Source organism: Asticcacaulis solisilvae (assembly GCF_052327315.1).
In the GTDB taxonomy this organism is placed as follows: domain Bacteria; phylum Pseudomonadota; class Alphaproteobacteria; order Caulobacterales; family Caulobacteraceae; genus Asticcacaulis; species Asticcacaulis solisilvae_B.
Genome location: NZ_CP166196.1, coordinates 3,507,832 through 3,969,204 on the forward strand (window position 1 = coordinate 3,507,832; position 461,373 = coordinate 3,969,204).

397 protein-coding genes, 3 tRNA genes and 1 pseudogene (2 of these 401 cut by a window edge) are annotated in these 461,373 nt (G+C 64.0%); 194 read left to right on the forward strand and 207 right to left on the reverse strand.

Annotated features, from left to right (window positions below; all coding sequences use genetic code 11):
* On the reverse strand, positions 1–1,291 hold the 5' portion of the coding sequence (locus tag AB8717_RS16595; protein WP_443748424.1) for a putative bifunctional diguanylate cyclase/phosphodiesterase. 1,079 nt of this gene lie to the left of the window's left edge; 1,291 of the gene's 2,370 nt are visible here — the first part of the coding sequence; it begins with the start codon at positions 1,289–1,291; its stop codon lies beyond the left edge, outside the window.
* 14 nt (positions 1,292–1,305) lie between these two features.
* Positions 1,306–1,935 carry a hypothetical protein gene (locus AB8717_RS16600; protein WP_443748425.1) on the reverse strand — a complete coding sequence of 210 codons (630 nt, stop codon included), beginning with the start codon at positions 1,933–1,935 and terminating at the stop codon, positions 1,306–1,308.
* Between the two features lie 319 nt (positions 1,936–2,254).
* Here AB8717_RS16600 and AB8717_RS16605 point away from each other — a divergent pair, with 319 nt between their 5' ends.
* Positions 2,255–3,292 (forward strand): threonine aldolase family protein, encoded by a 1,038-nt coding sequence (locus AB8717_RS16605; protein ID WP_443748426.1) that lies wholly within the window; start codon positions 2,255–2,257, stop codon positions 3,290–3,292.
* Here the strand turns inward: AB8717_RS16605 and AB8717_RS16610 are convergent.
* The gene (locus tag AB8717_RS16610) at positions 3,261–4,139 is read right to left on the reverse strand and encodes a 2-dehydropantoate 2-reductase (protein WP_443748427.1); all 879 of its coding nucleotides are present in this window, start codon (positions 4,137–4,139) and stop codon (positions 3,261–3,263) included. The genes AB8717_RS16605 and AB8717_RS16610 overlap by 32 nt on opposite strands.
* A gap of 47 nt (positions 4,140–4,186) precedes the next feature.
* Between AB8717_RS16610 and ybaK the strand changes: the two genes are divergently transcribed.
* A complete protein-coding gene (gene ybaK, locus AB8717_RS16615; protein WP_443748428.1) occupies positions 4,187–4,660 on the forward strand; it encodes a Cys-tRNA(Pro) deacylase in 474 nt (157 codons plus the stop codon).
* Positions 4,661–4,769: 109 nt separating this feature from the next.
* On the opposite strand, the gene AB8717_RS16620 is transcribed toward ybaK, so the two are convergent.
* Both AB8717_RS16620 and AB8717_RS16625 read right to left on the reverse strand, forming a co-directional pair.
* On the reverse strand, positions 4,770–5,534 hold the full coding sequence (locus AB8717_RS16620) for a molybdopterin-dependent oxidoreductase (RefSeq protein ID WP_443748429.1): 765 nt from the start codon (positions 5,532–5,534) through the stop codon (positions 4,770–4,772).
* A 1-nt stretch (position 5,535) separates the two neighbouring features.
* Positions 5,536–6,174: a cytochrome b/b6 domain-containing protein gene (locus AB8717_RS16625; RefSeq protein WP_443748430.1), complete on the reverse strand. Its 639-nt coding sequence runs from the start codon at positions 6,172–6,174 to the stop codon at positions 5,536–5,538.
* 130 nt (positions 6,175–6,304) lie between these two features.
* Here AB8717_RS16625 and AB8717_RS16630 point away from each other — a divergent pair, with 130 nt between their 5' ends.
* A complete protein-coding gene (locus tag AB8717_RS16630; RefSeq protein ID WP_443748431.1) occupies positions 6,305–6,769 on the forward strand; it encodes a DUF4442 domain-containing protein in 465 nt (154 codons plus the stop codon).
* 96 nt (positions 6,770–6,865) lie between these two features.
* Entirely contained in the window at positions 6,866–7,816 is a 951-nt protein-coding gene (locus tag AB8717_RS16635; protein WP_443748432.1) for a hypothetical protein, read from the forward strand.
* On the opposite strand, the gene AB8717_RS16640 is transcribed toward AB8717_RS16635, so the two are convergent.
* Together AB8717_RS16640 and AB8717_RS16645 are read right to left on the reverse strand one after the other, a co-directional pair.
* Positions 7,813–8,442 (reverse strand): glutathione S-transferase N-terminal domain-containing protein, encoded by a 630-nt coding sequence (locus tag AB8717_RS16640; protein WP_443748433.1) that lies wholly within the window; start codon positions 8,440–8,442, stop codon positions 7,813–7,815. The genes AB8717_RS16635 and AB8717_RS16640 overlap by 4 nt on opposite strands.
* Before the next feature lie 52 nt (positions 8,443–8,494).
* Positions 8,495–8,959, reverse strand: a complete 465-nt coding sequence (locus tag AB8717_RS16645) for a DUF2269 family protein (protein ID WP_443748434.1) — start codon at positions 8,957–8,959, stop codon at positions 8,495–8,497.
* Positions 8,960–9,014: 55 nt separating this feature from the next.
* Between AB8717_RS16645 and AB8717_RS16650 the strand changes: the two genes are divergently transcribed.
* Positions 9,015–9,644 (forward strand): DUF4166 domain-containing protein, encoded by a 630-nt coding sequence (locus AB8717_RS16650; protein WP_443748435.1) that lies wholly within the window; start codon positions 9,015–9,017, stop codon positions 9,642–9,644.
* Positions 9,637–10,713: a saccharopine dehydrogenase family protein gene (locus AB8717_RS16655; RefSeq protein ID WP_443748436.1), complete on the forward strand. Its 1,077-nt coding sequence runs from the start codon at positions 9,637–9,639 to the stop codon at positions 10,711–10,713. Before AB8717_RS16650 ends, AB8717_RS16655 begins: the two co-directional genes overlap by 8 nt.
* Before the next feature lie 213 nt (positions 10,714–10,926).
* Here AB8717_RS16655 and AB8717_RS16660 read toward each other — a convergent pair whose 3' ends face one another.
* Complete coding sequence (locus AB8717_RS16660) at positions 10,927–11,454, reverse strand: DUF1993 domain-containing protein (protein ID WP_443748437.1); 528 nt, start codon at positions 11,452–11,454, stop codon at positions 10,927–10,929.
* Between the two features lie 229 nt (positions 11,455–11,683).
* Here AB8717_RS16660 and AB8717_RS16665 point away from each other — a divergent pair, with 229 nt between their 5' ends.
* From AB8717_RS16665 to AB8717_RS16690, 6 genes are all read left to right on the forward strand, one after another.
* Positions 11,684–12,265 carry a YceI family protein gene (locus AB8717_RS16665; RefSeq protein ID WP_443748438.1) on the forward strand — a complete coding sequence of 194 codons (582 nt, stop codon included), beginning with the start codon at positions 11,684–11,686 and terminating at the stop codon, positions 12,263–12,265.
* Between the two features lie 50 nt (positions 12,266–12,315).
* Positions 12,316–12,882, forward strand: coding sequence for a YceI family protein (locus tag AB8717_RS16670; RefSeq protein WP_443748439.1), 567 nt, complete (start codon positions 12,316–12,318; stop codon positions 12,880–12,882).
* Between the two features lie 11 nt (positions 12,883–12,893).
* Positions 12,894–13,694, forward strand: coding sequence for a DODA-type extradiol aromatic ring-opening family dioxygenase (locus tag AB8717_RS16675; RefSeq protein ID WP_443748440.1), 801 nt, complete (start codon positions 12,894–12,896; stop codon positions 13,692–13,694).
* 90 nt (positions 13,695–13,784) lie between these two features.
* Positions 13,785–14,471, forward strand: coding sequence for a glutathione S-transferase (locus AB8717_RS16680; protein WP_443748441.1), 687 nt, complete (start codon positions 13,785–13,787; stop codon positions 14,469–14,471).
* Positions 14,472–14,579: 108 nt separating this feature from the next.
* Entirely contained in the window at positions 14,580–16,625 is a 2,046-nt protein-coding gene (locus AB8717_RS16685) for a glycoside hydrolase family 97 protein (RefSeq protein WP_443748442.1), read from the forward strand.
* 100 nt (positions 16,626–16,725) lie between these two features.
* Positions 16,726–17,988: a multidrug effflux MFS transporter gene (locus AB8717_RS16690; RefSeq protein ID WP_443748443.1), complete on the forward strand. Its 1,263-nt coding sequence runs from the start codon at positions 16,726–16,728 to the stop codon at positions 17,986–17,988.
* On the opposite strand, the gene AB8717_RS16695 is transcribed toward AB8717_RS16690, so the two are convergent.
* From AB8717_RS16695 to AB8717_RS16725, 7 genes are all read right to left on the reverse strand, one after another.
* Positions 17,985–18,377 carry a metallopeptidase family protein gene (locus AB8717_RS16695; protein ID WP_443748444.1) on the reverse strand — a complete coding sequence of 131 codons (393 nt, stop codon included), beginning with the start codon at positions 18,375–18,377 and terminating at the stop codon, positions 17,985–17,987. The genes AB8717_RS16690 and AB8717_RS16695 overlap by 4 nt on opposite strands.
* Positions 18,377–18,553, reverse strand: a complete 177-nt coding sequence (locus tag AB8717_RS16700; protein WP_443748445.1) for a hypothetical protein — start codon at positions 18,551–18,553, stop codon at positions 18,377–18,379. Before AB8717_RS16700 ends, AB8717_RS16695 begins: the two co-directional genes overlap by 1 nt.
* Entirely contained in the window at positions 18,546–19,124 is a 579-nt protein-coding gene (locus AB8717_RS16705) for a zeta toxin family protein (protein WP_443748446.1), read from the reverse strand. Before AB8717_RS16705 ends, AB8717_RS16700 begins: the two co-directional genes overlap by 8 nt.
* A 6-nt stretch (positions 19,125–19,130) precedes the next feature.
* Positions 19,131–19,949 carry an enoyl-ACP reductase FabI gene (locus AB8717_RS16710; protein WP_443748447.1) on the reverse strand — a complete coding sequence of 273 codons (819 nt, stop codon included), beginning with the start codon at positions 19,947–19,949 and terminating at the stop codon, positions 19,131–19,133.
* Between the two features lie 91 nt (positions 19,950–20,040).
* Positions 20,041–21,264: a beta-ketoacyl-ACP synthase I gene (gene fabB, locus AB8717_RS16715; RefSeq protein WP_443748448.1), complete on the reverse strand. Its 1,224-nt coding sequence runs from the start codon at positions 21,262–21,264 to the stop codon at positions 20,041–20,043.
* Positions 21,265–21,357: 93 nt separating this feature from the next.
* Positions 21,358–21,876 carry a 3-hydroxyacyl-[acyl-carrier-protein] dehydratase FabA gene (gene fabA / locus AB8717_RS16720; protein WP_443748449.1) on the reverse strand — a complete coding sequence of 173 codons (519 nt, stop codon included), beginning with the start codon at positions 21,874–21,876 and terminating at the stop codon, positions 21,358–21,360.
* A gap of 339 nt (positions 21,877–22,215) precedes the next feature.
* Positions 22,216–22,707, reverse strand: coding sequence for an SH3 domain-containing protein (locus tag AB8717_RS16725; RefSeq protein WP_443748450.1), 492 nt, complete (start codon positions 22,705–22,707; stop codon positions 22,216–22,218).
* 229 nt (positions 22,708–22,936) lie between these two features.
* Between AB8717_RS16725 and AB8717_RS16730 the strand changes: the two genes are divergently transcribed.
* Both AB8717_RS16730 and AB8717_RS16735 read left to right on the forward strand, forming a co-directional pair.
* On the forward strand, positions 22,937–23,920 hold the full coding sequence (locus tag AB8717_RS16730; RefSeq protein ID WP_443748451.1) for a 2-hydroxyacid dehydrogenase: 984 nt from the start codon (positions 22,937–22,939) through the stop codon (positions 23,918–23,920).
* Between the two features lie 104 nt (positions 23,921–24,024).
* Positions 24,025–24,099, forward strand: a tRNA-Gly gene (locus tag AB8717_RS16735).
* A gap of 96 nt (positions 24,100–24,195) precedes the next feature.
* Here the strand turns inward: AB8717_RS16735 and AB8717_RS16740 are convergent.
* Positions 24,196–24,429 (reverse strand): hypothetical protein, encoded by a 234-nt coding sequence (locus AB8717_RS16740; protein ID WP_443748452.1) that lies wholly within the window; start codon positions 24,427–24,429, stop codon positions 24,196–24,198.
* Between the two features lie 157 nt (positions 24,430–24,586).
* Positions 24,587–24,880, reverse strand: coding sequence for an RcnB family protein (locus tag AB8717_RS16745; RefSeq protein ID WP_443748453.1), 294 nt, complete (start codon positions 24,878–24,880; stop codon positions 24,587–24,589).
* A 120-nt stretch (positions 24,881–25,000) separates the two neighbouring features.
* On the opposite strand from AB8717_RS16745, the pseudogene AB8717_RS16750 reads away from it, so the two are divergent.
* The 3 genes and pseudogenes from AB8717_RS16750 to pal form a co-directional block, all read left to right on the forward strand.
* Positions 25,001–25,435: pseudogene (locus tag AB8717_RS16750) on the forward strand (DUF535 family protein); the annotation flags it as partial.
* 104 nt (positions 25,436–25,539) lie between these two features.
* Positions 25,540–26,007 carry a DUF535 family protein gene (locus AB8717_RS16755; RefSeq protein ID WP_443748454.1) on the forward strand — a complete coding sequence of 156 codons (468 nt, stop codon included), beginning with the start codon at positions 25,540–25,542 and terminating at the stop codon, positions 26,005–26,007.
* A 260-nt stretch (positions 26,008–26,267) separates the two neighbouring features.
* On the forward strand, positions 26,268–26,819 hold the full coding sequence (gene pal / locus AB8717_RS16760) for a peptidoglycan-associated lipoprotein Pal (RefSeq protein WP_443750913.1): 552 nt from the start codon (positions 26,268–26,270) through the stop codon (positions 26,817–26,819).
* Positions 26,820–26,822: 3 nt separating this feature from the next.
* On the opposite strand, the gene AB8717_RS16765 is transcribed toward pal, so the two are convergent.
* Entirely contained in the window at positions 26,823–27,767 is a 945-nt protein-coding gene (locus AB8717_RS16765; protein WP_443748455.1) for an FUSC family protein, read from the reverse strand.
* 374 nt (positions 27,768–28,141) lie between these two features.
* On the opposite strand from AB8717_RS16765, the gene AB8717_RS16770 reads away from it, so the two are divergent.
* The 9 genes from AB8717_RS16770 to AB8717_RS16810 all read left to right on the forward strand — a co-directional run bounded on the left by AB8717_RS16770 (position 28,142) and on the right by AB8717_RS16810 (position 42,645).
* A complete protein-coding gene (locus AB8717_RS16770) occupies positions 28,142–28,741 on the forward strand; it encodes an RNA polymerase sigma factor (protein WP_443748456.1) in 600 nt (199 codons plus the stop codon).
* Positions 28,713–29,654 carry a FecR family protein gene (locus AB8717_RS16775; protein WP_443748457.1) on the forward strand — a complete coding sequence of 314 codons (942 nt, stop codon included), beginning with the start codon at positions 28,713–28,715 and terminating at the stop codon, positions 29,652–29,654. The genes AB8717_RS16770 and AB8717_RS16775 overlap by 29 nt, the downstream gene beginning before the upstream one ends.
* A gap of 133 nt (positions 29,655–29,787) precedes the next feature.
* On the forward strand, positions 29,788–33,120 hold the full coding sequence (locus tag AB8717_RS16780; RefSeq protein WP_443748458.1) for a TonB-dependent receptor: 3,333 nt from the start codon (positions 29,788–29,790) through the stop codon (positions 33,118–33,120).
* A gap of 123 nt (positions 33,121–33,243) precedes the next feature.
* A complete protein-coding gene (locus AB8717_RS16785) occupies positions 33,244–34,725 on the forward strand; it encodes a glycoside hydrolase family 28 protein (protein ID WP_443748459.1) in 1,482 nt (493 codons plus the stop codon).
* The gene (locus AB8717_RS16790) at positions 34,722–36,287 is read left to right on the forward strand and encodes a glycoside hydrolase family 43 protein (RefSeq protein WP_443748460.1); all 1,566 of its coding nucleotides are present in this window, start codon (positions 34,722–34,724) and stop codon (positions 36,285–36,287) included. The genes AB8717_RS16785 and AB8717_RS16790 overlap by 4 nt, the downstream gene beginning before the upstream one ends.
* Entirely contained in the window at positions 36,284–37,840 is a 1,557-nt protein-coding gene (locus tag AB8717_RS16795; RefSeq protein ID WP_443748461.1) for an MGH1-like glycoside hydrolase domain-containing protein, read from the forward strand. The genes AB8717_RS16790 and AB8717_RS16795 overlap by 4 nt, the downstream gene beginning before the upstream one ends.
* Before the next feature lie 47 nt (positions 37,841–37,887).
* On the forward strand, positions 37,888–38,979 hold the full coding sequence (locus tag AB8717_RS16800) for a transporter substrate-binding domain-containing protein (RefSeq protein ID WP_443748462.1): 1,092 nt from the start codon (positions 37,888–37,890) through the stop codon (positions 38,977–38,979).
* Between the two features lie 226 nt (positions 38,980–39,205).
* The gene (locus AB8717_RS16805; protein ID WP_443748463.1) at positions 39,206–41,977 is read left to right on the forward strand and encodes a PAS domain S-box protein; all 2,772 of its coding nucleotides are present in this window, start codon (positions 39,206–39,208) and stop codon (positions 41,975–41,977) included.
* A gap of 86 nt (positions 41,978–42,063) precedes the next feature.
* Positions 42,064–42,645, forward strand: a complete 582-nt coding sequence (locus AB8717_RS16810; RefSeq protein WP_443748464.1) for a Smr/MutS family protein — start codon at positions 42,064–42,066, stop codon at positions 42,643–42,645.
* On the opposite strand, the gene AB8717_RS16815 is transcribed toward AB8717_RS16810, so the two are convergent.
* A complete protein-coding gene (locus tag AB8717_RS16815) occupies positions 42,642–43,637 on the reverse strand; it encodes an adenosine kinase (protein ID WP_443748465.1) in 996 nt (331 codons plus the stop codon). The genes AB8717_RS16810 and AB8717_RS16815 overlap by 4 nt on opposite strands.
* A 42-nt stretch (positions 43,638–43,679) precedes the next feature.
* On the opposite strand from AB8717_RS16815, the gene AB8717_RS16820 reads away from it, so the two are divergent.
* From AB8717_RS16820 to AB8717_RS16840, 5 genes are all read left to right on the forward strand, one after another.
* Complete coding sequence (locus AB8717_RS16820; RefSeq protein WP_443748466.1) at positions 43,680–44,582, forward strand: ATP-grasp domain-containing protein; 903 nt, start codon at positions 43,680–43,682, stop codon at positions 44,580–44,582.
* Positions 44,583–44,707: 125 nt separating this feature from the next.
* The gene (gene gnd, locus AB8717_RS16825) at positions 44,708–45,727 is read left to right on the forward strand and encodes a phosphogluconate dehydrogenase (NAD(+)-dependent, decarboxylating) (protein ID WP_443748467.1); all 1,020 of its coding nucleotides are present in this window, start codon (positions 44,708–44,710) and stop codon (positions 45,725–45,727) included.
* A gap of 96 nt (positions 45,728–45,823) precedes the next feature.
* On the forward strand, positions 45,824–46,699 hold the full coding sequence (gene ku / locus AB8717_RS16830; RefSeq protein WP_443748468.1) for a non-homologous end joining protein Ku: 876 nt from the start codon (positions 45,824–45,826) through the stop codon (positions 46,697–46,699).
* Positions 46,700–46,702: 3 nt separating this feature from the next.
* Complete coding sequence (ligD, locus tag AB8717_RS16835) at positions 46,703–49,291, forward strand: DNA ligase D (protein WP_443748469.1); 2,589 nt, start codon at positions 46,703–46,705, stop codon at positions 49,289–49,291.
* A 307-nt stretch (positions 49,292–49,598) separates the two neighbouring features.
* Positions 49,599–50,600 carry an SDR family oxidoreductase gene (locus AB8717_RS16840; protein WP_443748470.1) on the forward strand — a complete coding sequence of 334 codons (1,002 nt, stop codon included), beginning with the start codon at positions 49,599–49,601 and terminating at the stop codon, positions 50,598–50,600.
* 142 nt (positions 50,601–50,742) lie between these two features.
* Here the strand turns inward: AB8717_RS16840 and AB8717_RS16845 are convergent, their stop codons facing one another.
* The 18 genes from AB8717_RS16845 to ppc all read right to left on the reverse strand — a co-directional run bounded on the left by AB8717_RS16845 (position 50,743) and on the right by ppc (position 82,375).
* Entirely contained in the window at positions 50,743–52,764 is a 2,022-nt protein-coding gene (locus tag AB8717_RS16845) for a response regulator (protein ID WP_443748471.1), read from the reverse strand.
* Between the two features lie 41 nt (positions 52,765–52,805).
* Complete coding sequence (locus tag AB8717_RS16850) at positions 52,806–58,535, reverse strand: HAMP domain-containing protein (protein WP_443748472.1); 5,730 nt, start codon at positions 58,533–58,535, stop codon at positions 52,806–52,808.
* Between the two features lie 211 nt (positions 58,536–58,746).
* Entirely contained in the window at positions 58,747–59,289 is a 543-nt protein-coding gene (locus AB8717_RS16855) for a periplasmic heavy metal sensor (RefSeq protein WP_443748473.1), read from the reverse strand.
* Positions 59,290–59,292: 3 nt separating this feature from the next.
* The gene (locus AB8717_RS16860; RefSeq protein WP_443748474.1) at positions 59,293–59,751 is read right to left on the reverse strand and encodes a hypothetical protein; all 459 of its coding nucleotides are present in this window, start codon (positions 59,749–59,751) and stop codon (positions 59,293–59,295) included.
* On the reverse strand, positions 59,748–60,323 hold the full coding sequence (locus tag AB8717_RS16865; RefSeq protein ID WP_443748475.1) for an RNA polymerase sigma factor: 576 nt from the start codon (positions 60,321–60,323) through the stop codon (positions 59,748–59,750). The genes AB8717_RS16860 and AB8717_RS16865 overlap by 4 nt, the downstream gene beginning before the upstream one ends.
* Before the next feature lie 292 nt (positions 60,324–60,615).
* Entirely contained in the window at positions 60,616–61,059 is a 444-nt protein-coding gene (locus tag AB8717_RS16870) for an EF-hand domain-containing protein (protein ID WP_443748476.1), read from the reverse strand.
* Positions 61,060–61,383: 324 nt separating this feature from the next.
* Positions 61,384–64,320, reverse strand: a complete 2,937-nt coding sequence (locus AB8717_RS16875) for a bifunctional [glutamine synthetase] adenylyltransferase/[glutamine synthetase]-adenylyl-L-tyrosine phosphorylase (RefSeq protein ID WP_443748477.1) — start codon at positions 64,318–64,320, stop codon at positions 61,384–61,386.
* Positions 64,321–64,409: 89 nt separating this feature from the next.
* On the reverse strand, positions 64,410–65,912 hold the full coding sequence (locus tag AB8717_RS16880) for an ATP-binding protein (RefSeq protein WP_443748478.1): 1,503 nt from the start codon (positions 65,910–65,912) through the stop codon (positions 64,410–64,412).
* Positions 65,913–66,160: 248 nt separating this feature from the next.
* The gene (locus tag AB8717_RS16885) at positions 66,161–66,832 is read right to left on the reverse strand and encodes a response regulator transcription factor (protein WP_443748479.1); all 672 of its coding nucleotides are present in this window, start codon (positions 66,830–66,832) and stop codon (positions 66,161–66,163) included.
* Positions 66,833–67,072: 240 nt separating this feature from the next.
* On the reverse strand, positions 67,073–68,677 hold the full coding sequence (locus AB8717_RS16890; protein ID WP_443748480.1) for a sodium/sugar symporter: 1,605 nt from the start codon (positions 68,675–68,677) through the stop codon (positions 67,073–67,075).
* A gap of 188 nt (positions 68,678–68,865) precedes the next feature.
* A complete protein-coding gene (locus AB8717_RS16895) occupies positions 68,866–71,415 on the reverse strand; it encodes a glycoside hydrolase family 3 protein (protein WP_443750914.1) in 2,550 nt (849 codons plus the stop codon).
* A gap of 579 nt (positions 71,416–71,994) precedes the next feature.
* The gene (locus AB8717_RS16900) at positions 71,995–73,068 is read right to left on the reverse strand and encodes a LacI family DNA-binding transcriptional regulator (protein WP_443748481.1); all 1,074 of its coding nucleotides are present in this window, start codon (positions 73,066–73,068) and stop codon (positions 71,995–71,997) included.
* Between the two features lie 272 nt (positions 73,069–73,340).
* Positions 73,341–73,973, reverse strand: coding sequence for a bifunctional 4-hydroxy-2-oxoglutarate aldolase/2-dehydro-3-deoxy-phosphogluconate aldolase (eda, locus tag AB8717_RS16905; protein WP_443748482.1), 633 nt, complete (start codon positions 73,971–73,973; stop codon positions 73,341–73,343).
* A 311-nt stretch (positions 73,974–74,284) separates the two neighbouring features.
* Positions 74,285–75,301 carry a glucokinase gene (locus tag AB8717_RS16910; RefSeq protein ID WP_443748483.1) on the reverse strand — a complete coding sequence of 339 codons (1,017 nt, stop codon included), beginning with the start codon at positions 75,299–75,301 and terminating at the stop codon, positions 74,285–74,287.
* Between the two features lie 6 nt (positions 75,302–75,307).
* Positions 75,308–77,122, reverse strand: a complete 1,815-nt coding sequence (edd, locus tag AB8717_RS16915; protein ID WP_443748484.1) for a phosphogluconate dehydratase — start codon at positions 77,120–77,122, stop codon at positions 75,308–75,310.
* 11 nt (positions 77,123–77,133) lie between these two features.
* On the reverse strand, positions 77,134–77,913 hold the full coding sequence (gene pgl / locus AB8717_RS16920; RefSeq protein WP_443748485.1) for a 6-phosphogluconolactonase: 780 nt from the start codon (positions 77,911–77,913) through the stop codon (positions 77,134–77,136).
* Between the two features lie 22 nt (positions 77,914–77,935).
* Positions 77,936–79,417 carry a glucose-6-phosphate dehydrogenase gene (zwf, locus tag AB8717_RS16925; protein WP_443748486.1) on the reverse strand — a complete coding sequence of 494 codons (1,482 nt, stop codon included), beginning with the start codon at positions 79,415–79,417 and terminating at the stop codon, positions 77,936–77,938.
* A gap of 297 nt (positions 79,418–79,714) precedes the next feature.
* Positions 79,715–82,375: a phosphoenolpyruvate carboxylase gene (ppc, locus tag AB8717_RS16930; protein WP_443748487.1), complete on the reverse strand. Its 2,661-nt coding sequence runs from the start codon at positions 82,373–82,375 to the stop codon at positions 79,715–79,717.
* A 371-nt stretch (positions 82,376–82,746) separates the two neighbouring features.
* On the opposite strand from ppc, the gene AB8717_RS16935 reads away from it, so the two are divergent.
* Positions 82,747–83,307, forward strand: coding sequence for a hypothetical protein (locus AB8717_RS16935; protein WP_443748488.1), 561 nt, complete (start codon positions 82,747–82,749; stop codon positions 83,305–83,307).
* Here the strand turns inward: AB8717_RS16935 and AB8717_RS16940 are convergent.
* Both AB8717_RS16940 and AB8717_RS16945 read right to left on the reverse strand, forming a co-directional pair.
* On the reverse strand, positions 83,304–86,843 hold the full coding sequence (locus tag AB8717_RS16940; protein ID WP_443748489.1) for a CHASE domain-containing protein: 3,540 nt from the start codon (positions 86,841–86,843) through the stop codon (positions 83,304–83,306). The genes AB8717_RS16935 and AB8717_RS16940 overlap by 4 nt on opposite strands.
* A gap of 6 nt (positions 86,844–86,849) precedes the next feature.
* Positions 86,850–87,251 (reverse strand): response regulator transcription factor, encoded by a 402-nt coding sequence (locus AB8717_RS16945; protein WP_443748490.1) that lies wholly within the window; start codon positions 87,249–87,251, stop codon positions 86,850–86,852.
* Between the two features lie 202 nt (positions 87,252–87,453).
* Here AB8717_RS16945 and pepN point away from each other — a divergent pair, with 202 nt between their 5' ends.
* The 3 genes from pepN to AB8717_RS16960 all read left to right on the forward strand — a co-directional run bounded on the left by pepN (position 87,454) and on the right by AB8717_RS16960 (position 93,419).
* The gene (pepN, locus tag AB8717_RS16950; RefSeq protein WP_443748491.1) at positions 87,454–90,066 is read left to right on the forward strand and encodes an aminopeptidase N; all 2,613 of its coding nucleotides are present in this window, start codon (positions 87,454–87,456) and stop codon (positions 90,064–90,066) included.
* 82 nt (positions 90,067–90,148) lie between these two features.
* A complete protein-coding gene (locus tag AB8717_RS16955; protein ID WP_443748492.1) occupies positions 90,149–90,676 on the forward strand; it encodes a response regulator in 528 nt (175 codons plus the stop codon).
* A 253-nt stretch (positions 90,677–90,929) separates the two neighbouring features.
* On the forward strand, positions 90,930–93,419 hold the full coding sequence (locus AB8717_RS16960) for a PAS domain-containing sensor histidine kinase (protein WP_443748493.1): 2,490 nt from the start codon (positions 90,930–90,932) through the stop codon (positions 93,417–93,419).
* Positions 93,420–93,678: 259 nt separating this feature from the next.
* Here the strand turns inward: AB8717_RS16960 and AB8717_RS16965 are convergent, their stop codons facing one another.
* From AB8717_RS16965 to AB8717_RS17010, 10 genes are all read right to left on the reverse strand, one after another.
* The gene (locus AB8717_RS16965) at positions 93,679–95,247 is read right to left on the reverse strand and encodes a Do family serine endopeptidase (RefSeq protein ID WP_443748494.1); all 1,569 of its coding nucleotides are present in this window, start codon (positions 95,245–95,247) and stop codon (positions 93,679–93,681) included.
* 158 nt (positions 95,248–95,405) lie between these two features.
* Positions 95,406–95,834, reverse strand: a complete 429-nt coding sequence (locus tag AB8717_RS16970) for a cytochrome c-type biogenesis protein (protein WP_443748495.1) — start codon at positions 95,832–95,834, stop codon at positions 95,406–95,408.
* Positions 95,831–97,825: a heme lyase CcmF/NrfE family subunit gene (locus AB8717_RS16975; RefSeq protein WP_443748496.1), complete on the reverse strand. Its 1,995-nt coding sequence runs from the start codon at positions 97,823–97,825 to the stop codon at positions 95,831–95,833. The genes AB8717_RS16970 and AB8717_RS16975 overlap by 4 nt, the downstream gene beginning before the upstream one ends.
* Entirely contained in the window at positions 97,825–98,313 is a 489-nt protein-coding gene (ccmE, locus tag AB8717_RS16980; protein ID WP_443748497.1) for a cytochrome c maturation protein CcmE, read from the reverse strand. The genes AB8717_RS16975 and ccmE overlap by 1 nt, the downstream gene beginning before the upstream one ends.
* The gene (locus AB8717_RS16985; protein WP_443748498.1) at positions 98,313–99,398 is read right to left on the reverse strand and encodes a tetratricopeptide repeat protein; all 1,086 of its coding nucleotides are present in this window, start codon (positions 99,396–99,398) and stop codon (positions 98,313–98,315) included. Before AB8717_RS16985 ends, ccmE begins: the two co-directional genes overlap by 1 nt.
* A 183-nt stretch (positions 99,399–99,581) precedes the next feature.
* Positions 99,582–100,934 carry a hypothetical protein gene (locus tag AB8717_RS16990; protein ID WP_443748499.1) on the reverse strand — a complete coding sequence of 451 codons (1,353 nt, stop codon included), beginning with the start codon at positions 100,932–100,934 and terminating at the stop codon, positions 99,582–99,584.
* A gap of 165 nt (positions 100,935–101,099) precedes the next feature.
* Complete coding sequence (locus tag AB8717_RS16995) at positions 101,100–102,521, reverse strand: ATP-binding protein (RefSeq protein ID WP_443748500.1); 1,422 nt, start codon at positions 102,519–102,521, stop codon at positions 101,100–101,102.
* Complete coding sequence (locus AB8717_RS17000; protein ID WP_443748501.1) at positions 102,518–103,198, reverse strand: response regulator transcription factor; 681 nt, start codon at positions 103,196–103,198, stop codon at positions 102,518–102,520. The genes AB8717_RS16995 and AB8717_RS17000 overlap by 4 nt, the downstream gene beginning before the upstream one ends.
* A 33-nt stretch (positions 103,199–103,231) precedes the next feature.
* Positions 103,232–103,648 (reverse strand): hypothetical protein, encoded by a 417-nt coding sequence (locus AB8717_RS17005; RefSeq protein ID WP_443748502.1) that lies wholly within the window; start codon positions 103,646–103,648, stop codon positions 103,232–103,234.
* A gap of 87 nt (positions 103,649–103,735) precedes the next feature.
* Positions 103,736–104,713: a DnaJ C-terminal domain-containing protein gene (locus tag AB8717_RS17010; RefSeq protein WP_443748503.1), complete on the reverse strand. Its 978-nt coding sequence runs from the start codon at positions 104,711–104,713 to the stop codon at positions 103,736–103,738.
* Between the two features lie 302 nt (positions 104,714–105,015).
* Between AB8717_RS17010 and AB8717_RS17015 the strand changes: the two genes are divergently transcribed.
* Complete coding sequence (locus AB8717_RS17015) at positions 105,016–105,927, forward strand: hypothetical protein (RefSeq protein WP_443748504.1); 912 nt, start codon at positions 105,016–105,018, stop codon at positions 105,925–105,927.
* A gap of 201 nt (positions 105,928–106,128) precedes the next feature.
* Here the strand turns inward: AB8717_RS17015 and AB8717_RS17020 are convergent, their stop codons facing one another.
* The 3 genes from AB8717_RS17020 to pstS all read right to left on the reverse strand — a co-directional run bounded on the left by AB8717_RS17020 (position 106,129) and on the right by pstS (position 108,092).
* Positions 106,129–106,518, reverse strand: coding sequence for a hypothetical protein (locus AB8717_RS17020; RefSeq protein WP_443748505.1), 390 nt, complete (start codon positions 106,516–106,518; stop codon positions 106,129–106,131).
* Positions 106,519–106,615: 97 nt separating this feature from the next.
* Positions 106,616–106,948, reverse strand: a complete 333-nt coding sequence (locus AB8717_RS17025; protein ID WP_443748506.1) for a DUF1491 family protein — start codon at positions 106,946–106,948, stop codon at positions 106,616–106,618.
* Positions 106,949–107,033: 85 nt separating this feature from the next.
* Positions 107,034–108,092, reverse strand: coding sequence for a phosphate ABC transporter substrate-binding protein PstS (gene pstS, locus AB8717_RS17030; protein ID WP_443748507.1), 1,059 nt, complete (start codon positions 108,090–108,092; stop codon positions 107,034–107,036).
* Positions 108,093–108,395: 303 nt separating this feature from the next.
* Here pstS and AB8717_RS17035 point away from each other — a divergent pair, with 303 nt between their 5' ends.
* From AB8717_RS17035 to AB8717_RS17060, 6 genes are all read left to right on the forward strand, one after another.
* A complete protein-coding gene (locus AB8717_RS17035) occupies positions 108,396–110,135 on the forward strand; it encodes a sensor histidine kinase (protein WP_443748508.1) in 1,740 nt (579 codons plus the stop codon).
* An 86-nt stretch (positions 110,136–110,221) separates the two neighbouring features.
* Positions 110,222–110,998 (forward strand): sensor histidine kinase, encoded by a 777-nt coding sequence (locus AB8717_RS17040; RefSeq protein WP_443748509.1) that lies wholly within the window; start codon positions 110,222–110,224, stop codon positions 110,996–110,998.
* Between the two features lie 45 nt (positions 110,999–111,043).
* On the forward strand, positions 111,044–111,454 hold the full coding sequence (locus tag AB8717_RS17045; protein WP_443748510.1) for a SufE family protein: 411 nt from the start codon (positions 111,044–111,046) through the stop codon (positions 111,452–111,454).
* Between the two features lie 309 nt (positions 111,455–111,763).
* Positions 111,764–112,255, forward strand: a complete 492-nt coding sequence (locus tag AB8717_RS17050; RefSeq protein ID WP_443748511.1) for a hypothetical protein — start codon at positions 111,764–111,766, stop codon at positions 112,253–112,255.
* A gap of 105 nt (positions 112,256–112,360) precedes the next feature.
* Positions 112,361–113,947: a hypothetical protein gene (locus tag AB8717_RS17055; protein ID WP_443748512.1), complete on the forward strand. Its 1,587-nt coding sequence runs from the start codon at positions 112,361–112,363 to the stop codon at positions 113,945–113,947.
* Between the two features lie 67 nt (positions 113,948–114,014).
* Positions 114,015–114,650, forward strand: a complete 636-nt coding sequence (locus tag AB8717_RS17060; RefSeq protein WP_443748513.1) for a response regulator — start codon at positions 114,015–114,017, stop codon at positions 114,648–114,650.
* Here the strand turns inward: AB8717_RS17060 and AB8717_RS17065 are convergent.
* From AB8717_RS17065 to AB8717_RS17075, 3 genes are all read right to left on the reverse strand, one after another.
* A complete protein-coding gene (locus AB8717_RS17065; protein ID WP_443748514.1) occupies positions 114,647–116,152 on the reverse strand; it encodes a tryptophan halogenase family protein in 1,506 nt (501 codons plus the stop codon). The genes AB8717_RS17060 and AB8717_RS17065 overlap by 4 nt on opposite strands.
* Position 116,153: 1 nt before the next feature.
* On the reverse strand, positions 116,154–117,683 hold the full coding sequence (locus AB8717_RS17070) for a tryptophan halogenase family protein (protein ID WP_443748515.1): 1,530 nt from the start codon (positions 117,681–117,683) through the stop codon (positions 116,154–116,156).
* A gap of 333 nt (positions 117,684–118,016) precedes the next feature.
* Complete coding sequence (locus AB8717_RS17075) at positions 118,017–121,175, reverse strand: TonB-dependent receptor (RefSeq protein WP_443748516.1); 3,159 nt, start codon at positions 121,173–121,175, stop codon at positions 118,017–118,019.
* Positions 121,176–121,587: 412 nt separating this feature from the next.
* Here AB8717_RS17075 and AB8717_RS17080 point away from each other — a divergent pair, with 412 nt between their 5' ends.
* The 5 genes from AB8717_RS17080 (at position 121,588) to AB8717_RS17100 (ending at position 125,487) form a co-directional block, all read left to right on the forward strand.
* On the forward strand, positions 121,588–122,613 hold the full coding sequence (locus tag AB8717_RS17080) for a LacI family DNA-binding transcriptional regulator (RefSeq protein ID WP_443748517.1): 1,026 nt from the start codon (positions 121,588–121,590) through the stop codon (positions 122,611–122,613).
* 76 nt (positions 122,614–122,689) lie between these two features.
* On the forward strand, positions 122,690–123,505 hold the full coding sequence (locus AB8717_RS17085) for a prolipoprotein diacylglyceryl transferase (RefSeq protein WP_443748518.1): 816 nt from the start codon (positions 122,690–122,692) through the stop codon (positions 123,503–123,505).
* Positions 123,492–124,889 (forward strand): radical SAM protein, encoded by a 1,398-nt coding sequence (locus tag AB8717_RS17090; RefSeq protein ID WP_443748519.1) that lies wholly within the window; start codon positions 123,492–123,494, stop codon positions 124,887–124,889. Before AB8717_RS17085 ends, AB8717_RS17090 begins: the two co-directional genes overlap by 14 nt.
* The gene (locus AB8717_RS17095) at positions 124,886–125,188 is read left to right on the forward strand and encodes a hypothetical protein (protein WP_443748520.1); all 303 of its coding nucleotides are present in this window, start codon (positions 124,886–124,888) and stop codon (positions 125,186–125,188) included. The genes AB8717_RS17090 and AB8717_RS17095 overlap by 4 nt, the downstream gene beginning before the upstream one ends.
* An 8-nt stretch (positions 125,189–125,196) precedes the next feature.
* Positions 125,197–125,487: a hypothetical protein gene (locus tag AB8717_RS17100; protein WP_443748521.1), complete on the forward strand. Its 291-nt coding sequence runs from the start codon at positions 125,197–125,199 to the stop codon at positions 125,485–125,487.
* Here AB8717_RS17100 and mopJ read toward each other — a convergent pair.
* The 4 genes from mopJ to cysK all read right to left on the reverse strand — a co-directional run bounded on the left by mopJ (position 125,484) and on the right by cysK (position 129,415).
* Positions 125,484–126,005 (reverse strand): motility/cell cycle regulatory protein MopJ, encoded by a 522-nt coding sequence (gene mopJ, locus AB8717_RS17105; protein ID WP_443748522.1) that lies wholly within the window; start codon positions 126,003–126,005, stop codon positions 125,484–125,486. The genes AB8717_RS17100 and mopJ overlap by 4 nt on opposite strands.
* Before the next feature lie 298 nt (positions 126,006–126,303).
* Positions 126,304–126,732, reverse strand: coding sequence for a MucR family transcriptional regulator (locus tag AB8717_RS17110; protein WP_443748523.1), 429 nt, complete (start codon positions 126,730–126,732; stop codon positions 126,304–126,306).
* Positions 126,733–127,090: 358 nt separating this feature from the next.
* Positions 127,091–128,284 carry a DUF2336 domain-containing protein gene (locus tag AB8717_RS17115; RefSeq protein WP_443750915.1) on the reverse strand — a complete coding sequence of 398 codons (1,194 nt, stop codon included), beginning with the start codon at positions 128,282–128,284 and terminating at the stop codon, positions 127,091–127,093.
* Positions 128,285–128,410: 126 nt separating this feature from the next.
* Entirely contained in the window at positions 128,411–129,415 is a 1,005-nt protein-coding gene (gene cysK, locus AB8717_RS17120) for a cysteine synthase A (RefSeq protein WP_443748524.1), read from the reverse strand.
* 216 nt (positions 129,416–129,631) lie between these two features.
* Here cysK and chpT point away from each other — a divergent pair, with 216 nt between their 5' ends.
* Positions 129,632–130,396 (forward strand): histidine phosphotransferase ChpT, encoded by a 765-nt coding sequence (chpT, locus tag AB8717_RS17125; RefSeq protein WP_443748525.1) that lies wholly within the window; start codon positions 129,632–129,634, stop codon positions 130,394–130,396.
* On the opposite strand, the gene gntA is transcribed toward chpT, so the two are convergent.
* Entirely contained in the window at positions 130,380–131,075 is a 696-nt protein-coding gene (gene gntA, locus AB8717_RS17130; RefSeq protein ID WP_443748526.1) for a guanitoxin biosynthesis heme-dependent pre-guanitoxin N-hydroxylase GntA, read from the reverse strand. The genes chpT and gntA overlap by 17 nt on opposite strands.
* 233 nt (positions 131,076–131,308) lie before the next feature.
* Between gntA and AB8717_RS17135 the strand changes: the two genes are divergently transcribed.
* From AB8717_RS17135 to AB8717_RS17175, 9 genes are all read left to right on the forward strand, one after another.
* Positions 131,309–131,893 carry a DUF1989 domain-containing protein gene (locus tag AB8717_RS17135; protein ID WP_443748527.1) on the forward strand — a complete coding sequence of 195 codons (585 nt, stop codon included), beginning with the start codon at positions 131,309–131,311 and terminating at the stop codon, positions 131,891–131,893.
* Between the two features lie 69 nt (positions 131,894–131,962).
* Positions 131,963–133,156 carry a DUF1624 domain-containing protein gene (locus AB8717_RS17140; RefSeq protein WP_443748528.1) on the forward strand — a complete coding sequence of 398 codons (1,194 nt, stop codon included), beginning with the start codon at positions 131,963–131,965 and terminating at the stop codon, positions 133,154–133,156.
* 101 nt (positions 133,157–133,257) lie between these two features.
* Entirely contained in the window at positions 133,258–133,419 is a 162-nt protein-coding gene (locus AB8717_RS17145; RefSeq protein WP_443748529.1) for a hypothetical protein, read from the forward strand.
* Between the two features lie 153 nt (positions 133,420–133,572).
* Entirely contained in the window at positions 133,573–136,038 is a 2,466-nt protein-coding gene (locus AB8717_RS17150) for a chemotaxis protein CheW (RefSeq protein ID WP_443748530.1), read from the forward strand.
* Positions 136,035–136,478, forward strand: a complete 444-nt coding sequence (locus tag AB8717_RS17155) for a chemotaxis protein CheW (RefSeq protein ID WP_443748531.1) — start codon at positions 136,035–136,037, stop codon at positions 136,476–136,478. Before AB8717_RS17150 ends, AB8717_RS17155 begins: the two co-directional genes overlap by 4 nt.
* Positions 136,479–136,504: 26 nt before the next feature.
* Positions 136,505–136,870 carry a response regulator gene (locus AB8717_RS17160; protein ID WP_443748532.1) on the forward strand — a complete coding sequence of 122 codons (366 nt, stop codon included), beginning with the start codon at positions 136,505–136,507 and terminating at the stop codon, positions 136,868–136,870.
* A gap of 78 nt (positions 136,871–136,948) precedes the next feature.
* On the forward strand, positions 136,949–138,157 hold the full coding sequence (locus AB8717_RS17165; RefSeq protein WP_443748533.1) for a protein-glutamate methylesterase/protein-glutamine glutaminase: 1,209 nt from the start codon (positions 136,949–136,951) through the stop codon (positions 138,155–138,157).
* A 14-nt stretch (positions 138,158–138,171) separates the two neighbouring features.
* A complete protein-coding gene (locus tag AB8717_RS17170) occupies positions 138,172–139,014 on the forward strand; it encodes a CheR family methyltransferase (protein ID WP_443748534.1) in 843 nt (280 codons plus the stop codon).
* 137 nt (positions 139,015–139,151) lie between these two features.
* Positions 139,152–140,147 carry an aldo/keto reductase gene (locus AB8717_RS17175; RefSeq protein WP_443748535.1) on the forward strand — a complete coding sequence of 332 codons (996 nt, stop codon included), beginning with the start codon at positions 139,152–139,154 and terminating at the stop codon, positions 140,145–140,147.
* A 75-nt stretch (positions 140,148–140,222) separates the two neighbouring features.
* Here AB8717_RS17175 and AB8717_RS17180 read toward each other — a convergent pair whose 3' ends face one another.
* From AB8717_RS17180 to AB8717_RS17190, 3 genes are all read right to left on the reverse strand, one after another.
* Positions 140,223–140,990 carry a DUF4142 domain-containing protein gene (locus AB8717_RS17180; RefSeq protein WP_443748536.1) on the reverse strand — a complete coding sequence of 256 codons (768 nt, stop codon included), beginning with the start codon at positions 140,988–140,990 and terminating at the stop codon, positions 140,223–140,225.
* 130 nt (positions 140,991–141,120) lie between these two features.
* Positions 141,121–141,471: an ArsR/SmtB family transcription factor gene (locus tag AB8717_RS17185; RefSeq protein WP_443748537.1), complete on the reverse strand. Its 351-nt coding sequence runs from the start codon at positions 141,469–141,471 to the stop codon at positions 141,121–141,123.
* A gap of 160 nt (positions 141,472–141,631) precedes the next feature.
* Positions 141,632–142,150, reverse strand: coding sequence for an arsenate-mycothiol transferase ArsC (locus AB8717_RS17190; RefSeq protein WP_443748538.1), 519 nt, complete (start codon positions 142,148–142,150; stop codon positions 141,632–141,634).
* 167 nt (positions 142,151–142,317) lie between these two features.
* Between AB8717_RS17190 and AB8717_RS17195 the strand changes: the two genes are divergently transcribed.
* On the forward strand, positions 142,318–143,664 hold the full coding sequence (locus AB8717_RS17195) for a GGDEF domain-containing protein (protein ID WP_443748539.1): 1,347 nt from the start codon (positions 142,318–142,320) through the stop codon (positions 143,662–143,664).
* Positions 143,665–143,666: 2 nt separating this feature from the next.
* On the opposite strand, the gene AB8717_RS17200 is transcribed toward AB8717_RS17195, so the two are convergent.
* The 5 genes from AB8717_RS17200 to AB8717_RS17220 form a co-directional block, all read right to left on the reverse strand.
* A complete protein-coding gene (locus AB8717_RS17200; protein WP_443748540.1) occupies positions 143,667–144,641 on the reverse strand; it encodes a bifunctional helix-turn-helix transcriptional regulator/GNAT family N-acetyltransferase in 975 nt (324 codons plus the stop codon).
* Between the two features lie 170 nt (positions 144,642–144,811).
* Positions 144,812–145,513 carry a response regulator transcription factor CtrA gene (gene ctrA / locus AB8717_RS17205; RefSeq protein WP_443748541.1) on the reverse strand — a complete coding sequence of 234 codons (702 nt, stop codon included), beginning with the start codon at positions 145,511–145,513 and terminating at the stop codon, positions 144,812–144,814.
* A 422-nt stretch (positions 145,514–145,935) separates the two neighbouring features.
* Positions 145,936–146,898, reverse strand: coding sequence for a phosphodiester glycosidase family protein (locus tag AB8717_RS17210; protein WP_443748542.1), 963 nt, complete (start codon positions 146,896–146,898; stop codon positions 145,936–145,938).
* Between the two features lie 7 nt (positions 146,899–146,905).
* Entirely contained in the window at positions 146,906–148,867 is a 1,962-nt protein-coding gene (locus tag AB8717_RS17215; RefSeq protein WP_443748543.1) for a DUF2075 domain-containing protein, read from the reverse strand.
* A gap of 110 nt (positions 148,868–148,977) precedes the next feature.
* Positions 148,978–150,015 (reverse strand): superinfection immunity protein, encoded by a 1,038-nt coding sequence (locus AB8717_RS17220; RefSeq protein WP_443748544.1) that lies wholly within the window; start codon positions 150,013–150,015, stop codon positions 148,978–148,980.
* Positions 150,016–150,197: 182 nt separating this feature from the next.
* On the opposite strand from AB8717_RS17220, the gene fliI reads away from it, so the two are divergent.
* From fliI to AB8717_RS17235, 3 genes are all read left to right on the forward strand, one after another.
* A complete protein-coding gene (gene fliI, locus AB8717_RS17225; RefSeq protein ID WP_443748545.1) occupies positions 150,198–151,529 on the forward strand; it encodes a flagellar protein export ATPase FliI in 1,332 nt (443 codons plus the stop codon).
* Positions 151,530–151,562: 33 nt separating this feature from the next.
* Positions 151,563–151,997, forward strand: a complete 435-nt coding sequence (locus AB8717_RS17230) for a flagellar export protein FliJ (RefSeq protein ID WP_443748546.1) — start codon at positions 151,563–151,565, stop codon at positions 151,995–151,997.
* Between the two features lie 247 nt (positions 151,998–152,244).
* Complete coding sequence (locus AB8717_RS17235) at positions 152,245–153,303, forward strand: endo-1,4-beta-xylanase (RefSeq protein ID WP_443748547.1); 1,059 nt, start codon at positions 152,245–152,247, stop codon at positions 153,301–153,303.
* On the opposite strand, the gene AB8717_RS17240 is transcribed toward AB8717_RS17235, so the two are convergent.
* Both AB8717_RS17240 and flhA read right to left on the reverse strand, forming a co-directional pair.
* Positions 153,294–153,845, reverse strand: coding sequence for a DUF4282 domain-containing protein (locus AB8717_RS17240; protein ID WP_443748548.1), 552 nt, complete (start codon positions 153,843–153,845; stop codon positions 153,294–153,296). The genes AB8717_RS17235 and AB8717_RS17240 overlap by 10 nt on opposite strands.
* A gap of 126 nt (positions 153,846–153,971) precedes the next feature.
* Positions 153,972–156,077: a flagellar biosynthesis protein FlhA gene (flhA, locus tag AB8717_RS17245; protein ID WP_443748549.1), complete on the reverse strand. Its 2,106-nt coding sequence runs from the start codon at positions 156,075–156,077 to the stop codon at positions 153,972–153,974.
* 222 nt (positions 156,078–156,299) lie between these two features.
* Here flhA and AB8717_RS17250 point away from each other — a divergent pair, with 222 nt between their 5' ends.
* The 4 genes from AB8717_RS17250 to AB8717_RS17265 all read left to right on the forward strand — a co-directional run bounded on the left by AB8717_RS17250 (position 156,300) and on the right by AB8717_RS17265 (position 160,229).
* Positions 156,300–157,433, forward strand: a complete 1,134-nt coding sequence (locus tag AB8717_RS17250; RefSeq protein ID WP_443748550.1) for an autotransporter outer membrane beta-barrel domain-containing protein — start codon at positions 156,300–156,302, stop codon at positions 157,431–157,433.
* 4 nt (positions 157,434–157,437) lie between these two features.
* Complete coding sequence (locus tag AB8717_RS17255; protein ID WP_443748551.1) at positions 157,438–157,932, forward strand: hypothetical protein; 495 nt, start codon at positions 157,438–157,440, stop codon at positions 157,930–157,932.
* A gap of 83 nt (positions 157,933–158,015) precedes the next feature.
* On the forward strand, positions 158,016–158,936 hold the full coding sequence (locus AB8717_RS17260; protein WP_443748552.1) for a VOC family protein: 921 nt from the start codon (positions 158,016–158,018) through the stop codon (positions 158,934–158,936).
* Positions 158,937–159,050: 114 nt separating this feature from the next.
* Positions 159,051–160,229 carry a Gfo/Idh/MocA family protein gene (locus AB8717_RS17265; protein ID WP_443748553.1) on the forward strand — a complete coding sequence of 393 codons (1,179 nt, stop codon included), beginning with the start codon at positions 159,051–159,053 and terminating at the stop codon, positions 160,227–160,229.
* Between the two features lie 106 nt (positions 160,230–160,335).
* On the opposite strand, the gene AB8717_RS17270 is transcribed toward AB8717_RS17265, so the two are convergent.
* The 10 genes from AB8717_RS17270 to AB8717_RS17315 all read right to left on the reverse strand — a co-directional run bounded on the left by AB8717_RS17270 (position 160,336) and on the right by AB8717_RS17315 (position 171,222).
* Positions 160,336–161,052, reverse strand: a complete 717-nt coding sequence (locus AB8717_RS17270; protein WP_443748554.1) for a hypothetical protein — start codon at positions 161,050–161,052, stop codon at positions 160,336–160,338.
* Positions 161,053–161,135: 83 nt separating this feature from the next.
* A complete protein-coding gene (gene flbD / locus AB8717_RS17275; RefSeq protein ID WP_443748555.1) occupies positions 161,136–162,506 on the reverse strand; it encodes a sigma-54-dependent transcriptional regulator FlbD in 1,371 nt (456 codons plus the stop codon).
* Positions 162,503–162,784 (reverse strand): flagellar motor switch protein FliN, encoded by a 282-nt coding sequence (gene fliN, locus AB8717_RS17280; RefSeq protein WP_443750916.1) that lies wholly within the window; start codon positions 162,782–162,784, stop codon positions 162,503–162,505. The genes flbD and fliN overlap by 4 nt, the downstream gene beginning before the upstream one ends.
* Positions 162,785–162,824: 40 nt before the next feature.
* Positions 162,825–163,469 carry a flagellar assembly protein FliH gene (locus tag AB8717_RS17285; RefSeq protein WP_443748556.1) on the reverse strand — a complete coding sequence of 215 codons (645 nt, stop codon included), beginning with the start codon at positions 163,467–163,469 and terminating at the stop codon, positions 162,825–162,827.
* A 279-nt stretch (positions 163,470–163,748) separates the two neighbouring features.
* Positions 163,749–164,774 (reverse strand): flagellar motor switch protein FliG, encoded by a 1,026-nt coding sequence (gene fliG, locus AB8717_RS17290; protein WP_443748557.1) that lies wholly within the window; start codon positions 164,772–164,774, stop codon positions 163,749–163,751.
* A 2-nt stretch (positions 164,775–164,776) separates the two neighbouring features.
* Positions 164,777–166,390 (reverse strand): flagellar basal-body MS-ring/collar protein FliF, encoded by a 1,614-nt coding sequence (gene fliF, locus AB8717_RS17295; protein WP_443748558.1) that lies wholly within the window; start codon positions 166,388–166,390, stop codon positions 164,777–164,779.
* A 486-nt stretch (positions 166,391–166,876) separates the two neighbouring features.
* The gene (gene sciP / locus AB8717_RS17300) at positions 166,877–167,158 is read right to left on the reverse strand and encodes a CtrA inhibitor SciP (protein WP_443748559.1); all 282 of its coding nucleotides are present in this window, start codon (positions 167,156–167,158) and stop codon (positions 166,877–166,879) included.
* A gap of 222 nt (positions 167,159–167,380) precedes the next feature.
* On the reverse strand, positions 167,381–168,778 hold the full coding sequence (locus AB8717_RS17305; protein ID WP_443748560.1) for a flagellar hook protein FlgE: 1,398 nt from the start codon (positions 168,776–168,778) through the stop codon (positions 167,381–167,383).
* A 53-nt stretch (positions 168,779–168,831) separates the two neighbouring features.
* Complete coding sequence (locus tag AB8717_RS17310) at positions 168,832–169,488, reverse strand: flagellar hook assembly protein FlgD (RefSeq protein ID WP_443748561.1); 657 nt, start codon at positions 169,486–169,488, stop codon at positions 168,832–168,834.
* Positions 169,489–169,497: 9 nt separating this feature from the next.
* Positions 169,498–171,222 (reverse strand): flagellar hook-length control protein FliK, encoded by a 1,725-nt coding sequence (locus AB8717_RS17315; RefSeq protein ID WP_443748562.1) that lies wholly within the window; start codon positions 171,220–171,222, stop codon positions 169,498–169,500.
* 488 nt (positions 171,223–171,710) lie between these two features.
* Between AB8717_RS17315 and flgK the strand changes: the two genes are divergently transcribed.
* The 3 genes from flgK to mnmA are packed head-to-tail and all read left to right on the forward strand — an operon-like array spanning position 171,711 to position 176,018.
* Positions 171,711–173,843, forward strand: coding sequence for a flagellar hook-associated protein FlgK (gene flgK, locus AB8717_RS17320; RefSeq protein ID WP_443748563.1), 2,133 nt, complete (start codon positions 171,711–171,713; stop codon positions 173,841–173,843).
* Positions 173,844–173,854: 11 nt separating this feature from the next.
* Complete coding sequence (locus tag AB8717_RS17325; protein WP_443748564.1) at positions 173,855–174,772, forward strand: flagellin; 918 nt, start codon at positions 173,855–173,857, stop codon at positions 174,770–174,772.
* Between the two features lie 55 nt (positions 174,773–174,827).
* Positions 174,828–176,018, forward strand: a complete 1,191-nt coding sequence (gene mnmA / locus AB8717_RS17330; protein ID WP_443748565.1) for a tRNA 2-thiouridine(34) synthase MnmA — start codon at positions 174,828–174,830, stop codon at positions 176,016–176,018.
* 287 nt (positions 176,019–176,305) lie between these two features.
* Here the strand turns inward: mnmA and AB8717_RS17335 are convergent, their stop codons facing one another.
* The 4 genes from AB8717_RS17335 to AB8717_RS17350 all read right to left on the reverse strand — a co-directional run bounded on the left by AB8717_RS17335 (position 176,306) and on the right by AB8717_RS17350 (position 179,700).
* Positions 176,306–176,689: a winged helix-turn-helix transcriptional regulator gene (locus AB8717_RS17335; protein ID WP_443748566.1), complete on the reverse strand. Its 384-nt coding sequence runs from the start codon at positions 176,687–176,689 to the stop codon at positions 176,306–176,308.
* A gap of 467 nt (positions 176,690–177,156) precedes the next feature.
* Complete coding sequence (locus AB8717_RS17340; RefSeq protein WP_443748567.1) at positions 177,157–177,681, reverse strand: hypothetical protein; 525 nt, start codon at positions 177,679–177,681, stop codon at positions 177,157–177,159.
* Between the two features lie 186 nt (positions 177,682–177,867).
* The gene (locus AB8717_RS17345) at positions 177,868–179,130 is read right to left on the reverse strand and encodes a tetratricopeptide repeat protein (RefSeq protein WP_443748568.1); all 1,263 of its coding nucleotides are present in this window, start codon (positions 179,128–179,130) and stop codon (positions 177,868–177,870) included.
* An 87-nt stretch (positions 179,131–179,217) separates the two neighbouring features.
* Positions 179,218–179,700, reverse strand: a complete 483-nt coding sequence (locus AB8717_RS17350) for an Lrp/AsnC family transcriptional regulator (RefSeq protein ID WP_443748569.1) — start codon at positions 179,698–179,700, stop codon at positions 179,218–179,220.
* A gap of 194 nt (positions 179,701–179,894) precedes the next feature.
* Here AB8717_RS17350 and AB8717_RS17355 point away from each other — a divergent pair, with 194 nt between their 5' ends.
* The 4 genes from AB8717_RS17355 (at position 179,895) to AB8717_RS17370 (ending at position 182,607) form a co-directional block, all read left to right on the forward strand.
* Positions 179,895–180,932, forward strand: coding sequence for a glycosyltransferase (locus AB8717_RS17355; RefSeq protein ID WP_443748570.1), 1,038 nt, complete (start codon positions 179,895–179,897; stop codon positions 180,930–180,932).
* Between the two features lie 62 nt (positions 180,933–180,994).
* Positions 180,995–181,071: transfer RNA gene (locus AB8717_RS17360), tRNA-Met, on the forward strand.
* Between the two features lie 333 nt (positions 181,072–181,404).
* On the forward strand, positions 181,405–182,232 hold the full coding sequence (locus AB8717_RS17365) for a flagellin (protein ID WP_443748571.1): 828 nt from the start codon (positions 181,405–181,407) through the stop codon (positions 182,230–182,232).
* 150 nt (positions 182,233–182,382) lie between these two features.
* Positions 182,383–182,607 carry a hypothetical protein gene (locus tag AB8717_RS17370; protein WP_443748572.1) on the forward strand — a complete coding sequence of 75 codons (225 nt, stop codon included), beginning with the start codon at positions 182,383–182,385 and terminating at the stop codon, positions 182,605–182,607.
* A 61-nt stretch (positions 182,608–182,668) separates the two neighbouring features.
* Here AB8717_RS17370 and AB8717_RS17375 read toward each other — a convergent pair whose 3' ends face one another.
* On the reverse strand, positions 182,669–183,355 hold the full coding sequence (locus tag AB8717_RS17375; RefSeq protein ID WP_443748573.1) for an NPP1 family protein: 687 nt from the start codon (positions 183,353–183,355) through the stop codon (positions 182,669–182,671).
* Between the two features lie 525 nt (positions 183,356–183,880).
* On the opposite strand from AB8717_RS17375, the gene AB8717_RS17380 reads away from it, so the two are divergent.
* The 4 genes from AB8717_RS17380 to AB8717_RS17395 all read left to right on the forward strand — a co-directional run bounded on the left by AB8717_RS17380 (position 183,881) and on the right by AB8717_RS17395 (position 190,721).
* On the forward strand, positions 183,881–186,484 hold the full coding sequence (locus AB8717_RS17380; protein ID WP_443748574.1) for a TonB-dependent receptor: 2,604 nt from the start codon (positions 183,881–183,883) through the stop codon (positions 186,482–186,484).
* 65 nt (positions 186,485–186,549) lie between these two features.
* Positions 186,550–187,080, forward strand: a complete 531-nt coding sequence (locus AB8717_RS17385) for an RNA polymerase sigma factor (protein WP_443748575.1) — start codon at positions 186,550–186,552, stop codon at positions 187,078–187,080.
* A gap of 40 nt (positions 187,081–187,120) precedes the next feature.
* Positions 187,121–188,023: a FecR family protein gene (locus AB8717_RS17390; protein WP_443748576.1), complete on the forward strand. Its 903-nt coding sequence runs from the start codon at positions 187,121–187,123 to the stop codon at positions 188,021–188,023.
* A gap of 25 nt (positions 188,024–188,048) precedes the next feature.
* Positions 188,049–190,721 (forward strand): TonB-dependent receptor, encoded by a 2,673-nt coding sequence (locus tag AB8717_RS17395; protein ID WP_443748577.1) that lies wholly within the window; start codon positions 188,049–188,051, stop codon positions 190,719–190,721.
* Here AB8717_RS17395 and AB8717_RS17400 read toward each other — a convergent pair whose 3' ends face one another.
* The 5 genes from AB8717_RS17400 to AB8717_RS17420 all read right to left on the reverse strand — a co-directional run bounded on the left by AB8717_RS17400 (position 190,722) and on the right by AB8717_RS17420 (position 198,789).
* The gene (locus AB8717_RS17400) at positions 190,722–190,934 is read right to left on the reverse strand and encodes a hypothetical protein (protein WP_443748578.1); all 213 of its coding nucleotides are present in this window, start codon (positions 190,932–190,934) and stop codon (positions 190,722–190,724) included.
* 145 nt (positions 190,935–191,079) lie between these two features.
* Positions 191,080–192,735 (reverse strand): GH39 family glycosyl hydrolase, encoded by a 1,656-nt coding sequence (locus AB8717_RS17405; RefSeq protein ID WP_443748579.1) that lies wholly within the window; start codon positions 192,733–192,735, stop codon positions 191,080–191,082.
* 56 nt (positions 192,736–192,791) lie between these two features.
* The gene (locus AB8717_RS17410) at positions 192,792–194,420 is read right to left on the reverse strand and encodes a family 43 glycosylhydrolase (RefSeq protein ID WP_443748580.1); all 1,629 of its coding nucleotides are present in this window, start codon (positions 194,418–194,420) and stop codon (positions 192,792–192,794) included.
* A 134-nt stretch (positions 194,421–194,554) separates the two neighbouring features.
* Positions 194,555–198,016 (reverse strand): TonB-dependent receptor domain-containing protein, encoded by a 3,462-nt coding sequence (locus AB8717_RS17415; RefSeq protein ID WP_443748581.1) that lies wholly within the window; start codon positions 198,014–198,016, stop codon positions 194,555–194,557.
* A gap of 362 nt (positions 198,017–198,378) precedes the next feature.
* Entirely contained in the window at positions 198,379–198,789 is a 411-nt protein-coding gene (locus tag AB8717_RS17420; protein ID WP_443748582.1) for a GlcG/HbpS family heme-binding protein, read from the reverse strand.
* Positions 198,790–198,889: 100 nt separating this feature from the next.
* On the opposite strand from AB8717_RS17420, the gene AB8717_RS17425 reads away from it, so the two are divergent.
* Positions 198,890–201,394: a glycoside hydrolase family 3 N-terminal domain-containing protein gene (locus AB8717_RS17425; protein ID WP_443748583.1), complete on the forward strand. Its 2,505-nt coding sequence runs from the start codon at positions 198,890–198,892 to the stop codon at positions 201,392–201,394.
* Between the two features lie 212 nt (positions 201,395–201,606).
* Here AB8717_RS17425 and AB8717_RS17430 read toward each other — a convergent pair whose 3' ends face one another.
* From AB8717_RS17430 to AB8717_RS17440, 3 genes are read right to left on the reverse strand one after another with little or no spacing between them, the layout of a single operon-like run.
* A complete protein-coding gene (locus AB8717_RS17430) occupies positions 201,607–202,275 on the reverse strand; it encodes an RNA polymerase sigma factor (RefSeq protein WP_443748584.1) in 669 nt (222 codons plus the stop codon).
* A gap of 55 nt (positions 202,276–202,330) precedes the next feature.
* The gene (locus AB8717_RS17435; protein WP_443748585.1) at positions 202,331–202,642 is read right to left on the reverse strand and encodes a cupredoxin domain-containing protein; all 312 of its coding nucleotides are present in this window, start codon (positions 202,640–202,642) and stop codon (positions 202,331–202,333) included.
* Positions 202,639–203,154, reverse strand: a complete 516-nt coding sequence (locus AB8717_RS17440) for a DUF4142 domain-containing protein (protein ID WP_443748586.1) — start codon at positions 203,152–203,154, stop codon at positions 202,639–202,641. The genes AB8717_RS17435 and AB8717_RS17440 overlap by 4 nt, the downstream gene beginning before the upstream one ends.
* 164 nt (positions 203,155–203,318) lie before the next feature.
* Here AB8717_RS17440 and AB8717_RS17445 point away from each other — a divergent pair, with 164 nt between their 5' ends.
* From AB8717_RS17445 to AB8717_RS17455, 3 genes are read left to right on the forward strand one after another with little or no spacing between them, the layout of a single operon-like run.
* The gene (locus AB8717_RS17445; RefSeq protein WP_443748587.1) at positions 203,319–204,071 is read left to right on the forward strand and encodes an ImuA family protein; all 753 of its coding nucleotides are present in this window, start codon (positions 203,319–203,321) and stop codon (positions 204,069–204,071) included.
* Positions 203,989–205,500 carry a Y-family DNA polymerase gene (locus AB8717_RS17450; protein ID WP_443748588.1) on the forward strand — a complete coding sequence of 504 codons (1,512 nt, stop codon included), beginning with the start codon at positions 203,989–203,991 and terminating at the stop codon, positions 205,498–205,500. Before AB8717_RS17445 ends, AB8717_RS17450 begins: the two co-directional genes overlap by 83 nt.
* Positions 205,473–208,724, forward strand: coding sequence for an error-prone DNA polymerase (locus AB8717_RS17455; protein WP_443748589.1), 3,252 nt, complete (start codon positions 205,473–205,475; stop codon positions 208,722–208,724). The genes AB8717_RS17450 and AB8717_RS17455 overlap by 28 nt, the downstream gene beginning before the upstream one ends.
* A gap of 1 nt (position 208,725) precedes the next feature.
* Here AB8717_RS17455 and AB8717_RS17460 read toward each other — a convergent pair whose 3' ends face one another.
* Complete coding sequence (locus AB8717_RS17460) at positions 208,726–209,421, reverse strand: ABC transporter ATP-binding protein (protein ID WP_443748590.1); 696 nt, start codon at positions 209,419–209,421, stop codon at positions 208,726–208,728.
* Positions 209,422–209,771: 350 nt separating this feature from the next.
* Between AB8717_RS17460 and AB8717_RS17465 the strand changes: the two genes are divergently transcribed.
* The 11 genes from AB8717_RS17465 (at position 209,772) to AB8717_RS17515 (ending at position 218,842) form a co-directional block, all read left to right on the forward strand.
* Positions 209,772–210,326 (forward strand): response regulator, encoded by a 555-nt coding sequence (locus tag AB8717_RS17465; RefSeq protein ID WP_443748591.1) that lies wholly within the window; start codon positions 209,772–209,774, stop codon positions 210,324–210,326.
* Positions 210,316–211,497, forward strand: a complete 1,182-nt coding sequence (locus AB8717_RS17470) for a sensor histidine kinase (protein ID WP_443748592.1) — start codon at positions 210,316–210,318, stop codon at positions 211,495–211,497. Before AB8717_RS17465 ends, AB8717_RS17470 begins: the two co-directional genes overlap by 11 nt.
* Positions 211,498–211,917: 420 nt before the next feature.
* Positions 211,918–212,382 carry a c-type cytochrome gene (locus AB8717_RS17475; RefSeq protein ID WP_443748593.1) on the forward strand — a complete coding sequence of 155 codons (465 nt, stop codon included), beginning with the start codon at positions 211,918–211,920 and terminating at the stop codon, positions 212,380–212,382.
* A gap of 3 nt (positions 212,383–212,385) precedes the next feature.
* Positions 212,386–213,051, forward strand: coding sequence for a cytochrome b/b6 domain-containing protein (locus AB8717_RS17480; protein WP_443748594.1), 666 nt, complete (start codon positions 212,386–212,388; stop codon positions 213,049–213,051).
* A 64-nt stretch (positions 213,052–213,115) separates the two neighbouring features.
* A complete protein-coding gene (locus AB8717_RS17485) occupies positions 213,116–213,562 on the forward strand; it encodes a response regulator (protein ID WP_443748595.1) in 447 nt (148 codons plus the stop codon).
* Between the two features lie 83 nt (positions 213,563–213,645).
* Positions 213,646–214,587, forward strand: a complete 942-nt coding sequence (locus AB8717_RS17490; RefSeq protein ID WP_443748596.1) for a phytanoyl-CoA dioxygenase family protein — start codon at positions 213,646–213,648, stop codon at positions 214,585–214,587.
* Positions 214,584–215,141 (forward strand): UDP-4-amino-4,6-dideoxy-N-acetyl-beta-L-altrosamine N-acetyltransferase, encoded by a 558-nt coding sequence (gene pseH, locus AB8717_RS17495; protein ID WP_443748597.1) that lies wholly within the window; start codon positions 214,584–214,586, stop codon positions 215,139–215,141. Before AB8717_RS17490 ends, pseH begins: the two co-directional genes overlap by 4 nt.
* A 65-nt stretch (positions 215,142–215,206) precedes the next feature.
* A complete protein-coding gene (locus AB8717_RS17500) occupies positions 215,207–216,355 on the forward strand; it encodes an aminotransferase class I/II-fold pyridoxal phosphate-dependent enzyme (protein WP_443748598.1) in 1,149 nt (382 codons plus the stop codon).
* A gap of 2 nt (positions 216,356–216,357) precedes the next feature.
* Complete coding sequence (locus tag AB8717_RS17505) at positions 216,358–217,425, forward strand: class I SAM-dependent methyltransferase (protein ID WP_443748599.1); 1,068 nt, start codon at positions 216,358–216,360, stop codon at positions 217,423–217,425.
* Positions 217,426–217,427: 2 nt separating this feature from the next.
* Positions 217,428–217,994, forward strand: a complete 567-nt coding sequence (locus AB8717_RS17510; RefSeq protein WP_443748600.1) for a GNAT family N-acetyltransferase — start codon at positions 217,428–217,430, stop codon at positions 217,992–217,994.
* Positions 217,991–218,842 carry a hypothetical protein gene (locus AB8717_RS17515; protein ID WP_443748601.1) on the forward strand — a complete coding sequence of 284 codons (852 nt, stop codon included), beginning with the start codon at positions 217,991–217,993 and terminating at the stop codon, positions 218,840–218,842. The genes AB8717_RS17510 and AB8717_RS17515 overlap by 4 nt, the downstream gene beginning before the upstream one ends.
* Here AB8717_RS17515 and AB8717_RS17520 read toward each other — a convergent pair.
* Positions 218,830–219,822: a hypothetical protein gene (locus tag AB8717_RS17520; RefSeq protein ID WP_443748602.1), complete on the reverse strand. Its 993-nt coding sequence runs from the start codon at positions 219,820–219,822 to the stop codon at positions 218,830–218,832. The genes AB8717_RS17515 and AB8717_RS17520 overlap by 13 nt on opposite strands.
* Positions 219,819–221,522 (reverse strand): O-linked N-acetylglucosamine transferase, SPINDLY family protein, encoded by a 1,704-nt coding sequence (locus AB8717_RS17525; RefSeq protein ID WP_443748603.1) that lies wholly within the window; start codon positions 221,520–221,522, stop codon positions 219,819–219,821. The genes AB8717_RS17520 and AB8717_RS17525 overlap by 4 nt, the downstream gene beginning before the upstream one ends.
* Before the next feature lie 135 nt (positions 221,523–221,657).
* Between AB8717_RS17525 and AB8717_RS17530 the strand changes: the two genes are divergently transcribed.
* On the forward strand, positions 221,658–226,397 hold the full coding sequence (locus tag AB8717_RS17530) for a DUF3320 domain-containing protein (RefSeq protein WP_443748604.1): 4,740 nt from the start codon (positions 221,658–221,660) through the stop codon (positions 226,395–226,397).
* 139 nt (positions 226,398–226,536) lie between these two features.
* Here the strand turns inward: AB8717_RS17530 and AB8717_RS17535 are convergent, their stop codons facing one another.
* Positions 226,537–226,752, reverse strand: coding sequence for a hypothetical protein (locus AB8717_RS17535; protein ID WP_443748605.1), 216 nt, complete (start codon positions 226,750–226,752; stop codon positions 226,537–226,539).
* A 158-nt stretch (positions 226,753–226,910) separates the two neighbouring features.
* Here AB8717_RS17535 and groES point away from each other — a divergent pair, with 158 nt between their 5' ends.
* Positions 226,911–227,201, forward strand: a complete 291-nt coding sequence (gene groES, locus AB8717_RS17540; protein WP_443748606.1) for a co-chaperone GroES — start codon at positions 226,911–226,913, stop codon at positions 227,199–227,201.
* 49 nt (positions 227,202–227,250) lie between these two features.
* On the forward strand, positions 227,251–228,897 hold the full coding sequence (groL, locus tag AB8717_RS17545) for a chaperonin GroEL (protein WP_443748607.1): 1,647 nt from the start codon (positions 227,251–227,253) through the stop codon (positions 228,895–228,897).
* Positions 228,898–228,976: 79 nt separating this feature from the next.
* Here the strand turns inward: groL and AB8717_RS17550 are convergent, their stop codons facing one another.
* Positions 228,977–229,237 (reverse strand): GlsB/YeaQ/YmgE family stress response membrane protein, encoded by a 261-nt coding sequence (locus AB8717_RS17550; RefSeq protein ID WP_443748608.1) that lies wholly within the window; start codon positions 229,235–229,237, stop codon positions 228,977–228,979.
* A gap of 170 nt (positions 229,238–229,407) precedes the next feature.
* Between AB8717_RS17550 and AB8717_RS17555 the strand changes: the two genes are divergently transcribed.
* The 5 genes from AB8717_RS17555 to AB8717_RS17575 all read left to right on the forward strand — a co-directional run bounded on the left by AB8717_RS17555 (position 229,408) and on the right by AB8717_RS17575 (position 234,551).
* A complete protein-coding gene (locus tag AB8717_RS17555) occupies positions 229,408–230,097 on the forward strand; it encodes a peptidylprolyl isomerase (protein ID WP_443748609.1) in 690 nt (229 codons plus the stop codon).
* On the forward strand, positions 230,094–230,396 hold the full coding sequence (locus AB8717_RS17560; protein ID WP_443748610.1) for a YciI-like protein: 303 nt from the start codon (positions 230,094–230,096) through the stop codon (positions 230,394–230,396). The genes AB8717_RS17555 and AB8717_RS17560 overlap by 4 nt, the downstream gene beginning before the upstream one ends.
* A 6-nt stretch (positions 230,397–230,402) precedes the next feature.
* Positions 230,403–230,993: a peptidylprolyl isomerase gene (locus AB8717_RS17565; RefSeq protein WP_443748611.1), complete on the forward strand. Its 591-nt coding sequence runs from the start codon at positions 230,403–230,405 to the stop codon at positions 230,991–230,993.
* Between the two features lie 137 nt (positions 230,994–231,130).
* Complete coding sequence (locus AB8717_RS17570) at positions 231,131–234,133, forward strand: glycoside hydrolase family 2 protein (protein ID WP_443748612.1); 3,003 nt, start codon at positions 231,131–231,133, stop codon at positions 234,131–234,133.
* Between the two features lie 97 nt (positions 234,134–234,230).
* Positions 234,231–234,551 carry a hypothetical protein gene (locus tag AB8717_RS17575; RefSeq protein ID WP_443748613.1) on the forward strand — a complete coding sequence of 107 codons (321 nt, stop codon included), beginning with the start codon at positions 234,231–234,233 and terminating at the stop codon, positions 234,549–234,551.
* Here the strand turns inward: AB8717_RS17575 and AB8717_RS17580 are convergent.
* Positions 234,548–235,522 carry a YihY/virulence factor BrkB family protein gene (locus AB8717_RS17580; RefSeq protein ID WP_443748614.1) on the reverse strand — a complete coding sequence of 325 codons (975 nt, stop codon included), beginning with the start codon at positions 235,520–235,522 and terminating at the stop codon, positions 234,548–234,550. The two genes, AB8717_RS17575 and AB8717_RS17580, sit on opposite strands and share 4 nt — an antisense overlap.
* A gap of 162 nt (positions 235,523–235,684) precedes the next feature.
* Between AB8717_RS17580 and AB8717_RS17585 the strand changes: the two genes are divergently transcribed.
* Complete coding sequence (locus tag AB8717_RS17585) at positions 235,685–235,882, forward strand: hypothetical protein (RefSeq protein ID WP_443748615.1); 198 nt, start codon at positions 235,685–235,687, stop codon at positions 235,880–235,882.
* A gap of 80 nt (positions 235,883–235,962) precedes the next feature.
* Entirely contained in the window at positions 235,963–236,355 is a 393-nt protein-coding gene (locus AB8717_RS17590) for a DUF805 domain-containing protein (RefSeq protein ID WP_443748616.1), read from the forward strand.
* Positions 236,356–236,415: 60 nt separating this feature from the next.
* Here the strand turns inward: AB8717_RS17590 and AB8717_RS17595 are convergent, their stop codons facing one another.
* Complete coding sequence (locus tag AB8717_RS17595; protein WP_443748617.1) at positions 236,416–237,207, reverse strand: EF-hand domain-containing protein; 792 nt, start codon at positions 237,205–237,207, stop codon at positions 236,416–236,418.
* Positions 237,208–237,510: 303 nt separating this feature from the next.
* On the opposite strand from AB8717_RS17595, the gene AB8717_RS17600 reads away from it, so the two are divergent.
* The 4 genes from AB8717_RS17600 to AB8717_RS17615 all read left to right on the forward strand — a co-directional run bounded on the left by AB8717_RS17600 (position 237,511) and on the right by AB8717_RS17615 (position 242,360).
* Positions 237,511–238,209, forward strand: a complete 699-nt coding sequence (locus AB8717_RS17600) for a hypothetical protein (RefSeq protein ID WP_443748618.1) — start codon at positions 237,511–237,513, stop codon at positions 238,207–238,209.
* A 167-nt stretch (positions 238,210–238,376) separates the two neighbouring features.
* Positions 238,377–239,138, forward strand: a complete 762-nt coding sequence (locus AB8717_RS17605; protein WP_443748619.1) for a prephenate dehydrogenase/arogenate dehydrogenase family protein — start codon at positions 238,377–238,379, stop codon at positions 239,136–239,138.
* 193 nt (positions 239,139–239,331) lie between these two features.
* On the forward strand, positions 239,332–241,449 hold the full coding sequence (locus tag AB8717_RS17610) for a M13 family metallopeptidase (protein WP_443748620.1): 2,118 nt from the start codon (positions 239,332–239,334) through the stop codon (positions 241,447–241,449).
* 269 nt (positions 241,450–241,718) lie between these two features.
* A complete protein-coding gene (locus AB8717_RS17615) occupies positions 241,719–242,360 on the forward strand; it encodes a hypothetical protein (RefSeq protein ID WP_443748621.1) in 642 nt (213 codons plus the stop codon).
* A 9-nt stretch (positions 242,361–242,369) separates the two neighbouring features.
* Here AB8717_RS17615 and AB8717_RS17620 read toward each other — a convergent pair whose 3' ends face one another.
* Entirely contained in the window at positions 242,370–242,813 is a 444-nt protein-coding gene (locus AB8717_RS17620; protein ID WP_443748622.1) for a hypothetical protein, read from the reverse strand.
* A gap of 6 nt (positions 242,814–242,819) precedes the next feature.
* Positions 242,820–243,059 (reverse strand): hypothetical protein, encoded by a 240-nt coding sequence (locus tag AB8717_RS17625; protein ID WP_443748623.1) that lies wholly within the window; start codon positions 243,057–243,059, stop codon positions 242,820–242,822.
* A gap of 250 nt (positions 243,060–243,309) precedes the next feature.
* On the opposite strand from AB8717_RS17625, the gene AB8717_RS17630 reads away from it, so the two are divergent.
* The 4 genes from AB8717_RS17630 to AB8717_RS17645 all read left to right on the forward strand — a co-directional run bounded on the left by AB8717_RS17630 (position 243,310) and on the right by AB8717_RS17645 (position 249,136).
* Positions 243,310–243,939 carry a TetR/AcrR family transcriptional regulator gene (locus AB8717_RS17630; RefSeq protein ID WP_443748624.1) on the forward strand — a complete coding sequence of 210 codons (630 nt, stop codon included), beginning with the start codon at positions 243,310–243,312 and terminating at the stop codon, positions 243,937–243,939.
* Between the two features lie 228 nt (positions 243,940–244,167).
* The gene (gene ptsP, locus AB8717_RS17635; RefSeq protein ID WP_443750917.1) at positions 244,168–246,369 is read left to right on the forward strand and encodes a phosphoenolpyruvate--protein phosphotransferase; all 2,202 of its coding nucleotides are present in this window, start codon (positions 244,168–244,170) and stop codon (positions 246,367–246,369) included.
* Complete coding sequence (locus tag AB8717_RS17640; RefSeq protein WP_443748625.1) at positions 246,366–246,992, forward strand: class I SAM-dependent methyltransferase; 627 nt, start codon at positions 246,366–246,368, stop codon at positions 246,990–246,992. The genes ptsP and AB8717_RS17640 overlap by 4 nt, the downstream gene beginning before the upstream one ends.
* 68 nt (positions 246,993–247,060) lie before the next feature.
* Entirely contained in the window at positions 247,061–249,136 is a 2,076-nt protein-coding gene (locus AB8717_RS17645; RefSeq protein WP_443748626.1) for a protein-disulfide reductase DsbD family protein, read from the forward strand.
* Here AB8717_RS17645 and AB8717_RS17650 read toward each other — a convergent pair whose 3' ends face one another.
* A complete protein-coding gene (locus tag AB8717_RS17650; protein ID WP_443748627.1) occupies positions 249,137–249,589 on the reverse strand; it encodes a hypothetical protein in 453 nt (150 codons plus the stop codon).
* 546 nt (positions 249,590–250,135) lie between these two features.
* Here AB8717_RS17650 and hisS point away from each other — a divergent pair.
* The gene (gene hisS / locus AB8717_RS17655) at positions 250,136–251,605 is read left to right on the forward strand and encodes a histidine--tRNA ligase (protein ID WP_443750918.1); all 1,470 of its coding nucleotides are present in this window, start codon (positions 250,136–250,138) and stop codon (positions 251,603–251,605) included.
* A gap of 308 nt (positions 251,606–251,913) precedes the next feature.
* Here hisS and AB8717_RS17660 read toward each other — a convergent pair whose 3' ends face one another.
* Entirely contained in the window at positions 251,914–253,731 is a 1,818-nt protein-coding gene (locus AB8717_RS17660; RefSeq protein WP_443748628.1) for a cation:proton antiporter domain-containing protein, read from the reverse strand.
* Positions 253,732–253,891: 160 nt separating this feature from the next.
* Here AB8717_RS17660 and AB8717_RS17665 point away from each other — a divergent pair, with 160 nt between their 5' ends.
* Positions 253,892–255,949, forward strand: a complete 2,058-nt coding sequence (locus tag AB8717_RS17665) for a M13 family metallopeptidase (RefSeq protein ID WP_443748629.1) — start codon at positions 253,892–253,894, stop codon at positions 255,947–255,949.
* A gap of 607 nt (positions 255,950–256,556) precedes the next feature.
* On the opposite strand, the gene AB8717_RS17670 is transcribed toward AB8717_RS17665, so the two are convergent.
* Positions 256,557–257,813 (reverse strand): aspartate kinase, encoded by a 1,257-nt coding sequence (locus AB8717_RS17670; protein WP_443748630.1) that lies wholly within the window; start codon positions 257,811–257,813, stop codon positions 256,557–256,559.
* A 150-nt stretch (positions 257,814–257,963) separates the two neighbouring features.
* Here AB8717_RS17670 and ubiG point away from each other — a divergent pair, with 150 nt between their 5' ends.
* The 4 genes from ubiG to AB8717_RS17690 all read left to right on the forward strand — a co-directional run bounded on the left by ubiG (position 257,964) and on the right by AB8717_RS17690 (position 261,577).
* The gene (gene ubiG / locus AB8717_RS17675) at positions 257,964–258,761 is read left to right on the forward strand and encodes a bifunctional 2-polyprenyl-6-hydroxyphenol methylase/3-demethylubiquinol 3-O-methyltransferase UbiG (protein ID WP_443748631.1); all 798 of its coding nucleotides are present in this window, start codon (positions 257,964–257,966) and stop codon (positions 258,759–258,761) included.
* Between the two features lie 5 nt (positions 258,762–258,766).
* Positions 258,767–259,618 (forward strand): peptide chain release factor N(5)-glutamine methyltransferase, encoded by an 852-nt coding sequence (gene prmC / locus AB8717_RS17680; protein ID WP_443748632.1) that lies wholly within the window; start codon positions 258,767–258,769, stop codon positions 259,616–259,618.
* Between the two features lie 394 nt (positions 259,619–260,012).
* Positions 260,013–260,987 (forward strand): DUF4167 domain-containing protein, encoded by a 975-nt coding sequence (locus tag AB8717_RS17685; RefSeq protein ID WP_443748633.1) that lies wholly within the window; start codon positions 260,013–260,015, stop codon positions 260,985–260,987.
* Positions 260,988–261,037: 50 nt separating this feature from the next.
* Positions 261,038–261,577 carry an HD domain-containing protein gene (locus AB8717_RS17690; protein WP_443748634.1) on the forward strand — a complete coding sequence of 180 codons (540 nt, stop codon included), beginning with the start codon at positions 261,038–261,040 and terminating at the stop codon, positions 261,575–261,577.
* On the opposite strand, the gene AB8717_RS17695 is transcribed toward AB8717_RS17690, so the two are convergent.
* The 4 genes from AB8717_RS17695 to AB8717_RS17710 all read right to left on the reverse strand — a co-directional run bounded on the left by AB8717_RS17695 (position 261,574) and on the right by AB8717_RS17710 (position 263,961).
* Positions 261,574–262,011 (reverse strand): DUF1178 family protein, encoded by a 438-nt coding sequence (locus AB8717_RS17695; RefSeq protein ID WP_443748635.1) that lies wholly within the window; start codon positions 262,009–262,011, stop codon positions 261,574–261,576. The two genes, AB8717_RS17690 and AB8717_RS17695, sit on opposite strands and share 4 nt — an antisense overlap.
* Entirely contained in the window at positions 262,008–262,832 is an 825-nt protein-coding gene (locus AB8717_RS17700) for a carbon-nitrogen hydrolase family protein (RefSeq protein WP_443748636.1), read from the reverse strand. The genes AB8717_RS17695 and AB8717_RS17700 overlap by 4 nt, the downstream gene beginning before the upstream one ends.
* Positions 262,833–263,087 carry a glutaredoxin 3 gene (gene grxC / locus AB8717_RS17705; protein WP_443748637.1) on the reverse strand — a complete coding sequence of 85 codons (255 nt, stop codon included), beginning with the start codon at positions 263,085–263,087 and terminating at the stop codon, positions 262,833–262,835.
* 76 nt (positions 263,088–263,163) lie between these two features.
* Positions 263,164–263,961, reverse strand: coding sequence for a ComF family protein (locus AB8717_RS17710; protein ID WP_443748638.1), 798 nt, complete (start codon positions 263,959–263,961; stop codon positions 263,164–263,166).
* Between the two features lie 29 nt (positions 263,962–263,990).
* Here AB8717_RS17710 and AB8717_RS17715 point away from each other — a divergent pair, with 29 nt between their 5' ends.
* Positions 263,991–264,887, forward strand: coding sequence for a methyltransferase domain-containing protein (locus tag AB8717_RS17715; protein WP_443748639.1), 897 nt, complete (start codon positions 263,991–263,993; stop codon positions 264,885–264,887).
* On the opposite strand, the gene mutT is transcribed toward AB8717_RS17715, so the two are convergent.
* From mutT to AB8717_RS17730, 3 genes are all read right to left on the reverse strand, one after another.
* Positions 264,884–265,282 carry an 8-oxo-dGTP diphosphatase MutT gene (mutT, locus tag AB8717_RS17720; protein WP_443748640.1) on the reverse strand — a complete coding sequence of 133 codons (399 nt, stop codon included), beginning with the start codon at positions 265,280–265,282 and terminating at the stop codon, positions 264,884–264,886. The two genes, AB8717_RS17715 and mutT, sit on opposite strands and share 4 nt — an antisense overlap.
* Positions 265,283–265,314: 32 nt before the next feature.
* On the reverse strand, positions 265,315–266,733 hold the full coding sequence (gene argJ, locus AB8717_RS17725; RefSeq protein WP_443748641.1) for a bifunctional glutamate N-acetyltransferase/amino-acid acetyltransferase ArgJ: 1,419 nt from the start codon (positions 266,731–266,733) through the stop codon (positions 265,315–265,317).
* Between the two features lie 133 nt (positions 266,734–266,866).
* Entirely contained in the window at positions 266,867–268,024 is a 1,158-nt protein-coding gene (locus AB8717_RS17730) for a peptidylprolyl isomerase (protein WP_443748642.1), read from the reverse strand.
* Between the two features lie 286 nt (positions 268,025–268,310).
* On the opposite strand from AB8717_RS17730, the gene secA reads away from it, so the two are divergent.
* The 4 genes from secA to AB8717_RS17750 all read left to right on the forward strand — a co-directional run bounded on the left by secA (position 268,311) and on the right by AB8717_RS17750 (position 273,634).
* Complete coding sequence (gene secA, locus AB8717_RS17735) at positions 268,311–271,187, forward strand: preprotein translocase subunit SecA (protein ID WP_443748643.1); 2,877 nt, start codon at positions 268,311–268,313, stop codon at positions 271,185–271,187.
* Between the two features lie 163 nt (positions 271,188–271,350).
* Positions 271,351–271,992 (forward strand): dihydrofolate reductase family protein, encoded by a 642-nt coding sequence (locus AB8717_RS17740; RefSeq protein ID WP_443748644.1) that lies wholly within the window; start codon positions 271,351–271,353, stop codon positions 271,990–271,992.
* 118 nt (positions 271,993–272,110) lie between these two features.
* Positions 272,111–272,686 carry a hypothetical protein gene (locus AB8717_RS17745; RefSeq protein ID WP_443748645.1) on the forward strand — a complete coding sequence of 192 codons (576 nt, stop codon included), beginning with the start codon at positions 272,111–272,113 and terminating at the stop codon, positions 272,684–272,686.
* Between the two features lie 93 nt (positions 272,687–272,779).
* Complete coding sequence (locus tag AB8717_RS17750) at positions 272,780–273,634, forward strand: hypothetical protein (protein ID WP_443748646.1); 855 nt, start codon at positions 272,780–272,782, stop codon at positions 273,632–273,634.
* Positions 273,635–273,637: 3 nt separating this feature from the next.
* On the opposite strand, the gene AB8717_RS17755 is transcribed toward AB8717_RS17750, so the two are convergent.
* Genes AB8717_RS17755 through AB8717_RS17770 form a run of 4 tightly spaced genes read right to left on the reverse strand, consistent with a single transcriptional unit; the run spans position 273,638 to position 276,781 of the window.
* Positions 273,638–274,363, reverse strand: coding sequence for a lysophospholipid acyltransferase family protein (locus AB8717_RS17755; RefSeq protein WP_443748647.1), 726 nt, complete (start codon positions 274,361–274,363; stop codon positions 273,638–273,640).
* The gene (locus tag AB8717_RS17760; protein WP_443748648.1) at positions 274,360–275,055 is read right to left on the reverse strand and encodes a YdcF family protein; all 696 of its coding nucleotides are present in this window, start codon (positions 275,053–275,055) and stop codon (positions 274,360–274,362) included. Before AB8717_RS17760 ends, AB8717_RS17755 begins: the two co-directional genes overlap by 4 nt.
* Positions 275,056–275,108: 53 nt before the next feature.
* Entirely contained in the window at positions 275,109–276,014 is a 906-nt protein-coding gene (locus AB8717_RS17765) for a cell division protein FtsX (protein WP_443748649.1), read from the reverse strand.
* Positions 276,011–276,781 (reverse strand): cell division ATP-binding protein FtsE, encoded by a 771-nt coding sequence (locus tag AB8717_RS17770; RefSeq protein ID WP_443748650.1) that lies wholly within the window; start codon positions 276,779–276,781, stop codon positions 276,011–276,013. Before AB8717_RS17770 ends, AB8717_RS17765 begins: the two co-directional genes overlap by 4 nt.
* Before the next feature lie 163 nt (positions 276,782–276,944).
* Here AB8717_RS17770 and AB8717_RS17775 point away from each other — a divergent pair, with 163 nt between their 5' ends.
* Positions 276,945–277,886, forward strand: coding sequence for an MJ0042-type zinc finger domain-containing protein (locus tag AB8717_RS17775; protein ID WP_443748651.1), 942 nt, complete (start codon positions 276,945–276,947; stop codon positions 277,884–277,886).
* Positions 277,886–278,425, forward strand: a complete 540-nt coding sequence (locus AB8717_RS17780; RefSeq protein WP_443748652.1) for a phosphoribosyltransferase — start codon at positions 277,886–277,888, stop codon at positions 278,423–278,425. The genes AB8717_RS17775 and AB8717_RS17780 overlap by 1 nt, the downstream gene beginning before the upstream one ends.
* 2 nt (positions 278,426–278,427) lie before the next feature.
* On the opposite strand, the gene AB8717_RS17785 is transcribed toward AB8717_RS17780, so the two are convergent.
* The 4 genes from AB8717_RS17785 to argH are packed head-to-tail and all read right to left on the reverse strand — an operon-like array spanning position 278,428 to position 282,021.
* The gene (locus tag AB8717_RS17785; protein ID WP_443748653.1) at positions 278,428–278,943 is read right to left on the reverse strand and encodes a DUF4175 family protein; all 516 of its coding nucleotides are present in this window, start codon (positions 278,941–278,943) and stop codon (positions 278,428–278,430) included.
* 43 nt (positions 278,944–278,986) lie between these two features.
* Complete coding sequence (gene lysA, locus AB8717_RS17790; protein ID WP_443748654.1) at positions 278,987–280,300, reverse strand: diaminopimelate decarboxylase; 1,314 nt, start codon at positions 280,298–280,300, stop codon at positions 278,987–278,989.
* A gap of 9 nt (positions 280,301–280,309) precedes the next feature.
* Positions 280,310–280,657 carry a hypothetical protein gene (locus tag AB8717_RS17795; RefSeq protein ID WP_443748655.1) on the reverse strand — a complete coding sequence of 116 codons (348 nt, stop codon included), beginning with the start codon at positions 280,655–280,657 and terminating at the stop codon, positions 280,310–280,312.
* A complete protein-coding gene (gene argH / locus AB8717_RS17800; RefSeq protein ID WP_443750919.1) occupies positions 280,654–282,021 on the reverse strand; it encodes an argininosuccinate lyase in 1,368 nt (455 codons plus the stop codon). The genes AB8717_RS17795 and argH overlap by 4 nt, the downstream gene beginning before the upstream one ends.
* Before the next feature lie 88 nt (positions 282,022–282,109).
* Between argH and AB8717_RS17805 the strand changes: the two genes are divergently transcribed.
* Complete coding sequence (locus AB8717_RS17805) at positions 282,110–282,886, forward strand: TlpA family protein disulfide reductase (protein WP_443748656.1); 777 nt, start codon at positions 282,110–282,112, stop codon at positions 282,884–282,886.
* On the opposite strand, the gene AB8717_RS17810 is transcribed toward AB8717_RS17805, so the two are convergent.
* The 5 genes from AB8717_RS17810 to AB8717_RS17830 form a co-directional block, all read right to left on the reverse strand.
* Positions 282,887–284,068: a DUF418 domain-containing protein gene (locus AB8717_RS17810; protein ID WP_443748657.1), complete on the reverse strand. Its 1,182-nt coding sequence runs from the start codon at positions 284,066–284,068 to the stop codon at positions 282,887–282,889.
* A gap of 1 nt (position 284,069) precedes the next feature.
* Positions 284,070–284,510: a hypothetical protein gene (locus AB8717_RS17815; protein ID WP_443748658.1), complete on the reverse strand. Its 441-nt coding sequence runs from the start codon at positions 284,508–284,510 to the stop codon at positions 284,070–284,072.
* Positions 284,511–285,386 carry a 3-hydroxybutyryl-CoA dehydrogenase gene (locus AB8717_RS17820; protein WP_443748659.1) on the reverse strand — a complete coding sequence of 292 codons (876 nt, stop codon included), beginning with the start codon at positions 285,384–285,386 and terminating at the stop codon, positions 284,511–284,513. It abuts the gene before it with no gap.
* A 125-nt stretch (positions 285,387–285,511) separates the two neighbouring features.
* Positions 285,512–286,444, reverse strand: coding sequence for an electron transfer flavoprotein subunit alpha/FixB family protein (locus AB8717_RS17825; RefSeq protein ID WP_443748660.1), 933 nt, complete (start codon positions 286,442–286,444; stop codon positions 285,512–285,514).
* Positions 286,444–287,190, reverse strand: a complete 747-nt coding sequence (locus AB8717_RS17830; RefSeq protein ID WP_443748661.1) for an electron transfer flavoprotein subunit beta/FixA family protein — start codon at positions 287,188–287,190, stop codon at positions 286,444–286,446. The genes AB8717_RS17825 and AB8717_RS17830 overlap by 1 nt, the downstream gene beginning before the upstream one ends.
* A gap of 248 nt (positions 287,191–287,438) precedes the next feature.
* On the opposite strand from AB8717_RS17830, the gene AB8717_RS17835 reads away from it, so the two are divergent.
* Entirely contained in the window at positions 287,439–287,714 is a 276-nt protein-coding gene (locus tag AB8717_RS17835) for a hypothetical protein (protein ID WP_443748662.1), read from the forward strand.
* 3 nt (positions 287,715–287,717) lie between these two features.
* Here the strand turns inward: AB8717_RS17835 and AB8717_RS17840 are convergent, their stop codons facing one another.
* Positions 287,718–290,744 carry a hypothetical protein gene (locus tag AB8717_RS17840; RefSeq protein ID WP_443748663.1) on the reverse strand — a complete coding sequence of 1,009 codons (3,027 nt, stop codon included), beginning with the start codon at positions 290,742–290,744 and terminating at the stop codon, positions 287,718–287,720.
* Positions 290,745–290,893: 149 nt separating this feature from the next.
* On the opposite strand from AB8717_RS17840, the gene AB8717_RS17845 reads away from it, so the two are divergent.
* On the forward strand, positions 290,894–291,217 hold the full coding sequence (locus tag AB8717_RS17845; protein ID WP_443748664.1) for a hypothetical protein: 324 nt from the start codon (positions 290,894–290,896) through the stop codon (positions 291,215–291,217).
* A gap of 114 nt (positions 291,218–291,331) precedes the next feature.
* Here AB8717_RS17845 and argF read toward each other — a convergent pair whose 3' ends face one another.
* From argF to AB8717_RS17875, 6 genes are all read right to left on the reverse strand, one after another.
* Positions 291,332–292,255, reverse strand: a complete 924-nt coding sequence (gene argF, locus AB8717_RS17850; protein ID WP_443748665.1) for an ornithine carbamoyltransferase — start codon at positions 292,253–292,255, stop codon at positions 291,332–291,334.
* Positions 292,256–292,275: 20 nt separating this feature from the next.
* Complete coding sequence (locus AB8717_RS17855) at positions 292,276–293,487, reverse strand: aspartate aminotransferase family protein (protein ID WP_443748666.1); 1,212 nt, start codon at positions 293,485–293,487, stop codon at positions 292,276–292,278.
* A 135-nt stretch (positions 293,488–293,622) separates the two neighbouring features.
* Entirely contained in the window at positions 293,623–294,636 is a 1,014-nt protein-coding gene (locus tag AB8717_RS17860) for a TraB/GumN family protein (RefSeq protein ID WP_443748667.1), read from the reverse strand.
* Positions 294,637–294,730: 94 nt separating this feature from the next.
* Positions 294,731–295,657, reverse strand: a complete 927-nt coding sequence (locus AB8717_RS17865; RefSeq protein ID WP_443748668.1) for a TraB/GumN family protein — start codon at positions 295,655–295,657, stop codon at positions 294,731–294,733.
* Between the two features lie 36 nt (positions 295,658–295,693).
* Positions 295,694–295,885: a helix-turn-helix transcriptional regulator gene (locus tag AB8717_RS17870; protein ID WP_443748669.1), complete on the reverse strand. Its 192-nt coding sequence runs from the start codon at positions 295,883–295,885 to the stop codon at positions 295,694–295,696.
* Positions 295,885–296,307: a hypothetical protein gene (locus AB8717_RS17875; RefSeq protein WP_443748670.1), complete on the reverse strand. Its 423-nt coding sequence runs from the start codon at positions 296,305–296,307 to the stop codon at positions 295,885–295,887. Before AB8717_RS17875 ends, AB8717_RS17870 begins: the two co-directional genes overlap by 1 nt.
* Before the next feature lie 188 nt (positions 296,308–296,495).
* Between AB8717_RS17875 and AB8717_RS17880 the strand changes: the two genes are divergently transcribed.
* The 3 genes from AB8717_RS17880 to AB8717_RS17890 are packed head-to-tail and all read left to right on the forward strand — an operon-like array spanning position 296,496 to position 299,564.
* Positions 296,496–297,638 carry a GNAT family N-acetyltransferase gene (locus tag AB8717_RS17880; RefSeq protein WP_443748671.1) on the forward strand — a complete coding sequence of 381 codons (1,143 nt, stop codon included), beginning with the start codon at positions 296,496–296,498 and terminating at the stop codon, positions 297,636–297,638.
* 4 nt (positions 297,639–297,642) lie between these two features.
* Positions 297,643–298,611 (forward strand): glycosyltransferase family 2 protein, encoded by a 969-nt coding sequence (locus AB8717_RS17885; protein WP_443748672.1) that lies wholly within the window; start codon positions 297,643–297,645, stop codon positions 298,609–298,611.
* Positions 298,611–299,564 (forward strand): hypothetical protein, encoded by a 954-nt coding sequence (locus AB8717_RS17890; RefSeq protein WP_443748673.1) that lies wholly within the window; start codon positions 298,611–298,613, stop codon positions 299,562–299,564. The genes AB8717_RS17885 and AB8717_RS17890 overlap by 1 nt, the downstream gene beginning before the upstream one ends.
* A gap of 7 nt (positions 299,565–299,571) precedes the next feature.
* Here the strand turns inward: AB8717_RS17890 and AB8717_RS17895 are convergent, their stop codons facing one another.
* Positions 299,572–300,114, reverse strand: a complete 543-nt coding sequence (locus tag AB8717_RS17895; RefSeq protein WP_443748674.1) for a hypothetical protein — start codon at positions 300,112–300,114, stop codon at positions 299,572–299,574.
* A gap of 120 nt (positions 300,115–300,234) precedes the next feature.
* Here AB8717_RS17895 and AB8717_RS17900 point away from each other — a divergent pair, with 120 nt between their 5' ends.
* The gene (locus tag AB8717_RS17900; protein ID WP_443748675.1) at positions 300,235–300,672 is read left to right on the forward strand and encodes a hypothetical protein; all 438 of its coding nucleotides are present in this window, start codon (positions 300,235–300,237) and stop codon (positions 300,670–300,672) included.
* Positions 300,673–300,916: 244 nt separating this feature from the next.
* On the opposite strand, the gene AB8717_RS17905 is transcribed toward AB8717_RS17900, so the two are convergent.
* Positions 300,917–303,355, reverse strand: a complete 2,439-nt coding sequence (locus AB8717_RS17905) for an SbcC/MukB-like Walker B domain-containing protein (RefSeq protein ID WP_443748676.1) — start codon at positions 303,353–303,355, stop codon at positions 300,917–300,919.
* Between the two features lie 193 nt (positions 303,356–303,548).
* Here AB8717_RS17905 and AB8717_RS17910 point away from each other — a divergent pair, with 193 nt between their 5' ends.
* The gene (locus AB8717_RS17910; RefSeq protein ID WP_443748677.1) at positions 303,549–304,340 is read left to right on the forward strand and encodes a PA0069 family radical SAM protein; all 792 of its coding nucleotides are present in this window, start codon (positions 303,549–303,551) and stop codon (positions 304,338–304,340) included.
* Here the strand turns inward: AB8717_RS17910 and AB8717_RS17915 are convergent.
* A complete protein-coding gene (locus AB8717_RS17915) occupies positions 304,332–305,126 on the reverse strand; it encodes a family 16 glycosylhydrolase (RefSeq protein ID WP_443748678.1) in 795 nt (264 codons plus the stop codon). The genes AB8717_RS17910 and AB8717_RS17915 overlap by 9 nt on opposite strands.
* A gap of 67 nt (positions 305,127–305,193) precedes the next feature.
* On the reverse strand, positions 305,194–306,231 hold the full coding sequence (locus tag AB8717_RS17920; protein WP_443748679.1) for a 2'-deoxycytidine 5'-triphosphate deaminase: 1,038 nt from the start codon (positions 306,229–306,231) through the stop codon (positions 305,194–305,196).
* 61 nt (positions 306,232–306,292) lie between these two features.
* Here AB8717_RS17920 and apaG point away from each other — a divergent pair, with 61 nt between their 5' ends.
* Positions 306,293–306,700 (forward strand): Co2+/Mg2+ efflux protein ApaG, encoded by a 408-nt coding sequence (apaG, locus tag AB8717_RS17925; protein WP_443748680.1) that lies wholly within the window; start codon positions 306,293–306,295, stop codon positions 306,698–306,700.
* Complete coding sequence (locus AB8717_RS17930; RefSeq protein WP_443748681.1) at positions 306,697–307,071, forward strand: hypothetical protein; 375 nt, start codon at positions 306,697–306,699, stop codon at positions 307,069–307,071. Before apaG ends, AB8717_RS17930 begins: the two co-directional genes overlap by 4 nt.
* Before the next feature lie 106 nt (positions 307,072–307,177).
* Here AB8717_RS17930 and gcrA read toward each other — a convergent pair whose 3' ends face one another.
* Positions 307,178–307,708, reverse strand: coding sequence for a cell cycle sigma 70 cofactor GcrA (gcrA, locus tag AB8717_RS17935; RefSeq protein WP_443748682.1), 531 nt, complete (start codon positions 307,706–307,708; stop codon positions 307,178–307,180).
* A 467-nt stretch (positions 307,709–308,175) separates the two neighbouring features.
* Here gcrA and AB8717_RS17940 point away from each other — a divergent pair, with 467 nt between their 5' ends.
* Together AB8717_RS17940 and AB8717_RS17945 are read left to right on the forward strand one after the other, a co-directional pair.
* A complete protein-coding gene (locus tag AB8717_RS17940; protein ID WP_443748683.1) occupies positions 308,176–308,529 on the forward strand; it encodes a VOC family protein in 354 nt (117 codons plus the stop codon).
* A gap of 7 nt (positions 308,530–308,536) precedes the next feature.
* Positions 308,537–308,974, forward strand: coding sequence for a DUF1801 domain-containing protein (locus AB8717_RS17945; protein WP_443748684.1), 438 nt, complete (start codon positions 308,537–308,539; stop codon positions 308,972–308,974).
* A 26-nt stretch (positions 308,975–309,000) separates the two neighbouring features.
* Here AB8717_RS17945 and AB8717_RS17950 read toward each other — a convergent pair whose 3' ends face one another.
* The 5 genes from AB8717_RS17950 to AB8717_RS17970 all read right to left on the reverse strand — a co-directional run bounded on the left by AB8717_RS17950 (position 309,001) and on the right by AB8717_RS17970 (position 313,041).
* Positions 309,001–309,447, reverse strand: coding sequence for a hypothetical protein (locus tag AB8717_RS17950; protein WP_443748685.1), 447 nt, complete (start codon positions 309,445–309,447; stop codon positions 309,001–309,003).
* 84 nt (positions 309,448–309,531) lie between these two features.
* Positions 309,532–310,140, reverse strand: coding sequence for a hypothetical protein (locus AB8717_RS17955; RefSeq protein WP_443748686.1), 609 nt, complete (start codon positions 310,138–310,140; stop codon positions 309,532–309,534).
* Positions 310,137–310,664, reverse strand: coding sequence for a hypothetical protein (locus AB8717_RS17960; protein WP_443748687.1), 528 nt, complete (start codon positions 310,662–310,664; stop codon positions 310,137–310,139). The genes AB8717_RS17955 and AB8717_RS17960 overlap by 4 nt, the downstream gene beginning before the upstream one ends.
* 223 nt (positions 310,665–310,887) lie before the next feature.
* Positions 310,888–310,961 (reverse strand) — tRNA-Gly (locus tag AB8717_RS17965).
* A gap of 49 nt (positions 310,962–311,010) precedes the next feature.
* Positions 311,011–313,041: a TonB-dependent receptor gene (locus AB8717_RS17970; protein ID WP_443748688.1), complete on the reverse strand. Its 2,031-nt coding sequence runs from the start codon at positions 313,039–313,041 to the stop codon at positions 311,011–311,013.
* A gap of 120 nt (positions 313,042–313,161) precedes the next feature.
* Here AB8717_RS17970 and AB8717_RS17975 point away from each other — a divergent pair, with 120 nt between their 5' ends.
* The 3 genes from AB8717_RS17975 to AB8717_RS17985 all read left to right on the forward strand — a co-directional run bounded on the left by AB8717_RS17975 (position 313,162) and on the right by AB8717_RS17985 (position 316,659).
* A complete protein-coding gene (locus AB8717_RS17975) occupies positions 313,162–314,163 on the forward strand; it encodes an FUSC family protein (protein WP_443748689.1) in 1,002 nt (333 codons plus the stop codon).
* Positions 314,164–314,229: 66 nt separating this feature from the next.
* A complete protein-coding gene (locus AB8717_RS17980; protein WP_443748690.1) occupies positions 314,230–315,807 on the forward strand; it encodes a glycoside hydrolase family 28 protein in 1,578 nt (525 codons plus the stop codon).
* A 12-nt stretch (positions 315,808–315,819) separates the two neighbouring features.
* Positions 315,820–316,659, forward strand: coding sequence for an SDR family NAD(P)-dependent oxidoreductase (locus AB8717_RS17985; protein ID WP_443748691.1), 840 nt, complete (start codon positions 315,820–315,822; stop codon positions 316,657–316,659).
* Here AB8717_RS17985 and kdsA read toward each other — a convergent pair whose 3' ends face one another.
* From kdsA to AB8717_RS18000, 3 genes are read right to left on the reverse strand one after another with little or no spacing between them, the layout of a single operon-like run.
* A complete protein-coding gene (gene kdsA / locus AB8717_RS17990) occupies positions 316,660–317,508 on the reverse strand; it encodes a 3-deoxy-8-phosphooctulonate synthase (protein ID WP_443748692.1) in 849 nt (282 codons plus the stop codon).
* Entirely contained in the window at positions 317,508–318,275 is a 768-nt protein-coding gene (locus tag AB8717_RS17995; RefSeq protein ID WP_443748693.1) for a 3-deoxy-manno-octulosonate cytidylyltransferase, read from the reverse strand. The genes kdsA and AB8717_RS17995 overlap by 1 nt, the downstream gene beginning before the upstream one ends.
* A 2-nt stretch (positions 318,276–318,277) precedes the next feature.
* Positions 318,278–319,270, reverse strand: coding sequence for a KpsF/GutQ family sugar-phosphate isomerase (locus tag AB8717_RS18000; RefSeq protein WP_443748694.1), 993 nt, complete (start codon positions 319,268–319,270; stop codon positions 318,278–318,280).
* Positions 319,271–319,377: 107 nt separating this feature from the next.
* Here AB8717_RS18000 and AB8717_RS18005 point away from each other — a divergent pair, with 107 nt between their 5' ends.
* Complete coding sequence (locus AB8717_RS18005; protein ID WP_443748695.1) at positions 319,378–320,298, forward strand: DUF817 domain-containing protein; 921 nt, start codon at positions 319,378–319,380, stop codon at positions 320,296–320,298.
* Positions 320,299–320,490: 192 nt separating this feature from the next.
* Complete coding sequence (locus AB8717_RS18010) at positions 320,491–320,637, forward strand: hypothetical protein (RefSeq protein WP_443748696.1); 147 nt, start codon at positions 320,491–320,493, stop codon at positions 320,635–320,637.
* On the opposite strand, the gene AB8717_RS18015 is transcribed toward AB8717_RS18010, so the two are convergent.
* The 3 genes from AB8717_RS18015 to AB8717_RS18025 are packed head-to-tail and all read right to left on the reverse strand — an operon-like array spanning position 320,638 to position 322,754.
* Entirely contained in the window at positions 320,638–320,934 is a 297-nt protein-coding gene (locus tag AB8717_RS18015; protein WP_443748697.1) for a winged helix-turn-helix domain-containing protein, read from the reverse strand.
* Between the two features lie 3 nt (positions 320,935–320,937).
* Positions 320,938–321,555 carry a hypothetical protein gene (locus AB8717_RS18020; RefSeq protein WP_443748698.1) on the reverse strand — a complete coding sequence of 206 codons (618 nt, stop codon included), beginning with the start codon at positions 321,553–321,555 and terminating at the stop codon, positions 320,938–320,940.
* Positions 321,552–322,754 carry an acyltransferase family protein gene (locus tag AB8717_RS18025; RefSeq protein WP_443748699.1) on the reverse strand — a complete coding sequence of 401 codons (1,203 nt, stop codon included), beginning with the start codon at positions 322,752–322,754 and terminating at the stop codon, positions 321,552–321,554. The genes AB8717_RS18020 and AB8717_RS18025 overlap by 4 nt, the downstream gene beginning before the upstream one ends.
* A 143-nt stretch (positions 322,755–322,897) precedes the next feature.
* Here AB8717_RS18025 and AB8717_RS18030 point away from each other — a divergent pair, with 143 nt between their 5' ends.
* Positions 322,898–323,521: a hypothetical protein gene (locus AB8717_RS18030; protein WP_443748700.1), complete on the forward strand. Its 624-nt coding sequence runs from the start codon at positions 322,898–322,900 to the stop codon at positions 323,519–323,521.
* On the forward strand, positions 323,521–324,402 hold the full coding sequence (locus AB8717_RS18035) for an alpha/beta hydrolase (protein WP_443748701.1): 882 nt from the start codon (positions 323,521–323,523) through the stop codon (positions 324,400–324,402). The genes AB8717_RS18030 and AB8717_RS18035 overlap by 1 nt, the downstream gene beginning before the upstream one ends.
* Here AB8717_RS18035 and AB8717_RS18040 read toward each other — a convergent pair.
* The 5 genes from AB8717_RS18040 to moaA all read right to left on the reverse strand — a co-directional run bounded on the left by AB8717_RS18040 (position 324,356) and on the right by moaA (position 330,474).
* On the reverse strand, positions 324,356–325,558 hold the full coding sequence (locus tag AB8717_RS18040; RefSeq protein ID WP_443748702.1) for a Yip1 family protein: 1,203 nt from the start codon (positions 325,556–325,558) through the stop codon (positions 324,356–324,358). The two genes, AB8717_RS18035 and AB8717_RS18040, sit on opposite strands and share 47 nt — an antisense overlap.
* Positions 325,559–325,867: 309 nt before the next feature.
* Positions 325,868–327,523 carry an MFS transporter gene (locus AB8717_RS18045; protein ID WP_443748703.1) on the reverse strand — a complete coding sequence of 552 codons (1,656 nt, stop codon included), beginning with the start codon at positions 327,521–327,523 and terminating at the stop codon, positions 325,868–325,870.
* Between the two features lie 125 nt (positions 327,524–327,648).
* Positions 327,649–328,860, reverse strand: a complete 1,212-nt coding sequence (locus AB8717_RS18050) for a molybdopterin molybdotransferase MoeA (RefSeq protein ID WP_443748704.1) — start codon at positions 328,858–328,860, stop codon at positions 327,649–327,651.
* A complete protein-coding gene (moaB, locus tag AB8717_RS18055) occupies positions 328,860–329,423 on the reverse strand; it encodes a molybdenum cofactor biosynthesis protein B (RefSeq protein ID WP_443748705.1) in 564 nt (187 codons plus the stop codon). Before moaB ends, AB8717_RS18050 begins: the two co-directional genes overlap by 1 nt.
* 16 nt (positions 329,424–329,439) lie before the next feature.
* The gene (gene moaA, locus AB8717_RS18060) at positions 329,440–330,474 is read right to left on the reverse strand and encodes a GTP 3',8-cyclase MoaA (protein WP_443748706.1); all 1,035 of its coding nucleotides are present in this window, start codon (positions 330,472–330,474) and stop codon (positions 329,440–329,442) included.
* Between the two features lie 116 nt (positions 330,475–330,590).
* On the opposite strand from moaA, the gene AB8717_RS18065 reads away from it, so the two are divergent.
* Positions 330,591–332,186, forward strand: a complete 1,596-nt coding sequence (locus AB8717_RS18065; RefSeq protein ID WP_443748707.1) for a carboxylesterase/lipase family protein — start codon at positions 330,591–330,593, stop codon at positions 332,184–332,186.
* A gap of 159 nt (positions 332,187–332,345) precedes the next feature.
* Here the strand turns inward: AB8717_RS18065 and AB8717_RS18070 are convergent, their stop codons facing one another.
* Both AB8717_RS18070 and AB8717_RS18075 read right to left on the reverse strand, forming a co-directional pair.
* Entirely contained in the window at positions 332,346–333,779 is a 1,434-nt protein-coding gene (locus tag AB8717_RS18070; protein WP_443748708.1) for a mannitol dehydrogenase family protein, read from the reverse strand.
* The gene (locus tag AB8717_RS18075) at positions 333,776–335,305 is read right to left on the reverse strand and encodes a UxaA family hydrolase (protein WP_443748709.1); all 1,530 of its coding nucleotides are present in this window, start codon (positions 335,303–335,305) and stop codon (positions 333,776–333,778) included. Before AB8717_RS18075 ends, AB8717_RS18070 begins: the two co-directional genes overlap by 4 nt.
* Positions 335,306–335,613: 308 nt before the next feature.
* Here AB8717_RS18075 and AB8717_RS18080 point away from each other — a divergent pair, with 308 nt between their 5' ends.
* The 4 genes from AB8717_RS18080 to kduD all read left to right on the forward strand — a co-directional run bounded on the left by AB8717_RS18080 (position 335,614) and on the right by kduD (position 340,043).
* Complete coding sequence (locus AB8717_RS18080; RefSeq protein WP_443748710.1) at positions 335,614–336,720, forward strand: LacI family DNA-binding transcriptional regulator; 1,107 nt, start codon at positions 335,614–335,616, stop codon at positions 336,718–336,720.
* 180 nt (positions 336,721–336,900) lie between these two features.
* Positions 336,901–338,328 (forward strand): glucuronate isomerase, encoded by a 1,428-nt coding sequence (gene uxaC, locus AB8717_RS18085; RefSeq protein WP_443748711.1) that lies wholly within the window; start codon positions 336,901–336,903, stop codon positions 338,326–338,328.
* 71 nt (positions 338,329–338,399) lie between these two features.
* Complete coding sequence (gene kduI, locus AB8717_RS18090) at positions 338,400–339,263, forward strand: 5-dehydro-4-deoxy-D-glucuronate isomerase (protein ID WP_443748712.1); 864 nt, start codon at positions 338,400–338,402, stop codon at positions 339,261–339,263.
* 21 nt (positions 339,264–339,284) lie between these two features.
* Positions 339,285–340,043 (forward strand): 2-dehydro-3-deoxy-D-gluconate 5-dehydrogenase KduD, encoded by a 759-nt coding sequence (gene kduD, locus AB8717_RS18095; protein ID WP_443748713.1) that lies wholly within the window; start codon positions 339,285–339,287, stop codon positions 340,041–340,043.
* Between the two features lie 6 nt (positions 340,044–340,049).
* On the opposite strand, the gene AB8717_RS18100 is transcribed toward kduD, so the two are convergent.
* Entirely contained in the window at positions 340,050–341,345 is a 1,296-nt protein-coding gene (locus tag AB8717_RS18100; RefSeq protein ID WP_443748714.1) for a glycosyltransferase family 87 protein, read from the reverse strand.
* Between the two features lie 234 nt (positions 341,346–341,579).
* On the opposite strand from AB8717_RS18100, the gene AB8717_RS18105 reads away from it, so the two are divergent.
* From AB8717_RS18105 to AB8717_RS18115, 3 genes are all read left to right on the forward strand, one after another.
* The gene (locus AB8717_RS18105) at positions 341,580–342,419 is read left to right on the forward strand and encodes a 2-keto-4-pentenoate hydratase (protein ID WP_443748715.1); all 840 of its coding nucleotides are present in this window, start codon (positions 341,580–341,582) and stop codon (positions 342,417–342,419) included.
* Positions 342,420–342,707: 288 nt separating this feature from the next.
* Positions 342,708–345,755: a TonB-dependent receptor gene (locus AB8717_RS18110; RefSeq protein WP_443748716.1), complete on the forward strand. Its 3,048-nt coding sequence runs from the start codon at positions 342,708–342,710 to the stop codon at positions 345,753–345,755.
* A gap of 224 nt (positions 345,756–345,979) precedes the next feature.
* Positions 345,980–347,017, forward strand: a complete 1,038-nt coding sequence (locus tag AB8717_RS18115) for a sugar kinase (RefSeq protein WP_443748717.1) — start codon at positions 345,980–345,982, stop codon at positions 347,015–347,017.
* Positions 347,018–347,068: 51 nt separating this feature from the next.
* Here the strand turns inward: AB8717_RS18115 and AB8717_RS18120 are convergent, their stop codons facing one another.
* Positions 347,069–349,003 (reverse strand): M1 family metallopeptidase, encoded by a 1,935-nt coding sequence (locus AB8717_RS18120; RefSeq protein ID WP_443748718.1) that lies wholly within the window; start codon positions 349,001–349,003, stop codon positions 347,069–347,071.
* Positions 349,004–349,186: 183 nt separating this feature from the next.
* Between AB8717_RS18120 and AB8717_RS18125 the strand changes: the two genes are divergently transcribed.
* From AB8717_RS18125 to AB8717_RS18145, 5 genes are all read left to right on the forward strand, one after another.
* Positions 349,187–352,126, forward strand: coding sequence for an ATP-dependent DNA helicase (locus AB8717_RS18125; RefSeq protein WP_443748719.1), 2,940 nt, complete (start codon positions 349,187–349,189; stop codon positions 352,124–352,126).
* Between the two features lie 11 nt (positions 352,127–352,137).
* Positions 352,138–353,187, forward strand: coding sequence for a DUF2125 domain-containing protein (locus AB8717_RS18130; protein ID WP_443748720.1), 1,050 nt, complete (start codon positions 352,138–352,140; stop codon positions 353,185–353,187).
* Positions 353,188–353,289: 102 nt separating this feature from the next.
* Positions 353,290–354,105: a chorismate mutase gene (locus AB8717_RS18135; protein WP_443748721.1), complete on the forward strand. Its 816-nt coding sequence runs from the start codon at positions 353,290–353,292 to the stop codon at positions 354,103–354,105.
* A 104-nt stretch (positions 354,106–354,209) separates the two neighbouring features.
* Positions 354,210–355,310, forward strand: coding sequence for a histidinol-phosphate transaminase (gene hisC / locus AB8717_RS18140; RefSeq protein WP_443748722.1), 1,101 nt, complete (start codon positions 354,210–354,212; stop codon positions 355,308–355,310).
* A gap of 128 nt (positions 355,311–355,438) precedes the next feature.
* Positions 355,439–356,539: a Rieske 2Fe-2S domain-containing protein gene (locus AB8717_RS18145; protein ID WP_443748723.1), complete on the forward strand. Its 1,101-nt coding sequence runs from the start codon at positions 355,439–355,441 to the stop codon at positions 356,537–356,539.
* Positions 356,540–356,596: 57 nt separating this feature from the next.
* Here AB8717_RS18145 and AB8717_RS18150 read toward each other — a convergent pair whose 3' ends face one another.
* Entirely contained in the window at positions 356,597–357,157 is a 561-nt protein-coding gene (locus AB8717_RS18150; RefSeq protein WP_443748724.1) for a TetR/AcrR family transcriptional regulator, read from the reverse strand.
* A gap of 343 nt (positions 357,158–357,500) precedes the next feature.
* On the opposite strand from AB8717_RS18150, the gene AB8717_RS18155 reads away from it, so the two are divergent.
* Both AB8717_RS18155 and AB8717_RS18160 read left to right on the forward strand, forming a co-directional pair.
* Entirely contained in the window at positions 357,501–357,704 is a 204-nt protein-coding gene (locus tag AB8717_RS18155; protein ID WP_443748725.1) for a twin transmembrane helix small protein, read from the forward strand.
* A 19-nt stretch (positions 357,705–357,723) separates the two neighbouring features.
* Entirely contained in the window at positions 357,724–358,281 is a 558-nt protein-coding gene (locus tag AB8717_RS18160) for a cob(I)yrinic acid a,c-diamide adenosyltransferase (protein WP_443748726.1), read from the forward strand.
* Here the strand turns inward: AB8717_RS18160 and AB8717_RS18165 are convergent.
* On the reverse strand, positions 358,278–360,038 hold the full coding sequence (locus AB8717_RS18165; RefSeq protein WP_443748727.1) for a DEAD/DEAH box helicase: 1,761 nt from the start codon (positions 360,036–360,038) through the stop codon (positions 358,278–358,280). The two genes, AB8717_RS18160 and AB8717_RS18165, sit on opposite strands and share 4 nt — an antisense overlap.
* Before the next feature lie 475 nt (positions 360,039–360,513).
* Here AB8717_RS18165 and AB8717_RS18170 point away from each other — a divergent pair, with 475 nt between their 5' ends.
* Positions 360,514–360,981, forward strand: coding sequence for a hypothetical protein (locus AB8717_RS18170; protein WP_443748728.1), 468 nt, complete (start codon positions 360,514–360,516; stop codon positions 360,979–360,981).
* 57 nt (positions 360,982–361,038) lie between these two features.
* On the opposite strand, the gene serA is transcribed toward AB8717_RS18170, so the two are convergent.
* Entirely contained in the window at positions 361,039–362,964 is a 1,926-nt protein-coding gene (gene serA, locus AB8717_RS18175; protein ID WP_443748729.1) for a phosphoglycerate dehydrogenase, read from the reverse strand.
* 226 nt (positions 362,965–363,190) lie between these two features.
* On the opposite strand from serA, the gene AB8717_RS18180 reads away from it, so the two are divergent.
* On the forward strand, positions 363,191–364,096 hold the full coding sequence (locus AB8717_RS18180) for an Hsp33 family molecular chaperone (RefSeq protein WP_443748730.1): 906 nt from the start codon (positions 363,191–363,193) through the stop codon (positions 364,094–364,096).
* A 247-nt stretch (positions 364,097–364,343) separates the two neighbouring features.
* Here AB8717_RS18180 and phoB read toward each other — a convergent pair whose 3' ends face one another.
* The 6 genes from phoB to proB all read right to left on the reverse strand — a co-directional run bounded on the left by phoB (position 364,344) and on the right by proB (position 370,368).
* Positions 364,344–365,033, reverse strand: a complete 690-nt coding sequence (gene phoB, locus AB8717_RS18185) for a phosphate regulon transcriptional regulator PhoB (RefSeq protein WP_443748731.1) — start codon at positions 365,031–365,033, stop codon at positions 364,344–364,346.
* A gap of 79 nt (positions 365,034–365,112) precedes the next feature.
* Positions 365,113–365,808 carry a phosphate signaling complex protein PhoU gene (gene phoU / locus AB8717_RS18190; protein WP_443750920.1) on the reverse strand — a complete coding sequence of 232 codons (696 nt, stop codon included), beginning with the start codon at positions 365,806–365,808 and terminating at the stop codon, positions 365,113–365,115.
* A gap of 198 nt (positions 365,809–366,006) precedes the next feature.
* Positions 366,007–367,524, reverse strand: coding sequence for a sensor histidine kinase (locus AB8717_RS18195; protein WP_443748732.1), 1,518 nt, complete (start codon positions 367,522–367,524; stop codon positions 366,007–366,009).
* A 111-nt stretch (positions 367,525–367,635) separates the two neighbouring features.
* Positions 367,636–368,910, reverse strand: coding sequence for a glutamate-5-semialdehyde dehydrogenase (locus tag AB8717_RS18200; RefSeq protein WP_443748733.1), 1,275 nt, complete (start codon positions 368,908–368,910; stop codon positions 367,636–367,638).
* Positions 368,911–369,024: 114 nt separating this feature from the next.
* Positions 369,025–369,168: a hypothetical protein gene (locus AB8717_RS18205; RefSeq protein ID WP_443748734.1), complete on the reverse strand. Its 144-nt coding sequence runs from the start codon at positions 369,166–369,168 to the stop codon at positions 369,025–369,027.
* Positions 369,169–369,195: 27 nt separating this feature from the next.
* Positions 369,196–370,368: a glutamate 5-kinase gene (gene proB / locus AB8717_RS18210; protein WP_443748735.1), complete on the reverse strand. Its 1,173-nt coding sequence runs from the start codon at positions 370,366–370,368 to the stop codon at positions 369,196–369,198.
* 104 nt (positions 370,369–370,472) lie between these two features.
* On the opposite strand from proB, the gene thrC reads away from it, so the two are divergent.
* Positions 370,473–371,837 carry a threonine synthase gene (thrC, locus tag AB8717_RS18215; protein WP_443748736.1) on the forward strand — a complete coding sequence of 455 codons (1,365 nt, stop codon included), beginning with the start codon at positions 370,473–370,475 and terminating at the stop codon, positions 371,835–371,837.
* Here thrC and AB8717_RS18220 read toward each other — a convergent pair.
* Positions 371,834–373,579, reverse strand: a complete 1,746-nt coding sequence (locus AB8717_RS18220; RefSeq protein ID WP_443748737.1) for an aspartyl protease family protein — start codon at positions 373,577–373,579, stop codon at positions 371,834–371,836. The two genes, thrC and AB8717_RS18220, sit on opposite strands and share 4 nt — an antisense overlap.
* Before the next feature lie 141 nt (positions 373,580–373,720).
* On the opposite strand from AB8717_RS18220, the gene AB8717_RS18225 reads away from it, so the two are divergent.
* Complete coding sequence (locus AB8717_RS18225) at positions 373,721–375,223, forward strand: hypothetical protein (protein ID WP_443748738.1); 1,503 nt, start codon at positions 373,721–373,723, stop codon at positions 375,221–375,223.
* Positions 375,224–375,565: 342 nt separating this feature from the next.
* On the opposite strand, the gene AB8717_RS18230 is transcribed toward AB8717_RS18225, so the two are convergent.
* The 3 genes from AB8717_RS18230 to AB8717_RS18240 all read right to left on the reverse strand — a co-directional run bounded on the left by AB8717_RS18230 (position 375,566) and on the right by AB8717_RS18240 (position 378,384).
* A complete protein-coding gene (locus tag AB8717_RS18230) occupies positions 375,566–376,792 on the reverse strand; it encodes an RtcB family protein (protein ID WP_443748739.1) in 1,227 nt (408 codons plus the stop codon).
* Between the two features lie 294 nt (positions 376,793–377,086).
* A complete protein-coding gene (gene thrB, locus AB8717_RS18235; protein WP_443748740.1) occupies positions 377,087–378,052 on the reverse strand; it encodes a homoserine kinase in 966 nt (321 codons plus the stop codon).
* A gap of 80 nt (positions 378,053–378,132) precedes the next feature.
* On the reverse strand, positions 378,133–378,384 hold the full coding sequence (locus AB8717_RS18240; RefSeq protein WP_443748741.1) for a hypothetical protein: 252 nt from the start codon (positions 378,382–378,384) through the stop codon (positions 378,133–378,135).
* Positions 378,385–378,610: 226 nt separating this feature from the next.
* On the opposite strand from AB8717_RS18240, the gene AB8717_RS18245 reads away from it, so the two are divergent.
* Positions 378,611–379,615 carry a cysteine synthase A gene (locus tag AB8717_RS18245; protein WP_443748742.1) on the forward strand — a complete coding sequence of 335 codons (1,005 nt, stop codon included), beginning with the start codon at positions 378,611–378,613 and terminating at the stop codon, positions 379,613–379,615.
* A 29-nt stretch (positions 379,616–379,644) separates the two neighbouring features.
* On the opposite strand, the gene gcvA is transcribed toward AB8717_RS18245, so the two are convergent.
* Positions 379,645–380,604 (reverse strand): transcriptional regulator GcvA, encoded by a 960-nt coding sequence (gene gcvA / locus AB8717_RS18250; protein WP_443748743.1) that lies wholly within the window; start codon positions 380,602–380,604, stop codon positions 379,645–379,647.
* A gap of 91 nt (positions 380,605–380,695) precedes the next feature.
* Here gcvA and AB8717_RS18255 point away from each other — a divergent pair, with 91 nt between their 5' ends.
* The 3 genes from AB8717_RS18255 to AB8717_RS18265 all read left to right on the forward strand — a co-directional run bounded on the left by AB8717_RS18255 (position 380,696) and on the right by AB8717_RS18265 (position 383,955).
* Positions 380,696–381,784 (forward strand): NAD(P)/FAD-dependent oxidoreductase, encoded by a 1,089-nt coding sequence (locus tag AB8717_RS18255; RefSeq protein ID WP_443748744.1) that lies wholly within the window; start codon positions 380,696–380,698, stop codon positions 381,782–381,784.
* A gap of 175 nt (positions 381,785–381,959) precedes the next feature.
* On the forward strand, positions 381,960–383,210 hold the full coding sequence (locus AB8717_RS18260) for a polyhydroxyalkanoate depolymerase (protein ID WP_443748745.1): 1,251 nt from the start codon (positions 381,960–381,962) through the stop codon (positions 383,208–383,210).
* Positions 383,197–383,955, forward strand: a complete 759-nt coding sequence (locus AB8717_RS18265) for a M48 family metallopeptidase (RefSeq protein WP_443748746.1) — start codon at positions 383,197–383,199, stop codon at positions 383,953–383,955. The genes AB8717_RS18260 and AB8717_RS18265 overlap by 14 nt, the downstream gene beginning before the upstream one ends.
* Positions 383,956–384,030: 75 nt before the next feature.
* Here the strand turns inward: AB8717_RS18265 and AB8717_RS18270 are convergent, their stop codons facing one another.
* A complete protein-coding gene (locus AB8717_RS18270) occupies positions 384,031–386,088 on the reverse strand; it encodes a transglycosylase domain-containing protein (RefSeq protein WP_443748747.1) in 2,058 nt (685 codons plus the stop codon).
* A 303-nt stretch (positions 386,089–386,391) separates the two neighbouring features.
* Here AB8717_RS18270 and AB8717_RS18275 point away from each other — a divergent pair, with 303 nt between their 5' ends.
* Complete coding sequence (locus AB8717_RS18275) at positions 386,392–387,969, forward strand: RecQ family ATP-dependent DNA helicase (RefSeq protein ID WP_443748748.1); 1,578 nt, start codon at positions 386,392–386,394, stop codon at positions 387,967–387,969.
* 57 nt (positions 387,970–388,026) lie between these two features.
* On the opposite strand, the gene AB8717_RS18280 is transcribed toward AB8717_RS18275, so the two are convergent.
* Together AB8717_RS18280 and AB8717_RS18285 are read right to left on the reverse strand one after the other, a co-directional pair.
* Positions 388,027–388,872, reverse strand: a complete 846-nt coding sequence (locus AB8717_RS18280; RefSeq protein ID WP_443748749.1) for a hypothetical protein — start codon at positions 388,870–388,872, stop codon at positions 388,027–388,029.
* A gap of 1 nt (position 388,873) precedes the next feature.
* Positions 388,874–389,425: a PadR family transcriptional regulator gene (locus AB8717_RS18285; protein ID WP_443748750.1), complete on the reverse strand. Its 552-nt coding sequence runs from the start codon at positions 389,423–389,425 to the stop codon at positions 388,874–388,876.
* A gap of 162 nt (positions 389,426–389,587) precedes the next feature.
* Between AB8717_RS18285 and AB8717_RS18290 the strand changes: the two genes are divergently transcribed.
* From AB8717_RS18290 to AB8717_RS18300, 3 genes are all read left to right on the forward strand, one after another.
* Positions 389,588–392,134, forward strand: coding sequence for a family 20 glycosylhydrolase (locus AB8717_RS18290; RefSeq protein WP_443748751.1), 2,547 nt, complete (start codon positions 389,588–389,590; stop codon positions 392,132–392,134).
* Positions 392,135–392,171: 37 nt separating this feature from the next.
* Positions 392,172–393,095, forward strand: coding sequence for a glycoside hydrolase family 16 protein (locus AB8717_RS18295; RefSeq protein ID WP_443748752.1), 924 nt, complete (start codon positions 392,172–392,174; stop codon positions 393,093–393,095).
* 110 nt (positions 393,096–393,205) lie between these two features.
* A complete protein-coding gene (locus AB8717_RS18300) occupies positions 393,206–394,891 on the forward strand; it encodes a P-loop ATPase, Sll1717 family (protein WP_443748753.1) in 1,686 nt (561 codons plus the stop codon).
* Positions 394,892–394,949: 58 nt separating this feature from the next.
* Here AB8717_RS18300 and gltB read toward each other — a convergent pair whose 3' ends face one another.
* The 4 genes from gltB to AB8717_RS18320 form a co-directional block, all read right to left on the reverse strand.
* Positions 394,950–399,461, reverse strand: a complete 4,512-nt coding sequence (gltB, locus tag AB8717_RS18305) for a glutamate synthase large subunit (protein WP_443748754.1) — start codon at positions 399,459–399,461, stop codon at positions 394,950–394,952.
* Positions 399,461–400,930 carry an NAD(P)-dependent oxidoreductase gene (locus AB8717_RS18310; RefSeq protein WP_443748755.1) on the reverse strand — a complete coding sequence of 490 codons (1,470 nt, stop codon included), beginning with the start codon at positions 400,928–400,930 and terminating at the stop codon, positions 399,461–399,463. The genes gltB and AB8717_RS18310 overlap by 1 nt, the downstream gene beginning before the upstream one ends.
* Positions 400,931–401,303: 373 nt before the next feature.
* Positions 401,304–402,590: an ammonium transporter gene (locus AB8717_RS18315; protein ID WP_443748756.1), complete on the reverse strand. Its 1,287-nt coding sequence runs from the start codon at positions 402,588–402,590 to the stop codon at positions 401,304–401,306.
* A gap of 345 nt (positions 402,591–402,935) precedes the next feature.
* The gene (locus AB8717_RS18320) at positions 402,936–404,096 is read right to left on the reverse strand and encodes a DegT/DnrJ/EryC1/StrS family aminotransferase (RefSeq protein WP_443748757.1); all 1,161 of its coding nucleotides are present in this window, start codon (positions 404,094–404,096) and stop codon (positions 402,936–402,938) included.
* Between the two features lie 248 nt (positions 404,097–404,344).
* On the opposite strand from AB8717_RS18320, the gene AB8717_RS18325 reads away from it, so the two are divergent.
* The gene (locus AB8717_RS18325; protein ID WP_443748758.1) at positions 404,345–405,778 is read left to right on the forward strand and encodes an aldehyde dehydrogenase family protein; all 1,434 of its coding nucleotides are present in this window, start codon (positions 404,345–404,347) and stop codon (positions 405,776–405,778) included.
* A gap of 190 nt (positions 405,779–405,968) precedes the next feature.
* Here AB8717_RS18325 and AB8717_RS18330 read toward each other — a convergent pair whose 3' ends face one another.
* Positions 405,969–407,324 (reverse strand): esterase-like activity of phytase family protein, encoded by a 1,356-nt coding sequence (locus tag AB8717_RS18330; RefSeq protein WP_443748759.1) that lies wholly within the window; start codon positions 407,322–407,324, stop codon positions 405,969–405,971.
* Between the two features lie 79 nt (positions 407,325–407,403).
* On the opposite strand from AB8717_RS18330, the gene AB8717_RS18335 reads away from it, so the two are divergent.
* The gene (locus AB8717_RS18335; RefSeq protein WP_443748760.1) at positions 407,404–407,814 is read left to right on the forward strand and encodes a hypothetical protein; all 411 of its coding nucleotides are present in this window, start codon (positions 407,404–407,406) and stop codon (positions 407,812–407,814) included.
* Here AB8717_RS18335 and msrB read toward each other — a convergent pair.
* Both msrB and pseG read right to left on the reverse strand, forming a co-directional pair.
* Positions 407,804–408,307, reverse strand: coding sequence for a peptide-methionine (R)-S-oxide reductase MsrB (msrB, locus tag AB8717_RS18340; RefSeq protein ID WP_443748761.1), 504 nt, complete (start codon positions 408,305–408,307; stop codon positions 407,804–407,806). The genes AB8717_RS18335 and msrB overlap by 11 nt on opposite strands.
* 68 nt (positions 408,308–408,375) lie before the next feature.
* On the reverse strand, positions 408,376–409,341 hold the full coding sequence (gene pseG / locus AB8717_RS18345) for a UDP-2,4-diacetamido-2,4,6-trideoxy-beta-L-altropyranose hydrolase (RefSeq protein ID WP_443748762.1): 966 nt from the start codon (positions 409,339–409,341) through the stop codon (positions 408,376–408,378).
* 62 nt (positions 409,342–409,403) lie between these two features.
* On the opposite strand from pseG, the gene pseF reads away from it, so the two are divergent.
* Positions 409,404–410,096: a pseudaminic acid cytidylyltransferase gene (pseF, locus tag AB8717_RS18350; RefSeq protein ID WP_443748763.1), complete on the forward strand. Its 693-nt coding sequence runs from the start codon at positions 409,404–409,406 to the stop codon at positions 410,094–410,096.
* 1 nt (position 410,097) lies between these two features.
* Here pseF and AB8717_RS18355 read toward each other — a convergent pair whose 3' ends face one another.
* The 3 genes from AB8717_RS18355 to AB8717_RS18365 form a co-directional block, all read right to left on the reverse strand.
* A complete protein-coding gene (locus AB8717_RS18355; RefSeq protein ID WP_443748764.1) occupies positions 410,098–410,706 on the reverse strand; it encodes a glycine zipper 2TM domain-containing protein in 609 nt (202 codons plus the stop codon).
* 63 nt (positions 410,707–410,769) lie between these two features.
* A complete protein-coding gene (locus AB8717_RS18360; protein WP_443748765.1) occupies positions 410,770–411,267 on the reverse strand; it encodes a GlcG/HbpS family heme-binding protein in 498 nt (165 codons plus the stop codon).
* A gap of 45 nt (positions 411,268–411,312) precedes the next feature.
* Positions 411,313–411,942 (reverse strand): trimeric intracellular cation channel family protein, encoded by a 630-nt coding sequence (locus AB8717_RS18365; RefSeq protein WP_443748766.1) that lies wholly within the window; start codon positions 411,940–411,942, stop codon positions 411,313–411,315.
* 87 nt (positions 411,943–412,029) lie between these two features.
* Here AB8717_RS18365 and AB8717_RS18370 point away from each other — a divergent pair, with 87 nt between their 5' ends.
* Positions 412,030–412,878: a pirin family protein gene (locus tag AB8717_RS18370; protein WP_443748767.1), complete on the forward strand. Its 849-nt coding sequence runs from the start codon at positions 412,030–412,032 to the stop codon at positions 412,876–412,878.
* Here AB8717_RS18370 and pseI read toward each other — a convergent pair.
* From pseI to AB8717_RS18400, 6 genes are all read right to left on the reverse strand, one after another.
* The gene (gene pseI / locus AB8717_RS18375; protein WP_443748768.1) at positions 412,875–413,933 is read right to left on the reverse strand and encodes a pseudaminic acid synthase; all 1,059 of its coding nucleotides are present in this window, start codon (positions 413,931–413,933) and stop codon (positions 412,875–412,877) included. The two genes, AB8717_RS18370 and pseI, sit on opposite strands and share 4 nt — an antisense overlap.
* Positions 413,917–415,113 (reverse strand): UDP-4-amino-4,6-dideoxy-N-acetyl-beta-L-altrosamine transaminase, encoded by a 1,197-nt coding sequence (gene pseC / locus AB8717_RS18380; protein WP_443748769.1) that lies wholly within the window; start codon positions 415,111–415,113, stop codon positions 413,917–413,919. Before pseC ends, pseI begins: the two co-directional genes overlap by 17 nt.
* 3 nt (positions 415,114–415,116) lie before the next feature.
* Positions 415,117–416,169, reverse strand: a complete 1,053-nt coding sequence (pseB, locus tag AB8717_RS18385; protein ID WP_443748770.1) for a UDP-N-acetylglucosamine 4,6-dehydratase (inverting) — start codon at positions 416,167–416,169, stop codon at positions 415,117–415,119.
* A 77-nt stretch (positions 416,170–416,246) separates the two neighbouring features.
* Positions 416,247–417,023 (reverse strand): WecB/TagA/CpsF family glycosyltransferase, encoded by a 777-nt coding sequence (locus AB8717_RS18390; RefSeq protein WP_443748771.1) that lies wholly within the window; start codon positions 417,021–417,023, stop codon positions 416,247–416,249.
* Positions 417,024–417,099: 76 nt separating this feature from the next.
* Entirely contained in the window at positions 417,100–417,762 is a 663-nt protein-coding gene (locus AB8717_RS18395; RefSeq protein ID WP_443748772.1) for an OmpA family protein, read from the reverse strand.
* Positions 417,763–417,928: 166 nt separating this feature from the next.
* A complete protein-coding gene (locus AB8717_RS18400; protein WP_443748773.1) occupies positions 417,929–419,719 on the reverse strand; it encodes a S1 family peptidase in 1,791 nt (596 codons plus the stop codon).
* Positions 419,720–420,022: 303 nt separating this feature from the next.
* On the opposite strand from AB8717_RS18400, the gene AB8717_RS18405 reads away from it, so the two are divergent.
* Positions 420,023–420,961 carry an isopenicillin N synthase family dioxygenase gene (locus AB8717_RS18405; protein ID WP_443748774.1) on the forward strand — a complete coding sequence of 313 codons (939 nt, stop codon included), beginning with the start codon at positions 420,023–420,025 and terminating at the stop codon, positions 420,959–420,961.
* A 139-nt stretch (positions 420,962–421,100) separates the two neighbouring features.
* Here AB8717_RS18405 and AB8717_RS18410 read toward each other — a convergent pair whose 3' ends face one another.
* From AB8717_RS18410 to AB8717_RS18425, 4 genes are all read right to left on the reverse strand, one after another.
* The gene (locus AB8717_RS18410; RefSeq protein WP_443748775.1) at positions 421,101–422,981 is read right to left on the reverse strand and encodes a M2 family metallopeptidase; all 1,881 of its coding nucleotides are present in this window, start codon (positions 422,979–422,981) and stop codon (positions 421,101–421,103) included.
* A gap of 64 nt (positions 422,982–423,045) precedes the next feature.
* Positions 423,046–423,861, reverse strand: coding sequence for a monofunctional biosynthetic peptidoglycan transglycosylase (gene mtgA / locus AB8717_RS18415; protein ID WP_443748776.1), 816 nt, complete (start codon positions 423,859–423,861; stop codon positions 423,046–423,048).
* Between the two features lie 22 nt (positions 423,862–423,883).
* Complete coding sequence (locus AB8717_RS18420; protein ID WP_443748777.1) at positions 423,884–424,885, reverse strand: WD40 repeat domain-containing protein; 1,002 nt, start codon at positions 424,883–424,885, stop codon at positions 423,884–423,886.
* 166 nt (positions 424,886–425,051) lie between these two features.
* Positions 425,052–426,200, reverse strand: coding sequence for a CobW family GTP-binding protein (locus AB8717_RS18425; protein ID WP_443748778.1), 1,149 nt, complete (start codon positions 426,198–426,200; stop codon positions 425,052–425,054).
* A 157-nt stretch (positions 426,201–426,357) separates the two neighbouring features.
* Between AB8717_RS18425 and AB8717_RS18430 the strand changes: the two genes are divergently transcribed.
* The 11 genes from AB8717_RS18430 to rlmH all read left to right on the forward strand — a co-directional run bounded on the left by AB8717_RS18430 (position 426,358) and on the right by rlmH (position 435,083).
* Positions 426,358–427,467 (forward strand): aminotransferase class I/II-fold pyridoxal phosphate-dependent enzyme, encoded by a 1,110-nt coding sequence (locus tag AB8717_RS18430; RefSeq protein WP_443748779.1) that lies wholly within the window; start codon positions 426,358–426,360, stop codon positions 427,465–427,467.
* Positions 427,468–427,690: 223 nt separating this feature from the next.
* The gene (gene bioD, locus AB8717_RS18435; RefSeq protein ID WP_443748780.1) at positions 427,691–428,317 is read left to right on the forward strand and encodes a dethiobiotin synthase; all 627 of its coding nucleotides are present in this window, start codon (positions 427,691–427,693) and stop codon (positions 428,315–428,317) included.
* On the forward strand, positions 428,314–429,579 hold the full coding sequence (locus AB8717_RS18440; protein ID WP_443748781.1) for an adenosylmethionine--8-amino-7-oxononanoate transaminase: 1,266 nt from the start codon (positions 428,314–428,316) through the stop codon (positions 429,577–429,579). Before bioD ends, AB8717_RS18440 begins: the two co-directional genes overlap by 4 nt.
* A complete protein-coding gene (locus tag AB8717_RS18445) occupies positions 429,572–430,192 on the forward strand; it encodes a hypothetical protein (protein ID WP_443748782.1) in 621 nt (206 codons plus the stop codon). Before AB8717_RS18440 ends, AB8717_RS18445 begins: the two co-directional genes overlap by 8 nt.
* 176 nt (positions 430,193–430,368) lie before the next feature.
* Complete coding sequence (gene rplU, locus AB8717_RS18450; protein ID WP_443748783.1) at positions 430,369–430,890, forward strand: 50S ribosomal protein L21; 522 nt, start codon at positions 430,369–430,371, stop codon at positions 430,888–430,890.
* A gap of 27 nt (positions 430,891–430,917) precedes the next feature.
* On the forward strand, positions 430,918–431,187 hold the full coding sequence (gene rpmA / locus AB8717_RS18455) for a 50S ribosomal protein L27 (protein WP_443748784.1): 270 nt from the start codon (positions 430,918–430,920) through the stop codon (positions 431,185–431,187).
* Between the two features lie 262 nt (positions 431,188–431,449).
* Positions 431,450–432,034, forward strand: a complete 585-nt coding sequence (locus AB8717_RS18460) for a GNAT family N-acetyltransferase (protein ID WP_443748785.1) — start codon at positions 431,450–431,452, stop codon at positions 432,032–432,034.
* 118 nt (positions 432,035–432,152) lie between these two features.
* Entirely contained in the window at positions 432,153–433,220 is a 1,068-nt protein-coding gene (gene obgE, locus AB8717_RS18465; protein ID WP_443748786.1) for a GTPase ObgE, read from the forward strand.
* 48 nt (positions 433,221–433,268) lie between these two features.
* Entirely contained in the window at positions 433,269–433,925 is a 657-nt protein-coding gene (locus tag AB8717_RS18470) for a nicotinate-nucleotide adenylyltransferase (protein WP_443748787.1), read from the forward strand.
* Positions 433,926–434,149: 224 nt separating this feature from the next.
* A complete protein-coding gene (gene rsfS / locus AB8717_RS18475) occupies positions 434,150–434,518 on the forward strand; it encodes a ribosome silencing factor (protein ID WP_443748788.1) in 369 nt (122 codons plus the stop codon).
* 79 nt (positions 434,519–434,597) lie between these two features.
* On the forward strand, positions 434,598–435,083 hold the full coding sequence (gene rlmH / locus AB8717_RS18480; RefSeq protein ID WP_443748789.1) for a 23S rRNA (pseudouridine(1915)-N(3))-methyltransferase RlmH: 486 nt from the start codon (positions 434,598–434,600) through the stop codon (positions 435,081–435,083).
* On the opposite strand, the gene AB8717_RS18485 is transcribed toward rlmH, so the two are convergent.
* Complete coding sequence (locus tag AB8717_RS18485; RefSeq protein WP_443748790.1) at positions 435,071–436,333, reverse strand: ankyrin repeat domain-containing protein; 1,263 nt, start codon at positions 436,331–436,333, stop codon at positions 435,071–435,073. The genes rlmH and AB8717_RS18485 overlap by 13 nt on opposite strands.
* A gap of 128 nt (positions 436,334–436,461) precedes the next feature.
* Between AB8717_RS18485 and AB8717_RS18490 the strand changes: the two genes are divergently transcribed.
* The 5 genes from AB8717_RS18490 to AB8717_RS18510 all read left to right on the forward strand — a co-directional run bounded on the left by AB8717_RS18490 (position 436,462) and on the right by AB8717_RS18510 (position 441,382).
* Entirely contained in the window at positions 436,462–437,580 is a 1,119-nt protein-coding gene (locus tag AB8717_RS18490) for a murein hydrolase activator EnvC family protein (protein WP_443748791.1), read from the forward strand.
* A gap of 111 nt (positions 437,581–437,691) precedes the next feature.
* Positions 437,692–439,149, forward strand: coding sequence for a S41 family peptidase (locus AB8717_RS18495; RefSeq protein WP_443748792.1), 1,458 nt, complete (start codon positions 437,692–437,694; stop codon positions 439,147–439,149).
* Positions 439,150–439,266: 117 nt separating this feature from the next.
* Complete coding sequence (locus tag AB8717_RS18500) at positions 439,267–440,478, forward strand: divergent polysaccharide deacetylase family protein (protein ID WP_443748793.1); 1,212 nt, start codon at positions 439,267–439,269, stop codon at positions 440,476–440,478.
* A complete protein-coding gene (locus tag AB8717_RS18505; protein ID WP_443750921.1) occupies positions 440,475–440,963 on the forward strand; it encodes an RNA pyrophosphohydrolase in 489 nt (162 codons plus the stop codon). The genes AB8717_RS18500 and AB8717_RS18505 overlap by 4 nt, the downstream gene beginning before the upstream one ends.
* 71 nt (positions 440,964–441,034) lie before the next feature.
* Entirely contained in the window at positions 441,035–441,382 is a 348-nt protein-coding gene (locus AB8717_RS18510; RefSeq protein ID WP_443748794.1) for a DUF1428 domain-containing protein, read from the forward strand.
* Between the two features lie 230 nt (positions 441,383–441,612).
* On the opposite strand, the gene AB8717_RS18515 is transcribed toward AB8717_RS18510, so the two are convergent.
* The 5 genes from AB8717_RS18515 to atpH are packed head-to-tail and all read right to left on the reverse strand — an operon-like array spanning position 441,613 to position 446,329.
* Entirely contained in the window at positions 441,613–441,888 is a 276-nt protein-coding gene (locus AB8717_RS18515; RefSeq protein WP_443748795.1) for an ATP synthase F1 subunit epsilon, read from the reverse strand.
* A 2-nt stretch (positions 441,889–441,890) separates the two neighbouring features.
* A complete protein-coding gene (gene atpD / locus AB8717_RS18520; protein ID WP_443748796.1) occupies positions 441,891–443,339 on the reverse strand; it encodes a F0F1 ATP synthase subunit beta in 1,449 nt (482 codons plus the stop codon).
* A gap of 9 nt (positions 443,340–443,348) precedes the next feature.
* Positions 443,349–444,227, reverse strand: a complete 879-nt coding sequence (locus tag AB8717_RS18525) for a F0F1 ATP synthase subunit gamma (protein ID WP_443748797.1) — start codon at positions 444,225–444,227, stop codon at positions 443,349–443,351.
* Between the two features lie 9 nt (positions 444,228–444,236).
* A complete protein-coding gene (atpA, locus tag AB8717_RS18530) occupies positions 444,237–445,769 on the reverse strand; it encodes a F0F1 ATP synthase subunit alpha (RefSeq protein WP_443748798.1) in 1,533 nt (510 codons plus the stop codon).
* 5 nt (positions 445,770–445,774) lie between these two features.
* The gene (atpH, locus tag AB8717_RS18535; RefSeq protein WP_443748799.1) at positions 445,775–446,329 is read right to left on the reverse strand and encodes an ATP synthase F1 subunit delta; all 555 of its coding nucleotides are present in this window, start codon (positions 446,327–446,329) and stop codon (positions 445,775–445,777) included.
* A gap of 272 nt (positions 446,330–446,601) precedes the next feature.
* Here atpH and AB8717_RS18540 point away from each other — a divergent pair, with 272 nt between their 5' ends.
* Together AB8717_RS18540 and AB8717_RS18545 are read left to right on the forward strand one after the other, a co-directional pair.
* Positions 446,602–447,333 carry a TerC family protein gene (locus tag AB8717_RS18540; RefSeq protein WP_443748800.1) on the forward strand — a complete coding sequence of 244 codons (732 nt, stop codon included), beginning with the start codon at positions 446,602–446,604 and terminating at the stop codon, positions 447,331–447,333.
* A gap of 24 nt (positions 447,334–447,357) precedes the next feature.
* On the forward strand, positions 447,358–448,191 hold the full coding sequence (locus AB8717_RS18545; RefSeq protein WP_443748801.1) for a hypothetical protein: 834 nt from the start codon (positions 447,358–447,360) through the stop codon (positions 448,189–448,191).
* A gap of 442 nt (positions 448,192–448,633) precedes the next feature.
* Here AB8717_RS18545 and AB8717_RS18550 read toward each other — a convergent pair whose 3' ends face one another.
* On the reverse strand, positions 448,634–450,844 hold the full coding sequence (locus tag AB8717_RS18550; RefSeq protein WP_443748802.1) for a primosomal protein N': 2,211 nt from the start codon (positions 450,842–450,844) through the stop codon (positions 448,634–448,636).
* A 113-nt stretch (positions 450,845–450,957) separates the two neighbouring features.
* On the opposite strand from AB8717_RS18550, the gene AB8717_RS18555 reads away from it, so the two are divergent.
* Together AB8717_RS18555 and AB8717_RS18560 are read left to right on the forward strand one after the other, a co-directional pair.
* On the forward strand, positions 450,958–451,641 hold the full coding sequence (locus tag AB8717_RS18555) for a DUF484 family protein (RefSeq protein ID WP_443748803.1): 684 nt from the start codon (positions 450,958–450,960) through the stop codon (positions 451,639–451,641).
* A 217-nt stretch (positions 451,642–451,858) separates the two neighbouring features.
* A complete protein-coding gene (locus tag AB8717_RS18560; RefSeq protein ID WP_443748804.1) occupies positions 451,859–452,782 on the forward strand; it encodes a tyrosine recombinase XerC in 924 nt (307 codons plus the stop codon).
* A gap of 2 nt (positions 452,783–452,784) precedes the next feature.
* On the opposite strand, the gene AB8717_RS18565 is transcribed toward AB8717_RS18560, so the two are convergent.
* The 4 genes from AB8717_RS18565 to AB8717_RS18580 all read right to left on the reverse strand — a co-directional run bounded on the left by AB8717_RS18565 (position 452,785) and on the right by AB8717_RS18580 (position 456,165).
* Positions 452,785–453,069, reverse strand: coding sequence for a DUF3144 domain-containing protein (locus tag AB8717_RS18565; protein ID WP_443748805.1), 285 nt, complete (start codon positions 453,067–453,069; stop codon positions 452,785–452,787).
* 89 nt (positions 453,070–453,158) lie between these two features.
* On the reverse strand, positions 453,159–454,568 hold the full coding sequence (lpdA, locus tag AB8717_RS18570) for a dihydrolipoyl dehydrogenase (RefSeq protein ID WP_443748806.1): 1,410 nt from the start codon (positions 454,566–454,568) through the stop codon (positions 453,159–453,161).
* Positions 454,569–454,684: 116 nt separating this feature from the next.
* Positions 454,685–455,230 carry a hypothetical protein gene (locus AB8717_RS18575; RefSeq protein ID WP_443748807.1) on the reverse strand — a complete coding sequence of 182 codons (546 nt, stop codon included), beginning with the start codon at positions 455,228–455,230 and terminating at the stop codon, positions 454,685–454,687.
* A 98-nt stretch (positions 455,231–455,328) separates the two neighbouring features.
* The gene (locus tag AB8717_RS18580) at positions 455,329–456,165 is read right to left on the reverse strand and encodes a hypothetical protein (RefSeq protein ID WP_443748808.1); all 837 of its coding nucleotides are present in this window, start codon (positions 456,163–456,165) and stop codon (positions 455,329–455,331) included.
* Positions 456,166–456,312: 147 nt separating this feature from the next.
* On the opposite strand from AB8717_RS18580, the gene AB8717_RS18585 reads away from it, so the two are divergent.
* Positions 456,313–457,335, forward strand: a complete 1,023-nt coding sequence (locus AB8717_RS18585; protein WP_443748809.1) for a sterol desaturase family protein — start codon at positions 456,313–456,315, stop codon at positions 457,333–457,335.
* Between the two features lie 201 nt (positions 457,336–457,536).
* On the opposite strand, the gene odhB is transcribed toward AB8717_RS18585, so the two are convergent.
* Positions 457,537–459,075, reverse strand: coding sequence for a 2-oxoglutarate dehydrogenase complex dihydrolipoyllysine-residue succinyltransferase (gene odhB, locus AB8717_RS18590; RefSeq protein ID WP_443748810.1), 1,539 nt, complete (start codon positions 459,073–459,075; stop codon positions 457,537–457,539).
* Positions 459,076–459,152: 77 nt separating this feature from the next.
* Positions 459,153–461,373, reverse strand: partial view of a 2-oxoglutarate dehydrogenase E1 component gene (locus AB8717_RS18595; RefSeq protein ID WP_443748811.1) — the 3' portion only. 731 nt of this gene lie beyond the right edge of the window; only the last 2,221 of its 2,952 coding nucleotides appear in the window; its start codon lies off the right edge, out of view; the stop codon is at positions 459,153–459,155.

Here is a 461,373-nt window from a genome sequence, read left to right on the forward strand (position 1 = left end):
TGTCATGCGACAGGCGCGCGACATAGGCACGCTCGAAAATGCCGGTCAGCACGGATTGCAGGCGCGACACCAGGGTATGGGCGTAGGTGACGCCCCACACGGCGCGGATATGGGCGAAGCGTTCGATGCCGATGGCGATGACGACCATGTCTTCGCTGGCGCGTTCGCGCAGGGCGCTGACATAGTCTTCGAAGGCCGAGCGGTTCGGCAGGTCGGTGGCGGTGTCGGTCTTGGCCAGGCGCGTAATGTCGCGCTCACGGTCCTCGATCGAGATGGCCATGGCGTTGAAGGCGCGGGCGAGGTCCGCCATTTCGTCGTCGGACTTGACCTCGACCTGGCTGGAGCGGCCCTCCTTCAGCGTGAAGGCGGCATCCTTGAGCGCCAGTATCGGGCGCACCAGCGACCGCGAGAGATAAAGCGAGGCAACCACCACGAAGCCGAGGCCCAGCACGCCGATACCGAGCAGCACCGTCAGGAGGGTACGATAGGTTTTCAGCGCCTGGCTGAGCGGATAGGTCAGCAGCAGCACGCTCTTCTGCTGGCCGTCGAGCGCCGGCAGCGGCGTGGCGACGGCGATCAGCGAACCCTTGCTGCTATCGACCATGCTGGCCGAATGGGTCAGCAGGCTCTGGTCGATGAAGAAGCTTAAACTGTCGGTCTTGAAGTCGCGCGTCTGTTCGGCCGGGCCCTGCCACAGGCCGCCCCGGGTCTGCATCAGCACGGCCGCCTGGATCGGCAGGGCCGACAGGGTCTGCATATTGTGCATTTCCGACGCGTCGAGGCGCGAACCGAAGACGACCCAGCCCAGGCGATCGGGCGCCATGACCGGCGCCGCCACGGCCTGATAGGGATGGCCGTCGACCGAGACGATGCCCGACATCGGCGTCAGGCCGTCATTGCCACGCAGCGATTGCGCCGCCGCCTGGCCGAAGCTGCCCTGGTCGCCGACCATGACCACGCCGTCCGGCCCGAGAATAACGCCGCTTTGCGCCTTGAGACGCGACTGGAGATTGGAGAAGGCCGACTCCACGGTCGCCGTATCGTGCGTCGCCAGGGCCTGGCGGAAGCCGAAGTCACGCGACAGCAACGCTGCATTGGTTTGCAGGCCGTCGGAATTGAGCGTCCAGATGCGCTTGAAGACCTGGGCATTGGCCTGAAGTTCCTGCTGCACCGAGGCGCGCGCATAGGAAATGACCGCCACATAGCAGGCACAGGCGATCAAAAGCAGGGCCAGGGAGAACAGCCCGCCGTACATCACCGCCAGTTTTGTGCTCAAGCGTTTGAAAGCCATGAAAATCTTTTACTCTAGTAGGCCCCGCCGGACGGCAGGGCTTCGCCCTTCAGCTTGACGCTGAAGGTTTGCTGGGCGGAGCCAGCGGACATGGTGAACTTACGCGATACCGAATGGTCCGGCGCGTCGAGCTGGGGTTGCCAGACGGCAAGGGTGCCGCCGTCGGCCGGCAGGTCGAGCGATGCCCTCCCCTTCTCGTCCGTCGTGGCGAAATAGGGGGCATCGACGACGCGGATATAGGCGCTCATCGAATCGTGGATGTTGCAGGCCAGGGCGACCGTGCCGGGATGATCGAAACGCAGGGATCGCTTCTTGCCCGGACCGTACAGCGGAAACTGGAACGGCTGAACCGGCGAAAAGGAATAGACGTGGTGGTTGACCCGGTCCTGGTTCGGGAAGTCGACCGTAGCGCCGACCGGCACGGCCAGGACGTAGGGCGCGAACTTGATGCCCTTCTGCGCCATGACGTAGCTGCCCGACTTGTCCTGCGTGCCGCCCTTGCCCGTCTCAAAGGTGACCACGGCCGACGGTACGGGCTTTCCAGCCGCGTCGGTAACGGTCACATTGAGGCTGGCGGCGCCGGCGGGCAACGCGGCAAACAGACAGGGCAAAACAAGCCCGAAGCGCACAAGAAGGGTTTTCATGCCTCCGGATGTACCAGCATAAGTATAAAACTCGGTAAACCGCGCCTGGCCGCGCCTTTGCACGCTTTTCAGCGTTTAAAGTCTTAATACCGAATTTATTTGTCTTAATACTTCATGCCGCATTGCACACAAAGGTGCGGTCTGCGGGCCCGCACAGTCCTTATGCACTTACAGCCCAGGCAAAAGCGGTCCAAAACGTAACTGTGTTCTCACGTTAACTTCGGATGATCGTTTTCGTGATCACACGGTTCGGCCTTTCCCGGCGGCCCGAGCCGTCATAAGAGAAAAAAGATCTTCATTCCGTTACAGACGCATCGATATGGCTCATTTTGCTAGCGACAACACCGCGCCCGTCCATCCTGCCGTTCTAAGAGCGCTGACCGAGGTCAATGACGGCGCCATGCCGGCCTATGGCAACGATCCGGTGACCGCGACCCTGCGCGAAACCTTTCGCTCCGTCTTCCGCTGCCCGGACCTGACCGTCTTCCCCGTGTTCAACGGATCGGCGTGCAACGGCCTGGCCTTGGCGCGCATGATCCGGCCCTACGAGTCGGTGCTGTGTCATCGCCAGGCCCACATCAACAATGACGAATGCGGCCTGCCCGAGTTCTTTACCGGCGGCAAGTTGGTCGGGCTGGACGGAGAAAACGGTAAGCTGACGCCTGACGGCGTCGCGGAACTGATCGAGAAGACGCTGGATCACGCGCCGCATACCTCGAAGCCGCGCGCGCTCAGCCTGACCAATTCGACCGAGCTCGGCACCGTCTACAGCCCGGCCGAGGTCCGCGCCCTGTCGGACATCGCCCGGCGTTACGGGATGTTCGTGCATATGGACGGGGCGCGCATCGCCAATGCGGTGGCGCACCTCGGCTGCCATCCGGCCGAAGTGACGGCGGAGGCCGGCGTCGACATACTGAGCTTCGGCGGCACCAAGAACGGCGCCATGCTGGCCGAGGTCGCGGTCATCTTCAATCCGGCGCTGATCGACGATTTCGCCTATGTCCACAAGCGCGGCGGGCAGTTGCCTTCCAAAGCACGCTATGTTTCGGCGCAACTCCAGGCCCTGCTCGACAACGACCTTTGGATTGCACTTGGCGGACATTCCAACGCCATGGCGCAGCGCCTGCGCGACGGGCTGATCAGCCTGCCGGGCACGGGCCTGCTCTATCCGGTCGAGGCGAACGAGCTGTTCGTCACCCTGCCCAAGGCTGTGGCTGACCGGCTGTTCGCGCGCGGTCATCGCTTCTATCCCTGGCCGAATTCCGGCCCGGATGCCTATCGCCTGGTCACCAGCTTTTCGACCACCGCAGCCGAGGTCGACGCCTTTATCGCGGACTGCTCTGAGCCCGCAGGATAGGCACGACCAGATCGCTGACCGGGGTCGGAATGCCGTAAAGTCTGCCCGTGCGCGCGACGACGCCGTTACGCGCATCCCATTCCATCGGACGGCCGGCCCTGAAGTCGTCGAACATCGAATTGCCGTCGTCCGGGCGCGCGTTCATGAAGGCCGCCATCTGGTCTTCGATCACCGATCCGTCGAATTCGGCGCCGGCGGCGCGGCCGACGGCCACGCATTCGCTGAGAATTGCGCGCGCGATGTCGGCGATGCCGGGTTCGTGGAAAACGCCCATCGGTTTGCCTGTCAGGCACAGGACGGCGCCCGGCGCATTGATGCACAGCTTGCGCCACATGCGCGTAACAAGGTCGGGCGTCGCCGTGACCTCGAGAAAGGTGCCGGCGAACAGAGTCTGGAAGGCGCGCCCCGCGTCTGTGTCCTCGACATAGGCCAGGGACGGATTGCGGAAGCTGGCCTTGCCAGGAGCGCTGCGTGACGCCGGCAGGTCGATGACCACCGGCACGACCGGTGTTTCCGCGTGGATAAAGGGCGCGACGTTTTCGCGGTGCTCGACGCCGTTCTGGATCACGGCGACGCGGGTGTCGGGACCGACCGCGGCCTTAAGGGCCTCGGCGGCCGAGGCGACCTGATAGGTCTTGACGCACAGGAAGACCCAGTCGGATTTCGGCGCATTCGCGGCTTCGACAACCCGGGCCGCATGAGACCGCACCTCACCGCCGGGCCTGGTAACGTCAAGCGTCTCGAACGGCTGGCGCGCCACGAACGTCACGTCGTGCCCGGCGTCCATCAGGCCGGAAGCGACGCTGAGCCCGATGGCGCCCGGTCCGATCAATGTGATGGTGCTCATGATCCCGCCCTGTTGCGTTTGATGTGCCGCCGCTATAGCAAGACGCCATGTCCAAGACCACTCCCGCCACGGCCGCTCTCGCCAAAGCCGGTATCGGCTTCGATCTGCATCCGTACGACTACGATCCGGACGCGCCGCGCGTCGGTTTGCAGGCCGCCGAGGCGCTGGGCGTCGATCCCTCGCAGACCTTCAAGACGCTGATGGCCGAGCTTGACGGCAAGCCCGTCTGCGTCGTCGTGCCGTCCGACGGCGAGGTCAGCATGAAGAAGTTGTCAGCCCATTTCGGCGGCAAGTCGGCGCATATGATGAAGGTGCCCGACGCCGAGCGGCTGACAGGGTTCAAGGTCGGCGGTATCTCGCCCTTCGGCCAGAAGAAGACCGTGCCGACCGCCATCGACGAGACGGCGCAGCTTTACGACAGCGTCTATATCAATGCCGGCCAACGGGGTTTGCTATTGTCTATCGCGCCGGACGATGCGGCTAGCGTTCTGAACGCCGCGTTCGTGGATTTGATGGCTTAAGAAGATACCCCTCCACCACTTCGTGGTCCCCCTCCCCATCTAACGATGGGGCGAAGAGGTGCGCGCGATATCTTTCTCCTCGCCATTCGAAATTGGGAGGGGTTTGCGTCTAACTCCCCCCAAACCAGTTATAGCCCTGGTCTTCCCAGTATCCGCCGGGGAAGACATTGGTGACATAGATTTCCATGATGTGCTTGGGGTTCTTGTAACCCAGCTTGGTCGGCATGCGCAGTTTCATCGGAAAGCCGTAATAGGCCGGCAGCACGCGGTCGCGGAAGGTCAGGGTCAGCAGGGTCTGGTCGTGCAGCGCCGTCGGCATATCGATCGATGTGTAGTACCCGTCGGCGCATTTGAAACCGACATATTTGCATGTCGTGTCGGCGCCGACGCGTTTCAGGAAGTCGGAGAACCGCACCCCGCCCCATTTGCCGATCGCGCTCCAGCCCTCGACGCAGATATGGCGCGTGATCTGAGAGGTCTGCGGCAGGGCATTCAGCATGGGCAAGGTCCACGGCCGGCGATCGGCGATCTTGCCCGACAGTTCCAGCCTGTAGGTCGCGGGATCGACGACCGGCGCCTGGCTTATGCGGTAGAAGGCGTTGAACGGAAACGGGTTGGTGATGTCGGCCTCGGTATAGACCGGGGCGCGGCTCGATTCATGGAACAGCAGGCCCTGCGCGCTGTCGTTGAAACGCGAAACGCGCGTCAGCATGTCCTTGACCGAATTATGGTCCTTGAGCAGCACGCCCGTCGCCAGCGACAGGCCACCGAGCGTCAGCACATTGCCGAGCAGGCGCCGGCGCGCCGGGTCCTTGAGCAGGCCGTTGGCCTCCTTGAGGATGGCGTCCTTGTCCTGTCTGATCTCGTCGTCCATCTCAGCGCCCCCAGACCATGGCGCGGATGGTGCGCGGCACCAGCACCGCCATCACCACGTGCACGACGATAAAGCCGACCATGCACGCCATCGCCCAGAAGTGGATGCGCCGCGCGAACTCATAGCCGCCCAGCAGTTCACGCAACCACGGCAGTTGCACAGACTTGAACAGCACCAGGCCCGACAGGACCAGCACCACGATATCGGCCATGGCGAAGAGATAGGCTACCTTTTGCACGGCGTTGTAGCGGCGGATGTCGGAATGACTGAGGTGTCCGCTGAGAAACGATTTGAAATCCGTCCATATGGCGCTGGCCGACAGTGGCAGGAACTGACGGTGGAAACGGCCATTGAACACATGGACCAGCAGATAGACCAGGGCATTGCCGACCAGCAGCCACATCAGGGCGAAATGCCACTGCAGCGCTCCGCCCAGCCACCCGCCCAGCGTCCACTTGGCCGGGATAGTAAAACCGAACATGAAGCGCGTGGCGTCGTAGATGCGCCAGCCGCTCAGGATCAGGATAATAACGGCGACGGCATTGACCCAATGCATAAGCCTGAGCCACAGGGGATAGACACTGGTCCGATCGTCGGGCGCCAGGGCCGCGGTCGCCACGCCGGTTGCCGTTTCGCTCATATGCCGTCTCCCTGATTGCGCCGACCTTAGCATAAATACGCAGGCACCCAACAAAAGTTACAGGCCGTGCCCCTGCTCCCTTGCCTTTCCTTTGCGGCATTCATGTAAAAGGCGCTCAAAGGAGACCGCGATGGCCAAGGCCGACCGTTTCAAGCTGATCAACCTCTATCCGCCGATGATCGGCGCCGGCATCCGCGTTGTCGAAACCGACAAGACCGTCCACACCATCACGGTCGAGCTGAAGTACCGCTGGTGGAACAAGAACGTCTTTGGCACGGCCTTCGGCGGCTCGCTCTACATGATGTGCGACCCGTTCTTCGTCGCGATCATGATGACGCAGCTGGGCAACGATTACATTGTCTGGGACAAGGCGGCGTCGATCCAGTTCCTGAAGCCCGGCCGGTCAAGCGTGCGCGCGGTCTTTCATATTCCGCCCGAAGAAATCGCCCGCGTGAAGGCGGAGACCGACGCGGGCGGCAAGACCGAACCCGAATACGACGCCGATATCGTCGATGCCGACGGCGTGGTCGTCGCGAAGGTGCACAAGGTGCTCTATGTCCGGCGCAAGGATGCCCGAAAGCCCCGCGACGCCTGATCTGTGCCTATTGCGCCACGGCGCCCCAGGCTCTGCCGTCCACCGCATTCCGCAAACCCGGAAAGGATGGTAAACGAATCGGAAACGGGGACGGGCATGATGAAATTGTCGCCTTTATGCGCTGGCCTGACAGCGCTGGTGCTGCTGGCAGGCTGCGGAGACCGCAAGCCCGCGCCCGACAGTGCGTCCGGCGGGAGCGACGCCCCGGGCGTGGTCGACGGCGCTTTTCTGCCACACGAAGGCGACGTGACGTCTGCCGCCGTGTCGGCATCCGCAGCCGCCTCGGATTCGGCCAGCGCCGATCCGGGTGATCCTGTGCGCGTGAACGCGGAACGCCAGACCGAAGCACCGCATCTCAAGGCCGACGCGGCCATCGCTTCGCGCCAGGGCGACGTGCTGACGATCCGCATCAACGGCCAGCCGGCCGCGCGCTTTACGGACCAGCGCAACCTCTATTGCGAGGGCAGCGACACGTGCAGTATCTGGACCTATGCCGGAACGGTCGTCGTCGGCGACGGACACGGCGGCAAGCAGACCCTGCCCGCAGTCTATCAGGACAATGGTGAAGGCAGTGGCGCCGTGATCATAGAACGCACCGGCAAGCTGACCTGGTTCGGCAATATGCCCATGCCGTCACCCGATGGCCGGTTCCTGGCGGCGGAGCCCGACGAAACCTATGACGGCGCCCGCTTGCAAATTACCGACTGGTTCAGCCCCGGCCACCAGACGACAGTGACCTTCGACGGCGATCCCTGCACGCCGGTGCGCTGGACGACCGCGACGACCTTGACGGCCGACTGCGGCAGCGAAGACGGCACGACGAAGCGAAAACCGGCGACGGTGACCAAAGATCATGGTCACTGGCGGCTGGTCGAGGTCGTCGCTCCGGCGATACCGCGCAAGGGCAGGATCAAGGCGAAACCGCAACAGACCAAAATCATCGACGGCAAGACCGACGTCCTCGACTCGCCCCAGCAACGCGCCGACGCGGACGCCTACGATCGCACGGCGGGCTATCTTCGCCTGGCCCTGCCGGATGGACCCTAGGGGAGTAACATTCCCTTCTGGACCGCCGGACGCTGGCCGACATTGTCCAGCCATGACAGCACGAACGGGCGCTTTTGCAGCAGCGGTTCGATCTCGTCCTTTACGCGCACGCGGTACTGGGCGATCCACGGATAGATAGCCATGTCGGCGATCGAATAGTCGTCGTAACCGACGTGCGCCGACTCCGACAGGCGCTTGTCGAGCACGCCCAGGAGCCGGTCGGCCTCCTTGCGGTAACGGTCCTGGCCCACGGGATTGGGCTCCGGCGCCGAAAGGGTGAACCAGCCCAGCTGGCCGAACATCGGTCCCAGACCGCCCATCTGCCACATCAGCCATTGCAGCGTGCTATAGCGGTTGGCGCCCGATCCGGGCAGGAAACGGCCGTACTTGTCGGCAAGATAGATCAGGATGGCGCCGGATTCGAAGAGCGGCAGCGGCCCGCCGTCGGCGTCTTCGTCGATGATGGCCGGAATCTTGTTGTTGGGCGAAATCTTGAGGTATTCGGGATCGAACTGCTCATCCTTGCCGATATTGACCGGGTGGATGCGGTATTCGACGCCCAGCTCCTCAAGCATGATGGTGGCCTTGCGGCCGTTGGGCGTGCCCCAGGTGTACAGCGTAATCATGATCGATCCCTCTCTCGGATACCCCTGAGAGATAGGCCGAACGCCCCGCTATTCAACCGGGCGTGAAGACCATCAGCCAGAAAATCACCACGACCGCCGGAAAGGCCAGGCAGCCCAAGCCGATCCACCACCGGTCATAGGTCCAGTAAAGCGCAGGCAGGGGCAGGTCTTCGTCAAGCGCCGCTTCCGCCAGCCGCTTCATCCTGATCTGGATCCACACCACCGGCAGCCAGCACAGGCCGGCAAGGACATAGAGCACAAGCGCGGCGACCAGCCACGGCGCGCCCAGATGATAGCCCGCGGCGTGCACCATGTAGAGACCGGACAAGGGCTGGAAGATCACCGCCGGCGTGGTGAACAGCCAGTCGGCCAGGACGACAGTGCGGCAGGCGAAAACGATGGCCGGAAGACTGCGCGACCGGTTGGCCACGAACATCCAGAAGGCGCTGCCAATGCCGGTGCCGAACAGCACGGTCGAGGACAGGATATGCAGCCATTTGACAATCAGATAGGCCATTGTCCCCGCCCCGCTTCGTGATACGAACGCGTACGTGGTAATCCTTTGAAGACTCATGAGCAATCCCCCGACCTTCGCGCCTGTTTTCGGTGAACCATGGGCCGACATGCCGCCCGCGCTCAGGCTGCACTACGCCAACCGGCCGTTCTGCCGTGACCGCATCACGGTCGAAGGCAAATTGACGGTGCGCATGGGCGCCTTGATGCGGCTCTTCGCGCCGCTCTTCGGCTGGCTTGGCATGCTGACACCGCACGAGGGCGATAACATTCCCTGCACCGTGCACTTCATCAGCGAACCGGAGTCCAACGCCTTTATCTTCGAGCGCTGGTTCGATTTTCCCGGGAAAAAACCTTTCTGCTTCCGCTCGCGCCTGGTGCCGAAGCAGGACCACGAGGTCGTCGAATATATGCGGTGCGGCGTGGGATGGCGCTGCACCTATCAGTTCGAGGGCGGCAAGGTATGGCTCAGGCACAAGGGCTACCTGCTGAGTGTCTTCGGCCGCGACATTCCGCTGCCGCGCGTCGGCGATATCCTGCTCGGCCGCGGCGAGGCCTGGGAGGAGGCCACCGGCGAACGCGCGTTCCGCATGGCGATGAGCATGAAAGGCGGGGTGTTCGGGCTGGCCATGGCCTATGGCTATATGGGCGAGTTCACCGTGGTGCGCGAAGATATGGACGATGCATGAGGTCCTGATCCTCGGCGGTTATGGCAATTTCGGCAAGCGTATCGCCACGGCGCTCAGCCGCCACCGGGTGCCCTTGATCATCGCCGGCCGAAACCTGCAAAAGGCGGAAAGCCTGGCGTCGGAGCTGGCGAATGCCCGAAGCGCCGTCATCGACATCCACCAGGATTTCGCCGCGGCGCTTACCCGCGAAAAGCCTTCGGTCGTCGTCCATACCTGCGGCCCGTTCCAGGGCGCTGGCTATGAGGTGGCGCGCGCCTGTATTGCCGCCGGTGTCCACTATATCGACCTGGCCGACGCCCGCGACTTCGTCACCGGCTTTCAAAGCCTCGACGCGGACGCACGGTCGGCGGGCGTCACGGCGATAAGTGGCGCCAGCACCGTGCCCGGCCTGTCATCGGCGGTGATCGAGCGCTTCAGGCCGCAATTCGCCCGGCTCGACGCCATGGATTTCGGTATCGCGCCCGGACAGCGCGCCGAACGGGGCCTGGCCACCACGCAGGGCATATTGAGCTATGCCGGCCGGCGGCTGAAGCCCTTTGCCGGGCATCCAGATCCCTACGGTTGGCAGGACCTGCGGCGCCTGACACTGCCCGGCATGGGGACGCGCTGGCTGGCCAATTGCGATATCCCCGATCTCGACCTCCTGCCGGACGCCTACGGCCTGAAGAACATCCGCTTCGGCGCGGGACTTGAAGTCGGTGTGCTGCATTTCGGGCTGTGGGCCCTGGCCTGGAGCGTGCGGCTGGGCCTGCCGCTCGACCTCAAAGCCTTGGCCGGTCCCATGCTGGCCGTCAGCAACATCTTCGATCCCCTCGGCAGCGATATCGGCGGCATGTTCGTCGATCTTAGCGGGCTCGATCACGACGGCCGGCCGAAACGCGTGCGCTGGGCGATCGTCGCGGGGTCGGGCGACGGGCCGCAGATTCCCTGTGTCCCCGCGATCCTGCTGGCCAGACGGCTTTACGAAAAAGGCCCCGGCATTGCTGCCGGGGCCATGGCGTGCGTCGGCCTGATAAGGCTCGAAGACTATCTGGCCGAACTGGAACGCTTTGACATTAAAACGTTTTAGCCAATTTTGTACCTCCCCGTTCGGAACGAATGGGGAGGGGGACCGCCCGGAGCGTTAGCGTAGGGTGGTGGTGGGGTTTCTTGCTTTCTCTGAAAGGCCAGTGCCCCGAAAAATAAGCAAGACTCCCCTCCACCACATCTCCTTCGCCGTTGCTACGCAACAGCTCAGTCGTGCGGTCCCCTCCGCATCGCTTCGCGACGGGGAGATATAAGACTAGCCTTGCGGGCCCAGGAAGTCGGCCTTGCCGACCGGTACGCCCGAATGACGCAGGATCGCGTAGGCCGCCGTCGTATGGAAGAACAGGTTCGGCAGGGCGCGCGTCGTAAGGAAGGTCAGGCCCGTGAAATACGTCGAATTGCCGCGGAAGGTCAGCACGACTTCGCGCGTTTCGGCGCCATCGAACTGCTCCGGCTTGACGGATTTCACAAAGGCCAGCGTCTTGTCGATGCGGGCATAGAGTTCTTCAAAGGTCGCCTCGTTGTCCTCGTAGCTCGGGACCTCGATACCGGCCAGGCGCGCGGCGATGCCCTTGGCGGTGTCGGTCGCGATCTGGACCTGACGGACGAAGGGGAACATGTCGAGCGCCAGGCGCGCGTTGAGCACGACGGCCTGATCGACAGACTTCTCGGCGGCCCAGGACTCGGCCTTTTCGATGATGGCCCGCAGGTTGGTAAGAACGCGGACGCTGGCCGGAATGGCTGCCTGATACATGTCGAACTTGGTGATGGTGTCCTGGGACATGAGACCCTCTCAATCTTGAAAACCGCCCGTTTGTCGCGCGGCAGCCGATAGATAAGCGGCACGGTTACGGTTTGTAAGGGCGGCACAGGCCGGTCTTGCAAGATTTTTACAACTTCGTAAGACGCCCCCTCTTGAAACCCGTAACCGCAACTCTTATTGTTACGATTGTGGCGCCGGAAACCAATTCCGGCCGACACCGTATCTACCGTGAGCCAACAGGAACCGCCCCATGAAACCGATCTTCAAATCCGTCATCGCTGCCTCGGCCCTTGCCCTGTTCGCCAGCGCCTCCGCCTTCGCCGCCGATGTCTACAAGATCGAACCGAACCACAGCTCGGTCACCTTTCAGTACACACACTTCGGCTTCTCGCATCCGACCGGCAAGTTCATGAACGCGGTCGGCCAGGTCAATCTCGACAAGGCCGATCCGTCGAAGAGCTCGGTCGAGGTCAGCTTCGACATCGCCGGCGTCAATACCGGCGTGCCGGCGCTCGATGCCCACCTCAAGACGGCGGACTTCTTCGACGCCGCCAAGTTCCCGACCGCGACCTTCAAGTCGACCAAGGTCGAGGTGACGGGCAAGGACACTGCCAAGGTGACGGGCGACCTGACCATCCACGGCGTGACCAAGCCGGTGACGCTGGATGTCAAGCTCAACAAGCTCGACATGCATCCGATGATGAAGAAGGAAGACGCCGGCTTCACCGCCACGGCGACGATCAAGCGCAGCGATTTCGGCATGGGCGCCTATGTCCCGGCGGTCAGCGACCAGATCGATCTTTACATCGAAGCCGAAACCCTCAAGCAATAATCGGGTATAGAGGGGAAGACCTGTCTTCCCCTTTTTTCCGGAGCCCGATGATGTGGAAGCCGATCCTGCCCGCCCTGTTCATTCTGACAATGGCCGGACAGGCCGCCGCCGCGGACACCTACAAGCTGGAGCCGACCCACAGTTCGGCGACCTTCTTCTATCCGCATTTCGGCATGTCGCACCCGTCGGGCAAGATCATCGGCGCCACCGGCACCCTGGTTCTCGACACCGACCAGCCGGCCAACAGCACGATTACGGCCAGCCTGCCCATATCGGCTTTGACCACGGGCCTGCCGGACTTTGACAAGGACCTTAAGGGCCCCGACTATTTCGATGCCGCCCAGTTTCCGGCGGCGACCTTTACCTCGACAAAGGTCGAGGTCACCGGCGAAAATACCGCCAATGTCACCGGCGATCTGACGGTGCACGGGATGACGCAAAGCGTGGTATTGAGCGTCATCTTCAACAAGAAGGCGTTCAATCCGGCGCTGTTCAAGACGGGTGTCGGCTTTTCCGCCACCGCCCACGTCAGCCGCAAGGCGTTCGGCCTGTCCAAGCTCGAACCTTTTGTCGGCGACGATATCGACCTCGTGATTGAAGCCGAGGCCTACCCATAAGAGAGTTTGCCATGACCGACCGCCTCCCTACCGTTTTCATCCCGCACGGCGGCGGTCCCTTTCCTTACATGGAGTGGCGCCCCAGCGATATGTGGGCCGGACTCACCGCTTACCTGAAGCGCCTGCCGCAGGATATCGGCGCCACGCCCAAGGCCATATTGATCGTCTCGGCGCACTGGGAAGAGGCGGACTTCACCGTCCAGACCAAGCCGTCCCCTGCCCTCTTCTACGACTATTACGGCTTCCCGGAGAACACCTACCAGCTGAGCTGGCCGGCGCCCGGCGCCCCCGACGTGGCGGCACGCGTGATCGAACTGGCGAAGGCCGCCGGCATTGCGGTGCGCGAGGACAACAGCCGCGATTTCGACCACGGCGTCTTCATCCCCATGCTGCTGGCCTTCCCCGAAGCGCGCATTCCGACCGCCCAGCTGTCGTTGAAAAAGAGTCTCAGCCCCGCCGAGCACGTCGCATTGGGCAAGGCCCTGGTGCCTCTGCGCGACGAAGGCGTGCTGATCATCGGTTCGGGCATGAGCTTCCATTCTATCCCGGGCCTGATGGGCCGCGTGTCGGGCGTGGGCGAAGCGTCGCAGGCCTTCGACACTTGGCTGCAAGGCGCGGTCGATAGCGGCGCCGACGCCCTGACCGGATGGGCGGTGGCCCCCGGCGCGCGCGTAAGCCATCCGCGCGAGGAGCACCTGATCCCGCTGATGGTCGTGGCGGGCGCGGCCGGCGACGATGCAGGCCGCATGACCTGGCATCAGGACAGCCTCGGTCAGACGGGCATTGCCCTGTCGGCCTTTCAATATGGCTGACGATTTACGACGTCTGGCGGACAAACCCTCTCGCCATTTTATGTGACTCTTGGCATGACCGGGCCGTCATAAAGAGAGGAATGGCCTGCCATGTACGAACTGCATATCGCCAACAAGAACTATTCCTCGTGGTCGTTGCGTCTCTGGGCGCTGATGACGGCGCTGAACATTCCGTTCGACGAACGCATGCACTTCTTTCAGACCGGCGGCCAGCACGGCTTCGACAGCTTCTCGCCGTCGGCCATGGTGCCGTGCCTGGTCGACGGCGAAACGACCGTGTGGGACTCGCTGGCCATCGCCGAATATCTTTATGAAAGCCACCCCGCGGTCTGGCCGGCGGCAAAGACCGCCCGCGCCTATGCCCGTTCGGCGGCGGCGGAGATGCATTCGGGCTTTTCGACCCTGCGCACGATCTGCTCGATGACGGTCGGCCAGCGCATCAAGCTCAACGACACCCCCCCGGCGCTGATCCGCGACCTGTCCCGCCTCGACGCCCTGTGGAACCACGGCTTCAGCCACTTCGGCGGGCCGTTCCTGGCCGGCGACGCCTTCACGGCCGCCGACGCCTTCTTTGCGCCCGTCGCCTTCCGCGTCCAGACCTATGGCCTGGGCTTCGAGCTGTCGGAAACGGCGCGCGCCTATGTCGACCGGTTGCTGGCCCACCCGGCACTGGTCAAGTGGTACGACGAGGCCTTGACGGAGAAGGAACGCGACGCCAATCACGAAGCCAATCAAGCGCGCGTCGGCACGGTGATCGAGGATCTGCGCGCAGCTTAGCGGTTGCTTTTATAATAATACAAATTAAAATTGGAATTCGAGCCGGTATCAAACCGGCCGCCGATTCGCCCTGCGCGTGCGGACCAAGATAATGATTGGGGAGACACCATGCCGAAGTCCATTCTGGCCAGCGCCAGCCTTGCCGTACTCGCCGCCGGCCTGTGTGCCGGGGCAGCCCACGCCGATGTGCACGTAACCTCTCCCAATGGCCGCGTGGCGCTGGATGTCGCAACCGACGGCCCGGGTGCCCCGACCTACGCCGTCTCGGTCGACGGCAAGGCGATCATCACGCCCTCGCCGCTGGGCATCGACCTCGACATTGGCAGCATCGCAAGCGGTCCGGCCAAGTTTGTCAGCCACAATGGCGCATCTGTCGACAGTACCTTCGACCTGGTCGTCGGCAAGACGAAGACCGCCACCGACCGGTACAATCAGGCCGATCTCGCCTTCGAAGCCGACGGCAAGGTTTCGCACTTCAACCTTATCTTCCGCGTCTATGACGACGGCGTCGCCTTCCGCTACGCCATCCCGCAGCAAGCCGGCATCAGCGATTTCAAGGTTCGCGGCGAAAATACCCAGTTCAACTTTCCTGCCGACTACGACTGCTGGGGCGCCATTATCGGCCATTTCGACTCGAGCTTCGAGGCCGAATACGACCAGGTAAAAGCGTCGAAACTGCACGACTTCCACGTCGTCATGGATCCGCTGGTCTGCAAGGCCGGCACCGGCCAAACGACCTTCGCCATCGCCGAGTCCGACGTGAAGGACTATCCGGGCATGTATCTGGCCGGCCGCGGCGACGGCGGACTGGGCGTGCATACGCTTCTGCCCCCGCGCTTCGACACCAGCCGCGATGTGCGCTCGCGCAGCAATGTCGTCGCGAAAGAGACGCTTGGCGCCGATGGCTTCAAGACGCCGTGGCGCGTGATCATGATCGGTGACACGCCGGGCCAGCTCACGCAATCAACATTGATTTCGGCCCTGGCCACGCCGTCCGTGCTCAAGGACACCAGCTGGATCAAGCCCGCCAAGACGGCCTGGGACTGGTGGAACAACTGGACGGTCGATATCCCGAACGCCGGCATCAATACCGCGACATACAAGGCCTATGTCGATTTCTCGGCCTCGATGAAGCTCGACGACATCCTGATCGACGAAGGCTGGTCGGTGGGCTCCAGCATCGAGCCCAATCCCAATGCTGACATCACCAAGCCGATCCCGGCGCTCGACATGCCGGAACTGCTGAAATACGCCAGGTCCAAGGGCGTCGGCGTCTGGGTCTGGGTGCAGTGGCAGCAGCTCGACAATCAGATGGACCAGGCCTTCGCCGCCTATGAGCAATGGGGCCTGAAGGGCATCAAGGTCGATTTCATGAACCGCAACGACCAGGAAATGGTCGACTGGTATCACAAGGTCCTCTCGAAGGCCGCCGAACACCACCTGATGGTCGACCTGCACGGCGCCTATCCGCCCAACGGCCTGAACCGCACCTATCCCAACTACATCACGCAGGAAGGCGTGCTGGGCGCCGAGAACAACAAGTGGAGCGCGCGCATCACGGCGACGCACAACGTCACCCTGCCCTTCACGCGCATGATCCTGGGGCCGATGGACTATACGCCGGGCGGCTTCCGTTCGCTGACGCCGGCCGAGTTCGCGGCGAAACAACGCTATAGCGCCCCCTACGTCCAGACGACGCGCGGCCAGGCGATCGCCATGTACGTCGTCTACGATTCGCCGTTCCAGATGGTGTCGGACAGCCCGTCGGCCTATCATAACGCCGACGGATCGTGGGCCGACGGCGCCCAGTTCATTGCCCAGGTCCCGACGACCTGGGACGAGACCCGCGTGCTCCAGGGCGATATCGGCCAGTATATCGTCACCGCCCGCCGCTCGGGCGACACCTGGTATGTCGGCGCCATGGGCAACGAACAGGGCCGGACCGTGACAGTGCCCCTGAGCTTCCTGAAGGCGGGCTCGTATTCGGCGCACGTCTACCAGGACGGCGCCGACGTCAACCACCTCGCAGTGACCGATACCGGCGTCGATGCCGGTCAAAGCCTGACCTTGCAACTGGCGCCGTCGGGCGGCGCGGTGGCGGTGCTCACGCCTCAGGCGCCGGCGAAGGCGGGTAAGGCAAAGAAGCGGAAGTAAAAGGTTCCTCCTCCCCATGCTTTGCATGGGGAGGAGAGCTACCGTGTTTTTTATTTTCCTTATCGCAATGCAGCGAAAATCGGCCTATGACCGGCACGTTATGTCCGCTTCCCCTGCCACAGCCAGCCAGCCTCAGCCCGGCTTCGTCGAATTCGTCGTCCTGATCGCATCGATGATGGCCATGGGGGCGCTTGGCATCGACGCCATGCTACCGGCCCTGCCCGCCATCGGACACGACCTCCATGTCCAGGTCGAAAACCACCAGCAATGGATCGTCGCCTTCTATTTTGCCGGCATGGGCGTGGGCCAGCTGGCCATGGGCGTGCTCAGCGACTGGCTGGGGCGCAAGCGCGTGCTGCTGACGGGCATTGTCCTCTATGTCATCCTCGGCCTTATCGCTGCCGTTGTAAACGATTTCGCCCTGCTGATCTTCATCAGGCTGATCCAGGGCTGTTCGGCATCGACCTCGACCGTGGTGACACGCTCGATCGTGCGTGACCTCTATGTCGGCCCGCGCATGGCCCAGGTCATGTCGATGAGCTACGTCGTCTTCCTGCTGGTGCCGATCATGGCGCCCAGCCTGGGTCAGGTCATCCTTCTGTTTGCGCCGTGGCGCGCCATTTTCGCCTTCATGTCGCTGTTCGGCGCCGTCGTCGGGCTGTGGGCCTGGCTGCGCCTGCCGGAAACGCACACGGCCGAGAAACGCCGCCGCCCGGATGTCGCCCACCTGAAGCGCGTTGCCTATTTCGTCACGACCGAGCCGTCGTCACTGGTCTATACGCTGGGCATCGCGGTGCTGGTGGGAGCGCTGCTAGCCTACGTCTCGCTGATGCCGCAGATGTTCCGCGACGTCTTTCGCTCCCCCGGCATGATGGCGCCGGTCTTCGCCATCTGCGCCGGCACCATGGCGGTGGCGTCGATGATCAATGCGACCCTGGTCGAACGCATCGGCCTGAAGCGCATCTCGCATTCGGCGCTGACCGCCTTTATCTGCGTGACGGTTATTCACCTCTTGTGGGCCGCCACGGGGCACGAGACGCTGATCAGCTTCGTGATCCTGCAAAGCCTGACCATGGGCTTCCAGAGCCTGACGACGTCGAACTTCTCGGCGATCGCCATGGAAAAGGTCGGCCATGTCGCCGGCACCGCCGCCTCTCTGCAGGGATTCACCACCACGGTGGGCGGCGCCATCATCTCGGCCATGATCGGCCAGGGCTGGACCGGCCATATCATGTTGTTGCCGCTGGGCGCCTGCATCTGCGGGGTCATTGCCTACGGCCTGGTCTTCGTCGGCGAAAAGGGCAAGATGTACCGCAATTCCGGTCCGGCCGACCCGTCGCAGGTCTTCCAGGTCCACGACTAGCTTTTAAGCTGCTCTTCCAGCCATTCCATGTCGTCGTCGGACAGGCCGAAATGGTGGCCGGTCTCGTGGATAACGATGTGCACGACCAGGTCTTCCAGCGTCACCCCGCCATCGGCCCATTCGTCGAGGATCGGGCGGCGGAACAGATGGATCATCGGCGGCAGGTCGCCGGTCATGGCTTCGAGTTCGGCCGGACGCCCCGTATAGAGCCCGGTCAACTCGAAGGCGTCCTCGATGCCGAGCTGATCCAGCATCTCTTCCGACGGAAAGTCCTCGACGATCAGCACCACGTCCTTGAGATAGGTCGCGAACGGCTCAGGCAGGCGCGTCAGGGCGTCACGCGCCAGCGTTTCCATATCATCGAGCGAGGGCGCCGCGCCGATGGGCATTATTCGGCGGCGGAATCGACGGAATTTTCGGGATAGATTTTCACGGGCTGACCGTTCGCGTCGGCCACAACCCAGTACTGGCCCAAGCGGCGCTTGTGGTCGATGGCTTCGCTGACGGCAGATTGCAAGGCGGCAAACGCTTCATCGGACTTTTTGGTCATTTCGTCGTCAGTCATCCGACACATCCGCAAGCTTCAACAGCCAGTCATAAAGATCGCCATCGTGAACGATGACTCGGGGCCCGAACTGGTCAAAAATTTGAACAGGCCCGTCGCCATCGTTCAGATACACATGGCACTCATCGACCGCCATTCTATAGGAATCCAGAAGGTTCCGCAAACTGCGTGGAAAACGGCGTTCGATATCAGCTGCCGGGATATTGTGACCGCCGTGCGATACCCGCTCGGCAACCCGGGTTTTTGAAACGCCTACGCTCGGTAAGACGAGGTAGTAAAGCTCCACACCCCAACCTTCGGCGCGCAGCCTTTGTATAAGCCTAAGATAGCTTCGCCCGGACAGGGTGGTTTCAATCGCGAAGTCCTCGCGCGTGGCAATCCGGGCTTCAACCTCATGCAGGAAGAGTCGCCCAGCCGCAGCGGCCTGCCGTTCGGGGTGAAACGGTGACAGCCCCGAAGCAATCATATCGGCATTGATAAAGGTATCAACGCCGACACGACGCAAGTATTTGAGGGCGAAGGTCGTCTTCCCCGCCCCGTTCGGTCCCGCAATGATCAGGCAGCGCGGCATGGCGCCTTACAGTTCCACGTCCTCCGGCAGGCCCACCACGTGGAAGCCGGCGTCGACGTGGATGACTTCGCCCGTCGTCGAGAAGCCGAGGTCCGACGCCAGCCACAGGGCACAGCCCGCCACGCCTTCCATCGAGGTCTCCTGCTTCATCAGCGAGAACTGGCCGCTCTTCGAATGCAGGGCGCGGCCGCCCGAGATGCCGGCCAGGCTGAGCGTACGCATGGCGCCGGCCGAAATGGCGTTGGCGCGGATGCCCTTGGGGCCCAGGTCGCGGGCGATGTAGCGCGTCGAGGCTTCGAGCGCGGCCTTGGCCACACCCATGGTGTTGTAGTTCGGGATGACGCGCTCGGCGCCGAGATAGGTCAGCGTCACCAGCGAGCCGCCGTTCGGCATCAGCTCGGCAGCGCGGCGCGACACGTCGACAAAGGAAAAGGCCGACACGTTCATGGCCATCAGGAAGCCGTCGCGCGTGGTGTTTTCGACAAAGCTGCCCTGCAGCTCGTTCTTGTTGGCGAAGGCGATCGAATGGATGACGAAGTCGATCTCGCCGTAGATCTCCTTCAGTTTGGCGAAGGCAGCGTCCATCGATGCATCGTTGGTCACGTCGCATTCGATCAGGTGCTTTACACCGACCGAATTGGCCAGCGGCTCGACGCGGCGCAGCAGGCTTTCGCCCATGTAGGAAAAGGCCATGTCAGCGCCCTGCGCGGCCAACTGGCTGGCAATGCCCCAGGCGATCGACTTGTCATTGGCGATGCCCATGACAAGGCCCTTCTTGCCCTTCATCAGTTCGCCCTTGGGGAACACCCAGCCGTCTTCAGCCATGACTCTTATCCTCGTGAATTGGTCGCGAGGTTTGAGCAAATATCGCGGGAAATGGCAAGACGTTATGAAAAAGGCGGCTTTTCAGCCGCCTTTAGAGGTCCGCCCGGGACAGAATCAGCGTGCCGTTGGTGCCGCCGAAGCCGAACGAGTTCGACATCACGGTTTCCAGAGGGCCGTCGTGACGCTTGCGCAGGATCGGCATGCCTTCGAAGGCAGGATCGAGGTTGTCGATGTGCGCGCTTTCGGCGGCAAAGCCGTTCTGCATCATCAGCAGGCAGTAGATCGCTTCCTGCGCCCCCGCGGCGCCCAGGCTGTGGCCGGTCAGCGACTTGGTCGACGAGATCAGCGGCATGTCGTGGCCGAAGACGTTGCGCACGGCTTCCATTTCCTTGGCGTCGCCGACCGGCGTCGAGGTCCCGTGCGGATTGAGGTAGGCGATGCGGCGGTTGCCGGCCGTGCGCATGGCCAGCTTCATGCAGCGTTCCGCGCCCTCGCCCGACGGCGCGACCATGTCATAGCCATCGGAATTGGCGGCATAGCCGACGATTTCCGCCAGGATGTTGGCGCCGCGCGCACGGGCGCGTTCGTACTCTTCCAGGATCACCATGCCGGCGCCGCCGGCGATGACGAAGCCGTCGCGGTCGCGGTCATAGGCGCGCGAAGCGACCGACGGCGTGGCGTTGAAGTTGGACGACATGGCGCCCATGGCGTCGAACAGGTCCGACAGCGTCCAGTCGAGCTCTTCCGTGCCGCCGGCGAACATCAGGTCCTGCTTGCCCATCATGATCTGTTCGGCGGCCGCGCCGATGCAGTGCACCGAGGTCGCGCAGGCCGAGCTGATCGAATAGTTGAGGCCCTTGATCTCGAACCAGGTAGCCAGCGTCGCCGACGGGCCCGACGACATGGCTTTCGGCACGGCGAACGGCCCGATGCGCTTGGGCGAACCCTTTTCGCGGGTCGTGTCCGCGGCCTCGACGATGGCTCGCGTCGACGGCCCGCCCGAGCCGAACAGGATGCCGCTCATTTCGTTCGAGATATCGGACTTTTCGAGACCCGCGGACGCGATCGCCTGTTCCATGGCGATATGGCCATAGGCGGTGCCGGGCGCCAGGAAGCGCGCCGCGCGGCGATCGACCAGCTGCGTCCAGTCGCCGATCTTCGGCGGCGCATGGACCTGGCATTTGAAGCCGTGGGCCTGATAGTCCTCGGCGAAGACCACGCCGGAACGGGCATCGCGCAGCGAAGCCGTAACTTCCTCCGCGCCTGTGCCGATCGACGACACAATCCCAAGACCTGTCACCACCACTCTACGCATGCTTTATCCTAATCTGGCTCCGGTTCCGGATTCGGCCATATGACCTGGCCGTGTTACGTTTCCCCCGTATTGGCCTTTCAGGCCTTGGAGGACTTACCCCAGGTCCTTGGCGTCGAACAGGCCGACGCGCAGGCCCGATGCCTGATAGATGGGCTTGCCATCGGCTTCGACAACCCCGTCGGCAATGCCCATGATCAGTTTGCCCGACATGACGCGCTTCATATCGATCTTGTACACGACCTTCTTCACGTTAGGCGTCACCTGGCCGGTGAACTTCACTTCGCCGACGCCGAGCGCGCGGCCGCGGCCGGGATTGCCGCGCCAGCCGAGATAGAAACCGACCAGCTGCCACATGGCGTCAAGGCCCAGGCAGCCCGGCATGACGGGATCGCCGATGAAGTGGCAGGCGAAGAACCAGAGCTCGGGATTAATGTCGAGTTCCGCCTCGATATAGCCCTTCTGGTGCGCACCGCCGGTCTCGTTGATTTCGACGATGCGGTCGAACATCAGCATCGGCGGCGCCGGCAGCTGGGCATTGCCTTCGCCGAACATTTCACCGCGCCCGCAGGCCAGAAGGGCTTCGTAATCGAGGGACGAGGGACGCTCGGTCATGGACGTATCGGGGCTCCGCAGCACAAAAAGGCCGTCTTAACAAAAGACGAGATGCGTTACACGAGCCCGCGCAAGCGCTCAATGTTTTTTTGACATGTGGGAAAAAGCGGCAGCATCGGAGGTGGCCCTCCAATTTATGGGGTGAGCGAGGCGAAAGTATAGCTTTCGCCCGCGAAGGGACCGTCGAAGGCGGTGCGAGGGGCTTTTCCTTTGGAAGACAAAGAATACAGTTTCACTGATATTTGCTTAGGCTTCGACATCTGCGCGCGCGTTACGATCGCACCCCGCCCACCACGCTTCGGAGGCCGGGCCAAAGAAAAACAAGCCTGTCGTCTAAAGTTAATTCCCTGCAAACAGGTTCGGGCGCTGACACACCGGCGTCGTCTGCATGCCCCATAGCCCCCGCACGGGCACCCAGCCGGACGCGCCGCCGACCGAGACCTTGCACCAGTCCTTCTTGCACTTGCCGAGTTGCGCCATGGCGCGCGGCTTGAGATAGGCCGTGACGGGCGCGTTATCGGCGGGCGACAGGCGCATTTCCAGCCGCTGCCCCTCATTGCCGTTGATCACTGTCTTCTGCGACTGCAACATGGTCTTGCTGACCCAGGCGGCACCGCCCGACGGATCGCATATCAACCGCCAGTCATGGGTTTCCGAAATGATCTGCACCGGCAGGCCGGCAACCTTGTAGGTCCACTTGACCGGATTGTCCTTCGACGGGCCGTTGCGGGCATAGACCTCGTTCTTGCGCAGCATGGCCCAGCGCGGCACCGGCAGCTTCGATGGGGTGTCGTATTCCGGCGTTTCGGCCCGCGAAGGCTGCGCAACCACAAGCAAAGCCAGCGCTGTCAAAGCGCCAAGGCATGCAAAAGCCCTTGACCGCGCTGCCGGGGCCATGGAAAAGGCAAGCACTTGAGCTCTGGTTGCAGGGGTCGGCATGCTGAACGGTACACAGTATCGGGAGGACATCTGATGATTCTGCCCCAAAGGGTTCAGATTTGGTTAACAAGACCCTAATTTATCCGTATTCGCGCCGATCGGGCGCACTCAAGGGCATTTGATGAGCGCAAAACTCAAGGTCGTCCTCACCGTCAAGCTGCCCGACTCCGTCGAGACGCGGATGCGTGAGCTGTTCAACACGACTCTGTGGTACACCCTGTCGCAGATGCCGCGCGACCAGCTGTTCGCCGCCGCCAAGACCGCCGACGTGCTGGTTACCTCGATCAACGACCGCCTGGACGCAGACTTCTTCTCGGAGTGCGGCGAGCAATTGAAGATGGTCGCGAATTTCGGCGTCGGCTACGATCACATCGACGTCGTGACCGGGGCGGACAAGGGCATCATCATCACCAACACTCCAGGTGTCTTGACCGAAGACACCGCGGAAATGACCATGGGCCTGATCATGGCCGTGTCGCGCCGCTTCGTCGAAGGCGCCGAAATCGTCCAGAAGGGCGAATTCTCGGCCTGGTCGCCGACCTTCATGCTGGGCCGCCGCATCTTCGGCAAGCGTCTGGGCATCGTCGGCATGGGCCGTATCGGCCAGGCCCTGGCCAGGCGCGCCCGCGCCTTTGGCATGAGCGTCCACTATCATAACCGCAAGCCCGTCTCGGCGCGCATCAGCGACGACCTGCAGGCGACCTACTGGGACGATCTGGATCAAATGTTATCCCGCGTCGACGTGGTGTCGATCAATGCGCCCGGCGGCCCGGGCACGCACCACCTGCTCAATGCCGAACGCCTCTCGAAGCTTCAGCCGCACGCCATCCTGGTCAATACGGCGCGCGGCCAGATCGTCGACGAACAGGCCCTGGCGGCCATGCTGCGCGAAAAGCGCATCGCCGGCGTCGGCCTCGATGTCTATGAACGCGAGCCCGCGATCAATCCGGAACTGATCGGCCTGCCGAACGCCATCCTGCTGCCGCACATGGCGTCGTCGACCGTCGAGGCGCGCACCGACATGGGCGACCGTGTGATTTTGAACGTTAAGACCTTCCAGGACGGCCACCGCCCGCCCGATCGCGTCATCCCCGCGATGTTATAAAAGTTTTTCACAGGTTTTGCCGAAAAGGCCCTTGCAAAGCTTTCGGGCTTCGATCTATAAGGCGCCCCTCTCCGGCAGACATCTTCTGCAGATGATTGAAATGAGCGGGCGTAGCTCAGCGGTAGAGCGCCACCTTGCCAAGGTGGATGTCGAGAGTTCGATCCTCTTCGCCCGCTCCAATCCCTTCCTTGAAACATGAAATTCCAGGCGATGGGCTTGGTGCGCCTGTCGAACTGCGCCGGCATGATGGATGGCAGGCGATGGACTATTGCCCCTTAGACGCCCAGCATCTGGCGTAGCGTGTTGAATTCACCCAACTTGACCTCGTAGGCCTCGAAAGCGGTCTTGTAGCCGTCGGTATGGGACAACCCCATGCCCGCCAGCAGGTTGACCTTTTCGGCTGCCATCCGCAACTGGTCCTGGATCAGCATGAAGCGCACGCTCAACGTCGCAGGATCAGCCGTCATGGCTGGCGAAGCGTGATCGCCGGTATGCGAAGGCTCGGACAAGACGACATCTCCCGTAAAGATACATTGGGATCCATATCCTCTTGATACCTGTAGCCGGTTACAGCGGCGTTAACACATATAAATACTTTCCAACGACCGTGCGAAAACCATCGCGCCGGCGTAAAAAAGGCGCCTCCCGGGGGCGCCTCTCTCGTTTTCAGTGGCTGTTGAGAATGATCGACGCGATCACTCCGCTCGCCACAGCGGCCAGCACATAGCGGCCGTCGACCTGGCGCCATTCATAGCCGCGCGGCGGCGCACGCAGGTGATGGGCGCGGTAATCGACGTGCTGGCCGCGGTCCCAGTCGGAGCGGGCGACATAACCGCCGCGGCGCCAGTCGGAATGGTCGTGCCAGCCATGATGCGGCTTGGCCATCGCCGAGGTCCCGGTGAAAAGTACGGTAGACGCCAGCGCGCATAAGGCGGCCGCCGAAGTAAGCGTGCGTGTCATGAAAAATTCCTTTGCACAAATTTATGTCGGCCCGGCGCCAGCACCGTAGGGACTGCGCAGGTGAAAGCGAAATAGGACGGTCCCCGCAAAAAAGTTTCCGGCCGGTAAGTTACGGGTCGAATGTTTCAGCCGTGTCATAGACATGGGGAGGCGTTCGACGGCGCCTGCAATAAAAACGAGACAGTTCAGTATGTTGCCGCATTTTGTGCGTTCGCTCAACCGTGTCCGGGCCGAACATGCCTGAAGAAGACCAAGCGGTTCGTGACCAGCTTTATCCAGCACCTGCCGCATTCGGCGCGCTGGCTGGACTATGTCCACGATCTCTACGGTCACCATCTGGGCAGCGAACCGGAAATCGACATGGTGCGCTCGAAATTCGTGCGCGGCTACCACTCGAAGCGCCTGTCGCCGGGCAAACGCTTCGCCATGCTGACGGCGCACTACGGCGTGCTGGAGTGCCACTTCCAGCGTCCGGTCGTTGTCGCGCTGCTCAAGGGCCAAGGCCTGTCGCTGGCCAGCATTCGCGGCAAGGATGAGACGGCCTACGATATCGTCGTACAGCGCCACGAGCGCTACCGCTTCGAAGGCGAACTGACGCTGATCCTCCAGGAGGCGGCGACGCCCTCACCTTCAACCTGGCCCTGTCGCCGCGCCACGACGTGCAGATCCGCATTGCCGGCTTGCAGGGCCCGGCCGGCGAGGACGCCAAGCAGGCCGTGGTCGGCGCCACGCGCAATATGTGGGGCGCCCGCCCCAAGGGCGTCGTGCTCGATGCCCTCTATGCCCTGGCCGAGGTGCTGGAATGCCGCGATATCCAGGCCGTCCAGACGCACAACCATCCGCTCAAGGACATCAACCATCTGATCGTCGCCGACAATGACGGCTTCTGGGCGGAAATCGCGACGGCGCGCACCATTCATGGCGATTTCATCCTGCCGGCGCGGTTACCCGTGCGGTCGCTGGAGGCCGTGCCAGCCAAGAAGCGCAAGGACTGGCTGGCGCGGCAAGCCCTCAAGGCCGGGCTCAGGCGCGGCGTGCAGGCCGAGTTATTCGCCTGGCTGCGCTATGGCGCCGCACCTTTCCGCAACGATAATAATGACGATGCTATCGCGGTCGCGGCAGAATAATAAATTCGCAATTACGTTATTGCGTAACAGATTATAGCGTTAACATCTTATCCAATCACGACAACATGACACCATTGTGAACGTGTATAACGCAGTTATAAGTAAGCGTTTGATGCCGAAATCGTTTCAATAAACTTCGGTTCATCTGGCGTTCATCCAGGATTTCGTACCGCCATATTGAACACCGGCATAAACAGAGTGCCAACGGCCGTTGGCCGCTGTTCGATTTACCGAAAACAAGCAGGATACAAAAACCGATGATGCCGAAAACTGCCCTTCGCCTTGCCGCCTCCCTGATGGTCCTGGGCTCGCTTGCGGCTTGTGCCAGCAAGCCCAAACCCGAAGCCCCCGTCGCCGCCGCCCCGGTCCAGGCGCCGCCGCCGGCCACGACGCCGGCCCCCACCTCGCCGGTCGCTACCGCGCCGGCGCCCGGCATCCGTCCGGGTTCGTCGCAAGACTTCGTCGTCAATGTCGGCGACCGCGTCTATTTCGATGTCGACCAGTCCGGCATCCGGGGCGATGCCCAATCGATTCTGGCGGCCCAGGCCGAGTGGCTGAAGCGCTATCCGGCGGTGAAGGTGCGCATCGAAGGCAATTGCGACGAACGCGGCACGCGCGAATACAATTTCGCGCTGGGCGCTCGCCGCGCCCAGGCCGCCGTCGACTTCCTGGTCAGCCACGGCGTGACGCCCGGCCGCATCACCTCGATCTCGTACGGCAAGGAACAGCCGCTGGATAACGGCGACGGTGACGACGCCTGGGCGAAGAACCGCAATGCCCACACGGCGCTGGTCGAAGGCGCGTCGCAATAGGCCTCAAGCCCGGGCGGCTGATCCTGTCGCCCGGGCTTTCGACGTCATGGCGTCGAGCGCGATCAGGTCGCGCGCCAGGGATTCCAGCAGCCACGGCTCCGGTGCGGCTGCGTCGCCGAGCGGCGGCAACCGGCGGATCGCGCCGATGACCGCCTTCGGTTCGGAGCCCGTAATCAGCTGATCGCAGACCGCCTCGCGCGCCGCGCGGTCTTCGGGCGTCATGTCGGTGCGCCAATGGCTGCGGATCAGGATGCACAACGACTGTATGCGCCGCGTCACTCCGACGATCTTCGCCGAGTCGTGCTCGGTGTCCTTGCCGGGCTTGTGGTCCTTGGCTGCCTGGCCGATTTCCAGCAGGACCTTGCGCACCCGCCGGTCGACGGCGTCGTCACGGCGGAAGTCCGGATGCGGATTAAGCGCCGTCTTCAGCTGCGCCAGCATGTCTTTCACGACGCGCGCGGCCTTGCGGCCGACAACATGGTCGTGGCGCTGCGGCAGGACGATCATCGACACGACGATGCCGATCACCGCGCCCAGCGTCACCACGATGGCCCGCAGGGCGGCGACCTTCAGGTCCGGCGCGCCCGTCGACGCCGAGAGCAGGATCAGCGCCGAGATCAACGAGGTTCGGTAACTCTGGTCCCAGGCCGCCAGGATGCTGAGCGGAATCAGCGCGGCCAGCAGAAGTTCGTAATCGTTGAGGCCCGTATGTTTCAGCCACACTGCGACGAAGGCCATGAGAATACCGGTCGCCGTGGCCAGCAGGCGCAGCAGGCCGGCCTTGATGGCGCCCTGCGCATAGGGCCGCGTGACGATGATGGCGCTGAAGACGGCGCTGTAGCCATGCTCGAAACCAAGCGCCTGGGCCGCGCCATAGGCCAGCATCGCCGCCAGGATCAGCCGCAGTGCATAGGCGCCGTCCGGCCAGGTGAAGGTGGGGAGTTTCATGCGCCGCGCCGCCCTTTCTTGCACCTCCCCGTGCGAAGCATGGGGAGGGGGACCGCACGACTGAGCCCTTGCGTCAGCAAGGGTGAAGGAGATGTGGTGGTGGGGTTTCTTGCTTTCTTGCCAAACGCCGGTGCGTGAAAAGAAAGCAAGAAACCCCACCACCACCCTGCGCTAACGCTCCGGGCGGTCCCCCTCCCCATTTTCTGCGAAAACGGGGAGGTACAAGACGCCTACCACGCCCCTGTGACAGCCACAATCGCCGCCGGATAACAGCGGATTGTCAACTCCATTCCCATGGAGTAGTATCGAATTTCAGGAAATGAAAAACAAGCGGCGCAAAGCCGCCGATCCAGGACGGCATAGGGGGTTAAGGCATGACCAGACTGTCGGACGAGCGTGCCTTGTGGCTCTCCCGCCATGTCCTGCCGCACGAACCCGCCTTGCGCGCCTGGCTGTCCAAACGGCGTATCGCCGGCCTCGAAGTCGACGACCTGGTGCAGGAAACCTATGCCAGGCTTATCGTGCTTGAAAATGTTAGCGCTATCACGAACCCGCGCGCCTATGTATTCCAGACGGCCTACTCCATCCTGGTCAACCATGTGCGCCGGTCGCGCGTCGTGTCGTTCCAGACGGTCAACGATATCGACCAGTTGGGCGTGATGGCCGAAGAGGCGACGCCCGAGGATACGCTGATCGGCCGCGACGAACTTTACCGCCTGTCGCAGGCGATTTCCGGCCTGCCCGGCAAGATTCGCGACGTCTTCGTACTCCGCCGCGTCAAGGGCCTGTCGCAGCGCGAAGTGGCCAGGACGCTGAACCTGTCTGAAAGCACGGTCGAAAAGCATATGAGCCGTGGCTTTTTTTTATTGATGGGCGCATTTTCGCATGGCGGAAATGACCCGGTCCGTACGTCAAGGGCGTGGGGCACTAAATTGCGTACGACGAATGCCAAAAGAGACAGCCAGCAAGATTGATACCCAGGCGGCGGACTGGGCCGCGCGGATCGACCGTGCCCCTCTGACCGAAACCGAACAGGCCGTCCTCGACGCGTGGCTGGCTGAGGACATGCGTCACCTCGGCGCCTTCGGCCGTGCGCGCGCCATAGCCCTCCACTCCGAACGGGCCGCGGCGCTGGCGCCCGGCTACCGCGCACCGGAAAAAGCGCCGGCGCGCCGTCACATCCTGATGGGTGGCGCCGGCATGGCTGCGTCGCTGGCGGTCGCCACCATCGGCGGCCTGGCCTACGCCACGCGTGGCGAAGCCTACGCCACGCACATCGGCGAACTGAAGGTCGTTCCCCTGTCCGACGGCTCGGTCGTCAGCCTCAACACGCAGTCGCGCATTCGCGTCCATTATTCGCACGACCTGCGCGAAATCCACCTGGAGGACGGTGAGGCTCTGTTCGATGTCGCCCGCGACGCCCGCCCCTTCGTCGTGCGCGCCGGCGAAACCCGCGTGCTGGCGGACGCCACGGCCTTTACGGTCCGCCACCTCGACAGCCAGCCGGTACAGGTGACGGTCAAACGCGGCGCCGTATCGCTGCAAGCCGGCAACAGCACGCCGGTGCGCCTGACGACCAATATGCGCGCGGTCGAGACTGCACCGGAACGCATCGCCGTCGCCGCGATCACGCCGGCTGAAATCGACCGCGGCCTGGCCTGGCGTGAACAGCGCCTGGCCTTCGAAGGCGAAACCCTGGCCGACGCCGCCGGCGAGTTCCGCCGCTACAGCGACACGCGCATCGTCATCGACGATCCCATGATCGCGCGCGAGCAGATCACCGGACTGTTCCAGGCCAACGACCCCGTCGGTTTTTCGCAGGCCGTCGCCGCGTCTTTCGGGCTGCGCGCCGAGGTCGGCGACGGCGAGGTAGTTTTGCACCGCTGAGCGGGCTTAACGTAAAAAAAACGTAAAAATTCGCTCGCCGGCATAGTGGAAACGCATCGGCCCACGCGTCTAGCCATCGAACGTCCGCAACCGCATCATTCATAAAAACGCGGACGGGACAGGAGAGAAACGCATGCCAAACGTCCGGAAGTCCTATCTTCTCTTAAGCGTAGCCGCAGCCGGGATGCTGTTTGCCGCTCAGGCCTTCGCCCAGACCCGCACCTTCGACCTGCCGGCGGAACCCGCCGTCAAGGCGATCCCCGAATTCGCCAGCCAGGCGGGTATCCAGATCATCGCTCCAGCCTCGGGCCTCAAGGGCGTCACTACTCGCGCCGTGCGCGGCCAAATGGACGTGCACGCCGCCCTGTCGCAACTGCTTGACGGCACCAATCTCGAAGTCGCCGCCGACAGCGGTTCGGTGATTTCCCTGCGCATGCGCGATGGCGCCAGCCCGGCCGAGGCCGCCGCAGCGCCCGCCGCCGCCGAGGCTGTTCAGCCTGCCGAATCCCAGACCGTGATCGTCACCGGATCGCGCCTGGCCAATCGCGGCTTCAAGGCGCCGACGCCGGTCACCGTTCTCGACCAGCAGGAACTGAAGCTGACCGGCACGCAGAATCTCGACGTGCTGCTGACCGATACGCCGCAGTTCACCGGCTCGCAGCTCAACAGCCCGACGGCCAACACCGTCCAGGCCGGCCAGCCGATCGGCACGGCCACGCTGAACCTGCGCAACTTCGGCCCGGTACGGAATCTCGTCCTCGTCAACGGCCGCCGCTTCGCCATCACCGGCCCCGACTTCACCACCGACATCAACACCATCCCGCCCGCGCTGGTTAAGCGCATCGAGACGGTGACCGGCGGTTCGTCGGCCGTCTACGGCTCGGACGCCATCACCGGCGTCGTCAACTTCATCATGCGCGACGACTTCGAAGGCGTCGAAATGAACGTGCAGCGCAGCTGGGACGAACACACCGGCACGCCGACCTATTCGGCCGACATCACGGCCGGCGGCAATTTCGCGGGCGGCCGCGGCAATATCGTCGCCTCGCTCGACTACCTCAACCGCGGCGGCTATACGCGCGCCGACCGCGGCGACTGGGCAGGCACCTCGCTGGGTGACGGCTGCGTCACCGCTTCGTCGTGGAGCGCCACCCAGGCCGGCACCCCGCTGTCCGTCCCGTCGGGCCAGACCTGCGCCCAGGCCGGCGGCAAGCCGGGCCTGATCTTCTCGGGCTCGTCGACCGTGCCCAACGGCCGCATCGGCAACCTGCCGGTCGTCGGTTCGTCAGGCTCGACGCCGGGCCTCGACGCCGCCCTGATCGCGGCCGGCCTGCAGAACATGACGACGCTGGGCGCCATCTTCGACACGACGGGCAAGACCGTGCGCCCCTATGTCGCGCCGGGCGACGCCTACGACCTGGGCCCTCTGTCCTACATCGTGACGCCGCAGACGCGCTGGATGGGCAATATCTTCGCCCATTACGATTTCAACGCCCACGCCACCGGCTACATGGAAATGCACTATAGCGACAACGTCGCCAATGTGCAGATCGCCCCGACCTCGGCCAGCGGCAACTTCCTGGTCAATATCAACAACCCCTACCTGTCGCCGCAGATGCAGGAAGTCCTGCACCAGCTCGACGCCAAGGAGACGGGCACGACCAAGGTCACCGAAGGCAGCCAGACCCTGACCACCACGCAGAATGACGGCCTGGCGGTGTTGAACCTCAATCGCCGCCTGCCCGACATCGGCACGCGTTTCTCGTCCTCGGACCACTCGGTCGTGCGCTTTGCGCTCGGCGTGCGCGGCGACCTGGGCGACGTATCGCCGAACTTCCTGCGCAGCCTGAAGTACGACGTCTACTACACCTTCGCGCGGACCTCGGAATCGGACACGCAGTCGGGCTCGATCTCGCTGAGCCGCTTCCAGAACGCCATCCTGTCGCAGGGCGGCGCCGACCCGGTCTGTAATCCGTTCGGCCAGAACATGACGACGGCTTGCGCCAACGCCATCAGCATCACCTCGAACGCCGGCCTGCGCGCCGAGCAGCAGGTGTTCGCCGGCAACCTGACCGGCGAAGCCTTCGACCTGCCGGCCGGTCCGGTCGACTTCTCGACCGGCTTCGAATGGCGCTACGACTACGGCAAGTACATCCCCGACGTCTTCCTGGCATCCGGCGACGTGTCGGGCTGGAACGCGGCGCGCGCCACCAGCGGCTCAACCACCGTCAAGGAAGTCTACGGCGAAATCCGCGCCCCGATCCTGGCCAACCTGCCGATGGCCAAGCGCCTGAGCGTCAACGGCGCCTTCCGCTATTCAGACTATGACACCAACGGGGTCGGCGGCGTTTGGACCTATTCGCTGGGCACCGAATGGGCCTTCACCAGCGACGTGGCCCTGCGCGCCCAATACCAGCACGCGATCCGCGCGCCCAATGTCAGCGAACTCTATGGCGGCCAGGGCACCAACGGCCCGTCGGCGTCCGATCCGTGTTCCAGCCGCCAGCCCAGCGCGCAGCAAACCGCGGCCGTCAAGGCTGTCTGCGTCGCCACCGGCGTGCCGGCCAATCTCGTCTACGACGTCTCGGTGCAGCCGACCAACTTCATCACCCAGGTGCTGGGCGGCAATCCGAACCTGAAGCCGGAAACGTCGAACACCACGACGGTCGGGCTGGTCTTTACGCCGACCGCCATCCGCGGCTTGCAGCTCAGCGTCGATTATTACGACATCACTCTGAAGGACGCGATCGCGCCGCTGGGCGGGGGCAGCCTGCAAAGTGTATTAAACATGTGTTATAACGTGCTGCAGGACGCCAACAGCGTCTACTGCAAGGCCATCAACCGCGATCCCATCACCGGCCAGATCACGGCGCCGAACTATGTCACCACGACCAACGCCAATATCGGCGGCATCAAGACATCGGGCGTCGATATCGAAGGCCATTACAGCTTCTCGACCGACTGGGGCCTCCTGGGCAGCAGCCGTTGGGACATCGGTGAAAACTGGACCTATGTGAAGGAATTCGTCACGACGCCGGACCAGACCATGCCGTCGATCGTCAATTCCTGCGTCGGTGCCTTCGGCGCCACCTGCGGCCAGCCCATTCCGCACTGGAAGGGCACGACGCGCCTGACCTGGAAGACCGGCCCGCTGACCCTGTCGGCGCGCGCCCGTTACATCGGCAAGGTGACGGTCGACACGGTCGTCCTGGCGCAGCGCCAGGGCAAGACGGTGCCGGCGCTGGATACCCTGACCAACCCGGTCATCGACGCCCAGACCTATCTGGACCTGACGGCGACCTGGGACCTCAACAAGGCGGTGCAACTGACCGCCGGCCTGCGCAACGCCTTCGACAAGGACCCGCCGGTCCTCGGTTCGTCGCAGCTGCCGGCCGACAACACCATCCCGGCCACGTACGACGTCCAGGGACGCGTCATCTTCGTTGGAGCAAATCTCAAGTTCTGACTTTTTCTTCCTCTCTGGACCGCCCAGCCGGTTCAGCCATACTGCCCGGCCATTGCTCCCTGGTGGCCGGGCTTTTTTTCTTTTCGGTCACGCGGTACCATCCGCCAAAAATCGGAAACGCTCATGTCCAATCTGTCCCGCCGCACCTTCGGCATATCGCTGGCCGCCCTGGCCGTGGCGTCCTCGGCGCGCGCGCAGACCTGCGCGGTTCCGGACTGGGTCGCGCCCCTGCGGCGCGATCTCGAAGCCATGGCGGTCAAGCTGACGCAGCGATTGAAACCGTGGTCGGGACCGAAGCGCGTGATGACGCCCGAAGCGTTCGGTTACAAGCCGGGTACGCTGGCCACCACCGCCATCCAGAAGGCCATCGACGCCTGCGCGGCCAAGGGCGGCGGCACGGTGCGGCTGGCCCACGGCGACTATACCAGCGGCACGATCGTCCTTCGCGACAATATCCGCTTCGATGTCGCCAAAGGCGCGCGGCTGCTCGGCAGCCTGGACCTTAAGGACTGGCCCGAGCACGTGGCGAAACGCCGAACGGTCCAGGACACGAATATGGGCATGAACCAGTCGCTGATCTTCGCCGAAGGGCTGCGCAATATCGCCCTTTCGGGCGGCGGCACGATCGACGGACGCGGCGACAAGTTCAAAGGCAATGAGACCATCCACGGCACGCCTGGCCGGCCCTTCATCCTGCGCATCATCGACTGCAAATCCGTCCATATCAGCGGCCTGACAATGAAGGATTCGCCGTGCTGGATGCAGAACTATCTCAACTGCGACGACCTGTTGATCGAGGGGCTGACGATCGACAACCAGGCCAACTGGAACAATGACGGCATCGATATCGACGGCTGCCGCAATGTCATCGTGCGCAAATGCCATATCAGCTCGGGCGACGACGGCATCTGCTTCAAGGGCGCGGCGCAGGCGCCCGGCGAAAACATCCTGGTCGAGGACTGCACGGTCTTCAGTTCGTGCAATGCGCTGAAGCTCGGCACGGATTCGCAAAGCGTCTTCCGCAATGTGCTGGCGCGGCGCCTGACACTGGGCGGTCCGACCGAGGCCATGCGGCGCATCAAGGGTGTCGGTGCCATTTCCGGCATTTCGTGGGAGATCGTCGACGGCGGCCACGCCGAAAACATCCTGGCGACCGATATCACCATCAACAATGCGCGCAGCCCGCTGTTCATGCGGCTCGACGATCGCGGCCGCGTCCAGCCGGATCAGCCCAAGCCCGCACCGGGGACATTGCGCCGTGTCGTGTTCGAGCATATCCGCGGCACGGATAACGGTCCGCGCGGCTCATTCCTCATCGGCATTCCGGCGCGGCGTATCGAAGACGTCGTCATCCGCGACGTCGACCTGTCGCAGCGCGCGTCGTCGAAACCGCCGGTCGATGAGGCCACCATTCCCGAAATGTACAACCTCTATCCCGACGCCGAGATGCTCAAGGACTGGGGCAACGAAGCCCCAGCGTACGGGCTGTGGGCGCGCCACGTCGACGGCCTGACGCTGATCGATTTCAAGGTCAGGACCGACGCGCCTGATCCGCGCCCCTTTATCCTGGCCAAGACCGACGTGTCCCGGCTGTGTGGCGCATGAAGACGCTTCTGTTCGCCGCAGCCTTGCTTGCCGCCCCCGCCATGGCGGCCACACATACTTATACCAACCCGATCCTCTACGCCGACTATTCTGATCCCGACGTGATCCGTGTTGGAAAAGACTACTATCTGGTGGCGTCCAGCTTTCATTTCTCGCCCGGCCTTCCGGTCCTGAAATCGAGCGATCTGGTGCACTGGCGCATCGTGGGTCACGTCCTGCCGCGCCTCGACTTCTCGCCGTCCTACGACATGGTGCCGCCGTTCACCCTGACCGATGCGGTATCTAAGCCCGTCGGCAAGGGCCTGCGCTATGCCGGCGGCGTCTGGGCGCCCGCCATCCGCCACCATAACGGCCTGTTCTACGTCTATTGGCCGACGCCCGACGAAGGCGTCTTCATGGCGACGGCCAAGACCCCGGAAGGCCCGTGGTCGCGGCCGGTCCCTGTGCTGGCGGGGCTGGGCTACGAAGACCCCTGCCCGTTCTGGGACGACGACGGCCAGGCCTATCTGGTTCATGGAAAGGTCGGAGCCGGCCCGCTGATCCTGCACAGGATGAGCGCCGACGGCACCAAGGTCCTCGATTCTGGCAAGGTCATCGCCGAGGACAAGGTCAACCTGCCGGTGCTGGAAGGCCCCAAGCTCTATAAGCGCAACGGCTGGTACTATATCTTCGCGCCGATCGGCGGGGTCGACAAGGGCGGCCAGGCGGTCGGGCGCGCGCGTAATATCTACGGCCCCTACGAATGGAAGACCGTACTGGAAAAAGGCTCGACGTCGGTGCAAGGCCCGCACCAGGGCGGCTATGTCGAGACACCATCGGGCCAGGGCTGGTTCATCCATTTCAACTCGACCGGAGCGTTCGGACGCATCGACTATCTGGAACCCGTGCGCTGGCAGGATGACTGGCCGGTCATGGGCGATGACGGCCAGCCGGTCCTTAGCCACGCCGCGCCCGACACCCGCGCGTGGACGAACGACCGTTTGAAGGACTCCGATGAGTTTTCCTCGGCCAAACTCGGCCTGCAATGGGAATGGAACCATAATCCCGACAATGCGAAGTGGAGCCTGAAGGCGCGTAAAGGTTACCTGCGCCTGACCGCCGGCCCCGCCGAGCAACTGGTCCAGGCCCGCAACACCCTGACGCAGATTCTGCAAGGCCCGTCGTCTACCGTCACGGCGAAGCTCGATCTCAGCCATATGGCGGACGGCCAGCGCGCGGGCCTGGTGCTGTTCGGTGTCAAGCCGGTGTGGCTGGGCGCCGTGCGTGATGGCGGCAAGACGCATCTGACCTTCGCCTCGGCAGGCGTCGAGACGCCCGGCCCCGAGATTTCCGGTACGATACAGATCCGTGCCGAGGTTGCCGCCGACCAGACCGTGCGCTTCAGTTACAGCCAGGACGGCAAGGCGTTTACGCCGTTCGGCGATGCCCTGCCGCTGGCGCGCTTTTCGTGGTGGAAGGGGTCCCGGCCTGGCCTGTTCACCTATATCAAGGCGGCCAACGGCACCGACGTGCCGAACGGCTATGTCGATATCGACTGGGTGCACGTGGAGACGGGTAAATGATCGACCGTCGCTCGCTTCTGGCCGCCGGCGCAGCGGCCTTTTGGGCGCCTTCCGCCCGAGCTGAAACCGCTGGTGCCCCGCGCTTCACCACGACGAATGCAAGTTGGCAGGCCGCCTACGACAAGGCGCTCAGCGTGCTCGACGGCAACGTCCAGACCATGCCCCGCTATTCGCATCCGGTGCTGATCGAGGGCTCGGCCTATCAGGGTATCTGGATGGAATGCGGGCCGCATGAGTCGCTGGTCTACCGCAAATTCCGCCCCGATGTGGCCAAGTACAGCCATATGTGCTTCTTCGAGCTGCAACGCGCCGACGGCCAGCTGCCGTGCAACAACAAGGTCACCGAGACCGGCTTCGGCCAGATCCAGATGGTGGTGCCGGTCGCCGCCACGGCGTGGGAAATCGCGCGCGCCACCGGCGACGACGAATTGTTGAACGCGACCTATACCGCGTGTTCGATGTGGGACGCCTGGCTGCTGAAACACCGCAATACGCGCGGGACCGGCTTGACCGAGGGCTTCTGCACCTACGATACCGGCCACGACAATTCGCCGCGCTGGGCGGGCATTCCGGCGCAATGCCCCAACAAGGACGCCAAGCTTTTCCCTTCGGGCTATAATCTGCCGTGGCTGTGCCCCGACCTGTCGGCCACCACATATGGTGCGCGCAAGGCACTGGCCGACATGGCGAAGGCTTTGGGCAAGACTACAGAGGCCGACCGCTGGACGGAAAGCGCCGAACAGATGCGTGCGCTCATCCTGTCGAAGCTTTACGTTCCCGAAGACGCCGCCTTCTACGACCTCGATGCCAACAACCAGTTCGTCAAGGTGCGCGGCGACGTGCTGACGCGCATGTGCGGTGAGCATGTCGTCGACCAGAAGACGTTCGACGACCTGTGGACGCGGCAGATTTCCAAACCGACGGCCTTCTGGGCGCCCTATCCCCTGCCGTCGATCGCGCTCGACGACCCCAAGTTCGTGCGGCCGATCCCGCGCAATTCGTGGGGCGGGGCATCGCAGGCCCTGACGGCGCTGCGCGCGCCGCGCTGGATGGAACATTACGGCCGTCCGGCGGAATTCGGCCAGATGATGGACGCCTGGGGCCGAGCGCTGGTCGCAGACGGCACCTTCCGCCAGCAGATGGACCCGCTGACCGGCGTCTTCAACGCCGAGGACCCGACCGGTTATTCGCCGGCGGCCCTGGTACTGATGGACTATACCTGGCGGCTGGCCGGCATCGACGAAACGCCTGAGCATCTCCACTGGAATATCCGCCCCTGGCATCCGGCGGCGCAGGGCGCTGTCTTTGCGATGACGACCGACGCCGGCAAGGCGGCGGAGCTGCGCTACGGCAAGGACGGCGCGACCCTGACCGTGTCGGGAAAGGCTGTCGCCACCGTCGGCGGCACGGGCCGGATCACGACCGACAAGGCCGGGCGGCTGGTGTCGGCCACAGGCATCGACCTCAAGCCACAGACCATCACCCTCCTGGCGAACGGCCGAACCACCCGGCTTGCGCTCAAGCCGAACGGAACCCAATCCCTGACCGCTTGACAATTCCGGGCCACAGGCCGATGCAATCGCATCCGGGGAGGATTGCGATGCATAAAAAGCTTTTGGCGAAACTGCTGGCTGCCGTTTTTCTGTTGCTGTCGGTGTTTCCCGCCGCAGCGATGGCGCAGGGCCAGACGCTGAAGGTGGCGGTCCGCGTGCTGCCGCCCTTCGTCGAGCAGCAGGCGGACGGGCATTTCACCGGCTTCACCATCGACCTGTGGGACGCCATCGCCCAGCGCGAGCACTGGCAAACCCAGTACGTCGCCGTTCCCGACGTCAAGGCGCAGCTCGACGCCATCTCCTCCGGAAAGGCCGATGTCGGCGCGGGCGCCATCTCGATCACCGCCGAACGCGACCTGCAATACGACTTCTCGCAGCCCATGCTCAATGCCGGCCTGCAGATCCTGGTGCGCAGCGAGCATGCACCGCCCGAGGCGACGGCTTTCACCAGCCTGATGCACCTGCTGTTCTCGCCGGCCGTGCTGGTATGGCTCGGCATAGCCGCGGCGCTGACCGTCATCCCCGCCCACATCGTCTGGTTCCTCGAGCGCCGCCACCCGGAAGGCATGATCGCCTCGAAATCCTATTTCCCGGGTATCTTCCAGGCCTTCTTCTGGGGGTTGGGCACGCTGGCGACCCAGGCGGATTCCATGCCGCGCCACTGGGCGTCGCGCATTGTCGCCGTGCTATGGATGTTCACCAGCGTGGTCTTCGTCGCCTTCTACACCGCGACCCTGACCGCCAGCCTGACCGTCCAGCAGATCAAGAGCCAGATCAACGGCCCCGACGACCTGCCGGGCAAGGTGGTGGCGACGGTGGCCGGCACCACCTCGGCGGATTACCTGGCCGGCGCCGGCGCCCACGTGAAGCCGTTCGCCCACATCGAGGACGCGGTGAAGGCGTTGAACGACAAAAGTGTCGACGCCGTCGTCTACGACGCGCCGGTGCTGCAATATATCGCTACCCACGACGGGGCCGACAAGGACAGTGTCGCCGGTCCGGTCTTCCGGTCCGAGGACTATGGCTTCGCCTTCCATAATGGCAGCCCCCTGCGCAAGCCGGTCGACGCCACGCTGCTGACCCTGCGCGAGGACGGAACCTACGACAAGCTGAGCCAGAGGTGGTTCGGCAAGCAATAGGTCGGCGCCCTATCTGCGATGGGAAGGAGAATTACGGCCGCACCTGCGGCAAGCCCTTCACACGATTGACATTTGCCTTTGACAAACGCGCCCTTAAACATTTGTGATGTAAGATAATTACCTCGCAACCTTATTCAGGTACGGTTTTTGCAGGTGCGGGAAAGCAAGTGCGCCCTGTTACAAATTCCGACAGGCCGCAAAACGAGGCAAGGGTGGATTACCGAGCATGTTATTTACGAGCCCGGAACAATTGAACGTCGTCCTTGGCATCGCCACGGGCTTCTTTCTGCTTGTATCGCTGGGCCTCGGTGTTCTCGTGGCGAGCAAGTCGTTCAAGGTCAAGCAGTTCCAGGACCTGTTGTTCAAAGCCGAACGCAAGATCGACACCCTGGAACGCCGGATGTTCAACGTGCTGAACGCCGTGCCCGTCGCCCTGGTCGAAACCGACAATACCGGCAAGTTCACTTTCGCCAACAAGGCCGCCCACGCGCTTCTGGGCCGCAAGGACAATGAGCTGATCGGCCTGCGCTTCCATTCGGCCACCTGGGGCATCGCCTTCCCCGACGGCCGCACCATTCCCGCCGACATGCTGCCGATCGCGCGGACCCTGCGCGGCCAGACGGTCAAGGGCTTCCAGCACCTGATCGTCAACCACGGCAGCCACGACAAGATCCTGGTCAGCGTCACCTCGATGCCGATCATGAATTCCAACGGCGAAGTCATCGGCTCGACCTCGGCCATGGTCGAAATCGAAGCCACCGCCGGCGAAGGCGTCGACGACATCGCCGGCATCTGGCGCGGCCACTGGTTCGCCGCCGCCGCCGCCCCGTTCTGGGGCCTGGACCCCAAGGGCCAGATTCTCGACGTCAACACGGCGGCCCTCGACGCCTTCGACATGAAGCGCGAGGATGTGCTGGGCCAGAATTGGGCGCAGCTCTTCGTCGCCGACGCCGATTTCCAGACCGCCCTCGACTACCTCGGCGACAGCCAGGACGACACCACGCCCGACCATGCCGAGGCCGTGCGCCTGACGCTGAAAGGCGCCGAAGGCATCGAACGTCAGACCCTGGTCAGCGCCTGGGCCGTCCACAGCCACGAAGGCGGCGAACACGGCCTGACCGTCATGGCGATCAAGGACGACCGCCCCATTCTCACCGGAACGCCCCAACCGGAGACTCCCATGCCGGCACCGTCCGCTGCCTCGCTTACCGACGACGACGCCCAGGAACTGGAAGACCTGCGCAATTCCGAACGCGCCCTTGCGGCGCTGGGCGTCGGGGTCTGGCAATACGATCCCGAGGTCGACGCCATCATCGAGGACGAAGGCATGCGCCGCCTGATCGGCCGCGAGGAACCCGGCGGGCCGACCCTGATCTCGGACGAGGACCAGGGCCGCGCCGATGCCGAATTCACCCGCCTGCTGGCCGGCGACAGCATCGCCCTCAACATGGATATCCGCGTCGTCCACAAGGACGGCCGCGAACACTGGATCACGCTGAAAGGCCAGTCGACCCGCGACGCCGACGGCAACCGTCAGGTCTTCGGCATCGCCTTCGATTCCACGACCTTCCGGACAGGCCACGCCGAACCGGTCATCGAAACCACCGGCCTCACCGAGGCCGATGTCGAAGCTGCCAGGGCCGAGGCTGCCGCTGCTGCCCGCAAGGACTTCGAGGCCCGTCTCGAAGCTGCGCAAAAGGCTGCGGCCGAGGCGGTGGAGGCTGCGAAGGCCGCCGCGCCCGCACAGTCCGATGTCTATGGCTGGGCCGATGCGCCTCAGCCGGTGATCGTGAAAGAGCCCGATCCGGCGACGGTCGCGGAAAACGAGACGCTCAAGGCGCAGGTGCAGACCTTGCAGGCCGAAACCGAAGCCCTGCGCGCCAAGGCCGATGCGCCCGCGCCCGAACCCGTCGTGGTGATCGAGGCGGACGCCACCGTGGTTGCGGAGAACGAACAGCTCAAGGCCAAACTGGAACTGCTGAACGCGGAACTGCTGGACGCCAACACGGTTGCCGGTAACCTGAAGCGCGAAGTCGAAACACTGGAATCGCGCCCCGCAGCCGAGCCTGTCGTGGTGCGCGAACCCGATCCGGCCGTCGCCGCTGAAAACGCACAGTTGAAGGCGCGATTGGAAAAACTCGATGCCGAACTGGCCGATGCCGCCATGGCCGAGATCAACCTGCGTCAGAAGGTCGAAACGCTTGAAGCGCGCCCCGAACCGGTCGTCGTCGATACCGGCGTGTTCGAGGACCGCATCGCCACGCTGGAAGCCCAGCTCAAGGAAACGTCGGACGCCCGCAACGAGCTGCAATTGCAGCTGGGCGAAATCCTGCTGGCGCCGCGCATGGTCGAAACCACCGACCATCGCGATTCCCGCATAGAAGAGCTGAACGCCGCCCTGGGCTCGGCGCAGACCGAAAGCCAGGCCCTGGCCGAGGAACTGCGCACGGTCAAGGCGCAACGCGAAAACTATCTGGCCGAACTGCGCGCCATCGCCGAGGCGCCGGCCCCCAAGGCCGACACGTCGGAATGGGAAAAGAAGCTCAGCGAAGCCCAGTTCGAAATGAAGAAGTGGCAGGCTGCCTATGACGACGCCCAGGCGCGCCTCAACGCCCAGCCGGCGGTCGATATCGACGCGTTGAACGGCCGCTTCGAAGAGCTTCAGCACAGCCTGTCGCAATCGCTGGCGCAACAGGCCGAGTTGCAGCAGAGCCTGCAAATGGCGCAGGGCCAGCACGCCGAGATGCATGCGCGCGTCGAACAGCTCAACCAGGCTCTGTCGACCGCCCGGCGCTATGAGACGGTCGGCCGCCTGACCGGCGACGTCGCCCAGGACTTCGCCCAGATGTTGGGCGTGATCAACGGCGCGCTCGAAATCCTGGCGCGCCAGGGCGGCAACGAACAGGTCCAGCGCCTGTCGGAAGCGGCGCTTGCCGCCGGCCGCCGCGGCGAACGCCTGACGCGCCAGCTGCAGGCCTTCCAGTCGGAAGATTATTAAAACTCCGACACTCCTCCCCACCCTACGGGTAGGGAGGAGAATTCGCCCCTTCTATCCCCACCACTTTTCCTTTACGTTGCAGCGCAATGGCAAGGTTCAGTCTGAAATCGGAAGATGCGCGTCTGTGGGCGCTGGTCACCGCGACCGTGCGCCCGCGCGAAGCCCGTCCCGCGCCAAAACCCGAACCTCAGCCCGAACCGGAAACCGTACGCGTAAAGGGCATGGCCGAGCCCATGGTCGCCCAGCCGGTCAAGGCCGTTCCGCTGACGCCCTTCCGCATCGGCGACGCCGCCAAACGCCCCGCCGGCTTCACCCTGTCCTACGACAGCCCGAAGTTCGAACCGGACCCCATCGAGCCCCGCCGCAAACGCCGCCTAAGCCGCGAACGCGATCCGATCGAGGCCAGGCTGGACCTGCACGGCATGAATTCGATCGCGGCCGAGGCGCGGCTGAAAAGCTTCGTCGAACAGGCCTATGCCAACGACTATCGCGCCGTGCTGGTCATCACCGGCAAGGGCATGGCGGAAAACGGCATTCTGAAACGCAACGCGCCGGAATGGCTGGCCGATCCGAAACTGGGCCATATCGTCGCCGGCATCAGCCAGGCGCACGCCCGCCACGGCGGAACGGGCGCGCTCTATGTCGCCCTAAAACGGCGTCAGGCCTAAAGCAGGCCCTTCGACTTTGCCAGGTCACCCAGCTTGACATGCGGGCGTGGGCCGAAATGGCCGATGACTTCCGCGGCCGCCAGCGAACCCAGCTCGGCGCAGCGCTTCAGCTCCAGGCCGTGCGTCAGGCCGTACATGGCGCCCGCCGCATACTGGTCGCCGGCGCCCGTGGTATCGACCACGGCGTCGACCGGCGCGGCCTTGGCCATGATCGTGTCTTCGGGCGTGATGACCATCGAACCTTGCGCGCCGCGCGTGACGAACGACATCGGCACGCGGCCCCGGATATAGCCCGCCGCATGCAGGAAATCGTCGGTCTGGAACAGCGACAGAAGCTCGCCTTCGTTGGCGAAGACGATGTCGATATGGCGATCGATGAAAGCCAGCAGGTCGTTGCGCCAGCGGTCGACGACGAAGGTGTCGGACAGGGTGATAGCCACCTTGCGATGCGCGGCACGCGCAATCTGCGACGCCTTGGCAAAGGTTTCGCGGCCCGACGGCGAGTCGAAGAGATAGCCTTCCAGATAGACGATCTGGGACTCGCGGATGACGGCGGCGTCGAGGTCGTCCGGCGAGATCAGGGCGGCGGCGCCGAGATAGGTCGCCATGGTGCGCTGGCCATCCGGCGTCACATTGATCAGGCAGCGGCCCGTGTGCGCCGGATCGTTGGTCAGGTACGGGGTGGTGAAGTTCACGCCCATCTTTTTCAGGTCGCGGCTAAAGACGTCGCCCAAGGCATCGTGCGCCACCTTGCCGACATAGGCGCATTTGGCGCCGAACGATGCCGCGCCGGAGATGGTATTGCCCGCCGAACCGCCCGAAGCCTGTTCCGTATCCGCCATAGCCTCGAACAGGCTGGTGGCGCGGTAGGGATCGATCAGGGTCATGGCCCCCTTCACCAGGTCATGCGTGGCCAGGAAGGCGTCATCGCTGGCGGCCAGAACGTCGACAATGGCGTGGCCGACGGCGGTGATGTCGTAGGTGGGGTTCATTTAGCGGTTGCCTTATAGTTTCCGTTGTCGAATAGAGGCTGCATGACCAAGACGCTACTGTTTTTTACGCCCGATCCGGAAACGCCGTCGCATCACGGCCGCTGGCCCTATGTGCTCGACGCCTATCGCGAGGCCCTGTCGGGGCTGGACGTCGAGATCTTCGACGCCCCGTGGTCCGAGCCGCTGACGCGCGATTACGACCTGATCGTGCCGCTGGTCGCGTGGGGCTATCACAATGCGCCCGAGCGTTTTCGCGGTGTCATGGCCGATCTGAAAGCCCGCGAAAAGCGCATCTTCAATCCCGCCGACATCGTGTCGTGGAACGTCGACAAGCGCTACCTGCGCGACCTCATCGAGGCCGGTGTCCGCGTCATCCCGACGCGCTTCGTCGATCGCGTGAGCGAAGACCTGCTGAAGGAAGCGACCGCCGATTTCGGCGACACGCTGGTGGTCAAGCCGGTCGTGTCGGCCGGCGCCAAGAACACCCTCGTCTGGCGCGACGGCGACATGCTGGCGTTCGACGCCATCGAGGACAAGGCGGGCCCGCCAAAGGGCGAGGCCATGATCCAGCCCTTCATGCCGGCCATCCAGTCGGAAGGCGAATGGTCGCTGTTGTTCTTCGCCGGTGAATTTTCGCACGCCGTGCTGAAGACGCCAAAATCGGGCGATTTCCGCTCGCAGCCCGACTATGAAGCGCATCTTCGCACCCTGCCCCCGCCGCCCGAAGCCCTGCTGCTGGCGGCCGAGACGATCGACTTTATCGGCGCCGATCGCCTGCTTTACGCCCGTGTCGATATGGTACGCGATGCACAAGGTCGGTTCTGCCTGATGGAGCTGGAGCTGATTGAGCCGGACCTGTACCTGGCCTATGCCGACGGTGCGTCCGATCGTTTTGCCCATGCGGTCGAAATCGCCCTGTTTCAGGGCTGCAGCTGTCACAGCTAAGACGCGGTCGCAAAAGAAATGTCACAATCGGCACGCCTGACAGGCTTGCCAATTGGACAGGCGCGCGGCTATCAGGCATGTAACTCCGTAACAAAAATAAATTAGTACCGCCTGGGGATTGTGTGATGAAGTTGGGTATGATCGGCCTCGGCCGCATGGGTGCGAATATCGCGCGCAGGCTGATGCGCAACGGGCATGAGGTCGTGGTCTATGACCGCGACGCGGACGCTGTCGCCACCATGGCGTCGGAAGGGGCCATTCCCGCCACCGGACTGTATGACGTCCATAACCTGCTGGCCCAGCCCTCGAAGGGAGTTCTGGGTTTCGGCAAGTCGCAGCAGCCGGCCATCATGTGGGTCATGCTGCCGGCGGGCGGGCCGACCGAGCAGACGATCGCCGAGCTGGCCGACATGGGTACGCGCGGCGACATCATCATCGACGGCGGCAATACCTTCTACAAGGACGACGTCCGCCGCGCGAAGACGCTGAAGGCGCGGGGCATCCACTATGTCGACGTCGGCACGTCGGGCGGCGTCTGGGGATTGGAACGCGGCTATTGCATGATGATCGGCGGCGAGAAGGATGTCGTCGACCACCTCGATCCGATCTTCTCGGTGCTGGCGCCGGGCATGGGTGAGATTCCCCGCACGACCGGCCGCCAAGGCCGCGACGACCGTGCCGAGCGCGGCTATATCCACGCCGGTCCGGCCGGTTCGGGGCACTTCGTCAAGATGGTGCACAACGGCATCGAATACGGCCTGATGCAGGCCTATGCCGAAGGCTTCGACATCCTGAAGGGCAAGAATTCGCCGAACCTGCCTGAAGGCGAGCGCTTCGATCTCGACCTGGTCGATATCTCCGAAGTCTGGCGCCGCGGTTCGGTCGTCACCTCGTGGCTGCTCGACCTGACGGCCAGCGCGCTGGCGCGCGACGAAAAGCTCGACGCCTTCGGCACGCACGTGTCCGACAGCGGCGAAGGCCAGTGGACGGTCGAGGCCGCCATGGAGGAAAAGGTCCCGGCGCACGTGCTGACGGCTTCGCTGTATGCCCGCTACCGTTCGCGTGTCGAAGGCACGTTCGGCGAAAAAATCCTGTCGGCCATGCGCTTCGGCTTCGGCGGCCACGTCGAGACCACCAAGAAGTAGTTTAACCGCTTTCTTATCGGCCCCGTCCGGCCTCGCTTCGACTTTTTAGCGGCCTTGCGGCATCCCAATTGGATTGGTTTGCAGCGAGGACAGGTCATGGCGGCGCGGCCCTATTGGAGTGGAAATCTCAGGATGTCGCTGGTGACCCTGCCGGTGAGCGTCTATTCGGCTGTCAACCGGGCGCAGGCGGTGCCGCTGCACGAAATCTACCGCAAGACCGGCGAGCGCGTGCATCGCCTCAACGTCACCGAGGATGGCGACGAGGTTGAGCGCGACGACATCATCAAGGGTTACGAGGTCGAGAAGGGCCAGTACGTCCTGCTGGAACCGGACGAGATCGACGACCTGAAGATCAAGTCGTCGAAAACGCTCGACATCGCCCAGTTCGTCAAGGTCGAGGACGTCGACGACGTCTATTTCGACAGTCCCTATTTCGTCGCCCCGCAGCGCGACAGCGACGAGCAGACCTTCGCCGTCATCCGCGACGCCTTGCGCGGCAGCAAGACGATGGGCCTGGGCCAGCTGGCGATCGCCGGGCGCGAGCGCCTGTGCTGCGTCAAGCCCTATGGCAGTGGCCTGATGCTGATCACCTTGCGCTATGAGACCGAGGTCCGCGACGCCGACCCTTATTTCGAGGACATCCGCGAAAAGCCGTCGTCGTCGGAAGAGCTCGACCTGGCTGAGGAACTGATCAAGCGCAAGACGGCGAAATTCGACCCGGGCAAGTTCCACGACCACTACCGCGAGGCGCTGAAGGAGCTGATCCAGGCCAAGATCGAACACCGCGAGCCGGTCGCCGTCGAGGAGGAGCAGCCGCAGCCCAAGGTCGTCAACCTGATGGACGCCCTGCGCAAGAGCCTGGCGGAAAAGGAACCGGCGCCACGCAAACCCGAACCGCGCGAGCGCCCTGCCCGCAAAACGGCGGCGCCGAAGAAGGCGGCTTCACATTCCCATCGCAGAAAAGCGAGCTGAACCATGGCCGAAGGTGCCCCGTTATCGAAGTACAACGCCAAGCGCGACTTCACGAAAACAGCCGAGCCCGCCGGCAGGGTGGGCAAGACGCCAGGGCATCGCTACCTGATCCAGAAACACGCGGCGACGCGGCTGCATTACGATTTCCGCCTCGAACTCGACGGCGTTTTGAAATCATGGGCCGTGACGCGCGGCCCAAGCTTCAATCCCGCCGACAAGCGGCTGGCGGTCGAAGTCGAGGACCATCCGGTCGCCTACGGCGATTTCGAGGGCACGATCCCCAAGGGCGAATACGGGGGCGGCACGGTCATGCTGTGGGACGAAGGCACGTGGGAACCCATGGGCGATCCCGAGAAGATGCTGGAAAAGGGCGATTTGAAATTCCGGCTGAACGGCAAGCGGCTGAAGGGCGAATGGGTGCTGGCGCGGATGCGCGACCGGCCGCAGGACCACGGCCGCCACAACTGGCTGCTGATCAAGCACCGCGACGAATTTGCCAACGAGGATGACGCCGAGGCGTGGCTGGAAACCCAAGCCTCCAGTATCGTCAGTGAACGGACGATGGAGGAGATTGCCGAGGGCGACGACGTCTGGAAATCCGGGCACAAGACCAAGGCAAAGCCAGAACCCAAGGCCGAAAAGGCCACCGGCTCAAAAAAAAAGCCCACGCGCACGCCCGCATCGTCCGTCCCACTTAAATTCACAGAGCCGGAACTGGCGACCCTGGCCGACGGCGTGCCGGAAGGGCCGGATTGGCTGTTCGAGCTGAAGTTCGACGGCTACCGCGTCCAGGCCCTGATCGAAAACGGCAAGGCGCGCTTGCTGACGCGCAAGGGGCTGGACTGGACACCCAAGTTCGCGCCGATACCGAAGCTTTTGGAACGGCTTGGCGTAAGCTCGGCCATACTCGATGGCGAGATCGTCGCAGCCGACGCCAACCAGACGCACAGTTTCAAGACGCTGCAATCGGTCTTGCACGATGAAAACCGCACGGCTGCCCTGCAATATTACGTCTTCGACCTGCTGCACCTCGACGGCGAGGAGCTGCGGCGCCGGCCCCTGATCGAGCGCAAGGCACGGCTGGCCGCTTTGTTGAAGCCGGTCGATCTTCGCGGCCAGGTCGTCTTGTCCGAGCACTTTACCGAGGCCGATGACAGCCTGCTGGGCAAGGTCTGCGGCATGGGCATGGAAGGGCTGATCGCCAAGCGCGGCAATGCGCCCTATCGTCCCGGCCGCGGCGGCGACTGGCTGAAGGTCAAGTGCCACAAGCGCCAGGAATTCGTCATCGGCGGTTTTACCGAGCCCAAGCATGCCCGGCGCGGCGTCGGCGCCCTGCTGCTCGGCTATTACGAAGACGGCAAGTTCCTTTACGCCGGCAAATGCGGCACGGGTTTCGATGATGCGGACGGCGACGATCTGCGCAAGGCCCTCGACGGGCTGGTCGCGGAAGAGGCTTTCGAAGCCGTGCCGCCCGAAGTGCGACGCGAAGCCGTATATGTAACGCCGAAGCTGGTGTGCGAGATCGAGTTCACCGAATGGACGCCGGACAACCGCCTGCGCCACCCGTCCTTCCAGGGCCTGCGTGAGGACAAGCCCGCGAAAGAGGTCGGCCGCGACCGGCCCGTCCATACCCAGGACCTCGAAGCCGAACCCGTCAGGAGACGCCCCATGGCCACCGCAAAGAAGAGCAAGGGCGAAGAGGTCGGCGGCATCACCATCACCCATCCCGATCGCGTTATCTTCCCGGAACAGGGCATCACCAAGGTCGATCTTGCGCAGTACTATTTCGACATCGCCGACCATATCCTGCCGCATGTGGCGGAGCGGCCGATCTCGATGATCCGCTGTCCCGAAGGCATCGGCGACCAGTGTTTCTTTCAGCGCCACCTGGGCCAGGGCAATATCGCCCACGTCTTCGATACCGGCATCCACGTCAACGGCCGTAACGAAGAGTATATCATGATCAAGGACGTCGATGGTTTGGTCAGCCTGGTGCAATGGGGCGCCATCGAAATCCATCCGTGGGGCTGCATGGCCGCCGATCCCGATAAGCCCGACCGCATGATTTTCGACCTCGATCCCGATCCCGAGTCCGAGTGGCGCGACGTCATCGACGGCGCGCTGGATATCCGGGAGCGGATGCGTGAGTTCGGTCTGGACAGCTTCGTCAAGACGACCGGCGGCAAGGGCATCCACGTCGTGATCCCCATCACGCCGGAGTTCGGCTGGGACGCGATCAAGGCTTTTACACGCGCGGTGGCGCAGTCCATGGCGCACGACGATCCCAAGCGCTATATCGCCACGGCGTCGAAGGCGGCGCGCAAGGGCAAGATTTTCGTCGACTATCTGCGCAACGACCATACGGCGACGGCGGTCACGGCCTATGGCGTTCGCGCGCGTCCCGGCGCGCCGGTGGCCATGCCGATCGATTGGCGGGAACTGACGGTAGATCTGAAGCCTTCGGTCTGGACTCTGGAAACCGTTCCCGATTACCTGCGCGAGCGGAAGAATGATCCGTGGACGGATTTTTTCTCTTTACGCCAATCTTTACCGCGCGAAGTGTTGGAGGCATTGAAGATTCCGGCGGAGTAAGAGAAGGGAAGTGATCCACAGATTACACAGATTACGCAGATTATTCCGAGCAGACATCATTGCCTATGCGGGCGCCGCTACCGCGGCGCCGTCGACAGCGATTCCGGCGCGCTTCGCGCACTTATTTCTGTAGTCGCCGCGGTAGCGGCGCAGCGCGGGTGCTCGCAACGACCTCGGAAAAAATCTGTGTAATCTGTGTAATCTGTGGATCCCTTACCTTCCCTAATCCCGAAGCTATCGCGTCTTTACGGGGGCGTGGACTATTGCAAGGAGGGGTCGGGGCGCGTTTCGAGCAGAGAGCCCCCACATGTCACCTCCCGATACCCAGCACGATTACAAACAGCAAGGCGAGGCCACCGCAGAGGCGCAGCGCCGCATCCAAGAAGACCTTGAGCGCCGCGAGAACCAGCAGCCCAAGCAGGCGCAGCAGGGCGCCATGCAGGCTGGGGCACGCAAGTATCCGGAGCCGCCGCTGACAGGCCAGCACCTTGAGACGCCGGGTGTCGAGGCCGATCTGGCGCTCAAGCCGATGTACGACGCGCCTTACTACAAGGGGTCGGGCAAGTTACAGGACAAGGTGGCGATCATCACCGGCGGGGACTCCGGGATCGGCCGCGCCGTGGCAGTATTGTATGCGCGCGAGGGCGCCGATGTGGCGATCGTCTATTTGAATGAGCACCAGGACGCCGAGGATACCAAGGCGGCGGTCGAGGCCGAAGGGCGCCGGTGCGTTGTGATTCCGGGCGATGTGTCGGATCGCGCCTTTTGTTTCGAGGTCGTGAAGTCTGTGGTCGATGAGTTTGGCCGGTTGGATATCCTGGTCAACAACGCGGCATTCCAGTTGCATGTGATGGAGTTCGAGGATCTGACGCTCGAGCATTTCGACCGGACGCTGAAGACCAATCTCTATGGTTATTTCAACATGGCGCAGGCGGCGGCTCCGCATTTGCAGGCGGGCGGAGCGATCGTGAATACAGGGTCGGTGACCGGCATTCAGGGCTCGAAGAACCTGCTCGACTATTCGATGACCAAGGGCGGGATTCACGCGTTTACGCGGTCCTTGTCGGCGCATCTGATGCCGAAGGGAATCCGGGTCAATGCGGTGGCGCCGGGGCCGGTGTGGACGCCGCTCAATCCGTCCGACAAGGAGGCGCCTCAGGTGGCGCATTTCGGCGAGCAGGTTCCGATGAAGCGCCCGGCCCAGCCGGAGGAGATCGCGCCGGCCTATGTGTTTTTGGCGTCGGCGCAGATGTCGAGCTATATTACGGGTGAGATATTGCCGGTGATCGGCGGCTACGGCGGAAGCTGAGATAACTAACGGGGTTTGGGGCCTGCGGCCCCAAGCCTTTCCTACTCAATAAAGTAAGCCTCGCCCTTTCAGGCGAGGCTTACTTTATTGAAAAGACAAGGTTTGTGGGGTCACGGACCCCACACCCCATTTGCCATCCGAGCTACACGACCATGGCCTTCGACCGCCGCGCCCTCTCCAGCGCCGCCGTCAGCGTGGCCCGGTCGATCGGCTTGGTCAGATGCAGATCGAACCCCGCCTCGCGCGACCGCTTCTGGTCCTCCTCGCGCCCATATCCAGTCAGAGCCATCACATAGGCCCGCGCCAGACTCTTGTCCGCCCGGATCTGCCGGATCACCTGGTATCCGTCCATCACCGGCAGCCCGATATCGCACAGGATCACCTCCGGCCGATGATCGCGCGCCAGACGCAATCCCTCCTCGGCCCCGAACGCAATCTCCACCGCATGCCCGTCATGTTGCAGCAGCATGCCGAGACTCTCGGCCGCATCGCGATTGTCGTCGATGACCAGAATCTTGCGCACCGTCTCGCGCCGCGCCGGCTGTTCCAGACGCGTCTCAGGCAAGGCTACAGCCCCGATCACCGGCAAGCGGATTCGGAACTCCGCGCCCGTATTCAAACCCTCGCTGCGCGCCTCGACGCTGCCGCCATGCAAGGCCACCAGACCCTTGACCAGGGCCAGGCCCAGGCCCAGCCCGCCGCGCGACCGGTCCAGCCCCTGCTCCGCCTGCCGGAAAACGTCGAACACATGCAACAACATGGCAGGCTCGATCCCGATTCCCGCATCGCGCACGCTGATCCGCGCCATATGGTCGCCGTCGCGATCCAGCCGGACCGTGATCGTCCCGCCCGAGTGGCTGAACTTGTGCGCATTGTGCAGCAGATTCCCCACCACCTGCACCAGCCGCGTCGGATCGCCCTCGATCCACACGGGCTCCGAAGGCACCTCGACCGTCGCCATCATGCTGGAAGCCTCCAGCACGTTGCGATAATCCTCGACCGTTTGCCGCACCACCTGCGTCAGGTCGCAGCGCTCCTTGCGCAACAATATCTTGCCGTGGGCCAGCCGTGTCGCATCCAGCAGATCGTCGACCAGCCGGCCCATATGCTTGATCTGGCGCTCGATCGTCTCGCGCACCTGGCCCTGCCGCGCATCGTCCGGCCGCAACATGCGCTGCAATTGCAGGCAATTATAGATCGGTCCCAGCGGATTTCGCAGCTCATGCGCCAGCATGCCCAGGAATTCGTCCTTGCGCCGGTCGGCCTCCTGCACCTGCTCGAACAACATGATATTTTCCAGCGCCACGCCTGCCCGCGCCGCCAGGTCACTGGCCAGGGGCGAAACCTGCGCCCGCATCTGCCGCGACCCCAGCACCAGCACGCCCTCGGCACGGCCCTGCACGGTCAACGGCAGGATTTGCGCATAGGACATGACCCCGCCGACCACATCGGCGAACAGGCTGGGCCGCCCGTCGAGCATGACGCGGCCGACCGCCGGCTCCAGGCGGTCGATCACCGGCGGGCTGGCCACCAGGGTCTCGTCCGACGAAGCCCACTCGATACTGTCGGGATGATCACCGTTCTTGAACCACACCAGCGCCGCCTCGGCCATGTCCGGCACCGGCAGCCGCGCCAGGGTCCGCATGAAGTCCTGCCGCGTCCGCGCACGCGCCAGGTCTTCGCTGACCTTGGCCAGGAAAGCGAAAGTCGCCGCCTGGTCTTCGGCCGCCTCGCGGCGCGCCCGCTCCTCGGCCTGCGACGCCGCCAGCCGCTTCATGCGCGCCAGCTCGATAAATACCCTGACCTTGGCCTTCAAGACCGACGGCACCACCGGTGTCGGCATGAAATCCACGGCACCGGATTCGTAGCCCTGGATGATGTTCATCTCGTCGGTGAACGCCGTGAGGAACATGATCGGCGTCGATGCCGACTTCTTGCGCTTGCGGATCAAGGCCGCCGTCTCGAAGCCGCTCATTGTCGGCATGTTGACGTCGAGCAGGATGACGGCGAAGTCGTGTTTCAATACGAGTTTCAGCGCCTCCTCGCCCGAATTGGCCGTGATTAGGGTCTGGCCAAGCTCTTCCAGTATGGTCTGGTAGACCATCAGGTTGGCCGGCCGGTCGTCGACCAGCAGGATCTGCTCCGGTCCCGGATGGGTACTCATTGCACTCATTGTCTCTTCTATCCTCGCCACCCCCGGCCCCCTCACCGGTGCAACCAGGCGCGCAGCACGGTGATCATCTGCGCCGAATCCACCGGCTTCGACAGATAATCCCAGGCGCCGGCCTCGATGCACTTTTCGCGGTCGCCCTTCATGGCCTTGGCGGTGACCGCGACGATCGGCAGGTTCTTCAACCGCGACACCTTGCGGATCTCCTGGATCGTCTCCATGCCGTCCATCTCGGGCATCATGATGTCCATCAGCACGATGTCGATATCGGGATCGTCCATCAGGATATTGATGGCCTCGCGCCCGTTGTCGGCCGACACGATGTTCATCTCCTGCTCTTCCAGGACGCTGGTCAGGGCGAAGATGTTGCGCGCGTCGTCGTCGACGATCAGCACCTTCTTGCCGACCAACAGCCTGTTCGATTCATGCAGCCCCGACACCGTGGACCGGACGCCGTCCGGCAGCGTGTCGACCGGACGATGGATGTGCAGCGTCAACACGTCGAGCAGCCTGTCTTCCGACTGGACATGCGCCACGGGGTAGAGGCCAGACAGGGCTTTCAGGTCAGCCTCCCCGGCGTCGCCAAAGACGATGACGGGCGTGCGGCCGACAATGACCTCCTCCGCCTCGCCGCGGCGCAGCAGTTCGTCGGCGACCTCGGCACCGGCGCCCGCCAGGATGACGGCGTCGGGCAGCGCCTTCTTCATCTTCTTGAGCGCGGCGGCGGGCGTCACAACCGTGGCGTCGATGCCATCGATGGCGACCCGGGCGGCGATGTCGTCGCGGCGTGCGCCGTCAGGCCCGACCACCAGGACGTGGCGCTTGGGCCGCCCGACATAATCGGACAGCTGCTGCATCAGCTTGTCGACCGTTTCGTGGTTCTGGATCGGCTTGGTGACGAAGGTCATGGCGCCCGAAGTCAGGGCGCGGTCGCGCGATTCGTCGGTCGAGATCATGCAGATCGGGATGTGGCGGGTCGCCAGGTCGTTCTTCAGCCGCTCCATGACCCGCCAGCCCTGCATGTCGGGCAGGTGGATATCGAGCAGGATGACGTCGGGCTTATGGTCGTGCGTCAACGCCAGACCCGAGGCGCCGAGCGAGGTGACCACGCCCTTGAAACCCTTGGCGCGCGCAACATCCAGGAGGAAGCGCGCGAAGCCGAGGTCGTTCTCGACGATCAGCGCCACCGGGTCGCCCGAATGGATAAAGGCGCGGTCGTCGCCGACCTCGTTGGCCAGCAGCGCCGGCAGCGCTTCCGCGGTGATGGCGGCCAGTTCCGTTTCCGGCAGCTCGATCTTGGTCAGCGCCGGCACCTCCATACGGACCAGGGCTTCGGACAGGCCCTTGCGGGTGCGCTGGGCATAGGTCGTCGGCAGGAACAGCGTAAAGGTCGAGCCGCGGCCCGGCACAGAATGCAGGCGGATTTCGCCGCCGAGCAACCGCGCCAGTTCGCGCGAGATGGCGAGGCCGAGGCCCGTGCCGCCATACTTGCGCGAGGTCGAACCGTCGGCCTGCTGGAAGGCCTCGAAGATGATCATCTGCTTGTCGGCGGCGATACCGATGCCGGTGTCGGTGACCGAGAAGGCCAGCACTTCCGAGGCGCGGTTGAGGTCCTCGTGGTCCGACGACCAGCCGTTCGACACCGTCTCGACATTGAGCGTGACCTGGCCGTGGTGCGTGAACTTGAAGGCGTTCGACAGCAGGTTCTTGATGATCTGTTGCAGGCGCTTGGCGTCGGTGAAGATCGAGCGCGGCAGGCGGCCGTCGAAATGGGCCAGGAAGTCGATGTTTTTCGATTCCGCCATGTGGTTGAAGGTCCGCTTGACGTAGCCGTTGAGGTCGTCTAGGCGCAGTTCGCCCGATTCCACGACCACCGTGCCGGACTCGATCTTCGACAGGTCGAGGATGTCGTTGATCAGCATCAGCAGGTCTGTACCCGAGGCGTGGATCGTCTTGGCCGAGTCGGTCTGCTTCGGCGTCAGATTGCCTTCCGGGTTCTTGGTCAGCTGGTCGGAAAGAATAAGCAGCGAATTCAGCGGCGTGCGCAGTTCGTGCGACATGTTGGCGAGGAATTCCGACTTGTACTTGGACGTAAGCGCCAACTGCTTGGCCTTGTCTTCCAGTTCCTGACGGGCCTGTTCGACTTCGGAATTCTTGCGTTCCACTTCCTGGTTCTGCTGCGCCAGCAGGCGGGCCTTTTCCTGCAACGCCTCGTTGGTCTGTTGCAGTTCTTCCTGGCGGGTCTGGAGCTGTTGAGCCAGCGACTGCGACTGGGTCAAGAGGCCTTCGGTCCGCATATTGGCTTCGATCGTGTTGAGCACGATGCCGATCGATTCCGTCAGCTGGTCGAGCAGCCCCTGGTGGAGCGGATTGAAGCCGTCGAACGATGCCAGTTCGAGCACGCCCTTGGCCTCGCCTTCGAAGATCAGCGGCAGCACCATGACCGACCGCGCAGCGCCCGAACCCAGGCCCGACGAGATCTCGAACATGTAGTCGCCCGGCAGGTCGTTGAGCAGGATCTTGCGCTTCTCCAGCGCGCACTGCCCCAGCACGCCTTGCCCCAGGTCGATCTGCTTGCCGAGGTCGGCATTGCCCTTCGACGCGAAGCTGGCCAGCAGGGTCAGCTTGGGATCGTTGCCGCGCTGGTCCAGCACATAGAATTCAGCCTGCTGCGCGCCGACCACCGGACACAGTTCCGACAGCACCATGCGGCCGACATTCATCAGGTCGCGCTGGCCCTGCAACATGCGCGAGAACTTGGCCAGGTTGGTCTTCAGCCAGTCCTGCTCCGTATTCTTCTGCGTCGTGTCGCGCAGGTTCCGGATCATCTCGTTGATATTGTCTTTCAGCACGGCGACTTCGCCCTGCGCATCGACGGTGATGGACCGCGTCAGGTCGCCCTTGGTCACGGCGGTCGCCACGTCGGCGATGGCGCGCACCTGGGTCGTCAGGTTGGCGGCCAGCTGGTTGACGTTTTCAGTCAGCCCCTTCCACGTGCCCGATGCGCCCGGCACCTTGGCCTGGCCGCCCAGTTGGCCTTCGACACCCACTTCACGCGCCACGGTCGTCACCTGGTCGGCGAAGGTGGCCAGCGTGTCGATCATCGAGTTGATGGTGTCGGCCAGTTCGGCGATTTCGCCCTTGGCTTCCACGGTCAGTTTCCGCTTCAATTCGCCATTGGCGACCGAGGTCACGACCTTGGCGATGCCGCGCACCTGGGACGTCAGGTTGTCGGCCATCATGTTCACCGAGTCGGTCAGGTCTTTCCACGTCCCCGACACGCCCTCGACCTTGGCCTGGCCGCCCAGCTTGCCTTCGGTGCCCACTTCGCGCGCCACCCGCGTCACTTCCGAGGCGAACGATCGCAGCTGGTCCACCATGGTGTTGACGGTGTTCTTCAGTTCGAGGATTTCGCCCTTCACGTCGACGGTAATCTTCTTCGACAGGTCACCGGCCGCCACGGCTTTCGTCACGTCGGCGATGTTCCGGACCTGACCGGTCAGGTTGGACGCCATCATGTTCACCGAGTCGGTCAGGTCCTTCCACGTGCCGGCCACGCCCTGCACGTCGGCCTGGCCGCCCAGCTTGCCTTCGGTACCGACTTCGCGCGCCACCCGCGTCACTTCGGAAGCAAACGACGACAACTGGTCGACCATGGTGTTGATGGTGTCTTTCAGTTCGAGGATTTCACCCTTCACGTCCACGGTGATCTTGCGCTTCAGCTCGCCGTTGGCGATGGCGGTCGTCACGTCGGCGATGTTGCGCACCTGGGCCGTCAGGTTACCGGCCATCGAGTTCACCGAGTCGGTCAGGTCCTTCCACGTTCCCGACACGCCTTCCACCTTGGCCTGACCGCCCAGCTTGCCTTCGGTGCCCACTTCGCGCGCCACCCGCGTCACTTCCGACGCGAAGGCGTTCAGCTGGTCCACCATGGCGTTGATGGTGTCCTTCAGCTCGAGGATTTCGCCCTTGACGTCCACGGTGATCTTCTTCGACAGGTCGCCCGCCGCCACGGCTTTCGTCACGTCGGCGATGTTACGCACCTGGCCGGTCAGGTTGCCGGCCATCATGTTCACCGAGTCGGTCAAGTCCTTCCACGTGCCGGCGACGCCCTTGACCTCGGCCTGGCCGCCCAGCTTGCCTTCGGTGCCGACTTCGCGCGCCACCCGCGTCACTTCCGACGCGAAGGACGACAGCTGGTCCACCATGGTGTTGACCGTGTTCTTCAGTTCGAGGATTTCGCCCTTGACGTCGACGGTGATCTTCTTCGACAGGTCGCCCGCCGCCACGGCCTTGGTGACGTCGGCGATGTTGCGCACCTGGCCGGTGAGATTCCCGGCCATCGAGTTCACGGAATCGGTCAGGTCCTTCCACGTCCCGGCCACGCCCTTGACCTCGGCCTGGCCGCCCAGCTTGCCTTCGGTACCCACTTCGCGCGCCACCCGCGTCACTTCTGCGGCGAACGAGTTCAACTGGTCCACCATGGCGTTGACCGTGTCCTTAAGCTCAAGGATTTCGCCCTTGACGTCCACGGTGATCTTTTTCGACAGGTCGCCATTGGCCACGGCGGTCGTCACGTCGGCGATGTTACGCACCTGGCCGGTGAGATTCCCGGCCATCATGTTCACCGAATCCGTCAAGTCTTTCCAGGTGCCGGCCACGCCCTTAACATCGGCCTGGCCGCCCAGCTTGCCTTCGGTACCCACTTCGCGCGCCACCCGCGTCACTTCGGCGGCGAACGAGTTGAGCTGATCCACCATGGCGTTGACCGTGTCCTTCAGCTCCAGGATTTCGCCCTTCACGTCCACGGTAATCTTGCGCGACAGGTCGCCATTGGCCACCGCGGTCGTCACCTGGGCGATGTTGCGGACCTGGGAGGTCAGGTTACCGGCCATCGAGTTCACCGAGTCGGTCAGGTCCTTCCACGTCCCCGACACGCCTTCCACCTTGGCCTGGCCGCCCAGCTTGCCTTCGGTGCCGACTTCGCGCGCCACCCGCGTCACTTCCGACGCAAAAGAACGAAGTTGGTCCACCATGGTGTTGATGGTGTCCTTCAGTTCGAGGATTTCGCCCTTCACATCGACGGTGATCTTCTTCGACAGGTCGCCGTTGGCCACGGCGGTCGTCACGTCGGCGATATTGCGCACCTGCGAGGTCAGGTTGCCCGCCATCGAGTTCACCGAGTCGGTCAGGTCCTTCCAGGTCCCCGACACGCCCTCAACCTTGGCCTGACCGCCCAGCTTGCCTTCGGTACCGACTTCGCGCGCCACCCGCGTCACTTCGGCGGCGAAGGCGCCCAGCTGTTCCACCATGGTGTTGATGGTCTTGGCGGTGCGCAGGAATTCGCCCTGCAGCGGCCGGTCGTCGATCTGCAAGGCCATGGTCTTCGACAGGTCGCCCTGGGCGACGGCGCCGATGACGCGTGCGGTTTCGGTCGTCGGGTGCACCAGGTCGTCGATCAGGTCGTTGACGGATTCCACCGAACCGCGCCAGAAGCCGCCGACATCACCCAGATTCAGGCGCTGGCTCAGCTTGCCTTCCTTACCGACCGACTTCGACAGCCGCCCCAGTTCGGCGGCCATGCGCTCGTTCATCTCGACGACGTCGTTGAAGGCGTCGGCGACCTTGCCGGCGACGCCGGTCCAGTCGCTGGGGAGGCGGACATCGGACTGGCCCTTGCGCAGGGCGTTGAGCGCGTGCAGGAGCGCGACGAGTTCGCCTCCCGTGCCGACCGGTTCGTCGACAAGCTCGAGGGCGGCACTCAATGGCGGCACCATATCTTTATATTCCGAATAGTTAGAGTCCCGGCATCACCCCGCCGTAACCCATGAGGAAGCGCCTGCGTCGATAAAGACGCGATGGCGTTCGCCGGATCGGAAATAAAGAAATGATAAGCTGTCGATAAGGCGCCGCCCCGGAACGGCGTCGCACCGGCAATCCTTTACAGGAAAGTCAAGACCGTTCCTTTACGGGACCTTAATGCGAAGATTGGGCCTGCGCCGAGACCTGCGAGGCGTTTTCCGGTGGCGGCCCCTTATGGTCCTGCATGGGGCCCAGCAGGCGGCGCAGACGGAAACCGGGCCGCAGGACATATCCTGCCACCAGCTTGCGCTGGCCGGCCGGGAGATGCGCCAGATCCTGGATCAGTGCTGTTTCGACGCGGGCACGCGACATATTCTCATAGGACCGCGCCTGTTCGGCCAGATCGACCACCTTGGCGGCGTCGTACGGATCCTGGGCGGCCAGGGCCTCGGCCTGCTTTCGCAGGTCACGCGCCTTGTCCATGTCCGGCTCGGTTTGCAGGGCCGCCGCCTTGACCAGTTGGCGGATATGCGCCGACTCCTCGGGCGTCAGCTTGGCTTCGACATCGTCCCAGGCCTGGTTGGGATTGCCGCGATGCTGCTGCCAGTCCCGGACATGGTGGTGGATCACAGACACGCCCGCCACGATCCCGGCGATCAGGAAGAGGTTGACGACCACCGAGATACCCAGCGCCCATTTGAGCTTGCCGCTGCCCATCCGTCAGTTCTCCCCGTCGGACAGTTGCGCCTGGTCCAGAACGCTCTGGGCGCGCAGGTCGCCGATGCTCTGCATCGAGACATTGATGCCAAGGACCGCACCGGCGATGCAGGCCGCCAGGGCCACGCCGGTCGCCCAGACCAGCGGCATCGGCCGCGGACGGCGCATCGGCACGGGCAGGACGTCGGCGGTATCGACATGGGCGTCGACAAAGGCCGCGACGGCGCGGGCATGAGCGTCGAGGACGTCATCCTCAGGCACGTCGATCAGGTCGGCATCGAGCCAGGCATCGAGCTGGCGCGCGGCTTCGAGCACCGGCTCCGAAATGTCCGGATGATTGCGGGCGAAAATCGCGGCGGCGGCGCGCTCGGCTTCGGGCCAGCGGGCCGGATCGGCGCCATAGGCGTCGACGATCTCGCGAAAGCGCTCTTCGGTCAGGGATGTTACTCTGATGACTGTCATTTCCGTTTCCCCATGCTCTCTTTGGGGTCCTTATTGTCCGCCCCCGACATGGCGGTCCTTAAACTGCGTCTTGCCCGCGCCAGCAGGCTTTCCAAAGCCTCGACGCTGACATTCATTACCCCGGCGGCCTCCTGGTTGGACAGCTCCTGGTAATAGGTGAGCTGGATGGCCTCGCGCTGGCGTTCCGGCAGGGCGGTGATGGCCGCCCGGACCTGCTTCGCCGTCTGGTCGGCCTCGATCCTGGCCGGCGCGCTCTGCGCGGGATCGACCAGTTCGATGTCGTCGGTCGACGAGGTGTCTCGCCGGCGCCGCAGCCTGTCGTAGCACAGGTTCAGCGCCACGCGATGCATCCAGGTGTCGATGCGCGCCTTGCCCGGCACCCAGACCGCCGCCTGTTTCCAGGTGCGCAACAGGGTTTCCTGCGCCACATCCTCGGCTTCGATCGCGTCGCCCAGCATGCGGCGGGCCAGCGACAGGAGCTTGGGCAGTTTGCGCGACACCAGAACCGACACCGCCGTGGTGTCGCCACGGCCGATGCGTTCGAGAAGCTGCTCGTCCGGGTCCGTAGCCAAAATCCTTTCCGCAGGCGCCGCACTCCGCGCACCCGCCGTCTCAGGGTTCGCCGGATCGGCGGACCAGACGAGCGTCAGCGATGGAGCGTGCGGTTCGGGCATGGGCGTCCCTTCCTGTTTAGCATGGGTCGCCCGTTAAGGCGACCCGGTTACGCGAACTGTTAAAACGGTTCTCCAACGGCAACTATTGCCGTTGGCAAGGGCGACCGCCCGCCGCGCACGTTTGCGCGAGCCATGCGGCGTCTGAGCTGAAAAAAACTAATACCGAGAGTCATTCTTCATGACCTTGGTATTAGTGACCGCCGCCCATCTGGGGCATCTCGTCTTCCGTCAGGAAGCCGTCGCCGTTCTTGTCGAGCGTCTTGAACTCGGCATCGACGGCAGCCTTGTATTCATCGGCAGAGATCGCCTGGTCGCCGTTTGTGTCGGCGGCCTTCAGCGCGTCGATGCGCTTCAGCATCATCTGGGCGCGCGGATCGTCACCGGCCTTCTGCTTGGCGGCATCGAGTTCGGCGAAGGTAACAGTGCCATTGCCGTCGGCGTCGAGGCGCTGGAACATCATTTGCCGGCCGGCTTCGTATTCGGCCAGGCTGACCTTGCCGTCCTTGTCGGTGTCGTAGCGGCCGAGCATGCCGCCGCCCCGGCCACCCTGACCACCCCAGCCTTGCGCGTGGGCGGCGGTCGTGAGGGCTGCGGCCGCGATGACAACGGCGGAGAAAAGGCGCATTTTAGACATGGGCATGTGTCCTTGCTGGAATACCGGGCGGGTCTGTCCGGCCGGTCTTGCTCCTTTCACGGATGATGCCCCGTGTCCCCGTCGCGCCTGTGGATTTTTTCTTGCGCCTTCCTTGTACCTCCCCGTTTTCGAAGAAAATGGGGAGGGGGACCGCCCGGAGCATTAGCGTAGGGTGGTGGTGGGGTTTCTTGCTTACCTGCAAACACCAATGTCTTGGAAAGTAAGCAAGAAACCCCACCACCACATCTCCTTTACCAATGCTGACGCATTGGCTCAGTCGTGTGGTCCCCCTCCCCATCGCTTCGCGACGGGGAGGTACAAACCCTAGTTCGGCGATACAATCGACTCGAACGCTGTTCTGGCGCGCTTGCGGATATCGCGCAGCTTCTTTTCCAGGGTATCGAGCCTGCGCGTATGCACGGCGCGCGCCAGCTTGCGCTGGAAGGCCTCGGGCTCGCTGTGCGGATCGTCGGTTTCGGTCAGCGACACGCGCATGACCTGGGCCAGGGACTGCTGCACGCGCCAGGCCAGGCTCAGGGCCTCGATGTCGGCCGCCGAGGCCAGGCCTGCGCGCTGCATGGCCGACAGGGCCTGGAGCGTGCCCGACCGCAACGGCCCGCCGTCGGCGGCGTGGATCAGTTGCAGGTACTGGGCGGCAAATTCGGCGTCGACCTGGCCGCCGACGCTCAGCTTGAAGTCCCAGAACGACTTGGCCGGCCGCTCCTTCTCCATCAGGGCGCGCATGTTGAGCACATCCAGCGCCGTCTCGCCGCGCGACCGCTGGCTGCGCAGGATGGTCTCGATCTTGAGCCGCACCAGGTCGGCAAAGTCGGCCGAGCTGGACCAGACGATACGCGCGCGGGTCAGGGCCTGGAACTCCCAGGTGTCGGCCTCCTTGGTGTAGTAGTTCTCGAAGGCCGCCAGCGACACAGCCACCGGGCCCTTGGCGCCTGTGGGCCTGAGTTTCATGTCGATCTCGTACAGGAAGCCTTCGTGGGTCGGCGCCGACAGGGCGGCGATCAGGCGCTGTGTGAAGCGCCCGAACCAGGTTTCGGCCGCCCAGCCCTTGACGGTCGACATGGCTGAGGGGTCGTCGGGCAGATAGACGGCCATCAGGTCGAGATCGGACGTCGCCGTCATTTCCTGCGAGCCGAGCTTGCCGAGCGCGACAATCGCCACCTGGCCGTCGAGCGTGCCGGCCTGGCGGCGGATGTCCTCGATCGACAGCGGCGCCAGGTGGTTGATGCAGGCATCGGCCAGGCGCGCATAGGCGGCGCCGGCCGCCTCGGTTTCGAGCCGGCCCGACAGGATCTGCATGCCGATGCGGAACTGCTGCTCGCGGCCGACGCGGCGCAGCGCGTTCATCACGGCTTCGAGGTCGCCCGGCACGCGTTCGACCTCGCGTGCGATCAGGTGGTCGAGCTCGGCGCCCAGCGGATCGAAGAAGCCGGCGTCCAACATGGCGTCGAAGCTGGTCGGATAGCGCGCCAGCATCTGCGCCAGGCGCGGCGACACGCCCATGATATCGACGATCGTCTTGAACAGCTTGGGGTTGGCGAGGAACAGCGACTGGATTTGCACGCCGGCGTTCAGGGTGACGAAGAAGGAGGCGAAACGCGCGAACGCAATCGACGGATTGCCGGTTTCGTTGAGCGCTTCGAGCAGGCGCGGCACCAGACGCGTGAACAGTTCGCGGCCCCGTTCGGACCGCGTCGCCGGAATGCGGCCGTGGTGCCAAGACCGTATGGTCGCCGAGACCTGTTCCGGATTGTCGAAGCCCATGCGCGTCAGGGTCTTGATCGTCTCCGGATCACCTTCGACGCCGGTGAAGACCAGCGAGCCGAAGGACGACGACAGGGGTTCGTCTTCCGAGAACAGCTCACCATAGTGCCCGTTGACCAGGCGCAGGGTGCGCGACACGGCCAGGTCGAAGCGCGACAGGTTGGTGAAACCCGACAGGGCCGCCACGTGATTGCGCGCATCCTCGGCCTCGGGCAGTTCGTGCGTCTGCTCATCGTGCACCATCTGCACACGGTGTTCCCAGTCGCGCAGGCGGCAGTAGGCCTGTTTCAGCTCTTTCGCCACGGCCGGCGCCAGGTGTCCCGCCCGGCGCAGCGCATCAAGCGCATCGAGCGTGCGCCGCGACCGCAGCGACGGGTCGCGGCCGCCCAGAATCAACTGTTGAGTCTGGGCGAAGAATTCGATTTCGCGGATGCCGCCGGCGCCGAGCTTGAGATTGGCGCCGGCCGCCTCCAGGCGCTCGTCGACCTTGTAGACATGGATCTGACGTTTGATCGAGTGGACGTCGGCGATGGCGGGATAGTCGAGGCTGCGCCGCCAGATGAAGGGCGTCAGGTCCTGCATGAACGCCTTGGCCTCGATCATGTCGCCGGCGACCGGCCGCGCCTTGATGAAGGCGGCGCGCTCCCAGTTCTGGCCGACCGACTCGTAATAGTTCAGCGCGAAGGGCACGCTGACCACGGTCGGCGTTGACGACGGGTCGGGGCGCAGGCGCAGGTCGACGCGGAAGACATAGCCGTCACCCGTGCGTTCCGACAGGATGACCGCGACCTGGCGCGCCACGCGGTCGGCAAAGGTCTGGCGATCGACGTTTTCCTTGACCGGCAGGCGGTCGAGGTCGCAGAAAAAGGTGATGTCGATATCCGACGAATAGTTGAGCTCTCCGGCGCCGTGCTTGCCCATGGCCAGGACGAACATGCCCGGCAGGACACCGCGTTCGCTGCGGTCATAATCCTCGAGCCGGCCCTTGTCGCTTTCCTCGCGCACCACCAGCGCAAGCGCCGCCGAGGTCACCGCATCGGCGAAACGCGTCAGGGCCGCCGTGACGTGGTCGAGACTCCAGACATCGCCGAGATCGGCCAGCGCCGTCAGCAGGTGGCATTCGGCCTTGAGGTGGCGCAGGACCTTCTTGGCAAGGGCAAGATCGGCGACGTCGACCGTCAGGGCCTGCTGCTCGATGGCTTCGGTGGCCAGCAGGATGGCGCGCAGACGGGCTTCGGGCGGGGTGATCAGGGTTTCGCGCAGCCGCTGCGGATCGCGCTTCATGATGCCGGCGAGATAGGGCGAAGCGGCCACCACGGGCCTCAGCGCCGCATCCGCCTGTTCCAGAACGTCGCGCCAGCCCTCGGCGCGGGCGACCTCGTACAGGGTCTCCATGACATAACCGGCAGCCGTCTCGTTGATGATCGGCCCGCACGGATGCAGGCGGTCTACGAGCGAGGAAAAAAGCACATCAGTCATGATAGGCGTCTGTGTCCCGGGAATACGCTGCAATGGCTTTAATTATTGCAACGATTCAAACCTAAGACCAAGCAAAATAAGGAAATGACCTACCCTTGCAGCGGCGGCAACACCAATGCGGTGCGCAAGCCCGGTCCCTGGTCGCCGAAACGGCCAGGGCCTTCGTCGATGACCAGCCGCCCCTTGTGGGCCACGGCGACGGCATCGACCATCGACAGCCCCAGGCCCACGCCCGGAAGAGAGCGGCTGTTTTCCAGGCGCACGAAGCGCTCGGCGATGCGCGGGCGATCCTTTTCCGGCACGCCCGGGCCGGTGTCGGTGATCGAAAACTCGATCTCGCGCTGCGAGGTGCGGCGCAGGCGGAAGGTCACCCCTCCCCCCTCCGGCGTGTACTTGATGGCGTTGTCGAGCAGATTGGCCAGGGCCTGCGCCACGAAGTCACGATTGCCGAAGGCGCGCACGCCCGGCTCGATCTCGGACTCGAACTCGAGCCCCTTGTCGGCGGCGACGGCCTCGTAAAGCTCGGCCATGTCGGCGGCAAGGTCCGACGCCGGGAACAGGGCCTGTTCGGGCGCCTGGCCGGCGGCCTGCAGGCGCGAAATGGCGAAGACGGTCTGGAAGGTGCGCAGCAGCTGGTCGGTTTCCTCGAGCGCGCGTTGCAGGGCGTCGTGCGCCTGGCTGGGGTCCTGCTCGACCTCGAACAACGACACTTCCAACTTCGAGCGCAGCCGCGACAGGGGCGAGCGCAAATCGTGGGCAATGGCGTCGCCGGCATATTTGAGATTGCCCATGGTCTTTTCCATGCGGTCGAGAGTCTCATTGATACGGATCGACAGGTCGTCGATTTCGTCGCCGGTGTCGCGCACGGGAATCCGCGCCTTTAGATTGCCCTCCTGCACCTGGCTGAGCACCGCCGTGACCCGCGCCACCGAGCGCGTGACCTCCTGGTTGATCAGCGTGCCGACGAACAGGCCCAGCATGACGACCAGAAGTCCTCCGCCCAGGGCTGCCTTCAGTTCCTGCCGGAAGCCGTGGTCGGCCCACGACATGTCCATGGCGACGAAGACGTAGAAGTCGTCGTCGAGCCGCTGGACGCGGCCCTGGAAGCGCGTCTCGCCGGTCTTGGAACTGCTGGCGACGCCGATGGTGGCGATGTCGCCGGGATGCGGGTCGCGCTCCAGCCCCGCCTGGACCATGGCGCGGCTTAACGACTGTCCTTCCGACTTGGTGCGCGAATTCTGGGCCAGCAATTGCCCCGAGGCGTCGAAGGCGCCCTTGGCATAGCCCCACTCGACCGTATCGTCGCTCAGGATCCGGCCGACGACCGCGGCATGACCTTGCAGGACATCGAGCTCGCGCAGGCTTTTCAGGCGGGCATCGACCGTGGCGTTGCCGAAGGCCGCGGATTCGCTGGCGGTCGCCAGCCAGATATAGCCGAAGACCAGCGCCGCCACGAAGACGTACACGGCCAGAAAGACCAGGGTCAGCCGGAAAGGCGTCTGGCGGAAGAAGTTCGGCTTGAAGACGCCGGACACCTCGAACCGCGCCAGGTCCTCGATACGGCTCCGGATGGAATGGACGAGATTAGTCATGGCGGACGGCTGTTGCGTGCAACGACGATCTTCTTCGCCCTCCCCATTTATGGGGAGGGGGGACCGCCGTCAGGCGGTGGGCGGGGCACTTCCACCGGATTTCGCGTTCGCAATTCATCAGTGCTTATATGAAAGGTGTCGCAAGTCTTGACGGCTTTCCGAGAAGAGCCCCGCCCACCACGCTTCGCGTGGTCCCCCCTCCCCGCAAGCAGGGAGGGCCGAGAAAAGCCTTGGCCCTTTTCAAAACATCACGCCTTCAGCTGATAGCCTTCGCCGCGCACCGTGTGCAGCATCGGCCGGTCGAAGCCCTTGTCGAGCTTGGCGCGCAGGCGCGAAATGTGCACGTCGATGACATTGGTCTGCGGGTCGAAATGATAGGCCCAGACCTTTTCGAGCAGCATGGTGCGCGTCACGCTCTGGCCGGCGTGGCGCATGAGGAATTCGAGCAACTGGAACTCGCGCGGCTGCAGGTCTATCAGCGTCGTCTCACGCTTCACCTGGCGCGAGATCAGGTTCATTTCGAGGTCGCCGACCTTGAGCGACGTTTCGACCGTGTCCTTTTCCTTGCGCCGGCCCAGCGCCTCGACGCGCGCCACCAGCTCCGGCAGGGCATAGGGCTTGACCAGATAATCGTCGGCGCCGGCGCGCAGGCCCGACACCCGGTCTTCGAGTTCGCCCAGCGCGGACAGGAACAGCACCGGGACGTCGTTGCCGTCGGCGCGCATGTGCTGCAGCATGGTGACGCCGTCCATGACGGGCATCATGCGATCGAGAATGATGACGTCGGGGCGCTGAGCCTTGACCGCATCCAGTCCCTGTTGCCCATCGCTGGCAAGCCGTGCCTCGATGCCGGCTTCCTTCAGGCCCTTCTGCATGTTGAGCGCGGCTTCGTTGTCATCCTCGACGATCAGGACCTGCATGTCGTTTTCCTTGCGTTTGCAACGGTATTAGCAAGAGTCGTGGCGCGACACCCGTTAAAATTTGGCAATCATGACACTACCGATGCACAGATGCAAAAAGCGGCAGGATCACTCCTGCCGCTTTTTTTAACTCAAGCCCGCATGGCTCGCCGCATCGGCGGCGGTGGCCAAAGGCCGAAAGATTGGCGCCCTTGCCAACGGTGATTTGCGATCACCGTTGGAACACGCAAACCCTTCGGCTTACCAGAAGACGGTATAAAGGCCGATCAGGATGGCGATGACGCCGACGCCCAGAATGTTGAAGGCGGTCGAGGTCTTGAAGCTTACGCCCTCCAGCGTCAGGGTCGAGACTTCGCGCTTGTTCGGGATGATGAACGACACCAGCACGCACAGGACGGTCGACGCCAGGAAGACCCAGCCGACGCGGTTCATGAACGGTACTGCCGGCAGCCAGATCTTGGCGGCGCACGACAGCAGGAAGGAGCTGAGGACCGCGACGAAGGCGCCCGCGGTCGAGCAGCGCTTCCAGAACATGCCGAGCGCGAAGATCACGACGATGCCCGGCGTGAAGAAGCCGGTATATTCCTGGATGTACTGGAAGACCTGGTCCGACTTGCCGAGCAGCGGCTTGGCGACGGTGATCGCGATGGCCACGGCAACGACCGAGGCGATACGGCCGATGGTCACCAGCGTCTTGTCGCTGAGGGCCGGATTGAGCGGCGCGACGATGTCGAGCGTGAAGATGGTCGAGATCGAGTTGATCTTCGACGCCGTCGACGAGATGACCGCGAAGGTCAGGGCCACGAAGACGAGGCCGAGCAGACCGGTCGGCAGCAGCTTCATCATTTCGGGATAGGCGTGGTCGGCGACCGTCAGGTTCGGCGCCAGCAGCAGGGCGGCCATGCCCGGAACGACGACGATCAGCGGCATCAGCAGCTTGAGATAGGCAGCGAAGGCGATGCCCTTCTGCGCTTCGGCCGTGCTCTTGGCCGCCAGGGCGCGCTGGATGATGTACTGGTTGAAGCCCCAGTACGAGATGTTCATGATCCACAGGCCGCCGACCAGGACGGCGATGCCTGGCAGGTCGGCATAGAAGGGGCTGGTCTTCGGCAGGATCATGTGGAAGTGCTCGGGGAACCTGCCCCACAGCGTGTTGAAGCCGTTGACGAAACCGCCGAGCGACTGTTCACCGCCGATCTTGGTCAGGGTCAGGCCGGCGATGATCAGGCCGCCCAGCACCAGCAGGGTCACCTGCACGATGTCGGTCAGGGCCACGGCCTTGAGGCCCCCCGAGATCTGGTACAGCAGGGCAAAGATGCCGAGGCCGATCAGCACGATCACGGGGTCCAGGCCCGTCACGGTCGTCACCGCCGTGCCGCCCAGCCACAGGATCGAGGTCAGGTTGACGAAGACGTAGAGGCCCAGCCAGAACACGGCCATCAGGTATTTCACGCTGGGGCCGAAGCGCTGCTGCAGGAAGCCCGGCATGGTCATGACGCCGTTGCGCAGGAAGACCGGCAGGAAGTACTTGCCGACGATGATCAGGGTGATTGCCGCCATCCATTCATAGGAGGCGATGGCCAGGCCGATGCGGTAGCCCGAGCCGGACATGCCGATGATCTGCTCGGCCGAGATGTTGGCCGCGATCAGCGAGGCGCCGATGGCCCACCAGGGCAGGGTGTTGCCGGCCAGGAAGTAGCCCTTGGACGAGACCTCTTCAGTCGCCTTGCGACGCGAAACGATCTGGGCCAGGACGAAGATGGAGACGGCGTAGAAGAGCACGATCCAGATGTCGAGACTCTTCAAAAAACTGCTCGAAGGCAGGAAATGGGTCAAGTCAGGCATGGTTTCCCCGTAGCGGTGCGCGTTTTGCGCTTAGATTGTAATATAATTTAGGTAGCACCTAACCACAGCTTAACCGCAAAATCAATCGCGCGGAATGGGGCTCGCCCGGGCGGGTATTCGTATTCCTGGACGCACAACGAAAATGGCCGGAGCTTTCGCCCCGGCCATCGCCTGAAATCCGTGTCCGATCAGTGCGCCGGGCAGGTGCCGTCGCCCTCGTCCGACATGATCTTGATCGTCGAATAGCTGATCGACAGCGGCTTGTCTGTGCTGATCGACAGCGGCACGCCGATGGCCTTCATGTCGACCCCGGCCGATGCAAAGCAGTCGAGCGTGACCTTCAGCGTGCCCCATTGGCCGACCGGCGCCTTGAGGATGCCGGAAACGTCGATCCGGTGTTCCGACGCCGCGTCCTTGCCCATGCCCAGCAGGACGGGGCCTGTGACCGGCGCATCGAGGCGATAGGTGATGCCGATCGTCATCTTGCCCGATTGCTGGCGGCTGAGATCGACGGCGTCACCTGTGACAGCCGCCTCGCCCGCGGCCTTGAAGACCAGCGAACGGCCCGCTTCCTGCTTGCCGGCGTCAACGGCGCTTTGCGTGACATTGCCCTTGGGGCTCGAGAAGGTGTCGTGATCGCCCGCCGTCTTGCCGCCGGCGTCGATCAGGTTCAACGCCCAGGGCGCCTTGATACGGCCGGCGGTGAAATAGGTGTCGACATTGGCGACGGGCTCGTCGGCCACGCCGGAATCTTCCGACAGCTGGTTGAGGTCACCGTCGTCCTTGTAGGTCAGGCCGTAGCCATAGGCGAACAGCGGGTCGTAACCCGGCGTACCGACATTGAGCGGTCCCTGGTTGGCCTTCTTCGGCCACGAGAAGGTCAGCTTGCCCTTGAAATCGTTGCGCGGCTGGCCGTTGGCGTCGCCGATCAGCACGTCGGCGATACCGCCGCCTTCCGTGCCGGGCAGCCAGGCTTCGACGAAGGCGTCCGACGCGTTGATGATGGGGTTGGTCCACAGGGGGCGGCCCGACAGGAACACCGTCACGACCTTGACGCCCTGGCGCTTCAGCTTGACGATCAGGTCGAGGTCCGTCGTGTCGCCCTGCTTGTAGGCCAGGTTGGTGCGGTCGCCCTGGAATTCGGCATAGGGGTCTTCGCCGATGACGACGATGGCCACGTCCGGCTTGTCGGTGAAGCTGCCGTCCGTCGCAAGGATAGCCGTGCCGCCGGCCTGGGTGACGGCGTCCTTGATACCGCCATAGATCGACTGGCCGTTGGGGAAGTCGGAATTGGCGTTGCCCGTGCCCTGCCAGGTGATGGTCCAGCCGCCGGCCTGCTTGCCGATATTGTCGGCGCCGTCGCCCGCAACCAGGATCTTCGCCCCGGCCTTCAGCGGCAGGAGGTGCGACTGGTTCTTGATCAGAACCAGCGACTCGCGCACGGCAGCCCTCGCCACCGCGCGATGTTCGGCCGAACCGAGGTTCTGCCACTTGCCGGCCAGCGCCCGGTCCTTGGGTGCCCCCAGCGTAAACAGGCCGCCCTTGAGCTTGGCGCGCAGGATTCGGCGCACGGCGTCGTCGAGGCGCGACATCGGGATCTTGCCCGCCTTAACCTCGGCCAGCGTGTTGGCGTACATGCCCTTCCACGAATCCGGCGCCATGAACATGTCGATGCCGGCATTCATGGCCGCCGGGCAGTCGTCATTCTTGCAGCCCGGAACCTGGCCTTGCGCGTTCCAGTCGGTGATGACGAAACCGTCGAAATGCATGCGCTGCTTCAGCGCACCGGTGATCAGGCGCGAATTACCGGCCATCTTCTGGCCGTTCCACGACGAGAAGGACGCCATGACCGACAGGACGCCGGCCTTGATGGCGGGCGGATAGCCGGCGCCGTGGATACGCGCCAGGTCGGCTTCGGTGACCTGGGCGTCGCCCTGGTCCTTGCCGTCCTTGGTGCCGCCGTCGCCCAGGAAGTGCTTGGCGCTGGACATGATATGGCCCGGCTTGACGCCGTCCTTGCCGCCATCGACGCCTTGCAGGCCCTCGACCATCATGCCGGAATAGGCGGCCACATCGGCCGGGTTTTCGGAATAGGATTCGTAGGAGCGGCCCCACCGCTTGTCGCGCGATACCGCGACGGTCGGCGCAAAGGTCCAGTCGACGCCGGCCAGCGACATTTCATCGGCCGTGACCTCGCCGATCTTCTTGATCAGCTCGGGGTCGTGCGCGGCGCCCAGGCCGACATTGTGCGGGAAGATGACCGCGCCGACCAGGTTCGAATGGCCGTGGACGGCGTCGATGCCGAACAGCAGCGGGATCGGCGCCTTGGTCGGACGCTCCAGCGCCGCGCGCCAGTAGTCGTCGGCCAGTTGCAGCCACTGGTCGGGCGTGGCGCGCTCATTGCCGCCCGGCGACGAATTGCCGCCCGCCAGGATCGAACCCAGAGGGTAGGTCTTGAGGTCTTCCGGCTTGATGAAGTTGATGTCGGCCTGGACGGTCTGGCCGACCTTTTCCTCAAGCGTCATCTTCGACATGATGTCGGTGATCTTCGCCTCGGTGGCGGGATCGACGAGGCCCGCGGCCTCAAGCTTCGGCCACGCCGCATCGACCGCGATCACAGCGGGGGCTTTTGCCGTTTTTGCCTTTGCCGGCTTATGCGCGGCGGGGCGCGCCTTGGCCGAGGCGCCCGAGGCGTCGACCGCGACGGCGGCAATCATGGCAAGAGCGATGCCGGCCATCAGGCGCGACTTCAAAGGCGAAGTGGCGGGAACAGCGTCCCGGTTGGCGATGGCGGACATGGGTCTCCCTTGGTACTGACTTTCGAGTTCTTCCGATGGTTGCAGGCGCCCTTCTCGTGGCTGCCGCGCAAGACTGGTCCGGCTTCTTGGATAGTGACTGGCCGGATCCTGCCTATTTATTGACAGCGCTATCACGTGCCGTCAACCGGCGACACGCTTAACGAGCGGATCGAAAACGGAAAAATCGACCGCCTATTGAAAAAATATATTTGTTTTTAGAATTTATTTGACAGCGTTGTCAGATTTGGCTAAATACGAGACACCCTGTTTCCTGGTGTCTGCCTCTTTTTTCCTCCGGCAGGTATCGGGTTCGTGTTTAAAACCGCGCCGTTTCTTCCGGGAACTTTCCCTTTTTCGCCCCGGCGGATTCTGCGGTTTTAAAGCGCCTTCTTAAATGTGGCATTATTTGGAAGGCACTGGCCTTTGACCCCGATGAACCGGTAACGGTTCATCGGGTTTTTTTTGCCCGGAATGACGGAAAAGCCGCTGACAGCGGCGGTCAATTGTAAGGAAACGAGGTCAGCGCGCGCGGACCGAATCGCGTTCGATCAGGGTAAACGGCATCTCGCGCACGATGTCGTTCATGGCCGGGCCGTCGTCTTCGCCCGTGGTGCGCGACAGCAAAATATCGGCGGCGGCATAGGCCATGTCGAGGATCGGCTGGCGGATCGTCGTCAGGTGCGGCCAGATCAGGGTACAACCCGGCGTGTCGTCGAAGCCGATGATCGAAATGTCGTCCGGAATGCGGATGCCCATCTGCTGGGCAACGCTCATCAGGCCGAACGCCATGTCGTCGTTCGACGAGAAGATGGCTGTCGGACGCTTTTCGGCGGAGAAATACGCCTTGCCGGCCTCGACGCCCGATTCGAAGTTGAAATAGCCCTGCTTGATCCATTCGGCGCGCGGCTCGATACCGGCGTCGCGCATGGCCGAGACATAGCCCTGGTAGCGCAGGTGCGTGCCGCCGTGCTCGGGGTGGCCCATGATGAAGCCGATGTCGCGGTGGCCCTTGTTCAACAGGTATTGCGTCGCCTCGCGCGCCGCGCCCGCCTCGTCCATGCGCACCGCCGCGGTGCGGCCGGGATAGAGGAAGGGCGAAACCCGGACATAGGGCACGGCCGCCGCTTCAATCGTCTGCATGACCACGGCCATGTCGCACAAGGGCGGCGTCAGAATGACGCCGTCGAGGCGCACGGTCGCCAGAAGCCCGGCGATCGAGCGTTCCAGGTCGCCGCCCTGGAGGTCCTGCGGCTCGGCCAGCAGGTGGTAGCCGTTCTGGCGGCAGCGGTCGATGACGCCCTGGTGCATGTTGTTGATATAGGTCGGCACCGGGTTGTGATAGAGCAGGCACAGCAGGAAGCTGCGTGAGCCGGCCAACGACCGGGCCAGCAGGTTCGGGCGATAATGCAGAAGGCCGGCGGCTTCCTTGACCTTGGCGCGCGTCTCTTCACGCACGTTCGGCTCGTTGTTCATGACGCGCGATACGGTCTTGATCGATACACCGGCCAGGCGCGCCACGTCGTTGATGGTCGATACCGCGTTGGTGGCCGTGAGTGATGCGGCTCTCTCTGCCGGAGCCTTGATCTGCGTCACCAATGTCTTCCCGAATACCTGAAGTGTGAACCCACAATTTGCTGCAACGCGGGCTTTGTCAATTGCTAAAGCGCTTTGCAAAAACCGTGCAAGCCTTTTAGTCCGGAAACGAAACGGAGCGCTTTGATATCAACGGCCGTGAGGAACGACCGTTGATATTAGTGTTTTCAGCTCAAACGCCGCATGGCTCGCGCAAACATGCGCGGCGGGCAGCCGCCCTTGGCAACGGCGATCAAGGCAGATCAATCGCCGCTGGAATTCAGAACAGGGCGTTACTTTTTCCCGAAGGTCGCCACGGCTTCGGCAGCCAGTTTGGTGATCTCGTCCCAGCGGCCTTCGTTCATGGCGGACGCCGGCGCGACCCACGATCCGCCGACGCACAGGACGTTCGGCAGGGCCAGGAAGTCGGCCGCGTTCTTCACGTCGACGCCGCCGGTCGGGCAGAATTTCGCCGCCGCCAGCGGACCGCCGATACCCTTCAGCGCCGGCACGCCGCCGGCCGGGACCGCCGGAAAGAATTTCAGGTGCGTGAAGCCCCATTCCAGCGCGCGCATGACTTCGGACGAGGTCGCGACACCCGGCAGCAACGGCAGCGAGGTCTGGCCGGCCAGCTTTTCGGTCAGGCCGGGCGATACCGCAAAGCGCGCGCCGTGATCGGCGGCCGCCTTGGCGTCGTCGGGCGACAGCACGGTGCCGGCGCCGACCACCGCTTCCGGGAAGGCCTTGGCGATGGCTTCGATCGAGGCCAGGGCGCAGTCGGTGCGCAGGGTGATTTCCAGCACCTTGATGCCGCCCTTGATCAGGGCCTCGGCCAGCGGCACGGCCTGGTCGAGCGACGGGATCACCATGACCGGCAGCACGGGGCCCATGGTCATGAACTTGGGGACATCGGGATGGGTCGACATGGGGAGGCCTCGCTCAGATCTGGATCGTTGTGGTTTTACGTTGAAACAGCCCTACGCGCTGTGACGCCGTATCCCCCCTTCCGTCTGGCTCGGCTTGACGCCGATCCAGCCACCTTCCCCGTAAACGGGGAAGGAAGGGAGTTTAACTCTCTAATTCCTTCCCCGTTTACGGGGAAGGTGGCACGAGCGGAGCGAGTGACGGAAGGGGGGACTTTCTGCAAGTCTCCGACTTCACCCTAAGTCATGACGCTCCAAAAGAACGGCCGCTGCACGCAGCGGCCGTAGAATGGGTACCGCGAATTGCCGCTGCGTTAGCCCAGTATCTCGGCGTCCGTCAAGGCGTTGGCCGAACCGAGCAGCGCCGCGTATGGATGGATGATGATGCTGGACGGAATGGCCGACACCAGCGCCGTCATCGGGGCCTTGGCCTCCATGCGGGCGCGGAAGCGCAGTTCGTCGATATGCTTGATCAGGCGCGGGGCGACGCCGCCGGCGATGAACATGCCCGACGTCGCGCCGTGCGCGAGGGCCAGGTCGCCGCAGACGCTGGCCAGGATATCGAGGAAGGCTTCGACCGTATAACGGCTGCCGGTCGCGTCCTCGCCGTCCAGATGCGTGATCTGGGCGGGCGTCAGGTCATGCGCCGGTTCGCCGCGGATCGACGAGATCGCCTGGTACAGATTGACCAGGCCCGGACCCGACAGCAGCATTTCGATGGTGACGCGGCCGTACTTCTTGCGCAGGAAGCGCAGGATTTCCGACTCGTAGTCGTTGACCGGCGCGAAGCTCATATGGCCGCTTTCGGTCGACAGGCAGTACGGACCGTACTTGCCGCCGACCAGGACCGAGGCGCCGAAGCCGGTGCCCGCGCCCATGACGGCGTGGACATCGCCGAAGCCCTTGGTCACTTGCCCGATGGTCTTGACATCGGCGGCTTCGAGGTGCGGAAGCGCAAAGGCCAGGGCGGCATAGTCGTTGATCAGGCGGGCATTGCGCGCGCCCGTCGTCTGGCCAAGCAGGTCCTCGCGCACCAGCCAGTCGAGGTTGGTGAACTTGATCGCTCCGTCCTTGACGGGACCGGCGACGGCCACGACCGAATAGTCGAGCGCCGGCTTTTCGCCGATCATGCCGAAATAGGCATCGAGCGCCGCGTACACATCCTTGTGCTCGGCGCATTCCAGCGACTTGAAGTTGGAAAGCTTCGTCTTGCCGTCGGCGCGTTCGGCGATGGCAAAGCGGGCATTCGTGCCGCCGATGTCACCGACAAGGCCCCGCAGGACGCGATTGGCCGAGGATACGGCCGAATTGGTCTCAAAATGCGCTGTCATAAACCCTTACCAAAAGACTGCACCGCCAGCGTCCGCGGGTCCTACCGCGCGGCGCATGTGCGCAAAAAGCTCCCGTCCCATACCGTCGGCTTCTTTTGGCCGTTCAGCATTCGTCCGTTCAAGAAACTCGGTGGCATCCCCGAGATAGTCGACCGTTCCTTTTTCGCAGTCTACACGCAGCATATCACCATTACGCAGTTTGGCTATGGGGCCGCCGTCAACGGCTTCCGGCGTAAGGTGAATAGCGGCCGCAACCTTGCCGGAGGCACCCGACATGCGGCCATCGCTGACCAGCGCCACCTTGCGGCCTTCGTCGAGGAAGGCAGACAGGGAGGGGGTCAGGGAATGGAGTTCAGGCATGCCGTTGGCGCGCGGGCCCTGGAAGCGGACCACGCAGATGAAATCGCCATCCGGCAGCGTCTTGGCCTTGAAGGCCTTGAGGAAATCGTCCTGGTCGTCGAAGACGACGCATTGCGCCTCGATGATCCGGTGTTCGGCCTTGACCGCCGAGGTCTTGGTGACCGCGCGGCCGAGATTGCCATTGAGTTCGCGCAAGCCCCCCTCGGCCTGGAACGGGTCGGAGACCGGGCGCAGCACCTTGTCGTCGAGGCTGTGTTCGGGCACCGGGCGCCATTTCAGCGTCTCGCCGTCGAGGAAGGGCTCCTGGGCGTAGTCCGACAGGCCGGTACCCCAGATGGTTTCCACGTCTTCGTGCAGCAGGCCTGCTGACAGAAGCTCGCGGATGACGAAACCGATGCCGCCCGCGGCATGGAAGTGGTTCACGTCGGCCGAGCCGTTGGGATAGACACGGGCCAACAGCGGCACGACGCGCGACAGGTCGTCCATGTCCTGCCAGGTGATGATCACGCCGCCGGCGCGCGCCATGGCGGGGATGTGCAGGGTGTGGTTGGTCGAACCGCCGGTGGCCAGCAGGCCAACCACGGCGTTGACGAAGGCCTTTTCGCTGAGCACATCGGCCATGCGCTTCGGGCTCTTGCCGTTTTCGGCGGTCTTGGCGGCCTGCTGCGTGGCGGCGACCGTCAGGGCTTCACGCAGCGGCGTATTGGGATGGACGAAGGCCGCGCCCGGCACGTGCAGGCCCATCATCTCCATCATCATCTGGTTGGAGTTGGCGGTGCCGTAGAAGGTGCAGGTGCCGACGCCATGATAGGACGCCATTTCGGCGGCCAGCAGGGCGTCGCGGCCGACCTGGCCCAGCGCATATTGCGTGCGCACCTTGGCCTTTTCGGGATTCGGCAGGCCCGACGACATGGGGCCGCCCGGCACGAAGATGACCGGCAGGTGGGCGAACGACAGGGCGCCGATGACCAGGCCCGGCACGATCTTGTCGCAGACGCCCAGGCACAGGGCCGCGTCGAAGGCATCGTGGCTGAGCGACACCGCTGTGCTCATGGCGATGACGTCGCGCGAGAACAGGCTGAGTTCCATGCCCTCGCGGCCTTGCGTCACGCCGTCGCACATGGCGGGCACGCCGCCGGCGACCTGGGCCGTGGCCGCGATCTTGCGCGCGGCAGCCTTGATCTTGTCGGGATAGTCGTGGAACGGCTGGTGCGCCGACAGCATGTCGTTATAGGCGGTGACGATGCCGATATTGGGCACGGCGTCGAGGGCGGCCTGCAGCTTGTCGTGGTCGTCGGACGCCGCCACGACGTGGGCGTAGTTGGCGCAGCTCAGCTTCTTGCGGCGCGGCTCGTTCGATTTATAGCGGTCGGCGCGCGCCATGAAGGCGGCGCGCGTGTTGCGGCTGCGCTCGATGATGCGGTTGGTGACTTCGGCGAGGACGGGATGGATATCGGACATGATCTTCACTCTTACGCCGTCCAGACGAATTCGACGGGCGACGGGGATTGGGCCAGGAAGGCCCCGATCGGCGCGGTGAACGGATCGGTTGACAGGCAGGCCGCCTTGAGCACGTTCAGCTTGGTCTGGCCGGTGATGTAGAACAGGATCCGCTTCGACGCGTTGATCGCAGGCACGCTCAACGTAATGCGCGGCAACTGCGGTTCAAGGTCGGTCGTACTCTTCGCCACCGGCAGGACCAGGGACTTCGAGGTATAGACCGTGCCGTTGATCGGGTGGCCCGGAAAGATCGAGGCGTAATGCGCGTCGGGGCCCATGCCCATCAGCGCGTAGTCGAACTGCGGCGCAGCCCCGTTGCCGGCATCGAGCAGGGTCTGTTCGGCCTTGGCGGCGCAGGCGTACTGGTCGCCGATGTCCTGGATGAGACTGACCAGTTCCATGCCCGGCTTGCCCTGGGCTGAAAGGACGGGCTGAAGCGCCTCGCGCATCATGCGCGTGTTCGACGCCGCGTCGTCGGTCGGCACGAAACGTTCGTCGACCTGGAAAAGACGGATCTTGTCCCAGTCGAGACCGGCCTGGACCAGGCGCTCATAGATGGGCTTGGGCGTGGTGCCGCCGCAACCGATCCACAGCGCCCTGCCCCGTTGCGCGATCGCGTCCCCAAGACGCCTGGCGATGTCGCCGGCGATATAGGCGCCGGCCGAGGCCGGGCTGTCGAAGACATGCACGGTCACCGGGCCTTTGGCGGCTTGCAGGGTCAGGGTTTCGGTCAGTCCGGCAATCATCGTCATTCCGCCTTAGTCGTTCCCAACCTTAATCATTCCAGGTCCGGCCGTCGCGGTCGAGCAGCGTATAGGCGCTGACCGGGCCGAAGGTGCCGGCGGGGTACATTTGCGGCTTCGGATAGGCCGATTGCCAGCCTTCGACAATGCCGTCGACCCAGGCCCAGGCGGCCTCGACTTCGTCGCGGCGCACGAACTGGGCATTGTTGCCGTTCAGTGCATCGAGGATCAGGCGCTCATAGGCGATGCGGCGGCGGGCCGGCTTGGAACCGTTGCCGTCGAAGGCAGTGGCCAAAGACAGGCTGAGTTCCAGCTGCTGCAGGTGCATGCCTTCGGCCGTCAGGCCCGGCGCCTTGTTCATCAGGCTCAGCTTGATGTCTTCGTCGGGCTGCAGGCGGATGACCAGGCGGTTCGGCTTGGCTTCGCCGCCGAAGATCGAATGCGGTACAGTCTTGAACTGGATGACGATTTCGGTGGCGCGCGACGGCAGGCACTTGCCCGTGCGCAGGTAGAAGGGCGTGCCCGACCAGCGCCAGTTGGCGATCTCGAGCTTCACGGCCACGTAAGTTTCGGTGTTCGACGGCGAGCCCTTTTCGGCTTCGTAACCGGCGACCTTCTGGCCGTCGGCGAAGCCCGGGCCGTACTGGCCGCGCGCCGTGTTGGTCAGCACGTTCGACGCGTCGATGGCTTTAAGCGACTTCAGCACCTTGACCTTTTCGTCGCGCAGGGCGTCGGACGACAGGCCGGACGGCGGCTCCATGGCGGTCAGGCAGACCAGTTGCAGCAGGTGGTTCTGCAGCATGTCGCGGATGGCGCCGTATTCGTCGTAATAGCCGAGACGTTCGCCCGTGCCGACGGTTTCGGCGATGGTGATCTGGACGTGGTCGATCGACTGGGCGTTCCACAGCGGCTCGAACACCGTATTGCCGAAGCGCAGGGCGATCAGGTTCTGCACCGTCTCCTTGCCCAGGTAGTGGTCGATGCGGAAGATGCGCGCTTCGTCGAAGGCGTGGGCGACCGAATCGTTGATGACCTTGGACGAGGCCAGGTCACGGCCGATCGGCTTTTCGATGACGACGCGGTTGGGCGCGGCGTTGAGGCCGGAATTGCGCAGGTGTTCGCAGATCGGCTTGAACAGGGTCGGCGACACCGACAGGAAGAAGACGACGTCGAGATTGCTCATATCGGCGCCCAGGGCCGCCTTGAGCTGGTCACCCCAGGTCGGGTCGGACGCGTCGAGCGCGATGTGCGAGATGCGGCGAACGAAGCGGTCGAGCGTGCCGCCTTCCAGGTCGGCGCCGATACGCTTCTTCACGGCGTCGGCGACGCGGGTAACGAAGGCGCCGTGGTCGAGCTTTTCGCGCGACACCGAGATGACGCGCAGCGAGTCGCTGAGGAAGTTGTCCTGATCGAGCATGGCCAGCGACGGCCACAGCATGCGGATAGCCAGGTCGCCGGTGCCACCGACGAGAACAAAGACCTGCTGGCGCGAACCCGAACCTGATGAGGACATGGACTTTTCGTTTCCTGAACGTTGACGGACCCACCCTCTTACGGGGTGTTGGCGCTACAAATGGTAAACGCTGCAGCCAGACCGGAATCGGTCTTTTCTGACAGCGCTGTCATAGGGCCCATAGGCGAGCGGGTCAAGCAAAAAAGCACAGTCCGGGCCGTCATTTGAGCCCGGCCGTACCCTATAGAATATTCCATTATGTGAGCACAAGGGCGCGTCGCCGTTTCAGAGCAGAATACGAATTCCTTTTTTCATTATTCGCCCGGAAATGGTCGGCCAATATGCGTAAAGAAGCAATCAGCCTGTGTTGCGCAGCGCCGAGGCGATGCCGTTGACGGTCAGTTGCGTCGCCAGTTGCAGCAGCTTGTGCGTATTGCCGGCCCGGCGGCGGGTCAGCAGATGGACCTGCAGCCGGTTGAGCGCATTGAGCAGCGGATTCGAGCGTTCGATCTGGTTGCGCAGGCGCTCATGCGTCGACAGAAGCGTCGTGGCGCCGCGCGCGCGCTTGATCAGCGCCACCGTGTCGTCGAATTCCTGCCTGATGCGCGCGAAGATGCGTTTCGCTTCATCCTGTTCCGGCGCCAGGGCGACGTAAAGCTCGGCGATCTCCATGTCGGACTTGGCCAGGGCCATTTCCATGTTGCCGATGAAGACATCGAAGAAGTCCCACTGGATCATGCCGGCCAGGGTCTCGTCGGAAATGCCGGCGGCCTTGACGCCCGAAGCGAAGCCGTACCAACCCGGCAGGACGAAACGCGACTGCGACCATGAGAAGACCCACGGAATGGCGCGCAGGTCCTCGATCTTGCCGGACGCGGTCCGCGAGGCCGGACGCGAACCGATCTTGAGGTCCGAGATTTCCGAAATCGGCGTCACCGAACGGAAGAAGGCCAGGAAATGCGGGTCATCATAGACCAGGCCGCGATAGGCGGCGAACGACGCGTCGCAGATGGCGTCCATGACGGGCGCATACTTTTGCTCCAGTTCGCTTTCGCCCTGAGCCGGGCGCGGGGCTGACGCCAGGAAGGTCGCCGCCGCGAAGCTGTCGAGCGTGCGGTGGGCGCGGACCTGGTTGCCGAACTTGCGCGCGATCATTTCGCCCTGTTCGGTAACGCGGATCTGGCCGCCGACCGTGCCTTCGGGCTGGGCCAGGATGGCGTCGAAGCTGGGACCGCCGCCGCGACCGACACTGCCGCCGCGGCCGTGGAACAGGCGAAGCGCGATCTTGGCGTCCTCGCACACCGCCTTCACGGCCTTGGAGCCCTTGTGCAGGTTCCAGCGCGACGCCGTATAGCCGCCGTCCTTGTTCGAGTCGGAATAACCCAGCATGACCTCCTGGATCGCCGGGCGCCCCATCAGCGAGCGCACGGCGAAATTCCCGAGCCACTTCTTCATGATGTCGGGCGCGGCTTCCAGGTCGCCGATGGTTTCGAACAGTGGCGATATCTTGAACATCGAATGCGGCTGCGGGCCGCCGCGCACCAGGTCGGCCTGCTTGAGCAGGACCAGGGGCTCGAGGATGTCGGACACCGACGCGGCCTTCGAAATGACGTAGGCGCCGAAGGCTTCGGGACCGAAGACCTGCATGATGCGCGCCGCCTCGTCGACGATGCGCAGTTCTTTCCGCGTCTCGTCGGAATAGCGGGCGTGCGGCCAGCGCAGGGTGCGGTCGTTGGTCAGTTCGGCGAAGAGCAGCGAACAGCGCTCGCTTTCCGACATGCCGATATAGTCGATCAGCTCGGACGACTGGGTGAACAGTTCGGCGACGACGCGCTCATGGACGTCGGAATTCTGGCGCAGGTCGAGGGCCAGCAGGTGAAAGCCGCACGAGCGCGCGATCTGGATCAGGCTCTTCAGCGTCTTGCCGATCATGCGCTTGCCGCCGAACTGCACGATGCTGTCGCAGATGACCTTGAGGTCTACGATGAAGGCCTGGACGTTTTCATAGGCCGGCACGGGCGAGGCGCCGCGGCGCTCGTCCTCGCCCAGCACGATCGAACGCGTGCGCTCGAGGCGCTTGGTGATATAGGCGATGGCGCGGCGATAGGGTTCGTCGACGCGATGGATATTGGCGTCGAGCGACTTGCGCGACATGTCGAGCAGCGGTTCCGTGACCTGGACCAGTTCGTCCGACACGGTCAGCTCCATGTCGAGCTTGGCAAGCTGCGCCAGATAGAAGCGGAAGATCAGGCGCGCCTGTTCCGTAAAGGCGAACTTCAGCGTCACCTCGTCGACATGCGGGTGGCCGTCACGGTCGCCGCCGATCCACGAGCCGAGCTTGAGGATGTTGGGCAGCGGGCCGTCAAGGCCGAGTTCGCGATCCCAGTCGGCATACAGCGTGACCAGCGCCGGCAGGATGGCGCGCTCGACCGCCCCCAGCAGGTTCTTGATCTCGTCCATCACCGTGATGCGTTCCGGACGGTTCAGGCGCGTGTTCAGCAGCAGGGCGACAGCGCGGTAGAGGTCGTCGGCCAGGGCCTCGCGCTCGGGGCCGGACGCCTTTTCATAGGCCTGCAGCAGGTTGGTGATCTCGAATTCGCGCTCGACGATCGAGGCGCGGCGCATCTCGGTCGGGTGCGCGGTGAAGACCGGCGAAGCGAGGATCCAGCGCAGGGTCTTTTCGATCTCGGCGTCGTCGATGCCTTCGTGCTTGGCCGAACGGACCGCATTAGCCAGGGTCGTTGCACGCTCGACGCCATCGGCCGCCGTGAACTTCTCGACGATCTTGAGCTGGTCGACATCCTCTGAAATGACCTGGAGCGCCGACAGGCAGGTCATGATGCGCGCGGCCCGAGCCGCCTCGCTTTCGCTCAGGTGCTCGAAATCGCAGCGCCCGGCGGTGATGTCCTCGATCTTGGTCAGCACCTCTTCGCGGCCGAAGTCGCGGACGGCGTCACGCAGCAGCGTGTCGAGCATGGCGATATGATGGTTGACCGGATCGAGCGACGTGTCGTCCATGGCTGAACTCTTTCTTGCAATCGGCTGGAGCCGTCTTCGCGCGCAAGCTTAGCGGCATTTTTGTGCATCGCAAGATGACCACACGGGAATCCCTTGTCCGACAAGTGTTTGCGTTAGCGCTAACAGTTTCGCAATCGCCAGAAAAACCAAGGGGATGCCGCAGCGCGCCATAATGATTGCGCTGTCAAAAAAATTTCATCGCGGCACGAAAAACTCAATCGTTTCAATGGAAACGACACTTTGTGCGTGCCGAACGGCGTTTTGACACAACCGTCAATAGGCGCGCCTTTCCGGATAGCACTTTGCAATTCCTAAAGGTTTTTCGTGTTGGATTGTCTGCGACCCAAATTCCAGCTTACCAGAGTGTCTCCATGGCCAAGGCCGTCTTTCACCGTCATCAGCGCGTCTATGTCGAACCCGTCGGTACCTGGGCGTCGATCGAAAAGGTCAATCCCGTCTGGGTCAAGGGCTTCGACGAGCCGGTGCGCGTGACCTACGACTGCGGGCTGGGGCGTGACTTCGCGGCCGAAGAACTGCGCCCGGAGACCGAAGGCGGCCAGCCCGACCGGGAAAACGCCATGTCGCACTGGCGCCTGATGCGCGCCCGCAACAAGTGGCAGACGGCCGAGGAAAGCCGCCACCATCCCTTTCCCGGCACCTATCCCGTCGTCGTCACCGACGTCAACGACTGGGGCGGCTGGCGTGTGCCGGGCGCCGAATACGAACGCGACCCCAATCTGATCGAAATGCAGGCCCGCCTGATCGCCAGCGCGCCGGCCCTGCTCAAGCTGGCCCGCGACCTGCACACCCATGTGCGCACCGCCACGGAAGCCGAAGACGACCTCGTCGTACTGGCCCGCCGCGCCGAACAGATCCGCAAGATCATCGACGGCGACGAAGCGGCCCCGGCCCCGAAAGTCCAGGCGGTCTAACCGGCCTTCGCCGCGGCCTCCACCTTGGCCGGGAAAGTCATCCAGAAGGTCGAGCCCTGCCCTTCCGTCGACTCGTATCCGACGGTGCCCCCCATGCGCTCGACGATTTCGCGCGTGATATGCAGGCCCAGCCCCGAACCGCCCTTGGCGCGCGTGCTCGACGAATCCGCCTGGGCGAAGCGGCCGAAGATACGCGTCCGGAAGGCCGCCGGCACACCCGGGCCTTCGTCGCGGACGGAAATCCTGACGTTTTCGCCGTCCAGCGCCGTCGTCACGGACACGACGCCTCCCGCCGGAGAAAACTTGACCGCATTGGAAATCAGGTTGGTCACGGCCTGCTGGAAGCGGGCGCCGTCCACGTGGATCGATATCCCCGGCATGAAGGGCGCGGCCACGAGGCTGATCTTCATCTTGCCGGCAAAGCCCTGGTTCAGGCCGACGCTCTGATCCACCAGGTGCGCCACGGGCTCGTCGCGAAGATCGAAGCGCATCGTGCCCGACGCGATATTGTCGATATCCAGGATGTCGTTGATCAGCAGGACCAGCCGGTCGCAGTTGCGCCGGGCCATGTCGAGCAGGCGCCGGCCGGCGTCGCTCAAGCTGTCGGCCGAGGACTCGGCGACGAAATCGAGCGACCCGCGGATCGAGGTCAGCGGCGTGCGCAATTCGTGGCTGACGGTCGCGACGAACTCGCTCTTCATCCGCTCCATTTCCCGGCGTTCGGTAATATCCTGGATCTGCGAGATGAAATAGTCCGGCGTTCCGTCCGGCTTGCGCACGAGCGACACGCTGAGCAGGCCCCAGATGATATGCCCGTCCTTGTGAAGGTAGCGTTTTTCCAGGGTGTAGCTGGTGATTTCGCCCGACAGGACCCTGGTGGCCAGCGCCCAGTCGCCGTCCAGGTCGTCCGGGTGCGTGATTGTCTGGAAGTTGGTGGCCAGCAGGCTTTCCCGCGAATATCCCAGAAGGTCGCACAGGGCGCCGTTGACGCGCAGCCAGCCTCCGTCCAGCCCTACCAGGGCTTCACCGATCGGCGCGTTTTCCATGGCCAGGCGCAGCGTTTCCTCGCTGGTGGCGAGCCGGCGGTTCGACTGGGTCAGTTCGCGCGATTTGCGGTTCAGGACCAGCACGGCCTGGACCGTCAGGGCGCACAGGACCGCGATGACCAGGCCGGCGACCAGGGCGATCACCGGGAAGGACGACTTTTCCGACGCCAGGAAGGGTTCCGTCGGGCGGATCCTGAGCGTCCAGTCGATGTTGGCGATCCTCAGCGTGCGGGTAAGCGTCTTGCCGGCGACCGGCGTGTTGCCGGCATTGGTCAGGTCGGTATCCTGGCCGGCACGGTCGAGGCTGATCTCGTAATTGCTCCGCACGTCCTCGGTCAGCGCGCCTTCGACAAAGGCGCGGGCGTCGAAGCTGCCGGTCAGATATCCGGCTGTGCCGACATCGTCGTCGTCGCGCGGCACCACAATGGTGAAACGCAGCACGCCGTTCTGGTCCACCGCCACCACCGACGCGGTCGGGAGCCGGCGCGTATCCGCCAGGTCGAAAAGGCGGCGATCGAACGCCGTGCCCGGCAGTGTGCCGGGTTCCGTCCAGCGTGCCTGGCGTTGCGGACTGAACCAGGCCAGGGCGTCGAGGCCCCTTGTATCACGGATCAGGTCGCTGGCGTCGGTATGGACCGCGCCCGAAGACAGGTCCGAGGCCGCGCTCCAGCGTACGGCGGCGCGTTCCAGCACGTTGATGTCGTCTTCCGCCCGCGACCGTAGCAACTCCTGGATACGCGACGCGTCGCGCTCCATCAGCCCGTCGGCATAATGGTCCTCCTGCACGGACAGGGTCCGGTAGGCGAAGACCGAGCCCAGCATCAGGATGGCGAATACGGTGGCGGGTACAAGGAATTGCTCGCGCCAGCCCGAGCCTTCGGGCAACTCCGCGTCCTTCAGGCTCATGGCGAAGAACAGGATGGCCAGCATGGCGGTGAACAACAGGCCGGCCCCCAGGATAAGGGTCGGGGTCACGGAGCGCCCGGTATTGTCGAAGGCGCGGGTGCTTTTCCACACGACCAGCCATGTCGTCTGGCCGATGCTGAAATGGCGGCGGGCGACGAAGGCGCCGGGCGACTCCCCGCCGCTGCTGCCGTAGATCAGGTTTTCCGCGGCCTCCTTGTCCTGGTCGAAGATTTCGAGTTCGATCTGACTGCCCTGGCTGCGCGTAAGGTCCGCCAGGAGGTTTTTTGCGACGAAGGGCGCAACGATCAAGCCTCTCAGGGCCGTGCGCCGGCCTTCGATAGTCGCCGGAACGGTGTCGGATGCAAAAACAGGATGGATCAGCAGGAAGCCCGGTGTCCGTCCCTTGTCCTGGACGAGATAGATCTTCCGCGTCAGAGCCGTCTGCCCGGAATCCCGCGCACGCACTATCGCCGCCAGGCGATTGGGCTCGAATGCCAGATCCAGGCCACGCGCCTGACGATTGCTTTCGAAGGGCTCGATATAGGTCATGACGAAATGGTCCTGCCCCGGCACGACAGGATGGATATTGAAACCTGGTACATGGTCCGCCGTCACGCGAGACTGGACGGACGCCATTTGCGACTGTGTTGCCGGCTCAATCATGCCAAGCCCGCCCATGCCGGGATAGTTGGCCTGGATGTTCAGCGTGTCGACATAGGTCTTCCATTCGGAATGGCTGACGGAGTCCTGCCCCTTCCAGTAGGCGGCGGCGCCGACCAGGGCGTTGTTATAGGCGTCCATGCGGCGCCCAAGCGCCTTTTCGCTTTCCTGGGTCAGCGCCGTGAAGGCCTGTTCCCTGGCCTTGAACTCGCCGATCGAGACGATCTTCCAGGTATAGAAGGTGAGACCCAGCGGAATCAGCAAGAGGAAGAGGGTCAGGGCGGACACCCGGCCGATAGCATTGCCGTTGAGGCTGATGGGATTGCGATTGCCCGGCGCGATCAGGGCCAGGGGCAGGAAGACCACCACCCCGAAAACATCGCCGCCCCACCACGACAGCCAGTTGTTGACGACGTCCTGCGGCGCCACCAGGCCGGCTATCCGGAGAGATGCAACCCCGACGCTGGCGGCGGTCACGCAGGCGACCGGACCGACCAGCAGGAAAAGGCGGAAAATCTGAGGGACGGACACCAGCTTGAGCGGCGTGCCGACAAACCGCCTGGCAAGGCCACAGCCGATCAGGATCTGGAGCGTCGAGCCCGTGGCGATCGCCGCCGCAAGCGCAAGCTTCGGGCCGGCCAGGCCCGCCGACAGGTCCAGCGCGCCGGCGACATAGGCGTTGAGCAGGAACGAGCCTGCCCAGATGCCCGGCCACAGGCGGCGGCCGTGGACCAGACATATGCCCAGCGCCAGACCGGACGGCGGCCAGATCACGGTGGCGAAACCTGGCGGCACCGACAGCATCAGGCCCAGCTTCCCCGTGACGATGTAGAGCGCTGCCAGACCCAGGCACTTCAGGGCATAGACCGCAATCGTTTCCTGCAGGGCCGGTTCGGAAAGGGCGGGCGTCTCGGCGCGCGACACGGGAGGCTACTCGGCCGTGCTGCGGGCGTCCGCCAGCAGCGCCCCGACCTTCGCCAGCACGACGCCGGTATCGAAGGGCTTGGTAATGAAGGCGCTGGCGCCCATTTCGACGGCCGTCACGCCGTCGGTATTCTTGTCGCGGGCCGACAGGACGATCACAGGAATATCGCGGGCGTCCGGCACCTGGCGTTTGGCGTCGAGGAAGCCCAGGCCGTCGAGCTCGGGCATGGCCAGGTCGAGGAGGATAAGCTGCGGCGCGAACCGCGCCATGACTTCAAGGCCCACGCGGCCGTTTTCCGCCGTCGCCACCTTGTAGCCCCGGGACATCAGGACGATTTCGAGCAACTCGCGAATGTCGGTCTCGTCTTCGACGACCAGAACGCGCGCCGGAGCCTGTTGGGCGGTCATGAATTACCTCTGGGCGTGCACACGCCGCAACGAAAAACCCTGAGATTGTGCGCCTCTACCCCTAATCGTCAATTAAACGAATCTCACACCCGCGGCACAATCGGGAAATCGACCGAAAAAGCGCATTGTGCCGTCTGCACTTCTTTGAAACAGTGCCCATATCGGATCGAAACCCGAGACTTCAGGAAGGTTGCCCGCGAACATGCGTACCGATACTCCCCAGCCCGTCCGCCTCGTCGACTACAAGGCCCCCGATTTCAGCATTCCGGATACGGAGCTCGACTTCGCCCTGGCGCCGGAAACGACACGGGTGACGGCCAGGCTGAGGATGGAGCGGCAGACCGCGGGCGTGCCGCTGGTGCTGATGGGCGAGCGCCTCAAGCTGATCCGCGTGGCAATCGACGGACGCGCGCTGGAGGCAACGGAATACCAGGTCACGGCCGAGACCCTGACCATAGCGAACGTGCCGGACGCCTTCGTCCTGGAAACCGAAGTCGAGATCAACCCGTCGGACAACAAGACGCTGGAAGGCCTCTACATGTCGTCGGGGCGCTACTGCACGCAGTGCGAGGCCGAGGGCTTCCGCAAGATCACCTATTTTCTCGACCGTCCCGACGTGCTGTCGCGCTATCGCGTGCGCGTCGAAGCGCCGAAGGCCGCCTTCCCGCACCTCCTGTCGAACGGCAACCTGATCGAGACGGGCGAGGCGGGCGACGGCAGGCATTTTGCCCGTTGGGAGGACCCGTTCTTCAAGCCCTGCTACCTGTTTGCCCTGGTCGCCGGTGAACTCGATGTCTTCGAAGACAGCTTCACGACCATGTCCGGCCGCAAGGTGGACTTACGCATCTTCGTCGATACCGGCATGGCGCAGCGCGCCGCCTACGCCATGGATGCGCTGAAGCGCTCGATGAAGTGGGACGAAGAGGCCTATGGCCGTGAATACGACCTTGACCTGTTCATGATCGTCGCGGTGCGCGACTTCAACTTCGGGGCCATGGAAAACAAGGGGTTGAACATCTTCAACGCCTCGCTGCTGCTGGCCGATCCGGCGACGGCCACGGACCTCGACTACGAGCGTATCGAAAGCGTCGTCGCCCACGAATATTTCCACAACTGGTCGGGCAACCGCGTCACCTGCCGTGACTGGTTCCAGCTGTGCCTCAAGGAAGGCCTGACCGTCTATCGCGACCAGGGCTTCTCGGCGTCGCAGCGCGGGGAAGCGACCGCGCGCATCAAGGACGTGCGGGCCCTGCGCGCCCGCCAGTTCCCGGAAGATTCGGGCCCCCTGTCGCACCCGGTCCGCCCGTCGTCCTACGTCAAGATCGACAACTTCTATACGGCGACCATCTACGAGAAAGGCGCCGAAATCGTCGGCATGCTCAGGACCTTCGTCGGAGCGGAGACCTACCGCAAGGCGCTCGATCATTACTTCGCGGCGAATGACGGCACCGCCGCGACGCTGGAAGACTTCGTGGCCAGCTTCTCCGCCGTCACGGGCAAGGATTTTGCCTCGTGGCTGCAATGGTATGTCCAGGCCGGCACGCCGCGCCTGCATATCCGGCCGGAGTACGACGCAACCGCGAAGACCCTGACACTGCACCTGCGCCAGCAGACCCTGCCGACGCCGGGCCAGCCCGACAAGATCGCCTTGCCGATCCCGATCCGCTTCGGTCTGCTGACCGAAGACGGAAAGCCCATGCCGTTCGATGGCGGCAAGACCGAAGCGCTGCATGTGTTCGATACCGAAACGGCCGAGCTGGTGCTGCACGATGTCGCCGGGGCGCCCGTCCTGTCGGCGCTGCGCCACTTCTCGGCGCCGGTCATCCTGACAATCGACGAGCCTGTCAGCCACGCCTTTGCCCGCGTGCGCGGCGATGCCGATCCCTTCAACCGCTGGGAGGCGGCGCAAGGGCTGGCGCGCGGCCTCATCCTCGACGCAAAGCCCGATGCGGCCCACGTCGCGGCCTTTGCCGAGGCGCTCGACGCCTGCCTGAACGACGACCGCCTCGAACCCGCCTTCAAGGCGCTGATCCTGGCCCTGCCGACGGAATCCGACCTGGCGCAGATGATGAATCCCATCGATCCGGCCTTCATCCATGCCCGCCGCGTGGCGCTCAAGGCCGAGTTGTCGCAACGCCTGTCGGTCACGGCGCGCACGCTCTACGACCAGCTCGATCCGCCGCTGACCTTCAGCCCGGACGCCGGCGCCGCCGGACGCCGGAGCTTCCGCAACGCCCTGCTCGACCTGATCCTGGCAGGCTTTGCGCACAGCGATGACAAGCCAGCCCTGACCAACCTGGCCGAGGCGCATTTCGCCCGCGCCACCAACATGACGGACATGGTCGGGGCCATCCAGGCGCTGATGCATATCCAGGGCCTGCCCTACCAGCGCGCGCTCGACAGCTTCTACCTGCACTTCCGCAACGAGCCGCTCGTCATCGACAAGTGGTTCGCCCTCCAGGCCGGCTGCCCGCATCCGGAAACGCTGAAGCGCGTCGAAAGCCTGAAGACCCACCCCGATTTCGACGCCAGGACGCCCAACCGCTGGCGTTCGCTGGTCCAGGCTTTCGCCGGCAACCAGAGCGTCTTCCACGACCCGTCGGGCGAGGGCTACGCCTTCCTGACCGAACAGATCCTGAAGGTCGATACCTTCAACCCGATGACGGCGGCGCGCCTGGTCGAGCCCCTGTCGCGATTCCGTTTCTATTCGGAACCCTATACCGGTTTGATGCGCAAGGCGCTGGAGACGATCACGGCCACGCCGAAACTGTCGAAAAACGTCGCGGAGCTGGCCGGCAAGGCGCTGGAAGGGTAACCTTCATTAACCGTTCTTAAGCCAAATCCGTTCATACCCGTGCAATACCCGCGCAGGTGTGCGAAGACCCGAGGAGACGAGATTGGCCGGCCTTGAACGCGTCAGGTTCATGGTGGTGGACGACAACGCCCACATGATCAATATCGTCAAGACGATCCTGCGCGGCTTCGGGGCCACGCAGATCTTCGAGGCGAAGGACGCCGCCGACGCCTTTCATCGCCTAAAGCACGACTCGATCGACATCGTCATCACCGACTACCAGATGGAGGTGCTGGACGGCATCGAGTTCATCAAGCTGGTGCGCAACTCGTCCGACAGCCCCAACCGCTACGTGCCGATCATCATGCTGACCGCGCACTCCGAGCGCTCGCGCGTCACCCAGTCGCGCGACGCCGGCGCCAACGAATTCTGCTGCAAGCCGGTGACGGCGCAGGAGCTATACCGCAAGGTCGTCGCCATCGTCGACTACCCGCGCCCCTTCATCAAGACCAGCCAGTATTTCGGGCCCGACCGCCGCCGCCGCCAGGACCCGAAGTACGAAGGCCCGGAGCGCCGCGACGGCTGGTCGGCCGACCACCAGCCGCCGATGAACGGCCGCGCGGCAGGATAGTCTCTTTGGTATTTCAGGATTGTCACGGCGCTCTGAAAAGGGCTGCCGTTATTTCCGTTTATAAAGACTTAAGACTCTCGACAATAGATTAACGCCGCGTTTACCCTGTTTTTTAATCCGAATCAGTGCCGGTTCACTGGCGTAAACAACAAAGGCAGATTTCAGCTTGACGGCAGGGCGCTCACATCCGCGCGTACAGGCGGGCACGACCGCCGGCGGTAAGACGCCCGGAAAGGCATCGCGCCGAGGCGCCTTGCGCAGCCAGGTCTCGCCCCTTCCCCTGCCCCTGTGGATGCGCCTCGGTGCGCTCAGCCTGGTCCTCGGCTCCATCCTCTTTTCCGGCTTGTCGACCATGCAGCTCGGCAATTCGCTGTCGGCCGACAAGGACCGCCAGGGCCAGGCCCTGCTCGACGACGCCCGCATCGACGCCGCCCGGCTCTATGGCCGGCTGGCCCTGGCCCATGCCGGGCTGGACGCGGCCGCGGCCCAACTGGCGGCGAAGCCCGACGCGCCACAGGCCGCCGTCGATACCGGCCTCAGGATTTCGCGCGGCACGCTGAAAAGCCTGGCCGTCGCCAGGACCGGCGAGGCCGGCGTGCCCGCCATCGCGGCCCAGGCCGGCCAGGACGAGGCCGAACTGCTGCGCCGCGCCGTGACGCACGACGACCGCGGCTTCGCGCTGCACACCGAGACCTCGCGCCTGACCGTTCAGGCGCGTCCCTATGCCGTGCTGAAGGGCGACGGCGGGGCGGCCCTGGCCGGTCGCCTCAGTCCCGACCTGCTCGATGCCGTAGCCAACGACCCTGGCGACGGTTTGACCGTCCTGGTGGCGCACGACGGCACTATCCTGGCCGCGTCCGACACCCGCCTGACCGGCCAGAGCGTCGACAAGGCCTTCGCCGTCTCGATCGGACAGCTCCGGGCGCGTGCCTCGTCGCGCAACCTGATCCAGGGCGCGGTGCCGGAAGGCGGCTTCATCAAGATCGCGTCGACGCCCGTCGATCCCGACGACGACACCAGCCCGCTGATCCTGTCGGCAACACCCTCGGCGCGCTTCTTTTCCCCTACAGCAAGCCTGATCAAGGGAGCCGTCTTCATCGCCGGACCGATGCTGATCGGCGTGCTGTTCGCCGCACTGCTGGTTTTCCAGGCGCGGCGCAACCGCGACGAAAGCCTGCAATTCCAGCTCAGCGAGCAGCGCTACCGTCTGGCCGTCGAAGCGGCGCGCTGCGGCATCTGGGACTGGGACCTGGAGCAGGGCCTGATTTACATGTCGGACGTGACCGGCGTCATGTTCGGCTGGGGCGGCGGCGGGGTCGCCACCACCGCCGAAGTTCTGGACCGTGTTTCGGCAGAACAGCGCCAGGCCATCGTCAAGGCCGTGGAGGAGGCCCGCTTCAAGGGCGTGCTCGACATGTCGCTGCGCATCCCGTCGGCCAGCGGCCAGACCTTGTGGATCGACGCCCGCGGCCAGGCCGTCGGCGAACGTTCGGGGGCCGGCTTCACGCGCATTTCGGGCGTGGCGGTCGATGTGACCGAGGAACGCCTGGCGCAACTTCGGGCCCAGCGCGCCGAATCGCGCCTGCTCGACGCCATCTCGTCGGTGTCCGACGCCTTCGTCCTGTGGGACCGCAAGGACCGGCTGCTGATGTGGAACAAGACCTTCGGCAAGACTTTCAATATCGACGAGCGCTTCCTGCGCGCCGGTACGCCGCGCCACCTGATCGAGCAGGTCATCCAGATCGCCATCCGGCAGCAACTGCCCGTGCCCGACGGACGGCCGGGCGTTATCGAGGCCGAGCTGAACGACGGCAAGTGGATCCAGATCTCGGAAAGCCGCACGCGCGAAGGCGGCCACGTCGTCACCGGCACCGACATCACCGCCGTCAAGCTGCAGGAAGAATACAGCCGCCGCAACGAAGAGAAGTTGCAGGCCCTGGTCGAACGGCTGGAGGACAGCCGCCGCCAGCAGGAGGTGCTGGCGCGCAAGTACGAGATCGCCAAGATCCGTGCCGAGGCCGCCAACCACGCCAAGAGCGAATTCCTGGCCAATATGAGCCACGAGCTGCGCACGCCGCTCAACGCCATCAACGGCTTCTCGGAGATTATGTCGGCCGAGATGTTCGGGCCGCTGGGCCATGCCCGCTACAAGGAATATGCCGGCGATATCCTCAATTCCGGCCAGCATCTCCTGAGCCTGATCAACGACATCCTCGACATGTCGAAGATCGAGGCCGGCAAGATGACCCTGCGCTTCGAGCCGATGGCGGTGGGCGAAGTCGTCGACGACGCCATGCGGCTGGTGCGCCAGCGCGCCGAGAAGGCCGGCCTGAAGCTGCGCACGCAACTGCCGGCCATGCCGGAGATCGAGGCCGACTACCGGGCGGTCAAGCAGGTGCTGCTCAACCTGCTGACCAATGCCATCAAGTTCACGCCGCAGGGGGGATCGATCACAGTGTCGGCGGCCCTGACCGAAGCCAGCGTCCACGTTACCGTCGCCGATACCGGCGTCGGCATCGCCGCCAAGGATCTGGAGCGCCTGGCCAAGCCGTTCGAGCAGGTCGAGAACCAGTTCGCCAAGACCAAGGAAGGCACGGGCCTCGGCCTGGCGCTGACCAAGTCGCTGACCGAAATGCACGGTGGCCGGATGGAGGTCGATTCCAGGCCCGGCGAAGGCACGCGCGTCCAGATCATCCTGCCGGTCAAGCAGGGAAAGAGCGAAGGCGCCATCCGCGCGGCGTAATGCCAAGGCCATTACGCTTTTTGCAGCTCAAGCGCAGCCGCACGGGCGGCCTCTTAATTCCTTCCCCGTTTACGGCGAAGGTGGCCGCGAAGCATAGCGAAGCAGACGGAAGGGGGAAGCCGAATGAAGCAAAAGACTTTGTGCTTCCACCATATTTCATCCCGCTCTCGCAGGCGCCCTGAAAATCGCGTTGTCTATTCAAACAAAAAGCCTCCCGTCATCGACGGGAGGCTTTGTTCGTTCAGGCTGACGCCCGGCCTTACTTGACCGGCAGAACCAGCGGCAGGTTGCGGCCGGCGCGGTTGATCAGCAGCAGGACCGAGGTGCGGCCCGCCTTCTTGGCGTCGTCGATGACGCGCGCGAAGTCGGACTGGCTGGTCAGGCTCTGCTGGTTGGCCAGCACGATCACGTCGCCCGGCTTCAGGCCTTGCTGGCCGCCGTCGCTCGACGCGTCGACATTGGTGATGACGACACCGTTGATGTCGTTGCCGATGCCATAGGCGCGGCGCGATTCCGGGGTCAGCGGCTTGACGCTGAGGCCGATGACCGGCGGCGTGCCGCTGGTCGAACCCGACGGGCCGGCGCTGTCGTCATTGCCGTTGTTGCCGTTCAGGCCCTTGGCCAGTTCGTCCTCGCCCGGGCGCAGGGCCGCGGTCAGGGTCAGGTTGACCATCTTGCCGCCGCGCAACACACCCAGGGTCACCTTTTCACCGACCTTGATGTCGGCGATGCGGCGCGTCAGCTCGGTCGGGCTCTTCACCGGCTGGCCGTTGACGGTCTTGACGATATCACCCAGCTGGATGCCCGCCTTGTCGGCCGGGCCGCCCTTGGTCAGGTCGGCCACATAGGCGCCGGTCGTGTCGGTGACGCCCAGAGCGCTGGCGGCTTCGTCGGTCACAGGCATGATCGACACGCCGATATAGCCGCGCTCGATCTTCACGCCCTTCATCAGCTGCGTCGTGATGCGGTTGGCGACATCGGCCGGGATGGCGAAGCCAACGCCGGCATTGGCGCCGGACGGCGTCACGATGGCTGTGTTGACGCCGATGACGCGGCCATAGAGGTCGAAGGTCGGGCCGCCCGAGTTACCCCGGTTGATCGCGGCGTCGATCTGCAGGTAGTCGACGTAATCGGCGCCCGAGTCCTTGAGGTCGCGGCCATAGGCCGAAACGATGCCGGCGGTGGCCGTGTTCGAGAAGTTGAACGGGTTGCCCATGGCGACGACCCAGTCGCCGACGCGCGGCTTGTGTTCCAGCTCGAAGCGGACGAACGGGAAGTCGTGGCCTTCGACCTTGAGCACCGCCAGGTCGGTGGCGACGTCGCGGCCCACGATCGTGGCCTTCAGCTGCTTGTCGTTGCTCAGCACGATCTGGATATCGGTCGCGCCTTCGATGACGTGGTTATTGGTGACGACATAACCGTCCGGCGACACGAAGAAGCCCGAGCCCGCGCCGCGGACCTCCTGCTCCTTGCCACCCTGGGCGCTGTCGTCGTCGCCATTGCCGCCGCCGGGGAAGTCGAACCCGGGCAGGTTCGGCAGGCCGGTCGGAATCTTCATCTTGCCCTTGGTCTGGATCGAGACGACGGCGGGCGACACGCGGTCGATCATGTCGGCAAACGACATGGGCGCCCCTGCGGGCGGCTTCACCGGCGTCAGGTCGCCGGTGCGGATCAGGGACGCACCGTCATAACCACCCACGCTGAGGCTGTGGTGGCTGATGCCGGTGATCGCGGCGGCAGCGACGCCGGCGCCGAGCGCCAGGCCGACCACGGCTCCGGCGACAGTCGACTTGTTCTTGGTGATGGCGCTCAGGTCCAGTTTCCCCATGATCTCTACATTCGTCCTTATGATCTCGGATAGCGGCAATCTGTGCTTTCCCGGGCCGGAATACAACCGCCCTGCTGCACAATTTCACCTTGGCGCACAGTCTAATCAAACCGCTGAGGCAAAATCGTGACACAAATTGGAAATGTCGCGGGCAGTGGCTATTCCGGCCGGGTCAGGTCGTCGAGCCGAGCCTGCTCGGCCTCGCTGAGCGCATAGGCCCGTGCCGCGCCGCGCCGCCGCGTCATGATCAGGAAGACCGCCACGCCGCCGATGACGATCAGCGGCGGCACGCCCCACAGGATCAGGTTCGACGCCGAAAGGCGCGGCCGGAACAGCACATAATCGCCGTAGTGCCGGTACAGGTCGGCGCGGATGGCGGCGTCGGACCGGCCGGCGGCAATCGCCTGGCGGATTTCGCGGCGCATGTCGGCGGCGATCGCCGCGTCGGAGTCGGCGATGTCCTGCCCCTGGCAGGCGACGCAGCGCACTTCAGTGAACAGTTTCTGCGCGCGCGCCTCATTGCCCGCCGGATCAGCATGGGCGGCCGCGGGGAGCAGCAGCAGGACGCTGAGGGCAAGAGCCTTCATACCTCCGCCTCCTTGAGCGTCCGCGCCCGGGTCGCCACCGCCACGCGCAGGCGGCGGTCGCACAGGCTCAAGACCCCGCCCAGCGCCATAAGCACGGGCCCCAGGAAGATCAGCCGCACCCAGGGGTTATAGAAGAAGCGGATCTGCCAGGCGGCCTGGCCCGCTTTTTCCTGCGGCTGGGCCATGACGACATAGAGGTCGCTCAGGGGCTCGAAACAAAGCCAGACCTTGGACTGGACGTCGTTGGACGCCGGATAAAAGCGGCGCTGCGGCCGCGCCTCGCACACCCGATGACCCGAAGCGTTCGTGATCGCGAAGACGCCGCCCTGCGCGTCGTAATTCTTGCCTTCGCTCTGGTAGGTCTTCTCGAAGGTCAGCGAATAGGCGCCGAGCCTGGCCGTGTCGCCGACCGCCATGACCTCTTGCAGGCTCAGTTTCGCGTGACTTTCGACGACCGCCCCCAGCACGAAGACACCCAGTCCGATATGGGCCAGCAGCATGCCGTGCGTCGCCAGCGGCAGGCCGAGGAAGCGCCGGACCGGATTGCCGCCGCGCGTGCGTTCCCACACCAGGCGCAGCGAGCCGAAAACCAGCCAGAAGCCGGTGAGCAGGCCGATGAAATAGCCGGCTTCGGCCAGGACATCGGGGCCTTTGTAAAGCAGCAGGCCGAGCGCCGCGCACAGGGCTGCGACGGCAAAGGCGATGGCAAGCCGTTGCAGTACGCCCTTCAGGTCGCTGCGCTTCCATGACATCAAGGCCGAGACCGGCACCACGGCCAGCCCCGCCACCATGATCGGACCGAAAACCATCAGGTAATAGGGCGCGCCGACCGACATGGCGCGGTCGAACACGGCCTGCATGAGCAGCGGATAGAGGGTGCCCAGGAAAACCGAGGTCAGGGCCGCCGACAGGAGCAGGTTGTTGAGCACCAGCGAGGCTTCGCGGCTGACCGGGGCGAACAGGCCGCCGGGCGCCAGGTTGGGCACGCGCAGGCCATACAGTGCAAATCCCGAGCCCGCGGTTACGAACAGGATCGAGACCAGCAGGATGCCGCGCTGCGGATCGACGGCGAAGGCATGCACCGAGGTCAGCAGGCCCGAACGCACCAGAAACGCGCCCATCATCGAGAAGGTGAAGGCCAGGATCGCCAGGAATACCGTCCACGCTTTCAAGGCGTCACGCTTCTCCATGACGATGGCGCTGTGCAGGAGCGCGGTCGCCGCCAGCCACGGCATGAAGGAGGCGTTTTCGACCGGGTCCCACGCCCACCAGCCGCCCCAGCCGAGTTCGTAATAGGCCCAGAAAGCGCCCAGCGTAATGCCGACCGTGAGAAAGCTCCACGCCACCAGCACCCAAGGCCGGACCCAGCGCGCCCAGGCACGATCGAGCCGGCCTTCGATCAGAGCCGCGACGGCAAAACTGAAGACGACCGAAAAACCGACATAGCCGAGGTAGAGCATCGGCGGGTGAAAGGCGAGCGCGGGGTCCTGCAGGGCCGGATTGAGCGACATCCCCTGCACCGGCGCCGGATCGAGCCGGGCCAGCGGATTGGAGCTGAACAGGGTAAAGCCGGTGAACGCCGCGCCCAGCAGCCCCTGCACCCCCAGCGCCTTATGGCGCAGGCTGGCGGGCAGGCCCTGCCCCAGCAGGGTGACCAGAGCGCCATAGACAAGAAGGATCGTGCACCACAGCAGCATCGAGCCTTCGTGACTGCCCCAGGCGCCCGATATCTTGTACAGCAGCGGCTTGTCGGTGTGCGAATGCTGATAGACGTTCTGCACCGAGAAGTCGGACCGGACAAAGGCGACGATCAGGATGACGAAGGAAACCGCCACAGCGACCGCTGCGGCCAGCGAGATGCCTTCGGCATAGCGTTCGAGGCCGCGCAGGGATTTAGACTGTCCGGCTGCCACGACCCCGGCCTGGACGGCGCTGAGCACGAAGGCGGCCGTCAGGCAGAACACGCCGATTTCGGTGATCGAAAAATTCATCAGAACGGCTTTTCCGCTTTGGGCGCCTCGGGCGCTGCGCCGGGACGCCATTCGCCCTGCTTCTTAAGTTCGTCAGACACGTTTTTCGGCATGTATTTCTCGTCGTGCTTGGCCAGGACCTGGGTCGCGGCCACCACGCCCGAAGTCGTTACCGCGCCTTCGCAAACCACGCCCTGCCCTTCGCGGAACAGGTCGGGCAGGTCGCCGTGATAGACGACCGGCACGGCTTCCAGCTTGTCCATGACGGTGAAATGCACGGTACCGTCGGGCGACTTCTGCACACTGCCCGCCTGCACCAGCCCGCCGAGGCGGATAAGGCGGCCGGACGGCACATGCGCGGCCAGCAGCTGCGCCGGCGTATAGAAATAGACGACCGTGCCCTTCAGCGCATAGAGGCTGAGGCCTACCGCGCCGCACAGCAGCGGCGCGGCGATCAGGAAGACAGTCAGGCGGCGGCGCGCCTTCACCGATTTCGGCCAGAAACCCATTATTGGCCTCCTGTATTTTCGGCGCCGACAGCGCCCTGCGCCCGCGCCAGGATCGACTGCGCGATGTCGGGCCGGTCGCGGTAATGCGCCTTCATGTCGGTTTCGGCCCTGGTGCGCGCGGCACTGTCGCCCAGCACGTCATACGACCGCAGAAGGCGCGCCCAGCCGTCGGCATTGTCGGGATCGGCCTTCAGCTGCGCCGCCAGCCCCGCCACCATGCCGCCGATGCGCGTCTTCGTCGCGGCTTCTGCCTTTTCGGCGACGTCGACGGCCTTCATCTGCTCGGCCACCACGGTGCGGCGGACGTCGTCGGGCGCCAGGCCCGACAGCGCCGCGGAAAAGTCGGCGCGCGCGGCGTCGTAACGGCCGGCGTCGAGGTTCATCTTGCCAAGGTAATAGTGCGCGCGCGTGTCGGTCGGGTCCATGGCCAGCGCCTTGTCGAAGGCTGCCCGGGCGTCGCCGCTGACCTTGCCGCCGGCGATGAAGGCCAAGGCCTCGCCCAGTTCCGACCAGGCGGCGAAGCTGGCCGGGGCCAGGCTTTCGGCGCGTTCGAATTCCTTGGCGGCCTGGTAGGCGTGGCCGGCCAGCATGTCCTTGCGCGCCAGGAAGGTCCAGAAGACGGGATCTTTCGCGTTGCGCACCACGCCCTGGCGCAGGACCGCCGCCAGCACTTCGGGCGAGACATCGTCCGGGTTCTGCTGCGCGGCGTGCGTCCAGGCCTGGAGGCGCGCCTTGTACGGCTGGTCGGGGATCAACGGACGGCCGGTGAACAGGACATAGAGGACGAAGGTGACCGCCGCCGTGGCGAAGATCAGGCCCGCCACCAGCCTGGGGCGCACGGTTATGGCCGGCGCCGTTTCGGCTTCGGCCTTCAACAGCGCCCGCGCCGCCTCGACGCGTTCTTCGTTGCCGAGGTCCGCGTCGATCTCGCCGCGCTGCTCACGGCGTTCGACGTCGGAGACGAAGGCGGCATAGAGCGCCTTGGCGTGAACCAGGCCGTCGGCCGGCAGGCGGCGCTGCCACAGGGCAACGACGCAGACCAGAATCGCGGTGATCAGGGCACAGGCAAGGGCCAGAAACAGCATGGAGCCGGGTATAGCCGAATTTCAGCCAAAACCAAGGATGAAGCGTGGGGCGTGCGGCGCGAAGTCGCAGACACCGATCACACGTCCAACAGCGATTACCTCGCTGTTGGACGTGTGATCGCCCGGCGCCACGCGTTTGGCGAGCCATGCGGCGTTTGCGCTGAAAAAGCCTGGCCCTTCGGGCTAGGCAGCGTTCGGCTTGGGCGGATTATTGACGTTGGAAGACGCAATACGGCGGCGGCCGACGACAGCCTTTTCCTCACCGCACAGGGCCTGCATCAAATCGGTCACCAGTTCGAAATACTGCATGACCTGATCGGTTTCGAACGGATCCTCGCCATTGGCGATGTCGAGCAGGGCCTCGAAATAGCTGTCGAGCATGCTTTCCAGCGCCTGCACGGTCTTGGCGTGCAACGAAGCAAAGCCGCCGGAATTGGCCGTGGCGCGGACTTCGCGGATAAAAGCCGCGACATTGGCGGCCTTGACGACGGCCTCGGGCTTGGGGAATTTCTCGATGCGCGGCACATCTTTCTTGATGCGGCCGTAAAGGCGCTCGGTCTTGAGCGGCAAGGCATCCTGAAAGACGCGCTCGGCGCCCTTGAGCTGCGTTTCGACCATCTCGGCGATCTGCTTGTGTGCGTCGCTGATACGCTTGCCCCACGGACCGTCGCGCGACAGTTCGATATAGGTGGCAAAAGATTGCAATTGGTTGAGCACGCGCGCCACGCGATCGCCGGCGCCGTGCAGGTCGTCGCCCGCCTTGGACGCCGAGGCCGTCTTCCCCGACATGAAGGCCTTGAGATCGCCAAGGCTTTCGGCAATGCGGTCCAGAATGCGTTCGCCGAACTCAGCCAGTTCGGACTCGGCCAGGAAACGGTCGTTCGGCCGGTCGGACACGGTGGCGACGAACTTGATGATCTGCGCGCCGTCTTCCAGGTTGGCGAACAGGATTTCCATGAAACGCGTGCCGCCCTCGTCCGAAATGGCGCACGCGTCCTTGAACATCAGGCGCAGAGCCGCCGCTTTTTCAGCGTCGATACGGCCCATCAGTTCGGGCAGGCGCGCCAGCACGGTCCGCGAAATGCGATGCAGGTCGAGATAGTTGGCGAATTCCAGGACTTCGGCTTCGTCGCCGCGTTCGCGCTTCGACGGCAGGATTTCAGCCGGATTTTCCCGCAGGATGGCCGCACCTGACGTCACCAGGCGGAAGAAGACCACCGGCGTCGGATCTTCGGCACGCAGGCCGCGCAGCGCATAACGCGCTTCCTGATAGAGCTCCGGCTCGCGCTTTTCGAGCGAGCGCCACAGGTTGTCGAGCACCCATTCCGGAAATTCGACGGCGTCCAGGCCGTCTTCGCGGCTTTCGAACAGCGGCATGAAGGGCGCAAATACAGCGTCGCGGGCGTTGCGGAACTCGCGTTCGACCATGATGATGTCGCGGACTTCGATCAGCGCGGCATCCTTGGTGACGCCCAGCGCCAGCTCAAGCGAACGCAGCGAGGATTGCGGCAAGGTCTTGATAAGACCTCGAAGCAAATGAAGCCGCTTGTCTGCGATTACGCCCATTGAAGTGAACCAGTCCCGGCAGTCCGATACGGACTGTGCACCCGAAATGATTAAGGAGGTTCGGTTAATTTTCTCTGACGGTAAATCTAGACCGTTTGCACTATTTTCCCAAGGAATTGCATAGGGAAAAACAACTTATCTGCCGTCCATCTCCATCATGCCCGGCAGGCGGATTTTTACCTTGAGGCCGCCCAGCGCCGCGCGCTCGAACTTGAGCTGGCCGCCATAGGCGCGCACCAGCTCGTCGACGATCGACAGGCCTAGGCCCGTACCTGGCACGCTTTCATCGAGGCGCGCGCCGCGTTTCAGCACGTCTTCGAAGCGGGATTCGTCGAGCCCCGGCCCGTCGTCCTCGATCGCCAGGTTAAGCACCTGCTCGTCTTCGATGAATTCGGCGGTGATACGAATACGGCGCTTGCACCATATGCAGGCGTTTTCCAGCAGGTTGCCGGCGATTTCCTGGAAGTCCTGACGCTCACCCCGGAAAGCCAGGCCGTCGGGCGCGCGCCAGTCGATGATGACACCCTTGTCCTGGAAGACCTGTTCCAGCATCACCGCAAGCTCGTCGAGCACCGGCTCGACGGGCGTCCGCTCGCCCAGGGTCTGGGCGCGCGCCGCCGCGCGGGCCCGCCTGAGATGGTGGTCGACCTGGCCGCGCATGGTCTCGGTCTGCTTGCGGACCGTTTCGGGCAGGGCACCATCGGCGTCGCCCGCCGCCGTCAGCAGCACCGACAAGGGCGTCTTCAAGGCATGCGCCAGATTGCCGACGTGCATGCGCTGGCGTTCCATCATCTCCTGGGCGTCATCGAGAAAGGCGTTGATCTGCCCGGCGACCGGCGTGATCTCGGCGGGATAGGTCTTGACGACCCGTTGCTGTTCACCGCGCTGGATGCCGGCGATTTCCCCCGTCAGGTCGAAGAGAGGCCGCAGGCCGATGCGCACCTGAAAGAAGATCGACAGCAGCGAGCCGATCGCCAGGATCAGCAGCGCCAGGGCCGTCACCAGGCCGAAGGTGCGGACGTCCTTGTCCATCGGGTTGCGGTCCTCGCCGGCCATGAAGACGAAGTTGCGCTGCTGGATGACCGAGAAGATCGCCGCCACACGCAGCTGCTGATTTTGCGGACCGACTTCGTTGTAATAGACCGGCTCGCCAGGCTTATGCCGTGCCTCGGCCAGCGCGTCCGGGGGAATGGTCATCGTGACGTGCCACAGCGAGCGCGAGCTGTCCTTTACGACGGGCTGACCGTTGACGACTTCCGTCACCTGCCAGTACAGCCCGGAATAGAGAAGCGTCGAACGGGCGTCGGATATCGGCGTGCTGACGCTGCCGTCGGACTCGATATTGGTGCCGGCGTAGAGGTTGTTGGCGATCTGCCCGACATTGAGCTGGAACCGCTGCAGCGCCGCCTCATGGAAGTACATGGTCAGCGCGATGCCGGTAATGACCAGTGAGAAGATGAACCAGGCCGAGGCCAGGCGGATCAGGCGCCCGACCAGCGAGTTGCGGCTATGGGTCAGCCGGGAAACAACCCTGCCGATCCACTGCAGCGGCGTCACAGGTTACCGACTTCGTCGTGCAGCGGTTTCAAACGATAGCCCAGGCCGCGCACGGTTTCGATGCGGTCATTGCCGATCTTCTTGCGCAGGCGGCCCATGAAAACTTCGATCGTGTTGGAATCGCGGTCGAAATCCTGGTCGTAAAGATGCTCGACCAGCTCGGTGCGCGAAATCACGCGGTTCTGGTGCAGCATCAGGTAGTGCAGAAGGCGATATTCCAGCGACGTCAGGCGCAGGGGTTCGCCATTGACCGAGGCGCGCGCGGCGCGCGGATCGAGCCGCAGCCCCCCGCAAACCAGCAGCGGCTGGGCGTGGCCGGCGGCGCGCCGGACAAGCGCGCGCAGCCGTGCAAGCAATTCCTCGGTATGGAAAGGCTTGGTCAGGTAGTCGTCGGCGCCGGCGTCGAAGCCCGCCACCTTGTCGCTCCACGCCCCGCGCGCCGTCAGGATCAGCACAGGCGTCGTCTTGTTTTCCCGCCGCCACCGTTCCAGCACCGACACGCCGTCGATCTTGGGCAGGCCAAGGTCGAGGATGATGCAGTCATAGGGCTCGGTGTCACCCAGGAAATGCGCCTCCTCGCCGTCAGGCGCGTGGTCGACGACATAGCCGGCGTCGGACAGGGATGCCTTCAGCTGGCGCGACAGGTCGGGATCGTCTTCGGCAAGGAGGATGCGCAAGGCTTTGGTCTCTCTGAAAAGGGCGTGTGCCGCTTAGCGCTCGCCGACGATGCGGCCCGAGTCGGTATCGACCAGCAGGTCGACGCGGCCCCGCTCGGTGGCGACGCGTACCCAGAAGATTGAGCCGCTTTGCTGACCGGCGTCAAGCACGTGGCCACGGCTCGACGCAATCGCAATGGCGCGGTTGATACGGTTGTCGCGGCGGTCTTCGCCGCCACGGTCGCGGCCGCCATTGTTCCAGCGGCCGTCATCGCGATCGTCGCGATTGTCCTTGCGGTCGTCGCCGTCGCGGCGGCGCCAGTGATCCTGGTCGGCATCGAGCGCGGCATTGATGATGGCGCCCAGCTTGACGCCCATCACGGCTTCGGCCGCAACCGGCCTGGCCGCTGCCTGGGAGGCAGGCGCGGCAAGGATCAATGCCAGGGCCAGAAGGGTGCAAATCCGTTTCATGCCGACGACTTTAGAGGTCTCCACCTGAATATTAGCTGAACGGAAATATCAAAACGGACACAATTCCCGCATCGCGGCAAACGCCCGTCACTTCTTTCGTGAGGTGACGCTGGGCGTGTACGGCGCCTGCTCGCGCCAGCGCTTCGCCAGTTCGGTCAACTCGGTGTAGAAAGGCTCCGGTTTGTTGTCCGGCAAGGCGATGGCGATGTGGGCGAATAGGTCGCCCCGCGCATCCTTGGCGCCGTCCTTGACGAAACCGCCCCGGCCCTTCAGGCGCAGGACACCGCCGGAATTGGTGCCGGCGGCGATGGTGACGCTGACCGGCCCGTCCGGCGTCGGCGCCTGGATCTTGCCGCCCAGCAGCGCATCCGGCAGCGACACGAACAGGTCCATGTGCAGGTCGTTGCCTTCGGCGCGGAAGACCGGGTGCGGCCGGACCGACAACTCGGCCAGCACATCGCCCGGCGTGCCGCGGCCACCCGGCGCCGGCGAGCCCTGGCCCTTGAGGCGCAGGGTCTGGCCGTCGCGGCTGCCCTTGGGAATGGCGACGTCGACCGTACGCCCGTCCGACAGCAGCACGCGGCGCGTATTGCCGACAATGGTGTCGAGGAGATCGATCTCCAGCCTGATCTTTACGTCGGAACCCTTTTGCGGGGCGCCCTGGCCAAAGCCGCCGCCGCCGAAACCACCCCCGAAACCGCCGGCGCCCGGACGGCGTCCGCCGCCGCCGAACATGTCGAAGATGTCCTCGAAGTCCATGCCTTCGAAACGGCCGTTTCCGCCGGCGCCACCAGAACCGCCGCCAGCCCCGGCGCCGCCACCGAAGCCGCGATAGATTTCGCGGCCGTCGGCATCGATCTCGCCACGGTCGAAGCGCCTGCGTTTGTCGGCGTCCTTCAGGAAGTCATAGGCCGCCGTGACGCGTTTGAAGCGCTCCTCGCTGGCCTTGTTCCCCTTGTTCTGGTCGGGATGCAGTTCCTTGGCCAGCTTGCGGAACGCCTTCTGGATATCGGCGTCGCTGGAATCACGCTTGACGCCCAGTTCGCTGTAAGGGTCGGTAGCCACGTAAAAATAGTCCTCCTGGGCAGGAATGTTGTCCTATCGGGAAAGTTTTCAAGTAGCAAGCACGCGAAGCGTGCCGGCGACTTGAGTCTTGCTTGGCGCGGCGGGGCCGCGCCGGCATGGCGCACGAGCGCCCGCGCCCAAAGACCGTAAGGACTGGCGCGCTTGCCGAAATCCGTGCAGGTAACTTAAGAACGCTAACCGCTATTAACCGTTTCCGGAAACGGCGTTTAAAGCCTGTTTGCTTATAGTTTCCGGCAATGGCTGGTATTGCGACAGGCTGGGGAAAGAAAAAGGCATGGCTGATGGCCATGACCGTGGCTGCGTTTGCGCCCGTCTGCGTGTCCGCCAGCCCCGACAGCCTGACCGAGACCGCCGTCAAACGCTATTTCCTGGCCCAGGCCGATGTGCGCTGCCACCTGCTGACCCCCGCCGCGTCGATGGCGGTCACGGCCGGCTACCTGCAGGCGCGCAACGCCTCGATCCGCGCAAGCGGCACCATGGGCGCGCTGACGCCCTGGCTCGAACAGGCCCGCGCCGCCGCCGCCAATGCGCCGTGCGACGCGCCGCAACTCCGTGCCGCCGCGACCCAGGCCCAGGACGCCTATCGCGGCTTCGTCGCCCAGCCCCGCCTCGACCTCGGCGACTGGACCGGCGATCGCAGCTATCCCGACACGTCCGCCTGGCGCCTGGCGCAGTATCAGTCGACCAGCGGCGCCGATGCCGTGCTCGGCCTCTATGGCACGCTCAGCGACGCCCGCTTCGTCGTCATGGCGCACTTCGCCGACGGCGCCCGCCCCTATTCCGCGCGCCTCCTGGTGCGCAACGCCGACGTCGTCAGCGCCGGCCTGATCAACCGCGCGCCACGCGAGCTGAGCCCGGCCGCGCCGCTCGGCTTCACGTCCGCCACCACGCTCAGCTTCACCGCGCGCGACAGCGCCGATGTCCGGATCGCGCTCAAGCCCGAAGTCCGCAGCAACGAAGCCGGCTTCTCACTGACCGGCGGTTTCGTCGGCAAGGCCGAGGCCGACGACGCCGTGCGCTTCGATCTGCCGACCGCCGCCTGGCGGGCCATGGCGCCGCTCGACCCGCGCGAGGACGTGGTCGTCGCCTTCGACTGCGACGACGGACCGCGCTACATGCGCTTCACCGTCGGCGACTTCCTGACCGGCCTGACCTTCGTCCGCCTGCCCAGCCCTTACGGCCAGAGGCTTTAATTCGTTGTTTTTTTAATAAAAAAGCCGCCGGCAGCGTCTGCCGGCGGCTTTTTGAATTTGCGAGGTAACAGCGCGGCCTGCCAGGCCCCTAAAAGAACCTCCGGTTCGCAATCCCTGCGAACCGGCAAGCGCGCCAGTCCTTACGGTCTTTGGGCGCCCCCGCTCGTGCGGCGTACCCGCGCGGCTTTGCCGCGCCAGGCATCAAGCCGCCATGCGGTGCCAGACTTCCTGATCGACCTTGGAGGCATTCAGCATGCCCATCATCTGTTGCTGGTACATGGCGCCCAGCACGATTTCATTGATCGACTTGAAGTCGGTTTCCACGGTTTCCGGTGGACCGCCGGTGGCCGTCGCGAAGAACTGCGCCGCGTTGACGCGCGGGCGCTTGAGCGTGATCAGGTAAGCCAGGCGCTTGGCGCGCTCGGGATTCCTGCGGTGCGCCATCGGATCCTGCGCGAACATTTCCTGGCCCAGATAGGCGACATATTCGATCGTCAGCGCGGAAAAGCGCTCGTCGTCGAGCGGATGGCTCATGCGCTCGGTATCGATGTCGAGGATCAGGTCGTTCAGCAGAAAAAACAAAAGCAACACCTTACAGAGTGGACTATGACGGCCACTGTACACGCAAGGCTTTCATGTTCTGTTGAGAGACAGAGTTAATCCCTGTAAATGAAAGAAAAATCCGGCTTTACAGCGACGGATCGACGCGCTCGGTCAGAAAGTGGCGGCCTTCCGCATCCTCGATCTCGACCACCCACAGATCAGGGTCGTAACGCAGCTGGCGCGCGATCCAGTCATCGATATCGGGCTCGTTCACCGTCTCCACCGGCCGCATCCACACCGTATCCTCGCCCGTCTGGGCTTCGCGCAGAACACAGGCGTCGCGCGTGCGCAGGTTCAGCACCTTGACCAGCACGGCGCCGAACTGCGGATGGCCCTTGCGCGCGATAAAGGCGAAGGATCCGGCCTGTTCGACGCGGCGGACCAGGGCGCCGACCCATATATCGGAGGACAGAAGCATGCCCCGAACTGATCTCACCCGCCGCTCAAGTCAATAAAAAAGGCGGCGCCGGATGACGCCGCCTCCGATCGGGGTGTCCCGCGCCCTACGGATTGGGCGAGGTATAGACGGGCTGGCCGTTGGCCGTGATGCCGGCCCACTGCTTGCGCACCATGGTCTTTACGGTTGCCGGCATCGGCACGTAGTCGAGGGTGCCGGCATTGGCGTCGCCGTTCTGATAGGCCCAGTCGAAGAACTTCAATACCGCCGCGCCCTTGGACGCGTCCTTCTGCGCCTTGTGCACCAGGATGAAGGTCGCGCCGGTCAGCGGCCAGGCGTCCTTGCCGGGCTGGTCGAGCAGCAGCAGGTAGTTGCCGGCAGCCTTGTCCCAGTCGGCGCTGGCGGCGGCGGCGGAGAACGAGTCCGCGCTCGGGGCCGGATAGTTGCCGGCCTTGTTCTTCACCAGGGCGAACGGCGCATTGCTTTTCTTGGCATAGGCGTATTCGACGTAGCCGATCGAGCCCACCGTCTGCTTGACGAAGGCCGAGACGCCGTCATTGCCCTTGCCGCCCAGGCCGACGGGCCATTCGACCGTATCGGACGCACCGACCTTGGACGACCATTCCGGCGATTGCGAAGCCAGGTAGGTGGTGAACAGGAACGAGGTGCCCGAACCGTCCGAACGGTGCACGACCGTGATCGGCGCGGCCGGCAGTTTGACGCCCGGATTGAGCGCGGTGATCGCCGGATCGTTCCAGGTCTTGACCTTGCCGAGGAAGATGTCCGCCAGCAACGGCCCCGTCAGCTTCAGCTGGCCGGGCTCGACGCCCGCCACATTGATCATCGGCACGATGCCGCCCATGACCGTCGGGAACTGGTAGAGGCCGTTCTTATCGAGGTCCTCGGGCTTCAGCGGCTTGTCGCTGGCGCCAAAATCGACCGTGCCGGCTTCGATCTGCTTGATGCCGCCGCCGGAGCCGATGGCCTGGTAATTGAAGGTCGTCTTGGCGTCCGTCTTGTAGGTCTGGGCCCAGGCGGAATAAAGCGGCGCCGGGAAGGTCGCGCCGGCGCCGGAAATCGACGAAGCCGGTTCCGAAGCGGTTTTGGACTGGCTGCACGCGGCAAGCGAAGCCAGCAGCGCCAGGGCGAGGATCTTTTTCAACACCGGTTTTCTCCGTAAGGGACGGTTGGACTTAAAGACGGCTAAAAGTGCATCGGACTTTGCGACGCACGGATTACATGTCCATAAGCAGGCCCATGGGAATCAGGCAAGGACGTGCAAAATTTCGATAAGCGTGCATAGTCGCCGTGTCATTTCCCGTCAATTCGGATCGTCGCCGCCGATTTACCGTGTGCCTTATGGTTAATCTTCTCTTTACGCGCGAGACCTTTCGTCACGCGCGGAAATCCGGCTAAAATCCAAAGGATTCCATCCATCGGCCGCAAAATCGCGGCCAAAAGGATTACGGTGCGCGCGTCGCTAAAAGCCTATTTCTCCGGTGATACCGGCCCTTCGGGGCTGACCGCGGGGCTGCGCGTCATCGTCTGGCACCTGGGTTGGGCAGGCTGCCAGCTGGCGGGCCTGCTGGGCCTGCTCTTCCTGCCGGCCGGCCCGTTCGTGCTGCTTTCCCTGCTGGCCATGGCCATTCCGGGTTTTGCGGCCATAACCCTGATGTTCCGCGACACGCCGCCCCTGCGCCAGGCCCTGGTCTGGCTGTGGGCCGCCTTCGCCTGCATCGCCGTGACCCTGACCGGCGGCATCGCCGGTCCTCTGGCGGTCTGGGCCGCCATGCCGCTCGGCGCCGCGGTCGTCCTCAACCAACGCCGCCTGATCACCCTGGGCGCGACACTGTCGCTGATGAACGCGCTGATCGCCATCATGATCAGCATCGGCGGCGGCATCCACATGCCCGACGAACAGGAATCCTTCTGGCTGTCGCTGATCGCCGTCATGACCTTCGTGCTGGGCGTCAGCGTCGCGCTCCTGCCGGCCCTGCGCTCGCGCAGCGAACGCGCCGACGACGCCGAAGAAGCGCGCGCGCGCCTGATGAAGATCATCACCGAGCAGCCGCAACTGATCCTGGCCTTCGACGAGCGCGGGCGCGTGCTGTCGGCCTACGGTGAAGCGCCTTCGGGCCTCGATCTGCATATCCTCATGCAGACCGGCCTTTACGGCGCCGCCCATCCCGGCGACCGCCAGGCCGTGGCCGCCGCCGTCGAGACCGCCGTCGCCCATGGCCGTGCCGAGATCGGCTTCGCACCGCACGGCGCCATGGACCATTATCTTTATCTCTCGATGCGCCGGGCATCCGACGACCGGCTTTACGGCGCCATCCGCGACGGCTCGCTGCAACACGCCCGCGAAGCCGCCCTGGAATCCGCCCGCGCCGACGCCGAGGCGCTGAACCAGGGCAAGACGCGCTTCCTGGCCAGCATGAGCCACGAATTGCGCACGCCGCTCAATGCGGTCATCGGCTTTTCCGACATCATGCGGCTGAAGCTGTTCGGCGACCTGCCGCCGAAATATGCCGACTATGCGCAGCTGATCTGGGAATCCGGCCAGCACGTGCTCGACATGATCAACGACGTGCTCGACATGTCGAAGATCGAGGCCCAGCGCTACGAGCTGACGCTGGAAAGCTTCGACATCCGCGAGCCCGTATCCCAGGCCCTGCGCCTGATGCGCTCGGCGGCCCACGACCGGGGCATCGACATCCATTCGGCCATGCCGGCCCACGCCCTGACCGTCAGCGCCGACAAGCGCGCCGTCAAGCAAATCGCGCTGAACCTCCTGTCCAACGCCGTCAAGTTCACGCCCCAGGGCGGCAGCATCCGTCTGACCCTGACCGAGACCGGCGACGCCGTCGACATTTCCGTCACCGACACCGGCATCGGCATCGCGCCCGAGGACCTTAACCGCATCGGCCAACCCTACGAACAGGCGGGCGCACCGGAACAGAAGGCCATGGGCACGGGGCTCGGCCTGTCGATCGTCAAGGCCATGGCGCATATGCACGGCGGGCAGATGACCCTCCGCTCGACCCTGGGCGAAGGCACCGAGGTCATGGTGCGCCTGCCGGTCCGCGCCGCCGCGGCGGCCACCGACACCGCGCCGCAGGCCGTCAGCATCGACCCGCTGAAGGACCACAACGAAACGCCCGAGGCGCTGAAAGGCTTCGGGGAATTCGTCATCCGCCCGCGGCCGTAGCGGGTAACCCAAGTTTAAAACGTCTCTGTTAGTCTTTCCGGCAAAGGGCGCATATTGGCCCTGTCCCAGGAAAGTCAGGCAGCCAAATGCCTCTGCCCCAACAGGCCGGAAAATCCGGCCAGACCGCGTCGGCCGAAGCGCCGAACTGGAACCTCAATCCGCTGCACAGCCCGGATCGCGACGTCGCTCGCCGCACCTTCCTGCGCATGGTCAGTCACGAGCTGCGCACGCCGCTCAACTCGATCATCGGTTTCGCTGAAATCCTGCGCCAGGAACTGTACGGGCCGCTGGGTTCGCCGAACTATGTCGAATATGCCGGCATCATCCAGGACAGCGGCAAGAAGCTGCTGGCCCTGTTCAACAACTTCATCGAGATCGTCCGCCTGGAATCGGGCGGCGACCTCGTGCCCGCCCCCAATCCCGTCCTGGCCGCGCTGGAAGACTCGGTCTCGCGCGTCCGGCCGTTCGCCGTGGCGCGCGGCGTATCGATCCGTATCCGCCTGCTCGACGAAGACCTTGAAGCCAGCTTCGATCCGCGCGGCCTGGCCTCGTGCCTCGACCAGCTGCTGCACAACGCCATCGACTTCACGCGTGAGGGCGAGGATATCGAACTCGATGTCACGGTTGGTGAAACCACAGATATCTCGATCTTCAATCGTGGCCCCGCGCCCGACGCCGCCGAAATCGAACGCCTGATGCTGCCTTTCGAACAGGGCAACGCCGAAATCAGCCGTCCCCGCCAGGGCGCCGGCCTCGGCTGGGCCATCGTGCGGCTCAACTGCGAAGCCATGGGCGGCCACTTCCGCGTCGAAACGCGCAAGGATGAATGGCTGAACGCCATTCTCAGCTTGAAGGCCTGCTGACGACACGGTACGGGAAGCGCGTTTCCCGCTTCCCGCAAGGTCACCATGTCCGAATTCCAGTCCCGCCTTGACGACCTGCTCGAAGAGTTCGACCTGTTCGACGACTGGGAAGAGCGCTACCGCTACATCATCGACCTCGGCAAGGACATGCCGCCGCTCGACGCATCCGAAAAGACCGATGTCACGCGCGTCCTGGGCTGCGCCTCGCAGGTCTGGCTGGTCATCGATCCCGCTCCGGCAGGCGTCCTGAAATTCCGCGGAGAATCCGACGCCTTTATCGTCAAGGGCCTGATCGCCGTGCTCAAGCGCCTGCTCGACGGCCTGCCCTATACCGACATCCAGGACTTTTCCATCCGCGACACGCTGCACCGGCTGGGCCTCGACGAAGCCCTGTCGTCGCAGCGCACCAACGGCCTGATCTCGATGGTCGAACGGCTGAAGCGCGCGACGGCCTGACGGGCGGCTTATTTCCAATTTTTAAGAATTACACGCCCCGAACTGCGCGGGCTGACCCTTTACGCGCCTGAAATAAGGATTCAGTTCCGAAACGCCCCGAACGTCAAAATCGTTAGTCAAAACCGGTCAAAACGCCTTGATCGCAGGCTTATGATGTAAGGGCCTCTTCCGAAGCCCGGGCCTATGGTTAAGAGCCTCGGCGCGACCGAAAACTTATGCGTCTTCACTTATTATCATCGGCGTTGTGAACGGCCGTGACCGCAGGGGAGTGGTCGCCGCCGGGCTTCCAGACCGATGAAAGACATCCCCATGGCACAGACCTATTCCATCACCGAAGACATCGCCTACTACACACCTTACGGCCAGGGCACGACGCCGGTCGTGCGGCCGTCGCACCTTTTGCGCGACAGCCTGATCGCCGCGGCGGCAGCCCTGGTATTCGGCGGCGCAGCCATCACCTATGGTGTAAGCCGGCTGCCGGCCGTCGAACAGTTCAAACCGGCCATCACGCCGATGAGCTTCGTCATCAGCGACGCGGAACCGCGCACGCCGATGGAAACCCTGCCGCCCGACATAGCCCAGCAGGCGCGGAGCCAGCCCGTCCACGTCAATGCGACGGTCACGGCGCCGGACATCCCGGCCGCCCTCTATGCCGAGCCGGCCAGCCGTGACGCGCGCCCTGACGACACGCCTCAATCCGACAGCGATGCGGCAGCGCCCGCCGATACAGCGGCCGGCCCGTCCGACGCCATCGCCGACGATCCCCCGCCGGAGCCGGCGCAGACCACAGACCAGATGTAGATATGAAAAAGGGCGCCGCGCAGGCGCCCTTTTCAATGGACCCTGCTGACCGCTTGCCGCACCTGCGCGCTGCGGCTAGGTTGCCGCTTTCCGGAGAAGCTGCCCGTGTCCCTCTCGCCCGCCCTGTCGAGACGCCTGATCGCGGCGGCGGTGCTTTTGCTTGCCGTCCTGCCGGTGCTGATGGTGGCGGTGCCGCCCCTGCTCGACTACCCGAACCATATGGTTCGATTCTGGCTGCTCAGCGGCGCGGCAGACACCGCGCCCCTGTCGCGCTTCTTCGCTATCGACTGGGGCCAGACCGCCACCAATATCGGCATGGACGCCCTGGCGGCGGTATTGGGGCATCTCTTTCCGGCCGAGATCACCGGCCGCATCGTCCTCGGCCTGTCGGCCCTGTTGCCGCCGGCGGGTACGGTGCTGCTGTCGCGTCAGGTGCACGGCCGCTGGTCGTGGTGGCAGCCCATGCTGTTCCTGCTGGCCTGGCCGCTGGTGCTGCTGACCGGCTTCATGAGCTTCCAATTGGCGCTCGGAACCGCGCTGTTCTGTGCCATCCTCGATGAAAAGCTGAAGGATCAGCCGCCATGGGCATCGCTGGCGCGTCGGACGGCCCAGGTCGTCGCCGTCGTCCTGGTCCACCCGTTCGGCGCCCTGCTCTATCTGGCCCTGGCATTGGGACTAGCGTCAGGCCGCGACCTTGGCCCCCTGCGGCAGAAGCCGTCATGGCAAGGACTCGGACGGCTGGCCGTAATGACGAACCTGCCGTTCGGCCTGGCGGCAATCCTGATCGTGCTGCGCCTGGCCCTGGCCGGCGGGGCGCCCGATTCCGGTTTTCCGGAATTCATCTGGCAGGACGGCTTCTGGCAAAGCCTTGCGCCCGCACATATTGCGGCCATGCTGATCGAGCCGCTGCGCTCGTACAACCTGCCGTTCGATATCGTCTTCCTGGTCCTGCTGATCCTGCCGGTGGCCGCTTCGGTCGCCCGCCGCCGTCTCGATATTCACTGGGGTCTGTTGCTGGCCGGCGCCGGTTTCCTCCTTCTGGGCCTGTTCGGCCCGCAGGACATCAGTTCGACCAGCCTGGTCGATTTGCGCTTTCTGACCATGGCCCTGTTCGTGCTCGGTGCGGCGGTCCTGCCGGAGACGATCGAGGACCGGCGGCTGGCCGTGGCCTTGCCGCTGGCGGTCGTGGCGATCGTCGGCGCGCGCGGATTATGGATGGGGGGAATCTGGCAGGCGCGCCAGGCCGACATCGCGTCCGTTCAGAACGCCCTGGCCCCGGTCCCCGCCGGCGCGCGGGTCATGCCGATGATGCTGCCGGCCGATGATGTCAGGGAACCCCAGGGCCGCTATCTCGGTGACATTACGCCGGCTTTCGAGCACCTGCCGTCGCTGGCCGTGCTCTACCGCCATGCCTACGTGCCGACCCTGTTCGCCCAGGCCGGCAAGCAGCCGCTCAGCGTGCGCGAACCGTTCAACGAGGACAACGAACCCTCGGGCGGCGTCCTCGGCAGCCCGGACGATGTCGCCAGCAACAACGGCCATGCCGCTGCCTACCTGCCCCATTGGCGCAACGAATTCGACTATGTGCTGATGATCAATGCCGATGTCGGCACAGCCACCGCGCCGCCGGGCACCTGCCTGGTCACGGACCAGGGCTTTGCGCGGCTCTATCGCGTGAGTCCCGCCTGCTGATATTATGCCGTTCTTAACGGGTTGGGACCTAGGCTAATCTTCCAGTTCCAGAGTCCAGGCAAAACGCATGGCTGAGCAGAATATGTCGCGGTTCGAGCCCGCCCGCCTGCTGGTCGTAGACGACGATCCGATCCTGCGCGAATTCGCCGTGGCCAACCTGACCACCTCAACCGTCACCGTCGAGACCGCCGAAAACGGCGAACTTGGCTGGCAGCGCCTGAAGAAGGGCGGCATCGATATCGCCCTGGTCGATCTCGAAATGCCGGTCATGGACGGCTTCGGCCTGATCACGGCGATCCGCGGCAGCGACAAGCTCTTCCCCCTGCCCGTCGTCGTCGCCACCAGCCGTAACGACATGGAGGCCATCGACCGGGCTTACAGCGTCGGCGCCACGGCCTTTACGCTGAAGCCGCTGAACTGGCGTGTGGTGTCCTATCAGCTGTCCTACGTGCTGCGGAACAGCCGCGAGGAGGCACGCGTGCGATCCAATGCCCGGACGCTGCGCCATCGCCTGCGCGCCCAGGACGAGGTGGTCAGCACCTGCCAGCAAGGCGTCGACGACCTGATGCGCATCATCCTGGAGGACATGCAGTCGGTCGCGGCCTCGGCCGACACCAGCGCCGTGCGGACCTGGACGCGCATCTTCGGCGAGGTCGACAAGTTGCGCGCCAATATCCAGGAAAAATCGGTCCGGGTGCGTTAAGCCGCTGCCGGGCAGAAGCTGTCCAGAAACGCCTGCAACATCGGCAACGTCTTCACGAAGCCGTCCAGCTGCGGTTTGACCTGATCGAGCAAGTGCTTCAGCTCGTCTGTACCCAGCCGGTCGGTCAGCGCATTGTAGCGCGACGGCCGGACCCCCATGCCCTCGTAAACCGAATACCAGGACGGCGAGCGGAACAGCTCCTCGGGCCCGACTTCGCGCAAGGCGCCTGAAGCCCGGAAGACATCGATTCGCGCCTTCAGGCTTTCCGGAACCGGCAGGCTGGTAACCCGGCGCCAGAATTCGGTATCGCGGCGCTGGCTGACGCAATAGTGCAGGATGATAAAGTCCTTAATCTCTTCGTAATCCGCATAGATCCGGCGGTTGAAATCGGCCTGAAGCGCCGGATCGAAGCTTTTGTCGGGGAAGTAGCGGAAGAAGAAATCGAGTGTACGATAGACCAGATGGATCGCTGTCGATTCCAAAGGTTCAATAAAACCGGAAGCAAGACCCAGGCTTAAGCAGTTGCCGTGCCACACTTTTTTACGGATGCCTGTGGTAAACGGCACGATCATCGGGTTAGTCAGCACCTTGCCTTCGACCTGGCGCAGCAACGCCTCGGTCGCTTCGGCATCCGTAATATGGTCGCTGCAGAAGACATAGCCGTTGCCCGCGCGCGTCTGCAGCGGAATGCGCCAGCGCCAGCCTGAATCTTGTGCATGCGAAATGGTGTAGGGCGGCGGCGGACCGACGTTTTCGGTCTGGCAGACAACCGCGCGGTTACACAGCAACTGGTCGGCCCAGCTTTCGTAACCGATGCCCATGGCGCCGCCGATCAGCAGCGCCCGGAAGCCCGTACAATCGACGAAAAGATCGCCTGCAATCACCTCCCCCGACTTGAGAGTCAGCGACTTGATCTGTCCGTCGGCGTCCAGGTCGATGCCGGAAATCATGCCTTCGGTCCGTTGCGCCCCGTGCGCCTCGGCATGACGGCGCAGATACTGCGCCACAAGCCTGGCGTCGACATGCAAGGCATAGGCCGCCGTACCGATCGGCGACTGCGCGGCCTTGAACGGCAGCATGAAGCGGCCCTGACCGGCCATGACTGAGGCTGGCGCGAAGTCCTGGAGCTCACCGGCATACCCGGCCATCTTCGCCTTCAGCCAGCAATGATAAAAGTCGTTCCCGTCGATCGGTTGGCCAATCTGTCCAAAAGGATGGAAATATGCGTGGCCTTTTTCACGCCAGTCGGGAAACTGGATGCCCAGTTTGAAGCTGGCCTGAGTCTTCGCGATGAAGTCCTGTTCGTTGATGCCAAGCTTGCGGATCAGTCCCAGAAACGGCGGGATGGTCGATTCCCCGACGCCGATCGTGCCGATGTCCTCGGACTCGATCAGGCTCACATGTACGTTCGGCATATGGACGGCAAACAGGGCCGCCGCCAGCCATCCGGCGGTACCGCCGCCGGCAATGACGATATTCCGGATTTCATTGGAAGTGTTCATGTCACGCACTCCGGGCCGGCGCCGCATTGCGGGCCAGACGGTTACAATGGTCGATGAAGGCCTGGTGCATGGGCGCGGCCTGGACGGCGGCGTCGATGCGATCGCGGATCGCCTTCAGGTTCAGGTCGGCTTCGATGTCCGACAGCTGGCTCGCCGCCGGATCGACGCTGTCGGGCCAGACGTCGAAGCCGGCATAGATGGCCAGCCACGACGCCGGATGGAACATCTCCCAACGATAACGCACGAAGTGGCCGCGCGAGCGGTAAAGCTCCATCTTTCGCGCCAGCGTATCGGGCACCTCCATGTCCGCCGCCTGGCACCAGAAGTCGCCGTCGCGCTGGTTCAGCTTGTAATGCAGGATGATGAAATCGCGCGTCCGCTCGAACTCGCGCTTCGCCATGTCATTGTGTTCATCGATCGCAACGGGATCGTAGCCGTCGACCGGCAGCAGCATGTGCAGGCGCTCGATGCCCGTCTGGACCAGGGCGATACTGGTCGATTCCAACGGTTCCAGAAAACCGGAAGAGAGCCCGATGGCGACACAGTTCTTTTCCCAGGCGCGCTCGCGCCGGCCGGGACGAAAGCGAATGATGCGCGGATCAGTCACCGCCTTGCCCGGCAGGGTCTCGGCCAGGATCCGCACCGCTTCGTCATCGGACATATGGGCGCTGGAATAGACATGACCGTTGCCCGACCGGTGCTGCAAAGGAATGTGCCACTGCCAGCCGGCCGGGCGCGCCATGACCTCGGTAAAGCTGTTGGGGGCATCCACGCGCTCGCTCTGCTGTGCCACCGCGGCGTCGCAGAACAGCCAGCGGCAATAGTCCTCGTAGCCCACGCCGAGCGCCTTGCCGATGAGCAGCGCCTGAAAGCCCGAGCAATCGACGAACAGGTCACCCTCGACGACCTCGCCGCTGTCGAGTTCCAAAGCTTCGATAAAGCCGGTCGCGGGCGCGAGGCGCACGTGCTTCAGGACGGCGTCGATGCGGCGTACGCCGGCCTTCACCGCAAAATCACGCAAATGGTTGGCGAACAACCCGGCATCGAAGTGCAGCGCCCAGTCGAACTGCGTCCAGGTCTCGCGCGACGGCGACGGCAGGGCGAACCTGCCGGCCTTGGCCAGGGCCGCGCCCAGGGCATAGTCGTCGAGCGGTCCCGGGTTGGCGCGCCCGCGTGCAGCGTTGAAGATGTGATGGAATTCGGTCGCCGCCAGGTCCTGGCCGAAGCCGCCGAACGGGTGGATGAAGCGGCTGTCCTCGCCTGCCCAGCCCGAGAAGCGGATACCGAGCTTGCACGACGCGTTGGTGGCGGCGACGACCTCGTAATCGGTCATGCCCAGGCCGTGATAGAAGGCGCGCAGGGTCGGAATGGTCGCTTCGCCGACACCGATCGTGCCGATGGCCGACGATTCTATAACCGTGATCTTGATACCCGACCGGCGGTAGCGGTGGCCGAGCGACGCAGCCGTCATCCAGCCGGCGGTCCCGCCGCCCAGGATGACGATATGGTTGAGGCTTCTGTTGCCTTGCATGATGTTTTGTCCGCGGGCTCTGTTGGCCCTTTTGCGAAAGGAAAAAACTCCCGTGCGACCGTCTTAAGCAAGTCGCACGGGAGGGGTACCGTGCCATGAAGACACCTCAGTTGGGGAAGAACGGACCCCGGGCGGGGAGACCGCGCCGGAACGTCCAGATCACATGCCGGACAGGGCATGTGAGAGGTATCGGGCATCGACCGCGAAGCGTCAGGACAACGCGTCGGACGGCCGATGCCCGAATCTTGTGCGCTCAAGCGCCGCACGAGCGGCGGCGTGCAGTCGCACGCTGCCGGGCTGCGAAAAGCTAAGCTTCCCGCAGGCCGGAGGCGCTTACCACTTGGCGCGGATGCCGACGGTGTAGCGCGACTCGAATTCGTTCTCGTAAGAGAACTGCTTCGACTTGCCGAAGTGGTAGTAATACTTCTCGACTTCACCGGTGACGTTGGAGCCGTTGAGGTACAGCGACAGGTGATCGTTGATGTTGTACGTCGCGTTGAGGTCGACGAAGCCGGTCGGATCGGCGAAGGTCGGCACGTTGGAATTGCCGTTCAGCACCGAAACGCTGCGCAGACGTTCGCTGCGATAGTTGTAGGCCACGCGGACCTGCAGCTTTTCGTCCTGGTACCAGCCGACCAGGTTGTACAGGGTCTTCGAGTTGTCGACGAAGGGCAGGCGCTTGCCGTCGAGACCGACCTGCTGGGCGTGGCTCGGCGACAGGGTCATGTTTGTGTCGACCCCGAAGTTCGAGAACAGGCCCGCGTCCCAGAAGTCCTTGAAGGCGAACTTGCCGCCCAGTTCCAGACCCTGGACCTGGCCGCCCGAACCCTGCAGAGGCAGGTTGATCTGCACGACGCCCGAACAGGTGTTGTCGCTGTTCTGATAGTCGCACGGACCCGACAGTATCTGGCCGGGGGTGACAAAGCTCTTGATGTCCAGGTTGAACAGGGCCAGGTTCACCATCGACGCGCGGCCGAGATAGTATTCGGCCGAGAAGTCGGTGTCGGTCGAACGCCACGGATCGAGGTTCGGGTTGCCGCCGAAGCTGACCGAGGTCACGACGCGGCGATTGTGCGCCGGATCGTCATTGGTGGCGATCGAAACGCCGCCGCCATAATTGCCGAGGTCGAGCGGCTGCATGGTTTTGGACCAGGCGAAGCGCAGCTTCAGGTTCTCGGTGACGTCGGCGTTCAGGTTGAACGACGGCAGCACGTCGACATAGTGGCGTTCGGAGACCTGATCGCCATTGTCGAAGTTGTCGTCGCCGTACGGCACGGCCACCGGCGAGGTCACGTTCTGGCGGACGCGCAGGTTGGTGCGGATGACGCGGACGCCGACATTGCCGCTGAAGATGCTCTTTTCGAACTCACCGGCGACATAGGCGCTGTCTTCCTTGAGCTGGACGTCGAACGACTGGCCGGGGACCGGGGTGCGGACCGCCTTGCCGAACACCTTGTTCATGAAGGCTTCTTCGTCGTCGAACGCCTTGGGATCGACCGCCCAGAAGCCCGGAATGCCCGAAGCCGTCTTGCCGCCCAGCCCCGTGACGAAGGTCACCGGGTTGTAGGTGTCGAGCGCCGTCGGCTTGTTGACCGTATAGCCCTGGAAGATGGTGGCGGGCGCGCCGGCCGAGTGATCGGAATTCGGTACGTATTCGCCGGCCGAACACAGCGGGTTGTTCATGACGACGTCGATGGCTTTCCACTGCGCCGCGCAGCCGGCGGCGCCGACCGGCACGGGATTGCCGTGGCTGTCATTGATCATCTGGACGCCGGTATTGGCGTAGAAGGACGAGAACAGGTGGAACTGTTCGACGTCCACGCCGCGCTCCGACGTGCGGACGCCGGCATCGACCTTGGTGAACAGGCCGAACAGCTTTTCGTCGAACTTGTAATGACCGTCCATGCGCGCGACCTGGAGGTCCGAGTGGGCGTCGTTATTGCCTTCGGACGAATAGGCCGCGACCTTGTACGAGCCGAGATTGGCCATGTAGTCGGCCGTCGACTTGCCGGCGCCGAGGCCGCCCGTGCGCGCCATCGGGTCTTCGAAACCGCTGAAGGCCAGCGTGCCGCCGCTCGAATTGACGTGCAGCAGCGGGTTCGACTCGTAACCCAGCGGGTTCGGATTGAGGTAGCAGCCGCCGGCCGAACCGGTGATGCTGTTGGACCGCTGCGACGCCGGGTACTGCGAACAGATCGACGACGGATAGAAGGTGCCGCGCGTCCGGTCGTTGGCGTCGCGGAACAGGGTGAATTCGTTCGGCGCAGCCGACGAATATTGCCAGTTCGACAGGTCGCCCTGGACCTGGCCGTTCATGCTGAGACGGTGGGCGCGGCCGCCGACGAAGCGGCTTTCCATCGTGAACTTGCCGCCGTTGTCGTACTTCAGTTCCAGATTGAAGTTGGTGGCGTCGTTGTGGTTGGTGCGGTTGACGGTGAACGAGTTCAGCCACTGCGCATTGATGTCGTACTGCGACACATTCCACCATGGCGTGCCGTTGCCGTCGGCAAGGCCGGTGTCGGTGTGGGCGGTCGGGGTCAGCCAGGTGCCGAAGGCAGCGCCGTCCCAGCGGTTCGAGATGTTGAGGCCGACGGCGCGGTTATGCTCTTCCAGGTGCGTGTAGAAGGTTTCCGCCGTCAGCGTCCAGCCTTCGCCCAGCTTGGCCTGGAAGGCCGCGTTGACGCCCGTGCGCTTGCGCTCTATGGCGCGGTTGTAGATTTCGAAGCCGTGCGGCGAGATATAGTCTTCCGCATTGCCTTGCCCCCAGTCGTTTTCGGAGAAGACGCCGCCGCCGAAGCCGGAATAGTTGTTGCCGAGGTTCGAATCCGAGGCGGCCGCCGTGACCAGGAAGCCCACGCGGTCGTTACGCCAGTTGAACAGGGCGTTGACCGAATAATCGTTGCCCTTCGTATAGTCGCCGCGCGACCGTTCGGCGGCGCCGGTCAGGGTCACGCCCTTGGCGAACTGGAACGGACGGCGGGTCTGAAGGTCGATCGTGCCCGAAACGCCAGCCAGCGGCGTACGCGGATCGGTCGACTTGTAGACCACGACGCTGTTCAGCAGCTGCGACGGCACATCGAGGAAGTTGGCCTGGGCCTGGCCGATATTGCCGGCCGACAGATACTGTTCGCCGTTGAACAGGGTAATCGTCTGGGCCAGGCCGCGGATGTTGACGGCGGCGCCTTCACCGGCGTCGCGGACGATCTGCACGCCCGACACGCGTTGCAGGCTGTCGGCGATGGTGACGTCCGGCAGCTTGCCGATGTCTTCGGCCGAAATGGCGTCGACCTGGGCGATGGCCTTCTTCTTCAATTCGACGGTGCGCAGCTGCGAACCGCGCACGCCCTTGACGATGACGACCTGGTCATCGGCAGGTTTGGCGGGAGCCGTTTCGGCCTGCGCTGCGGTCGCGAGCGCCAGCATCGAGACGCCGGTACACAAAAGCCCGCCCAGCGCGATGCGACTGAGCGTCTTGGACTTGGTAACTGACATGGTTCTTTCCATCCCTTGGTTCCTGATCAGTTGGAATTTCCGCGCACGGCTTTGTTACGCGTTACCCTGCGCACGCGGTTTGAATGTCCACTTGGACATTGTCTATTTGTCTTGCAGACAATTTCTCGAACCCGTGGATTTGATCCGAGTTTCTATAACGACCCTGCTTTTTTATGCTTTTACCGCCCTGTGCGGGCAATCGCCTGCCTCTGAACGTTGACAAATGGGTGGGCTCAAGTCAATAAAAATGTCATCGATGTCATTTTGACATGGACAAAATGGACAGAAACCTGTCCATATGTTGCAGCGTTGTCACAGAACGGGCCAGGGATGGACATGGGATCGCTATTGAAGACGGTTTCCCCACGGAAAGTTTCGAACTAAGGTGGAATCGGGCGTATCGAGAATTTCCATGTCGACCATTTATGACGTCGCCGAGTTGGCCGGCGTGTCCGCGAAAACCGTATCCCGCGTGCTGAACGACGATCCGGCGGTGAAGGCGCCGACGCGCGAACGCGTGCGCAACGCCATGACCAAGCTCGAGTATCGGCCGAACAGCCAGGCGCGGTCACTGCGCAAGGGCGAGAACAAGTCGGTCGGCATGCTGCTGGAGGATCCGGCCAGCGGCTACCAGGGCCGCTTCCACCACGCCATGCTGATGGCGTCGATGGAGACCCAGAACCACCTGGCCATCGATCTGTTCGCGCCGGGCCGGACCGATTTCCCGCGTGAGGACATTGCGCGCTTCGTCGCCGACGCCCAGTTCAAGGCCATGGTGCTGTTGCCGCCCCTGTGCGACTACGGCCCGCTCAAGACCTTCCTGAAGGACCACCATGTCCACTGCGTGCTGATCTCGCCGACCACGCCGGACGACCACTATCCTTCGGTCAATATGGACGACCGCAAGGCGGCGCGCGACGTCACCGACTACCTGCTGTCGCTCGGCCACAGGAAAATCGCGCACATCGCCGGCCACCCCGAACACGCCGCGGCCTTCCTGCGCCGCCAAGGCTTCAACGAAGCCTTCGACGCCGCCGGCATCCCGCGACCGCCGAAGGACTACACCGTCGAAGGCCTGTTCAACTTCAAGTCAGGGATCGAAGCGGCGGAAAAGCTGCTTAGCCTCAAGGACCGTCCGACAGCTATCTTCGCCTCCAACGACGAAATGGCCGCCGCCACCTGCTCGGTGGCACACAAGAAGGGCCTGCGCATCCCGGAAGACCTGTCGGTCGTGGGTTTCGACGACGCGCCGATCGCTTCGGCCGTCTGGCCGGCCCTGACCACGGTGCGCCAGCCCTATCTCGACATGGCGAAGCGCACCCTGCAGATCCTGAACGCCGCCGGCGATACGCTGCACCGCTCCGACGTCCAGGAACGCCACATCATCCCGCACGAGCTGGTCGTGCGCGAATCGACGGGCCCGGCGCCGGCCGCCTGAACCTCACCGTTTGGCCCCTTGCCCGCCCCGCCTTTCCGCGCGATAGTCGCAGGCCAGGGCGGGGGGATCGTCAGCCGTGCATCTACCCGTCGTCTTTCATCTCTTCGGCCTGCCCCTGCCGGCGCATCTGGTGTTCGAAAGCCTGGCCTACGGCGTAGGCTTCCGGCTGTACCTGTGGCTGCGTAAGCAGGGTGACCGGCTCGACGACCGGACGCGCATGACGGCGCTCATCGGCGCCATTGTCGGCGCAGGCCTCGGCTCGAAGCTCCTGGGTTTCGCCGAGCATCCCGAACTGTGGGGATTGATCGCGCGCAATCCCATGTATCTGCTGGCGGCCAAGACCATCCTGGGCGGGCTGCTGGGCGGCATTATCGGCGTCGAGATCGCCAAGGCCACAGCCGGCGTCAAAACCTCAACGGGCGACCTCTATGTCTTTCCACTGCTTGCCGCCATCGCCATCGGCCGCATCGGCTGTCTGCTGACGGGAATAAGCGACGGCACCTGGGGCGACGCCACGCATTTCGCCTTGGGCTTCGACGCCGGCGACGGCATTATCCGTCACCCGACGCCGCTTTACGAGATCGCATTCCTGGTCGCGCTGGCCGGCGCCCTTTGGCAGATCCGCAGACGCTTCACCTTGCAAAACGGCGATCTCTTCAAGCTGTTCATCATGGCCTATTGCGCCTGGCGGTTTGGTATCGAGTTCCTGAAACCCGTCACCACCTACACGCTGACAAATAGCTTGAACATTGTTCAAAATATCGCTACCGATAGCGACCTGAGCGCGAAGCCCGGCCTGTCGATGCTGCAAATGGCGGCGGTGCTGGGCTTTGCTGTCTATGCCTGGCATTTTGCGCAGTATCTGAGGGGGAAACGGGATGGCGGCGCGTGACTATATCTTTTTCGAGCTGACCAATTCGATCTGCTCGACCTGCTGGCGCAAGCTGGAAGCCAAGATCATCTTCCAGGACGACAAGGTCTACATGCTGAAGACCTGCCCGGAGCACGGCCGCGAAAAGGTGCTGATCTCGACCGACATCGCCTGGTACAAGATGACGCGCGACTTCAACAAGCCAGGCGATATGCCTAGGAAGTTCGGCACCAAGGTCGAGCGCGGCTGTCCCTACGACTGCGGCCTGTGCAGCGACCACGAACAGCATTCCTGCGTGTCTATCGTCGAGCTGACCGACCGCTGCAACCTGACCTGCCCGACCTGCTACGCCTCGTCCAGCCCCAGCCACGGCCGTCACCGCACGCTGGAGGAAATCGAACGCATGCTCGACATCGTGGTGCGCAGCGAAGGCGAACCCGACGTCGTCCAACTGTCCGGCGGCGAGCCGACGCTCCATCCGGACTTCTTCACCGTCATGGACATGGCCAAGGCTCGGCCGATCCGCCATCTGATGATCAACACCAACGGCCTGCGCATCGCGCGCGAGCCCGCCTTTGTCGAACGCCTGGCCGGCTACATGCCCGGGATCGAAGTCTACCTGCAGTTCGACTCGTTTTCGCCCGAGGCATTGAAAACCTTGCGCGGAGAGGACCTGACCGCGATCCGGCAACAGGCGATCGACAATCTCAACCGCTTCAACATCTCGACGACCCTCGTGGTCACCCTGCAGAAGGGGCTGAACGACCACGAGGTCGGCGACATCCTGCGCTATGCCCGCACACAGCCCTGTGTGCGCGGCGTTACCTTCCAGCCGACCCAGGCCGCCGGCCGCACCGATCAGTTCGATCCGGCGACGGGCCGTATCACCCTGTCCGAGGTCCGCCAGGCGATCCTCGACCAATACGACGTCTTTGTGCCCCAGGACCTGGTGCCGGTGCCGTGCCACCCCGACGCCATCATGATGGGCTATGCGCTGAAACTGGGCGACGACACCGTGCCGCTGACACGCTATTTCAGCCCGGAAGAACTGCTGGCAACGTCGCGCAACACGGTCAATTTCGAAACCATGCCCGAGGTTCACGCCAAGCTGGTCGGACTGTTCTCGACCGGCAATTCGCCGCAGGACTGTACGGAAAAGATCGCCGACATCATGTGCTGCCTGCCGCGCGTCGATACCGGCACGTTCGGCGGCCTGACCTATGCCAATCTTTTCCGCGTTATCGTCATGAAGTTCTACGACGCCCACGATTTCGACGTGCGTGGCGTCAAGAAGACCTGCGTGCATATCGTGCACAAGGACGGCCGCATCATCCCGTTCGACACGATGAACCTGTTCTACCGCGATGCCGAGGATGAAGCGCGGTTGATGGCGGCCGCGCGATGACGCCGCTTCGCATCGTCCTCGGACTGAACGGTATCGTCCTGCTCTTGGTTTACGTCAGTACCGGCGTCTTTAACTATTGGGGGCAAGCCCGTACAGTGGCCCTGACGGCACCGTTTCTCATCTCCGCCATGAATCTTTGCCTCGGCGTCTTAAGTCTTATCCTGATGGGCCTTCTGAAAATCGCCAAGAGCGATGGTGCCGCATTGGCGGATAAATACATGCAGACCTTCATGATCAGCTTCGGAGTTGGCTTCGCCTATGGCATCCCCGCCTGTATGTTCGGCATAAACCTCAAATAGGGCAAACGATGCAACACAAACGCACTCTAATGCTTGTCATGGGCGGTCATCTCGTCCTCCTGCTGCTTATTTACCTGCCCTATGTCTTCAAACACATGGAATCGCTGGAAATCATCGTGCCGGGACTGCTCAATATCCTGCTGATCGGTGTAAGCTTCGTGGCGTCGCTGATCGTCAGCATCGTGCCGTCGTGGCAAAAATATTGCGGCTGGTGGTGGCTGAGCTTCGGCGCGCTGATGCTGGCTTCGCTTCCGGCGTGCCTGGCCACGGCGCAGCTTAACGAGATGATCGTGCGTTAGGAGACGGCTTCGACGGACGCCGAACGGATGCCGCTTTGCAGGAGGTCGACCTTGCCGATCAGGGCGTCATGCCCCAGGATCATATCGACATTTACGCCGTCGCTGGCCAGCGGCAAGCGCAGCCAGAAGAGACTCAGGCCCTTGGCGCCGCGCCACGCCATCGAGGACAGGCCGACATTGGGCTTTCTGTTTTCCACGACAAAGCTCAGCGCCTCGGCCCAGTATTGCGCTTCCGACGCCGTATAGATCTTGTTGAACGTCATGCCGGTGATTTCCTGGCCATAGGCATCGAACAGTTCGGTGCCGGCCAGGCGCTGGCGGAAGTAGACGGCGTCGCTGTCGGGATTGGGGTCCAGGACGTCGATCAGCGAAATGGTCGGCAGGCGGCGCTTGATCTGCATCGGATCGATGTCGGCGCGGGACGGCAAACGGCCGCGACGGCGCAACCCCTTCCAGTACCGGAAGATCTCCTCATGCGAACGCAAGGCCGCCAACATTTCGGACGCGAGACCAGCCATAAGGAATAGTTTACGACAACCCCGAGTAAAGGATCAGCAATTTTTTCTTGGATGGCGCGCATTCCAGACGCGTGCCTTAAGAAAATCTGCACGTTTCGCTCTGGTTTGCACCGCCGGTGAAAGCCCGAATCAGCCCTATTTTCACCATCTCTTAACTCACAGGCCGATGGCAAGAAAAAAAGGGTTAACACTCACCGCTGTTCTGGAATTACCACAGAAAAAAGGCCCTGATCCAAGATCAGAGCCTTTGTTCCACTTTTGTTTTAAAGGTTAACGCGCAGCGCGTTTCCCGTCAAAATTACGCCTTGGCGCGGCCCTTGCGGGCGACCTGACGGCCACCCTGGCCCAGGCCCATCTGCTTGGCCAGGTCCGAACGCGCCTTGGCGTAGTTCGGGGCGACCATCGGGTAATCCTTCGGCAGGTTCCACTTGGCGCGATATTCTTCCGGGCTCATGCCGTACTTGGTGCGCAGGTGACGCTTCAGCGACTTGAACTTGCGGCCATCTTCCAGGCAGACAATGTAGTCGTTGGAAATCGACTTCTTCACCGAAACGGCGGGTTCCTTCGGCGCCTCGACCTTGGTTTCCTCACCCGAGGAAATAGAATTGAGGGCTTGATATACGCTCTGGATCAGCGACGGCAATTCACCAGCCGGGATTGAATTGTTGCCCACGAACGCAGACACGATGTCCGCGGTCATATCCAGGGTGTCAGTCTTGTTTTCCATTGTTATATCCCACGAAAACCATGCGTTTTAGCTAATCCAAGCTTTTGAAATATTCAAGCACAAATACAAAAAAAAATCTAACGGCTGCTTATTCCCGCACAATCTACTTGTCTCTTGGGGTATTTGCAGCCGTTAATTGTCCGGATTTGCGCGTATTCATCGCTTATTTCGATGAAAATCGCCAAAATAACGACGTTTTTTTGTGAAATGCGAATCGTGGCGCTTCTGTCTTCAATCGCAACGGCACATTGCGAGCGCTTTTCAGGTTTCGACCTGATTTCGCATGGCGTTTTCTTGGCCGTTTACGGCGTTTCCATACCCTCGGCTATACGCTGATGGCGAAAGAAGCCGCCGGACCTTACGCCTTGAATTCCTGGGCAAAGGCCAGCATGGCGGCGCGCTGCGGAACGCTCAAAGTATCGAGATCGACATCTTCACCGCGGCTGAGCGACTTCAGCATGACGTGGGTCAGGGCCGAGGACAGCGACCAGTTCCAGTAGCGCAGGACGGTCTGGGCCCGATCGACGGCCAGCATGTCGTAGGTGATCAGGACTTCGGCCAGTTGCGGATGGATCTGCCCGGTTTCGGTCCGCATGGGCCGGCGCAGGGCCTTCCACAGGGCCTTCAGCGCCTTGCGCGACAAACCCGTCGCCTTGCACAGCACGGCCAGGCCCTCTCCGCCGGCGTCGCGCAGGATCTTGGCGCCGGTCGACGGCTTGATCCCCGACAGATAGGCGATTTCCTCGGCCATCTTGCGCGTCATGCCGTTCTGCGCGGCGTCGGCGATCGCCGCTTCCAGCGAGTCGTACGGGCTTTTCTTCAGAGCCTCGCGGTTGCGCTGGCGGCGCTCGATGAACTGGAGCGCCTTGCGCGACATGGCGTCCTGCCACTTTTCCTGAGCCGCCATGGCGAACACGTCGGATGCCATGTCCTGCATGATTTCGCGGTTCACGCCGAAGCGGCTGAGGATCAGGCGGCGCACCTCGGCGGGGCTCCACCAGAACAGGATATAGGCCGAAGACGGGCGCAATTCGGCGCGGCGCATGAGCAGCGGGATCAATTGCGGGGCGTTCTGGCTGAGCGCCACCACGGTTTCGACGGCCTGTTGCGACATCTCGGCCTTGCTGTTCTTCAGCAAGGTTTCGATGACCGGCATCTCTTCGCTGTCGACGAGGATTTCGGACAGGAAGCTCGGCAGCGCCTTGCGGCTGGCCAGCAGGATGCGGTGGCCGTGACGGCCGTTGCGCGCGCAGAAATAGAGGTCGGAGTCGGACAGCGCCTCGCCGTCCTCGATCAGCGGCCGCGCCACCTCGACCTCGTCGACCAGCAGCAGGCGCACCAGGGAGTTCGGCAGTTCCGCCAGGATGCTCAGGCGCTTGGCGACCCGGGCGCGTTCCTCGACACCGGCCTCGCGCAGCATCTCAACCAGCAGGTCGGCGGTGACCGCACGCTCGAAGGCATTGATCCGGCTTTCCGGCAGGCAGACCACGTCGGCCAGGCGCTTCAGAAGGACGTGACGCGCCTGGGACGGCGCCGGTTCCGGCCGGCCCATGCCTTCGCCATCCGGCAAGCCGGCGTCGGTCGCAATCTGGGAGGCGGAAACGGACATGGCCGCCAATATGGCGGCCATGCGTTAAGCATTTGTAAGTAGAGCCGGCTTCGACGGCGTTTGCGCTGCTTAAAGGCCTTCGAACAGCGCCGTCGACAGGTAACGCTCGGCAAAGCTCGGGATGATGGTGACGATCGTCTTGCCGGCGTATTCATCGCGTGCCGCCAGGCGGAAGGCGACTTCGAGGGCAGCCCCCGACGAGATGCCGACCGGCAGGCCTTCGACCTGGGCCGACTTGCGCGCCATGGCGAACGCCGCGTCGTTGGATACGGTTTCGACGCCGTCGATTACCGCGCGGTCGAGGATCGCCGGGATGAAGCCGGCGCCCAGGCCCTGGATCTTGTGCGGGCCGGGCTCGCCGCCCGACAGGATGGGCGAGGCTTCGGGCTCGATGGCGATCATCTTCACCGACGGCTTGCGCGCCTTCAGCACTTCGCCGATGCCCGAGATCGAGCCGCCGGTACCGACGCCCGCCACCACGACATCGACTTCGCCGTTGGTATCGTTCCAGATTTCCTCGGCCGTCGACACACGATGCACCGCCGGATTGGCGCCGTTTTCGAATTGCTGCGGAATGACTGAGCCCGGGATTTCGGCGGCCAGTTCCTGCGCGCGGTTGACGGCGCCGCGCATACCCTTTTCGGCCGGTGTCAGTTCCAGCCGGGCGCCGAGGATCAGCAGCATCTTGCGGCGCTCGATCGACATCGATTCCGGCATGACCAGGACGACCTTGTAGCCCTTGGCGGCGCCGGCGAAGGCGAGCGCGATACCCGTATTACCCGAGGTCGGCTCGATGATGGTGCCACCGGGCTTGAGCTTGCCCGACTGTTCCAGCGCCTCGATCATGGCGATGCCGATGCGGTCCTTGACCGACGCCAGCGGATTGAAGAATTCGAGCTTGGCCAGGACGGTGCCCTTGGGCTTCAGCTCGGCCGACAGGCGCGGCAGCCGGATCAGCGGCGTATCGCCCATGGTATCGAGAATCGAGTCGAAGACCTTACCGCGTCCCTTGCGCGCAAGATTGTCGAGCGAAAAGCCGTCGCTTACGGGCTTAACGTCGTCGGAAGAGGCCATGGGAGTGCTCCTGCAAGAAAAATTTAACGATGATGACCGGGGCTAATGCCTTAATATTCAAGGGGGTCCATACGCCCGTGCGATTTACGCGGTCCCTCGTTAAGAACATATTAAGAGATATTATCGCGTCTTAACTTTCTCGTTAAGCCAAATCACCTCACATCTCCTGTGAGACAAACTAAACCGACACGACCCGGCCAGCCAAGGATTGTTACGATGAGCATGGACGATATCTACACTCTGCAAGCCGGCGCCGTCGCCGGTGAAACATCCCACGACGCTGCCCCCGTGACGGAAACGGCTGCTGAAACCGTTCCGCAAGCAGACCCAGCGGAGGCTTCGGACCTGCCCGGCCGCCACGAACTGGCGACCCAGATGGTGGCCAAGCTGTGCCACGACTTCATCAGCCCCGCCGGCGCCATCATGTCGGGCCTCGACCTGCTGGAAGACCCGTCCGCCCAGGACATGAAGCAGGAAGCGCTGAACCTGATCTCGACCTCGGCCAAAAAGCTGGTGGCGCTGGTCTACTTTGCCCGCGTCGCCTTCGGCGCGGCGACGACTTCGGAAGCCTTCTCGGCGGCGCAACTGAACAAGATTCTCAACGACGTCTATTCTTCGATGCGCGCCGAACTCGACTTCCGCATTCCGCCGGAAACCGTGTTCGAAAAGCCGGCTGCCCGCGCCCTGCTCAATCTCGGCCTGCTGATCGGCAATTCGCTGCCCATGGGCGGCAAGGCGCGCCTGGAAGCCACGACCGAAGACGGCACGCTGACCATCACCGCCGACGGCCGTGGCCCGCGCGCCCGCCTCAAGCCCGAGGCCGTCGAGGCCCTGGCTGGCAAGCCGCTCAGCGACGGCCTGTCGGGACAATGGATCCAGCCGCATTGGCTGCACAGCGTCGTGGCCGAGGCCGGCGGCACCATAACCGTCGAAGCCGAACAGGACGCCCTGGTTCTGACGGTGACTATGCCGGCCAGCTGACCGGACACGTCCAGTCGCCTGAAATTTGACGCCCGCTGTACTGGCGCGCCTCGGAGACCTCTCCGTGGCGCGCCAGCATCGCATTGGGCGATCCCGCCAGCGCGACGTCGCGGGCGATGATGGCGTCCCGCAGGGTTTCGTAACGGCCGTCGGCGCGCAGGCGCTCGAACTGGTCGTGGGCATTGAAGACCAGAACAGGCGTCTCGAAGCGCCGCGCCGGGCGGGAAGCGCCCGGGTGCAGGCCGACCACAAAGAAGGCTTCGCCGCCAAAGCTCAAGGAAAACCGCGCATCCCCGATATCGGCGCTGACCCGTCCGTCATACTGGCAGCCCCTGGCCGCATCGGTCTGACGCAGGCCTTTCAGCCTCTGCCACAGAAACTGCTCGAAAGCCGCTTCGGACAAGGTGTCGGCTGTCGGAAACAGCACGGCGAACGTCTGGAAGGGGCCCGGGTGATCGCGATAGGCCTGCACGAAGTCGCACAGGGCGTCGTGAATGGCGGCATCGTCGCGCGGGCAACGTATATCCCCGGCGACGAAGGTCTGGATCTGCCCGCGCGACAGGGCGGATTTGGCGCCGACGCAGGGGAACGCCTTGTGCTTGATATGCGCCTCGAAACGCTCGACAAGGCCCGCTTCGGCGGTGGCGTCGCCCGTCTGGGATTCAGGGAAATGGTACACGGCACGCATCCTCTTGAACTGGACGCAAAGGCTAACGGCAACGGGATGCGACTTTAAATCGTCAAGACAAAGGCCGCCGGCAAGAAGCCCGTAAGCCGCCGGGCCGCACAGAAATCTTATTGAATTCCAGTACTTTTTTGAAACCCGACCGCGTCTTTGCAGCTTGGGTCTATTTTCCTATCCCGCCCTTACATCGGCCCGCGCTACCGGTATTGCGTAATTCTGGAGGGTTTATGGTCACGGAAATCGCGCCGCGCTCGGGCACGGCATTCACCTTGAAAAAAGGCCAGCGCCTGCGCGTCATCGATCCGCAGGGCGAACAGGTGTCCGACATGCTGGCGTTCAACGCCGACGACACCGACGAAGTGATTTCGTCCGGCCGGACGCTCGACTATGCCTCGAAGCTTTTCCTCAGCATCGGCGATCCGATCTACTCGAACCGCAGCAACATCATGCTGCGCATCGTCGAGGATACGGTCGGCCGCCACGACTTCCTGCTGACGCCGTGCTCAAAAGACACGTTCCGCATCATCTACGGCGACGAACATCCGCACCACGGCTGTTTCGGCAACCTGGCGCATGCGCTCGAGCCCTACGGCATCGCGCCCGACCGCATTCCCGTCGCCTTCAATATCTTCATGAATGTCCGCGTCGATGGCGACAGCGGCGAGATCAAGGTCGATCCGCCGCTCAGCCGCGCCGGCGACCATATCCTGTTCGAAGCCGAGATGGATCTGATCGTCGCGCTCACCGCCTGTTCGGCGCTGCAGTCGAATAACTATGCCTTCAAGCCCATCCACTACGAGGTGGAAGCCTAGGGCAAAACGTTTCCTTGCCGGTGAAACCATTCCGTGATTTCCTGAAACCGGGACATTACGGGCCGGGACATGACTTCAACAGACACGACCAAGGCTGCCGGCGGCGGACGCCTGAGCGTTATCGACGCCCTGCGCGGGCTGGTCATCATCGTCATGGTGCTGGACCATGTCCGCGACTATTTCCACGTCAGCGGCTACGCCTACGATCCCATCGATTTTCATCATTCACCGCCTGCCGTCTACGCCACGCGCTGGATTACCCACCTGTGCGCCGCGACCTTTGTCTGGCTGGCCGGGGTTTCGGTCTGGCTGAGGCACGACAAGACAAATGACACAAGGGCCGTATCGACCTTCCTGCTGACGCGCGGCCTGTGGCTGGTCTTCCTGGAATGCACGGTCGTCAATTTCGGCTGGTCGTTCTCGGTTCCTTTCCTGCCGCTGCTCCAGGTTATCTGGGCCATCGGCTTTTCGATGATCGCGCTGGCGGCGCTGGTCTGGCTACCGCGCGTCGCGGTTCTGGCGACAGGCATCGTCATCATCGCCGGCCATAACCTGCTCGACGGCATATCGGCCAAGTCCTTCGGCGCCTGGGAAGGCCTGTGGATGTTCCTGCACGAAGGCGGGGTAGGCATGTGGCATGGCCAGCCCTTCGCCCTGATCTTCTATCCGGTCCTGCCGTGGATAGGGGTGATCGCCCTGGGCTACGGCATGGGCGCGGTCTTCACATCGTCACGCCGCGACCTGATCTTCACGGTTTGCGGCCTTCTCATGATCGCCGCCTTCTTCGCCCTGCGCTGGCTGAATGTCTACGGCACGACGGCGCCCTGGGCCAACCAGCACGACACCGCCAGGACGATCATGGATTTCATGAATGTGCAGAAATATCCGCCGTCGCTTGACTATGTGCTGGCCACGCTGGGTCCGATCTTCGTGCTGATCCCCTGGCTGGCGCGCCTGAAGGGGCCGGTGGCGGGCTTCCTGGTCACCTTCGGCTCGGTGCCGCTGATGGCCTATGTCGCGCACCTCTACGTCATGCACGCCCTGTCGATCGCGGTGCACTTCGCCGCCGGCCAGCCCTTCCTGCCCTTTATCGACACCATGCGGCACTTCGTCATGTCGCCGGACCTGTTCAAGGGCTCGGGCTTCCCTCTGTGGGCCGTCTATCTGGGCTGGATGGCCACCGTTGCGATCATCTATCCGCTGTGCCGCTGGTGGCAGGGCGTGAAACGCACCCGCCACGACTGGTGGCTGTCCTATCTTTAGGACAAATTGACGCCGGCAAACGCCCTGTCCCATTTCGCGGTTAGCTCCGTTGCCGACAATGCAACGGTTAATGATTTTTCGCGTTTCAAGGGAGTTTGATCATGCCGCGCGAACGCCAGATTAACGAACACGATACCGACCGCGCCGAGGCGCTGCAGGACAAGATCCAGGACGAGCTGGGCTCCGGTCCATCCTTTATCCAGACGCCGGAACAGGCCCGCAAAGACAATCTGATTAAAAAGATCGAAAGCGAAGGCTACTAAAACGTTTGCACGATTTACGCGCTTTTCTCGCGCATTCACTCTCCAGTAAGATTTTGCGAACGCTCTTTTAACCAAAGCGACGCACTATCCGGGTCAAAGGGCTGGGCGAACTGTATCCGCCATAGGCCCGAAGACTCCTGAAGAGGGTGCGTCGTGGACGATCTTATTGCTGAATTTTTGACCGAAACGGCTGAAAGCCTCGAGGTCGTCGATAGCGAACTTGTACGGTTCGAAGCCAACCCCAACGATCGTAAGACGCTCGATAATATTTTCCGGCTGGTGCACACCATCAAGGGCACCTGCGGCTTCCTCGGCCTCGGTCGACTCGAAGCGGTGGCGCATGCCGGCGAGACCCTGCTCGGCCGTTTCCGCGACGGCAAGCTGGAAGTCACCCCGGTCGCCGTGACCCTGGTCCTGCACTCGATCGACCGCATCAAGGTCATCCTGGCCGGCCTCGAATCGACCGGAAACGAGCCCGACGGCAACGACCACGACCTGATCGCCCAGCTGGAAGCCATGGCCGAAGGCCATGAGGTCAACCTGTCGGCCGTGCAGGCTGTCGAAGTCCCGGTCCGCCCGATCGCATCGGAAGTCGAACCGGCCGAACTGAACATTCCCGCGCTCGGCGCCGCCGCCCCGGCCGCTGAAGAGGCGAAGGCCACCGGCCTGCAAACCGGCGATATCGACCCGGCCACCGGCCGCGCCCTGCGCCCGGGCGAAGTCTCCGAAGCCGACCTGGAAGCCGCCTTCCTGGCTGCCGACGGTCCCGACTGGATGGACGACACCGCGCCCGAGCCCGTCGCCGAAGCCACGCCGGAACCCGTCAAGGCTGCCGAGCCCGCTCCCGCGCCTGTCGCAGCGCCGGCCCCGGTCGCGCAAAAGCCCGCAGCCCCCGAGCCGCTGGCCGGACTGGGCGGCGAGGACGCGCAAGGCATCGCCACCACCCAGTCGATCCGCGTGTCGGTCGATGTGCTGGAAGGCCTGATGACCCTGGTCTCGGAAATGGTGCTGACGCGCAACCAGCTCCTGCAGATCTCGCGCAACCGTGAAGACTCGGCCTTCGCCACGCCGCTGCAACGCCTGTCGACCCTGACCGGCGAGTTGCAGGACAGCGTCATGAAGACGCGCATGCAGCCTATCGGCGCCGCCTGGAAGAAGCTGCCGCGCCTGGTGCGCGATCTCAGCTACGAACTGGGCAAGAAGATCGACCTGATCATGGACGGCGAGGGCACCGAACTCGACCGCCAGGTCCTGGAACTGATCCGCGACCCGCTGACCCACATGGTGCGCAACTCGGCCGACCATGGCCTCGAACCCACCGAGGAACGCGTCCAGCTCGGCAAGCCGGCGAACGGCACGATCAAGCTGTCGGCCTTCCACGAAGGCGGCTATATCGTTATCCGCATCGCCGACAACGGCCGTGGCCTCAATACCGGCCGCATTCGTGAAAAGATCATCGAAAAGGGCCTGGCCGCGCGCGGCGAGGTCGATGGCCTGACCGACCAGCAGGTCCACCGCTATATCTTCGCGCCGGGCTTCTCGACGGCCGCCAAGGTCACCAACCTGTCGGGCCGCGGCGTCGGCATGGACGTCGTCCGCACCAATATCGAGCAGATCGGCGGCCAGATCGACCTGAACTCGGTTCCGGGCCAGGGCACGACCTTCACCATCAAGATCCCCCTGACACTCGCCATCGTTTCGGCGCTGATCGTCGGCGCCGGCGGCCAGAAGTTCGCCGTGCCGCAGACCTCGGTCATGGAACTGGTCCGCACCGGCTCCAATACCGAGCACAAGATCGAACGCATCAACGACTCGCTGGTCCTGCGCCTGCGTGAAAAGCTGCTGCCGCTGGTCCAGCTGGGCCCGACGCTGCAACTCGAAGCCGCCGAGACCGAAAACCCGACCTTCGTCATGGTCATCCAGGTCGGCGAACGCCGCTACGGCCTTGTCGTCAACGACGTCCTCGACACCGAGGAAATCGTCGTGAAGCCGCTGGCCACCATCTTGCGCGACGTCAACGTCTTCTCGGGCGCCACCATCCTGGGCGACGGCTCGGTCGTCCTGATCCTCGATCCCAACGCCATGGCCGAACGCGCCGGCAACATGCTGGAAGAAAAGCAGGCCGAAGACGGCGAAGAGACGAGCACGGAGATCGAAGGCGAAAAGGTCGCCATGCTGCTGTTCCGCGCCGGCGCCGGTGCGCCGAAGGCGGTCGAGCTGGAACACATCACTCGCCTGGAACACGTCCATTCGTCGCAGATCGAGATCATGGAAGGCCGCGCCGCGCTGCAATACCGCGGCAAGCTGATGCCGATCCTGACGGTCAACGGCGACCTGTCGAGCCTGATGGCCTATCAGCAGCAGGACGGCGAACACATCCAGCCGCTGCTGGTCTTCACCGGCGAAGGCTACGCCATGGGCCTGGCCGTGGACGAGATCATCGACGTCGTCGAAGACCGCCTGCAGATCGAACTGTCGGCAGACCGCCAGGGCATGCGCGGCACCGCCGTCGTGTCCGGCAAGGCGTGCGAAATCCTCGACGTCGACAACTATCATCTTCGTGGCCTGGCCGAACACCAGCGCCGCCCGCAAAACGCTGCTGAAAGGGCTGTGGCATGAGCCTGCGTGACTATGTAACCCTGCGTGTCGGCGGCCAGCTGTTCGGCGTCGACGCCGCGCGCGTCCACGACGTCTTCCATCCGCGCGGCCTGACCCCCGTGCCGCTGTCGCGCTCCGAAATCGCCGGCGTGCTGAACCTGCGCGGCCGCATCGTCACCGCCGTCTGCGCCCGCCGCCGCCTTGGCCTGCCGCCGCGCGGCGAAGGCGCGCCCGAGCCCCTGGCCATCGGCCTCGAAGTCCACGGCGATTCCTACGGCCTGGTCATCGACTCGGTCGACGAGGTCCTGAAACTCGACGACGAAAAGTTCCACGCCCCTCCCGGCAATCTTCCGCCGCGCTGGGCCGAAATAATCGTCGGCGTTTATCAATTGGAAAAGGAACTTCTGATAGTCTTGGATCCGCACACGCTCCTGGATGCAGCGCATCTCAAGGCCGCGTAACAAGATTTTCAACAGGAGTACCAGGGATGAAAACCTGCCTCGTCGTCGATGACAGCCGCGTTATCCGCAAGGTTGCCCGCCGCATTCTGGAAAACCTGCAGTTCGAGGTCATCGAGGCCAATGATGGTCTGGAGGCGCTCAATTCCTGCAAGGAAAAGATGCCTTCGGCCATCCTGCTCGACTGGAACATGCCCGTCATGGACGGCATCACCTTCCTGCGCCAGCTCCGCAAGGAGGAAGGCGGCAAGCAGCCGGTCGTGGTGTTCTGCACCACCGAAAACGACCTTGCGCACATTACCGAAGCCCTGACCGAAGGCGCCTCGGAATACATCATGAAGCCGTTCGACGGTGAAATCCTGGAAGCCAAGTTCTCCGAAGTCGGCCTGATCTGACCTTCCTGATCTAAGCTTCCGGTCCACGCCGTCCGGTACCTTTTTCCAGCGTTCGCTCTTTAGTCATTGTTCGGGTCCATGTCCGTTAACCCTAATCCCGCTGCGTCGCTTCGGCCGTTGAAGATCATGATCGTCGACGACTCTGCGGTGGTGCGCGGGTTGATTTCGCGTTGGCTGGAACAGGAACGCGACATGGTGCTGGCGGGCCTGGCCATCGACGGTCTCAAGGCCATCGAGAAGGTCCGGGAAATCCAGCCCGACGTGCTGATCCTCGACATCGAAATGCCGAACATGGGCGGGCTCGAAGCCCTGCCCAAGCTGTTGGCGGCCAAGCCGGGCCTCAAGGTGCTGATGGCGTCGACCCTGACGACGCGCGGCGCCAACGTCACCATCCGTGCCCTGGAACTGGGCGCGGCCGACTATATCCCGAAGCCCGATTCGACCCGCATCGGCGGCGCCGACGGCTTCCGCACCGAGCTTCTGACCAAGATTCGCGCCCTGTGCGGCCGCACGCGCCAGTGGCCGGTGCCGCCCGCGCCGGACGCCCGCGCGCCCGAGACAAAGGCGCCCGAAGCCAGGCCCGCACCGTCGGCGCCCACGGCGCACGGCCCGCTGCCGACGCATACGCCGTCGCATTCGGTGGCCCCCAAACCCATTCACACGCCTGTCGCGCCGACCCTGCGTCCGCGCGGCATCGGCCCCAAGCGCATCGATTGTCTGGTGGTCGGCGCCTCGACCGGCGGCCCCCCCGCCCTGCGCGCCTTCCTGCTGGGCCTGGGCAACGACTGGAAACTGCCGATCCTGATCGTGCAGCACATGCCGGCAACCTTTACGACCATCCTGGCCGAACACCTCGACAAGGCCCTGCCCATGAAGGTGCAGGAGGCCAAGGACGGCATGCTGATCGAGTCGCGCAACGTCTATATCGCGCCCGGCGACTGGCATATGACGATCAAGAACGATCCGATCTGCAAGCAGCTCAAGCTGGACCAGGGCCCTCAGGTCAACTGGTGCCGTCCGGCGGTCGATCCCCTGTTCAAATCCGCGGCCGACGTCTACGGCAACCATGCGCTGGCCGTCGTGCTGACCGGCATGGGCCATGACGGCCGCGACGGCGCCCAGGCGCTGGTCAACGTCAACGCCTCCGTCATGGTCCAGGACGAAGCCACCAGCGTCGTCTGGGGCATGCCCGGCGCCGTGGCCGAAGCCGGCCTCGCAGAAATCATCAAACCGATCGAAGGCCTGTCGGCGGCTTGCCGCGCCTTCGCCCGCGGCGAACGTCCGTAAAGAGAGACATAAAAATGACCAACGAAGACATCGAACATCTCTCGGCAATGCTCAAGACCCGCTCGGGTCTCATCCTGGGCTCGGACAAGACCTACCTGATCGAAAGCCGCCTGGCGCCGGTGGCGCGCAAGGAGGGCTTTTCCTCGGTCGCGGCCCTGCTGACGGCGCTGCGCACCAAGCGCGACGAAAAGCTGATGACGGCCGTCACCGACGCCATGACGACCAACGAAACCTTCTTCTTCCGCGACAAGGTGCCGTTCGACCAGTTCAAGTCCGACGTGCTGCCGGCCCTCGCCAAGACGCGCCTGAACGGCGAGATCAAGATCTGGTGCGCCGCCTGTTCGACCGGCCAGGAGCCCTACAGCCTGGCCATGCTGATGGAAGAAAGCCGCGTCCAGTTTCCGCGCGTCAATCTCGACATCCTGGCGACCGACATTTCTGACCGCTGCCTCGAAAAGGCGCAGTCCGGCCTTTACACCCAGTTCGAGGTCCAGCGCGGCCTGCCCATCACCATGATGGTCAAGAACTTCGAGAAGGTCGACGAAATGTGGCGTATCTCGCCGAAGATGCGCCAGTCGATCCGCTTCAAGAAGCTGAACCTGCTCGACGACCTGCGCGGCATGGGCCGCATGGACGTCATCTACTGCCGCAACGTGCTGATCTATTTCGACATCGAGACCAAGAAGAAGGTGCTCGAGCAGATGGCCCAGCTGCTGCCGGACGACGGCTACCTGTTCCTGGGCGCGGCCGAAACCGTGCTCGGCATCACCGACGCCTTCAAGCCGATGCCCGGAATGCGCGGCCTGTACATCAAGAACCAGGCGGTCAAGACCGAGCCGGCCCGCCGCCTCGCCTGACCGGTCCGCAAATGATATTTCCAAGCCCCCGGAAACGGGGGCTTTTTTATTGCGCCGGCCCTTTCTCGGCGGGCGGTCAGCGCCCATATGGGCGGTGCCGGTATTCTCCCCAAAATATATTGCTAGAGGGCAACTCCATGAAAACACGCGTACTCGGTAAAAGCGGACTCAAAGTATCTGCCCTCGGCCTCGGCTGCATGGGCATGAGCTGGGCGTACGGGCCGTCGGACCGCGACGAATGCCTGACCCTGCTGCGCCAGGCCGTCGACCTGGGCGTCACCTTCTTCGATACGGCCGAGGTCTACGGTCCCTTCACCAACGAGGAATTGCTGGGCGAGGCCTTCCAGACCTTACGCGACAGGGTGGTCATCGCCACCAAGTTCGGCTTCCAGATCGGTCAGGGCATTGCCGGCTCGCTGTCGGGCGTCAATTCCCGCCCCGAGCACATCCGCGAGGTCGTCGAGGCCTCGCTGAAGCGCCTGCGCACCGACCGTATCGACCTTCTGTACCAGCACCGCGTCGATCCTGCCGTGCCGATCGAGGATGTCGCCGGAGCGGTCAAGGACCTGATCGCCGAAGGCAAGGTGCTGCATTTCGGCCTGTCGGAGGCATCCGCCGCCACCATCCGCCGCGCCCACGCCGTCCAGCCGGTGACGGCGCTGCAAAGCGAATACTCGTTGTGGACGCGCGATCCCGAGGCCGAAATCCTCCCCGTCCTTGAAGAGCTGGGTATCGGCTTCGTCCCCTACTCGCCGCTCGGCCGCGGCTTCCTGACCGGCGCCTACAAGGCGGTCGAGTCGCTGACCGAGGACGACTTCCGCCGCAAGACGCAACCGCGTTTCAATGGCGAGGCCCGCGATCAAAATCTTCGCGCCGTCGATGCGTTGGAAGAGGTCGCGAAATCGCGCGGCGTCACGCCGGCGCAACTGGCCCTTGCCTGGCTTCTGGCGCAGAAACCATGGATCGTGCCTATTCCCGGCACGCGCAAGCTTAGCCGCCTGACGGAAAATTTGCGCGCGGCGGATATCCAGCTGAGCCCCGCCGATCTCAAGCTGATCGAGGACACCATCGCCGAAACCGGTTTTGCCGGCGCGCGTTATGGCGAGGCGTCGCTGGCCATGACAAACCTATAACCACGCAAAGAAAATCCTCCCCATCGCATGATGGGGAGGTGCCAGCATAGCTGACGGAGGGGTCAACGCCGTCGCCTACTTCTTCTTGGTATGCTTCACCGTCTTGGTGGCCTTCGAGGCCGTCGGTGTCGCCGGCGCGGCCGCTGCATCCGGCTCGGACGCGACGCTGCTGGCGGCGGCGTCGAGCTTGGAGCCGTCCGCCTGCAGGCGCGGCAGGTCGGACTGGGCGAAGGTCTTCACCGTCGCGTCGGTCCCAGCCGAAGCATAGGTGCTGTAGGCGCTGGCCGCCGTCTTGGTGACATCACCCTGGGTCGCCAGGTACTTCTGGTCGAATTCCTTGCCGGTGACGGATTGCAGATCGGCCAGCTTCTGCTTGTATTCGTCGGTCCAGCCCTGGTCGAAATGCATGTCGGTCGTCGCGCCCTGGATGGCGGCGACCATGTCCTGGCGCACCTTCATGCCGTCGGTAAGCACGCTTTGAGCCGCCGCCTTGACCGCCGCATTGCTGCTGGTCTTCAGCGCGACCTGGGCGGCGGCTATGCCGAATTCATTGGTGAGATAGGCCTGCTGGATAAAATCCTTGGCCACGGGGCCCGTGCCTTGCCCCGCCGTGCCTTGCCCCGCCGTGGCGGTCGCGGCCGACGAGGTGGCGTCGCTGGTTGCGGGCGGGCTCGCCGGGGTTGGGGCCGGCGCTTGAGCCGGTGCCGTGGCTGGCGCCTGATCGGCCGGCTGGGTCGCGGGTGTGGTCTGCGCATAAGCGCCGACGGGCAGGGTGCCAAGAGCCGAGGCCGCCAGGGCGGCAGCCAGAATTCCGGTGATCTTATGGGCCTTGCGGGTCGTCATGACACTTCCTTTCGATAGTGAGAAGAAGTGAAAGCTTACCGGCACGTCAGGGTGCCAATGTGACGCGAAAGAGCCTTTCCCGTAAGGAAAAGGCTCTGAAAAAGCATCAGATTATAAAGGCGCTATACGGCTACTTAGCCTCGGCCATGGCCGGCTTGCCCTTGAAGAAGGCGCGCAAGGCCTGCGAAGCCTCGTCCTGGCCCTCGCAGCAATCCTCGACCATGAAGCCGACCAATTCGGAAAAATGCGAAAAGTTGGCGCGGTAGATGATCGAGCGGCCGTCGCGATAGGCGCTCAGCAGGCCGGCGCCCGTCAGGATGCTGAGGTGGGTCGACGCGGTATTGGCGGGAATACCGACGCTTTCGGCGATCTTGCCGGCGGCAATACCGCCCGGGCCGGCCTTGACGATGGTGCGGAACACATTGAGGCGGCCCGGATGTGCCAGGGCGAACAGGTTTACCACCGCATCGTCATTCGTCATCAATTCTACCTTATCGGAAATTTATACGATCCTTATGGCCGGGGTTTTTATACCCGCCCCCCGGAAATGAAAAGCAAGCACACGCACACCGCAAAAAACTTTTTTGTTATTGCCGTTTAACCCGCTGCGGCTTGATTTTTGCCTTTATTAGTATGACGGCTCAGCCGGCCATGCGGGGATGGGGCATGGCCATCTGGTCGAGCCGCAGACAGATGTCGGCATCGCCGAAGGCTTCGGGTGTCAATCGTGTCATGGCCTCTATCCGGCTGGTCAGAACGCCGAACAGGGTTTCATAGCCCTGGGCGATCATAGCCTTGCCGTCAAAGGCTTCGCGGGGGTCGTCCATGCACCAGTCGACGATGACCTGTCCCTGGCGGCACGGTGGCCAACGCCCGCCGGACGGCACGCCGGGAGACAGGCGGACGATCGCGTCGAAGGGCGGGATATAGCGGCTGATCATGGCCTCGACCGGCTTTGTGGCCAGCCAGCCCGTGTTGTAATGCATGCGGTGCAATACGCCCAGAACGTAGGGACTGACCGCCGCCACCGGATCGAAGCCGGCGGAAAAACCTTCAAAGCGCCCGGCGCCCAGCCGGTTGAGCAGGGCCTCGGCCAGGATCGACCGCGCCGAATTGCCGGCATCGACAAACAGGATATTGATGATCCGGGACTCGCTCATACACGTTGAGCCTAGGCGACAAGGCTTTATTCCGGTCTTTATGAAATGGGTTAACCGGCATTAGCCCTCTTTGCGTGAGCGTTAACATTAAAGTTTCACGGTCCGCTCAGAGATCAGGCGTACAGTCGATAACACAACTACATGAATTCTGCCCGTTCGAGGTCGCGTTGCGTAGAGAGACTGTCCCCGAGGAAACTGCCGGATTTGCCCGCCGGAGCCTGCGCCTGATGGCCGGCGCCCGGTTCGAGATGGCGCTGCTGTGCCTGCTGCTGCTTACGGCAGGCGCCGTCATCTGGCAGAAGCCCCTCCTTGAACGAACGATCCATTACACGCCGCCCGGCGTCGCCAGTGCGACGCGTACGCTGTTCGCCGACAACGACAACGGCGGCAAGTCCACCGTATGGAGTACCGGCAACATGTCCTGGGCGTGCGACCTGCGCGCCGGCAATGCCTATCCTTATTGCGGGTACGAGCTGTTCACCGACGGCAACAAGGGCACGCACGGGCTGAACCTCAGCAATATGCGCTCCTTCGCCATGACCCTGATGTACAAGGGTTCGGCAACGTCCTTCCGTGTGCACCTGAAGAACTTCGATCCGCGCTACTCCACCATGGCGGACATCGAGTCGCCGAAATTCCTGCGCGTCGAAGCCGACACAACGCCCGGCAAGCTGCAGCATATCGAATTCGTGCCGACCGACTTCGGCGTCGCCGACTGGTGGCTGCGCAAGCGCAAGCTGCCGCCGGAATTCGGCCGGCCGCAATTCGACAATATCACCTCGTTCAATATCGAAACCGGTTCCGAAGCGCCGCTCGGCCCCCACAGTTTCGAAATCCGCGATGTCACCATCAAGACGGCCATCCTGTCGGACGCGCAGTGGTATTCGCTGCTGCTCGGCATCTGGATCGTCATGATCGTCATCTATCTCGGCTACCGTGTCGGCAACCTGCGCCGCGCCCAGGCCGAACGGCTGGCGCTCGAGGCCATGGCCCTGCGCGAGGCCCAGGAGGCGGCGCGCCGCGACCACCTGACCGGGATATTCAACCGCCGCGGCCTGATGGAACGTTTCAACGAGCTGGCCGGTCACCGCCGCGGCGCCTTCAGCCTGGCGGTCATCCTGCTCGACCTCGATCACTTCAAGGCGCTCAACGACACCCACGGCCACGACCAGGGCGATCGCGTGCTGAGCGCCGTGGCCCAGGTCATCAACGGCAATGTGCGGTCAGGCGATCTGGCGGCGCGCTGGGGCGGCGAGGAGTTCATCGTCGTCTGCGCCGACGTCGATCGGCGGGCGGCCCAGAAGATCGCCGAAAAGATCCGCGAACGCGTCGAAGCCTTCGATTTCGGCATACCGGGCGGCGTCACCGCCAGCCTGGGCGTCAACTGGTCGAACATGGCCGAACCCGACCTGACGCAACTGGTTGCCCAGGCCGATATCGCGCTCTACGCCGCCAAGGCCGAAGGCCGCAATCGCGTCAAGCTGCGCGGGGTGGCGACACCCAAGGCAGCCTGAAGTCACTGATCCTTGTCCCGCGCTTCGTGCGGTTCCGTCGCGCGGCGCATGGCCACATCGCACCGTTCGTACCGGGCACCGTAGCGCGCCATGATATCGGCATCGTGGCGGAAACCCAACTTTTCGTAAAGGTGGATGGCGGCTTCGCATCGGGCATTGGTCAGCAGGTACAGCGTCTCGACCTGCAGCGCGCGCGCCCGCGCGATCATGGCGTCGAGCAGGAATTCGCCGGCCTTCAGTCCCCGCGCCGTGCCGCGCACGCCCATCTTGGTCAGCTCATAGGCGCCCGGCCCGGTCTTTTGCAGGGCGCAGGTGCCGACAATGCCCAGGCCCTCCGCCTCGACGAACAGGATGACGCCGCCGGGCGCAATGATGCGCGTATCGGGATTGCGCAGCACCTCGACATCGGTCTCCTCCAGCCGAAACATGGTGCTGATCCATTCAGCATTGATGTCGTGGAAAGCCTGCGCCAGCTCGGGGGCATATTCACGGATCGTCAGGGCCGGCCGGACGGCGCCGGCCGCGCGGGCATAGAGCGAGCGAGCGTCCAGAGCGCTTTCGATCTTTGCGACCTGCCCCAGGAAATCATTGTCGAGGCTGGCGAAAATACTGTTCACACCGGCTTCGATGCGCGGCATGGCCAGGTGCTTGGCGCGCGCCATGGCCGCCTGTCCTTCAGGCGTGAGGGAGATCAGGCGCCGGCGCTGGTCCTCGCCGCGTTCGGACTGCACCAGGCCCAGCTCCACCAGTTGGCCGATGCCGCGTGTCACGCCCGGCTGGCTGGTGCCCACGACCTCGACAAGCCGGCCCACCGTCGCCGGCTCGCGATCGAGCGCCACCAGCAGGGGCATATGCGTCGGCTGCACCGGAAGGCCCGCCTCGTTGACGACGCGGGCCGCATCGGCCTGTAGCCGTTCGGCCAGGCGCTTCAGGCGGCTGCCCAGGAAGACCGGGCCCATATCGCTGAGGATGTCCATGCGGCCACCTTACATAACGCGTTATATATCGCGATATACAAATGCACCCGCACGCTGATTTACGCAAGGGCCCGGACACCAAAAAAACACATGACGAAAACGCTCGTCCAAAACGAAAAACGCCCGCCATGAGAGGATGGCGGGCGTCTTCGAACGAATTTTTGTCGCGTTTAGGCGGCGACGGTGCCCGACTGATCGTGCGGGTCGCGCAGGACATAGCCGCGGCCCCAGACCGTTTCGATGTAGTGGTTGCCGTCGGCGGCCACGGCCAGCTTCTTGCGGAGCTTGCAGATGAACACGTCGATGATCTTCAGTTCCGGCTCGTCCATGCCACCGTACAGGTGGTTCAGGAACATTTCCTTGGTGAGCGTCGTGCCCTTGCGCAGGGACAGCAGCTCGAGCATTTCGTATTCCTTGCCCGTCAGGTGGACGCGGTTACCGCAGACTTCGACGGTCTTGGCGTCGAGGTTGACGATGATGTCACCGGTCTTGATGATCGACTGGGCGTGACCCTTGGAGCGACGGACGACCGCGTGGATACGGGCGATCAGTTCGTCCTTGTGGAAGGGCTTGGTCATGTAGTCGTCGGCGCCGCCGCCGAGCGTCTTGACCTTGGTTTCGATTTCCGCCGTACCCGACAGGATCATCACCGGGGTGTTGACCTTGCCGACGCGCAGCTGGCGCAGGACTTCGAGGCCCGACATGTCCGGCAGCGAGAGATCGAGCAGGATCAGGTCGTAGTCGTAGATCTTGCCCAGATCCACGCCTTCTTCGCCCAGGTCGGTCGTGTAGACGTTGAAACCTTCCGACTTGAGCATCAGCTCGATGCTTTGCGCTGTCGCGCTGTCGTCTTCGATAAGTAGTACGCGCATATAAGCCCCTCCCGGCTTCGTGGGTAACAGGTTAAGCAGGAGGCAATATGCCTCCGCCCGTTCCCCGTCATGCTAAACAGGAAATCACTTAAGATTCGTTAAGCTTAACACCTGAGTGTCCGGCGTAAGGTGATTTGCGAATCGGGGGCAAGAGTCTCGAGTCAACGAATTTGCTTACTCACAGGATTTTTACGGTCATTTTTTGACAATGAGTCTTTTGAATCACACAGTTGTGTGAGCGGCTCTGCATAAAAATCTGCCGTCCCCTCGCGCAAAAAGCGAAAAGCGACACCCGATCAAACCTTGAATTTGCGGCTTTTTGGCGAAAATTTCCGCCATGGTTTGGCCTCAGGACTTACCAAAAAATTGTAAGGGCGGCGATTTCCGACGGCCGCCTTAAGACTTCGCCTTAAGACTTCGGCTTAAGATTTCGGCTCGACAGCCAGCACTATGGGCATGCCCCAGTCTTCGTCGAGCGGCCAGCGAAGGACGCCGACCGTCGTGTCATGCGGTTGCGCTTCGACGGTGGCGTGAACGTCGCGGCGGAAGCCGCCGACACGCTCGCCACGGCAGGCGATCGGCCCGCCGTCGAGATTGAGCGCCGTCCGGATACCGAGCGGTGCCGCTTTCAGGAACGCGGCCAGCCGGCCGAGCGAAAAGAAGCCAGCCCTGGTCGAGCCGACAATAATGTGTCCGGTACCGTCCTCGGCGACAAAGGTGCGGTTGGCCAGCCAGTTGCTGGCGACCGTAACGCGCGTCTGGCCGTCTTCGCCAACCAGCATGGGATAGGAGACCATGGCGTCGGCGCTGCCTTTCAGGGCGTCCCGCCACGCCTGGTGCTGGAGGTCGATCACGGCCGCGCCGGCATCATTGGCGACGAACGCCCCGGCCCTGGCGTCGTAGGTCTGCGGCCCAAGGGCCTGGCCGTCACTGACGAACGGCGTGTCGGGCAAGCCCTTCTTGTCGAAGTAACTGCCGTTGACGATCAGCGCCGCCCTGGGCAGCGCCTTTTTCCACTCGCCGATATTCCTGCCTTCGGGAGCATTGTGCGCCGTAAACCGATAGTACGCCGGATCGATGCGGCTGAGGATAAGACGGTCGACCTCGGCGCCGTCCAGCATGACCGGGATTTCGGTGACCTCATAACCCGGCGCAACGGCTTTCCACGCGAAGGCGCCCGCGACGGCCTTGTCCGCGTCCGGACGAATGGCCGCCCGGATCGACGCGTCGAGCGAGGGATCGTCCTTCGCCACTTCGGTCCAGTAGTTGCCGCCCGTATGGGCGATAACGCCGAAGCCGTAAGCGCCATGGCCTTGCCAGATCCACGCCGCACCGGCGATACCGGCGCAGGCGATGACAGCCGCCGCTATTTCCAGTTTCTTCATTGTCCCCTCACAATGGCTGAAACCCGCAGTTCTTCAGGTATTCGTAAGTCCCATCATAGAAGTGCGGCGGGCGTGTGGCGTCGGTTTCGTCGCCCTTCGGCACGAAGACCACAATGCCTTGCCGAGCCCGGGTCAGGATGACGCGATAGGCATTCTTCAGATAGAGTTTGCGCCAGTCGTCATTGATCGACTGCCAGCGCGTGCCCTTGAAATTGTACATCCGCCAGCCGCCGTCATAACGCAGGTCGGCATCCCAGCAGACGCCCGTCCAGTCGAGCTCAAGCCCCTGGATATCGAACTCGCTGGCCGCCTCCTCAAGGGCAAACGAAGACCGTACGTCGCTACGGTCATTGAGGAACCAGTTGGCCGGGTCGATGGCGGCCTTGATGTGCAGGCCTTCCGGCCGCAAGCGATGCGCCCCCGACGACGCGACCAGTCCATAGCGTTCCGTGCCGCGCGCCTTTGATTTCAGCCAGTCGCGCGCGGCTGCCAGGTCGCGCGTCAGCATCAGCGGATATTTGTCGAGCTTATCGGCCGCCGCGTGCGCGGCCTGACGATCGCCGCCCAGCACATGGGAGCCCAGCACATGGGAAATGAAATCCGACAGGGTCTCGGCGCGGAAGGACCGCATCGAAACGCCGAGGTGCAGGTCAGGGCTGGGCGTCACCTGTGCCGAGGCCAGGAAAGCTTTGGCGTCTTTCCGGAGATCGTAATCCGGATGCTCGATCTGGTCGGAAACGTGGACACGCCAATGCGGGAAATGGTCGCGGATCGCCGTCATCCATTCCGACAAGCCCGCCTCGCCCGTATTGATCTCCTGGCCGCCGCCGATCAGGCAGACCACCGTGCACCAGTCGGCGTGGCGGTCCATGACACTGAGCAGAAATTCCGGCTCGGACATGTCGAAGTCGGGAATATTGCGCTTGGCCTGCATGAACTTGGAGGCCTGGGCGCGTGTCCAGGCGCGCTGGGCCTCGTCGAAGACCACGACGTGGTCCGACGGAACAGTGTCATTGCCGGCATAGTCGTCGCGGAAATTATGGATGTTCTGGATGAAGGCCGCGACACTGCGCGCGGCGTTGGCCTTTTTCACGCCGGTCCGTTCGCAGGTATCCCGCGCCAGGGCTTCCCGCAGGACCTCGACCAGCGGACCATTGCCGGTGAGATAGGTGGCATGTTCGCTGGCATCGCCGTCCTGACGGCGCGTGGCGACCGTCAGCCCGGCCAGGGTCTTGCCGGCGCCGGGGACGCCGGTGATGAAGCAGATCGATTTCAGGTTCCGCGCCCGCGACGTCTCGATCACCGCCGATATCGCGTCCTGGGTGCGGCCGAGATTAAGGTCGTCGGCGCCACTGCGCGTAATGTCTTCGACGCTGTGATTGGCATAGAGCGCCCGGGCGGCCTCGACGATGGTCGGTGTCGGGCGATAGCCGCTGGCCGCCCAGGCTCCGGCATCGAAACCCGGGCGGTGCCTGGCCGAAATCAGCCGCAGGACCTCGCCGAGATCGTGGCTGGTCACGCTGAGTGGCTGCGACACCAGATCGAAGGCCAGTTCCATCTGGACGTCGCGGGATGCCTCTGCCCGCGTCGCCACCAGGACCGGCACGATCGAAAGATCATGGCTGCCCTGGTGGAAATTCTTGAGATCGAGCGCATAGTCTTCGACCTGTTCCAGCGCGTGACGGTCGAAGGCCTCGCTGCCGACCTTGAACTCGATGACGAAGACGGTATCGCCGATCAGCACGACAGTATCAGCGCGCTTGCCCATGCGCGGGATGGCGAACTCAAAAAAAAGCGTGAAGTCCGGAATGTCTTTCAGCGCCACACGCAGGATGGCGATCTGTTGCCGCCACGCGCTGGTTTGCGCCTGCTCGGTCGCGAAGCTATGCCAGGTCGTCAGCTCACCCAGGATATGGGCATCGGAATGACTGTCGAATTGCGCCCTGGACGCGGAGTAGTAGGCACGCATGCGGTCAGGACTTCACTTTCGACCGCAACGCCATGTCCGCACCTGGACCTGCCATGAAACCCTCCCCTGAGCCCGGAGAGTGTGGAGCGCTATATCTTCCCTGGCAAGGCTTATTCGTGCCAGGATTTGTAACGCGGCGCCGGATGAACGGCATGCACGACCGTGGGAGAATCGCGGTGCGCCCGGTGGCGCGGCGCCGGACTTGTATCGGCGGCGCTGGTGCTCCGGCCCGTCTTTCGCGACGTCACGGCCGGAACGTCTTCCGCCGGCGCCACGACCGCAGCCGGTTTTGCCATGCTTACGGCCACGGCGGCTTCCTCGGGCAGACCCGCCTGGGCGATGTTCAGCCCTTGCGGCGAGAATTGCAGGACACGCGTCCCCTGCCCCAGCACATCGGCCGAGACCGTGACCTTTTGCGACCGGTTGGCGCGGGCGATGAAGGTTTCGGGATTGGCGATGAACACCATGCCCTGGCCGTCCGTCGCCAGTAACGGGTCGTCGGTTGGACGCGGCGCGCACGGCAGGGCCTCGGCGTCGGCGGCGTCGAACTGGACGGTTATCGTCCCGTTGGCGGCTGCGTTGCAGGTGAACTGGCCATCGATCCTGAGCGCCGCCGACGGACCGCCCGAGCCGCTGCGCACGATCAGGGCGCCGGGGATAAGGTTCCCGGTGGCCTCGGCATCGTCGCTCATCAGGGTCGACACCCGCACCGAGCCATTACTGTCGCTGTCCTCACTGTAGGTCCAGCCCTGCGGCGCGGTTGTGGCCGCCGCTGCCGCCATGGCGGTGCCAGGCTCCGGCGACATGTTTTGCCAGCCCAGCGTCCCGAACATCGCGACGACGGCCAGGCCGGCGATGGCCAGGCCGAGGTCGCCGGTTATCGGCAGTTGGCGCAGGTCGAAGCGCTTCCGGCTTCCCTTTTCGCCGTACCCGTAGGCATAGTTATACTTGTAATAGACCTTGTGGTACTGGGTGGCTTCTCGCCGCAAGGCTTCACGCAGGCTCCAAAGCCAGCCGAGAACCGTAAAGCCCAGAAGAATATCGACCAGCCAGATACGCCAGGCCCCGGGATGGCGCCGCCCGGTCGCGATCAGGCCCGGCAGGGCATAGAGACTCGCGCACAACAGGATGATCAGAAACACGAGCATCACTCGCTCCTCACATTTTCCGGATGGCCACACCTAAGCTTTTTGCAAACGCAAACCGCTAAGTTTCCCGAGATATACAGGCCTTGATGCGGTTGGCAATGCGGATTTTGCTGCAATACAGCAAAATTAACAACGGGTGACCGTTAACCTTTGTTAACCCCGTTTCCGCTACAATCGTTCGCATGCAAGACCTCGTTCAGATCGCCCGCAATATCGAGCCCGTACGCGTCTTCGGCCGCGTGGCTGTCGTCAACGGCCTGCTGATCGAGGCCAAGGGCGGCCTCAGCTATATGCAGGTCGGCGCGCGCTGCGAAATCATCCGCCGCCACGACGATCCCCTGCCGGTCGAGGTCGTGGGTTTTCGCGAGGACCGCGCCTTGATGATGCCGTTCGGCCCGGTCGAAGGCGTCAGCCCCGGCGCTGAAATCCGCGTCTCGTCGGAGGGCGCCAAGGTCTATCCGACCACCGGGTGGCTGGGACGCATCGTCGACAGCTTCGGCGATCCGATCGACGGCTTCGGCCCGTTGCCGCAGGGGCCGGAAGGCTATCTGCTCAAGGCCGCGCCGCCGTCGGCCCATACCCGCCAGCGCGTCGGCGAGCGCCTGAACCTGGGCGTGCGCGCCATGGACGTCTTCACCACCTGTTGCCGCGGCCAGCGCCTGGGCGTCTTCGCCGGCTCCGGCGTCGGCAAGTCGGTCCTGCTGTCCATGCTGGCGCGCGAAGCAACCTGCGACGCCGTCGTGGTCGGCCTGATCGGCGAACGCGGCCGCGAAGTGCGCGAATTCGTCGAAGAGACGCTTGGCCCCGAAGGCCTGAGGCGCGCCATCGTCGTCGTCGCCACCTCGGACGAGCCGGCGCTGAAGCGCCGCCAGGCCGCCTATATGACGCTGGCCCTGTCGGAATATCTGCGCGACCAGGGGCTTGAGGTTCTGTGCCTGATGGATTCGGTTACGCGCTTCGCCATGGCCCAGCGCGAAATCGGCCTGGCGACGGGTGAACCGCCGACGACCAAGGGCTATACCCCCACCTGCTTCGCCGAACTGCCCAAGCTGCTGGAGCGCGCGGGTCCGGGTCCGGTCCTGCCCGACGGCACGCAGACCGGGCCGATCACCGGCCTGTTCACCGTGCTGGTCGACGGCGACGATCATAACGAGCCGATCGCCGACGCCGTGCGCGGTATCCTTGATGGCCACATCGTGATGAGCCGGAACATCGCCGAGCGTGGCCGCTTCCCGGCGATCGACGTGCTCAAAAGCATCAGCCGGACCATGCCCGACTGCCAGACCATCCCCGAGCGCGATATCGTCCGCCAGGCGCGAAAGGTGCTGTCGTCCTATTCCAACATGGAAGAACTGATCCGCATCGGCGCCTATCGCCAGGGCTCGGATCCCGATGTCGACCGCGCCATCATCCTTAACCCTTCGGTCGAGGAATTTCTTCGCCAGGGCAAGGACGAGTACACCCCTCTTGACGAGTCCTTTACTCTTTTGGGGGAAATTCTTTCTCAGGCTTAAGGTGTTTGAATAAGCCGTTAAAGGAAGAATACCATGACCAAGTGGGCCAAGTCGCTGATCCGCCTGTCGACCTATGAGGTCGAAACCCTGCAGAAGCGCCTGGCCGAAGTGGTCACCCGCCGCACTCACTACGAGATGAAGATCGCCACGCTCGACGCCGAGTTCGAGCTGGAATGCGCGAAAGCCGCGGCCGACGCCGCCATCGCCCACATGCTGCCGGCCTACAAGCACGGCTTCAAGCTGCGCCGCGACACCGCCGTCACCGACCTCGACATGATCGTCAACGAGGAAGACGGCATCCGCGACCAGCTGTCGGTCGCCTTCGAAGAGCTGAAGAAGTTCGAGCACGTCGCCGAAGTCACGCAGCTGAAGCGCATCGCCGCCCAGAAGCGCGTCGAAGACGCCGCGCTCGACGAAGCGGCCCTGCGCATCACCGCCAATAACGCCAAGGCCCAGCGCCGGGCGTAACACTTTCTTGCATCTCCCCGTTCGGAACGAATGGGGAGGGGGACCGCCCGTAGCGTTAGCGAAGGGTGGTGGTGGGGTTTCTTACTTTCCTTGGCCCGCCGGTGCCTGAAAAGTAAGCAAGAAACCCCACCACCACATCTCCTTCGCCTACGGCTCAGTCGTCTTGCGCTTGCCGAGGCTATACCTCGGCTGCGCTCACCCTCCCCATCGCTACGCGACGGGGAGATACAATTTACTCGGGGATTGAATGAAAAATCGCCGCACCGTCCTGGCCGGCCTGACGGCGGCAGCCATCGCGCCCGCTGCCTGCGCCGCACCGTACGGCGCCGTACCTCCGCTGAAATCGTGCGCCCGCTTCCCCATCGGCGTCGCCGTGCGCGCGCCGATGCTCAGCGACGACGCGCAATATGCCGGTCTTGTCGCCACCCATTTCTCGCGCCTGACGCCCGAGTGGGAAATGAAGATGGAATACATCCTCAAGGCCGACGGCAGCTATCAGTTCGACCGCCCCGACGCCATGGTCGACTTCGCCCAGAAGCATGGCATGGGTTTCCACGGCCATACCCTGGTCTGGTACGCCGAGGACGGCGATATCTTCCAGAGGCTCAAGGATAAGCCGGACGCCTTCCTCAATGCCTACGTCAAATACATCCAGGACGTGGTCGGGCGCTATAAAGGCCGTATTCGCGGCTGGGACGTGGTCAACGAGCCCGTCATGGAAGAAGGCGAGGCTTTGCGCGACTGCCTGTGGAGCCAGGTGCTGGGCCAGGACTATATCGGCCTGGCCCTGACGGCGGCGCATGAGGCCGATCCGTCCGCGACGCTTCTGGTCAACGACTATTTCCTTGAGACCAAGCCGAAGAAGCGCGCCACCTTCATGAGGATGTGCGAGACGCTGCTGAAAAACGGCGCGCCCCTGCACGGCGTCGGCACGCAGACCCATTTGATGGCCGATATCGAGCCCGGCCTGATCACGGCGGCGATAAAGGACATTGCCTCGCTGGGGCTCAAGGTCCACGTTTCGGAAATCGATATTTCGGTCGCGGGCGCAAGAGCCGGCGGCAACCGCGCCGAGCCGCGCGAAGGCCAGATCCGCGCCATCAACGAGATCGTCGAAGCCTATCACCGTCTGCCGGAAGCGCAGCGCTACGGCATCACCATCTGGGGCGTACGCGACAGCGATTCGTGGCTCAACAGCGACAAAGAGTTCAAGGGCGCGGACGACCCGCTGCTCTTCGACAGGATGGGCCGGCCGAAGCCTGTGGCGCGCGCCTTTGCCGACGCGCTGAAATCAACTCAGTCCTGACGGAAACGCGGACGGAAGAACGGGTCTTCCAGGATATTGCCGGTTTCGGGCGAAGGCGCCGGTTCGCCATCGGCAGCGGGGGGCTCGAACTTCAGCGGATCGATCTTGGGCGCGAAGGTTTCGGCTGCGGCCTGCGGCTGGGGCGCGGTGATCGACGCCGCGGTACGGTCCTGCGAAGAAGACGGGGGCATTTCCAGCTTTTCCTGGTACTGGCGCAGCGTCCGCAGGTCCTCGGCGATGCTGAGGACCGCCATGTAGAATTCGCAGGCCGAGCGCCACACCAACATGCCGATCAGGATCAGCAGCCAGCCGCCGACCGTCATCCCGAAGGCTAGAAGCCAGCCCATGGCGTCGCTGTCGTGCAGGGCCGAGCCGATCGACACGCCCGCGATAATGCACGCGCCCAGGAAGAACAGGCACAAGCCTGCCCAGTAGACGATATGCACGATGGGCTTGGTGACCAGACGGTCGAAAGTCAGCAGGGAATTATAGATTTCGCCGGGCCGGGTGGTGCCGAACGCCTGCCGGATAATACGGTTCATGAAGGTCCCTAACCTGTCGGGCTACGCCGGTACAAATACGCCAGATAGACGAAATCTCGCCGCAACGCAGTAAAAGGCGTTTTGTTGTGGAAATGTCAAGAGTCTGAAGCCGCTTGAAAGCCGAACCTACACCTGCCCGACGGTCTTGAGGCGGACCTTGGGGTGGATTTCGTTCTGGCTCATCACCACCGTATTGGCGCGGAAGCGTTCGATGATCGAGCGCACGAACGGACGGATCATCGGGCTGGTCAGCAGCACCGCCACCTCGCCCGACATCGAGACGCGCTCGAAGGTGTCGCGCACGGCGCGGATGAATTCCTGCAACTGCGACGGCGCCATGGTCAGCTGACGATCCTCGCCCTGCCCGACCAGCGACGAGGCAAAGGCGCTTTCCCATTCGTGCGACAGGGTGACGATCGGCAGGCTTCCGTCTTCCGAACGGTTCTGCCAGCACAGCTGACGCGCCAGACGGCTGCGCACGTGCTCGACCATCTGGGTGATCGACTTGGTATGCGAGGCCGCCTCGCCCAGGGCTTCGAGGATGGCCGGCAGGTCGCGGATCGACACGCGTTCCTTGAGCAGCGACTGCAGGACGCGCTGTACGGTGGCGGCCGAGACGACCTGCGGGATCAGGTCGTCGACCAGCTTCTTCTCGTCGGCCGGAATGTCGCGCAGCAGCTTGGTCACTTCCGAGTAGGACAGGATGTCCGACATGTTGTCCTTGAGGATCTCGGTCAGGTGCGTCGTGATGACGGTCGCCGGATCGACGATGGTGTAGCCGAGGAAGGTCGCTTCCTCGCGCAGGGACTGGTCGATCCAGGTGGCAGGCAGGCCGAAGGCCGGTTCCTTCATGTGCTCGCCCGGCAGCTCGACCTGGCGGCCCGACGGGTCCATGGCCATCAGCGAGCCGATGCGGACCTCGCCGGCGCCGGCTTCCATCTCCTTGATGCGCACCGCATAGCCCTGGTTGGCCAGGCGCATGTTGTCGAGGATGCGCACGGACGGCATGATGAAGCCGTATTCCTGCGCCAGCGTGCGGCGCAGCGCCTTGATCTGGTCGGTCAGCTTGCGGCCGTCGAGGTCGTTGATAAGACCGAGCAGGCCCAGGCCCAGCTCGATCTTGACGTCGTCGATGGCCAGCGCCGCCGAGATCGGCTCGTCCTCGGGCGCGACGGGTGCGGCCGTATCCATGGCCGCCAGCTCTTGCGGCGTCGGCCCCTTGGGTTTGTTACCGTTCTTCCAGGCCAGCATGCCGGCGCCGATGGCGATGCCGGCGAAGGGGATCAGCGGCATGCCCGGCACCAGGCCCAGCACGCCGGCGGCCGCCGACACCATGCCGAGCGCGACCGGGTTGGTGGCCAGCTGCTGCACCAGCGCCTTGTCGGCCGAACCGTCGACGCCCGCCTTCGACACCAGGAAGCCGGCGGCTAGCGAGATGATCAGCGCCGGGATCTGCGTCACCAGGCCGTCACCGACGGTCAGCTGGATATATTTCGACGCCGCGTCGCCGGGCGCCAGGTGATGGCTGAAGATACCGATCAGCATCCCGCCGACGATATTGATGCCGGTGATGACCAGGCCCGCCACGGCATCGCCGCGCACGAACTTCGAGGCACCGTCCATGGCGCCGAAGAAGCCCGATTCCTGCTCGACTTCCTTGCGGCGTTTCTTGGCCTCTTCCTGGTCGATCAGGCCCGACGACAGATCGGCGTCGATGGCCATCTGCTTGCCCGGCATCGAGTCGAGGGTGAAGCGCGCGGCGACTTCGGCGATCCGGCCCGAACCTTTCGTGATGACCACGAAGTTGATCAGGATGAAGATGGCGAACAGCACGATGCCGATGATGAAGTTGCCCTGCATCAGCAGGTGCCCGAACGCCTTGATGGTCGAACCGGCGGCGGCTTCGCCTTCCTGGCCGTGGGAAAGGATCAGGCGGGTCGAGGCCACGTTCAGCGACAGGCGGAACATGGTGGTGACCAGCAGCACGGTCGGGAAGGCCGAGAATTCGAGCGGGCGCTTGATCAAAAGCGCCGTCATCAGGATCAGGATGGCCGACATCACCGAGATCGACAGCAGGACGTCGAGCAGGATCGACGGCACCGGCAGGATCAGGAAGGTGATGATCATGATGACGCCAAGCGCCATCACGACTTCGCCGCGCTTCAACCAACCCTGGATGTCGGAGAAGGTAATAGCGGGGCCGTTACCGGCGGTTGGCGCAGCGTCAGCCACCGAAGGAGACTCCAGAAATCGGGGATAAAGAGAGCCACTCGGGCACTAGGCAGAATTTACCCGGCCGATGGTGAACAAGGCGTTAAGATATCGCTGTAACGCCCTGCCACATTCCGGTTGCGCACCTGAAATATTCTGCGGCCTGGCTTGGGGTAAATCTGACAAGACCGGGGCGGAAGCGTAAAATCCGCTCCGATTCGAAGGAACCGCAGGGATCACTTGATGACGGAGCGAGGCATAAGACTGGCGGCGGTGGCCGCACTGGGTTGGCTGGCCGCCATGCCCATGGCGGCGCAGGCGCAATCCGTCGCCTGTCAGGGCAATAGCGGGACGCAGCAGGGCGCCGGCACCATCGCCTGCGCGCGCCCGCCGGGCGGATCGCCCCTGCCACCTTTCCTGTTCAACAGTCCCCACGCCGCCAATATCCAGGCCTTGCAAGGCATGGCCATCTGGTCGGGCTCGGTGCTCGGCTTCGGCAATGCCCGCTTTGCCAGCGGCCAGATCCCGGACAATGTCATCGGCGGCAATCTCGTATCGCGCACCTGGCGCGACAAGGGCGGGTCCATCGTCACCGACGGGTTGTCGTTTCCCGGCTCGGAAAGCCGCACCTCGGTCCACGGCGCGGCGCTCCAGGACATCTACGACGCCGGTTCGGCGCTGGGCCTCGAGGGCGACCAGAGCCTCTATGTCGCCGGTTTCGCCAACCTGGCCGACAGCCGCACCGTCTATGCCGTCGACCGGCGCGAGACCAATGAGCGCGACCTGACCGTCAGCGCCGCCGCGGCCTGGCGCACCGGCGAAACCTATCTGATCGGACTGACCAGCCTCATCCACGGCCACGGCAGCCTGGGCGACAATGCCTCCGGCTCGTTCGGCCGCTACAGCAACAGCGGCTTCAACGCCATGGTGACGGCGGGGCGGCGTTTCCCGCTGATCGATCCGGCGCTCCGCGGCTTCGCGATGAGCCTCGACCTCAGCGGCCACCTCGCCTATTTCGAAGGCCGGTCCGCCGGATTTACCGACGATCGCGGCACTGTCTACGGCCGGGGCCGCGCCCAGTCCTGGCTGGGCGGCGGCGAGGCCAGCCTGCAATTCATCGTGCCGGGCAAGTCCTGGCGCTGGACGCCCTATATCGGCCTGACAAGCGACCGCTACCTGTCGCCGCACGTCTCGGTCGACGCCACCGACACGCATGGCCGGATCGACTACGTGTCGCGTCGTGACCTGAGCGGCGTCGAAACCGGCTTCGCCATGACCAATGCGAAAGAGCTGTCATTGTCGGTCCAGGCCTACAGCCAGAGCAATGCCGAACTGAACGACACGGGCATCCTGCTGTCGCTGTCGCATCCCATGTAGGATGATGCGCCGGGCCGCCCTCTCCTGCCTGATCCTGCTCGGCGCCTGCGCGCCCGTTGCGCGCACGCCGCCGTCCGCCGAACTCTATGCCCGCTTCGCCATGGTCTCGCGGCCGGTCGTCGCGCCGGGCGCGCTGATGCTGGGCGACAGGGCCATGCAGTGCGGGCCAGCCAGGACCGTGATGGACGCCGGTTTGCGCGACTACGGCGCGGCGATCGGCGACTTTATCGTGCTCAATCCCGACCGCCTGGCCGGGGCGCCCGCGGTGGCGCAGCAATGGGTCTATGCCCACGAATGCGGCCACCTGAACGGCCAGACGGACGAAGAGGCCGCCGACTGTTTCGGCGTCCGGAAGGGCCGCGACGAGGGCTGGCTCGATGCCGGCGGGCTGGACGCCGTTTGCGCCTTCGTGGCCAGGGTGCCGCCGGATCATGCCCATGCGCCCGGCGCCGACCGTTGCGCGGCCATGCGGCGGTGTTTCGCATCAAGCGCGCCATAGCGCCAATTTTCCCCTGTCCTTTCGGAAAAACCGGTGATAACGTGGTTCCAACGATAGCGGTAACAGCCGCAGGGGAGACGAAATTGAAATCGATTACAGCACTGACGGTGCTTACGGCCCTTCTTACCGGTCCGGTCATGGCCGCGCCTGCAAGGCCGCCGGTTACCGCAGTGTCGCATATCGCCGTCTACGCCGCCGACAGGGCGAAGACGGACGCCTTCTATGTCCATGACCTGGGCGCCGCAAAACGGTCCGATCCGGAAAACGCCGCCGGTACGCGGTACTACGTGTCGCCGACGCAGTTCATCGAGGTGCTGCCCCTGCCGGCCGACGCCGGCAAGACCAGGCTGGACCACATTGCCTTCGCCACGGCCGATGCCGAGGCCATGCGGCAATACCTGGCCGGTCAGCATGTGGCAGTGCCGGCGAAGGTGTCGGTCTGGGCGGACGGATCGAAAAGCTTCGTCGTCACGGATCCCGAGGGCAATCGCGTCGAATTCACCGAAGGCAAGCCGGCCGACGTGCCGGTCAATGCGCTTTCGGGCCATATCATCCACGTCGGCATGATCGTCCACGACCGCGCGAAGGAAGATGGCTTCTATCGCGCCGTCCTGGGCCTGCGCCCCTACTGGTACGGCGGGTTTAAAGAAGACAAGCCCGACTGGGTGTCGCAGCAGGTGCCCGACGGGTCGGACTGGCTGGAATACATGCTGGTGGCGGGACCGGAAACGTCAGGCATCCCCGCAGCCATGAGCCAGCAGACGGCCGGCGTGCTCAACCACTTTTCGCTGGGTGTCACCAATGCCGAGGCCGCCTACACGACACTGTGGACCGGCAAGCGCCTCGAAGGCCAGGGCGACGGCAGCCACCCGAAGATCGGCCTCGACGCCAAGTGGCAGATCAATTTGTACGATCCCGACGGTACCCGCGCCGAGATCATGGAATTCCACGCGGTAGGCACGCCCTGCTGCTCACCCTTTACGGCAAAAGACCCAGAGAGATAGCCGGCGCGTCAAGCGTACGGCCAACCAGAGTGTGAAAACACCACCCCTATCCGGCGCCAGACGCCAACCACTCCCCCTTTAGGGGGAGCGGACGATCAGACAAAGGAAACACCGATGACAGGAATCAACCGCCGCAATCTGTTCATGGCCGCCGGCGCCACCATGGCCGCCCCCATGGCCGCCGCAGCCGCTACCCCCGCCGCGATGAGCGCGCCGGGCGTCAAGGCCGAGGGCCAGCCGGTGATCGGCAATCCCGACATCCCCCAGGAACCCGGCAAGCGCACGCGCTGGGCTATTGTCGGCTTGGGCACCTTCGCGCTTGGCCAGGTCATTCCGGGCATCCTGGCGTCGGACAAGTGCACGATCACCGCCTTCGTCTCGGGCAATCCGCAGAAGGCAAAGGATCTGGGCGCGCATTACGGCGTCACGAAGTTTTACGATTACAATAACTTCGACAGCATCGCCGCCGACCGGGAGATCGACTGCGTCTATATCGTCCTCCCCGTGGGGCTGCACGCCGAATTCACCATCCGCGCGCTCAAGGCCGGCAAGCATGTGCTGTGCGAAAAGCCGATGGCTTCGACGGTCGCCGAATGCGAGGCCATGGTCGCCGCCGCCAAGGCTGCAAACCGCCAGTTGGGCGTCGCCTACCGCGTCCATTTCGAGCCGAACAATGTCGACGCCGCCAAGCGCGTCAAGGCCGGCGAAATCGGCAAGCTGCGCTACCTGACGGGCGACGCCGGCTTCAACGCCAACCTCAACTGGCCGCCGCACGTCTGGCGCCTGCAAAAAGGCCTCGGCGGCGGCGGATCGATGTACGACATCGGCATCTACGCGATGAACGGCGTGCTGATGTGCACGGACGAAGAGCCCGTCTCGGTGTCGGCCGTCTATTCCTATCCGCGCGACGACGTGCGCTTCAAGGAGGTCGAAGGCGGCGTCGACTGGCGCATGACCTTCCCGTCGGGCATCAGCGCACAGGGCTCGTCGTCCTACTGCTATTTCGGCGGCAACCGCCAGAAGATCTTCGGCTCCGAAGGCTCGATCATCATGGATCCGGCCAATACCTATTACGAGCAGCGCGTGACCATCCAGAAGGGCGGCAGCGGCATCATGGAGTTGCACGCCGGCAATCCGTACACGCAGTTCGCTGGCCAGGTCGACGGCTTCGCCGAGGCGGCGCGCACCAATACGCCGCACCGCACGCCGGGCGAAATGGGCCTGCGCGACATCCGCCTGATCCAGGCCATGTACCGCTCGGCCGACGCCGGCGGCGCCAGCGTCAAGGTCTAGGCTTTTGTAATCCCGCCTCGCAGGGGGCGGGTCCTGTGTGTGCGGCCATCCGGCCGCGCACAGTCCTCCTCAGCTTGTGGCGGCGTTTCCGGACGCCGCCATTTTTTTAGGCCGCGGGACAGCCTTCAGCCACCGAGCGCGTCTGGGCCTGCCATTGATGGATCTGGTCGAGCATTTTCTGCGTCTGGGCGGCGTCGGCCGGCGTCGTGCCGTAGGTCTTCGCCAGCGCCTTGATATAGGCCTCGAGTTCGTCGAGCGCCGCCAGGCCGTCCTTGAGGTTGAGGCAGGCCGTGGCGCGGTCGCCGGCCGCCTGGGCATTGGTCGCTGCGGTCATATCGGCTGAATAGCGCCGCACCAGGCCCATGACCTTGTCCTGCACCGCCTTGACCTGTGGATCGGTCTCCTGGTTCATCTGGCCGCTGCAGATGGTCTGGACCAGGTCGGGCATCCTGGTCTTCAGGTCCTGCATCTTGCCCATGATCTCCGTAAGGCGCCCGGTGTCCTTGCCTTCGCGGGTCAGCTGCGCATAGAGGGCCGCCAGGCGGACATTGACGGCCTCGACCCGGCCCGCCGCCGACTTGACGGCTTCACAGGCATGAGGCTGGTCGGACTGCGACAGGGAGATGGCCGTGTTGAGCTCATTCATCATCGGCACCAGCAGGTCGCGCAGGATACCGTTCAGCTCGGCGATCTCGGCCTCCGACCATTCGGCCGCCGTGCCGTGGGCCGCCGCCGTGTCGGCCAGGACCGGCGCGGACGACAGGCCGAACCCGCCCAGGACGAGGGCGGCGGCGAAACACAGGCGAGCGAATATGGATGTCATGAAAAATCCCCCGGACCAGGTTAACTATGCCGGGGGATCTTCAATTGGCAAGTGCTGCGCGGACACAGGTGCCCGCCGAAACGTCAGGCGACCGCAGCGCCCGACTGCGGCGCGGGGATGGCGACGCCGGAATCGGAATATTCCTTGAGCTTGTTGCGCAGGGTGCGGATCGAGATGCCGAGGATATTGGCGGCATGCGTCCGGTTGCCCAGGCAGTGCGTCAGGGTGTCGAGGATCAGCTTTTGCTCGACCTGGGCGACCGTCGAGCCGACGAAGGTGCGCGCAGCGCTTTCGGCGGCCAGGCTGACGCGGCCGACATAGTCCATGCCGATCGGCGCCACCGGATTGAGCGGCTGGCCGTCCGGCAGGCGGATGGAGTCGGCATCGATCTCCGCGCCGGCCGACAAGAGGACAGCACGGTGCATGGCGTTTTCCAGCTCGCGCACATTGCCGGGCCACGGATGGGCCTGCAGGCGGCGCTTGGCTTCGAGGCTGATCGGCTTCAGCGGAATGGCGTTGGCTTCGGAATACTTCTTGGCGAAATAGTCCGACAGCGCCGCGATGTCGGCCGGGCGGTCGCGCAGGGGCGGGATGGCCAGGTTGATGACGTTGAGACGATAGAGCAGGTCTTCGCGGAAGGTGCCTTCCTTGACGGCCTGGGCCAGGTTGCGGTTGGACGTCGCCAGCACGCGGATATTGACCGGCACGGGCTTGGCGCCGCCGACGCGGTCGATGACGCGTTCCTGAAGCGCCCGAAGCAGCTTGGCTTGCAGGCGCGCATCCATTTCCGAGATTTCGTCGAGCAGCAGGGTGCCGCCATCGGCCTCTTCGAACTTGCCGATGCGGCGCGCCATGGCGCCGGTAAAGGCGCCCTTTTCGTGGCCGAACAGCTCGGATTCGAGCAGGTTGTCGGGGATGGCGGCGCAGTTGACCGAGATGAAGGGCTTTTGCGACCGGCGCGACTTTTCGTGCAGGTAGCGCGCCATGACTTCCTTACCGACCCCGCTTTCGCCGGTGATCAGGATCGAGGCATCGGAGCCTGCCACCTGGTCGGCCAGCTTGAGCACGGTCTGCATGGCCGGATCGTTGGTGATCAGGGGCCTTGCATCGTCCGACACGGCCGACAGCACCGCGGCGATCAGCTCGGCGTCGGGCGGCAGCGGGATGAATTCGCGCGCGCCGGCGGTGATCGCCTGGGCGGCTTTGCGCGGGTCCGGATTGACGCCGCACGCCACCACCGGCACCGAGATGTGCTCGCGCTCGTTGGTTTCGATCAGGCTTTTGATATCGAGCTCGTAATCGACCATCAGAAGGTCGGCGCCCTGGCCCTTGCGCAGGGCGTCGGTCGCCTGGGCGATTCCATCGACATGGGCGACCTTGGCGCCCGAATCCATGGCCATTTTGACCGCGACCGAGAGCTGTCCGCTCAGTTTTCCTACGACCAGCAGTCTCATGCGCCGCTATCCTCGCTCTTGATGATTTCCGTCATGGTTACGCCCAGGCGATCGTCGACCACGACGACTTCGCCCCGCGCCACCAGGCGGTTGTTGACATAGATATCGATGGCCTCGCCGACCTTGCGGTCGAGTTCGAGGACGCTGCCCTGGCCCAGTTTCAGCAACTGCGACACGGACATGTAGGATTTGCCCAGCACCGCCGAGATATTGACGGGAACATCGAAAACGGGGGCCAGGTCGGCGGCGGCCTTGTCGCCGCCGTCGTCGTCCGTCATCTGAGGTCCGCCGCCCTCGTCGAAGTCTTCGAGACCGAGATCAGCCATGGGTCATACCTGAATTTGCACGCGATTGATGATAGGCCTCGGCGTCGAGCGCTTCGTTCAGCGCGGCGTCGAGGGCATTGAAAACCTGTTCGGGGTCGAAGCTGGCGCGGCCGTCGGACCAGACGATCTCGAACGCGCCCTTCGGCATTTGCGGCATTTCGCGGAACTGGATGGCGCCGGGGAAGCCGGCCATGTGGGCGGCGTCCTGGGCGGCGCCTTTCAGCGCGTCGTCCGGATTGCTGCACAGGAGCACCAGGCGGGTGGCCTTTTCGATTTCCTGGCCGAGCGCTTCCAGCGTGGCGGTGACCGGCGCTTCGGGGAAGCGGTCGAGCGCCTCTGCGGCGATGCGCTGGGCGCAGACCAGGGCCAGCTTGACCGCCGCCGTCTTGTGGGCATGGATGGCGTCGTTGAGGCTGCCGAGACCTTCGGCCGAAAAGCTGGCCAGTTCCTGGATGGCCGAGGCCTGCATCATCTGGGCGCGTGCCATGGCCGAGTTTTCGCCCTCGGCATAGGCTTCGGCGCGGATGGCTTCGACCTCTTCGGGGGTGAAGAACTTCTTTTCGCGCTTGGGCTGGGCGACGACGTTACCCGCGTCGCCGAAGACCGTGCCGAAATCGAATTTCTGGTGCTGGGTCATGCGAAGGCCTCCGCGACCGGGGACTCTGTCCATACTTCTCCTTCCCCGTTTACGGGGAAGGTGGCGCCGAGCGCAGCGAGGTGACGGAAGGGGGGAAGCGTCAGAACGGCTTGCTGCAGCGCGTGGACTCCCCCCTCCCACCGCTTCGCGGTCCCCCCTCCCCGTAAACGGGGCGGGAGAAGGCTATCAACTTGTGACTCCCGGAGCGAAGCGACTAGCGCCGTTGAGGCGCGCAGCCTGCGTGGCGCCAAATGAGCGAAGCGAATTGAACGCAAACCCTTAATAAATAAGCTCATCATCGCCTCCCTGGCCGGCAAGCATGATTTCGCCCTTGGCGGCGAGGTCCTTGGCGATCTGGACCATGGCCATCTGGGCGGTATCGACGTCCTTGAGGCGGACGGGGCCCATCGATTCCATGTCGTCGCGCATGATCTTGGCGGCCCGTTCGGACATGTTGGACATGAACATGTCGCGCAGGGCGTCCGATGCGCCCTTGAGCGCCAGGGCCAGCTGGTCCTTTTCGACGGCGCGCAACAGGGTCTGGACGCCGCCGGGATCGAGCTTCGACAGGTCTTCGAAGACGAACATCAAGGCGCGGATGCGTTCGGCGGATTCGCGGTTGCGTTCTTCCAGGGCGGCGACAAAACGGCTTTCGGTCTGGCGATCGAAATTGTTGAAGATTTCGGCCATCAGCTCGTGACTGTCGCGCTTGGACGTGCGCGCCAGGTTCGACATGAATTCGACGCGCAGGGTCTGTTCGATCTTGTCGAGGATTTCGCGCTGGACCGGCTCCATGCGCAGCATGCGCTGGACGCATTCGAGCGCGAAGTCTTCGGGCAAGGATGCGAGGACGCGGGCGGCGTGGTCGGACTTGATCTTGGACAGGACGACGGCGACGGTCTGCGGGTATTCGTTCTTCAGGTAGTTGGCCAGGACGCCTTCGTTGACGTTGCCCAGCTTGTCCCACATGGTCCGGCCGGCCGGACCACGGATTTCTTCCATCAGCGACTCGACCTTCTCGGGCGGAAGGAAGGAGCCGAGCAGGCGTTGGGTCTGTTCGAACGAGCCCATGATCGTGCCCGACGACGACATGCCGGAAACGAATTCGACGAGAAGTTCTTCGACCACGTTCGAGCTGACCGTCCCGAGCGACGACATGGCCTGGGAGATTTCCTTGATCTCCTCTTCGTCCATGGACTGCCACAGCTGCATGTGGTCTTCGCCGAGCGCAAGCAGGACCACGGCCGCCTTTTCGGTGCCGGTCAGTCGCTTGGGATCATCGATGATATTCTTACGCACAGACATCCCTAACTGTCATGCAGCCAGCCACGGAGGATCGACAGCGATTCTTCCGGGTGGCGTTCCACGAATTCCGAAACCTTCTTGACCGACGAGGCGCGGACCTGGCCTTCGATGCGGGCGATGTCGATGCGGCCATCCGGCTCAGGCATCGGCACGACGGCGGTGGCCGGCGCCGAAATGGCGGCATTGCCAGGGATGCCCGCTACGGCCGGCGCCGGGCCAGCGCCGGCCATCATCGGCACGCTGCCGGGTGTGACATAGGTGGTCGGACCCGAATTGATGAACTTCATCAGCGGACGGGCGACCAGGAACAGGGTGAGCAGCGCCACGACCAGCAGGACGGCGATTTCGGCGCCGCGCATGATGTCGTTCTTGTCGAAGTCCATGAGCGGCGCCTTGGACGCCACGCCGCCGACCGTGTCGCCGACATTGTGGTTGAAGCGGACATTGATGACCTGGACCTGGTCGCCGCGCGTCTGGTCGTAACCGATGGCGGCCTTCACCAGGGCATCGATTTTCTGCATGTCGTCGGCCGAGCGCTTGGCGTAGGTGTCGGGCGCCTTGCCGTCCTTGGACGGGGTGACGGAATCGTCGACCGCGACCGACACCGCCAGCTTCTTGACTTCACCCGGCTGGGTGACGGTCGTCGTCTTGGTCGTCGAGATTTCGTAATTGGTCGTTTCGGTCGTCGTGCCCGACTCGTTGCCCGAAGCCGAGGCGCCCGGCGCCGACGGGTTGCCGTTCGGGATATTGGCCGAAGCGGTCGTCACGCCGTTGGAGTCGGGCGAGGTCGACTTGTCCTTCGATTCCGAGGTCTGGGTCGACCGGACGACCTGGCCGTCCGGATCGTAGAGCGTCTTTTCCTGCGTCGTGGCGGTCTGGTCGACATCGGCGGTGACGGTGACGCGGGCCGCCCCCGGGCCGACCACGCCTTCGACGATTTCCTTGACGCGCTTGCGCAGGGATTCCTCGACCTCGTTCTTGTGCTGGGCGGCGCCCACGCCGAGCGCGGCGTCGGTTTCATCGCCCGCGGCCAGCAGGTGGTTGCGGCTGTCGACCACGGTGACCTTTTCGGGCTTCAGGTTCGGCACGGCCGAGGCCACCAGGTTGCGGATGGCGCGGACCTGGTCGCCGTTGAGATCATTGCCGGAAATGCCGAGCACGACCGAGGCCGTCGGCTGCTGGGCCTCGTCCTGGAACAGTTCGCGCTTGGGCATGACAAGCAGCACGCGCGCCGAATCGATGCCGCGTATCGACCTTATGGTTCGCGCCAGTTCGCCTTCCAGCGCCCGCTGGTTATTGAGATTCTGAACGAATTCGGTCTGGCCGAGCGCGGGGGCGTTGTCGAAGATTTCGTAGCCGACCGAGCCTTGCGTCGGCAGGCCCTTGCCGGCCAGCAGCATACGGGCCTTCGCCACCTCGTCGCGGTTGACCATTATGGTCGAGCCGTCGCCGCGCGATTCATACTTTATATTGGCCTGGTCGAGCGCCTGGGTAATCTGCCCGGCTTCCTTGAGGTCCAGGTTGGAGAACAGCAGGGCCTGGGGCTGGGCGCCGAGGTGCAGGAAGACCGCAGCCAGGACACCCGCCAGACCGGCGGCGATACCCAGGATGGTCATGAGACGTCCGAGACCGAACTTCTGCAATCCCGAAAAGAATGAACCCACGTTCGTCCGCCCATCAACAACGAAGGCGAGGTTGGTCCTCGCCGTCTACTAGGCAGTAATTTCCCAGTGGTGGGTTAACGCGGGTTTAATTTTCACACGGACGTGAACGGAATTTTCAGATTCATGACCGCTGACAAGCCTCTAAAATATCGGCGTTTTTTAACCGACGGTTAAGGTATGTCCAAACGGCCTCGCTCTCCGGAGCGTGATAGCCATCCGAAGAGAACGCTCATGGAGCGAAGCGACTAGCGCCACTGAGGCGCGCAGCCCGCGCGGCGCCAGATGAGCGAAGCGAATTGAGCGCAAAGCAAAAATCCCTAGCGCCACTGAGGCGCGCAGCCTGCGTGGCGCCAAGCGAGCGCGAGCGAGCTGAACGCAAAAACAAAAAGCTGAAATTCCGGAGCCTGGGCGCGCGTGCGCGCCCAGAGCGCAAGAATTTTAGCGATACTGTTGGATGCGCGTGGTGCGCAGGCCGGCCATGCCGTGGTTCTCGATCGCCTTCTGCCAGCTGATGAATTCTTCCGACGTGATCGTATAGCGTTCGCACGCTTCGTCGAAAGTCAACAGTCCACCGCGCACGGCGGCGACCACTTCCGCCTTGCGGCGGATCACCCAGCGCTCCGTCCCCGGAGGCGGCAGGTCGTTCAATGTCAATTTCGCACCGGTCGGACCGATCACGTACTTTTCGCCCTTACTATCGCGGCGTTGTTCTTGCAACATGGCATTTTGCCTTTATTACCATCACCAATGAAGCGATCATAACCCATGCAGTCTAAAATCCGCTTAAAGGTCGTAGTAAACAGACCCCTAACGCAACTTTGACGATTGGTTAAACTTCAATTGACTCTGAAGGCAACACCACTGTCGGATTAACGCGCATTAATAATTTAAATGATGGCGCGAAATACTATTTATATCATCGCACCATCTCTAACTCGCCGGTTATTGCTTGATGGTTAACAGCTCTTGCATCATCTGGTCGGCGGTGGTGATGATCTTCGACGCCGCCGAATAGGCGCGCTGCGTCGTGATCAGGTGGGTAAATTCTTCGCTGAGGTCGACCGTCGAGTTTTCGAGCGTCGAGCTTTCCAGCGTGCCCACCCCGTTCGAGCCCGGCTGGCCCAGCGTATAGCTGCCGGACGACGTGCTCTGCTTGTAGGTGTTGCCCGACACGGCGATCAGGCCGTTGGCATTGTTGAAGGTGGCCAGGGCAACCTTGGCGATCGCCTTGGTGTCGCCGTTGTCGTAGATGGCGGTGACGACGCCGTCCTTGCCGACGGTGACGCTGGTCAGGGTGCCGAACTCGGTGCCGTCGGCCTTGGCCGTATAGCTGGTGTCGGCGGCGGTCGAGGTCAGGGTGCTGTTGCCGGAGGTGATCCCCAGGTCGAAGGTCTGCGACGGCAGGGATGTCGAGGTTCCCCAGTGCGGCGTCGTGCCCGACGTCGAGGCATTGATGGTCAGGGCGTCGCTGAAGGTGCCGCCGGCCGTCGTCGAGTTCGCCGTATCCAGGGACCCCGTCGAGGTGAAGGACAGGGTGCCGTAGGAAATCTGGTCGGTGCCGTTGGCGTCGACTACGTCGGGCGACGACACTTCATAGTTCCATTCCGTTTCGCCGGTCGTGGCGTTCAGCCCCTTCTTGAGCAGCGACAGGGTGACGGTATGCTGGCCGCCCAGGCCGTCCGAGATCGTCATGGTCATGGTCGTGTCGGGCTGGGTACCGACACCCGTCGTGGCGGAATAGGCCGACATCGACTGCGTCGCCGAGGTGGCGCTGTAGGTCGGCGTGCTGGCCGCGGTCGAGACCGCCGTGTCGGAATCGAGATTGCCCTTCAGCGTTACGGTCGTCGAAGCGGCCGCCGTGTTCGAGATATTCTTGACGTTGATCGCCTGCAGGCCGTTGGTGCTGGAGGTCTGGTTGATATTGCCGGCGGAATCGGCGACCCAGCCTTCGAGATAATAGCCCGACGTATTCAGCAGGTAGCCGTTGGTATCCGTGCTGAACGAACCGTCGCGGGTATAAAGAACCGTGCTGTTGGTGGCCAGCGCGTTGGACGAGTCCGACACCACGAACATGCCCTGGCCGTTGACCGCCAGGTTATATTGCGACGTCGTCGTCGACAGGTCGCCCATGGACGACACGTTCTGGATGATCTTTGACACCACGCCCTGGCCGTTGATCGTGCCGGTGGCGTTACCGCTGATCAGGTCCGAGAAGCTGGTCGAAGTCGCCTTGTAACCGGTCGTGTTCATGTTGGCGATGTTGTTCGAAATGCCGGTCAGGGCCGTCGACGTCGCCTTCATGGCGCTGACGCCGACCTGCATGGAACTGTTGAGACTCATCGTGCAAATCCTTTTCTGAGAGGGTCTTGCAAATTACAAAGGAATGTTTGGGATCAGGAAACCTTGGTCACGCTGGAGAGCGGGACCAGGGTGCCGTTGACGTCGATCTGAACCGTGCCGTCGCTGGCGGTCGAAGCGGAATTGACAGTGCCGGTGACGCCCGTGGTGGTGGTCACGGCGCTGCCGTTGGAATCCTTGGCGGTGACCGTCAGCGTATAGTCGCCGCTGGTTTCGGTCTTGCCGGCGCTGGTCTTGCCGTCCCAGCTGAAACTGTGATCACCCGAACTCACGTCCGAATTGGTTTCGGTGTAGAGGACGTTGCCCTTGGAATCGGTGACCTTCAGCGTGACCGAGGCCGCATCGTCGGCCGTATTGTAGTTCCAGTCGGCCGAGCCGTTCTTGAGCGTCGCGGTGGCGTCGCTGGTCTGCACCGTCTTGCCGATATAGGATACCGCGTTCGACATGGTGTCGCCCGAGTTCGACGCGATCGTCTTCAGATAGTCGTTGGTCTTGAGCGCCTGCTCGACCTGGGAATACTGCACCAGTTGCTGGGTCCACTGGGTCGTGTCCATGGGCGACAGCGGATCCTGGTTCTGGATCTGCGCGGTAAGCAGGTTCAGGAAGGTGCTGTAATCGGCGGTAATGCCGTTGCCGCTGGTGCTGGTCGAGCCGGTAGCGGTTGTGGAGGTGGCGCTGGTCACACTCGTCATGACGATATCCTAGACGATGAGATTGAGGGCAAGGGTGGAAGAGCCGCCCGCGCGCATGGCCAGAAGGCCTGCGTCAACGGAGGCGGCGGCGGAGGTATCGGCATCGGCCGCGACAGCCGCGGCGTTCTGGAAGGCACGGGCCTGGGACTGGCGGCTCTGCGACTGCTGGTCCTGCTGCTGCGACTGGGCAAAGGCCTGGCTGAAGCTGCCGCCATTGCCGTCGTCGCGCGACGAAAAGGTCAGCGAACCGGAATCGAGGTTCAGGCCGGTCTGGGCCAGCTGGTGGCGCAGGTCGCCCTCGTGCGCCTGGAAGGCCGCGGCGGTGACCGGCGTATCGAATTTCAGATGCGCGGTCGTCGTGCCGTCGCGGGCGATGTTGAGCGTGACCTCGACCTTGCCGAGATCGGCCGGATGCAGCTCGACGGCGAACTTCGTATTGCCTTCGCTGAGCTTGCGGTTGATCTGAACCGCCATCGCCGAAAGGTTTTCGACCGTGGCGCGGGCCAGGTTGGAACCGCCTTCCGTCATGCCGGCCGCCTGCGCGCCCGTGGCCGTATAGGACCCCGTCGCTTCCGCCTGGGGCTGCTGCAGGGTAAAGCCGCTGGGCGCGGAGGGGCGCGATGCCGGCGCGCCGCCGGCCACGGATGCGTCGTCGGTCAACGCCTTGCGCATCGTCTTGAGTGCGCCACCCAGGGCATCCGTTTTCGGGGCCATCGGGGTGGGCGCGGCAACGGCGGCGGACGTATCCGGCGTCGCGGCGGCCTGAGCCGGAGCCTGCGCATCGCTGCCATCTGAAGCGGCCCTGGCCGGCGTCTTGGCGGGTGCGGCGCCTTGAGCGGCGTCAATCCCGGTAGCCGAAGCGGGCACGGTAGCCGAAGCGGGCACAGGAACCGAAGCCGGCAGGGGTTGAGAGGAGCCCGCCACCGGGGCTTGCGGTTTTGCCGGCGCCTTCGGCAGGACGGGTGCGACCGACCGGGCTTGCGCCTGTACCGGAGACTGCGCGGACGACTGGGGCTGAACCGCCGGCTGGGCCTGCGCGGCAGTAAGGACAGCAGCCTGGACGGCCGCCGTGTCGGCCCCGGCATCGGCGCCATCGTCGTCCCGAGCCTTGTCGGCCTGCGGATCCGCGTCGGCCGGCTGGGACGACACGCGCGTCCTTGACGCGGGAACCTGAGCCGGCATCGCAGCGGCCTGGGTATCGGCTTGCGGGGCCGGCAGCGTGGCAACGGACGGCTGGACCGTAACGGCCTGGATCTGGACGACCTGGATCGCCGCCGCCTGGGACACGGGCGCATCGGCCGGCACCGGCGCGGACGCGTCGGTCAGGTCCATCGCGATATCCTGTCCGGACGTCTTTGCCGTCTTAGGCGACGGGGGCGCAGCGTCGGCCGCTTCCGGCGTCACAGCCGCCGGATCGGCCGTAGCGACGGCCTGAAGGTCCTGGACAAGCTGCGGCAGGACGGGCGGCACGGTCTGCGCCTGAGCCGGCAAGGCCGCCGAAGTATCGGTCTGGGGCGCGGGCGCCGCGGGATCGGCCGTCGTGTCGCCGGCGCCTTGCGTATCCGAACCCGCCGGAGGTGTCAGCGCAGCCATCAGGGCGCCAAAGACAGAAACGGTGTCCGCCGGTGCCGCCTGACCCTGGGGCACGGACGCGTCGTTCGGCGCACCGGCGCCCTGGGGGGCGCGGCCGGACGAGATCGGCAGGGGCATAGGCAAGGCCTGGTCGGGGGACATGGTACTCACAAAAAAGGCGGTCGGATCGTTCAAGCCCTCACCGCCCCGCATTCGGCGGAGTGTTCAGGCAGCTCGTTCATCCGCAACTTCTTTGCGCGAACCCAATGGAGCCTTCGTGTAGCAAACCCCGGGCCAGAATTTATCTTATTGAATTTATTGAATTTAATATGGTGAACGGGCGGTCAAAATTGCCGCCTTGGCGGGGCGTCATGGACAAACTTGCCGGGTGGAGGCGCTGCGCCGGCGGGCGGCCGTGCCGGTGATCCGCCATCCCCTCACGCGCGAGTCATACAGTCACGCCGCGCTCTGGCACGCGACTTGAAATATTAATCGCCAAGAGTATCGCTTCCGCGAACGGAAAATGGCAAGATTATGAAATATAAGGCATTTTTGTATTTCAAACCTGAAGGCACCCGGCAAAACCTGCCGGGCGTGCTGCAGGCTTTGCCGGATTCCAGCCGCGCAGGCGCCGCGTACGGGAGCCCATCATGTCGATAAACGGCATCATGAACATCGCTACGTCGGGACTGTCCACGGCACAGAATGCGCTGAAGGTCACGTCCGACAACATCAGCAACGTCAACACGCCTGGCTACATCCGCAAGGTGGCGAACCAGCAGACGGTCGTCTATGGCGGCCAGGGCGCCGGCGTCACCTCGGGCCCGACCACGCTGGCGGCCGACCGCTTCCTTGAGCAGGCGACGTACAAGGCGCAGTCCGCTTCGTCGGCGGCGCAGGCCAGCTACGACCTGGTCGACCAGATCCAGACCCAGTTCGGCGACATCACCGACACGAACAACCTGTTCAACCAGATGAACAGCGCCATGTCGTCCCTGGCCAGCGTCGCCGAAAGCCCGAATTCCAGCGCCGGCCGCCAGGAGGTCATTTCCAATCTCAGCGGCTTCCTGGCCGAGGGCCAGCGCATCTCCGAGAAGATCCAGCAGGTCCGCACCGACGCCGACACGCGCATCGATACCGACCTGAAGTCGGTGAACGACCTGCTGAAGAACATTTCGACGCTGAACTCGACCATCTCGTCGGCCAAGATCCAGGGCCAGGACGTAACGGGGTCGCAGACACAGCAGACGCAGTATCTCGACCAGCTGTCCAAGCTGATGGACATCAAGGTCAGCCAGAACGACAACGGCGGCATCACCGTGCGCACCAGCTCGGGCCTGATGCTGGCCGGCGACGGCGCCGCTACCCTGTCCTATACGCCAACCGCCTCGGTCGATTCGAGCACGGTGTTCAACCCGATCACCATCACGACGCCGGCCGGCGAAAAGCGCGACCTGGCCGACAACCTGGCCTCGGGCGAGATCAAGGGACTGCTCGACGTGCGCGACAAGCAGTCGGTCGCCGTCAACGACCAGCTCAACCAGTATATGTCGAGCTTCACCGAGCAACTGAACGCCGCGCATAACGCTGCCTCGGCCGTGCCGGCGCCCGCCACCCTGACCGGCAAGAACACCAGCGCCACCCAGGATGAGATGCTGAACGGCATGACCGGCACCACCAACCTGGTGACCGTCGACACGTCGGGCAATATCGTCCATCAGATGGCGGTCGATTTCAGCGCAGGCACCTGGTCGCTCGACAACGGCGCCTCGACCGGCACCTTCTCGACCTCCAGTTTCGCCAGCGACATCACCAGCGCCTTCGGCGGCGCCGCGACCATGAGCTTTAACAATGGCGTCATGTCGCTTACCGCCGGCAGCGGCGCGACCGGCGTCGCCATCGCCGATTCCACGACCACGCCGTCCAGCCGTTTCGGCCAGGGCTTTTCGCAGACCTTCGGCCTTAACGACCTTGTCTCGTCCAAGCTGCCGACCAACACCTCGACCGGCCTGACGCTCAGCTCGACCTCGGGCTTCTCGACCGGCAGCACGCCCGACTCGGTCAGCTTCGCCGTCAAGAATTCCAACGGCGGCACCTTGTCGACCGTCAATGTCCAGATTCCGTCGGGCGACATGAATTCGGTGCTGACGGCGCTGAACGACACCAATACGGGTCTGGGCCGCTACGGCCAGTTCAACCTCGACTCGACGACCGGCGCCCTGACCTTCAACGGCTACGGCTCGCCGGCCAACAGCATCGGCGTTAGCGCCGACTCGAGCTCGCGCTACGGCTACGGCGTGTCGTTCAGCCAGTTCTTCAGCCTGGGCGGCTCGGCGGGCAACGTGGCGGGCGGCCTGGCCGTCAGCAATGCCATCAACGCCAACCCGGCGAACCTGTCGCTGGCGACGCTGAACCTGACCAACACCACGACGCCGGCCCTGGTGGCGGGCGACGGCTCGGGCGGCCAGGCCATGTCGGACATCGCCAGCAAGAGCGTGACCATTCCGCGCGCCGGGCTGAACAGTGGCGGCTCGACCACGCTGACGCGCTACGGCTCGGACCTGGCGGGCCAGGTCGGCAACCTGGCCGCCAACGCCAAGACCGACCAGCAGAGCTCTGACGCCCTGCTGACCGAAGCGACCAATCGCCGCTCATCGACCGAAGGCGTCAATCTCGACGAAGAACTTGTCAATCTCACCACGTACCAGCAGGCCTATTCGGCCTCGGGCCGCCTGATCCAGGCCGCCAAGGACATGTTCGATGTCCTGCTGAACATGGTGTAGGAGGTTAAGCGATGCGTGTTTCCACTTCGCAGATCTGGGGCAATGCCGTGAACAACCTGCAATCGGCGCAGGACCGGCAGATGCAGGCCAACAACCAGGTATCGACCCAGAAGGTGTCCACCGACCTGATGGGCTATGGCCGCTCGGCCGAAATCATCGCCTCGTACCAGGCGACCCTGTCCAACACCAACGCCTTCATCGACGTCAACAAGACGGTCTCGGACCGGCTGGACGCCCAGAACATCGCGCTGGAGCGGACCAGCGACGCTGCCTCCCAGGCCAAGGACGCGATCATGAGTGCGCTGGCCTCCGGCGACGGCACATCGCTCGCCACCGCGCTGCAAGGCGCGTTTTCGTCCTCGCTCGACGGCCTCAACTACGTCCACAACGGCCAGTACCTGTTCGGCGGCGGCAATGACGACCAGGCGCCCGTCAAGGTCGGCACCCTGACCGACCTGGCCGCCCTGACCCAGCCGTCCGACGCCTTCCAGAACGGCGACGTCAAGAAGTCGTCGCGCATCGACGTGCATACGACGCTGCAGACCGGAATGCTGGCCTCGGACCTCGGCACGACGCTGATGGGCCTGTTCCAGCAATACCAGCAGCAGGCCACGGCCACGCCGTTCGGCAGCCAGCTCGACGACACCCAGAAGGCCTTCCTGACCAACCTGGCCAACCAGTTCTCGACGACCTACGACGGCCTGGTCGAACAGACTTCGCTGAACGGCACCATGCAGAAGCGCGTCGACAATACCCAGACCTCGCTGCAGGGACAGGTGACCAGCCTGACAGGCCTGATCGGCGACCGCACCGACGCCGACATGGCCAAGGCCTATTCCGACCTGCAGATCGCCCAGGTCTCGGTCCAGGCATCGGCCCAAGTCCTGTCGAGCCTGAAGGACACGTCGCTGCTGAACCTGCTCAAGTAAGGGTTTCAGCCAAAAGACCTAGCAATTCGCTCGGGTTTGTCCTATCTGGTGCGGCATGGACGACAGCTGCCCCATCCCCTTGATCGCCGACGCGGACCTCGACGCCGCCATTGCCGCCACGCGCGCCGCTGTCGGCCTGCCGCAAGGCGCGCGCGTCGTCGCGGCCATGTCGGGCGGAGTCGATTCCACGGTCGTCGCCGCCCTGCTGCACCAGGCGGGCTATGAGGTCGTCGGCGTCACGCTCCAGCTCTACGACCATGGCGCGGCCCTGAAGAAGACAGGTGCCTGCTGCGCCGGCCAGGACATACACGACGCGCGCATGGCTGCCGAAAAGATCGGCATCCCGCACTACGTCCTCGATTACGAAAGCCGTTTCCGCGACTCGGTCATCGAAGAGTTCGCCGACAGCTATCTGCGCGGCGAAACGCCCGTGCCCTGCATCCGCTGCAACCAGACGGTCAAGTTCAAGGATCTGCTCGATGTCGCCCGCGACCTCGGCGCCGAAGCCATGGCGACCGGCCACTATGTCGAGCGCTCGGACGACGGCAGCCTCGTCTCCTTGCGCCGCGCGGCCGACATGTCGCGCGACCAGAGCTACTTCCTCTTCGCCACGACGCGCGAACAGCTCGGCTTCCTGCGCTTCCCCCTGGCCGGCATCCCCAAGCCGCAGGTCCGCCATATCGCCATGCAACTGGGCTTGAAGATCGCCACCAAGCCCGACAGCCAGGACATCTGCTTCGTGCCGGAAGGCAAGTATACGACGCTGATCGACAAGCTGCGCCCGCAGGGCCGCGAAGCCGGCGACATCCGCCATGTCGACGGCCGCCTGCTGGGCCGGCACCAGGGCATTACGGGCTATACGATCGGACAGCGCCGCGGGTTGAACATCGCGGTCGGTGAGCCCCTGTTCGTCGTGCGCATCGACGCCGATCGCCGCGAGATCGTCGTTGGCCCGCGCGAGGCCCTGCTGACGCGCGCCCTGTCGCTCAAGGAAACCAACTGGCTGGGCGACGAGACAGACCTTGAGGCCGCCGCCGGCGCTGCAAAGCCGGTCCTGGCCCGCGTGCGCTCGACACGCCCGCCGGTGCCGGCGCGCCTGGTGCGGGCTGGCGCGGGTATAGAAGTGGAGTTCGACGGCGCCGAAGAAGGCGTGGCGCCCGGCCAGGCCTGCGTTCTTTATGATGTGTCCGACCCGGGCCGCGTGCTGGGCGGCGGCTTCATTTCATCGACACGCAGCGCGTACTGATACGCCACCCAGCTTTTAGCTTGCGCTAACGCTACGCTCTTTCAGCGCGGGCGCCGGCTTCATTTCATCGACACGCAGCGCATACTGATACGCCGCCCGGCTTTTAGCGTGCGCTAACGCTCCGCTCTTTCAGCGCGGGCGGCGGCTTCATTTCATCGACACGCAGCGCGTACTGATACGCCGCCCGGCTTTTAGCTTGCGCTAACGCTACGCTTTTCAGCGCGAGCGTATTAAAAAAGCCGCCCCACGGACGTGAGGCGGCTGAAATTCAGCGACAGCGACGAAGGCTAGACCTCCGTCTTTTCCTTGTAGATTTCGGCAAGTGTCGGAGCATCGTCGTGCAGGACGACCTGAAGCTCGGCCTTGTCGATCGTCTCGCCGCATTCCATGCACTTGGTGATCGGGTGCACGGCGTGGCCGGCGTGCAGGAACTCGAAACCCGGCGTCTCTCCGGCATAGACATACTTGCGACCCCAATCCATCATGTTGAGAAGGATCGGTTTCAGGTCGCGGCCCTTGTCCGTGAGCACATATTCATAGCGCTTCGGCCGCTCGCAATAGAGCCGCGGCTCGAATACACCATGAGCGACAAGATGCTTGAGCCGCGCGGCAAGGACATTGCGCGCGAGACCAAGCCGCTCCTGCCATTGCTCGAAGCGGGCAATGCCCATGAATGCGTCCCGGATAATCAGCAAGGTCCAGGGTTCGCCAATAATGTTCAGGCTGCCCGCGATGGCGCAGCTCTGCTTGCTGTAATCAGCTGATCGTCCCAAAGTCTACTCGTACTTTCTTGTTGGCGCCCCACCCCGGTAAGCGCAATGATGCGGTAAACCCTACATTAGTCACGCAGAGCAAAATCGCTAGTACTAATTGCAGAAAATTTCTCTGCTACAATGAGTATTCAAAAACTACTCATTGCAGAACCTTACGATGTCTACCGTTATCGCCGTAGCGAATAGTCACGCATAATAGAATGAATACACAAAAACTACGGCGCATTTGCGGTCAACATGCGGCTTTTTAATGCGTGTCGCACAAGGCATGAAGCGGATTCAGCCGATATAATGTTGTTTTTTCATAAAAAAAACGCTGATTCGGCTGTGACGTCCGGGCACGCCCAAAAAAAATCGAGAGCGTTTTACCGGTTCGCGGCGTACATGCCGGCCATAGTATCCGCCAGTCCTGCCCAGGGCGCCGCGGCGTCAGGCTTGATGAAGTCCTGGTCGAACCGGCCACCCTGCCAGTGCATGAGTACCGTTACACCGTCGCCAAGATTCAGCACCAGGCTGTCGCTGGCGGTAACGATCGCCGCCTGGCCGCAGCTGGTGGCAAAGGTGCCGCAGTCGGCCGTATAGCGGCCGGCCGGGACGATGCGCGGCGCGGTAGCGCCGCCATGGGCATCATAGCTCGACACGCGCAGGTCACGCTCGCCTGAAGCGGTATTCAGGCGGACATGGACGGCGATGCGGCCGGTCGCCGGCTCATCGACCAGATAAAGCGTATCGCGGCGACCGTCGCCGTCAAAGTCGCCTTCCCGGACCTGGGCATCGACGGCGCCCGGATGAACGCCATACGGCATAGGCGACGCGCAGGCGGTTCCAGCCAGGGCCAGGAAGCCCGCCATAACCGCGACGCCTTGCACCGCATGCCTGAAAATACCCACCGTCGAATTCCCTGTTTCCGGGCCGGCTGTCCGAAAAAAACACAGCCGTCGCGCCCTCGCCCGCTTGTCTCGCAGGTTCGATGCCAGCATTGGCATAAACAGGGTTAAATGGGAATAATATTTTGTTAACCATAAACAGGCCTGACGGTATTGGGGTTTTGACCACCCCATTACCGCATTATCCGTTTACGGATTAATTTTCAGGGCCGCGATCACGCCGTTCTGCGGGGTCTTGGTCGCGCTGCCCTGGCCGTCCAGCGCGTCCCACTGGCTCTTGGCGACGAAGACGAAGGCATCGCCGTCCATGATGCCCTGGGTGGGCTGGCTCATCTGCGTGTCCGAGCGCAGCACGACATCGACCGACTTTACTTCCGACCAGTCGTCCGACATGTGCAGGCGCAGGACCTTGTCGGGATTGAACCCCGTCTGGATCGCCACCAGGTCGTTTCCGTACCGCGTCATGAACGAGATACCGAGCAGCGAGGCGTCTGCCGGCGTGACGATATGCTTCATTTCACCGGTCGCCAGGTCGACCCTGTACAGCCCGGAAATATAGTCGGCGACCATCAGCGCCTTGCCGTCCTGGCGCTCGGCCATGGCGTCGGGCGTGTCCATGTAGCCTTCCGGGATCAGCGTCTGCAACGCACCCTGATAGGCATTGAGCCGCAGGATTTCCCCGTGCTCGCTGTCGGCGACATACAGGTCTTCGGCGCCAAGCAGAAGATGGCCGAACTTGCGCGACTTCGACGGGTCGGTGATCGTCTGGACGACCTGTCCGTTGGCCGGGTCGACGACGACGATCTTCGAGGGGATCGACGTTTTCGGGTCGAATTTCAGCGTCTGCTTGCTGGCGGCGGTCGTCGCCCACAGCTTCCCGTCGTGCAGTCCCAGCCCGTAGGCGGCAACCCCTGAGCGGAAATGGATCAGGTCGCGCGCCCCCTGGGTCGACAGGACCGTCACCGTGCCGGTGCGCACGCCGCTGACGAAGAACTGCGTCGTTTCCGGCGCGTAGGCGATGCCCTCGGTGATAGCGAAGTCAGGCGAACTCGACACCACGCGCACCTCGCCCGTTTCAGACCGGTTCTGGCGGTTGCGCGCCTCCAGCGCGTCGTCCCAGAACTGGCGGAAGTCGGAATATTTCTTCAGGTCCAGCACATAGCCGCGGTGGACATATTCGCTGAGGAAGGCGCGCGCGTCCTTGAGCTTGTTCTGCTTCTGCGCCACCTGGACCTTGAGCAGCAGAATCGACGGCGAATCGGGGATGATCTCGCCCGCCTTCATGAAGTTCGCCATGGCGGCGTTGGGATCGTTGTGATCCATCGCCTTCATGCCGGCGTCGCGATAGTCGCGGAACTTGCCGAGATCCGAAGCCGCGTCAACGGCCTGCGCGCCGGCCTGCCCGGCCATCAGCGCACTGCTCATCAGCAGGGTCACGAGAATTCGCTTCATGTGTCGCTCCGAATAGCCCCGTCCCGCTTTAGCCCAAGCGAAACCGGCATGCCAGAGCATGATGACGGGATAAAGGCGAAGGCGAGATCAGACGTTCTTGACCAGCCGGATCGGCACGGCCGTCGTGTTCTTGACCGAGCGCATGATGATGCGGCTTTCGACGCCCGACACCAGGTCCGACGCCAGCAGCTTGTCGCGCAGGAAGTCGTCATAGGCGTGCATGTCGCGCGTCATCACGCGCAGCATATAGTCTTCGTGACCGGTCACCGTGACGCACGACACGACCTCGGGCCATTCGTCCAGCCGCGCCTCGAACGCCTCGAGATTGGCGCGCGACGGCAGGGACAGCTTCACCGCGGCATAGACCTCGAAGCCCAGGCCCAGCTTGTCCGGATCGAGCACGGTCACCCGCTTGCGGATCACGCCCAGATCTTCCAGCCGCTTGACCCGGCGCCAGCACGGCGACGGCGACAAGCCGACCTTTTCGGCCAGGTCGGCTACCGAAAGGGAAGCATCCTCCTGAATCAGGTCCAGAATACGCGCATCGAGCTCATCGATCAGATCGGACAAGATTTTACCCTCAACCCAAAGACTCACACTCATTCCAATGCAATATGGACAGGATTTCGCGAAAATTTCTACCCTTATATAAGCGTTGACGTGGGGTCACCTTGCCGGATTGAAATATTTTTGACGGATTTGTTGCCCAAGGACGATTTAACAGGCATCCACTACGGGGTGCCATTCCGGGGAAGTCTCTGAGCGTGCGTGTACTGAACATCATGCTGGCCGAAGGGCTGGGCGGCGTCGAGACCATGGCGTTGCGCTATCACGAAGCCCTGAAGGCGGCCGGCTGCGAGGTGATGAGCCTCGGGCCCGAGCGCGGCATGCTGGGTCAGGCGCTGGTCACGCGGCCGGTCGAGTTCCGGCCGATGAGCGCCCACATCAACCACGATCCGTTCGCCGCCCTCACCCTGCGCGGCGTCGCCCAGCATTTCCGCCCCGACCTGGTGCTGACCCATGGCAACCGCGCCACCGGCATCGCCTTGCTGTCCCTGTCCGGCACGGCGTCGCGCACCGTCCAGGTCGTGCACAACTTCCGCCACAAGCCGCAGGTCGCGCGCCTGCGCGCCGTTATCGCCGTCAGCCCGCCCGTCGCCGACAGCGTCCGCCGCGCCCATCCGGATCTGCCGCTGTTCACGGTCGACAATTTCGCCGCGCTGGATCCGCACGCGGTCAAGCCCGCGCCTGCAGCGACGCCGGTTCTCGGCACGCTCGGCCGTCTGCATGTCAACAAAGGCCTCGATATCGTGCTCGACGCCATCGCCCTGCTCGTCGGCGACGGCGTACAGCTGCACCTGCGGCTTGGCGGCGACGGCCCCCTGCGCGGTGCGCTGGAAGCCCAGATCGAGGAACTGGGGCTTCAGGATCATGTCACCTTCTGCGGCTGGATCGGCAAGACCGGCGAATACCTTAAGGATCTCGACCTGTTCCTGTGCCCGTCGCGCGTCGAACCCTTCGGCCTGGTCGTCATCGAAAGCATGGCCGCCGGCGCACCCGTCGTCGCCACCGATATCGACGGCCCCCGCCAAATCCTCCAGGGCGGCAAGCTTGGCTATCTGTGCGCGCGAGAAGATGCCCGCGCCATGGCGGACGCCATCCGGACGGCCCTGTCGGACTGGCCGGGGACGCTGAAAAAGGCCGAGGCCGCGCACGCCTACGCCCTGTCGCATTATACGCTGGAAGCCGGCGAACACCGCCTGATGGCGGCCCTTCAACAGATTGCTGAAATCAAGGCTTGATCAGGCGAACGGGATTGGCTATAGCGCCTCCCTCCGATGGACGCAGCGCGTCAACCCGGTCAGGTTGGGTAGCTCAGATGGTTAGAGCGGTGGATTCATAACCCACAGGTCGGCGGTTCGATCCCGCCTCCAACCACCAAAATTCCGCTGAAAATATGTGGCGCCATGCCGCCTCCGGCCCAGCCGGAGCGACGCCGCCGCGCCTGTCTCCATGCGCTCGGCAGGGGAAGACCCCGCCTGCGTAATGCAACTTTCGATTTATTTGAAAATCGAAACGGCGTTATGGCTGCGAATATCCAGAACGTATTGTTCTGCAACGGGCCGCGGTAATTATCACCGCCCTGCAAGAATCCACGCAAACGTTTGCGGGATTATCGGTTAATTAGGGAATAACCACAATTTTGGGTAGCGGGCAAAATGCCTCCGGCCGACAAAATGTCGTCCGGTATTTCAAAATGAAGGACAAGACGAAATGTCTTCTTCGGTTAATACCAATGTCGGGGCCATGGTCGCCCTGCAGAACCTCAACGCGACCACGTCGCAGTTGATGACCACCCAGACCCGCATTTCGACGGGTTTGAAGGTTGCGAGCGCCAAGGATGACGGCGCCGCCTACGCCATCGCCCAGACCCAGCGCGCTACCGTTTCGTCGCTCGACGCCGTCAAGGACTCGCTGTCGCGCGGCACTTCGGTGGTTGACGTCGCCATGTCGGCCGGTTCCTCGGTCTCGGACATGCTGACCCAGCTGAAGGAAAAGGCGCTCGCCGCCTCGGACACCTCGCTCGACACCACGTCGCGCGCGGCCCTGAACTCCGACTTTACCTCGATCCGCGACCAGATCACCAAGACGTTGTCGAACGCCACGTTCAACGGCATCAACCTGGTCGACGGCTCGCAGACCCAGATTACGGCGCTGGCCAATTCGGACGGCTCCGGCAAGATCACCGTATCCGGCCAGGACATGTCGCTCGGCGGTTCGATCGTGACGCTTTCGGCCGCGGCCGGCTTCACGACCGCGACCTCGGCGGCGGCGCTTCTGACCACCATCGACAGCTCGATCAGCAACGTTTCGTCGTCGCTGGCCAGCCTCGGCACCTCGTCGAAGGCGCTGGACAACCACTTGTCCTTCGTCGGCAAGCTCCAGGACTCGATCCAGGCCGGCATCGGCAATATCGTCGACGCCGACATGGCCAAGGAAAGCGCCAAGCTCCAGGCGCTGCAAACCAAGCAGCAACTGGGCGTCCAGGCCCTGTCGATCGCCAACCAGTCGACGGGCACGGTGCTCAGCCTGTTCCGCTAACCGCGGCGGGACTGGCCTCCGGGCCAGTCCCTTTTCATGAACGCCGAATGAACGCAGCCGTTCAAAGGCCGTTCAGGCGCAGACGACCATAGTGGTCCCATGACACGCGGCCGAAATGTTCAGGACCGCTCCGTGAGAGGGATATTCGTCATGCTTGCGCGTACAGACACCATCTTTCATCCGACCGCCGACAGCTTCGGTACCCTGACCGTGCGCGCCGCCGCGGCGCCCCGCGCCAATCCCGTACTGATGGCCGCCGGCCTTCTTCTCAGTCTCGCCCTGGCCCTGGGCACGCTATACCAGGTCGACCGCATGGTGTTCGCTCCGGCGACGCCCGTCGCCCATGGTGAAATCTTCGCCGTCGACATGGACTAAACAGGAGAGCGCCTCCCCGTCCCAAGGCGAAAAGGGACGAGGAGGCTGCAGGCCAGACGACTTAACGCGCCTTGGCCAGGTTGTTGGCGAAGTTGCCGTCGTCCATCGACACGTTGGCCGAGCCGAAGTCGGTCGTGTTGAGCGCGGTGCGCGCCGCGTCGGTCAGGTTGGTCCAGCCGATCAGGGGCTGGGTGCCGCCGACCGTCGTCGTGTCGCCCACCGTGTGGTCGGTGATGCCGTCGGTGAAATAGCGCACCTTGGGGTGCGTGCCGTTCATCGGCGGCGTGGTCAGCTTTTCATACGAGGAATGCTGCGAGTACGAGACCTGGACGACGGTCGCCGACGTCGAGCAGCTCGACAGCCACACGACGATGTTTTCCCAGTCGTGGCGGTGGCCGGCGATCACCTGGTCCTTGGGGAAGTACCAGGCATACATGACGGCGCATAGGCCGTTATAGGTCCCGACGCGCGAATAGACCTGGCCGGTGCTGCTGGAGCAGCCGCCATTGCGCGCGCCCGAAGCCGCTTCGCCGCCCGAGGTATTGCCGTACTGGTCGACGGCCGGGAACGGCACGCAGCCGTCTTCGACCTTCAGCGTCGGCTTGAATTGCAGTTCCAGCGCCGAAGCGCTTTCGGCGAAGCCCACGACCTGGTCGTGGTTGATGACGCCGGCGTTGGACTGGCCGGCCACGGCGGCCGACACGCCGAGCACCATCAGGGCCGGCAATGCACGCATTTTCATGAACATCGGTAGTTCCTTTGCTGTCTTTTGGGGGAGACGCTCCGGCGGGCGATGGGGAGGTACGCTTGCCTTGTCCGGACGCCGCAGGCATACGGTCGTCATGTGACGCTTTTGCCGATGTTTTGTGTCACTTATAGTAATTCTTTTTTCGGCATCGACGGAAAATTGGATATCATGTTCCAATTTTTATTTAAATGGAAATATCTTTCCATAATAAAATCAGTGGTATAAAAATTATTTTGCGACATTTGTCCCCTTTTTGCGCACAAACGGCTCTTATAGGTCGGATGCCCCGTTTTCGGACGGACTTGAGGACAAAAAATACAAAATCATATTCATAAATAAAAATGTCACAATAAAAATGTATGTGACTTCGCTTTTGCCCACAATTACTTAAGGAGCAAAAACATGAAGAGCCACTTTTATTTGACGTCAGCCCTCGCATCCTGCTGTATACTTACAGCCGGAATAGTATCCACGCCTGCGTCCGCACAGACTCAGCCTGCCGCCAGCAGCGATAGCGACGTCGTCGTGGTCACCGGCTTCCGCAAGTCGGTCGCCAAGGCCACCGACCTCAAGCGCCACGCCAACGGCTTCCAGGACAGCATCCTGGCCGAGGACATCGCCAAGTTCCCCGACACCAATATCGCGGAATCGCTGCAGCGCGTGCCGGGTGTCGCCATTTCGCGGGACGGAGGCGAAGGCCGCCAGGTCTCTATCCACGGCATGAGCGCCGACTGGACCCAGGTGCGCCTGAACGGCATGGAAGCCCTGGCGACGACGACCAGCATCGACAGCCGCGGCGGCGTCAACCGCGGCCGCGCCTTCGATTTCAACATCTTCGCCTCGGAACTGTTCAACCGCGTCGACGTGGTCAAGTCGACCGCGGCCTCGGTCGAGGAAGGCGGCGTCGCCGGCACGGTCGACCTGCATACGCCGCACCCCTTCGATTATAAAAACCTGACCTTCGCCGTGTCAGCGCAGGCCGCCACCACCAGCCACACCAGCAAGGCCGATCCGCGCATGGCACTGCTGTTCGCCAACAGGACGGCCGACGGCCGCTTCGGTTTTCTGCTGTCGGCTGCCTATTCGAAGAGCAATATCGTCGAAGACGGCTATTCCGACGTGCGCTGGGCGCAGGGCGGCTGGAACACGGCCCTGGCCAGTTCGTCGATCGATCCGTCCATCGTCGCGCGCCTCAACACCAAGGGCAAGGACGCGCTCTTCTACCCGCGCTACGACCGCTACGACATCTTCGCCTACCACAAGGAACGCACCGGCCTGACCGCGTCGTTCCAGTACAAGGTCAGCGATGACCTCGAACTGGGCCTGGACCTGATGGCCGGCCGCCTGCGCAACAACCGCGAGGAATATCACCTCGACGCCGCCGCCTTCTCGGCCACGTCGTCGACCAATGTCATGACGATCAACAGCCTGAAGGTCGCGGGCAACGACATCGTCGCCGGCTCTTTCGGCAATGTCTACCTGCGCTCGGACAGCCATATCGACCGCAACCGCACCGATTTCACGCAAGGCCTGCTGAACGCCAGGTGGCACGCCACCTCTACGCTGGACGTCACGGCGTCGCTGGGCCGCGAGGAATCGAACTTCAAAAACCCGATCCAGAACAACATCTTCCTGCGCACGCCGTCGACGGTCACCATGACCTACGACTTCGCGCAGTCGGACCGCGTGCCGGTTCAGACCTACAGCGTCGACACCAGCAATCCGTCGAGCTTCTACCTGTGGCGGGCCCGCCGCCGCAGCGACTATGTCGACGACGTCCTGACCCAGGCCAAGGCCGATGCGGTGTGGCGCGCCAGTGACGATATCAAGGTGAAGTTCGGCCTCAATCGCTCGACTCAGAGCTATGACAGCACCGGCTACGGCGCCAATGACGACGTCACCTATCCGACCGGAACCTCGCTGACCGGCCTGACCGAGACCCTGCCCTATAAGTTCGGCAAGGATCTCGGCGTGTCCGGCCTGCCGACAGGCTGGGTCGTCACCAACCTGCAAAGCGCCTGGTCGCAACTGCCGACGACGCCGGCCTATACGCAGACGGTCACCACGGGCAGCGTCTACACCATCAGGGAAACCCTGTCCGGCGCCTATGCCGAGGCGGAGTTCCGCACACAACTGCTCGGCCGCACGCTGCGCGGCGATGCCGGCCTGCGTTACGCCGACACGATCGAGGACAGTTCGGGCCTCGACGCCACCGGCACCAGCACGGTCGCGGCGCGCAGCCACTATTTCGACTGGCTGCCGTCACTGAACCTGGTGTGGGAAGTGCGTGACGACGTCAACCTGCGCTTCGCCGCCAACCGCAACCTGACGCGCCCGACCCTGTCGTCGCTGGTCCTGAACCCGAGCGTCAATTCGAGCGCGCGGCAGGCATCGAGCGGCAATGTCAACCTGAAGCCCTTCCGCGCCAACACCTACCAGGCCGGCGCCGAATGGTACTTCGACAAGACGGGCGTGCTGGCCCTGAACGTCTTCCACCTCGATATCGACAGCTTCATCGTATCGACCTCGGTCACCCAGACGTGGCGCGCCTCGGGCCTGCCGACCTCGCTCCTGCCCGCCTCGCAGGTGTCGAGCCTGATCGACGAAGCCTGGGTCTTCACCCGCCCGGTCAACGGCAAGGGCGCCAAGCTCAACGGCCTGGAGCTGCAGTACAATCAGGACATGACCTTCCTGCCGGCGCCGTTCGACAAGATGGGTTACCTGCTGAACTACACCTATGCCGACTCGACGACGCATCAGTCGATCCCGTGGGTCGACGGCACTTCGACCGACACCGTCCTGCCGCTGCCCGGCCTGTCGAAGAACAGCTATAACGCCACGCTGTACTACGAAACGCCGAAGTGGGGGGCGCGCCTGGCCGCCAACTACCGCTCGAAATACATCACCAGCGTTCCGGGCGGAAACTATAACGACGTGGCCGGCGTCAACGAGTCGTTCAACCTGGACGCCTCGGCGCACTACAATCTCAGCCGTCACCTGACGCTGACCTTCGAGGCGCTGAACCTGACCAACCAGGCCGACGACGAGTACGTCAACTCGACCAACCGCGTCTATAACTACACCAAGAGCGGCCAGCAGTTCCTTGCCGGCCTGCGCTATACCTACTAATGTCGATGCGCCCCGAAGACCTTGCGCCTTCGGGGCGCGTTTCCTTTTCCCGCGAGGCCGTCTCCATGCCCGGCGCCGACGATATGACGCCGAAACAGCCCGGACTGGTGGCCCAGCTGGTCGGCATCGAACGCCGGCTGAAAGCCTATCTTGCGCGCCGCACGAAGAATGCCGCCGAAGCGGACGACATCGCCCAGGAATCGCTGCTGCGCCTGTTCCAGCGCGGGCGTGAAGCCGATATCGTCAATCCCGAATTCTACGCGCTCAGCATCGCGCGCAACCTGCTGACGCGCCGCCGGCCCGATGTCGAGGTGCCGATCGAAGACGAAGCGCTCGAGATCGCCAGTCCCGAACCCGAAGCCCTGCAGACCCTGCTCGACCGCGAGCGCGTGGCGGTCCTGCGCAAGGCGCTGGACAGCCTCCCGCCGCTCAGGCGCGATATCTTTATCCGAAGGCGGTTGCACGGTCATACGCGCGAACGGATCGCGCGGGACCTCAATCTCAATCCCGAAACCGTCAAGAAGCATATTACCCGGGCGCTGGTCAGCCTGACAGAAGCGATGAAAGACCAGCCCCATACGATCGAGGACGCCTGAAGTGCCCGCTGATTTTTCTGAAACGCCAGAGATCGATATCATGGAACAGGCGGCCGACTGGGCCGACCTGGCGCGCGGCCCCATGGACACGGAGACGATGCGCGCCTTCCACGCCTGGCTGGCCGAAAGCCCGGCGCATTTCGAAGCGCTGAAACGAATCCAGGCGATCGACGGCGATCTCCATCTTGTCGCCGCGCTGGCGGAAACCGCGCCGGCCCGCCCTGCGCGCCGCTGGCTTTTTGCCACTGCCGGCGGGCTGGCCGCCGCGGCCGCACTGCTGGCATGGCTGAGCCCGCTATCGGCCCCGCCGGTGACTTATTCGTCCGCCCACGGAGCATTACGCCAGGTCGCCCTGTCGGACGGCTCGCACATCACGCTCGATGCCGACAGCGAAATGGTGGCGCGCTTCGGCCATGGCCGCCGCAGCGTCGAACTCAAGCGCGGCCAGGCGTGGTTCGCCGTGGCGCATGATCGTTTCAAGCCCTTCGTCGTTCGTGCCGGGGGAGTCGAGGCGACAGCCGTCGGCACCGCCTTCCGCATGGACCGGTCGGGCGAGGTCGCGGTGACCGAAGGCCGCGTCCGCGTCGATGCCGGCGCCGAACATCGGGACGTGGCCGCCGGCACCCGCGCCGATTTCGACGGCGGGCATCTGGTGCTGGCCAGCTTCGACACCACCGCTCCGGATTTCCGCACCGGCTGGATCGATTTGCGCGACCAGAAACTCGGCGATGTGGTCGATCGCTTCAACCGCTACAGCGACCGTCCGGCGGTGCTGGGCAACCCGGCCCTGGCCCGGTTGCCGGTCAGCGGCCGCTTCCGCCTCGACCAGCCGCGCCAGTCGCTGAGCCTGATCGCCACTGCCTATGGTCTCAGGGTCACAGTCGACGGCAATGGCGACCAATACACCATAGTGTCACAAAAAATGACAACCGGCGGCCTATAGCCCGGCAGGTTTTCCGTGGGGCGACATGCACAAGCAAAGGGTACCGGCCTGGATGGGTCTGGCCTGCGTCGCCGCGGGCCTGATCTTCGGCGCGCCCGCCCATGCCGCGACGCCGTTCACCCTCGATATTCCCGCCGGTGACGCCGAAGGTGCGCTGCGCCGCCTGTCGGCCGAAACCGGGCGCGCCATCCTGTTGCCGCCGTCGGCGCGGCTGAGCGGCCGCCGCAGTCCCGCGCTGCAAGGCCGCTTTACCCTGGCCGAGGCCATGGCCCGGCTGTGTCCGCCGGCGGGGCTCGACTGTCGCGACCTCGGCGTCGGCATCCTGGTCAGCCTGGCGCGCCCGCCGGCGCCTGTGCACACATCCGCGCCGTTATCGGTCCCCCAGGCTGGTCCGGAGGTCGTGGTCACGGGAAGGCGCGGCGTGCTGGGCCTGAAAGAGGCCGAGCTCAGCTATGCCGTCAGCCATTTTTCGACCGATGCCCCCGGCCACGGTCCGGCCGTCACGGTTGCCGATGCGCTGGACGGCTTGCCCGGCCTGTGGGTCGATACCTCCGCCGGGACGAGCGGCAACCAGGTGCGGCCACGCGGCATTCCGCTGGACGGATACGGCGCCATCGCCATTCTGGAAGACGGCCTGCCGGTCGAACACGAACCCAATCTGCCGTGGGCCGATCCGGACCAGTTCTATCGACCCGACGACATGCTGGCCGAAGCCACCTATGTGCGCGGCGGCCCGGCTTCGATCTTCACCAGCAATGCCCCCGGCGGCGCTGTCGATTTCACCACCCGCGCCGCCCCCGACCATGCCGAAGGTTCGGCCGCCGTCACGACGTCCGATACCGGCCTGGCCCGCCTCGACGCCCACGCCGGCGGCCCGGCCGGACAGTGGCGGCTGATCGTCGGCGGCCATGTGACGCGCGATCCGACCGAGCGGCGGCTGGCGCGTCCCTTAGGCGGCGGGCAGGTTACGGCGCGCGCCGAACGCGCCTGGGGTAGCGGGCACCTGAGTATAACCGTCCGCCATCTTGACGACACCAGCCTCAACACTTCGTCGGTGCCGTTACAGCGCATCGGCGGGCGCATCCGGCCATTGCCCGGCTTCGACCCGCGCGAAAGCTCGTGGTTCGGACGCGACGACGGCGTGCTGGTGTTCCGGACGCCACGGGGGCCGGACGCCCAGCTGTTCCGCAACAACAGCGGCAACCGGCTGGATTCGTTGACCGTTGCGCTGTCGCAGGCCCTGGGCCCACAGACGCGGCTGGAGATCAAGGCGCGCACACGGTTTTCCGCCACCCGGCGCTTTTCGTTCTCGTCCAATGGCGGCGCGATGACGCAAGGCGCGCTGGCCAGCCAGTTCGGCGGCGGGATCCGTTTTGCCGACACGACGGGCGCGGCCATCGGCGGCGACACCCTGCTGGCCATGGTGTCGCCGGTGGCGGCGCGCGTCACGGTGCGCGAAACCCTGGTGGACGCCTCCCTGTCGCACCGGTTCACCGCCTTCGGCGACCACGACGCCACGGTCGGCGTCTACGGCGCGGATTTCCAGTGGGACTATAACCGCCAGATCGCCCGCGCCCTGGTCGAGGTCGCCGACCAGGGCCGGCTGATCGACATGACGGGTCCGGCCGGCCGCATCACCGACCACGGCATCGTCAATTACGGCACGACCTACGAGGAGACGCTGAGCGACAACCACCTCATCGCCCTCTACGCCGCTGACGAATGGAAGCTGAACGACGCCCTGCGCATCGATGCCGGCATCCGCCGCGAACAGTTGCGCTTGCAGGGCGCCGTCGAGCGCACGGCTACTTATAATCTTGGCGACGCCTCGATCCTGGCCGACGACGCCGTGCAATACGGCACCGGCGCCTATGACCGCTTCGGCAAAAGCTTTTCAGCGACGGCCGCTTCGGCAGGGCTCAACTGGTCAGTGACCAGGGGACAGTATGTCTTCGCCCGCGCCACCCGCACCTTCCGCATGCCCGGACCCGGCAATTACCGCGGCACGGTTGATCCGCAGGGCGCGGGCGTGCTGCACATGGACCAGCAGGAACTGGGCTACCGCTTCAACGGCCGCAGCCTGTTCGTCAGCGAGAGCCTGTTCCACACCTTCTTCCGCGACATCGTCTTCTTCGACCAGGTCATGGGCCCGCAGAGCGGCGCGCTTATCCGCCGCCAGCAATCCGCCCAGGCCGTGACCAGCGGGCTGGAAAGCGAGCTGACCTGGCAGCCGTCGAAGATTTTCCGGTTGACCGGCGCGCTGACGGTCCAGGCGCCGCGTTTCCGCAACTATCGCTTTTCGCAGATCCAGAACGGCGTGCCGACAGTGTACGACCTCGACGGCCGGTCGCCGCGCCGCATTCCCGATGTGCTGTTTTCATTGAGCCCGAATGTGACGCTGCTGAACGGGCGCGTCGTGCTGTCGGGGACCTGGCAATATCTGGGGCCGCGCTTCGCCGACGACGCCAATACGCTGAAATTTCCGGCAGTCCATCTGTTTTCGGCCGCCGCGACGGCCGACCTGGGCAGGGGCTGGAAGGTCGATGTACGCGCCAGCAACCTGGGCAACGCATTGGCCATCATGCAGGGCGACGCCAATGGCGGGGAAATCGTCGCGGCCGCCGGCAACAGTCAGATGATTACAGCGCGCGCCCTGCCCGGGCGGCACGTCCAGTTGACCCTGAAGCGAAATTGGTGATCAGGCCGGGAGGGGAACCAGCGCGTCGCGGATGCGTTCGCGGACAGCATCGCTGATCCGGATGTGGCGGACGCGGCATTCGGCGTCCATGAACGAGGCCATGGTCATGGCGTCGTTGAGAACCACCTGCCAGGCGCCTTTCGGCAGGTCAAGTATAGGCGCAAGGGCAACCACCAGAGGCGATGCCTCCGTTGAACGAAGTTTTCGGGCCATTCTCAGCCTCCCCTGTGGGTTTACAAAACCTTAACACAGATTGACGGTCTGTCAGCCCCCAGATAACACCTGTAATGAATTTGTGATATTTTCAGCTCACGGAATGCTTGCGCAAAGGCCCGAATCCTGACGGTGCGCAGCGCCTCTACTCGATTAAAAGCAAGGTTACGCCCTGACGCACCAGGGTAAGGTCGAGCCTTGTCTTTCCCCCCGTGACGGTCAGGTCGGGCAAGGCCACGGGCGCCATGACCGACGCGTCTTCCAGGACCTTGTACTGTTTCTCATCGGGAGACTGCGGCGAACCCATGGCCTGCCAGGCCGCGTAAGCGTTGCCCGTCGTCGGATCGACGGTATAGCGCGTTACGTGCCGCGCACGTCCAAGGCCTGACACATCCAGGCTGATACGGGCGTCGGGCCCCTTCAGGTCGTCGTCATTGTAATACCAGACCAGGATGGCGATGCGGTCGCCGTCGCGCGTGGCGATGGCGGCAACGTCGTTGCGGCCGGTCGCCGCCTGCATCATGTCGTCGAGCGCGATTTCCGACGAGCTTGTGGCGCTCAGCCGATCGGGACCGAGCTTGGAGAACAGCCGGAAGACATTCATCACCGGCAGGTCGATGCCATTGGTCGCCAATTGGCGATAGCCGGCGAACCACGGCTGGTCCTCGAAGGTAAAGGCCCAGGTCAGCGCCCCTTCGAGACGGACGTGGTCGCGGTCGGCCAGGTCCCAGATGCGCGCGAAGCTGGCCGCCGTATAGCTGGAATACATGGTGCCGTTGCGATAGCCGTTCTGCGGCCCCGGGCAGGCGGCGCAGCCTTCCGGATCGCTCTCGCCGATGACGATCGGCTTGTCCTTCAGTTCAGGGACGGCGGCGATCTTCCTGAAGCCCGTGTCCACGGCCTTCAACTGCTGGAACATGCCCATGCGGACGTGACCATCGACAAAGGCCGGCTGCCCCTTGGCGTGAAACGACAGGAAATCGGTCGGCGTGCCGGTCTGCCCCGAGGCGTAGTTGGTGCCCGACACGACGTGCTTCAGGAAGCCGTCCATGAAGGCGCCGCCCGAGCCCGCCACATCGGGACCGCCGACGCGCGCTTCCGGCAACGCCCGGCGGATGCCGGCGACGGCATAATCGTGCAGCTTGTAGAAGTCTTCCGGCGTGCCGGTCCAGTAGGCCGGGCCGTTGGGCTCATTCCACACTTCGAAATACCAGGACGCCACCTCGGCGCGGCCGTAGCGTTCGATATTGTGCTTCGTCCACTGATAGGCCAGTTCGCCCCACTTGACATAATCCGTAGGCGGAGCATTCCAGCCGCCCGCGATCAGGCCGTAGGAAAAACCCGGCCGCCAGCTGTGGCGATACGGGGTTCCCTTCGCCGACGACAGGGCCTCGGGCATGAACCCCAGTTGCAGGTATGGTTTCACGCCGCGCTGACGATAGGAGTCGATGATGCGGTCGGTGACCGTCCAGTCGTAGACCGGGTGGCCGTCCTTGTCCTCGGTATAGGCGTTGGTCGAGCCCCACTTGAAGGCCGCCGTGCCGTCACCGGTGTTCAACAGGTTGTGGGCACGGAAATAGATCGACTGTGGCCTGAGCTCGCCGAGGTGCGACAGCAGTGTCTGCCCGTCCTTCATGGTGGCGTAGTTGGGCTCGTCCGCGCCGAAGAAGCGCCAGGCCGGCGGCAGCTTGCCCACCGTCTTTGCCGCGTCGACCGTGATGGTCACCGGAAAGCTGTCCTGCGCGTACGCAGGCAGCGCCAGACACATGGCCGCGAATGCAACCAGACCCGTTTTCAGCATGAGCGTTCCTCTTTTGGGAACAATACTCAGACTATTATTTCAGACCTGTCAATTCGTCAGGCGAGCGCGCGGTAGACGAAATTGCGGAAGCGGACCTCGCCCGTGCCGGCCGCATAGATGGCTGGCTTCAACATCAGGAAGCCGCCACGGACATTGTGGTGATAGCCCGATACCTCCATGCCGCGGTCGAAGCGTTTCCACGTCACACCGTCGGCCGAGGTATGAAAGGCGACGATGTGGCGGTCGTTGCGCAGCCGCATCTTCATGCGCGTACCGTATGGGTTGGCCGGACGGCCGCGCTCGATGCCGTACTGGTGCGTGATAAAGCTTTTGGCGTCGAAGCCCAGGCCGCAATAGAGCTTCTGGTCGTACCACAGCAGAAGACCGGCCCTGGCGCCCGGGTCGATCTCGATATCGCATTCGATCTCATAGGCAGGGTCGCCGACGACGAAGGTGAGCGGCGAAGACGAGCTGGGCGCGTCGCCCGACGCCGCCAGATGAAGCACACCGCCCTCGCGATGCAGACGCTGGGTTTCGGTTGCCGACGGGCTGAAGAAGTTCCATTGCAGCCCGAACTTGTCGGCGGAAAAATCATCCGACAGGGCGATACCGTGCGCCCCGGCCTGCCCGCCTTTGGGCTTGGGCAGGGGCTTCGACAGGTCGCCGCCGCCGATATCGAACCAGCCGTCCTTCGTCCAGGTGACCGGCGCCAGCAGCGCCTGGCGGCCGAGCGTCCAGTAGCCGTTCTCATAGCCGTGGTAGACAGCCCACCAGTCGGCGTCTCCGCTGTCTTTGGCTGGCCCGTCGATCACCGTGGCATGGCCGCGCGACCACCATTTTTCCTCGACCGAGGTCGTGCGCACCAGCGGATTGCGCGGATGCTGTTCCCACGGCCCATGGATCGACTTCGAGCGCGCCGCGATGACCATGTGGCCGGTCGGCGGGCCGGCCGTGCCGCCGACGGCGGTGATCAGGTAGAAGTATTCGCCGTGCCGCATCACCTTGGGGCCTTCGGGCGAAAAGCCTTCGACGTCCCACTCTTCCGGATAGTGCCACGGATCGTAGACGTGCTCGGGCTCGCCCGCGCGCTTCAGCCCGTCGTCCGACAGGCGCACGCGGTCGCCCCCCGACAGGAACAGCCAGCGCGAGCCATCCTCACCGACGACATGGCAGGGATCAATATGCTTCGGCAGGTCGAGGTCGACCGGCTCGCTCCACGGCCCTTCGATATGATCGGCCCAGATGACCCAGGACGTCGTCTTCGAGCCCGGCACGGCGGTCTGCTTGGTCGGGATATAGAGGAAGTAGCGGCCGTTATGTTTGGCCAGCGACACGGCCCAGACCGAACCGATATTGGTCTTCAAGGCCGCCGTTTTCGGCGTCCAGTTCACCAGGTCCTTCGAATGCCAGATGATCATGCCGGGATAGGCGTCGAAGGATGAAAAGGTCATGTAATAGTCGTCGCCGTCTTTCAGGATGGCGGGATCGGGATGGTCTCCCGCGAGGATCGGATTGAGGAAGGCGCCGTTGCCCAGGTCCGCCTTGCGCTGGCCTTCCAGCCCCTTCGCCCAGGTAACGGGCGTCGCGGACTTGACGGGCGCGGCTTCGGCCGCGACCGGTGCGCCGAACAGCAGGGCGCCAAGGCCAACCGATTTCAGGGCGTCGCGGCGGCTGGTTTCACTCATGTTTCGTCTCTCGGATATAGAAAAGGCGCCGGTCCGGGAACCAGCGCCAGGTGCCCAGCCTGTATGACCATGTCGGTCCAACGGGGAGCTGGTAGGGGAACCGGCGGACAAAATTTTGTCCGCCGGGTAACAGGTTAGTATTTGTAGCGCACGCCGACCGTGATCTGACGGCCGGTCGAGGCGTAGGAGGTCACGACCGGGTTCGACGTGTAGGCATAGCGGTTCGAGGTCTGGTTGGTCAGGTTCAGCCCTTCCAGGCGGACAGCCAGGTGCGGGGTGAAGTTCCAGGTCAGGTTGCCGTCGACATTGAGGGTCGACTTCGAGAAGGCGAAGTCATTGACCAGCGGGCTGTCGCACGCCACCTGGGTGGCCGAGGCCGCCGCCGGCGTGGTGGTGATCGTCGGGTTTTGCAGGCCGGGGTTACACGAGCCCGCCGCGATCGGGAAGGTCGTGTCGTAGCCGGCGCGCTGGGCGATCGACACCCGCGCCGAGAATTGCGGCACTTCGTAGTAGAGGGTGAAGTTGATCGCGTCCGGCGAGGCGTTGAGCCACGGACCGTTGGCGTAGGTGATCGGCTTGGTCTGGACGCCGTTCACTTCCGTACCCGGATCGATGATGTACTTCAGCTGCGATTCGATGTGCGTGGCGTTCAGCTGCATGCCGAAGTTCTTGACGAAGTCCGGAATGAACTTGAAATGCTCGGGCAGGTAACCGAAGTCGGTCTGGAAGTTGAATTCCGCGCCGCGCAGATAACCGCCGGGCGCATCGCGGAACTGGCGCGCCGTGACCGAGTTGTTGGCGTTGATATAGGCCGTCTGGTTGGCATTGCTGGCGAACTGGGCCTGCAACGCCGTCAGGGCGTCACCGCTGAAGAAGGACTGGATCGGGGCGTCGAACAGCACGGTCTGCGGGAAGGTGCTGATCTCCTTGTCGAACAGGGCGAACGACACCAGCGAGTTCTTGGCGAAGTACCATTCCACGCTCCAGTCGTAATTGGTCGAGCGGAACGGCTTCAGCTTGGTGTTGCCGATGGTGATGCTGCCGCCGACAGAGGACCCGTCGGTCGGGATCGACACGGCGGTAATGGCCGGGTTGAGGTTGCCGAGCTGCGGACGGGCCATCGCCTTCGACGCGGCGAAGCGCATGTTGAGCGTGTCGGTGATGTGGTAGTTCAGGTTCAGCGACGGCAGGGTGTCGGTGTAGTGGTTGGTATCCTGCACCGGACGCTGCTTGTTGTCGTGGCCGGTCGCGACCACGTCGGTCGTGGCTTCACGCACGCCGATATTGCCGGTCAGGTCGCGGCCGAAGATGTCGTGGCGGAAGTCGAGCTGGACATAGACGCCCGTGTCCTTTTCCGTAACGCCGTACTGGGCCGCACCGCTCTTCAGGTTGGTCAGGCGGAAGTCGCCGTACTTGTTGACGCAGTTGCAGTCGAAGCCGAACGTGGTCGAGAACGCGTCGATGTTCGGCGCGAAGAAGCTGGTCGGCGTGCCGGCGGAGACGTCCAGGCCCTGGCCGAACTGGTGGACGGAGCCCAGCGAAGCGACGCTGACGTGCGCTTCCTTTTCGGTCGGCGCCAGGGTGTCGGTCGGACGCTCCCACTGGTCGGTCGAGAAGATGTACTTGCGCGAATTTCCGCCGAAGGTCAGTTCGTAGTCGTCGGTGATGTTCCAGTCGAAGTCGATCTTGGCCTGGCTGTAATTGTTCTTGGTCGTGCGGATATAGTTCCGCATGGCCGAGAAGCCCTTGATGATGCCCCACTGCGTCGGGTCGGCGACGTTCCAGCCCGGATTGACGACCGGCATGTTGGGGCTGCCGCGTTCGTCATAGGTGAAGGTCTCGGGACGGTCCATCGAGTCGAATTCGACCAGCAGGCCCTGGTTGACGTTGATCGACCGCGAAGCGCCGACGACCGCGTCCACCTTGAAGTTGCTGCTGAAGCGCTTGGTCAGGTTCACCGATACCTGGTCGAAATTGGTGGTGTAGTAGCTGGCGTCCGCCGCCGAGCGCCAGTCGACGTTCGACAGTTGCAGATAGTCCGCCACGCCGTTGTCGACCTGCGCCGCCAGGACCTTGGTCGTCGGCCGGCCCATCAGGGCGATCATGCCGCCGATGCCGTAGGGATCGGCGACGTAACCCGGCGAATTCGGGTTGTTGTAGTAGTCGTAGGGATCGAGGTTGTTCGGGTTGACCGAGAAGATGTTGCTGTTGAGCACGGCGGCCGCACCGCCCGGCCCCGTGGAATAGGCCGGGGTCGTGCCGTAGAGCTGGGCGCCGCAATCGACGGCGTAGACGATGTCGCTGGCGGCCTGGGCCTTACACACGCCGGGATAGAGGCCGTGGCGCGTCGAAATCTGGGCCGCGGTGATCGGCGACGACGGCGCCGTCAGAGTATTCAGCGTCGCATTGGTATTGTTGCGGTTAAGGCCGACGCTCTGGATCTGGTAGTTGGTGCTTTCGTTGTGGAAGCGCGAATGCAGGTAGTCGACCGTGACGCGGGTATCGTCGTCGAGCTGCATCTGGAAGGACGACGTAATGCCCAGGCGGTCCGAATGCAGTTCCTGGTCGTTGAGCGTCGCCAGCGCCGGAATGCGCACGGTCGAGTCGTCATAGCGCCCCGCCGTCGAATTGCTGGACGGATAGAGGGCGGCATAGGCCGCGGGGTCGGAGCCGGTCATGGCCGCCAGCACTTCCGGGTTGGAAATGGCCGCGACGTTACAGATCGTACCGGCCGGCGTGGTCGCGCTGGTCGAGGTGCACTTGCCCGACGCCGTGAGCACAGTCTGCGGGAAGGTCGTGCCGGTCGGCGCGGCGAAACCGGCGCGCTGCGGGTATTCGTTACCGGCCCACGAGGTGCCGCGGTAATCGTAGTCGGCCGACCCGGCCTGGCGCGCATAGGAGCTGATCGAGGTGTCGCGCGACTGGTAGGCGCCCGAAATCAGGAAGCCGAGCTTGCCGCCCGCCCAGCGCTGCGAAAACAGGCCGGCGATACGCGGGTTCTGGTGCTTGCCGTTCTCGTAATAGGCGTCTTCCGCCGACAGGGCCATCTTCAGGCCCTTGTAGTCGAACGGGTGCGCGGTGTTCAGGTCGACGGTCGCGCCAAGGCTGCCTTCGTCGGTCTGCGCCGCCGTGGTCTTGCGGACCTGGATGTTGTTGAACAGTTCGGAGGCGAAGGTGTTGAAGTCGAAGCTGCGCGAACGGTTGGGCGAGGTGCCGGAATCGTTCGACCCCGCCGTCGACAGGGCTTCCATGCCGTTGATGCGGACGCGGGTGAAGTCGCCGCCCAGGCCCCGGACCGAGATGGTGCGGCCTTCGCCGTTATCGCGGTCGATCGAAATGCCGGGAATGCGCTGGAGGCTTTCGGCCAGGTTGGCTTCCGGGAACGAGGCGATGTCGTCGGCGTTGATGGCGTCGAGCATGACATTCGACTTGCGCTTGGTGTTCAGCGCGCTTTGCAGCGACGCGCGGTAACCCGTCACGACGATGGTGGTGCTGTCGCCGGCCGGCTGCTTCGCGTCCTCCGCGTGAGCGTCGGTAAAGGCCAGACAATTGCCCAGCGCCAACAGCGAAATGCTGTAAAGCCACGCTTTGGACACACTATTCCCGTGCATTTTTTGGTTTTTCATAATTTTTCCTTCCCAGCGAGCCGACTAAGTTCAGCCACTCTTTTTTAACCCTGTGATCAACTTTCACCATTGATACCGGTGTCATTGATCATCATTGGGCGTCTGGGAAAGTGGTAGCGTTACCGACCCGTCATTTGCAAGGTTAATTTGCCCTTAAAATGTCTTTTTTGCGACTAGCCGGACAATATGTGACAATAAGGACACGTAACAGCAACGGATCGCGTTCGGCGATACTTCCGGAATTCGAATACTGAAATTTGCCTTACGAATACAATGTCTGCGGTTGACAGCGCTGACAAACGGCCAGAATTTACCCGTAAAAGAGAACGCTGCTATTGTTTCATCGCGGCAACAGCAATTTCCGCGATCGCCAGGTCCTCTTCCCCCGCCAGGCCGCTGACCGCTACGGCGCCGACGCATTGACCGTCGATCACCACCGGCACGCCGCCATCCCAGCCGACATAGCGGTCATCGCCGTGATAGCTCATCAGCGCATTGTCGGTGAAGGTGGCGCGCCCAATCTCGCCCGAAAATCCGCGCAGGCGCGCCGCCGTATAGACCTTGTTCTGGGCAATGACGATCGACGGGAAATTGGCGCCGTCCATGCGATACAACGCGATCAGTTCGCCGTGGCTGTCGCCGACGGCCACGGTAGCCGCCTTGCCGCGCCGGCGCAGCTCGGCCACGGCCGCATCGATCGCCAGTTTCGCCTCGGCTTCGCCCAGGGTCTTGAAGGTTTGCATCGCTGTGGTCTCCCATTTTTGAGCCGCGATTCGCGGCCTCTTGACGACAACGTTGTCAGCGTGGTCCAGTCGGCGCAATCAAATAATAAGGGAGATCGTCATGTCCATAGTGTCGCCTCGCCGGCGCAAAACCCGATGGCTGGCCGCCGCCGGCCTGTGCCTTTTATCGGCTGCCGCCATGTCGGCGCAAGCCAGGACGCATCATGGGAAAGCCGCCGCGAAAGCCGCCATGGTCGATCCGACGCAGGTCCACTTGGCCTTGTGGCCGCAGGCGAAGTCGCCGGTCGGACTGGACCCCGCCATCGAAACGAAGATCGACGCGATCCTGGCCAAAATGTCCGTCGAGGAAAAGGTGGGGCAGACGCTTCAGCCTGAGTGGAAATCGATTACACCCGATGAAATGCGCGATTATCACATCGGCAGCATCGAAAACGGCGGCGGCGCCGTGCCGGGCGGCAACAAGCACGCCAGTGTCGAGGACTGGGTCAACCTGATCAATCCCTACTGGGAAGCGTCGGTCGATCCGCGCGCCAATACGGTGCGCATTCCGATGATGTGGGCGTCGGACGCCGTCCACGGCCACAACAACGTCTTCGGCGCGACGCTGTTTCCGCACAATATCGGCCTCGGCGCGGCGCACGATCCCGAGCTGATCCGCCGTATCGGCGGAGCGACCGCCGCCGAGGTGCGCGCCACGGGCATGGACTGGTCGTTCGCGCCCACCATCGCGGTCGCCCGCGACGACCGCTGGGGCCGGTCGTACGAAAGCTATTCCGAAGATCCGAAGATCGTCGTGCAGTACGCTGGCGAAATGGTCAAAGGGCTGGAAGGCGAAGGCAAGACCTTCCTCGACAAGGACCACGTCATTTCGACCGCCAAGCACTTTTTAGGCGACGGTTCGACCGCCGGCGGCCGCGACCAGGGCGACTCGCTGGCATCCGAGGCCGACCTGGCTCGGCTGCACGGCGCCGGCTACCAGGCCGCCGTCGATGCCGGCACGCAGTCGGTCATGGCGTCGTACAATTCCTGGCACGGTATCAAGATGCACGCCAACCATGCCCTGATGACCGACGTGCTGAAGGGCCGGATGGGCTTCGACGGCTTTATCATGGGCGACTGGAACGCCCACGGCCAGATCCCGGGCTGCAGCAATGCCGACTGCCCGGCCGCCTTCAATGCCGGCCTCGACATCTACAACGTGCCGCAGGACTGGAAGGCGCTTTACGGCAATATGGTGCGCGAGGTGAAGGACGGCACCATCCCGATGAGCCGGCTGGATGATGCGGTGCGCCGTATCCTGCGCGTCAAATTCCGCGCCGGCATTTTCGACGAGCCGGCACCGAAGGACCGCCCCGATACCTTTAAAAACCTGGGTGCGCCCGAACACCGCGCCATTGCGCGCGAAGCCGTCGCCAAGTCGCTGGTCCTCCTCAAGAACAATGGCGTCCTTCCCGTCAAGGCCAATGCCAATATCCTGCTGGCCGGCGACGGCGCCGACAATGTCGCCATGCAGTCGGGCGGCTGGACCCTGTCGTGGCAGGGCGCCGACAACGGCCCGAACGACTTCCCCGGCGCGACCTCGATCTATGCCGGCATCAAGGCGGCGGCGGAAAGCGCCGGCGGCCACGTCACCCTGTCGGCGGATGGGGCGTTCACGCAGAAGCCCGATGTCGCCATCGTCGTCTTCGGCGAGACCCCCTATGCCGAATTCATGGGCGACCAGACCGACGTGGCCTTGCACCACGACAATGTCGAAAGCCTGGAACTTCTGAAAAAGCTGAAAAGCCAGGGCATTCCGACCGTCGCCGTGCTGCTGTCGGGCCGTCCGCTCTATGTCAATCCGCAAATCAATGCGTCGGACGCCTTCGTCGCGGCCTTCCTGCCGGGCTCGGAAGGCGAAGGGGTCGCGGACGTGTTGCTGGGTCGCCAGGACTTCAACGGCCGCCTGAGTTTCTCGTGGCCGAAGCGCCCCGACCAGACGCCGCTCAATGTCGGCGATAAAACCTACGATCCGCAGTTTGCTTACGGTTTCGGCCTGACCTACGCGGCGCGGAAAACCACGCCGCAACTGCCCGAGGTCAAGGAAACGACGCGCTACGGCGAGCGCAACGTCTACCTCGCCAAGGGCCAGTTGTGGAACGGATATCACCTGACGATCGGCGACACGAATGCGCCGCACATGGCCTATGTCGGCACGCGCACCACGCTGTACGGTTCGGCGGCGATCACCGTGCAGCCGGCGGATAACGGCATCCAGGCCGAATGGGCGGGCAAGCGTAATTCATGGGTGGATATCGGCGCCGACGCGCCTTCGGACGTGGCGCGCGAAGCCAACGGCGCCATGCTGTTGAGCGTCAGCCTGACCGTCAAGTCGGCGCCGTCGTCGGAGGTCCGCCTGGGCGTGGGCTCGGCCTCCGTGCCGGTGACCAAGCTTTTGACTCCAGGCGCGGTGACCATCAACGTACCGCTGTCGTGCTTCAAGGCGCAGGACCTGTCGAAAACACCAAGCGTCATGCACCTGGAGACCAAAGGCACGCTCGACGTCGTGCTGACCGAGGTGCGCCTGAGCGAGACCAAGCAGGGCGCGGCCTGCCCGGCGGAATAATTGTGGATGCGTCAGAGCTCGATGGCTTCTGCCGTTCCCCCTTCCGTCATCCGCCGCTTGCCGCGGCGTTTGCCACCTTCCCCTTAAAAGGGGAAGGAAGGGAGTTTCACTATCCAATTCCTTCCCTGCGCAGCGGGGAAGGTGGCTGGGTCGGCGTCAAGCCGATCCAGACGGAAGGGGCAGATCCGTCGTTGTTGCAAGCGGCCTTGCTGTTATGACGTTTCCAGACGCCGCAGCACGGCTTCCGTAATCGCATTACAGCGCGCGCCGAGGAAGGCGAAGGCGTCACCGAACGCGCCCGACAGCTGTTTGTCGAGCGCTTCACGCAACAGGCGGCGGGCGCGGTGATGCCGCGTCTTGACCGTCGCGGCCTTCAAGCCGAGTTGTACGGCGGTGTCCTCGACCGAGCAGCCTTCGACTTCGCGCAGCAGGAAGACCAGCCGGAAGTCGACCGGCAGATCGTCGACCGCGCGTTCCAGCAGGCGGCGCATCTGGGCGCGCGCAGCCTCGTCTTCCGGCCCGGCCGGAACAGCGGTCAGCGGAAAGGCCACGACATTGGGCTGGTTTTCGATCGCCGTCATTTCGACCGTCCTGCGCCGGCGGCGCAGGCGCGCGCGGGCTTCGTTGAGCGTGATGGCCGACAGCCAGGTGAACAGGCCGCTGTCGCCGCGAAAGCCCGCAATGGCGGCAAAGGCGTGCAGATAGGCTTCCTGCAAGGCGTCCTCGGCTTCGTCGTCATTGCCGAGTACGGCGCGAGCAATGCGGAACAGGCGCTGGTTGCAGCGCTGCATGATGGCGCGGAAGGCGTCGCGGTCGCCCGTGCGGGCGTGCATGACCAGGGCGTCTTCGCTTAAACCCCGATAATCTATGGCGGTCAGCATGACGATCCTTCCCGGAACGATTTCAGCACGTCCGTGACACGGTCCGCAAGGCGGGTCATTTTACCGTCAGGCGGATCGTCATGGTAGGGTGGTAGCGGCATGTGACCTCATAGGTTCCGGAATGCTTCAGCACGACGCTGCGGCTTTCGCCCGGCTTGAGGTCGAGATCGAACTCGCCCTTCGCCGTGGCCGTGTGGCGGAAGGAATCCGCATTGGTGAAGACCAGGGTGTCGCCGGCTGTCAGCCCGGCCGACGGCGGCTGGAAGGCCATGTCGCGGATGAACACCGTCGCGCTCTGCGAGGTGCGGGCGCCGGCCGGAAAGGCCAGCGCCAGCACGGCGGCCGCTACAAAAGCGATATGCCTCAATGCAGTTCCCCATCGACCATTTCGGCGTGGGCCTGGTGGGCTTCGAACAGCTTCAGCCCGGTTTGCAGCAGCGATTTCAGGTCGGCGTTCTGCGCATTGGGAATCAGGGTGTCACGCAGGGCGCCGTTGACCGTCTTGTGGTAGGCGACCTCGTTGTCGACATAGGCCTTGTCGAAGGCAGCGCTGTCGAGCGCCTCCAGCTTTTTCGCCTCGGCGTCGGCCCCGGCCTTCAGCGCCTGGCTGGTGGCGTTGTCCTCGGGTGTGACTTTCAGCTTGCCGAGCAGGGCCAGGGCCTTGTCATTGACGGCCTTGTGGTCGCGCGCCATGTCCTCGGCGAAGGCGCGGACCCTGGGATTGTGCGATTTCTTCAAGGCCAGTTTGGCGGCGTCGATATCGATATTGCCCGCCGTATAGGCGATGTGGGCGATCTGCGCGTCATTGATCTGCGTGTCGGCCAGGGCCGCGGCCGGCAGCATCAGGGTGGCAATCAGGCATGCGGTGCGTACGAACATCACTATCCTCCTCGGGATTTGCAGCGCGCGCCTCTCGCCACGCCTGACCATTGGATGCGCCGGCCGCCGAAAGGTTCCCGAAAATCCTTCCCCCTTGACTCTTATTTCGAATGGGAACAAAAAGAGAACATAATTCCGAAGAACTCGGAGCAATGGTGGTTGTCATGTCGAAGCTCTCACACACGGGACTCGCCCAACTGCGCCAGCGGATCCAGGCGCTCGACGGCAGCCGGCGCGCGGCCGGCGTGTTGCCGTTCGGCATAGCCGCGATCGACGACCGCCTGCCGGGCGGCGGACTGGCGCTGGGCGCGCTGCACGAGGTGGCGGGTCACGGCGACGGGGTCGTCGACGGCGCCGCCGCCGGATTGTTTGCCGCCGGCATCGCCGCGCGCACGGCGGGCAAGGTCCTGTGGTGCGTTACGCAGTCCGACCTGTTCGCACCCGGCCTGGCGCAGGCCGGGCTGTCGCCCGGCCGCGTCATCCACGTCGAGGCCGGCGACGACAAGACGCTGCTGGCCGTGTGCGAGGAGGCCCTGCGTCACGGCGGCCTTGGCGCCGTGGTCGGTGAGGTAGCGAAACTGCCCATGGTGGCGTCGCGCCGCCTGCAGCTGGCCGCCGAGGACCACGCCACCCTGTGTCTCATCGTGCGGCGCTGGAAACAGGTCAAGGCCGCCGCCGAATTCGGTCAGCCGACCTCGGCGACGACGCGCTGGCGTGTGGCGGCAGCGCCATCGTCCCCCCTGCCCGTCCCCGGCCTGGGCCGGGCGCGCTGGGACCTCGAACTGATGCGATGCAAGGGCGGAGAAGCCGCCCGTTTTACCGTGGAGGCCTGCGATGAGAAGGGTCGTCTCGCTCTACCTGCCGCGCTGGTCCACCGACCGGCTGCGCCGCCGCCCCGGCTGCGCGCTGCCTCCTGAGCAGCCTCTGGTCCTGAAAGGCATGGACGGACGCAAACGCGTCGTCACCGCGCTCGACAAGGCCGCTGCCGACCAGGGGCTTTATGTCGGTATGCCGCTGGCCAAGGCGCAGGCCCTGGTCGAGGGCCTGGTGGTCCACGACGCCGAGCCCGAAGCCGATGCCGAAGCGCTGGATACCCTGGCGCGCTGGGCGCTCAGGCGGTTTTCGCCCGTGGTCGCGGCCGATGCGCCGAACGGCCTGGTCATCGACATTACGGGAGCCGCGCACCTCAACGGCGGCGAAGACGGCGTGCTCGACCGGCTGGTCGAGGCGCTGAAGGCTGAAGGCGTCACGGCGCGCGCCGCGGTCGCCGATAGCTGGGGGGCGGCTCACGCGGCGGCGCGCTTTTTGCCGAAACGCACCGCCGTCATGGGCCCGGCCCGCGACTGGCTGCCTGCCCTGCCGCTCAATGCCCTGCGTCTGACGCGCGACGTGGTGTCGGGCCTGAGCTTGCTGGGTTTCGATACGATCGGCGACCTTGTAGACCAGCCGCGCGCGCCGCTGATCCGCCGCTTCGGCCTCGACCTGGCGCGCCGTCTCGACCAGGCGTTCGGTCACGTGCCCGAACCTATCGATCCTATCCGCCTGCCCGATGTCACCAGCATCGAACGCCATTTCGCCGAACCGATCGGCGCGCCCGAGACGATCGCCCGCTATACCGGCAAGCTGACCGAGACCTTGTGCGACGCCCTGGAAGGCAAGAGTCTGGGCGCGCGCCAGCTCGACCTGGTCTTCTACCGCACCGACAATCGCATCGAAGCCGTGCGCGTCGCCATGGCGCGGCCGGTACGCGATATCAAGCGCCTGACGCGATTGCTATGCGACCAGATCGAAACCGTCGACCCGGGCTTCGGCATCGAGCGCATGCGGCTTGTCGCCACCGAGGCCGAGCCCTTGATTCCGACACAGACGGGCAGCGATGACGCGGCGCAAACGCCCGACATCTCGGTCCTGGTCGATATCCTGAGCAATCGCATCGGCGCGGACCGTATCTTCTGCCTGCAACCGATGGAAAGCGACGTGCCCGAACGCAGCGTGGCGCGAACCGACGTGCTTGGAGCCGGCGCCGGGCTGACCTGGCCGGCGCACTGGCCGCGCCCCTTGCGTCTGTTCCGCCGGCCGGAAACCGTTATTACCCTTGGCCGCCTGCCCGACTATCCGCCGAAAGCCTTTATCTGGCGAGGAATCCGCCACATCGTCACCCATGCCGACGGCCCCGAACGCATCTTCGGAGAATGGTGGAAGCGCGAGGCCGAGACCGACGCGCTGCGCGACTATTTCCACGTCGAGGTCGAGGACGGCCGCCGCTTCTGGCTGTTCCGCACCGGCGACGGCGAAAGTGACGATCCCGAACAGCACAAATGGTACGTACACGGAGTCTTTTCGTGACGTCGTACATAGAGCTTCAGGTCACCACGCAGTTCTCCTTCCTGCGCGGCGCCAGTTCGTGCGACGAGCTGTTCGCGCGAGGCCGCGAACTGGGGCTGGAGGCGCTGGGCGTCGTCGACCGCAATTCGGTCGCCGGTATCGTCCAGGCCTACCAGGCGGCGCGGGAGCACGGCGTCCGCCTGGTCGCCGGCTGCCGGCTGGATCTCGCCTGCGGGACGTCCCTGCTGGTCTATCCCATGGACAAGGCCGGCTGGTCGCGCCTCTGCCGCCTCCTGTCTCTGGGCAAGCGCCGCGCCGGCAAGGGCAAATGCCACCTCGAGTGGGGCGACGTGGCGGATTGGAACGAAGGCCTGATCGCCGTGCTGGCGCCGGACATGGCCGACGAAGCCTGCGCGCTGAATTTACGCCGCCTGAAGGCAATTTTCGGCGACCGCGCCTATCTGGCCCTGACCTTGCGCCGCCGGCCGAACGACGCCCTGCGCCTGCACGACCTGTCGCGTCTGGCCGAAAGCACCGGCGTACCGACGATTGCCAGCAACGATGTGCTGTTCCACGCACCCGAACGCCGCATTCTGCAGGATGTCCTGACATGCATCCGCCACAACTGCACGATCGACCAGCTGGGGTTCCGCCGCGAGCGCCACGCCGACCGCTATCTCAAACCTCCGGAAGAGATGGCGCGGCTGTTCGAGCGTTATCCGGAAGCGGTCGCTCGCACGCGCGAGATCATGGAGCGCTGCACCTTCTCACTCGACCAGCTGAAATATCAGTACCCGGACGAACGCATGAATCCGGACGTGCCGCCGCAGGAGGTGCTGGAACGGTTCGTGCGCGAGGGTGCGGACAAACGATATCCCGAAGGGGTTCCCGAAAAGGTTCGCAGGCAGCTCGACACCGAACTGGCCCTGATCAACAGGCTCGGTTACGCCTCCTATTTCCTGACCGTGCACGACATCGTCTATTACGCGCGCTCTCAGGACATATTATGCCAGGGACGCGGTTCGGCGGCCAACAGCACGGTCTGCTTCGTACTGGGCATCACCGCCGTCGATCCGATGAAGCACGACCTTCTGTTCGAACGCTTCATCTCGGAAAACCGCAACGAACCGCCCGATATCGACGTCGATTTCGAACACGAGCGGCGCGAAATCGTCATGCAGTGGGTGTTCCAAACCTATGGCCGCGACCATGCCGCCCTTGTGTCGGTCGTCAGCCGCTACCGCGCCAAGGGCGCCATCCGCGATGTCGGCAAGGCGTTGGGCTTACCGGAAGACATGCTGCGTACCCTGTCGCAGCAATTCCGCCACTGGGGCACCGAGGTCGATCCCAAGCGCTTCGAAGGGCTGAACCTCAACCTCGCCGACCGGCGTATCCGCCTGACCTGGGAACTGGCCAACCAGTTGATCGGCTTTCCGCGCCACCTGTCGCAGCATCCCGGCGGTTTCGTGCTGACGCGCGACCGGCTGGACGACCTGGTGCCGATCGAGCCCGCCGCCATGGAGAATCGCCAGGTCATCGAATGGGACAAGGACGATATCGACATCCTGCACTTCATGAAGGTCGACTGCCTGGCCCTGGGCATGTTGTCGTGCATGAAGCGCAGCTTCAACATGTTGAAGGCGCACAAGGATATCGATATCGATCTGGCGGCCATCCCGCAGGAAGACGAAGAGACCTACGACATGATCTGCAAGGCCGACACGATCGGCGTCTTCCAGATCGAAAGCCGGGCGCAGATGTCCATGCTGCCGCGCCTTCGCCCGCGCGAGTTCTACGATCTGGCGATCGAGGTGGCGATCGTCCGTCCCGGGCCGATCCAGGGCGACATGGTGCACCCTTATCTCAAGCGACGGCACGGCCTGGAAAAAGTCGAATACCCGCATCCGGATCTCGAAAAAATTCTGGGCCGCACCCACGGCGTGCCGCTGTTCCAGGAGCACGCCATGAAGGTCGCCGTGCACTGCGCCGGGTTTACCGCCGACGAGGCCGATCATGTGCGCCGCAGCCTGGCCACCTTCAAACACACGGGCGGGGTCAAGAATTTCCGCGACAAGATGATGCAGGGCATGCTGGAACGCGACTATACGGAAGAATTCGCCCTGCGGCTGATCAAGCAACTGGAAGGCTTCGGTTCCTACGGCTTTCCGGAAAGCCACGCCATTTCCTTCGCCATGATCGCCTATGCCTCGTCGTGGATGAAGTGCCATCACCCCGATGTCTTCTGCGCGGCCCTGCTCAATTCCCAGCCCATGGGCTTCTACGCGCCTGCGCAGCTGGTGCGCGACGCGCAAACCCACGGCGTCGAAATCCGGCCGGTGTGCATCAACGCCTCGCACTGGGACTGCACGCTGGAAGAAACGGGCAGGACGCACGCCGTCCGGCTGGGCCTGCGCATGGTCAAGGGCCTGTCGAACGCAGACGGGGCGCGGCTGGTCCTTACGCGCGAAACGCCGTTCACCTCGATCGAGGACGCCTGGCAGCGCAGCGGCCTGCCCGTATCGACCCTGGTGCGGCTAGCCGAGGCCGACGCGTATCTGCCGTCGCTCAAGGTTTCGCGACGCGACGCCCTGTGGACTTTGAAGGGGTTGCGCGATACGCCGCTGCCGCTGTTCGACGCCGTGCAGGCCATCGACATGCCGGAACCCACGGTCCGGCTGAAGGCCATGGCGGCCGGACACGAAGTCGTGGAAGACTATGGCCATGTCGGCCTGTCGCTGCGCCGTCATCCGCTGGCCTTTCTGCGCGGCGACCTCGATGCGCGCTGTATATCCAGTTGCGAGGCGGCCACCGGCCGCCCGGACAAGGCGCGCGTCACCGTGGCCGGCATGGTGCTGGTGCGCCAGAAGCCGGGTACGGCCAAGAACGTGACCTTCATGACGATCGAGGACGAGACCGGCTCGGCCAATATCGTTATCTGGTCGAAGCTCTACGACGAACAGCGCCGGCTGATCCTGACGACGCGCATGGTGGCGATCGAAGGGCAGGTGCAGCGCGAGGGCGAGGTCGTGCACATCGTGGCCCGGCGGCTGATCGACCTGTCGGCCGAACTCGACAGCATCAGCGAACGCGACGACGCCTTCCCGGTGCCGTTCGGACGCGGCGACGAATTCCGCCGCGGGGAACCCGGCCCCGACCCCAGGACGCGGTCGAAGGTGATGAAGCGCACGGGCAGCCGCGCCGCGCAGTCGCCGGTCATCCTGGTGCCGTCGCGTGACTTCAAATAGGTTACTTGGCGTCCGCGAAGTCCGGACGCGTCACCGACAGCAACAATTGGCCATCCAGCATGCTGACCTGGCGCATGGCCTGGTCGGCCTGGGCCTGGGAGTGCGTGACCATGACCACGGTCGAGCCGGCGGAATTGAGCGATTTCAGAATGGCCATGATCTGGGCGCCATTGTCGCTGTCGAGATTGCCTGTCGGTTCGTCGGCCAGGATCAGGTCGGGCGCGCCGACGATGGCGCGGGCAATCGCCGCCCGTTGCTGCTGACCGCCGGACAGTTGATGCGGGAAATGCCGGGCACGGTGGGCGATGCCGACGCGGTCCATGGCGGCCTCGATCAGGTCGCGACGGCGGCCGGAGAGATTGTCGCGATAAAGCAGCCCCAGCTCGACATTTTCATAGACGGTCAGGTCGTCGACCAGGTTGAAGCTCTGAAAGACGAAGCCCAGATGGCGGGCGCGGAACCTGGCCAGCTTCGGTTCCGAAAGGCGCGTCAGGTCTTCGCCGTCGAAGCGATAGGCGCCGGACGTCGGCCGGTCGATCGTGCCCAGGATATTGAGAAGGGTCGATTTGCCGCAACCGGACGGCCCCATGACCGCCAGGAATTCGCCACGCTCGATCCGCAGGTCGACATGGCGCAACGCCACCGTCTCGACATCGGCGGATTGATAGCGGCGCGCAATGGATTGAAGTTCGATCACGGCAAAAAGGCCCCCGGCTCAGGTCAACGCGCGTCCGCCTGGCCCGCCGCGTATAAAGGCTGTATCACACAGCGATGCCGGGCAGGAAGGGACGTGGACGTGATCGGGCGGCGACACGAAAAATGGCAGCGTGTCCCAACCCGATCAGTCCCCTCGTAGTCCCCCCAAAAAATCCGGAAAGCTTGCCGAGGCAAAAAGGCAAGAGCCGGATTTCGAAAACAATTTTAGCACAGCAGACACAATCGAGATAGCTCCATGAAAAACGTTAAGTCACAGAAAATATTTGACTTTCCAAAAATATCGGTCATTTTGAAAAACGCCTGTTCTGCCTACCTGTCCGAAATCGAACAATGCCTGCCGTCCACCGCACCGTCCTCTTCCTCGATGATGATCCTGACATCCTGACCTCGGCCGACCTGGCGCTGGGCCGGCATGGTTACGCGGTGACCGGCGTCCAGAGTCCGGACGCCGCGCGCGAGCATCTCGAAGCCGGGCGTTTCGACCTGATCCTCCTCGATCTCAACTACCGGCGCGGCGACACGTCCGGGGAAGCCGGCCTGGCCTTCCTGGAAGAGCAGATGCGCCGCGATGCGCGCACGCCCGTTGTCGTCGTCACCGGCCACAGCGGCCTTAACATCGCCGTCCAGGCTATGCGGCTGGGCGCCGAAGACTTCATCGTCAAGCCGTGGAACAACGACCGGCTGGTCGCGACAGTGGAAAAGGCCATAGAGGCTCCGCGCCAGCGCGCCTCCGCGCCACCGCAGGACCTCAATCTCGAACGGTCGGAGCGCGAAATGATCAAGGAGGCGCTCAACCGCAACGCCTTCAATATCTCGCAAGCGGCCAAGGACCTGGGCCTGACGCGGGCCGCCCTTTATCGCCGCATGGAAAAGCATGGTCTCTAAACGGTTCCTGCTGGCGGTCGCCGGGCACTGCGGGGTTTTCGCGTGCGGCCTGCTGGTATGGTCCATGGCGGCACAGGGCCACTTCGCCACCGCCCTTGTCCTGAGCCTGTGCGCCCTGTTCCTGGTCAGCCTGCTGATGCGCGCCTATCCGGTGCGCCCCCGGCAACGCCCGTCGGTTCCCGAATCGACCTTCGTGTCGGAACAGAGCCGCCGGCGGCTGGAGGCTCTGATCGACCAGACGCCGTCGCCGCTGCTGCTCCAGGAAGATCACGGCCGGCTGATCGCTGTCAACCGCGCCGCCCGCAAGCTGTTCAGCGCCTCGTCGGAAGTGCCGCGCGCCATGCGTGAAGCCCTGCTGGGCCCGGCCGGGCGCATCGGCGAACTGAAAAGCCAGATTGACTGGGGCGGCACGCGCTATGCCGTACAGTCGGCGTGGCTCGACCAGGCGGCCCTGGCGGTCCTGGTCGACATCACGCCCGAGGTTCGCGCCGCCGAGGCCCATGCCCTGCGCGACCTGTTGCGGGTCCTGAACCACGAACTGATGAACGCCCTGACGCCGGTGGCCTCGATGAGCCGCAGCGCGCTCGACCTGATCGAGGACAATACGCCCGGCAGCATCGAGCAGGCGCGCAAGGCGCTTGAGCGCGTCGTGGCGCGCACCGAAGGCCTGGTCGGCTTCGTCGAATCCTATCGTATCCTCACGCGGCTGCCGCAGCCGGACCTCGGCTCCGTGCGGCTTGCGCCCTTCATCGATGAAATCGCCCAGGAATTCCGCGCGCGCTGGCAGCCGCAGGGCGTCGCGCTGGAAGTCGACCTTTCCGGCGACGGCGATATCGCCATGGACAGGGTGCAGATTCGCCTGTGCCTGACCAATCTGCTCAACAATGCCTCCGAGGCGGCCATGGAACGGGACGCGCCCCGTGTCAGGCTCATCGCCACCGCAACCGCGGCCGGCGCAACGGTCGCGGTCGAGGACAGCGGTGGCGGGGTGTCGCCGGAGTTGGCTGAAACCGTTTTCCTGCCGTTTTACACGACAAAGGCGACGGGTACGGGCGTGGGCCTCAGCCTGGCCCGCCAGATTTTGCAGGGACACGGTGCAGCCCTGTCCGTTTCAGCCTCCGATGCATTGGGCGGCGCCCATTTTTCCTTTGCCTTATCGGCCGCAAATTAACACAAATCGGTGCAAACGGGGTTGTTAACCTTGAAACCGTGATCAATCACGATTAGGGTGAAGAGGTCGCCGCAATCACTTCCCCCCTCGAACGCGGCGACATGGCGGACGGCTTGCCCCCCAAGACGTCCGCCTCCCTCTCCTCCCCCCATCGCAAACCGTCACGACCGGCCAGGAAGTTTCACTTCCGGCGCGGATCGATCAGGCCCGCGATTCGCACGGGGCTTTTCCGCCGATTCATAAGGTCCCGGCCCACGCCGTCACCGCGGCAGGGCACAGGGGTACGAGGCAACAAAATACTTGACGCAAAAATGATACCGGTGTCAATACTGTGCGACAGGGGCGCAAGCGACTGGCTTTCGCAAAACATACGTATAAAGTCCGTAGCGTCGCCACATCCATATTGTCGGGGGAACCACCGTGCCTGCCAACCGTCTGCTTCTCATCCTCGGCGCCATCTGCGCCGTGACTGCCGTCTCGCTGCCCGCCTCGGCCGACACCGCCGCCACGGTCGCCGCGCGCTCCGATTTCTTCCACGGCCTCGGCAAGTCGTTCAAGGGCCTGCGCGAAGAGCTGAAGGCGCCGTCGCCCGACCTCACCCTGGTGCGCAAATACACGGGCGACCTCGCCGCCGCCGCGCCGAAACTGCCGGCCCAGTTCCCGGCCGGCAGCGGCCCGCAACCGGGCGTCAAGACCGAGGCCAAGGCCGAGATCTGGAGTGACGCCGCGAAATTCCAGCAGGCTGCCGGAGCGCTCAACACCGCCGCGCAGGCCCTGAACACGACCGCGCAAGGCAGCGACATCGCGGCCATCCGCACGGCGACCGGTAATCTCGGCCAGACCTGCAAGACCTGCCATATGAGCTTCCGCCAGGAAAACCACTAAGCGATGGCCGAAACCGGCACGCGCATCGCCGTCTGGGACATACCGGTCAGGCTCTTCCACTGGAGCCTGGCAGGCCTGATCGCGTTTGCGTGGTGGAGCGCCGAAACGCACCATCTCGACTGGCACAAGATCGCCGGTTCGCTGATCGCAGGCCTGCTGGTCTTTCGGCTGTGGTGGGGCGTGTTCGGCGGCTCGACGGCGCGTTTCGCCGACTTCGTGCGCGGCCCGGGCGCCATCCTCGACTATCTACGCGGCAAGGCCAAGGGTTTGAGCGCCGGGCATAATCCGCTCGGCGCCTTGAGCGTCCTGGCCCTGCTGCTGGCGGCCTTGACCGTCGTGGTCAGCGGCCTGTTCACCGTCGATACCGACGGCATCGAATCCGGGCCGCTGTCGAACCTGGTCGATTTCGACCAGGGGCGCATCGCCGCCGAAATCCACGGCTATGGCTTCAATGTCCTCGAAGTCCTGGTGGTCCTGCACCTTGTGGCCATCGCCTGGTACGCCTTCGTCAAGCGCGACGGCCTGATCGGCGCCATGCTGCACGGCAAGCGGACAGCCAGGGGCGAGATGGCCGCCATGAAGCCGGCGCGTTTATGGGCGCTGGTCGTCGGCCTTATACTGGGCGGGGGCGTGGCGGCTTACCTCATCCATCTCAGCGCCCTGTCCTGAACATTTGCGTAACCTTTGTTTGGTAAAAAACGAACCGGTGGCAGAAGCCGCAGGAAGTTCGTCAGTGTCCCATTCGATCCGCCTTTCCGATTCGTCCGCACCGCGTTTAGCGCGCGCCCGCCAGCGTGTCACGCTGGCCGGCCTCAAGATTCTCGTCGCCGAAGATGTCGAGATGGTGCGTGACCTGATCACAATTCTTCTGACGCGCGAACAGGTGTCGGTCACCTCCGTCGACAACGGCCAGGCCGCGCTCGACATGGCGGCGACGCAAGCCTTCGACGTCATCCTGATGGATATGTCGATGCCGATCATGGGCGGCTTCGAAGCGACCCGGCGCCTGCGCCAATCCGGCGGCCCCAACGCCCACACCCCCGTCATCGCCCTGACCGCCAACGTCTCCAAGGCCGAGATCGCCCAGTGCCAGCGCGCCGGCATGGACGGCCACGTGCCCAAACCCTTCTCGCTGGAAGCCCTGTCCGACGCCATTTCCGGCCTGCTGCACGGGGAATAGCCCCCGTTTTTCCCAAAAAACGTCGTTAACAGACTGTTTCTGGCTTAAGCATAGAATCGGCCTGTACTGATGTTAGGTGCCGCATGACCCACGCCTTGAAAGCCGCCCCGCAAGACAATGCCGTCGATGCCTTTATCGCCGATGGCTTCTACAGGTTCGGCGAAGTCCTGTCGCCGGCGCCATGCGAAGCGCTGATGCAGGCTGTGCGCGCCTCGCGCAATTTCGGACCGGATATCTTCCTCAGTCAGGCCGCCTTCGAAGCCGACCCGCAGTTCAAGGGTGTCAACCCCCAGCCGGGCCGCAATCTGCTGCACGCCCTGTCGTCGCTGTCGGACTTCATCCTGGCCGACGACGCGATCCGCGGGCCGGTCGCCGACGTCCTGGGCGCCGATTTCGAGGTGCTCGATTCGAAGTTCGTCTGCGGCGTGCCCGAACGCTGGCTGCCTGACTGGCTGGCGCCGCGCATCCGCGGCAATCCGGTCAATAACCTGGGCGCCTACATAAAGCCCGAATACCGCGACATCACCTATTTCTACGGCATCGACTTCCACCAGGACATTATCGACTGGAAGAGCCGCACCGCCGACTTCCTGACGCTCTACGTCTATATCCACCCGGTGACGGCCGGCGACGCGCCGCTCTACGTCATACCGGGCAGCCATGTGCTGGGCGCCACCCTCTTCCCGCACGACCTGGTGCCCGACACACGCAACAAGGGCCACTGGCGCTATTCCGACGGTTTCGGCCGCAGCGTCGGTGTCCAGGACATGATGCTGGTCGGCGGCACGGGCTACGCCGCCATGTGGCACAGCTTTACGCTGCACGGCACCCAGCCCGTGTCGTCCGATTCCGAACGCTTCTCCGCGCGCTACATCCTGACGCGCGGAAGTGCCGAAAAGACCGGCATGGACGCGGTCAACGCCACGATCGACGGGCCGCTGAGCCTCGAGGAAACGCGCCGCGACCTCGACGCGCATGGCGCCGCGCAGATCAAGGCCAATACCATCATCACGCGCCCGGAATGACTTTGGTTGCCTTAAGGTCTTTGGCGGCGGACGACAGCGACCGCCTGTTCGACTGGCGCAACCGCGACGACGTCCGCGCCTACATGTATTCCGACGGCCTGATCGGCCGCGACACGCATGACCGCTGGTTCAGCGGCGCGCTTGTCGCGGCCGACCGCCGCTACTGGATCATCGAATGGGACGGCCTGCCGGTCGGCCTGGCGAATCTGGCCGACATTTCCGCGATTCATGAAAAGGCGGCCTGGGCCTATTACCTGGCCGACCCGGCGACGCGCGGCAAGGGCATCGGCGCCTGCATCGAGTATCTGATGATCGAAAAGGTCTTCGGCGAATTCGCCCTCGAAAAACTGTGGTGCGAGGTGCTCGTTTCCAACGAAGCCGTATGGAAGCTGCACGAATCGTTCGGGTTCGTGCGTGAGGCTCTTTTCCGCCGCCACGTCGTCAAATCGGACGGCCCGCACGATGTCTACGGCCTGGGCCTGCTCAAATCCGACTGGCAAGACAGGCGCGACGCGGCCCGGGACAGGCTCGCAATCCGAGGTTTTCAGCTTTGATACATCAAAGCCTTTATTAACGATCTTGGCGTTACCCTTTTGACATAGTTCTCAAGGGTCTTGCCATGTCCCGCCTGTCTCAGCGTATCACCCCCGCCCCCGCCGCTCCGGACACCGCGCCTGAAATCGCATCTCAGCGCATCGCCATCGCGCGCCCCTACATGCCGGCGACCGCGGCCATCCTTCCCTACCTCGAAAGCATCGAGCAATCGGGTTGGTATTCCAATTTCGGCCCGGTCAACCAGGCACTGGAAGCCCGGCTGGCCACGCGGTTCAAGGACGGCACGCGCATCGTCACCGTGTCAAATGCGACGCTGGGCCTTACCGCCTGCCTGAAGGCGCTCAAACTTCCGCAAGGGAGCCTGTGCGCCCTGCCGTCGTGGACCTTCGTCGCCACCGCCCATGCCGTGACGGCCGCCGGCCTTACCCCATGGTTCGTCGATGTGCGCGAAGACACGTGGATGCTCGATCCCGAGACCTTCGCGGCGCAATTGAAGCACGCGCCCGGCCCGGTCAGCGCCGTCATCCCGGTCTGCGCCTTCGGTCAGCGCCTTGATCTCGACGCCTGGACGGCCTACGACCGCAACAGCCCGATCCGCGTCGTCATCGACGCGGCCGCCGCCTACGACACCGCGACCACCGCCGATATCCCCGTCGTCGTCAGCCTGCACGCCACCAAGGCGCTCGGCGCCGGCGAAGGCGGTTTCGTCGCCGGCCCGCGCGATTTCGTCGAGCGCGTGCGCTCGATCACCGCCTTCGGCTTCTACGGCACACGCGAATCGCTGCGCCTGGGCACCAATGCCAAGATCAGCGAATACACCGCCGCCGTCGCCATGGCCGCCATGGACAACTGGACGGCAACGCGCCAGACCTATCAGCGCGTCGCCCAACGCCTGCGCATCCTGTTGATGAACGCCCCCGTCGCCTTCCAGGACGGCTGGGGTCTCGACTGGATTACCTCGGTCTGCGTCGCCCATGTCGGTGACGGCCGCAGCGCCGAGGTTGCCGAGGCCTTGGCCGCGCAGGGCATCGATACCCGCATGTGGTGGGGAATGGGCTGCCATACCTCGCGCGCCTTCGCCGAATTCCCGCGCACGCCCTTGCCGGTCACCGAACGCCTGGCAGCCTCGACGCTTGGCCTGCCCTACTTCGCAGCGATGGGCGATGAGGATATTATCCGCCTCGCCACGGTGCTGGGCCATTATCTGAGATAGCTATGGAAACCGTCCTCGTCTTCCCCTGCGGTCTGCCGGAATCGGTCGACTACGCCGCCCGCGCGAAATCGGCCGGCAAGCGCGTCGTCGGCGCCTCGTCCTTGCGCTTCGACCCCGCGGCCGTGCATTACGACGACTGGCACTTCCTGCCCTATGTCCACGAGGCCGATTTCCGCGAAGAGCTGATGCGGACGCTGGAGACGACAGGCGCGCGCTCGATCTTCACGCCCCACGACGTCGTCTCGACCGTGCTGACCGAGACCCTGCCGGACACCGACATCAAGCTGCTCAACACGTCGCCCGTCGCGGCGAAGATGCGCGAATACCAGGCGCTTTATAACCGCGCCGACCGCATCGCGGCCGACGACGACTGGTTCATGGAAGCGCAACAGCCGCGCCTGTCGGGCGCCATGCTGGCCGGCACCCTCAGGCTGGTCGACACGATCGGCGGCATGACCGACAACGACAAGATCGCCGCCATGATCGAAGCCTTCCGGTGCGCGCCCAAGGGCGACATCGTCGAGATCGGCTCATGGTGGGGACGCTCGGCCGGGCTGATGCTGCTGCTGGCGCGCCATTACGATATCGGCAAGGTGCTGTGCATCGATCCGTGGGTCAACGATCGCGCCGTCATGGACCAGGGCGTGGATGCGCTGGATCGTTCCACCGCCAATGTCGACTGGGAAGAAGGCTACACCATCTTCCAGTGCAACCTGGCGCCGCTGGCCGGCGGGCGGCTCAACGTCTTCCGCGGCCTGTCGGTTGAGGCGGCGAAGCACTACGGCCCGGGCGCGCGCATCGTGTCGGAGACCTTCGGCGAGACGGACTATTCGGGGCAGATCAGCGTCCTGCATATCGATGGCAACCACACCTTCGAACAGGCCGACCTCGATACGCGCCTGTGGACGCCGCATATGGCGCCGGGCGGCATCGTGATCTTCGACGACTATGTCTGGGCGTTCGGCGACGGCCCCAAGCGCGTCGGTGACGCCTATCTGGCCGACCACGCGGAAAACGTCGCCTTCGCCTTCGTCATGGGCACGGCCCTGTTCGTCAAGCTGAAGGGCTGAGCATGAACATCCACGGCCAACGCGTCATCCTTCGCGCCATCGAGGAAGGCGACCTGCCGCAACTGCACGCCTGGGCCAACGATCCCGAGCTGTGGCAACACCTTGGCGGCTGGCGCTTCGCCTCGAACCTCGAATCGACGAAAACCTGGTTCAAGGGGCTGGGCCACGACGCCAACAATCATCGCTACGCCATCGTCAGCAAGGATGAGGGCGCGCTGATCGGCACCGCCAATATCGTCAATATCGATATGAAGAACGGCAATGCCTTCCACGGCATGATGCTGGGCGCCGAAGCGACGCGTGGCAAGGGCTATGCCCGCGACGCGGTGATGGCGACCATGCGCTACGCCTTCGACGAGCTGCGGCTGAACCGGCTCGACGGCGACATCATCGAATACAATATCGCCTCCTATAAGCTCTATGTCGGCAAGTGCGGCTGGAAGGAAGAAGGCCGCCAACGCGGCTGGCACTTCCGCCAGGGCCGGCACTGGGACCGCATCATCGTCGGCGTAACGCAGGACGATTACCGCGAGCTGCTGGCGGAAACCGACTACTGGGCGGCGCCGTGACCCGGCACGCCTACGCCCGCGACGACTATGTGGCGGCGCTGGGTACGGCGGTCGCCGTGCCGTCATGGTCGACCGCCGTGGTCGATCGCGACATCGCCGACGGCGGCCACGACGCCGTCGGGTCCTACCCCATGGCGATCATCAGCGGCGATATTTCCGAAGGGCTGGAAGATTTGCGCGCCCACGGCCTGGTGTCGCTGGTTATCGTTCCGGATCCCCTGGCCCACGATATCGAGGCCTTCCGCCCGCATTTCGACCAGGTGACGGCCTTCAAGACGCACCTTTTGATCGACGGGGCGTTTGAGCCGTCGGCGCACCACCGCGAGCGCATCCGGCGCGGCCACCGCCGCTGCCGCATCGAACAGGGCAGGCTGGCGCGCTGGCTGCCCGACTGGAACATCCTCTATGCCGGACTGGTCGAAAGCCGTGGCGTCACCGGCATGGCGGCCTTCAAGCCCGGATATTTCGACGTCCTGGCGAAGTACGACGACATCACGGCCTTTGCCGCCTTCGTCGGCGACGAGATGGCGGGCATGACTCTGTGGTTCGCCAATGACGGCATCGTCTATAACCACCTGACGGCGTGCAATGAACTGGGCTACAAGAACGGCGCGGCGTTTGCGCTGTACGACGCCGCCATTACGCATTTCGGCGATCAGGGCGTGATCAATCTCGGCGGCGGGCCGGGTGCCTTCGGCGCCGAGGACAGCGGGCTTTTCCAGTTCAAGCAGGGTTTCGCCAACAGCCGGACGGCCGCTCACGTCTGTGGCGCCGTGCTCGACCGCGAGGCCTATGACCGGCTGGCGGCGGACAAGAGTTCAGCCTTCTTCCCGGCCTATCGCGGGTAGACTTCGCGAATTGTCGCGACAATCCTTTCCATATCATCGGAATCGTAGCGCCCGTCGAGCGGCAGCGACAGGCAGCGGCCGCTGAGCGCGTGTTCCGCCGCAAAGCCTTGCGGCGACGGCAGTTCCGCCCAGTGGCGCGCGCACCAGATGCGACTGGCCGCCATGTGCGCCGCCAGCGCGGCGGCATCGTTCACGACCACCGGAAAGGCCATCGGCGAGAAATCAGGCGTCGTCACGGGCCATAGGGCAATGTCGGGCAGCGCTTCGGCCAGCACGGCCCAGTTGGCCTTGCGCGCCGCAATCTCGGTGGCGGGCTCGACCGATTTCAAAGTGTCAAGCGTACGCGCCGATATGGCCAGGGGCGCTGGATCAAAGGCCGCTTCACGCGCCCGGAAGGCGCTGAACCACGGCGCGGGATCCAGCCCGTCAGGATCGGCGGCACGCAGGTCGTTGGGCGCGAAGACGTTGTCGTTCCCTGCCCCGGCCGGATCAGGCAGGTCGTCACCGACCAGGAGGCCGCCGTCACCGACACCCCAGACCTTTCGCGGACTGTGCAGGATGACTTCGCCGAACGGAGCGGCGTCGGGCGCCATGGCCTGGGCGCGGTCTTCGATCCACAAGACCTCGGTGTTATGGGCCAGCCGTCTTACGGCGTCAGAAGGGCTGCGGCCGAAATAGTCGATGATGACGGCAGCGTCGCCCGCAGCGACGCCATCCAGCGCCTCGGGCGAAATCTCCAGACGGTCCCCCGTCGCGTACCACCGGACCTCATAGTCGCCCGCGCCTTCGACCAGAGTCGTGCAGACATAGGCCGGCAGCCACAGCCGCTTGATGCCGCGATGGCGCAACAGCGCCTTCAGCGCACCCCGCGCCGTACGGAAGCCGCGCCAGTTTCGCCCGGCGGTCATTTCGGAAAAAAGCGAAGGGACGCGCACACCTGGGGCGGGCGGCGGCAGGACGCTGCCTATCCCTTTTGTCACGCGACCTTCACGGCGGCGGCGCGGCCGGCCATATCGACCAGCACGGTCTCGAAATGACGCGTAAAGCCCTGTTCATCGCGGATCGGCGACGCTTCGAAGGCGTCACGGATACCGGCGCGGATTTCGTTCAACCGCGCGATATCGTTGCCAAGCCCCACGGCCTTTTCGACATAGTCGTCCCAGGACGAAGCCACCAGTTCCGGCACGCCGAGATAGCTCATGGCCTGCAGGCCGATGCGGGCGTAGAAGTTGTCGCCGGCCAGGGTCAGGACCGGCACGCCGTTAGCCAGGGCGTCGCAGGTCGTGGTGCCGCCCGGGCAGGGCGACGGATCGAGGGCCAGGTCGATGCGCGTGAACGACTGCGCATATTCGGCGCCCAGCGAGAAGCCTTCGAAGACGACGCGTTCGGGATCGACGCCATGAGCTTCGAAGCGGGCGCGGAAGGTGCGCTGGATGACCGGGTCGTTGAAATACGCGTATTTGAGCAGCAGGACGCTATTGTCGCAGCCTTTGAGGATGCGCGCCCAGGCCTTGATCGTCTCGGCGCTGAACTTGGCCGGGTGGTTGAACGAGGCGAAGGTGACGACGCCGCTTTGCAGCGCCGGCGTGGGGGCGGGCGCGGCGGGAACCATGGACGGGCGATAGGGGATGGTCACCGCCCCCATCGAGAAAACGGTCTCGCTGAACAGCGCATCGGTGCCCGGCGCCGCCATGGAATCGCAGTGCAGGACATAGTCCATGGTGCCGAGGCCCGTCGTCTGGATGAAGTTGATCCAGGCGATCTGCACCGGCGCGGCGCGGCGCGCGAAGACCCCCATGCGGCTGCCGGCCGTATGGCCCCAGGTATCGATCAGGATATCGACCTGGTCCTTGCGGATCAGCTCGGTCAGCTGGTCGTCGTCCATCCCGCCGGTGGCCACCATGCGGTCGCAGGTCGCGCCCTGTTCGTCGGCGGGATTGTGGACGTAGAGGATCACTTCCACGGATTTGGAATCGTGTGCGTCCAGCACCGGCGTCAGGAACTGGCGCAGCTGCGTCTTCATGATGCCCGGCGCGACATAGCCGATGCGCAGGCGGCGGCCCTCGAGAGGCGCGCGCGGCATGGGCGGAGCCGCGAAACGGCCGAAGCGCGCCGCCCAGTTGCGCGCCTCACGCGCATAAAGCTCGAAACCGTTCGGCATGAAGAAGCAGGCATAGAGATAGAATTGCATGACGCCCATATGCGCGTGCATCGATGCGGCATCACGGAAGACGGTGAAGGCCTTGTCCATGCGGCCCTGGTGCTGGAATGACAGGCCGTGATGAACCAGGACTTGCGGATCGGTCACACCCTGGCTGATCGCCTGCATGCCGAAGATCGAGGCGACCGCCGGAAGCTTGTTGCCGTAGGCAACCTGGCTGATCTGGATATTGTAAGCCGGGTCCTTGAGAAAACGCTGCACATCGATCTGTAAGCTATCGAACAGATCGTAGACCTGGGCGCGGTTGGCGACATCGAAAGCGGCGGCGGCGCCCATCTCGTCGCAGGCGGCGATATGCGCGCTGGCCTTCCAGTACCAGGCCTCGGCCGACTGCGGCAGATCCTCGACCAGCCGGTCGGTAGCGATAAGCGCGTCAGCCGGCCGTCCATCCTTCAGCGCCGCCCGGAAATCAGCGAGATTGGCGGATACGCGTTCGAGCAGGGCGGGATCGGCGGTCATGGCCAGTGTCCGTTGTGATTGCAGATTCGAAACATAGTTTCAGACGGTTAACGAACCGTGTTTTGAAGGGCCGCGCAGGCTGTACAAAGCCAATTCGCTAAACTAGCGTAGCACGCGAAAAGACGAGGAAATTCCATGGCTGACGACAGCGCGACGACAGGCATTTCGATCCGGGAACGGCTGCTGAAGGAGCGGCACGCCCTGCTCGACCTGTCGACACGCAACCGGCTGCTGAATGTGCCGCTCAGGACGCGCAATAATCGCGTGGTCGAGATCGTCGACGAAAAGGCGGCCGAGGTCTTCCGCCTGCTGTCCGACGGCAAGGCGATGACCTTTCTGCCGGGCGTTGACCTCACGGCCGAAGAAAAGGCCGCGCTCGATCCTGAGGATCGCGAGACTGGCGGCATCCCACAGCCCGGCGACGAAAAGACCGACGAGAAAGGCCGCGCGGCGCGTCATACGGACTCGAAACTACAGACGCGCCTGACGTCGGAAGGCCTGCAAAAGCGCCTGTTCGACATCTGGTACGACGCCCGCACCTTCGAGGAGGAACAGGGCGTCAATATCCTGTACCTCGCGCTCGGTTTGCTGCGCTGGTACGACGATGACGCGTCGGATATCGCGCGCCATGCCCCGCTGGTGCTGTTGCCGGTGCGGCTTGAGCGTTCCAGCGCCGCCGACCGCTTTCACCTCAAAGGCCGCGACGAGCCACCCTCGCCCAACCTGACCCTGCAAGCCAAGATGAAGCAGGAGTTCGGCCTGGTCATCGAAGACTTTCCGGACGAGGACGAGGTCGATCTTGGCGCCTACGCTTCGACAATCTCCGAAACCGTGAAAGGTAAAAAACGCTGGGAAGTCCTTCCGGACGCCATGGTGCTGGGCTTCTTCTCGTTCGCCAAGTTCCTGATGTACCGCGACCTCGATCCCGATACATGGCCAGCGGGGGCGATCGAGCAGCACGCCATGATCACCGCCATCCTGCGCGACGGCTTCCCGGAAAGCCAGCCGCTGGTCGGCGACGATGAGCCTATCGACGACACCTTGCCACCGGGCGGGCAGCGCCACGTGGTCGACGCCGATTCGTCACAGGCCGTCGCCATCGCCGAAGTGGTCGGCGGCCGCACCCTGGTCGTCAAGGGACCGCCGGGCACCGGCAAGTCGCAGACCATTACCAACATCATTGCCGGCGCGGCCGCCGAAGGCAAGAAGGTGCTGTTCGTGGCCGAAAAGATGGCGGCGCTCGACGTCGTCCATTGCCGTCTCAAGGCCGTGGGCCTGGGGCCGCTGACACTGGAACTGCATTCCAACAAGGTCAACAAGCGTGCCGTGCTGGAAGAGCTGAAGCGCACCCGGGAGGCGGCCACGCCCGCCGTCCGTGTCGATGCCACGGTTCCGGAACAGCTGGATGCCGTCACCGGCGATCTCAACGGTTTCGCGGACCGTCTGCATCAACCGCTTGCTCCGTCGGGCCTGTCACCGCAGCAGATCCTGGTGCGGCTGGCGGGCTGGCATGGCGACGGCGAGCCCGGCGGCGAGTTCGCGCTCGACGGCGCACGCGGCTGGACGGCCCGCGATGTGGCCGAGCGCCGGGCCGTGGCGGAGGACTTCGCCGAACGCCGCACCATTGTCGGCCAGCCGACGCAGCATCCGTGGCGCGGGGTGGCGTGCGACCCGCTCGATCCGTCGGAACGCGACGCCGTCGCGCGCGACATCGGCAAGCTCCAGATCGCGATCGCAGCCGCCCTGACCGAAGCGCAGGTCGCGACGCGCCTTCTGGCTGCGCCTCCGCCCGAGGTCCTGCACGATTTCAAGCGCTCCCTGGCCTGGCTGCAACTGACGCCGCTGCCGCGCGACGCCGACCGCCTGGCGTTTCCACATCCGGCGTGGACCAACGTCAAGGCGCTGGACAAGCTCATCGAAACAGGAGAGTCCCTGACGCGGCAGCGCGTCGACGTCCTGCCGCTGGTCAACGAGACCGGGCGCGACGCCGACTACAGCGCCATCCGCACCGCCATCGCGACGAAGAGCAGCGACCTGTTCCGCTTCCTCGACGGTGACTACAAGCGCCAGATCGCACTGCTGCGTTCGTATCTGCGCGGGATTCTGCCGAAAGACCCCGATGCGCGGCTGAAGCTGGTCGACAAAATCATTTCGCTGCAAAAAACCGAGGCCGCCATGGCCGGCATGGGCGAACAGGGCCAGGCCTTCGGGCGCCTGTGGCAAGGCGCCGACAGCCAGTGGGAATCCCTGGCCAATGTGCTGAACTGGCGCAAGTCGCACGCCGACCTGCCGCCCGAGGTCTGGCCGAAACTGGCGGGGCTCGATGATGCGGCCCTGAACGACGCCGACCGGACACGCCAGGCGCTCTACACCGCGATGACGGAGGTCACGACCCTGTTTGACGGCCTGGCTGCCCAATTGACCCTCGATCTTCCCCGCGCCTTCGGTGTTGACGAGGCGCGCAAGGTCGTCATCTCCGATCTCGATGCACGCTGCCGCGCGTGGTCGGGTGACCTGGAAGGTTTGAGCCGCTACATCGCCTTTGCGGCACGCGGCCGCAAACTGGCTAGCCTGGGGGCCGTGCCGATCGTCGAGGCCGTGCATGGCGGCGGGCTCGATGGCGAGGACATCGTCCCGGCCTTCGATGGCGCCTACGCCAAGGTCTTGCGCGACGTGCTGTTCGAAGCCTGGCCCGAGCTGAAAGCCTTCGACGGCGAAGGCCAGGCCCGAAAAGTGGCCGATTTCCGCCGGCTGGATTCCCAACGCATCGAACTGGCCAAGCAGGAAATCGCCGTGCGTCACGGTGAAGACCGGCCCAAAGGCTCGGCGGGCATCGGGCCGCTGGGCGTGCTCAATGCCGAGCTTGCCAAGAAGCGCGGGCACAAGCCGATCCGCGTGCTTTTGGAACAGGCCGGCGCCGCCATCCAGGACCTGAAGCCCGTCTTCATGATGTCGCCGCTTTCGGTGGCGCAGTTCCTGAAACCCGGCGCGTTGCAGTTCGACCTGCTGGTCATGGACGAGGCGTCGCAAATCGAGCCGGTGGACGCGCTGGGCGCCATTGCCCGCGTCGACCAGATCGCCGTCGTCGGCGACGAACGCCAGTTGCCGCCGACCGCCTTCTTCAAGACGCTGACCGGCGACGACGCGCCGGAAGACGACGACGGCGTGACGATCGCGGCGCGCGACGCCGAAAGCATCCTGGACCTGTGCCTGGCCAAGGGCGCGCCCCACCGTATGCTGAGCTGGCATTATCGCTCGAAGCACCAGTCGCTGATCGCCGTGTCGAACCGCGAATTCTACGACAACCGCCTGTTCATCGTGCCGTCGCCGTTCGATGCGGTCGCCGGCATGGGTTTGAAATTCCACTGGCTGAAGGACACGGCCTACGACCGCGGCAATACGCGGACCAATCCGAAGGAAGCCAGGATCGTCGCGGAGGCCGTGATCGCCCATGCGCAGCAAAATCCGCAGCAATCCCTGGGCGTCGCGACCTTCTCGGTGTCGCAGCGCCAGGCGGTGCTGAAGGAACTGGAATTGCTGCGGCGAGGGAATCCGGACTGCGAGTCCTTCTTCGACGAAGGCCGCGCGGAACCGTTTTTCGTCAAGAATCTCGAAAACATCCAGGGCGACGAGCGCGACGTCATCTTCATCTCGGTCGGCTATGGCAAGACCGAGCAGGGCAACCTGGCGCACAATTTCGGGCCGTTGTCGGGCGAAGGCGGCGAACGCCGGCTCAATGTCCTGATCTCGCGCGCCAAGCTGCGCTGCGAGGTCTTCGCCAACTTCACCGGTGCCGATATCGACCTGGAGCGCACGCCGTCGCGCGGCGTGGCGGCGCTGAAACTGTTCATGACCTTCGCCGAGACCGGACGTTTCGAGACAGCGGCGGATGCCCTCAGTGAGACCGACAGCCTGTTTGAGGACCAGGTGGCCTCGCGTCTGCGCGCCCTGGGCTATGATGTGCGCACACAGATCGGGGCGTCCGGATTCCGTGTCGACCTGGCCATCGCCGATCCCGAAAGGCCGGGCCGCTTCGTGCTGGGCATCGAATGCGACGGCGCGCAATACCATGCGTCGCGGTCGGCGCGCGACCGCGACCGCCTGCGCCAGCAGGTTCTGGAGGCGCACGGCTGGATCATCCATCGCGTCTGGAGCGCCGACTGGTATCTGCGGCCCAAGGAGGAGCTGAAAAAGCTGGAGGCGGCCATCGATAGCGCGAAGGCCGAGTGGCGCGAACGCGATGCGCACGCCCCCGTGCCGGCGGCGGAGGCCGTGACACCGCTAGCCGTCGCCGAGGCCCTGGCGCCGCCAGCCGAAGCCGGGGACGCGCCCGAACGCCTCTACTATGCCGAGGCGGCGTTCGCCGTGAACCGCCGCCGCGATCCGGGCGACCTGTCGATCGCCGACATGGCCGATATCGTCCTGCCGATCGTCGAGCAGGAAGACCCTGTCCACGCAGATGAGGTCGTCACGCGCGTACGGTCGCTATGGGGCCTGCCGCGCACGACGCCGAAGCTGAAAAGCCTCGTGGCCGCGGCCCTGGCCTATAACCAGGCGCAGGGCGTCATCGATGAGGATGACGGCTTCTGGCGCGTGCCGGACAGCCAGATCCATATCCGCGACCGTTCGCGCGTGACGTCAGCCAATCTGCGCAAGCCGGAAATGCTGCCGCCGGCCGAGATCGATGCGGCGGTGCTGAAGATCGTCGGCGACAATTACGGCGCTGCGCGGGACGACCTGATCCCGGCGGTGGCGCGGCTGTTCGGCTTCGGCTCGACCTCGGCGGCCTTACGGACGCGGATCGAGGAGCGGGTCAGCGCGCTGACGGCAGATGGCCAGTTGGTGCAAAAAGGCGACCTGCTGACGGTGGGGTAGGCGAAAGAATCCTTCTCCCCATTGAAAATGGGGAGGTGTCAGCGAAGCTGACGGAGGGGACGAAGCTAAAGAAAGAGGCCCCCTCCCCCCCTTCGGGGTCCCCCTCCCCACGCTGCGCGTAGGAAGGAGAAACGCGCCGCTACTTCTTTTCGCCCTTCCCTGCTTCCGATTCGTCCCGGTCGTTTTCGACGGACTCCGTGCCGTGGCGCTGCGGCGGGTCGATGACCTGGCCAAAACCCAACAGCATCATACCGATACCGATGCCGTGACGCAGGCCCTTGCCTATGCGACGGCCGAACATGGCCGCCAGCACGGCGAGGACGACGAAAACGACAATAAAGAGGAATGTGCTCATCGGCAAAAGATGGGCGTCGACCGGGCCTGCGCAAGTTTTCTACAATTTTCCCTTTGTCCCGCCCCTTGACTCCGCCGGACCCCGAGACTACCTCCCGGGTGTCGTTGGCACTCCCCGCGGGGGACTGCTAACAAACCCACTCAAATGGAGGACATATCATGAGCTTTCGCCCGTTAGGCGACCGCGTCCTGGTCAAGCGCATCGAAGAAGAAGCCAAGACCAAGGGCGGGATCATCATCCCCGACACCGCCAAGGAAAAGCCGCAGGAAGGCGAAGTCGTCGCCGTCGGCCCCGGCAACCGTAACGACAAGGGCGAGCAAGTCGCTCTCGACGTCAAGGCCGGCGACCGCGTGCTGTTTGGCAAGTGGGGCGGCACCGAGGTCAAGCTGAACGGCGAAGACCTGCTGATCCTCAAGGAATCCGACATCCTGGGCGTTGTCGTCGCGTAATCGCGCGCAACCGTCCTATTTTCCAATCTCAGTTTAAAGGAACGAAACAATGGCTGCCAAAGACGTATTGTTTGCTTCCGACGCGCGCGACAAGATCCTGCGCGGCGTCAACATCCTCGCCAATGCGGTGAAGGTCACGCTCGGTCCCAAGGGCCGCAATGTCATCCTCGAAAAGTCCTTCGGCGCCCCGCGCTCGACCAAGGACGGCGTTTCCGTCGCCAAGGAAATCGAACTTTCGGACAAGTTCGAAAACCTGGGCGCCCAGCTGATCCGCGAAGTCGCTTCGAAGACCAACGACAAGGCCGGTGACGGCACCACGACCGCCACGGTCCTGGCCCAAGCCATCGCCGTCGAAGGCCTGAAGTCGGTCGCCTCGGGCCGTAACCCGATGGACCTGAAGCGCGGCATCGACAAGGCCGTCGGCGTCGTCGTCGAGCAGATCAAGGCGTCGTCGAAGAAGGTCACGACCAATTCGGAAATCGCCCAGGTCGGCACCATCTCGGCCAACGGCGACACCGAAGTCGGTGAAATGATCGCCAAGGCCATGGAAAAGGTCGGCAACGAAGGTGTCATCACCGTCGAAGAAGCCAAGACCGCCGAAACCGAGCTGGATGTCGTCGAAGGCATGCAGTTCGACCGCGGCTACCTGTCGCCCTACTTCATCACCAACCCGGACAAGATGGAAGCGGTCCTCGAAGACCCGTACATCCTGGTGTTCGACAAGAAGATCTCGTCGCTGCAGCCCATGCTGCCGATCCTCGAAGCCGTCGTTCAGTCGGGCCGTCCCCTGCTGATCATCGCCGAGGACGTCGAAGGCGAAGCGCTGGCGACCCTGGTCGTCAACCGCCTGCGTGGCGGCCTGCGCGTCGCCGCCGTCAAGGCGCCGGGCTTCGGCGACCGCCGCAAGGCCATGCTGGAAGACATCGCCGTCCTGACCAAGGGCGAAGTGATCTCGGAAGACCTGGGTATCAAGCTCGAAACCGTGTCGCTCGACATGCTGGGCCGCGCCAAGAAGGTCACGATCACCAAGGAAAACACCACGATCGTCGACGGCGTCGGTGACAAGGCCGACATCGAAGGCCGCGTCGCGCAGATCAAGAAGCAGATCGAGGAAACCACCTCGGACTACGACCGTGAAAAGCTGCAAGAGCGTCTGGCCAAGCTGGCCGGCGGCGTCGCGGTCATCCGCGTCGGCGGCTCGACCGAAGTCGAAGTGAAGGAAAAGAAGGACCGCGTCGACGACGCGCTCAACGCCACCCGCGCGGCCGTGGACGAAGGTATCGTTCCGGGCGGCGGCACGGCGCTGCTCAAGGCGTCGAAGGCCCTCGAAACCCTCGAAGGCGCCAATGACGACCAGACGGCCGGTATCGCCATCGTCCGCCGCGCCCTGCAGGCTCCGATCCGTCAGATCTCGGAAAATGCCGGCGTCGAAGGTTCGGTCGTCGTCAACAACGTTCTCGGCAACGACAGCCCGACCTACGGCTTCAACGCCCAGACGGAAAAGTATGTCGACCTGGTCGCCGACGGCGTCATCGACCCGGCCAAGGTCGTCCGCACCGCGCTGCAAGACGCGGCTTCGGTCTCGGGCCTGCTGATCACGACGGAAGCCGCCGTGGTCGAGTCGCCCAAGAAGGACGCAGCGCCGGCCATGCCGGGCGGCGGCGGAATGGGCGGCATGGGTGGCATGGACTTCTAAGTCCTGTGTACCAGCACTCCAAACGCAGAAGAGCGGGCCGCGAGGCCCGCTCTTTTTGTATCCGGGTTTTAAAGACCGCTTATACCGTCCGGCCTCGCATCATGCGGCCGATGGCAATCAGGATACAGGCGCCGACGATACCGGCGATCAGGTAGCCGACGACCCCGCCCAGCGCGATGCCGAACATGGCCAGCAGGGCATTGGCGACGACAGCGCCGATAATGCCCATGATGATGTTCATGAGCAGGCCTTGATGCGACTTCATGATCTGCTCGGAAATCCAGCCGGCAAGGGCGCCGACGATGATGGCCGTTAACCAGCCTACAGGTTGAATGTCCATGATGTTATCTCCACAGTTCCCCGCGGCGTGCGGCGATGGGCAACCATAACGTCCCTTGGCGGAAATCGGGATTACGGATGGGCCTCGCGTTCGTAAGCTTTCAGCAAGCTTTCTCTTGCCAAGCGGCCCGCGAGTTTCGATAAAGAGCGCAGGATAAGCGGAGCGAGACCATGAGGCGTCAATTCCTGGCCGGCGTGCTGGCCCTTTCGGCAGTCGCGATTACGGGCGTCATGACGGGCTGTTCCAAGCCGGCCGAGCCGCCGAAAGCGGAAGCCCCCGCCCCCGCTCCCAAGCCGAAGAAGGCGCCGACGCTGGAAGATACCGGTCTTGCCACACCGCCAGACACGGCCCGCGTCTCGATCCTGACCGACAAGGGCGAGATCGTCGTCGAGCTCGACGGCAAGCACGCGCCGACGACCACCGCCAACTTCCTGCACTATGTCGATACGCACAAGCTCGACGGCGGCAACTTCTACCGCGCCATGAAGTCGGGCACCGGCGCCGGCTTCATCCAGGCCACGGCCAACGGCTTCACCTACCCGCCCATCCCGCACGAGCCGACGACCAAGACGGGCCTGTCGCACGTCAACGGCACGATCTCGACCGCGCGCTACGCCGTTGGCACCGCGTCGAACGAATGGACGATCTGCGTCGGCGACATGACCTATATGGATGCCGGCCGCGATCCCAAGGGTGACAATGCCGGCTTTGCCGCCTTCGGGCACGTCGTCAAGGGCATGGATGTGGTCAAGAAGATCCTGTACGGCAAGATTTCCACGGCCAAGGCCGCGCCCGGCGAATGGCAGGGCCAGACCCTGGCGAAGCAGGTCAAGATCATTTCGGCAAAGCGCGTGTCATGAGCCACTTCCTGCTGTTCTACGATTTCGTCGAGGACTATCTCGAACGCAGGCCTGAGTTTCGCGACGCGCACCTGAAGGCGGCATGGGCCTCGGTCGACCGCGGCGATATGGTCCTGGCCGGAGCGCTTTCCGATCCCGCCGATACGGGCGTGCTGCTGTTCGACAGCGAAACGCCCGACGCCGCCGAAGCGTTTGCACGCAACGATCCTTATGTCCTCAACGGGCTGGTGAAGTCCTGGACGGTCCGCAAATGGACCACGGTCGTCGGCCACGATGCCGCCACGAAGGTAAAGGTATAGTCGCTTATGATCCGCCGCAGCCTGATTGCCGCCCTCGCCGTCCTGGCCCTGTCGCACCCTGCGTTGGCCGCCGATCCCGATCATCCGCGCGTCTCCATCGTGACGACCAAGGGCACGATTGTCGTTGAGCTCGAGGCAAAGAAGGCGCCGGTCACGGTCAAGAACTTCCTGCACTATGTCGATACGCAAAAGTTCGACAACACGGTCTTCTACCGCGCCCTGCGCTATACGCCGGAACAGGGCCTGGTCCAGGCCGGCGGCGGAGAGCGTCCCTATTCGCCGATCGCTCATGAATCGACGAAGAAAACCGGCCTGTCGAATGTCGACGGCACGATCTCGATGGCGCGCTATGCCCCGGGCACAGCGTCGGAAGACTTCTTCATCTGCGTCGGCGACATGACCTTCCTCGACGCAGGGAAAGACCCGTCGGGTGACAATCTCGGCTTCGCCGCCTTCGGTCACGTCGTGTCGGGCATGGACGTTGTCAGGTCGATCCTGGCTGGCAAGACCGTCCAGCACAAGAAGGGCGACGACAATATGAAGGGCCAGATGCTGGCCGCCCCCGTCAAGATCGTCTCGGCCCGCCGCGTTCCCTGATGTCCAAAGCCGTGCGATGGCTTCACCCGGGCTGGCTCGGGGTGATGAGTCGTGCGTGATTTTGATCCGGCCTTGCCAATTGATCATATATGCGCAATATTGGTCAGGCCGGATCATTCTCGCCCTAAGCAGACCTCATGTTTTTGAAACGTCTCACGGTCAGCGCTGCCGCCCTGATGGCTGCCGCCGCCTGCACGCCCGCCCTGGCCGAGCGCGCCTCGACCGTTATCGCCTCACCCCGCCAGTCGTTCGACTTCGACCAGGACTGGGTGATGAAGACAGGCGACGATCCGGCCGCCAGCACCACGGGCTTTGACGACAAAGCCTGGACAGCCGTCACCCTGCCGCACGCCTTCAACGAGACCGAGGCCTTCGCACGCGACATCCACAAGCTGTCGACCGGTATCACCTGGTACCGCAAGCACTTCAGGCTGCCAGCCGATTTCAGGCCGGGCCACGCCTTCCTGGAATTCCAGGGCGTGCGCCAGGCCGCCGAAGTCTGGGTCAACGGCGTCGAAATCGGCCTCAGCGAAAATGGCGTCATGGCCTTCGGCTTCGACATCACCAACGCCTTGAAGCCCGGCGACAATGTCGTGGCGGTCCGCGTCGACAACGACTGGAAGTACAAGGAGCGCACCACCGGCAGCGCCTTCCAGTGGAGCGACATGAACTTCTACGCCAATTACGGCGGTATCAACAAACCCGTGCGCCTGCACCTGACCGGCGACCTCTACCAGACCCTGCCGCTCTATTCCAACCTCGGCACCACCGGGGCCTATATCTGGGCCGACGGTTTCGATGTGCCGGCGGGAGCCGCGACGATCCATGCCGAGACACAAACGCGCAATGACGGCACGGCGGCCCGCGACGTCGCCTACACGGTCGAGGTCCGCGATCTCGATGGCAAGACGGTGGCCAGTTTCGACGGTGGCACGGCGACGATCCAGTCCGGCGAAACGAAAACCCTGGTGGCCGAAAGGCGCCTGTCCGGCCTGCATTTCTGGAGCTGGGGCTACGGCTATCTTTATACGGTCACGACCGTGCTGAAGGACAAGGCCGGCCACGTCATCGACGCCGTCGATACCAGGACCGGCTTCCGCAAGACGGAATTCGCCGACGGCATGTTCAAACTGAACGATCGGGTTTTGCAGCTCAAAGGCTACGCCCAGCGTACGACCGACGAATGGCCGGCGGTCGGCATTTCGGTGCCGCCGTGGATCACGGACTTCTCGGACGGGCTGGTGACGGGATCGAACGGCAACCTGGTGCGCTGGATGCACGTCACGCCGTCGAAGCAGCAGATCGAATCGTCCGACCGCCTGGGCCTGATCACCAACATGCCTGCCGGCGACAGCGAAGGCGATCCTTCCGGCCGGCGCTGGACGCAGCGCGTCGAGCTGATGCGCGACGCCATCATCTATAACCGCAACGACCCGTCGATCGTTTTCTACGAGAGCGGCAACAAGGGCATCAGCCCGGCGCACATGGCCGACATGAAGGCCGTCCGCGATCAATATGATCCGCACGGCGGCCGCGCCATCGGTTCACGTGAGATGCTGGGCGCAGACTCGGTCGCCGAATACGGCGGCGAAATGCTCTATATCAACAAGAGCGCGACCAAGCCGTTATGGGCCCACGAATATTCGCGCGACGAAGCCGCCCGCGCTTATCAGGACGACTTTACGCCCCCCTTCCACAAGGATGCCCCCGACTATAACCGCAATGTCGAATCGATGGCGGTCGAGGACGTCAGGCGCTGGGACGACTATTACCGCGAACGGCCAGGATCAGGCACGCGCGTCAGCGCCGGCGGCGTCAAGATCGGCTTTACCGACTCGAACTCCCACTTCCGCGGCGACAACAATTACCGCCGGTCCGGCGTGATCGACGCCGTGCGCCTGCCCAAGGACCCGTGGTACGTCCACCAGGTCATGTGGGACGGCTGGGTCAATTCCGAGGTGCCGCGCACCCACATTATCGGCCACTGGACCTACGCCCCCGGCACGACCAAGACGATCTATGTCGCCTCGAACGGCGACCACGTCGAGCTGTTCGTCAACGGCAAGTCGCTGGGCCAGGGCCAGAGAAGCGACGGCTTCCTGTTCACCTTCCCGAACGTGGCCTTTACGCCGGGCGAGCTGAAAGCAGTCGCCACCTATGACGACGGCCGCACGTCGCAGGACGTCGCCACCACGGCCGGTGCGCCGGCGTCTATCCGCCTGACGCCGCATTACGGTCCGCGCGGGCTGATGGCCGACGGCGCCGACCTGATGCTGGTCGATGTCGAGGTCGTCGACGGCAAGGGCCAGCGCGTGCCTACCGCCTTCAATCCCGTTACCTTCAAGTTGAAGGGCGCTGCCCAGTGGAAGGGCGGCATCGCCCAGACCGAAGCCCCCGCCGATCCCGCCAAGAAGGACGCGGCCAACGGCGTTCTGGCCACGACCCTGCCGGTCGAGCTGGGCGTCAACCGCGTGCTGATCCGGTCGACCAACACCGCCGGCAAGGTTCATCTTGAAGCTTCCGCAGACGGCCTGAAAGGTGCAACGCTCGATACGGTCAGCAAGCCCGTCGCCGCCAAGGATGGACTGTCGAGTGTCTTTGCCGAGGACTATCAACCCTCGGACCTGTCGCGCGGCCCAACGCCTTCGACGCCGTCCTTCACCCAGTGGCGCCGCGCTGTGGACATCGCCTCGATCACCGCGGGCTCCAACGCCGATGCGGCGGCAAAGAGCCACGACGACAACGAAACCACTGCCTGGACCAGCGACGGCAAGCCGGAAACCGCCTGGATCGAATACACCTTCACCCATCCCGACACGCCCGAAGCCCTGTCGCTGAAGCTGACCGGCTGGCGCCTGCGCGCCTATCCGATCCGCGTCACGGTCGACGGCCAGGTGGTGTTTGAGGGCACCACGCCCAAGTCGCTGGGCTATGTCGACCTCGATCTCAAGCCGGTCACCGGCAAATCCTTACGCATCAGCCTTATGGGGAACACGGAGGACCGCGACGCCTTTGGCAAGATCGTCGAGCTCAAGGACAACAAGGAAGCGCAAAGCGTCGGCGCCGACAAGGTGCCCGCCGGCATGACGCTCAGCATTGTCGAAGCCGACATTTTAGCAAAGGCGCAGACAACGAAATAACTGATACGGTCCTTACCGATCCAACCGCAACCGGTGCTGCCGCTTTACGCGCGAAGGATTAGCGTCGCATTCAGGAATTAACCCTGGAGTGCGTGTCATGTTCGTCGAAAGCGGAGCTTCCCTGCTCAAGGCGCAGATTTCCGGTCTTCTCGTCGCGTTCGAGACCGGCGTGGAGGGTGGCGAGGAAATCGCCCTCGACATCATCGAAATGATTGCGCTGCGCATGCCGTCGCGCGACGACTATCAGGTCGGCGTGCTCGGTTTCTTCGTTCGCGCCAACCTGGTCGCCCTGCATCGCGAAGCCATCAGCTTCCCGGAAGCCGTTGGCCGTTTCCTGGCCGCGGCGCTGGCCGCACCGCTCGGCCACGTCGAGCTGACCGCCACCTTCGAAGCCGGGATAGGCGATCTTTTCCTTTAAGTTTGATGGTGCGCCCGCGCCCGTATCCGCGCCTCGATAAACTGGCGCAGTTCGGCCGGCGCCGCCTCATAGGCCAGCCGTTCCTCGGTGCGGGCGTGCTTGGCCGCAAGGCTTTCACCGGTGGCCGAGGCATAGACCTTGGTGAACTCGGCGCCCAGGAAGAATATCTGCGCCGAATAATAGACCCAGGTCAGGAGCGCGATCAGCGATCCCGCCGCCCCGTAGGTCGAGGCGAAGGCGCTGCGGCCAAGATAAAGCCCGATCAGGTACTTGCCGAGCGAGAAGAGCAACGCCGTGATGATCGCACCCACCCAGACATCGCTCCAGCGGATATCGACATCGGGCAATATCCTGAACGTCATGGCGAATAAAAGCGTGGTCACCACGATCGATACGACGAAGTTGGTCACCGGCAGGACAACATCCGGCAGATAGCCGTTGAACGCGGCCGTAAAGGCTTCGATTCCGGCCGACACCACCAGCGAGAACAGCAGCAACAGGCATATGCCGGCAATCAGGCCGAAGGACAGAAGCCGTTTCTTGACCACGTCGAACATGCCTGCGCGTTCGGTCGGCACCTTCCAGATGGTGTTGAGCGCCAGTTGCAGCTGGCCGAAGAAGCCCGAAGCCGAAAACAGCAGGGTCGCCACGCCGATCGCCGTCGCCAGGAGGCTTTTCGCCGGGCTGCGCGAATGCAGAAGGATGTCCTCGATGGCGCCCGCTCCCTGTTCGCCGATCAGCCGGCGCATCTGTCCGACCATGTAGCCCGACGTCGCGTCGTGTCCGAAAACGAGCCCGGCGACGGACATGATGATCAACAGAACCGGCCCGATCGACAGCACCGAATAGAAGGCCAGCGCCGCGCCGTGCAAGGGAATACGGTCGTCGTTCCACGCCTTGACCGTCCGCTTGCCGATCGACCACAGCCGGCCCAGGCCCGATGGTCCGTGATATTCAGAATGCGCGTTCATGGCACAGCCTCCGCCAACAGGGTGTGGCTATCACACGCCTTTCGGGGAAACGCGACACGGCGCGGCGGCGGTTTCGATAAGGGCGGAATAAAAATCCTGTTAACGTCTGGGCAACCGGGTCCATGTAGGTTAAGACCATCCCGCACAGTACAGGACGCGTATATGTCTCTCGTTGAAAAGCTTTTGATGCCCAAAAAGCTGCTGATCGCAGCCTATGTCATGATGGCAACGCTGTCGCTGGCGATTTGCGCAGAATATTTCCTGCATTTCGAGACCTTCCGCATCGTCAAGTCGGTCTTCTTCTACCTCATTCTCGACTATATCTGGACGTCCGTGCGCAAAGAGTGGTTCGGCCAGTAAAGCGCCCTTTCACATAACCGTGAAATATGCCATGACCGGTTGGCCGTGCGCCGGTGCGCGGCAGAACTCCGGGGTGATATATGACGTTTCCGCAGGCAATCCAAAGCTGTCTTAAAAACTATGCGAAATTCGAGGGCCGCGCGACGCGGTCGGAATATTGGTGGTTCTTTCTCTTCTACCTCCTGGCTTTGATCGTCCCTTCGTTCGTGGGCGCAATCCTTCAGTCCCAGATCGTTTCCGCCATACTGGGTCTGTTCATGCTCGTCGCCTTTTTCGGACTGATCCTGCCTTCGCTCGCCGTGTCGATCCGCCGTCTGCACGATACAAACCGCAGCGGCTGGTGGCTGCTGCTCGGCGCCCTGCCGCTTGGCGGCTTCGTCGTGCTGGTCTTTCACTGCCTCGAAAGCACGCCGGGCCCCAACAAGTACGGCCCCACAGACAACACCAAGGCGATCGCCGACGCCTTCTCCTGAGCCTGTCCTTTCAGGCGAGACCTGTGGCCGGCCGCGACGATCGTCGCGGCCGTTCGCATATCAGGCCGCGACCGAAGTCGTGCTGGCGGACGACGTCGCCGCCGTCGAAGTGCTGCTGCTCGTGCTGTTCGCGGTCGACGCATAGCTTTGCAGCGCGGTCAGCAATTGCTGCATCATGTCCGCCATGCTCTGCGTGCCGGTATCCGACGCACTGCTGTCGCTCGATGACGACGAGGACGAGTCGGTGGACGCCGTGGCGGACGGCGGCGGTCCAGGGGGCGGACCCGACGGGCGGTTGGCTTCCATCTTCTTGTCGAACGCCGTCTTCTCGTCGGCGCTGACCGTGCCGTCGCCGTTCGTGTCCATCTTGCTGAACATTTCGTCGGCCTTGGATGTGTCCGAAGTCGAAGAGGTCGACGACGTGCCGTCCGACTTCGACGAGGCGAAGCTTTCGAACTCGGTCTTGCTGATGCTGCCGTCGCCATTGCTGTCGATGTCGCTGAGGCTCGGCGGTCCGCCGGCCCCGCCACCGCCACCACCCGGCGGAGGCCCCATCTGTCCGCCGTTGCCGCCGCCCTGGGCCTGCAGCAGGCCGCCCATGGTGTCCGAAGACAGGGCGCTCTGGAAGAAGGACTGAAGCTGGGCGACGAGGTCGCTGGCCGACGTGTCGGTCGAGCTGGTGTCGGAGGCAGACGTGCTGCTGCCCGTTGTGCTGCCCGTTGTGCTGCTTGTCGAACTGGTGCTGGTGGTGCTGCTGGATCCGGTCGTCTGACCGGACTGGATCTGGCTGAACAGCCGCGCCAACTGCATCAGCGACGAACCGGCGCCCGAGCCGTTTACGCTGATAGTCATGATCATCTCCTGATCGTCCGCGGACACCCTTGTCCGCAAGATGAAAGAAGCGTTCCCACAATTAACAAAATCTTATTTTAAGGCATATTTCAAATCTGAAACATCGAAAACATAAATAAATCTCCGATCAATATTCAATTTATACTGAAAATTACAATAGCAAAACAAAAGAGGACATAAATGATCACGGGTAAAAATTGCCGGGCAAGCCTTTCCTACCAAGATTCGGCGCTTGCGGCCCCCGCACGATGTGCTACATCTTTCCGCGCCCTGATCTTTTGTCCGCATATCTGCGAGATTGCCATGTCCTTGTTCCCCCGGATTGTCCTTTCGGCCGTGCTTCTCGCCGGCGTTGCCACGACGGCATCGGCCCAGCCCATGCCGCGGGGCGGGCCCGAAGACATCCAGATGGACGGCCACGGCCTTCAGGTCTTCTTCTCGCCGTCCGGGCAACCGTTTCGCGCCAAGCCGGGCGAGCCCTACCCCGTCGCCGCCTGGTTTGCCCAGGCCGACAAGGACCATGACGGCAAACTCAGCCGCGATGAGTTCACGAACGACGCGGTGAACTTCTTCCGTATGCTCGACCGCAATCGCGACAACTATATTTCCAGCCCGGAAAATACCTTCTACGAGACCGAGGTGGCGCCGGAAATCACGCGCGTCGATCCACGCATCGACCAGCCGACGAATTTCCACAACGACGACACCGACGACAGCGTTGACAAGGATCCGACACTCGGCCGGTACCAGAAGTCGATCCAGGGGGCGTCGCAATACGGCCTGATAGACGAGCCGCAGCCCATCCGCGGCGCAGACGCCAACTACGATTTCCGCATCTCGATGGACGAATGGGTCAACGCCACGGCCCAGCGCTTCAACGTGCTCGATGTCAATGGCGACGGCTTCATAACCCTGGACGAACTGCCCAAGACCCCGGCGCAGAGGGCGCTGGAATCCCCGAAAAAGGGCCCGGGCGCCAAGAAGAAACGTTTCGGCTGGTAGTTTCACAGAGGTCGATTTTTGCGCCCGCCCTGCCACGGGCGCAAAATTTTCCCGATCTTTGCGCAAAACTCCCGAAATCAGCCCTGCGGCGGGGATTGTCCTCGCCTCGCTTTTATAAATATGTTACGCGCGCGGTTTCGGTTTTTTCGGAAGAGCGAAGTACAGGCGTGTTCAGGAAAACGCACAAGCTGGGACTATTCGGTCTGGGCGCCTTCGGGCGGCTCATAGTCAAGCATCTCGCCCCCTATTTCGAGATCTATGCTTACGATCCCAGCCCCGAGGCGCGCGCCTACGCCAAGCGTCACAACGTCACCCTGACGACGCTGGAAGAGACGGCCGCCTGCCGCATCGTTGTCCTGGCGACGCCCGTCCGGACACTGAAGGCGCTGGCCGAAAGCATAGCTCCCTACCTGCATCCGCGCGCCCTTGTCATCGACGTCGGCTCGGTGAAGATGAAGCCGGCTCAGTGGCTGCTCGACGCCCTGCCGAAGAGCGTCTACATCCTGTGCACCCATCCCCTGTTCGGGCCGCAATCCGCGCGCAAGGGCATCCACGACCTGGAAATCGTCGTCTGCCCGGTGCGCATCCGCCGCATCGGCCCGATCCTGCGCTTCTTCCGCGACACCCTGGACCTCAAGGTTTCGCTGGCCACGCCTGAGCAGCACGACCATGCCCTGGCGGCCGTGCAGGGCCTGACCCACCTGATCGCCAAGGTGCTGAGCGGTCTCGAACCCCTGCCGCGCGTCCACACCACGCGCTCCTATGACCTGATGATGCAGGGCGTGGGCCTGGTGCAGGGCGATTCCGACGAACTCTTCCTGTCGATCGAACGCGACAATCCTTTTGCCGCCGAAATACGGAAGCGCTTCTTCCACGAGATCGACACCTTGCGCAGCCGGCTGGAAGCGCACGACCACACGGGTAAATGATCCTCCGGGATGGCGCGTCCATCCCGGCAAGCGCGCCGCAATACTGAGCAGGATCGGGCGCCTGAGCGGCGAAAGCCTCGCCTTCATTACAAAGATTTCATGATACAAACGGTTACATGTGTATCATGGTGCCCTTAAAGGCGAAGGGGCAGCAACCGTCTCCCCGTGCCCGTAACATGCGAGAGACATTATAATGCGCACGCTTCGCACCCTTTTTCTGACCACCGCAATCCTTCTTCCGCTTTCGGCGCCGGTCTTCGCCGAGGTCACAAGCCATGACGTGCCCACGGCCCCGCGCGAACACAGCCTGCTGGCCGAGACGGCCGCGGCGCCGTCCGACGCTGACACCATGGCGAACCTGGCGAAATCCTACGGCACCTGGGGCTTCGACGTGTCCGGCATGGACCCCGCCGTCAAGCCGGGCGACGACTTCTTCAACTACGCCAACGGCAAGGCCCTGGCCGCCATGAAAATCCCCGGCGACCAGCCCGGCTACGGCAGCTTCAACAAGCTGGCCGATCTTTCGGAATTGCAACTCAAGGCGCTGGTCACCGGCCTGGCGGCGAAGAAGGGCTTGACCGGCGACGACCAGAAAATCGCCGATCTCTACAAGTCGATGATGGACGTGAAGGCGCGCGACAAGCTCGACATCGCGCCGCTGAAGCCCGAACTGGCCAAGGTCGCTGCCATCAAGACCAAGGCGGACCTGGCGCGCTTCATGGGCTGGACGTCGAACGGTTTCGGCTCGGCGGTCTTCGGCCTCAGCGTCGGCGACGACGCCAAGAAGCCGGGCTACTGGGCACTCCAGGTCGGCCAGGCCGGCCTCGGCCTGCCCGACCGCGACTATTACCTGGTCGATACCTATGCCGACAAGAAGAAGGCCTACCAGGCCTACATCGCCGACCTGTTCAAGATCGCCGGCTATCCGAACGCCGAGGCCAACGCCCAGGCCATCGTCGACTTCGAAACCGAGATCGCCAAGGTCAGCTGGAACCGCATCGACCGCCGCGACGACACCAAGACCTATAATCCGATGGCCCTGGGCGAACTGCCGGCCTACGCGCCCGGCTTCGACTGGGCGGCCTTCTTCCAGGGCGCCGGCGTCAGCCAGGCCAGCAAGGTCGTGGTCGCCGAAAATACCGCCTTCCCCAAGATCGCCAAGATCTTCGCCGATACGCCGCTCGAAACGCTGAAGGCCTGGGAAGCCTTCCACGTCATCGACCAGGCTTCGCCCTACCTGTCGCAGCGCGTCTACGACCGCCGCTTCAGCTTCCGCTCCAAGGCGCTTTACGGCATCGAGGAACAGCGCCCCATGTGGAAGCGCGCCGTCGGCCTGACCGACGACAAGCTGGGCGAAGCGCTCGGCCGCGCCTATGTCCGCGACTATTTCCCACCGGCGTCCAAGGTCAAGATGAACGCCCTGGTCCACGACCTGCTGACCGCCATGAAGGCGCGCCTCGAAAACGTGACCTGGATGAGTGCGCCGACCAAGGCCAAGGCCCTGGAAAAGCTGGCCGCCTTCGGCGTCAAGATCGGCTATCCCAACAAGTGGCGCGACTATTCCAAGCTGACCATAAAGGCCGGCGACCTGTACGGCAATGTCGAGCGCTCGTCGGCCTTCGACTGGGCCTACCAGGTGTCGCATATCGACCGTCCGATCGATCCCGACGACTGGGGCATGACGCCGCAGACGGTCAACGCCTACTACTCGCCGACGCGTAACGAGATCGTCTTTCCCGCCGCCATCCTGCAGCCGCCCTTCTTCGATCCCAAGGCCGACATGGCCGTCAACTATGGCAGCATCGGCGCTGTCATCGGCCACGAAATCACCCACGGCTTCGACGACCAGGGCCGCCATTACGACGCCAAGGGCGCGCTCAACGACTGGTGGGCGCCCGAGGATTCGGCAAAGTTCGAAGCCCAGACCAAGGCGCTGGGCGCGCAGTACGACGCCTACGAAGTCGCCCCTGGCGTCCACGTCCAGGGCGGCCTGACCATGGGCGAAAACATCGCCGACCTCGGCGGCCTGCTGGTGGCGCTCGACGCCTACCACCTGTCGCTGAACGGCAAGGATGCGCCAGTGCTCGACGGTTTCACCGGCGACCAGCGCGTCTTCCTCGGCTTCGCGCAGGTCTGGCAATCCAAGTACCAGCTGGACTTCCAGAAGTTCCTGGTGACGTCCGACCCGCACTCGCCGGACATGTACCGCGCCATCGGCGCCCCGCGCAACGTCGATGCCTGGTACAAGGCCTTCAACGTCACCGACGGCAAGTACTACGTCAAACCCGAAGACCGCGTCCGCATCTGGTAAGGGGGCAAGCCCCCTCAACCCGGACCCGCTACAGCGCGCGCTGAAAGGACAGCGCTCACTCGTCTCCTCCCCATCGTTAGATGGGGAGGGGGACCGCGAAGCGGTGGAGGGGGCGTAGCCACCCGAAGGGTGGCGAGCTAATGGAAGAAGACCTCTCCAGCCACCAGCCCGGAGAGGTTTTTATTTGCTCCCTCACCAAATGAGACTGGCGCAATCCATTACATCCGGTACTCATCGCAACCCGAGATCCAAACGGATATAGACGACAAATGAGCTCAGCGCCGATCAGTACCCTTTTCACCCTGCCTGAGGGCTGGCGCCTTGCGCGCGAAGACGCGCAGGCTGCCCTGTACGGCAATGCCGCCGGCGATATCCTGTCGATCAACTTTTTCGACATGATGCCGGATATAGACGCCGCGCTTGACGATGTTGACGGACTGCGCCGCACCTATCGGCGCGCGACGATAGAAAACGACCTGGCCCTGATCGAGACCGAGACGGCCCAGGTCGACGGTCTTCCGGCCGTCCGCACCTTGTTCAAGGGCCGCATGGATCCACGCGGCTTCGTTTTCATGGGCGCCTATACCCTGCCTTTCGCTGCGTCGTCCTACGTCGTCAGGGTTCAAAGCGAAGAACGCGGAACCACCGGCATGCGGGAAACCATGGTGTTTATGATGGCTGGATTGCGAGACTCCGATCCTGTGACCCGAAAGATTATCGGCTGGGAACAGGATCCTTATGAGCCCGGCAGGACCGATGCCTTTATGCGCAATCTCGCCGATGACGCGAAACATGATGCGATGATTCCCGACCATCCGCTGACCAAGGTCCGGACGTACCTGGCTGAAATCGAGGCGTCGATGCGGGTGGCGCCGATTGTCCGCGCGCTTCCGCCCTTCCACTATCCGTAACGCATCGCCCTAAATCCAATCCCCCGTAATCGCCATCGCGCTGATAAAGCTCACGAAAAAGGCGACATAAAGGTTGGCGACGACCAAAGCCGCCGACGCAGCCCGATATCCTTTGTTACAGATAACCACCGTCAGGCCGATGCCGGCGTAAGGCACCAGCGCATATGCGGCGGCATTGCCGACGGCTTCCGGCAAGTGCCCGTTAAAAAACGTCCCGTACAGACCGATGGCTATCGCGATCCCGAACCAATAGAGCGCGTAACCCATCAGGATCCGGCGCCATACCCCGGCCTTTCCCATCGCCAGCGGCAGCAGGAAAAGCGCCAGGAAGACGCATATGAATACCGGAAGGTTGCGCAATACCCCGGGAAGAGGCCCGAGAAACCCTTGCTCGCATAGGCTGTTCAGCCCGCCGAAAAATTTGCCGATGGACGGCGCCGGATCATCGCCCACAACAGCCTACTTCGGCTGGATATTGGCCGGGTCCATGGCGTGACGAATGCGGCCTTCGTAGCGCGAGCCGTCGGTCGGCTGATAATGCAGCAGTTTCGGCAGGTCGTTGGCCGCCAGTTCGGCTTCACGCGTCATCTCGGCGCGGGACTTGCCCTGGAAATGACCGTGCGCGGCAACCGCCAAAGGCACCACTGCCAGGACAACCAGACTCATCGCAAAACGCTTTACCCACTTCGTCGCGGCCATGGCCGTATTCCTTCTGAATAGCCCTGTTTCGGGACCAAAGGGGTGAAGGCGTCGGATTACCGCCCTCACCCCCGGCTTGGTCCCCCCAAGTCCCCCACGATCCGATAAAAACCGGCCCGTGCCGTGATCGACGCTTCACCATCGGGGCTATTGATGATATGAACGTCGTTCACGAATTGATGGATACGGTATTTTTGAACGTCGTTCAAGAAATATTTTGAACAAAGTTCAATTTTTTTATGAGTACCCTATGGAACCCCTACAAAACAAGGCGCCACATAAGGCGTCGACGCGCACGCAAGACCGCCGCCAGGCGCAACTGGAAGCCCTGATCGCCGCCGCCGAAAAGCGAATCTGCGACAACGGCCTGCTGAGCCTGAAGGCGCGCGACCTGGCGGCCGACATCGGCATCGCCTTGGGCGGCCTGTACAATATCGTCGACGATATGGATGCGCTCCTGCTGCTGGTCAGTTCGCGCACTCTCAATCGCCTGGGCGATTCGGCGGCGGAACGCACCGGCCACCTGCCCATGGCGACGCGCGAGGAGGCGATCGAGCGCCTGGTGGCGGTCGCCCACACCTATCTCGACTTCGCGCGCAAGAATCTGCCCTTGTGGCGCATGGTGTTCGAGCTACGCGTCGATTCCCCCTTGCCCGACTGGGCGGCGCAGGACCAGCTCAGGCTGTTCCGGCACATCGCCGAACCGTTGAAGGTCATCATGCCCAATCTCGACACCATCGCGCTGACAGTGCGGGCGCGCACCCTGTTCGCCGCGGTCCACGGCATCATCAGCATCGGGCTGGAGGAGCGGCTGATCGCCGTGCCGGCGCAGAAGCTGGCCGACGAGATCGCCTGGCTGACCCGCGCGGCGTGTAGATAAGCCGTTATAGCGAACGACGGAAAGATTGTATCCGACTGTTAAATCATTGTGATTATAAACGCTTTCGTGACTTGCGGCTAAATTGCCGCACGGACTAGACAGCGCGGCCAAAGGGACCGAAACTCGGTCCGCTCCCGCAAAACGGGTGACGAGAGGGACAAGACGATAGTGACGAAGGCAGGTCCGGTGCGCGGCCAGCGCGGTTTGCTGCGGCAGATCCGCGAAATCATGGAGGACGATCAGTCCGCCCAGTCGCGGCTCGACGCCGTCGTGCGCATCATCGCGTCGTCGATGGTCGCCGAAGTGTGCTCGATCTACCTGCGCCGTACCTCCGAGGAACTGGAACTGTTCGCCACCGAAGGCCTGAACCGCGACGCCGTCCACAAGACGCGCATGCGGCTGTCCGAAGGTCTGGTCGGTGAAGTCGCCCGTGCCGGCGCCCCGCTGAACCTGATGGACGCCCCGGCGCACCCCAGCTTCTCCTACCGCCCGGAAACAGGCGAAGATCCCTACCGCTCCTTCCTCGGCGTGCCGCTCCTGCGCGGCGGCCGCACCATCGGCGTCCTGGTCGTGCAGAACATGGCCGCCCGCCGTTACGAGGAAGAAGAGGTCGAGGACCTCCAGATCATCGCCATGGTGCTGGCCGAGATCGTCACCGCCGGCGACCTGGTGGGGATCGAGGAACTCAAGGACATCGAACTGTCCCCCAGCCGGCCCGAGCGCATCAAGGGCTCGATCTTCGCCGACGGCCTGGCGCTCGGCACGGTCGTGCTGCACGAAGTGCCGGTGACGCCCGAACACCTGCTGACCGACGACCCCGTCGCCGAAGAGGCGCGGCTGCTCGACGCCATCTCTGCCTTACGCGAACAGATCGACGCCATGTTCGAAGGCCAGCACGGCCTGGCGGGCCCGACCTTCGACGTGCTCGAAACCTACCGCATGTTCGCCCACGACCGTGGGTGGACGCGCAACCTGGTCGAGGCCGTGCGCAACGGCCTGACCGCGGAAGCCGCCGTCGAACGCGTGCGCAACGAACAGCGCGCCCGGCTCAACAGCGCGCGTGACGCCTATATGCGCGAGCGCCTGCACGATCTCGAAGACCTGGCCAACCGCCTGCTGCGCGTCCTGGCCGGCAAGAACACGGTGGCGCGCGAGATTCCCCACGACGCCATCCTGGTGGCGCGCGACCTCGGTCCCGCCGACCTGCTGGAATACGACCGCACGCGCCTGAAAGGCATCCTGCTCGAAGAAGGCTCGTCGTCGAATCACGCCGCCATCGTCGCGCGCGCGCTTCAGATTCCCTGCGTCGGCCGCCTGCAGACCCTGCGCGACAAGGTCAACCAGGGCGACCCCGTCATCGTCGACGGCGAAACCGGCGAAGCCTACCTGCGCCCCCGCCCCGACATCATCGGCGCGGCCATGGCACGCATCGACGTCCGCGCCCAGCGCAAGGCCGAGTTCGGCCGCATCAAGGACGTGCCCGCCGTCACCAAGGACGGCCAGCGCGTCACGCTTCTGATGAACGCGGGTCTCGAATTCGATATCGAGATCATGAACGAGACGGGCGCCGAGGGCATAGGCCTGTTCCGCACCGAATTCCAGTTCATGGTGTCCGAGGACCTGCCGCGCCTCAAGCGCCAGACCGACCTGTATGAGCGCATCATGGACGGTGCCGGCGACCGCCCGGTCACCTTCCGCACGCTCGATCTGGGCGGCGACAAGATCCTGCCGTACATGGAGATGGAGCGCGAGGAAAACCCCGCGCTCGGCTGGCGCGCCATCCGCATGGGCCTCGACCGGCCGGCGCTGCTGCGCATGCAGCTGCGCGCGCTTTTGACCGCCGCGCGCGGCCGCGAACTGCGCATCATGTTCCCCATGGTCGCCTCGATCGACGAATTCCGCACGGCGCGCGAAATGGTCGATATCGAATGCGCCTGGGCGCGCCGCCGCGGCCGCCCGCTGCCCGCCATCCTGCGCGTCGGCGCCATGATCGAATGCCCGTCGCTGCTGTTTCACCTCGACGCGCTTCTGCCACTGGTCGACTTCGCCAGCGTCGGCACCAACGACCTGACGCAGTACCTGTTCGCCGCCGACCGCACCAATCCGAAGATGAGCGACCGCTACGACCCGCTGTCGCCGCCGCTGCTGCGGGCCCTGTCGTCGATCCAGAAGGCCGCCGAGGAATCGGGCACCCCCGTTTCGATCTGCGGTGAAATCGCCGGACGGCCGCTCGAGGCCTTCGTGCTGATCGCGCTCGGCTTCAACCGGCTGTCCATGCCGCCCGCCGGCCTCGGCCAGGTCAAGCGCATGATCCTGTCGTGCGACCGCGACGCCGCGTCCAAGGCCGTCACCAAGCTGATGGGTTCGTCGAACGGGTCCTTGCGCAACGAAATCCTCAGCCTGGCGCGCAAGCTCAACGTCGATCTGTGATTTCCGATCCGCGCGCCTTTATCGAGGCCAACCTGCACGTCCGGCCCGCACCCGGCGTGCCGGAAATCCGCCTCTATGCCGCTCATCCGGCCAGCCGGCTGTCGCGCATAGCCGGCGATGTCTCTCCCTACTGGGCCTATGGCTGGGCGGGCGGGACCGTGCTGGCGCGCTATCTGCTCGATACCCCGCACATCGCCAAGGGCAAGCATGTACTCGATCTCGGCACCGGTTCGGGCATAGCCGCCATCGCGGCGGCCCTGACCGGCGCAGCCGAAATCCAGGCGATCGATATCGATCCCAATGCCATAGCCGCGACCCAGCTCAACGCCGAACTGAATGGCGTCGCGATCGCCACCCGGTGCGCCGATATCCTCGACGATCCGGCGCCCGGCGCCGATCTTATCCTGATCGGCGATGTCTTCTACGACGAAGCCGTCGCCCGGCGCGTCCTGCCGTTCGCACGCAGATGCCGGGACGCCGGTTGCGACGTGCTGATCGGCGATCCGGGCCGCAAGCCCTTGCCCGTCGACGCCTTGCAACGGATCGCCACCTTCCCCGTGCCCGATTTTGGCGACGTTGCCGGTAACCTTTTGAGCGACAGCGGCGTCTATCTACTAAAGTGACGCAACCCCCTTTACGCCGGGCATAAGACGCGGCACAAATCAGCGAAATTCCAGCCAACAGGTGACGTGTGCGTTTCAGGGGTTTCTTCCGATTTCTGCTGACGGCTCTGACGCTACTGACAGCTGCCGCCGGTGCTCACGCCCAGGACGGCCAGTCGGCGCACATCAAGGCCAAACTGGTCACCGCATCTGCGGCGGTTCCGGGCGGCGCGGACCTGTGGGCCGCAATCGATTACACCTCGGCACCCGGCTGGCACACCTACTGGGTCAATCCCGGCGATACGGGTCTGGCGCCCAAGGTCACCTGGGACCTGCCGGACGGCTTTTCGGCCGGCGACATCCAGTTCCCGATACCGAAGCTTCTGCCGACGCTCGGCCTGGTGAGCTATGGCTATGAGGGCCGCACCGTCCTGTTGGTCAAGCTGCACAATGGCGGCCATTTCGCCGCCGGCCAGCCCTTGCCGCTGAAAGCCCATATCGACTTCCTGGTCTGCGCCGATGTCTGCGTGCCGGAAGGCCTCGAGGTCGCCGCCACCATCGCCGCGGGCCCGGCCAGAGACGGCGACGGCAAGGCGACAATCGACAAGGCGATGAGCGCCCTGCCCAAGCCCCTGACCGTCCCCGCGACCATCAGTGTCGCCAGTGGCGTGGCGCAACTCGGCTTCAGGCTGCCCGGCCGCGCCGACGGCGCCTACTTTTTCCCGGCCGACACCAATGTGCTGAAGCCTGCCGCCGCGCAGGCGCTCGACCTCGGTGCGGCCGGCTTTACGCTCCGCACCGAAACCGTAAAGCCCGATATCGCGGCCAAGCCGATCAGCGGCATCCTCAAGCTGGCCGACGGCACGGCTTACGCCATCCAGCTGGCGGTGGCGCCGCTGGCGCCCGATGTCCACGGCCTCGGCTCGGCGCCGGCGGGCAGCACCGACACTTCGCCGCTCGGTATCGCGCTGGCCATGGGCCTGGCCTTTGTCGGCGGCCTGATCCTCAACCTGATGCCCTGCGTCTTCCCCGTGCTGTCGATGAAGCTGCTCAGCCTGACGCGCGCCGGCCACGACACCAGGCTGGCCCAGGCCGAGGCCCTGCTCTATGGCGCGGGCGCGATCCTCAGCTTCGTCGCATTGGCCGTGGCGCTCGACCTGGCGCACCGCGCCGGGGCATCGCTGGGCTGGGGATTCCAGCTGCAGTCGCCCTTCGTCGTGGCCGCCCTGGCCATCGTCATGCTGCTGGTGGCGCTCAACATGTCGGGCGTGTTCGAGATCGGCGCGTCGCTGCAAGGCGTCGGCTCAGGGCAGATCGACGCCCGCCGCCCCCTGCTCGGCGCATTTCTTACCGGCGTGCTGGCCGTCGTCGTGGCCGCACCATGCACCGCGCCCTTCATGGCCACCGCCATCGGCGTCGCCCTGGCCCAGGGCGGCATCGCCAACTTCGCCATCTTCTTCGCGCTGGGCCTGGGCTTCGCCCTGCCCTTCGTGGCCCTGACCTTCGCCATCACCCTGGTCCCGGCCGTCGCCAACGCCCTGCCCCGGCCCGGCACCTGGATGAACACGCTGAAGCTTGTCCTGTCGCTTCTGATGTACGCCGCCGCCCTGTGGCTGGTCTGGGTCTTCGCGCAACAGGTCCAGGTGATGGGCGTGGCCGTGCTGGTCATCGCGCTGATCGCCGTCACCATGGCCGTCGCGCCGTTGAAAGCCTTACCCCGCCCGATCAAGGCCGGATTCCTGGCAGTCGGTGTCGTGTTGGGTTTCGCTTCGGCCGCCCTGCCGCGCGCCACCAGTTCGGCCGCACCCGCCACCGCGGTGCCGTCGCAGGCCTTCCATGTCGCGACCCTGGCCGAGCTGCGCAGCCAGGGTAAGCCCGTTTTTGTCGATCTGACCGCCGCCTGGTGCGTCACCTGCAAGGTCAATGAGCGTCTGGTCCTGTCGGGAAAGGGCTTCGGCGACGCGGTGAAATCGACCGGCACGGTCTATATGGTCGGCGACTGGACCAACCAGGATGCCGAAATCTCGCACTACCTGACGCTCTATGGCCGGTCGGGCGTGCCGCTCTACGTCTATTACGGTGCGCACAACGCAGAACCCAAGGTCCTGCCGCAGATGCTGAACAGCGACGCCGTCGTCAAGCTGTTGACGGACGGGGCGAAATAACTACGCGCCTTTTCCAAATTCGATCACGCAGTCGAGGCCGGAATCCGTCGTCGCCGGCGTCACGATAACGTCGACATTGTCGGACAGCAGGTCCGACATGTTGTGAAAGGCCGTACCGAGGTCGGCATCGGTCCTGGCGGCTTCGATCGCCGTCATCTTGATCTCAAGATCGCGCGACACGCCCATCAGGATACACTTCAGGTCGTTGTCCGTACCGCGATCGCGCAAAGTATAGTGGCCCTTCAGGTCGCCGGCCGACAGGGCGCGGATATCGCGGGCATAGGCCGCAAACTTCGCGGTCTGCCGCACAGCCAGAGCCGGATGCGCGGAGAACCGGTCGGTTTCCGTTTTCAGCGTCCTGGCGCTTCTGACCAGCCCGGCAAAGGACGGCTCACGCGATATGACACTGGCAGCGGGTTCCGCCGCCGTCGCGCCATAAGGCAGGACAGCCATAAGGACAGCCAGAATCGCCGCATGCCGCATCGTGCGCTCCCTTGGAAAAGAAGCACAGCATGCAAGTTCGCGGCCAACAAAGCGTTAACCGCGCTCTTATGACGACCTTACAATGTGAAATGGATCAGGCTCAGTAGTGGGCCTGGTTCATTTGGGTGCTCGTTCGGCACTCGATACCGCCGGAGCAGCCATGATTGTCGGTAGCCATCACCAGGAAGGCGGCTCCACCAACGACAACGACAGCCCCGATCAACGCGATTACGAAATGAGAGAAACTCTCTGCAGCATGTGACTTGCTCATGTCCGGTTTCCTTCCTCAATCATGCCTTCGGCATCAAAGGCCAGGCATCAAAGGGACGTAAATTATAACACCGTTCGCAAGTCATTTACATCCTTCACGGCAAAATTTTTGACAAATATGTCAAATTATTGATTTGTTTAGAAATTCGCCATTTACGCGAAGTTTTCAAAAGCATGCGGCAGGCGTGTCGCATGGCCCACCCGAAATTTATTGAGTCGGCGCTGTCTTTGGTCTATCGCCCGGGCATGAGCGATACCGAACAGACCTTCCGCCCCGAAGCCCGCAATCCGCGCGGGTTCGCCGACAAACGCAGCGACCAGATCGCGCTGGAGCGCCGGCTGATCACCACCGTGTCCCAGGTCTATGAGGCCTTCGGCTTCGAGGCCCTGCAAACCCCGGCTTTCGAATATGCCGACGCGCTGGGCAAGTTCCTGCCCGACGCCGACCGGCCCAATGTCGGTGTCTTCGCCCTGCAGGACGACGATGAGCAGTGGATGGCCCTGCGCTACGACCTGACGGCGCCGCTGGCCCGTTTCGCCGCGCAGAACTGGGAAACCCTGCCCAAGCCCTTCCGCCGCTACGCCTTCGGCCCCGTATGGCGCAACGAAAAGCCGGGCCCCGGCCGCCTGCGCGAATTCATGCAGTGCGACGCCGACGTGGTGGGCTCCGACCGCCCCGAGGCCGACGCCGAGGTCATTGCTCTGGCCGTCACGGGCTTCAAGGCGCTCGACATCCCCGTGCGCATCCGCATCAACAATCGCAAGCTCCTGAACGGTTTGCTGTCCAGCCTGGGCGTCACCGATCCGACCCAGCAACTGGGCGTCCTGCGCGCCATAGACAAGCTCGACCGTTTCGGCATGGCGGGCGTCGAACTGCTGCTCGGCGCCGGCCGCAAGGATGAAAGCGGCGACTTCACCAAGGGTGCGGGCCTGCCGGCATCGGCGATCCAGCCGGTGCTCGACTTTGTCAGCGCGGGCGGCGGCGCCACGCGCGCCGAGGTTCTGAACCGCCTGGCCAATGTGCTGGCGCAGTCGCCCGAAGGCCAGGCCGGCGTCGAAGACCTGGGCCGAATCGCCACGGCCCTGGCCGCCATGGGCGTCGACGACGCCGCCGCCGTGTTCGATCCCGGCATCGTGCGCGGGCTGGAATACTATACAGGTCCGGTCTTCGAGGCCGAGCTGCTGCTGGAAACACGCGACGAAAAGGGCAATATGGTCCAGTTCGGCAGCGTCGGCGGTGGCGGCCGCTACGACGACCTTGTGGCGCGCTTCACCGGTGAGCGCGTACCGGCGACAGGCTTCTCGTTCGGCGTGTCGCGCCTGGCCGCCGCGCTGGCCCTGGTCGAAGGCAAAAAGGCGGCCCGCGTCCGCGGTCCCGTCGTCATCATCGCCTTCTCGGACAGCGATATGGGCGAATATTTCAAGCTGGCTGCCGAAATTCGCGCCGCCGGCATCCCGGCCGAAGTCTATCTCGGCCGCTCAGGCATGCGGCCGCAAATGAAGTACGCCGACCGCCGCCTGAGCCCCGCCGCCGTCATGCTGGGCGGAGACGAACTGGCGGCCGGGACCGTAACCATAAAGGACCTCGATCTCGGACGGGATTTAGCGTTGCAAATAAGCGACAATAAGGCGTGGCGCGAGGAGCGTCCAGGGCAGGTGACACTGCCGCGCCAGGAAGCCATCAAGCATTTGAAAAAAATAATGGATTCGATTTGATAGCGCTGTCAAAAACGGGCCTCCGGAACGTGGTTTTTTGGCACCTGTGTTGTAATGACATTTCCGTGAAAAATAATTTTGACACAAAGATCGAAAACAAGTTGACCGGCTAAAAAAAAGGCGGCTATATCGTCCCCACGAACGGAACTTCTCCCGACGAGAGAGAAGTCAGTTCTAGCGTTTCGGGGAGGAAACGCTCGCTTTAAACAAACAAAAAAGCCCGCCAGGCGTTATCCCCCCTGAGCGGGCTTTTTCTTGTCCATTTCCCGACATCGGTGTCAAAAAAAGAGAACGGACGTTACGCCGATCTACGCCTCGCCGCGCATGCGGACGACGGCGGGGCCGGAGCGGACGCCGAACATGCGACGGAAGACGTCGCGCTGTTCATGGACGCTGGCCAGGACCAGTCCCATGGGTACACCCAGGTCGATCAGCGTGTTTTCCGCCAGTTGCAGGCTGGCCTCGATGGTTTCCGGCACCGCATCGGTCGCGCCCAGCCGGTAGAGTCGTTCGGCATGACCGGCGTCGCGGGCCCGGGCGATGACATGCACATCCGGCCGCGCCCCGTGCACGGCTTCGACCACCATATCGGTAAAGGCCGTATTCGACGCGGTGACGACGACGGCCTTCGCTTTCGCCAGGCCCAGCCGCTCCATGAAATCCGGCACGGAGGCGTCGCCATACCAGGCCTGGACGCCCGCAGCCCGGGCACGGGCCACGACACGCGGATTGATATCGACGACACTGAACCCGATCTCATGCGCCTTCAGCATGTCGGCGACCAGGGCGCCAACGCGGCCATAGCCGACGATGATGACCGGATTGTCTTCGCTGACCGTATCGGGCGCCTCGGCCGGCGGCGGATCGGACGGCGCCAGGCGCCCGGCGATGCGCCCCGACAGGGCCGCCAGCAGCGGTACAAAGAACAGGCTGAGCGTCGCCGACAGGATCACCGCCTGGCCGATGTCCGGCGTCAGGATATGGCGGCCGATGGCTTCGTCGACGATGACGAAGGCGAATTCGCCCGCCGGCCCCAGGATCGCCGCCGTCTCGATGGCATTGCGCCGGTTGAGCCCGAAGGCGCGCGCCAGCGGATAGACGGCCAGCGCCTTCAGGACCATCAGCGCGGCGGTCAGGCCCAGCACGAAGACCGGCTGCGCCAGGATTTCGCCGATGTCGAGCCGCGCGCCCACCGTCACGAAGAACAGGCCGAGAAGCAGGCCCTTGAACGGATCGATCAGCACTTCGATTTCACGCCGGTATTCGGTTTCGGCCAGCAGCACGCCGGCGACGAAGGCGCCCAGTCCCATGCTGAGGCCGGCCATGACGGCGATCTGGCCCGAGACCAGCACGACCAGCAAACACGCCGCCATGAACAGCTCGCGGCTTTTCGATGCCGCCACCAGCGTAAACAAAGGCCGCAACAGCCAGCGCCCGGCCACCACCAGCACGCCCATGCCGATCAGGGCCGGGATCAGCGCCAGCAGGCCGCCCGCGCCGTCCTTGCCCGCCTCGCCGGCCGTCAGCATGCCGACCGTGATCAGGATCGGCGCCACGCTAAGGTCCTGGGCCAGCAGCACGGCGAAGACGCTCCGTCCCGATGCCGTACGCAACGCCTTGCGGTCGGCCAGGGCCGGCAGCACCATGGCGGTCGATGACAGGGCCAAGGCCATGCCCAGGGTCCCTGCGGCGCCGATGCTCTGGCCCAGCCAGACGAACAGGCCCGCCAGCACCAGCGAGCTGACCGTCACCTGCAACAGGCCCAGCCCGAACACCAGCCGGCGCAGCGACTTCAGGCGTTCGAACGTCAATTCCAGCCCGATCGAGAACAGCAGGAAGACGACACCCAGCTCGGCCAGGGTATGGACGCTGTGCGAACGCATCAGGGCGAACGAATCGAAGACGGGCCCCAGGGGCCCCGGGACATTGCCGATCAGCCGGCCGACACCGTCTGGCCCCAGCAATACGCCGACCGCCAGGAAGCCCAGGACGCCCGACACCTTGTAGCGCTGGAACAGCGGCACCACGACCGCCGAGGCCAGCAGGAAGACGATGATGACGACGTAATAGTCCTGCGCGCCCGCAACGACGTGTTCAGCGGAAACATGGGCGTTGGCAGTGGTCATCAGGCCTCCTGTCAAACCGCGGGATCATTAACGAAGATTCATGTATGGCTTCGAAAAAAGCGGTTATGGTGAAATGGTTTCTTTTTCAATCAAGCGGCAGCGCCGCCTGATGACATGTGGGGCCGAACCCCGCACAGGCAAGGTACAGGGCGAAGTCCGAATGGCCAATAAACTTCTGATCGCGACTGCGTTAGCAACGACGCTCGGTATGACCGCTTTCGCGGCGGCGGGCGCCACCCCGCTGAACGACCCCAGCCTGGCCACGCCGCGCTTCGGCGCCTGGGGCATCGATCTCAAAGGCATGGATACGGCCGTCAAACCCGGTGACAACTTCTTCGACTATGTCAACGGCACGGCCGACCGGACCATGGTCATTCCCGCCGACAAGACGTCGAACGGCGTCAACGAAGTCCTGGAAGACCTGTCCGAAGCGCGTTCAAGGGCGATTGTCGAGGACCTGGCATCGAAAGCCAGCCTGTCGGGCGACGACAAGAAGATCGCCGACCTCTACAATTCGATGATGGACGAAAAGACGGTCGAGGCGCGCGACGCCACGCCGCTGGCCCCCGCGCTGGCCGACATTCGCGCCATCGCGACCAAGAGCCAGATGGCCGCCTATATGGGCAAGACGTCCGGCACCTTCGGCGGCGCCATCTTCGGCGCCGGCATCAGCGCCGACGCCAAGAACCCGAAGATCAACGTCCTGAGCCTGGGCCAGGCGGGCCTCGGCTTGCCCGACCGCGACTATTACCTCGACGCCGCCTATGCCGATAAGCTCAAGGCCTATGAAGCCTATGTCGCCCGCCTCCTGGGCATGACGGGCTATCCCGATGCTACCCGTCACGCCCATGCCATCGTCGCCTTCGAGACCGCAATCGCCAGGGTCAGCTGGACGCGCGCCGAAGACCGCGATCCGATCAAGACCTACAACCCGATGACGCTGGCCGCCGTCGCGAAGCTGGCGCCGGGCTTTGACTGGAACGCATATTTCAAGACCGCCGGTGTGTCGGGCGCCAGGAAGGCCGTGGTCGGCGAAAAGAGCGCCTTCCCGAAAATCGCAAAAGTCTTTGCCGACACGCCGCTCGATACGCTCAAGGCGTGGGAGGCCTTCCACGTCGTCGACCAGGCCGCGCCCTATTTGTCGAAGCGCTTCGTCGACGCGCGCTGGCAGTTCAGGAGCCACGAATTGGGCGGCGCCGAGGAACAGCGCCCGCGCTGGAAGCGCGCCGTCGGCCTGGTCGAGGATTCCCTGGGCGAGGCGCTGGGCCGCGACTATGTGGTCCTCTATTTCCCGCCCGAGTCCAAGGCCAAGATGCAGGAAATCGTCGGCTATTTCCACGAAGCGCTGAAGCACCGCATCGAAAACGTGAGCTGGATGTCGGCCGCCACCAAGCAGAAGGCGCTGGAAAAGCTCAGCAAGATGAACGCCAAGATCGGCTATCCCGACAGATGGCGCGACTATTCCAAGCTCGAGATCGCCGCGGGCGACCTGTACGGCAACGTCGACCGTGCCAGCCGCTTCGAATGGAACCGCAGCCTGGCCAAGCTCGACAAGCCGGTCGATCCGCTCGAATGGGACATGACGCCGCAGACCGTCAACGCCTACTACGACCCGACGAAAAACGAGATCGTCCTGCCGGCCGCCGAACTGCAGGCCCCCTTCTTCGACCCGAACGCCGACGATGCTGTCAACTATGGCGGCATCGGCGCCTCGACCATCGGCCATGAGATCACTCACGGCTTCGACGACGAAGGCCGCCACTATGACGGCGACGGCAAGCTTTCCGAATGGTGGACTGACGAGGACAGCAAGCGCTTCGAGGCCGAAGCCAACAAGTACGCCCAACAGTTCGATGCCTTCGAGCCCCTGCCCGGCCTGCACATCAAGGGCGACCAGACCCTGGGCGAAAACATCGCGGATTTAGGCGGCATCCTGATCGCGCTCGACGCCTACCACCTGTCGCAGCACGGCAAGACGCCGGCGGTCATCGACGGCTTCGACGGCGACCAGCGCCTGCTGATTTCCTATGCCCAGTCATGGCAGGGCAAGATCCGCGACGATACGCTGAAGATGCTGCTGGTCGCCGACGTCCATTCGCCCTACGCGTTCCGCGTCATCGGCCCGATGCGCAATGTCGACGCCTGGTACACCGAATTCAAGGTCCAGCCCGGCGACAAATACTACCTGAAACCCGAAGACCGCGTCCGCATCTGGTAAGCCAGGGGACCCGGACCCGCTACGCAGCGGATTGAAGAGACAGCGCTCAAACGGACCCGGGTTCGCGCTTGTTTCTCCCTCTTGCACCTCCCCGTTTTCGCAGAAAATGGGGAGGGGGACCGCACGACTGAGCGTTGCGAAGCAACGGCGAAGGAGATGTGGTGGTGGGGTTTCTTGCTTGAGTCACAGGTACAAATAAAAGCCCTCTGGTCAAACAAGCGAGGTTTCACCCAAGACATTCGCTTATCCTGTCCGCCTTCATTCCCCCGAATGTCGTTGCGCCTGTATCGCCGACCTTACCTCGAAGACGTCGATCTCTCCTAACATAAGGTACCGGTTAAATTCTTCGGACGCGAAGTTTATGATGCGTATCTTCTCTCCCTTAGACAGCTCCTTTGTCCCGATTGTGCAGAGAGTTTCACAGGTCCTGCTTCCATCTTCCACGACAACTTTAAGCACGTCCGGTGAGACGCGTGTTACTGCGACAAGCTGCATCATTTTCGAACCCCGCCGTTGCCCCGAACATAGCAGCCCTAATGCTTGAAGTCCCCAAACAAAAAAGCCCCCCGGTCTCCCGGGAGGGCCTTTTCATTCAAACCCCCAAAGATCAGACGCCGATCTTGTCGAGCCCGTACGCCGCGTGCAGGGCGCGCACGGCCAGTTCGGTATAGGCTTCGTCGATCAGCACCGACACCTTGATTTCCGACGTCGAGATGACCTGGATATTGATGCCCTTTTCCGACAGGGCGCGGAACATGGTTTCGGCCACGCCCGTATGCGAGCGCATGCCGACGCCGACGATCGAAATCTTCGACACCGTGTCGTCGAGACGGATTTCGTCGAAGCCGATCTCGTCCTTGGACGAGGTCATGATGTCGACGGCCGTCTTGGCGTCGCGGCGGCCGACCGTGAATATCTGGTTGGCGTATTCGCCCGAGCGCTTTTCCGACTGGACGATCATGTCGACATTGATGTTAGCCGCGGCCAGCTTGCCGAAGACCAGAGCCGAAATGCCGATCTTGTTCGGCAGGCCCAGGAGGGTGATCTTGGCTTCATCACGGCTGAAGGCCACGCCGGAAACGATATGCTTTTCCACGATTTCTTCCTCGTCGCACACGATGGTGCCTTGGTCGATGTTTTCGCCGGGCTCGACGAAGCTGGACAGGACGCGCACGGGCACGCGCTGCGCCATGGCCAGCTCGACCGAGCGGGTCTGCAGCACCTTGGCGCCGAGGCTGGCCATTTCCAGCATTTCTTCAAATGAAATCTTCTTGAGGCGGCGGGCCTTCGACTCGATGCGCGGATCGGTCGTGTAGACGCCGTCGACGTCCGTGTAGATGTCGCAGCGCACGGCCTTGATCGCCGCAGCGACAGCCACCGCCGAGGTATCCGAACCGCCACGGCCGAGCGTCGTAATGCGGCCCGATTCCGTCACGCCCTGGAAGCCCGGGACGACGACGATCTGGCCGGCGTCGAGCGCCGTGTCGAGCTTGGCCGGCGGGATGTCGAGGATGCGCGCCTTGCCGTGCACATCGGACGTGATGATCGGCACCTGCCAGCCCATCATCGAGACGGCGTCATAGCCCATATTGCGCAGGGTCATGGCCAGGAGGCCGGCCGTCACCTGCTCGCCCGACGCCACGATGACATCATATTCGTCGTCGCCGGGAGTAGCCTTGCCCGTCGCCTTACCGGCGCCGTCGGTCCAGGCCACCAGCTCGTTCGTCTTGCCGGCCATGGCCGACACCACCACCGCCACCTTGTGACCGGCGTCATATTCGGCGGCCACCAGGCGCGCAGCCCTGCGGATGCGTTCGAGATCGGCCATGGACGTGCCGCCGAACTTCATCACCAAACGCGTCATGAATTCACATTCCTTGTAGAGGGTCAGGGCTTGACCGCTTGACCCCTTATCGTAAAGCGCGGCATATCTAGCTTCACATCTTCGCAACCGCAAGACTTTAAACCGGCGGCGATACACGAGAAATTGGCGGCGCGCATGGCCGAAAATCTAATGAATTCCGTTACAACCGACACCACATCGTCCGAACGCGGACTCGACCAGGGCGAGGCCGAGGGCTTCAGCATCGATGCCGGCGAGGTGGCGCGCTTTTCGGCCCTGGCCGCCAAGTGGTGGGACGTAAAGGGTGAATTCGCGCCGCTGCACCGCTTCAACCCGACGCGGGTCGGCTTCGTCCGCGACACCTGCCTGGACCATTTCCGGCTCGACGGTCTGACGCGCGCGCCGTTCCGCGGCCTGCAACTGCTCGACGTCGGCTGCGGCGGCGGGCTCCTGTCCGAACCCATGTGCCGCATGGGCTTCCAGGTTACAGGGCTCGACGCCTCCGAAAAGAACATCGGCACGGCGAAAGCCCACGCTGGCTTGGGCGAGCTCGACATCCGCTACCTCAACAGCACGGTGGAGCAACTGGCGGCCAAGGGCGAGGTCCTCTACGACGTCGTCCTGTGCATGGAAGTCATCGAGCACGTCGCCGATCCGGAAAGCTTCCTAAAGACCTGCGCCTCGCTGGTCAAGCCGGGCGGCATCCTCTTCTGCGCCACGCTGAACAGGACGCTGAAATCCAGGGCCCTTGCAATCGTCGGCGCCGAATACATATTGCAGTGGGTGCCCAAGGGCACGCACGACTGGGACAAGTTCCTGCACCCTTCCGAAATCCACGCCTTCCTGGACGGCACGGCCCTGACGCCTGAGCCCGCCATCGGCGTCACCTTCAATCCCATTACCGGGAAATGGAGCTTGTCGGACGACACCGCCGTCAACTACATGGTCGTCGCCCGTTATTACGACTGATTCACATGACCACGACCCTCGTTAAAGCCTGGACCGGCGCGCAACAGCGCCTCAAGGCCGCCGGCATCGATAGCCCGGCCATCGACGCCCGCCTGCTGCTGGAAGCGGCCACGGGCGCCACACGCACCGATATCCTGACCGACCCGCATCGCGAACTCAGCCACGACCAGGCCGACCTGCTCGACGAATGGATCGCCCGCCGCGAAAAGCGCGAGCCCGTGGCGCGCATCCTGGGCCGCAAGGGCTTCTGGAAGCTGCTGCTGAACCTGAGCGACGCCGTGCTGGTTCCGCGTCCGGAAACCGAATGCATCGTCGATATGATCCTGAAGCAGACTCAAGCCAACGAGGCCTTCCAGATGGCCGACCTGGGCGTGGGGTCGGGGGCTATCCTGTTGTCGGTCCTGAGCGAGCGCCCGGCTGCCCGCGGCGTCGGCACCGATATCTCGGAAGACGCCCTGGCCGTGGCGCGCGACAATGCCGCCGGCATCGGGCTGGATGGCCGTGCCGCCTTCCTGCGTACCTCATGGGGTTCGGGGCTGGCCGATGCCTCGTTCGATTTCGTCGCGTCGAACCCGCCCTATATCCGCTCGGATGTCATCCCGACGCTCGATCCGGAGGTCTACCACCACGATCCGCACCTGGCGCTCGACGGCGGCGAATCGGGACTGGAAGCCTACGAGGCCCTGGCACCCGAAATTTTCCGCCTGCTGAAGCCCGGCGGCCGCGCCCTTCTGGAAATCGGCTTCGACCAGTCGGCCGAAGTCGAAAACCTGATGAAAAATGCAGGGTTCACCGATGTGACTACCTATCTGGACCTGTCGAACCTGCCCCGCGTGGTTGTAGCAAAGAAGCCGTAAAACACAAAATATTGCTTGGCAGGTCGCTATTGATCCGCTAAGACTCATATGTCTTCACCCCAATAGCGAGCTCGATCGGACAATCTTTCCTTAAGGAAGTTGCCGGTAAATATCGCGCCGGGGGTTGCGTGAAGCGCGACAGATTAGGACCCAACGGTCCCTGCGCTATTCCACCAAAGCCAAGACACATTGCCAGGCCGAAGCCCGCGGAAGTCAAAGGTCAACCGGCGGCGCCTGTGCAGACACCAAGCAACGCGAAACACCTTGGACGCAATGTCGTAAAAGGGGTCAGCGGATACCGCGAGAGCGTTGCGACACGAATGGACATTTCCCCGCCCTGTGCATGTGGCGGAGCGTAAGAGAGAAGTCGCATCACATGAAAGATTTCAGGGGCATGAAACGGCAACGCAGCCGTAACCGCAAACCCTCTGGCAACCAGAACAACCCCAACCGCGCCTACGAATCGAACGGGCCGGAAGGGTCGAAGGTGCGCGGCAACGCCCAGACCATCTATGAAAAGTACCAGCAGCTGGCGCGCGACGCCAACTCGTCGGGCGACCGCGTGCTGGCCGAAAACTATCTGCAGCACGCCGAACACTATTTCCGCCTGATCCGTCAGATGCAGCCGCAGCGCCCGGTTTCGGAGTTCCTGCAGCGCGATCCGTTCTCCAACGGCTATGACGATTTCGACGACGAGGTCGAGACCGAAGCCACCGAGGCCGAGGCTGAAGCGGTTGTTCCTGGCGAAGGCGAACAGCCGGCCCTCGACGACCGTCCCCGCTACGAACAGCGCGACGGCAACGGCCGCAACCGCGACCGGGATCGTGACCGCGATGGCAACGGCCGTAACCGCGACCGGGATCGCGGCCGCGACCGTGACCGCCAGGGCGGCGATCAGCGCAACGGCGAACAACGCGCCTATGAGCCGCGCAATGCCGAGCCGCGCAACCAGGACAACCAGGAATTCGACGCGGACGGCAACCGCCGCGAAAGCCGCCGCGAACGCTATGAACGCCGCCGCCAGCAGCGCCTGAGCGATCAGGAGCAGAACGTCAACGGCAGCGGGACCGGCTCGTACAGCGCCAGCGGCAATGGCGGAGGCGCGGCCTTCGTTGCATCGACCGAGCCGCTTGGTGCGCCTGCCCGCAGCGCCGCTCCCGCCCAGTCCGACCTCGGCTTCGAAGCGCCGGCCAGCGAACAGCCACCAGTTCGTGAAAGCATTGCGCGCGACGACCTGCCCGCCTTCCTCAGCCGTCCGACCCCCGTGCCGGTAGTCGCCGAAGCGGTCGCCGAGGCGGAAGACGCCCCGGCCAAGCCGAAGCGCGGCCGCCCGCGCCGCAAGACCGAAGCCGCCGCCGAAGAGGCATAAAAATCAAAACCCTCCGGTGCCGCCGGAGGGTTTTTTCTTGAAAGGAAGACATGAAGACGGACACCGCCAAACTGATCGAGGCCACCTATTTCGCCGCCGACAAACATCGCGACCAGCGGCGTCGCGACAAGGGCGCCACGCCCTATATCAATCATCCGATTTCGCTGACCCACATCCTGGTGGACGAAGGCGGCATCGAGGACACCGACGTCCTGTGCGCCGCCCTGCTGCACGACACGATCGAGGACACCGACACGACGGCCGAGGAACTGGCTGTCCACTTCGGAGACCGCATCACCGCCATCGTCCTCGAGGTGACCGACGACACCAGCCAGCACTTTACGGTGCGCAAGCAGGCGCAGATCGACCACGCACCGCACATGTCGCGGGAGGCCAAGCTGGTGAAGCTGGCCGACAAGATCAGCAATGTCCGCGACCTGCTGGCCTTCCCGCCGCACGACTGGCCGATCGCGCGCAAGCAAGCCTATATGGATTTCTGCGCCGCCGTGGTGAACGGCCTGCGCGGAACAAACGCCGGGCTTGAAGCCGCCTTCGACGCACTGGTCGCCCGTCGGGTCGAGCTGGCCTAGTTGAGCTTCTTCTGAACCGCCGGCGCGGGCTTGTCGGCCATGACGGGCAACGGCGCCACGGGCACGCCTTCCTCAACCAGCGCCTTGACCTCTTCGGTCGTGGCCTCGCCATAGATGGGGCGTTCCGGCGTCAGCCCCTGGTGCATGTCGCGCGCTTCACTGGCGAACGCGCCGCCGACATAGGTGTGGGTGTCCTCGACGTGCTTGCGGATCTTGTGCAGGGCCTCGGCGACCGCCTGGCGCATCTCGATGGGCGCAGCCTCTTCCTTCGACGTCCGCACCATCGGCGCCATAATGGCCTTGGTCACCTTGGCCGAGCCGCACATCGGGCATTCGACCAGCCCCTTGGCCGCCTGCTCGTCGAAACCGTCCGACGAGGAAAACCACGCTTCGAAGCCATGATCGACTTCGCACTTCAACGCATACTTGATCATACCAACAGGTCCCGGTCGTGACGGAGCTGCGGCAAAGCCTGCCGGGCCCGTTCGACCTCCGCAAAATCGAGTGTCGCCCGTAAGATCGCGGGCCGGTCGTGGTCCAGTTGGGCGATGATTTCGCCCCATGGACCGATGACCATGGAATGGCCGTAGGTCGAACGGCCGTCTTCGTGTGTCCCGCCTTGAGCCGGCGCCAGGACAAAGGCGCCGGTCTCGATCGCCCGCGCCCTGAGCATCACTTCCCAGTGCGCCCTGCCCGTCGGCACGGTAAAGGCTGCCGGCACCGCGATCATCTTCACATTCTGCCTGGCCAGCATGCGGTAGAGGTAGGCGAAGCGCACATCGTAGCAGATGCTCAGGCCCAGACCGCCCCACGGCGTGTCGGCCACCACCGCCCGGTCACCCGGCCGCATGGTGGCGCTTTCGCGGTAAGAGCGCCCGTCCGGCGTATCCGCGTCGAAAAGATGGACCTTGTCGTAGCGCGCGGTAATCGCACCGTCGGCGTCGATCATCAGCGCCCGGTTGGCCGCCTTTTCGGAGTTTTCGGCCTTGATGATGACCGAGCCCAGGAGGATCGGCGTCTTCAGCTCACGCGCCAGTGCCTGCATGCCGGTGACGAAGGCGTCATCGCTCTCGGCCTTAAGCTTGCCGGCCTTGTGTTCCTTGCGTTGCTCGACCAGGTTGGCGCATTCGGGCAGCAGCACGAACTGCACCCCGCCCTTGACGGCCTCCTCGACCAGCGGCCGGGCGTGATCGAAGGCGGCCTTTTGATCGGCCGGCGTCGTCAGCTGCACCAGGGCAAGGTCGAGGGTTGTCATCTACGCGGCCAGCAACGGGTCCAGCCCACCGCGGCGGTCGAGCGCCATCAGGTCGTCGCAGCCGCCGATATGCTTGTCGTCGATGAAGATCTGCGGATAGGTCGCGCGGCCCGAACGGGCATTCATCTCGCTGCGCAGCGCCGGATCGTCGGACGCGATGATTTCCTTGTACTCCGCGCCCTTCTCGGTCAACAGCGCCATGGCGCGGACACAATAGGGGCAATAGGGCTTGGTATAGATTTCAATCTTGGCCATGGATGCACTCGAACGCGAATAAGAAATAGGAAGGACCAGTGTCCTTACAAAACTATATAGGCGGCGGCGAGATTTTTTAAAGTTCAAGATTTCCCGAAGCCACCCGCGCCAGCACGGCAACGCTTACCTGTGCCGCGCCGGCCTCAAGCAGGACGCGGGTACAGGCGCGCAAGGTCGCGCCGGTCGTAAAGACATCATCGACCAGCACAATGCGTTTGCCCGCCACCTTTGCGCCCCGGTTCAGGGCGAAGGCGGTCCGCACGTTTTCCCAGCGCGCATCCGGCGAATTCGCCTGGGCTTTGGTGGCACGCGTCCGGACCAGAGCGTCGGGCAAATAGTCCAGAGCCAGGTGTTTCGCCAATGGCCGCGCCAGTTCGGCCGCCTGGTTGTAACGGCGCTTGCGCAGGCGCGAGGCATGCAAGGGCACCGGCAGGACAGCGTCGACATCGGACCAAAGGTCGGCGCCGGCGCGTTCCAGCCAGCGCACCAGCATCGGCGCATAATCCAGCCGGTCGCCATGCTTGAAACCCAGGATGATGCCGCGCGACGCATCGTCATACAGGCAGGCGGCGCGGGTCTTGACGAAGGGGAACGGCTTTTCGGCGCAGGCGCTGCACAGGGCGTCGCGTCCGAAGTGCAGCCCGCCGGCAAACGGCCGGGCGCACATGTCGCAGCCTTCGTCGGCCAGGAAGCGGACCTTCGACCAATTGGCCGGCGCCATGCCGGACGGGTGGTGACCGTCATCGGCCGGCGGGAAGGCCAGGTCGACGGCATGGCCGGCCAGGGCGCGGACGGGCGCAAGCGTGGCGCGCGCCGCAACAAAGGCCTTAACCTCGGAGGCCAGATGGCCTAAACGCGAAGTCAGTTTTGGCATTTCCGCCCGCCCCTTCCCATATCGGCCTTATGTCCCCTCCGCGTCTGTTCGATCGCCAGCTTCTGTCCCGCCGTCTTGATCGCGCGGCCCCGCACTTTGCGCAAGCGCAATTCCTGCGGGAGCGTTCGATCGAGGACCTGCTGCATTCGCTGGGCGCCATCAACCGGCGCTTCGACGTGGCGCTGGAGATCGGCGCGCGCGACGGCGGTTTTGCACGGGCGCTGGCCGCGTCCCCGGACGCCGGCAAGATCGGCCTGCTGATCGAGGCCGACCTGTCGCCGTGCTTCCTGGCACAGGCACAAGGTCCTGCCCGCCTGATCATGGACGAGGAACAGCTGCCGTTCGGCGACGACAGCCTCGACCTTGTCGTCAGCACCCTCGCGCTCCACGCCGCCAACGACCTGCCGGGCGTTCTGGTGCAAATCCGGCGCGCGCTGAAACCCGACGGCCTGTTCGTCGCCTCGCTGTTCGGCGGCGAAACGCTGAAGGAGCTGCGCGGCTGCCTGATGGAGGCCGAGCTCGAGGTACGCGGCGGCTACGGCCCACGCATCGCGCCATTTGCAGAAGCGCCCGACCTGATCGATCTTTTGAAACGCACGGGGTTCAGCATGCCGGTCGTCGATTCCGACCGCGTCGACGTGTCGTACGACCATCCGCTGAAGCTGATGGCCGACCTGCGCATGATGGGCGAAAGCAACATCCTGATCGACCGGCCGCGCAAGGGCCTGAGCCGCGCCATCCTGCAGCGCATGTCGGAACTCTACTTCGAACGCTTCGCCGACGACGAGGGCCGCATCACCGCGACCTTCGAGATCATCACCCTGTCGGGCTGGCGGCCGCACGAGTCGCAGCAGAAGCCCCTGCGCCCCGGCTCGGCCAAGATGCGCCTGGCCGATGCGCTGGGCGTCAAGGAAGGCAAGCTTTAGAGAAAATCATTTAGCCACGCCACCAGCGGCAGATCCGCCGGCGGCATGGGATAGTCGCGCATGGCGTTCGGTCTGACCCACTTCAGCGCCGAATGCTCACGCGCCTCAGGCTCGCCTTCCCACCGCCGGATGAGGTACAGCGGCATCAGGAGGTGAAACGTTTCATAGGTGTGCGAGGCGAAGACGAAGGGCGCCAGGCAGGCCTGTTTGACGACGATGCCCAGTTCTTCTTCCAGTTCGCGGATCAGCGCGATTTCGGGCGTTTCGCCCTCTTCGACCTTGCCGCCCGGAAACTCCCACTGACCGGCCAGAGACTTGCCTTCGGGGCGCTGGGCGATCAGCACGCGCCCATCGGCATCGACCAGGGCAGCGGCAACGACGAGGACGGTTTTCATGGCCTTCTCCGAAGCGGGAATTACGAAGACCCTTAACTTCTATAATCGCCGTTGATGCTGATATAGCCGTGGGTCAGGTCGCAGGTGAAGACGTGCGCCACGGCCTTGCCGACGCCGACATCGACCGTTATCTCCAGCTCCTGGTTCTTCATATAGGCACTCATCGCCACCTCATCGTAGGTGCGCGACACCGCGCCGTGCTCGGCCGCCACCAGGTCGCCGAAGCGGATGCCGAGACGATCGCGGTCGACCGGCTCTTCCGTCTTGCCGACCGCCATGACGATCCGGCCCCAGTTGGCGTCTTCGCCAGCGATCGCCGTCTTGACCAGCGGGCTTTCGGCGATCGACTTGGCGATCTTGCGCGCAGACGCCGGCGACGACGCGCCCGTGACATTGACCTTGACGAACTTGGTGGCGCCTTCGCCGTCGCGGATCAGCTGGCAGGCCAGCGAATGCATGACCTTTTCCAGCTTGTCCTTGAAGTCGGCCAGGCGCTTGTCGCCCGCCCGCGCGATGCGCGGGGCACCAGCGGCGCCCGTGGCGAACAGCAGGCAGGTATCGTTGGTCGACGTGTCGCCGTCGACCGTGACACTGTTGAACGTGGTGCGCGTGAACAGGGCCAACAGGCTTTGCAGCACGCCCGGCGACAGAGTCGCGTCGGTGACGATGAAGGCCAGCATGGTCGCCATGTCGGGCGCGATCATGCCCGAGCCCTTGGCGATGCCGGCGATACGCACCTGGACGCCGTCGATCTCGGCCGTCTGGTAAGCGCCCTTGGCAAAGGTGTCGGTCGTCATGATGGTCTGCGCCGCCTCATGCCAGGCATCGGCGCGCAGGTTCTTTTCGAGGTCGTAGAGGCGCGAGGCGATCTTGGAATCGTCGAGTACGACGCCGATGACGCCGGTTGAGGCCAGCAGGATGTCGCGCTGGCGGCAGTCGATGCGCCGGGCCAGGGACGACGCTGTCCGCCGCGCCGCGTCGGCGCCCATCTTGCCCGTAAAAGCGTTGGCGCAGCCGGCATTGACGATCAGGGCGCGGACGCCATTGCCTTCGTTGGCTTCGAGCTGCTTCTTGCACCAGTCGACCGGCGCCGAGCCGATCGTGTGCCGCGTGAAAACGCCGGCGGCTGTGGTCCCTTCGGCGAACTGCATCAGCAGCACGTCCTTGCGCTCATGCTTGTAGAAGCCGGCGCGGTCGCAGGCCAGCTGCACGCCGCCGACCGGCGGCATGTCGGGCAGGGATACCGCCAGCGGCGAGACGGCCAGGCCCGGCTTGCCCGGCGCGGCGGCCGGAGCCTCGGTTTTGACGGCGTCCGACGGCGCCAGCGACGACGCCAGTTCGGCGCCGTGCTGGACGGCGCGCTTGATGGCGCTGGTTACCGGTTCCAGCGCGCGTTCAAGCCCCTGCACCGGCGTCGGGATGCTGGTCGGAGACTTGGGGGATTTGGCCATGGCGCGGCTCCCGGAAACAGTTAAGGACGCCCGCCCCTTACCAGAGTTGGGCGCTTTGGCAATGGCAGAAATGCGGCGGGCCGAAGGAATGAACCTCCGGCCCGCAAACGATGTCGGTATCGCGATATCCGCCCTACTTCTTGCCGGCCGAGGCCGGGGCGAAGAAGTGGTGGCCGCCCGTCGGATCCTTGCCCGGCAGCAGCATGCCGGCCGGCTTGGCGGGCGCCTTCGGCTTGGCCGCCACGGACGACGAGGACGAAGACGACGCACTGTCCTGAACCTCGTCGGCGGCCGGAGAGGCCGAAGCGTCGGCGGCATCGGCCTTGCCGGCATTGGCCGGTTCCTGGTCGTCGCCGTCGCTCAGGGCCGATTTCGGCACCAGGTACTTGACCTGGCTTTTGTCGCGCAGGGTCTTCAGGATGCCCGCGACCTGGTTGTAGATCAGGTAGCGCATGATGACCGGACGCTCTTCTTCCAGGGTCGGCATCTGCTCGGGACGGCGATCCTCGACGCGCAGCACGGCCCAGCCGCCTTCAGTCTGGACGGGGCCGACCGTATCGCCGGTCTTGGCGGTCAGCAGCACGCTCTTGAACGATTGCGGCATGATGTCGGTGGTGACGTAGCCCATGTCGCCGCCGTTGAAGCGCGTCGCCTGGTCGATCGATTTTTCCATGGCCAGGGCCTCGAACAGGCTGCCCGACTGAAGCTGCTTCAGGACGACGTCGCCGTCGGCGCGCGTCTTGACCAGGATGATGCGGGCGCGGATTTCCTCGGACGTCTTGGCCAGCTTGACCTGGTCGTCATACTGCCCCTTGACGGCCTTTTCGTCGATATTGCGGTCGATGGAGTTCTCGACCAGCATGTCGCCGAGGATGCGGTCGCGGGCGGCGGCCAGGCGGCGCTGCGCGGTGATCGAGCGGTCGAGCCCCTTGTTGGTCGCGGCCTTGGCCAGCAGGCGCTGGTCGATCACTTCCTCGAGGGTGCGCGCGAACAGGTCCGACGTCATGTCCAGCGGTTCACCGGGGCCGATCTGGCCCTGCGCCACCGCTTCGGAGCGCACGTCCGAAGACCAGATGGTGTGGCCGTCGACGCGCGCCACGGCGACATCGCCCGGCTCGGGCGGGCGTTCGTTTTCCTGGGTACGATTACAGGAGGCCAGCGTCAGGCCGGCCGCCAGCGCCGCGGGCACCAGCAGAAAGGTCCGAATCCGCTTCCAGTCCGAAAACGCAAAAAGTTTGTTGATCGTCTTAAACACAAGGCCCCCAGCCCGGTCACCCACGCGCTTCTGCATAAAACTTTCCTAAAGCACGAGCCGGTCCCGGCTCCCGCGTTGACATACACTATTCCGCCGCTTAAGTCAGTCCCCATGCTTGAAAAGCGGTTTTTTCCACTTAACTGATGGGCGAAGGCAAAAGGCAAGGCGCACGAAAAGCTTCTAAGCAAGAATTGCGCCAGAAAAATGCCCGATGAAAATGCCTAGAATACGCCCCGGTGCAGTCGAACGAATATAGTCCGCTGATCCGGTAATAGCTTTACTCCGGTCCCGTTCGCGAGGCCGTCCGTTCTTAAGGTTTCTCATGCTGGCTATCGCCAAGATGCTGTTCGGGTCGTCCAACGACCGTAAAGTCAAGTCGATGATGGGGCGCGTCCAGCGCATCAACGCGCTTGAGCCCCGCTACAAGGCGATGAGCGACGACGAGCTGCGGCATCAGACCGAGCTGTTCAAGGACCGCCTGGCCAAGGGCGCCACGCTCGATTCGCTGATGGACGAAGCTTTCGGCGTCGTCCGCGAAGCCGCCTGGCGCGCCATCGGCCAGCGTCACTACGACGTGCAGCTGGTCGGCGGGATGATTCTGCACAAGGGCGGCATCGCCGAAATGCGCACCGGTGAAGGCAAGACCCTGGTCGGCACGGCCCCGGTCTACCTCAATGCCCTCGAAGGCAAGGGCGTTCACCTGATCACGGTCAACGACTACCTGGCCAAGCGCGACGCCGAATGGATGGGCCGCGTCTACCGCTTCCTCGGCATGTCGACCGGCGTCATCGTCAACGGCCTGTCGCAGTCGCAGCGCAAGCAGGCCTACAATTCGGACGTGACCTACGGCACCAACAACGAATTCGGCTTCGACTACCTGCGCGACAACCTGGCCTACAGCCGTAACGAAATGGTCCAGCGCGGCCACAACTTCTGCATCGTCGACGAAGTGGACTCGATCCTGATCGACGAAGCGCGTACGCCGCTGATCATCTCGGGCCCAACCGAGGACCGTTCGGAACTGTACAAGATCCTCGACGCCACCATGCGCGAGATGATCCAGGACCCCGACACCTTCGAGCTCGACGAAAAGCAGCGCCAGGTTCTGCTGTCGGAACTGGGCTCGGAACGCCTCGAAGAGATGCTGACCCTGGCCGGGCACATTTCCGAGGATACGGCCGGCCTCTACGACCCGGCGAATATCAGCCTGGTCCACCACGCCAACCAGGCCCTGCGCGCCAACACGCTGTACCAGCTGAACCGCGACTATATCGTCAAGGACGGCGAAATCATTCTGATCGACGAATTCACCGGCCGCATGATGACCGGCCGCCGCCTGTCGGAAGGCCTGCACCAGGCCATCGAAGCCAAGGAACGCGTCGATATCCAGCCCGAGAACCAGACCCTGGCCTCGGTGACGATCCAGAACTATTTCCGCATGTACACCAAGCTTTCGGGCATGACCGGCACGGCCGCGACCGAAGCACCGGAATTCCACGACATCTACAAGATGGACGTGCTGGAAATCCCGACCAACCGCCCGATCCAGCGTATCGACGACAACGACGAGGTCTACCGCACCGAACACGAGAAGTTCGAGGCCATCGCCGCCCTGGTCGCCCATTGCTACGTCAAGGGCCAACCGATCCTGGTCGGCACGGCGTCGATCGAAAAGTCGGAACAGCTGTCGGAATTCCTGAACAGCTACACCTACTCGGCCGAACAATCGCGCACGCTTAAGCCGGAATATGCCAGCGCCAGCAAGAGCGACGTGCTGAAGCTCGGCGAAGCCGCCTACGACATCGTGTCCAAGTCCGGCAAGGGCATCCCGCACAACGTGCTGAACGCACGCTTCCACGAGCAGGAAGCCGAGATCGTCGCCGACGCCGGGACGCCGGGCGCCGTCACCATCGCCACCAACATGGCCGGCCGCGGTACCGACATCCAGCTCGGCGGCAATGTCGACATGCGCGTCCAGAAGTGGCTGGCCGACGAGGATGCCGCAGGCCGCGAAGTCAGCCAGGAGGCCCTGTTCGCCAAGCGTGGCGAAATCGAGGCTCAGGTCGCTGAACTCAAACAAAGGGCGCTGGCCGCCGGCGGCTTGTTCGTCCTCGGCACCGAACGTCACGAAAGCCGCCGTATCGACAACCAGCTGCGCGGCCGTACCGGCCGTCAGGGCGACCCCGGCCGCTCGAAGTTCTTCCTGTCGTGCGAAGACGACCTGATGCGGATCTTCGCCGGCGACCGCCTGAACCAGATGATGAAGTCGCTGGGCGTCGCCGAAGGCGAAGCCATCACGCACCCGCTGCTCAACGGCGCCATCGCGACGGCCCAGAAGCGCGTGGAACAGCGCAACTATGAAATCCGCAAGAACCTGCTGAAGTACGACGACGTGGTCAACGACCAGCGCAAGGCCGTCTTCGAGCAGCGCCAGGACTTCATGGACGCCGAAGACCTGTCGGAGCTGATCCATGAATTCCGCCAGGACACGATCCACGACCTGGTCGAACGCCACCTGCCGCCCAAGGCCTATGCCGAGCAGTGGGACATCCAGGGCCTGAAGGAACAGGTGTTGGTGCTGACCGGTCTCGACCTGCCGATCGAGGTCTGGGCGGCCGAGGAAGGCATCGCCAACGAGGAAATCGAGGAACGCCTGCAACAGGCGGCCGGCCAGAAGATGACCGAACGTCTGGATCTGCTTGGCGAAGAACAGATGGCGGCCCTCGAAAAGCAGTTCCTGCTGCAGATGATCGACATGCACTGGCGCGAGCACCTGATGCACCTCGACCACCTGCGCGCGGTCATCGGGCTGCGCGGCTACGGCCAGCGCGATCCGCTCAACGAATACAAGACCGAAGCCTTCACCCTGTTCGAACAGTTGCTGGTCAACCTGCGCCATTCGGTCACGCGCTGGCTGATGACGATGGAAATCCGCTTCCAGCCGCCCGAGCCCGAGCAACTGCCGGAAATGGCCCAGCAGACCCTGGCGCCGCAGCGCCAGTTCCAGGAAGTGCACCTCGACCCCGTCACCGGCCACAACGAACGCGCGGCCAAGCTTTCGGACGACCTGTCGGCCGAGGACCGCGAACGCCTGCCGCATACAGCCCTGCCGGGCGGCTGGGAAAATACGCCGCGCAACGGCCTGTGCCCTTGCGGTTCGGGCAAAAAGTTCAAGCACTGCCACGGCGTGCTGGTCTGATACAGGCCACAGTTACGAAACAACGAAGGGCAGGACCAGGGTCCTGCCCTTTTGTTTTCCCTGTTGCTGGCCCTATAAGCCCTGCCAGCCGGTATATGTGCGGCTTCAACTCGACAGCCGGTATCGGTTGCCGTAAAAAGCTGCCCTGCGGATGGAGAGCCCAATGACCAAGGTTAAAGTCGCCGGATTCGGCGTTTCGCTCGACGGCTTCTCGGCGGGCACGGACCAGAGCCTGGAAAATCCGCTGGGCGTGCGCGGGCCGGAGATCTTCCAGTGGTTCTTCCCGACGCGGACCTTTCGCGAAATGGTGGGAAAGGACGATGGCGAAACCGGTCCCGACGACGATTTCGCCCGGCGCGCCATGGACGGGTTCGGCGCCTTCATCCTGGGTCGCAACATGTTCGGCCCCATTCGCGGCGAATGGCCGGATGACGAATGGAAAGGCTGGTGGGGCGACAATCCGCCCTATCACGCGCCGACCTTTATCCTGACGCACCATCCCCGCGCGCCCATCGAGATGCTGGGCGGAACGACCTTCCATTTCGTCAGCGACGGCATCGACAGCGCCCTTGAACAGGCGCGCGCCGCGGCAGGCGGCAAGGACATCAAGATCGGCGGCGGCGTCGAGACCGTGCGGCAATATATCCAGGCGGGCCATGTCGACGAAATCCACCTGGCGGTCGCGCCGGTGGTGTTGGGCCAGGGAGAAGCCCTGTTCCAAGGTCTCGATCTGCGCGCTTTGGGCTACCGGACGGTCGAGCACGTGGCAACCGGCCGCGCCACGCATATCGTCCTGGCCAGATAGGCGCACAGGTCACACCGGATAAAATAACGGCCCCGTAACGGGATGGTTAAGATTCAAGCATTGACCGGAGCGGTGTTTAAGGTATCGTCCCCTTATATTTCCGGTTAGGGGATTTACCATGCGCGTATTGCATGTCGCTTGCCTTGCTCTGTGTCTGTCTCTCGCCGCCGGCGCCGCTTCGGCGCAGGAAGTCGTGGCGTCCGCGCCCGACGGCATCGTGACGGCTGACTCGCTGGCCACCAGCGCCGTGGCCCAGATCAACGACGCCGCCATCGACGCCGCCGCGCAGAAGAAGATCGACCTCTACAAGCAGCTGATGGAACTGAACGGCGTGGCGCGCAGCGTGCGCAATTCGCTGGACGCCACCAAGACCTCGACCCGGACCATCGTGCTCGAGCGCGCCGGCAAGACCAGCCTGACGCCGGCCGAGGACGCCCGTTACAACACCATCGCCGACGCTGTTCTCAAGGACACCGAGACCAGCGTCATCGACGAAATCGCCCGCGTCCAGTCGCAATCGTTCAGCGCCGAGGAAATCCAGCAGCTGATCGCCGCCAATTCGTCGGTCGCCGCCGCCAAGTACAATGCAGGCAAGTTCACGGCGCCCGACAACAATGCCGACGAGATCCAGACCTACATGGTCGAAGCCGTCGTCAAGATCGTCAAGACCTTCAAGGAGTCGGTGTCGAGCTGACATATCTCCAAGTACTGGCCCCGCGGGGTTTTTTGGGGAAGCGGTGAAAAATTCGGCCGCTCATATCGGGGCATTTGTTTTCGGGGGATTCCTGTGTCGTACGTTAGTCGCTCTTCGCTGGCCTTGCTGTGTGCGGCACTTGTGACCGCACCGGCGGCGTTTGCCGGCACCACGCCCGACATGACGCCTCCCAAGCTGGCGCTCGACGCCTTCCTGGCGCAAAGCCGCCTGCTGCATGACACCTCTCCCAAGCCGCAGTCGAACATCCAGCCGCAAACCACGGCCGATGCCGGCAAGCCCCTGTCAGCCTCGTCATCGAAGGCCATCAGCGACATTCTGTTGAAATCGGGCAATGCGCTCGACGCCGACAGCACCAGTGTGAACCTGGCCATCGGCCAGGGCCGCCTGCCCGTCATTCCGGCCATGGCCGAACTGGATCATGCCACCTCGCGCGCCATGGTCGCCGCCTTTACGCGCCCGGCCGGCGTCACGGCCGAAGACCGGGCCCAGATCGCCGCCGCGGCGTCGTCCGACCCCGCCATGGACGAAAAGGTCGCCCTGGTGCGGACGCTCTACCGTGTCGACGGCACCGACGCCCTGCTGCGCCGCTTCGTGGCCACGCAGCACATGCGGCTGATCATTACCGAGGTCAACAACCACATCCAGATCAGCCAGCTGTCGGAAGCCGACCGCTACCGCCTGTCGGCCATCGCCGCCCAGGCCGAGACCGATCTGGAAGACAAGATCCTGGGCATGGACGCCAAGGCCCAGGCGCGCGCCCTGTCCAAGCCCGAACTGCTGACCCTGATCGCCGCCTTCGACAGCGACGCCCAGCGCAAGATGACGCAGCTGCGGCTGGCCGATTCCGGCAAGCTCGATCGCTCGATCGACCTCGATGTCTCGATGGCCCAGCTGCAAATCGTCAAGAAGTACGAAGGCGGGGAATAGGCCCTACCGCGTTTCGGCCATCAGCGCGTTAGACGCGCCTTCGAGCCGCGCCTTCATCTCAGCCATCAGTTCGCCGCGCTTGAGGCCCGCCGGGATCGGCGGCAGGAATTCGAACACCACCGTGCCGGGCCTGCGGTCGATGCCATGGCCGGGCCAGAACTGGCCGGAATTGGTAGCCATCAGGTGGCACGGCACCTCAAGATCGCGATAAAGGGCCGCGACACCCGGCTTGTAGTCGGGATCGTCGCCGGGATCGGAGCGCGTACCTTCCGGGAAGATAACGATCTGGCGGCCGTCTTTCAGCCGGTCGCGGCACAGCGCGACCATGGCCTTGAGCGCCTTGGCGGCGTCTTCGCGGCGGATGGCGACCATCCTGGTCCGCCAGGCGTACCAGCCGAAGGCCGGCAGGTACATCAGCGACTGTTTCAGCACATAGGCCGGGCGGTCCATCACGACGAAGGGCGCGATGGTGTCGAGCATGCTCATATGCTTGCCGGCAACCAGGGCCGCGCCTCTGGGCCGGTGTTCCAGGCCGCGGAATTCGACGCGGATACCGACGATCCAGCGGGCGCCGAACAGGGTTGCCTTCGCCCACCAGCGGATGGCGGCCATGGCCGCGCCTTCCGAGATCAGGAGCAGGGGCAAAAGCCCCACGCCATAGACGGCCATGGTTCCGTAGAGCCAGAAAACGAACAGAAGCGACCGGAGCCGCATGAAGGCAGATGTCACGAAGCGTATCCCGCTGCGGTTTTGGCGCTGGCCGATACGGCATCGGCGGCGGCGCTGTCTTCCGAGCCCGACTTGACGTCGTGGCCCTTGCCCTTGTCGCCGAAAGCGCGCGAGATCGACAGAATCATGTCGCGGCCCAGGATGGCAAGATATTTGTTGTATTCGATCACCAGGGTGCGCGTACCCTTGGGCGACTTCCACCACTTGCGCGTATCGAGATCGGGCGACGGCACGGGATACGGAATGAGCGTGGCATCCGGCATGTCGGCCTTGAGCTCGAGCAGCGAGCGCGGCATGTGGTAGTCCGAGGTCACGACGATCAGAGTGTAGAAGTCGTGGCCGCGCGCCCAGTCGGCGATTTCACGGGCATTGCCGACCGTATTTTCGGCCTCGTAGCCCAGGTCGACGCAGCATTCGTAGAGACGGCGCGAGCCTTCGGTGACGTCCTGGAGTTCGGAACGCTTGACCTTCTGGTTGACGCCGGAAATGAACAGGCGCTGGCCCTTGCGGTGGTCGAGCAGTTTCATGCCTTCGCGGAGGCGCATGTCCGAGGCGCCGGTCAGGACGACGATGGCGTCTGCAGGCTGTTCGGGCTCGATGGCCGGGGTCGAGTCGATGACGCGGTTGGCGAAGACGAACAGTCCCGCCCCCCACAGGAGCACTATCACTACCAGCGCGATCGCCGTGCGCATGCCCTTTACCGCGCCTCCCCTTCGCTTGCCCGCTCTCCTCACGCCCGCCGTCCTCATGAACGCGGGTGCCCCAACAGCCGTACGGTGACCATACGCGCCGTGATACCGGCGATCACCGCCACCAGCACCGGGCATGGAATTAATATTAACAGGTCAAACCATGAAATGGGAAGAGCCAGCGTCAAGCTTTGCGTCGTTGCGGTGAATTTTAATGCCGCTCCGGCCAGCGCGGCGGCCACCGCACCGAACAGACCCGACTGGAAAGCCATGCGGGCAAAGCGATACTGGAAGCGTTCGGCGATAAAGATATCGGTGGCGCCGCACAGCGACAGCACGTCGACCACGTCGGCGCGCGCCGTCAGCGAGGCGCGCGTGGCGAAGCCCACGACTGCAGCCGTCGCCGAGCCGATAATGACGAAGATCCCCAGGGCGAACAGGCGGATGGTCAACGCGCCCTGTTCGATATATTTCAACCATATCGCATGGTCGTCCAGGCTGGCGTCGATGCCGTTGCTGATCAACGCGTCCATCAGCGCCCGCGAACGCGGGGGGTGACGGGGATCAAGATGAACCTCGACCAGGTTGGGGATCGGCAGGTCGTCGAGGATGACGTCGCCCAGCCACGGCTTGATCAGGGCCTTGGCCTTTTCGGGCTCGATGGCCACCGCTTCCGAGACGCCCTTGACGCCGGCCAGGACCTCTGCGGCCTTGGCGGCGGCGACCGATCCCGTCTCGAGCCCGGTCGGCCGGACCTGGATCGTGACCTCGGCGCGAATATCGCGCGACCAGCCGGTGGCCGCCCGGTCGGACGCCACCACGGCCAGCCCCGCCAGGCAGGCCAGGGTGCACAGGACGGCGATGACGTAGTGCAGCGCGACCTCGCGCTCGTCCTGCGCCGGCAGAAGGTTGCGCGTGCCCGCCTGGGACAGCTTCGACAGGACGGCATCGACGGCGCTCATGCGGCGCTGCCTTTCGGACCGCGGCGATACAGCTCCCCGTCCTTCAGCTCCAGCACCGGCATGCCCGAGGCGCGCACCAGGCTTTCGTCGTGCGTCGCGATCAGCACCGTGGCGCCCAGCCGGTTCAGCTCGATGAACAGGCGCATGATGCGCAGACCCATGGCGTAGTCGATATTGCCGGTCGGCTCGTCGGCTAGGATCAGGGTCGGCCGCGTCACCACGGCGCGCGCGATGGCCAGGCGCTGCTTTTCGCCCCCCGACAGGATGTGCGGCATGGCGGTCAGGCGGTGCTTCAACCCGACCCAGCTCAGAAGCTCGGTCACGTCCTCGCGGAAGGTTTTGAAATGCTGGCCGTGCACCACCAGAGGCAGGGCCGCATTGTCGAAGACATTGAGGTGGTCGAGCAGGCGGAATTCCTGGAAGACGATGCCGATGCGGCGGCGCAAAGCCGCGCTCTGCGCCCGGTCTCCGGTACGGATGGTTTCGCCGAACAGGGCGACCTCCCCCAGGGTCGGACGCTGCGCCAGGTAGATGAGGCGCAAAAGCGATGTCTTGCCGGCGCCCGATGGCCCCGTCAGGAAATGGAACGAGCCGGCCGGAAGCTGAAAGCTGAGATTCTTGAGGATGTAACCGCCATCTCCGTCATTGGCCTCGTCATTGGCGCCGTAGCCCAGGCTGACATCGCGGACGTCGACGACGATATCGTCGTCACTTCGTCCTGGGCCACCCTTGACGATGGCGCGTGTGTCGGCGGTTGGGGAATTCATGAGCCTCGGGAATGCCTTCTGGCAATGCTTGACCGGTTGTTAAGACTTTTGCGGGAATAAGGTTAAGAAGCCGTGTCGGCAACCCTCGCCCGGCAAATTACCGATTCGCCCTGTCCCCGTCACCATGATCCTCAGCTGCCCGAACTGCGCAACGCAATATAAGGTGAACGAAGCGGTCATCGGGATGCGCGGCCGCACGGTCCGCTGCACCGCCTGCAAGACGACGTGGCACGCCGAGGTTCCCATCGACCTGCGCTACAGCGAAGGCCGCCGTCCCGAGGACGACGAACCCGAAGACGCAACACCGACCAAGCCAGAGCAGCTCAAGAGCGTCAAGGCCGGCATCCTGCCGGCCAAGTACCGCGCCATGTTGTCGGCCCAGGCCAAGATCCGCGCCGTCGCCATCGAAGGCCTGGTGTGGGGCGGGCTGGCGGCCCTGGCCGTGCTGGCCGTTTCGCTGGCCTATGTGCTGCGGGTCGATATCGTCCGCGCCTTCCCGCGTATCGCCGGCGCCTATGCCATGGTCGGGCTGAAGACCAACGGCACCAACCTGCAATTCGGCGACCAGAAGGCCACGACCTCGCTGAAAGGCGGCCGCTTCGTGGTGACCGTCGAAGCCCAGGTCAAGAATGTCAGCGACGATCCCGCGCCGGTGCCGCCGGTGCGCGTCAAGATGCTCGACGCCACCCAGGCGCAGTTCAACTCCCTGCTGATGCCGCCGGGCGGACTGGTCGTGGCGCCGCATGCCACGCGCACCCTGACCTTCGACGTGCCCGACCCCAAAAACCAGGTGGCGGGACTGGATCTCACCTTCGACCTCGAAGCCATGAAGGCCATGAAGTCCGCCAAGCCGCACGCCGCGGGCTCCACGACCAAGCCCCATGAGGCCGCCGCGGGCTCCGAAGCCGCCTCCCCGCAAGAGGGGCATCCCGCTCCGGTGCAGGCCCCCGCCCCGGCCGCGCACGGTCCGGACGACCACGCCGAGGCCGAAGGCGCGCTCGATTCGGACGCCGGCGCGGCCAATGCGCCCGTGTCCAACCGTGAAGTGCCGCCGCTGCGCTCCACATTGTCAGCCGACGGCCACCATGGTACGGGCGAGGGATAATGAATGCCCCAGCCGTTCCCGCCGTCCTTCTGAACGAAACCGAAGTTGCCGCCCACGTCGCGGCCGTCGCCGACAGGCTGGCCGCTCGCCTTAAGCCCGAATGCGTCGGCGTCTGTTTGCTGACCGGCGGCATCTGGTTCGCCGCAGACCTTACCCGCGCCCTGTTCCGCATCGGTCATAACCTGGCCTTCGATGCCCTGTGGCTGTCGTCCTATGGCGACGGGCAGGAAAGCGGCACCATGCTGATCCGCGCGCCGCTACAGCGTTCGGTCGAGGGCCGCCAGGTATTGATCATCGACGATGTGCTGGATACCGGCGCCTCGCTTAAGATCGCGCGCGACATCTGCCTGGAAGCGGGCGCGGCCGAGGTCATTACCTGCGTCTTCGCACGCAAGCCTGATCCGCTGAAGGAAGGCGCACGCCGCCAGACCGAAGCCGATTTCATCGCCTGGGATGCGCCTGCACGCTACCTGGTAGGATACGGTCTCGACAGCGGCGGGCTCTATCGCGCCCTGCCCTATATCGGGGCTCTGGACTAAGTCTACTTCTGCGCCACTTCCGTCGCCGCTTGCGTCTTGGCGAACGGACAGAAGCCTTGCGCGATGCGCGAGGCCGGCACCGGCCCCTGGATCAGCAATCCCATCAGGGCTGCCATCAGGGCGATGAAGCGCAGGGCGAACGGGTCCGAAACCGCGATGCCGGCCTTGGCCTTGCCGATGCGCAGCTTCGGCTGGTCCAGCTCATGACGCATGGCCAGCAGGCGTTCCGGCTTGACGCCATTGTCGACGGCCAGGCGGGTATTGAGCTCGGTAAAGGTCGGCTGGCGGAAGCGCAGGACGGCGCGTACGCAGGCGAAGACGGCCACGACCAGGCCGGCCGCCAGGATGCCGGCGTGAACCAGCGGCGGCAGGTTGAGGAACAGGCCCCATTGCGCCGCGACAGCGACCAGCAGGGCCAGCAGGACGAAGGGGAACAGCGCGGGCAACAGGCGCTCCCACACCATCACCGCCCGCGTCCAGAACAGGGCGCGATTGAGGTTCGAAAACGGCCTGCTCAAAGGTCCCTTCGAAACCATGGTGTCTTATCCCCCTTTTGAAGCCTTACGCCGACACGGCGCGCGGCGAAAACCAGTCCGGCAGCGGCTCTGCCGCCATCATCTGTTCGTAGCTTGGTCGAGGACGCACGACCGACCAGTCGGCGTCACGCACCAACACCTCGGGCGCGAGCGGACGCGAATTATATTCGCTTCCCATGACCGCACCATAGGCGCCCGCCGTCATGAAGGCGACCACATCGCCTTCGCGGCAGGCCGGCATCTCGCGGCCGCGCGTGAAGGTGTCGCCCGTTTCGCACACCGGACCGACCACGTCGTAGACCGTCGTATCGGCGGGATCGCCGGCATGGACAGGGCGGATGTCGTGATAGGCGTCGTAGAGCGCCGGACGGATCAGGTCGTTCATGCCGGCGTCGAGCACCAGGAACTTCTGGCCGCTGTCGGCGCGTTCATGGATATGGATGACGCGCGACAGCAGGACACCGGCATTGGCGGTGATCGCCCGGCCGGGCTCGAAGGTATAGCGCACGCCCAGGTCGCCGACGGTCAAAGCGACCATTTCGGCATAGTCGGCCGGAGCGGGCGGTTCCTTCTGATTGAAGTAGGGCACGCCCAGGCCGCCACCGAGGTCGAGACGCTCGACGCTGAGGCCGTTGGCGCGCAGGTCTTCGACCCAGCCGCGCATGCGCGAGAAGGCCGCCTGCATCGGTGTCAGGTCGGTGATCTGAGACCCGATATGGCAGGCAATGCCCATCGGCGCGATATGGCGGTGCGCCGAGGCTTCGGCATAGAGACGCAGCGCCTCCTCGGCCGACACGCCGAACTTGTCCTTGGCGCCGCCCGTGGTGATCTTGGCATGGCCGCCGGCGCCGACACCCGGATTGATGCGGATGACGACCGGCGCGATCATGTTCAGCGTGGCCGCCACGCGCGCCAGGCGCTCGAGCTCAGGCGGGGACTCGACATTGATCTGGTAGATGCCGGCCTTCAGCGCGAAGGCCATTTCCTCATCGGTCTTGCCGACGCCGGAAAAGACGATCTTGTTCGCCGGCACGCCGGCCTTCAGCGCCTTGCGGATTTCGCCTTCGGAAACCGTGTCGGCACCCGCGCCCTGGGCGGCGAGCGTACGCAACACGGCCAGGTTGGAGTTGGTCTTGACGGCATAGGCGACCAGCGGCGCCTCGCCCTTGGGGCTCTTCAGCGACGGATGCGCAGACACCGCGCCGGCGAAGACGGTGAAATGCCGCTCCAGCGTCGCGGTGCTGTAGACATAGACCGGGGTGCCGACCTCGCGCGCGATATCCTCCAGGGAGACCTGCTCGCAATGCATGACGCCGTTCCGGTACTCGAAGTGGTTCATAGGGCCGTCTTACTTGGGGGTATTGTTGTTGAAGCTCGTCGCGTTGCCGAAGCCTTCCAGCGGCGCGTCGGCGACGTTCTTGGTCGAACGATACGGATCTTTCTGCTTGTTGACATCGTTGATGTCGGGCTTGGCGCGCTCCGTTTCCTTGCTGGCCGAAGGATCGTCCAGCGTCGCCGTATCGCCGCCGCCGGCATTCTTGGACACCGAATAGCTCGACTTGGCATCCTTGCCGATCATCGGCGGCGCCTGCTCGAGTTGCCCCATCTTGCCGCACGCGCTGACGCCGACGGCGAGCGCGGCCCCGAGCATCGTTACGATCACGAGGCGGGCCTTGGCGGAAACAGGTGACGTCATGAGCGAAGTTCCTTCCAGCGCTGGATTTGCAGCCGGACCTGATCGGGCGCGGTGCCGCCATAGGACTGGCGGGACGCGGCCGAGGCCTCGGGCGTTAAGACCTTATACACATCCCCGGTGATCCTGGCTTCCAGATTCTGCAAGTCGCTTAACTCTAGTTGCGCCAAATCCACACCCTTGCCTTCGGCCAGCTTGACCGCGGCGCCGGTAATATGGTGCGCGTCACGGAAGGGGATGTTGAGGGTACGAACGAGCCAGTCGGCCAGATCCGTCGCCGTCGAAAAACCGGCGCCGGCCGCGGCGCGCATCTTTTCGGGCTGGGCCACGAGATCGCGCACCATGCCGGCCATGGCGCGCAGGGCCAGATCGAGCGCGTCGAAGCATTCGAACACCGGCGGCTTGTCTTCCTGCATGTCCTTGGAATAGGCCAGCGGCAACCCCTTCATGACGGTCATCAGGGCAATAAGCGAGCCGGTGATGCGGCCGGTCTTGGCGCGCACCAGCTCGGCGGCGTCGGGATTGCGCTTCTGCGGCATGATCGACGAGCCGGTCGAAAAAGCGTCCGACAGCTTGACGAAGCCGAACTGCGGCGTCGTCCAGATGACGATTTCCTCGGCCAGGCGCGACAGATGGCCGGCGCAGATGGCGGCGTGCGACATGGCTTCCAGCGCGAAGTCGCGCGCCGACACGCCGTCCAGGCTGTTGCCCATGGGGCGGTCGAAGCCAAGCGCTTCCGACGTCGCGAAGCGGTCGATCGGGAAGGGCGAACCGGCCAGCGCCGCCGAGCCCAGCGGATTTTCGTTCATGCGCGCGCGCGCATCGGCAAAGCGCGTGCGGTCGCGGCCGAACATTTCGACATAGGCCATCAGGTGGTGGCCGAAGGTCACGGGCTGGGCCGGCTGCAAGTGCGTAAAGCCCGGCATCAGGGTGTCGGCATGCTCTTCCGCGCGTTCCAGCAGCGCGCCTTGCAGGTCGTACAGCTCGGCGATGGTGGCATCGACCGCACCGCGCACCCACAGGCGGAAATCGGTCGCCACCTGGTCGTTGCGCGAGCGTGCGGTATGCAGGCGGCCGGCGGTCGTGCCGATCAGCTCACGCAGGCGCGCCTCGACATTCATATGGATGTCTTCGAATTCGTGGCGGAAAGGAAACACGCCATCACGAATCTCGGTCTCTATCGTATCGAGCCCGCCAGCGATCAGTTTGGCATCTTCAAAACTTATGATACCTTGCTTCGCCAGCATGGCGGCGTGGGCGCGTGAGCCCGCAAGGTCCTGTTGCCACAGGCGTTTGTCGACCTCGATCGAGACGTTGATCGCTTGCATAATCTCGTCGGGCCGGGCATTAAACCGTCCGCCCCACATTTCCTGGCCCTGCGATGGAGCGCGCGCGGCGCCAGGTTCAACGGTACTGGGGGCGCCCGTTTGGATTTTTGGGTCGGAATGATCGGTCATGGATAACCCTTTGGATAGTGACGGCCTGGCTGGGCAACCGTCGGTTCAACCCGCGCCCAAACCCGTACCGCAGCCGGTGGACAGCACCGGCGGCACGGCTATAGCCGAGGAAAAGCCGCAACCCAAGGCCCAAGGCAAGACAAAGTCTTCGAAAAAGCGCGTCAATATCGCGCTGTTCGTCGGCATCGTCCTGGTCGTCGTCGCGGTCGCCATCGGCGCGGGCATCTTCCTCGGGCCCAAGCTGATGGGCGGCGCCAAGGTCCAGGCCCCGGTCACGGCCGAAGCCCCCGAAGGCCCGCTGAAGGGTTACGCCAAGGGCTCGATCCTGCATCTGGTGACCTATGCCCAGCCGCACGCCATCGACAACATGGCCTTTATCGACCGCGACAAGAAGCCGGTCCACCTGGCCGACTTCAAGGGCCAGGTCGTGGTGCTGAACCTGTGGGCCACATGGTGCGCCCCGTGCCGCTTCGAAATGCCGACCCTCGCCCACCTGCAACAGCAATATGCCGGCCGGCCGATGAAGGTCATCCCGCTCAGCGGCGATACCGAGGAAAAGCTCGACGACGTCAAGTCGTTCATCGACGTGCAGGAGCCTTTGCAGGTCTATGCCGATCCGGAGCTGATCGCCAAGACGGCCAAGCTCAATGTCGCCGGCCTGCCCTCGACCCTGATCCTCAACAAGCAGGGCCAGATCGTCGCGCGCCTCGACGGCGAGGCCAGCTGGGATACGCCGGAAGTCCACGCCCTGCTCGACAAGCTGATGGCGGAATAATCAGCGAAGCGGCATCCACCGTTTGTACGTCAGGCACCGCCAGACCCATTCAAACGGCCCATAGCGGAAAATCGACATCCAGACTGTGCTGGCCACCAGTTGCCCGGCCCATATGGCCAGCACGTATGGCAGCAGGCCCGCGTCATTGACCTCGCCGAAGTGGGGAGGATGGCTGCCACGCCCGCCGTAGAATATCGCCGTCATGATCAGCGACTGCGTGAGGTAGTTGGTAAAGGCCATGCGTCCGGCACAGGCCAGCGGGTAGAGCAGCACACGCCCGGCAACGGATCGCCCGGCCAGGATCAGGATCGCGGCATAGCCGAGCGCCACCGGCAGGCACAGCACCGTATTGGCGATCTGGTAGAGACCGAAGGCCTGCGGAAACGGAAAGTGCGCCGAGACGCTCTGCCAGGCCTGGAAGGCAATGGCGATCAGGCCGACGACGGCCATGGCGATGAGCATCAGGTGCAGGCGCGGGCTGCGCTCGCCATGATAGAAGCCGAGACGGAACAGGCCCGCGCCGATCATCATCAGGCCAAGCGTCGTCGGCAGGAAGTCGATCAGCTCCGGCAGGATGGTCGTGGCCCATTCGGTGAAATTGCCGCCGAGCGAATCCCAGAAATTGCCGCGCATCGCCGCCACGACACTGTCGATATCGACCGCCTGCGGCGCCGTGCCGTCGGCCACGGTGATCGTCGGCACCAGCACGATGGCTGCGCCCGCCAGGAACAGGAACAGCCCCCAGCCGATCAGCACGCGCGGCGCCATATTGCGCCACGGCCAGAAAATAAAACCCGTCACCGCATAGGACAGCAGGATATCACCGTGCCAGATCAGCGCGCCGTGGATCAGGCCGAAGACGGCCAGCCACAGCAGCCGCCGGAACAAGGGCATCCGCCACGGCGAGGCCGCCTCATCGCGGCCGACCAGAAAGACGCTGACGCCGAACAGCAGCGTAAACGTCGTGACGAATTTTTCGCGGAAGAAGACCTCGACCACGGTCCACAGCGTCAGGTCCTGCGGGCTCAGTGCGACGGGCGACAGCGCCGGATTGGAATAGACGTCCATGGGCTGAGCAAAGGCAATGGCGTTGACCGCCAGGATGCCGAAGACGGCCAGGCCGCGGATGTGGTCGAGCGCCACGATCCGGTGTTTCGCCGGAACTGTCCCGGCATCTTCCATATCAGGCAGGCTTCGGCCGCGTCAGGGCCACCTGCTGCAACAGGATGGCCGACGGGATCGCCATGGCCAGGTGCGCCAGGACCAGAAGCCCGCCCAGCATGCCGAAGGATTGCAGCAAACCCGCCGACATATCGGCATGTTCCAGCACCATCAGCTTGATCAGGGCGGCCAGGCTGCCCAGCACGGTGACGAACAGGGCGCAGACCAGCACGGTCAGGATGGCGTGCAGCCGCGACGGCGGCGGACGAAGGCGCCACAGGGCGAGAGAACCGACCAGCCAGGCCAGGGCCAGCACCATCTGGCGCTGCGTGTCGCCGATGGCGTCCTGGGTGCCGATGACGATCTGCACGATGAACCAGCACAGGCCATGCAGCAGCATCGCGGCCAGGGTGGACGCGATCATCCAGGTCGAATGCGGCGTGCGGACGTGGAGCTTTTCCATCTATCGCGTCGGCACAGGCTTTTCGCCGCGATAGTCGTAGAAGCCGCGGCCGACCTTGCGCCCGACCCAGCCGGCTTCGACATACTTCACCAGCAGCGGGCACGGACGGTATTTGGAATCCGACAGGCCTTCATACAGCACGTTCATCACGGCCAGCACGGTGTCGAGCCCGATGAAGTCCGCCAGTTCCAGCGGCCCCATCGGATGGTTGGTGCCGAGCCTCATGCCGGTGTCGATGGCTTCGACCGTGCCGACGCCTTCGTACAGGGTGTAGATCGCCTCGTTGATCATCGGAATCAGGATGCGGTTGACGATGAAGGCCGGAAAGTCTTCGGAATTGGCCGTCGTCTTGCCGAGGCTGCGGGCGAAGTTCACGGCCAGCTCATAGGTCTCGGGCTCGGTGGCGATGCCGCGGATGATTTCGACCAGCTTCATGATCGGCACGGGGTTCATGAAGTGCAAGCCGATGAACTTGCCGGGACGGTCGGTCGCCGCCGCCAGGCGGGTAATCGAGATGGAGGACGTGTTCGACGCCAGCAAGGCTTCGGGCTTAAGGTGTTCGCACACCGACTTGAAGATGGCCTTCTTGACGTCTTCGCTTTCGGTGGCGGCCTCGATGACCAGGTCGCACTGCGACAGCTCGCTGACCGAGGCGGCGGGCGTCAGCCGCGCCTGCGCGTCGTGTGCCGCGTCGGCAGTAATGGCTTCCTTCTCGACAAGGCGGGCCAGGCTCTTTTCGATGCGCCCGAAGGCCTTCTTCACGGCGTCGGACGACTGGTCGAACAGGACGACGTCATAACCCGACTGAGCGGCGACCTGGGCGATACCCACCCCCATCTGTCCCGCGCCGATAATGCCGACCGATTTGATCTCCATGTCCGTCCTCGTCTGTAGTCCCCTCGCCTATATGGGGATATGGCGAGCTTTTATGCAATGCAATATGAAAAGCGAAGCCTCCCCGCAGCAGGGCTACGGGGAGGATCGATCGTCTCTCTTTTTTCTTAACCCAGCGCCTTGAGCAGCGCGGGAACGGCGGTCTTGTAATCCTCGACCAGGCCGAAATCGGCGACGCCGAAGATCGGCGCTTCCGGATCCTTGTTGATCGCCACGATGACCTTGGAGTCCTTCATGCCGGCCAGGTGCTGGATGGCGCCCGAAATGCCGATGGCGATGTAGATGTCCGGCGCCACGACCTTGCCCGTCTGGCCGACCTGATAGTCGTTGGGCGCGTAGCCGGCGTCGACCGCCGCGCGCGAGGCGCCGACCGCGGCGCCGAGGCGATCCGCCAGGGGATCGAGCACGCCGTTGAACTCCTCGGCCGAACCGAGCGCGCGGCCGCCCGAAACGACGACGCGGGCAGATCCCAGTTCCGGACGGTCCGACTTGACCTTCTCTTCGGAAACGAAGCGGGTCTTGCCGAAGACCGCCGGGGCGGCCACGGTTTCCGTCGCGGCGGAACCACCTTCACCGGCGGGTTTGAACGCCGTCGGACGCACGGTCAGGACCTTTTTCGCTTCCGACGTCTGTACGGTCTCGAGCGCGTTGCCGGCATAGATCGGACGCACGAAGGTGCTTGCGTCGACGACCTGGAGGACGTCGGAGACCAGCGACACGTCGAGCAGGGCGGCGACGCGCGGGGCGACGTTCTTGCCTGAGCTGGAGGCCGGGATGGCCACCGTGTCGTAACCGCCGGCCAGGCCGACGATCAGGGCCGACACGTCCTCGGCCAGGTCCTGCTTCAGCGCTGGCGATTGCGACACCAGCACCTTGCGCACGCCGGCGATCTTCGCGGCCTGGGCGGCCACGCCATCGATGCCTTCGCCGTAAACCAGCACATCGATATCGCCCGACAGGCCAGTTGCGGCCGTCACCGTCTTGTGCGTGGAATCACGCAGAGCCGAACCGTCGTGATCGGCAATAACCAGAACCGCCATCAGAGTACTCCCGCTGCCTTGAGATCAGCCACCAGTTCGGCGGCATCGGCCACCTTCTTGCCGGCGCCGCGCTTCGGCGGCTCGGCAACCTTCACCACCTTCAGACGCGGCGCGACATCGACGCCGTAATCGGCGACGGCCTTGACGTCGAGGGGCTTCTTCTTGGCCTTCATGATATTGGGCAAGGACGCATAGCGCGGCTCGTTGAGGCGCAGGTCGGTGGTGATCACCGCCGGAAGCTGCACGCCCACGGTCTGCAGACCGCCGTCGACTTCGCGCGTCACCAGGGCCTCGCCGCCCTCGATCACGACCTTCGAGGCGAACGTCGCCTGCGGCCAGTCGAGCAAAGCCGCCAGCATCTGGCCGGTGGCGTTGTTGTCGCCGTCGATCGCCTGCTTGCCCATGATGACCAGGTCGGGCTTTTCCTGTTCGATCACGGCCTTCAGCAGCTTGGCCACGGCCAGCGGTTCGACGTCCTGGTCCGTCTGAATGAGAATGCCGCGGTCGGCGCCGATGGTCAGCGCCGTGACGATGGTGTCGCGCGCCTGCGCCGGCCCGATCGAAACGGCGACGATCTCGGTCGCCACACCCTTTTCCTTGAGGCGGGTGGCTTCTTCGACGGCGATTTCGTCGAACGGATTCATCGACATCTTGACGTTGGACAGGTCGACACCCGACTGGTCGGCCTTGACGCGGACCTTGACGTTGAAATCGAGCACCCGCTTGACGGGGACGAGTATCTTCATGACTACCTCTGTAAAGGCTGGCCTCTGTAACCGGTTGGGAACCCGCCCGGGTGTGCGAAGCCGCCGTGACGGAGAATTGCTCCGGCGGCTGATGTTTTCGTCGCGCTTGTGCCGCCCGAGCCCCTTAAAGTCAATTGGAAAGGCTCGGAATCCCTCTTGAATCAAAGGAATTTCGATTGCCCTCGTAACGGGTTCGGCGCATAAGTCGCGCGATCGTCCTTATAGAAAAAGTTTCCGCGAACGTCAACATGCCGAGCAATATCCGTTATCTGAAATACTGGTTCATGGGCCTGCTGCTGGTCGGCGTTACCCTGACCGCCGGCTACGACCTGCTCTACGGCATCCCGAAGAAGAAGTGCGACGCGGCCGGCAACTGGTGGTCATGGAGCGACCGTCACTGCTACGCGCCGATCTATCTGCCGACCCTGACGCACCGCAAGCCGGGCGACCCGCTGACCGTCGACTGGCATGACAAAAAGGCCGGAGCGTCCGCCCCGGCCTCTTCGGTATCGGTTTCCAAGTAAATCCTAGCCCTGCGGAGCGGCGCTCGACGCGTCTCCGGCAGCCCTGAACGCCGCCACGGCGGCGTCAGCCTTCTGGCGCTGCGCTTCGCTCAGGTCCGACCGCAAGGCCGAGGCTTCGCGCGCCGCGTCCTTGTCGCCCGAACGCGCGGCGATGCTCAGCCACTTGTAGGCTTCAGACGGGTCCAGCGGCACGCCTTCGCCACGCTCGTACAGCAGGCCCAGATTATACTGGCTGTCGCTGACGCCGCGCTCGGCCGCCTTGCGGAACCAGATGGCAGCCGTGACAGGGTTCTGCGAACCGCCGACACCGTTGTAATACATGGTGCCGAGATTGTGCATGGCCGTGGCGACGCCGCCCTGGGCCGCGCGCTCGGTCCACAGCCGCGCCGCGGCCGGATCGGGCTTCACATAGTTGCCGTCGCCGCGATAGATGCCGCTCAGCTTGTTCTGCGCATCGGCATAGCCCTGCTCGGCGACATGACGCAACTGGTCGACGGCGCCCGGCGCATGGGCCTCCAGGGCCTGCGACGCCGATTGGTATTCGGCGCGCAGCAGGCCGTCGTCAATGTGCTCAGGCGCGGTGGCGACGGCCGTCGCTGCCAGGGGCGCCGCCGTCTTCGGTTCCAGATAGTTCTTGACGCCCAGCGCGGTCATGCCGCCGACGCCGACGATACCCGCCGCCACGGCCGACACCTTGAACGCCTTGAGCAGCGTGCTTTCCTTGGGCGCCTTCTTGGCCGGCTTGGGCTGGCTGCGCGTCCCCGGCTTCAGGCCGAGGCCGGCCAGCGGGCCGCGCGGACGGTCGTCATAGCCGCCTTCCATGCTGGCGCGCACGGCGGCGCGGGCCGCCGCCAGGGCGTCACGCGTCGATACCGACACGCCCGGCTCTTCATCGAGCAGGTCGATATCGTCGTCGACCTGGCGTTGCGGCGGCGTATCGCCCTCGGCCAGTTCGTCGGCGAGATCGAGCGTGGCGCGCCCGCGGCCAAAGCCCTGTGCCACCGGCGCATCGGCGCGCGGCGCGGTCTTGCGGGCGACTTCGATATCGGCGAACGGATCGGCTTCGTCCTCGGCCGGACCCGCCTGGCGGCCTGTCGCGGGCACGAGTTCGTATTCCAGGTCTTCCGAGGCGAAGGGATCGAAGGCGGGTTCATCCTCGGCAACGGCCTGGGGCTGCACCTCTTCCAGGTCTTCCACGACAGGCTCGGCCTGCACGGCAGGCTCGGGCGCGGGACGGGCGAAGGCCGGCGGCGGTGCGCCGGCATCGTCGTCGTCGTCGATATCGGCAAAGGGATCCGGGAGGGCAGCCGCCGGCTGGCGCGCGGGCGACGGCGCGGCGCGCAGGTTGTTCTCGGCCAGCAGCGCCTCGGTCTGGGCGTGCGCCAGCTTCTGGTCGAGGCGCGCCCGCGCTTCATCCAGCAGCTTCACCGTGCGCTCTTCCGACTGGCGGATGCGGTCGGTCAGTTCGTTGCGCACATGGTCGCGGTGGGCTTCGATCGCCTGGCCGACACCTTCGACGGCCTGGGTCGTGCGGCGGTCGTTTTCCGCCATACGCTGGCCGAGGCGTTCGGAAATGCGCGCGATCTCGTTGCCGAGACGCTCCAACGCCTGGGCATGACCGCTGTCGGCGCGTTGCTGGCGGACTTCGACGGCCTCGGCGACGCGGCCGATTTCGGCGCCCAACCGGTTCAGGCTTTCGTGGCCGGCCGCTTCGACCGACGACACGCGGCGGTTCAGCGTCTCGGCGACGCGCATGACGTCGGCGCCCAGCTTTTCAATGGCGGCGGCGGACCGCTGCTCGGCCTGTTCGACGCGGCGGGCAAAGGCCTTCAGTACCTGCTCGGCCGTGGCGCCGGTCTTGTCGTCGAGCGCCCGCAGCAGTTCGGCGCGCGAATCCTCGACCCGGCGCGACAGGTCGTTGGCCAGGCGCGACAGCGACTGGACCTGCTCGGGGTCGGTGACGTCGCCACGCTCCTCGGCACGGTTCAGGCGCGCGTCGAGGGTGGTAAAGGCCTGTTCCAGCGCGCGGATGGCGCCCGAAGTCTGGGCCTCGGCCTGTTCCAGACGCTGCGCCAGCCGGGCCACGACCTTGTCGATAACGCCTTGCGCGGCGCGTTCGGGATCGCGGACCTCTATCTGCGCCAGACGGTGCGACAGGCCGACCATATCCTCGCGGATGTCCTTGACCGTATCGCGGCTGCGCTGTTCGCCTTCGTAAAGCTGGTTGGCCAGCTTGCCGAGCGCACCTTCGACCGCACGGACGGTGTCCAGCGCCGCCGGGCTCTTAAGCTCGTTTTCGAGGCGGGCAATGTGCTCGCGCTCTTCGCGCAGGTTGCTCGACAGGCCGTCGAGCCGCTCGGCCTGGGCATCGATCAGGCGTTCCGCCTGGGCCAGGCGCTCGGCCAGTTCTTCACGGCTTTCTTCCTGCTGAACGCGCAAAGACTCGGTCTGCTCGGAAAAGCGTTCGGCCTGGGTGGCTTCGGAGCGCTCCAGGCGGTCGAGAATCGAATCGACGGCCGACGATACGCCGCGCACGGCCGTTGCCGACCGCGTTTCGGAGCCTTCGATGCGGCTGCTCAGGGCTTCCAGCACGCGGGCGACGCGGCCCAGCTCGTCGGAGGCGACATCATAACCACGGTCTTCGTCCTGACGCGGGCGGTCCTCGAAGATCGAGCGACGGCGCAGGTCGGACGAAGTGATGCCGCGGCTTTCGCGCGCCGCCAGCGGGCGGGCGCCAGACGAGTAGGGCGCGGCCGGACGGCGCGGCTCGTCGTCGAGATCGTTGTGTGTTTCGCGATAGGCCGGACGGCGGCGGGCGGGTTGCGCCTCGCGCGTCTCATTGCGCGGGTCCGGACGGCCTTCGGCGCGGTCGCGCTCACGGCTGATCGCCGCGCCGACATCCTCGCCTTCGAGAATCATGTGGTTCAGCCACTCGCCCAGCGTCATGCCGGACCGGCGCGCCAAGTCCTTGGCGACCTCACGCGCCTTGGCGTCGATCCCTTTAACACTCCAAGGCGCACTCGCGGTCATGCGATTCCCCATACTTCCGACCCGGAAGCGTAGACCGCAGAATGTTGGGTGTAAACCTTTTGTTAACCGCTACATCTTGATTCACGTAATTTCTCTGTGGAAATCCCGGAACACGGTTTCGCTTTTCAGGAGAACAAGGGATGTGCCGCATGCCACCGGCTGCGGCAGAGGACAATATCGTGATATTGCCGTTCGTTTTTCCGGCGATCCCGCTTGCCGCGGCCGGTCGCCGGCGGCATATGGGCACGATGGAAATCGAGTTGATCCCTACGGTGATTCTGTCGTGCGTGGCCAGTGCCCTGGCGATTTTTTGCGGCTATATGGGCCAGCGCCCGATGAATCCGAACCGCGGCCCGCGCATGGTGCCCTGGCGCTTCCTCATGCTGCTCTTCGTCGTCGCAGCCATGATGCTGATCGTGCACCTGCTCAACCTGCTCGGCTTCACGACAGGGCAACAGCAGCCCAAATATTAAAAAAGCGCCGGTGTCCCGACGCTTTTCCTGTGTGCTCAAGGCTCGCCGCATCAGCGGCGGCGCGCAGTCGCGTGCTCCCCAGGCCAGGCGCGATATGCGCCTGGCCTGGGGAGCTTATCCCGCGAAGCACCAGGCCAATACGGCCTTCTGAGCGTGGATGCGGTTTTCCGCCTCGTCCCAGATCACGGATTGCGGCCCGTCGATGACGCCGTCGGTCACCTCTTCACCGCGGTGGGCCGGCAGGCAATGCAGGAACAGGGCGTCGGAACGCGCCTCCTTCATCAGCGCCTCGTTGACCTGATAGGGCTGGAAGGCCTCCAGGCGCTCGTCGTGGTCTAGGTCGCCCATAGACACCCAGGTATCGGCCATGACGACATCGGCGCCCTTGACCGCTTCGCGCGGGTCGCTGGTGACCAGCACCTTGGCACGCGCTTCCGAAGCGAAGACCATGGCGTTCATGTCGGGCTTGTAGCGGTCCGGGCAGGCGATATTCAGCGTAAAACCGAAGCGCGCCGCCGCATGGATGAAGCTGTTGCACACATTGTTGCCGTCGCCGACCCAGGCCAGGGTCTTGCCCTCGACCGCGCCGCGATGTTCCTCGATCGTCTGGATGTCGGCCAGAATCTGGCACGGGTGGCTCATATTGGTCAGCCCGTTGATCACCGGCACGCTCGACGCCTTGGCCAGGCGGTCGACGTCTTCGTGGCGGTTGGCGCGGATCATGATGGCGTCGACCATGCGCGACAGCACCTTGGCGGTGTCCTCGATCGGCTCACCGCGGCCGAGCTGCATGTCGAGCGCGGTCGAGATGATGGCCTGGCCGCCGAGCTGGCGGATGGCGGCGTCGAACGAGAAGCGCGTGCGCGTCGAGTTCTTTTCGAAGATCATCGCCAGGACGCGGTTCCTGGCCGGCGCGTCGGCGTCGGCCTGGCCCTTGGGCCAGCCTTGCCGCAGTTTCTTGCGCGCGTGGGCGTCGTCGACGATAGCGCGCAACTCCTCTGCGCTCAGGTCGCAGATGTCGAGAAAATGGCGGGTCATGAATGACTCCTAAGAATTTTTTATGCAGTCTCTTTGGACTTGGCGGCGGCGCGTAAGGACTCGAAAGCCTTTTCGAGAAGGCCCACGGCTTCTCTGGCCTCGGCTTCGGTCAGGTTCAGCGGCGGCAGCATGCGGACGCAGTTGTCCGAACCGCCGGCGATCAAAAGGCCGGCATCGCGCGCGGCCGCCATGACTTCGCGGTTGTTCGGCTTGACCTTGATGCCGACCAGCAGGCCCTTGCCGCGGACCTCGTCGATCATGTCGGGCCAGGCGTCCTTGAGACCTTCCAGCTGCTGGCGCAGGTAGCCCGAGACGCGGTTGACGTTGTCGAGCAGCTCGGGCTTCGAGATTTCGCCGAAGGCCGCAAGGCCGACCGCCATGGCCAGGGGGTTGCCGCCGAAGGTCGAACCGTGCGTGCCGACGACCATGCCGGACGCAGCCTCACGCGTGGCGAGACAGGCGCCGATCGGAAACCCGCCGCCCAGCGCCTTGGCGATGCACATGACGTCGGGCTGGACGCCGGAATGCTCATAGGCCCACAGCTTGCCCGAACGGCCCATGCCGCACTGGATCTCGTCGAAGATCAGCAGCAGGCCGTTGTCGTCGCACAGGTCGCGCAGGGCTTGCAGCTCGGCATCGGTCAGCGCGCGCGCGCCGCCTTCGCCCTGCACCGGCTCGACCATGATGGCCGCCGCCGTCGGGGCCGAAGCCGCCGCCTTGATCGCGTCCGGATCATCGAGGCTGACATTGACGAAGCCCGGCAGGCGCGGACCGAAGCCCGTGATGTAGGGCTCATAGCCGCCGGCCGTCACCGCCGCCAGGGTGCGGCCGTGGAAGGCGCCCTGGAAGGTGATGATGTCGGCGCGCTGGTCGTCACCCCTGGCGCTATGGTATTTGCGCGCCAGCTTGATGGCGCACTCGACCGCCTCGGTGCCCGAATTGGTGAAGAAGACCTGGTCGGCGAACGACGCCGCGCTCAGCTTGTTCGCCAGTTCGGCCTGTCCCGGAATGGTGAAGATGTTCGAGACGTGCCACAGCTTTTGCGCCTGCTTCGTCACCGCTTCGACCAGCACCGGCGCGGCGTGGCCCAGCCCGTTGGTGGCTATGCCCTGGACGAAATCGAGGAAGCTTCGGCCCGATCGATCGTAAAGGCGTGTGCCCTCACCGCGCTCGACCTCGATGGGTGCGCGATTATAGACGCCGAACAGATGATCTTCCGAAACCTCGCTCATGACAGTAATCCCAAAAGAGAAAAGCCCCTTCGCGGGCGCTTCCGGAGGTGGAAGCGTCACGAAAGGGACACAAACTCTAAGCTTTCGGGGCTTAGGCGCGCCTTTTGAATAACAATGGCCGCCATGTCAATGGGATTACGGGTCTACGCGGGTTACGACATAGCCGCGCGCTTTCAGTTGCGCGACCAGTCCATCGGGTCCGATGAAGTGGTCGACGCCGGCGACGACGAAGGTCGTGTCCTTGCCCTTGAGCAGGGTTTCGAGCTGCGGCACCCACAGGGCGTTCCGCTTGACCAGAAGCAGGTCGTAGAATTTGGAGTCGCGCGCCCTTTGCGCCATCAGTTGCGCGGTCAGGGTACGCTCGTCCCCGTCCGCCCATGCCTTGGCCATGCCGTCGACGCTGTCGGTCGGATCACCCGTGCCGAAATGGTTCGCCAGCGCGCGCTTCAGCGCCACCGTGCCGTCGGTGCTGCCTTCGCCCAGCGCATAGAGATAGCCGTAATGGGTCTTGTTGTCCTCGAAGCCGCCGGTCTTGTGGTTCAGCGTCTTCGCCCGGTGAAACAGGGTCATGTCGACGCCGCTGTCGACCGAGAAGGCGCCGCCCTGGACATCCAGCTGGCCGATCATCGAGGCCATGACCGCCGGGCGGACATGCTTCTGCTCGTCGGTCGTGGTGTCGTAGCGGTTGAGGATGGTCTCAAGCTGCTGCTTTTCGCCGGCGTCGAGACCGGCGGTCAGGACGGCGCCACCGGCCGTGACCTTGCCGGGCCTGGGCTTGAAATGCGGCAGGCTGTCGAGGTCGGGGACTTCGAACCAGGCCGCGTCGGCGCTGTCGAAAGCCTGGAAAAGGCGCTTGTCCATCCACTCGGTGCCGGGTTTGAGCACATGGATGCTGCCGAAAAGGTAGACGGTCGCCTGGCCGTTCTGCACGCGCCACAGCAGCGGCGCCCCGGTGGCGCCCGGCAAAGCGTCTGCCGGACTGGCCGCGGCGACAACCGCGGGCTTGTGGAAGGCGGGAGCGTCGAACTTCAGCGCCGTCCAGGTGATGACCGCAAGCCCCCCGGCCAGCAGGCCTATGCAGGCGTCGCGCACCCACGGCGGCGTCTGCACCATCTGGCGGCGGATCTGACGTACAAGCTGACCGGTCATTGCAATCCCCTTCGCAACCCTGTGCGAAAACGCGACTGCAAAAGCCGCGCCACGAGGAAAATGCCCTGTTACGGCACAGTTGAACGGTAGGTGATTACGGTTCGACGCGCTCGGCCGTGATGCCGTGCGTCTTGAGCATGGCAATCAGGCTGTCGGGCCCGACCAGGTGTCCGGCGCCCACGGCGATGAAGACCGTGCCCTTGCCCTTCAGGATATCCTCGACCTGCGGCTCCCAGGCGGCGTTGCGCGCCACGATGATGCGCTGATAGCCAGCCGGATCTTCCTTTTTCATGCGTTCGACCAGCTCGCGGCTCAGCGTCGCCTCGTCGCCCTCTTCCCAGGCCTTGAGCAGGGGCGGCAGGTCGGTCCCGAGCGTCTCCGTATCTTTCAGCGACTGCCGCAAGGCCGCGGCGTCATCGGCGTCGCTTGTCGGCGCAAGAATCTGCATCTGCTGGTCCAGGGTCTCGAAGCCGTGCACGGGCTTGCTGGCCGTGCGCGCCGCCTGCAGCAGGGTCAGGTCGACGCCGACCTTTGGGTTATAGCCCATGGCCGAAATCTTCTGCGTCATCAGCACCAGGCCGACCGCCCACTTCTTGAAGCCCTGCATCCGGGCCGCGCTCATGCCGTAGGGTGCTCCCAGCTCGTCGATCTTCTTGATCTCGTCGTCGCTCAGGCCCTTGGTCATGTCGCCGGCAGGGTTGAGCGCGTATGTCTGCATGGCCTGCACGACACCGGCCGTATTATCGAGGTCGGGGACTTCCAGCCACAGGTCGCCGGCGCTGTCGAAGCGCTTGTGCAGGCCCGGCGAAAACCAGTCCACATCCGCCTTCATGACGTGGATGGTGCCGAAAAGATACACGGTGGAATCGGCGTCGTGAATGACCCAAAGGGCCGGGTGCGCCGTTTCGGCACGCGCCTGGTGCGGCAACATTCCGCACGCCAACGCGGCCAGGGCCGCCGCTCCGAGCGCCAGGCCCAAAAAGCGATGCAGGCGATCGGCCAGCCAATCCTTCATCATCATGACGACATCCCCCTCGTTCTTGGCCTGCCTAAACATTTATTCCGGCAGGAATATGTCTTCTATCTTAAGCCCAAACGTGGCGGCAATCATAAATGCCAGCGGCAGGGACGGATCGTATTTCCCCGTCTCGATGGCATTGACCGTCTGGCGCGAGACCTTGAGCCGGTCGGCCAGCTCGGCCTGCGACCAGTTGCGCTCGGCGCGCAGGACTTTGAGCCGGTTGTTCATCAGCGGTATTTCAGCCAGGCGCCGACCTGCCCTGCCAGCAGGCCGATGACGAACGGCGCCATGCCCGAGATGCGCCCCATGATAAAGCCGTCGTTCGCCCCGTCCAGGCTGCCGATGAACTGATGATAGACCTGCGGAAACAGCAGGGGCAGAAAGCCCGTAGCGGCAAACAGCACGAAGCCGATGACGAAGCCGCTCTGGGCCGCGAACCGCTTCTTGGTGATCATGAACTCATCCACGGTCACGGCCTTGATACGGCGGATATAGAGCACGGCCGCAATAATGGCCGGCACGGCGATCAGATCGACAAGATAGCCGTAGACGGGAAACGGCGGATGCCGCAGCCACGACATATTGAGACCGCCCAGTATGCCGGCGATCAACACCATAGTCCCGCTCACGATCCAGAAACGCGCACCCATTTCGCTGCTCCTCGCCCGAATGACAAGCCTCCTTTACATATACCCTTTATCGATGTCAAGTATCCTTGTCAAAATGACACATACACTTGACAGGAACCCGATCTTTACGGGTTTTCGCTTATAAGGCGCCTATGGCCCGGCCCTTGCATATCCATCAGCGAAATTTGCAACCTGTCCCAAAGGCAAGCATGCTGACCTGCGATACCGTTCCCGCTTCATCCCTGACGGCCCGCGATATCGAGCTGTGGCGCGCCATGCAGGCGGTGACCCCGGCCTTCGCCTCGCCGCTGCTGGCGCCGGATTTCGTCCAGGCCATCGCCGCCGTCCGTTCGGATGTCCGCGTCGCCATCTTCAAGAAGAATGGCCGCACGGTGGGCTTCCTGCCGGTCCACGTCCGTCCTGGCCGTTTCGCCCGTCCGGCAGGCGCGCCGTTTTCGGACTACAGCGCCCTGATCACCTTCCCGGAACCGCATATCCGCATCGGTGACGCCCTGCGCACCGCCGGCATCCACCGCTACCAGGCGATCGGCCTGGTCGATCCCTACGGCGTCTTCGGCGGATGCCCCGGCGGCGAAATGGACGAGGCCCACGGCATCGACCTCAGCGGCGACATGACCAACAACGCCAACAAGAAGCTGCTGAAAAACATCCGCCGCATCACGCGCCACCTCGAAGAGGCCCACGGCGAGGTGCGCATCGTCGCGGGCGACCGCACGCGCGAAACCTTCGACGCCATGATCGACTGGAAGCGCTGCCAGACGCGCGAGACCGGGCTGCACGACTTCGTCGGCGCGCCCTGGGTCCAGGACATGCTGAAGCGCCTGTTCGACGCCGATACGTCGGGCCTGCACGGCTTCATGGTCACGCTGATGGCCGGCGACACGCCTGTACTGGCGCACTATGGCGTGCGCCTGGGCGACCGCGCCCATCCGTGGATTTCAAGCTACGACCCGGCATTTTCGACCTTTTCGCCCGGCCAGATCTTCCTCAACGGCCTGCACGAGCCGCTGGAAGCGGCGGGCGTGCGCTATTACGACCTTTCGACCGGCCAGCAGGCCTACAAGGCGATCTTCTCGAACACGTCGTTCCCGGTCCGCCATGCCCGCGCCTACAGCGACGCGCCCGACGCCCGCCTCAGCGCCAGCATGGCGCGCGTCGGCGCCGATATCCGCCGCGCCATGGGCCATAAGGTCGATGGAGCCTTTGCCCGCCTGAACCGCCGCCTCGACCAGATCGCCACGCTCGAGCTCGACGCCATCGGCCGCGCCCGCGGCGTCGCCTACGCCTTTTCCAACGCTTCCAAACGCATGAAGGTTGCCGACCATGGATAAAGCCATGCCGTTTCCCAAAGACCGGACAGGGTCGGTCATCCCGGGTAGCGTCAGCGTCATCATCCCCACCTTCCGCCGGCCGGACGGACTGGACCGCGCCATGGCGTCGGTTCTGATCCAGACCGCGCTCAGCGACGTGGCCGTAAGCCTGATCGTCTGCGACAACAGCCCGGAAGCGTCGGCCCGCACCCAGGTCGCCGAACTGGCGGCGATCGCATCCATCGCCATCACCTATGTCCACGAGCCGCGCACCGGCGTCGCCAATGCACGCAATGCCGCGGTCGAGGCGTCCAATGCCGAATTCATCGCCTTCCTCGACGACGACGAAGAGGCGCCCGCCGGATGGCTGGCGGCGCTCCTGAAAACCCGGGCGGACTTCGGCGCCGATGTCGTCTTCGGCCCGGTCCAGGCCCGTTTGCAGGACCGCAACGCCGACTATCCCCTCTATTTCGAGACCTTCTTCTCGCGCACCGGTCCTGTTCAGTCGCAGCGCCTCGAAGCCTGCTACGGCTGCGGCAACAGCCTGATCCGCCGTTCGGTCATGCCGAAGACCAAGCCGTTCTGCACCGACCATAACGAGATGGGCGGCGAGGACGACAAGCTGTTCGGCGATCTCTACCGCGAAGGCCGCGTCATGGCGTGGTCGGCAGAAGCCACCGTCTTCGAAGATGTGCCGCCGTCGCGCTCGACGCTGAAATACACACTGCGCCGCGCCTTTGCCTACGGCCAGGGCCCCAGCTTCTGGGCCGCCCTGTCGCACAAGCCGCTGACCTGCGCCGCCTGGATGGCGCAAGGGATCGTACAGGGCCTGCTGTTCTCACTGTTCGGCGGCATCCTCTACATGATCGGCAGCCGCCAGAGCGCACCGCGCCTCGACAAGGCCATGCGCGGCTTCGGCAAGGTGATCTGGTTCCCGCCGTTCAAGATCGGCTTCTACGGCCAGGCGCTTCTGAAGAGCAGCGGCGGCCACTGATGGATACGCTTCTGAACTGGACGCCGGAGCTTGCCCGGCGCTTCACGCGCGACAACCTGTTGTTCGACCACAGCCTGCACGAAAGCGACCTGTTCGCCGACGAGGCCCTGGTCGGCCTGATCGACCGCTTTCCGCGCGAGGGCGTCGAGGTCTTCACCATGGGCTATGACCCGGCGACATCGGGGCAATGGTTCTTCGGCCGCCGCGGCAATCTCGACGGCCGCGCCCTGCTGGACGGCGTCAAGGCCGGCCGTCTGTGGCTGAATCTGCGCAAGGTCAACCACCACGACCCGGCGGTCAACGCCCTGTGCGAGCGCATGTTCGAGGAGATCGCGGCCAAAACCGGGGTGTCGACGCTGAAGCCCGACCTCGGCCTGCTGATTTCGTCGCCCAATGCCCACGTCTTCTACCATCTCGACATGCCGCTGGTCATGCTGTGGCAGGTGCGCGGCGTCAAAAAGGTCCACGTCTATCCGGCGGCTGCGCCCTGCATCCACGACGACGCGCTCGAAGCCATCGCGCTCCGGGAATCCGACGAACAGCTGCCCTATGATCCCGCCTGGGACCGCGCCGCGCTGATCCACGATCTCAAGCCCGGCGAGATGATGACATGGGTCCAGAACGCGCCCCACCGCATCGTCAATGGCGACATGGTCAATGTCTCGCTGTCGATCGAGTTCCAGACGCCCAAGGCCCTGTGGCGTTCCAACCTGATCTACGGCAACGGCCTGCTCAGGCGCTGGTTCGGCGTCAAGCCGTCCCTGGCGAAGCGCAACCTGTGGCTGGAACCCTTCATTGTCGCCTTTGCCCGCATCGTCAAGCTGACGGGCGGCTATCGCGGCAATAAGAGCCCGCTGAAGCCGCGCTTCTCGCTCGATGCCGCGCGGCTGGGCGTACTGCTGTTCGACGAAGGCGTGACCCCGCCGGAGCCGATGCGGAAATCCGCGGCCTGAACCCGCCCTACTGCGCGGCTTTCGAGGCTTCGGACTCCGTAATACAGCGGCTGTAGGTTATGACGCTGCCGTCCTTGGTCACCTGTTTCAAACTATCCCCGCCGTCACGCAGGGTCAGGTCGTAGGTTACCGGTCCGGCATAGGTGCTGGCGCCTGGCGGCAGGTCGCCGGTGGCTTCGCCGTAATGGTCGGCCAGAATCCGGATGTGCGTGGGGCTTACGACCGTGATCGCCCTGACGGTGTCGTCGTCTTCGCCATAGGAAATAGACCCGGCGTCGATCTGCAGCCCGTCGAGACACCCCTCGTCACCCTCACCCCACAGGCCACGGAAGGCGGCAGGAACGGGCGTGACGTGTGCAGGCATGGGCGGGGCCGAAGCCCCCGTCCATTCGCTCGACGCAGTCTCCGATGCCGCGGCCGATAAGGACAGCGGCGACGCGCTCGACAAGGTGTCCCCGCCTTGGGCGGGGGCGGGGGCGGGCGCCTTTTGACAGGCGGCAAGCGCAATCACGACGGTTGCGGCCGTTACGGCAAATGTCCAGCGTTTCATAAGCCCCTCCCATTCTCATCCCTGTCACGAACCTAAAAGATACGCGCGCGACTGGCAATGGGCCGGGACGATGGGCAATTTTGTTCTTGATTTGTTCCAATCCATAAGTAAGCTGCGGCCATGCCCGTGCCGCCACTCCACCACAGCCCGATCCGCGATGACAACGCCCTGCCCGAGCGCCAGCGCAAGGGCCGGGGTTCCGTGTCGAACCGCACCAGCGCGCGCTTCGGCAATGCCGACCGCTACGAGGTCGACGACGGCTGGACGCATGAGGAACGCGAAGGGCTGGAGCGCAAGAAGACCATTCTCGGCATCGATTCCGCGCGCCGCGTCATCTCGCAGAACGACTCGCCCGACGTCGGCTTCGACCGCTCGATCAATCCATACAAGGGCTGCGAACACGGCTGCATCTACCATCCTGTTACACAAGTGCGTCTTGGTGAAAGAATCGGCACAAAGATAGGAGCGTCAGTAAATTACCGCTATGACGAATACTGTGACAGGTATGCCCACTCGAACAAATCGAGTGTGTCATATTCTTTAGCAGTCCCAAGGTGATCACCAAGGTGATAGCAAGGGTGCTTTACCGATTTAAGCCCCGGAATGACTTCAAACACGACAAACCCGCCACCAGGCATCTCACGCGCCCGGATCGGGGCACCACAGGCTTTGCAATACTGCGCGCGAGGTTCCTTTGCCTCCTTATCGGCAAAGGTCCGGCGCGCCGTATAACCGCTGACGTACACACTGTGGCCATTGCGGATTTGGGTGTAGCCGCCCACGCTGATATTTTCTGTACGCATCAGACATTTCCTCTTGGCTCGATCGTACTGCCGGCCAAGCCTTTGCGGACATAGAAACCGTTGGGGATCATATCCTGAACCTGGGGGACATGTGATATAACGCCCACCGCGCGGCGATGGCCGGCCAGATGAGTGAGAACTTGCAAGACCTGATCGAGTGTGCCGGAGTCGTTTTCCGTGTCGAGGCTGCCGAAACCTTCGTCGATAAAGATGGTGTCGAGACGAATCTTACCACTGGCGCTTTCAACGATGTCGGACAGCCCCAAAGCCAGAGCGAGTGCACAGATAAAAGTCTCGCCGCCTGACAATGTTGCCGGCGAGCGGCCCTTACCTGTATACGTATCGTTGACCCGGATACCGAGGCCACGCCGGGCGTTTCCACTGCCCTCACCATCGCGTTCTAGGCTATATCGGCTGTTGGTCATGGGACGAAGACGCTGGTTGGCAGCATTGAGCACCTGGTCGAACATGGCGCCAATCGCGAAGGTTTCCAGGTCTGTCCGCTGGGCGTTGATGCCTGACACCATGGAAGCTAGGTCACGTAATTCAGCCGTGGCACGTTCGAAGGTCTCCAGCTCCGTTTTCCGATTCAGCAGGTCGGCTTTTAATCGGGTCTTACTCTCAAGAGCTTGTACCGCCTGAGCGTGGGCATCGACCGCAGTCTGCAACGTCAGTTCTGCTGTGCACTCCGCCAGCGCGGAGAGTTCTAAATCCGGCCGCTCGGCGCCACCGATCGCCCCGGTCTTGACGACCAGGTCCGCCTCGGCCACGCCCAAGTCTCGTTCAAACTGTTCCACTGCCAGCGCTTTCGCTGGCATGGCGGCAATAAGGAGTTTGAAAGCTGCGAACTCTTCAGTGCTCAATCCCGCGTCCGCCAAGCGTGCAGTCAATGTCGCCACGTCTCGATCACGCCGCACGATGGCTTTGGACTGGGCCTGTGCGGCCGCCTCCACTGAAGCCTTGGCCGCGGCCTGGGATTCTTTCGCCTTGTTGAGCCGCTCTTCTGCAACCGTCTGAGCAGTGATCCGCGCAGTCAGGGTGGCCAAACTCCGCGTCTTGGCCTCATCGAGGGCCTCGACTGTCCGAAGTTCCTCCGGGATTTCGGACAACGCCAAATCCAGCTCCTTACGGGCCAGCGCCTGCTCACGCTCCGCGTCTGTAAAGGCTTGCCGTGCGGCCTCCAAAATCTCTTCCGCAGCCCTGATTTGACCGTCCAGCGCCAAAAGCGCGTTCGCCTGCGTCGGAATATCCGCCGGAGTTGGCAGGGCGTCGATCTGCCCCTTTAAATCCGTCAGGTCTGCAAGGTAGGCGGCAGCCTTGTCCTCAGGCCGCGTGAGTCTATCGCGCAGTATCTGGCGTTCCTTGAGTGTCGCGGCCGCGGCCGCCAATTCACCCACCAACCGCACATCTTCGCGCTGCGCATCCTCGAAGACCTTGCGGGCAAGACGGTAGGCGCTATCCAGGCCTTCATGGGTAATATCGCCGACCGCGGGATGGGGGTGATGTTCCGATCCGCACACCGGGCAGGCTGCACCGTCGACTAGCTTTCCCGCCAGATGCAGGGCCTGAGTCGATACCAGTGCCCGTTCCGCATCCTCCATCGCTGTCTTCGCGCCTGAAGTTTGCTCCAGAGCCGTACGACGACGTCCGGAGACGAGGTCATGCGCCGTTTGCGCCTCCTCCACGGAGAGGCCGGCCTTCTCGAAGGCATCGGCCGCTTGGTACAGCCCTTCCAATCGCGCCCGTCGCCCCGCCAATTCTACGCGTTCGCCTTCAAGCTGACGTTCCGTCGCCAGTTTTGTGGCATCGCCTTCTTTTTTCGCCTTTAGATCGCTGACGGCCGTAGCGGCCGACGCACGTGCCCCGCCTTTTTCGTCATGTACCCCGTCCGCCGCGGCAAGCGCCGCAGCGAGCGCCGAAGTTCCCAAAAGTTTGGTCTCGAAACGCCCCAACTGATCGCACGCTTTCCGGAGAGAGTCGATCTCGCCAGCCATCGCCCGAACCTCGGCAAGATCTGCTCCCGCAGCGATGACCTCCCCTTCGGCGGTTTCGAAAGCAAGTTTTTTTACACCTACAGCCTCGTCTGCCGTTCGTACATCTGCTTCGGCGCGGATGACTTGCCCCTCCACGTCCAACAGAGCTTCCGCGCGCCGGGCATTAATGACCTGGGCGCGCACTTCATTGATCTCGTTGGCCTTAAGCGTCAAACGCGCGAGGTTGTCCCGAGCCAGCTCAGCCGCCACAAATCTGGCCTCAACCTGTTTCGCAGAGTCGTGCTTCTTTCGCTCTTCGTCAAAAGCGCCTTGGGCAGCCCGACGGCTTTCCACCCGCTGAGCCAAGTCGGTCTCGCCGGCCTCGATACCGTCGTTAAGGGCCTCGAAGGACTCAAAGCCCTCGTGCTGGAGCCTCTGTTCGATGACCTGGCGCTGGCTCCTCACTCTGTCGACGGCGCTTGCCGCTTCCTCCCTCAGTTTGTGAATGAGACGCCGGTAGCTCCGCGCTCCTGTTTGGGCGTCGAAAAGCGAATGTAAATTACAACTTGCATCAAGCGCACCCTACCTGCGGATTTATATGTGTGCAACAGGATATTAAAGCTGCATCTATTGCTTCGCGCGGCCGACCCACGCTTATTTGGATTTGTCGCCAGGGCTCGATTTCGAAACGCGCATCTTCCGCAAGCCCGATGCGGCCAAGCTTCTGCGCGCCGAACTGTCTGAGCGGAAATACAAGGCCGGGCCCCTGGTCGTGGGCATCAACACCGACGCCTATCAGCCGACCGAAAGGACAGAGCGCATCACGCGCTCGATCCTCGAAGTGCTTTACGAGTTTCGCCACCCGGTCAGCATCATCACCAAGTCGGCCCTGATCCAGCGCGATCTCGATATCCTGGGCGCCATGGCGGCGGAACGGCTGGCCAGCGTGACGCTGTCGATCACGACGCTCGATCGCGGCCTTGCCCGTGCCATGGAACCCCGCGCCGCGACGCCGCAGCGCCGGCTGGACACGGTCCGCGCCCTGAAATCGGCCGGCGTGCCCGTGGGTGTTCTGGTGGCGCCGGTCATTCCCGGCCTGACGTGCCATGAGCTTGAGGCCATCATGAAGGCCTCCGCCGAAGCCGGCGCCCAACGCGCCGGCTACACGCTGGTGCGCCTGCCTTACGAGGTGAAGGTGCTGTTCGAGGAATGGCTGCGTCTCAACTATCCCGACCGCGCCGACAAGGTGCTCAACTATATCCGCCAGTGCCGGAGCGGAAAACTGAACGACTCAAGCTTCGGCAGCCGCATGGCGGGCACCGGGCCGCACGCCGAACTGATCCGCCAGCGTTATGAGTTGGCCGTGCGGCGCTACAATCTCAACCAGAAGCGCGAACCGTTCGACCTGACGAAGTTTCGCGGCGGCAATCCGCAGATGGCGCTATTCTGACGGCTTGGCGTACCCGCTGAAGGCGGCCGGAAGGGCATCGAGCGGATAATAGGCGATGCCGCCATATTCGGCAGCGGCAGGCAGTCTGGCACCGTCGATCGGGCCCAGCCATTGCGTTATGCCTGTCTCGGCCGGATCACCGAGATAGATATTCATCCGGATCTGCAACGGCTCATGCGGCACATACTGCGTTTCGGTGTGCAGCAGCCGGCCGTCGACAAACCAGCGCACCGCCTGAGGCGTCCACAGGATGGCATAGTCATGGGCCTGCCGGCTGTAGTCGAAGCCCAGATCGACCGTTGTGGCCGCGCTTTTCCAATCGCGTCCGCCGTTCTGGAAATCGTGCGTCGTCAACTGGACGGCGGTCGCCCGACGTCCCAGCACCTCGATATCGATCTCCTTGTGCTCCCAGTTTTCGGGCTGCCAGCGGTTCATCAGGAAGAAGGCCGAAACGCCGCCCGACACCGCCGGCGCCTTCATGCGGACGGTGAACAGACCGTAGCTGAAGAAGCGGTACGACCCGATCTCGCCGGCATTGCACATCTTGGGCGCGCTGGGAGAGACCGACGGATTTTTCTCAAGCGACAGGGTGAGCGTGCCCGACTGCACCGAAACCTGTGCAGCCGTCATGTTGCAGCCGTTCGCCGGAAAGCTGAACAGCTGCGTTTCCCAGGTGGCCGGATCGAGACGGTCGAAGGATTCGCTCCACGCCGGCTGGACGGTTTGCGCCGCCGCCGGAAGCGGGCTCAACATCATTGCCGCAATCGCCCACACCAGATGCCGCATCGTCCCTCTCCGTTTTCTTTCAGAATACGCCATCTGCTCCGGTGCGCAACTGTACGGAGTCCCGCGGTCAGATCGCGTCCCAGGGGCGGAAATGCTTGGACAGCTTCAGGCCCTGCCCCTGATAGTGCGAACCCGACTGACCGTAGAGCTGCACGGGACGCTCGGTCAGGGGTTCGTAAACCAGGCGCGCCACGGTCTGGCCGTCTTCGAGCAGGAAGGGCGTTTCGTGGCAACGCACTTCCAGCACGCCGCGCGAGCCCTTGGCGGCGGCCTCTTCGGTGCCGAAGCCGGGATCGAAGAAGCCGGCATAGTGGACGCGGAATTCGCCGACCGACGGATCGATCGGCAGCATTTCGGCGGCTTCCATGACGGGGATTTCGACGGCGCCCTTCGACGCCAGGATATAGAATTCGCCGGGATCGAGCAGCAGTTGCCCGCCGTTCTGGTACAGCGGCTCCCAGAACTTGCGCGGGTCGTGGCCGTCGATATGGTCGAGGTCGATGATGCCGGCATGGCGGCGGGCGCGATAGCCGACCAGGTCTCCGGTCAGGTCGACGCCGCAATCGGCCGTATAGAGCTTGGGCGAATGACCACGCTTGATGCGCAGCTGGTTCAGGCGTGTACCCGTACGTGCCAGCACCGAAAAGGTCTGCGGCGCGATCTCGACATAGATCGGCCCATTATAGCCTTCGGCGACGTCGTCGAAATAGTCGCCGTAATCCGACAACAGGCGCACGAAGACGTCGACGCGGCCGGTCGACGATTTCGGATTGGCGCGCGCCGAAACGCCTTCCGGCAGATGCAGGCTTTCCGCCAGTTCGGCGATGTAGACACAGCCAGCCTCGAAAACGGCGCCCCTGGACAGGTCCATCTCGTGCATCACGACGTCCTTCAGGCGGTCCGACACCTTGCGGCCGCGCGGAAGATAGGAAGCCCGCACCCGCCAGGCGCGGGCGCCCAGGCGCAGGTCGATGCTGGCCGGCTGGATCTGGTCGTGATCGAGGGCGGACGTGCTGCGAACCGCGCCCTGCTCGACCAGCTCGGCCAGGCTCTGCATCGGCAGGATGCCGCTTTTCGCGGCGGCGGCGGTCTGAGGTGCGGTCATAAGCGTCTTTCCATAGGCGGGCAGACCATTTAAAAGAGGTTGCCCGACGCGGCAAGCCGTAATGAGACCCATGTTCTACAGCCATACCAGCCACGGCATCACCGTCATGGTCGAGGTCGAGTACCTGACCCAGGACCGGCACAACTGGGGCCCCGAAAATCACGCCTGGGCCTATCACATCACCCTGCGCAATTCGTCGGACGAGGTCGTGCAATTGCGGACGCGTCACTGGGTGATCACCGACGGCCTGGGCCGCATCCACCGCGTCGACGGCGAGGGCGTTGTCGGCCAGACGCCGCGGCTCAATCCCAGCCAGAGCTTTACCTACACTTCGGGCTGTCCGCTGCCGACGCCGCACGGCACCATGGCCGGACACTATGTCTTCGTACGCGAGGACGGCGCCCCGCTGAAGGTCGTCATTCCAACCTTCTCGCTCGACGTGCCCGACCCCGGCCGGGTGCTCAATTGAAGCCCTGGCCGCTCCTCCTGGCCACCGTCCTTGTCGCCATGCCGGCCCACGGCCACGAAACGGCGATCGACGGCACGTGGAAGGGCAAGTCGGTCTGCCAGGTCAAGCGGTCCGGTTGCCGCGACGAAGCCGTCGTCTACACCGCACGGCAAAGCGGTCCTGACTCGCACGAGATATTCACCTACCGGATCGAGGCGGGCCGAACCGTGCGCACCGGCCGGATCAGCGGCTATTACACCGATGCCAGGACCTTCACGGCCTGGGGTCCGGACAGTTGGATTTTTACGATAAAGGGCGACCACATGTCGGGGCGCATCGTTTCGCCCCAGGGCAGGTTGCTTCGCGTGATCGAGGTGGACCGGATCCAATAGATCAGCCTTGGGCGCCGCCAGGCAACCGTTAGCACATTTGTACTACTCATAACAAAAACGGCGGCTGGTCACCCAGCCGCCGTTTGAATTTCTGGCTTTTCCGCGCTTACAGGTAGCGGCGCAGCGAACGCGACAGGTCTGCGCCGGTATCGCGCTTCTTGGCCTTTTGCGACGGCTGGTAGGCGACGCGGGCGTGCTCGACGCAGTAGGGCGTGCCGTCATCCGAGCGGCGGCCGCAGAAAGAGAAGCTGTCCGACGACGGATCGCCGATCGGCCACTTGCACATCTTGGCGCCCAGGGTCAGCACGGTCGCAGTGCCGGGCTCTTCGACATAGGGAACGATCGGCTGGCTGACCACCGGACGGGCCACGACCGGCGTCGATACGCGCATCGGCGGCGGCGAAGCGTGGCTGCTGCCATGCGACGGCTGCGCCACGGGACGCGATGGGCGGGCGGGCTTGTATAGCGGACGCGCCGGCTGCGAGGGCGCCGCGCGGCCCGACAGGCCCAGGCGGTGCACCTTGCCGATCACGGCATTGCGGGTAACGCCGCCCAGCGTCTTGGCGATCTGACTGGCGGAATGGCCTTCCTGCCAGAGCTTCTTCAGGGTTTCTACGCGTTCGTCAGTCCAGCTCATGCTCGTTTACTCCCAATTTTCCCTATTCATTGCAGTTCGCAAGCAAACGAACCACAATATATAGATGTGCCCCGGGGGATTGCCATCCTTGCCCTCAAGCAATGGTAAACGAAAAGTTCACAGACGCAACATATGGTGTGGAGGGAAATCGAGATATGCACATCTAATCAAGATGTAGTAGGTGAATAGTCCACATGTGTGGATAAGTTAACGAAGCATTAACAGCTGTGCATGAGGGTAAGGTTTTGTTAACAATTGAAAGATCGAGGGTTTTCGCAGCTGGTGGGTGATACAGCCTGTCCGCCCGCCTGCCGGCACCCGGGCGGCAGCGCCAAAATCATCCGAAATTACGCACACCTGTGAGGCGAATTTACCGGGGGCCTGTTTGGAGACCGACGACCTTCCCGTTCTCCGGAAACCGGGTTAGTCTGCCGCCCATCTACACTCCGTCAAAGAAGGACAAGGGCATGGCGGTCACGGGCATTGGGGGCTTTTTCTTCCGCGCGCAGGATCCCCAGGCGCTGAAGGCGTGGTACAAGACGCATCTCGGCATCGGCAACGGGCCGTACGGCCTGTGGAACCAGGAAGCCGGCAAGACCGTCTTCTCGCCTTTCCCGGCCGGAACCGACTATTTCGCCACCGACAAGCAGTGGATGCTCAATCTCCGCGTCGAAGGGATCGATGAGATGATCGCATCCTTGCGCGCCGCCGGCATCGAAGTGAAGACCGACCCGACCTGGGATACGCCGGAAATCGGCCGCTTCGCCCGCATCCACGACCCGGAAGGCAATGCCATCGAGCTATGGCAGCCGGCGAAATAAGAGCCCGATGACTGTAGACGCGCAGATCGACGCCTATATCGCCGAACACCCCGAACCCAAGCGCAGCGATATGCAGACCCTGCATGCGCTTATCCTCAGGGCTTCGCCGGGCTGCCGCCTGTGGTTCGAGACCGGCCGCAACAGCGAAGGCAAGATCGTCAGCAACCCGAACATAGGCTACGGATTTTACACGATCAGATATGCCGACGGGAAAACGAAGGATTTCTTCCAGGTCGGCCTCCGCGCGAACAAGAGCGGGATTTCGGTCTATATCCTCGGGCTTGAGGACAAGACCTACCTGGCCAGGACGTTCGGCGACAAAATCGGCAAGGCCAGCGTGACCGGCTATTGCGTGAAATTCAAGGCGCTGAAGGACATAGACATCGATATCCTGGCCGCCATGGTACGATATGGATTTGAGGCGACGGGCGGCGGCGACATTTAAGCAGCACCCACTGTCGCGATAGGTTGCTAGAACATACCTGCTATCATCGCCCAGTTGTTCTCCGCCACGATCGACAGTTCATCGCGAATGACGGCAAACTTCTCCGTAATAATGGCCGGCATCGCCACAAAAGATCGAGAATCGAATTCTGGGCGAACGGTCTCGATTGCCGCAGCCAATGCAGATGGTGTCACGTCGCGGTAGGCTTCGGCCATGGCGCGCACCGCGTCGGCAGAGTGAAAATACTGACTGCCCATTCCGGGCTGTGCGACAAGCTCCGAGCCCATGACGACCGTGCCCAACCCAGCCAAGGCAGGAATGCCGTCCGCCAGGGTTTCGAGCACGCGATGGACTTCATAATTGTCCTCGCGGATAAGGTCGAAATTCGGCTGATAACGAACGCAGCTACCGTCACCATCTTCGTCGTTAAACATCCCGACGACCTCGGCCTTGTCCGCCGGCTCGAAAGCCATAGCGATATGTCCCGTCTGCCCCACAACCCCTCCGATACCGCACCCGAATAAGGCCTTTGCCCCGCATCGGGAACACAGTCACGTTCAATAGCTTGCTGGAGTCTCATCGCCGCCAATCAGCTTGAGGCCTTCAAGGTCTATTTGGCATCCCCGTATACCCATGTCATCTTCGAAACAGCTTGGTGACACGGTGTTGTCCGTCGCGGCCTTGGTGCTGTCGATATTGGTCTGATCGATCTTTGCGCTAAAAATGACAGGGTCATGCGTCCTGTCGTTCAGCGTTTTGATGACATTGAACAGATCGCTGTTCGCGGGAACGTCAGCCCAAACACGGATGCCGTCCGACAGTTCAAGGACAACACGGCCCTCGCTGGTGATGTTATTGACAGTCGCGGACCAGTCTTTCATCACCGCATGGCGCAATACCACCTCTCGCCAGACCTTCGCCTTTTTGTCCTGAATGTCTTCGACGATAATATTATTCGGACTGTTCACATCGGCTCGGTAAACATCGTGTGCCTTGACGAATTCGGCTTCGAATGCTGGCATATGAGCCTTGGCAATCTCGGCGGTCGAAGGCGGAGACGGGGCCGAGCTAGCAGCATTATCGCTCGACTGACTTTCGTCGGATGAATCGCAAGCCGAAATCCCAATTACCGTCACAGCAACGGACACCAATAGAACGCGTTTCATGTATGGTAGATGCGCTGTTTAAGGTGCACAGAAAAATACAGCCCCCACCAACGCGGCCAAGGCGTGCGCGCTAGAAGCAATTCTACGCAATTCTGATCGACGGTTCCGCGAAGATTTCCAGAAAGGGCTAACCCAAGCAATGTCTTAAGCATCCAAAGCTCTATACGGTTGCCTGAAAAACTGTGCGTTGTGGATTGAGCACCGGCATTGCCGTCTATCGAGCGAATCACTTCTGTGAACGCACGAAACTCGTCGTCAAGATTACTGATGGCGCTGTTGTGGCGTGAACACAGTACTTTGGCTTGAAGCGCGTTGACCGAGATTAGGTCAAATGTCTCTGGTTGTTGCCACGCCAACCCCGAAATTTTAACGCCGCCATTTTTTTCAACGCTACGAAGGTAGTTCGCAGATATGTAGTGTTCGCGGCTAATCGTCGGAGAGCAATTACCGTCTATGTTGGCATAGCATTTCCCATGGCTATGGCCGGTTACGGCCCCAGGAAGAATAATGTGTTTGCGCGGCATCCATCACCCTAAGTGGCGACAGGATAGCCCACAAGTCTCGATTTTGCAGCATCACGAATCGAAGCGTAACCCATACTCGTTCTGTTATCTGCTGCGCTAGACAAGGGAGGCTTAAAGAGCAACTCCTCAAATTTTTCTACACAGAACCTACACAGAACCTACACAGGAAAAAATTCTTACATTTTTTCTTTATATTTCAATATTTTAAAGAGATGTGGAAAAATGGAGCGGGTGAAGGGAATCGAACCCTCGTCGTATGCTTGGGAAGCATCTGCTCTACCATTGAGCTACACCCGCGTGTCGCCGCTGATGCCACAGGCGGCGGCGCGCCGTCAACCGTCAAAGACTATCGCCGCCACACCAAGCCAACAGTAATCCGCCGGCCGGTGTCATAGCCGATCGTGCCGTCGCCGGCATGGGTAACCGGAATGGCGGCGTCGAGCGCATTGGTGACGGATGCCGTCAAGGTCACCTGCCGCATCAGCGGATAATCGAGGCGCAGGGACAGGTTGCGCGAAGCCTTCAGCGGCAAGGTATTGAGATCGTCATCGAAGGTCTCGCCCTCGAACACCAGGTCGGCGTGAACCGTGGCGCGGGCCACATGCCCTTCCAGGCCGATCGAGCCGGAATAGTCGGGCGCCTCGGCCGGGCGCAACCCGTTGACCGCAGGGTTGGCGCGCGCCACGCGGGCGTGCGTCAGCGTCAAGGCGCCTTCAAATGCCCAGGTGCGGCCCAACGCATACCGCCCATGCGCCTCAAGGCCGTAGGCGCGGATCTGGCCGAGGTTCTGGCGCTGGCGCAACGTCCCGCCCGCCGGAATGACGCCGGCGGTCGGCGAGGTGAACGGCCCCGTGGCGACGGTGACATTGGTGATCGGATGGTCGAGCCGATTGGCGAAGACGTCGGCATCGAAAAAAAAGGTCGCGGCGTCACCGCCGCGCAGCCCCAGTTCGGCCCCGCTCAGTTGCTCGGGCGTCAGTCCGGCATTGGCGTCGGTGACGTCGTTGCCAACGCGGAACGGGCGATAAAGCTCGTTGAGCGACGGCGGCCGGAAGCCCGTATAGGCAGCCACCCGCCCGGTCAGGCCGCCGAAATCGTGCGTCGCGCCGACACGGCCCGACACCACTGTCCCGCTGCGGTCCTGGAAGGTCAGGGCCAGAGTTTGCGCGCCCGTCGCCGTGTCGCTTTCGGTGCGATGGCCGTCTTCGGTCTTCCAGATATCGGCGCGAAACGCCCCACTGACCAGGGTGCCGCCGAAATCGCGCGAACCTTCGGCATACAGCCCCGACACGGTTTCACTGCCGCCCGACACGCGATAGCGCGTGGCGCTGCCCGAAATATAGCGGAAGAATTCGCGGGACTCGCCATCGGACCTGCGGCCGTCGGCGCCGATTTCCCATTCGAGGCCCCCCAGCTTCCGGCGAAGCGCCGCGTTGAAGCCGTCACCGGTCGCGGGTGTCGCAACCTGGTTGTTTGCGATCGTCGTGCTGGCGCGGCCCGTCGCCACCGAAACCGAAACGTTCGACAGGTCGGAATCGCGGTGCCACGCCTGCAACCGCCAGCCGATGGCCCGGGCGTCGGGCTGCCGCGTCAGGCTGATGGCCGCCTGGTCGCCGGAAGAGGTCGCGGTGGCGCCTCGTAAACCCGTATCGCGGCGGCTGTCATAGTTGCCGGCCATAATGGCCAGGTCGCCGCCCAACAGCGGAAACTGTGTATGGGCGAACAGGGCGCGGTCACGTCCATAGGTCGCGACATCGGCAGCGCCACTGCCGTAACGCACCGGCACATCGCCCTGCAAGGTACGGGCGGCGGCATAAAGCGCGACCGGACCCAGGGTCATACCGGCGCGGGCATCGCTGCCGCCGCCTTCAGCCGCCGTGGCGGCGACAAAGCCCGCCTTCGGTTGCGGCGGCTCAAGCGACAGGTCGATGACGCCGGTCAGCGCCCCGGCGCCATAGGCCCCGCCGCCGGCGCCCTTGACGACGTGGGCATGGGTGATTTCGTCTTCCGGCAGGGCCGCCCAGATGACCCAGTTGCCGAACGGGTCGTTCTGCGGCACGCCGTCGAGCGTCACCAGCGCCCGCCCCGCCCCCGACGGTCCGATGGCGCGCAGGCCTATGCCCTGGACGGTCGGATTGGCGGTCAGGCTCGACTGGCGGCGAAACAGCGCGGCCTGCGTCTCCTGTTTCAGGCTCTGGTCGAGGCTGGAGCCGTCGAGCGCATCGCGATCGAGATTGGCCGCGGCGAAAGCGCTGTCACCTTGATAGGCCGAAAGCCGACTGGAATGGACGATGACTTCGCCCGGCTCGGCCCAGGCGGCACTGGAAACGGCCGGCGCGGCGGCCAACAATGCGATCAGCGATACGGCAAGTCTCATGGGGCCCTCCGATCCGGACCTAGCACATGCCCGGGACAGCATAAAGACGCGGTATGGAATTCCGATTTCGCCTTGGCCCAAGGGCGCGACGAATGCTAAGCACAGGTTCGGAGGTTCGGTGTGATCAAGGACTGGCTTCGCAAATTTCCAAGCTATTTCCAGCCTTTCGACTGGCACCATTCGGCTGTCAGCGCGCCGGGCATGGCCGCCTGCCTGGTCTACGGCCTTGTCAGCCACGACACAGTGACGGCCGCGATCGCCGCCGGCAGCGCCTTTTCGGTCGGCTTCGGCCTCAGGCGCAACCGCGAAACCCTGTCGATGCTGGGCGCCGCCGTGGTCATGACCCTGGCCGCCGTCATCGGCTCGCTGATCAGCGGCAATCTTATCCTCTTTACGATCGTCGTGGCGGCCGCGGCGGCCGGTTGCGCCATGCTGGCCCTGGTCGACGACGACAGCTGGTGGGTGGCCTTGCAGGCGACGATCGCCCTTCTGCTGGCGAGCCACTATGCGGCCGATTTTCATGGCGCCAGCCAGCGCGGCATCATCGTCCTGGTGGCGGGCGTCGCGCAGACCGGCCTGGTGCTGCTGCTCAATCGGCTGATTCCGCAGGGCAACCCCAAGGCGCCGCCGAATATCCCTATTCCCGCGACCAGGCGCGCCCTGATGCTCTATGGCCTGGTGGCGGCCCTGAGTGTCGCCGGGGCGCTCCTGCTGGCGCACGCGGTCCGACTCGACAAGGCCTACTGGGCGCCGATGACGGCGCTGATCGTCCTGAAACCCAAATACCACCTGACGCGCCAGCGCGGCTTCGAGCGGCTGGGCGGCAATGTCGCGGGCTGTGCCCTAGCCACGCTGATCGCCGTATGCCTGCCGCCGCTGGCCTGGTTCGACACGGTGCTGTGCATCCTGGGCTCGGCCGGCGCCTACGGGCTGATCAAGGCGCGTTATGCCGCCTTTTCGTTTTCGGTCAGCTTTACCGCCGTCATGCTGTTGTTCACCGCGCACCAGTCGGCGGTCATCGGCGCCGAACAGCGCATCTATGCCACGCTGCTGGGTGGCGCCATGTCGATCTGCGTCATGTGGATTATCAGCAAGACGATCGCGCGCGATTACCTGTTGTGAGCGCCGTGGACGACGGTTATGGTCGGGGTCTGCCGTACAACGAAAACAAACTCAGGGAAGACGACCATGCGCCACATTATGACACCGGTTTCCATTCTGGCCCTGATGGCGGCGTTTTCCGCCCACGCCGAAGCTCCGGTCGACACCATGTGGGGCAAGATTTCCGAGCCCTCTTACCCCACCAAGGTCTGCGCCACCCTGACCGGCGACATCGTGACGAAAGACGGCTCGATCGATTGGTACGACGCCGATGGCAAGAGCACCCACCCCGACCATGACCGCATCCAGCAGGCGATCGACGGCTGCAGCGAGGGCGCCGTCAAGCTGACGGTCGGCACCAAGGGCGAGGATGGCTTCCTGACCGGCCCGATCACGCTGAAAAGTGGCGTGACGCTTTGGGTCGACAAAGGCGCCACCCTCTACGCCTCGCGCGACCCGAAGGATTATGAAAACGGCCCCGGCGACTGCGGCATCGCCAACACCGAAGGCCACAAATCCTGCCATTCGCTGATCGAAGGCCGGGCACTGAAGAATTCCGGCATTGTCGGCGAAGGCCGCATCGACGGCCGTGGCGGCTCCATGATCCTGACCGGTCCCAATGCCGGCAAGCGGTCTTGGTGGGACGTGGCCTGGCAGTCGAAGCAAGGCCTGACCCAGCACGTCTTCCGCCTGTTGCAGCTCGACGGCGGCGAAAACCTGACCTTCTACCGCATCACCTTCGCCAACAGCCCGAACTTCCACCTGGTGCCGGGCAGCTTCACCGGCATTACCGCATGGGGCATCAAGATCCTGACGCCATCGCTGGTTTACACCCGGCCCGGCTATGCCTGCCCGGAAGGCACGACCCCCGACAAGCTGACGCCGGCGACCTGCTTCACGCCTGACACGGTCAAGAACACCGACGGCTTCGATCCGTCGAATTCCAGCAATGTGCTGCTGGCCTATTCGTGGATTTCGACCGGCGACGACAATGTCGCGGTCAAGGCCGGCAAGGGGCTGGTCTCCAAGAACCAGGTCTACGCCCACAACCATTTCTATTACGGCCACGGCATGTCGATCGGGTCGGAGACCAATGGCGGCGCCGAAAAATTCCTGATCACCGACCTGGTGCTCGACGGCAATGACAGCCCGTCGGGCAACGGCCTGCGCATAAAGTCGGATTCGACGCGTGGCGGACCGGTCGCCAACATCATCTATGATGGCGTCTGCATGCGCAATGTCCACTATCCCATGGTGTTCGATACCCATTACGGCGACAAGACGGGCCAGCTCTATCCCAGCTTCACCGGCATCGTGGTGCGCGACTTCCGCTATATCAGCGGCGGCAAGTATGGCGGCGGCGTGCTCGACCTGCGCGGTTTCAAGGAAGACGGCCAGACCCTGCCACTCGACTTGTTCCTCGACACCGTGCAGTGGGACGGCGCCCAGCCGGCGGTCAATGGCGGCAAGGGCAAGGATGCGCCGTTCGCCGCCCATATCTCGGTCGGGCCTGCGGCGGCGGCCTGGGCAAAGCCGCTGTTCAAGGACTCGCCCGAAAACGACGTCACGGTTTCGTTTGTCGCAACGCGGTCGTCGCCCCGGCTTCGTGATTGTTCGCAGGCCTTCGTTTCCTATAAATCGGTGCTCGCGGATTCACCGATCTAAGGAGCGCCAATCATGTCCCATCCCGCCCTGCAAACCGGCAACCATGCGATCGTTACGGGCGGAGCTTCGGGAATAGGGCTGGCGATCGCCCGGCGTTTCGTCGAGATGGAGCTGAACGTCACCATCCTCGATCGTGACGCTGCGCGCATCGCGGCGACGATCGACTATCTGACGGACTCCGGCCGTCCCGGTGTCGATGTCGCGATTACCGGCCATGATGTCGACGTTTCCGACCGGGAGGCCGTGGCCAGGTTCGCCCAGTCCTTAACGCGTCCCGTCGATGTCCTGGTCAACAATGCCGCCATCAGCCCGCCGACCTCCGCGCTCGACGGCGCAGGCTGGCAGGCCATGCTGGATGTCAATCTGTGGGGTGTGATCCATGGCACGCAGGCTTTTGCGCCCGCCATGGTGGCCCGCGGCACGCCCGGACTGATCGTCAACACCGGCTCGAAGCAGGGCATTACGACCCCGCCCGGCAATCCCGCGTACAATGTCGCCAAGGCGGGCGTGAAGGCCTTTACTGAAGCGCTGCAGCATGAGTTGCGCAACGGGAGCAATCCGGCCGTGACGGCGCATCTGCTGATCCCCGGTTTTGTATGGACCGGTCTGACGCGCGGCGACCGCACCGAAAAGCCCGCCGGCGCATGGGATCCGGAACAGGTGGCGGATTTCATGCTGGAAAGCCTCGGCCGCGGCGATTTCTACATCCTGTGCCCCGACAACGACGTCAGCCGCGCGCTCGACGAAAAGCGCATGGCCTGGGCGATCGGCGACATCATCGAAAACCGCCCGCCCCTGTCGCGCTGGCACCCCGACTATGCCGAGGCGTTCAAGGCATACCTCGGAAGCTGACTACTTCCCCTTGGCCAGGTCGTCGAAGGCGCGCAGCGTGCCGATAAGCGCCTTCATCTCCTCGATGCGGATCATGTTGGGGCCGTCCGACGGGGCGCTGTCCGGATCCTGGTGCGTTTCGATGAACACGGCCGAGACGCCGATGGCGCAGGCGGCGCGCGCCAGCACCGGCGCGAACTCGCGCTGCCCGCCCGAGGTCGTGCCCATGCCGCCCGGCTGCTGAACAGAATGCGTAGCGTCGAAGACGACCGGATAGCCGGTCTGCGCCATGGTCGGCAGGCCGCGGAAATCGGTCACCAGGGTGTTGTACCCGAACGAGGTGCCGCGATCGCACAGCATGATGCGTTCATTGCCCGTGCTGGCGATCTTCTTCGCGACATTGGCCATGTCCCACGGCGCCAGGAACTGGCCCTTCTTGACATTGATGGCGCGGCCGGTCGCGCCGGCGGCCAGCAGCAGGTCGGTCTGGCGGCACAGGAAGGCCGGGATTTGCAGCACATCGACGACCTCGCCGACAGGGGCGCACTGATGCGCGTCGTGGACGTCGGTCAGCACCGGGCAGCCGAACTGCTGGCGGACCTCGGCCAGGATCGACAGGCCCTCGTCCATGCCGATGCCGCGCGCGGTACCGATCGAGGACCGATTGGCCTTGTCGTAGCTCGACTTGTAAATGAACTTCGTGCCGGTGGGCTGGCAGGCCTCGGCGATCTTCTCGGCCATCATCAGCGCGTGGTCGCGGCTTTCGATCTGGCACGGGCCGGCGATCAGGGCGTAGGGCTCGTCGCCGCCGATCTGAATGCCACCGACTTCGATGACGCGGGTTTTGACATGCTGCGGCGCTATGGACATCAGATTACACTTTCGATTCTGGCGACATCGACGGGATTGTTGAGCTCCCAGAACACCCGGCCCTTGCCGTCGACCTCGACGCAGCGGATGGGCATGCCGTTTTCCAGGAAGCGGAGCTGTTCCAGCCCTTCATAGCGCTCCAGCGGCCCGACCGGCCACGAGCCATAGGCCTTGAGCGCGTCGGGGCGATAGGCATAGACGCCGACATGGTGGAAGACGGGGATGTCGTCACCGGGGCCGAAGGTCTTGCCGGTAAAGGGGATGACCTCTTTCGAGAAATAGAGGGCGTTGCGGTTGCGGTCGAAGACGGCCGTCGTGCCGCCGACGCGATCGTTCCTGCGGTCCTCGACGAAGTTGGCATAGGTCTCCGCGTCGCAGCGCAGGACCGGCGTCGCCATCTGGACCTCGGGGTTGGCAACCATTTCGCGGATCAGGTCCTCGACGAACCAGGCCGGGGTCAGCGGCGCGTCACCCTGCAGATTGACATAGAGGTCGGCCTCTTCCGGCAGGTTCGGCAGGGCATCGGCCAGGCGCTCGGTACCGTTGGCGCACGATTCCGCGGTCATCACGACCCTGGCGCCGAAGGCCAGAGATGCGTCGCGGATACGGTCGTCGTCGGTGGCGACATAGACGGCCGACACATTGTTCACCGCCATGGCGGCTTCCCACGAACGCTGGATCAGCGACTTGCCCTTGAGCATCACAAGCGGCTTGCCCGGATAACGGCTCGACGCATAGCGGGCGGGAATGATGATGATCGTCTTCATGCTTACTGCACCCCGGCCCGCAGGCAGTCGTGGATATGGATCAGGCCGACCGGCTTGCCGTCACCGCCGACGGCGAACAGGCAGGTGATCTTTTTGGCGTTCATGACGCCCAACGCTTCGGCGGCCAAAGCGTCCGGGCGAATAGTGCGCGGCCCTGCGTGCATGACCTCGACGGCGGTCTTCTCCATCAGGCCCGTCATGTTGCGGCGCAGGTCGCCGTCGGTGATGATGCCTGTCAGGACGCCATCGGCATTGGTGATGCCGACGACGCCGAAGCTCTTGGCCGTCATCACCAGCAGGGCGTCGCTCATCGGCGTGGCTTCAAGGACCAGAGGCAGAGCGTCACCCGAATGCATCAGGCTTGAGACGCTGAGCAACTGTGCGCCCAACTTGCCGCCGGGGTGGAAGGTGCGAAAATCGTGCGGCTGGAAACCACGCTTCTCCATGACAGCGACGGCCAGGGCATCGCCCAGCGCCAGGGTCATGGTCGTCGATGTCGTGGGCGCCATCCCTATGACGCAGGCTTCCGGCGCGTCGGGCAGGATCAGCGCGATATCGGCGGCCTTGAGCAATGTCGAGTCGCGCCGGGACGCGACCCCGATCAGCGGAATCGAAAAACGGCGCGTATGGGCGATGATATCGGACAGCTCGGACGTCTCACCGGAATTCGACAGCACGACACAGACATCGTCTTCTGTAATCATGCCCAGGTCGCCATGACTGGCTTCCGCCGGATGGACGAAATAGGCCGGCGTGCCGGTCGAGGCCAGGGTCGCGGCGATCTTGCGCGCGATATGGCCCGACTTGCCCATGCCCGACATGATGACGCGGCCGCGGGCAGCGTAAAGCATTTCGACCGCGTCGACGAAGCTTTGCGACAGCTGGCCGGCAAAGCTCAGCAGCGCCTCGCCTTCGGTACGCATAACGCGCGCGCCGGTATTAAGAATGCCGGCAATATCGGCGCTGTCGGAAATACGGGGCACGGGCTTGGTCATGCAGGCTCATATGTTGGCGCGGCCTCCTCTTAGCAAGGATAAAAAGTCCGAACAATGATTTGATCTTTTGAAGATCCTGCGAAACAGTGCCGAGCCGAGGGATATCGATGACCACACCCGTAACCCACCCGCTGGCGCCGTTTCTTCAGCCGGCGCGGCGATGGATACGCAGCACGCTGCTGCGTCTGCCGGAGTCTTTACGCGAATTCGTCCTGTTCGGACTCAAGATGGCCTGGTCGTGCCTGTTCGGCGCCGCCATGCTTTTCCTGATGATCGCCACGCACCTCGTCTGGCCGCAGCACGCCCCGTTGCACCGCTATGATTTCCTGCTGCTGTGCGCTCTGGTAATCCAGGCGCTGATGCTGTGGACTCGGCTGGAAAGCTTCGACGAGATGAAGGTCATCCTGCTGTACCATGTGACCGGCACCGTCATGGAGGTCTTCAAGACCCACGTCGGATCGTGGATCTATCCCGAGCCGTCGATCTTCCATATCGGCGGCGTGCCGCTGTTCACCGGCTTCATGTACGGGTCCGTCGGTTCCTTCATCGCCCGCGCCATCCGTGTCTTCGACATGCGGTTTTCCGTCTATCCGAAGGCGTGGGCGACCTGGTTGCTGGCGGCGGCCATCTACATCAACTTCTTCACCCACCATTACGTGTGGGATCTGCGCACCCTGATCTTCATCGCCGCTGCCGCGCTCTACTTCCGGACCTTCGTCTGGTTCCGCGTCGACCGGCGCGTCCACACCATGCCCTTCCTGCTCGCCGGCACCCTGACCTCGTTCTTCCTGTGGCTGGCCGAGAATATCGGCACCCTCACCCATACCTGGGCCTATCCCGGCAGGGGCTGGCATCTGGTGTCCGTCCAGAAGATGGGCGCCTGGGGCCTGCTCCTGATCATCAGCTTCGTAACCGTCTCGCTGGTTTTTCCACCCAGACCGCCCGAATCGGAAAAGGCGCGCACCAGCGGCTACAGATACTGGTTCAAACTCTTACTTCGCGGTAATAAGTGGCCGCTCAAACCCTAACAATCTGATTATATTATCCTTATATTTTAAGGATACCGGCCCTTCGAAACCTTGCGGCCATGTCATATAAAGTTTATATCAGGTACTCAGTACAACAGTGGCCGTGGCTTACAAAATTCGGTCACATATTACGGGGCGTTGACGCTTATGACTGTGGTATCCAGGGCTGGGCCGATGGGGGATCCCGCGCCCGTGTTCGTTCTCCGCAATCCTTTCGGCTGGGTGTATGGATTTACGCTCTCCGCCGCCATGTGGGCGCTCATCCTGAGCGCCGGCGTCATCGCAGCCCACAAGATCCACGACATGGGCCATGCCCCGGCGATTACGGCACAGCCGTAATCAGCGTTTCACAAGTCCCGCCAGCGCGTCGAGATAATCGGCAAAGGCCTTGCGTCCCTGCGGCGTCACGTGCACGCGCGTCAGCGGCTTGCGACCCTGGAAACTCTTGACGATTTCGACATAACCGGCTTCCTCGAGCTTGCGCAGGTGCACCGAAAGGTTGCCCTGCGTCGCGTCGAGTACGGTCTTGAGCTCGGTGAAGTCGGCCGCCTCGACATCCATCAGATACGCCATGATGCCCAGCCTCAGCCGGCCATGAATGGCGTCGTCAAGGCGATTGACGTCGAAACCCGCCACCGGTCAGCCCCTCGTCTGCGCCGAGCGCATCAGGGCATAGCCCGAGCCGCCCATGACGAACAGCAGGGCCAGCCCCAGGACCAGGACATAGAACTGCGGCTGATGGATCATGAAGCCGAGCGCCAGGGTGGTCGCGAACCATCCCGCCGAGACGCCGGCCAGCCACAGCTTGCGGCGGATCATATAGGCGATATACCAGACGGCGCCCTGGAATGCGCAGACCACGACCGGATAATAGAGCCAGACGGTGATGCTCTTTTCCAGGATGGCGTTATAGCCGAACACGGCCACCATGAAGAGGTTGGCCAGGCCCGCGCTGCCATAGGCGGCGTTGAGTGCGCGCGTCGCCACGCCTTCCTGCCGGTTCTTGCGGTCACGCCACAGGACGACGCACAGTATGGCCAGGAATACGACCGTGGGCGCGACGCCGACGATCAGACCCAATATGCCATAGGGCAGCCAGCCCATGACCTGCGCCCATTGCAGCAGACACTGGATGCCGTAGCACAGGCCCGCCGCCAGGAAGGTCGCCCCCGCCGAGCCTTGCGCCCGTCCCCCTTCGGAGACGAGCGCACGGACAAAGGCCAGGTTGTCATGCAGGGTTTCGTTGTCGTCCGTCACGCCGTCGCCTCCTGGATGCGCATGGCCTTTGCCTTTTGCCGGCGGCCATTGAGAATCGTGCCGATGAAAGTGTAGCGCACCAGAAGCTGATAGCTCAACAGGGCCACGCCGACCGTGCCCGCCACGACCAGGACGAACTTGGCCTCGGCCGGGGCGTCGATGGCCTTGACCGCGTTCTGCAACACCAGGACCAGCGGCAAGTGGACGATATAGACCCAGTAGGATGCGTCCGACAGATAGCGGATGACGGGATTTTCCCGCGTCAGCAGCAGCCTGGCCAGGCCGATCAGGGCCAGAACCCAGGTCCACGAGGTCAGGGCATAGAGGCCGGCATAGATCGGGTGGTCATGGCCCGCGACCGGCGCCGTCGCCGGTGCGGCGCCGACGATCGCGATGCAGGCCACGGTGCCGATCACGGCAGCCGGCAGATAGGCCCAGACGCGGCTGGCGAGATGCTCGAGCAGGTCGCTGCTCCGGTTGAGCCACCAGCCGAAGATGAAGGCCGCCTTGAAGCCGACCGACGCCACGATGTTGGGCATCAGGCCCGTATCCGGCGACATGATGCCGAACCACATCATCCACGTGTCGCTGAAATAGAAGGCCAGGGCGACCGGCAGGCCGAAGACCAGCGGCGCGAAGTCACTGCGCACGACCAGGCGGAAAACCGTGTCCATGGCGCGGCCGAGCGCACCGCCGACATGCAGGACGTCGGTAACCAGTTTCACCACCAGCGCGCAGCCGTACAGCAGCAGAAGGACGTAGAGGAACCACAGGTGGGTGAACGGGAAGGTCGCGGCCGAAAGCGCCGGCGGCGGCGGCGCGGGCACGGCGGGCGCGCCCGGGGCCGGCATGTTGGCGAAGATGGCCACCGCGATGATGGCCGGAAAGATGACCGGCCAGAAGGCGGCCAGCGGCAGGGCCACGCGCTTCAGGCGGTTGGCGATAAAGCCGCCGACACCGCGCTTCTGCAACAGCATCCTGGCGAAGAAGCCGGCCAGCACGAAGAAGATCGTCATGCGGAACATATGGATCACATAGAAGGCGACAGCCAATCCGGTGGAGTGCTGGGTGTCGTCGACCAGCCAGATACGCGGCGCGATAAAGGACATGGCGCCGTGCAGGGCCACGCCCAGCAGCAACGCAAAGGCGCGGACGGCATCGAGCTCGTGCCAGCGCGGGGACGGGGTTGAAGACGTCACGGAAGTCTCTCCTTGAGAACGATGTTCGTTGACGGGAATGAAGTACGCCAACTTGTTTATTTTGTAAACCTGTTTATTTGAACGCGGCTTGCATCCGGCCTGACGAGCACCGATATTCGCGGGGTCTGGAGGGGATCAAAGACATGGCGGACAAGGGCGCGGTGCGGTTCAGGTGGCTGAGAGGGCTGACCCTGACCCTGCAGATCCTGTTCTGGATCGTCGTCGCGTTCGAGGGCCTGGCTGTGGCGCTCTGGCTGGCCGCGCTTTTCATGCCCAAGACCGACGTGCCCTATGTGTCTTTGGCTGTCGTGACCGGCGCCGCCGGCGCCTTGCCCTATCTGATCGCCATGCTGGTCCTGCCGGTATGGACCGCGGTCGTCGCCGCGGCCCGGCCGCCACGCAAGGGGGACGGAACGCGTCTGTGGGCGTGGCTGGGCTTTCTCATTCCCGGCGCCTGCTACGTCGCGCCGGCCCTGGTCTTCCGCACCCTTGCCCGCGAAGCCGCCCCACAGGACGGGCCCTTGCGCGTTCTGGCGCTGGCCTTCTGGTCGGTAAGGCTGGTGACGACCTTTCTCGGCGGCTTCCTGCTGCTGATCCTGTGTATCCTTGTTTTCGGCAGCGATGCCGACCGCGAAATGCCGGTGTGGGCCTGCCTGATGACGATTTGCCTTGGCGCGGCGGCGCTGCTCGGCCTGCGGCTGGCGGTCCGGCTTTCGCGCGCCATGATCGCCCACGTCACCAGCGCCGGGCACGCGGAGGTTTTCTGATGAAACGGCTATGGAAGACGCTGGCCGCCGTCGCGGCGATAGTCGCCGTCGCCTATCTCGGCGTGCTCGGATACCTCTATGCCAATCAGCGCCAGATGCTGTTCGAAGCCAGGCCGGGCTACGAAAAGCCGGACATCCACGGCCTGGCCATCCAGGATGTCGCCATCCACACACCGGATGGCGAAACGCTTCAGGCCTGGTACGAACCACCGAAGCCCGGCAAGCCGGTCATCCTTTATTTCCACGGCCAGGGCGCGACCCTGGAACTGGGCAAATGGCGCTATATCCGCATGCACAAGGAAGGCGTCGGCTACCTGGCCCTGGCCTATCGCGGCTTTTCCGGCTCGACCGGCCATCCGTCCGAAAAGGGCCTGTTCATCGACGGGCTGGCGGCCTACGACTGGCTGAAAAGCCAGGGCTTCCAGGACAAGGACATCGTCATCCACGGCCACAGCCTGGGCACGGGCGTCGCGACCTACGTGGCGACGAAACGCCCTGCCCGCGCCCTGATCCTCGAGGCGCCGTACACGGCCGCATCCGACGTCGGGTCCGAGCGCTATCCGTTCATTCCGGTATCGCTGCTGATGCACGACAGGTTCGAGAGCCGCGCGCGCATCAAGGACGTGCATATGCCGCTGCTGGTCATCCACGGCACGCGCGACAGCGTCATCCCGTTCGCCGACGGCAAGCGCCTGTTCGACATGGCGAACGATCCGAAGACCTTCGTCGCCATGCCGAATTCAGAGCACAATACGCTGACGCGCGACGGCGCCTATCCGCACTACTGGCGGTTCCTGGGCCTCAAGGACGAGGACCTGGACCCCGCCCTGGTCGTCAGTTCGCCGCCAGCGCCTGCGCCCGGCCCAGATCGACCGCATTGACCAGGTTTTTCAGCGTCGCCATGTCGACGCCGCCGCCTTCGGCCTCGACCGTGATACGCGACCCGGCCAGGATCGAATACTTGCCGGACTTGGCCTGGTTGTCCCAGGTTTCGCTGACCACGCGGCCATCCTTCGACTCGACCTTTTCATAGCCGGTATCGGTCGTCCGGGTATGGTTCACATTGACGGCCTGCGCCATGGCGCCGAAGCCGCTCATGCCGCCCATGTCGGTGACCTTGAGGCGCAGGGAATTACCGTTCACCACATAGCTGGCCTCGGCATTGGCGACATTCATGCCGCCGGCGCCGCCGGAATCGGTCGAAGTATCGCTGCGCGCCGCGCCCATGAAGTTGGCCGGCATCAGGGCCAGCAGGGCCTGCGGATCGGCCGTCTTGACCGGCGTGGCGGTCCCGTTCTGCATGGCGGAGGCCTGAGCCGCCATCTGCTCGGTCGCCGCCTGCATCTTGCCGACATCCATCGATCCCATGCCGGGCACGGTCACGACACCCGCGGCCCTGGGCGTCGTCGCCATGCCCAGCGGCCCCGTGGCGCCCATCATGCCCATGCGGCCGACAGCGCCGGAAATGCCGAAGACGATCGCCGCCAGGACAATCGTGACAATGACAACGACGGCGGTATAGGCGACGGCCTTGTCCTCAGGCGCCTTCATCAGCTTGGGCAGGCCACGGTACATGAGATAGAGGCTGTAAAAGCCGAGGATGCCGAGAATGCCCAGCATCGGCAGGATACCGAAGATGCCCGCCACCCACGCCGCCGTCCACGAATAGGCCGAGACCTTGAAGGCATTGAGCCTGTCCTTCGTGCCGCCGAAGTTCGGCGCCAGGGCCTCGATGATCAGGGCCTGCACATAGACCATGACGAGGGTCAGGACGTAGGCGACGATCGCCTGGCTGACCGCCCACAGCAATGGCACGCGATAGGACACGATGATGGCGTTGATGCCGAAGACCGTCAGGCCTATCGCCTGGGCGACCGGACCGATGGCGGCCAGCGGCACGACATAGCCCATATAGATGGACTTGATGCTCGACGGCTCGGCCGCGATCTCGTCCCATGTGGCGGACGGCTTGAGCAGGATATTCTGTACGCGGGCAACAAGGCCTGCGGATGCAGGCCGGGACACGATATCGGTCATAATGGACACCCCAGCAAAAAGCGCATCCAGGGAATACGAAGCGGTATGTGAATCGAGATGCGCGGTAAAACAAAAGTCCAGGGCATGGATTCAATCGGATCGAACCGGAACGCGCCCTGAATTGCGGATAAAAATGCGCGCGGAGGATGGCCAAAAAGAAGCCCCCGATCAATCAGACCGGGGGCCACGTTTTCGTGATCACAATTTTCAGCTCAGACGCCGCGTGGCTCCTCGCATCAGCTCGGGCGCGCCGTCGCACTTGCCAATGGCGATTAAGTCAAGATCAATCGCCATTGGTATTGTGCCAGATCAGTCGTCCGTCTTCTTTTCCTTGTAGAAGAAGAAGCCGATAACGAAAGTTATGCCCGCGATGATAATCGGATACCACAGCCCGTCATAGATACCGCCCGTCGTCGCGATAATGGTGAAGGCGATGAAGGGCAGAAGCCCGCCAAACCAGCCGTTGCCGAAATGGTACGGCGCCGACATGGCCGAGTAGCGGATGCGGGCCGGGAACAGCTCGACCAGCGCGGCGGCCATGGGCGCATAGACCATGGTCACCAGAATGACCAGGAGGGTCAGGATCGCCAGGGTCTTGGGCGTGTCGATGGCCTTGGTGTCGGCCTTTTCGGGATAGCCCGCCGCCTTGAGCGCGGCGCCGAGGCGCTTCTTGAAGTCGCCGGCGGCGGCCTTGGCGGCGTCGCCGGTCAGCTTGGCGCCCTCATAGGATTCGACCACGGTCTGGCCGACATGGATGCTGGCCACGGTCCCCGCGGGCGCTGCGGTGTTGCCGTACGAGATACCGCCCTTGGCCAGGGCCGACTTGGCGATATCGCACGATTGCAGGAACTTGGCCTTGCCGACCGGATCGAACTGCAGGGCGCAGGCGGCAGGATCGGCGACGACGGTCACCGGCGCGGTCGCCTGGGCCTTGCCGAGCGCCGGATTGACGGCGTCGGTCAGGGCGTGGAACAGCGGAATATAGCCGACGCAGGCCAGCAGCAGGCCGGCCAGGATGATCGGCTTGCGGCCCCACATGTCGGACAGCCAGCCGAAGATCAGGAAGAAGGGCGTGGCGATGACCAGCGCCCCGCCGATCAGGAAGTAGGCGGTGTTGGCTTCGACGTGCAGCAGGTTCTGCAGGAAGAACAGGGCGTAGAACTGGCCAGCGTACCACACGACGCCCTGGCCGGCGACCAGGCCGAACAGCGCCAGCAGCACGATCTTCAGGTTCTTCCATTGCAGGAAGGCTTCGGCAAACGGCGCCTTGGACAGGGTGCCCTCGTCCTTCATCGCCTGGAAGACCGGGCTTTCGTTGAGCTGCATGCGGATCCACACCGACACCAGCAGCAGGACGATCGACGACAGGAACGGCACGCGCCAGCCCCAGTCCTTGAACACGTCTTCGCCGAGATTGGTGCGGGTAACGCTGATCAACACCAGCGACAGCAGGAGGCCGAAGGTCGCGGTCGTCTGGATCCACGACGTCATCAGGCCACGGCGGTTATGCGGCGAATGTTCGGCGACATAGGTGGCCGCCCCGCCGTATTCGCCACCGAGGGCAAGGCCTTGCAACAGGCGCAGGCCGATCAGGATGCTGGGCGCCGCCATGCCGATATGCTTGTAGTCGGGCAGCAGGCCGACCGCGAAGGTCGACAGGCCCATGATGATCATGGTCAGCAGGAAGGTCGTCTTACGGCCGACGCGGTCACCGACGTGGCCGAAAATGAAGGCTCCCAGCGGGCGCACGATGAAGCCGGCGGCGAAGGCCAGCAGCGCGAAAATGAAGGCGGTCGTCGAATTGATGCCCTCGACTTCGAAGAACTTCGTGCTGATAACGGGCGCCAGCGTCGCGAAGACGAAGAAATCGAACCACTCGAAAACGGTGCCGAGCGACGACGCGCCGATCACCAGGAACATACTGGAAGCTTTGGGCGCAGCGGCGCCCGGACCTTGGCCGGCCATGTGTTCTACCCCTGTCGGTTACGGAGATTATCTCTCTCTCGCACGAACAGATGACACAGGGTTGACGCCGCGACAAGCGCATTCGCCAGATAGGTTTGACCAAAATATTTCGCTGGCCGTTGAACCTACAGCCTGTCGAGCGGCAATATATCGACCATGTCGCCGGCGGCCATGGCCTGCGCCCCGGCCGGCAGGCGCACAAGGGCGTCGGCGCGGGCGAAGACGCCGACCAGCGACGAATCCTGCTGGCCGAACGGCGTGACCTCGAACTGGCCGCTCTGCGATACCGACGTACGGGCGCGCAAATAGGTTTCGCGCGGTCCGGCCGGGGGCGCAGGCGCCGTCAGTTTCGCCTTTACGAAGGGCGAGGTGGCGGGCATGCCCAGCGACGCCTCGATCCAGGGTTTCATCAGCAATTGCGCCACGACGAAGGCCGACGCCGGATTGCCGGGCAGGCTGAGCGTCCGGCGTCCGTCGTCGAGACGCCCGAAGGCCGTCGGCTTGCCGGGACGAAGGCTGAGGCTCTGGAAGTCGAGCGCCAGGCCCAGTTTCGACAGGGCGGGCTTGACCAGGTCGTGGTCGCCGACACTGGCGCCGCCGACGGTGACGACGATGTCGGCGTCAGCGTCCTTCAGTGCCTTGACGATGGCCTTTTCGCTGTCGCCTTCGACACCGAGCGCATGGGCCTTGCCGCCCCACTGCTGGATCAGGGCCATCAGGGCAAATGAGGCGGATTCGAATATCTGGTCGGACGACGGCTTGTCGCCCGGCGGCACCAGTTCGTCGCCCGTGCACAGAAGCGCAATCCTGGGCCGGCGGGCGACATGCACATGGTCGCGGCCCGACGCCGCCACAAGCGACAGCCGCCACGCGTCGAGCCTTAGCCCGGCTTCGAGCAGGACGTCGCCCGCACCAAAATCCTGGCCGGCCGGACGGATATTGTCGCCGCCCTTTTTCGCGTCGGGCAGGAGGCGGATCGTGTCACCGTCGCGCCCGACATTTTCCTGGATGACGACGACGTCGCAACCGTCGGGCACGGGCGCACCGGTAAAGATGCGGACGGCTTCGGCCACGCGGACCTCGCCCTTGAAGCGGCGGCCGGCGGCGCTTTCGCCGATGACGGTCAGGCTTTCCAGGTCAAGCCCCTCGCGGCGGATGGCGTAGCCGTCCATGGCCGAGGCGGAAAACGGCGGCTGGTCGCGCGTCGCCAGGATCGTTTCGGCCAGCACACGGCCGTGCGCCTTTTTCAGCGGGACTTCGCGCGACTCCGAAATCAGGCAGGCAGCGCGGACGATGTCGATCGCTTCCGCGACCGCGACGTTCTTTCGGGCGTCCATCAGACTTCCTTGAGGCGCGGCATCAGCTCGACCATGTTGCAGGGGCCGTGGCGGCTGTCGAGCTGCCAGCGGATGACCTTGTCCCAGCCGTCCTTAACCGCGCCGTTCGAGCCCGGCAGGCAGAAGATGAAGACGCCGTCGATAATGCCGGCCAGGGCCCGCGACTGCAGGGTCGACAGGCCGACCGTCTGGTAGCTCAGCATGTGAAAGATGGTCGAAAAGCCTTCGATGCGCTTATGCAGCAGCGGCTCGATGGCTTCGGGGGTGACATCGCGTCCCGTAATGCCGGTACCGCCGGTCGAGACGATGGCGTCTACATTGCCCGAGCCGACCCAATTCTTCACGACATTTCGGATATGCTCGACATCGTCGCGGATGATTTCACGCGCCGCGACATGGTGGCCGGCGGCTTCGATGCGCCTGGCCAGGATGTCGCCCGACGTGTCGGTTTCGCGCGTGCGGCTGTCCGACACGGTGAGCACGGCGATATTGACGCTGCGAAACGGCCGGTCGGTGTCGATCCGCCCGCCGCCGAGATTGGGGAAGTCGTTGTCGGCGCTCATTTTTGGATTCTCCGAATTAACCGCCGGTCAGCGACATGGTCCGTGCAGGCCGGTGAATAGGCTGGCCGTCGCGTGTCGGCAAGGCATCCGAGGCGATAAAGAAGTCATGGCGGCGCGGCTTGAAGCGCAGAGCTTCATCGAGCGCCGCATTGAGCCGGTCTTCGCCCGCGTCATCGCGCAAAGGCCCGCGCAGGTCGACCTGATCGTCCTGGCCGAGGCACATGTACAGCTGGCCGGTACAGGTGACGCGTACGCGGTTGCACGTGTCGCAGAAATTATGGCTGAGCGGCGTGATCAGACCCAGCAATCCGCCGGTCTCGGCGACGCGATAGTAGCGCGCCGGCCCGCCCGTCGCCTCGGTCGACGGCACGACCTGCCAGAAGCTTTGCAAGTCTAAGAGCACATCCTTCAGCGACACGAACTGCGTCTCGCGGCCCGCGATCTCATCACCCATAGGCATGGTTTCGATCAGCGATACGGCCAGCCCGCGCGCATGGGCAAAGGCGATGATGTCGGGCAGCTCGGCGCGGTTGTCCTGCTGCAGCGCCACGACGTTAAGCTTGACCTTTATGCCGGCGGTCTGTGCGGCGTCGATGCCGTCGAGCACCTTGGCAAGGTCGCCGCCGCGCGTAATGCGGCGATAGATGTCGGGTTTTAGCGTATCACACGACACATTGATGCGGCGGACGCCCGCCTCGACCAGGGCCGGCACTGCCCCTTTGAGCAGCGTGCCGTTTGTGGTCAGCGTCAGTTCCCTCAGCCGTCCGGCGTGAACTTCGGCGCCCAGTTCGCGCAGGAAATCGAGCACGCCCTTGCGCACCAGGGGTTCCCCGCCGGTGATGCGCAGGCGTTCGACCCCACGCCCGATGAGAAACCGCGACAGGCGCAGCGTCTCTTCCCAGCTCAGCAGGTCCTTGCGCGGCAGAAACGTCTGGTGCTCCGACATGCAATAGGTACAGCGCAGGTCGCAGCGGTCGGTGACCGACAGCCGGACATACGAAATCCGGCGCCCGAAGGCGTCGACAAGCGGAGACGGAGACGCAAGGCTCATGCGTGTAATGTAACCGCCACGGCCTTCGATCACAAGAATGCCTTGTGGCAAAGCCTTTACTTTGAGCGGCTTAGCGCTCACAATCGCATTACAATCAGACATACAGGGACGTTTCCATGAACCGCCGTGACGCACTTATCGGCCTCGCCGCTTCCGCCGCCGCGACAGTGACACCGGTAGCATCGCGCGCCGCCACGGGGCCCGTCGTGACCACCACGGCCGGCCGCGTCTTGGGCCAGGCAAAAGGCGGCGTCCAGGTGTTTCTGGGCCTGCGCTACGGCCAGGACACCGGCCCGCGCCGCTTCCAGCCGCCCGTCAAACCCGCGCCGTGGAAGGACGTCGTAGCCGCCGGCCACTATGGCAACGCCACGCCGCAACAGGGCAATCCCGATCCGTGGGGGCAGTCGGAAGACTGCCTGTTCCTCAATGTCTGGACGCCCGAAGCCAGCCCGAAAAAGCTGCGACCGGTCATGTTCTATATCCACGGCGGCGCCTATAGCGGCGGATCGGGCGGCGACGCGCTCTACGACGGCACCAACCTGGCCCTGCGCGGCGATGTCGTCGTCGTCACCGTCAATCACCGCCTCAATATCTTCGGGTATCTGTATCTGGCGCGCCTGGAAAAGCAGGCAGGCGCCGACCGCACCCTGGCCGCCTCTGGCAATTGCGGACAGCTGGATCTGCACCTGGCGCTCGAATGGGTGCGCGACAATATCCGCAACTTCGGCGGCGATCCCAACTGCGTCATGGTCTTCGGCCAGTCGGGCGGCGGCGCCAAGATCGCCACCATGATGTCGACGCCGTCCGCCAAAGGCCTGTTCCACCGCGCCGTCACGATGAGCGGCCAGCAGGTGACGGCGTCCGGCCCCGGCAACGCCACCCTGCGCACGCAGGCCTATCTCAAGACGCTAGGCCTGGGCAGCGATGCGGAGGCTTTGGCAAAATTGCGCGCCCTGCCGACCGCCGACCTCGTCGCGGCGCTCAAAACGACCGATCCGGTTATCGGCAAGGGCGGCGTCTATATGGGTCCGGTGCTGGATGAGACCATCCTGTTCCGCCATCCCTTCTGGCCGGAAGCGCCGGACCAGTCCCGCGCCATTCCGATGATCATCGGCAATACGCACGACGAAACACGCGCCTTCCTGGGCGGAAATCCCAAGAACTACACAGTCACCTGGGACGAACTGCCGGGCCGCCTGCCCGACGACTATCGCGTCGATATCGACCCCTATCTGGTCGTCGAAACCTATCGCAAACTCTATCCGCAGATGTCGCCGTCCGACGTCTTCTTCGCTGCCACCACGGCCGGCCGATCGTGGCGCGGCGCCGTCGAAGAGCTTGAAGCGCGTGCGCGCCAGGGCGCCCCGACCTGGACCTACCAGGTCAATTTCCGCGCGCCGACCGATCCGGTGAAATACGGCGCGCCGCACACCATCGACATCCCGCTGGCCTTCCACAACACGCAGGTGCCGTACGTCTATATGAAGGATACACCCGACGCCCGGGCCATGTCCGACATCATGTCGGACGCCTTTATCGCCTTTGCACGCACCGGTTCCCCGCAGACCGCGGCCCTGCCCGAATGGAAGCGGTACAGCCTCGACAAGCGCGAAACCATGCTGATGGATGTGAAACCCGAGCTGGCCTCGGATCCGCGCGGCGACGAGCGCCGGCTGTTCGCCAAGGTGCCGTTTACGCAGCAAGGGACTTAACCCTACGGGAGCCTTAATCTCCTTCCTTCTCCCCTTGAATAGGGGAGAAGGTGGCCCGCAGGGCCGGATGAGGGGTAAATGTCGTCTTCCGCAAACGCCGAACTGGAGTTGGCCCTCTCCTCGTTTTCACGAGGCGAGGGCAATCCTGATCATGCCACTTTACGCCGCCACGGCCTCAGCCTTGAGCAGGTCGGCATAAGCCGCCTCGATACCGGCGATGACGCGCGGGTCATTGGCGATGCCATCCGGGAAGACAGAGCGCAGTTGCAGGACCGTCCTGACGTCCGCCACCTCGTCCTTCAGCCGGCCGCCCAGAGCCAGCAACTCGGCCGCCAGCGGATCGGTGATGGCGTCCTGACGGACGGCCTTGGCGCGGATAAAGCGCATCCACGCCGCCAGCGGCACGCACAGCCGCGACACGTCGTTGCCGCGCGTCAGGGCTTCCGACAGCGAGCTCAAAATGCGGATCGGCAGCTTCTGCGAACCGTCCCACGCGATCTGCGACAACAGGTGCTTGATCGCCGGATTGCGGAAACGTTTCAGGATAGCTTCGCAATAGGCGGGCAGGTCCATGCCGGCGGGCGCTTCGAGCAGCGGCACTACGTCCTTGAGCATCAGGTCGCGCACGAAGCCCGCCAGTTGCGGATCACCCATGGCCTGCGACACGCTTTCATAGCCGCGGTGCAAGCCGACATACGCCAGGGTCGAGTGCGGACCATTCAACAGGCGCAGCTTGGCGCGCTCGAACGCCGGGACGTTGTCGGTGAGCGTCACGCCGACCGCCACCCAGTCGGGGCCGCCCGGATGGTCGTGGTTTTCGACTACCCACTGCGTAAAGGCTTCGCGCTGGATCGGCCAGGCGTCCTCGGCGCCGATCGCTTCGGCGACACGGGCGCGCAGGGCGTCGTCGGTCGCCGGCGTGATCGAATCGACCATGGTGCACGGGCATTGCAGATTGGCCGCGATCCAGTCGGACACTCCTGCATCGATGCGCGCGGCAAAGGCGATGACGGCGGCCTTAAGGCGCTCACCGTTCTTCGGCAGGTTATCGCAGGGAATCAGCACGAAAGGCTTCAACCCGGCCGCCTTGCGGCGGCGCAGACCTTCAGCGACATAGCCGATAAACGACTTGGGCGCCGTCGGATTGGCCAGGTCGTGGACGATATCGGCATGGCTGAAATCGAGCGTCCAGTCGGGCGCCAGGCAATAGCCCTTTTCGGTCACGGTCGAGGTCACGATACCGACCGATGGCCGCACCAGGCGCTCGAAGACGGCTTCGATGCTGTCGCCGGCCACCAGGACTTCGCGCATCGAGCCCAGGACCTGATAGCGGATCTCTTCGTCGAGCACGGCCAGTGTATAGAGACCGTCCTGCGGCTTCAGCGCGTCGCGCACGCCCGCCGAATGCAGCGACACGCCGCAGATGCCCCAGCGCGGATCGATCGCCGCCAGCGCGTCGAGATAGGCCGCCTGGTGCGCGCGGTGAAACGCGCCCGGACCGAAGTGCACCACGCCGACCTCCACCTTCGCCGGATCGTAGGGCGGGCGTTCGGCGGTAACGGCGGACAGGGTATCGAGGCTGAGGCGCTTCACAGGGTGACTCCGTTTTTCCAGATCGCGATTTCGCGCTCTTCGTTCTTTTCGTTGCACGTCGGCTGGCCCGACGCCGTGGCAAGGATCAGCTTCATAAGGTCATCCGCCGTGTCGTCAAGCGATCGTCCCTCGACGACCTGACCCGCGTTGAAATCGATCCAGTGCGGCTTCTTCGCCGCCAGCGCCGAGTTAGATGCGATCTTCAGCGTCGGCGCCGGAAATCCGAGCGGCGTGCCGCGGCCCGTGGTGAAAAGCACGATGACCGCGCCGGCCGCCGTCAGGGCAGTAGACGACACCGCGTCATTGCCGGGCGCCTCCAACAGGCTCAAGCCCTTTTCATGCGCGCGTTCGCCGTAGCGCAGCACTTCGTTGAGCGGGCTGGTCCCGCCCTTCTGCACCGCGCCCAGCGATTTTTCCTCCAGCGTGGTGATCCCGCCTGCCTTATTGCCCGGCGACGGGTTCTCGAACACCGGCTGCTTGTGCTCCAGGAAGTAGTTCTTGAAATCGTTGACGACGTCGACGACGCCGTTGAACACGGCCTCGTCCTTGGCCCGCGCCATCAGGATGCGCTCGGCGCCGAAGATTTCCGGGATTTCGGTCATGATCGACTGACCGCCGGCAAAGGCAACGCGGTCGGCGATGCGCCCGACCAGCGGATTGGCGGTCAGGCCGGAAAAGCCGTCCGAGCCGCCGCACTTCACGCCGATCGCCAGGTCCGAGACGTGGCATTCCTCACGCCGGTCTTTTTCGACCACGGCGACCAGGTCTTCCAGGGCTTCAAGCCCGGTCTCGGTCTCGTCCTCGACCATCTGGGCGGCGAAGTATTTCAGGCGGTCGGCGGGCTTTTCGATTTCCTTCAAAAGGTTCGACAGCTGGTTGTTCTCGCAGCCAAGGCCGACGATCAACACGCCGCCGGCATTTGGGTGCATGGCCAGCGACGCCAGCAAGGACCGCGTATGACTCAGGTCATCACCCAACTGCGAGCAGCCGAGCGGGTGCGTCAGCGCATAGACGCCGTCGATCCGGCCCTTGAAGCGCTCCGATGCCATCTTGGCCAGGCGTTCCGAGGTGCGCGCCACGCAGCCGACCGTGCACAGGATCCAGATTTCGTTGCGGATGCCGACGCGGCCGTCCGGGCGGCGATAGCCCATGAAGGTCTGATCGGGTATCGTGGTATGCGGAGCCTCAGGCGCCGGCTGATAGGTGTAATCCTCGACCCCGCTCAGGCCGGTCGCTATGTTATGAACGTGGACGTGCTCGCCCACCTCGATGTCTTGCAAGGCCTTGCCGATCGGAAAGCCGAATTTCAAAACCGGCTGACCCACGCTCATCGGCAGAACGGCCAGCTTATGCCCCTTTGGGATATCGTTTTTCAGCGTCAGCGCAATGCCATCGACCGTCAGTTGAAGGCCTTCGGGCAGGTCGCGCATGGCCGTGGCGACCTGGTCACCCGGCGATACGCGCAAGGTATCGATCGCGACTTCGGCATCCCTGGCCAGGGGCGAACAGGAGACTTCATCCGCCATTGGGCGTACTCCGTAAAATAATGCGTGCAATCCGCCGGAATCCGGCTATGGTAACCGGTGTCATAGGCCTGATACCGGTCCTTTGGCAAGGGATGACATGCGGCACGCGCAAAAAATACTGAAGCGTTAACATTTCCGCTTCATAAACATCCGTGTCGGAATATGAGATGGGGCGCTGCATTTTGCAAACAGCTATTCAGGCGATGAAATACCCGCTACCAGACGACCGATACCGATCATTCGGTGATTCCGGTTTTCGTGATGCATTTCGCCGCATAGTCTCATCCGTTACAGTCTGAAATTACCCTATGGCCCGAACCCCACTCGCAACTGCAGCCGCCGCTCCGCGTGAAGCCGGCATCGACGCCGTCGAAGACTTCATCCGCCGCCGCAAGAAGGCGACGATCAACGACGTCGCCAACCTGGCCCGCGTGTCGAAGAAGACCGTGTCGCGCGTCATCAACAATTCGCCATCGGTCAAGCCGGACACCCGCGATCAGGTCAACGCCATCATCGCCCGCATCGGCTTCCGTCCGGATCCCCAGGCGCGCGGCCTGGCCTTCCGCAAGTCGTTCCTGATCGGGCTGATCTACGACAACCCCAACGCCCAGTATATCGTCAACATGCAGACCGGCGCGCTCGACGGCCTGCGCGGCACTGGCACCGAGCTGGTCGTGCACCCGTGCGACCGCCTGGCCGACAGCTTCGTCGACGATATCCGCGAGTTCATCGAGGTCCAGCGCCTGGCCGGCGTGATCCTTTTGCCCCCCATCGCCGACGACCGCCGCCTGCTGGCGCTGATGGACGATCTCGACATCCCCTATATCCGCGTCACCGCCCGTCCGGGCGAGCGCAACGACCCGCCGATCCGCACCGCGCAGATCGTGTCGCGCGACCGCGAAGGCTGCGCCGAGGCGGCGGAGCATCTTGTCTCGCTGGGCCACAGGCGTATCGGCTTCATCCAGGGCAACCTGCAATATCCGTCGGCGCACGAACGCCGCCTGGGCTTCGACGAAGGCCTGGCGCGCCATGGCATCACCATTCCGCCGGAGTTCGACATGCCCGGCGACTACAGCTTCGAGTCGGGTATCGCGGCCGCGAAAAAGCTGCTGGCCCTGCCGCAACGTCCGACTGCCATCATCGCCTGCAACGACCAGATGGCCGCCGGCGCCTATCACGCCGCCTACGAAGCCGGCCTGACCATCCCGGCCGACCTGACCATTGTCGGCTTCGACGACGCCGACGTCGCCACCCGCATCTTTCCGCCGCTGACCACGGTGCGCCTGCCGACCCGCGACATGGCGCGCACCGCCGCCGACAGCCTGATGAACGGCGAAATGAACGACGACACCTCGATCGTTTTCCAGGCGAAACTGATGATCCGCGGTTCTTCGGGCCCCGCCCCCAAGACCTAGATTGCGATTAATATTACCATTTTCGTGCAAATTTCGCCGAAATTTCGCAAAAAACCTGTTGTCAAAAGCTATGACACCGGTTACCTATGGCGACAACGATAAAAAAGGGGATGCAGCCGGGACTGTCTGCGGGCACACTAGCGGCCTCCCCTTTTCACTTGAGCAGAGATGACCGAGCCGATGCTTCAAACTACCGGCAGCAAGCCCTTGACCCTGAACCCCGATCGGCTGTTCTCCAGCGACCCGACGCAGCGCGCGATTGCCCGCGAGCTGTATGCCTCGGTCAAGGACTATCCGATCCTGTCGCCTCACGGCCATACCGACCCGGCCTGGTTCGCCACGAACGAACCGTTCGAAAGCGCCACGGCGCTGTTCCTCAGCCCTGACCACTACATCTACCGCATGCTCTATTCGCAGGGCATCGACATGGACGCGGTCGGCGTCGGTTCCAAGGCCGGTCCGTCGGGCGCCGACGCACGCGAGGCCTGGCGCATCTTCGCCCGGAACCAGCACTTGTTCCGCGGCACGCCGACCTCGATGTGGATGGGCCACGTCTTCGGCGAGATCATGGGCTTCGACGTCCAGCTCGACGCCTCGACCGCCGACCACTATTTCGACCGCATCGGCGAGTTGCTGGCGTCGGACGCCTACCGCCCGCGCGCCCTGTTCGAACGCTTCAACATCGAGCTGCTGGCCACGACCGAAAGCCCGACCGACACGCTGGAACACCACCAGGCGATCAAGGCGTCGGGCTGGACCGGACGCGTCGTAACCGCCTATCGCCCCGATCCGGTCATCGACCCGGAACACGAGGACTTCCACGACAAGATGAAGGTCTTCGCCGAACTGTCGGGCGAAGACGTCTATAACTGGCAGGGTTACCTGCGCGCCCACCGCATCCGCCGCGCCTTCTTCGCCACCATGGGCGCGACGTCTTCCGATCACGGCCATCCGACGGCGCAGACCGCCAACCTGTCGGCCGCAGACGCCGAAGCGCTGTTCAAGCGCATCCTTCAGCCGAACGTGACGCCTGAGGACGCCGAGCTGTTCCGTGCGCAGATGCTGACCGAGATGGCGCGCATGAGCTTGGACGACGGCATGACCATGCAGATCCACCCGGGTTCGTTCCGCAACCACAACCTCAAGGTCTTCGAAAAGTATGGCCGCGACAAGGGCTGCGACATCCCCCTGCCGACCAACTACGTCCATGCGCTCAAGCCGCTGCTCGACGCCTACGGCAACGAAAAGACCCTGACGGTCATCCTGTTCACGCTGGACGAAACCAACTATGCGCGCGAACTGGCGCCGCTGGCCGGCCATTATCCGATCCTCAAGCTCGGCCCCTCGTGGTGGTTCCACGACAGCCCGGAGGGCATGATGCGCTTCCGCGAGCAGGTCACCGAGACGGCCGGATTCTACAATACGGTCGGCTTCAACGACGACACGCGCGCCTTCCTGTCGATCCCGGCGCGCCACGACGTCGCCCGCCGCGTCGACAGTGCCTTCCTGGCCCGCCTGGTGGCCGAGCACCGTATCGCGCTGGAAGACGCCGCCGACACCATCAAGGACCTGACCTACACCCTGCCGAAAGCGGCCTATAAGCTTTAAACGCTTGAACTTGAGCCGTTTTGATTGTTAATGATCAAAACGGCTATCGACCCTCCCGGAGACTACCGACCATGTGTCAAACCTCGCTCTACCAAAAAATCTACCACGCCACGCATCCCGACATGATGCAGGGCGCGGACACGCAGGACCTGCGTGACAAGTACCTGATGAGCGGGCTGTTCCAGCCGGGCCAGGTCGTCCTCAACTACACCCATTTCGAACGCTTCGTCGTCGGTGGCGCTGCGCCGACCACCGGTACCGTCAGGCTGCCCGACCAGACCGAGCCCGCCTCGGCTGCCGGCCACCCCTTCCTTGAGCGCCGCGAACTGGGCGTGATCAATGTCGGCGCGGGCGCCGGCAAGGTGACTGTCGATGGCGTCGTCTACGACCTGGACCAGAAGGACGGCCTCTACATCCCGATGGGCACGAAGGACGTTTTGTTCTCGTCGAATGACACCGGTACCCCCGCCCTCTTCTACCTGACCTCGACGCCGGCCCACGCCCGCTATGAGACCGTCAAGATCTCGATCGACAAGGCCGTGCCGCTGGAGCGCGGTTCGCTGGAGACGTCGAACCAGCGCGTCATCTACCAGTACATCGTGCCGACCACGGCCAAGTCGTGCCAGCTGCTGCTGGGCCTGACCGTCCTGTCGCCGGGCAGCGTGTGGAACACCATGCCGCCGCACCTGCACGACCGCCGCTCGGAAGTCTATTTCTACTTCAATCTCGGCGAAAACGACCGCGTCTTCCACTTCATGGGCCAGCCCGACGCCGCGCGCCACATCGTCATGCAGAACAACGAAGCCGTCGTCTCCCCGCCGTGGTCGATCCACATGGGCGCGGGCACGTCGAACTACGCCTTCATCTGGGCGATGGGCGGCGAGAACCTCGACTATACGGACATGAACGTCCTCGATATCTGCCAACTCGCGTAAGCCAATAAAGGACCATAACAAATGGCTACCACTGCATTCGATCTGAGCGGCAAGGTCGCTCTCGTCACCGGCGCCAATACCGGCCTTGGGCAGGGCATCGCGCTCGCCCTGGCCGAAGCCGGCGCCGACATCGCCGCCGCCGGCATCGTGCCGGCCGACGAAACCGGCGAGAAGGTCAAGGCGCTCGGCCGCCGCTTCCTCAATATCGACGCCAACCTGATCACCATCGAGCCGGTCGAGCGCATCGTCAAGGAAACGGTCGACGGCCTGGGCGGCCTCGACATCCTGGTCAACAACGCCGGCCTGATCCGCCGCCAGGACGCCGTCGACTTCTCCGAGAAGGACTGGGACGACGTCATGAACGTCAACATCAAGGGCGCCTTCTTCATGGCCCAGGCCGCTGGCCGCCACATGATCGCGCAGGGCCGCGGCAAGATCATCAACATCGCCTCGATGCTCAGCTTCCAGGGCGGCATCCGCGTGCCGTCCTACACCGCGTCGAAGTCGGGCATCGCCGGCATCACGCGCCTGCTGGCCAACGAATGGGCCAACAAGGGCCTCAATATCAACGCCATCGCCCCCGGTTACATGGCGACCGACAACACCGCCCAGATCCGCGCCGACGAGGCACGTGAAAAGGCCATCCTCGACCGTATCCCCGCTGCCCGCTGGGGCCTGCCCGCCGACCTCGGCGGTACGGCCGTCTTCCTGGCCGCGGCGGCGTCGGATTACGTCAACGGCGCGGTCATCCCCGTCGATGGCGGCTGGCTGGCCCGATAGTTCCCTTTATAAAATCCCGGCCCGGCGGTCCTTCGACCGTCGCGTGGCCGGGTTGAAGAGGGCGCGTACAGCTTTACCGAGCGGAAGCACATCTCCCTTTCCCCCGTTCGGCAGCATGCCCTCTTCATTTCTTTTTCCCGCCTTGAGATGCATCGCAGCCAGGCGCGCGCCCATCACCAAAATCAGGCTGCAAAACAGGAACATGGCGACGTGCGTGCGGTGCCAGTGTTTCAGGTGCACGATATTGCACGCGATACCCAGCCCCAGCACACCGGCAAAGACCCAGGGCAGCCCTTTTTCCAGCACGGGCTGCTTCAGGCGTGGCGTCAGGCTTATCAGCAGCGCCGCACACGGCACGATCAGGATCATGTCGTAATCCATCAGGCGCGGCGTCATCAGTGGGGCCAGACCAAGCGCCATTACCCGGCGGCCATTGCCGTCGAGCCGGCTCCATTCCGCAACCGCGACGCCACACGCCAGCATCGCCGTCATGAAGCCCAGGGTCAGCCCGACCGTGCCGGCGGCGTCGGCCGGCAAGCCTGTATAGGAGGTCAGGGCCAGCCAGCCCAGGCCCGGCTGGGCCGTCAGCGCCACCGAATGCAGCGCGCCATGCCAGTCAGGCCCCAGAGGACCGGCGGTGGCGAAAATCAGGCCTGTGACGCCGAGCCCCTCGGCGACGCAGCCGGCAAAGGCCGCGAACCGCGCCCTCCACGGCCGGTCTTCGAACAAAAACACGATAAAATAGGCGAGGAAGGTCGGCTTGAGCGCGACGCATACCAGTACGGTCAATACGAACGGCCAGCGCCGGTCCTTGCCCGTCAACAGGCTCAACAGGACGGCAGCGTGCATGACGATGCCGATATTGCCGCAACAGAAGGTCATTGGGGTCAAGCCGGAAAAGGCCAGCCAGCGCAGGCGCCAGTCAACGTCCGGCATGGCCCGCCACAGGGCGAACCACAGCAGCACGGCCGTCGCCGGCAGGAGCGCCGCGAAGATGAAGACCAGGCGCGCGCCCAGCGCGCCGAACGTGGCGACCAGCGGCTGAAACAGCCCGGCGATCTGCGGCGCATAGACATAGGGCGCCGGCGCTATGCCGCTGCATTTCAGCACACCGTAGGGCGAATGCCCGGCCGCCTCGGCCTTGGCGGCGCACAGCACAGCGTCTATGTCCATGAAGGCCCAGTCGTGGCCGATCAGCCTGGCGATGATGCCGCCGACGACCGGCATAAGGCAGAGAAGAACGAAGACCGCCCGGCCCTGTGGCGTGCGTGTGCGGTTTTGCAGAAAGGTCAGTGCGTCCAAGGTCCAACTCCCGGCTGTCGGAGGCGATGGGTCAAAGACCGTCTTATGGACGCGCGACCGGCGCGAAATTGAGCCCGTTATGTTTCCCGATTTTCCGAAACCAAGGCGTTTTTGCGCCCTCTGTTGCGCACGCGAAACCGGCGGCGTAACACGGCCGACATATCCGCTCTTGCTTTTTGACACCGGTTTCCGTACGAGGCAGGGACGCGCCGCAGACTATTCCGGGAGACGACCATGACCCACGACGACATCGCCCAACGCTTCGTAGCCGCCCGCCGCGAGGCCCGTGCGCTCGACGGTTATCCCGGTGACGTGCCGTCGCGCCTGGAAGACTCCTACGCCATCCAAGAACGCGCCATCACTCTGTGGAACCAGCCGGTCATCGGCTGGAAGATCGGCCGCCTGGCTCCGGAAAAGCAGGCCGAACACAATACCGAACGCCTGGCCGGGCCGATCTTCGCCCCGACCTTCAAGGACTATTCCGCTCCCGTCACCCTGCCGGTCTTCATCGGCGGCTTCGCGGCCGTCGAAGCGGAATTCGTCTTTCGCATCGACCACGACGCCGATCCGGCCAAAACCGACTATTCGGAAGAGGAGGCCCTGCGCCTGATCGACGCCGTCTTCGCCGGCATCGAGATGGCCGGCTCGCCGCTGGCCACGATCAACGCGCTGGGCCCGACGGTCGTGGCGTCGGACTTCGGCAACAATTTCGGCCTGATCCTGGGTCAGAAGCTGGCCGAATTCGATTCCGACTCGACGGTTGCGTCGCTAAACGAAGCCGCCGTCAAGGCCTTCACCGCCCGCACCGAGATCGACGGCAAGGTCGTCGGCGACGGTGGCCTGTTCACCATGCCGGGCGGCCCGCTCAAGGCCATCGCGTGGCTTGCCGGACACCTCGCGGCGCGCGGCCGTCCGCTGAAGCGCGGCCAGCTGATTTCGTCGGGCGCCACGACCGGCATTCACGATATCCTGCCCGGCCAATCCTCGGTCGTGACCTTCTCGGGCCCGCTGGCCTCGCCCGTACTCAACCTGAATACGGTGCCCGCCACCACGGAAACCGCCGAACTGGCCTGACCAGTACCACCATGTGGTTTGACACCGGTGGCAAAAATACCGCAGTGATGTGGTTAATTGCAACGCGCCAATGCTACCGGTGTCTTATTGCCTTGCACCTGCGTTTTTTTCGTGCCTAATTCCCAACACATTCAGTGTCACAAATGCCTTGCGCGTCATGACACCGGTGTCAGCTGGAACAATATCCGGTAAGTAAAAATTGACCTTTACAGGCGACCTTTAAACACAATTCCGATGCCGTGGAACATAGCACCACGATAAATCGGCCAACGGGGAGTAAAAAAAGAGATGAGTACCGATTCCACCAACACCACAATTGCGCCCAAATTCCGGCGCCGCGCGCTCTGGGCGCTCGGTGTATCGTGTGGCGCGCTGCTGACCGCAGCCCCTGTCTTCGCGCAGACCGCGCCGGCGCCCGCCAAGCCTGCCGATAACGATGTCGTTGTCGTCACCGGCTTCCGCGGCTCGCTGCAAACGGCGATCAGCGCGAAGAAAAAGGAAGACATGATCGTCGATGTCATCAAGTCCGAAGACATCGCGCAGTTTCCCGACCTTAACCTTGCTGAATCGATCCAGCGCATTCCGGGCGTCGCCATCGACCGCGACGGCGGCGAAGGCCGTTCGATCACGGTCCGCGGCCTGAACTCGGATTTCTCGCGCGTCCGCCTGAACGGCCTGGAAGCCCAGGCGACCACCGGCGGCAAGGACTCGTCCGGCGGCGCCAACCGCGGCCGCGGCTTCGACTTCAACGTCTTCGCCTCGGACCTGTTCAACTCGATCACCATCCGCAAGTCGCTGTCCGCCGAAATCGAAGAAGGCAGCCTTGGCGCGACCGTCGATCTGCAGACCGCCCGTCCCTTCGACTACAAGGGCTTCACCATGGCCGCCAGCGCTCAGGGGTCGTATAACGACCTGAGCAAGACGGATGGTGGCCGCGGCTCGTTCCTGATCTCGAACCGTTGGGCCGACGGCAAGCTGGGCGCCCTGTTCTCGGTGGCCTACGGCCACAACACGGTCCAGGAAGAAGGCCCGAACACGACGCGTTGGGAAAACGCCTACAGCCCGTCGAACATCGGCCGCTTCGCCGGCTACTACGACTCGAGCAACGTGTTCCACCCGATCGCGCAATGTACCGGTACGGGCGGGGCCTGTAACACCACGGAAACCAACACCGCCAACCCGGCGCTGACGGGCGACGCCGCGACGATCAGCCGTGCGCTGCACCCCCGCATCCCGCGCTATTCGCGCTTCGTCACCGACCAGACCCGCCTGGGGATGACCGGTTCGTTCCAGATGCGTCCGAACCCCGACACCCTGATCAGCCTCGACGCGATGTACGCGGAATTCACCGCCAACCGCGACGAATACGATCTGGAAGCCATCTCGTTCAGCCGCGCCGGCGCCGGGATGCCCAAGACCACCATTCGTAACTACGCTATCGACAGCGAAGGCACGATGTACAAGGGCACGTTCGACAATGTCGATATCCGCGCCGAACATCGCTACGACGCGCTTAAGACGACCTTCAAGCAGGTCAACCTGGGCTGGGATCAGAACCTCGGCGAAAAGCTGAAGATGAAGGTCCTGCTCGGCGCCTCCGACTCGTTCCAGGGCAACCCGGAACAAACGACCTTCGACTGGGATTCGTACAACGTCCAGGGCTATTCGTACGACTTCACCGACAGCCGCCACCCGGTCTTCAACTACGGCACGTCTCCGACGGGCTGTACCGTCGACCAGGCCTGCTACTGGTCGTTCTCGCCGAACACCCCGGCCAACTCCACGTCGACGCCCGGCACGAACAACCTGACGACCAGCACGACGACGGGCGACGCCTCGCTGATCCGCCTGCGCCCGCAAAGCGTCGACAACAAGTTCTTCACCGCGAAGATCGACTTCATCTACGAGCTCAACGACTCGCTGGTCTTCAAGGCCGGCACCTCGAAGAAGCAGTACGACTTCCTTTCGACGGAATACGGCCGCGTCACCTACGTTCCCGCGTCCGGTCTGCCCGGCCGCGACGAATCGGCCAGCACCCTCTACTCCGCCGGCATCAACGCGCTGCTTAACGGCGACATCGCCAAGTATTCGCAGTCGATCAGCCTGGCCGGCAACACCTTCCTGACGCCGAACCTCGACCTCATCCGGTCGACGACGGACTTCACCTGCGGCTGTAAGAACGCCTACGGCACGTTCACGCTCGACAACACCAACTCGTCGTCGCGCGCCAACAACCGCACCGCCACGGAAAAGGACACCAGCAGCTACGTCCAGGTCGACTTCCACCACGACGTGTTCAACATGCCGGTGCGCGGGAACCTCGGCGTTCGCATCGTGAAGACCGACGAAACCTCGACCGGCCTGATCGGCAAGGGCACGACCAACGTGCTGACGACGATCAACCGCAGCTACACCGACACCCTGCCGGCCCTGAACGTCTCGATCCAGCCGCTCAACAACCTCTATGTCCGCTTCGCCGCGGCCAAGACGATGGCGCGTCCGACCCTGCAAAGCCTGACGCCGGGCGGTTCGATCACCACGTCGAGCCAGACGCTCAGCGTCGGCAACCCGTACCTCAACCCGGTCCGGGCCAACACCGCCGACCTCAGCATCGAATGGTACATGGACAAGGAAAGCCTGTTCTCGGCCAGCCTGTTCCAGAAGGACATCAAGTCCTACATCCAGTCGACCGCGACCTACGTACCGTTCGGCGACCTCGGCTTCGACAGCAGCCTGCTGTCCGGCACCTCGCCGGCCCAGGACAATTCGACCCTCTACCTCGTCACCCAGCCGATCAACACGCCGGGCGGCACGCTGAAGGGTTACGAACTGTCGATGCAGAAGCCGTTCACCTTCCTGCCGGGCTTCCTGAAGCACTTCGGCGGCATCGTGAACTACACGCATGTCGAATCGAACATCAAGTACGTCACCGCCTCGACGTCGAACGCGACGACGCATACGGTCACCTATACCTACCGTACCGCGCCGTTGCTGAACCTGTCGCCGGAATCGTGGAACACGACCCTGTACTACGAAGACTCGCGCTTCTCGGCCCGCGTCTCGGTCGCGCACCGCTCGGAATATGAATCGATCATCCTTCCGGGTTCCGGCGCCGACTTCCAGGGCAAGAACGGTACGACCAACGTCGATACCCAGGCGACCTGGAAGCTCAACAAGAACTTCACCCTGGTCTTCGAAGGTCTGAACCTCACCGACCAGTACGACGACCGCAACGACCAGTACAACACGCCCCAGGGCAACACCGGTCAGAACCTGCTGCTCGACTATTCGCACCCGGGCCGCACCTACTACTTCGGCGCGCGTTACAAGTACTAAACGCACGCCTGAACTTGCGGCACGGGTTCCCGGAAAACGTGCCGCACAAAGTTTTCGCCTTTAAGGCCGCCTCGGGCGCCGGACTCATCCGGCGCCCGCTTTTTTTGTCAGCTCCCATTTTTTCACCTTCAGCGCCTCGACCTGAGGCCGCTCAGCCGCTAAAAACACCGGTGTCATTCATGCCCAGGATTGCAAAGACCGCAAAGTCTGCAAAGAATTACCCCATGCCCAATGCTTCCGCTTCGTCTGCCCCCTTCGTCGCCTTCGGCGAGCTTCTCCTGCGCATGACCGCCACGGGCGGACGGCTGCTCGACGAACTGCCGCCCATCGAGCCCTTTGTCGGCGGCGCCGAGGCCAATGTCGCCGTCGGCCTGGCGCGTCTCGGCCACGCCGCCAGGATGATCAGCGTCATTCCGGAAAATGCCCTCGGCCAGGGCGCGGTCAATGAGCTGCGCCGCTGGGGTGTCGACACCAGCAACGTGTTCGCGACACCCGGCCGCATGGGCCTGTATTTCCTGACGCCAGGCGCCATCCACCGCCGCTCCGACATCGTCTACGACCGCGCGGGCTCGGCCTTCGCAACGGCGCGCTTCTCGCGCTTCAACTGGGCGAAGCTGCTCAAGGGCGCCGGCTGGCTGCACGTCTCGGGCGTCACGGCCGCGCTCGGCCCCAACAGCGTCGCCGCGGCGCTCAAGGCCATGCAGACGGCGCGCAAGCTGGGCGTCAACGTCTCCTTCGACTGCAACTACCGTCCGACCCTGTGGCAGGCCTGGGGCGGCGACGCACCGGCGCTGATTCGCGGCCTGATGGCCGAGGCCGACCTGATGTTCGGCGGCCATCGCGATATCGAGCTGGTCTTCGGCACGAAGTTCGACGGCGCCGACGCCACTTCGGTGCGCGAGCACAATGCCGCCGACTTCGCCTTCGCGCAGTTCCCCCACCTGAAGCGCATGGTGTCGACGCGCCGCAGCCAGGTCAGCGCCGACCACAACCGCCTGTCCGGCCAGATGTTCACGCGTGAACGTGCGCTGGAAACAGAAACCTATGACATCGCCGGCATCGTCGACCGTATCGGCGGCGGCGACGCCTTTGCGGCCGGTGTGCTGCACGGGCTGATCCTGGGCGAGGACGACCAGGCGGCCCTGAACTACGGCATCGCCTGCGGCTGCCTGAAGCACGGCCAGCCCGGCGACATCAGCCTGGCGACGCATGGCGAGCTGGTCGATTTCCTGTCTGGCGGCAGCTTCGACGTAAAGCGATAGGCGACGTCCTCGGAACAAAAAAGCCGGCTCGTTCTGATGAGCCGGCTTTTTCTATTTCATGACCTTGTCGACCGCCGCGCGTGTCAGCTCGTGATAGCCCGGCCGCGCCTCATTGTAGATACGGTGGGCCAGGTCCGGTCCCCAACCCGGCTGCTGCATCAGGGCGCGATAGAGCGGCGTGCAGAACTTGCCGCGGCCCTGGCTGGTCAGGAAGTCGCGTAAGCCCGGAAGGGCCGGCGTATAGTGGTGCTGCACCGCCAGCATCAGCCAGGCGAATTCGATTTCCGAATTGTGGCTGTGGGTGAAGTCGAAGGTCGCATCCAGCGCCGCCATGCGGTCGACTGTCAGCGTATCGGGCATGTGGCTGAGTAAATAGACCCACTGCGGATAGCCGTAGTCCTTGACCTCAAGCGCCTTGGGATCGGCGCCATTACCGAAGGCGGTGATCTGCGCCGTCACCTGGTCGAGCAGCGGCGAGGTCGGCACCACCATGTTGTCGGGCAGGCCCTGGCCGTAGATCCAGTCATGAATCTTGAGGTCCTTTTCCAGGTCGCCGTCATTGTGCAGCAGGTGCTGGCGCAGATCGGCCAGGAAGGCTTCGGTCGTCATGCTCTGGAAGGCATAGCGGCTGAAATAGCCCTTGAGATAGGCATCGAGCTTCTTGCGCCCGAAATGCGCCTCCAGCATGCGCAGGAAGGCCGCGCCCTTCTCATACGGCACCGTGGTGAAATAGTCGTCCGGATCGACGCCCTTGAGATCGGGGTGCAGCTCGGTGAATTCCGGATGGCCGTCGGCCTTGAGCTGCTTCATGTCGGTCAGCAGGTCGTTATAGCCCAGCACCTTGAGCATGTCGGCGCGGTCCTTGCCGTAAACCTGCTCCATGATGCGGTTCTCGAAATAGACGGTGAAGCCTTCGTTGAGCCAGAAGTCTTCCCAGGTCGCGTTGGTCACCAGGTTGCCCGACCACGAATGCGCCAGCTCGTGCGCCACCAGGCTGACCAGCGAGCGGTCGCCGGCCAGCACGGTCGGCGTGGCGAAGGTCAGGGTCGGGTTTTCCATGCCGCCATAGGGGAAGGACGGCGGCAGGACCAGCACGTCGTAACGGCCCCATTTGTAGGGCCCGTACAGCTTCCCGGCGGCGTCGAGCATCTGCTCCATGTCGGCGAACTCATAGGCCGCCTTGTCCAGCACGGCCTTCTCGGCATAGACGCCGGTAGTCTTGCCCTCTTCCTTGAAGCCGATATCGCCGATCGCCAGGGCGATCAGGTAGGGCGCCACGGGCTGGTCCATCTGGAAGCGGAAGGTGCGCTGCGACGCATGGCCGGGCACGGCCTCGCCGTCCGGCGTCAGGCGCTTGGCGCTCATCACCGCCACAAGGTCCGACGGTACGGTGATGCGCGCCGAATAGGTCTGGCGGATGGCCGGGCTGTCCTGCGTCGGAATCCAGGTCCGGGTGTTGATCTCCTCACCCTGGCTGAACAGGAAAGGCTTGCGCTTGCCGGCGGTCTGCTGCGGATCGAGCCATTGCAGCGCCGTGCCGCCCTTTTGGGTATGATAGTGCACCACGATGGTCTGGGCGCCCTGCGGCAGCTCGACCGTCAGCGGCTGCCCCATCATCGCGTCGACCTTGCCGAGCGCGTATTTCAGCGGGGCGCCCGACGGATCGGTGACTTTTTCTATGCCCAGGTCCTTGACGTCGAGCACGACCTGCTTGGCATTGGCCTTGGATTCGAGCTTGAGCGTCGCCGTACCCTTGAGCTGGCGCGCCTGGAAGTCGGCGGTCAGGTCGAGATCGACATTGCGGACGCGGACCTCCTGCGGACGGGCATAGGAATGGTCGTCCACCGTGCGCGCCACCATGGCCAGCGGCCCGGTGTCGGCGGTCTCACGATGGTTGCAAGCGGTCGCCACAAGGCCCAGCCCCGCGATGGCGAGGACGGCAAGCCGCCGAAGGGGCGAAAAAGCGCGCAAGGGCGTGTGACGCATGCAGCGAAACCCCCGAAAACCACAGGCGAATAAGCGTCTGCAGCGGTGACCCGATTTGGCCTGCACTGTAACTGGAAATGTCCGCTTCACACAACCGTGAAATTGACGCACGCGTCCGCGATGGCCGCTTGCAGGACAGTTATGGCCCTTGGCCGCGCAGGCGGCGCAGGCTATGGTTAAACGGTGAGCGATCCCGTAACCCTTTCGCGCCCGCAAGATCCGTGGTGGCGCGTCCATGTTCCCAAGGACGCCCTGGGCTTTTCCGCCGTCCGTCCGTGCGTTTGGGACGGCGCGGACAGCCGTCACGTGGCCACGCCCGAACTGCGCGCCCTGTGGGGCCATCAGCCGCTGATCGTCGCCAACGCGCCGCTGATCCGCAACCGCCTGTTCGCCGGCCGCAACTACCGCGAAGCCGGCCATTTCGACGTGCTGGAACTATTCGCCTTCGTCCGCCCTGCCCAATTCTGCGCCCCCTCGGCCGCCGGCGTCGCCATCGCCTGCGGCTTCCCTGAGCCCGTCGATGCCGCCGCCCAGGCAAGAGCGCTGATCGCCGTCATCGAAACGCTGACCGCTGAGCTTCAAGCCGCGCCGCTCGGTTTCCGGCTGGTGGCGCAGTCGGGTATCAAGCTGATGGAACGCAACGGCTGGGCGTGGGCACCGCTGTTGCAGGCGGTGCTCGACCGCACCCAGATGCCGGCCGACTACGTGCCGCCGCCGGCGCTGGAAATCTGGTCGTTGCTGGAAGAATGGGAAGACCAGCCGCCGGAAGGCCAGGCGCGCGCCGTGTCGCTGACCGACGAAGAGGTCACGACAGCGCTCGACACCGACCTCAAGCGCGCGGCCTTGAGCGAACGCCGCCCGGAGCAGCGCGAATTCGCGCTCAAGGCCCGCGACATCTTCGCGCCGAAATGGATGAAGGACCAGCCCAACATGCTACTGGCCGAGGCCGGCACGGGCACGGGCAAGACGCTGGGTTATCTGGCCCCCGCCCATGCCTGGGCGCAAAAGGCGCAGGGCCAGGTTTGGGTGTCGACCTACACCAAGGCGCTGCAAAAGCAGATCTTCCACGACACGCGCGCCCTGTTCGACCGCGAGGCCGAACGCCAGGCCCAGGTCGTGGTGCGCAAGGGCCGCGAAAACTATCTCTGCCTCTTGAACTATCAGGAGCGGCTCGGCGCGGCGCAGACCGGGCCCGAAGTCATCATGGCGGCCCTGATCGCGCGCTGGGTCCTCTATAGCCGCGACGGCGACATCATGAGTGGCGACTTCCCGACCTGGCTGCCGTCGCTCTTGCCGCCGACCGCGCCCGCCGCCGTTTTCAACACGTTGTCGCCGTCGGCGCTGGTCGACCGGCGCGGCGAATGCACCTACGCCGCCTGCCCGCATTACCGCGTCTGTTTTATCGAACGCGGCGTGCGCAAGGCGCGTTCGGCCAGCCTGGTCATCGCCAACCATGCGCTCGTCATGGCGCAGGCCGCCTACGACCTGCGCGACCGGGCCCGCGAACAGATGGCGGCCGAAATGAACGGCGAGGACGTCCAGGGCGATGTCGAACCGCAACCCGCCCTGTCGCGCCTGATCTTCGACGAAGGCCACCATGTCTTCGAAGCCGCCGACAGCGCCTTCGCCACGCGGCTGTCGGGGCTGGAAGCCTTCGAACTGCGCCGCTGGATTCGCGGCAACGAAGGCCGGTCGCGCCGCGCGCGCGGGCTGGAATCGCGCATCGGCGACCTGCTCAGGACCGACCAGGCCAAGGACGCGATGCGCGAGCTGATCCGCGCCGCCGCCGTCCTGCCGGCCGATGGCTTTACGCAACGCATTTCCGTGCGCACGCAGAACGGCACGGGCCTCGATCCGATCGGCCCGATCGAAGCCCTGCTGGTCGAGGCGCTCGGCCAGATCGAAATCCGCCGCGAGGAAGCGCCCGTGCGCGGGCGGTCGAACGATGCCGAAGCCGGCGGCGAATGCGAGGCGCATCCCTGTATCGAAAGCGTCGGTGTCGCCGCGAAGCTGGCCTCGAAGGCGCTGGCCGGCATCGAAGCGCCCCTGCTGGCTTTGTGCCGGTCCGTCGAGGACATCCTCAACGACAGCGCCAAGGAGCTGGAAGCGTCGGAACGCGTTCGCCTGGAAGGCATATTGCGCGGCCTGGAACGGCGCGCGCGCATGCTTTTGCCGGCGTGGCGGTCGCTGTTGCAGCAACTGGCGCTGGAAGACCAGGACATCGTCGACGACAACGGCAAGCCCGAGACGATCGACTGGTTTTCCGCCGAGGTGCATCGCGGCCGCGTCGTCGATGTCAGCCTGAACCGCCACTATGTCGACCCCAGCCTGCCGCTGGCCGAATTCGTGCTCAAGCCGGCGCACGGCGTGCTGGTGGCGTCGGCCACGCTCAGCGACGGTTCGCGAGACGAAACGACCGAGGACGTCTTCTCGCTGGCGCGCCAGCGCACCGGCGCCAATCACCTGGTGATGAACGCCAAGACGGCGCGCATCGCGTCACCCTTCGATTATGCCAATCAGGCGCGGCTGTTCGTCATTTCGGACGTCGGCCGCGACGATCACCGCTCGGTCGCCGCCGCCATGCAGGCCCTTTTCCTGGCCGCCAAGGGCGGGGGGCTGGGCCTGTTCACCGCCATCCGGCGTCTGAAGCTGGTCTATGACCAGATCAACCAGCCCCTGGCCGACGAAGGCCTGTCGCTCTACGCCCAGCATGTCGATCCGCTCGATGTGTCGGACCTGATCAGCGTCTTCCGCGCCGAACATCACTCGTGCCTTCTGGGCACCGACGCCGTGCGCGACGGCATCGACGTGCCGGGGCAGGCCCTGCGCCTGATCGCGTTCGACCGCGTGCCGTGGCCGCGCCCCGACACGCTCCACCGGGCGCGCCGCCAGCATTTCGGCCAGCGCATCTATGACGACGCGCTGACGCGGGCGCGGCTGGCCCAGGCCTTCGGGCGGCTGATCCGCAAGGCCGACGACCGCGGGGTCTTCGTCATGCTCGATTCCGCTGCGCCGACGCGGCTGTTTTCCAGCCTGCCGCCCGGCGTGGTGATTCAACGCTGCAGTCTCAAAGAAGCCATCGACTCCATAGAACGCTTCCTGTATCCGCCGGACATCGCTTAGGAAGCCACGCCATGACCGAAATCGAAGTCCCGAAACGCCGCCATATCGGCGTGTTCGTCCCGACCGCTGTCGTGGTGGTGCTGATCGTCCTGTGGACCGCATGGTGGTTCATTGCCGCCCACCGCGTCGAAGCCGCCTTTCATACCCAGGCCGACGCCCTGACCAAACAGGGCTATCGCGTGTCGACCGCCCCCTACACGGTCAAGGGCTATCCCTACCGGCTGGCGGTCGAACTGCGCGATGTCAATATCGTCGCCCCGACCGGACGCGGCTTTTCTGCGCCCGAACTCGATGTGGAAGCCAATGCCTACAATCCCGACAAGTGGGTGCTGGTGGCCGGCAAGGGCCTGACACTCTATCGCGGCCACGACAAGGCCGGCGCCGATCTCGGCACCCTGGCCCTGAGCGGCAAGGTGCTGCGCGCCAGCGTGTCGCACCTTGGCCAGGCCGTGCCCGATATCCGGTTGCAGGGTATGGAGGTCACCGCCACGCCGTCCGATCCCACACACCCGTTCGTCTTCGACACCGCGACCCTGGCCGAGGCCTATCTGCGCCCCAATGCCAAGGATGCCGACAGCGCCGACTGGCTGGTGCGCTGGACGGGCGCGCGCGGGCGTGCCCCCGGCTTTACCGGCAAGGTCAGCCCGAACGCGCCTCTCGATCTCCATATCGAAGGCACGATCGGCCACGTCAGCGCCTTCAAGGGCGTCAATTTCGCCGACGGCCTGACAGCCTGGAAGGCGGGCGGTATCGCGTCGAACCTGATCGTCGAGTTGAAACGCCCCGACACGACCCTGCGCCTGACCAGCGATGGCCTGAGCGCCGACGCCGACAACCACGTCCAGGGCAAGGTCAAGGTCGAGCTGACCGGCGCCGCCGGCCCGATCGACATGCTGTCCCAGGCCGGTGTCCTGTCAGGCGATACGGTGGACGCGGCAGAACCCCTGCTCGACCTCGCCATGGGCGCAAATAACGGCCCCGCCAGGCTGACAATCGATTTCAAGAAGGGCAAGGCCTATATTGGACCTATAAAAGTTGCAAATGCACCTACATTACCGTGATATTTGTTTATACTGTAACGACCCTCATTAAGCCTGATTATAGACTTGCGGGGAAGCATCCACAGGCATAAGGTCCTGCCCTCGACCCCGGAGTAATTGATTGTGAGTACGCAAAATCCGCCCGGCCTCGCCGATCTGCGCCTACAGATCGATGCCCTCGATGCGGAACTTCTGCGCCTCGTCGACGAACGCGCCGCCCTCGGCAAGGCCATCGGCGAAGCGAAGGCGCGCGAAGAAGGCGCGCTCAAGCACGACGGCGCGCCCACCTCCCTGCTCCGTCCCGACCGCGAGGCCATGCTGATCCGCAAGCTCCTCGCCATGCCGCGCAAAGCTGCGTCGCAGTCTGTTGTGGTGCGGGTTTGGCGTGAGCTGATCTCGGAAAACCTGCGCATCCAGGGCCAGGCCAACGGCGGGCTTCACCTCAATATCAATGCCGGCGACCAGTCGCGCGAAGTGCTGGTCTGGGCGCGCGAACGCTTCGGCTTCGCCCCGTCCTACGGCTATGTCAACGACCCGGCCGCGGCCATCACGGCTGCCCGCGATACGCGCCACATCTCGGTGCTCAGCCTCGATCCGCGCGGCGGCGCCTGGTGGGCCCGGCTGCTGGCCGAGCCGCGCGTGCGCATCATCGCCGCCCTGCCCGAACTGTCGAGCGGGCGCCCGCACGCCCTGGCCCTGGCGTCGATCGCGGCCGAGCCGACCGGCGACGACCTGACCTTCTGGGTGTCGGATTCCCCCGAGCGCGAAGACAAGCTGGTCGATGCGCTCAGCCATCGCGGCCTTGCCGCCGAATGGCTCTGTTCCGCGCAAGGCTTGAAGCTGTTCACCCTGTCCGGCTTTGTGCAGGAACACGACGAGCGCCTGAAGGGCGCTTTAGGCTCGCTCAGCGGCGTCATCGGCGCGGCTCCGCGCATATAATCCCGCTCTCTCTCCTTGGCAGACAAGACTTGCGAATTTATCGTGCGTTTTGTTTAAGGGCGGGATATGAGTAGCAAAATAGTTTCATAAGATACGGCCACACCATGACGAACCTTCTCGACAAGCCCATCCCTAAAGCCGGCATCCTCGACATCGCGCCCTATGTCGGCGGCAAGTCGAAGATCGACGGCGTCGCGGACCCCATCAAGCTGTCGTCCAACGAGAACGCGCTTGGCGTCAGCGCCCACGCCGTCGAAGCCTTTGTGGATGCGCAAGGAAAGCTGTTCCGCTATCCCGACGGCCTGGCCAACCCCTTGCGCGCCGCCGTCGCCGACTATCATGGCCTCGAGGCCGATCGCCTCGTCTTCGGCAACGGCTCCGACGAGGTCTTCCTGCTGCTCAACCAGATCTATCTCGAGGCCGGCGACAATATCGTCACCGGCGAGCACGGTTTCCTAGCCTACCGTATCTCGGCCCTGGCCTGCCAGGCCGAGGTCAAGCTGGCGCCCGAGCCTGAACAGCGCATCGAGATCGAAAACCTGCTCGAACTGGTCGATGACCGCACGCGCATCGTCTACCTGTCGAACCCGGCCAACCCGACCGGCACCTGGAACACACCGGAAGAGATCGCCGAGCTGCGCGCCCGCCTCGACCCGCGCATCCTGCTGGTGGTCGACGAGGCCTATGCCGAATTCGTCGACGAGCCGACCTGGGCCAGCGCCTTCGAGATGGCGCGCGCATCCGAAAACATCATCGTCACGCGCACCTTCTCGAAGATCCACGGCCTGGCCGGCCTGCGCATCGGTTTCGGTTATTGCCCCAAGGCCGTGATCGAGGCCATCGAGCGCATCCGCCTGCCGTTCAACATCAACCTGCCGGCACAGTTCGCCGGCATCGCCGCCCTGTCCGACCATTTCCACATCGAAGCGTCGCGCCAGCAGGTGCTGAACTGGCACCCGCGCTTCCTGCAGGAAATCCGCGCACTCGGCTATTTCATCCGCAAGTCGGCCGGCAACTTTGTCCTGATCCACTTCAAGGACACCGCCGAAGCCGAGGCCGCCAATGCCTACCTGATGTCGCAGGGCCTGATCGTGCGTCATGTCGCGAACTACGGCCTGCCGCAGTGCCTGCGCGTGACCATCGGCAAGGACGACGAAAATCGCGCCTTCCTCGACGCACTGAAGCGGTTCGCCACCCGCACATAAATGCGGTCACAGGTCGCATTCGCAGCCCGATCGGATTATGTTAAAGCTCATCCCGAAAAGTGTGACGCACTTTTCGGATAAAGATGAGCGACAAACACAATGTCGCTGCGAATTGCCTGGAACGAGTTATGCCTGATCAAAGCGCTTCATCGCCCGCCGCCCGCGTCGCCTTCGGCCAGGGCTTCCTGAAAGACTGCTGGTGGTTCGCCGCCCTGTCGCAGGATTTGAAGACCGGCGCGCTGCAACGCTATGTCATTCTGGGCGAGCCGGTCCTGCTCGGCCGCGACCTCGACGGTAAGGCCTATGGCATCCGCGACATCTGCCCGCACCGCGCGGCGCCCCTGTCCGCCGGACAGATGATCCGCGACCCCAAGGGCGGCGCCTGTGTCGTGCAGTGCCCCTATCACGGCTGGACCTTCGACACGGCCGGCACCTGCACTTCCGTGCCCTCGCTGACCTCCGACCAGACCATGGACGTGTCCAAGGTCAAGGTCCGCAACTACGCCGTCCGCGAACAGCAGGGCATGGTGTGGATCTATATCACCGCCGATATCCGCCGCCCGGCCGAGCCCGATCATGAGCCCCCGACCCTGCCCGGTGTGGTGGGAGGAAAGCCCATCATCGTCGAGACCATGGATTTCGACAGCCATATCGACCACGCCGTCGTGGGCCTGATGGATCCCGCCCACGGCCCCTACGTCCATCAGCAATGGTGGTGGCGCTCGTCCAAGAAGCAGCTCGAGAAACAGAAGGCCTTCGCCCCAGCCGAGCACGGCTTCGCCATGGTGCGCCACGCCCCGTCGAAGAATTCGCGCGCCTATCGCATCCTGGGCGGTGCGCCGGCGACCGAAATCACCTTCCGCCTTCCGGGCATCCGCTACGAGCATATCCAGATCTGCACCCAACAGGTTCTGGGCCTGACCTGTCTTACGCCGATCGACGAGAAGAAGACGCGCATTACGCAGATCTTCTGGTCGGACCACGGCCTGTTCCGCCTGATCGCGCCCATCTTCCGCCATGGCGCCAAGGCGTTTCTCAAGCAGGATGGCGACATGGTCAATTTGCAGAACGAGGGCCTGAAGTACGATCCTTCGCTTTTGTGGATCGACGACGCCGACACCCAGGCCAAATGGTATCAGCAACTGAAGCGTGAATGGATGGCGTCGCGCGCCGAAAACCGCCCCTTCGTCAATCCGGTCAAGGCAGCGACGCTGAAGTGGACAAGTTAAACAAAAACGCCTCCGTCGATGACGGAGGCGTTTTTGTTTTCAGGTGTGAAGGCCGGGTCAGACCGTTTTCAGGCCGGCGACGACAAGACCGATCTGCATGGACAGGGAATCGGCCAGCTGCGCGACATCGAAACCGGCATTGCCTTCTTCAGACGACTGGAAGGCGCGGCGCAGATTGGCGAAACACAGGTCTTCCAGGATTTCCGCCGCACAGTCGATGCGGGCGGCGTCGGGGATTTCCTTGCGGGCCTTGGCGGCCTTCAGGGTATCGAGCAGCGTCACACGGACCAGGTCGCTGAGGCGCGAAATCTCGGTCAGGCTCGGCTGGCTGGCCGACCAGCGCATGACGAAGGCCGACAGGATCAGGCGGGCATTGGCCTGAGCCGCGTCGTAGCCGCGCATAAGCTGTTTGTGCAGACGATCGACCAGCCCAAGGGACTCGTCATAGGCTTCGCGCATCAGACGGATGACGCGGGCATTTTCGTCTTCGACGACGGTCAGGAAGATTTCGTTCTTGTCGGTAAAATTGGCGAACAGAGCGCCGGTCGACAGGCCCGCACCGCGCGCGATGTCGCGCAGGGTGGCGGCTTCGAAACCGCGTTCGCGGAAAAGAGTCATCGCCGATTCAAGAATCTTCTGGCGATTGCGCTCTTTCGACTGAGCACGGGCCCCTAAAGGTTGCGGGGCGTCCTCGCGGTTTATCATAAGACTTTTATCACTCGGATTATACATGGTACTCACACACACAAACGGGTTTCCCTAGGGGAAACATTGAGACCCGGCCCAAACTCTTTAGACCGGCAGCAACAGCAATTCAATCTGTTGCGGATGATATTTTTGCGACGCGAAAGCGTCAGATTTACGGCAGTCAACCAGAATTGAGCGCGCTTCCCGTCAACCGGGCAGTCACCCCGGTATATGGGTCTCGACAAGTCGCACAAAAAGGGGGATGACTTTCATCATGAGCCTCTTTCTTTTCGTCCTGGCGGTTATCGCCATGCTGACCACGCTGGGCATCCTGTTCGCCGGCATCTTCGCCATGGCGAAGGGCGGGGATTTCCAGGCCAAGTGGTCGAACAAGCTGATGCGCCTGCGTGTGCTGTTCCAGGCCATTTCGATCGCCCTGCTGGTCGCCGTCGCCTGGGCCTTCCAGCATAAGATGTAAGCCCTTCCAGCGAGCGCCTGTGGTCAAGCTCAACAAGATCTACACCCGAACCGGCGACGACGGCACGACGGGCCTTGCCGATGGCTCGCGCCGCAAGAAGCACGAGCCGCGCATGACCGCCATCGGCAGTGTCGACGAGGCAAATGCCGCGATCGGCCTGGCGCGTCTGCATGCCGGCGAGGTCATCGACCTCCACCTGGCGCGCATCCAGAACGACCTGTTCGACCTTGGCGCAGACCTTGCGACACCCAGCGACGAAATCTCGTGGACGCCGATCCGCATCAAGGCCAGTCAGGTTTCGGCGCTGGAAGCGACGCTCGACGGCCTGAACGAAGACCTTGAGCCGCTGACCTCTTTCATCCTGCCGGCAGGCACGGCGTTGAGCGCGCACCTTCACATGGCGCGAACCGTGGTGCGCCGCGCGGAACGCGACGCCGTGGCCCTGGCAGGGGTTGAAGCGGTCAATCCGGAGGCGGTCAAATATCTCAACCGCCTCTCGGACTTGTTGTTCGTCATGGCGCGGCACGCCAATGATTGCGGCCGCGCCGATGTCCTGTGGGTGCCGGGCGGAAATTAGCCCTTGGTGCGGCGCTTGAACTGGGCGCCTTCAGAACGGTTGACGGCTTCGCTGCTTTCGATGGCCGGACGCTTGCCCTTGAAGCCCGATTTCGGCCCCTTGAAGCCACCCTTGAAGCCCGGCTTGCCACCCGGCTTACCGAACTTGCGATTGGGACCACGCGCGTCGTCATGCGGACGGCGTTCGCCGTTGTGGGCCGGACGTTCACCGGAATGGGCCGGACGATCGCCGCCGCGAGCAGGACGATCACCATTATGGGCCGGACGGTCGCCACGCGCAGGTCGGTCGCCAGCGTATGCCGGACGCTCGCCGGAACGCTCGGCTCTCGGCTTGAACGGCTTGGCAGGGGCGCCATTGGCCGCCGCGGGGCGCTCGGCCGCCATCGGATCGTAACGCTCGGGGCGTTGAGCGCGATCACCACGTTCGCCCCCCTTGCGGGCGCCGCTACCGGTACGATTACGGCTGCGCTTGTGCACGAATTCCGCATCCGGGTCCGAATGGCGGGCGCCGCCGGCCTTCTTCGGGTTCTTCTTCTGCGACTTGTCGTGCTCGGGCAGGCGGTCGGGCGTCGACGGCTTTTCCGTCTGGCCGGACGCCAGGATGGCTTCGTCGAGCAGCTTCAGCGCCAGGTCCTTGCGGCGGTCGAACGAAGGAATACGCTGGCGCGTCGTGCGTTCGATATCCTTCAGCAGCTTGCGTTCATCGTCGGCGCACAGGGTGATCGAGATACCCGACTTGCCGGCACGGGCCGTACGGCCGATGCGGTGGACATAGGCTTCGGGCACGTTCGGCAGCTCGAAATTGACGACGTGGCTGACATTGTCGACGTCGATGCCGCGCGCGGCGATATCGGTCGCGACCAGGGCGCGCAGCTTGCCGGCGCGGAAGGCCTGGAGCGCGCGCTCACGCTGGCTCTGGTTCTTGTCGCCGTGGATGGCGGCCGATTCGATGCCGCCGGCCTGGAGATAGGCGGCGACGCGGTCGGCCGAGCGCTTGGTGCGCGTGAAGACCAGGGTGCGGGCATAGGCTTCGTCGGCGTACAGCTCCGACAGCAGGGCGCGCTTGCGCTGGGCTTCGATGAAGACGACCTGCTGCGACACGCGCTCGGCGGTCGTGGCTTCGGGTGTGATTTCGACGCGCGCCGGATCGGTCAGCAGTTCCGACGCCAGGCCGGCGATTTCCTTCGGCATGGTGGCCGAGAAGAACAGGTTCTGGCGCTTGTGCGGCAGCTTGGCGGCGACCTGGCGGATCGGCTTGACGAAGCCGAGGTCCAGCATCTGGTCGGCTTCGTCGAGCACGAAGCATTCGACGCCGCGCAGGTCGACCGTCTTCTGTTCGATATGGTCGATCAGTCGGCCGGGCGTGGCCACCAGGATGTCCAGGCCGCCGTTCAGCGCCTTGTACTGCGGGCCGTACTTGACGCCGCCGTAGATGGTGGCGACCTTCAGGCCCATGCCGCGCGAATAGGTGTTGAAGCTTTCGGCGATCTGCGAGGCCAGTTCGCGCGTCGGCGACAGGATGAGCGCGCGCACCGACTTCGGCGCCGGGATGATGCGGTTGGTCAGGATGTGCTGCAGGATCGGCAGGGCGAAGGCCGCCGTCTTGCCGGTGCCGGTCTGGGCGATGCCCAGCAGGTCGCGGCCCTTGAGCAGCAGCGGGATGGCCTGCGCCTGGATCGGCGTCGGCTTGGTGTAGCCCTCTTTTTCAAGGGTGTTGAGCAGGGTGGCACTGAGGCCCAGGGTCGAAAAAGTCGTCACAGACAAAGCTTTCGTCAGGCCGCCGGAGTCATTCCGGACGGCGGGAACATAAAACGGGCGCACGCAAACGCATCGCGCCCGGGCCTGAGCAATTCAGGCCGGGTGGATACGAAGCAAGCGCGTGTCACGGACTTCGAAATGGGCAGGCGCGCACATGGGCGGCCTTAAAGGCTGGCAGTATGTACCCCACAGGACGTATCCACGGGGCATACTTCACGCGGCCAGCGGGACGGGCAAGCCGTCCGATGGGTTGTTTCGCAGATGCGATCGGCGGTCTTTTGCGCTTTTGTTACCGATAAGTCAAGCGCTGCCGATTGTTACCTTACGGAAAGGCTCATACCAACCATTTGGTAACCAAACGCCGGTAGAGTATTTCCCCGTTGGCTCCGGCCTCTACGCGATCGCCGAAACAAACGATTGCGGCGTACATTACCCCTCGTTCGTGTCGTTTTTCCGTCTTACGGGACCCTTGCGCATGTCTTTGCCGCCGCGCCCTGCTGCATCTTCGTCTTCCGCAACTGCGAAGGCCGAAGTCATTCAGCCTTCCGACTATCAATACCAGGACCGCCGGGCGGAGCCCCGCCAGGACTGCGACGACCGCGGCGCCCTGCTCTATATGTCGGAAAAACAGGTCATCACCTGCCGCATCATGGACCAGTCGCCGTCGGGCGCCCGCATCGCCTTCGACAATGTCGGTTCCATCCCTTCGGAAATCTGGCTGATCGACCTCGATACCCACATGGCGCGCCGCGGTTCGGCAGCCTGGTCGACGCCGACCCGCATGGGCCTGAAGTTCAACTTCGTGCAGACCCTGGTGCCTGGCCAGCCGCGCCCGCAACGCATTCCGCAGGAAGTCTTCGATGTGTGGATGAAACTGAGCGGGCAGATAAAAGACCCGCCGCCCCCCGAGAGCGACGGCGACGACGTTCTGTACCTCGACTAAAACAAAAAGCCCGTCCGGTGAAACCGAACGGGCTTTTTGTTTCTTGCCGACGCTGGATCACAGCAGCGAGCGGAACTTCAGCGTGCCCGGTACGGTGCGCAGGGCGTCGAGCGCTTCCTTGGGATAGCCCTGGTCGACGTCGACGATGACATAGCCCAGGTGCTCGTTGGTCTTCAGGTGCTGCGCCAGGATGTTGAGATTGTACTCGGCCAGCACCTTGTTGATCGCCGCCAGCACGCCCGGCACGTTCTGGTGCAGGTGCAGGAAGCGGTGACGGCCTTCGACTTCCGACAGCTGGACGTGGGGCATGTTGACGCTGAACGTGGTGTCGCCGCGGTTCAGGAAGTTCAGCAGGCGCTCCGACGCGAACTCGGCGATGGCCTCCTGCGCTTCCTCGGTCGAACCGCCGATGTGCGGCGACAGGACCGTGTTGCGGCGGCCCATCAGCGCGCTCTGGAACGGATCGTCATTGGTGCGCGGCTCTTCCGGGAAGACGTCGACGGCGCAGCCGGCGATCTTCTTGCTGTCGATGGCCTTGGCCAGCGCTTCGATATCGACGACGTGGCCGCGCGACAGGTTGATGAACAGCGCGCCGTCCTTCATGCGCGCGAACTGGGCGGCGCCGAAGATGTTGGTGTTCTCGCTGCGACCGTCGACGTGCAGCGAGACGACATCGGCCTCGGCCAGCAGGGCATCGAGCGAACGGTAGCGCTTGGCGTTGCCCAGCGACAGCTTTTCGGCGATATCGTAGTAGATGACGCGCATGCCGAAGGCTTCGGCCAGGATCGACAGCTGCGAACCGATGGCGCCGTAGCCGATGATGCCCAGCGTCTTGCCGCGCACTTCGTGGGCCCCGGTCGCCGACTTGTCCCACTTGCCCTGGTGCATGCCGATCGACTTGTCCGGGATGTTGCGGGTCAGCACGACCGTCAGGCCCATGACCATTTCGACGACCGAACGCGTGTTCGAATAGGGCGCGTTGAACACGGCGATGCCGCGTTGCGAACAGGCCTTGAGATTGATCTGGTTGGTGCCGATGCAGAAGGCACCCACGGCCATCAGCTTGTCGGCCTTTTCCAGCACGCGCTCGGTGACATTGGTCTTGGAACGGATGCCCAGGATGTGCACACCCTGGATGGCCTCGATGAGGTCGTCTTCGTCGAGCGCGCCCTTGAGCGTCGAGACGTCATAGCCTTCCTCGCGGAAGTGACGCACGGCCTCGGGGTGGATGTTTTCGAGCAGCAGCACCTTCAGCTTCGAGCGCGGGAAAGAATAGCGGCCCTGATAGCCTTCGGCGTGCAGCACTTCGTCGAACGAAGCGGCGACGCGCGTCGCCTCGCCGCCCTCGGTGGCGGCCACGACCTTGGGGCGCGTGACGTTTTCGGTGAAGGCGTAGAAGCGCTCGGCCGCGCCGCCCTTGTAGACTTCGAAGTCCGTCCAGCCATCGCCGACCATGGCGACGTCGCCGTCGAGGTTCAGGCCGCGCACGGCGGTGATCTTGCCGCCGTCCTGGCTGAGCGGGTTGGTCAGGTCGAGCCCGATGGCGACGCCGTCGGCATTCCAGGTCAGACGGTTGGCCATCACATAGGCCGGGTCGATGCCGAAATCGGCGACGACCGGGTCGATGAAGTCGTGGAAACCGCCCGAGATGATGCGGATCTTGCCGGCATGGTCGCTGAAGACGGCGCGGTTGCGTTCGATCGAGGCCGTGATCTTGGTCTTGAGCACATCGACCAGGGCGGCGATGTCGTCGCGCGTCGGCTTCAGGATCTGGATGCGGCGCTGCAGCGCGTCCGAGAAGCTCATCTCGCCCGACATGGCCTGGTCCGTCAGCGCCTTGATCTGGGCGACATCGGCGGCGCGCGCCGGGTCGGCGGCCGACAGCAGTTCGGCCAGGATATCGAGCGCCTCGACCGTGGTGAAGGTCGAATCGAAATCCAGGATCAGGGTTGCGGGAGCGGGAGGAGCAAAGCTTGCATTCATGACTGCGGGACCCATATGGGGGCGGGCCGGGTCATGGGCGCCGCAAGGTTGCCCCGCCCGGCTCAAGAAGATTTGCGCCGCAGATAAGATAAAAGTTTTGCCCGCACAACCGCCTTAATCGATTATTGTGGCGGCACAAGGCCTAATTCTTTAAGATTCTATCGGACGGCGGCTTAAATACGCCAACTGGTAAAATTCGTAACGACCGTAGGGATTTAACGCGTTCATGTCCGATCCGTCCTCATCCGCCAACGACTACTCCGCCCGCTTCGTTATCGAGACGCATCCCGTTCACGGGCGTCTGGTACGGCTGGGCGAGACGCTGGACCAGATCCTGAAGGCGCACGACTATCCCGACGTCATCGCCAACCTGCTGGGCGAAGCCTGCGTGCTGGCCGTGCTGGTCGGCGCGTCGCTGAAGTTCGAGGGCCGGCTAATCCTGCAAGCCCAGGGCGACGGCGCGGTGCGCTACGTGGTGGCCGACTACGATACGCGCGGGGGCCTGCGCGGTTTCTGCCGCTACGACGAGGGTGAGCTCGACGCGCTGATCGCCGCCAATGAAGGCAGCTTCCAGAGCCTGGGGGCGCAGACCCTGCTGGGCAAGGGCACCTTCATCATGACGCTCGACCCCGAGGATCATGCCGAACGCTACCAGGGCATTACGCCGATCGAGGGCGAATCCCTGTCCCTGTGCGCCGAGCACTATTTCGCCCAGTCGGAACAGGTGCCGACCCAGATCAAGCTGGCGGTCAGCGAAAGCACGACCGAAGCCGGCCGTGTCTGGCGCGCCGCCGGCGCCATGATCCAGGCGATCGCCGGTGACGAAAGCCGTGGCGACACGAAGGAATCCTTCCAGCATATCCGCGCCCTGTTCGAGACTCTGGGTGAGGAAGAGCTTACCGATTTCGAGCTGACGGCCGACCGCCTGCTCTACCGCCTGTTCCACGAAGACGGCGTGCGCCTGTCGGCGCCGAAGACCGTGTTCAAGCTGTGCCGCTGCTCGCAGGAGCGCGTCGAAGGCCTGGTCCAGTCCTTCACCGAACAGGAACAGCAGGAAATGCTGGAAGCCGACGGCAAGGTGCACATCACCTGCGAATACTGCTCCAAGACCTTCCTGGTCGGGCTGCAGTAACAGTTCAGGAATTTATCTGAAAAGTCGCAGCTCGCTACGCCGACGCTCCCCCTTCCGTCACCCCTTCGCCAAGGCTTCGGGGCGCACCTTCCCCGTAAACGGGGAAGGAAGTAACCAAACAGAATTCATTCCTTTTTCCTTCCCCGTTTACGGGGAAGGTGGCGCGAGCGGAGCGAGTGACGGAAGGGGGGAAACGACAAAGGCATCAAGCTCCGCCGGATCTATATTTCCCCTGTACCAACCGTCCTTACCCCTGCATATCCAGCGAATAGCCGGCCGAACGCACCGTGCGGATCGGATCGAAGGCATGACCGTCGTTCAGCGCCTTGCGCAGGCGGCCGATATGGACGTCGACCGTACGCGCCTCGACATAGACGTCGTTGCCCCACACAGCGTCGAGCAGTTGCTCACGCGAGAAGACGCGGCGCGGATACTGCATGAAGTGGTCGAGCAGCTTGTATTCCGTCGGCCCCAGGTGAATGTCGCGGCCGCTGCGCTGGACGCGATGCGACAGGCGGTCGACGCTGATCTCGCCGAACTCGACGCGGTCCTCGGAAAGACCCGGGCGGATGCGGCGCAGGACGGCGCGGATACGCGCCATCAGCTCGACCATCGAGAAGGGCTTCACGACATAGTCGTCGGCGCCGGTGTCGAGCCCGCGGATGCGGTCGCTTTCTTCCGAGCGCGCCGTCAGCATGACGATCGGCAGGTTGCGGGTATTGCCTTGCGCGCGCAGGCGGCGGCAGACCTCGATGCCCGACACTTTCGGCATCATCCAGTCGCAGACCAGAAGGTCCGGCTGGCGCTCCTTGATCATGACCAGGGCTTCGTCGCCATCGGTGGCGACGGCGACCTCATAGCCTTCTTTTTCAAGGTTGTAGTTCAACAGGGTGGCCAGGGCGTCTTCGTCTTCGGCAACGATGATGTAGGGCTTCATGCAGGGTTCCGCGGTCTCGGGGACGGTTACAAGGAAGTCCGGGTCAAAGCGTCGTCAGTCAGGTAGCCGCCCGGCGAAGTCAGTTGGTGTGGAGCGTGTCGCCTTTCGGGCGGTCTTCGACATAGTCCTCGCCCGTCAGTTCGTAATGGATGTGTTCGGCCATGTTGGTGGCGTGGTCGCCGATGCGTTCCAGGTTCTTGGCCATGAACAGCAGGTGCGTACAGGCCGAGATCGTGCGCGGGTCGCCCATCATGTAGGTCAGCAGTTCGCGGAACAGGGCGTTGTAGTGTTCGTCGATTTCGGTATCCGACGCCCACACGCTCTGCGCCAGGTCCTGGCGGCCGCCCTTGTAGGCGTCGAGCACGTCGCGCAGGCGCGACGACACCAGCTTGCCCATGCGCTCGATCGAGCGCGTCAGCGGCGACATCGGTTCGGCTTCGGCGATGACCAGCGAGCGCTTGGAAATATTCTTGGCCAGGTCGCCGATCCGTTCCAGCGAGGTGGCGATCTTCATGGCGGCGACCGTCTTGCGCAGATCGTCAGCCATGGGCTGGCGCAAGGCGATCAGACGAATGCACTTGCGCTCGACGTCCTTTTCCAGCTCATCCAGCTTGTGGTCGCGCTGGACGACGCTTTGCGCCAGCGCGACATCGCGGCGGGCGACGGCCTCGACGGCGTCGGCGACCTGCGCTTCGGCCAGACCGCCCATCAGCACCACCTCGGCGCTCAGCTGGTCCAGCTCTTCTTCATAGGTCTTGACGATATGCGGGTTCATCTTGAACGGGGCCACTGGTGTTGTCCTTCAAATCCTGGCTGCGCATTACGCCGCCGCACTGCGATCGCGATTCGCGAGTATAGGGCATTAGCGTAACCAGAATTTTACGGGGCGTTTAGGGGAATTTTGTGACAGTTTTATAAGGCGGCCGGGCGTTAAGCACGTTTCCGCACAAAAAACGTCATATTCGGGCGATTTCTACCCGGCATCCTTGATCGTAACGCCTTCCGAAGCCGCCAGACGCGGGGCGCCGGCCGCGCCGAAAGCGCGCGATTGCGGGAAGCAGGCAGCGAACGCCGTGAAGGTCGGCAGGCCCGGAACCGGCAGCGGCGTGACCTTGCCGCCTTCGGACTCGGGTTCGCGCAGCATGGGGTCGTCGCCGGCCGGCATGCCGCCGATACTTTCGACCACCAGGCCGCCGCGATGGCGGTTGATGATATGCTTGACGATAGCCAGGCCCAGGCCCGTGCCGAGGCGATCGCCACTCTTCTGGCCTTCGACGCGATAGAAGCGTTCGGCCAGGCGCGGCAGATATTCGCGGCGGATGCCCGGGCCGTTGTCGCGCACGCGCACCACGGCATAGTAGTCGTGGACGTTGCGGTCGGGGCGCAGCAGGACCAGCTTGGCGGCCTGCGGATCGCAGGCCACCATGGCTTCGCTCAGCGTCTTGTCGAACTGCACGTCGATGCTGATATCCGAGCCGCGCGGCGCGTATTTCAAGGCGTTGTCGACCAGGTTCTGGACGACCTGCAGGATCTGGTCGCGGTCGCCGATGATGGGATAGAGGCCCGGCTTGGGCGCGCTGACCTGGAGCATGACGCCCTTTTCGCGCGCGATCAGAGTCAGGCCCTCGACGACGTCGCGCACCGCCAGAACCAGATCGGCTTCGCCCGCCGGCGGCACGTGCTCGCTCATCTCGATGCGGCTCAGCGACAGGAGGTCATAGATCAGCCGGCCCATGCGGTCGGCCTGGGTCGCCATGATGGTCAGGAACTTTTCACGTGCCTTTTCGTCGTCGCGCGCCGGACCGCGCAGGGTCTCGATGAAGCCGGCAAGCGAGGCCAGCGGCGTGCGCAGCTCATGGCTCGCATTGGCAAGAAAATCGGCCCGCATGCGCTCCATGCGGCGCGCATCGGTTTCGTCGCGCATGACCAGCAGGGCCAGGCGCGGATGCTTGTCGCTGTTCATGCCTTCGACCGGCAGGGGGCTGGTGAAGGCGCGCCAGAACTGGTCGCGGGCGCCGCCGGTCGTGTCGAAGATCACCGAGCGGGCGATACGTCCGAACAGGGCTTCATCGACGCATTCCAGCACTTCGGGCGTGCGAATGGTGCTGACCAGCAGCCCCCCGTCGTCGGTGATCGAAAAGACTTCGCGCGCGGCGTCGTTGGCGAAGACGATCCAGCGGCCGGCGATGTCGTGCGGCTCGAAGCCCGACACGATCATGACGGGGTCAGGAATGGCGCGCAGCACTTCCTGGAAGCTCGGGCCCTCGGGCTGGACCTTGACCTGCACTTCAGGCGCCTTGAGGCTTTCGATACGGTCCTGCATGTCGAGGATGCGCATCCAGAACTGGAAAACCGTGTAGGCGAGCACGATCACGGCCACCGGCGCCGCGAACCAGCGCAGCGGCTCGGCAAGCGCGCAGCCGATCAGCAAACAACCGCCGATCCAGGTGCCGAGCGGCACGGTATTCAAGAAGGTTCGCTGCCGGTCCATACGCCTCACTCGCAGAAGTCATATATTGACTGAAAGAGCGGGGTTATTAAAGGGTTTACGCAACAGTTCCGTGACGGTTGCGTAAACCACCTGTAAGCGAGTGTGACGGTTTTACGGCCTCATCTGACCGTTGCCGCGGACGATGTACTTGAACGTCGTCAACTGCTCGGCACCGACCGGGCCGCGCGCATGCATGCGGTCGGTCGAGATGCCGATTTCCGCGCCCAGGCCGAACTCGCCGCCGTCGGCATACTGCGTCGAAGCGTTCCAGATGACGATGGCGGAATCGACCTCGTTGAGGAAGGTTTCGGCGGCTTGCACGTTCTCGGTGATGATGGCCTCCGTATGGCCCGAACCGTAGGTGCGGATATGCTCGATCGCCTGGGCCTCGTCCTTCACGACGCGCACCGACAGGATCGGCAGCAGGTATTCGGTCCGCCAGTCGTCCTCAGTCGCCGTCTTCATCGGATAGATGGCGCGCGCGGCCTCATCGCCGCGCAGCTCACAGCCCTTACCCTCGAGAGCTTTCGCAATGCCCGGCAGCAGGTCGGCCGCCACCGCTTCGTCGATCAGCAGGGTTTCGGTCGCGCCGCAAACAGAAACACGGCGCATCTTGGCGTTCAGCGTGACGCCCAGCGCCTTTTCGGGATCGGCGTCCTTGTGGACATAGGTATGGTTCAGGCCTTCGAGGTGCGCCAGGACGGCAACCCGCGCCTCCTTTTGCACGCGCTCGACCAGTGAGCGGCCGCCGCGCGGAATGATCAGGTTCACGGCGCCGCCAAGGCCGCCGAGGATCAGGCCGACGGCGTCGCGGTCCGAGGTCGGCACCAGTTGCACCGCCGTTTCGGGCAGGCCGGCAGCGCGCAGGCCCTCCTCGAACGCGGCATAGATGGCCAGGGCCGAATTGAGCGCTTCGGAGCCCGTGCGCAGGATGGCGGCGTTCGACGAACGGATGCACAGGGCAGCGGCGTCCGCGGTCACATTGGGGCGGGACTCATAGATGATGGCGATGACGCCGATCGGCGTCGAAACGCGCGCGATATCGAGACCGTTCGGCCGCGTCCAGCGCGCCAGTTCGCGCCCCACGGGATCGGGCAGCGCCGCGACTTCCTCAAGACCTTTCGCCATGGCTTCAACGCGTGCCGGATTGAGAATCAGGCGCTCGATCATGGCGTCGGTCAGACCCTTATCGCGGGCGAACTGCTGGTCTTTCCGGTTGGCTTCGAGAATCTCGGCCTCGCGCGCACGGATGGCCTTGGCCGCCGCGACGATCGCTTGCGTACGGGCGTCTGGACCGGCCAGACGCAGGGCCTCGGCGCCGGCCCTGGCATTGACTGCCATACCGGTCATCAGGTCGTTCAGCGTGCGCGTGCTTTGGTCGTCCATGGCGAAACTCCGTCTTTCAGGCGGTATATATCGCAAAACCGCCGGAATACGACGGTTTCATTTGAAATAACGGCTTTTGGCGGGTTTTTGCGGGCGTTTGGCGGCCGAATGGAATCAGTCGCCGATCTCATCTCCTGCGACAGGTGGCTGCCCGCCCTTACGCGTCATGATCCGCTCGAAGGTCGCAAAGTCTGCACGCTGTCTGCGCTCGGCAAAGAACGAGGCGGGGACGGGGCGCGTGTCTTTCTGGCGTTTCAAGGCAATCTCTTCCCTGTTCCAACAGCGCTATATCAGCGCCATATCATCGCGGTGGATGACTTCATCGCCCGAAGTATAGCCCAGGATGGTTTCGATGTCGCGGCTGCCGCGGCCGCGGATGGCGCGGATATCGTCGGCGGAATATTCGACGATGCCACGCGCGATCTCCTGGCCCGACGGCGCGACGATCGACACGCTGTCGCCCTTGTCGAAGCTGCCCGTGACCTCGACGATACCCGACGGCAGGAGCGACTTGCCGTTATGCAGGGCGCGGGCCGCCCCCTCGTCCAGCATCAGCTTGCCCGCCGGGACGACGGTGCCGGCGATCCACGCCTTGTAGGCGGCGCTGAGCGACGCCTGAGGCTTGAACAGGGTAAAGCGCGCCCCTTCCGGCCCGCCCAGCGACGACAGGGGCTGGACGACCGCGCCAAACGCGATGAGAGTCGCGCAGCCGGCCGACCCGGCAATGCGCGCCGCCGCGATCTTGGTCGCCATGCCGCCGGTACCGACGCCCGCCGAGGCATTGGCGCCACCGGCCATGGCCTCGATCGAGGCGTCGAGCTTTTCGACCACTGCGATATGCTGCGCGTCCGGATTGTTGCGCGGGTCCGCCGTGTAAAGACCGTCGATATCGGACAGCAGGACCAGCGCCTCGGACTTGACCAGCTGTGCGGTGCGCGCCGCCAGCCGGTCATTGTCGCCATAGCGGATTTCTTCGGTCACCACCGTGTCGTTTTCGTTGACGATCGGCACGCAGCCCAGCTCGAACAGGGTTTCGACGGTCGCACGCGCATTCAGCCAGCGCCGGCGCTTTTCGGTATCTTCGCGCGTCAGCAGGACCTGGGCGGATTTCAGTCCGACGGCCTGGAAGGCCTCGTCCCATGCCGCCATCAGGCGCGGCTGGCCGGCGGCGGCGCAGGCCTGCTTTTCGTCGAGCTTCAGGCGCGGGCGCGTGACGCCCAGGTGACGGCGGCCAAGCGCCACGGCCCCCGACGACACCAGCACGACATTCTTGCCGTCCGCGACCAGGGCCGCGATGTCGCGCGCCAGTCCGGCCATCCACGGCGCATTGGCGACACCGCCCTTGGCGTCGACAACCAGGGCCGAGCCGACCTTGATGGTGATGCGCCGCGCCTGGGCGAGCACTTCAGGCAGCCGGGCCGTCGCCGTCGCGCCGCCAGATTCCGTGTTGCCGCCCATGTTTTCGCCTTTTCCCAGCGCGGTGAAAGTGTTATCGCCGCGCTTCTAAAGGATAAGGCGACGGATACGCAAGGCCTTACGGTTTCAGCGGAATTGGTAACAGAATGAACTATGTAGGCACGCGCGGATTTGCCGGTGACAAGACCTTCGCAGGCGCCCTGCTCGACGGTCTGGCGCCCGACGGCGGCCTCTATGTGCCGGCTGAGTGGCCGACGCCCGGTTTCGACCTTGCCGGTGACTACGGCACCCTGACCGAAAACCTGCTGACCCTGTTCGGCGTCGACGTGCTGGGGACGGACGCCGTCAAGGCCGCCGCCGCACGCACCAAAGCCGCCTTCCTGAACGACGGCAAGGTGCCGCTGACGCAGCTGGCCGACAATCTGTGGATGCTGGAACTGTGGCACGGCCCGACCCTGGCCTTCAAGGACATGGCCATGCAGATGATGGCGCCGCTGACCGACGCGGCGCTGAAACAGCGCAACGAGACCCTGACGCTCGTCACCGCCACGTCGGGCGATACGGGCGCGGCCGCCGTGCGCGCCTTTGCCGGTTCCGAGCGCGTGCGTCTGGTCGTCTTCCATCCGCTCGGCCGCGTCTCGCCGGTGCAGCGCCTGCAAATGACGACCGTCCAGGCCGACAATGTCATGAATGTCGGCGTCGAAGGCGATTTCGACGACTGCCAGGCCATCGTCAAGGCTCTGCTGGGTGACGCCGGCCTGAAGCAAAACGGCCTGATCAGCTCGGTCAATTCGATCAACTGGGGCCGTCTGCTGGGCCAGGTCCCCTACTACCTCGCAGCGGCTGCCGCCAGCGGCGCGGACACGCCCGATTTCGTCGTGCCGACCGGCAATTTCGGCGACGCCTTCGCCGGCTGGGTGGCCCGCCGTATCGGCGGCAATGTCGGCCCGCTGCACGCCGCCGTCAATCAGAACGACGCGCTCAACCAGGCGATCAACGAAGGCCGCTATATCCGCCGCCAGGCCGTGGAATCGGCCAGCGTCAGCATGGACGTGCAGGCGCCGTCGAACTTCGAACGCCTGGTCTTCGAAGCCTCGGGCCGCAACGCCGCGACGACCAAGGCCCTGTTCGACACGTTCGGCGCCACCGGCGCGGTGACGCTGTCGCCCGACCTGCAATCAGCGCTGAAGGCCGAGGTCACGGCCAGCACGGTCAGCGAGGAAGAGACCGCTCAAGCCATCGCCCATGCCTGGAAGGCCTATGGCCAGGTCATCTGCCCGCACACCGCTGTGTCGCTGAGCGCGGCGCTCAAGCGCGGCAGCGACCGCCCGCAGATCGTGCTGTCGACGGCGCACGCCGCCAAGTTCCCGGACTTCGTCACCAGGGCGCTGGGTTTCGCGCCCAAGGTGCCCGACGCCATCCAGGCCCTCTACGGCCTGCCGGAAAAGATCGTCGAGCTGAAGAACGACCGGACCGCGGCGCTGGACCTGGTCAAGGGATTCTCCGCTTAAACGAAGGCCTTGTTGGGCTTGAGCCAGACCGCGCCGTCCTTGTCGAAGACAATATTGAAGCGGCGGATGACGCCCATGCCGATGACGGCGTCCACGCCCTTTTGGCCGGCGCTGGGCACCGCCGTGGGATCGACGAGGGTCACCGGCACGTCTTCGATGTGAAGGCCTGAAATATCCAGGCCCTTCATCTTGACGAAGCGCGTCTTCGTCATCTGGCCGTCGCTGCCGGCCAGGTTCCGGTCTTCGGCGCCCGGGAAGGCGTCCCACAGCTTGCGGGCAGCCACCGTCTGCGGCGGCAGCAGCACGCCCATCTGATAGCCGCTGTCGACCCGGCAGACCGTATCCATGCCGGCCAGCTTGACCGTGACATAGAGCGCATCCTCCCCCTCGCGGACAGCACGGGCGATGCCTGTCTTCGTATAGCCCGCAAGGTCGGGCGGCCCGTCGGGATGGAAGGCCAGGAGCAGGCTGTCAAAATCGATCGAGACCGGCGCGCCCGCCAGGAAGTCGAGGCCCAGCACCGCGGGCGGCCGCTGCTTCACCGGCCGTTCCGCCAGCTTGAGATGCGGCAGCTTTACAGTCCCAAAACTGAGAGCGCCGCCGTCGAAGCCGCCTTCGGGCAGGGCCGGCACGCCCTGTTCGTCGGCCAGCGCCCGGTTGATCGCGCTTTTGGAGGAGCCTGTCGCCAGCATGAAGGGAAAGGCCGGCTTGCCGCCGACGCTGGCGGGGATCAGAATCCGCCGCTCCTCGCCATACAGGAAAGGAATCGCACCCGGCGGCGCGGCGTCCGGCACGGCCAGCGCCGGCATTGTGCCCGATATCTGCGCAAAACCGGCATTAGGCTTGAGATAAAGTTCCTTCTTGCCGGTAAAGGCCAGGGTGAACTTGCGTAACAGCGGTGACCCGATGAGGCCGTCGATGTCCGACTTGTCGAGCGAGTCCCACGACTTCGGATCGACAAGGGTAACCGGCAAGGTGTCGAGATGGATATTGCCGATCGTCAGATTGGGAATGACGACGGTGCGCGTATGCACGGCCTGGCTGTTCGCGCCCTTGCTGGTGCTCTCGCCCAGCACCTTGTATTTGTCCCACAGGTGGTGGGAATCGACATAGCCGCCACCGATCAGGATCGCCGAGCCGGCGCCTGTGTCGAGCGCGCACACCAGCTTCTGACCATCGAGATTGAAGTTGACATAGACCTGTTCAGCCGCGCGCTCGCCTTCAGCCTGGAAGAAGGCGTCGGCGCGCTCGAAACCGTCAAGGTCCATTTCGGCGCCGTTGAGAAAGTAGAGGATTTCCTGCTTTTCATAGTCCAGCTGTGACGGCAGGTGCGTCACGAAACTGGCCGGCAGCAAACCGTCGGCGTCGGGAACCGGAAACTTTTCGAGGCCGACAAAGCTCATCTTGCCGAACGGTAAGCCGCCGCCCACAAGGATATTGTTGCCGACATAGATGTAGCTCGACTCGTCGCCCCTGAGGCTGGTTGTGCGGATCGTGCCACTGGTGTGCAGGCCCAGGTCCTTGGCCAGCGTCTCCCGGATGCAGGTCGTGAAGGCGCCCGTGTCGAGCACGAAATTGTACGGCCCCTTGCCGTCGATCTTGATCGGCAGGATCGGCATGCCATTGCGCGCGAAGCTTATCTTGACGCGAACGATGACAGGAGCAGCCTTGGCCAGGGCCGGCACGAACGAAAGGGCAGCCGTCGCCAGCGCCGCCTGCCACAGGTCTCTGCGAGTTGTCATGGTTCCCCCCTCGGGATTTTTTAGCAACCTATCATGACACCGGTGCCACGTCATCCAGGTTGTACCGGAATTTGATGTCATAATTGAAACATGGAAGCCGCATTGCCTTGTTAGCGATGCTGAACATTTCAGGGGCACCCAATGCGCAAATACCTTCTCAGCGGCCTGGCCGCCGCCGTCCTGTCGCTCTGCGTCGGCGACATCGCCATGGCCCAGGATATGGGCGGCGACATGGGTGGAATGGGCGGCGGAATGGGCGGCGGCATGGGAGGCATGGGTGGTGGCGGCATGGGTGGCGGTGGCCACGGCCGCGGCGGTCACCGCGGCCAGAAGGGGCAGCAGGGACAGCAGCAAGGCCCGACGCAGGGGGCGCCGCGCCCCATGGCGGCGCCGGCGACCATTCCGGCCGCCATGCGCCGCGTCGCCGTCATCACCATCGCCAGCCAGGGCAAGGCGCTGAGCAAGGGCACGATCACGCCGACCAAACCGGACCAGTCGGGTGTCTTCGCCGAGCGCGGATCGCTGCTCACCATGGACGGCATCACGATCAACAGCACGCTGGACGTGTCGCTGGCCGACGACGCCCATGAAACGGGCCTTGGCGCCGCGCTGATCGTCGCGTCGCAGACCACCGCCACCGTCACCGGCGGCGCCATTTCGACCACCGGCCGCGGCATCGACGGCATCTTCGCCGCCGATCCGGGCTCGAAACTCACCTTGAAGGGCGCCGTCATCTCGACGCGCGCCGCCGAAGCCTATGGCGTGGAACTGGCGGCCGGCGCCGCGCTCGACGCCGACGCGGCCAGCATCACCACGACCTCGGATCACGCCCCCGCCATCGCCATCAAGCCCGGCAGCAAGGCCAGGCTGACGGGCGGCACGCTCACCACCGGCGGTCCGTCATCGCCAGCCCTGGAAGCGCACGGCGATGTCGACGCTTCCGGCACCGTCATCAAGACCGGTTTTTCGGAGGGCCTGGAAGTCGATGGCGAGCACACGGCGACCCTGACCCATGTCAGCCTGGACAGCGGCGACCGCGGCATCCTGCTCTACCAGTCGGCCCTGCCGCCGGCGCAGGACGGCAAGGTGACAGCGGCCAGCGCCTCGACCGCGCCCTATGACGGTCCGATCGCGACGGCGACTCTTCAGCTTGACGGCGGCACGATCAAGGCGGCGCGCGAAGTCTTCCTGGTCAGCAATGTGCGTGGTGTCGTCACCCTCCGCCACGTCGATATCGCGTCGGAGGCGGGAATCCTGGTCAAGGCCGCCTCCGCCAAGTGGGGCCCGCTCGGGCGCAACGGCGGCTATGCCCGCATCGACGCGCATGACCAGACGCTGAACGGCGACATGGTCACCGATATTCTCAGCACCATCCGGCTCGATCTCAAGGACGGTTCGCACTTCAGCGGCAAGACGACCACCAATGTCGATGTCAGCCTCGATGCGTCGAGCACCTGGACGCTGACGGCCGATACCCGGGTCGGCCAGCTGATCAATCCCGAGGGCTTAAGCGGCGATACGGTGAAGAACATCGTCGGCAACGGCCACGTGCTCAGCTATAGCCAGCGCGACAATCCGGACCTGGGCGGCAAGACCTACGCGCTTGCCGGCGGCGGCACCCTGGCCCCGGCCGAGGGTTTGTAGTTTCTCGTTTCGCCGACTCAACTGCAATCCGGCAAGCTATGGTTATCAAAAATAAGTCAAAGAAATGAAGGGCTTTCGCCCTCCCCGTTTACGGGGAGGGGGGACCGCCGAAGGCGGTGGGCGGGGCACTTCTGTCGGAGCAACAAAGCACTCCCGCCGCCATATGGGCGCGTAAAGATTTGTTTTTAAAACAAAAAATGTAGCCGGCAAAAGAAAGAAGCCCCGCCCACCACGCTTCGCGTGGTCCCCCCTCCCCGCTTCGCAGGGAGGGCCGAAGGAAAGTTACCCACTCTGTCTCACAAGGAAAAAAAGGGCGGCAGCTTTCGCCACCGCCCCCTCGGGTTACCCCTTCACGCATACCACCTGCTTCAGCGTGTGGACGATCTCGACGTGGTCGGCCTGGGCCTTCATCACGGCGTCGATGTCCTTGTACGCCGCAGGCGTTTCGTCGATGACATCGGCGTCCTTGCGGCACTCGACGCCGGCGGTCGCCCGGGCGTGGTCCTCAAGCGTGAACCGGCGCTTGGCTTCCGCCCGCGACATGGCCCGCCCGGCGCCGTGGCTGCACGAGCACAGGGCCTCAGCCGCCGCCTGGCCGGCGATCCCGCGCACGATGAACGACTTTGCGCCCATCGAGCCCGGAATGATCCCCAGCGTTTCCGGCGTGATGCGCACGGCGCCCTTGCGGGTCACCAGCACATCGGCCCCGAAGTGGTGTTCGTGCGCCACGTAGTTGTGGTGGCAGTTCACCGCTTCGCAGTCGCAGGTGAAACGCTTCGGCACGGAGACCGAGAGCGCTTCAAGCGCCGCCGTCATCATCAGTTCGCGGTTGGTGCGCGCGAACCGCTGGGCCCACGACACCGCGCCCATATAGTCACCGAACAGTTCCGAGCCCTCCGGCAGGTAGGCCAGGTCCTGGTCGGGCAGGTTGATGTACCAGCGCTTCATCTCGTGCTTGGCGCGCTCGATGAAGTACGACCCGATCTTGTTGCCGATCCCACGCGAGCCCGAGTGCAGCATGATCCACACGGCGTCGTTTTCATCGAGGCAGACCTCGACGAAGTGGTTGCCAGTCCCGAGCGTGCCCAGGTGGTTCTGCGCGCGGTTGGCCGCCTGGGATATCTTCGGGTGCTTATCGACGATGCGCTTAAGCTCGTCGGACAGGCCCGCGAAGGCCGCGTTGCCAGCGTCGGTCGCATCGCCCCAGGCGCCGCGGTCGTTCACCCCGCCGTTATCGGTCCGACCGTGCGGAATACGCTCTTCGATCGCCGTGCGCAGGCCAGACAGGTCGTCGGGCAGGTCGCGCGCATTCAGCGTGGTCCGCACCGCCATCATGCCGCAGCCGAGGTCCACGCCCACGGCCGCCGGAATGACCGCGCCCTTGGTCGGGATCACCGACCCGATGGTCGCGCCCATACCCCAGTGGACGTCGGGCATGATGGCGACGTGCTTATGGATGAACGGCATGGCCGCGATATTGTCGAGCTGCTGACGCGCCTGGTCCTCGACGGCCACACCGTCGATCCACGCCTTGACCAGCCCGCCACGGGCGCCTTGAAAGACTTGCATTGTCTTCTCCTTCTTTGTTTTTGAATGAAAATGCGAAATGGAAAAAGCCCTTCCGACCGGGTCGAAAGGGCTGCACGAAAACGGAAATCCTGAAGGGATCTAGGGTTTTCGGGTACAGCCCAAGCTATAATCGACCTGGGATTGGCGCGCAGCCGGACACACGCTGGTCGGCAGGACCTGCGGGTTTGTCATCGGTGAATGGCTGCTTTTGGTAAACATGCGCGCCTTATGGTCGAGGCGCCCACACCGGTCAATAGACACCGTTACAATTGCAACAGGTGTGGCATTTCAGTCTCAGAAATACGCGTGACCGTCGTCTATGCCGCGATGGTATTCCAGCCGGCGATAAAAGGCTTCCGGGTCCTTGGGCTTCACCACCCACGACGGATCGTGGTTCAGGAGGTCGTAGAGCCGCGTCAGGGTAAAGCGCATGGCCGATCCGCGCGCCAGCAGCGGCAGGGCCGCGATTTCGGCCTCGGACAGGGGCCGCACCGCCTGATAGGCGCGGGCAAAGGCCGAGATCATCTCGGGGACCGGCTGACCGCCCGGCGTAAAGCCCCAGGCATTGAGCGCCACGGCCAAGTCATAGGCGTAAAAATCGGTGCAGGCGTAGTAGTAGTCGATGACGCCGGTGACGATGCCGTCGTCGTCCATCAGGACATTGTCGGTGAAATAGTCGGCGTGTATGGCCCCCTTCGGCAGGTCCTGCGGCCAGCCTGCCTCGAGATACCCAAGCTCTTCGCGGAAGTCGGCCAGCACGGCCCGGGCACGCGGGCTGGTTTCGGCTTTCGGCACACACCGCTCGATCAGGTGCGGCCAGACCTGGATGCCCATGCTGTTGGCGCGCACGTCCGGGAAGTCGCCGCCCATCAGGTGCAGCTTGGCCAGGAATTCCCCGGCCGAGGTGGCGTGGCGGACGTCGGGGTTGCGTGGCCAGCGTCCGGGCAGCCATTTGATCAGGGCGCACGCCTTGCCGTTGATTTCCCCCAGCGACGTGCCGTCACGCTTCAGCGCGGGACCGGGCGCGGGATAGCCCTTGCGGTCGAGATAAAGGGTATAGTCCATGAACCAGGGAAGATCGTCCTGGGGCGTCGCCGCTTCGAACAGCGTCAGGGCGTACAGCCCCGTCGTCGTCTCGACCTTGAAATTGGTGTTGGAGACGCCCTCTTCGATCCCTTCGAGATGGATCAGCTCGCCGATATCGTAGCCGCGCAGATAGGCCTTCGCGTCCTCGATCGAGACGGGGGTAAAGACGGCCATGCGGTGAAACGTCCTGCGCGCGGTGAAAGTCGGCCCCTGCTATAGTCGAGGCCGGCGCGCGGGCACAAGCGTGTTTGCGTTTATGCGCGCTTTATACCGCTTCCGAGCATCAGGACCAGAAGCGCGCCGCCAAGCGTCGAGATCACGACGCGGTTGGCGATGCGGAAACACACGACCCCCATCCGATCGATCAGCGATTCCGCCTGGCTCTGCATGGTCTTCCCCTCCACTGCCCGTGTGCCGGCGCGCAACCCGCCCGCCAGGGCAAAATAGACAATCCAGCCGGCGGCGATGCCCGCAAGAACAGAGACGATCAGACTTATCACCACCATTGGGACACCCCAACTCTCATTATGGCCCGACGTCGCGCACCTTTGCAGATTGCAAAGTAAAAAGACGATGTGTTTGTGCCGGAATTAGGGCCACCCCTGCCGTGCCGCCGCCGAAACACTTGGAAATCACCGCCAGATTGACTAAAGCCCGCGATTAGAATCCATCGCTTGGGCCTGTGCGCGCGATTTGGTAGCAAGCCGGCCTGCGAACCCCGGAGCGCGATCCATGAGCAAGACCGTTACGTCCGTCGTCGACCTGATCGGCGATACCCCGCTGATCCGCCTGAAGGGCGCATCCGAAGCGACGGGCTGCGAGATTTACGGCAAGGCCGAATTCCTCAATCCCGGCCAGTCGATCAAGGACCGCGCCGCCCTGTGGATCATCCGCGACGCCGAACGCCGCGGCGTGCTCAAGCCCGGCGGCACCCTTGTCGAGGGCACGGCCGGCAATACCGGCATCGGCCTGGCCATGGTCGCCAATGCGCTCGGCTATCGCTGCGTCATCGTCATTCCGCGCACCCAGGCGCAGGAAAAGAAGGACGCCATCCGCCAGCTCGGCGCCGAGCTGATCGAGGTCGATGCCGTACCCTATGCCAACCCCAACAACTATGTGCGCTATTCCGGCACCCTGGCCCAGGAACTGGGCGCGGTGTGGGCCAACCAGTTCGACAACGTCGCCAATCGCCAGGCCCATATCGACGGCACCGGCCCCGAAGTGCTGAAACAGACGAACGGCAAGCTCGACGGCTTCATTTGCTCCGTCGGTTCGGGTGGGACGCTGGGTGGCATGAGCCTCTACCTCAAGGGCCAGAATCCGGACATCCAGATCGGCCTGGCCGACCCGTTCGGGGCCGCCCTCTACAGCTATTACACCACCGGTGAACTGAAGTCGGAAGGCTCGTCGATCACCGAAGGCATCGGCCAGGGCCGCATCACCGCCAACCTGGAAGGCATCCATATCGACCGCAGCTACCGGGTCGCCGACGAAGAGTGGCTGCCGGTGCTGTATGACATGATCCAGACTGAAGGGCTGTGCCTCGGCACGTCTTCGGCGCTCAATGTCGTCGGCGCGATGAAGATGGCGAAGGACCTGGGTCCCGGCAAGACGATCGTCACGGTTCTCTGCGACTACGGCAACCGCTACGCCTCGAAGATTTTCAATCCGGCCTTCCTCAAGGAAAAAGGCCTGCCCACGCCGCCGTGGTTCCCGGAGCCGGAGGCCGCCGCGTAAACGTGACCGCGCCTGCCCGACAGTTTCGATTAAATGTCTTGCGCCGCAAAGACGGGCCGCTCGCCGCTGTCGCGGGGAGCGGGCTCGGCCTTGCGGGCTTCGTTGCGCAGCCACTCCATGAAGCGCACCTGCGCCGGGCTGGGATCGCGCGTCTGCGGCCACACCAGGTAGTAGCCGTAGTTCAGCGGCGCGTCCTTTTCGTCGAACAGCACCTTCAGGCGGCCGGCCTGCAAATCGGCGTCGGCAATGGTGCGCTTGGCCAGGGCGACGCCGCGGCCGGCGACGGCTGCCTCGATCACCATGGACGACTGGTTGAAGCGCGGTCCGCGCGAGGCGTCGACGCCTTCGACGCCATGGGCCTTCAGCCACATGGGCCAGTCCGGGCAGGACGGATCGCCGTCGCCGGCGTCGTGCAGCAGGACGTGGTGGGCCAGGTCGGCGGGCTTGCGGATGGGTGCGGCTTCGAAGAGCAGCGGCGAGCAGACGGGCACGACGGCTTCGGCCAGCAGGTGCTCGACGTGCAGCCCGGTATAATGGCCGTTGCCGTAGCGCACGGCCAGGTCGATGTCGGTGACGGCAAAGTCGACGGGCGTCATGTCGGCGCTGACCCAGACGTCGATGTCCTCGTTAGCAGCGCTAAAGTCGTAGAGACGCGGCATCAGCCATTTGGCGGCAAAGCTGGGCGCGGCGGACACGGTCACGCGGCCCTTCTGCGTGCCGGCCTTCATCAGGCGCGTCGCCTCGAACATCTTTTCGAAGGCTTCCTTCAGGATCTGCGCCGACGCCTTGCCGGCGTCGGACAGGACGACGCGGCGGCCGTCGCGCACGAACAGCTCGACGCCGACATGTTCTTCCAGCAGACGGATCTGCTGCGACACCGCGCCGGGCGTCACGAACAGCTCCTCGGCCGCCTGTTTGAAACTTTCGTGCCGCGCGGCCGCTTCGAAGACCCGAAGCGCCGACAGCGGCGGCAATCTGTCGCGAGACATCGCCTATCCCTAAACCTTAGACCTTCACGCGCCGTCATATAGCGCTTTTCAGTTTAACAAAACTATTCCACTGCATTTTGGAGAAATTTTCATGTCCGACGCCAACCCCCTGCACCATGTCGAGGCGCTCGAAGCCGGCCAGACCTGGACAACGGACGTGGTCGTCATCGGCGCCGGCCCGGTCGGCCTGTTCAGTGTCTTCGAACTGGGCCTGCTCGATATCAAGTGCCACCTGGTCGACATCCTCGACAAGGTCGGCGGCCAGTGCGCCGAGCTGTATCCGGAAAAGCCGATCTACGACATTCCGGCGTGGCCGATCATTTCGGGCCAGGACCTGACGCACCGCCTGCTGGAGCAGATCGCGCCGTTCGGCGCCAAGTATCACCTCGGCGAAATGGCCGTCGGCATCCGCAAGCTGGAAGACGAAGGCCTGTGGGAGCTGACCACCGACCAGAAGACCGTCATCCGCGCCAAGACGATCGTCATCGCCGCCGGCGGCGGCTCCTTCCAACCCAAGAAGCCGCCGATCCCGGGCATCGAAGGCTTTGAAAACATCGCGCCAGGCAAGGGCGTGCACTACGCCGTGCGCCAGATGAAGGCGTTCGAAGGCAAGACTGTCGTCATTTCCGGCGGCGGCGACTCGGCGCTCGACTGGACGCTGAACCTGCAACCGATCGCCAAGCGCGTCACGCTGATCCACCGCCGCGACGACTTCCGCGCCGCCCCGCACAGCGTCGCCAAGATGCGCGAACTGGTGGCGGCCGGCGAGATGGACCTGGTCATCGCCCAGGCGACCGCGCTGAAGGGTGAAACCGGCCACGCGCTGGAATCGGTGCTGATCGAGGACGCCGACGGCAAGGAATCGCACCTGGAAGCCGACGCCTTCCTGCCCTTCTTCGGCCTGACGATGAAGCTGGGCCCGGTGGCGGAGTTCGGCCTGAACCTGCACGAAAACCTGATCCCGGTCGACACCGAGAAGTTCGAGACCTCGACGCCCGGCATCTTCGCCATCGGCGACATCAACTACTATCCCGGCAAGCTGAAGCTTATCCTGTCGGGCTTCCACGAAGCGGCGCTCATGGCGCAACAGGCCTTCCGCTACGTCCACCCGGACCGCAAGCTGCGCTTCCAGTACACGACGTCGTCGAGCGACCTGCAGAAGAAGCTGGGTGTGAAGTAAATCTTCTTCCGCATTCAGATCAATCAAACGCCTTTCCGTTACGGAAGGGCGTTTTTTTGTACCCGCCCCTGGCCGCTTTATGCTGCATCACAATATAATTGATATGGCCGTAACCAATTGGCAGCATGCCCGTGCTAGTGTTAGCTACACATGTCGGTAACCGAGTAAAACCCTGATGCTCTATTCGCTTCACGAATATGCCTATTACAGCGCGGCGCCGTTCCGCGCGCTGGCGCAGATGACCCGCGATTTCTGGGGCTCAAAGCTCAATCCGGCGTCGGACACGGCCATCGGGCGGACGCTTTACGCCTCGGCCGAGCTGTTCTCGAACATCACCCGGCGCTACGGCAAGCCCGAATGGGGCATCGATCAGGTCACGATCAACAATCATCCGGTGCGCGTCTCGATCATCGAAGACTGGTCGAGCCCCTGGTGCAAGCTGCTGCGCTTCCAGCGTGACAATTCAGACCTGCGCCGCGCCGGCCGGTCGACCGCCGCGCCCGCCGTTCTGATCGTCGCCCCCCTGTCGGGCCACTATGCGACGCTTCTGCGCGGCACGGTGCAGGAATTCCTGCTCGACCACGACGTCTACATCACCGACTGGGCCAATGCGCGCCAGGTGCCCGTGCTGGAAGGCCGCTTCGACTTCTATTCGTTCATCAACCATATCCGCGACATGCTGAAGGTCATCGGCAGCCGCGTGCACGTGGTCGCGGTGTGTCAGCCGGGACCGCCGGTGCTGGCCGCCGCCTGCCTGATGAGCGAGGACAAGGATCCGTGCCGTCCAGCCTCCATGACATTCATGGGTTCGCCGATCGACGCGCGCTTCAATCCGACCGTGACCAACAACCTGGCGCAGGAAAAGCCCTTCACCTGGTTCCGCTCGAACATGGTGCACACCGTGCCGCCCCCCTATCCGGGCGTCGGCCGCCGTGTCTATCCGGGCTTCGTCCAGCTCTACAGCTTCATGAGCATGAACGAGGAGCGCCACACGGACGCGCACTGGGAATATTTCAATTCGCTGGTCGAGGAAGACGGCGAAAGCGCCCAGAAGCACCTGGAATTCTACGACGAATACCTGTCGGTGCTGGACCTGACCGAGGAATTCTATCTCCAGACCATCGACCTGGTATTCCAGAAGTTCGCCCTGCCGAAGGGGGAGCTCGCCCACGAGGGCCGGCTGGTCGATACGCGTTCGATCACCGACGTCGCCCTCATGACGGTCGAAGGCGAGAAGGACGATATTTCCGGTGTCGGCCAGACCCAGGCGGCGCACGCCATGTGCCCGAACATTCCGGACGACAAGAAGGAACTGTACGTGCAGAAGGGCGCCGGCCACTACGGCGTGTTCAACGGCCGCCGGTTCCGCGAAAGCATCTATCCCCGCATCCGCGACTTCATCGCCAAGAACGATGTTCTCGCCTGACCGCAAGGTCAGCGAATACGAGCCTGGACAGGTCCTCGACTTCGGGGACTATCTGGTGCGGCTGCGCGTTTCGGAACGCGCGCGCCGTATTTCCGTGCGCATCGATAATCGCACCGGCGACGCCATCGTCACGGCGCCGCGGCCGAAATATCTGAAGGACGCGGTCGAGTTCGCGAAGACGCGGCACGACTGGATTCTGGAAACGCGACGCGGCCAGTCGCGGCCGGTACCGTTCGCGCCGGGCATGCAACTGACCATCAAAGGCTATCCCGTCATGCTGGCCGAGCGCACGGGCGTGATCTCGCCCAAGGCCGAGCAGCAGGCCGACGGGTCGTGGCAACTTGTCAGCAGCGGCGACGTGGCGACCTATGCGCGACGCGTCGAGCGTTACCTGCGCACCCAGGCGCAGAAGACCTTCCAGCTCGAAACCGACCGCCTGGCGTCAAAGCTCGGCGTATCGGGCGTCAAGGTATCCTTGTTCGACGCCCATGGGCGCTGGGGCTCCTGCTCGCCGTCGAAGAAGTCGATCCGCTACAGCTGGCGGGTCATCATGGCGCCGACCGATGTGCTGGTATACCTGGCGGCGCACGAGGTCGCGCATTTGCGCCATCCGGACCACAGCCCGGCCTTCTGGGCGACGGTCAACGAACTGCTGGGCAAGCCGTACAAGCCGGGGCGCGCCTGGCTGAAGGCGCGCGGCCACGAGCTGTTCAAATACGCTGCCGCGAAAGATCTTAAAGGCTGAAAACGCGTCAGGCACGGCCTCGTTAGAGAAGCCGTGCCTGAGTTAGACGTCCGGGTGCAGGGGCCGTGCCCCTGCTTACTGGTTCTTCTGCTGCGCCTGGCTGAAGACGTCGTCCAGCGATCCATCCTTCTTCGGCTTTTCTTCCGGATTGGGGATGGGCTGCATGGTGACGGGCGCCGGGACGCCGTTTTCGGGCGCCTGTTGCGAGGCCTGGACCTGGCCGGCCTGGGTGCCAAGCAGGTCCTGGAGCGCGCCTTCCGCCACGGTGCCCAGCGACGAATCCGCCGGTCCGACAGGGATCGGGCTGACCTGGATACGCTTGAGCGCCGAGGACATGTAGGTTTTCCAGATGGCGCCGGGAGTCGAGCCGCCGGTCACCTTCTTCATCGGCGTGTTGTCGTCGCGGCCGACCCAGACGACGGTGACGAAGCCGCCGGTATAACCATCGAACCAGGCGTCGCGGAAGTCGCTGGTCGTGCCGGTCTTGCCCGCCAGGTCGTAGCCCGGGATGTTGACGCCCGCGCCGGTGCCGTGCTGGACGACGCCGCGCATCATCTGGTTCATCTCGGTCAGCGGCGGGTTGTTGACGACCTGCACGCGGCCGCCGTCCTGGTTGGACTCGCGGTACTGGTACAGCAGCTTGCCGCTGGCCGTGCGAATGCGGATGATGCCGTGAGCCGTCGCCTTGAAGCCGCCGTTGGAGAACGGAATATAGGCCTGGGCCATTTCGATCGGCGACACTTCCGAGGTGCCCAGCGCCATGGCCGGATCGGTGTTGATCTTCGAGGTAACGCCCATGCGGTGGGCGGTGGCGGCGACCTTGTCGCGGCCGACGTCGTTGGCCAGGCGGGCGGCGACCGTGTTGATCGATTCCGCAAGGGCCGTCTGCAGGTCGATCACGCCCATATAGGTCTTTTCGAAGTTCTGCGGCGACCAGTCGCCGATCGAATAGGGCTCGTCGACCACCGGGGTCGTCGGCTGGTAGCCGGCTTCCATGGCCGTGAGATAGACGAACGGCTTGAACGACGAACCGGCCTGACGATAGGCCATGGTGGCGCGGTTGAACTGCGAGTCGGCGTACGACACGCCGCCGATCATGGCGCGGATGCGGCCTTCGCCGTCGACCGAGACCAGGGCCGCCTGCTGGACGCCCTTCTTGGCGTCGCGGGCCATGATCGTCTGGACGGCATGTTCGGCGTCGGTCTGGATCGGCAGGTCAAGGGTCGTTTCGACGATCAGGTCTTCCTTGGGATCGCCGACCAGGGCGCGGGTGTTGGAATCGAGCCAGTCGATGAAGTACTGGGCGTGGGCCGTGGCCAGCGACTTCGACACGGTGATCGGGTGCGACAGGGCGTCCGAGCGTTGTTCCGGCGTGATGACCTTGGCGTCGACCATTTCGTTGAGCACGATGGTGGCGCGGCGGCCGGCGCGTTCCTTGTCGGACAGCGGCGAATAGGAGTTGGGCGCCTTCATCAGGCCGGCCAGCATCGCTGCCTCTCCAACAGTCAGGTCCTTGGCCTGCTTGTTGAAGTAGCGCTCCGACGCGGCCTCGATGCCGTAGGCGCCGGCGCCGAAATAGACGTGGTTGAGGTACAGGGCCAGGATCTGCTTCTTGGTGTACTTGTGCTCAAGCCACACCGCGATCATGATTTCCTGCACCTTGCGCTTCATGTTCTGGTCGGCCGACAGGAACAGGTTGCGCGCCAGCTGCTGGGTAATGGTCGAGCCGCCGGCCAGGTTCGAGCCCTTGTGGCGGAAGGCGTTGCGCACGACGGCGCGGCCCATGCCCATGGGGTCGAAGCCCGGATGGGTGAAGAATCGGCGGTCTTCGATCGCCACGAAGGCCAGGGGCACATAGGTCGGCAGCTGGTCGATATCGACCGGGGCGGCGTACTGGCTGCCGCCGCGCACGGCGATCAGGGCGCCCGAACGGTCGAGATAGGTGATGGCGTGCTGCTGCTGGGTGTTCTGAAGCTTCTTGATGTCGGGCAGGTCGACAGCCATGGCGCCCAGGAAGACGACCGTAAAAATAACCACCCAGATCGCTCCGACCGTTCCCCAATACACTGCAGCCTGTGCGGGCGTGCGTCCGCTGCTCTTGCGTCCTCCGCCCGGAGGGCTAGCCTTCGCCATGTATGATCCTCACTAAATCACGCCCGAAGGCTTCCCCCCGGACTTGCGCATCGCCCCGATGACCGGCCGGTTATAACCAAACTCTTTAACCCTGTCGCGTGAAACCTCTGCAATGATCGCGCGCCCGGGCCGTAAGGGCAGAATAAGCAGCGCATTTTGACCAAAGCAGGGCAGGCTTTCCGGGCTGCCGGCGGCGAAAACAGCCGGCCGGCACCTTGCGCTTTGCCCGGGTCGCGCTATGTTCCACAAGTGTTCGCCCGCAAAACGCGTGGTTCCTTACAGTACCGCTTTTTCGCAGGCCCAATGACCGCCGATCTGCTTTCCCCCGCCCCGTCCCTCGCCGATGCCGAGAACACGCTTAAGCGTGTCTTCGGCTACGATGCCTTCCGCGGGCAGCAGGCCGCCGTCATTTCGGCGGTGCTGAAAGGCCAGGACGTGCTGGCCGTGCTGCCGACCGGCGGCGGAAAAAGCCTGTGCTACCAGATTCCCGCCATCCTGCAGCCGGGCCTGGGCCTGGTCATCTCGCCGCTGATCGCGCTGATGAGCGACCAGGTGCAGGCGCTTGAGGCCAGGGGCGTGCGGGCGGCCAAGCTCGATTCCAGCCAGGCGTCGGCCGAGCGCAGCGACATCTGGGATGCGGCGCGCTCGGGCAATCTGGACCTGCTCTACATGTCTCCGGAAGGGCTGAACAACCCCTTCGTGCGCGACGCACTGGGCCGTTTGAAGCTTAATGTCATAGCTATCGACGAGGCGCACTGCATCAGCCAGTGGGGCCACGACTTCCGTCCGGAATACCGCCTGCTGGGGCAGGTCAAGTCCTTCTTCCCGGGCGTGCCGACCCTGGCGCTGACTGCCACCGCCGACGCCCATACGCGCGCCGACATCAAGGCAGCGCTGCATATCGACGACGCCGTCGAGATCGTCACCAGCTTCGACCGGCCGAACCTGTCATTGCGGTTCGTCCGCCGCAAGGTCAGCGCGCACAAGGCGGTCATCGAGACCTTGAGCCGCCAGAAGGGCGCCACAGGCATCGTCTATTGCGGATCGCGCGACGGCACCGAAAAACTGGCCGAAGCGCTAAAGGCCGAAGGCTTCTCGGCCGCCGCCTATCACGCCGGCTTGCCGGCCAGGACGCGCGAGGAGCGGCTGACCGCCTTCCTGTCGGGCAAGTCGAAAATCATGGTCGCCACGATCGCCTTCGGCATGGGCATCAACAAGGCCGATGTGCGTTTCGTCATCCACGCCGACCCGCCGTCGTCGATGGAGGCCTACTGGCAGGAGGTCGGACGCGCCGGGCGCGACGGCAAGCCGGCGTCCGGAGTCTGCTTCTACAGTTCCGGCGACCTCGGCTGGGCAGTCCGCCGCCTGACCCTGCGCGAAAACGAAGGCGCGCCGGATCAATCCGTACAAAAACAGAAGGCGCGCGACTTCTTCCAGATGGTGCTGGGCCAGACCTGCCGCAAACAGCAGGTGCGCGGCTACTTCGGCGAGCACGGCGTCGAGGCCTGCGGCACCTGCGACAACTGCCTCAGCCGCGGCAAGGCGACCGACGTCACCGAAGCCGCCCAGATGCTGATGTCGGCCCTGGCGCGCATGAACGGGCCGCGCGGCCGCAAGAAGCTGGTCGACCATGTGCTGGGCAAGGCCAATGGCCCCGACTTCACCACCAGAATGACGACCTTCGGCGTCGCCAAGGGCAAGGGCTATGACGCCAACCTTCTGGCCCACGCGCTCGACCTGTGCGAGGCCCACGGCCTGATAGAGGAAGAGCTCTATCAGGACCGCATGCCGATCGTCGGACTGCGCGATGTCACGCTGGTCAAGTCGCTGTTCAAGGGCGACCTCAGACTGACGGCGCCAGCCTTATCTCATCGGTCATAGGGACCGATGAGATAAGGTCGTTTTTCAGCGGCGGGCAGGCGCCCTTGCCAACGGCGATCAATCGCCGCTGGAGGTGACTATCTTCCGGCCGCCCAAGAGGATCGACGCGGCGACAAAGCCGAACAGCAGGTTAGACACGCCGATCTCCGCCATATGGAACTTGCGCACGTCCCATAGCATGAAGCCGTTGGGGACAAACAGCACCGTCGCCATGAACAGCGAGAAACTGAAGCCCACGATCAGCGCCCGCGACCAGCCCGGGCCGGTCATCTGGCGCACGGCGGCGAAGGCGGCGGCCGACCAGATCAGGCTGCGAAAGACCTGGAACAGGATCAGCGGCGTCTGGTCGATGTGTGCGCCCTGGTCGTAATAGGCGCGCAGGGCCTCGCCCTGGAACGCGATCCAGGCGCCGGCGGCAAAATAGAAAACGACATAGATCGGCGCGATCAGAGCGACACGCCACCACAGGCCGGTAAAGCGTTCGGTTTCCCCGTCCGCGCCCCGCCAGACCCAGGCCGCGACAAGGGCCGACAGGGCATCGCGCACCAGGCCGCTGACCGCGCTCATATAGATGCCCGGCATGGACAGCTTGACATAGTCGCGGAAGTAGACGGCCTCATCCAGCGACTGCACCGTGGTGATCGTATAGACGACGCCGAACAGGACCAGCGCGCGCAGCCAGAAGCTGCCCCGCAGGCGTGAGGCAATCAGTGACAGCAGTACGGCGAACACCGCGCTGACCAGCAACATGGATTGCGTGACGTCCAGCGGCCCATCGTGCGGCGGCGGAGGCGTCAGGACGGGATGGAACACGGCCAGCCCGAGCATGCCTCCAACGACCGTTCCGACGGCCACGGCCACCAGGACAGCCAGCCATTTGCCGGCGATTTTGAGATACGACATTCTACCCTCCCGTTTGCGGAGCATTCTGGCTCCAGTGGTCTTCAAGCTGTTTCAAGGCGTTTTCCGCCCAGGCGAGCTGAGCTTCGACGTTGCGCAGGCCAAAATCGACCGCCAGCCGGCTTTGCAGCGGCATGGACGGTCCGATATCGCCGGCCATGAAGGCGCGGATGCCATCGCGGCTGCCGCGCGCGGCGTCGGCGAAGGAAATCAGGAAGGCGCGCGTCACTTCGGGGCGCCCAAGTTCCTGCAGAAAGGCAAAGCGCAACATCAGGATATCGGCCGGTTCCCCCTGCGCGGGCGCCGTCAACCAGGCGTCGAGCGCCTCACGCCCCATGGGCGTCAGGCTGAAGACATTGCCGCGCGCGATGGGTTCGGCCGCAATCAGCTCGGCCTTCTCCAGACCTTTCAGCGCCGGATAAATGCTGCCCGGACTGCTGGAATAGTTTCCCAGCAGCGTCGTCTCGAACACCTTGCGCAGGGCATAGCCCGAGCGCGGTTCCCCACGCAGCAGGCCCAGCAAAGCATATCCGAGAGGCGTGACCTTGGCCGGCATATAGTACGATCCGTATTATCTCGACTAACCAATAGTACGAATCGTATTATTTGTCAAATGGCTCTAAATTGGTATTATATAGATTATGAAAAGGTCTCATGCCGCCGTTGACAGCCGCGGAAATCCGCGCCACGGTCTTCGGAACGGAACAGGGAGAAACCGATGTCGAAATTGCTGCGCGGATTGCTTCTGGGAGCCAGCCTGCTGTCGACACCCGCCCTGGCGGCACATAAGGCGCCCTCGCCGCAGACGCGGTTCGACGGCTTCGCGTCCAACCTCGGCTATCACATCACCGTCACCGACAACAAGGTGCTGGCCGGTTGCCCCGACAAGCCCGTGCAACAGGCGTGTTTTCACCTCGACCTCGACCTGACCCTGCCCAAGGCCCTGCCGAAATCGAACTGGGCCATCTATGCCAGCTTTGTCTCGCCGCTATTGCCGTCGCAAAGCGACGCTTTCGACGTGACGCACATCAATGGCGACCTGTATCGTATTTCCCCGAAGGCCGGCGTGACACTGACACCGGGCAGGACCTACCGCATCGGCCTGATGGCGTCGGCGCACCTGTTCTCGCCCTACTTCCTGATTCCCAACGCCTATGTCGCCGCCGACGGCCTGAAACCCCGCGTCATCGCTTCGGCACGCAGCAAGACCGATACCGAGACCGGCGAGGAACGTCTGCCCTTCGTCACGCCCTTTACCGACGAAGCCCATCTCGGCACGCAGAACGCCGCCGACAAGACGCAATGGCTGACGCCCCAGCGCCTCTACGACCAGACGGCCGCGCGCACGGAAACGGCTGCCGCGCCCGAATTCGCCATCCTGCCGACACCGCTGAAGGCGCAACATCTTGACGGGCCAGCGCTCGACCTGACAAAAGGCATCGCACTGAACACGACCGTGCCGATGACCGAGCTGGCGGCGGCGCTGAAGGAGTCCGGGCTGAAGCCGGCCAGGGGCGGCGTGCCCGTGACCATCACCCTAAAGCCCGGCCAGCCCGAGTCCTACCATATCGAGGCGAAGGCCGGCGCCGTCGCCATCACCGCCGCCGACAGCGCGGGCGCGGCCTATGCCCTGACCTCGCTCGGCCAGCAGGCCGATTACGAACACGGCCACCTCAGGCCGCTCGACATCGAAGACGCGCCGCGCTTCGGCTTCCGCGGCCTGCATCTCGACCTGGCGCGCAATTTCGAATCCAAGGCGCACATCCTGACGGTCATCGACGCGATGGCCCGCTACAAGCTGAACCGCCTGCATCTGCACCTGGCCGACGACGAAGGCTGGCGTTTGCAGATTCCGGGCCTGCCGGAGCTGACCGACATCGGCTCCAGGCGCTGCCACGACCTCAAGGAAGACACATGCCTGCTGCCGCAGCTCGGCGGCGGCCCCGACAATCCGGCGGGCGTCAACGGCTACCTCACCCGCGCCGACTATATCGACATCCTCAAGGCCGCCAAGGCCCACCACATCGAAGTCATTCCGTCCTTCGACATGCCGGGCCACAGCCGCGCCGCCGTGCGCGCGATGGAGGCGCGCTATCGCCACCTGATGGCTGCCGGCAAGCCGGCCGAGGCGTCGCAGTACCGGTTGGAAGATCCGGCCGACACCACTGTCTACAGCTCGATCCAGCACTATGACGACAATACGCTCAACATCTGCCTGCCCTCGACCTACGCCTTCATCGACACGGTGATGGAAAGCATCAAGGCGATGCACGACGAGGCTGGCCTGCCGCTGCACATCTACCATATCGGTACCGACGAGACGGCCGGCGCCTGGACAGGATCGCCCGCTTGTCAAAAGATGATGGCCGACGAGCATCTCGACATCCATCAGCTGGGCGCGCGCTTCATCACCAAGGTGTCCGACATCCTGGGCGAAAAGGGCATAGAGCCCGCCGGCTGGAGCGACGGCATGGGCAGCGTCGATCCGAAGCAGATGCCGCAGAAGGTCCAGTCGAACAGCTGGGGCGGCCTGTTCAGCGGCGGGGCAGCGGACGCCTACCGCCAGGCCAACCAGGGCTGGGACGTCGTCATGTCGACGCCAGACGTGCTCTATCTCGACATGCCGCAAGCGGCAGACGGCTTCGAACGCGGCTATGACTGGGCGTCACGCCAGACCGACCTCTACAAGGTCTTCGCCTTCATGCCGGAAAACCTGGGCGCCAATGCCTCGGTCATGATGACGTCCTACAGCCAGGGCGCCACCATCGCCGACCCGACGCCGCTACAGCCCGGCCACCGCATCGCCGGCATGCAGGGCCAGCTGTGGAGCGAGACGGTGCGCAGCGACGCCATCGCCGACTATATGCTGTTCCCGCGCACCCTGGCCGTCGCCGAACGCGCCTGGCACCGCGCGGACTGGGAACCCGATTATGTGGCGGGCAAATCTTACAGCTATGGCGACGGCAATGTGCCCGCCGACAGGCTAGCCGCCGACTGGCAGGGCTTCCAGGCGAAGCTGGTGCCTGAGCTGAAGCATCTCGACACCGCCGGTATCGCCTATCGCCTGCCCGTGCCGGGCGCACGTATTGCCGACGGCAAGCTGGAAGCCAATGCCCCGATCGCCGGACTGAAGATCGAGTACCGCATCGCCAACGGCCGCTGGGTGCCCTATAGTGGTCCGGTCGCCGTGACGGGTGAGGTCGCGGTGCGCACGGTGGCGCCGTCGGGCCGACGGGTCAGCCGCACCGTGACCGTAAAACCATAACAGCCGGGGATACATCCGGCGTTTCAGGGAGTGGCGTATGCGTAGGCTTGTGCAGTTTTCGGCTGCCGCGGTGATCGCGGCCGGCGCCTTGTCGGCGTGCGGGGGCGCGTCCGGCGGATCGGGTTCGGGCGGGTCCGGTGGCTTCAGCTCAAGCTCAAGCTCAAGCTCAGGTTCGAGCTCAAGCAGCGCCAGTTCCAGCAGTTCGTCCTCGTCTTCCGATTCCGGCCTGGTGCCGGCGGGCTATCACCTGGTGTGGAGCGACGAATTCAACGGCACCGGCCTGCCCGACAGCACCAAGTGGAGCGACGACACCTTCGCCAACACCTACGACCCGGCCAATGGCGAGCTGCAATACTACACCGCTGCGCGCCTGGAAAACGACCAGCAGCAGGGCGGGTCGCTCAACATAACCGTCCGCAAGGAAGACATGACGGGTTCGCCCGACTATGCCGGCCAGCACTATTCGTCGGCGCGCATCATCACACGCAACAAGGCCGACTGGCAGTACGGCTATTTCGAAATCCGCGCCAAGCTGCCGTGCGGCAACGGCACCTGGCCGGCCATCTGGATGGTGGGCAGCGCCGGGTCATGGCCGAAGGACGGCGAGATCGACATCATGGAAGAACTGGGCCGCGATCCCAACACGGTCTACGGCACCATCCACGACAATTTCAACCAGGGCCACAATGGTGACGGCACGGCGCATTCGATCGCTGACGCCTGCGGCAGCTTCCACGTCTATCAGCTGACCTGGACATCCGAGCGCATCGACATCGGCGTCGACGGCACGATCTACGACAGCTACGTCAATGCCCATACCGGCTACGATCAGTGGCCGTTCGACGGCCGGCAGTACCTGCTGCTCAATGTCGCCATGGGCGGCAGCTGGGCGGGCGCGGTCGACGACAGCGCGCTGCCCCGCTCAATGCAGGTCGATTACGTCCGCGTCTACCAGCAGTAGCGGCCGTCCCGATCGTCAGCCGGCTGAAGGTTGTTAGCGGCGGTAAGCGGGCCGCCGCATACCCGTGCTATCCCGAAAGGCGAAATCTGCCTTCATCCGGGAGAACGCACATGAAAAACAGGACTGTTCAGGAAAAGCTGGAGTGGCTTCAGGCCTCCAAGTTCGGCCATGCGGACGCCGAACACGAGCAAGCCCGGCTGAAGGAATTCTTCGTTTCGACCTACGCCTGGGATCGCCTGCTGAGCGGAGACGTCGACATCGTCCACGGCAAGAAGGGCAGCGGCAAGAGCGCCATGTACACCGCGCTTATTCAGGAAGCGCCTGCGGAACTGGCGGAAAGAAACATCCACGTCATCCACGGCAACCATCTCGATCTTATCGACCAGTTGCCGCAGGACGTGCCGGAAGGCTTCCGGTGGGACGACTTCTGGTTCTGCTACATACTGGTGCTGTGCGCCGGCAAGATCCTGCAGGAAAACTGGACGGTCTGCCGCGAGATCATCGACTATCTGAAGGCCAAGCAGCTTCTCGACAACAACCCGAACAACCGGCTGTTTCTGTCGCGCCTTTCGCAGTTCGTCTGGGAAACCCGCGGCGGGCTGTCCTACGAAGAGGTCTTCCGCCGGTCCTCGATGACCGCCAACGGCATGATGGGCGGACAGATGAACGACACGATGATTTCCCGGTCCAGCATCGTGACGCCGATGCCGACCCAGCCGTCGCAGGACCTGAAGGTCTCGTGGTCGAGCCTGCTGCAACACCTGCACAGCGCGCTGGCGGCCATGGGCGTGACCTTCTGGGTGGCCCTTGACAAGCTCGACGTTGTGTTTTCGCGGATGCCGCATACGGAAATTCAGGCGGTCAACGGGCTCCTGCGCTGCCACGAGGACATGATCAGCTTCAGCCACATCCGCCTGCGCCTGTTCCTGCAGACCCAGGCCCTCAGGCGGGCGATCGCCCTGGGGCTTACCAATCCGGACTACCTGACGACGTCGGTACAGGAGCTGCGCTGGGACAAGACGCACCTGCTGTGGCTGCTGGTGCGCCGCCTGTTGTCCAATCCCGGCATCGTCGAGTACCTGGGACGGCCGCTGCATCTTCGCATCGCCGAGACGTTCGGCGGCAACGACTTCGCCAAGACCCGGACCCAGGACGTCATACTGGGCACCGTGCTGGAAAAGACGCGGAAGCAGGTGTCCGTGCTGAAGTCCATCTTCGAAAAGCCGGAATTCGGCCAGGCCAACGACGACCTTGACGAAAAGAATGCCGACAATTCCCTGCTGTCCAGGATCATGGCGCAGCTGGCGATCGATGGAACGGACTATAATCCCCGGGACTTCATCACCTTCCTGCACTATTCGCGCGACTGCGAGATCGCCTTCCTGCAATCGGACCAGCACGGCAGCATGCGGTACCTGCTGAGCAAGGAAGCGACCAGCTACGCCATCGAGAAAATATCCTACGACAAGCTGCTGACCCTGACCTCCCGGTACAACCTGATGATCCACCGGCGCCTGGAGCCTTACCTCGGCAATCTGCGGGACCTGATGGCGTCGGGATATGTGAAGCGCAAGGTGTCCGACCTGCTGATGGACTGGACGTCGATTTCCGGCGGAGACGAGCGGCTGGCCAGGGAGACGCTGGCCTACTGTTACGAGCATCACCTGTTCGTCAAAAACCGCAGTGCCGAGGACGAACTGCGGGGAAGCGCCCCCAAGGGGTCTCACCAGCTGACCGTGGCCAGCATCTATCGCCCGGCCCTCGGCCGCGCGCTCGCTAGAGACGACGCACTCTGATCCGGCCCTCGGGCAAGATAAAAAAGGCGGCCTTTCCAGGCCGCCTTTTCGTTTGGCTTTAAGCGATCTTGGCTTCCTGCTTCTTTTGCAGGGCCAGGATTTCGTTCGGCATGACCTGAACGAAGGCCTTGAGCGCCGTATCCCAGTCGTCGAGCAGCGCCTTGGCCTTGGGCGAGAAGGTGCGCTCATAGTGCTGGGTGATCAGCCCGTGCAGCTCGCCGGCATAGTCGTCGGGCACAGCGCGCAGCGTGATGCCCTCGCCGTTGACATATGCGGTCAGGGTAGAGTCCGGATCGTAGACATAGGCGACGCCGCCGGTCATGCCGGCGCCGAAATTGCCGCCGACCTTGCCGAGAATCACGACCTTGCCGCCCGTCATATATTCGCAGCCGTGCGCGCCGACGCCTTCGACCACGGTCGTCGCGCCCGAGTTACGCACGCCGAAGCGTTCGCCGACCGCGCCCGCCACGAACAGCTGGCCCGAGGTCGCACCGTAGAGGATGGTGTTGCCGGCCAGGGCCTGGCCTTCGTGCCAGACCTTCGGACGGATGACGATGGTGGCGCCCGACAGGCCCTTGCCGACATAGTCGTTGGCTTCGCCGATCAGGTTGATCAGCAAGCCCTTGACGGCAAATGCGCCCAGCGACTGGCCGGCCGAACCGCGCAGTTCCAGCTTGAGATGACCTTCGTCGAGGGTGTTGCCGTACTGGCGGACCAGGTGCGACGAGGTGCGCGTGCCGATGGCGCGCATGGTGTTGCGCACATCGTAGGTCAGCTGCATCTTTTCCTTGCGCTGCAGGACGTAGGCGGCGTCCTGGACGATCTTGGCGTCCAGGGTGTCGGCGACCGCATTGCGTTCGGTCGGTGGGGTGATGATGGCGTTCTCGTCCATCTCGACCTTGACCAGCAGCGGGTTGAGGTCGAGGTCGTCGAGGTGGACGCCGCCGCGCGACACCTGTTGCAGAAGGTCGGTGCGGCCGACCGCTTCCTGAAGCGTGCGCAGGCCGAGGTCGGCCAGGATTTCGCGCACTTCGGTGGCGATGAAGGTGAAGAGGTTGATGACCTTTTCCGGCGTGCCGGTGAACTTGGCGCGCAGGCGTTCGTCCTGCACGCAGACACCGACCGGGCAGGTGTTCGACTGGCACTGGCGGACCATCAGGCAGCCGATGGCGACCAGCGACGCCGTACCGATGCCGAACTCTTCGGCGCCGAGCAGGGCGGCGATGACGATGTCACGGCCCGTACGCATGCCGCCGTCGGCGCGCAGACGGATCTGGCCGCGCAGGTTGTTGAGCGTCAGCACCTGATGCGCTTCCGACAGGCCCAGTTCGAACGGCAGGCCGGCGAACTTGATCGACGACAGGGGCGAGGCGCCCGTGCCGCCGACCTGGCCCGAGACCAGGATCGCGTCGGCTTTTGCCTTGGCGACGCCGGCGGCGACCGCGCCGATGCCCGACTGCGACACCAGCTTGACGGTGACGCGGGCGGTCGGGTTGATCTGCTTCAGGTCGTAGATCAGCTGCGCCAGGTCTTCGATCGAATAGATGTCGTGGTGCGGCGGCGGGCTGATCAGGCCCACGCCCGGCGTCGAGTGACGCATGCGGGCGATGAATTCCGTGACCTTGAAGCCCGGCAGCTGACCGCCTTCGCCGGGCTTGGCGCCCTGCGCGACCTTGATCTCGATTTCCTGGCACTGGTTCAGGTATTCGGCGGTGACGCCGAAGCGGCCCGACGCGATCTGCTTGATGGCCGAGTTCGGGTTGTCGCCGTTGGCGCGGCGGACATAGCGTTCCGGATCCTCGCCGCCCTCGCCCGACACCGAGCGGGCGCCGATGCGGTTCATGGCGATGTTCAGGGTCTCGTGCGCCTCGGGGCTGAGCGCACCGAGCGACATGCCCGGAGTGACGAAGCGCTTGCGGATCTCGTTGACGCTTTCGACTTCCTCGATGGGAACCGCCTGGGCTTTCGGCTTCAGCGCAAGAAGGTCGCGCGGGCTGGTCGGCGCCGTCTTCGACATCTTGGCGACCAGGCCCGAATAGGTCTTGAACGTCTCGTAGTCGTCGCGCGTCGTCGCGTCCTGCAGGAGGTGGATCAGCTTCGGCTGATAGTAGTGGGTCTCGCCGGCGGCGCGCAGCTTGTAGAAGCCGCCGATCGAGGGGACGGGCGTCTTGGCGCCGAAGGCGCGCTTGTGCAGCTCCGCCAGCTTCTGCTCGATACCCGACAGGCCGATACCCGAAATGCGCGAGGTCACGCCCGGGAAGTACTCGGCGACCAGGGCGCGCGACAGGCCGAGCGCTTCGAATTCATAGCCGCCGCGGTACGACGAAATGACCGAAATGCCCTTCTTGGCCAGGATCTTCATCAGGCCGGCTTCGATGGCCTTCTTGTAGTTGAGGAAGGCCTTGTGCTCGTCGAGGCCCTGATAGCGGCCGTGCGCCAGACGCTCTTGCAAGAGTTCCAGCGACAGGTACGGGTTGATCGCGGTCGCGCCGACGCCGACCAGCACGGCAAAGGCGTGCGGGTCCATGGCTTCGGACGAACGGACGACGATCGACACGAACGAGCGCAGGCCCTTCTGCACCAGGCGCGAATGCACCGCGGCCGAGGCCAGGATCATCGGCACGCCGATCTTTTCCGCGCCCAGGTTTTCGTCGGTCAGGACGATCATCGACGCACCGCCTTCGACAGCGGTGACGGCTTCGTCGCGCAGGCGCTCGAGTGCGCCGCGCAGGGACTCGCCCGGCTTCGCCTCTTCCGCGGGGACAGCGAAGGTACAGTCGAGCGTCGCGACCTTGCCCGCCTTGTCGAACGTGATCATGCGTTCGTACATCAGCGTCGTCAGGAAGGGGCTTTCCAGCACGAAGACGTTGGTCTGGGCCTCGTCCTCGGCCAGGATGTTGCCGAGGTTCTTGAAGCGCGTGCGCAGGGACATGCCCGAGGCTTCGCGCAACGGGTCGATCGGCGGGTTGGTGACCTGGGCGAAGTTCTGGCGGAAATAGTGGGCGATCGGCCGCCACTGTTCCGACAGCACGGCCAGCGGCGTGTCGTCGCCCATCGAGCCGATGGCTTCCTTGCCGTCCTTGACCATCGGGTCGAGCACGGAGTCGAGGTCTTCCAGCGTGAAGCCGGCCGCGATCTGGCGGCGGTTCAGCTCTTCGCCGTGCAGGGTGCGCGGCTCCGGGCCCGGCGCGATCAGGGGCTCGAGCTCGATCATGTTTTCGAGCCAGCCGCTATAGTCGTGCTTCTTGGCGAGCGCGTCGATCAGGTCGGTTTCGGAGAAGAGCCTGCCCTCCTCCAGGTCGACGGCGATCATGCGGCCGGGCGCGATGTGGATGCGGCGCGCGATACGGTCTTCGGCGATGCCGGTCATGCCGGCTTCGGAGCCGACGATCAGCAGGCCGTCATTAGTTTCGGCGACGCGAAGCGGACGCAGGCCGTTGCGGTCCTTGCCGGCCACGACCCAGCGGCCGTCGGTGGCGCAGATGGCGGCCGGACCGTCCCACGGCTCCATGACGGCGTTGCAGTAGGCGTAGAGCGCCTTGTGCGCGTCGGACACGGTCGTGTCCTTGGCGACGGCTTCGGGGATCAGCAGGGCCTTGGCCATCGGGGCCGAACGGCCGGCGCGGACCAGCAGTTCGAACACGTTGTCGAGGCCGGCCGAGTCAGAGCCGCGCGGCTGGATGACCGGCTTCACGTCGCGGTCGTTCTCGCCGAACGTCGCGGCCGCCATGCGGATCTCGTGCGACTTCATCCAGTTGACGTTGCCGCGCAGCGTGTTGATTTCGCCGTTGTGCGCCAGCATGCGGAAGGGCTGGGCCAAGCGCCATTCGGGGAAGGTGTTGGTCGAGAAGCGCTGGTGGAAGATCGCCACGCTGGACACCATGCGCGGGTCCTTGAGGTCGAGATAGAAGTCGTCGACCAGCTCGGCGCGGAACATGCCCTTGTAGATCAGGGTGCGGGCCGAGAAGGAGCAGATATAGCATTCCAGGTTGGCTTCATCGACGCGCTTTTCGATGCGGCGGCGGCACAGGAACATGGCGCGTTCCAGCGCTTCGCCTTCCAGGCCTTCCGGCGCCGCCATCATGATCTGTTCGATCTCGGGGCGGGTCGCCGAGGCGCGGGCGCCCAGTTGCGTCACGTCGACCGGCGGCTGGCGCCAGCCGTAGAGGTAGAAGCCCGAGCGCAGGATTTCCGACTCGACGATGGTGCGGGCGGCTTCCTGGGCGCCGAGGTCGGAACGCGGCAGGAAGACCTGGCCGACCAGGACCGGACCCGGACGCGGGTTGTGGCCGATATTGCGCACCTGTTCGCGGAAGAAGTCCTGCGGCACCGAGATCATGATGCCGGCGCCGTCGCCGGACTTGCCGTCGGCGTCGACCGCGCCGCGGTGGAACAGGGCCTTCAGCGCCTTGACGGCCAGTTCGACGACTTCACGGCGGGGCGTGCCGTCGATCGAGCAGACGACGCCGACGCCGCAGGCGTCGCGTTCCATGGCCGGATCATAGGCGTTGCCGTCGATCAGGGCCTGACGCTGCGAGAGGTAGTGTTGGTGAGAATCGAACTGGGTCATTATTCGGCAACTCCCGCGAGTTGAGCTTCGCCATCGTTGGCGGCAGCCAGCAACTGGGTCTTGAGATAGTGATGGATATCGGCAGCGGCGTCCTGGCCTTCGCGTACGGCCCAGACGACCAGCGAAGCCCCGCGCACGATGTCGCCAGCGGCAAAGACACCCGGAACCGTCGTCTGGAATTCGCCGGCCATGACGCGCAGCGTACCCCAGCGGGTCGTTTCCAAGCCCGGCGTGTTGAACATCACCGGCAGGTTTTCCGGCTCGAAGCCCAGGGCTTCGATGATCAGGTCGGCCGGCAGGTCGTTTTCGGCGCCGTGGATGTCCTCGATGCCCTGGCGGCCTTGCGCGTCCGGCGTGGTCAGGCGCATGCGCTGGATCTTGAGGCCCGTGACCTTGTCGGCATCGCCTAGCACGGCCTTGGGACCGGCCAGCCATTCGAAGCGCACGCCTTCTTCCTCGGCGTTCGACACTTCGCGGTCGGAGCCCGGCATGTTGGCGCGGTCGCGGCGGTAGACGCAGGACACCGACTTGGCGCCCTGGCGGGTGGCCGTGCGCACGCAGTCCATGGCCGTGTCGCCGCCGCCGATGACGACGACGGTCTTGCCCTTGGCGTCGAGACGGCCGCTGTCGAAGTCGGGCACGGCGTCGCCGAAGCCCTTCCTGTTGGCGGTGATCAGGTAGTCGAGCGCCGGCACAACGCCCTTCGAGCCGCAGCCCGGTACGCTGAGCTTGCGCGCCTTGTACACACCCGTGGCGACCAGGATGGCGTCATGCTTCGCCTGGAGGTCCTCGAACGTGACGTCGTTGCCGATGTCGCAGTTGAGCACGAACTCGACGCCCGACTGGGCCAGGCGGTTGGTGCGGCGGGCGACGACGTCCTTTTCCAGCTTGAAGCTGGGGATGCCGTAGACCAGCAGGCCGCCGGCACGGTCGTAGCGGTCATAGACCGTGACCTTGTAGCCGAGCGTGCGCAGGCGGTCGGCGGCAGCGATGCCGGCCGGTCCGGAGCCGATGATGCCGATCGACTGGGCGCGTTCGACTTCCGGCTCGATCGGCTGGATCCAGCCGTTTTCGAAGGCCTGGTCGTTGATATAGCGCTCGACAGCGCCGATGGTGATGTTTTCCCAGCCCGACTGTTCCAGCACGCAGGAGCCTTCGCACAGACGGTCCTGCGGGCAGATGCGGCCACAGATTTCCGGCAGGGTCGAGGTCTGCGACGACAGCAGGTAGGCTTCTTCGACACGGCCTTCAGCGGTCAGGCGCAGCCAGTCGGGGATATTGTTCTGCAAGGGGCAGCCGTGCTGACAGAACGGCACGCCGCACTGGGCGCAACGCGAGGCCTGCTCTGTGGCCTGTACCGGCTTGAAGTCGGCATAGATCTCGTTGAAGTTTGTGATGCGTGTCTTCGCATCCGACTTCTGCGGAGTCTTTTTCTTCTCGACAACAAAGCGGTTCGTTTCGCCGGTCATGGCCTAACGTCCTTCCAGTTACGCGCCGGAACAGCCCGGCGGAGGAACCGCGCCTTCAAACCCAAAATGCCGGCGCGGGAAAGTTAAATTGTCAGTCCTGCCTTTTTGCCGTGCCGGATTTTCCGGTCTGATGGCAAAAATGCCGTAGCGGTATCAATTGATACCGATTTTCGTCTCAACCTGACAGGCGTCCACTCCGGAAGACCTGCCTTTTAACACACAAAGCGCCTTTTTGCGCAGACTTTGATGGCAAAGAACCTGCCAAAGACGTGCCAAAGACGTGATAGCGACAAGGGTTCTTAACGCACGAACCCCCTCGGCCGACCATGTCGCGAGGGGGGAGGTTTGTTTCCAAGCCTTGAGCCGGTCCGGACTATCCGTGCAGGCTCTCCCCGTGTTGCGACATATCGAGGCCTTCGATTTCCTCTTCGTCTGTTACACGCAGGCCTGTCGTGTATTTGCAGATCATGAGGATGATGAATGTCACCACCGCGCTCCAGGCGATGACGGCCGCAAGGCCGCCCAGCTGTTTGAGCACGTTGGCGCCCGCTCCGGCGGAATTGATTGTCGTGTCCGCGAACACCGCGGTCAGCAGCGCGCCGAAGAAACCGCCGACGGCGTGGACGCCGAACGCGTCGAGGCTGTCGTCGTAGCGGAACATGTTCTTCACATAGGTGGTCGAAACATAGCACAGCGGGCCCGTGATCAGGCCGATCAGCAGCGCGCCACCGGGGCTGACGAAGCCCGCGGCCGGCGTGATGGCGACCAGGCCCGCGACCATGCCGGAAATCATGCCGAGCAGGGTCGGCTGCTTGCGCTCGATCCATTCCGGCACGATCCAGCCGATGGCGCCGGTCATGGTGGCGACGATGGTATTGAGCGCGGCGACGGAAGCCAGGGCATCGGCCTTCCATTCGGAACCGGCGTTGAAGCCCAGCCAGCCGACCAGCAGCATCGAGGCGCCGATCATGGTGAAGCCGAGATTGTGCGGCGCCATGTTGTCGCGGCCGAAGCCCTTGCGCTTGCCGATGACCAGACAGGCGACCAGGCCAGCGACACCGGAATTGACGTGGACGACGGCGCCGCCGGCGAAATCGAGGACGCCCCACTTGGCCAGGAAGCCGCCGCCCCACACCCAGTGGCAGATCGGGGCATAGACCAGGACGCTCCACAGGGCGATGAACAGGATGAAGGCCGAGAACTTCATGCGTTCGACCACCGACCCGGCGATCAGGGCCGGGGTGATGATGGCGAACGTCATCTGGTAGGCGATCCACAGATATTCGGGCAGTTGCGGCGCGGCATTATAGGCGGTGTCGAGGCGCACGCCGTGCAGCAGGGCGGCATCGAAGCTGCCGATAAAATTGTTGGCCTGGCCGGAGCCGACGCCGAAGGCCAGGCTGTAGCCGATCAGGACCCAGATGACCGAGGCGATGACGGTCACGGCGACCGACTGGGCCATGGTCGACAGCAGGTTCTTCTTGCGCACCATGCCGCCGTAGAAAAGGGCCAGGCCCGGCACGGTCATGAACAGGACCAGGGCCGTCGCGGCGATCATCCACGCGGTGTCGCCGGAATTCAGCGCAAGCGTCGCCTGATGCGCCAGCAGGTGCGGCGCAGCACTTCCGGAGGTGGCGGTCACGGCCGTAGCGACAGTCATATAGCCCAGATACCCCTAGAGCGCGGTCTAAAAAGTGTGACGCACTTTTTGGACACATTGCGCGACAAAACAAAAATCTGGAGCATGGATTTGAGCGAAGCTAAAATCATCATGCCCTAGCGTTTAGAAGCCACAAACACGCGCATCCGGGCTGCATCCAAAGATGCACTCGTGTGCACGTGCGAAATGTGACGGTATGATTTCAGTCCAATAGCAAGATGTGGATGACTTTGAAAGTCAAATTTTCCCAAAGCCCGACATCTTTTGAGAAAATTTCCGAAGGAAAGGCAAAAAGCCGCGCCCTACGGGTAAAATATTGCTCGCGTTCGCAAAAACGGAGAATGATTATCCGTTAAAGGCGGCAATCGCTGCAACGATATGGTCCTGTGTCGCCTCGTCAAGATACGGGCTGAACGGCAGGCTGATCACCGACGCGGCCTTTTGCTCCGAGACCGACAGGTCGCAGCCGCCCGCATTGAACGCCGCATAGCCTGGCTGACGATGCAGCGGGATCGGATAATAGACCGCGGTCGGAATACCGGCATTACGCAGATGCGCCTGCAGGCCGTCGCGGTTCTCGTGCTCGATCGTGTACTGCGCCCAGGTCGAGACGTAGCCGTCCTTGACGAAGGGCACGCTCACGACCTTGCCGGCCAGCTTTTCGGCGTAGCGCGCCGCGACGGCCTGGCGCATGTCTATCTCCTCGCCGAAGATGCGCAGCTTTTCGACCAGCACGGCGGCCTGGATGGTGTCCAGGCGCGAATTCATGCCGATGCGGACATTGAGGTACTTGGCCTCGTGCTCGAACTTGTGTTCGGCGACGTCAGCCGCCGTAGCGCCGCCGTGGACGCGGTACGAGATCATGCGGTCCATCAGCGCGTCGTCATTGGTGACGACCGCGCCGCCGTCGCCGTAGCAGCCGAGGGGCTTGGCGGGATAGAAGCTGGTGGCCGTGGCGACGCACCATTCCAGCGACTGGCGGCCGTCGATCGTGCCGCCGAAGCCCTGCGCCGCGTCCGAAATCAGCGGCAGGCCGTGCTTTTGCGCGATCTTCGAAAGTGCGGGATAGTCGGCGGGCTGGCCGAACAGGTCGACGGCGATGATGGCGGCGGGCTTGAGGCGCCCTTCCGTCTTCACCGCTTCGATCGTGGCGTCGAGCTTTGCGACGTCGATATTATAGGTCCGGGCGTCGATATCGACGAAGACGGGCTCGGCGCCGGTCATCGGCACGACTTCGGCCGTGGCGACAAAGGTAAAGGTCGGCACGAAGACCGCGTCGCCCTTGCCGATACCCAGACCCAGCAGGATCAGTTCGATGGCGTCGGTGCCGTTGGCGCAAGAGAGGCAATGTTTCGAACCGGCAAAGACGTTCATGTCGGCTTCGAAGGTTTTCACCTCCGGCCCCATGATATAGGCGCCGTGGTTTATGACCTTGAGCACGGCGCTTTCGATCGCGGAACCGATGCGCTGACGCTGCTGGCCAAGATCGATGAACGGGATTGCCATGGGGACTGCCTTTTGACTGGAAAATCTCTGACCGTGGCTTTAGACACCAGGGCCCGGGAATGCACCTCAAAAGGCGTTTCCCAAGATTTCAAAGAGTTAAGCCCCTAGGCGAAATCGCCTCTGGCATTTGCCAATTGTCTGACTATATATGCGCAACGCTTACCGGCGCTTTGGCGGGAAATCCGCCTTGTGAGCGCTAACATTGTGGCCTATAGAGCCACGTCAAACCGAACAGCCAGGAGAGAGACATGGCGCTGAAAGGCAACCTGATCAACGGCGAGTGGGTCACCACCGAAAAGACCTTCAACGACATCAACCCGTCGGACACCAACGACATCATCGGCACCTATGCGACCGCCGGTGAAGCCGAAGTCAAGGCCGCCATCGCCGCCGCCCGCGCCGCCTTCGAGACCTGGCAGTATTCGACGCCGCAACAGCGCTTCGACGTGCTGGACAATGCCGGCACCGAAATCCTGGCGCGCAAGGCCGAGCTGGGCGCGCTGCTGTCGCGCGAAGAAGGCAAGACCCTGCCGGAAGGCATCGGCGAAGTCACCCGCGCCGGCCATATCTTCAAGTATTTTGCCGGCGAAGCCCTGCGCGCCCACGGCGAAGTCCTCGACTCGGTCCGTCCGGGCGTCAAGGTCGAGATCACGCGTGAGCCTGTCGGCGTCATCGGCCTGATCTGCCCCTGGAACTTCCCGATCGCCATCCCGGCCTGGAAGATGGCGCCCGCCATCGCCTTCGGCAACACGGTCGTGTGCAAGCCGGCCGAACTGACCCCGGCCTGCGCCTGGGAACTGGCCGACATCCTGAACCGCGCCGGCCTGCCCAAGGGCGTGCTGAACGTCGTCTTCGCGCGCGGCTCGGTCGCCGGCCCGCTGATGATCGACGGCTGCGACGCCATCTCGTTCACCGGCTCGGTGCCCACCGGCCAGCGCGTCCGTGACGCCGCTGTCGCCAAGGGCAAGCGCATCCAGTGCGAAATGGGCGGCAAGAACCCGGTCGTCGTCCTCGACGACGCCGACCTCGACAACGCCGTCAACTCGGTGCTGAACTCGTCCTTCTTCTCGTCAGGCCACCGCTGCACGGCTTCGTCGCGCATCATCGTGACCGAAGGCATTGCCGACCAGTTCGTCAACGCGCTCGCCGCCGCCGCCAAGGCCATCAAGGTCGGCGACTCCAGAGCCGACGGCGTCCAGATGGGCCCGATCGCTTCGCAGGAGCAGCTTGACATCGCCCGCGACGCCGTCGCCAAGGCCAAGGCCGAAGGCGGCCAGGTCGTCGCCGGCGGCGAAGACCTGACCTTCGGCACGCCGGGCTATTATTACGCCCCGACCCTGATCGACAAGACGACCCCGGACATGTCGATCAACAAGGAAGAAGTTTTCGGCCCGGTGGCTTCGGTCATCCGCGTCAAGGACCTGGAAGAGGCCATCAAGGTTGCCAACGACACCGAAATGGGTCTGTCGGCCGGCATCTGCACCAAGTCGCTGAAGGCGGCCGAGACCTTCAAGCGCCGCGTCCAGGCCGGCATGGTCATGGTCAACCTGCCGACCGCCGGCGTCGACTATCACGTGCCGTTCGGCGGCCGTAAGGGTTCGTCCTACGGCCCGCGCGAACAGGGCGCCTACGCCAAGGAATTCTACACGATTGTCAAGACGGCTTACCAGTTTCCTCTCTAGGCGAGGAACCTGGCCAGGCCTTTGGCGTCAAGACCGGGTATCAATTCCCGCTCTAACTTTCAGACTGGAGTATAGCGTATCCAGATCGACTTGCGGCGCTCCTCACGGGGCGCCGCTTTTTTGCGCTCGAGGCAAGGAAAAACGCCCCGTCCGGCGAGGACGGGGCGTTCGTATTTGTAGCGACGGATTCTTACCGAGCCTTCTTCAAGCCCGGCAGGTCGGCATCGTCAAAGCCGATGACGAAGATACGGTTCGGATTGTCGCGGCCGTCGGCTTCCGCCAGGAAGTCGTTGTCGTTGACCACCCAAAGGGTGTGCAGGGTCTTGCCGTCAAGCTGGACGTCGGGACCAAAGGCGAGGCCTTCGATCTTGGCCGGGATGGTCGCCGGATCGACGCCGCCCTTGGTCAGAATGGCCACCAGGTCGAAGGCCAGCGTCTTGGTCACGGCCTTTGCCGAGATCGCATCCGCGCCGGACAGGCTGTCGATGGGCTCTGCCTTCGACAGGTCGATGCGGTTGAAGTGCTTGAAGACCGCCTGCGTGCCGTCGCCCAGGCCCTTGCCGTCGCGTTCGTCGACCAGCAGTTCGTGGTCGTTGATCGCCACCATTTCGCTGATGCCGGTGAACTTGACCTTGCCGTCCTTGCCGACATTGGTCAGCGGATAAGCGTATTCGTGCGTGGCGCCGCTGGCGATATCGACCGTGACGATGCGGGTCACGCCACCCTTGGCGCCGCCGTCCTGCAACAGCGCGGTCTGGATGATGCCGACCAGGGTCTTGCCGTCCGGCGTGATGGCCAGGCCTTCCATGCCCTTGTTGGCCTCGCGGCCGGACGTATTGCCCGAGATCTCGTCCTCACCGTGCGCGCTTAAGGCCATCACGTCGAGGTTGGCCGGCAGGGTAAAGGTGCGCAGGCGGCGGCCGGTGGCGCGGTCGAGCTGATAGAGGTGCGGGCCGTATTCGTCCGAAACGAAAACGGTCTTGCCGTCGGCCGAAACGCGGATGCCTTCCGGATCGAGACGGGCGTCGAGCGGATTGGACGAGGCCTTTTTCGGATCGAAACCGTCGGAGCGGCCGGTAAAGTAGAAGCGGCCCTTGCCGTTCAGCTTCGGCGCGCCGTCGGGCAGGCTCGCGGACTTGCCGTCGCCGTAGACCAGGGCTTCGGGGCTCCACATCAGCGTGGTGGCGCTCAGTTGCGGCGAAAGGGTGAAGGGCAGCGGGCCGGTAGAGGGCACCAGCTTCGCCGTCACGGTATGATAGCGCGGAATATAGGACGCGGTGTCGTCGACGACTGGATTATATTTGTTGGCGTTCGGCCCGCGGTCGGGCATGGCGATGAAGGTGTCGCCGCCGGCATAGTCGAGCGCCGAGCCCATGCCGCCCAGGAGATTGCCGGCCACGCCGTTCTCCAGCGGCGCGGCGGTTTCCGCCGACAGGTCGTGCCCATGGGCGTCGAGCGACGCCGTGGCCAGCAAACGCGGCTCGGCCTGGGCGGCGGCGGCCAGGGTAAAACAGGTTACGGAAAGAAACAGAACGGAACGGCGCATCGAACACCCCTTGCTGGAAACCGGCGCGCCGTCCTATGATTGCTTTATGACAGGCGCATGACAATCGCTGGAGGTCGCGATGCCCGACAGTACGTCTTTTACCAATCCGTTCCTGTGGTGGGCCGACGCGCTGAAGCTGGCGCCGACCAATCTAAACCAGAGCATCCTGCCCGGCTGGTCGTTCATGACGATCAATGAAAACAATTCGACCTCACCCGAGACCGAGCAATACGTCCTGGCCAGACATTCCTACGGCCGCCAGATCGGACGCATGATGGACCTGGTCGCCGAGATGGCGAATGAGGCGTCGCCCGAGATCAAAAAGAGCGACGCCTATCGCAAGTTCAACGACGTCGTCACCGATGTCGATAAGGCCAAAAAAGAAGCCGCCGGCATTCGGCGCCAGCGGCTTCTGGAAGAGTTGACGGCGTTGAAGGGCCCGGACTTCGAGGCCCTGGTCAGCGAGGCCAGACGGTCGGTCAAGCCTTGAGCGGCTCGCCTTCCGGCGTTCCACGGCCGAGGCGATCGGGCAGAGGCTGGCCGTCCGGCACGAAGTCCATCGCCACCGAATTCATGCAGTAGCGCCGGCCGGTCGGGCGTGGGCCGTCTTCGAAGACGTGACCCAGGTGCGAGTCGCAGCGCGCGCAGCGGATTTCGGTGCGCACCATGCCGTGCGAGCTGTCGCGCAGGTACCGGATATGGTCCTTGTCGATACCCTGGTAGAAGCTGGGCCAGCCCGAACCCGAATGGAACTTGGCGCGGCTGTCGAACAGCGGCAGGCCGCACAGATTGCAGGTATAGGCGCCGTCTTCCTCGTACTCGTCGAACTTGCCGCAGAAGGGCGGTTCGGTGCCGTGATCGAGCAGGATGCGCCGCGCCTCGGGATCGAGGTGCGAAGCCAGCGTCTTGATCTGGTCGGCGGTCGGCGGCGTCAGGTCGAAGCCTAAGGCAGAGGTCTTGGTGGTGGCCGCGGAGTCGGACATTGGGGGTCTCCTTATCAACACCGCCTTATACGCCCGGGAGACGCCCCGCGTTACCCGTCACGGCAATTTTATCGTAACGCTTCAAGGATGCGGAAGACGCCCTGCCCGTCGACAATGCCGTGCGCGGTTCGTGCGATGGCCTGACGCCGAACGGGATCGGTCATCAGGGCGGCAACCTCGGTTGCGAAATCCTTTGGGATACCCGCGCGGGCGTCGATCGTGGGAAAAGGACACGCATCGAGCCAGGCCGCCTGGTTGTCGTAGACGACCGTGGCCAGGGCCGGCACGCCCAGGGACGCCAGTTCGTTGACGCTGCCGCCCGCCGCCGTAACGACCAGGGCGCTGCCGGCCAGGGCTCCGGTCATGGTCGGCGGGCTGACGATCAGTTGCAGGCGGTCGAGGCGCCGCGCCAGGACTTGCAATTCAGGAATATGACGATTGGCCGGCCCGGCGATGGCGCGGATGACAGTGCCGGGCAAGGCGGCATGCAGCTGTTCGGCGACAGCCCCTGTCAGGCCGGTAGGGTCGCTGCCCCCGAAGGTCAACGTGACGCAGCCATCGCCGGCCACAGCGAGGGGCGTGCGGAATTCGGCACGCACCAGGGCGTAATCGGGCCCGAGCAACAGCTTCGCCCTGGATTTGGCGGCGTAGGACTCTTTCGGCGCCGCCGGCGTCGGATTGACCAGCACGCGGCAGTCGAAACGGTCGAGCACGTCGAGATCGTCGATGACTGCGACCCTGGTCCGCGCCGACAGGGTGGTCAGATAATCGGCATCGGCCGCATAGGTATCGACGATCACCCAGTCTTCCGGCGCGGCCTCGGCGTCCAGGACGGCAAAATCGCCGCCCGGCGGGGACGCGGTCACCGCGCGCGCGCCGATCGCCGCGGCGCGGTCCAGCACCGGCGCGTCGGCATTGACCACAAAGGTCACGGCCAGACCCTGCGCACGCGCGGCTTCGGCCAGGGCGAAACAACGCATGAAATGGCCGAGTCCGATCGTGTTCGAGGCCTGGGTGCGGATGACAAGCTTCATGCCCCCACCCTAGCCACAAGCCTTTAAGGGAATATAGACGGACCTGCGCTTTCCTGTGCGCCATGAAAAGACTTTGCGTCATCCCGGCACGCGGCGGCTCGAAACGCATCCCGCGCAAGAACGTCAAGCCGTTTCTCGGCCGGCCGATGCTGAGCTATTCGATCGCGGCGGCGAAGGCGACAGGCCTGTTCGACCACGTCATCGTCTCGACCGACGACGACGAAATCGCCGCCGTGGCGCGCGCACACGGCGCCGAAACGCCCTTTGTCCGTCCGGCCGAGCTGGCCAACGACCAGCAGGGCACCAATGCCGTCGTCATCCACGCTATCGAATGGTTCGCGGCGCACGGGTCGAAGCCCGACGCCACCTGCCTGGTCTATGCCACCGCGCCCCTGCTCGATCCCGAACGGTTGGAGGAAGGCTGGCAGGCCTTGCAGCAGCCCGGCAAGCGCTTTGCCTTTTCGGTGACCTCCTACGGCTTCCCGATCCAGCGGGCGCTACGCCGCACCGAAGGCGACGGTGTGGCCATGTTCTGGCCGGAAAACCGCACCGCGCGCTCACAGGACCTTGAGCCCGCCTATCACGACGCCGCGCAGTTCTACTGGGGCTGGTCGGACGCGTTCCTGAACGGCGAAGAGCTATTCTCGCCGATCTCGGCACCCGTCGTCCTGCCCCGGTCGCACGTCGTCGATATCGACACGCCCGAGGACTGGGAAAAGGCCGAGCTGACCTATCGGATCCTCAAGGGCCAATAACCTACCAACGGTGATAGTAGTCCCGATGATAGACTGCGCGCGGGTAATACTCGCGGTAGGTATAGACGCGTTCGTAATATTCGACCGGCGGGCGGCTTTCATAATAAACCACCGTATAGCCTTCGGGCGGAGGCGGCGGGGCGTAATAGCCTTCGTCATAGGCGTAGTACCGGCCGCCATAGCAGGTCACACTCGAATTGCCGACGGTATTACCGATTGACGCCCCCACCATCGCGCCGGCAATCGTGTTGAATCCGCGGTCATAATGACGCGACACGGAACTGCCCAGCGCGGCGCCGGCGACGGCGCCCAGAATGGTGCCGGTGGCCCGGGCCTGGTCCTTGCGCTCGTAGCAATAGCCGTCGTAGCGGCGATCGCGCGGATCGACCGGCGGCGGCGCGTCGCGGTCGTTGCGCGCCTGATCGTAAGCTTCGCGGTCGGGCGGCGGATAGCGATCGTCATCTTCGGCGCGCGGCGCATCGTTCGAACGATCGTTGAAATAGCGGTCGTCGGGATAGCGCGGCGGCGCGTCCTGCGCCATGGCCAGCAAGGGCTGGGCAGCCAGGATCAGGGTCGCGATCGCCACGACAGATTTGGTCGGAAAAGACATGGTCGGGTACTCGAATACGGGATGTAAATTCGATAGGCCAGGCTTGCGGCTGAATGATGGCCGCTACTTGATCACCGCCGCGCCCGCCTTGGCGCACTGATCATCCTGAAAACCCGCTGCGCCCGACACACCGATCGCGCCAATGATCTTGCCGTCGCTGATGATCGGCTCGCCACCGTCGACCGCCATGGCGCCGGTAAAAATCGAATTGAGCGTGCCGCCCTTCACCGCCTCCTGAAAGACCGAAGTCGGCTTGCGGAAGGTGGCGGCCGTTTCGGCCTTCTTGCGCGCCACCTCGATCGAGCCATACTGGGTGCCGTCCATCTTCTCGGAGAAGACCTGAGCGCCATTCGGCTCGACGATCGTGATGACCATCGTCCAGCCGTTCTTTTTGGCTTCGGCCTCGGCCGCGGCGGCCGCAAGCTTCGCCTCAGCCAGCGAAATCGTCCGGCCATAGGCATAGGTGGGATAGGCCGGTGCCGCGGGCGCCGCCGTCTGGGCGGATGCCGCCGTGGCGCCCAGCATCACTAAACCCGCCACCGTCATCGTCTTTAAAATCATGTCAGCCTCCCTTTTCAGCCTCTCTAACACGGGAGGCGCGACGCGTCAGCCAAGGTCTGTGCGTTCGCCCGGAAAGCCCGGCAGGGCCAGATTGAAGCGGATCGCCGCCGCACGCAGCAGAAACGCCGCCCCGAAGCCCACGATCGCCGCCGGCCAGAAAGGGAGGCCGACCAGTTTCAAGCCGGTGAAGACGCTGGCGCCGAACAGCGCTGCCGTGACGTAGATCTCACGCCGCAGCAGCAGGTTGGGCTCGCCCGCCAGCACATCGCGGATGATGCCGCCGAACGTCGTCGTCAGCACCCCCATGATAATCGCGGACAGCGGCGGCACACCGAGATTGAGCGCCTTGGCGGTCCCGACCACCGCATAGGCGGCAAGGCCGAGCGCATCGAGCCACAGAAGCGCGCGGAACCGCCAGCCGCGCCTGCCCATCAACCAGACGATCAGCGCCGTCACCACGCACATCACGACATAGCCCGGCCGATGCACCCAGAAGACCGGCGCGCCGATCAACAGGTCGCGCAGCGTACCGCCGCCGACGCCGGTAATGGCGGCGAAAAAGGCAAAGGTGATGATGTCGTGCTTGCGCCGCGCGGCCGCCAGCGCGCCGGTCGCGGCAAAGACGGCGACGGCGGCATAGTCGAGCCAGAAAAGCGAGAGCGACAAGGCATCCATGGCGCGCCTCTATCACATTCCGGGCGGACTCACGTTGTTTTCTTGTTGCCGGAGCGGTAAGCCGGTGTTCCCGTTACGGAGACACCCATGCCGGTCAGCAAGCCCGTCCTCAATCTCCACGAAGCCTATCGCGACGATATCGCCGACCTGGTGACGCGCCGGCCGATCCCGTCGCGCGCGCTCGACCATATCGGCGCGTTTCTGTTCCTCAACCACCATGGCCCGCAGGTCTATCCGCCCAACAATCGCGGCCTGCCCTTCGGTCCGCACCCGCATCGCGGCTTCGAGACCGTGACCTTCATGCTGGAAGGCCCCCTGGCGCACAAGGACAGCGCCGGCCATGAAAGCATCATCACCAAGGGCGGCGTGCAGTGGATGACCGCCGGCAGCGGGCTGACCCACGCCGAGATTTCGCCCGACGATTTCAAGCGCACGGGCGGACCGCTGGAAATTCTCCAGCTATGGGTCAACCTGCCGGCCCGGCTGAAGATGACCGCGCCCGGCTATACCGGCGTACAAAAGGACCAGATCCCCGCCATCGTGTCCGACGAAGGCCGCGTGACCCTGAACCTGATCGCGGGCGAGTGGCAGGGCACGACCGGGCCGATCCCGTCGTTGACCGGGATGTTCATGACGACGCTGGAACTGCCAACCGGCGGCCGCATCGCGTTCGAGGGTTTGGGTGATCGCGACGTCTTTTGCTACGTCGTCCGCGGCGATGTCGCGATCAACGGCACAGATGTGCGCAAATGGCATCTAGTCGAATTCGGCGATGGCGATCAGGTCGATATCGAAGCCGTCAGCGACGCCATCCTGCTGTTCGGTCACGCCGAAATCCTGCGCGAGCCCGTCGTGGCGCACGGCCCGTTCGTCATGAACACGGTCGCGGAAATCCACCAGGCCTATGCCGACTATCAGTCGGGGAAGTTCCGTTAGTCGGAAACCATATCATTCGCCAGCGGCTCACCGCGCGTCAGGTCGCGGCTGGCGGTGCGGCCGAGCACATCCCATAGCCGGACCGGCGGCAGGCCAAGGCCGGGACGGATCGAGCGGACATTTTCCTTGGTCAGACGTTCGCCCTTTTTGACGTCTTTGACGACGTAGAGCGAACGGCGGAAGGTCTTTGACGTACGTTCAGACCCCAGCGTATCGTAATGCACGTGGCCGAGTGCCTTCCACGCGTCCTTGCAGTCGCGGACCAGCGCAGCGAACTCCGCCGGTTCAAGCGAAAAGCCGGAGTCGGGACCTCCGTCGGCGCGCGCCAGGGTAAAATGCTTTTCGATCACACACCCGCCCAGTGCGATCGACGCCACCGACGCCCCGGCGCCGAAGGTGTGGTCCGACAGGCCGGACGGGCATTGAAAGCGTTCGCCCAGGTCCGGCACGGTGCGGACATTGGCGTCCTCGATGGCGGCGGGATACTGGCTGACACAATGGAGCAGGACGAATTCGCCCGTGCCGTACTGGCGGGCGGTGCGCACGGCGGCTTCGATCTCGTCGGCATTGGCCATGCCGGTCGACATGATCAGCGGCTTGCCCTTGGAGGCGGCATAGGCGACCAGCGGCAGGTCGATCAGCTCGAACGATGCGATCTTGAAGGCCGGCGCGCCGAGGTCGTTCAGCAGATCGACCGCGGTGTCGTCGAAGGGCGACGAAAACATGGTGACGCCGCGCTGTTTGGCGCGCTCGAACAGGGGCGCGTGCCAGTCCCACGGCGTATGGGCTTCGTCATAGAGGTCGTAGAGCGAATAGCCGTCCCACAGCCCGCCCTTGAGCTGAAACTCCGGGCGGTCGGACTTCATCGTTATGGTGTCGGCCGTATAGGTCTGCAGCTTGATGGCGTCGCAGCCGGTATCGGCGGCGGCGTCGACCAGGGCCAGGGCGCGGTCGAGGCTGCCATTATGGTTGCCCGACAGCTCGCAGATAATATACGGCTCGTGCGCGGCACCGATCTTGCGGCCGGCGATCGAGATTTCATACGGCTTGGACATCGAGCACCTCGCTGAGCGCGGCCACGACGCGCGCCGGATCGCCGTCGTCCATATCGGCATAGAGCGGCAGCGACAGGGTCGTGCGGTAATATTGGTCGGCCCCCGGCAGGTCGCGCTGCGAAAGCGCGCGCGTCTGCCAGTAAGGCTGGCGGTGGACCGGAATGTAATGGACCTGGCTGCCGATTCCGCGATCGCGCAAGCCCTGCATGACGGCGGTGCGCGTTGTGCCGAGCGCCTCGAAATCGATCGACACGGCGAACAGGTGGAAGGTCGGCTTTTGCCCTTCCGACGGCGCCCAGCGCGCCGGCAGGTTGGTGGCGGACAGCGCCTCGTGATAGCGCTCGACCAGAGTAGCACGGCGCGCCATGAACTGCGGCAGGCGTTTCAGCTGCGCGCTACCCAGCGCACAGTTGAGGTCAGGCAGACGATAATTGAACCCCAAGGCCTGCATTTCGTAGACCCAGGGGCCATTATTGGCGTCGCCGTCATAGCCCAGGCCTTCGAAATGACCGGGATCGCGCTCGATGCCATGGCTGCGCAGCAGGCGCAGGCGGCGGGCAAGCTCAGGATCATTCGTCGTCACCGCCCCACCCTCGCCCGTCGTCAGGGTCTTGACCGGGTGGAAGGAGAAGACCGCCATGTCCGCGGCGTCGCAGGCGCCGATCGCGCCTTGCGGGCCGGTCGTGCCGATGGCGTGGCAGGCGTCTTCGATCAGGAAGGCGCCTCGGTCGCGGCAAACGGCCGAGATATGCGCCAGATCGACGGCGCGGCCGGCATAATGGACGGGAATGGCGCCGGCAAAGCGATGGTCCGGGCCGATGGCGGAAAGCGCCTCATCGAAGGCGTCGTCGGTAATCAGGCCGGTATCGGGATCGACGTCGGCGAACACCACCTGAGCGCCGCAATAGGCGATGCAGTTGGCTGACGCCGCAAAGGTGATAGACGGCACGATGACGGCGTCGTCCGGTTTCAGGTCTTGCGTCAGGGCGGCGATATGCAGGGCCGCCGTACCGTTGGCGACAACAACGGCGTGCTTGGCGCCCACGGCTGCGGCCAGGTCGCGCTCGAAGCGATCGACCGCAGGGCCCGTCGTCAGATAGTCGGAACGCAGGGTTTCGACCACCGCATCTATGTCGGATTGATCGATCGACTGGCGGCCATAGGGAAGAAAACCCGCCATGACTTAATCCAGATAGGCCTTCATCATGCCGAGGATACCCGCTGCGTCGAGCTGTTCGGGATTGTTATCGCTGGCGTAGGAGAAGCCCTCAGGGACCTTCTTCGATCCACGCACCTTGGCGAACGACTTGCGCGTATATTCGACGAATTCCGGCTCGATGACGTATCGGTCGTCAAGCTCGTAGGTCGAGCGCGAATCGTCGGCCGAGATCATCATCTCGTGCAGCTTTTCACCCGGGCGGATACCCACCACGGTCTGCTTGACCTTGGGCGCCATGGCGATCGCCAGGTCGGTGACGAGCGTCGCCGGGATCTTGGGCACGAAGATTTCGCCGCCCTGGGTCAGCTCCATGCACGACAGCACGAAGGCCACGCCCTGATCCAGCGAGATCCAGAAGCGCGTCATGCGCGGATCGGTGATCGGCAATTCCTTGGCGCCCTGCGCCAGCAGGCGCTTGAAGAAGGGCACGACCGAGCCGCGCGACCCCACGACATTGCCGTAGCGCACGACGCAGAAACGCGTGCCGATGTCGCCCGACAGGTTGTTGGCGGCGACGAAGATCTTGTCCGAGGCCAGCTTAGTAGCGCCGTAGAGGTTGATCGGCGAGCATGCCTTGTCGGTCGACAGCGCAACGACGCGCTGGACACGGTTCGACAGGCAGGCCGCCACGACGTTTTCGGCGCCATTGATATTGGTGGCGATGCATTCCGACGGATTGTATTCGGCGGCCGGCACCTGTTTGAGGGCTGCGGCATGGACGACGATATCGACGCCGCGGAAGGCCAGCAGCAGGCGGTTGCGGTCGCGGACGTCGCCCAGGAAGAAGCGCATCTTCGCCATCTTGTCGGCGGCGAACATCTCTTCCAGTTCGTTCTTCATCTCGTACTGCTTGAGCTCGTCGCGCGACAGGATGATGACCTTCTTCGGCTCGAAGTCGCGGAGCAGGCTTTGCACCAGGCGGCGCCCGAAGCTGCCGGTCCCGCCGGTGATCAGCACGGTCTTGCCTTTCACCGGGTCCATCTGCGGAGCGAAGTCGCGATACGGCGGAGTACTCATTGGCGGTCCTGAACGGTTTGCGGGCTTTGGCCCGGCTCGCCGCATAATGGAACAACGCCCCCAAAATTAGGTTAACGCTACTCTGCTGCGTGTTGCGCGCGAGGACGCCGGAATACATCGCGCAGAGCCTGCGGGATCAGCGTCCACGGCTCGACGAAGTAACGCTCGAACAGGCGTTTGGGTTCATGGACGAAGCGCACCAGCCATTCCAGGCCAAGGCGCCCGGTCCAGCGCGGCGGCGTATAGGCGACGCCGGCTTCATAGTCGAACGCCGCGCCTACGGGCAGGATAACGCAGTCGGGCAAGCGCTCGTAATTCTTCAGAATCCAATGCTCCTGGCGCGGCATGCCCATGCCGACCAGCAGCACATCAGGACGCTTATCAGCGATGTCGGCCAGGATCAGCTCATTGCCCGAGCCATTGATATCGAAATAGCCGTCGCGGACATCGAGGTGGACGCGCGGGTAGCGCTTCTGGATGGCGGCGCGCGACGCCTCGTTATGATCGGCGACACCGCCGATATGGTAGACCCGCCAGCCCCTGCTTTCGGCCAGTGCCCAGAAATCTTCGCGGAAATCGAGATAGGTGCAGCGGTGCTCTCGCGACAGGTCGAAGCCCAGCAGCCGGCCCCACGCGATCATCGGCATGGAATCGATCTCTATCAGGTCGGCGCGATCGTAGAAGGCGCGCATCTCGGCCGATTTCTGAAAGAGATAGAGGCTGTGCAGATTATGGTTGGCGACGATCGCCCGGCGGCCGCCGGCGATGCGCTGGCCGATGAAATCCATGACATAGGCCGGCGTGATGACGTCGACCTGTGCACCAAGAAGCGAAAGGCGGGCTGGAATATCCATGCCCGCCAGACTACGCAATTGTGTTTTAGATAGACTGAAAGCTTAGGGTAAACAGGCGTTTACCCTCTTTCAGAGCTTAATCCGTCATTGGACGGAGTGTGATTTCCACGCGGCGGTTCTTGGCGCGGCCCTCAGGCGTAGCGTTCGACGCGATCGGCTGGCGCTCACCCATGCCGGCGATGTAGATGCGCTCGGACTTGACCTTGTGGTTGGCCAGGTAGGCCGCCGTGGCGTTGGCGCGGCGTTCCGACAGGTCGAGATTATAGGCATCCGTACCCTGGCTGTCCGCGTGGCCAACCACGTCGATATAGGTCGCCGGGTATTGGGCCAGAATTTGCGCCACTTCGTCGAGCACCGGGAAGAAGCGCTGGTCGATATCGGCCGAGCCCGTACGGAAGGTCACGTCGCTGGGCATGTTGAGCACGATGTTCTCGCCCGAGCGCGTCACCGACACGCCGCTGCCGGCCAGCTGACGGCGCAGGTCGGCCTGTTGCTTGTCCATGTAGGCGCCGACACCGGCGCCGGCCAGGGCGCCGATACCCGCGCCGATCATGGCGTTCTTGCGGGCCTGGTCGCCCTTCTTGTTCGACACGGCGCCGGCGACCGCACCGATGCCTGCGCCGATCAGGGCGCCCGTCTTGGTATTGGAATGGGTGCGCAGGCCGTTCGATTCGTCGACCGTGGTACAACCCGCCAGAAGAAATGCCGATGCCGTGGCCACCAGAATGATTTTACGCATATTTGTCCTCTCACCTTCGGACGCGTGGACCGCTTCTACGGCGCGCGTCCCATAATTTCAGCCCCAGGGCATTATAAAAAGTCAGTGCGATTCCATCGCACGGCGATACGGCCCGAACCTGATTTCGAGCCTAAAGTCTTGATTATGAACGCAACATGAAAGGGGTTTAGCCGTCGTTATGATGGCAGCGCCAGACCGTTTCACTTTCGGGCGCGCCCGTCAGGTACGACTGCGACAACGACCGCACCTTGGCAAGGTTGTCGTTCAGCGCAGCCGTGGCCGCGGCATCGTCGTGCGCCGAGCAGCGTAAAGAGCCCAGGGCTTCGTACTGGTCCAGGTAGGCCTTGTAGCGGGCGGCGTCGAGGCGGTACGAGGCGCGCTTGAAGGTTGCACCGTCGGCCGACAATTCCAGGCGCGCCGCGACCGGCTGATCCTTGTTGACCGTAAAACGAACCAGCGCACCATTAGCCTGATGTTCGTACTGCGTCCGTCCGTTGATGCAGGCGTGGTCGGCGTCGAAGTCGAATTCGATCGGCGGCGCAGCCTGGGCCGGATTGACCGAAGCCGCCTTGTCGACCTCACACATCATATGAACCTTGGCCATGCTGGCGACCGGCGCCGGCGCCTTCGGTGCGGTCAGGCGCACGTCGATATCGTGGTATTTCAGCAGGATAACGACGACGACCACGACGGTGACCAGGCCCAGCAGGATCCAGCCCCAGGGGATCGGATGCTTCGGACCGGTGCGCGGCGCTTTTTCGGCCTTGACCTTGGCCGGCTTGGCGGCGGGCCTGGCCTTTTGCGGCGGCTCGGCCGAAAAGGCGGTCGGCGCGCTTTCCTTGACGTGGATTTCGTGGCGGTGGCGGATTTCGCGGCGGACGATCAGGCCGATCAGCACCAGGACCAGGGCCGACAGGAGCACCATGGCCGCCAGTTGCCAGCGCTCCAGCGCCACGCGGTCGGCTTCGGCCTTCTTCTGCTCGTCAAGGCGTGACGCCTGGGCCTGGGCCGCGGCATTGAGCGCCTTGGTCAGGGCGTCGTCCTTGGTGATTTCGTCTTCGGTCTTGGCGTAGCACGGCGTCGACACCACGGTGGGGGGGATGCCGGCCGAGGCCAGGAAGGTGTTGAGCGCCGAGACATGCGTGGCGACGAACTGGCCGGCCGAGATATCGACATCGCCGCCGGCCGATACGGTCGACGGGGCCGTCCAGGTGTTGACGCCCACGACCTGGCCGCATTCGTTGAGCAGCGGGCCACCGGAATTGCCGTGGTTGATCGGCGCGGTATGGAAGACGGTATCGACCTTGGAGCCGTCGGGGTTCGAGCCGGCGAACAGCGCGATCGAGCCCTGGGTCACATAGGCGTCGGCCGGTTCGAGCAGCGCGGTGCCGGAGCGGTTCAGCAGGTGGTCGGTGACGTCGGGATAGCCCATAGAAACGACGCGTTCGTTCTTGTACGGGCTGAGGAAGAGCTTGAGCGGCGCGATCTTGAGGTTGTCGGCGTGCAGCAGCGCCATGTCGCCTTCGGTCCACGACTTGAGCAACTGGACGTGCTGGTAACCGGCGCCGGAATCCTTGTGCGGGACGATATAGACGTCCGCCGACGCCGCTTCCGGCGGCACCTGGACGACATGGTAGTTGGTGACGATGGTATTGGGCGCCACGACGAAGCCGGACCCCATGCCGACCGTGTCGAGGGGCACGCCGCCGAAACCGCGATAGACGACCAGGACGCGGACGACCGATTGTTCGGCTGTCTTGAGGGCCTTGGTGGAGTTGACGGGTTGCAGGTCGGGATCGACCATCTGGCTCAGCGACTGATTCGCATCGCCTTCGGCTGCGCGCACATGGTGGGGCAGCGTTGCCAGCGCCACGAGGCCCAGGCAGACGACCGCGGCGGCAGCGAAAAACCGCGCATGTTTAAGGAGTTGCAGACCCTCGCCCGCCTTAGACGCCACTGTGCAGAAATCCCATTTTAAGCCCCGGCCCACCACCTGGCCGTTCACGCTTTGGACGCGCGCGTGTTTCAGAAGGGTTAATAGCGAAGTTTTGACCGAAAATCATCCCCCGGCTGAAGCTTTCGGATCACTGTGGTAATTTGGCGCGGGACCACCGGAGCGATGTGCGAAAGTGTCAGCGGTTTTTCGCGCCAACATCGCGAAACAACGGTCGGCGCAGCCACAAACAAAAACTCCACCGGACTTGATCGTACGGAGGAGCAGGGTTAAGCCGTGGTTTCGTTTGTATCGAAGGTCCCGCACATGCCCGAATCCGCCATTCCGCCCGTTCCTTTGACGCTTTACGACCAGGATTTCGGCGCCTTTTCGCAAGCGCTGGGCGGGTCGTTCCAGCGCTACGGTTTCGCGGTTCTGGGCGGGCACGGCATCGACCCCGTGCTGATGGAGCGCGCCCTGAATGCGACAAAGGCCTTCTTCGCCTTGCCGGAGGACGTCAAGCGCAGCTACCACATCAAGGGCGGCGGCGGGGCGCGCGGCTATACGCCGTTCGGTGTCGAGACGGCCAAGGGCTATACCCACCACGACCTGAAGGAATTCTGGCACACCGGCCGTTACCTGCCGCCGGAGCACCCGTATCGCCACTATATGCGCGACAATATCTGGCCGGCCGAAGTGGCGGATTTCCATGATAGCGTGGCGGGCCTGTATTCGGCGCTGGACGCCCTGGGCCAGAAGGTGTTGCGGGCGATCGCGCTGTATACAGGGCTGGATGCGGACTTCTTTGCCGATAAGGTCCAACTGGGCAATTCGGTGCTGCGTCTTCTGCATTACCCACCGGTGACGACGCCGGGCGAGTCGGTCCGCGCAGGCGCGCACGGCGACATCAACGTTATCACGCTGCTTTTGGGCGCCGAGGAACCGGGTTTGCAGTTGCTGGATCGCGACGGCCGCTGGTTGCCGATCACGCCGCCGGAAGACTGCATCGTCATCAATGTCGGCGACATGCTGTCGCGCCTGACCAACGGTTTCCTGCCGTCGACACAGCACCGCGTGGTCAATCCGGCCGAGGCGCGCAAGGATTTCTCGCGCTATTCGACGCCGTTTTTCCTGCACTTCAATCCGGACTACGTCATCAAGACCCTGCCGAACTGCATTTCGGACGAGCGCCCGAACCAGTTCCCGGAACCGATCATGGCGGAGGACTTCCTGCAGGAGCGGTTGAAGGAGATCAAGCTGGCCTAGCGAATGGGGCGTGGGGTCCGTGACCCCACAAACCTTTTCTTATTCAATAAAAAAGGCCTGCCCTGAAAGGGACAGGCCTTTTTTATTGAATAAGGAAGACTTGGGGCCACAGGCCCCAAACCCCGTTTGTCAGACCGAGCTAGATCGCGCTCTCCCACCCGCACGTCTGCCCCTTGTTCTCCTCCTCCAGCCACGCATTCAGCGGCGCGAAATAATCGCTGATCGCCGTCGCATCCATCTCGCGCTGACCGGTGAAAGTCTCCAGGGCATCCGGCCAGGGCTTGGACTGCCCCATGGCCAGCATGGCGTTCAGCCGCTCGCCCACCGCCTTCTCGTTATAGATCGAGCAGCGATGCAGCGGACCCTTCCAGCCCATCTGCTGGCAGGCCGCGCGCTGGAACTGGAACTGCAGGATCTCGGCCAGGAAATAGCGCGTATAGGGCACCGAGGCCGCCACGTGATACTTGGCGCCCGGATCGAAAGCCGAAGCCGGACGTTCGCCCGGCGGCACCATGCCCTGGTACTGATTCACCAGCTCCCACCAACGGCGATTATATTCCGCCTTGGTGATCTTGCCCGAAAACACTTCCCAGCGCCAACGGTCGACCTCGACCCCGAACGGCAGGAAGGCGATCTTCTGCAAAGCCATCTTCAGCAGGTACGGGATGTCCTCCCGCGAATCCGGAACCTTGTCCAGCAAGCCGATCTGGTTGAGATAGGTCGGCGTCACCGACGACAAGCCGATGAAATCGCCGATCGCCTCGTGGAAGCCGTCATTGGCGCCGTTCTTGAACAGGTACGGCTGATCGGCATAGGCGCGCTGGTAGAAATTATGCCCCAGCTCATGGTGGACCGTATAGAAGTCCTCGCCATTGATCTGGAGACACGCCTTCACCCGCACATCGGACAGGTTGTCGACGTCCCAGGCCGAGGCGTGACACACCACCTCGCGATCCTTCGGCCGGGCGATCAGGGACCGGTCCCAGAAGGTCGCGGGCAGGGGCGCAAAGCCCAGCGAGGTATAGAAGCCCTCACCTGTCTTGACCATCTTGACCGGGTCGTACTTCTTCGCCGTCAGCAGCTTGTCGAGGCTGTACGACGAACGAATATTTTTCGGCGCCACCACGTCGTAGATGTTCGACCAGTCCTGGGCCCACATATTGCCCAGCAGGTCGGCGCGGATAGGCCCGAACTTCGGCTGGACGGCATCGCCGTATTTTTCATTGAGCTTGCGCCGCACATAGCAGTGCAGGTTCTTGTAAAACGGCGCGACCTGGCCCCAAAGCTTGTCGGTCTCGGCGGCAAAGGCGTCCGGGTCCATGTCGTATCCCGACCGCCACAAGGCGCCCGTGTCCTTGTAGCCCAGCCCCTGCGCGCCGGCGTTCGACAGCTGGGCCAGCTTTTCGTAGTCGTCCTTCATCGGCGCCGACGTCGTGCGCCAGCCTTCCCACATGGCGCGCAAGGTCACCGGATCGCGCGAAGACGCCAAAACGTTCGACGCATCATCGAGGTTGTAGGTCTTGCCCTTGTACTGGAACTTGCCCGTCGAATAGGTCGAATCCAGCCGCGTCGACACCGCCGCCAGATCCTCTGCGGCACCGGGTTTGTCCTCGGCCGGCAGGACCTGCGACAGGCGCAGCAGGTTCAGCTTGCGCCGCGTCACCGGGTCGACATCGATATCGTTGAATTTCGCCGCGCCGACCGCCAGCTTGACGGTGGCCGCATTCAGCGCCGCGTCGGCCTTGGTCTGCAGCCACTCGGTATCGTAATTGATGAAGGTCGAGCGCACCCACTGCACGCGATTGTCGTATTCCGACAGCTCGGCCAGGGTCTTTTCGGCGCTGTCGACATAGGCCCTGGCGTCCTCCGCGGTCGGCCCGGCGGGCGGCGGAGGCGGCGCGGGCTGGGCCGGCGGAGGCGTATTGTCCGCGACCGGCGGCGGCGTCACGGTCGCCGAGGTGCTGGCGCAACCGCCCAAAAGCGCAGCACACGCCGCCGACATGATCCAGAGACGCTTCATGACCAACCCTCCCAGATGGTTAGGACTGGCAGGGAATGCTATTTGGTTTCAGGCGTCAAGGGTTTCAGTCAACGGCGCATTCATCATAGCCCTCGCGGTCGACGACACCGGCGCGGGCCTGAATGCTGCCGGACCGCTTGCTGACATAGCGGCCGGAATGGGTCGCCTTCCATTTCAACGGGCTGGGCAAAATGGCCGCAAGCTTTGCGGCCTCGGCCGGCGAAAGCGTCGCGGCGGAATGGCCGAACCAGTGCTGCGAGGCAGACTCGGCGCCATAGATGCCCGGGCCCCATTCGACGCTGTTGAGATAGACCGTCATGATCCGGTCCTTGGGCCACATGTGCTCGATCAGGAAGGTGTACCAGACCTCGAGCCCCTTGCGCACCCACGACCGGTCCGGCCACAGGAAGACGTTCTTGGCGGTCTGCTGCGAGATCGTCGAGGCGCCGCGCTTCTTCTTGTGCGTGGCGTTGTACTTTTCGGCCTTCTTGATCGCGTCCATGTCGAAGCCCTGGTGGGAACAGAACTTGGCGTCCTCGGACGCGATCACCGCGGCCTTGAGATTGTCGCTGATCCGGTCAGCGCCGACCCAGCGGTGATCGATGCCGTTGCCCTGGAAGGCGCGCTCGACCATCAGTATGGTGATCGGCACGGGCACGAAGCGGTGCACCGCGACCGACAGGATCGAAAAGACGAAGAACCCGCCGACGACGATGCCCAGCCAGGTAAACGGCCGGAAGCGCTTTTTCGGACGAACGACGGGAACAGGCGCCGGTAAAGGATCGGGCACCGGCGCTTCGACGACAGCCGGCTTCATATCGTACAGGGTCCCGGCCTCGAGGCCGTTGGCATTGTCGAACGCGTCATCACTGTTACTCATTACACGCCCCCCGGCGCAGCTCTCAAGTTTCGTCGTCGTCTATTCCGTCGAATATATAGACGAAACCGTCCTCATCGCCAAACATGACGCGCGTCGACGCCGACGAGACCGCCAGCGCCGTGATGGGCGCGCCCTTTTCCTGTTTCAGCCACGCGACGTGTGTCGATTGCAACTCGGCCAGCCAGACGCGGCCGTCCTCGGTGCCGGCAGCCAGCAACGGGTCTTCCGCCGCGCCCGCCACCACCGACACGACGGTCGATTCCTCGTGATTGATCTCGGACGCTTCCTCGCCCATCGGCCCCGTGGGCTTCAGGAACGGCCACACAACCGCGCCGCCGGCGCCCGAAGTCGCCAGAAGCTTGCCTTTGGCGAAGAACTGCAGCGACTTGATCTTGGCGGGGTAGCCGCCCATGCGCATGTCCTTGCTGTCCTTGGTCCGCCAGCCGTGCAGGGCGTTTTCCTGCATCGCCGTGATGACGTAGTCGCCCGACGGCGCGACCGCGATCCCGGTGTGCGATCCCGCCCAGTACAGCTTGTTGGGCTTCTGCTGCGCGATGCGCGTGAACCAGACGACGACGCCGTTATAGGTGGCGCAGTAAAGCTTTCGGCCATCCGGCGAAAAGGCCAGGTCCGACACCGAATGGTCGTGGGCGAAGATGTTTTCGGTCTTCTTCAGAAGGTCGCGGACATAGACCTTTTTGGCGGCGGCATAGGCGATCACCTGGCTGTCGCCGGCGACCGCGATCGCGTCGATCCACGCGCCCTTGTGGGCAGCCAGCTCGATCGGACCGGCCTCCTTGCTGGTCCACACGACCCGGCCGTCGTCGCCCCCAGTGATGATGCCGAGCCCTGTAGGGTGGATCACCGCCGACAGGATGCCGGCATTGGGGTGGGCGTCGTAGGTCTTGCCGCCGTCCGGAAAGGTCACGCGGCCATCACCAAGCGCGATGACAGGATCGTCCAGCGCATCGAACAGGGCCGCGACGACGTAGGATTCGAAGGATTGGGAATAGGTTATGGACATGGGTGGGGCTTTAAACAAAGTCAGGGGATTTGACCATATCCCTCCTCCCCATAGCTAGATGGGGAGGTGTCAGCGAAACTGACGGAGGGGGCGAAGCTAAAGAAAGAAGACCCCTCCACCGCTTCGCGGTCCCCCTCCCCACGCTTCGCGTAGGGAGGAGAAACTTTTACGCCGCAATTGTCGCTTCGAAACCGGCCTTGAGCATCGCGTGATCGAGGTGGCGACCGATGAAAACGGCGCGCGACACGCGCTCTTCACCCTCGCGCCACGGATGCTGGAGCTCGCCCTCGAGGATCATGTGCACGGCCTGGAAGACCAGGCGCTTTTCCTCGCCCTTGACGCTGAGGATGCCCTTGGCGCGCAGGATGTCCTGGCCTTTTTCCGCCAGCAGCTTGTCGAGCCACTGCGTGAACTTCACGCCATCGAGCGGCTGGGTCGTCGAGAGGGAAACGCTCTTGATCTCTTCGTCGTGGATCGGGTTGATCTGGTGGCTGCAATGCTCGTCATGGACGTGGCCGGCTTCGCCGTGCGCCGGATTGTGATGGTGGTGGTCATGGCCATGGTGATCATGATCATGATGATGATGATGATGGTCATGCCCGTGGTCGTGGTGATGATGGTCGTGCCCATGATCATGATCGTGGTCATGATGATCGTGGTCGCCGGCGTTCGACACCGAGTCCATCTTCATCAGATCGAAACGGTGCTGGTTGAGCAGCGACTTGATCGGCACGTCCGAACGCTGGGCGCGCTGGATGGTCGCCAGCGGGTTCAGGCCCTTGAGGCGGCCTTCGATCTCGTCGAGCTTTTCCGGCGACACCAGGTCGGTCTTGTTGAGGATGATATGGTCGGCGAAGGCGATCTGTTCCTTGGCTTCGCGGCCGTCCTTGAGCGCCTGTTCGAAATGGCGGGCGTCGACCAGGGCGGTGACCGAGTCGAGATAGGTCTTGGCCTTGATGTCCTCGTCGACGAAGAAGGTCTGCGCCACCGGGCCGGGATCGGCCAGGCCGGTCGTTTCGACGATGATGGCGTCGAACTTGCCCTTGCGCTTCATCAGGCCCGACAGGATGCGGATCAGGTCGCCGCGCACCGTGCAGCAGACGCAGCCGTTGTTCATCTCGAACACTTCTTCGTCGGCGCCGACGATCAGGTCGTTGTCGATGCCGATTTCGCCGAATTCGTTGACGATGACCGCGTACTTCTGGCCGTGGTTTTCCGACAGGATGCGGTTGAGCAGCGTCGTCTTGCCGGCGCCGAGATAGCCGGTAAGAACGGTAACGGGCGTCTTCTGGCTGACATTAGCGGTATCGGGCATGACGGACCTTTCACAGTGTTATTCTGTATCTTGCCGTCTAAGTATGCCTTTGCGCTGCGAAATCAAGCGGAAGTGAGCACGATACGCCGATCGACGGATTTGACGGCGGCCATCCCTGCCTCTACACGGACGGACCGCGTTGCCGTTTGAGAGTGAAATGCGCGATTTCTCCGCCGAGCTTGAGCAGTTGAAAGCCAAGGGCCGTTACCGGTCCCTGCGCCTGCCGGGCGGCATCGACCTGTCTTCGAACGACTATCTCGGCCTGTCGGGCCATCCCGAGCTTCGCCAGGCCGCGATCGAGGCGCTTGAAAACGGCATCGAGATCGGCGCCACGGGATCGCGCCTCCTGCGGGGTCACCGCGACGCCCACGCCGAACTGGAAGCCTTTGCCGCCCGGCATTTCGGCGTGCCCAAGACGTTGTTCTTCGCCAACGGCTTTCAAGCCAATTACGCGCTGATCACCACGCTGATCGGCCGGCACGACATCGCCATCTTCGACGCGCTTTGCCACGCCAGCATGCGTGACGGGCTGCACGCCAGCCACTGTGACACGACCAAGGTACGGCACAACGACCTCGACGCCTTCGAAGCGGCATTGAAGAAACCCCGCCGGGCCGGCGCGCAGGCCTGGGTACTGGTCGAGTCGGTCTACAGCATGGACGGCGATGTCGCGCCGGTCAGTGATCTGCTGAAACTATGCGAGCAGTACGACGCCATCCTGGTCGTTGACGAAGCGCACGGCACAGGCGTGTTCGGCGCCACCGGCCGTGGCGTCACCGAAGGCCTGTCGCACGAACGGATGATAAGCCTGCATACCTGCGGCAAGGCGTTGGGCGTGGCGGGGGCGTTGGTGTGTGCCCGCGCCGATATCGTCGACTATCTGGTCAATGCCGCCCGGCCCTTTATCTTCTCGACCGCGCCCATGCCGTTGCAGGCCTTGCTGGTGCAGAAGGCATTACAAGTGTCGGCTGCCGAACCGTGGCGGCGCGACAGGCTGCGGACACTTCAGGCTTTTGTCGCGGCGCGTTTACAGGACCTGACAGTGCATAGCCCGATCGTTCCGATCCTGATCGGCGAGGATGCTCGGGCTGTCGCCATCGCCGAAGTGTTACAGGCCCAGGGCTTCGATATCCGCGCCATTCGCCCGCCGACAGTACCGGCCGGGACCGCGCGACTGCGGTTGTCGTTGAATGCGAATCTGACGGAAGACGACCTGTCGGCGTTTGCCAATGCCCTGTCGCCATTGCTGGAGCGGGATGAGCGCTAATGGATACGGTCACCCAGGAAGCAAGAAACCCCACCACCACATCTCGCTCGTTGGCTTACGCCAATCTCGCTCGTGCGGTCCCCCTCCCCATCGCTGCGCGACGGGGAGGTACAAGAGGTGCTTGTACCTCCCCGTTTTCGCAGAAAATGGGGAGGGGGACCGTCCCACGAAGCTTTAGCGTAGTGGGATGGTGGTGGGGTTTCTTGCTTTGGGAGCCTCAGCCATGAACCGCACCTTTATCGTCTCGGGCACCGATACCGGCATCGGCAAGACGGCCGCGGCGGCGATGCTGACCTTGGGCCTCAATGCGCACTATTGGAAGCCGATCCAGTCGGGCACCGAGGACGGCACCGATACCACCACAGTCAGAGCGCTGACCGGGTTGCCGGACGAACGCTTCCTGCCCGAAGCCTATGTGCTGACCGAGCCGCTGTCGCCGCACCGTTCGGCCGAGCTCGACGGTGTTGAAATAGATATCGAGCGGCTATGCGTGCCCCGGATCGACGGCGCGCTGATCGTCGAAGGCGCCGGTGGGCTGATGGTGCCGGTGACCCGGCAGCTTCTCCAGATCGATCTTTTCAAACACTGGAACGCGCCCGTCATCCTGTGTGCCCGCACCGGTCTCGGCACGATCAACCACACGCTGCTGTCGGTCGAAGCCCTGCGTGCGCGCGATATCCCGCTGCACGGCTTGCTGTTTATCGGCGGCGAAAATGCCGACAATATCCGCACCATCGCGGACCTGTCCGGCGCGCGGGTGCTCGGCCGCCTGCCCTGGCTTGATCAAGTGGACGCCACAGCGCTGAAAACCGCCTTTGCCGACCACTTCCGCCTGGAGGACTTCCTGTGAGCGCCATCTGGCACCCCTTCACCCAGCACGCCCTGATGCCGGAGCAGATCGCGGTCGAACGCACCGAAGGCGCCTACCTTTATACAAGGGACGGAAAACGCATCATCGACGCCATCTCGTCATGGTGGGTCAATGTCCACGGCCACAACCACCCGAAGATCGTCGCCGCTGTCAGGGAACAGCTGGGGCGGCTCGACCAGGTCATATTCGCCGGCTTCACGCACGAACCCGCCGAACAGCTGGCGGCCAAACTGATCGAAATCACCGCGCCCGAACTTACCCGGGTCTTCTTTTCCGACAGCGGATCGACCGCCGTCGAGGTCGCGCTGAAGATGGCGCTGGGCTATTTCACCCATCGCGGCAAGCCGCGCTCCGGTATCGCCACCTTCGAGCACGCCTATCATGGCGACACCGTCGGCACGATGTCGGTCGGCGGCAAGAGCGTGTTCAACGCGGCCTACGAACCCCTGCTGTTCGATGTCCACCGCCTGCCCTTTCCAGACAAGGGCGCGGAACATCTGACGATCGAGGCTTTTGAGACATTGGCCAAATCCGGTGATATCGCCGCCCTGATCGTCGAACCCCTGGTGCTGGGCGCCGGCGGCATGCTGATGTACGGCCCCGAGGTTCTGCGCGCGTTGCACACCGTCTGCCGCCGCCACGGCGTGCTGTTCATCGCCGACGAGGTCATGACCGGCTGGGGCCGCACGGGCACGCGCTTCGCCTGCGACCAGGCTGGCATCACACCCGACATCATCTGCCTGTCGAAGGGCCTGACCTCCGGGTCCCTGCCGCTGGCCGTCACGCTTTCGACCGAAGACATCTACCAGGCCTTCTATAGTCCGGACCGGGCGAAGACCTTTTTCCATTCGTCGTCCTTTACCGGCAACCCCCTGGCCTGCGCCGCCGCCAATGCGTCGCTGGCGCTCTGGGATGAAGAGCCGGTCATGGAACGCATCCAGCAGCTTCACGCCTGGCAGGCCGAGGCGTTGACGCACTTCGCCGCGCGGCCCGACGTGGAAAATGCCCGCCATACCGGCACCATCATGGCGTTCGATATCCGCGTCGACGACCCCGGCTACCTGTCGGGCATCGGGCCGAAACTTTATCGTTTCAGCCTTGAGCACGGTGTGCTGTTGCGTCCCCTGGGCCAAACCCTCTATATGCTGCCCCCCTATTGTCTGAGCCGGAATGACCTCGATGCCATTGTCGCAACCCTTGACCGCGCCCTTGATGCTGTCCGCGACGGAACGCTTGAATAGCGACCTGGAAGTGCCCTTCCGCGCCTTCCTGCGCACCGTCATCGCGCAGCCCGAAGACCACACGCGCTTCCTCAATCTTCTTTCGCTGCTGGAGCATATCGGCAGCCGCAAGATCATGCTGTCGCAGATGAAGGGCATTCTGACCCAGGACATCCTGAAGCACCTGGCCGAGGAGACGCGCCACGCCTTCTTCTTCAAGCGCGAGGCCGAGAAACTGGCCGGGCACAAGCTGGAAGGCTATTCCGACGCAGAGACTTTGGCCTGTGGCCCGGGCAAGCTCTATTTCGGCAGGCTCGACGCCGGGCTGACGCGGCCTCTCGGTGAGGTCCATGCCGAAACCGGATATCTGTGGGTGTCGCTGGTCGTCGAGCTGCGCGCCATCTGGGTCTATCGTCTTTATCAACAGGAACTGATCGCGGCGAACTATCCGCTGCCGCTCAAGGGCATCATCGCCGAGGAAGACAAGCACCTGATCGACATGATCGACCGCCTTGCCGAGATCGGTTTCGACACCGCAGCAGCCCTCGACAGCGCCCAGACCCTGGAAAAGACCCTGTTCGCGCGCCTGTTCATCGCGCTCGATGCCGGCGTCTCTCAGCCCGTGGCCGCGTGAGGAACAATAATTGACTGAAATGCCCGCTCGGGCGTTGACTCACTACCATATCCCTGTATAAGTCGCGCCCTCTCGCCCGGGGGCTGTTTGCTCCACGGGGCGGTATTTCCATTTCTCGCGCGGTCATCCGGAAGCTTGCTTCCCTAACGCCTGCGCCATCTGTGAGGCACTTGACCATGTACGCGGTCATCAAAACAGGCGGTAAGCAATACCGTGTCGCGGCTGGCGATCTGATCAAGGTCGAAAAGCTGGAAGGCGAAGCCGGCGCTGCCGTCACCTTCAACGAAGTCCTGATGCTGGGCGACGAAGCCGGTGCCGTGATCGGCGCCCCGCTGGTCGACGGCGCGACGGTTTCGGCGACGCTGATCGAAACCCGCAAGGGCGACAAGGTCCGCATCTTCAAGAAGATCCGCCGTCAGGGCTACCGCCGTACGCGCGGTCACCGCCAGCTGGAAAGCGTCCTGCGCGTCATCTCGATCGCCGGCGCCGGCAAGTCGGCCAAGTGGGACGGCACCGTCTCGCTGACGACGAAGGCCGAACTCGACGCCCGCGCCCGTAACCTGGCGCCGCGCGGCCTGGCCGCCGCCGTTGAAACCCCCGCCGTTTCGGCTCCGGTGGCTGAAGACGCCGCTCCGGCTCCGAAGAAGAAGGCCGCTCCGAAGAAGAAGGCTGCTGAAGCCACTTCGGACGAAGCGTAAGAACCCAGATTTAAGGAGTAACCTCCCATGGCACACAAAAAATCCGGCGGTTCGTCGCGCAACGGCCGCGACTCAGAAGCCAAACGCCTTGGCGTAAAGCGCTTCGGCGGTGAAAACGTCCTCGCGGGCAACATCCTCGTCCGTCAACGCGGCACGAAGTTCTGGCCGGGCACCAATGTCGGCCTCGGCCGCGACCACACGCTTTTCGCCACGGCGACAGGCCAGGTGAAGTTTACGACGAAGCGTGACAACCGCTGTTACGTGTCGATCCTTCCGGCAGCCGAAGCCGCCGAATAACGCGATCCAAGGTTTTTCGGATCGTGTCTGTACAAACAGCCGATCCGGACCCAAGATTTGAGCGGGAGTCCGGATTTTTCCGGGCTCCCGTTTTCGCATCTGGATCAAGGCCTTAGGCCAGATTTTACCAAATGTGATCCCGCTCAGCCTCACCCGGGTCTCGAACTGACACAGTTCGACCCTAAATACGCCCCATCCGGTGCATAACAACACTACGCCGGGTCAAAGGGCAGTCCTCGCAAGGGGACCAAGGAGATGAGCAATGATACCGCGCAACGACATCGACCGGCGCCCCGCCGGCGCCATGCCGCCAGAGCAGATCAGCATCGAAACCACCCGTCTGAGCCTGACGCCGCTCAAACCGGGGGATCTGGACGCCCTGATGGCCGTATTTTCCGACAAGAATTCGGCGCGCATGACGCACGCCATTCCGCACCCGCTGGCGCGCGAGGAGGCTGAAAAGCTGCTCGCCGACATGTGCGCGGCCAGGCTGACCTACTGGGCCGTCCGCATCGACGACGAGCAGATGGTCGGGCTGGTCTCGCTGACCCGGCAGTCGTGCGGCAAGGGTCCGGGCCTGCACAGCTTCGGCCCGAACCTCAGCGTCTTCATCGCCCCGGCCTTCCAGGGCAAGGGCTATGCGTTGGAGGCCGTCGAAGGCCTGCTGCGCTGGGTCAAGAAGCGCAAGCTGCATCGCGTCGTCCACGCGGCGCACTTCGCCGACAACGAAGCGTCGGGCGCTCTGCTCAACAATGCCGACTTCCTTTACACCGGCCGCCGGACGATGGAGACGTCGCTGGCGCGCGAGGGCGAGCACCTCGCCCTGCACATGATCCGTATTCTGTAATTCGGACCGTCAAATCTCAATCCGGGCCTTCCCGCGACTGTCGCGGGAAGGCTCTTTTGTTTCATCTGCTGACAAGATCATTGATCTTGCGCGCACTTTCCTCCAAGACAATCCGACTATGAAGTTTCTGGACCAGGCCAAGATCTATATCCGTTCGGGCAACGGCGGCGCGGGCAGCGTATCGTTCCGGCGCGAAAAATTCATTCCGAACGGCGGCCCCGACGGCGGCGACGGCGGCAAGGGCGGCGACGTCTGGGTCGAGGCCGTCGAAGGCCTCAACACGCTGATCGACTATCGCTATCAGCAGCACTTCAAGGCCCGCACCGGCGAGCACGGCAAGGGCCGGCAAATGCACGGCGCCAACGCCGAGGACGTCATCCTGCGCGTCCCCGTCGGCACCGAGGTGCTGGACGAGGACGAGGAGGACGTGATCGTCGATCTCGACACCGCCGGCAAGCGCTTCCTGCTGGCCAAGGGCGGCAATGGCGGCTGGGGCAATACGCGCTTCAAGGGCCCGGTCAACCAGGCGCCCACCTTCGCCCTGCCGGGCCAGGAAGGCGAAGAACGCTGGATCTGGCTGCGGCTTAAGCTGATCGCCGACGCCGGCCTGGTCGGCCTGCCCAATGCCGGCAAGTCGACCTTCCTGGCGGCATCTTCGGCCGCAAAGCCCAAGATCGCCGACTATCCGTTCACAACGCTGACGCCCAATCTCGGCGTCATCGACCTGGGCCCTGAGCAGCGCTTCGTCCTGGCCGACATTCCGGGCCTGATCGAAGGCGCGTCGGAAGGCCTGGGGCTCGGCACCAAGTTCCTCGGCCACGTCGAGCGCACCAAGGTGCTGATCCACCTGATCGACGGCACGCAGGAAAACCCGGTCGAGGCCTACAAGGTCATCCGCCATGAGCTGGAAGCCTATGGCCAGGAGCACGGCGTCGACCTGGCCGAGCGGCCGGAACTGGTCGCGATCAACAAGATCGACGCGCTGGATGCCGATACGCGCAAGAGCCTCAAACAAAAGATCAAACGCGCGTCCGGCCAGACGCCGCACATGATTTCGGGTGTGTCGGGCCAGGGTGTGCGCGAGCTTCTGTTCGCCGCCTTCGAGACCATTTCCGGCAAGTCGCCGCACGAGGAAGACGACACGCCGACCTCATCCGGCGGCTACAACCCCTGGGACAATGCCTAGTGGTCGACCGGGGGCCGTCCATGTCCGATCCGTCCGGAGGCCGCTGAGATGTGGTTCGCCGGTCTTGCGCCCATGGCGGCGGCGGTGCGTTCAGGCGCCTTGCGCACCGGCCTCCATCTCGAACGCGGCATGAAGGTCGGCCTGTTCGGCGGCTCGTTCAATCCGGCGCATGAAGGCCACCGCCACGTCGCCGAAACGGCGCGTATGCGGTTGGGCCTCGACTGCGTCATCTGGCTGGTCTCGCCGCAGAACCCGTTGAAAAGCAGGGCCGATACGGCGCCCCTGCACCAGCGCATCGCCGAGGTCAGGGCCTTTGTCGGCCCGAAGGACATCGTCTCCGACTTCGAGACGCATATCCACGCCACCTATACGCTCGATACGCTGCGCGCCCTGAAGGCCCGCTATCCCGGGGTCAACTTCGTGTGGATCATGGGCGGCGACAGCCTGGCCAGCTTCCACCGCTGGCGCGGCTGGGTGCAGATCATGCACATGGTGCCGGTTGCCGTCGTGTCGCGGCCGGGCGCCCTGCTCAATGCGCGCCTGTCGCCGGCCGCCAAGCGCTTTGCCCGTTTCCGCAGGCCCGAACGCGCCGGCCATATCCTGCCCTGCGCCGAAGCGCCGGCCTGGAGCTATCTCAAGGGCCCGCTGCACAGCCATTCGTCGACGGCGATCCGGGCGCAGCGGCTCAATCCGAAAAGCCGCTAAAACCACTCCACCTCAAAAATTCGGCACTGCACCCCAACGAGGGATGACCCGAGGTCACTTCTGTGCTAGGGTCAATCCTTAGTTGGCATGCCGCGACCGGATCGGTCTGCGCGCGTGTCGCCGCATAAGGAACCCTGACCCTGTCTCTGCAACCCGCGCAAGGCGCGCCCAAAACCGCTCCTCACCTTGAGGACACCGCCCCTGACACGCTTCAGGGCAGCCCAATGGCCGAAGGGGAGGCCGAAGGGCACACCGATATGGCGCTGGAAACCATGATCGTCGACAAGCTCGACGACGACAAGGCCCAGGACATCGTCTGCATCGATCTTAAAGGCAAGTCGTCGGTCGCCGACACCCTGATCATCGCGTCGGGGCGCTCGCATCGTCACGTCGGCGCCTTGGCCGACCACGTGCTGCGCACGCTGAAGGACGCCGGCTACGGCAAGGTCAAGGTCGAAGGCCTGCCGGCCTGCGACTGGGTGCTGATCGACGTCGGCGACGTCGTCGTGCACATCTTCCGCCCGGAAGTCCGCACCTTCTACAATATCGAAAAGATCTGGTCGCTGTCGCCTTCGGGCCACACGATGTCGTAACGACGAAGGGCGCCGAGCATTTCCCATAGGAAATGCGACCCAGCAAAAAAGGCAGGCGCCCTTTTCCTTTATATCCACCATGAAACTGACCCTTTGCGCCGTCGGGCGGCTCGGCAATACGACCGAAAACGCCATGACGCGCGACTATCTTTTGCGCGCCACCCAGACCGGCCGGCCTCTGGGCGTCGGCCCCGCCGACCTGGTCGAGGTCGAGGCGAAGAAGGCGAAGTCGCTCACCTCCGAACAGCTCAAGGCCGCCGAGGCCGAGGCCATCCGCGCGTCGCTCGACGGCGGCATCCTGATTGCCTGCGACGAACGCGGCGAACAGCTGGCATCGCGCGCCATCGCGCGCCGGCTGGAAACCTATAAGGATAGAGGGGAACGCCGCGTCACCTTCCTGATCGGCGGCGCCGACGGGCTGGACCCAAGCTTACGGGAACAGGCGACCTTTGCCCTGGCCTTCGGGCCGCAGACTTGGCCGCACGCCCTGGTCCGCGTCATGCTGGCCGAGCAGATGTACCGGGCGGTGACGATCCTGGCCGGCCTGCCCTATCACCGCGACTGAACCAATAGCAGTTCGTCGGCCTTCTGGCTTTGTAGCAGCTTCGCCAGGTGCGAATCCGCACGCTGACTGACCAACATCTGCACCGTGCAGCCATAATGGTCCTCGGCGCGCAACGACGCACCGCGTTCGAGCAGCAGCGTCACCGCCGCGTACTTCTGACGCCGCGCCGCGATCAAAAGCGGCGTTTCGCCGTCGATATTGCGCGCTTCGATATCGGCGCCATGGTCGAGCAGCACGCGGATACCGTGGACGAAGCCTTCCTGCGCCGCGGTATGCAGCGGGCGTTCCTCTTCGGCGCCGGCGGCCACGTCGGCCTCCGCGCCGGCCTTGAGCAGCAGGTCGGTCATGTCGTTGTCTTCATAGAGCACCGCCAGGCGCAGCGCCGCCGAGGACTCGGCCGACACATCGGCATGATGGGCGACGAAGACGGCGGCGATCGGAATATTACCGGCCGCCGCGGCAGCCACCAGCGGCGTATAGCCGCGATTGTCGGTCTGGGTCAGGTCGGCACCGGCCCGGATCAGGGCGTCGGCCAGGCGCAGGTGCGCCGGGGTCATTTCCACGCCCGGCTTTTCCGCCAGGATGTGCAGGCCCGAAAAACCGACGCCATTGATGGCCTTCGGATCGGCGCCGTTACCGAGGAGATCGCGCGCCACGAGGTCGCGGCCTTCGCGCGCGGCGATGTGCAGCGGCGTGTCGCCCGCCGCGTCGGCGATATCGCCGTCGCCGCCGGCCAGCAGCAGCAGGGATACCATCTCTGCCGCACCGGCTTCGACCGCGTAATGGAGCGCCGTGCGCCCGTCGCCATCCACGACGTTGACATCGGCCCCGGCGGCGATCAGCACGCGGGCATCGCGCAAGGCCCGCTCGGCCATGGCCGGATCGCTGTCTTCAAGCGCCGGCAGTTGCGCCGTCCGCATCAGCGCGGTTTCGCCGTCATGCGTCTGGGCATCGACATCGAGTCCTTCCGACAGCAGCCATTCCAGCACCCGGGCGTCGGAGAGAGCCACGGCCAGATGGAGCGCCGAAGCCCCTTCGCGCGCATCGGCGGTCGCCGGATCGGCGCCGGCCTGTTCGAGCGTCTGCAACACCGAGACATCGACATGGGCGCCGGACAGGGCGGCATGGAAGACCGGCATGGGATCGCCGGGTTCGTAGGCCAGAGACACGCCGAGGCTCAGGGCGCTGCGCAGCATGGGCAGGTGCGATTTGGAAAGAGCGCGGAACAAGGCCTTGCGCAAACTATCCATGGAGACACTCATAAAAAATCGGGCGGGCAACCCACCCGGGAGAACATTCGAGAAAACGCCTAAACGTGATTCCTGGCAAGCGCAACTTCGTTGTCGCTTAACGCGAAGCGGGCTAAAGTTGAAGTCCCATGCTGCGCCGCCTGCCCCTCGTCCTGACAACGCTTTGCCTTGCCCTGCTTGCCTTTGGCCAGCACGGCGATGCGCAGCAGCGCACCCGGACGCTGAGCCAGGCGGAACAGGACGATCTCGACAATGTGTCCGCCCAGCGCCGCGCCGACGAGCGCAAGAGCGAGGCGACGCGCCAGACGGCCCGCCAGATCGGCCAGGAGATCGAGGAGCTGCGCAACCGCATCATCGACATATCGAAGAAGCAGGGCACATCGGAAACCCGCGCCGCCATTTATCGCGCCAAGCTGGAAACACTGAACCTCCAGGAAGCCGATATCACGCGGCGGCTGACCATCATGCGTACGAAGGAGGCGCGCCTGCTGTCGGCCTTGCAGATCTATACGCGTAACCCGCCGCCGGCCCTGTTCATCTCGACCCAGCGCGCCAACGACGCCGTGCTGGCGGCCATCATCATGCGCCAGATCACACCCGAACTGCAGAAGCGCACCAAGGTCCTCTACGACCAGAACGCACAGCTGGTGGCCATCCGGCGGCAAGCCGCGTTGCAGAACGACGGCATGTTCGCCGCGGAAAGCGACGTGTCGAAGCAGCGTGGCGAGATCGAAGACCTGATCCGCCAGAAGATGACGCTGGAGGACCAGCTCCTCGGCCAGGCCGACCAACTGGAGGCGCAATCCGTCGAGCTGAAGGCGCGCGAAGATCATCTGCGCGGGGCGCAGCCGCTCAAGGGCCTTCTGGGGCTTGGCGGCGACGACAGCCGCCTGCTGCCGCCGGTCGTCGGCGACAAGGTGACCGATTTCGGCAACGGGCAGCGCGGCATCACCTATGCCGCCCAGCCCGGAGCCCAGGTCACCGCGCCGGCCGAAGGCGAGGTCGAGTTCGCCGGCCCGGTCGACTCGTACGGCCAGGTCGTCATCCTCAATGTCGGCCACGATTTTCGCGTCGTGCTGACCGGCATCGGCCGCGTCTATGTCGAAAAAGGCCAGACGGTCGGCCGTCACGAACCGGTGGGGCGCATGCCCAACCTTTCGGACAAGAAGGTCAGTCTTTATATGGAACTGCGCCGGTCGGACACGCCGGTCAATCCGGCCACGTCGATCCAGGTCGCAAGGAACTGATTGTGTTTCGCCTGCCGGCGTAAAAAACCACTGGCCTACCCGGCCCCGAATACGCCATACTCAACCGGTTATATTGAGGTTACCTTGAGTATCCCGTCCCCAGAGGAACGCATGAAGAATTACGTACTGGGTGGCGTCGCCGCCCTGGCGCTTGGGCTGGGCGCCGTCGCCTATGCCAACCAGCCGGTGTTTTCGCCGCGCTCGGACACCTACCAGCAGCTTGAGCTGTTCGGCAACGTCCTCGCCATCGTCCAGCAGGACTATGTCGTCAAGACCGATCCGAAGAAGCTGATCAAGGCGTCGCTGGAAGGCATGCTGTCCAGCCTCGATCCGCACTCCAACTACCTGGACGACGACGACTACAAGGACCTGCAGGAAAAGACCCGCGGCACCTACGGCGGCATCGGCCTGGAAGTGACCAGCGAAGACGGCGCGGTCAAGATCCAGACGCCGATGGACGACACGCCGGCGCAGCGCGCGGGCCTGCAATCGGGCGACTACATCACCGCCATCGACGGCAATTCGATCCTGGGCATGCGCCTGAACGACGCCGTGTCCAAGATGAAGGGCGCGCCCAACACCAAGCTGACCCTCACCGTGGTCCGCACCGGCAAGGACGATCCGTTCGACGTCACCCTGACCCGCGAAGTCATCACCGTGAAGTCGGTCAAGGCGCGCATGGAAGGCGATTACGGCTACCTGCGCATCGCCAGCTTCTCGGAAACGACTGGTCAGGAAGCGCACGACGCCCTGGCCGACCTTATGGCCAAGAACCCGAAGATGAAGGGCCTTGTCCTCGACCTGCGCAACAATCCGGGCGGCCTGCTGGATCAGTCTGTCCAGGTCGCCGACCTGTTCCTCGACGGCGGCGAGATCGTGTCGCAGCGCGGCCGCGATCCCAACGACATCATCCGCTACCAGGCGAAGAAGGGCGACATGCTGCACGGCCTGCCCATGGCCGTACTGACCAACCCGGGCACGGCCTCGGCGGCGGAAATCGTCTCCGGCGCGCTCCAGGACCAGCACCGCGCCGAAATCGTCGGCCTGACGACCTTCGGCAAGGGCAGCGTCCAGAGCGTCATCCCGCTGGGCGAAGGCCGCGCGGTCAAGCTGACCACGGCGCGCTACTACACGCCGTCGGGCCGCTCGATCCAGAAGACCGGCATCGAGCCGGACCTGGAAGTCGCGCAGTCCAAGGACCAGGCGAAATACATAGCCACGGCCGCCTTGCAGTATTCGGAAGCCGCCTATTCCAACGCGCTCACCGCCGACGAAGGCAAGACCCGCCGCTCGCCGCACGCCGTCCAGGAAGTGCCGCCGGAAAACTACGACACCAAGACCGGCGACTTCCAGCTGGCCCGCGCCATCGACGTGCTGAGCTACGGCGGCGACGTCAAGCAGGCCGCCGCCCACCCGCGCGGCCAGGCCATGGCCGACGCGCAGCTGGTTGACGAGCCCGGCAAGCGCTTCCAGAACAAGACCAAGCCGGGTACGACGGCCAAGGAAGGCGCTGCGGCGTCGTCCAGCAGCGCATCGTCCTCTTCATCTTCGAGCAGCGCTTCGAAGTAAGAGAGCAGAACCAAGGTTGAAAGAGGCCCCGATGATCCTGTCACCGGGGCCTTTTCCTTAACCGGCGTTAGTGTTTGTTAACCATAGAGCGGCATAAATGAAGCAAGGATTTCGTTCATGTTCGCCAAGCCCAAGTCGTCATCGCCCGCGCCTGCGCCCCGTCCGAAGGTCAAGTTCACCTTCGAGCCGCGCGCGCTTGCCGACAAGACGGTGGCTCTGTTCAAGAAGCCTTATGTCGCGCCGGGCGCCGCCATGGCCGCCTTCGCCGCCTGCCTCTTCGTCTTTCTGAACCTGGCAGGCGATCCCGACGCCGGTTCGCCGTCGGTGCGCATCCTGCTCGACAAGCCCAAGGACGCGCCGCGCACCATCAATACGCCCGACGCCAACCGCAACGGCCAGCCGGCCTTCACGCTCGACAGCATGGGCATGTTCCAGGACGCTTCGGCGACCGGCGGCATGGACATGTCGGCCGATGCCTCGCAGCAGGGCGCGGTCATCACCCTTCCCAATGACGACGGCACGGCCGCCGCCGTCAAGGCTGGTCCCAAGGCCGCGCCGTCGCCGCTGGCGCCCGCGCCCGTCGCCTCGCTGGTCCAGCAGACGCCGAACGGCCCCCTGCCCCAGGTCGCCGCCAACGGCATGTCGCCGGCCTCGGCCTATGCCCGGCCGTTCAAGAGCGACGGCCGTCCCATGGTCGCGCTGATCGTCGGCGGCCTCGGCATCAATCCGGCCGCTACCAAGGAAGCCATCGACACGCTGCCGGCCGCCGTGACCTTAAGCTTCGTGCCCTATACCCAGAACCTGCAGACCTGGATCGATCTGGCGCGCGCCGCCGGCCACGAAGTCATCATCGAAGTCCCGATGCAGCCGACCAACTATCCGGACAACGACCCCGGCCCGCAGACCTTGCTGGCCAATATGCGCAACGAAGACCTGATGGCGCGCATGAACTGGGTGATGACCCGCGCCACCGGCTATTTCGCCATGTCCAACTACCAGGGCGGCGCCTTCTTCAAGGACAAGGCCGGCATGGCGACCTTCATGCAGACGCTGAAGGCCCGCGGCATCGCCTTCGTCGACGACGGCCAGGCGCGCGGCCAGCCGGGCGCCTGGGCGCGCCTGTCGGCCGACCGCGTCGTCGACAGCCAGATCAACGCCCAGGCCATCACCCAGCAGCTGGCAGGCCTGGAAACCCAGGCCAAGTCGCGCGGCATGGCGCTCGGCACCGGCTTCGCCTATCCGGTGACCCTGGCCGCCGCCATCCGCTGGACCCAGACGCTCGATTCCAAAGGCTTGCAACTGGCGCCCGCCTCTGCTTTGACACGCTGATGAACGCTGAAAAACCAAAGGGGTATCGCCCCAATGTCGGCATCGTCGTCTTCAATGCGGACGGCAAGGTCTGGCTCGGCCACCGCTACGGCATGACCGGCGACCACAGCTGGCAGTTCCCCCAGGGCGGGATCGACGAAGGCGAGGACCTGGAAGCCGCCGCCCGCCGCGAGCTGGTCGAGGAAACCGGCATCCGATCGGTGGACATCGTCGCGCGCACCGCCGACTGGGTCTATTACGACTTCCCGCCCGAAGTCCTGGCCCAGGGCAAGATCGGCAAGAACTATCTCGGCCAGAAGCAGGTATGGTTCGCCATGCGCTTTACCGGCCAGGACGACGAAGTCGATCTCCATGCCCACCACGAGCAGGAGTTTTCCCGCTGGGAATGGTGCGATATCGACCGCGTCATCGACCGCGTCGTCCACTTCAAGCGCGATTCCTACCGCAAGGTGATCGCCGAGTTCCGGCATATCATCAAAGCGTGATCCTGCCGCCTGCTGACAAGACCTGACGTCTGGCGTGGGGCATAATCGCCGGGCCAGCAACGGAGGCCCTCATGCCCTATATCGATGGTTTTGTTATCCCCGTCCCCAACGACAAGAAGGACGCCTATATCGAGGCGTCGAAGACCTACAGCGCCATAGCCAAGGAATTCGGCGCCGTCAGCGTCCGCGAATTCTGGGGGGACGACGTGCCCGAAGGCACGACCACCTCCTTTTCCATGGCTGTCAAACTCGAAGCCAGCGAATCCGTCGTCTTCTCGTGGGTTGAATGGCCCGACAAGGCGACGCGCGACACTGGCAGCGCCAAGATGCGCGAAGATCCGCGCATGGCCAATATGAACATGCCGTTCGACGGCAAGCGCTTGATCTATGGCGGGTTCGATCTGCTGACGGAAAGCTGAGGTAGAGGCCGGAAACCCTGGCTTCGGGTCAATAAAAAACCCCGCTCTGATGGAGCGGGGTTTTTTATGAAGGAAGACGTGGGGTCACGGACCCCACACCCCATTCGTTTTATTCCAACGGCGACTGCCGTTGGCAAGCGCGACTGCGCGCCCGAGCTTATGCGAGGAGCCATGCGGCGCCTGAGCTGAAAAAAAGCTAATATCAACGGCCATTCTTATGACCGTTAATATTAGTGGACGCTCTCGCCATATTCGGTGGCGTGCTCGGCCAGGATCGTCATGCCTTCTTCGCTGACGTCGGCAAAGCCGCCACGCACCTGGAAGACGCGCGTCTTGCCGCCATCCATCACCACCACGTCGCCCTCGGCGAGGATCGTCATGAACGGGGCATGGTGCGCCAGAACGCCGAACTGGCCTTCGACGCCCGGAGCCACGACCTGATCGACGTCGCCGGCGAACAGTTCGGCCTCAGGGGTCACCAGCGACACATGCAGCTTGTCGGCCATGATTACTTGCCTTCCGAAGCCAGACGCTCGGCCTTGGCAATGGCGTCTTCGATCGTACCGACCATGTAGAAGGCGGCTTCAGGCAGGTGGTCGTAATCACCGTTGCAGATGCCCTTGAAGCCCTTGATCGTGTCTTCGATCGACATCAGCACGCCCGGCGTGCCGGTGAAGACTTCGGCCACGTGGAAGGGCTGCGACATGAAGCGCTGGATTTTGCGGGCGCGGGCGACGGTCGCCTTGTCTTCTTCCGACAGTTCGTCCATGCCGAGGATGGCGATGATGTCCTTCAGCGCCTTGTACTGCTGCAGGATTTCCTGGACGCGCGTGGCGGTCTCATAGTGCTCCTGGCCGACGACGCGCGGATCGAGGATACGCGAGGTCGAGTCGAGCGGATCGACAGCCGGATAGATGCCCTGTTCGGCGATCGAACGCGACAGGACGGTCGTGGCGTCGAGGTGGGCGAACGAGGTGGCGGGCGCCGGGTCGGTCAGGTCGTCGGCCGGGACGTACACGGCCTGAACCGAGGTGATCGAACCCTTGTTGGTCGAGGTGATGCGTTCCTGCAGACGGCCCATTTCGGTCGCAAGCGTCGGCTGATAACCCACGGCCGAAGGAATACGGCCGAGCAGAGCCGACACTTCCGAACCCGCCTGGGTGAAGCGGAAGATGTTGTCGACGAAGAACAGCACGTCCTTGCCTTCCTGGTCGCGGAAATATTCCGCCTGGGCCAGGCCGGTCAGGGCGACGCGGGCGCGGGCGCCGGGGGGCTCGTTCATCTGGCCGTAGACCAGCGTACAGCGCGAGGTGCCGCCACCGCCGTGCTCGTTCACCTTCGACTCGATCATTTCGTGATACAGGTCGTTGCCTTCGCGGGTGCGCTCGCCGACGCCGGCGAACACCGAGTAGCCGCCGTAGGCCTTGGCGATGTTGTTGATCAGTTCCTGGATGGTCACGGTCTTGCCGACGCCGGCGCCGCCGAACAGGCCGATCTTGCCGCCCTTGGCGTACGGGCAGATCAGGTCGACGACCTTGATGCCGGTGACGAGGATTTCGGCCGAAGTCGCCTGGTCGGCAAAGGCCGGGGCGTCAGCGTGGATCGGGTTGAAGAAGGTGGTTTCGATCGGACCGGCTTCATCGATCGGCTCGCCGATGACGTTCATGATGCGGCCGAGCGTCGCTGGGCCGACCGGCACGGTGATGGCAGCACCGGTGTCGGACACGGGCTGGCCGCGAACCAGGCCTTCGGTGGCGTCCATGGCGATGGCGCGCACGGTGTTTTCACCGAGGTGCTGGGCCACTTCGAGAACCAGGCGCGTACCCGACGCCGTGTTGGTCGTTTCCAGCGCGTTGAGGATGGCCGGCAGCGCACCGTCGAACTCGATGTCGACAACGGCGCCGATGACTTGCGAAATGCGGCCCTTGGCGGCCGTGATCGTCTGATGGGCGGTCATGTTCAGTTCCTAGAGGGCTTCGGCACCGGAGATGATTTCGATCAGCTCCTTGGTGATTTGGGCCTGGCGTGAGCGGTTATATTTCAGGGTCAGCGCATTGATCATCTCGCCCGCGTTGCGCGTGGCGTTGTCCATGGCGCTCATCTGCGCGGCGTAGAAGCCGGCGTTGTTTTCGAACAGGGCGGACAGGATCTGGACCGACAGGTTGCGCGGCAGCAGGACTTCGAGGATTTCCTCTTCGCCCGGCTCGTATTCGTAGACGGCCTTGCCCGACGGAGCGGCGGCAGCCGACGTATCGACCTCTGCCGGGATCAGGCGCTTGGCTTCCGGAACCTGGCTGATGACCGACTTGAAGTGCGAGTAGAACAGGGTCACCACATCGGCGCGGCCGTGTTCGAACTCTTCGGTGATCAGCGCCGAGATCGGCGTCACGACGTCGAGCGTCAGCACCTTGGTGGCGCTGAGGTCGTAGGACTCGACGACACGGTCGCCGAACATCCGCTTCAGCTGGTCACGGCCCTTGCGGCCGATCGCAATGATGCGGACGTTGCGGCCCTGGGCGATCTGGCCGTTGATGAAGTCGCGGGCGGCACGCACGATGTTGGTGTTGAAGCCGCCGGCCAGACCGCGGTCCGCCGTGGCGACAACCACCAGCTGGTTATGCTGCGAACCCGTGCCCGTGAGCATCTTCGGCGCGGAATCGCCCGAAATGCCCTTGGCCAGGTTGGCGATGACTGCAGCCATGCGCTTGGCGTAAGGACGGGCGTTTTCCGCCGCGTCCTGTGCGCGCTTGAGCTTGGCCGCCGCCACCATTTGCATCGCTTTCGTGATCTTCTGCGTGGCTTTCACGCTTCCGATCTGATTGCGCATGTCCTTCAAGCTGGGCATTGCGGACCCTTAGGCGAAGTTCGACGTGAAGTCGGCGACGATCGTCTTCAGCTGGTTTTCCAGCTCGGCCGACAGGGCCTTCTGCTCGCGGATGGCGGTCAGGAGGTCGACGTGGCGCGTGCGGAGCAGCGACAGCAGTTCACGCTCGTAACGGCCGACATCGCCGACAGCCACCTTGTCGAGGTAACCGCGGGTACCGGCGTAGATCACGCAGACCTGCTCTTCGACCTTCAGCGGCGAGTATTGCGGCTGCTTCAGCAGTTCCGTCAGGCGCGCGCCACGGGCCAGCAGGCGCTGGGTGGCGGCGTCGAGGTCCGAACCGAACTTGGCGAAGGCGGCCATTTCGCGATACTGGGCCAGGTCGCCCTTGATGGCGCCGGCAACCTGCTTCATCGCCTTGATCTGGGCCGACGAACCGACGCGCGACACCGACAGGCCGACGTTCACGGCCGGACGGATGCCCTGGTAGAACAGGTCGGTTTCGAGGAAGATCTGGCCGTCGGTGATCGAGATCACGTTGGTCGGGATGTAGGCCGACACGTCGTTGGCCTGCGTTTCGATGACCGGCAGGGCCGTCATCGAGCCGGCGCCGTTGTCTTCGTTGAGCTTGGCGGCGCGTTCCAGCAGGCGTGAGTGCAGGTAGAAGACGTCGCCCGGATAGGCTTCGCGGCCGGGCGGACGGCGCAGCAGCAGCGACATCTGACGATAGGCGACGGCCTGCTTCGACAGGTCGTCATAGATGATCAGGGCGTGCATGCCGTTGTCACGGAACCATTCGCCCATGGCGCAGCCCGCGAACGGGGCCAGGTATTGCAGCGGAGCCGGTTCCGAAGCGGTGGCCGACACGACGATCGTGTAGTCGAGCGCGCCGTTTTCTTCCAGCGACTTGACGATCTGGGCGACGGTCGAGCGCTTCTGGCCGATGGCGACGTAGATGCAGTACAGCTTGGCCTTCTCGTCCGTACCGGCGTTGACCGCCTTCTGGTTCAGGATGGCGTCGATGGCGACGGCGGTCTTGCCGGTCTGGCGGTCACCGATGATCAGTTCGCGCTGGCCGCGGCCGACGGGGATCAGGGTGTCGATGGCCTTGATGCCGGTCTGCACGGGCTCGTGCACCGACTTGCGCGGGATGATGCCCGGCGCCTTGACGTCGACGCGGCGGCGTTCGACCGACTCGATCGGGCCCTTGCCGTCGATCGGCTCGCCCAGCGGGTTGACGACGCGGCCCAGCAGACCCTTGCCGACCGGCACGTCCACGATTTCGCCGAGGCGGCGCACTTCGTCGCCTTCGCGGATTTCACGGTCTTCGCCGAAGATAACGACGCCGACATTGTCCTTTTCGAGGTTCAGGGCCATGCCCTTGACGCCCGCTTTCGGGAACAGCACCATTTCACCGGCCTGGACCTTGTCGAGGCCGTAGACGCGGGCGATACCGTCGCCGACCGACAGGACCTGACCGACGTCGGAGACGTCCGCTTCTTCACCGAAGCCAGCGATTTGCGCTTTGAGAATAGCCGAGATTTCGGCTGCACGAATATCCATGAGTGTTACGCTCTCTTAAGGGCGAATTTGAGGGAATCGAGTTTGGTCTTCAACGATGCGTCGAACAGACGCGAGCCCACGCGGACCTTCAGTCCGCCCAGGATGGCCGGGTCAACAACGGTGCTGACTTCGGCCGATTGCCCCAGGGCCTTGCCCAGGGCGGCTTTCAGGTTGCCGAGCTGTTCGTCGGACAGCGGCACGGCCGACGTGACTTCGGCGTTCACAATGCCTTTCAGCGCATCATAGCGCTTGGAAAAGGCGTTGAGGAACGGGAACAGGTCGCCCAGGCGGCGGTTCTGCGCCAGGAGGCCGAACACCTTGTTCGTCAGCGGGTTCAGCTTCAGGCTGGCGGTGACGGCCAGCAGGCCCTTCAGCTTGAGATCGGACGTATAGACGAACGATGCGACAAAATTACGCAGCTCGGCGCTTTGCAGAAGCAGCGCCTTGACGGTGGCGAGGTCCTTGTGAACGGCCTCCAGGACACCCTGGTCCTGGGCCAGTTCGAAGGCGGCCTTCGCGTAACGGTCACCGGCTTCGGTTTCTCGGAATTGATCGTTCACGTAGGGTCCCAGACGAAAAGAGGTGGCGAAAAACGGCTGTTTTTGATTATGGGCACGGGGCCGCGAGCGCACAGGGCGCTGCCAACGGCCACGAAGCGCGGGCTCCTTAGCATAGGGTTTTGCGGGCCGCAACCAATCACCCCGGCAAAAAAGCCAAAAAAGCCGGGCCGGTGTCCAAAATATCTTTTTGCCTCATGCCTTGAGATTCAAGGCAATTCTTTTATTTAAAACCATGGGTCGACATATCGCTCCAAGGGCAGGGTCATAGACATATGGACGTTATAACATCGCTTCTACTTGATCCGGCGGCCTGGGCGGCGCTTTTGACCTTGGTGGTCATGGAAGTCGTCCTCGGCATCGACAATCTGATCTTCATCTCCATTCTGACCAACAAGCTGCCCGAAGCCATGCGCGGCCGGGCCCGCGCCTTCGGCCTGGGCGGCGCGCTGATCATGCGCATCCTTTTGCTGTTCACCCTGACCAGCCTGACGGCGCTCAAGGACCCGGTCTTCACCGCCATGGGTCACGGCTATTCGTGGCGCGACATCATCCTGATCGCCGGCGGCCTGTTCCTGGTCTACAAGGCCACGACCGAGATCAGCCACGCCACCAGCCACAAGGACGGCGACGACCACGACAAAAAGCCGTCCAAGTCGCTGGGCTTCGCCGCTGCCATCGCCCAGATCCTGATGCTCGACATCGTCTTCTCGATCGACAGCATACTGACCGCCGTCGGCATGACCGACCACCTGCCGATCATGATCGGCGCCGTGCTGATCGCCGTCTTCCTGATGTTCGTGGCGTCGGGTCCGATCTCGGCCTTTATCGGCCGCCATCCGTCGATCGTCATGCTGGCCTTGGGCTTCCTGCTGATGATCGGGGCCGTGCTGATCATGGACGGCACGGGCCACCATGTCGACAAGGGCTATGTCTATGGCGCCATGGCGTTCGGCGCCTTCGTCGAAGGCTTGCAGATGCTGCGGCGGAAAAGAAGCAAGAGCTAAACCTCGGATTAAGCGAACTTCGTTATGATGATGGTCCGTTCGCAGAAGGCGAAGACCATGGACATAACGTCGACCCTGCCTGCCGCGCTGCCGCGTGGCATGTCGGTCGAGCGCTTCCAGGCGCAGGAAGCCGCCGACAAGAAGAAGGCCGCGATCACCGCCGCGGCCAGCAAGGTGTTGAGCTCGCCGAAGAACGACGCCGCCGAGCAGACGAAGACGCGCGTGCGCGAGCAGATCCAGGAAATCCGCAAGCGCCTCAATATCCTGAAGTCGCTCTACGCCAACAATCCGAAGGAGATGGCGAAAGCCCTGGCGCAGGTCTTCAAGGACCTGAAGGCCGCCATCAAGGCATACAAGGCCGCGCTGAAAAGCGAGATGGACAATGCCGGCGACGCCGGTGTCACCGCCATGCCGGCAGAACCCGCCCCCACGGCTGCCGGCGACACGGCCGAGAAGCCGGATGGGGATGACGCCGCCAAGGCCGACGCACCTGAGGCCGGCAAGGCCGCCGCTTCCGATACGCCTGATGGCGGTCAGGATCCGAAGACCGATTCGGCGGCACAGCCCGACCCGACGGCTCCCTATGGCGCGGTCGAAACCGCCGCCAAGACCATGGTCGGTGAAGACGGCCTCAACTTCACCAAGGAAATCCGCGCCCTGGTCAACCTGATCGAACAGAAGCTGCTGACACCCGCACGCATGCAGAAGGCCATGCAAAAGCCGGACAAGGCGACCGACGAGGCCTTCAAGGACGTCGAGGAACAGTTGAAGTCCCTGCGCAAGGAGATCGAGGACACCGACCGCGACCTCAAGGCCGAGGCGCCGATGGCCGGCATGCATCTGGATATTGCGGCGTAAAGCCCTTCTCTGCGAACCCCAGGGAATCTCAGATATTGAACGGACTTCCCTTCTCCCCACTTGAGGGGTATAGCGCCAGCGAAAGTATAGCTTTCGCCAGCGTTGGGTGGCCCGCAGGGTCGGATGGGGGGTTACTGCACCTTCAGCGCGCGCATCGCTATATGATTTCCCGCTGACCTTGACCTTCGGGCCTTTCCTCTCTCCATTTGAGGAGCGGAGCGCCAGCGAAAGAAAGGCGCGTAACGCCAATATGAGCGGTAGTGCCAGCACGAGCGCGCGCGGAAGATGCCGGATTTACCCCTCATCCGGCCCTTCGGGCCACCTTCTCCCCTATTCAAGGGGAGAAGGAATAGGCGACCCGCTACCTTGGAATGCCATATGCGATTGCCCTGCTTTGCATGGGAGCGGAAAGGTGAGATCAGGCCTTCTGACAGCGACCCGCCTACAAGAAATTATACGGGTCGATATCGACGATCTGACGGATGGCGCTGGGGCGTTTGACGCTGGTAAGCCAGTGAGCCAGGAAGCCCTGGAGATCACGGTTGCGGTCGGCGCGCACCAGGAAGCGCTTGCGCCATTGGCCGCGCACCAGGGCCAACGGTGCATCGGCCGGACCATAGACATCGATGCCGGGACTGTTGGGAATCACCAGGGTCAGCTCATGCGCAAACCGGTTCAGCTGGTTCTGGTCGCGGCCCTGCAGGATCACCGCCCCCAACCGGCCGAACGGCGGAAACTTGGCGATCTCGCGCGACATGCTTTCATAGGCGTAGAAGGCTTCGCGGTCCTGATGCTGCAAGGCCTGCATGACCGGATGTTCCGGCGTATAGGTCTGGATGACGGCGCGCCCCGGCTTGACCTTGCGCCCGGCACGGCCCGTCGCCTGGGCCAGGAGCTGGAAGGTCCGCTCCGCCGCCCGCAGGTCGCCGCCCTTCAGCCCCAGGTCGGCGTCGACAATGCCCACAAGGGTCAGGTTCGGGAAGTTATGGCCCTTGGCGGCGGCCTGGGTGGCGATGACGATATCGACCTCGCCGTCCTCGATGCGGCGGATCAGCGACGCCGAGGTCAGGGCATCGGGCGCGGTATCCGAACTGAAGACTTCGGCGCGCACACCCGGGAATCTCTGCTCGACCTCCTCCAGGATGCGCTCCACGCCCGGCCCGATGGACGTCAGCCCGTCCTTGGCGCCGCAGTGCGGGCACGCCGCCGGCTTCTTCATAGAAAAGCCGGTCAGGTGACACACCAGCCGCCCGGACGCACGGTGTTCGACCAGCCAGGAATCGGTATTGGGCGCCGACAGCTTTTCGCCGCACGCCTTGCACAGGACGAGCGGCGCATAGCCCCGGCGGTTCAAGAACAGCATGACCTGTTCGCGGCGTTGCAAGGTATCGAGAATCTCACCCACCAGCGGGTCGCTCAGCCACAGCCCCTTGTCGGGCGGATGCGCCTTCATGTCGATCAGGGCAATGTCAGGCAGTTGCGCTGTGCCGTGGCGTTCACCCAGCCGCACCCAAGCATAGCGGCCCTTTTCGGCATTGGTCAGCGTTTCGAGCGACGGCGTGGCCGACGCCATGATGATCACGGCGCCGTCCTGGCGGGCGCGGAAGACGGCCAGGTCGCGGGCGTGATAGCGCACACCCTCTTCCTGCTTGTAGGAACTGTCGTGTTCTTCGTCGATGACGATCAGGCCGAGTTTCGGGAACGGCAGGAACAGGGCCGAGCGCGCGCCGACCACCAACCGGATCCTGCCCGCCGCCACGCCTTCCCAGATACGGCGGCGCGAGCCGTTCGAGATGTTGGCGTGCCATTGCGCCACCTCGACGCCGAAGCGCGCCTTCAACCGCCCCAGCACGGCCTGGGTCAGGGCAATCTCCGGCAACAGGATCAGCACCTGGGACTCCGGCCGTTCGCGCAAGATGTCGGCGACACTTTCGAGATAGACCTCGGTCTTCCCCGAGCCCGTGACGCCGTCGAGCAGCACGGGAGCAAACGTGTCTTTCGCGGCTTCGTTGCGCAGCAGGATGTGCGCCGCCGCCTGCCCGGGATTGAGCGTGGCCGGGGCGAAATCGGGATCGGGCGCGCGATAGTCGTCGGCTGCCGGCAGGTCGACCTTTTCCAGGACGCCTTCCTTTTCGAGCGCGGTGACGACACCCGTAGATACCGCGGCCGCCATGGCCAGGTCGCTCAACCCCATGGGCAGGACCGCCGTCTCGATGACGCGTTCGCGGGCCCTGGTCATGCGCTGCGGCGTCTGCCCGGTCGCGACATAGCCCTGACGGACCTGGCCCCTGGCGACACGCAAGGCGCGCAGACAGCCATTGAGGAAGACGCCCGGCGGCGTCAGGGTCCACCCTGCCGCCCACAGCCAGAAATCGAGCGCGGCTTCGGGTACCGAGGGGTCGTCGAGCCTGTGCAGCACGGCCTTGAGCTTGAGATTTTCGTCGGTCCGCGTGTCGAACCCGACCACCACGCCGCGCACCCTGGCGTGGCCCAGCGGCACCAGGACATGGTTACCGCGTTCGAGATGAAGGGTGTCGGGAATCAGGTAATCGAGCGGCTCAGGCATGGGCGCCATGACGACCACCTTCGCAACAGTCCGCGTGGCGGCTTCGGCTTCACGCAGCAGGGGCAATTCGGTCGTCAGGGCACTCATCCTCTCGCGTGTAGCATGAATCATGACGCCTTGTCACAGCTTGGCCGCAAAAGCGCTTGAGGGCCGCATCGTCCCGAACTACAGTATCGTCCGATCCTAAATAGGTACGTCTTATGAGCTCCGAAAGCGGCAGCACAACGCTCGATCTGGATGACTGGCAGACCGTCCGTCGCCTGCTGGTCGACCACGCCGCAGACATCGCGCGCGACAAGGCGTTGCTCGACGACCTGGGCTTGCAGCCCAAGGCGCGTCACCTGATCGACTTCGGTCCGGCGGCGCTGGCCCGGCTGGAAGCCCGGGCGCTCAAGGATTTCGACGTCCGCCGCCAGCTTGAAATGACCGCCAAGGCCAATTTCGACGCGCAGAACCAGACCCACGGCCTGGTGCTGAGCCTGATGGAGGCACGCAACCACGCCGACCTGGCGCGCCGCCTCAATGAGGAATCGCGCAACCGGTTCGGCCTGGTCGCCGGCACGATCGCGCTCGAGGACACAGGCCCCGTGCCGCTGGGCTGGAAGACGCTCGACGACGGCGGGGTCGACTATATCGTCGGCGAAACCGGCCTGTCGCTGCTGGGCCCCGACGGCGCCTGCCGCGTCCTGTTCGACGACGATATCCGCCGCATCAAGTCGGCCGCCGTGCTGCGCATCGCCCTGTGGCGCGAAGGCCGGCCGGGCCTGGTCGCCTTCGGATCGTCGGACTTCGACGGCTTCTCGCCGGACATGGGCGCCGAACTGGTGGCCTTCGTCGCCCGCGTCGTCGAACGCGTCGCCGACCGCTGGCCGGTCATCGCGTAATACCTCTCTTCATCACGGTTTGGTAACGCCCACTTAGCAATTCTTTGCTTGAGTGACACGGTTAACTTATCCACAGATGGGCGGACATGGCGTATAAAGGACAGCCCAGCCAGTGCTGGTCCATGGGGTCTCCCTCTCCGGCCGGAAAAGGTTCTGTTAGGAGTAAGCCCTCTCACCGTCTCCGGCACACTTTCAGGTCGGAGAAGGGAGGCCACCCATGACCGCGACATTGGCCGATGCGCAAACCGCCTGGTTCGCGTGGCTGAAAGGCCAGAGGCGCTGCTCTCCGCGCACGCTCGAAGCGTACGGACATGCCCTGCGCGGCTATATTTCCCACATCGACGGAACGGTCGGCGGACGGGCGACGCTCGACGACGTCGTCAAGGTCGGCACGAACGACCTGCGCGGCTGGATGGCGCACCTGCGCAGCAAGGACCCGCCCCTGTCGCCGCGCTCCCTGGCCCAGCACCTGTCGGCGGTCAAGTCGTTCCACAACTGGCTGGACCTGCACATGGACCTCGGCAATGCCCAGGTCGCCATGATGCGCGGGCCGCGGCTGAAAGCCACATTGCCGCGCCCGCTCAATCCCGACCAGGCCTTCGGACTAATCAACGAAACGCACATGGACGCCGACCGCGACGACTGGGAAAACGCGCGCGACGAAGCCGTCTACATGCTGCTGTACGGACTGGGCCTGCGGATCTCCGAAGCCCTGTCGCTGACATTGGGCGACACGCCGCTGCGTGAGTCCCTGCGCATCACCGGCAAGGGCAACAAGATGCGCACCCTGCCGGTCCTGGCCGCCGTGCGCGACGCCATCGAGACCTACAAGGCGCAGCAGCCCTTTCCGTTGCAAGACGATGACAAGCTGTTCCGCGCCAAACGCGGCGGCGAGCTGTCACCCCGTCACGTCCAGGCCAGCGTCCAGCGCCTGCGTTCGCGGCTCGGCCTGTCCGACCGCGCCACGCCACATGCCCTGCGCCATTCCTTCGCCACACATCTTCTGGGCTCCGGCGCCGACCTGCGCTCGATCCAGGAATTGCTGGGCCACGCGTCGCTATCAACGACGCAGAAATATACCCAGGTCGATGCCGATCACCTTCTGGCCGCCTACGCCGCGGCGCATCCCAAGGGCGGCTGAGCTTAGCGCGCCCGGTATTCCTCGAAATTCTTGAGATAGTCGTCGAAGTTCTCTTCGAGCATCTTGCGAAACTCGCCCGCAAAATAGTCAAGCGCTTCGCTGCGGCGCTGCACCATCTCCTCGGGCGACGACATCCACGTCCAGGCCACCCAGGCACTGAAACGCGCATTGGCGTACATCATCGAGGCGCTGACCTTGCCTGCACCCTCGGCTTCGTTGATCTGGTCGTTCGACAGGTTGATATGCGCATCCGCCCGGTCATAGAACCTGTCATCAAGATCGGCCATTCCGCTTCTTCCTGCAAAAATGCGAAGACCTTCCCACGGGCCGCCCCGAGGAAGGTCTTCGCGATATCGGACTTTCAGCCTGAAGCGTATTACGCCTGCATGGTCCAGTTTTCGACGCCCATGGCCGCCTGACGGACGGCTTCCGAACGCGTCGGGTGCGGGTGGCAGGTGCGCGCCACGTCTTCCGAAGCGCCGCCGAAGGCCATCAGCACGCAGGCTTCGCCGATCATTTCACCGACCTGCGGGCCCATCATGTGCACGCCCAGGACCTTGTCGGTCTTGGCGTCGGCCAGGAATTTCACGAAGCCTTCGGTCTCGTGGTTGATCTTGGCGCGGCTGTTGGCGGTGAAGGGGAACTTGCCCGTCTTGTACTGCACGCCGGCGGCCTTGAGCTGCTCTTCGGTCTGACCGACCCAGGCCACTTCCGGAGCGGTATAGACGACCGACGGCACCAGGTTGTAATCGACGTGACCCGCCTTGCCGGCGATCAGTTCGATACAGGCGACAGCGTCTTCTTCCGCCTTGTGCGCCAGCATCGGGCCGGTGATGACGTCGCCGATCGCCCAGACGCCCGGGGCGGCGGTCTTGAAGTGGCTGGTCGGAATAAAGCCGCGCGCGTCGGTCGACACGCCGACGGTTTCCAGGCCCAGACCCTTGGTGAACGGACGGCGGCCGATGGCGACCAGCACGACGTCGGCATTGAGTTTTTCCTGCGCGCCGCCGGCCGCCGGTTCCAGCGTCAGATCGACGCCCTTGCCGCCCGTCTTGGCCGAGGTCACCTTGGTGCCGAGCTTGAAGGCGATGCCCTGCTTTTCCAGCGCCTTGCGGAAGGCGGTCGCGACTTCGGTATCCATGCCCGGCGTGATGCGGTCGAGGAATTCGACGACGGTGACCTGGGCGCCCAGGCGGCGCCACACCGAACCGAGTTCCAGCCCGATGATGCCGGCGCCGACGACGACCAGCGACTTCGGCACGGCCGGCAGCGACAGGGCGCCGGTCGAGTCGACGACCGACTTCTGGTCGATATCGACGCCCGGCAGCGGGGTCGGTTCCGAACCCGTGGCGATGACGATGTTTTTGGCGGTCAGGGTCTGGGTCGAGCCGTCATTGCCCGACACGGTGACCTTGCCGGCGCCGGCGATCGTGCCGCGGCCGACAAAATACTGGACCTTGTTCTTCTTCATGAGGAATTCGACGCCCTTGGTCAGGGCGGTGACGCTGTCCTGCTTGGCCTTCATCATCTGGACGAGGTTCAGCTTGGGCGCCGGCACCTCGATGCCGATCGAGGCGAATTCGTGCGTGGTGGCTTCGAACAGTTCCGAAGCGTGCAGCAGCGCCTTGGACGGCATGCAGCCGACGTTAAGGCAGGTGCCGCCCAGCACGCCGCGCATTTCGACAATGGCCGTCTTGAGACCCAGTTGCCCGGCGCGAATGGCGGCATTATAGCCGCCCGGTCCGCCGCCAATGATCACCACGTCGAAATTCAGGTCGTCGGCCATAATGCATATCCCTTGGCATTTAGGAAGTTTGTGGGCAGCAGGTAAGTTCCTGACGCCGCAAGGTCAAGTCAAATAGGGCTTTGAACGCAAAGAATCTCGAGTGATCGCAGACGCGACTACTCGGCTTCGGCAGTTACCGCGCGCAACGCTTTCCAGCGCTTCTGGTCGCGCGACATGTAGACGAGAAATCCCAGCACCAGCGCCACCAGGGTCAGGACGTAGCGCGGGTCCCAGCCCGACAGGATGTTGAACAGCTTGTCCTGCAAGCTGCCGCCGGAACTGCCGTTGGTCAGGTAGGTCAGGATCAGGTCGGCGACAAAGCCGAGGCCGTAGACCATCGCCGCCCGGATATTGCCGTTGGCGTGCAAAAGCGCCGCCGCGACGTACAGGAAGATCACCGCGCCCCACAGGGCGATAACCGGCGTATTGTGCGTAGCGATGGCGTCGACCGCCGTATCGCCCTGGATGGAATCGAGTGGCGCGCCGGCGTCACCATCCATCGGCGTGTTGCCGGACGCATTGAAATCGTTGCGGTCGGCGCTCATCGTCGGCACCGATCCGCCCATGTCCGTCGGGAACAGGAAAGCCTTGGCCACCGGAAAGGCGATCCACAGGGCGTAGGCCACCGTGAGCACCATCAGGAACCAGCGCAGATATTTCATGACCCCATCCCCAGCCCATCCCCAGCCCATCCCCAGCCAAAGGCGTCTGGCCGCGTTAACCTTTTCTATCCGAAAACGCGGCCCTTGGCCATAGGCGCCTACTGCGTGGGCGCGCTGTTGAGATCGGCCAGCTGCGCGTTGGGATCTTCCTTGAGTTCGCCGAGATGCCCCAGATTTTGCGCCGCGAAGTCCGCTACCTTTTGAAAGTACGGCTTGTCGCCACACGCCTGGGTGCCTTCGAGATAGGCGGCACGGTAGTTCCTGACCGCCATTTCACGCGCCTGCTTGAATTGTTCGGCGGTGACCTTGGTCGCGGACGGATCGAGCTTCTGAATCTTCGCCATACGCGAAAATCCCATCGCCGATTCCGCGCAGGCATCGGCGGCGTAGACGACCTTGCGCGGCAGGACCAGTTCGTTGTTCAGGTTGAATTCCTGGTCCTGGTCGGAGGTATCCGGAATGAAGACCATGCTGGCGGTGTCCGTACCGCCGCCCTGGGTGAGTTGCGAGACGCTGCTGGCGTCGATGTGCTGCTTGGGGCGGCCGATATGCTCGGCCAGCAGGATCCAGAATTCTGGAAGGTCGAGCATCGAGTCTTCCTTGAAGGTTACCTGGCCGAACGTGTCGCCGGAGTTGAGATACAGGTCCAGCATCTCACGGAAGCCACGCTTCAGCTTATCCCGGTCGGCCTGCGACAACTGCGACGACACCGACGGACGGCCAAGTTCCAGGGCCAGACCGTATTCCAGCATGGCCGTGGGGTTGGTGACGTCGGCCTTCTTCAGCAGATCCATCATCGGCGTGGTCATGGCGGCTTCGATGTAGACCTTGCCCTTTATGGCGTCCTCGGTCTCGAACGACGAAATATTATCGGTCGACCTGTGACGCTCGGCATGCGCGCTGGTGGAAAATGCTACCGCAACCAGTGCGGCCACGGCCAAAGCCCTGCGAACAATCATCGGATATCCCTGTATAATAATTATTTTTGAAATAGTAACTTGGGCCGGGGCCGCCGTCACGAAAAATCTCGGTTCATGCCGCCGGTTAAATGGGTTGTAAGGCCACTGTGGTAGCAATGGCGCATGTCCCCCGCGCTCGACCGCCTGACCCGTCTTCTGCAGCACGTCTTCATCGACGCGGGATCGACCTTTTCGCTGATTTCGCTGGCGTCGGCCCTGATCATCTCGGCGGCCTGGCTGGGTGTGCGCCGCAAGCGCCGGACGCCCTTGCAGCTGAAGGTCCTGGCGCGGGCGCTATTCCCGTCGCGCATCTGGAAACACGCCTCGACGCGCGCCGATATCGGCCTGTTCGTACTCAGCATTACCGGCATGTCGCTGCTCATCGGCTGGGGCCTGGTCTCGGCGCGCGGCATCGAACACATGGTCGAAAGCGGTTTGAACGGAACGTTCGGACCGTCGGCAGTCGGCGCACCCGCCTGGCTGGCGTGCGGCGTGCTGACGGTGACCGGCTTCCTTGGTTACGATTTTTCGTACTGGCTCGACCACTATCTCAAGCACCGCGTCAGCTGGCTATGGCCGTTCCACCGCGTGCACCATACGGCCGAGGTCCTGACACCCCTGACCTCGTACCGCACCCATCCGGTCGATAACCTGATCTTTGCCAATATCAGCGCCGTCATCATCGGCGTGGCGGAAGGCGTTGTGCATTATGGGCTTGGCGCGCATGTGTCCGAACTGGCGATCGCCGGCACCAATATCGTTCTGGTCGCCTTCCTTTATACGACCATCCACCTCCAGCATTCGCATATCCGCATCGCCTTTACCGGCTGGCTGGGGCACGTCGTCTTCAGTCCGGCGCACCACCATATCCACCATTCCGCCGACCCCAGGCATTACGACTGTAATCTCGGTTCGTGCCTGGCGGTATGGGACTGGATGTTCGGGACCTTGCAGATGCCCGACCCGAAGGCACGATTGACGTTCGGCACGGTGGCAGAGGAGGACCCGCATAGCGCGACGGGAACCTTGTTGTATCCGTTCTTACTAGCGTTTCGGGCGGTGTGGCCGCGTCGCTTACACCTCCCCGTTTTCGAAGAAAATGGGGAGGGGGACCGCACGACTGAACCATTGCGGAAGCAATGGTGAAGGAGATGTGGTGGTGGGGTTTCTTACTTTCTTTGAGACAGCGGTGTCTGGGAAAGAAAGAAGAAACCCCACCACCACCCTTCGCTAACGCTACGGGCGGTCCCCCTCCCCATCGCTTCGCGACGGGGAGGTACAAGAAAGGGAAATGAGAAAAGCCCCGCAGTTGCCTGCGGGGCTTTTCGTTTTGGTCTGTGACCGGGCTTAGACGTCGAGCACGAAGCGCTGCGGGTCTTCCAGGCCTTCCTTGACGCGGACCAGGAAGGTCACGGCTTCCTTGCCGTCGACGATACGGTGGTCGTAGCTGAGCGCCAGGTACATCATCGGGCGGATGACGACCTGACCGTTGACTGCCATCGGGCGCTCCTTGATCGAGTGCATCCCCAGGATACCGACCTGCGGCATGTTGAGGATCGGCGTCGACATCAGCGAGCCGTAGATGCCGCCGTTGGTGATGGTGAAGGTGCCGCCCTGCAGCTGGTCGATCGACAGCGTACCGTCGCGCGCCTGTTTGCCGAGCGCGGCAATGCCCTTTTCGATGCCGGCCAGCGACAGCTGGTCGACGTCGCGCAGGACCGGAACGACCAGGCCCTTGTCGGTGCCGACGGCGACGCCCAGGTCGTAGTGGTTCTTGTAGATGATGTCCTGGCCTTCGATCTCGGCATTGACCGCCGGGATGTCCTTCAGCGCCGCGACGACGGCCTTGGCGAAGAAGGACATGAAGCCCAGCTTCACGCCGTGACGCTTTTCGAAGACGTCCTTGTAGGCGTTGCGCATGGTCATGATCGCCGTCATGTCGACTTCGTTGAACGTCGTCAGCTGGGCGGCGGTGTTCTGCGATTCCTTCAGGCGGCGCGCGATGGTCTGGCGCAGGCGCGTCATCTTCACGCGGTCTTCGCGCGGGCCCGTCGGGCGCGGCGCGGCGGGCGCGGCGGCCGGAACCGGTGCGCTGGCAACCGGGGCAGGCGCACCACCCGACAGGGCGGCAAGAGCGTCGCCCTTGGTGATGCGGCCGTCCTTGCCCGAGCCCGGGATGGACGACGGGTTCAGGTTGTTTTCGGCGACGATGCGCTGCACCGACGGCGACAGGTTCGGGTTCGAACCGGCGGGGGCGGCAGCGGCAGCCGGAGCCGGAGCGGCGGCGGGCGCAGGCGCTGCGGCCGGGGCCGAAGCCGCAACCGAACCGTCGGTCGATATCTTGGCGATGACCTGGCCCGGCGTCACGGTCGCACCGTTGCCGGCGATGATGTCGGCCAGGGTGCCGTCGGCGGGCGAAGAGACCTCGACCGCGACCTTGTCGGTCTCGATCTCGACCAGGACTTCGTCCTTCTTGACGGCGTCGCCCTTCTTCTTGTGCCAGGTCGAAATCGTGCCTTCGGCAACGCTTTCGCCCATGACCGGCGTCTTGACGTCGAGCAGGGCCGCGCCACCGGCCGAAGGCGCCGGCGCTGAAGCTTGCGGAGCAGGCGCCGCGGCAGCGGCAGCGGGTGCCGCAGGCGCAGCGGCAGCGCCGGCACCGCCGACGGTGCCGAGCTTGGTACCCGGGGTCACGGTCTCGCCTTCGCCGACGAGGATTTGCAGCACGCCGTCGGCGGGCGCGGCGACTTCGAGCGAGACCTTGTCGGTTTCGAGCTCGACGAGCACTTCGTCCTTCTTGACAGTTTCGCCGGACTTCTTCTTCCAGCTGGCGATGGTGGCTTCGGTTACGGATTCGCCCAGGACGGGAGTGAGGATATCAGCCATAAGGATAGGCTCCGAGTCTTTGAATTCTGTGTGATGCGCGGATGCGCCAAGCGGGTTCAGGCCAATGGCGTTCGCGTTTACGCGAACGCCTCATTCAGGAACGTTTCGAGTTCTTTGAGGTGGCGGCTCATCTGACCCGCTGCGGTGGAAGCCGAGGCCGGGCGGCCGACATAGCGGGCGCGCTTGGCCTTGATCTTCAGCTTGTCGAGCGTCAGCTCAAGCCACGGCTCGACGAAGGTCCAGCCGCCCATGTTCTTCGGCTCTTCCTGGCACCAGACCAGTTCGGCGTTCTTGAAGCGGCCAAGCTCGGTCATCAGCGACTTCATCGGCCACGGATAGAACTGCTCGAGACGCATCAGGTAGACGTCCTTGATGCCCTTCTTTTCGCGGTCGTCGAGCAGGTCGTAATAGACCTTGCCCGAGCACAGGATGACGCGGCGGATCTTGTCGTCGGCCACCAGTTGCACGCCGGCGACCTCGGGCTTGCGCTCGGCATCGTCGTGCAAGACGCGGTGGAAGGACGAACCTTCGGCGATTTCCGACAGCGACGAGACGGCCTTCTTGTGACGCAGCAGCGACTTCGGCGTCATCAGGATCAGCGGCTTGCGGAACGGCCGGTGGATCTGACGGCGCAGGATGTGGAAGTAGTTGGACGGCGTCGTGCAGTTGGCGACCTGCATATTGTCTTCGGCGCACATCTGCAGGAAGCGCTCGAGGCGGGCCGAGGAGTGTTCCGGACCCTGGCCTTCGTAGCCGTGCGGCAGCAGCATCACCAGGCCCGACATGCGCAGCCACTTGCGTTCACCCGACGAGATGAACTGGTCGATGATGACCTGGGCGCCGTTGACGAAGTCGCCGAACTGGCCTTCCCACAGGACGAGGCTGTTCGGGTCGGCGAGGCTGTAGCCATACTCGTAGCCCAGCACCGCTTCTTCGGACAGGGCCGAGTCGATGCCTTCGTACTGGGCCTGGCCGTCGCGCAGGTGGTTGAACGGGAAATAGCGTTCTTCGGTCGTCTGGTCGACGAAGCCGGAATGGCGCTGCGAGAAGGTGCCGCGGATCGAGTCCTGCCCCGACAGGCGGACCGGGAAGCCTTCGTCGAGCAGCGAGCAGAAAGCCAGGGCCTCTGCCGTCGCCCAGTCGAGGCCTTCGCCGGATTCGATCGCCGCACGGCGCGCGTCGATGACGCGGCGAAGCGTTTTGTGGGCGTCGATCTCGTTCGGAATCGTGGTGATCTTGCGGCCGAGATCCTGAAGCTTGGCGCGCGGAACGCTGGTCGTGCCGCGGCGCTCGTCTTCCTCGGGCAGGCCAAGACCCTGCCACTTGCCGTCCAGCCAGTCGGCCTTGGTGGCCTTATAGGCCTTGCCGGCGTCGAATTCGGAATCGAGGAACTTGTCGAAGTCGGCGACGAAGCCGTCGGCCTCGGCCTGGGTCAGCACGCCTTCCTTGATCAGGCGCGCGGCATACAGTTCGCGCGTCGACGGATGGTCCTTGATCTTGGCGTACATGATCGGCTGCGTGAAGGTAGGATCGTCGCCTTCGTTGTGACCGAAGCGGCGATAGCAGAACATGTCGACCACGACGTCCTTGGCGAACTTCTGGCGGAACTCGGTCGCCATCTTGGCGGCGAACACAACGGCTTCCGGATCGTCACCGTTACAGTGCAGGATCGGCGCCTGCGCCATCAGCGCGACGTCCGAAGGATACGGCGACGAACGCGAGAAGCGCGGCGCCGTCGTAAAGCCGATCTGGTTGTTGATGACGAAGTGGATCGTGCCGCCGGTGCGATAGCCCTTGAGGCCCATCAGCGCCAGGCATTCCATGCCGACGCCCTGGCCCGCGAAGGCGGCGTCGCCGTGGATCAGCAGGCCGACGGCGCCCGAACGGTCGGGCGCCTCGACCTTGCCCTTGTTCTGGAAGGACTGCTTGGCGCGCGTCTTGCCCAGCACGACCGGGTTGACGATTTCCAGGTGCGACGGGTTGGCGGTCAGCGACAGGTGGACATTGTTGCCGTCGAACGCGCGGTCCGACGAGGCGCCCATGTGGTACTTCACGTCGGACGACCCTTCGATGTCCGACGGCAGGGACGAACCGCCCTGGAATTCGTGGAAGATGGCGCGGTAGGGCTTGCCCATGACGCCGGCCAGCACGTTCAGGCGGCCGCGGTGGGCCATGCCGAAGATGATGTCCTTGATACCCAGGTGGCCGCCGCGCTTGATGATCTGTTCCAGCGCCGGGATCATGGCTTCGCCGCCGTCGAGGCCGAAGCGCTTGGTGCCTGGGAAACGGCGGTGGCAG

What these genes read in the sequence shown, in the direction of transcription:
- AB8717_RS16600 (WP_443748425.1), bottom strand. Translation starts at nt 1,935, where the DNA reads ATGAAAACCCTTCTTGTGCGCTTCGGGCTTGTTTTGCCCTGTCTGTTT.
- AB8717_RS16605 (WP_443748426.1), top strand. Translation starts at nt 2,255, where the DNA reads ATGGCTCATTTTGCTAGCGACAACACCGCGCCCGTCCATCCTGCCGTT.
- AB8717_RS16610 (WP_443748427.1), bottom strand. Translation starts at nt 4,139, where the DNA reads ATGAGCACCATCACATTGATCGGACCGGGCGCCATCGGGCTCAGCGTC.
- ybaK (WP_443748428.1), top strand. Translation starts at nt 4,187, where the DNA reads ATGTCCAAGACCACTCCCGCCACGGCCGCTCTCGCCAAAGCCGGTATC.
- AB8717_RS16620 (WP_443748429.1), bottom strand. Translation starts at nt 5,534, where the DNA reads ATGGACGACGAGATCAGACAGGACAAGGACGCCATCCTCAAGGAGGCC.
- AB8717_RS16625 (WP_443748430.1), bottom strand. Translation starts at nt 6,174, where the DNA reads ATGAGCGAAACGGCAACCGGCGTGGCGACCGCGGCCCTGGCGCCCGAC.
- AB8717_RS16630 (WP_443748431.1), top strand. Translation starts at nt 6,305, where the DNA reads ATGGCCAAGGCCGACCGTTTCAAGCTGATCAACCTCTATCCGCCGATG.
- AB8717_RS16635 (WP_443748432.1), top strand. Translation starts at nt 6,866, where the DNA reads ATGATGAAATTGTCGCCTTTATGCGCTGGCCTGACAGCGCTGGTGCTG.
- AB8717_RS16640 (WP_443748433.1), bottom strand. Translation starts at nt 8,442, where the DNA reads ATGATTACGCTGTACACCTGGGGCACGCCCAACGGCCGCAAGGCCACC.
- AB8717_RS16645 (WP_443748434.1), bottom strand. Translation starts at nt 8,959, where the DNA reads ATGGCCTATCTGATTGTCAAATGGCTGCATATCCTGTCCTCGACCGTG.
- AB8717_RS16650 (WP_443748435.1), top strand. Translation starts at nt 9,015, where the DNA reads ATGAGCAATCCCCCGACCTTCGCGCCTGTTTTCGGTGAACCATGGGCC.
- AB8717_RS16655 (WP_443748436.1), top strand. Translation starts at nt 9,637, where the DNA reads ATGCATGAGGTCCTGATCCTCGGCGGTTATGGCAATTTCGGCAAGCGT.
- AB8717_RS16660 (WP_443748437.1), bottom strand. Translation starts at nt 11,454, where the DNA reads ATGTCCCAGGACACCATCACCAAGTTCGACATGTATCAGGCAGCCATT.
- AB8717_RS16665 (WP_443748438.1), top strand. Translation starts at nt 11,684, where the DNA reads ATGAAACCGATCTTCAAATCCGTCATCGCTGCCTCGGCCCTTGCCCTG.
- AB8717_RS16670 (WP_443748439.1), top strand. Translation starts at nt 12,316, where the DNA reads ATGTGGAAGCCGATCCTGCCCGCCCTGTTCATTCTGACAATGGCCGGA.
- AB8717_RS16675 (WP_443748440.1), top strand. Translation starts at nt 12,894, where the DNA reads ATGACCGACCGCCTCCCTACCGTTTTCATCCCGCACGGCGGCGGTCCC.
- AB8717_RS16680 (WP_443748441.1), top strand. Translation starts at nt 13,785, where the DNA reads ATGTACGAACTGCATATCGCCAACAAGAACTATTCCTCGTGGTCGTTG.
- AB8717_RS16685 (WP_443748442.1), top strand. Translation starts at nt 14,580, where the DNA reads ATGCCGAAGTCCATTCTGGCCAGCGCCAGCCTTGCCGTACTCGCCGCC.
- AB8717_RS16690 (WP_443748443.1), top strand. Translation starts at nt 16,726, where the DNA reads ATGTCCGCTTCCCCTGCCACAGCCAGCCAGCCTCAGCCCGGCTTCGTC.
- AB8717_RS16695 (WP_443748444.1), bottom strand. Translation starts at nt 18,377, where the DNA reads ATGCCCATCGGCGCGGCGCCCTCGCTCGATGATATGGAAACGCTGGCG.
- AB8717_RS16700 (WP_443748445.1), bottom strand. Translation starts at nt 18,553, where the DNA reads ATGACTGACGACGAAATGACCAAAAAGTCCGATGAAGCGTTTGCCGCC.
- AB8717_RS16705 (WP_443748446.1), bottom strand. Translation starts at nt 19,124, where the DNA reads ATGCCGCGCTGCCTGATCATTGCGGGACCGAACGGGGCGGGGAAGACG.
- AB8717_RS16710 (WP_443748447.1), bottom strand. Translation starts at nt 19,949, where the DNA reads ATGGCTGAAGACGGCTGGGTGTTCCCCAAGGGCGAACTGATGAAGGGC.
- fabB (WP_443748448.1), bottom strand. Translation starts at nt 21,264, where the DNA reads ATGCGTAGAGTGGTGGTGACAGGTCTTGGGATTGTGTCGTCGATCGGC.
- fabA (WP_443748449.1), bottom strand. Translation starts at nt 21,876, where the DNA reads ATGACCGAGCGTCCCTCGTCCCTCGATTACGAAGCCCTTCTGGCCTGC.
- AB8717_RS16730 (WP_443748451.1), top strand. Translation starts at nt 22,937, where the DNA reads ATGAGCGCAAAACTCAAGGTCGTCCTCACCGTCAAGCTGCCCGACTCC.
- AB8717_RS16745 (WP_443748453.1), bottom strand. Translation starts at nt 24,880, where the DNA reads ATGACACGCACGCTTACTTCGGCGGCCGCCTTATGCGCGCTGGCGTCT.
- pal (WP_443750913.1), top strand. Translation starts at nt 26,268, where the DNA reads ATGCCGAAAACTGCCCTTCGCCTTGCCGCCTCCCTGATGGTCCTGGGC.
- AB8717_RS16765 (WP_443748455.1), bottom strand. Translation starts at nt 27,767, where the DNA reads ATGAAACTCCCCACCTTCACCTGGCCGGACGGCGCCTATGCACTGCGG.
- AB8717_RS16770 (WP_443748456.1), top strand. Translation starts at nt 28,142, where the DNA reads ATGACCAGACTGTCGGACGAGCGTGCCTTGTGGCTCTCCCGCCATGTC.
- AB8717_RS16775 (WP_443748457.1), top strand. Translation starts at nt 28,713, where the DNA reads ATGCCAAAAGAGACAGCCAGCAAGATTGATACCCAGGCGGCGGACTGG.
- AB8717_RS16780 (WP_443748458.1), top strand. Translation starts at nt 29,788, where the DNA reads ATGCCAAACGTCCGGAAGTCCTATCTTCTCTTAAGCGTAGCCGCAGCC.
- AB8717_RS16785 (WP_443748459.1), top strand. Translation starts at nt 33,244, where the DNA reads ATGTCCAATCTGTCCCGCCGCACCTTCGGCATATCGCTGGCCGCCCTG.
- AB8717_RS16790 (WP_443748460.1), top strand. Translation starts at nt 34,722, where the DNA reads ATGAAGACGCTTCTGTTCGCCGCAGCCTTGCTTGCCGCCCCCGCCATG.
- AB8717_RS16795 (WP_443748461.1), top strand. Translation starts at nt 36,284, where the DNA reads ATGATCGACCGTCGCTCGCTTCTGGCCGCCGGCGCAGCGGCCTTTTGG.
- AB8717_RS16800 (WP_443748462.1), top strand. Translation starts at nt 37,888, where the DNA reads ATGCATAAAAAGCTTTTGGCGAAACTGCTGGCTGCCGTTTTTCTGTTG.
- AB8717_RS16805 (WP_443748463.1), top strand. Translation starts at nt 39,206, where the DNA reads ATGTTATTTACGAGCCCGGAACAATTGAACGTCGTCCTTGGCATCGCC.
- AB8717_RS16810 (WP_443748464.1), top strand. Translation starts at nt 42,064, where the DNA reads ATGGCAAGGTTCAGTCTGAAATCGGAAGATGCGCGTCTGTGGGCGCTG.
- AB8717_RS16815 (WP_443748465.1), bottom strand. Translation starts at nt 43,637, where the DNA reads ATGAACCCCACCTACGACATCACCGCCGTCGGCCACGCCATTGTCGAC.
- AB8717_RS16820 (WP_443748466.1), top strand. Translation starts at nt 43,680, where the DNA reads ATGACCAAGACGCTACTGTTTTTTACGCCCGATCCGGAAACGCCGTCG.
- gnd (WP_443748467.1), top strand. Translation starts at nt 44,708, where the DNA reads ATGAAGTTGGGTATGATCGGCCTCGGCCGCATGGGTGCGAATATCGCG.
- ku (WP_443748468.1), top strand. Translation starts at nt 45,824, where the DNA reads ATGGCGGCGCGGCCCTATTGGAGTGGAAATCTCAGGATGTCGCTGGTG.
- ligD (WP_443748469.1), top strand. Translation starts at nt 46,703, where the DNA reads ATGGCCGAAGGTGCCCCGTTATCGAAGTACAACGCCAAGCGCGACTTC.
- AB8717_RS16840 (WP_443748470.1), top strand. Translation starts at nt 49,599, where the DNA reads ATGTCACCTCCCGATACCCAGCACGATTACAAACAGCAAGGCGAGGCC.
- AB8717_RS16845 (WP_443748471.1), bottom strand. Translation starts at nt 52,764, where the DNA reads ATGAGTACCCATCCGGGACCGGAGCAGATCCTGCTGGTCGACGACCGG.
- AB8717_RS16855 (WP_443748473.1), bottom strand. Translation starts at nt 59,289, where the DNA reads ATGGGCAGCGGCAAGCTCAAATGGGCGCTGGGTATCTCGGTGGTCGTC.
- AB8717_RS16860 (WP_443748474.1), bottom strand. Translation starts at nt 59,751, where the DNA reads ATGACAGTCATCAGAGTAACATCCCTGACCGAAGAGCGCTTTCGCGAG.
- AB8717_RS16870 (WP_443748476.1), bottom strand. Translation starts at nt 61,059, where the DNA reads ATGTCTAAAATGCGCCTTTTCTCCGCCGTTGTCATCGCGGCCGCAGCC.
- AB8717_RS16875 (WP_443748477.1), bottom strand. Translation starts at nt 64,320, where the DNA reads ATGACTGATGTGCTTTTTTCCTCGCTCGTAGACCGCCTGCATCCGTGC.
- AB8717_RS16880 (WP_443748478.1), bottom strand. Translation starts at nt 65,912, where the DNA reads ATGACTAATCTCGTCCATTCCATCCGGAGCCGTATCGAGGACCTGGCG.
- AB8717_RS16885 (WP_443748479.1), bottom strand. Translation starts at nt 66,832, where the DNA reads ATGCAGGTCCTGATCGTCGAGGATGACAACGAAGCCGCGCTCAACATG.
- AB8717_RS16890 (WP_443748480.1), bottom strand. Translation starts at nt 68,677, where the DNA reads ATGCCTGACTTGACCCATTTCCTGCCTTCGAGCAGTTTTTTGAAGAGT.
- AB8717_RS16895 (WP_443750914.1), bottom strand. Translation starts at nt 71,415, where the DNA reads ATGGCCGGCATCGCTCTTGCCATGATTGCCGCCGTCGCGGTCGACGCC.
- eda (WP_443748482.1), bottom strand. Translation starts at nt 73,973, where the DNA reads ATGTCGACCCATCCCGATGTCCCCAAGTTCATGACCATGGGCCCCGTG.
- AB8717_RS16910 (WP_443748483.1), bottom strand. Translation starts at nt 75,301, where the DNA reads ATGACAGCGCATTTTGAGACCAATTCGGCCGTATCCTCGGCCAATCGC.
- edd (WP_443748484.1), bottom strand. Translation starts at nt 77,122, where the DNA reads ATGTCCGATATCCATCCCGTCCTCGCCGAAGTCACCAACCGCATCATC.
- pgl (WP_443748485.1), bottom strand. Translation starts at nt 77,913, where the DNA reads ATGACGATGATTGCCGGACTGACCGAAACCCTGACCCTGCAAGCCGCC.
- zwf (WP_443748486.1), bottom strand. Translation starts at nt 79,417, where the DNA reads ATGTCCTCATCAGGTTCGGGTTCGCGCCAGCAGGTCTTTGTTCTCGTC.
- ppc (WP_443748487.1), bottom strand. Translation starts at nt 82,375, where the DNA reads ATGGACGACACGTCGCTCGATCCGGTCAACCATCATATCGCCATGCTC.
- AB8717_RS16935 (WP_443748488.1), top strand. Translation starts at nt 82,747, where the DNA reads ATGGCCAAGGCCGTCTTTCACCGTCATCAGCGCGTCTATGTCGAACCC.
- AB8717_RS16945 (WP_443748490.1), bottom strand. Translation starts at nt 87,251, where the DNA reads ATGACCGCCCAACAGGCTCCGGCGCGCGTTCTGGTCGTCGAAGACGAG.
- pepN (WP_443748491.1), top strand. Translation starts at nt 87,454, where the DNA reads ATGCGTACCGATACTCCCCAGCCCGTCCGCCTCGTCGACTACAAGGCC.
- AB8717_RS16965 (WP_443748494.1), bottom strand. Translation starts at nt 95,247, where the DNA reads ATGGGGAAACTGGACCTGAGCGCCATCACCAAGAACAAGTCGACTGTC.
- AB8717_RS16970 (WP_443748495.1), bottom strand. Translation starts at nt 95,834, where the DNA reads ATGAAGGCTCTTGCCCTCAGCGTCCTGCTGCTGCTCCCCGCGGCCGCC.
- AB8717_RS16975 (WP_443748496.1), bottom strand. Translation starts at nt 97,825, where the DNA reads ATGAATTTTTCGATCACCGAAATCGGCGTGTTCTGCCTGACGGCCGCC.
- ccmE (WP_443748497.1), bottom strand. Translation starts at nt 98,313, where the DNA reads ATGGGTTTCTGGCCGAAATCGGTGAAGGCGCGCCGCCGCCTGACTGTC.
- AB8717_RS16985 (WP_443748498.1), bottom strand. Translation starts at nt 99,398, where the DNA reads ATGCTGTTTCTGGCCCTTGCCTGTGCCCTGATCACCGCGATTCTGGTC.
- AB8717_RS17005 (WP_443748502.1), bottom strand. Translation starts at nt 103,648, where the DNA reads ATGAAACGGATTTGCACCCTTCTGGCCCTGGCATTGATCCTTGCCGCG.
- AB8717_RS17015 (WP_443748504.1), top strand. Translation starts at nt 105,016, where the DNA reads ATGGCCATGACCGTGGCTGCGTTTGCGCCCGTCTGCGTGTCCGCCAGC.
- AB8717_RS17025 (WP_443748506.1), bottom strand. Translation starts at nt 106,948, where the DNA reads ATGCTTCTGTCCTCCGATATATGGGTCGGCGCCCTGGTCCGCCGCGTC.
- AB8717_RS17040 (WP_443748509.1), top strand. Translation starts at nt 110,222, where the DNA reads ATGCCTCTGCCCCAACAGGCCGGAAAATCCGGCCAGACCGCGTCGGCC.
- AB8717_RS17045 (WP_443748510.1), top strand. Translation starts at nt 111,044, where the DNA reads ATGTCCGAATTCCAGTCCCGCCTTGACGACCTGCTCGAAGAGTTCGAC.
- AB8717_RS17050 (WP_443748511.1), top strand. Translation starts at nt 111,764, where the DNA reads ATGGCACAGACCTATTCCATCACCGAAGACATCGCCTACTACACACCT.
- AB8717_RS17060 (WP_443748513.1), top strand. Translation starts at nt 114,015, where the DNA reads ATGGCTGAGCAGAATATGTCGCGGTTCGAGCCCGCCCGCCTGCTGGTC.
- AB8717_RS17065 (WP_443748514.1), bottom strand. Translation starts at nt 116,152, where the DNA reads ATGAACACTTCCAATGAAATCCGGAATATCGTCATTGCCGGCGGCGGT.
- AB8717_RS17070 (WP_443748515.1), bottom strand. Translation starts at nt 117,683, where the DNA reads ATGCAAGGCAACAGAAGCCTCAACCATATCGTCATCCTGGGCGGCGGG.
- AB8717_RS17075 (WP_443748516.1), bottom strand. Translation starts at nt 121,175, where the DNA reads ATGTCAGTTACCAAGTCCAAGACGCTCAGTCGCATCGCGCTGGGCGGG.
- AB8717_RS17080 (WP_443748517.1), top strand. Translation starts at nt 121,588, where the DNA reads ATGTCGACCATTTATGACGTCGCCGAGTTGGCCGGCGTGTCCGCGAAA.
- AB8717_RS17090 (WP_443748519.1), top strand. Translation starts at nt 123,492, where the DNA reads ATGGCGGCGCGTGACTATATCTTTTTCGAGCTGACCAATTCGATCTGC.
- AB8717_RS17095 (WP_443748520.1), top strand. Translation starts at nt 124,886, where the DNA reads ATGACGCCGCTTCGCATCGTCCTCGGACTGAACGGTATCGTCCTGCTC.
- AB8717_RS17100 (WP_443748521.1), top strand. Translation starts at nt 125,197, where the DNA reads ATGCAACACAAACGCACTCTAATGCTTGTCATGGGCGGTCATCTCGTC.
- mopJ (WP_443748522.1), bottom strand. Translation starts at nt 126,005, where the DNA reads ATGGCTGGTCTCGCGTCCGAAATGTTGGCGGCCTTGCGTTCGCATGAG.
- AB8717_RS17110 (WP_443748523.1), bottom strand. Translation starts at nt 126,732, where the DNA reads ATGGAAAACAAGACTGACACCCTGGATATGACCGCGGACATCGTGTCT.
- AB8717_RS17115 (WP_443750915.1), bottom strand. Translation starts at nt 128,284, where the DNA reads ATGGGCCGGCCGGAACCGGCGCCGTCCCAGGCGCGTCACGTCCTTCTG.
- cysK (WP_443748524.1), bottom strand. Translation starts at nt 129,415, where the DNA reads ATGGCCTCTTCCGACGACGTTAAGCCCGTAAGCGACGGCTTTTCGCTC.
- chpT (WP_443748525.1), top strand. Translation starts at nt 129,632, where the DNA reads ATGAGCATGGACGATATCTACACTCTGCAAGCCGGCGCCGTCGCCGGT.
- AB8717_RS17135 (WP_443748527.1), top strand. Translation starts at nt 131,309, where the DNA reads ATGGTCACGGAAATCGCGCCGCGCTCGGGCACGGCATTCACCTTGAAA.
- AB8717_RS17140 (WP_443748528.1), top strand. Translation starts at nt 131,963, where the DNA reads ATGACTTCAACAGACACGACCAAGGCTGCCGGCGGCGGACGCCTGAGC.
- AB8717_RS17145 (WP_443748529.1), top strand. Translation starts at nt 133,258, where the DNA reads ATGCCGCGCGAACGCCAGATTAACGAACACGATACCGACCGCGCCGAG.
- AB8717_RS17155 (WP_443748531.1), top strand. Translation starts at nt 136,035, where the DNA reads ATGAGCCTGCGTGACTATGTAACCCTGCGTGTCGGCGGCCAGCTGTTC.
- AB8717_RS17160 (WP_443748532.1), top strand. Translation starts at nt 136,505, where the DNA reads ATGAAAACCTGCCTCGTCGTCGATGACAGCCGCGTTATCCGCAAGGTT.
- AB8717_RS17165 (WP_443748533.1), top strand. Translation starts at nt 136,949, where the DNA reads ATGTCCGTTAACCCTAATCCCGCTGCGTCGCTTCGGCCGTTGAAGATC.
- AB8717_RS17170 (WP_443748534.1), top strand. Translation starts at nt 138,172, where the DNA reads ATGACCAACGAAGACATCGAACATCTCTCGGCAATGCTCAAGACCCGC.
- AB8717_RS17175 (WP_443748535.1), top strand. Translation starts at nt 139,152, where the DNA reads ATGAAAACACGCGTACTCGGTAAAAGCGGACTCAAAGTATCTGCCCTC.
- AB8717_RS17180 (WP_443748536.1), bottom strand. Translation starts at nt 140,990, where the DNA reads ATGACGACCCGCAAGGCCCATAAGATCACCGGAATTCTGGCTGCCGCC.
- AB8717_RS17185 (WP_443748537.1), bottom strand. Translation starts at nt 141,471, where the DNA reads ATGACGAATGACGATGCGGTGGTAAACCTGTTCGCCCTGGCACATCCG.
- AB8717_RS17190 (WP_443748538.1), bottom strand. Translation starts at nt 142,150, where the DNA reads ATGAGCGAGTCCCGGATCATCAATATCCTGTTTGTCGATGCCGGCAAT.
- AB8717_RS17200 (WP_443748540.1), bottom strand. Translation starts at nt 144,641, where the DNA reads ATGGACATCCTCAGCGATATGGGCCCGGTCTTCCTGGGCAGCCGCCTG.
- ctrA (WP_443748541.1), bottom strand. Translation starts at nt 145,513, where the DNA reads ATGCGCGTACTACTTATCGAAGACGACAGCGCGACAGCGCAAAGCATC.
- AB8717_RS17210 (WP_443748542.1), bottom strand. Translation starts at nt 146,898, where the DNA reads ATGAAGAAACTGGAAATAGCGGCGGCTGTCATCGCCTGCGCCGGTATC.
- AB8717_RS17215 (WP_443748543.1), bottom strand. Translation starts at nt 148,867, where the DNA reads ATGCGTGCCTACTACTCCGCGTCCAGGGCGCAATTCGACAGTCATTCC.
- AB8717_RS17220 (WP_443748544.1), bottom strand. Translation starts at nt 150,015, where the DNA reads ATGCTCGTGTTTCTGATCATCCTGTTGTGCGCGAGTCTCTATGCCCTG.
- fliI (WP_443748545.1), top strand. Translation starts at nt 150,198, where the DNA reads ATGCAAGACCTCGTTCAGATCGCCCGCAATATCGAGCCCGTACGCGTC.
- AB8717_RS17230 (WP_443748546.1), top strand. Translation starts at nt 151,563, where the DNA reads ATGACCAAGTGGGCCAAGTCGCTGATCCGCCTGTCGACCTATGAGGTC.
- AB8717_RS17235 (WP_443748547.1), top strand. Translation starts at nt 152,245, where the DNA reads ATGAAAAATCGCCGCACCGTCCTGGCCGGCCTGACGGCGGCAGCCATC.
- AB8717_RS17240 (WP_443748548.1), bottom strand. Translation starts at nt 153,845, where the DNA reads ATGAACCGTATTATCCGGCAGGCGTTCGGCACCACCCGGCCCGGCGAA.
- AB8717_RS17250 (WP_443748550.1), top strand. Translation starts at nt 156,300, where the DNA reads ATGACGGAGCGAGGCATAAGACTGGCGGCGGTGGCCGCACTGGGTTGG.
- AB8717_RS17255 (WP_443748551.1), top strand. Translation starts at nt 157,438, where the DNA reads ATGCGCCGGGCCGCCCTCTCCTGCCTGATCCTGCTCGGCGCCTGCGCG.
- AB8717_RS17265 (WP_443748553.1), top strand. Translation starts at nt 159,051, where the DNA reads ATGACAGGAATCAACCGCCGCAATCTGTTCATGGCCGCCGGCGCCACC.
- AB8717_RS17270 (WP_443748554.1), bottom strand. Translation starts at nt 161,052, where the DNA reads ATGACATCCATATTCGCTCGCCTGTGTTTCGCCGCCGCCCTCGTCCTG.
- flbD (WP_443748555.1), bottom strand. Translation starts at nt 162,506, where the DNA reads ATGAGACTGCTGGTCGTAGGAAAACTGAGCGGACAGCTCTCGGTCGCG.
- fliN (WP_443750916.1), bottom strand. Translation starts at nt 162,784, where the DNA reads ATGACGGACGACGACGGCGGCGACAAGGCCGCCGCCGACCTGGCCCCC.
- AB8717_RS17285 (WP_443748556.1), bottom strand. Translation starts at nt 163,469, where the DNA reads ATGACCCAGCACCAGAAATTCGATTTCGGCACGGTCTTCGGCGACGCG.
- fliG (WP_443748557.1), bottom strand. Translation starts at nt 164,774, where the DNA reads ATGTCTGTGCGTAAGAATATCATCGATGATCCCAAGCGACTGACCGGC.
- fliF (WP_443748558.1), bottom strand. Translation starts at nt 166,390, where the DNA reads ATGACCATCCTGGGTATCGCCGCCGGTCTGGCGGGTGTCCTGGCTGCG.
- sciP (WP_443748559.1), bottom strand. Translation starts at nt 167,158, where the DNA reads ATGTTGCAAGAACAACGCCGCGATAGTAAGGGCGAAAAGTACGTGATC.
- AB8717_RS17305 (WP_443748560.1), bottom strand. Translation starts at nt 168,778, where the DNA reads ATGAGTCTCAACAGTTCCATGCAGGTCGGCGTCAGCGCCATGAAGGCG.
- AB8717_RS17310 (WP_443748561.1), bottom strand. Translation starts at nt 169,488, where the DNA reads ATGACGAGTGTGACCAGCGCCACCTCCACAACCGCTACCGGCTCGACC.
- AB8717_RS17315 (WP_443748562.1), bottom strand. Translation starts at nt 171,222, where the DNA reads ATGTCCCCCGACCAGGCCTTGCCTATGCCCCTGCCGATCTCGTCCGGC.
- flgK (WP_443748563.1), top strand. Translation starts at nt 171,711, where the DNA reads ATGTCGATAAACGGCATCATGAACATCGCTACGTCGGGACTGTCCACG.
- AB8717_RS17325 (WP_443748564.1), top strand. Translation starts at nt 173,855, where the DNA reads ATGCGTGTTTCCACTTCGCAGATCTGGGGCAATGCCGTGAACAACCTG.
- mnmA (WP_443748565.1), top strand. Translation starts at nt 174,828, where the DNA reads ATGGACGACAGCTGCCCCATCCCCTTGATCGCCGACGCGGACCTCGAC.
- AB8717_RS17335 (WP_443748566.1), bottom strand. Translation starts at nt 176,689, where the DNA reads ATGGGCATTGCCCGCTTCGAGCAATGGCAGGAGCGGCTTGGTCTCGCG.
- AB8717_RS17345 (WP_443748568.1), bottom strand. Translation starts at nt 179,130, where the DNA reads ATGAAGCGAATTCTCGTGACCCTGCTGATGAGCAGTGCGCTGATGGCC.
- AB8717_RS17365 (WP_443748571.1), top strand. Translation starts at nt 181,405, where the DNA reads ATGTCTTCTTCGGTTAATACCAATGTCGGGGCCATGGTCGCCCTGCAG.
- AB8717_RS17370 (WP_443748572.1), top strand. Translation starts at nt 182,383, where the DNA reads ATGCTTGCGCGTACAGACACCATCTTTCATCCGACCGCCGACAGCTTC.
- AB8717_RS17375 (WP_443748573.1), bottom strand. Translation starts at nt 183,355, where the DNA reads ATGTTCATGAAAATGCGTGCATTGCCGGCCCTGATGGTGCTCGGCGTG.
- AB8717_RS17385 (WP_443748575.1), top strand. Translation starts at nt 186,550, where the DNA reads ATGCCCGGCGCCGACGATATGACGCCGAAACAGCCCGGACTGGTGGCC.
- AB8717_RS17390 (WP_443748576.1), top strand. Translation starts at nt 187,121, where the DNA reads ATGGAACAGGCGGCCGACTGGGCCGACCTGGCGCGCGGCCCCATGGAC.
- AB8717_RS17395 (WP_443748577.1), top strand. Translation starts at nt 188,049, where the DNA reads ATGCACAAGCAAAGGGTACCGGCCTGGATGGGTCTGGCCTGCGTCGCC.
- AB8717_RS17400 (WP_443748578.1), bottom strand. Translation starts at nt 190,934, where the DNA reads ATGGCCCGAAAACTTCGTTCAACGGAGGCATCGCCTCTGGTGGTTGCC.
- AB8717_RS17405 (WP_443748579.1), bottom strand. Translation starts at nt 192,735, where the DNA reads ATGCTGAAAACGGGTCTGGTTGCATTCGCGGCCATGTGTCTGGCGCTG.
- AB8717_RS17410 (WP_443748580.1), bottom strand. Translation starts at nt 194,420, where the DNA reads ATGAGTGAAACCAGCCGCCGCGACGCCCTGAAATCGGTTGGCCTTGGC.
- AB8717_RS17420 (WP_443748582.1), bottom strand. Translation starts at nt 198,789, where the DNA reads ATGCAAACCTTCAAGACCCTGGGCGAAGCCGAGGCGAAACTGGCGATC.
- AB8717_RS17425 (WP_443748583.1), top strand. Translation starts at nt 198,890, where the DNA reads ATGTCCATAGTGTCGCCTCGCCGGCGCAAAACCCGATGGCTGGCCGCC.
- AB8717_RS17430 (WP_443748584.1), bottom strand. Translation starts at nt 202,275, where the DNA reads ATGCTGACCGCCATAGATTATCGGGGTTTAAGCGAAGACGCCCTGGTC.
- AB8717_RS17440 (WP_443748586.1), bottom strand. Translation starts at nt 203,154, where the DNA reads ATGTTCGTACGCACCGCATGCCTGATTGCCACCCTGATGCTGCCGGCC.
- AB8717_RS17445 (WP_443748587.1), top strand. Translation starts at nt 203,319, where the DNA reads ATGTCGAAGCTCTCACACACGGGACTCGCCCAACTGCGCCAGCGGATC.
- AB8717_RS17450 (WP_443748588.1), top strand. Translation starts at nt 203,989, where the DNA reads ATGAGAAGGGTCGTCTCGCTCTACCTGCCGCGCTGGTCCACCGACCGG.
- AB8717_RS17455 (WP_443748589.1), top strand. Translation starts at nt 205,473, where the DNA reads ATGGTACGTACACGGAGTCTTTTCGTGACGTCGTACATAGAGCTTCAG.
- AB8717_RS17465 (WP_443748591.1), top strand. Translation starts at nt 209,772, where the DNA reads ATGCCTGCCGTCCACCGCACCGTCCTCTTCCTCGATGATGATCCTGAC.
- AB8717_RS17470 (WP_443748592.1), top strand. Translation starts at nt 210,316, where the DNA reads ATGGTCTCTAAACGGTTCCTGCTGGCGGTCGCCGGGCACTGCGGGGTT.
- AB8717_RS17480 (WP_443748594.1), top strand. Translation starts at nt 212,386, where the DNA reads ATGGCCGAAACCGGCACGCGCATCGCCGTCTGGGACATACCGGTCAGG.
- AB8717_RS17490 (WP_443748596.1), top strand. Translation starts at nt 213,646, where the DNA reads ATGACCCACGCCTTGAAAGCCGCCCCGCAAGACAATGCCGTCGATGCC.
- pseH (WP_443748597.1), top strand. Translation starts at nt 214,584, where the DNA reads ATGACTTTGGTTGCCTTAAGGTCTTTGGCGGCGGACGACAGCGACCGC.
- AB8717_RS17500 (WP_443748598.1), top strand. Translation starts at nt 215,207, where the DNA reads ATGTCCCGCCTGTCTCAGCGTATCACCCCCGCCCCCGCCGCTCCGGAC.
- AB8717_RS17505 (WP_443748599.1), top strand. Translation starts at nt 216,358, where the DNA reads ATGGAAACCGTCCTCGTCTTCCCCTGCGGTCTGCCGGAATCGGTCGAC.
- AB8717_RS17510 (WP_443748600.1), top strand. Translation starts at nt 217,428, where the DNA reads ATGAACATCCACGGCCAACGCGTCATCCTTCGCGCCATCGAGGAAGGC.
- AB8717_RS17525 (WP_443748603.1), bottom strand. Translation starts at nt 221,522, where the DNA reads ATGACCGCCGATCCCGCCCTGCTCGAACGCGTATCCGCCAATCTCGCT.
- AB8717_RS17530 (WP_443748604.1), top strand. Translation starts at nt 221,658, where the DNA reads ATGGCTGACGACAGCGCGACGACAGGCATTTCGATCCGGGAACGGCTG.
- AB8717_RS17535 (WP_443748605.1), bottom strand. Translation starts at nt 226,752, where the DNA reads ATGAGCACATTCCTCTTTATTGTCGTTTTCGTCGTCCTCGCCGTGCTG.
- groES (WP_443748606.1), top strand. Translation starts at nt 226,911, where the DNA reads ATGAGCTTTCGCCCGTTAGGCGACCGCGTCCTGGTCAAGCGCATCGAA.
- groL (WP_443748607.1), top strand. Translation starts at nt 227,251, where the DNA reads ATGGCTGCCAAAGACGTATTGTTTGCTTCCGACGCGCGCGACAAGATC.
- AB8717_RS17550 (WP_443748608.1), bottom strand. Translation starts at nt 229,237, where the DNA reads ATGGACATTCAACCTGTAGGCTGGTTAACGGCCATCATCGTCGGCGCC.
- AB8717_RS17555 (WP_443748609.1), top strand. Translation starts at nt 229,408, where the DNA reads ATGAGGCGTCAATTCCTGGCCGGCGTGCTGGCCCTTTCGGCAGTCGCG.
- AB8717_RS17560 (WP_443748610.1), top strand. Translation starts at nt 230,094, where the DNA reads ATGAGCCACTTCCTGCTGTTCTACGATTTCGTCGAGGACTATCTCGAA.
- AB8717_RS17565 (WP_443748611.1), top strand. Translation starts at nt 230,403, where the DNA reads ATGATCCGCCGCAGCCTGATTGCCGCCCTCGCCGTCCTGGCCCTGTCG.
- AB8717_RS17570 (WP_443748612.1), top strand. Translation starts at nt 231,131, where the DNA reads ATGTTTTTGAAACGTCTCACGGTCAGCGCTGCCGCCCTGATGGCTGCC.
- AB8717_RS17575 (WP_443748613.1), top strand. Translation starts at nt 234,231, where the DNA reads ATGTTCGTCGAAAGCGGAGCTTCCCTGCTCAAGGCGCAGATTTCCGGT.
- AB8717_RS17580 (WP_443748614.1), bottom strand. Translation starts at nt 235,522, where the DNA reads ATGAACGCGCATTCTGAATATCACGGACCATCGGGCCTGGGCCGGCTG.
- AB8717_RS17585 (WP_443748615.1), top strand. Translation starts at nt 235,685, where the DNA reads ATGTCTCTCGTTGAAAAGCTTTTGATGCCCAAAAAGCTGCTGATCGCA.
- AB8717_RS17590 (WP_443748616.1), top strand. Translation starts at nt 235,963, where the DNA reads ATGACGTTTCCGCAGGCAATCCAAAGCTGTCTTAAAAACTATGCGAAA.
- AB8717_RS17595 (WP_443748617.1), bottom strand. Translation starts at nt 237,207, where the DNA reads ATGACTATCAGCGTAAACGGCTCGGGCGCCGGTTCGTCGCTGATGCAG.
- AB8717_RS17600 (WP_443748618.1), top strand. Translation starts at nt 237,511, where the DNA reads ATGTCCTTGTTCCCCCGGATTGTCCTTTCGGCCGTGCTTCTCGCCGGC.
- AB8717_RS17610 (WP_443748620.1), top strand. Translation starts at nt 239,332, where the DNA reads ATGCGCACGCTTCGCACCCTTTTTCTGACCACCGCAATCCTTCTTCCG.
- AB8717_RS17615 (WP_443748621.1), top strand. Translation starts at nt 241,719, where the DNA reads ATGAGCTCAGCGCCGATCAGTACCCTTTTCACCCTGCCTGAGGGCTGG.
- AB8717_RS17625 (WP_443748623.1), bottom strand. Translation starts at nt 243,059, where the DNA reads ATGGCCGCGACGAAGTGGGTAAAGCGTTTTGCGATGAGTCTGGTTGTC.
- AB8717_RS17630 (WP_443748624.1), top strand. Translation starts at nt 243,310, where the DNA reads ATGGAACCCCTACAAAACAAGGCGCCACATAAGGCGTCGACGCGCACG.
- ptsP (WP_443750917.1), top strand. Translation starts at nt 244,168, where the DNA reads ATGGAGGACGATCAGTCCGCCCAGTCGCGGCTCGACGCCGTCGTGCGC.
- AB8717_RS17650 (WP_443748627.1), bottom strand. Translation starts at nt 249,589, where the DNA reads ATGGCTGTCCTGCCTTATGGCGCGACGGCGGCGGAACCCGCTGCCAGT.
- hisS (WP_443750918.1), top strand. Translation starts at nt 250,136, where the DNA reads ATGAGCGATACCGAACAGACCTTCCGCCCCGAAGCCCGCAATCCGCGC.
- AB8717_RS17660 (WP_443748628.1), bottom strand. Translation starts at nt 253,731, where the DNA reads ATGACCACTGCCAACGCCCATGTTTCCGCTGAACACGTCGTTGCGGGC.
- AB8717_RS17665 (WP_443748629.1), top strand. Translation starts at nt 253,892, where the DNA reads ATGGCCAATAAACTTCTGATCGCGACTGCGTTAGCAACGACGCTCGGT.
- AB8717_RS17670 (WP_443748630.1), bottom strand. Translation starts at nt 257,813, where the DNA reads ATGACGCGTTTGGTGATGAAGTTCGGCGGCACGTCCATGGCCGATCTC.
- ubiG (WP_443748631.1), top strand. Translation starts at nt 257,964, where the DNA reads ATGAATTCCGTTACAACCGACACCACATCGTCCGAACGCGGACTCGAC.
- prmC (WP_443748632.1), top strand. Translation starts at nt 258,767, where the DNA reads ATGACCACGACCCTCGTTAAAGCCTGGACCGGCGCGCAACAGCGCCTC.
- AB8717_RS17685 (WP_443748633.1), top strand. Translation starts at nt 260,013, where the DNA reads ATGAAACGGCAACGCAGCCGTAACCGCAAACCCTCTGGCAACCAGAAC.
- AB8717_RS17690 (WP_443748634.1), top strand. Translation starts at nt 261,038, where the DNA reads ATGAAGACGGACACCGCCAAACTGATCGAGGCCACCTATTTCGCCGCC.
- AB8717_RS17695 (WP_443748635.1), bottom strand. Translation starts at nt 262,011, where the DNA reads ATGATCAAGTATGCGTTGAAGTGCGAAGTCGATCATGGCTTCGAAGCG.
- AB8717_RS17700 (WP_443748636.1), bottom strand. Translation starts at nt 262,832, where the DNA reads ATGACAACCCTCGACCTTGCCCTGGTGCAGCTGACGACGCCGGCCGAT.
- grxC (WP_443748637.1), bottom strand. Translation starts at nt 263,087, where the DNA reads ATGGCCAAGATTGAAATCTATACCAAGCCCTATTGCCCCTATTGTGTC.
- AB8717_RS17710 (WP_443748638.1), bottom strand. Translation starts at nt 263,961, where the DNA reads ATGCCAAAACTGACTTCGCGTTTAGGCCATCTGGCCTCCGAGGTTAAG.
- AB8717_RS17715 (WP_443748639.1), top strand. Translation starts at nt 263,991, where the DNA reads ATGTCCCCTCCGCGTCTGTTCGATCGCCAGCTTCTGTCCCGCCGTCTT.
- mutT (WP_443748640.1), bottom strand. Translation starts at nt 265,282, where the DNA reads ATGAAAACCGTCCTCGTCGTTGCCGCTGCCCTGGTCGATGCCGATGGG.
- argJ (WP_443748641.1), bottom strand. Translation starts at nt 266,733, where the DNA reads ATGGCCAAATCCCCCAAGTCTCCGACCAGCATCCCGACGCCGGTGCAG.
- AB8717_RS17730 (WP_443748642.1), bottom strand. Translation starts at nt 268,024, where the DNA reads ATGCAGAAGCGCGTGGGTGACCGGGCTGGGGGCCTTGTGTTTAAGACG.
- secA (WP_443748643.1), top strand. Translation starts at nt 268,311, where the DNA reads ATGCTGGCTATCGCCAAGATGCTGTTCGGGTCGTCCAACGACCGTAAA.
- AB8717_RS17740 (WP_443748644.1), top strand. Translation starts at nt 271,351, where the DNA reads ATGACCAAGGTTAAAGTCGCCGGATTCGGCGTTTCGCTCGACGGCTTC.
- AB8717_RS17745 (WP_443748645.1), top strand. Translation starts at nt 272,111, where the DNA reads ATGCGCGTATTGCATGTCGCTTGCCTTGCTCTGTGTCTGTCTCTCGCC.
- AB8717_RS17760 (WP_443748648.1), bottom strand. Translation starts at nt 275,055, where the DNA reads ATGCGCACGGCGATCGCGCTGGTAGTGATAGTGCTCCTGTGGGGGGCG.
- AB8717_RS17765 (WP_443748649.1), bottom strand. Translation starts at nt 276,014, where the DNA reads ATGAGCGCCGTCGATGCCGTCCTGTCGAAGCTGTCCCAGGCGGGCACG.
- AB8717_RS17770 (WP_443748650.1), bottom strand. Translation starts at nt 276,781, where the DNA reads ATGAATTCCCCAACCGCCGACACACGCGCCATCGTCAAGGGTGGCCCA.
- AB8717_RS17780 (WP_443748652.1), top strand. Translation starts at nt 277,886, where the DNA reads ATGAATGCCCCAGCCGTTCCCGCCGTCCTTCTGAACGAAACCGAAGTT.
- lysA (WP_443748654.1), bottom strand. Translation starts at nt 280,300, where the DNA reads ATGAACCACTTCGAGTACCGGAACGGCGTCATGCATTGCGAGCAGGTC.
- AB8717_RS17795 (WP_443748655.1), bottom strand. Translation starts at nt 280,657, where the DNA reads ATGACGTCACCTGTTTCCGCCAAGGCCCGCCTCGTGATCGTAACGATG.
- argH (WP_443750919.1), bottom strand. Translation starts at nt 282,021, where the DNA reads ATGTGGGGCGGACGGTTTAATGCCCGGCCCGACGAGATTATGCAAGCG.
- AB8717_RS17805 (WP_443748656.1), top strand. Translation starts at nt 282,110, where the DNA reads ATGGATAACCCTTTGGATAGTGACGGCCTGGCTGGGCAACCGTCGGTT.
- AB8717_RS17810 (WP_443748657.1), bottom strand. Translation starts at nt 284,068, where the DNA reads ATGGAAGATGCCGGGACAGTTCCGGCGAAACACCGGATCGTGGCGCTC.
- AB8717_RS17815 (WP_443748658.1), bottom strand. Translation starts at nt 284,510, where the DNA reads ATGGAAAAGCTCCACGTCCGCACGCCGCATTCGACCTGGATGATCGCG.
- AB8717_RS17820 (WP_443748659.1), bottom strand. Translation starts at nt 285,386, where the DNA reads ATGGAGATCAAATCGGTCGGCATTATCGGCGCGGGACAGATGGGGGTG.
- AB8717_RS17825 (WP_443748660.1), bottom strand. Translation starts at nt 286,444, where the DNA reads ATGGCGGTTCTGGTTATTGCCGATCACGACGGTTCGGCTCTGCGTGAT.
- AB8717_RS17830 (WP_443748661.1), bottom strand. Translation starts at nt 287,190, where the DNA reads ATGAAGATACTCGTCCCCGTCAAGCGGGTGCTCGATTTCAACGTCAAG.
- AB8717_RS17835 (WP_443748662.1), top strand. Translation starts at nt 287,439, where the DNA reads ATGCCGAGCAATATCCGTTATCTGAAATACTGGTTCATGGGCCTGCTG.
- AB8717_RS17840 (WP_443748663.1), bottom strand. Translation starts at nt 290,744, where the DNA reads ATGACCGCGAGTGCGCCTTGGAGTGTTAAAGGGATCGACGCCAAGGCG.
- AB8717_RS17845 (WP_443748664.1), top strand. Translation starts at nt 290,894, where the DNA reads ATGCCACCGGCTGCGGCAGAGGACAATATCGTGATATTGCCGTTCGTT.
- argF (WP_443748665.1), bottom strand. Translation starts at nt 292,255, where the DNA reads ATGACCCGCCATTTTCTCGACATCTGCGACCTGAGCGCAGAGGAGTTG.
- AB8717_RS17855 (WP_443748666.1), bottom strand. Translation starts at nt 293,487, where the DNA reads ATGAGCGAGGTTTCGGAAGATCATCTGTTCGGCGTCTATAATCGCGCA.
- AB8717_RS17860 (WP_443748667.1), bottom strand. Translation starts at nt 294,636, where the DNA reads ATGACCGGTCAGCTTGTACGTCAGATCCGCCGCCAGATGGTGCAGACG.
- AB8717_RS17865 (WP_443748668.1), bottom strand. Translation starts at nt 295,657, where the DNA reads ATGATGATGAAGGATTGGCTGGCCGATCGCCTGCATCGCTTTTTGGGC.
- AB8717_RS17870 (WP_443748669.1), bottom strand. Translation starts at nt 295,885, where the DNA reads ATGAACAACCGGCTCAAAGTCCTGCGCGCCGAGCGCAACTGGTCGCAG.
- AB8717_RS17875 (WP_443748670.1), bottom strand. Translation starts at nt 296,307, where the DNA reads ATGGGTGCGCGTTTCTGGATCGTGAGCGGGACTATGGTGTTGATCGCC.
- AB8717_RS17880 (WP_443748671.1), top strand. Translation starts at nt 296,496, where the DNA reads ATGCTGACCTGCGATACCGTTCCCGCTTCATCCCTGACGGCCCGCGAT.
- AB8717_RS17885 (WP_443748672.1), top strand. Translation starts at nt 297,643, where the DNA reads ATGCCGTTTCCCAAAGACCGGACAGGGTCGGTCATCCCGGGTAGCGTC.
- AB8717_RS17890 (WP_443748673.1), top strand. Translation starts at nt 298,611, where the DNA reads ATGGATACGCTTCTGAACTGGACGCCGGAGCTTGCCCGGCGCTTCACG.
- AB8717_RS17895 (WP_443748674.1), bottom strand. Translation starts at nt 300,114, where the DNA reads ATGAAACGCTGGACATTTGCCGTAACGGCCGCAACCGTCGTGATTGCG.
- AB8717_RS17900 (WP_443748675.1), top strand. Translation starts at nt 300,235, where the DNA reads ATGCCCGTGCCGCCACTCCACCACAGCCCGATCCGCGATGACAACGCC.
- AB8717_RS17915 (WP_443748678.1), bottom strand. Translation starts at nt 305,126, where the DNA reads ATGCGGCATCTGGTGTGGGCGATTGCGGCAATGATGTTGAGCCCGCTT.
- AB8717_RS17920 (WP_443748679.1), bottom strand. Translation starts at nt 306,231, where the DNA reads ATGACCGCACCTCAGACCGCCGCCGCCGCGAAAAGCGGCATCCTGCCG.
- apaG (WP_443748680.1), top strand. Translation starts at nt 306,293, where the DNA reads ATGAGACCCATGTTCTACAGCCATACCAGCCACGGCATCACCGTCATG.
- gcrA (WP_443748682.1), bottom strand. Translation starts at nt 307,708, where the DNA reads ATGAGCTGGACTGACGAACGCGTAGAAACCCTGAAGAAGCTCTGGCAG.
- AB8717_RS17940 (WP_443748683.1), top strand. Translation starts at nt 308,176, where the DNA reads ATGGCGGTCACGGGCATTGGGGGCTTTTTCTTCCGCGCGCAGGATCCC.
- AB8717_RS17945 (WP_443748684.1), top strand. Translation starts at nt 308,537, where the DNA reads ATGACTGTAGACGCGCAGATCGACGCCTATATCGCCGAACACCCCGAA.
- AB8717_RS17950 (WP_443748685.1), bottom strand. Translation starts at nt 309,447, where the DNA reads ATGGCTTTCGAGCCGGCGGACAAGGCCGAGGTCGTCGGGATGTTTAAC.
- AB8717_RS17955 (WP_443748686.1), bottom strand. Translation starts at nt 310,140, where the DNA reads ATGAAACGCGTTCTATTGGTGTCCGTTGCTGTGACGGTAATTGGGATT.
- AB8717_RS17960 (WP_443748687.1), bottom strand. Translation starts at nt 310,664, where the DNA reads ATGCCGCGCAAACACATTATTCTTCCTGGGGCCGTAACCGGCCATAGC.
- AB8717_RS17970 (WP_443748688.1), bottom strand. Translation starts at nt 313,041, where the DNA reads ATGAGACTTGCCGTATCGCTGATCGCATTGTTGGCCGCCGCGCCGGCC.
- AB8717_RS17980 (WP_443748690.1), top strand. Translation starts at nt 314,230, where the DNA reads ATGCGCCACATTATGACACCGGTTTCCATTCTGGCCCTGATGGCGGCG.
- AB8717_RS17985 (WP_443748691.1), top strand. Translation starts at nt 315,820, where the DNA reads ATGTCCCATCCCGCCCTGCAAACCGGCAACCATGCGATCGTTACGGGC.
- kdsA (WP_443748692.1), bottom strand. Translation starts at nt 317,508, where the DNA reads ATGTCCATAGCGCCGCAGCATGTCAAAACCCGCGTCATCGAAGTCGGT.
- AB8717_RS17995 (WP_443748693.1), bottom strand. Translation starts at nt 318,275, where the DNA reads ATGAAGACGATCATCATCATTCCCGCCCGCTATGCGTCGAGCCGTTAT.
- AB8717_RS18000 (WP_443748694.1), bottom strand. Translation starts at nt 319,270, where the DNA reads ATGACCAAGCCCGTGCCCCGTATTTCCGACAGCGCCGATATTGCCGGC.
- AB8717_RS18005 (WP_443748695.1), top strand. Translation starts at nt 319,378, where the DNA reads ATGACCACACCCGTAACCCACCCGCTGGCGCCGTTTCTTCAGCCGGCG.
- AB8717_RS18030 (WP_443748700.1), top strand. Translation starts at nt 322,898, where the DNA reads ATGGCGGACAAGGGCGCGGTGCGGTTCAGGTGGCTGAGAGGGCTGACC.
- AB8717_RS18035 (WP_443748701.1), top strand. Translation starts at nt 323,521, where the DNA reads ATGAAACGGCTATGGAAGACGCTGGCCGCCGTCGCGGCGATAGTCGCC.
- AB8717_RS18040 (WP_443748702.1), bottom strand. Translation starts at nt 325,558, where the DNA reads ATGACCGATATCGTGTCCCGGCCTGCATCCGCAGGCCTTGTTGCCCGC.
- AB8717_RS18045 (WP_443748703.1), bottom strand. Translation starts at nt 327,523, where the DNA reads ATGGCCGGCCAAGGTCCGGGCGCCGCTGCGCCCAAAGCTTCCAGTATG.
- AB8717_RS18050 (WP_443748704.1), bottom strand. Translation starts at nt 328,860, where the DNA reads ATGGACGCCCGAAAGAACGTCGCGGTCGCGGAAGCGATCGACATCGTC.
- moaB (WP_443748705.1), bottom strand. Translation starts at nt 329,423, where the DNA reads ATGAGCGCCGACAACGACTTCCCCAATCTCGGCGGCGGGCGGATCGAC.
- moaA (WP_443748706.1), bottom strand. Translation starts at nt 330,474, where the DNA reads ATGAGCCTTGCGTCTCCGTCTCCGCTTGTCGACGCCTTCGGGCGCCGG.
- AB8717_RS18065 (WP_443748707.1), top strand. Translation starts at nt 330,591, where the DNA reads ATGAACCGCCGTGACGCACTTATCGGCCTCGCCGCTTCCGCCGCCGCG.
- AB8717_RS18075 (WP_443748709.1), bottom strand. Translation starts at nt 335,305, where the DNA reads ATGGCGGATGAAGTCTCCTGTTCGCCCCTGGCCAGGGATGCCGAAGTC.
- AB8717_RS18080 (WP_443748710.1), top strand. Translation starts at nt 335,614, where the DNA reads ATGGCCCGAACCCCACTCGCAACTGCAGCCGCCGCTCCGCGTGAAGCC.
- uxaC (WP_443748711.1), top strand. Translation starts at nt 336,901, where the DNA reads ATGCTTCAAACTACCGGCAGCAAGCCCTTGACCCTGAACCCCGATCGG.
- kduI (WP_443748712.1), top strand. Translation starts at nt 338,400, where the DNA reads ATGTGTCAAACCTCGCTCTACCAAAAAATCTACCACGCCACGCATCCC.
- kduD (WP_443748713.1), top strand. Translation starts at nt 339,285, where the DNA reads ATGGCTACCACTGCATTCGATCTGAGCGGCAAGGTCGCTCTCGTCACC.
- AB8717_RS18105 (WP_443748715.1), top strand. Translation starts at nt 341,580, where the DNA reads ATGACCCACGACGACATCGCCCAACGCTTCGTAGCCGCCCGCCGCGAG.
- AB8717_RS18110 (WP_443748716.1), top strand. Translation starts at nt 342,708, where the DNA reads ATGAGTACCGATTCCACCAACACCACAATTGCGCCCAAATTCCGGCGC.
- AB8717_RS18115 (WP_443748717.1), top strand. Translation starts at nt 345,980, where the DNA reads ATGCCCAATGCTTCCGCTTCGTCTGCCCCCTTCGTCGCCTTCGGCGAG.
- AB8717_RS18120 (WP_443748718.1), bottom strand. Translation starts at nt 349,003, where the DNA reads ATGCGTCACACGCCCTTGCGCGCTTTTTCGCCCCTTCGGCGGCTTGCC.
- AB8717_RS18130 (WP_443748720.1), top strand. Translation starts at nt 352,138, where the DNA reads ATGACCGAAATCGAAGTCCCGAAACGCCGCCATATCGGCGTGTTCGTC.
- hisC (WP_443748722.1), top strand. Translation starts at nt 354,210, where the DNA reads ATGACGAACCTTCTCGACAAGCCCATCCCTAAAGCCGGCATCCTCGAC.
- AB8717_RS18145 (WP_443748723.1), top strand. Translation starts at nt 355,439, where the DNA reads ATGCCTGATCAAAGCGCTTCATCGCCCGCCGCCCGCGTCGCCTTCGGC.
- AB8717_RS18150 (WP_443748724.1), bottom strand. Translation starts at nt 357,157, where the DNA reads ATGACTCTTTTCCGCGAACGCGGTTTCGAAGCCGCCACCCTGCGCGAC.
- AB8717_RS18155 (WP_443748725.1), top strand. Translation starts at nt 357,501, where the DNA reads ATGAGCCTCTTTCTTTTCGTCCTGGCGGTTATCGCCATGCTGACCACG.
- AB8717_RS18170 (WP_443748728.1), top strand. Translation starts at nt 360,514, where the DNA reads ATGTCTTTGCCGCCGCGCCCTGCTGCATCTTCGTCTTCCGCAACTGCG.
- serA (WP_443748729.1), bottom strand. Translation starts at nt 362,964, where the DNA reads ATGAATGCAAGCTTTGCTCCTCCCGCTCCCGCAACCCTGATCCTGGAT.
- AB8717_RS18180 (WP_443748730.1), top strand. Translation starts at nt 363,191, where the DNA reads ATGTCCGATCCGTCCTCATCCGCCAACGACTACTCCGCCCGCTTCGTT.
- phoB (WP_443748731.1), bottom strand. Translation starts at nt 365,033, where the DNA reads ATGAAGCCCTACATCATCGTTGCCGAAGACGAAGACGCCCTGGCCACC.
- phoU (WP_443750920.1), bottom strand. Translation starts at nt 365,808, where the DNA reads ATGAACCCGCATATCGTCAAGACCTATGAAGAAGAGCTGGACCAGCTG.
- AB8717_RS18195 (WP_443748732.1), bottom strand. Translation starts at nt 367,524, where the DNA reads ATGGACCGGCAGCGAACCTTCTTGAATACCGTGCCGCTCGGCACCTGG.
- AB8717_RS18200 (WP_443748733.1), bottom strand. Translation starts at nt 368,910, where the DNA reads ATGGACGACCAAAGCACGCGCACGCTGAACGACCTGATGACCGGTATG.
- proB (WP_443748735.1), bottom strand. Translation starts at nt 370,368, where the DNA reads ATGGGCGGCAACACGGAATCTGGCGGCGCGACGGCGACGGCCCGGCTG.
- thrC (WP_443748736.1), top strand. Translation starts at nt 370,473, where the DNA reads ATGAACTATGTAGGCACGCGCGGATTTGCCGGTGACAAGACCTTCGCA.
- AB8717_RS18220 (WP_443748737.1), bottom strand. Translation starts at nt 373,579, where the DNA reads ATGACAACTCGCAGAGACCTGTGGCAGGCGGCGCTGGCGACGGCTGCC.
- AB8717_RS18225 (WP_443748738.1), top strand. Translation starts at nt 373,721, where the DNA reads ATGCGCAAATACCTTCTCAGCGGCCTGGCCGCCGCCGTCCTGTCGCTC.
- AB8717_RS18230 (WP_443748739.1), bottom strand. Translation starts at nt 376,792, where the DNA reads ATGCAAGTCTTTCAAGGCGCCCGTGGCGGGCTGGTCAAGGCGTGGATC.
- thrB (WP_443748740.1), bottom strand. Translation starts at nt 378,052, where the DNA reads ATGGCCGTCTTTACCCCCGTCTCGATCGAGGACGCGAAGGCCTATCTG.
- AB8717_RS18240 (WP_443748741.1), bottom strand. Translation starts at nt 378,384, where the DNA reads ATGGTGGTGATAAGTCTGATCGTCTCTGTTCTTGCGGGCATCGCCGCC.
- AB8717_RS18245 (WP_443748742.1), top strand. Translation starts at nt 378,611, where the DNA reads ATGAGCAAGACCGTTACGTCCGTCGTCGACCTGATCGGCGATACCCCG.
- gcvA (WP_443748743.1), bottom strand. Translation starts at nt 380,604, where the DNA reads ATGTCTCGCGACAGATTGCCGCCGCTGTCGGCGCTTCGGGTCTTCGAA.
- AB8717_RS18255 (WP_443748744.1), top strand. Translation starts at nt 380,696, where the DNA reads ATGTCCGACGCCAACCCCCTGCACCATGTCGAGGCGCTCGAAGCCGGC.
- AB8717_RS18260 (WP_443748745.1), top strand. Translation starts at nt 381,960, where the DNA reads ATGCTCTATTCGCTTCACGAATATGCCTATTACAGCGCGGCGCCGTTC.
- AB8717_RS18265 (WP_443748746.1), top strand. Translation starts at nt 383,197, where the DNA reads ATGTTCTCGCCTGACCGCAAGGTCAGCGAATACGAGCCTGGACAGGTC.
- AB8717_RS18270 (WP_443748747.1), bottom strand. Translation starts at nt 386,088, where the DNA reads ATGGCGAAGGCTAGCCCTCCGGGCGGAGGACGCAAGAGCAGCGGACGC.
- AB8717_RS18275 (WP_443748748.1), top strand. Translation starts at nt 386,392, where the DNA reads ATGACCGCCGATCTGCTTTCCCCCGCCCCGTCCCTCGCCGATGCCGAG.
- AB8717_RS18280 (WP_443748749.1), bottom strand. Translation starts at nt 388,872, where the DNA reads ATGTCGTATCTCAAAATCGCCGGCAAATGGCTGGCTGTCCTGGTGGCC.
- AB8717_RS18285 (WP_443748750.1), bottom strand. Translation starts at nt 389,425, where the DNA reads ATGCCGGCCAAGGTCACGCCTCTCGGATATGCTTTGCTGGGCCTGCTG.
- AB8717_RS18290 (WP_443748751.1), top strand. Translation starts at nt 389,588, where the DNA reads ATGTCGAAATTGCTGCGCGGATTGCTTCTGGGAGCCAGCCTGCTGTCG.
- AB8717_RS18295 (WP_443748752.1), top strand. Translation starts at nt 392,172, where the DNA reads ATGCGTAGGCTTGTGCAGTTTTCGGCTGCCGCGGTGATCGCGGCCGGC.
- AB8717_RS18300 (WP_443748753.1), top strand. Translation starts at nt 393,206, where the DNA reads ATGAAAAACAGGACTGTTCAGGAAAAGCTGGAGTGGCTTCAGGCCTCC.
- gltB (WP_443748754.1), bottom strand. Translation starts at nt 399,461, where the DNA reads ATGACCCAGTTCGATTCTCACCAACACTACCTCTCGCAGCGTCAGGCC.
- AB8717_RS18310 (WP_443748755.1), bottom strand. Translation starts at nt 400,930, where the DNA reads ATGACCGGCGAAACGAACCGCTTTGTTGTCGAGAAGAAAAAGACTCCG.
- AB8717_RS18315 (WP_443748756.1), bottom strand. Translation starts at nt 402,590, where the DNA reads ATGACTGTCGCTACGGCCGTGACCGCCACCTCCGGAAGTGCTGCGCCG.
- AB8717_RS18320 (WP_443748757.1), bottom strand. Translation starts at nt 404,096, where the DNA reads ATGGCAATCCCGTTCATCGATCTTGGCCAGCAGCGTCAGCGCATCGGT.
- AB8717_RS18325 (WP_443748758.1), top strand. Translation starts at nt 404,345, where the DNA reads ATGGCGCTGAAAGGCAACCTGATCAACGGCGAGTGGGTCACCACCGAA.
- AB8717_RS18330 (WP_443748759.1), bottom strand. Translation starts at nt 407,324, where the DNA reads ATGCGCCGTTCCGTTCTGTTTCTTTCCGTAACCTGTTTTACCCTGGCC.
- AB8717_RS18335 (WP_443748760.1), top strand. Translation starts at nt 407,404, where the DNA reads ATGCCCGACAGTACGTCTTTTACCAATCCGTTCCTGTGGTGGGCCGAC.
- msrB (WP_443748761.1), bottom strand. Translation starts at nt 408,307, where the DNA reads ATGTCCGACTCCGCGGCCACCACCAAGACCTCTGCCTTAGGCTTCGAC.
- pseG (WP_443748762.1), bottom strand. Translation starts at nt 409,341, where the DNA reads ATGAAGCTTGTCATCCGCACCCAGGCCTCGAACACGATCGGACTCGGC.
- pseF (WP_443748763.1), top strand. Translation starts at nt 409,404, where the DNA reads ATGAAAAGACTTTGCGTCATCCCGGCACGCGGCGGCTCGAAACGCATC.
- AB8717_RS18355 (WP_443748764.1), bottom strand. Translation starts at nt 410,706, where the DNA reads ATGTCTTTTCCGACCAAATCTGTCGTGGCGATCGCGACCCTGATCCTG.
- AB8717_RS18360 (WP_443748765.1), bottom strand. Translation starts at nt 411,267, where the DNA reads ATGATTTTAAAGACGATGACGGTGGCGGGTTTAGTGATGCTGGGCGCC.
- AB8717_RS18365 (WP_443748766.1), bottom strand. Translation starts at nt 411,942, where the DNA reads ATGGATGCCTTGTCGCTCTCGCTTTTCTGGCTCGACTATGCCGCCGTC.
- AB8717_RS18370 (WP_443748767.1), top strand. Translation starts at nt 412,030, where the DNA reads ATGCCGGTCAGCAAGCCCGTCCTCAATCTCCACGAAGCCTATCGCGAC.
- pseI (WP_443748768.1), bottom strand. Translation starts at nt 413,933, where the DNA reads ATGTCCAAGCCGTATGAAATCTCGATCGCCGGCCGCAAGATCGGTGCC.
- pseC (WP_443748769.1), bottom strand. Translation starts at nt 415,113, where the DNA reads ATGGCGGGTTTTCTTCCCTATGGCCGCCAGTCGATCGATCAATCCGAC.
- pseB (WP_443748770.1), bottom strand. Translation starts at nt 416,169, where the DNA reads ATGAGTACTCCGCCGTATCGCGACTTCGCTCCGCAGATGGACCCGGTG.
- AB8717_RS18390 (WP_443748771.1), bottom strand. Translation starts at nt 417,023, where the DNA reads ATGGATATTCCAGCCCGCCTTTCGCTTCTTGGTGCACAGGTCGACGTC.
- AB8717_RS18395 (WP_443748772.1), bottom strand. Translation starts at nt 417,762, where the DNA reads ATGCGTAAAATCATTCTGGTGGCCACGGCATCGGCATTTCTTCTGGCG.
- AB8717_RS18405 (WP_443748774.1), top strand. Translation starts at nt 420,023, where the DNA reads ATGCCCGAATCCGCCATTCCGCCCGTTCCTTTGACGCTTTACGACCAG.
- AB8717_RS18410 (WP_443748775.1), bottom strand. Translation starts at nt 422,981, where the DNA reads ATGAAGCGTCTCTGGATCATGTCGGCGGCGTGTGCTGCGCTTTTGGGC.
- mtgA (WP_443748776.1), bottom strand. Translation starts at nt 423,861, where the DNA reads ATGAGTAACAGTGATGACGCGTTCGACAATGCCAACGGCCTCGAGGCC.
- AB8717_RS18420 (WP_443748777.1), bottom strand. Translation starts at nt 424,885, where the DNA reads ATGTCCATAACCTATTCCCAATCCTTCGAATCCTACGTCGTCGCGGCC.
- AB8717_RS18425 (WP_443748778.1), bottom strand. Translation starts at nt 426,200, where the DNA reads ATGCCCGATACCGCTAATGTCAGCCAGAAGACGCCCGTTACCGTTCTT.
- AB8717_RS18430 (WP_443748779.1), top strand. Translation starts at nt 426,358, where the DNA reads ATGCGCGATTTCTCCGCCGAGCTTGAGCAGTTGAAAGCCAAGGGCCGT.
- bioD (WP_443748780.1), top strand. Translation starts at nt 427,691, where the DNA reads ATGAACCGCACCTTTATCGTCTCGGGCACCGATACCGGCATCGGCAAG.
- rplU (WP_443748783.1), top strand. Translation starts at nt 430,369, where the DNA reads ATGTACGCGGTCATCAAAACAGGCGGTAAGCAATACCGTGTCGCGGCT.
- rpmA (WP_443748784.1), top strand. Translation starts at nt 430,918, where the DNA reads ATGGCACACAAAAAATCCGGCGGTTCGTCGCGCAACGGCCGCGACTCA.
- AB8717_RS18460 (WP_443748785.1), top strand. Translation starts at nt 431,450, where the DNA reads ATGATACCGCGCAACGACATCGACCGGCGCCCCGCCGGCGCCATGCCG.
- obgE (WP_443748786.1), top strand. Translation starts at nt 432,153, where the DNA reads ATGAAGTTTCTGGACCAGGCCAAGATCTATATCCGTTCGGGCAACGGC.
- AB8717_RS18470 (WP_443748787.1), top strand. Translation starts at nt 433,269, where the DNA reads ATGTGGTTCGCCGGTCTTGCGCCCATGGCGGCGGCGGTGCGTTCAGGC.
- rsfS (WP_443748788.1), top strand. Translation starts at nt 434,150, where the DNA reads ATGGCCGAAGGGGAGGCCGAAGGGCACACCGATATGGCGCTGGAAACC.
- rlmH (WP_443748789.1), top strand. Translation starts at nt 434,598, where the DNA reads ATGAAACTGACCCTTTGCGCCGTCGGGCGGCTCGGCAATACGACCGAA.
- AB8717_RS18485 (WP_443748790.1), bottom strand. Translation starts at nt 436,333, where the DNA reads ATGGATAGTTTGCGCAAGGCCTTGTTCCGCGCTCTTTCCAAATCGCAC.
- AB8717_RS18490 (WP_443748791.1), top strand. Translation starts at nt 436,462, where the DNA reads ATGCTGCGCCGCCTGCCCCTCGTCCTGACAACGCTTTGCCTTGCCCTG.
- AB8717_RS18495 (WP_443748792.1), top strand. Translation starts at nt 437,692, where the DNA reads ATGAAGAATTACGTACTGGGTGGCGTCGCCGCCCTGGCGCTTGGGCTG.
- AB8717_RS18500 (WP_443748793.1), top strand. Translation starts at nt 439,267, where the DNA reads ATGTTCGCCAAGCCCAAGTCGTCATCGCCCGCGCCTGCGCCCCGTCCG.
- AB8717_RS18510 (WP_443748794.1), top strand. Translation starts at nt 441,035, where the DNA reads ATGCCCTATATCGATGGTTTTGTTATCCCCGTCCCCAACGACAAGAAG.
- AB8717_RS18515 (WP_443748795.1), bottom strand. Translation starts at nt 441,888, where the DNA reads ATGGCCGACAAGCTGCATGTGTCGCTGGTGACCCCTGAGGCCGAACTG.
- atpD (WP_443748796.1), bottom strand. Translation starts at nt 443,339, where the DNA reads ATGACCGCCCATCAGACGATCACGGCCGCCAAGGGCCGCATTTCGCAA.
- AB8717_RS18525 (WP_443748797.1), bottom strand. Translation starts at nt 444,227, where the DNA reads ATGCCCAGCTTGAAGGACATGCGCAATCAGATCGGAAGCGTGAAAGCC.
- atpA (WP_443748798.1), bottom strand. Translation starts at nt 445,769, where the DNA reads ATGGATATTCGTGCAGCCGAAATCTCGGCTATTCTCAAAGCGCAAATC.
- AB8717_RS18540 (WP_443748800.1), top strand. Translation starts at nt 446,602, where the DNA reads ATGGACGTTATAACATCGCTTCTACTTGATCCGGCGGCCTGGGCGGCG.
- AB8717_RS18545 (WP_443748801.1), top strand. Translation starts at nt 447,358, where the DNA reads ATGATGATGGTCCGTTCGCAGAAGGCGAAGACCATGGACATAACGTCG.
- AB8717_RS18550 (WP_443748802.1), bottom strand. Translation starts at nt 450,844, where the DNA reads ATGAGTGCCCTGACGACCGAATTGCCCCTGCTGCGTGAAGCCGAAGCC.
- AB8717_RS18555 (WP_443748803.1), top strand. Translation starts at nt 450,958, where the DNA reads ATGAGCTCCGAAAGCGGCAGCACAACGCTCGATCTGGATGACTGGCAG.
- AB8717_RS18560 (WP_443748804.1), top strand. Translation starts at nt 451,859, where the DNA reads ATGACCGCGACATTGGCCGATGCGCAAACCGCCTGGTTCGCGTGGCTG.
- AB8717_RS18565 (WP_443748805.1), bottom strand. Translation starts at nt 453,069, where the DNA reads ATGGCCGATCTTGATGACAGGTTCTATGACCGGGCGGATGCGCATATC.
- lpdA (WP_443748806.1), bottom strand. Translation starts at nt 454,568, where the DNA reads ATGGCCGACGACCTGAATTTCGACGTGGTGATCATTGGCGGCGGACCG.
- AB8717_RS18575 (WP_443748807.1), bottom strand. Translation starts at nt 455,230, where the DNA reads ATGAAATATCTGCGCTGGTTCCTGATGGTGCTCACGGTGGCCTACGCC.
- AB8717_RS18585 (WP_443748809.1), top strand. Translation starts at nt 456,313, where the DNA reads ATGTCCCCCGCGCTCGACCGCCTGACCCGTCTTCTGCAGCACGTCTTC.
- odhB (WP_443748810.1), bottom strand. Translation starts at nt 459,075, where the DNA reads ATGGCTGATATCCTCACTCCCGTCCTGGGCGAATCCGTAACCGAAGCC.